This window comes from Kordiimonas lipolytica (assembly GCF_042651265.1).
GTDB lineage: Bacteria > Pseudomonadota > Alphaproteobacteria > Sphingomonadales > Kordiimonadaceae > Kordiimonas > Kordiimonas lipolytica.
Map to the genome: position 1 here is coordinate 1 of NZ_JBHSCR010000007.1, position 330,613 is coordinate 330,613.

General features: G+C 55.9%; 301 protein-coding genes and 2 tRNA genes. 110 read left to right on the plus strand and 193 right to left on the minus strand.

The features are described from left to right. Positions 1-15: 15 nt before the first annotated feature. The 13 genes from ACFO5Q_RS10010 to ACFO5Q_RS10070 form a co-directional block, all read right to left on the minus strand. Positions 16-450, minus strand: coding sequence for an ATP-dependent nuclease (locus ACFO5Q_RS10010; protein WP_068146094.1), 435 nt, complete (start codon positions 448-450; stop codon positions 16-18). 33 nt (positions 451-483) lie between these two features. Continuing rightward, positions 484-1,374, minus strand: coding sequence for a 3'-5' exonuclease (locus ACFO5Q_RS10015; RefSeq protein ID WP_068146091.1), 891 nt, complete (start codon positions 1,372-1,374; stop codon positions 484-486). A gap of 624 nt (positions 1,375-1,998) precedes the next feature. Next, on the minus strand, positions 1,999-3,861 hold the full coding sequence (locus ACFO5Q_RS10020; RefSeq protein ID WP_068146087.1) for an ABCB family ABC transporter ATP-binding protein/permease: 1,863 nt from the start codon (positions 3,859-3,861) through the stop codon (positions 1,999-2,001). Positions 3,862-3,997: 136 nt separating this feature from the next. Beyond that, positions 3,998-4,741, minus strand: a complete 744-nt coding sequence (locus ACFO5Q_RS10025) for a retropepsin-like aspartic protease family protein (RefSeq protein WP_082719789.1) — start codon at positions 4,739-4,741, stop codon at positions 3,998-4,000. Between the two features lie 60 nt (positions 4,742-4,801). Continuing rightward, entirely contained in the window at positions 4,802-5,557 is a 756-nt protein-coding gene (locus tag ACFO5Q_RS10030) for an MBL fold metallo-hydrolase (protein WP_068146080.1), read from the minus strand. Further along, positions 5,554-6,369, minus strand: a complete 816-nt coding sequence (locus ACFO5Q_RS10035) for a TatD family hydrolase (protein ID WP_068146077.1) — start codon at positions 6,367-6,369, stop codon at positions 5,554-5,556. The genes ACFO5Q_RS10030 and ACFO5Q_RS10035 overlap by 4 nt, the downstream gene beginning before the upstream one ends. Next, a complete protein-coding gene (metG, locus tag ACFO5Q_RS10040) occupies positions 6,369-7,922 on the minus strand; it encodes a methionine--tRNA ligase (protein ID WP_068146074.1) in 1,554 nt (517 codons plus the stop codon). Before metG ends, ACFO5Q_RS10035 begins: the two co-directional genes overlap by 1 nt. A gap of 33 nt (positions 7,923-7,955) precedes the next feature. Beyond that, the gene (locus ACFO5Q_RS10045; RefSeq protein WP_068146071.1) at positions 7,956-9,062 is read right to left on the minus strand and encodes a DNA polymerase III subunit delta'; all 1,107 of its coding nucleotides are present in this window, start codon (positions 9,060-9,062) and stop codon (positions 7,956-7,958) included. Further along, positions 9,059-9,712, minus strand: a complete 654-nt coding sequence (gene tmk / locus ACFO5Q_RS10050) for a dTMP kinase (RefSeq protein WP_068146068.1) — start codon at positions 9,710-9,712, stop codon at positions 9,059-9,061. Before tmk ends, ACFO5Q_RS10045 begins: the two co-directional genes overlap by 4 nt. Further along, on the minus strand, positions 9,712-10,887 hold the full coding sequence (locus tag ACFO5Q_RS10055) for a D-alanyl-D-alanine carboxypeptidase family protein (protein ID WP_068146064.1): 1,176 nt from the start codon (positions 10,885-10,887) through the stop codon (positions 9,712-9,714). The genes tmk and ACFO5Q_RS10055 overlap by 1 nt, the downstream gene beginning before the upstream one ends. 16 nt (positions 10,888-10,903) lie before the next feature. Further along, the gene (locus ACFO5Q_RS10060; RefSeq protein ID WP_156431912.1) at positions 10,904-11,680 is read right to left on the minus strand and encodes a septal ring lytic transglycosylase RlpA family protein; all 777 of its coding nucleotides are present in this window, start codon (positions 11,678-11,680) and stop codon (positions 10,904-10,906) included. A gap of 6 nt (positions 11,681-11,686) precedes the next feature. Next, positions 11,687-12,763 carry a lytic murein transglycosylase gene (locus tag ACFO5Q_RS10065; protein WP_082719788.1) on the minus strand — a complete coding sequence of 359 codons (1,077 nt, stop codon included), beginning with the start codon at positions 12,761-12,763 and terminating at the stop codon, positions 11,687-11,689. Between the two features lie 180 nt (positions 12,764-12,943). After that, a tRNA-Lys gene (locus tag ACFO5Q_RS10070) sits at positions 12,944-13,019 on the minus strand. A gap of 450 nt (positions 13,020-13,469) precedes the next feature. Here ACFO5Q_RS10070 and ACFO5Q_RS10075 point away from each other — a divergent pair. After that, the gene (locus ACFO5Q_RS10075; protein WP_068146056.1) at positions 13,470-14,666 is read left to right on the plus strand and encodes an alpha/beta hydrolase; all 1,197 of its coding nucleotides are present in this window, start codon (positions 13,470-13,472) and stop codon (positions 14,664-14,666) included. Here the strand turns inward: ACFO5Q_RS10075 and tgt are convergent, their stop codons facing one another. The 4 genes from tgt to coaD all read right to left on the minus strand — a co-directional run bounded on the left by tgt (position 14,667) and on the right by coaD (position 18,024). Beyond that, positions 14,667-15,809 (minus strand): tRNA guanosine(34) transglycosylase Tgt, encoded by a 1,143-nt coding sequence (tgt, locus tag ACFO5Q_RS10080; protein ID WP_068146053.1) that lies wholly within the window; start codon positions 15,807-15,809, stop codon positions 14,667-14,669. A gap of 3 nt (positions 15,810-15,812) precedes the next feature. Further along, positions 15,813-16,847, minus strand: a complete 1,035-nt coding sequence (gene queA / locus ACFO5Q_RS10085; RefSeq protein WP_068146050.1) for a tRNA preQ1(34) S-adenosylmethionine ribosyltransferase-isomerase QueA — start codon at positions 16,845-16,847, stop codon at positions 15,813-15,815. A gap of 97 nt (positions 16,848-16,944) precedes the next feature. Next, positions 16,945-17,433, minus strand: a complete 489-nt coding sequence (locus tag ACFO5Q_RS10090; protein WP_231727165.1) for a peptidylprolyl isomerase — start codon at positions 17,431-17,433, stop codon at positions 16,945-16,947. 75 nt (positions 17,434-17,508) lie between these two features. Further along, entirely contained in the window at positions 17,509-18,024 is a 516-nt protein-coding gene (gene coaD, locus ACFO5Q_RS10095) for a pantetheine-phosphate adenylyltransferase (protein ID WP_068146044.1), read from the minus strand. A gap of 126 nt (positions 18,025-18,150) precedes the next feature. Here coaD and ACFO5Q_RS10100 point away from each other — a divergent pair, with 126 nt between their 5' ends. After that, entirely contained in the window at positions 18,151-18,786 is a 636-nt protein-coding gene (locus tag ACFO5Q_RS10100; protein WP_068146040.1) for a LysE family translocator, read from the plus strand. A gap of 59 nt (positions 18,787-18,845) precedes the next feature. Here ACFO5Q_RS10100 and gyrA read toward each other — a convergent pair whose 3' ends face one another. Beyond that, positions 18,846-21,608: a DNA gyrase subunit A gene (gyrA, locus tag ACFO5Q_RS10105; protein WP_068146037.1), complete on the minus strand. Its 2,763-nt coding sequence runs from the start codon at positions 21,606-21,608 to the stop codon at positions 18,846-18,848. 275 nt (positions 21,609-21,883) lie between these two features. Here gyrA and ACFO5Q_RS10110 point away from each other — a divergent pair. Together ACFO5Q_RS10110 and ACFO5Q_RS10115 are read left to right on the plus strand one after the other, a co-directional pair. Next, a tRNA-Ser gene (locus tag ACFO5Q_RS10110) sits at positions 21,884-21,973 on the plus strand. 127 nt (positions 21,974-22,100) lie between these two features. Beyond that, positions 22,101-22,553 (plus strand): hypothetical protein, encoded by a 453-nt coding sequence (locus tag ACFO5Q_RS10115; RefSeq protein ID WP_068146034.1) that lies wholly within the window; start codon positions 22,101-22,103, stop codon positions 22,551-22,553. Between the two features lie 4 nt (positions 22,554-22,557). Here the strand turns inward: ACFO5Q_RS10115 and ACFO5Q_RS10120 are convergent, their stop codons facing one another. Next, on the minus strand, positions 22,558-23,136 hold the full coding sequence (locus tag ACFO5Q_RS10120) for a glutathione S-transferase family protein (RefSeq protein WP_068146031.1): 579 nt from the start codon (positions 23,134-23,136) through the stop codon (positions 22,558-22,560). A gap of 247 nt (positions 23,137-23,383) precedes the next feature. Here ACFO5Q_RS10120 and ACFO5Q_RS10125 point away from each other — a divergent pair, with 247 nt between their 5' ends. The 4 genes from ACFO5Q_RS10125 to ACFO5Q_RS10140 all read left to right on the plus strand — a co-directional run bounded on the left by ACFO5Q_RS10125 (position 23,384) and on the right by ACFO5Q_RS10140 (position 27,012). Next, entirely contained in the window at positions 23,384-23,722 is a 339-nt protein-coding gene (locus tag ACFO5Q_RS10125) for a P-II family nitrogen regulator (RefSeq protein ID WP_068146026.1), read from the plus strand. Between the two features lie 13 nt (positions 23,723-23,735). Continuing rightward, on the plus strand, positions 23,736-25,097 hold the full coding sequence (locus ACFO5Q_RS10130; RefSeq protein WP_068146023.1) for an ammonium transporter family protein: 1,362 nt from the start codon (positions 23,736-23,738) through the stop codon (positions 25,095-25,097). Between the two features lie 183 nt (positions 25,098-25,280). Continuing rightward, positions 25,281-26,363: a ferritin-like domain-containing protein gene (locus ACFO5Q_RS10135; RefSeq protein WP_068146019.1), complete on the plus strand. Its 1,083-nt coding sequence runs from the start codon at positions 25,281-25,283 to the stop codon at positions 26,361-26,363. A 307-nt stretch (positions 26,364-26,670) separates the two neighbouring features. Further along, a complete protein-coding gene (locus tag ACFO5Q_RS10140; protein ID WP_068146016.1) occupies positions 26,671-27,012 on the plus strand; it encodes a TraR/DksA family transcriptional regulator in 342 nt (113 codons plus the stop codon). A gap of 5 nt (positions 27,013-27,017) precedes the next feature. Here the strand turns inward: ACFO5Q_RS10140 and ACFO5Q_RS10145 are convergent, their stop codons facing one another. Both ACFO5Q_RS10145 and ACFO5Q_RS10150 read right to left on the minus strand, forming a co-directional pair. Further along, complete coding sequence (locus ACFO5Q_RS10145; protein WP_068146012.1) at positions 27,018-27,323, minus strand: chorismate mutase; 306 nt, start codon at positions 27,321-27,323, stop codon at positions 27,018-27,020. A 105-nt stretch (positions 27,324-27,428) separates the two neighbouring features. Beyond that, positions 27,429-28,286, minus strand: a complete 858-nt coding sequence (locus ACFO5Q_RS10150) for a tetratricopeptide repeat protein (protein ID WP_082719785.1) — start codon at positions 28,284-28,286, stop codon at positions 27,429-27,431. Between the two features lie 163 nt (positions 28,287-28,449). On the opposite strand from ACFO5Q_RS10150, the gene ACFO5Q_RS10155 reads away from it, so the two are divergent. Beyond that, complete coding sequence (locus tag ACFO5Q_RS10155) at positions 28,450-28,632, plus strand: hypothetical protein (RefSeq protein ID WP_068146006.1); 183 nt, start codon at positions 28,450-28,452, stop codon at positions 28,630-28,632. Between the two features lie 120 nt (positions 28,633-28,752). Here the strand turns inward: ACFO5Q_RS10155 and ACFO5Q_RS10160 are convergent, their stop codons facing one another. Beyond that, positions 28,753-29,601, minus strand: coding sequence for a squalene/phytoene synthase family protein (locus ACFO5Q_RS10160; protein ID WP_380084348.1), 849 nt, complete (start codon positions 29,599-29,601; stop codon positions 28,753-28,755). A 176-nt stretch (positions 29,602-29,777) separates the two neighbouring features. Between ACFO5Q_RS10160 and ACFO5Q_RS10165 the strand changes: the two genes are divergently transcribed. Next, positions 29,778-30,365: a urate hydroxylase PuuD gene (locus ACFO5Q_RS10165; protein WP_068145999.1), complete on the plus strand. Its 588-nt coding sequence runs from the start codon at positions 29,778-29,780 to the stop codon at positions 30,363-30,365. Positions 30,366-30,442: 77 nt separating this feature from the next. On the opposite strand, the gene ACFO5Q_RS10170 is transcribed toward ACFO5Q_RS10165, so the two are convergent. The 9 genes from ACFO5Q_RS10170 to ACFO5Q_RS10210 form a co-directional block, all read right to left on the minus strand. Further along, complete coding sequence (locus ACFO5Q_RS10170) at positions 30,443-31,066, minus strand: superoxide dismutase (RefSeq protein ID WP_068145996.1); 624 nt, start codon at positions 31,064-31,066, stop codon at positions 30,443-30,445. A 105-nt stretch (positions 31,067-31,171) separates the two neighbouring features. Then, entirely contained in the window at positions 31,172-31,765 is a 594-nt protein-coding gene (locus ACFO5Q_RS10175) for a gamma carbonic anhydrase family protein (protein ID WP_082719784.1), read from the minus strand. Between the two features lie 10 nt (positions 31,766-31,775). Then, positions 31,776-32,903, minus strand: coding sequence for an N-acetyl-gamma-glutamyl-phosphate reductase (gene argC / locus ACFO5Q_RS10180; RefSeq protein WP_068145994.1), 1,128 nt, complete (start codon positions 32,901-32,903; stop codon positions 31,776-31,778). Between the two features lie 133 nt (positions 32,904-33,036). Further along, on the minus strand, positions 33,037-33,906 hold the full coding sequence (gene motA / locus ACFO5Q_RS10185) for a flagellar motor stator protein MotA (protein ID WP_068145991.1): 870 nt from the start codon (positions 33,904-33,906) through the stop codon (positions 33,037-33,039). Between the two features lie 188 nt (positions 33,907-34,094). After that, positions 34,095-34,700 (minus strand): redoxin domain-containing protein, encoded by a 606-nt coding sequence (locus ACFO5Q_RS10190; protein ID WP_068145989.1) that lies wholly within the window; start codon positions 34,698-34,700, stop codon positions 34,095-34,097. 17 nt (positions 34,701-34,717) lie between these two features. Next, the gene (locus tag ACFO5Q_RS10195; protein WP_068145986.1) at positions 34,718-36,790 is read right to left on the minus strand and encodes a protein-disulfide reductase DsbD family protein; all 2,073 of its coding nucleotides are present in this window, start codon (positions 36,788-36,790) and stop codon (positions 34,718-34,720) included. A gap of 93 nt (positions 36,791-36,883) precedes the next feature. After that, positions 36,884-38,152 (minus strand): glycerate kinase type-2 family protein, encoded by a 1,269-nt coding sequence (locus tag ACFO5Q_RS10200; protein WP_156431911.1) that lies wholly within the window; start codon positions 38,150-38,152, stop codon positions 36,884-36,886. Then, the gene (locus tag ACFO5Q_RS10205; RefSeq protein ID WP_068145981.1) at positions 38,142-39,545 is read right to left on the minus strand and encodes a M28 family metallopeptidase; all 1,404 of its coding nucleotides are present in this window, start codon (positions 39,543-39,545) and stop codon (positions 38,142-38,144) included. Before ACFO5Q_RS10205 ends, ACFO5Q_RS10200 begins: the two co-directional genes overlap by 11 nt. 23 nt (positions 39,546-39,568) lie before the next feature. Then, positions 39,569-39,910, minus strand: coding sequence for a 5-carboxymethyl-2-hydroxymuconate Delta-isomerase (locus ACFO5Q_RS10210; protein ID WP_068145977.1), 342 nt, complete (start codon positions 39,908-39,910; stop codon positions 39,569-39,571). 177 nt (positions 39,911-40,087) lie between these two features. On the opposite strand from ACFO5Q_RS10210, the gene ACFO5Q_RS10215 reads away from it, so the two are divergent. After that, positions 40,088-40,660, plus strand: coding sequence for a hypothetical protein (locus ACFO5Q_RS10215; RefSeq protein WP_156431910.1), 573 nt, complete (start codon positions 40,088-40,090; stop codon positions 40,658-40,660). A 52-nt stretch (positions 40,661-40,712) separates the two neighbouring features. On the opposite strand, the gene ACFO5Q_RS10220 is transcribed toward ACFO5Q_RS10215, so the two are convergent. From ACFO5Q_RS10220 to ACFO5Q_RS10230, 3 genes are all read right to left on the minus strand, one after another. Beyond that, a complete protein-coding gene (locus tag ACFO5Q_RS10220) occupies positions 40,713-41,129 on the minus strand; it encodes a DUF4399 domain-containing protein (RefSeq protein ID WP_068145971.1) in 417 nt (138 codons plus the stop codon). Positions 41,130-41,288: 159 nt separating this feature from the next. Then, entirely contained in the window at positions 41,289-41,651 is a 363-nt protein-coding gene (locus ACFO5Q_RS10225; RefSeq protein WP_068145966.1) for a cupin domain-containing protein, read from the minus strand. 85 nt (positions 41,652-41,736) lie between these two features. Beyond that, positions 41,737-42,261, minus strand: coding sequence for a PAS domain-containing protein (locus ACFO5Q_RS10230; protein ID WP_068145963.1), 525 nt, complete (start codon positions 42,259-42,261; stop codon positions 41,737-41,739). Between the two features lie 187 nt (positions 42,262-42,448). Between ACFO5Q_RS10230 and def the strand changes: the two genes are divergently transcribed. Next, on the plus strand, positions 42,449-42,994 hold the full coding sequence (def, locus tag ACFO5Q_RS10235) for a peptide deformylase (protein WP_156431909.1): 546 nt from the start codon (positions 42,449-42,451) through the stop codon (positions 42,992-42,994). A gap of 172 nt (positions 42,995-43,166) precedes the next feature. After that, entirely contained in the window at positions 43,167-43,694 is a 528-nt protein-coding gene (locus ACFO5Q_RS10240; protein WP_082719782.1) for a GNAT family N-acetyltransferase, read from the plus strand. A 58-nt stretch (positions 43,695-43,752) separates the two neighbouring features. Here the strand turns inward: ACFO5Q_RS10240 and ACFO5Q_RS10245 are convergent, their stop codons facing one another. From ACFO5Q_RS10245 to rplM, 3 genes are all read right to left on the minus strand, one after another. Beyond that, entirely contained in the window at positions 43,753-44,247 is a 495-nt protein-coding gene (locus tag ACFO5Q_RS10245; protein ID WP_068145956.1) for a DUF2059 domain-containing protein, read from the minus strand. Between the two features lie 161 nt (positions 44,248-44,408). Then, complete coding sequence (gene rpsI / locus ACFO5Q_RS10250; RefSeq protein WP_068145954.1) at positions 44,409-44,888, minus strand: 30S ribosomal protein S9; 480 nt, start codon at positions 44,886-44,888, stop codon at positions 44,409-44,411. A gap of 5 nt (positions 44,889-44,893) precedes the next feature. After that, positions 44,894-45,352 carry a 50S ribosomal protein L13 gene (gene rplM / locus ACFO5Q_RS10255; RefSeq protein ID WP_068145951.1) on the minus strand — a complete coding sequence of 153 codons (459 nt, stop codon included), beginning with the start codon at positions 45,350-45,352 and terminating at the stop codon, positions 44,894-44,896. 279 nt (positions 45,353-45,631) lie between these two features. On the opposite strand from rplM, the gene ACFO5Q_RS10260 reads away from it, so the two are divergent. Next, positions 45,632-46,642, plus strand: coding sequence for an NADP-dependent oxidoreductase (locus tag ACFO5Q_RS10260; RefSeq protein WP_068145948.1), 1,011 nt, complete (start codon positions 45,632-45,634; stop codon positions 46,640-46,642). A gap of 12 nt (positions 46,643-46,654) precedes the next feature. Beyond that, positions 46,655-47,794: a nitrilase-related carbon-nitrogen hydrolase gene (locus tag ACFO5Q_RS10265; protein WP_068145946.1), complete on the plus strand. Its 1,140-nt coding sequence runs from the start codon at positions 46,655-46,657 to the stop codon at positions 47,792-47,794. 9 nt (positions 47,795-47,803) lie between these two features. Here the strand turns inward: ACFO5Q_RS10265 and cutA are convergent, their stop codons facing one another. Both cutA and ACFO5Q_RS10275 read right to left on the minus strand, forming a co-directional pair. Further along, positions 47,804-48,145, minus strand: a complete 342-nt coding sequence (cutA, locus tag ACFO5Q_RS10270; protein ID WP_068145943.1) for a divalent-cation tolerance protein CutA — start codon at positions 48,143-48,145, stop codon at positions 47,804-47,806. Further along, complete coding sequence (locus ACFO5Q_RS10275; RefSeq protein ID WP_068145940.1) at positions 48,142-49,173, minus strand: COX15/CtaA family protein; 1,032 nt, start codon at positions 49,171-49,173, stop codon at positions 48,142-48,144. The genes cutA and ACFO5Q_RS10275 overlap by 4 nt, the downstream gene beginning before the upstream one ends. Positions 49,174-49,274: 101 nt before the next feature. Here ACFO5Q_RS10275 and ACFO5Q_RS10280 point away from each other — a divergent pair, with 101 nt between their 5' ends. Continuing rightward, positions 49,275-49,640: a truncated hemoglobin gene (locus ACFO5Q_RS10280; protein WP_068145937.1), complete on the plus strand. Its 366-nt coding sequence runs from the start codon at positions 49,275-49,277 to the stop codon at positions 49,638-49,640. Here ACFO5Q_RS10280 and ACFO5Q_RS10285 read toward each other — a convergent pair. From ACFO5Q_RS10285 to panB, 7 genes are all read right to left on the minus strand, one after another. Then, the gene (locus ACFO5Q_RS10285; RefSeq protein WP_231727168.1) at positions 49,637-50,437 is read right to left on the minus strand and encodes an ABC transporter permease; all 801 of its coding nucleotides are present in this window, start codon (positions 50,435-50,437) and stop codon (positions 49,637-49,639) included. The two genes, ACFO5Q_RS10280 and ACFO5Q_RS10285, sit on opposite strands and share 4 nt — an antisense overlap. Next, entirely contained in the window at positions 50,382-51,116 is a 735-nt protein-coding gene (locus tag ACFO5Q_RS10290) for an ABC transporter ATP-binding protein (protein WP_068145931.1), read from the minus strand. Before ACFO5Q_RS10290 ends, ACFO5Q_RS10285 begins: the two co-directional genes overlap by 56 nt. Next, positions 51,116-52,018, minus strand: a complete 903-nt coding sequence (locus ACFO5Q_RS10295) for an ABC transporter substrate-binding protein (protein ID WP_231727162.1) — start codon at positions 52,016-52,018, stop codon at positions 51,116-51,118. Before ACFO5Q_RS10295 ends, ACFO5Q_RS10290 begins: the two co-directional genes overlap by 1 nt. A gap of 153 nt (positions 52,019-52,171) precedes the next feature. Continuing rightward, on the minus strand, positions 52,172-53,623 hold the full coding sequence (der, locus tag ACFO5Q_RS10300; RefSeq protein WP_068145924.1) for a ribosome biogenesis GTPase Der: 1,452 nt from the start codon (positions 53,621-53,623) through the stop codon (positions 52,172-52,174). A gap of 30 nt (positions 53,624-53,653) precedes the next feature. Beyond that, positions 53,654-55,000 (minus strand): outer membrane protein assembly factor BamB family protein, encoded by a 1,347-nt coding sequence (locus ACFO5Q_RS10305; RefSeq protein WP_068145921.1) that lies wholly within the window; start codon positions 54,998-55,000, stop codon positions 53,654-53,656. Continuing rightward, a complete protein-coding gene (locus ACFO5Q_RS10310) occupies positions 54,997-55,746 on the minus strand; it encodes a tetratricopeptide repeat protein (protein ID WP_068145918.1) in 750 nt (249 codons plus the stop codon). Before ACFO5Q_RS10310 ends, ACFO5Q_RS10305 begins: the two co-directional genes overlap by 4 nt. A gap of 211 nt (positions 55,747-55,957) precedes the next feature. Beyond that, positions 55,958-56,809 (minus strand): 3-methyl-2-oxobutanoate hydroxymethyltransferase, encoded by an 852-nt coding sequence (gene panB, locus ACFO5Q_RS10315; protein ID WP_068145915.1) that lies wholly within the window; start codon positions 56,807-56,809, stop codon positions 55,958-55,960. 235 nt (positions 56,810-57,044) lie between these two features. On the opposite strand from panB, the gene ACFO5Q_RS10320 reads away from it, so the two are divergent. Next, complete coding sequence (locus ACFO5Q_RS10320) at positions 57,045-58,079, plus strand: acyltransferase family protein (protein ID WP_068145910.1); 1,035 nt, start codon at positions 57,045-57,047, stop codon at positions 58,077-58,079. Between the two features lie 106 nt (positions 58,080-58,185). Here the strand turns inward: ACFO5Q_RS10320 and guaA are convergent, their stop codons facing one another. Together guaA and aspS are read right to left on the minus strand one after the other, a co-directional pair. Next, positions 58,186-59,733 carry a glutamine-hydrolyzing GMP synthase gene (gene guaA / locus ACFO5Q_RS10325; protein ID WP_068145908.1) on the minus strand — a complete coding sequence of 516 codons (1,548 nt, stop codon included), beginning with the start codon at positions 59,731-59,733 and terminating at the stop codon, positions 58,186-58,188. Between the two features lie 93 nt (positions 59,734-59,826). Then, positions 59,827-61,611 (minus strand): aspartate--tRNA ligase, encoded by a 1,785-nt coding sequence (aspS, locus tag ACFO5Q_RS10330; protein ID WP_068145903.1) that lies wholly within the window; start codon positions 61,609-61,611, stop codon positions 59,827-59,829. Positions 61,612-61,783: 172 nt separating this feature from the next. Between aspS and rnd the strand changes: the two genes are divergently transcribed. Further along, a complete protein-coding gene (gene rnd / locus ACFO5Q_RS10335) occupies positions 61,784-62,947 on the plus strand; it encodes a ribonuclease D (protein ID WP_068146135.1) in 1,164 nt (387 codons plus the stop codon). A 52-nt stretch (positions 62,948-62,999) separates the two neighbouring features. On the opposite strand, the gene ACFO5Q_RS10340 is transcribed toward rnd, so the two are convergent. The 6 genes from ACFO5Q_RS10340 to ACFO5Q_RS10365 all read right to left on the minus strand — a co-directional run bounded on the left by ACFO5Q_RS10340 (position 63,000) and on the right by ACFO5Q_RS10365 (position 71,163). Continuing rightward, complete coding sequence (locus ACFO5Q_RS10340) at positions 63,000-64,358, minus strand: glutamine synthetase family protein (protein WP_068145900.1); 1,359 nt, start codon at positions 64,356-64,358, stop codon at positions 63,000-63,002. Between the two features lie 87 nt (positions 64,359-64,445). Then, complete coding sequence (locus ACFO5Q_RS10345; protein WP_068145897.1) at positions 64,446-65,954, minus strand: Ppx/GppA family phosphatase; 1,509 nt, start codon at positions 65,952-65,954, stop codon at positions 64,446-64,448. A gap of 5 nt (positions 65,955-65,959) precedes the next feature. Then, positions 65,960-68,182 carry an RNA degradosome polyphosphate kinase gene (locus tag ACFO5Q_RS10350; protein WP_068145895.1) on the minus strand — a complete coding sequence of 741 codons (2,223 nt, stop codon included), beginning with the start codon at positions 68,180-68,182 and terminating at the stop codon, positions 65,960-65,962. A 64-nt stretch (positions 68,183-68,246) separates the two neighbouring features. Further along, on the minus strand, positions 68,247-68,912 hold the full coding sequence (locus tag ACFO5Q_RS10355; protein ID WP_068145892.1) for a P-loop NTPase family protein: 666 nt from the start codon (positions 68,910-68,912) through the stop codon (positions 68,247-68,249). Between the two features lie 33 nt (positions 68,913-68,945). Beyond that, positions 68,946-70,016, minus strand: a complete 1,071-nt coding sequence (locus ACFO5Q_RS10360; protein WP_068145889.1) for an AI-2E family transporter — start codon at positions 70,014-70,016, stop codon at positions 68,946-68,948. 25 nt (positions 70,017-70,041) lie between these two features. Then, positions 70,042-71,163, minus strand: a complete 1,122-nt coding sequence (locus ACFO5Q_RS10365; RefSeq protein WP_068145886.1) for a DUF2066 domain-containing protein — start codon at positions 71,161-71,163, stop codon at positions 70,042-70,044. Positions 71,164-71,328: 165 nt separating this feature from the next. Between ACFO5Q_RS10365 and purM the strand changes: the two genes are divergently transcribed. Next, positions 71,329-72,441, plus strand: coding sequence for a phosphoribosylformylglycinamidine cyclo-ligase (purM, locus tag ACFO5Q_RS10370; RefSeq protein ID WP_068145883.1), 1,113 nt, complete (start codon positions 71,329-71,331; stop codon positions 72,439-72,441). Positions 72,442-72,444: 3 nt separating this feature from the next. Then, the gene (gene purN, locus ACFO5Q_RS10375; protein WP_068145880.1) at positions 72,445-73,095 is read left to right on the plus strand and encodes a phosphoribosylglycinamide formyltransferase; all 651 of its coding nucleotides are present in this window, start codon (positions 72,445-72,447) and stop codon (positions 73,093-73,095) included. A gap of 18 nt (positions 73,096-73,113) precedes the next feature. Here the strand turns inward: purN and ACFO5Q_RS10380 are convergent, their stop codons facing one another. The 3 genes from ACFO5Q_RS10380 to ndk all read right to left on the minus strand — a co-directional run bounded on the left by ACFO5Q_RS10380 (position 73,114) and on the right by ndk (position 75,439). Beyond that, on the minus strand, positions 73,114-73,617 hold the full coding sequence (locus tag ACFO5Q_RS10380; protein WP_068145877.1) for a hypothetical protein: 504 nt from the start codon (positions 73,615-73,617) through the stop codon (positions 73,114-73,116). 83 nt (positions 73,618-73,700) lie between these two features. Beyond that, positions 73,701-74,765, minus strand: a complete 1,065-nt coding sequence (locus tag ACFO5Q_RS10385; protein WP_068145872.1) for an EF-hand domain-containing protein — start codon at positions 74,763-74,765, stop codon at positions 73,701-73,703. Positions 74,766-75,016: 251 nt separating this feature from the next. Further along, positions 75,017-75,439, minus strand: coding sequence for a nucleoside-diphosphate kinase (gene ndk / locus ACFO5Q_RS10390; protein WP_068145870.1), 423 nt, complete (start codon positions 75,437-75,439; stop codon positions 75,017-75,019). Between the two features lie 149 nt (positions 75,440-75,588). Between ndk and ACFO5Q_RS10395 the strand changes: the two genes are divergently transcribed. Together ACFO5Q_RS10395 and ACFO5Q_RS10400 are read left to right on the plus strand one after the other, a co-directional pair. After that, entirely contained in the window at positions 75,589-77,493 is a 1,905-nt protein-coding gene (locus tag ACFO5Q_RS10395) for an ABC-F family ATP-binding cassette domain-containing protein (RefSeq protein ID WP_068146132.1), read from the plus strand. Positions 77,494-77,546: 53 nt separating this feature from the next. Then, the gene (locus ACFO5Q_RS10400; RefSeq protein ID WP_068145866.1) at positions 77,547-78,401 is read left to right on the plus strand and encodes a DUF417 family protein; all 855 of its coding nucleotides are present in this window, start codon (positions 77,547-77,549) and stop codon (positions 78,399-78,401) included. Here ACFO5Q_RS10400 and ACFO5Q_RS10405 read toward each other — a convergent pair. The 4 genes from ACFO5Q_RS10405 to ACFO5Q_RS10420 all read right to left on the minus strand — a co-directional run bounded on the left by ACFO5Q_RS10405 (position 78,325) and on the right by ACFO5Q_RS10420 (position 81,696). Beyond that, positions 78,325-79,200, minus strand: coding sequence for an alpha/beta hydrolase (locus tag ACFO5Q_RS10405; protein WP_068145860.1), 876 nt, complete (start codon positions 79,198-79,200; stop codon positions 78,325-78,327). The genes ACFO5Q_RS10400 and ACFO5Q_RS10405 overlap by 77 nt on opposite strands. Positions 79,201-79,322: 122 nt before the next feature. Further along, positions 79,323-79,784 (minus strand): GNAT family N-acetyltransferase, encoded by a 462-nt coding sequence (locus ACFO5Q_RS10410; protein ID WP_082719778.1) that lies wholly within the window; start codon positions 79,782-79,784, stop codon positions 79,323-79,325. Continuing rightward, the gene (locus tag ACFO5Q_RS10415; RefSeq protein WP_068145858.1) at positions 79,781-80,230 is read right to left on the minus strand and encodes a DNA polymerase III subunit chi; all 450 of its coding nucleotides are present in this window, start codon (positions 80,228-80,230) and stop codon (positions 79,781-79,783) included. The genes ACFO5Q_RS10410 and ACFO5Q_RS10415 overlap by 4 nt, the downstream gene beginning before the upstream one ends. Positions 80,231-80,235: 5 nt before the next feature. Next, on the minus strand, positions 80,236-81,696 hold the full coding sequence (locus ACFO5Q_RS10420; RefSeq protein ID WP_068145857.1) for a leucyl aminopeptidase: 1,461 nt from the start codon (positions 81,694-81,696) through the stop codon (positions 80,236-80,238). A 257-nt stretch (positions 81,697-81,953) separates the two neighbouring features. On the opposite strand from ACFO5Q_RS10420, the gene ACFO5Q_RS10425 reads away from it, so the two are divergent. From ACFO5Q_RS10425 to rsmA, 4 genes are all read left to right on the plus strand, one after another. Next, positions 81,954-84,155 (plus strand): LPS-assembly protein LptD, encoded by a 2,202-nt coding sequence (locus ACFO5Q_RS10425; protein WP_197420985.1) that lies wholly within the window; start codon positions 81,954-81,956, stop codon positions 84,153-84,155. Between the two features lie 99 nt (positions 84,156-84,254). Beyond that, on the plus strand, positions 84,255-85,541 hold the full coding sequence (locus tag ACFO5Q_RS10430) for a peptidylprolyl isomerase (protein WP_082719776.1): 1,287 nt from the start codon (positions 84,255-84,257) through the stop codon (positions 85,539-85,541). Positions 85,542-85,554: 13 nt separating this feature from the next. Beyond that, a complete protein-coding gene (pdxA, locus tag ACFO5Q_RS10435; RefSeq protein WP_068145848.1) occupies positions 85,555-86,571 on the plus strand; it encodes a 4-hydroxythreonine-4-phosphate dehydrogenase PdxA in 1,017 nt (338 codons plus the stop codon). Beyond that, positions 86,568-87,428 carry a 16S rRNA (adenine(1518)-N(6)/adenine(1519)-N(6))-dimethyltransferase RsmA gene (gene rsmA / locus ACFO5Q_RS10440; protein ID WP_068145844.1) on the plus strand — a complete coding sequence of 287 codons (861 nt, stop codon included), beginning with the start codon at positions 86,568-86,570 and terminating at the stop codon, positions 87,426-87,428. The genes pdxA and rsmA overlap by 4 nt, the downstream gene beginning before the upstream one ends. A 16-nt stretch (positions 87,429-87,444) precedes the next feature. Here the strand turns inward: rsmA and gmk are convergent, their stop codons facing one another. The 7 genes from gmk to fabD all read right to left on the minus strand — a co-directional run bounded on the left by gmk (position 87,445) and on the right by fabD (position 93,661). After that, the gene (gene gmk / locus ACFO5Q_RS10445; protein WP_231727161.1) at positions 87,445-88,062 is read right to left on the minus strand and encodes a guanylate kinase; all 618 of its coding nucleotides are present in this window, start codon (positions 88,060-88,062) and stop codon (positions 87,445-87,447) included. A 67-nt stretch (positions 88,063-88,129) separates the two neighbouring features. Continuing rightward, the gene (locus ACFO5Q_RS10450; protein WP_068145839.1) at positions 88,130-89,017 is read right to left on the minus strand and encodes a YicC/YloC family endoribonuclease; all 888 of its coding nucleotides are present in this window, start codon (positions 89,015-89,017) and stop codon (positions 88,130-88,132) included. An 87-nt stretch (positions 89,018-89,104) separates the two neighbouring features. Beyond that, the gene (gene mltG, locus ACFO5Q_RS10455) at positions 89,105-90,010 is read right to left on the minus strand and encodes an endolytic transglycosylase MltG (protein ID WP_197420981.1); all 906 of its coding nucleotides are present in this window, start codon (positions 90,008-90,010) and stop codon (positions 89,105-89,107) included. A 143-nt stretch (positions 90,011-90,153) separates the two neighbouring features. Then, positions 90,154-91,425, minus strand: a complete 1,272-nt coding sequence (gene fabF / locus ACFO5Q_RS10460) for a beta-ketoacyl-ACP synthase II (RefSeq protein ID WP_068145832.1) — start codon at positions 91,423-91,425, stop codon at positions 90,154-90,156. Positions 91,426-91,534: 109 nt separating this feature from the next. Next, positions 91,535-91,768 carry an acyl carrier protein gene (locus ACFO5Q_RS10465; protein ID WP_068145829.1) on the minus strand — a complete coding sequence of 78 codons (234 nt, stop codon included), beginning with the start codon at positions 91,766-91,768 and terminating at the stop codon, positions 91,535-91,537. 196 nt (positions 91,769-91,964) lie between these two features. Beyond that, the gene (fabG, locus tag ACFO5Q_RS10470) at positions 91,965-92,702 is read right to left on the minus strand and encodes a 3-oxoacyl-[acyl-carrier-protein] reductase (protein WP_068145827.1); all 738 of its coding nucleotides are present in this window, start codon (positions 92,700-92,702) and stop codon (positions 91,965-91,967) included. Between the two features lie 20 nt (positions 92,703-92,722). Then, positions 92,723-93,661 (minus strand): ACP S-malonyltransferase, encoded by a 939-nt coding sequence (gene fabD, locus ACFO5Q_RS10475; RefSeq protein ID WP_068145825.1) that lies wholly within the window; start codon positions 93,659-93,661, stop codon positions 92,723-92,725. 242 nt (positions 93,662-93,903) lie between these two features. Here fabD and rpsF point away from each other — a divergent pair, with 242 nt between their 5' ends. The 4 genes from rpsF (at position 93,904) to ACFO5Q_RS10495 (ending at position 96,967) form a co-directional block, all read left to right on the plus strand. Further along, positions 93,904-94,311 carry a 30S ribosomal protein S6 gene (gene rpsF / locus ACFO5Q_RS10480; protein WP_068145822.1) on the plus strand — a complete coding sequence of 136 codons (408 nt, stop codon included), beginning with the start codon at positions 93,904-93,906 and terminating at the stop codon, positions 94,309-94,311. Then, positions 94,311-94,541, plus strand: a complete 231-nt coding sequence (gene rpsR, locus ACFO5Q_RS10485; RefSeq protein WP_068145818.1) for a 30S ribosomal protein S18 — start codon at positions 94,311-94,313, stop codon at positions 94,539-94,541. The genes rpsF and rpsR overlap by 1 nt, the downstream gene beginning before the upstream one ends. Positions 94,542-94,565: 24 nt before the next feature. After that, a complete protein-coding gene (rplI, locus tag ACFO5Q_RS10490; protein ID WP_068145815.1) occupies positions 94,566-95,183 on the plus strand; it encodes a 50S ribosomal protein L9 in 618 nt (205 codons plus the stop codon). 257 nt (positions 95,184-95,440) lie between these two features. Further along, complete coding sequence (locus tag ACFO5Q_RS10495; RefSeq protein ID WP_068145811.1) at positions 95,441-96,967, plus strand: replicative DNA helicase; 1,527 nt, start codon at positions 95,441-95,443, stop codon at positions 96,965-96,967. Between the two features lie 51 nt (positions 96,968-97,018). On the opposite strand, the gene ACFO5Q_RS10500 is transcribed toward ACFO5Q_RS10495, so the two are convergent. The 4 genes from ACFO5Q_RS10500 to ACFO5Q_RS10515 form a co-directional block, all read right to left on the minus strand. Next, entirely contained in the window at positions 97,019-97,303 is a 285-nt protein-coding gene (locus ACFO5Q_RS10500) for a hypothetical protein (protein ID WP_068145807.1), read from the minus strand. Positions 97,304-97,429: 126 nt separating this feature from the next. Continuing rightward, the gene (locus ACFO5Q_RS10505; RefSeq protein ID WP_068145804.1) at positions 97,430-97,768 is read right to left on the minus strand and encodes a ferredoxin family 2Fe-2S iron-sulfur cluster binding protein; all 339 of its coding nucleotides are present in this window, start codon (positions 97,766-97,768) and stop codon (positions 97,430-97,432) included. Next, on the minus strand, positions 97,765-98,922 hold the full coding sequence (locus tag ACFO5Q_RS10510) for a cysteine desulfurase family protein (protein WP_068145801.1): 1,158 nt from the start codon (positions 98,920-98,922) through the stop codon (positions 97,765-97,767). Before ACFO5Q_RS10510 ends, ACFO5Q_RS10505 begins: the two co-directional genes overlap by 4 nt. Positions 98,923-98,941: 19 nt before the next feature. Further along, a complete protein-coding gene (locus ACFO5Q_RS10515) occupies positions 98,942-100,060 on the minus strand; it encodes a cysteine desulfurase family protein (RefSeq protein WP_068145797.1) in 1,119 nt (372 codons plus the stop codon). Between the two features lie 169 nt (positions 100,061-100,229). On the opposite strand from ACFO5Q_RS10515, the gene ACFO5Q_RS10520 reads away from it, so the two are divergent. Then, positions 100,230-100,877, plus strand: a complete 648-nt coding sequence (locus tag ACFO5Q_RS10520; protein ID WP_068145794.1) for an alpha/beta hydrolase — start codon at positions 100,230-100,232, stop codon at positions 100,875-100,877. A 5-nt stretch (positions 100,878-100,882) separates the two neighbouring features. Here ACFO5Q_RS10520 and ACFO5Q_RS10525 read toward each other — a convergent pair whose 3' ends face one another. Together ACFO5Q_RS10525 and ACFO5Q_RS10530 are read right to left on the minus strand one after the other, a co-directional pair. Continuing rightward, positions 100,883-101,464 (minus strand): PAS domain-containing protein, encoded by a 582-nt coding sequence (locus ACFO5Q_RS10525; RefSeq protein WP_068145791.1) that lies wholly within the window; start codon positions 101,462-101,464, stop codon positions 100,883-100,885. A 77-nt stretch (positions 101,465-101,541) separates the two neighbouring features. Next, the gene (locus tag ACFO5Q_RS10530) at positions 101,542-102,702 is read right to left on the minus strand and encodes an anhydro-N-acetylmuramic acid kinase (RefSeq protein WP_068145788.1); all 1,161 of its coding nucleotides are present in this window, start codon (positions 102,700-102,702) and stop codon (positions 101,542-101,544) included. 122 nt (positions 102,703-102,824) lie between these two features. Between ACFO5Q_RS10530 and tyrS the strand changes: the two genes are divergently transcribed. Then, positions 102,825-104,075 (plus strand): tyrosine--tRNA ligase, encoded by a 1,251-nt coding sequence (gene tyrS / locus ACFO5Q_RS10535; RefSeq protein ID WP_068145785.1) that lies wholly within the window; start codon positions 102,825-102,827, stop codon positions 104,073-104,075. 84 nt (positions 104,076-104,159) lie between these two features. Here tyrS and ACFO5Q_RS10540 read toward each other — a convergent pair whose 3' ends face one another. After that, positions 104,160-107,459 (minus strand): YhdP family protein, encoded by a 3,300-nt coding sequence (locus tag ACFO5Q_RS10540; RefSeq protein WP_156431908.1) that lies wholly within the window; start codon positions 107,457-107,459, stop codon positions 104,160-104,162. Positions 107,460-107,629: 170 nt separating this feature from the next. On the opposite strand from ACFO5Q_RS10540, the gene ACFO5Q_RS10545 reads away from it, so the two are divergent. From ACFO5Q_RS10545 to ACFO5Q_RS10565, 5 genes are all read left to right on the plus strand, one after another. Further along, positions 107,630-110,485 carry a bifunctional [glutamine synthetase] adenylyltransferase/[glutamine synthetase]-adenylyl-L-tyrosine phosphorylase gene (locus tag ACFO5Q_RS10545; protein ID WP_197420979.1) on the plus strand — a complete coding sequence of 952 codons (2,856 nt, stop codon included), beginning with the start codon at positions 107,630-107,632 and terminating at the stop codon, positions 110,483-110,485. Positions 110,486-110,518: 33 nt separating this feature from the next. Further along, entirely contained in the window at positions 110,519-110,983 is a 465-nt protein-coding gene (bcp, locus tag ACFO5Q_RS10550; protein ID WP_068145775.1) for a thioredoxin-dependent thiol peroxidase, read from the plus strand. An 8-nt stretch (positions 110,984-110,991) separates the two neighbouring features. Then, positions 110,992-111,819: a ferritin-like domain-containing protein gene (locus ACFO5Q_RS10555; protein ID WP_068145772.1), complete on the plus strand. Its 828-nt coding sequence runs from the start codon at positions 110,992-110,994 to the stop codon at positions 111,817-111,819. Between the two features lie 137 nt (positions 111,820-111,956). Next, the gene (locus ACFO5Q_RS10560) at positions 111,957-113,216 is read left to right on the plus strand and encodes a M23 family metallopeptidase (protein ID WP_068145770.1); all 1,260 of its coding nucleotides are present in this window, start codon (positions 111,957-111,959) and stop codon (positions 113,214-113,216) included. Further along, a complete protein-coding gene (locus ACFO5Q_RS10565) occupies positions 113,194-113,649 on the plus strand; it encodes a bactofilin family protein (RefSeq protein ID WP_068145768.1) in 456 nt (151 codons plus the stop codon). The genes ACFO5Q_RS10560 and ACFO5Q_RS10565 overlap by 23 nt, the downstream gene beginning before the upstream one ends. A 75-nt stretch (positions 113,650-113,724) precedes the next feature. Here ACFO5Q_RS10565 and prfB read toward each other — a convergent pair. The 3 genes from prfB to ACFO5Q_RS10580 form a co-directional block, all read right to left on the minus strand. Then, positions 113,725-114,853 (minus strand): peptide chain release factor 2 gene (gene prfB / locus ACFO5Q_RS10570; protein WP_156431907.1). Its coding sequence is split into 2 segments (ribosomal slippage): positions 113,725-114,783 and positions 114,785-114,853, totalling 1,128 coding nucleotides; the frame shifts between segments, so codons are not numbered across the junction. Between the two features lie 42 nt (positions 114,854-114,895). Next, positions 114,896-117,421 (minus strand): penicillin-binding protein 1A, encoded by a 2,526-nt coding sequence (locus ACFO5Q_RS10575; protein ID WP_068145763.1) that lies wholly within the window; start codon positions 117,419-117,421, stop codon positions 114,896-114,898. An 88-nt stretch (positions 117,422-117,509) separates the two neighbouring features. Further along, positions 117,510-118,703, minus strand: coding sequence for an N-acetylmuramoyl-L-alanine amidase (locus ACFO5Q_RS10580; protein WP_380084352.1), 1,194 nt, complete (start codon positions 118,701-118,703; stop codon positions 117,510-117,512). A 509-nt stretch (positions 118,704-119,212) separates the two neighbouring features. On the opposite strand from ACFO5Q_RS10580, the gene ACFO5Q_RS10585 reads away from it, so the two are divergent. The 3 genes from ACFO5Q_RS10585 (at position 119,213) to ACFO5Q_RS10595 (ending at position 124,347) form a co-directional block, all read left to right on the plus strand. Next, on the plus strand, positions 119,213-122,020 hold the full coding sequence (locus ACFO5Q_RS10585) for an Rne/Rng family ribonuclease (protein ID WP_068145759.1): 2,808 nt from the start codon (positions 119,213-119,215) through the stop codon (positions 122,018-122,020). A gap of 150 nt (positions 122,021-122,170) precedes the next feature. Next, positions 122,171-123,559, plus strand: a complete 1,389-nt coding sequence (locus tag ACFO5Q_RS10590) for a M48 family metalloprotease (RefSeq protein WP_068145756.1) — start codon at positions 122,171-122,173, stop codon at positions 123,557-123,559. A gap of 14 nt (positions 123,560-123,573) precedes the next feature. Next, positions 123,574-124,347: a DsbA family protein gene (locus ACFO5Q_RS10595; RefSeq protein WP_068145753.1), complete on the plus strand. Its 774-nt coding sequence runs from the start codon at positions 123,574-123,576 to the stop codon at positions 124,345-124,347. Between the two features lie 68 nt (positions 124,348-124,415). Here ACFO5Q_RS10595 and thiS read toward each other — a convergent pair whose 3' ends face one another. Further along, positions 124,416-125,405 carry a sulfur carrier protein ThiS gene (thiS, locus tag ACFO5Q_RS10600; RefSeq protein WP_068145750.1) on the minus strand — a complete coding sequence of 330 codons (990 nt, stop codon included), beginning with the start codon at positions 125,403-125,405 and terminating at the stop codon, positions 124,416-124,418. 127 nt (positions 125,406-125,532) lie between these two features. Between thiS and aroQ the strand changes: the two genes are divergently transcribed. The 4 genes from aroQ to aat are packed head-to-tail and all read left to right on the plus strand — an operon-like array spanning position 125,533 to position 128,536. After that, on the plus strand, positions 125,533-125,991 hold the full coding sequence (aroQ, locus tag ACFO5Q_RS10605) for a type II 3-dehydroquinate dehydratase (RefSeq protein WP_068145745.1): 459 nt from the start codon (positions 125,533-125,535) through the stop codon (positions 125,989-125,991). A 22-nt stretch (positions 125,992-126,013) separates the two neighbouring features. Further along, entirely contained in the window at positions 126,014-126,499 is a 486-nt protein-coding gene (accB, locus tag ACFO5Q_RS10610; protein ID WP_068145741.1) for an acetyl-CoA carboxylase biotin carboxyl carrier protein, read from the plus strand. Positions 126,500-126,508: 9 nt separating this feature from the next. After that, positions 126,509-127,861 carry an acetyl-CoA carboxylase biotin carboxylase subunit gene (gene accC / locus ACFO5Q_RS10615; RefSeq protein WP_068145739.1) on the plus strand — a complete coding sequence of 451 codons (1,353 nt, stop codon included), beginning with the start codon at positions 126,509-126,511 and terminating at the stop codon, positions 127,859-127,861. Positions 127,862-127,876: 15 nt separating this feature from the next. Further along, entirely contained in the window at positions 127,877-128,536 is a 660-nt protein-coding gene (aat, locus tag ACFO5Q_RS10620) for a leucyl/phenylalanyl-tRNA--protein transferase (RefSeq protein WP_068145736.1), read from the plus strand. Here aat and ACFO5Q_RS10625 read toward each other — a convergent pair. Genes ACFO5Q_RS10625 through ACFO5Q_RS10635 form a run of 3 tightly spaced genes read right to left on the minus strand, consistent with a single transcriptional unit; the run spans position 128,473 to position 129,833 of the window. Beyond that, the gene (locus ACFO5Q_RS10625; protein WP_082719773.1) at positions 128,473-128,961 is read right to left on the minus strand and encodes a DUF2155 domain-containing protein; all 489 of its coding nucleotides are present in this window, start codon (positions 128,959-128,961) and stop codon (positions 128,473-128,475) included. The genes aat and ACFO5Q_RS10625 overlap by 64 nt on opposite strands. Then, positions 128,958-129,404, minus strand: coding sequence for an outer membrane lipid asymmetry maintenance protein MlaD (gene mlaD, locus ACFO5Q_RS10630; protein WP_068145732.1), 447 nt, complete (start codon positions 129,402-129,404; stop codon positions 128,958-128,960). Before mlaD ends, ACFO5Q_RS10625 begins: the two co-directional genes overlap by 4 nt. A gap of 33 nt (positions 129,405-129,437) precedes the next feature. After that, on the minus strand, positions 129,438-129,833 hold the full coding sequence (locus ACFO5Q_RS10635; RefSeq protein ID WP_068145729.1) for an NADH:ubiquinone oxidoreductase subunit NDUFA12: 396 nt from the start codon (positions 129,831-129,833) through the stop codon (positions 129,438-129,440). 490 nt (positions 129,834-130,323) lie between these two features. Here ACFO5Q_RS10635 and ACFO5Q_RS10640 point away from each other — a divergent pair, with 490 nt between their 5' ends. From ACFO5Q_RS10640 to ACFO5Q_RS10650, 3 genes are all read left to right on the plus strand, one after another. Beyond that, a complete protein-coding gene (locus ACFO5Q_RS10640; RefSeq protein WP_068145727.1) occupies positions 130,324-133,989 on the plus strand; it encodes a vitamin B12-dependent ribonucleotide reductase in 3,666 nt (1,221 codons plus the stop codon). A 310-nt stretch (positions 133,990-134,299) separates the two neighbouring features. Next, positions 134,300-136,063, plus strand: a complete 1,764-nt coding sequence (locus ACFO5Q_RS10645) for a putative bifunctional diguanylate cyclase/phosphodiesterase (RefSeq protein WP_197420977.1) — start codon at positions 134,300-134,302, stop codon at positions 136,061-136,063. Between the two features lie 75 nt (positions 136,064-136,138). Then, positions 136,139-136,813 carry a DUF4389 domain-containing protein gene (locus tag ACFO5Q_RS10650; RefSeq protein ID WP_068145722.1) on the plus strand — a complete coding sequence of 225 codons (675 nt, stop codon included), beginning with the start codon at positions 136,139-136,141 and terminating at the stop codon, positions 136,811-136,813. A gap of 227 nt (positions 136,814-137,040) precedes the next feature. On the opposite strand, the gene ACFO5Q_RS10655 is transcribed toward ACFO5Q_RS10650, so the two are convergent. Next, positions 137,041-138,033, minus strand: a complete 993-nt coding sequence (locus ACFO5Q_RS10655) for a glycerophosphodiester phosphodiesterase family protein (protein ID WP_197420976.1) — start codon at positions 138,031-138,033, stop codon at positions 137,041-137,043. 147 nt (positions 138,034-138,180) lie between these two features. Between ACFO5Q_RS10655 and ACFO5Q_RS10660 the strand changes: the two genes are divergently transcribed. Further along, the gene (locus ACFO5Q_RS10660; protein ID WP_068145717.1) at positions 138,181-138,609 is read left to right on the plus strand and encodes a hypothetical protein; all 429 of its coding nucleotides are present in this window, start codon (positions 138,181-138,183) and stop codon (positions 138,607-138,609) included. Next, positions 138,599-139,543 carry a sterol desaturase family protein gene (locus ACFO5Q_RS10665; protein WP_068145713.1) on the plus strand — a complete coding sequence of 315 codons (945 nt, stop codon included), beginning with the start codon at positions 138,599-138,601 and terminating at the stop codon, positions 139,541-139,543. The genes ACFO5Q_RS10660 and ACFO5Q_RS10665 overlap by 11 nt, the downstream gene beginning before the upstream one ends. Positions 139,544-139,546: 3 nt before the next feature. Here ACFO5Q_RS10665 and ACFO5Q_RS10670 read toward each other — a convergent pair whose 3' ends face one another. After that, positions 139,547-140,935 carry a methyl-accepting chemotaxis protein gene (locus tag ACFO5Q_RS10670; RefSeq protein ID WP_156431906.1) on the minus strand — a complete coding sequence of 463 codons (1,389 nt, stop codon included), beginning with the start codon at positions 140,933-140,935 and terminating at the stop codon, positions 139,547-139,549. Between the two features lie 288 nt (positions 140,936-141,223). On the opposite strand from ACFO5Q_RS10670, the gene ACFO5Q_RS10675 reads away from it, so the two are divergent. From ACFO5Q_RS10675 to ACFO5Q_RS10685, 3 genes are all read left to right on the plus strand, one after another. Next, positions 141,224-141,619, plus strand: a complete 396-nt coding sequence (locus ACFO5Q_RS10675; RefSeq protein WP_197420975.1) for a glycoside hydrolase family 18 protein — start codon at positions 141,224-141,226, stop codon at positions 141,617-141,619. 133 nt (positions 141,620-141,752) lie between these two features. Beyond that, positions 141,753-144,683, plus strand: coding sequence for a Tn3 family transposase (locus ACFO5Q_RS10680; protein WP_068145705.1), 2,931 nt, complete (start codon positions 141,753-141,755; stop codon positions 144,681-144,683). A gap of 536 nt (positions 144,684-145,219) precedes the next feature. After that, positions 145,220-146,548, plus strand: a complete 1,329-nt coding sequence (locus tag ACFO5Q_RS10685) for an APC family permease (protein ID WP_197420974.1) — start codon at positions 145,220-145,222, stop codon at positions 146,546-146,548. 247 nt (positions 146,549-146,795) lie between these two features. Here the strand turns inward: ACFO5Q_RS10685 and ACFO5Q_RS10690 are convergent, their stop codons facing one another. The 4 genes from ACFO5Q_RS10690 to ACFO5Q_RS10705 all read right to left on the minus strand — a co-directional run bounded on the left by ACFO5Q_RS10690 (position 146,796) and on the right by ACFO5Q_RS10705 (position 151,283). Next, positions 146,796-147,248, minus strand: a complete 453-nt coding sequence (locus ACFO5Q_RS10690) for a potassium channel family protein (RefSeq protein ID WP_197420973.1) — start codon at positions 147,246-147,248, stop codon at positions 146,796-146,798. A gap of 154 nt (positions 147,249-147,402) precedes the next feature. Next, positions 147,403-148,284 (minus strand): copper resistance protein B, encoded by an 882-nt coding sequence (locus ACFO5Q_RS10695; protein ID WP_068145695.1) that lies wholly within the window; start codon positions 148,282-148,284, stop codon positions 147,403-147,405. Between the two features lie 20 nt (positions 148,285-148,304). After that, positions 148,305-149,999, minus strand: coding sequence for a copper resistance system multicopper oxidase (locus tag ACFO5Q_RS10700; RefSeq protein ID WP_068145691.1), 1,695 nt, complete (start codon positions 149,997-149,999; stop codon positions 148,305-148,307). Positions 150,000-150,350: 351 nt separating this feature from the next. Next, entirely contained in the window at positions 150,351-151,283 is a 933-nt protein-coding gene (locus ACFO5Q_RS10705) for a site-specific integrase (RefSeq protein WP_068145688.1), read from the minus strand. 191 nt (positions 151,284-151,474) lie between these two features. Between ACFO5Q_RS10705 and ACFO5Q_RS10710 the strand changes: the two genes are divergently transcribed. From ACFO5Q_RS10710 to ACFO5Q_RS10720, 3 genes are all read left to right on the plus strand, one after another. After that, a complete protein-coding gene (locus ACFO5Q_RS10710) occupies positions 151,475-152,500 on the plus strand; it encodes a DNA-binding protein (protein WP_082719771.1) in 1,026 nt (341 codons plus the stop codon). Further along, the gene (locus ACFO5Q_RS10715; protein WP_068145683.1) at positions 152,497-152,724 is read left to right on the plus strand and encodes a hypothetical protein; all 228 of its coding nucleotides are present in this window, start codon (positions 152,497-152,499) and stop codon (positions 152,722-152,724) included. Before ACFO5Q_RS10710 ends, ACFO5Q_RS10715 begins: the two co-directional genes overlap by 4 nt. 194 nt (positions 152,725-152,918) lie before the next feature. Continuing rightward, complete coding sequence (locus tag ACFO5Q_RS10720) at positions 152,919-153,500, plus strand: glycoside hydrolase family 18 protein (protein WP_068145681.1); 582 nt, start codon at positions 152,919-152,921, stop codon at positions 153,498-153,500. A gap of 38 nt (positions 153,501-153,538) precedes the next feature. Here the strand turns inward: ACFO5Q_RS10720 and ACFO5Q_RS10725 are convergent, their stop codons facing one another. Then, positions 153,539-153,706: a hypothetical protein gene (locus tag ACFO5Q_RS10725; protein WP_156431905.1), complete on the minus strand. Its 168-nt coding sequence runs from the start codon at positions 153,704-153,706 to the stop codon at positions 153,539-153,541. Between the two features lie 203 nt (positions 153,707-153,909). Between ACFO5Q_RS10725 and ACFO5Q_RS10730 the strand changes: the two genes are divergently transcribed. Together ACFO5Q_RS10730 and ACFO5Q_RS10735 are read left to right on the plus strand one after the other, a co-directional pair. Further along, positions 153,910-155,091 (plus strand): thiolase family protein, encoded by a 1,182-nt coding sequence (locus ACFO5Q_RS10730; protein ID WP_068145679.1) that lies wholly within the window; start codon positions 153,910-153,912, stop codon positions 155,089-155,091. A 40-nt stretch (positions 155,092-155,131) separates the two neighbouring features. Continuing rightward, entirely contained in the window at positions 155,132-156,265 is a 1,134-nt protein-coding gene (locus ACFO5Q_RS10735; RefSeq protein WP_068145675.1) for an acyl-CoA dehydrogenase family protein, read from the plus strand. 98 nt (positions 156,266-156,363) lie between these two features. On the opposite strand, the gene ACFO5Q_RS10740 is transcribed toward ACFO5Q_RS10735, so the two are convergent. Continuing rightward, positions 156,364-157,194: a patatin-like phospholipase family protein gene (locus tag ACFO5Q_RS10740; protein ID WP_082719770.1), complete on the minus strand. Its 831-nt coding sequence runs from the start codon at positions 157,192-157,194 to the stop codon at positions 156,364-156,366. Positions 157,195-157,330: 136 nt separating this feature from the next. Between ACFO5Q_RS10740 and ACFO5Q_RS10745 the strand changes: the two genes are divergently transcribed. The 3 genes from ACFO5Q_RS10745 to ACFO5Q_RS10755 all read left to right on the plus strand — a co-directional run bounded on the left by ACFO5Q_RS10745 (position 157,331) and on the right by ACFO5Q_RS10755 (position 159,046). Further along, positions 157,331-157,894 (plus strand): DUF1579 family protein, encoded by a 564-nt coding sequence (locus ACFO5Q_RS10745; protein ID WP_068145670.1) that lies wholly within the window; start codon positions 157,331-157,333, stop codon positions 157,892-157,894. 17 nt (positions 157,895-157,911) lie between these two features. After that, a complete protein-coding gene (locus tag ACFO5Q_RS10750; RefSeq protein WP_068145667.1) occupies positions 157,912-158,487 on the plus strand; it encodes a uracil-DNA glycosylase family protein in 576 nt (191 codons plus the stop codon). Between the two features lie 100 nt (positions 158,488-158,587). Next, positions 158,588-159,046 (plus strand): host attachment protein, encoded by a 459-nt coding sequence (locus tag ACFO5Q_RS10755; protein ID WP_068145665.1) that lies wholly within the window; start codon positions 158,588-158,590, stop codon positions 159,044-159,046. Between the two features lie 71 nt (positions 159,047-159,117). Here ACFO5Q_RS10755 and ACFO5Q_RS10760 read toward each other — a convergent pair whose 3' ends face one another. Beyond that, positions 159,118-159,879, minus strand: coding sequence for an SIMPL domain-containing protein (locus ACFO5Q_RS10760; protein ID WP_068145662.1), 762 nt, complete (start codon positions 159,877-159,879; stop codon positions 159,118-159,120). 115 nt (positions 159,880-159,994) lie between these two features. Then, positions 159,995-160,510 (minus strand): single-stranded DNA-binding protein, encoded by a 516-nt coding sequence (gene ssb, locus ACFO5Q_RS10765; protein WP_068145659.1) that lies wholly within the window; start codon positions 160,508-160,510, stop codon positions 159,995-159,997. Between the two features lie 279 nt (positions 160,511-160,789). On the opposite strand from ssb, the gene ACFO5Q_RS10770 reads away from it, so the two are divergent. The 3 genes from ACFO5Q_RS10770 to ACFO5Q_RS10780 are packed head-to-tail and all read left to right on the plus strand — an operon-like array spanning position 160,790 to position 163,624. Further along, positions 160,790-161,332 carry a hypothetical protein gene (locus ACFO5Q_RS10770; protein WP_068145657.1) on the plus strand — a complete coding sequence of 181 codons (543 nt, stop codon included), beginning with the start codon at positions 160,790-160,792 and terminating at the stop codon, positions 161,330-161,332. 32 nt (positions 161,333-161,364) lie between these two features. Further along, positions 161,365-162,528, plus strand: a complete 1,164-nt coding sequence (locus tag ACFO5Q_RS10775; protein ID WP_068145653.1) for a DUF1624 domain-containing protein — start codon at positions 161,365-161,367, stop codon at positions 162,526-162,528. A gap of 37 nt (positions 162,529-162,565) precedes the next feature. Beyond that, complete coding sequence (locus ACFO5Q_RS10780) at positions 162,566-163,624, plus strand: hemolysin family protein (RefSeq protein WP_068145650.1); 1,059 nt, start codon at positions 162,566-162,568, stop codon at positions 163,622-163,624. Here the strand turns inward: ACFO5Q_RS10780 and ACFO5Q_RS10785 are convergent. Continuing rightward, complete coding sequence (locus tag ACFO5Q_RS10785; protein WP_068145648.1) at positions 163,621-164,028, minus strand: GFA family protein; 408 nt, start codon at positions 164,026-164,028, stop codon at positions 163,621-163,623. The two genes, ACFO5Q_RS10780 and ACFO5Q_RS10785, sit on opposite strands and share 4 nt — an antisense overlap. Positions 164,029-164,294: 266 nt before the next feature. Here ACFO5Q_RS10785 and uvrA point away from each other — a divergent pair, with 266 nt between their 5' ends. Both uvrA and ACFO5Q_RS10795 read left to right on the plus strand, forming a co-directional pair. Next, complete coding sequence (gene uvrA / locus ACFO5Q_RS10790) at positions 164,295-167,156, plus strand: excinuclease ABC subunit UvrA (RefSeq protein WP_068145645.1); 2,862 nt, start codon at positions 164,295-164,297, stop codon at positions 167,154-167,156. 141 nt (positions 167,157-167,297) lie between these two features. Next, entirely contained in the window at positions 167,298-168,101 is an 804-nt protein-coding gene (locus ACFO5Q_RS10795) for a substrate-binding periplasmic protein (RefSeq protein ID WP_068145643.1), read from the plus strand. Positions 168,102-168,120: 19 nt separating this feature from the next. Here the strand turns inward: ACFO5Q_RS10795 and ACFO5Q_RS10800 are convergent, their stop codons facing one another. Both ACFO5Q_RS10800 and ACFO5Q_RS10805 read right to left on the minus strand, forming a co-directional pair. Further along, the gene (locus ACFO5Q_RS10800) at positions 168,121-168,660 is read right to left on the minus strand and encodes a DUF924 family protein (RefSeq protein ID WP_068145641.1); all 540 of its coding nucleotides are present in this window, start codon (positions 168,658-168,660) and stop codon (positions 168,121-168,123) included. Between the two features lie 18 nt (positions 168,661-168,678). Continuing rightward, complete coding sequence (locus tag ACFO5Q_RS10805; RefSeq protein WP_068145637.1) at positions 168,679-169,824, minus strand: M28 family metallopeptidase; 1,146 nt, start codon at positions 169,822-169,824, stop codon at positions 168,679-168,681. 116 nt (positions 169,825-169,940) lie between these two features. Between ACFO5Q_RS10805 and trmFO the strand changes: the two genes are divergently transcribed. From trmFO to ACFO5Q_RS10820, 3 genes are all read left to right on the plus strand, one after another. Beyond that, complete coding sequence (gene trmFO / locus ACFO5Q_RS10810; RefSeq protein ID WP_380084355.1) at positions 169,941-171,293, plus strand: methylenetetrahydrofolate--tRNA-(uracil(54)-C(5))-methyltransferase (FADH(2)-oxidizing) TrmFO; 1,353 nt, start codon at positions 169,941-169,943, stop codon at positions 171,291-171,293. A 65-nt stretch (positions 171,294-171,358) separates the two neighbouring features. Continuing rightward, complete coding sequence (locus tag ACFO5Q_RS10815) at positions 171,359-172,762, plus strand: M28 family peptidase (protein ID WP_082719768.1); 1,404 nt, start codon at positions 171,359-171,361, stop codon at positions 172,760-172,762. A 114-nt stretch (positions 172,763-172,876) separates the two neighbouring features. Next, positions 172,877-173,461, plus strand: a complete 585-nt coding sequence (locus ACFO5Q_RS10820) for a PAS domain-containing protein (protein ID WP_068145634.1) — start codon at positions 172,877-172,879, stop codon at positions 173,459-173,461. 68 nt (positions 173,462-173,529) lie between these two features. Here the strand turns inward: ACFO5Q_RS10820 and ACFO5Q_RS10825 are convergent, their stop codons facing one another. The 5 genes from ACFO5Q_RS10825 to ACFO5Q_RS10845 form a co-directional block, all read right to left on the minus strand. Continuing rightward, positions 173,530-174,015 (minus strand): tetratricopeptide repeat protein, encoded by a 486-nt coding sequence (locus tag ACFO5Q_RS10825; protein ID WP_068145629.1) that lies wholly within the window; start codon positions 174,013-174,015, stop codon positions 173,530-173,532. A 157-nt stretch (positions 174,016-174,172) separates the two neighbouring features. Next, positions 174,173-175,501, minus strand: coding sequence for an RsmB/NOP family class I SAM-dependent RNA methyltransferase (locus ACFO5Q_RS10830; protein WP_068145626.1), 1,329 nt, complete (start codon positions 175,499-175,501; stop codon positions 174,173-174,175). 12 nt (positions 175,502-175,513) lie between these two features. Next, the gene (gene guaB, locus ACFO5Q_RS10835) at positions 175,514-176,983 is read right to left on the minus strand and encodes an IMP dehydrogenase (RefSeq protein WP_068145623.1); all 1,470 of its coding nucleotides are present in this window, start codon (positions 176,981-176,983) and stop codon (positions 175,514-175,516) included. Positions 176,984-177,132: 149 nt separating this feature from the next. Then, complete coding sequence (locus tag ACFO5Q_RS10840; protein ID WP_068145621.1) at positions 177,133-177,846, minus strand: RlmE family RNA methyltransferase; 714 nt, start codon at positions 177,844-177,846, stop codon at positions 177,133-177,135. Further along, positions 177,839-179,119, minus strand: coding sequence for a Ppx/GppA phosphatase family protein (locus ACFO5Q_RS10845; protein ID WP_082719767.1), 1,281 nt, complete (start codon positions 179,117-179,119; stop codon positions 177,839-177,841). The genes ACFO5Q_RS10840 and ACFO5Q_RS10845 overlap by 8 nt, the downstream gene beginning before the upstream one ends. 210 nt (positions 179,120-179,329) lie before the next feature. Between ACFO5Q_RS10845 and ACFO5Q_RS10850 the strand changes: the two genes are divergently transcribed. Next, positions 179,330-179,515, plus strand: coding sequence for a hypothetical protein (locus tag ACFO5Q_RS10850; protein WP_068145619.1), 186 nt, complete (start codon positions 179,330-179,332; stop codon positions 179,513-179,515). Between the two features lie 390 nt (positions 179,516-179,905). Here ACFO5Q_RS10850 and ACFO5Q_RS10855 read toward each other — a convergent pair whose 3' ends face one another. From ACFO5Q_RS10855 to ACFO5Q_RS10865, 3 genes are all read right to left on the minus strand, one after another. Continuing rightward, a complete protein-coding gene (locus ACFO5Q_RS10855) occupies positions 179,906-180,784 on the minus strand; it encodes an SPOR domain-containing protein (RefSeq protein ID WP_068145618.1) in 879 nt (292 codons plus the stop codon). 165 nt (positions 180,785-180,949) lie between these two features. Next, positions 180,950-181,717 carry a CDP-diacylglycerol--serine O-phosphatidyltransferase gene (pssA, locus tag ACFO5Q_RS10860; protein ID WP_068145615.1) on the minus strand — a complete coding sequence of 256 codons (768 nt, stop codon included), beginning with the start codon at positions 181,715-181,717 and terminating at the stop codon, positions 180,950-180,952. 22 nt (positions 181,718-181,739) lie between these two features. Next, complete coding sequence (locus ACFO5Q_RS10865) at positions 181,740-182,432, minus strand: phosphatidylserine decarboxylase (protein WP_068145613.1); 693 nt, start codon at positions 182,430-182,432, stop codon at positions 181,740-181,742. Positions 182,433-182,709: 277 nt separating this feature from the next. Here ACFO5Q_RS10865 and ACFO5Q_RS10870 point away from each other — a divergent pair, with 277 nt between their 5' ends. Then, positions 182,710-183,117, plus strand: a complete 408-nt coding sequence (locus ACFO5Q_RS10870) for a hypothetical protein (RefSeq protein ID WP_068145611.1) — start codon at positions 182,710-182,712, stop codon at positions 183,115-183,117. Positions 183,118-183,146: 29 nt separating this feature from the next. Here the strand turns inward: ACFO5Q_RS10870 and ACFO5Q_RS10875 are convergent, their stop codons facing one another. Beyond that, entirely contained in the window at positions 183,147-184,151 is a 1,005-nt protein-coding gene (locus ACFO5Q_RS10875) for a LysM peptidoglycan-binding domain-containing protein (RefSeq protein WP_380084357.1), read from the minus strand. Between the two features lie 198 nt (positions 184,152-184,349). On the opposite strand from ACFO5Q_RS10875, the gene ACFO5Q_RS10880 reads away from it, so the two are divergent. Both ACFO5Q_RS10880 and ACFO5Q_RS10885 read left to right on the plus strand, forming a co-directional pair. Further along, a complete protein-coding gene (locus ACFO5Q_RS10880; RefSeq protein WP_068145605.1) occupies positions 184,350-184,955 on the plus strand; it encodes an LOG family protein in 606 nt (201 codons plus the stop codon). Between the two features lie 188 nt (positions 184,956-185,143). Next, entirely contained in the window at positions 185,144-186,358 is a 1,215-nt protein-coding gene (locus ACFO5Q_RS10885) for an NADP-dependent isocitrate dehydrogenase (protein ID WP_068145600.1), read from the plus strand. Between the two features lie 34 nt (positions 186,359-186,392). Here the strand turns inward: ACFO5Q_RS10885 and ACFO5Q_RS10890 are convergent, their stop codons facing one another. The 12 genes from ACFO5Q_RS10890 to flgB form a co-directional block, all read right to left on the minus strand. Then, positions 186,393-187,154 (minus strand): transporter substrate-binding domain-containing protein, encoded by a 762-nt coding sequence (locus ACFO5Q_RS10890; protein ID WP_156431904.1) that lies wholly within the window; start codon positions 187,152-187,154, stop codon positions 186,393-186,395. 48 nt (positions 187,155-187,202) lie between these two features. Next, on the minus strand, positions 187,203-188,444 hold the full coding sequence (locus ACFO5Q_RS10895) for an ion transporter (protein WP_068145593.1): 1,242 nt from the start codon (positions 188,442-188,444) through the stop codon (positions 187,203-187,205). Positions 188,445-188,467: 23 nt separating this feature from the next. Beyond that, positions 188,468-191,113: an alanine--tRNA ligase gene (alaS, locus tag ACFO5Q_RS10900; RefSeq protein WP_068146116.1), complete on the minus strand. Its 2,646-nt coding sequence runs from the start codon at positions 191,111-191,113 to the stop codon at positions 188,468-188,470. Between the two features lie 212 nt (positions 191,114-191,325). Beyond that, positions 191,326-192,174, minus strand: coding sequence for a TIGR02285 family protein (locus tag ACFO5Q_RS10905; RefSeq protein ID WP_068145591.1), 849 nt, complete (start codon positions 192,172-192,174; stop codon positions 191,326-191,328). 183 nt (positions 192,175-192,357) lie between these two features. Next, the gene (gene recA / locus ACFO5Q_RS10910) at positions 192,358-193,440 is read right to left on the minus strand and encodes a recombinase RecA (RefSeq protein ID WP_068145588.1); all 1,083 of its coding nucleotides are present in this window, start codon (positions 193,438-193,440) and stop codon (positions 192,358-192,360) included. A gap of 208 nt (positions 193,441-193,648) precedes the next feature. Continuing rightward, positions 193,649-196,039, minus strand: coding sequence for a response regulator (locus ACFO5Q_RS10915; RefSeq protein WP_068145584.1), 2,391 nt, complete (start codon positions 196,037-196,039; stop codon positions 193,649-193,651). 80 nt (positions 196,040-196,119) lie between these two features. Beyond that, a complete protein-coding gene (gene flhB, locus ACFO5Q_RS10920) occupies positions 196,120-197,199 on the minus strand; it encodes a flagellar biosynthesis protein FlhB (protein WP_068145581.1) in 1,080 nt (359 codons plus the stop codon). 3 nt (positions 197,200-197,202) lie between these two features. Next, positions 197,203-197,961, minus strand: coding sequence for a flagellar biosynthetic protein FliR (gene fliR / locus ACFO5Q_RS10925; RefSeq protein ID WP_068145580.1), 759 nt, complete (start codon positions 197,959-197,961; stop codon positions 197,203-197,205). Positions 197,962-197,964: 3 nt separating this feature from the next. Continuing rightward, positions 197,965-198,231, minus strand: coding sequence for a flagellar biosynthesis protein FliQ (gene fliQ / locus ACFO5Q_RS10930; RefSeq protein ID WP_068145576.1), 267 nt, complete (start codon positions 198,229-198,231; stop codon positions 197,965-197,967). A gap of 26 nt (positions 198,232-198,257) precedes the next feature. Then, entirely contained in the window at positions 198,258-198,581 is a 324-nt protein-coding gene (locus tag ACFO5Q_RS10935; protein WP_068145573.1) for a flagellar hook-basal body complex protein FliE, read from the minus strand. A gap of 10 nt (positions 198,582-198,591) precedes the next feature. After that, entirely contained in the window at positions 198,592-198,999 is a 408-nt protein-coding gene (gene flgC, locus ACFO5Q_RS10940; protein WP_068145571.1) for a flagellar basal body rod protein FlgC, read from the minus strand. 43 nt (positions 199,000-199,042) lie between these two features. After that, on the minus strand, positions 199,043-199,465 hold the full coding sequence (flgB, locus tag ACFO5Q_RS10945) for a flagellar basal body rod protein FlgB (protein ID WP_082719766.1): 423 nt from the start codon (positions 199,463-199,465) through the stop codon (positions 199,043-199,045). 152 nt (positions 199,466-199,617) lie between these two features. On the opposite strand from flgB, the gene ACFO5Q_RS10950 reads away from it, so the two are divergent. The 3 genes from ACFO5Q_RS10950 to fliP all read left to right on the plus strand — a co-directional run bounded on the left by ACFO5Q_RS10950 (position 199,618) and on the right by fliP (position 201,099). Then, on the plus strand, positions 199,618-200,001 hold the full coding sequence (locus tag ACFO5Q_RS10950; RefSeq protein ID WP_082719793.1) for an EscU/YscU/HrcU family type III secretion system export apparatus switch protein: 384 nt from the start codon (positions 199,618-199,620) through the stop codon (positions 199,999-200,001). Next, the gene (gene fliO, locus ACFO5Q_RS10955; protein WP_068145565.1) at positions 199,998-200,318 is read left to right on the plus strand and encodes a flagellar biosynthetic protein FliO; all 321 of its coding nucleotides are present in this window, start codon (positions 199,998-200,000) and stop codon (positions 200,316-200,318) included. Before ACFO5Q_RS10950 ends, fliO begins: the two co-directional genes overlap by 4 nt. A 67-nt stretch (positions 200,319-200,385) precedes the next feature. Continuing rightward, positions 200,386-201,099 carry a flagellar type III secretion system pore protein FliP gene (gene fliP, locus ACFO5Q_RS10960; protein WP_082719792.1) on the plus strand — a complete coding sequence of 238 codons (714 nt, stop codon included), beginning with the start codon at positions 200,386-200,388 and terminating at the stop codon, positions 201,097-201,099. Between the two features lie 10 nt (positions 201,100-201,109). Here fliP and ACFO5Q_RS10965 read toward each other — a convergent pair whose 3' ends face one another. From ACFO5Q_RS10965 to ACFO5Q_RS10985, 5 genes are all read right to left on the minus strand, one after another. Further along, entirely contained in the window at positions 201,110-202,177 is a 1,068-nt protein-coding gene (locus tag ACFO5Q_RS10965) for an SMP-30/gluconolactonase/LRE family protein (protein WP_068145563.1), read from the minus strand. Between the two features lie 45 nt (positions 202,178-202,222). Beyond that, positions 202,223-202,633 carry a VOC family protein gene (locus ACFO5Q_RS10970; RefSeq protein WP_068145561.1) on the minus strand — a complete coding sequence of 137 codons (411 nt, stop codon included), beginning with the start codon at positions 202,631-202,633 and terminating at the stop codon, positions 202,223-202,225. 38 nt (positions 202,634-202,671) lie between these two features. Beyond that, positions 202,672-203,682 carry a M14 family metallopeptidase gene (locus ACFO5Q_RS10975; RefSeq protein ID WP_068145558.1) on the minus strand — a complete coding sequence of 337 codons (1,011 nt, stop codon included), beginning with the start codon at positions 203,680-203,682 and terminating at the stop codon, positions 202,672-202,674. Positions 203,683-203,684: 2 nt separating this feature from the next. Beyond that, positions 203,685-205,103 (minus strand): glutamate--cysteine ligase, encoded by a 1,419-nt coding sequence (locus ACFO5Q_RS10980; protein WP_068145555.1) that lies wholly within the window; start codon positions 205,101-205,103, stop codon positions 203,685-203,687. A gap of 117 nt (positions 205,104-205,220) precedes the next feature. Continuing rightward, entirely contained in the window at positions 205,221-206,804 is a 1,584-nt protein-coding gene (locus tag ACFO5Q_RS10985) for a peptide chain release factor 3 (protein WP_068145551.1), read from the minus strand. 366 nt (positions 206,805-207,170) lie between these two features. On the opposite strand from ACFO5Q_RS10985, the gene ACFO5Q_RS10990 reads away from it, so the two are divergent. Continuing rightward, on the plus strand, positions 207,171-208,058 hold the full coding sequence (locus ACFO5Q_RS10990; protein WP_197420970.1) for an alpha/beta fold hydrolase: 888 nt from the start codon (positions 207,171-207,173) through the stop codon (positions 208,056-208,058). Positions 208,059-208,387: 329 nt separating this feature from the next. Here ACFO5Q_RS10990 and ACFO5Q_RS10995 read toward each other — a convergent pair whose 3' ends face one another. The 3 genes from ACFO5Q_RS10995 to ACFO5Q_RS11005 form a co-directional block, all read right to left on the minus strand. Continuing rightward, on the minus strand, positions 208,388-210,613 hold the full coding sequence (locus tag ACFO5Q_RS10995; RefSeq protein WP_231727153.1) for a S9 family peptidase: 2,226 nt from the start codon (positions 210,611-210,613) through the stop codon (positions 208,388-208,390). Positions 210,614-210,679: 66 nt separating this feature from the next. Next, on the minus strand, positions 210,680-211,213 hold the full coding sequence (locus tag ACFO5Q_RS11000; RefSeq protein WP_197420969.1) for a DsrE family protein: 534 nt from the start codon (positions 211,211-211,213) through the stop codon (positions 210,680-210,682). Between the two features lie 74 nt (positions 211,214-211,287). Further along, positions 211,288-211,944, minus strand: coding sequence for a TetR/AcrR family transcriptional regulator (locus ACFO5Q_RS11005; RefSeq protein ID WP_068145546.1), 657 nt, complete (start codon positions 211,942-211,944; stop codon positions 211,288-211,290). Between the two features lie 200 nt (positions 211,945-212,144). On the opposite strand from ACFO5Q_RS11005, the gene ACFO5Q_RS11010 reads away from it, so the two are divergent. The 3 genes from ACFO5Q_RS11010 to ACFO5Q_RS11020 all read left to right on the plus strand — a co-directional run bounded on the left by ACFO5Q_RS11010 (position 212,145) and on the right by ACFO5Q_RS11020 (position 214,781). Beyond that, positions 212,145-213,002, plus strand: coding sequence for an alpha/beta fold hydrolase (locus ACFO5Q_RS11010; protein WP_068145542.1), 858 nt, complete (start codon positions 212,145-212,147; stop codon positions 213,000-213,002). Positions 213,003-213,089: 87 nt separating this feature from the next. Beyond that, positions 213,090-214,310, plus strand: a complete 1,221-nt coding sequence (locus tag ACFO5Q_RS11015; protein ID WP_068145539.1) for a threonine ammonia-lyase — start codon at positions 213,090-213,092, stop codon at positions 214,308-214,310. 78 nt (positions 214,311-214,388) lie between these two features. Beyond that, the gene (locus ACFO5Q_RS11020) at positions 214,389-214,781 is read left to right on the plus strand and encodes a bacteriohemerythrin (RefSeq protein ID WP_068145535.1); all 393 of its coding nucleotides are present in this window, start codon (positions 214,389-214,391) and stop codon (positions 214,779-214,781) included. On the opposite strand, the gene ACFO5Q_RS11025 is transcribed toward ACFO5Q_RS11020, so the two are convergent. The 4 genes from ACFO5Q_RS11025 to ACFO5Q_RS11040 all read right to left on the minus strand — a co-directional run bounded on the left by ACFO5Q_RS11025 (position 214,778) and on the right by ACFO5Q_RS11040 (position 220,822). Further along, the gene (locus ACFO5Q_RS11025; protein WP_068145531.1) at positions 214,778-215,563 is read right to left on the minus strand and encodes an alpha/beta hydrolase; all 786 of its coding nucleotides are present in this window, start codon (positions 215,561-215,563) and stop codon (positions 214,778-214,780) included. The genes ACFO5Q_RS11020 and ACFO5Q_RS11025 overlap by 4 nt on opposite strands. A 2-nt stretch (positions 215,564-215,565) precedes the next feature. After that, entirely contained in the window at positions 215,566-218,667 is a 3,102-nt protein-coding gene (locus ACFO5Q_RS11030; protein ID WP_068145527.1) for an efflux RND transporter permease subunit, read from the minus strand. Beyond that, complete coding sequence (locus ACFO5Q_RS11035; RefSeq protein ID WP_082719762.1) at positions 218,664-219,737, minus strand: efflux RND transporter periplasmic adaptor subunit; 1,074 nt, start codon at positions 219,735-219,737, stop codon at positions 218,664-218,666. The genes ACFO5Q_RS11030 and ACFO5Q_RS11035 overlap by 4 nt, the downstream gene beginning before the upstream one ends. 215 nt (positions 219,738-219,952) lie before the next feature. Next, positions 219,953-220,822, minus strand: coding sequence for a LysR family transcriptional regulator (locus ACFO5Q_RS11040; protein WP_068145522.1), 870 nt, complete (start codon positions 220,820-220,822; stop codon positions 219,953-219,955). 127 nt (positions 220,823-220,949) lie between these two features. Here ACFO5Q_RS11040 and ACFO5Q_RS11045 point away from each other — a divergent pair, with 127 nt between their 5' ends. Genes ACFO5Q_RS11045 through ACFO5Q_RS11060 form a run of 4 tightly spaced genes read left to right on the plus strand, consistent with a single transcriptional unit; the run spans position 220,950 to position 226,563 of the window. Further along, a complete protein-coding gene (locus tag ACFO5Q_RS11045; RefSeq protein WP_068145517.1) occupies positions 220,950-222,557 on the plus strand; it encodes a carboxyl transferase domain-containing protein in 1,608 nt (535 codons plus the stop codon). Between the two features lie 12 nt (positions 222,558-222,569). Beyond that, a complete protein-coding gene (locus ACFO5Q_RS11050) occupies positions 222,570-223,370 on the plus strand; it encodes an enoyl-CoA hydratase/isomerase family protein (RefSeq protein WP_068145515.1) in 801 nt (266 codons plus the stop codon). Beyond that, positions 223,367-225,373: an acetyl/propionyl/methylcrotonyl-CoA carboxylase subunit alpha gene (locus ACFO5Q_RS11055; protein WP_068145511.1), complete on the plus strand. Its 2,007-nt coding sequence runs from the start codon at positions 223,367-223,369 to the stop codon at positions 225,371-225,373. The genes ACFO5Q_RS11050 and ACFO5Q_RS11055 overlap by 4 nt, the downstream gene beginning before the upstream one ends. A 23-nt stretch (positions 225,374-225,396) precedes the next feature. Continuing rightward, positions 225,397-226,563 carry an isovaleryl-CoA dehydrogenase gene (locus tag ACFO5Q_RS11060; RefSeq protein WP_068145508.1) on the plus strand — a complete coding sequence of 389 codons (1,167 nt, stop codon included), beginning with the start codon at positions 225,397-225,399 and terminating at the stop codon, positions 226,561-226,563. Between the two features lie 100 nt (positions 226,564-226,663). Here the strand turns inward: ACFO5Q_RS11060 and ACFO5Q_RS11065 are convergent, their stop codons facing one another. Together ACFO5Q_RS11065 and ACFO5Q_RS11070 are read right to left on the minus strand one after the other, a co-directional pair. Next, a complete protein-coding gene (locus ACFO5Q_RS11065) occupies positions 226,664-228,796 on the minus strand; it encodes a TonB-dependent receptor (RefSeq protein ID WP_068145504.1) in 2,133 nt (710 codons plus the stop codon). Positions 228,797-229,229: 433 nt separating this feature from the next. Further along, positions 229,230-230,258: an FAD:protein FMN transferase gene (locus ACFO5Q_RS11070; RefSeq protein WP_068145501.1), complete on the minus strand. Its 1,029-nt coding sequence runs from the start codon at positions 230,256-230,258 to the stop codon at positions 229,230-229,232. A 230-nt stretch (positions 230,259-230,488) separates the two neighbouring features. Between ACFO5Q_RS11070 and ACFO5Q_RS11075 the strand changes: the two genes are divergently transcribed. The 4 genes from ACFO5Q_RS11075 to lpdA are packed head-to-tail and all read left to right on the plus strand — an operon-like array spanning position 230,489 to position 235,452. Then, positions 230,489-231,715 (plus strand): 3-methyl-2-oxobutanoate dehydrogenase (2-methylpropanoyl-transferring) subunit alpha, encoded by a 1,227-nt coding sequence (locus ACFO5Q_RS11075; RefSeq protein WP_068145498.1) that lies wholly within the window; start codon positions 230,489-230,491, stop codon positions 231,713-231,715. A 3-nt stretch (positions 231,716-231,718) separates the two neighbouring features. Further along, entirely contained in the window at positions 231,719-232,735 is a 1,017-nt protein-coding gene (locus ACFO5Q_RS11080; protein ID WP_068145496.1) for an alpha-ketoacid dehydrogenase subunit beta, read from the plus strand. Continuing rightward, positions 232,735-234,057: a dihydrolipoamide acetyltransferase family protein gene (locus ACFO5Q_RS11085; protein ID WP_068145494.1), complete on the plus strand. Its 1,323-nt coding sequence runs from the start codon at positions 232,735-232,737 to the stop codon at positions 234,055-234,057. The genes ACFO5Q_RS11080 and ACFO5Q_RS11085 overlap by 1 nt, the downstream gene beginning before the upstream one ends. Then, positions 234,058-235,452, plus strand: a complete 1,395-nt coding sequence (lpdA, locus tag ACFO5Q_RS11090; protein ID WP_068145491.1) for a dihydrolipoyl dehydrogenase — start codon at positions 234,058-234,060, stop codon at positions 235,450-235,452. A gap of 57 nt (positions 235,453-235,509) precedes the next feature. Here the strand turns inward: lpdA and ACFO5Q_RS11095 are convergent, their stop codons facing one another. Continuing rightward, positions 235,510-236,523 carry a hypothetical protein gene (locus ACFO5Q_RS11095; protein WP_156431903.1) on the minus strand — a complete coding sequence of 338 codons (1,014 nt, stop codon included), beginning with the start codon at positions 236,521-236,523 and terminating at the stop codon, positions 235,510-235,512. Positions 236,524-236,950: 427 nt separating this feature from the next. Here ACFO5Q_RS11095 and ACFO5Q_RS11100 point away from each other — a divergent pair, with 427 nt between their 5' ends. Then, a complete protein-coding gene (locus ACFO5Q_RS11100; RefSeq protein ID WP_068145485.1) occupies positions 236,951-238,075 on the plus strand; it encodes a Leu/Phe/Val dehydrogenase in 1,125 nt (374 codons plus the stop codon). Positions 238,076-238,254: 179 nt separating this feature from the next. On the opposite strand, the gene phhA is transcribed toward ACFO5Q_RS11100, so the two are convergent. From phhA to hppD, 5 genes are all read right to left on the minus strand, one after another. Beyond that, positions 238,255-239,136 (minus strand): phenylalanine 4-monooxygenase, encoded by an 882-nt coding sequence (gene phhA / locus ACFO5Q_RS11105; protein WP_068145483.1) that lies wholly within the window; start codon positions 239,134-239,136, stop codon positions 238,255-238,257. Between the two features lie 28 nt (positions 239,137-239,164). Then, positions 239,165-239,812, minus strand: a complete 648-nt coding sequence (gene maiA, locus ACFO5Q_RS11110) for a maleylacetoacetate isomerase (RefSeq protein WP_068145479.1) — start codon at positions 239,810-239,812, stop codon at positions 239,165-239,167. Positions 239,813-239,825: 13 nt separating this feature from the next. Further along, complete coding sequence (locus tag ACFO5Q_RS11115; protein WP_068145476.1) at positions 239,826-240,833, minus strand: fumarylacetoacetate hydrolase family protein; 1,008 nt, start codon at positions 240,831-240,833, stop codon at positions 239,826-239,828. Positions 240,834-240,897: 64 nt separating this feature from the next. After that, positions 240,898-241,446 (minus strand): VOC family protein, encoded by a 549-nt coding sequence (locus ACFO5Q_RS11120; RefSeq protein WP_068145473.1) that lies wholly within the window; start codon positions 241,444-241,446, stop codon positions 240,898-240,900. 74 nt (positions 241,447-241,520) lie between these two features. Further along, positions 241,521-242,609 (minus strand): 4-hydroxyphenylpyruvate dioxygenase, encoded by a 1,089-nt coding sequence (gene hppD, locus ACFO5Q_RS11125; protein ID WP_068145469.1) that lies wholly within the window; start codon positions 242,607-242,609, stop codon positions 241,521-241,523. 153 nt (positions 242,610-242,762) lie between these two features. On the opposite strand from hppD, the gene ACFO5Q_RS11130 reads away from it, so the two are divergent. After that, complete coding sequence (locus tag ACFO5Q_RS11130; protein ID WP_082719791.1) at positions 242,763-243,215, plus strand: MarR family winged helix-turn-helix transcriptional regulator; 453 nt, start codon at positions 242,763-242,765, stop codon at positions 243,213-243,215. On the opposite strand, the gene ACFO5Q_RS11135 is transcribed toward ACFO5Q_RS11130, so the two are convergent. From ACFO5Q_RS11135 to ald, 3 genes are all read right to left on the minus strand, one after another. Further along, entirely contained in the window at positions 243,212-244,183 is a 972-nt protein-coding gene (locus tag ACFO5Q_RS11135) for an EAL domain-containing protein (protein WP_068145466.1), read from the minus strand. The genes ACFO5Q_RS11130 and ACFO5Q_RS11135 overlap by 4 nt on opposite strands. A gap of 122 nt (positions 244,184-244,305) precedes the next feature. Continuing rightward, positions 244,306-245,277 carry an asparaginase gene (locus tag ACFO5Q_RS11140; protein WP_068145462.1) on the minus strand — a complete coding sequence of 324 codons (972 nt, stop codon included), beginning with the start codon at positions 245,275-245,277 and terminating at the stop codon, positions 244,306-244,308. 24 nt (positions 245,278-245,301) lie between these two features. Further along, positions 245,302-246,420 carry an alanine dehydrogenase gene (ald, locus tag ACFO5Q_RS11145; RefSeq protein WP_068145459.1) on the minus strand — a complete coding sequence of 373 codons (1,119 nt, stop codon included), beginning with the start codon at positions 246,418-246,420 and terminating at the stop codon, positions 245,302-245,304. 201 nt (positions 246,421-246,621) lie between these two features. Between ald and ACFO5Q_RS11150 the strand changes: the two genes are divergently transcribed. Continuing rightward, positions 246,622-247,095 (plus strand): Lrp/AsnC family transcriptional regulator, encoded by a 474-nt coding sequence (locus ACFO5Q_RS11150; RefSeq protein WP_068145456.1) that lies wholly within the window; start codon positions 246,622-246,624, stop codon positions 247,093-247,095. Here the strand turns inward: ACFO5Q_RS11150 and ACFO5Q_RS11155 are convergent. The 3 genes from ACFO5Q_RS11155 to ACFO5Q_RS11165 form a co-directional block, all read right to left on the minus strand. Further along, positions 247,092-248,090, minus strand: a complete 999-nt coding sequence (locus ACFO5Q_RS11155) for a cysteine synthase A (protein WP_068145452.1) — start codon at positions 248,088-248,090, stop codon at positions 247,092-247,094. The two genes, ACFO5Q_RS11150 and ACFO5Q_RS11155, sit on opposite strands and share 4 nt — an antisense overlap. Before the next feature lie 94 nt (positions 248,091-248,184). Beyond that, positions 248,185-248,706, minus strand: a complete 522-nt coding sequence (locus ACFO5Q_RS11160; protein WP_068145450.1) for a PAS domain-containing protein — start codon at positions 248,704-248,706, stop codon at positions 248,185-248,187. After that, on the minus strand, positions 248,703-250,505 hold the full coding sequence (locus tag ACFO5Q_RS11165) for a DUF885 domain-containing protein (RefSeq protein ID WP_231727147.1): 1,803 nt from the start codon (positions 250,503-250,505) through the stop codon (positions 248,703-248,705). Before ACFO5Q_RS11165 ends, ACFO5Q_RS11160 begins: the two co-directional genes overlap by 4 nt. 154 nt (positions 250,506-250,659) lie before the next feature. Here ACFO5Q_RS11165 and ACFO5Q_RS11170 point away from each other — a divergent pair, with 154 nt between their 5' ends. Further along, entirely contained in the window at positions 250,660-251,661 is a 1,002-nt protein-coding gene (locus tag ACFO5Q_RS11170) for an isoaspartyl peptidase/L-asparaginase family protein (protein ID WP_068145444.1), read from the plus strand. A gap of 3 nt (positions 251,662-251,664) precedes the next feature. Here the strand turns inward: ACFO5Q_RS11170 and ACFO5Q_RS11175 are convergent, their stop codons facing one another. From ACFO5Q_RS11175 to ACFO5Q_RS11235, 13 genes are all read right to left on the minus strand, one after another. Further along, positions 251,665-253,482, minus strand: coding sequence for an ATP-binding protein (locus ACFO5Q_RS11175; RefSeq protein ID WP_068145441.1), 1,818 nt, complete (start codon positions 253,480-253,482; stop codon positions 251,665-251,667). Between the two features lie 86 nt (positions 253,483-253,568). Continuing rightward, positions 253,569-254,327, minus strand: a complete 759-nt coding sequence (locus ACFO5Q_RS11180) for an SDR family NAD(P)-dependent oxidoreductase (RefSeq protein WP_068145437.1) — start codon at positions 254,325-254,327, stop codon at positions 253,569-253,571. 25 nt (positions 254,328-254,352) lie between these two features. After that, entirely contained in the window at positions 254,353-256,047 is a 1,695-nt protein-coding gene (locus tag ACFO5Q_RS11185; protein ID WP_082719760.1) for an AMP-binding protein, read from the minus strand. 29 nt (positions 256,048-256,076) lie between these two features. Further along, entirely contained in the window at positions 256,077-257,144 is a 1,068-nt protein-coding gene (locus ACFO5Q_RS11190; protein ID WP_068145432.1) for a hypothetical protein, read from the minus strand. 430 nt (positions 257,145-257,574) lie between these two features. Beyond that, positions 257,575-258,549, minus strand: a complete 975-nt coding sequence (locus ACFO5Q_RS11195) for an NADPH:quinone oxidoreductase family protein (protein WP_068145428.1) — start codon at positions 258,547-258,549, stop codon at positions 257,575-257,577. A gap of 63 nt (positions 258,550-258,612) precedes the next feature. Continuing rightward, on the minus strand, positions 258,613-259,794 hold the full coding sequence (locus tag ACFO5Q_RS11200) for an acetyl-CoA C-acyltransferase (protein ID WP_068145424.1): 1,182 nt from the start codon (positions 259,792-259,794) through the stop codon (positions 258,613-258,615). A 16-nt stretch (positions 259,795-259,810) separates the two neighbouring features. Continuing rightward, complete coding sequence (locus ACFO5Q_RS11205; RefSeq protein WP_068145421.1) at positions 259,811-260,728, minus strand: SDR family NAD(P)-dependent oxidoreductase; 918 nt, start codon at positions 260,726-260,728, stop codon at positions 259,811-259,813. Between the two features lie 21 nt (positions 260,729-260,749). Continuing rightward, positions 260,750-261,214, minus strand: a complete 465-nt coding sequence (locus tag ACFO5Q_RS11210; protein WP_068145417.1) for a MaoC family dehydratase — start codon at positions 261,212-261,214, stop codon at positions 260,750-260,752. A 139-nt stretch (positions 261,215-261,353) separates the two neighbouring features. Continuing rightward, complete coding sequence (locus ACFO5Q_RS11215; protein ID WP_068145413.1) at positions 261,354-262,142, minus strand: SDR family oxidoreductase; 789 nt, start codon at positions 262,140-262,142, stop codon at positions 261,354-261,356. Between the two features lie 22 nt (positions 262,143-262,164). Further along, complete coding sequence (locus tag ACFO5Q_RS11220) at positions 262,165-263,403, minus strand: acyl-CoA dehydrogenase family protein (RefSeq protein ID WP_068145410.1); 1,239 nt, start codon at positions 263,401-263,403, stop codon at positions 262,165-262,167. A gap of 30 nt (positions 263,404-263,433) precedes the next feature. Next, on the minus strand, positions 263,434-265,167 hold the full coding sequence (locus ACFO5Q_RS11225; RefSeq protein WP_068145407.1) for a class I adenylate-forming enzyme family protein: 1,734 nt from the start codon (positions 265,165-265,167) through the stop codon (positions 263,434-263,436). Positions 265,168-265,182: 15 nt separating this feature from the next. After that, entirely contained in the window at positions 265,183-266,301 is a 1,119-nt protein-coding gene (locus ACFO5Q_RS11230) for an acyl-CoA dehydrogenase family protein (RefSeq protein WP_068145404.1), read from the minus strand. A gap of 14 nt (positions 266,302-266,315) precedes the next feature. Further along, positions 266,316-267,485: an acyl-CoA dehydrogenase family protein gene (locus ACFO5Q_RS11235; RefSeq protein WP_068145401.1), complete on the minus strand. Its 1,170-nt coding sequence runs from the start codon at positions 267,483-267,485 to the stop codon at positions 266,316-266,318. A 228-nt stretch (positions 267,486-267,713) separates the two neighbouring features. Between ACFO5Q_RS11235 and ACFO5Q_RS11240 the strand changes: the two genes are divergently transcribed. The 3 genes from ACFO5Q_RS11240 (at position 267,714) to ACFO5Q_RS11250 (ending at position 270,928) form a co-directional block, all read left to right on the plus strand. Continuing rightward, positions 267,714-269,147, plus strand: a complete 1,434-nt coding sequence (locus ACFO5Q_RS11240; protein ID WP_068145399.1) for an MATE family efflux transporter — start codon at positions 267,714-267,716, stop codon at positions 269,145-269,147. A 99-nt stretch (positions 269,148-269,246) separates the two neighbouring features. Next, on the plus strand, positions 269,247-270,026 hold the full coding sequence (locus tag ACFO5Q_RS11245) for a class II aldolase/adducin family protein (RefSeq protein ID WP_068145397.1): 780 nt from the start codon (positions 269,247-269,249) through the stop codon (positions 270,024-270,026). A gap of 23 nt (positions 270,027-270,049) precedes the next feature. After that, positions 270,050-270,928, plus strand: a complete 879-nt coding sequence (locus ACFO5Q_RS11250; protein WP_068145394.1) for an acyl-CoA thioesterase — start codon at positions 270,050-270,052, stop codon at positions 270,926-270,928. 40 nt (positions 270,929-270,968) lie between these two features. Here the strand turns inward: ACFO5Q_RS11250 and ACFO5Q_RS11255 are convergent, their stop codons facing one another. The 9 genes from ACFO5Q_RS11255 to pdxH all read right to left on the minus strand — a co-directional run bounded on the left by ACFO5Q_RS11255 (position 270,969) and on the right by pdxH (position 280,664). Then, entirely contained in the window at positions 270,969-271,670 is a 702-nt protein-coding gene (locus tag ACFO5Q_RS11255) for a methyltransferase domain-containing protein (protein ID WP_068145393.1), read from the minus strand. Between the two features lie 179 nt (positions 271,671-271,849). Next, positions 271,850-272,923 carry a phosphotransferase family protein gene (locus ACFO5Q_RS11260; protein ID WP_068145390.1) on the minus strand — a complete coding sequence of 358 codons (1,074 nt, stop codon included), beginning with the start codon at positions 272,921-272,923 and terminating at the stop codon, positions 271,850-271,852. Positions 272,924-272,932: 9 nt separating this feature from the next. Then, the gene (locus tag ACFO5Q_RS11265; protein WP_068145387.1) at positions 272,933-273,700 is read right to left on the minus strand and encodes a glucose 1-dehydrogenase; all 768 of its coding nucleotides are present in this window, start codon (positions 273,698-273,700) and stop codon (positions 272,933-272,935) included. Between the two features lie 18 nt (positions 273,701-273,718). Beyond that, entirely contained in the window at positions 273,719-274,522 is an 804-nt protein-coding gene (locus ACFO5Q_RS11270; RefSeq protein WP_068145384.1) for an SDR family oxidoreductase, read from the minus strand. A 24-nt stretch (positions 274,523-274,546) separates the two neighbouring features. Next, positions 274,547-274,990 (minus strand): acyl-CoA thioesterase, encoded by a 444-nt coding sequence (locus ACFO5Q_RS11275; protein ID WP_068145381.1) that lies wholly within the window; start codon positions 274,988-274,990, stop codon positions 274,547-274,549. Beyond that, a complete protein-coding gene (locus ACFO5Q_RS11280; protein ID WP_068145379.1) occupies positions 274,987-276,123 on the minus strand; it encodes an iron-containing alcohol dehydrogenase in 1,137 nt (378 codons plus the stop codon). The genes ACFO5Q_RS11275 and ACFO5Q_RS11280 overlap by 4 nt, the downstream gene beginning before the upstream one ends. 18 nt (positions 276,124-276,141) lie before the next feature. Next, complete coding sequence (locus tag ACFO5Q_RS11285; RefSeq protein WP_231727146.1) at positions 276,142-277,593, minus strand: coniferyl aldehyde dehydrogenase; 1,452 nt, start codon at positions 277,591-277,593, stop codon at positions 276,142-276,144. 138 nt (positions 277,594-277,731) lie between these two features. After that, positions 277,732-279,903: a methyl-accepting chemotaxis protein gene (locus ACFO5Q_RS11290; RefSeq protein ID WP_068145376.1), complete on the minus strand. Its 2,172-nt coding sequence runs from the start codon at positions 279,901-279,903 to the stop codon at positions 277,732-277,734. Between the two features lie 152 nt (positions 279,904-280,055). After that, positions 280,056-280,664, minus strand: a complete 609-nt coding sequence (gene pdxH / locus ACFO5Q_RS11295) for a pyridoxamine 5'-phosphate oxidase (protein ID WP_068145374.1) — start codon at positions 280,662-280,664, stop codon at positions 280,056-280,058. Positions 280,665-280,825: 161 nt separating this feature from the next. On the opposite strand from pdxH, the gene ACFO5Q_RS11300 reads away from it, so the two are divergent. The 4 genes from ACFO5Q_RS11300 (at position 280,826) to aroC (ending at position 284,730) form a co-directional block, all read left to right on the plus strand. After that, positions 280,826-281,764 carry a DnaJ C-terminal domain-containing protein gene (locus tag ACFO5Q_RS11300; RefSeq protein ID WP_068145370.1) on the plus strand — a complete coding sequence of 313 codons (939 nt, stop codon included), beginning with the start codon at positions 280,826-280,828 and terminating at the stop codon, positions 281,762-281,764. A 4-nt stretch (positions 281,765-281,768) separates the two neighbouring features. Continuing rightward, a complete protein-coding gene (locus ACFO5Q_RS11305) occupies positions 281,769-282,722 on the plus strand; it encodes a YihY/virulence factor BrkB family protein (RefSeq protein WP_068145367.1) in 954 nt (317 codons plus the stop codon). An 89-nt stretch (positions 282,723-282,811) separates the two neighbouring features. Continuing rightward, on the plus strand, positions 282,812-283,627 hold the full coding sequence (locus ACFO5Q_RS11310) for an enoyl-ACP reductase FabI (protein WP_068145364.1): 816 nt from the start codon (positions 282,812-282,814) through the stop codon (positions 283,625-283,627). A 29-nt stretch (positions 283,628-283,656) separates the two neighbouring features. Continuing rightward, positions 283,657-284,730, plus strand: coding sequence for a chorismate synthase (aroC, locus tag ACFO5Q_RS11315; protein WP_068145360.1), 1,074 nt, complete (start codon positions 283,657-283,659; stop codon positions 284,728-284,730). Positions 284,731-284,754: 24 nt separating this feature from the next. Here aroC and ACFO5Q_RS11320 read toward each other — a convergent pair whose 3' ends face one another. After that, positions 284,755-286,407, minus strand: a complete 1,653-nt coding sequence (locus ACFO5Q_RS11320) for a Na/Pi cotransporter family protein (protein WP_068145357.1) — start codon at positions 286,405-286,407, stop codon at positions 284,755-284,757. A gap of 164 nt (positions 286,408-286,571) precedes the next feature. Between ACFO5Q_RS11320 and ACFO5Q_RS11325 the strand changes: the two genes are divergently transcribed. Beyond that, the gene (locus ACFO5Q_RS11325; RefSeq protein ID WP_197420968.1) at positions 286,572-287,540 is read left to right on the plus strand and encodes an alpha/beta fold hydrolase; all 969 of its coding nucleotides are present in this window, start codon (positions 286,572-286,574) and stop codon (positions 287,538-287,540) included. On the opposite strand, the gene ACFO5Q_RS11330 is transcribed toward ACFO5Q_RS11325, so the two are convergent. From ACFO5Q_RS11330 to ACFO5Q_RS11370, 9 genes are all read right to left on the minus strand, one after another. Then, positions 287,537-287,872, minus strand: a complete 336-nt coding sequence (locus tag ACFO5Q_RS11330; RefSeq protein WP_156431902.1) for a hypothetical protein — start codon at positions 287,870-287,872, stop codon at positions 287,537-287,539. The genes ACFO5Q_RS11325 and ACFO5Q_RS11330 overlap by 4 nt on opposite strands. A 201-nt stretch (positions 287,873-288,073) precedes the next feature. Next, positions 288,074-288,646: a hypothetical protein gene (locus ACFO5Q_RS11335; protein WP_156431901.1), complete on the minus strand. Its 573-nt coding sequence runs from the start codon at positions 288,644-288,646 to the stop codon at positions 288,074-288,076. Positions 288,647-288,690: 44 nt separating this feature from the next. Further along, positions 288,691-289,962 carry a 23S rRNA (uracil(1939)-C(5))-methyltransferase RlmD gene (gene rlmD / locus ACFO5Q_RS11340; RefSeq protein ID WP_068145345.1) on the minus strand — a complete coding sequence of 424 codons (1,272 nt, stop codon included), beginning with the start codon at positions 289,960-289,962 and terminating at the stop codon, positions 288,691-288,693. Further along, positions 289,962-290,705, minus strand: a complete 744-nt coding sequence (locus tag ACFO5Q_RS11345; protein ID WP_068145341.1) for a TlyA family RNA methyltransferase — start codon at positions 290,703-290,705, stop codon at positions 289,962-289,964. The genes rlmD and ACFO5Q_RS11345 overlap by 1 nt, the downstream gene beginning before the upstream one ends. Positions 290,706-290,723: 18 nt before the next feature. Further along, positions 290,724-292,670 carry a 1-deoxy-D-xylulose-5-phosphate synthase gene (gene dxs, locus ACFO5Q_RS11350; protein WP_068146106.1) on the minus strand — a complete coding sequence of 649 codons (1,947 nt, stop codon included), beginning with the start codon at positions 292,668-292,670 and terminating at the stop codon, positions 290,724-290,726. Positions 292,671-292,757: 87 nt separating this feature from the next. Continuing rightward, positions 292,758-293,654, minus strand: coding sequence for a polyprenyl synthetase family protein (locus tag ACFO5Q_RS11355; RefSeq protein WP_068145340.1), 897 nt, complete (start codon positions 293,652-293,654; stop codon positions 292,758-292,760). 10 nt (positions 293,655-293,664) lie between these two features. Continuing rightward, complete coding sequence (locus ACFO5Q_RS11360) at positions 293,665-293,922, minus strand: exodeoxyribonuclease VII small subunit (RefSeq protein WP_068145337.1); 258 nt, start codon at positions 293,920-293,922, stop codon at positions 293,665-293,667. Positions 293,923-294,056: 134 nt separating this feature from the next. After that, entirely contained in the window at positions 294,057-295,253 is a 1,197-nt protein-coding gene (locus tag ACFO5Q_RS11365) for an MBL fold metallo-hydrolase (protein WP_068145334.1), read from the minus strand. Positions 295,254-295,301: 48 nt separating this feature from the next. Continuing rightward, positions 295,302-297,086: an acyl-CoA dehydrogenase C-terminal domain-containing protein gene (locus ACFO5Q_RS11370; RefSeq protein ID WP_068145325.1), complete on the minus strand. Its 1,785-nt coding sequence runs from the start codon at positions 297,084-297,086 to the stop codon at positions 295,302-295,304. A gap of 115 nt (positions 297,087-297,201) precedes the next feature. On the opposite strand from ACFO5Q_RS11370, the gene ACFO5Q_RS11375 reads away from it, so the two are divergent. Further along, positions 297,202-298,158, plus strand: coding sequence for an L-threonylcarbamoyladenylate synthase (locus ACFO5Q_RS11375; RefSeq protein ID WP_068145323.1), 957 nt, complete (start codon positions 297,202-297,204; stop codon positions 298,156-298,158). Beyond that, positions 298,155-299,573, plus strand: coding sequence for an FAD-binding oxidoreductase (locus tag ACFO5Q_RS11380; protein ID WP_068145320.1), 1,419 nt, complete (start codon positions 298,155-298,157; stop codon positions 299,571-299,573). The genes ACFO5Q_RS11375 and ACFO5Q_RS11380 overlap by 4 nt, the downstream gene beginning before the upstream one ends. 3 nt (positions 299,574-299,576) lie before the next feature. On the opposite strand, the gene ACFO5Q_RS11385 is transcribed toward ACFO5Q_RS11380, so the two are convergent. The 4 genes from ACFO5Q_RS11385 to ACFO5Q_RS11400 all read right to left on the minus strand — a co-directional run bounded on the left by ACFO5Q_RS11385 (position 299,577) and on the right by ACFO5Q_RS11400 (position 303,324). Then, entirely contained in the window at positions 299,577-300,239 is a 663-nt protein-coding gene (locus ACFO5Q_RS11385; RefSeq protein ID WP_197420967.1) for a lysophospholipid acyltransferase family protein, read from the minus strand. A 276-nt stretch (positions 300,240-300,515) separates the two neighbouring features. After that, positions 300,516-301,655: an aminotransferase class V-fold PLP-dependent enzyme gene (locus ACFO5Q_RS11390; protein ID WP_082719758.1), complete on the minus strand. Its 1,140-nt coding sequence runs from the start codon at positions 301,653-301,655 to the stop codon at positions 300,516-300,518. Positions 301,656-301,738: 83 nt separating this feature from the next. Then, the gene (locus ACFO5Q_RS11395) at positions 301,739-302,698 is read right to left on the minus strand and encodes a DUF2336 domain-containing protein (RefSeq protein WP_068145313.1); all 960 of its coding nucleotides are present in this window, start codon (positions 302,696-302,698) and stop codon (positions 301,739-301,741) included. Between the two features lie 95 nt (positions 302,699-302,793). Then, a complete protein-coding gene (locus ACFO5Q_RS11400) occupies positions 302,794-303,324 on the minus strand; it encodes a gamma carbonic anhydrase family protein (RefSeq protein ID WP_068145310.1) in 531 nt (176 codons plus the stop codon). A 118-nt stretch (positions 303,325-303,442) separates the two neighbouring features. Between ACFO5Q_RS11400 and mnmC the strand changes: the two genes are divergently transcribed. Further along, positions 303,443-305,353, plus strand: coding sequence for a bifunctional tRNA (5-methylaminomethyl-2-thiouridine)(34)-methyltransferase MnmD/FAD-dependent 5-carboxymethylaminomethyl-2-thiouridine(34) oxidoreductase MnmC (gene mnmC, locus ACFO5Q_RS11405; RefSeq protein ID WP_197420966.1), 1,911 nt, complete (start codon positions 303,443-303,445; stop codon positions 305,351-305,353). On the opposite strand, the gene ACFO5Q_RS11410 is transcribed toward mnmC, so the two are convergent. The 6 genes from ACFO5Q_RS11410 to ACFO5Q_RS11435 all read right to left on the minus strand — a co-directional run bounded on the left by ACFO5Q_RS11410 (position 305,350) and on the right by ACFO5Q_RS11435 (position 311,985). Next, positions 305,350-305,979, minus strand: coding sequence for a hypothetical protein (locus ACFO5Q_RS11410; protein ID WP_068145302.1), 630 nt, complete (start codon positions 305,977-305,979; stop codon positions 305,350-305,352). The two genes, mnmC and ACFO5Q_RS11410, sit on opposite strands and share 4 nt — an antisense overlap. Next, positions 305,976-306,476 (minus strand): RNA polymerase sigma factor, encoded by a 501-nt coding sequence (locus ACFO5Q_RS11415; RefSeq protein WP_156431900.1) that lies wholly within the window; start codon positions 306,474-306,476, stop codon positions 305,976-305,978. The genes ACFO5Q_RS11410 and ACFO5Q_RS11415 overlap by 4 nt, the downstream gene beginning before the upstream one ends. A 26-nt stretch (positions 306,477-306,502) precedes the next feature. Then, complete coding sequence (locus ACFO5Q_RS11420) at positions 306,503-307,672, minus strand: ABC transporter permease (RefSeq protein WP_068145295.1); 1,170 nt, start codon at positions 307,670-307,672, stop codon at positions 306,503-306,505. Then, positions 307,669-308,403 (minus strand): ABC transporter ATP-binding protein, encoded by a 735-nt coding sequence (locus ACFO5Q_RS11425; RefSeq protein WP_068145293.1) that lies wholly within the window; start codon positions 308,401-308,403, stop codon positions 307,669-307,671. Before ACFO5Q_RS11425 ends, ACFO5Q_RS11420 begins: the two co-directional genes overlap by 4 nt. 10 nt (positions 308,404-308,413) lie before the next feature. Next, on the minus strand, positions 308,414-309,865 hold the full coding sequence (locus ACFO5Q_RS11430; RefSeq protein WP_068145289.1) for an alpha/beta fold hydrolase: 1,452 nt from the start codon (positions 309,863-309,865) through the stop codon (positions 308,414-308,416). A 104-nt stretch (positions 309,866-309,969) separates the two neighbouring features. Continuing rightward, complete coding sequence (locus ACFO5Q_RS11435) at positions 309,970-311,985, minus strand: elongation factor G (protein WP_068145287.1); 2,016 nt, start codon at positions 311,983-311,985, stop codon at positions 309,970-309,972. 338 nt (positions 311,986-312,323) lie between these two features. Between ACFO5Q_RS11435 and ACFO5Q_RS11440 the strand changes: the two genes are divergently transcribed. Beyond that, complete coding sequence (locus ACFO5Q_RS11440) at positions 312,324-313,250, plus strand: hydroxymethylglutaryl-CoA lyase (protein WP_068145284.1); 927 nt, start codon at positions 312,324-312,326, stop codon at positions 313,248-313,250. A gap of 19 nt (positions 313,251-313,269) precedes the next feature. On the opposite strand, the gene ACFO5Q_RS11445 is transcribed toward ACFO5Q_RS11440, so the two are convergent. Continuing rightward, positions 313,270-313,680, minus strand: a complete 411-nt coding sequence (locus ACFO5Q_RS11445; RefSeq protein ID WP_068145281.1) for an MAPEG family protein — start codon at positions 313,678-313,680, stop codon at positions 313,270-313,272. A gap of 30 nt (positions 313,681-313,710) precedes the next feature. Then, positions 313,711-314,187, minus strand: a complete 477-nt coding sequence (locus tag ACFO5Q_RS11450; RefSeq protein ID WP_068145277.1) for a tetratricopeptide repeat protein — start codon at positions 314,185-314,187, stop codon at positions 313,711-313,713. 166 nt (positions 314,188-314,353) lie between these two features. Here ACFO5Q_RS11450 and ACFO5Q_RS11455 point away from each other — a divergent pair, with 166 nt between their 5' ends. Further along, positions 314,354-315,250 (plus strand): LysR family transcriptional regulator, encoded by an 897-nt coding sequence (locus ACFO5Q_RS11455; RefSeq protein WP_068145274.1) that lies wholly within the window; start codon positions 314,354-314,356, stop codon positions 315,248-315,250. A gap of 118 nt (positions 315,251-315,368) precedes the next feature. Next, the gene (locus tag ACFO5Q_RS11460; protein ID WP_068145271.1) at positions 315,369-316,139 is read left to right on the plus strand and encodes a hypothetical protein; all 771 of its coding nucleotides are present in this window, start codon (positions 315,369-315,371) and stop codon (positions 316,137-316,139) included. Positions 316,140-316,147: 8 nt separating this feature from the next. Here ACFO5Q_RS11460 and ACFO5Q_RS11465 read toward each other — a convergent pair whose 3' ends face one another. The 3 genes from ACFO5Q_RS11465 to ACFO5Q_RS11475 form a co-directional block, all read right to left on the minus strand. Further along, positions 316,148-318,277, minus strand: coding sequence for an ATP-binding SpoIIE family protein phosphatase (locus ACFO5Q_RS11465; protein WP_068145267.1), 2,130 nt, complete (start codon positions 318,275-318,277; stop codon positions 316,148-316,150). A gap of 34 nt (positions 318,278-318,311) precedes the next feature. Continuing rightward, on the minus strand, positions 318,312-318,614 hold the full coding sequence (locus ACFO5Q_RS11470; protein WP_068145263.1) for an STAS domain-containing protein: 303 nt from the start codon (positions 318,612-318,614) through the stop codon (positions 318,312-318,314). A gap of 196 nt (positions 318,615-318,810) precedes the next feature. Beyond that, positions 318,811-320,403, minus strand: coding sequence for a phytoene desaturase family protein (locus ACFO5Q_RS11475; protein WP_068145260.1), 1,593 nt, complete (start codon positions 320,401-320,403; stop codon positions 318,811-318,813). Between the two features lie 170 nt (positions 320,404-320,573). On the opposite strand from ACFO5Q_RS11475, the gene ACFO5Q_RS11480 reads away from it, so the two are divergent. Then, entirely contained in the window at positions 320,574-320,849 is a 276-nt protein-coding gene (locus ACFO5Q_RS11480; RefSeq protein ID WP_068145257.1) for an Lrp/AsnC ligand binding domain-containing protein, read from the plus strand. A gap of 68 nt (positions 320,850-320,917) precedes the next feature. On the opposite strand, the gene ACFO5Q_RS11485 is transcribed toward ACFO5Q_RS11480, so the two are convergent. From ACFO5Q_RS11485 to ACFO5Q_RS11500, 4 genes are all read right to left on the minus strand, one after another. Next, positions 320,918-322,651: an amidohydrolase gene (locus tag ACFO5Q_RS11485; RefSeq protein ID WP_197420965.1), complete on the minus strand. Its 1,734-nt coding sequence runs from the start codon at positions 322,649-322,651 to the stop codon at positions 320,918-320,920. A gap of 168 nt (positions 322,652-322,819) precedes the next feature. Continuing rightward, on the minus strand, positions 322,820-323,998 hold the full coding sequence (locus ACFO5Q_RS11490; protein ID WP_068145254.1) for an MFS transporter: 1,179 nt from the start codon (positions 323,996-323,998) through the stop codon (positions 322,820-322,822). 351 nt (positions 323,999-324,349) lie between these two features. Then, positions 324,350-325,780, minus strand: a complete 1,431-nt coding sequence (locus ACFO5Q_RS11495) for a homospermidine synthase (protein ID WP_068145251.1) — start codon at positions 325,778-325,780, stop codon at positions 324,350-324,352. A gap of 190 nt (positions 325,781-325,970) precedes the next feature. Beyond that, entirely contained in the window at positions 325,971-326,297 is a 327-nt protein-coding gene (locus tag ACFO5Q_RS11500; protein WP_068145246.1) for a DUF1476 domain-containing protein, read from the minus strand. A 213-nt stretch (positions 326,298-326,510) separates the two neighbouring features. Between ACFO5Q_RS11500 and purC the strand changes: the two genes are divergently transcribed. The 4 genes from purC to purL all read left to right on the plus strand — a co-directional run bounded on the left by purC (position 326,511) and on the right by purL (position 330,487). Further along, positions 326,511-327,284 carry a phosphoribosylaminoimidazolesuccinocarboxamide synthase gene (gene purC / locus ACFO5Q_RS11505; RefSeq protein WP_068146097.1) on the plus strand — a complete coding sequence of 258 codons (774 nt, stop codon included), beginning with the start codon at positions 326,511-326,513 and terminating at the stop codon, positions 327,282-327,284. Between the two features lie 70 nt (positions 327,285-327,354). Continuing rightward, positions 327,355-327,594 (plus strand): phosphoribosylformylglycinamidine synthase subunit PurS, encoded by a 240-nt coding sequence (purS, locus tag ACFO5Q_RS11510; RefSeq protein WP_068145243.1) that lies wholly within the window; start codon positions 327,355-327,357, stop codon positions 327,592-327,594. A 5-nt stretch (positions 327,595-327,599) separates the two neighbouring features. Continuing rightward, on the plus strand, positions 327,600-328,262 hold the full coding sequence (gene purQ, locus ACFO5Q_RS11515) for a phosphoribosylformylglycinamidine synthase subunit PurQ (RefSeq protein ID WP_068145240.1): 663 nt from the start codon (positions 327,600-327,602) through the stop codon (positions 328,260-328,262). An 11-nt stretch (positions 328,263-328,273) separates the two neighbouring features. Then, positions 328,274-330,487 (plus strand): phosphoribosylformylglycinamidine synthase subunit PurL, encoded by a 2,214-nt coding sequence (gene purL / locus ACFO5Q_RS11520; RefSeq protein ID WP_068145237.1) that lies wholly within the window; start codon positions 328,274-328,276, stop codon positions 330,485-330,487. The last annotated feature ends 126 nt before the right edge of the window (positions 330,488-330,613 follow it).

Consider the following 330,613-nt stretch of genomic DNA (forward strand, 5'->3'; position numbering starts at 1 on the left):
GTTCCTTACGTCACTTCAAATGAAATCAAAATCCTCTCTTATGCAATTGCCTTCTTTGGCCCCATAAGCCCTGACGGGGAACACTGCCTTCTTATAGTGGCATTCGCAGACAACTCTTACCTTGAGGGCACCTGTGCCTGCGTCAAAAAACATGTCATTAAACACATGAGGTAATTTGTCCGGATCGTCGAAGGCAAAAACTACATCAATGGTTAGTTCTCGCTCCTCTACGTTTTGGCTATCTTCCCAAGGACCAAAGTGGACGTCTGTCCTGCGAAAAATACGCTCTGATGCCACCGGTGAAAAGAGGCGCTTAATCGCATCCAGCACAGCTGATTTACCCGCACCGTTATCACCTACAAAACCTGTCACACCGTTGTTAAAGGGGATATAAACCGGGGCGTTCCCAAAACAGCGGAAATTCTTTATTGCCAGCGATTCAATGTGCATGGCGATCAATCCTCTATTATTAGTGTTGCTTTCTCAGACACGATTTGAATATCGCGAAAATGCATTAAAGCGGGTTAGAATAGGCGCAGCATCTGCATCCTGATAAATGTCATTGCGAAGCCATTCGAGTTCTGCCTCAACGTCAGACTCCCGCACATCCACATACCATGCCCGTGGACGAGCATCGCTGCCGTCATTCCAACGGTATCCGCGTTTTCTAAGCTCATCTTTAAACTCAAAGGGTGCATTTTCGGCCCAAATTCGACAGGTCGATTGACGAGCAAACTCAAGCAAATAGCTCAAACCGGTCGAGCCTGTATCCCCAAGCTTGTCTGAGAGCAGCCTAAGCCCAGCAAAACAGTCCATTGTGGCCCGATGTCCGTCGTAGAAAAAGCCACTCTTTAGTCCCAAATACTCCAGTTTGGCACTCTCAAATCCATGACTACGCCAATCAATATCCGCGTACGAGCACCCCCAAGCCTTTAGTTCGAACATTGGTTCGACTTTTTCGAGAAACGGTCGATCAAAGCCCGAGTTATGAGCAATAATTATGACAGCGTCAGCGATAAGGTCCCGTACCTGTTGCCAGTCGATTACTTGGCCTCGGACATCGTCGAATCTTATTCCAGTTAATGAGGTGATTTCTTCGGAGATGGTTCCTACTGCGGGTTCTTGCAGCATATTCAACGGAGGATGTATTCCAATAATATTGGCGTTCTCATCAAACACAAAGGGAACAAGTGCCAGTTCAATTATCTCATCCTTTTCAAGGGATAAGCCGGTGGTCTCGATATCTAGATAAATGCCACGTTTGAGCAATTGGTCGGGTAGGGGTCCATCTAGCGGGACTGGCACCTGAAGTCTCTCAATGACAAGATGGTCTTCACTTGACTCAAGAAGTTCTATAGCCTCTTCAATATCCATTGATAACTCGGCCCCTAAATAAACGTACTTCGATTCGACGATCCTAATTCTACCGCCCAACTATCTGCAAGTAGAAGTACATTTGTTTCGAAGAAAAACTATCAACCGGAAACCCGTAATTATTTACGTCTTTGAACAGCTAATCTTTCAACAGCATCGTTTTAAATCCCTAGTTTTTGCAGCTGAATGTTAGAGCCTTACAGGCTGCTGGCCATTTTGTTTTCGGTTGGGGCTACAGATAAGGACAAAATATCCTGCAAACAAAACTAGGGAAACCAAATGGAAAAATTAAGAGTATTGTTTTCCTTGGTAGACCCAATAGTTCTCAAAATAAGAGATACACTCAAAGCGTATTAATAACAGTGGGTTAGTGATTGAGACTGAGACCTTAGTTGCAGAGTATTAGGATACGGGTCCATCGAATGCGGAAAAAAATCAGGAGATTTGCAATATTCTCGTCGTATTCGAATTCTCACAGATCACGCTTAGCCGAAATATTCAGCTTGACGCGCATAATTTATATTATGGGAAATATTTAGATTAGATAGATCAGATGGTTATGCCGAAACAAACCGTTTAGCACGTGTCAGCACGTCTCTATCGCGCTTGGCACGATGCGAGCGGCTATTCCGCCGGAACCGCGACGTCTTCGCCGGCAGCTTCGAGTTTTTCGAAGGCTTCGCTGACTTCCTGCTGTTTCGCCCACATCTGTGCATAAAGTCCGTCCTTGGCCAGCAAGTCGTCGTGTCGGCCGCGTTCAACGATCTGTCCGGCATCCATCACCAGTATTTCATCCGCATTAACCACGGTCGACAGCCTGTGCGCGATAATCAGTGACGTGCGGCCTTCGGCGATTTCCTCTAGCGCGGCCTGGATATCGCGCTCTGTGTGGCTATCCAGTGCTGATGTCGCTTCATCCAACAGCAAGATCGACGGGTTTTTAAGGATCGTGCGCGCTATGGCCACGCGCTGCTTTTCGCCGCCTGACAGCTTCAGCCCGCGTTCGCCGACCTCTGTTTCGTAGGCTTCAGGCAAATTGCTAACGAAATCATGGATTTGCGCGAGTTTTGCGGCCTCATAAACCTCGTCCTCGGTAGCGTCAGGCCTGCCGTAGCGGATATTATAACCGATGGTGTCGTTGAACAGCACCGTGTCCTGCGGTACTACGCCAATCTGGGCCCTGAGGCTCTTTTGCGTAACACCCCTGATATCCTGGCCGCCCACAAGTATCTGGCCGTCTGTGACATCGTAAAAACGGAACAAAAGCCGTGAAATCGTTGATTTTCCTGCGCCGCTGGCGCCCACAATCGCGGTTGTCGTGCCGCTTGGCACCGTGAACGAGAGCCCTTTGAGTATTTCCCGCGTATCGGTATAGCCGAAGCGCACATCTTTGAATTCAACGTCAGAGTTTTCTGCTTTTAAATCAAATGCATCAGGAGAATCTTTAATGTCAGAACTCATGCGAATGATATCGAACATCTTTTCCATATCCACCAGCGACTGCTTGATCTCGCGATAGACAAATCCAAGGAAATTGAGCGGCATATAGATCTGGATCAGGAGGGAGTTGACGAGCACAAATTCACCAATGGTGAACTGACCGTTCACAACGCCCTGCGCGGCCATATAAAGCACGATCACCAGCCCAAGGGAGATGATGATGCCCTGCCCGACGTTCAGTAGCGTCAGCGACAGCTGGCTGCGTACCGATGCGGCTTCGAACCCAGCCAGAGCCTGGTCATAGCGGCTGCTTTCATGTTCCTCGTTGGTGAAATATTTCACCGTCTCAAAGTTCAGCAAGCTGTCGACGGCTTTGGTGTTGGCTTTTGTATCCTGCGCGTTCATTTCGCGCCGAAACTTCAGCCGCCAGTCGGTGACATAGATAGTAAACAGGATGTAGCTGACGAGCGCAACGAATGTGATGGCAGCATACCAGAAGCCGAACTTGGTCCAGAAAACGGCTGAAATCAGAAGGATTTCAAGGAGTGTTGGCAGGATATTGAACAGCATGAACCTAAGGAGGAAATCAATCCCGCGTGTGCCGCGTTCGATTACGCGGCTAAGGCCGCCTGTGCGTCGTTCCAGGTGGAACTTGAGGCTGAGGGCATGCAGATGTCGGAAGGTGTTGAGGGCGACACGTCTCAGCGCATGCTGGCCAACGCGGACGAACACTGCGTCCCGAAGCTCGCCAAACATAAGCGCCAGCACCCGCGCAAGCCCATAGCCAAGGATAAGCCCCGTCGGTACGGCAACAGCTAGAGTCTCAGCTGTTACCTTGCCGCCGCCTGCGATGGCGTCAACTGCATCCTTGAACAGGAACGGCACGTAAACGCCGATGAGTTTTGCAAACACAAGGAAGGATAAGGCCAGAATCACGCGAAATCTGAGGTCCCAGCGGCCGTCAGCCCACAGGTACGGCAGGATGCTTTTCACTGTCGACCAATGATTTTCAGACTTCTGTTTCTCAGGCACGGGACGGTTGGTCATATAGGTGTGTTCCAATATCTTGCAGCTTGGGCAAAGGCGTGAGGCGTTAAGCGAGAGGAGAGCATATGGGCCATGGGCCTCATGTTTCAACCGCCGTATGGCAGGCTTGCAGAAATGTTACCCCGTTCTGCGGATATCAGGGCCTGAGAATCATCATGTCGCCGCGGAATTCGATGCTTGAAAACTCCTTCAGCACGGTCATGCCGAGAAGCGAACCGTCCATGTCTGCCCCGTTGATGGTAACAGGCACATCATAGAAGGTCTCCTCCCCAAGCCCCAGCGTGCTGATGGTGGCGCGGGCATAAGAAACAACGCCGTTTGCCGTGGTGGCGCGGCCGCTATAATCCAGGATGCCGGTGTTAATACCGATGCGGCGGGCATCATCCGGGCTTAGGACCACATTACTGGCACCGGTGTCCACCATGAAGCGGACATCCACGCCGTTGAGCCGGGCCTTCATCCAGAAATGCCCGTCGCGGGAGCGGTGTACCATAAGCCCCTCTTCCGTGCTGACGACCCCTGACGGGTCAATAGCGCTCATGAAGCGGTTTCCAAGATCGGACCGGTACAGGTAGAAGGTGGCGATGCCTGCGATGATCAGCGCCCATAGACCAGCCATTTTGGCGAGGCGCAGGATGCTTGAACGGCTCCAGAAGGCCGCAGCACCGCCAAAAATAAGAATGATGATAAGCCCTCGCACGAGGTAAGGGTCGACCATGCTGGTGGTCGGGAACGCGAGCGACAGACCAAACAGCAACAGCCCCATGCCTGCCAGAAATACGATAAGGCGCAAAACAGGCGACGGATGTCCTTTCGGCCGCCCCGGGACTTGCTTTCTGTCGTTATTGTGGTCTGGCACCTGCCAGGGATTATGGGTCATGCTGTCTGGCTCCGCTACGCTTCAAGGATACGGAAAGCCGTCACGCTCGCCAAGTGTTCTTTAAGAGTGTTCGATCACCATTCCGTCAAAGGCGGGAGCAACGCCCTCCGGCAGCTCCGCCGTCAGGGTCTCATAGTCCATGTCCCATGTCATGTGGGTGAGGATAGCGAGCTCCGGCTTCACCCGGTCGATCCATTCCAATGTTTGCGCCAGGTGGCTGTGCGTGGGGTGCGGATCGTACCTGAGTGCGTCCACCACCCATATTTTCACGCCCTCAAGCGCCTCAAAGGCGGATTCGGGCATCCGGTCCAGGTCTGTGGAATAGGCCATGTCGCCAAACCGGTAGCCAAGGCTTATACCGCTGCCGTGCCCCTGTTCGAACGGCGTCATCGTGATCCCGCCCACCCGAGTGGGGCCTGAGATGATTTTTGCCGTGCAGATCGCCGGATAGCCGTTCTGGCTTTTGAAGATATAGTCAAACCTTTGCTTGAGCGTGTCGATGGTTTGCTGGTCGCCGTAAACCGGCACTTTCTCGCGCGTCGCCTGAAAAAAGCCGCGCAGGTCGTCTATACCGTGGGTATGATCGGCATGGTCGTGGGTATAGAACACCCCGCTGACATGCTTCATGCCTGCTGACAGCGCCTGTTCCCGAAGGTCCGGCGTTGTGTCGATCAGGATGCTTGTATCGCCCTCTTCCACCAGCACGCTGGCACGGCGACGGCGGTTCTTCGGGTTCTTCGGGTCGCACGCGCCCCAATATTCCGGCATCTTCGGGACGCCGCCCGACGTGCCGCAGCCAAGAATGGTCAGCTTCATGCCGCGTCTTTGGCCGCTTCTGGCGGCGTGGCTTTGTCGAACAGGGCAAAGAAATTCGCGGTTGTCGCTTCCTGGAGCTCTTCAAAGGAAATGCCCTTGAGGTCGGCAACAAATCGCGCCGTGTCCATCACATAGGCCGGCTCGCACGGCTTGCCGCGGTGCGGCACGGGCGCCAGGAACGGCGCGTCCGTTTCAACCAGCAAGCGGTCCAGCGGGATGGTTTTGACGGTAGCCTGCAGGTCCTTGGCGCTATTGAAGGTGGCGATGCCGGAAATGGAAATATAGAGGCCCATCTCAAGAACCGCATCCGCGAGCATCTGGCTGGCGGTAAAGCAATGGATAACGCCCTTGAACGGCCCTTTAGCCATTTCTTCCCGAAGGATTGCTACACAGTCTTCGTCAGCGTCCCGCGTGTGGATAATCACTGGCAGCCCGGTTTCGCGGGCGGCAGCGATATGGGCGCGGAAATTTACCTGCTGCATGTCGCGCGGGGCATTATCGTAGTAGTAATCAAGTCCGGTTTCGCCAATACCCACGATTTTCGGATGTTGAGCCCGTTCAACAAGTGCCGCAACCGCGACATCTGGTTCATTTTCGGCCTCGTGTGGATGGATGCCAACCGTGCCGTATACATCGTGATAGGTCTCGGCGATGGCGCGAATTTCATTGAATTCACGTAGTTTCGTGTTGATTGCCAGCATGCAGCCAACGCCCGCGGCGCGAGCGCGCGCAACTGCACCGGCCTCGTCCTCACGAAGCTGTTTGTAGTTCAGGTGGCAGTGGCTATCGACGATATACCCGAATTCAGCCATCAGGCAGCGTCCTCCTCTGGTAGCTCAAAGCGTGGGAATACGCCCTCTGGCTTGGGAATAGCGGTACCCGGCGCGATCCGGTGCTCACTACCAATCTGGTCGAAACCACGTTCAGACACATTCATCTGGCTAAGGAGCTTATCCATGCTTTCAGGCATGATGCATTGGGCCATAATGGCGATCTGGCGAATGGCATCTGCGAGTACATAGAGAACCGTGTTCATGCGCTCAGGGTCGGTTTTCTTGAGCTTCCAGGGCTCTTGCACGGAGATATAGCTGTCAGCTGCGCTAGCCTGCGCAAAGATGGCTTCAAGCGCATAATTGAATGCTTGCTTGTCCATATGGCCGCGAACCACATCAAGTGTTGCTGCAATATCATCCAGCAACTTGCTGTCATCATTCGTAAAGTTTCCAGGTTCAGGGATAACCGCATCGCAATTTTTATGGATCATGGACAGCGTGCGCTGGCTCAGGTTGCCAATACCGTTCGCAAGTTCTGAGTTGCAGCGCAAAACGAAGGACTTGCGCGAGAAATCGCCGTCGTTGCCGAATGGCACTTCGCGCATCAGGAAGAAGCGCACAGGGTCGAGTCCGTAGGTGTCGATCAGCTCGAACGGATCGATCACGTTACCAAGCGACTTGGAAATCTTCTGACCTTCGTTGGTCCACCAGCCGTGGGCGAACACGCGTTTTGGCAGCGGCAGGTCTGCCGCCATCAGGAAGGCCGGCCAGTAAACGGCATGAAACCGCAGGATATCCTTGCCCACCATATGAACATTGGCGGGCCAGTATGTCTTGTAAGCCTCAGCGCCCTCGTCCGGGTAGCCAACGGCTGTCAGATAGTTGGCCAGCGCGTCGATCCAGACATACATTACATGCCCATCGTGGCCTGGCACAGGCACGCCCCATTTGAAGCTGGAGCGCGAGATCGACAGGTCTTCAAGCCCGCCTTTGACGAAGCTGCGCACCTCATTGAGGCGCGACTTGGGCATGACGAAGTCTTCTTGGGTGTCGTAAAGCTCCAGGAGCTTGTCCTCAAAAGCAGATAGCTTGAAGAAATAGCTGGGCTCCTCGACCCACTCAACCGGCGCACCGGTCGGGGCCAGTTTCTCACCGCCCTCCCCGATGGTCAGCTCTTTTTCAGCGTAAAACGCCTCATCGCGAACCGAGTACCAGCCAGAATAGCTGTCTTCATAGATGAAGCCCTTTTCCTCAAGTACGGTCCAGAGATGCTGAACCGCCTTTTTGTGGCGGTCTTCGGTGGTACGGATAAATTGGTCATTCGAGAAATTCATCGCCTTGGCCAGTTCCTTGAACCGGTCAGAGACATTGTCGCAGAAAGTCTGCGGGTCAATGCCTGCCTTTTCTGCAGACCGTTCAATCTTCTGGCCGTGTTCATCTGTGCCCGTGAGGAACATGACATCATAGCCGTCCAAGCGCTTGAACCGCGCCAGCAGGTCGCAAGCGAGGGTCGTATAGGCATGGCCAATATGTGGAACATCGTTCACATAATAGATTGGCGTCGTAACGTAATAGGACGGCCTGTCGGTCATATCATTCTCGTATCTGAATAAAGCAAAAACGGTTTAGCCGCGCGCCAAAGCACCGATCGACGTGAACAGGTTCACAATCACCTGTTTGCGGTCAAGGTTGACAGCGTCAGCCCGGCTTACCAAACGGCCCATCTTTTCCCACAGGTCAAGCCAGTTATCAAGCCCGGCCGTTGCAGAAATTCTGGCCATTTCGGCGCCTTCGCCCTGCATAATGTCATTTGTGCTGACGCCGCTTGCGCTTTGGCGCACCAGACGTTCAACCCAGCCCAGAAGCATCTCGATGAACAAATGGTATTCCGCATCTGCTTTGGGCGCTGCAAGCCGTGTCGCAAGGGCATGGACATCCGGCGTATTGAGACGCGGCAGGCGGACCAGTTGTGAAGCCATATCCCGGTATAGACCAACGCCACCTAGTTCTGCCAACTCAATCGCTTTGCCTGGTGCCCCGCCCGAAAGGCGGGCCAACGCGTTCAGATCGTCGCTGGCAAGCGTAGGATAGCGAGCCACAAGAACGGCTTTCACGCTTTCTTCGCCCAGTGCCTTCAGCTTGAGGGTTCGGCAACGGCTGCGGATTGTCGGCAGCAGTTTGCCCGGCGAGTGGGCAACCAGGAACAGGATGGATTTTGCTGGCGGTTCCTCCAGCAGCTTCAGAAGCGCGTTCGCCGCGTTGGCGTTCATTTCATCTGCGGCGTCCACGATGGCTACTCGCCATCCGCCTTCGCTTGCTGTTTGTGAATAAAAGCTTGTCAGCTTGCGAACGTCATCAATCACAATATCTGCGCGAAGCTTTCCCGTTTTCTCATTTTCTGTGCGCTCAGCAACAGCAACGCCGCCATGACCGCCTGAAAGAATGCGCTGAATAACGGGATTGTCAGCTTCCACATCAAGGGATGTGGCCTCTTGCGGCAGGTCATCGCCGAAAAGCCCGGGACCAGCGTCCGCACCATCCTGCGACAGCAGGAACTTGGCGAACTTCCAAGCAAGCGTGGCCTTGCCGATGCCCTTAGGGCCAGTGATCAGCCATGCGTGATGCAAGCGGTCGGCGTTAAAGGCGCTCAGGAACTCCCGTTCGGCTGCCTCATGCCCGAAAACGGCCGTTGTCTCCCGTGGGTGACGTGATATAGCGGCCTCTTCGGTCATTGCATGCCCACAAACCGGTGGTTCACTTGCGCCCGCAGGTCATTCTGCAGTGTTGTGATATCGCGGTTGGCATCAATCACTACGCATCGATCAGGCTCAGCTTCTGCGATTTTCAGGTATGCGTCCCGGATATTCTCGTGGAATGCAAAATTCATCCGTTCGAACCGGTCCTCCCGGTCTTCCCGCAGGGCCTCGCGCCCGCAAGCGCGCGCCAAACCAACGTCCACAGGCAAATCAAGAATGAACGTGAGGTCCGGCGTCAGGCCATGAAGCGCCATATCCTGCAGATCACGCATCTTTTCGATGCCAAGCCCCCGCGCACCGCCCTGGTAGGCAATGGTGCTGTCGAAGAAGCGGTCGCACAAAACCCAAGCGCCGCGTTTTAGCGCTGGTTTGATTGTCCGTTCAACATGTTCTGCGCGGGCGGCAGTCATAAGGAGTGCCTCGCTCATCGGCGTCCAGCGGTCGGTTTCACCCTTTACCAAAAGCTCTCGGATTTCCTCTGCGCCCGTTGACCCGCCTGGTTCGCGGGTCATGACAACTTCAACGCCGCGGCCAGTCAGCCACTTGGCCAGCAGGCGAATTTGCGTCGACTTGCCAGCGCCTTCGCCGCCCTCGAAACTGATAAACTTCGGCGAAAATTCGTTCATTAGTTTCCTGGCTCCGCACCCGCTGATCCGAAGATCAGATATTCAAATGCCGCGCCGATTTTGCCGAAACCACCGACTTCTTCGACGGCTTGACCTGCCAAAAGCGGCAAGCGCAGGACCGGACGATCCGGCATTTCGATCACAAGTTCGCCGAGCTGGTCGCCTGTGGCAATCGGTGCTGGTGCGGGGTTTGTATATTCAACGCTGACCTTCATCTGGGCGCGCTGCAGGCGTGACATTGTCAGGGCGACATCTTCACCCACAACCATTGGCACAGTTTTGTCTTCACCCAGCCATACCTCTGCATAATCAACGGTCTCACCTGCCTTGAAAAGCGGGTAATGGCTGAAGTTGCGGAAGCCATACTGCATCAGGCGTGAGCTTTCCCGCATCCGTTCGTTCATCGAATTCAGCCCTGCAACAACCAGAACCAGACGGCGGCCATCGCGTTCGGCGGAGGCAGCAAGGCCGTATCCAGCTTCTTCCGTGTGACCGGTTTTGAGACCATCCGCGCCAGCAAACCGCCCGAGAAGCGGGTTGCGGTTATATTTGTTGCGATCGAAATTCTTATAAAGATATTCCCGCTCAGCAAACATCGGGTAAAGATCCGGGAAGTCATTGACCAGATGCATTGAAAGCGTCGCCAGGTCACGAGCCGTCATGACATGGCCATCGGCAGGCCAGCCGTTGGCATTCACGAAATGGCTGCCTGTCAGCCCAAGTTCGGTCGCTTTGGCGTTAAGCCACTCAGCGAAGACGCTCTGGGACCCAGCCATATGCTCTGCCAACACGACGCAGGCATCGTTGCCCGAAAGAACAATAATACCGCGAAGAAGGTCTGCCACCGTTACAACATCGCGTGCGCGCAAGAACATGGTGGAACCACGGTTGTTCCAGTTGCGCCAGGCTTCGTCTGAAACGACAACCTCATCATCAAGCCGCATTGTCCCCTGTTTGATGGCATCAAATGCCAGATAAACCGTCATGAGCTTGCTCATGGACGCTGGTGGGAAAGGCTCATCAGCATCTTTTTCAAAAAGGATACTGCCGGTCGATGCATCAAGAAGGATGGCATGTTTCGCCGGGGTCGCCATTTGCTGGGCAGTGGCTGGTGCCGTCAGCGCGAATAGTGCCGAAATGGTCCATCCGATTATTGCCAGTTTTGTTTTTAACATTGCCTTCCCTTGTTTCTCATCGCGTCGATTCAGTAAAAATTCGGGCCTCATAAAACCCATCCGCTACAATTCGGTCAAGCTTCTCTTCAGCCAGAAGCATTTCAATGAAGGGGCCAACGCGGACCCGCCAAAGCATCCGGCCGTTGGATGCAGACTGTTCGATCTTTGCCTCGTGCCCCCGTCCGCGAAGCCGGCGTGCCTGGATTTCAGCGTTTTCGCGCTGGCTGTATGCGCCAACCTGAATGAAATGCGCGTCGCTTGTTACTGCGGTGCTTGCTGTCTGCGTCCTTGGCAGTTTCGGCGGACGGCCATGCTCGTCAACGGCTTGTACGCGCACCTTTGTAACGCCCTGCTTGTCGAAACCCAGAAGCTGGGCCCCTCGGCGTGAGATATCAATGATCCTGCCCTTGACGAATGGCCCGCGGTCATTCACCCGCAGGATGATGGTACGCCCGTTCTCCAGGTTGGTGACCTTGACATAGGTTGGCAGCGGCAATGTCTTATGTGCCGCCGTCAGGGCGTTCATATTATAGATTTCACCGTTGGCGGTTTTCTTGCCGTGGAAATCACGTCCATACCAGGATGCATACCCTACTTCATCGTAGTTTGGCTGCTCTGCCGGCGTATACCACACTCCAGCTATCTTGTAAGGCTTGCCTACCTTCCGCTCCACACCTTGGCTGCCACGCGGTAATTCATCATTCTGAGGCATGCCGCGACCAATAGGGCGCATCGATGACGAACAACCCGCCAGTAAGGCGCTCATGGTGAGAAGAAGAAGGAGATTACGCATGATGGATCAATCCTTCGCGATCACGTCAGAAAGAAGGCCAACCGCCAGCGCATATTTGAAGGATGGGTTATAGCGCATGACGGAGCAGAAATTCCGGTAAACCAGATATCCTTCATCGTCTCCTTCATCCCCTACGATAAGCGCTGCCGGAATTGAGCGTGGCGGCAGGTCCTTGCCATTCAGGCGACGGACCCCCAGGGCTTGCCAGTCCTGCAGGTCACGCCAGACACCCATGCTTTTATAAGCCGCACACCAGCTGTCTGGCTTCAGGCCGTCCGTCTGTGCGCCTTGAAGCGATACCTCGCCGCCTTTGGGCAGCTTTACCTTGCGGCCCCAGGTCTGGTCGTCTTGCCAGCCGTAGGAATTCAGGTAATGGGCAATGGAGGCAAAGACATCAGGCTTGCTGGTCCAGATATTTGGTGAACCGTCACCGTCATGGTCGACAGCAAACTTGAGATAGCTTTCCGGCATGAACTGAGGTTGGCCCATGGCGCCAGCCCAGGAACCCTTCATCAGGTCAAACTCTGCGTAGCCTTTGTCTAGGATTTCAAGTGCTGCAAACAATTCGCGGCGGAAGCGCGTGGCCCGGCGCTTGTCGTATGCGAGCGTCGCAACAGCATCAAAAACGGAGTAACTTAGTGGCACTGTGCCATAGTTGGTCTCAATGCCCCAGATTGCTGCAATGAAGCGAGGCTGAACACCAAAGCGCTGTCCTGCGGAGCGCAGCGCTTCGCCGTGCTCTTTCATCATCAGGGCGCCCTTTTCCTTGCGCCACTCGCTAACACGGCTTTTCAGGTAAAGCGCATATGTCTGTTTGACTTCGGGTTGGTTGCGATCCCGCTTGATGACGCGCTCTACGGGCACGATTGTTGGCAAAACCTGATCAAGCGTATCAGCCTTGATCCCTCGCTCCAGCGCCTCTGTCCGGACTCCTTCAAGCCAGCTTTTAAAAGCGGCATCCTGTGCGGGCTGTGGAACGGCTGCAGCGGCAGACGCGGCATCGTCAGATGCAAAACTGGCATGTGAGACGGTTAGTGACAGGAAAATTCCCAGGACAGACTTCAAAACACGCCGCTTATGCATCGTTTATACCGCTCCCTTTTCAACTATAATGCGTGGGTAGACTTTAGGCTGTCCTACCCCTGAAAGACAAGTCGAGAAAGGCGGCTTTTTCGAGGCAATTTCAAATATTTCACTGGAAAAGGGCTTGTGGCGGGCAAAACGAAAAAAGGCTAGCGATGTTTCACGCTAGCCTTTCCGAATTGGTGAGCCCGACAGGGTTCGAACCTGTGGCCTACTGATTAAAAGTCAGTTGCTCTACCAGCTGAGCTACGGGCCCTCACACAAATGTTCGTCGGAGCGTTTCCCCCGGGAACGCGGCGGAACATAGGGGCATCATTCCTGACCGTCAAGCAAAAGTGTCACCTAAAATGAAATTTTTCTGACACCCCTTCTCCGCACCCCGGAATTGCGCCGATCTCAAAGGCAGGATAAGCTGATTTTCATGAATAAATTTATAATGGCCGCAGCTTCACTCTTATATTTTTTTTCAGTTGCGCTTCATGGCGTCGCAGCATCCCCCGGGACTGATCTTGGTCAGCTACAACCGTGTGATGAGACGTTTTTGCTCAAAGCCCGGTCTGGCGAGCTGTGCAGGCCTGCGGGTAGTTTCTTCGATGTTTACGTTTTCATGTCAGAGGAGGCTGAAAAAACTGCGCGACCGCCTGTGCTCTACCTATTGGGCGGTCCAGGCAGTTTAGCAGTGCCCCAGACGAAGAGATTTGCAGCCTTGGCTGAGAAAACACAGCGTGTGATTCTGGTCCCAGCCGTGGCGGACGGCTTGCTGCACCTGGATTGCAAAAGCGACGGCGCGTCTGACGCTGTTTGGGGGATCGCTGCAAAAGCTGAAGAAGCCATTGTCTATGGCAGAAAGCAGCAGGCGGCCAAGCTGGATGCTTGTCTTTCAAGGGTGCGTGAGGCCTTGGATAATGGCTCCTTTGACCCGCCCGGCACCCTCATCACTGCTGGCCAGTTATATGGTTTGCGCGAAAAACTGGGCATACAGGGCTGGCACCTGTTTGCCGAATCATATGGCGCCAGAGTGTCGCTTGCGCTGGCAACACTAGACCGGACAGGGACCTTGTCCCAAACACTTGATTCACCCGAAACCCCATGGGTGGATGGCTTCTGGCATGCGGGACGTAATTTCTTCAATGCCTTGAAAGAACTAAGCAGTTACTGCCGCAGCCATTTCTACTGCCCAGCCAAGCGAGGCCGGCTTGAGCGGGATTTGCTTCGCGGAATTGCCCAGCAGAATGCAGCGACTGCCGCGCCAGTTGCACTGAAGAACATCATAACAGGCCAAATTGCTGCCTATGCGAAGCCAACGCGGGAGCAACTTTTAATAAGTAGCTTCCATGCGCTCAGAACCCCTGCCCGTGCTGCCATACTACCCTACATCGGATCATCACCAGAAAATATGCGGGAACGCTTTGGTTTGCTGCTGGACCAGTTGCTCTTTCCGGGTGATGGATTGAATACGGGTATGCACCATCTGATACGGTGCAGCGAACTACCGATGGCAATCTGGTATCGCGCGCTTGAAGACGACAGGCTTGAGTACCCCGAGATGGCACCTTTTCTGAGTTACCTTGCATGGCGCCAGCAATACGCATGTAACGCCATTGCGGTAACGCCGCCAGAGGCGTTCCAGATGCCGGACCTCCCAAGAGTTCCGTCGCTGGTCCTGAGCGGCGAGCTTGACCCGGTCACGCCGCCGTCAGTGGTGGAAACGGCATTCCGTGGCTCGAGCTCGTATTTCATAAGGCGCTACCGCGCGTTGGGGCATGTCACGCACGCGCAAAAGGAGTGTGTGATGGAAGATGTCTTATTCTTCTGGGAATCGCCATCAAGCCCGCCCAAACGCTCTGCATGCAGCAGCGATGATCTCGCGCTCAGGTTCTATTCTCCGGTGGTTGTCCGCTGATCAGAGCGGGTCAATATCGCCCAGTGCATAGGTGGCCCGAAAATTGTTGGCATGGTCGGTCAGGCGACCGTCTGTGATAGCTTGCCTCAGGCCTGCCATGAGATCCTGATAGAATTGGAGGTTATGCCATGTCAGCAGCATGGCTCCCAGAATTTCACCTGCACGGATCAGGTGGTGTACGTAAGCACGACTATACTGGGTGCAAGCCGGGCAAGCACATCCTTCCTGAATGGGGCGCATATCGTCCTTGTGGCGGGCGTTTTTCATATTGATGGCGCCGCGCCAGGTGAAGCCCTGCCCCGTGCGCCCGGAGCGGGTGGGCATGACACAGTCGAACATATCAATACCACGCTCAACGGCGCCGACGATATCGTCAGGCTTGCCAACGCCCATCAGGTAGCGCGGTGTTTCTTTCGGCATGCGAGGCATAGTGAAATCCAGGACCTTGAACATCATGTCCTGGCCTTCGCCGACAGCAAGACCGCCTACGGCATAGCCGTCGAAGCCTATCTCCTGAAGTGCATCGATCGAACGGAAGCGAAGGTCTTCATAGACGCTGCCTTGCACAATACCAAACAACGCCGAGCGCGCCGCATGGTCCGAACCGCTGTCGAAGCCGTCACGGGACCGCCGCGCCCAGCGCATGGACAGCTCCATGGACTGCCTGGCCTGGTCTTCTGTGGCCGGATACGGCGTGCATTCATCGAAGCACATCACAATGTCAGATCCTAGCAGGCGCTGGATTTCCATGGATCGCTCCGGCGTCAGCAAGATCTTGCTACCATCCAAATGCGACTGGAAGGTCACGCCTTCTTCACTCATTTTCCGGAGCTGAGTCAGTGACATAACCTGAAAGCCGCCGCTATCCGTCAGGATCGGACGGTCCCAGTTCATGAATTTATGGAGCCCACCCAGTTTGTGCACGCGCTCAGCTGTTGGGCGCAGCATCAAATGGTAGGTGTTGCCCAGCAGGATATCGGCGCCGGTGGACCTCACACTTTCTGGCATCATCGCCTTTACGGTACCGGCCGTACCGACCGGCATAAAGGCAGGCGTGCGAATTTCGCCTCGCATCATCTGTATGGTGCCGGCCCGTGCTGCGCCATCGGTTGCGTGGATGTCATATTTGAAGCGTTCAGCCATAGATCACCTGATTTCCGGGTACAACAAGCTGCTGTCCCCATATGAATAGAACCTATATTCTGCCGCGATAGCGTGCGCGTAGGCCGCTTTCATTGTCTCCAGCCCAGCGAAGGCCGAAACCAGCATAAAGAGCGTTGATTTCGGCAGGTGGAAGTTGGTCATCAGCAGATCCACGCCCTTGAAGTGGTAGCCAGGCGTGATGAAGATGTCGGTGTCTGCCGAAAATGGATGAATGATTCCATCTTCCGCGGCGGCACTTTCAAGAAGCCGAAGCGACGTGGTGCCCACGGCGACTATGCGACCACCTTTGGCACGGGCCTCATTCAGAGCTGTAGCGACTTCGGGCGTGATTTCACCCCACTCGCTGTGCATCTTATGATCTTCCGTGCGGTCGGCCTTAACTGGCAGGAAGGTTCCGGCCCCTACATGGAGGGTTACCGTTTGGCGTTGCACGCCTTTGGCATCTAGGGCCGTGAGCAATTCTGGGGTGAAATGGAGGCCAGCTGTCGGCGCCGCTACTGCGCCGTCCTCGCGGGCAAAGACAGTCTGGTAGTCTGACTTGTCACGTTCATCCACCCCTCGCTGCGAAGCAATATAGGGAGGCAGAGGCATGACACCATGAGTTTCAAGGGCTGCGGTCATTGCCGCAGGGTCTACATCGAACTTGAGGGTTCGTTCGCCGTCTTCGCCAACATGGATCACTTCCGCTTGGAGGCCTGCGAAATCCAGCATATCGCCGAGCCGACATTTTTTGGCGTTCTTGGCAAACACCCGCCAGGTGGTGGCGTCTTCGCGTTTATGCAGGGTCACTTCAATCTTGGCTTCGCCGCGCTTGCCAGTCAGGCGCCCGGGAATTACGCGGGTATCGTTCGTAACCAATACATCTTTGTCTGTCAGCCGGTCCACTAGGTTTTTGACACCCTCGTCTATGAGTTTGCCATTGTCGACAATAAGCATACGGGCCGCATCGCGCGGCTCTACGGGCCTAAGTGCGATCCGGTCTTTCGGCAGGTCAAAATCGAAAACGTCTACATCCATGGAGCGGGCTTTTATCGGAACTTGGCGGAAAGGACAAGCGGCAACAAAAAAGGCACCCCAAAGAGGTGCCTTCTAAAGAGTGCGGATCTAACGCGCCCTATTCTTCAACGTCCGCTGCAACCTGCATTCGAACGATCTTGCTTGGATTGGCCGGTGGCTCGCCGCGATTGAGCATATCCACATGTTCCATGCCTGCGACAACCCGGCCCCAGGCGGTGTATTCGCCATCAAGGAATGCCGAGCGATTGAAACAGATGAAGAACTGGCTATCTGCACTATCTGGGGATGCGGCCCGCGCCATGGATACTGTCCCGCGCAGGTGCGGCAGGTCATTAAACTCTGCGGGGATGTTCTGGCCGGAACCGCCAACGCCGGTCCCCAACGGGTCGCCGCCCTGAGCCATGAAGCCTTCAATGACACGGTGGAACACAAGGCCGTCATAGAAGCCGTCGCGCACCAATTGCTTGATGCGCTCCACGTGTTTTGGGGCCTTGTCCGGGCGCATGGCGATCACCACGCGGCCAGTTTCCAAATCAAGATAAAGGGTATTTTCCTTATCCAGTTCCATTGCATTAGAGTCGTTCATGAAGCCCACCATCATTGCTAGTAAAATCAGAATTCGTTTCATTTTAGATACTTCTGTTCGCTGAAACCTTGACCATTAGGCCCGCTTTGACTCAGCGACACGTTTAACCACGGCCGCTGCAACGTCTGCAGGTACAAAGCTCTTGATATTGCCGCCATAGCGCGCCACTTCTTTCACGAGACGTGACGCAATGGTCTGGTACCGGGGGTCGGCCATCAGGAAGACGGTCTCGATATCAGGATTTATCTGATAGTTCATGCCAGTCATCTGGAATTCATACTCAAAATCCGCTACGGCGCGCAGGCCACGAATGATGATGGAGGCATTCACCCGCTCTGCAAAGTGCATCAGCAGCTCATCGAACTGCACCACTTCAAACTCCACGGCTGCAGCTTCTGCCATTGGCCTCGCACCGGCATCAACCATTGCCACTCGTTCTTCCAGTGTAAATAACGGATCTTTACTAGGATTGGTGGCCACACCAATAACCATTTTGTCGACAAGGCGCAGGCCGCGCTTGATAATGTCGAGGTGCCCGTTAGTGATTGGATCGAACGTGCCAGGATATACGCCTATACGCTGTTTTGTCACAGCTACTCCCCAAGAAAAAGTCTTGCAATATGGTTGCTTGCCAGCAACATTCCCGAAACTGCCCCAAAAAACAAGGGCCAAGTGCCATTTAGAGCACAATCGTACGCTGTCGAGGAAGATTTTGCCATGGCTCTGCCCGTTGACCCGCTTCTTTTCTGGCTATTTCTTGGCGCTGTGACGCTGCTGGTGCTGACACCTGGGCCGATTGTAAGCCTGATAATCGCCGAAACCTTGAATGAAAGCCCGAAACATGGCCTTGCGGTTGTGGCAGGCGCCGAAGTGGTTGGCATCATTATGCTGTCGGTCTATCTGCTTGGGTTTTCAGCGATTATCGAGTTCCTGTCGGACGATGTTCTCAGTGCGGTGCGCTATGGCGGCGCAGCATATCTGGCCTATTTGGCATTCAAATCGTTCCGCAAAAGCGATGTAGGCGCTGACCCGAAGAAAATTGTGGTCGAACGCACGCCCGGAAAGGCCTTCACGGCGGCGATTGCGGTTGCGGCGACCAATCCAAAAGCCATTTTGTTTTTTGCGGCTTTTTTCCCACAGTTTATATCGCCTGACTTGCCGGTGATGCCGCAATTGATCACTCTGTCTGTCGCGTTTGCTATCCTTGCCCCGTTTCTGGACTGTATCTGGGTTTTGGCAGCCACTGGGGCGCGAGAGGTACTGAAGCGCAAGGGTTCAGTTTCCCTGATAAGCAAGATTTCAGGCACGATCCTGGCGGTAGGAGCTTGTGCGCTTCTCCTGATCAATAGTTAAACGCCCGATCCTCCATGTGAAGACCGGGCGTTAATAAATTGATCTAGATGAATAATGTCTTATTCAGCCTCAGGTTCTTCAGGCGCTTCTGTGGCACCTGACTCAGCCTCAGTACCCTCGACTTCAGCCGTGCCATCAGCGCCTTCTTCAACGTCTTCATCCTCTTCAGATTCCTGAAGTTTGGCTACCGACACAATCGTTTCACCATCAGCCACCTTGAAGAGTGTCACCCCCTTGGTGTTCCGCGAGGCAATTCGAACATCATGAACCGGCGTACGGATCAGCTTGCCATGGTCGGTAACCATCATAATCTGCTCGTCGTCGGTAATCGGCGATGCCATCACAACGTCACCGATCTGTTTCCGCAGGCGCTCATCAGAAGGCACATTCCAAATGCCCTGACCACCACGACCGGTCAGACGGTATTCATGGCTTGAGGTGCGTTTACCAAAGCCCTGGTTAGTCACGGTAAGAATAAACTGCTCTGTGGCCTGCAGTTCCGCCATCCTTTCGTCTGAAAGCGTTTGCTCGCCGGGCTCGGTCTTCCACGGCGCTGCCTTAAGATACGCATCGCGTTCTTCAGTCGTGGCATCTGTGCCGTTGATCACCTTCATCGATACGACTTCGTCACCCTTACCGAACTTCATGCCGCGAACACCGGTGGATGTCCGGCCCGCGAACAGGCGAACGTCTGTTGCCTTGAAGCGGATCGCGCGGCCTTTTTTGGCCGCCAGAAGCACGTGGTCGTCTTCAGTGCAGACATCCACACCGATCAGCTTGTCATCGTCATCTGAGAACCGGATAGCAATCTTACCGTTCGACATAACATTGGAGAAGTCGGAAAGTTTGTTGCGCCGAACATTGCCAAAGGCTGTCGCGAACATGACCTGCAGCTCGCCCCAGGTATCTTCATCCTCTGGAAGCGGAAGAATTGTCGCGATGGTTTCGCCCTGCTTCAGTGGGAGCAGGTTGATCACCGGCTTACCTTTCGACTGCGGGTTACCAAGCGGCAGCTTCCACACCTTCATTTTGTATACCTGGCCGAGGTTCGAGAAGAACAGCACCGGCGTGTGGGTATCGGCAACGAAGACGGTGGAAAGGAAATCCTCATCCTTCGTCTGCATGCCGGAGCGCCCTTTCCCGCCGCGGCGCTGAGCCCGGTATGTGGCCAGCGGTACGCGTTTGATGTAACCGCTCTGTGTAACTGTTACGACCATATCTTCGCGTGCGATCAGGTCTTCATCATCGAAGCCTGTGATGGCGTTCATATCGATCTCAGTGCGTCGGTCGTCGCCAAATTCCGCACGAACCGCTTCAAGCTCACCGCGCAGCACTTCGTAAAGCTTCACGCGGGACTGAAGGATTTCGAGATATTCGCGGATCTTCAGTGCCAGTTCTTCCAGCTCTCCGCCGATTTCGTCGCGACCGAGGGCGGTCAGGCGGTGCAGGCGGAGGTCAAGAATCGCCTTGATCTGAGCTTCAGACAGCTGGTAGGTGCCATCATCGTTCAGGTGGCTCATCTCGTTGATCAGCTCAAGATACGGCAGGATTTCTGTTGCGTCCCATTTGCGGGCTGCTAGGGCCTCGCGTGCAGCAGCAGGCGACGGTGCTGTTCGGATTGTCGCCACTACTTCATCAATGTTGGCAACCGCTGTCACAAGGCCGAGCATGATGTGCGCGCGGTCGCGTGCCTTGCCCAGTTCGAATTTGGTGCGGCGGGTGATTACTTCCTCGCGGAAGTCGATAAAGGCCTGCAGCACACGCTTGAGCGAAAGTTGCTCTGGCCTGCCCCCATCCAGCGCCAGCATATTGATGCCGAAGCTGGTTTGAACCGGGGTGAAACGGTACAGCTGGTTCAGGATTACATCTGCCACGCCGTCGCGCTTCAGCTCAACCACCACTCGTACACCGTCGCGGTCGGATTCGTCCCGGATATCCGAAATGCCCTCAATGCGTTTCTGCTGAACGCATTCGGCGATCTTTTCGATCATCGAGGATTTGTTCACCTGGAACGGGATCTCGGTGATCACGATGGCCCAGCGGTCCTTGCGGATCTCCTCAACATGGGTGCGGCTGCGGATTGTGATAGAGCCCTTGCCGGTTTCATAAGCCTGGCGAATGCCGCCAACGCCCATGATAATGCCGCCCGTAGGGAAATCGGGGCCCTTGATGTGTTCCATCAAGCCCATTGCGTCGATGTCCGGATTGTCGATCACGGCAAAAACACCGTCGATCACTTCCCGCAGGCTGTGCGGCGGAATGTTTGTCGCCATACCTACCGCAATACCGGTGCCACCATTTACCAGCAGGTTCGGGAAGCGGGCGGGCAGAACAATCGGTTCGTGCTCGCTTTCGTCATAGTTAGGCTGGAAGTTCACGGTATCCTTGTCGATATCCGCAAGGATCATCGAGGAAACCTTGTCCATCCGGGCTTCGGTGTACCGCATGGCCGCCGCGCTATCGCCGTCCATGGAGCCAAAGTTACCCTGGCCGTCCACAAGAGGCGCGCGCATGGAGAAGTCCTGCGCCATCCGCACCAAGGCGTCATAAATCGCGCTATCGCCGTGCGGGTGGTATTTACCCATCACGTCACCAACGATACGTGCCGACTTGCGGAATGGCTTGTTCCATTCATAGCCTTGTTCGTGCATGGAGAAGAGAATCCGGCGGTGTACCGGCTTCAGGCCGTCCCGCACGTCCGGCAGTGCCCTCGATACAATTACGCTCATAGCGTAATCGAGGTATGATGCCTTCATCTCATCTTCGATGGTGATTGGCTGGATATCCCGCTCTTCCGGCGTAATGGGTGTGTTGTCGCTCACCAGCTTCAGCCCCTTGATTATGCAGCGCTAATAAAAGCAGCCGCGGTCCCCGAAACAAATATAAACTCAAATATATAGTCAGCCCACCGACAGGTACCCCCGATATATGGTGTGGCCGGACAGACTTGTCTAACAAGTAAGAGCCCCATGTGCAAGGCGCGAAGCCGCCTTTTCCACAGGCTTTTTATCCCAGAAACAATTTTCGTAATAATTGGGCTGGACGGACAGGAAAACAGTCGCTAAAAAGCGTCCCTGTTTTCGACTTATCACCATCTGGGCAGGTGGCAGAGCGGTTGAATGCACCGGTCTTGAAAACCGGCAAGGGTGCAAGCCCTTCGTGGGTTCGAATCCCACCCTGCCCGCCAATAAAAAGGTCACCCCATGGGTGGCCTTTTTTTGTTCTGATCCTCATTATTCTGACGCATTTATTCAGCCGATGTTCAGGCGCGCCTGACATAATGGCGTCATACAGCAACCGATGAAGGTAAGGTCATGAAGAAGACAACGATGACAACAAGCCTGATTATGGGCGTGGCAGCCAGCCTTTCTGGCCCAGCAGCCGATGCGGCCAGCCAAGAGGAAATCTGCAGCTATTATGGGAATGTGGGTGCTGCAGCGATAGACTTTCTGATGCCACTTAAGTTTTCAGAAGTTGTTGAAATGGTTTCCGGCAAGAACAAGGAGTTGCTGGAAGGCATGGCCAAGGCCGTGGAACGAAAAGGCAACCCTGAGGTCAAGGCCTCTATCAACAATATGGGTGATGGGTCGCTTGAACTGATGGGTGAAGCGGCGGGGCTACACGGCTTCCAGTTGGTTATGACGGGCCAGGCTACCAGCGGGCAGGAAGTCTTCGGCATTCTCACCAGCCGCTGTATGCAGTCGGGCCCCAATAATATCATCGAGGCCCAGCGCCGAGCTAGGGCACTGCAGCAGCCCTCCAATTGATTGATCAGCTGGTTAACCTGCTTTTGACCCGTTGGAGCCATGCCTGAACGGCGGGCCGGGTTTCAAGGCTAAATCCGCCCTCTTCCGCGAACTGGGTATAGGCTACGAGTGCGACATCCGCGAGCGACAAGGTGTCACCGAGCAGATAATCTTGCTGACTAAGCTGGAGTTCCATCCGGTCAAGCGCGGCATCGCCCTTGCTGACCAGAGTCTGATCGATCTCGGATCGCGGAACACCTTTAAGGGCCACCAGGAAGCGGACCACAGCAATCGCTGGCTCATGGCTGTATTGTTCCCAGAAAAGCCATTCATCCATCTTGGCCTGCTGCCAGTCGTCGGAGGGAATCAGGCCGCTATCACGCGCTAGATATCTTATGATAGCGTTCGATTGTGACAGTATCCGACCATCATCAAACACGACCGTCGGAATCTGGCCGGCTGGATTAATAGCCAGAAAGTCTGGCGTGCGGGTGAAACCTGACAGGACATCAACCTCCTCCCATTCATATGGCATTTTCAGATAGTCACAGACGTACTTTACCTTCAGGCAGTTGCCGGATCGGCTATCACCGTAAACTTTCATTGATTCCTCCTGTCGTTAGGTGGCTATAGATTACCAGCCGAAAGGCAACGGCTAACGCGATATTTCCCCTTGCCTTTATTAAGCTCAGCTATATGCACAAATTTTGTGCAATCGATATTTTTTGTGCATAAATTGTCGCCAGCAATTTTCATAAAGAAGCTGAAACCGTTGCTATACTTATATTTCAAGAACTGGCACGGAACCTGCTGATAGAGCTCCCGAACGAGACCAACCATAGGGAGTTGTCATGAAATACATCATCGCGATCATTAAGCCGCACCGGCTTGATCCAGTTCGGGATGCCCTGGCTGAAATCGGCATCAACGGTATGACCGTTACCGAAGTCCAGGGCTATGGGCGCCAGCGCGGCCAGAAAGAAATTTATCGTGGTGCCGAATATGAAGTTCATTTTCTGCCCAAAGTAAAACTCGAGGTCGCCACCGACGACGCTGTAGCGGCGCAAGCCATCGAGGCCATCCAGCAAAGCGGTCACACTGGCCAAATCGGCGACGGCAAGATTTTCGTGCTCGACCTCAATCAGGTGATCCGTATCCGGACCGGCGAAACAGACTCGGCTGCGCTTTAAGGGAGTATTATCAATGTTTGAAAAATCGACACTCAAAAAGCTGGCCCTAGTTGGCCTCGGTGCGACGCTGATGACCGTTCCCGCAAGGGCCGAAGTCACTGGCGAGACCGCCTTTATCTTTAATACACTTCTGTTCCTGATCGGCGGCTTCCTGGTTATGTGGATGGCAGCCGGCTTCGCTATGCTTGAAGCGGGCCTAGTTCGCTCCAAGAATGTTGCGGAAATCTGCCTCAAGAATGTTACGCTATATGCGCTGGCGAGCCTGATGTGGATGCTGATGGGTTATAACCTGATGTATTCAGGCGTCGACGGTGGCTATTTCGGCACCTTCTTCTCGCTCTGGTCGCCTGACGACGCAGCCGCATTGGCAGAAGGTGCACAACATGACCCATCAGGTTATGCTGCCGGTTCAGACTTCTTCTTCCAGATGGTGTTCGTTGCCACCACAGCTTCGATCGTCTCTGGTACGGTTGCTGAGCGCATCAAGCTCTTTCCGTTCCTGATCTTCACGGCTGTTCTGGCGGGTATCATCTATCCGATCCAGGGTTCCTGGGAATGGGGCGGCGGCTGGCTGAACTCCGAAGGGTTTGCAAGTGCATTCGGTGCGGAGTTCTCTGATTTCGCGGGTTCAACCCTCGTTCACTCTGCTGGCGGTTGGGCGGCTCTTGTTGGCGCCATCATCCTCGGCCCACGTCTTGGTCGCTATTCGGCTGAAGGTAAGGTTCGCCCGATGCCTGGCTCCAGCCTGCCGCTCGCTACTCTGGGCACCTTCATTCTTTGGCTCGGCTGGTTCGGCTTTAACGGTGCGTCTCAGCTCGCTCTCGGCACAGCTGGCGACAGCATCGCGGTATCCAACATCTTTGTTAATACCAACATGGCAGCTGCCGGCGGTGCTATTGCCGCAATGCTGACCACCAAGCTGGTCTACAAGAAGGTTGACCTTTCCATGGTGCTGAACGGTGCGCTTGCTGGTCTGGTTTCCATCACGGCAGAGCCACTGACGCCAGAGCCATGGTCTGCATCGCTGATTGGTGCCTTCGGTGGCGTATTGGTGGTGTTTGCCGTGCCATTCTTCGACAAGCTCAAGATCGATGATGTTGTCGGTGCGGTGTCCGTTCACCTCGTTTGCGGCATTTGGGGGACGCTTGCGGTCGCCCTGACCAACTCAGACACTACGTTCCTGGCTCAGTTGATGGGTGTTCTTGCAATCGGTGCTTTCGTTGTGATCGCAAGCGGCATCGTCTGGTACGCACTCAAGCTCACCATCGGCATTCGTCTTGACGAATCTGACGAGGAACTGGGCACAGACCTCGCTGAACTGGGCCTCGAGGCCTACCCAGAGTTCGGCAAAGGCTCGCAGAAGCTTAGCTTCTAAGGCCTTAAACTCTTTAACCTCGGAGCCCTTCTCTCCCTGGTAACCTTGGCAGTCGCGGGATTTCGCGGCTGCCTTTTTTATACCGACTTTATTGACAATATTGTCATTACTATTGCTAGGCGTGGGATTCTTTACTAGACTTCCTCGTCTATAAATGTGCGGGATGATGGAGGGATGTATCCGATGGCACTGGACCCAATTTACGCGGCAGCACTTGAAGATTGTTCCTGGGATGTGCCCCAGGACTATGACGCCTTGTTCAACTGGAATTATAGCGACGAGCGGAAAGATCTGCTTGGGCTCTATAACAAAGGCAAGAGCATGCAGTGGGATACGGAATCCCGCATCGACTGGTCGCACGAACTGGACCCGGACGACCCTCTAGGCATTCCTATTGAGCTGTTTCCGCTCTATGGCGCTGACTTCTTTATGAAGATGTCCCGTAAGGAACAAGGCGAGGCACGCCGGCACCAGGCAGCCTGGAGCAACAGCCAGTTCCTGCATGGCGAACAAGGCGCGCTGATTTGCAGCGCCAAAATCGTGACAAACGTCCCGGATATGGAAGCCAAATTCTATGCATCCACCCAGGTGATGGATGAAGCGCGCCATGTGGAGACATACAAGAAACTGGTTGAAAAAATCGGCCTTGCCTACCCAATCACCGGCCCGCTGAAGACACTTCTGGATCAAGTATTGCGCGACAGCCGTTGGGATATGACCTACCTGGGAATGCAAGTGGTGATCGAAGGGTTGGCACTTGCTGCATTTTCCAACATCCGTGATCACAGCACAGATCCTTTGGCCTCGGCCGTGAACGCCTATGTCATGCAAGATGAAGCGCGGCATGTAGCTTTTGGGCGCCTGGCCCTTCGCGATTACTACCCAGAGCTGACACAGGCTGAGCGGGACGAACGAGAAGAATTTCTGATCGAGGCTTGCTACCTGATGCGCGACCGGTTCCAGAACAAAGAAGTTTGGGAAAACCTCGGTTTTCCGATGAAGGAATGCCTTGAATTCCTGGAGAACAGCCAGGGTATGCAAATGTTCCGCACCAATCTGTTCAGCCGTATTGTGCCCGTGGTAAAAGATATAGGCTTGTGGGGTGACAAGATTCAGCACGCTTACGGCCAGATGGGTATCCTGGGCTTTGCCAACATCGATATCGACGCCATGCAGGCGAATGACATGGCTGTGGCGGATGAACATGATGCGCGCCGGAAGCATGTTGAAGAAACGATCGCTGCTGGAAAATCGGCCGCCGAGTAAAATATCAGCTGAAATTTGGCAATAAGAAACCCAGAGGGCGATGGGGGTAAGCCCTCTGGGTTAGGTAACGTCCGGCCAAGGCCGAATTAGTCGTTACAGATATATAATACAGTAGGCTTTCGGCCTTTTCCAAGACAAATATTTCATCGATCATTCAATAGCTTGGCGGGGATTTATTCCTGACCAAATGGGCAGGTTGACTGAACTCGAAAAAAATGAAGCAAAATACAACCTTACGGCTGCCAGAAAATAACAATCCTCAATTTGAACTAGAAACAATATTCATCTTCTGCCTATTGTATTTTTCATGATCAGAAGCGAAAAAAAATCCTCTTATTGGCGCAACAAGCTCAACCATTTGCGTCAGGACCTCGAATCTCTCAATCAGGATGCTCTTGAAGGTCGTCAGGCCGTTGAGCTTGACCAGTCGCGCGTAGGCCGCCTGTCGCGCATGGATGCCTTGCAAAGCCAGGCCATGAATAATGCCATTGCGGAACGTCGTCAGGCCACCCTGCTACGCATAGAAGCGGCTCTGGCCCGCCTGAACGAAGACGAATATGGATATTGCCTGGTTTGTGGCGATGAAATTCCGGAAAAACGGTTGGAGCTCGACCCTACCGTCAGTACGTGCACTAGCTGCACTAAATAGCGGCCTCAACCTTCACTTACATCCTGGTGGGCCATATCCCAGACGCCAAATTCGTGATTGATGCTCCATTCGATCAAATGGCGATAGATATCCTCGATGTAGGATTGGTTACCGGACTGCTGCTCTGCCACTGATTTGGCTTTAGAGACCACGTCCTCAACACGCCAGTTATCGCGAACAGCGCTCCGATTGGGTTTGATATGACCAGCTTGTGCAATATACTGCAGGCGTTCCAGGAGGAGCGGCACGATCAAACGGTCGACCCGGTCGATCTCTTCTCGCACTTCAGCCATTGTCTTGCACTGTTTCACTGCGTTTCCTTCACTATTGAATGCTTCCGCCGGGCCTTCGGCAAAGCTTCCATAGACGCCTCGACCGGTTCATTCAAGGGTACATTTTGTCTCGAGGGATGGATGTTATCGCTGCATGATATCGCGAGGCAGATGGTCAAACATCAAAAGGGCTGCCTGCTCTTGCTTTGTAAGACGTGGCAATAGATCGAAAGCGATACGCATGGTCTCGAAGCCGGATTGATCCGTCGCGCCGCCGGCAATGACCGTTGCTGCTTTTTTTTGGCCCGATAGAGCGTAAACAAAGGCAAGCGAGCGTTTGCCAGAAGACACACCGCCGGGCGTATCCATGGTTTTCTGCAAAAGTGCGACAGCCGTTTCAAACTCGCCTTCCAGTGCGAATGAAAGCGCCATGTTGCGGATTGCTGCCGGATGGCTGGGCGCCAAGGCCAGCGCACGATCCAACAGCAGTCTGGCGCGTCGCGCGTTCCCAGTAACTTGTGCTAGCTGGCCGGCAAGGATCAATTGCGTCAGGTCATTGGTTTCTGTCGTCACCACCTCGGATAGCGTTTTATCGGCGAGGCTGTAGTCAGCCCGCATGATGGCCACATCAACTTGGGTTAGCTTCAGTTCAGTGGTGCTAGGATAGCGACGTGCAAGGTCATCCAGAATAGCCTGTGCCTGATTTAAGCGGCCGGTTTTTGCCAAGACCCTAGAGATACCAAGGTTAGCCGACATCAAATTCGGGTCAGCCGCTGCCGCTTGAGTGAAGAGATTGTAAGCACCTTCAAGATTGCCTGCGCGCTCAAACCCTTCTGCAACAGTAACAAGCCCTGCCGGGTTTTCGCTTGCTAAGGTGTTGCGCGCCCGTGCGGACACAGGCCCTTCGCCGTGGTTCACTCTTTTTTCTGGGCCTGATGCGGCACAAGCCGCCAGAAGCAATAAAGGTATAAATTTGATTCGGTTGGATAAAATTTTAGACATTTTGCCCCCGGTTTTGGCCTTGCGTGACCGAAAATAGCAGACCCTATGCCTTTAAAAAGCACTGAATCGTCGAATATTTGCTGTCCGGCATCATTTCATGTATAGTCTTAATCGCTGAGAAAGCGCGTGTCATGGGTATTCACGCGTAGTTGGAGCAGAAAAAATGGACATTCAAGGAACAGCCAATACCAACGCTGCCGCGATTGCGGGGCAAGGTCGGTCTGGGGCGCTTGAGTCTGCTGCCACCGAACGCAAAAGTGCGGAAGATTCCGAAATTGAACGGAAAGAAATTGAACCTTCCGATACTGGCGCTGGCGTTGGCGAAAAGGTAGACATACAAGCGTAGTTTAGGCAGAACGCCGGACTTCTATTGAAAATGGTAATGAGCCTGCAATTGATTTTGCGGGCTTTTAGTGCATCCGATAAATCAGGGTCAATTTAGCGCAGGTATCCGTCTAATCGGTACTTAACCCCAGAACTGGTATTTCATAAGCGCCAAAAGCTTCCTGGCGTTTCCGGGAAGGCGTTCATCCAATGACATCAAATCGTCCCCTACCCGCTTGGCCGCCCTTAGCTCCAATTCAGTCAGCGGAACCAGCCCAAGAACAGTCCGGAGCGCTGCGTCCCGACGGGCATCGGGCAGCGCGTCACGCAGGTTCGCGATATCACTCTCCAATGACGCCAACAGTTTTCGAACCGTGGGCAGGACTGCACTGACCATATTCTCTGCCTGTTGGGCTGGCCTGCCAGCAGCATCGCTCAGCAAGCTCTGCCAATCACTTGAAGGGGTTGCGAGTTCATGTGGCAATGCCCGAACTGTCCCCATCAGGCTCCAGGCCCTGCCCGCGGCTTGTGCCAGATCAAGTTGGCTAGCGCCTGCATCCGCATTCAGGATGAGCAGCATAGCTGCATTAAGCACTCCACCCGTGCCGTCTGCGTGCTTCCGGATACTGGCAAGGGTCACCTGTTCGCCGCCAAAATCATCAGACCAGGTATCGATGATGGCATCCAGATGACGCCTGATCGCCAAAAAGTCATGGATTTCATGCGCCAGGGCCTCAACGACTGGATGCGCGCGCGGCGTGCCTGCAGCAATACCTTCCAGTGCTTCCCGCCACCACTGCAGCCGGATTTCGCCAAGCATGGCTTCGCTTACGACGGCTCGGGTCTTGCTGACCTCCTGATTGAAGGCAATCAGGGCCCAGATACCGGGACGTTTGTTCGCGGACGCCAGCAAGCTGATATAATATCGTTCGGGATCATGTTCCCGCGCCTGTTGCCGGCAATAGTCGATGTTTTGCAGCTGGTTTTTCATGGCGCGCACCATGGCCCCAGTGTCCGGCATTTGCAACAGAATTTGCCCGTATTGTTGACGGCGGCGCCTACGCCCTTGGCCGGGCACACTATTGTTTTCTTGTTAAACCTATACTCAAACGGTAGGATTTAGCCGGGACGACTTTTAAATTGCTCGAGAAAAAGGGGAGCTAGGAAATGGGAAAGATTCTCGAATCTCTGCAAAATACAGTGATCGCGGGCTTTGTGCTTCTGATCATCGTTATTGCTGTAATGACTAAAGGATTTGCCGGCGTTGACTTTGACCCGGCCTTCTTCGCACGCTATATCCACGTGCTCGCAGGTGTTATGTGGATCGGCCTGCTTTGGTATTTCAACTTCGTTCAAATACCGACGATGCCGTCAATTCCGGACGAGCAGAAACCAGCCATTGGCAAGCATATTGCGCCGAAAGCTCTTTGGTGGTTCCGTTGGGGGGCCATGTTCACACTGCTTAGTGGCCTTTGGCTGGCGTCTGAGAACGGCTATATCGTTGATGCCCTGACATTGGCCGAAGGCGCACGGTCTATCGGTATTGGCATGTGGATGGCGATCATCATGTGGTTCAACGTCTGGTTCGTGATCTGGCCAAACCAGAAGATTGCGCTAGGCATTGTCGAAGCCGATGCTGACGCCAAACCAGCCGCAGCCCGTAAGGCGATGCTTTTCAGCCGCACGAACACTCTGCTGTCTATCCCGATGCTTTATTGCATGGTTAGTGGCCAAAATGGTGGCGCAGGTTGGTAAGTCATCCGCACCAATCAGTTACAGAAAAGGGCCGGAATACCGGCCCTTTTTTTTGTTTATCGCTGTAGGTTATTCGCCTATTCAGCCGCCTTCTTCGCTTGCGCAGCCACGAGGTTCTCAGCTGCAAAGGACCAGTTCACAAGGCTTGAAAGGAAGGTTGCGATATAATCTGGGCGACGGTTCTGGAAGTCCAGATAGTAAGCATGTTCCCAGACATCCATGGTCAGCAATGGCGTTTGGCCGTCTGTCAGCGGGCATTCAGCGTTCAGCGTTTTAACAACCTTCAGGCTGCCGTCTTTATCAAGAACAAGCCACGCCCAGCCTGACCCGAACTGGGTAGCGCCAGCGGTCTTGAAAGCGTCAACAAAGGCATCGAAGCTACCGAAGTCAGCATCGATCTTGTCAGCAAGTGCACCTTCAGGTTTGCCGCCACCGTTTGGCGCCATGGAATGCCAATAGAAAGTATGGTTCCAGATTTGGGCTGCATTGTTGAAAATGCCAGCTTTAGACGCATCGCCTGCCGTTGCCACCATGATGTCTTCGAGGCTCTTACCTTCAAATTCGGTGCCCGCCACCAGGTTGTTCAAGTTTGTGACATAGGCATTGTGGTGTTTGCCATGGTGGAAACCAAGGGTCTCAGCCGAAATATGCGGCTCAAGGGCGTCCTGTGCATATGGCAGTGCGGGAAGTTCAAAGCTCATGGGGAGATACCTCTTTGGTAAGAATTACGTTAAAACATAAAGAGTTGCATGGCTTAGCTAATGCAAACCAAGCCCCATTTCAATGGCTGTGGAGTGAATTTTTCTTTACGGATAGGGGTGATCGGCTTGTTCGCCGCCGGCATCCTTTTCATGCTGCACGGCCAGAAGACGATAATGCTCGGCCATGCTGCGGTTTTTGGCAATTTCAGCCGCCGTAAGCTTGCGCATGAACTTGGCAGGTGATCCCGCCCAAAGTTCCCCGCACCGCACGACCTTTCCGGGTGTCAGCATGGCGCCAGCTGCCAGCATGCCGTCACTTTCGATGACGGCATTATCCATGACAATGGCGCCCATGCCGACAAACGCATTATCCATAAGGGTACATCCATGCAGCATGGCCTTATGGGCCACCAGAACATCCCGGCCTATGGTTGTTGGGTATGTACGTGTGGAGACATGCACTACAGTACCGTCCTGGATGTTGCTGCGCGCACCAACGCGGATCTGGTTTACGTCGCCTCGCAGGACACAGTTGTGCCAAATGCTTGCGCCCTCGCCGATCTCCACGTCGCCGACGATTTGAGCGCCATGAAAAACAAAGCTGCCAGCCCCAAGAACGGGCCACTTGCCTTTAAAAGGCGTCAGGCGCCCACTCAAATGAGTGTCGCGGTATAGCGGCGTCTCTAGTGCGTCTCCCATCGCTATTGCCCTATGGAAACATTGGCGCTTGCATCAGGCCTGTGGTTTCATCCAGGCCCAGCATCAGGTTCATATTCTGGATGGCCTGCCCCGATGAGCCTTTTACCAGGTTGTCTATGGCTGACACCACGATTGCCCGGCCTGGGATGCGGTCGTGAAAAACATTAAGGACACACCTGTTCGAGCCGCGCACCATGCGTGTTGCAGGCACCGTATCGTCTGCAAGCACGGATACGAACGGCTCATCAGCGTATGTTGACGCCAACTGGTCCTTGAGGTCTTTTGCTGTCGCGCCATCCTTAAGGCGAACATAGATGGTTTCCAATTCGCCCCTGTTCATGGGGACAAGATGTGGCGTGAAGCTGATGCGCACGTCTTCGCCAGCTGCCAGCGTCAGTTCCTGCTCGATCTCCGGCATATGACGGTGGTGCCCGACGCCGTATGGGTGCATGGCTTCGGCGACTTCGACAAACAGATTACCTTCCTTGAGGGAACGCCCTGCCCCGGAAACGCCAGACTTGGCATCAATAATGATATCCGTGCCAGAGATTTGGCCGCTTTTCAAAAGCGGAATAAGCGCGAGCAACGCTGCCGTCGGGTAGCAGCCGGGACAAGCCACCAGGTGGGCCTTACGCACAGCCTCGCGGTTAATCTCAGGCAGGCCATAGATGGCTTTGGGCTGCAGGTCCGGTGCTGTATGCTCGCGTCCATACCACTGTGCATAGACTGAAGTGTCGCGCAAACGGAAGTCAGCGGACAGGTCAACAACCTTCACTTCACCGGGAATAGTATCCGCCAAGTCACCTGTTGTCTCAATCACCATTTCGTCCAGCAGACTATGGCCCGTCGCATGCAGGAGACCTTTGATCACCTCCTGACTGGTCGCGTGTGGTAGGGCGCAGAAAACCACATCAAGCTCAACTGCTGGCCATTCCACTTCATCAAGACCGATCAGGTCAGGCAGGTCATATCCGGCAAGGTGCGGAAAGACATCGCCGATGGGCATTCCAGCTTTTCGCTCAGCTGTCATCAATGCGATTTCAACATTTGGATGCGTCAACAACAGACGCACAAGATCAGCACCTGTGTACCCGCTGGCGCCTAGAATACCGACCCGGAATTTACGTGTGTCAGACATAGCGAAGCCTTTGTTCGATATTTTGATAGAAAAATGCCATGTCCTATTTTGCGACATGGCATTCCATAAGTCATTGAATTTCTATGGCCAACACAGGAAGATTTTTATCCTGCCTGCGTAAGTGGCCCTAAACTTATATGTCAGGCGGCAACTCTGCGATCGCTTCTTCAAGCTCGATAAAGCCTGGCATATGCTGGCTCGGAACATTGCGACGCCCAATTTCCACTGAAATTTGCGGCGGGTTACCCTGCAGATGAGACACCAGCACAATCTTGATCAGATTCATGAACTGGCCTTCTTCGTTGAGAATTTGACCCAGTCGGCCTGCAATTGGCGCCACCATCAGGTAAGATAGGAAAATCCCCAGGAATGTACCAACAAGGGCGCCGCCAACCATGCCGCCAAGAACCTCAACCGGCTCAGCAATGGCGCCCATGGTTTTCACAATACCAAGTACAGCGGCAACAATACCGATCGCAGGCAGACCATCTGCCATTGTTTGCAGTGCGTGCTGTGGCTCGTGCAGTTCGGCGTGATGCTTTTCAAGGTCCGCCGTCATAGCGTCTTCCATTTGCATTGGATCATCAAAGTTCATCGTCAGCATGCGGATATAGTCGCAGATGAACTCAACCACATGGTGGTCTTCAACGATTCGCGGGAAGTTCTGAAAGATTTTGGATTCTTCAGGGTTTTCGATATGGGCTTCAATTGCCACAACGCCCTTTGTTCGCATGGTTTTGCACAAAAGGAACAAGAGGCATAAAAGATCACGATAGTCTTCGGCTTTCCAATGAGGCCCCTTCATCACCTTGCCGATGCCCTTCAGGGAGCCACTGATGACACCGGTTGAGTTGGCGCTGATATAGGCACCGATTGCACCACCGAAAATGATCATCAACTCGAAGGGCAACGCCTTGAGGATAATGCCGAAGCTCCCGCCCGATAGAGCGAAGCCCCCAAACACCATCACAAGGACCACGATTAGACCGATGATAAGAAACATAGGGCGTGCCTGCCTTCTGTGGTTAACTAGCCTGTCGGGCGCGAAAACATTTCGCCCCCGTTTTTTCCATCTTTGCAGTTCCGCCAGTGTTGATCAATAGGCTTAACACACCTTTAATTTCCGCTATCGCCCTGAAAATTAATAAAAAAGCCGGACAATTCTGAACGGAGCCAGCCTATCAGGGCGTATCAATCGCCATATTTAACCGAACAACCATATGGCTGTGTTGAGTTTGGGGACACGTCATCTCCCGCTTTCAGCTGCTCCCAAGCCTGCAATGCATAGTTGGTCGCGCCATCAAGCGAGGACGTTCTTGCAGATGGCCTGTCGTCAATAGCGCCCATATATTGCAGGATGCCCTCTGCATCGATTAGAAACATCTGCGGTGTAGTTTTAGCCTTGTAAAGCTGCCCAATTTCACCAGATGGATCGAGAATCAGCATGTCATTGTATGTACCGCGTGCCTGGCTCAGTTGATCGGCCTCAGCCGCACTGACATAACCCTGCTTGCCGGGGGCAGAAGAAATGATAGATATCCAAATCACGCCGTCTTCTGTCAGGGCACGCTGGCTCCGCTGCATATTGCCGCTGCCATAGTGCTTGCGCACATAGGGGCAATCATGGTTGGTCCATTCAAGCATAACCGGTTTACCGCGCAGATCAGAAAGAGTCACTGTTTCCCCGTTTGTGAGCCGCCCAGTGAAATCCGGCGCGGGCTTACCTGGAGCTGGGCCGTCTGCACATGCCGCAGAGGCTAATCCGAGCGCAATCAGAATTGTGACGAAGAGTTTCATAATCAGTCTCCCTACTGTCAGTCAGTCTTACCGTTGAGGAGCTTCGCTATGCTATTAGGAGCCAGGATTTCTGGCAAAACTAACGGCTGATTAGCTCCAGCCTCATAATAGAGGTACAGCGGCACGCCCGCCCTGCCATGGCTGGCCAATACGGTGGCGATTTCCTCGTTCCTGTTGGTCCAGTCGCCTTTCATCACTGCGGTCCCTGTCTCGCGGAAAGCTGCCTGGGCGTCATCAGTTAGGATGGCTATCCGTTCATTAACCTTGCAGGTGATACACCAATCCGCCGTGAAATAGACGAATACTGGCTTCCCTTCCTTCAGCAGCGTGTCAAGCGCAGCACCGCTATAGGGTATCTCTTCAACATAACCTTCCTCAGGGGAATGGCTCGGCTCCTGCCAGGGTTCAGATACGATTCCGTATAGTGCCAGGGCTGCAAAGCCCCAGGCCAAGAGGCGAATTGAGAGTCTTCCTGCTGCCTGCTTGCCTATCCAGATAGCGAAAACAACGCCTATGAGCGCCGCAACAAGCACCAACATGGCCACGGCTCCGGCTTCCCGGGTGAATACATAGAGTAGCCATGCGGCAGTCAGATACATGGGAAATGCCAATCCCTCCTTGACCTTCTCCATCCAAGGGCCGGGCCTTGGCATGATGCGCGCCAAAGCAGGACTGTATGACAGCACAAGGAACGGCAGCGCCAAACCAAGGGCCAGGAAGCTGAAGACCATCAAGACGATCAGGACTGGCTGTGTCAGTGCAAAACCAATCGCGGGGGCCATGAACGGAGCTGTACAAGGCGTAGCCACCAGGGCCGCAAGAACGCCTTTAAAGAAAGCGCCGCGAACCCCTTCTCGCGCGGCAAGCGTTTGTCCCGCGCCTTCGATGCCGAATTGAATGTTGAACATGCCAGAAAGCGATAGCGCCACGACAAGCATCAAAAGCGTCAATAGGCCAACGAAAACAGGTTCCTGTAGTTGGAAGCCCCAACCAACAGCTGTTCCTCCTGCCCTCAATACCAGCAGCGCGGCTACTATGATCATGAAGCTCAGCCAGATACCGAGGGTATAGGCCCAGCCTTCCTTCTGCCTGTTGGCTGCTGTTTTATAGTTGGCCGAAACGAAAGCAAATGCTTTCAGTGACAGGATGGGAAATACGCACGGCATCAGGTTCAGTATCAATCCACCCACAAGGGCGAATAATGCGGCTTCCCAAAGGGGAAGTGCAGGCACGGTCGCACTCTGTTGGGCTTCTGTTTCCTGAGCCATTTGGAGCAACGGCTGCAGGCTATACGCTGCCTTGCTCCCATCTGCTGTTGTCAGCATCAAAACCCCTGCCGCAGTCGTAATTTCAGGGGCGCCTGAAGGCCGTTGCGCCTGTATGATGAGACCATCTTCGGCCAGATCGACTGTTTGCGGGGCCGCATAATCAAGAATGCCGACACTTTCGGGGAAGAAATACGCGTCTGTCACTTCTGCGGCCTCTTCAGGCCCCATATAGACCGTCAGAGTTGACGATGAGCTTGAAACCGTCAGGTCTGAGCTCCAGAAGCTTGGATCCGGGAGCGCGGCCCTTGCTGCCTTAAAAATGGCGGATGCATCATTGTCTGCAACGGTCGGCCCCACGGGAAGGTCAAGTTTGATATCCGCGATCTGTGGTACACACTCAACTTCGCAGATAAGCCATTCAGCTTCGAGCGCCACGTGGAAACTGTCACCGGATGTCGGCGCTGTTGCCGGAATGAGCAGGCTGACGGGCGTGTCATATCCATAATTTACCAAATGGCCAAGTGGCAGGCGTTTCGGGGTTGGGAACATGGCTGCACCTACCGTGGCATTGTCGGCAGGCTGCCAGTCAAATACAGGTCTTGCCCCACTGTCCCCAGCGTTTTTCCAATAGCTGTGCCATCCGCTGCGAGGCGTGATTGTAACAGCCAACCAGAAGGGTTGCCCTGGTGCCACTGATGCCATGTCGCTCTCGATTGACAGGTCACTGTGGCTTGCTTCCACTCGCGCAAGCTCTTTTGCGTGGGCCGCTGCGCTCAGCAACGCCAAACTACAGATAATCAGTCCATGGAAAAAACGCTTCACAGTGCTGCCCTTCTTGAGCCGTTGGCCCGAAAGTTTGGTCTCTAGACTATCGCCATATAACACGCTGCGTCGGGTTCGCACCTCACATGTTTGTCAATGCGCTGTCAGCCCTTGTGGCATAATTGCGATCATACGGAAGTCATTCACGTTAGTCATCGTTGGTTCTACGGTAAAACTGCTGTCCAGGATTTTGAAATATTGCAGGCTGTCATTTTCCGCCAACATGGCCTCTGGTACCACAGCCTTTTCAATCGCTAATTTGCGGCTCTGCGGCGTGCTGATGCCCCCCGCAGCCCCACCGACACCGTCCATACCGTCCGTGTCAGCAGCAAACGCATACAGCCCATCATCCGAGCCGAATGCAGCTGCCAACGCCAATACATACTCCTGGTTTGGGCCGCCCTGCCCGGCGCCGCGCACTGTAGCTGTTAGCTCCCCGCCGGACAAAAGTAAGATCGGCTTGTCCATATTTTTTTCGAGATGGGAGCGCGCAATTGCGGCATGTTTTTCAGCAACATCCTTTGCCTCTCCAACTACATCATTCCCAATATTTCGCACATCAAAGCCCAACGCCTCGGCATAGTTCTCTGCCGCCTTAAGCATGTCGCCAGCCTTGGCGACAATTTGAAAGCTGCTTCTATTGCTCTCCACAAAGGCACAGTCATCCGCCCAGCTGCGTGGCCGCTCCAGGCCGTATCGATCCAGGATTTCTTGCGCATCCTGCCATAAGGATGTGTCCGCCTGGGTTGGTCCGGACGCAATCAGGCCAGGATCATCGCCGACGACATCTGATATCGCGAGCGTCACAATATGACCAGCGTTGACAGCGGCAGCGGCCAAGCGGCCACCCTTTATAGCCGACAGGTGCTTGCGCACAGTGTTTAATTCCGAAATATCGGCACCTGCCCGCAAAAGGCTTGAAATCAGCTGTTTCTTTGTTTCAAGTGTTATCCCGTCCGATGGCAAGCATGCAAGAGATGAGCCGCCACCTGACAGAAGCACCAGCAAAAGTTCATCGGGCTTGGTGTCGGCTGCAACCTTCAGTGCACGCTCAGCCGCGGCAACACTGCGCTCATCGGGAATGGGATGGGCGCTTTCGATTACGTCTACACGGTCACACTGCACGCCATAGCCTTCGCGACAAACGGCAATGCCGGTTATTGCGACATCTGGCCAGCATTGTTCAACCGTACGGGCCATGGCCGCGGCGCCTTTGCCCAAGGCAATAAGTTTCACGGCGCGATAGGCCGTTGGGTCCGGAAGGAACGGAGGCAGGCAGTTTTTTGGCAAGACAGGCCTGATGGCAGCCGAAAAAGTGCTGGCGCAAAAGGCCTGCCAATCGTCTGCTATGTCAGTCTTCACCTGCGGCTGTCCGCTCAAACGCCCCCATAGAGCCTGGGAACACCACTGGGCTTTCAAGGCCGTCGTTGGCGACGGATGCAACACCGAAGAAATAGTTATCGATAACGATGTTTTCCAGTGTATGCGAGCGCACGTCTGGACCCACGAAATGGCTCCAGCGCCACTGTGCGTCAGTGGTCAGCCGCCAGTAAATCTTGAAGCCCCGCAGATTGGCCCTTTCGCGCTCATCCCCCGGCACATCCCATTTGATCGTCGTGGATGGCGACACTGCGCCTTCAAGCGTCACATCGCTTGGAAATGGCGGTGCACCAGCCATGGATGCCAGGGTCACAACATTCAGGGCCGTCAACTTCGCGGCATAATCAAAGTCTACACCGTCCAGCGTATCACCATACCGGATGCCATTCTCAGTGCGGAGATCCTGGTGCTGGCGATTGTAGTTTTCATTGGTTTCCATGATACGGACACCCGGCCAACCAGCCTCATTGAATGGCCTGTGATGGCCGCCGCGACGGAAACGGTCCAGGCGGTAGACCATCATTACATCCAGGTTCGGGATATAGGTGTCTGCAAGGCGGTCAACCAGTCGCGCAATGTTACGGCTTGGACTATCCACCTCTCCGCCCCAGAAGCGACGCTGGCGGGCTTCTTCTGACGTTTCGGTCACACGTGTCCCTTCAGAGAAAACCCGTGCCGTTGTGTTGTTGATAACGCCATTCACACCCTCGATGTTGCCGATCATGTCATTGTTCAGAACACCCATCAGGCGCCAGCCCTTTTCCTTGATGTGGCTTGCAAGGATTGCACCGCCAAACAGGCCCTGCTCCTCGCCCGAAAGGCCTGCATAGACGATCGTGCCGGGGAATTTGGTCTGGCACAGGACCCGAGCGGCTTCCATTGTGCCGGCCATGCCGGAGGCATTGTCGTTAGCGCCGGGGGAATCGCTTGTGCCGTCAAGCGGGTCAGATACACGGTTGTCGATATCGCCGGACATCATCACAACGCGGTTTGGATCAAGGATGCCTTTTTGCACGGCGATCACATTCACAACTTCCGTCGGGTTGGGGATCCGGGCGCCCGTGACCACATCGGAAATGGTATAGACCTCCAGGTCAGCGACGCATCCTTCGGCAATACGCTTGAATTCGGCTTCGATCCAGCGACGGGCCGCGCCGATGCCGCGCGTTTCAGATGTTGTGTCCGAAAGGGTATGACGCGTCCCAAAGCTGACCAGCTTCGTAATATCTGCTTCGATCCGATCGGCAGACACATCGGCCACCATCTTGTGAAGCCGCTGAACCTCACCCTGTGGGCCTTCGTGATGCTCTGCTCCGGCTGTAGCCGTAAGTAACAAGGCGGCGCCAGCGGCAATCCCGTATTTTGCGCGTTTCATATATCCCTCCGGTTTCTTTATCTTTAGCGCGATATCTTGGCGTATGATTCTCGGTCCATATCAATCGCGTTTGCACTGATGGATTTTGCAGATGGCACGAGTGCCGCAAACCCATTTATCAGTGCTTCATTCAGGGCTTTCTTGGTCGGCTGATCCCGCCCGGAAAGCAAGTAGCAGGTAATATGCAGCGTCGGTGCTGGTTTTCCAGCCACAAGGGCGTGATCGACCGGAAAAAGTCTGACCTTGATGTCCGACTCGTCGAACAGGCCCGATGCCATTGAGATGTCATGAGCTGCCGCGAGCAGGCTGTCCGGACCGGCTTCATCTTCAAGGTCCCGGCTATATTCGACGATTAAGTGCGGCATTGAGAAACTCCAAAAAAAGAAACTTGGCTGGATGCTAATGCGAGCAGCTCTCTTTTAAAAGATTACTGCTGTTCAATGGATTTCTTTTTTTGAAAAAACTCGTAATAGTTTTACACTTGCACGTGAAGTGACCGGAGCGCCCATTGACGCGGCCCTGCAAGGTAAGAAGGGGACTTTTTGATGAAGATACTTGTGGCACTAACATTGACCTTCGCAGTCCCACCTGACTATAGCACGCCAGAGCTTGAAAAAGCATTAGATCAAGTGCCTAGTATTGCGGACCTGTGCGGCGCTGTGCCAACTGCGCCAGCGAAAGTGCGCGGCGGTTCAATCCACCAACCTGTGCGCCGTGAAGTCAGAAGTTTCATCATTGAGACCAACGCTTGGCTCGATTGTGCGGCTGAAAAATATGTGCAAATCCAGCGCCTTGTGGACGGCATGACGGACAGCAGGCAACGCTCTGTTCTTGTGGATCACTTAAACGCGGATTTCCAACAATACTACGGTAAGCTGAACATGCAGACCAAGCTGTTGGCCGAGCGGGTAAACTACCGGCTGAGCTGGCAGTACCGCCCTATCAGGCCAGAAGTGCCCCGTTCCCAAGCTGGAAAAAGCAATAGCAAGGCCAATGTGCTCCTGCGCAAAGCAAGAAGACTGACGGAGCATTCCGACATCAACCGGATCATCCATAATCCAAGGCCAGGTTTGCTTCAATGGGAAGAGATACCAGCGCTGCAGTTTGAAAGTTGAACGCCGGTAACAGAAAAAGCGAAGGCCAGCATTTGCTGGCCTTCTTTATTCCTTATTCTTTCACCGTGATGGTTATCCGCCTGGAGAAAACCGGAGGATTATGAGGAATATGGTTCATATCTCCCAGCAACAGTTGCAGAGTATGATTGCCGGGTGCCAGGTTGATCGTTACCTCTGTCTGGCCGCCACCAAAATGAATATGATTTTCGTCTGCCGGGATATTTTCGTCCAGTGGCGGCAACCCCGTATCAATAAGTAGGTGGTGGTGGCCGGTGTTTGCTTTGTCAGTACCTGCCGGGGCAACCCCCATGCCTTTTAAGCCAAACACTACGGTAACAGGGCTTGTCACCACAGCGCCGTCTGTTGGGCTGATAATATATGCCTGTGCTTTATCGTCTGCGCCTGCCAGGTCGGCCGACCAAACGGAAACGAATAGCCCAAGCAATACGGTTAGATGGCGACAACTCATCTCGAAATCTCCCTTGATGTAACTCTGAGGCACTATCTCACAGCCGACTTGCTCCGGCCACAATGTTTATACGCAAAAACATAGCAAGTTGATCATGCCGCTAGCGCCAGCGCGGGCATCGATCGCTGGCGGAGCTATTTCAATCTGATGGCGAAAGCCTTACCCAACAAGCGCAATGACATAAAGCTTCTTGCAGGGCTCAATCGTTTCCCAGGTCCCTTTGAAACCAGCGGGTACGACAAATTTATCCCCAGCCTTGAAACGCTGGGTATCCCCATCTTCGCTAGTCAGCTCGATCTCACCCTCCAGGATGTGACAGAACTCCTCTTCACCGTCGTAGTTCACGTGCCACTTTCCGGCAGCTGATGACCAATATCCTGTGAAGAACTTTCCCGATGCGCCTTCAAAGACATTTTCCGTAACCTGAAGCGGCGTGCCTGAAATCAATTTACTGCTGTCCGGGAGCCCCTCTTCCCGTTCAGGCGTGACAGAATCAAATGAGACAATCGATACTCCGGCCATTGGCTATCCTCCCTATATGGCATTAGAGCGCCAATGTGCTGGAAGGCGTGAGTATAAGCAACAAAAATGTGATCACATTTTTTCGTTATTCTGGCACTGCCGAGAAATGCACCAAAATCTGATCTATAGAGCCGCTTTCGCCAAGCAGCGGGATGAACAACAGCGTGACTTGGAAATACGGTAGGTCCGCCGACATTTTGACCGAATGCCCCAGCACCGGCTGTCCGGACGCAAGGACAGCTGCAACACACTTGAAGCCCCGATCCACAGCCGTTGCGCTGTTGAGTGTTCTCAGGCTGCCGTCAACAACGGGGCCATAGAAGGCCGACATACGCGACCCGGTCAGGCGGACCTTGATGTCTGTCAGCGTGTCGCCGTCCATCTGAGGTTCGAGAATCATCACGTCAGGGAGCAGATGCTTCATATCACTGGGCGAGAGGTCGGCCCGCACCGGCACGCCGCCAATTGAGACGTTCCTGTAGGCATAGGCAAAAAGCCAACTAGCATCCCGGCCCAGGAGATCTTTATTGCCGCTATTGACCTCGGCAATAGAAAATTCCGCCAGCGAATGCTGGATTTTAGATGAAATATCTCTCGGAAAAGAAGACATAATATACTCTCAACAGCGTCCAAATGTCTGGATATCTTAAGGTTGTAAGACACCATATGTCAGCGGTTTTTATAAATTTTATGTTAAGAGGCTATCCACAAATTGCTGCCAGTTAGATTTCTCTTCCACCAAGCCAGCTTTAGGCGTATCTGGAAGCCTTATCAAAACCAGTGAGCGAATGAGACCAATGGCCCATCTTCAGATTGTCACCGCACCCCACCCGATTTTTCGCAAAAAGGCAGAACCCGTTGCCGACGTGACCGATGAAATCAAGTCCCTCGCCGCTGACATGCTTGATGCTATGTATGAAAATCGCGGTATCGGCATCGCGGCCAATATGGTTGGACTCTTGCACCGCATAATTGTCGTGGACATCCAGCCAGAAGGAAACCGTGATCCACTTGTGTGCATCAACCCGGAAATCACCTGGGCGTCTGAAGAGATGTCAACCAATGAGGAGGCTTCCTTAAGTTTCCCCGGTATTTCGGCCGAAATCACACGGCCCAACGCCATCAAGCTCACATACCTGGATCAAGCCGGTGCCAGGAAGGAACTGGCGGCAGAGGGATTTCTTGCCATCGTGATCCAGCATGAGATGGACTATCTGGATGGCCGTACCTATCTGGACCATCTTTCCAAGATGAAACGGGACCGGCTTTTGAAAAAAATGCAGAAATACCTTAAGCAGGGTCACGCATGTGGCGACCCGCATTGCGGCCACGATCATCACTAGCGGCGCTATTGGCCTAGCGGCAGAGCTTCGCTATACTGAGTCATCAATATCAGCGAATTGGATCGCCTGTGACTGCCTGAAAGGCACTGAAATAGCAATGCAAGCATAAGCCGCCTTGGCCGGGTTTTTTTTTGTGTTTGCCTACTCAGTCGCACATTTTCAGGATACTTCAATGACCAAACATCCATCTACTCCGACCGACGGAACCATAACCTTGGTTCCCGCGAGCAGAAACCTACTGCAGGCAGAGCTGAATGACCCGCCAGCGGTGTTCAACATTCTCGATGTCGATGCAGCCCCACCCTACTGGCCGCCGGACCTTAACGACGACGACAGTTTCCGCCATGCGCTGAACCTAATCCCCGCGGGCGCTCAGACAGCAGACTGGGGCTTCTACTATGTGCTGTTACACGAAGGCGGCCAGCGTCACGCGATTGGTCTGGGCGGCTTCAAAGAACAGCCGGATGAGAACGGTGAGGTCGAGATCGGCTATAGCATTCTGGAGCCCTATCGCAGACGAGGCTTTGCAACACGCATGACCGGCCTTCTTGTGGATCACGCATTTGCGGATCCGTCTGTCACGGCTGTTACAGCAACTACCCTGCCAGATCTTATTCCGTCTATCGGAGTGCTTGAGAAAGTAGGATTCCGACAGACCAACCTGTTGGACGGCATCCTCTATTTCTCTTTGCTGCGCTAGAGACAGACAACAAAAAAGGCCGCCCCGTAGGGCGGCTTTTTCTGCCAACGTATCATGGCTATCGGAGATCTGGATATTTCTCCAGAAGATCCAACATTATTTTTTGCCCAAGTTCCTGCCCTAGACGTTCACCAGCATCGCCGGCAGACTTCATAATCTCTGGCGTTCTGCTTGAAAAGGTCTGATAAGCTGGCGTCTCCATTATCTGGATCATTTGATCCATCTCTTCGACACTGAAATGCTTTCGATATTCTTTGACCAACAATGGCGTCATTTTTTCACTGAACTCGACAATCACTAACTCACGCCACTCGTTGACCAATTTGACAACGGTCTCGCGTTTCACTGCTTTACCCTGATCAGTAAAATCCTGATACATTTGGTTAATCATCATGGGCTGCAGAGAGCGTATCATCTCATCCATCATGTCGATAGACGGTTGCGTGGTGTTGTCAAGTTCAATGATACGCAGTGCTTTTTCTTCAAATTCATCAGCAGCAACAGCTGCTGACAACCCAATCAGCAACGCTGCAATGACCGCTATGTTTCTCATGGTACCCCCAATATGAATTATCTCTTAATGTAGAACTATCACTATCTGAAAAGAAATGAAGGAAGCAACAAAAAAGGCCGCCCCGTGGGGCAGCCTTTTGAACTCTGAACAATATTGTTTGGTACTCGGTACAAATACTCGAAACAGAAACTCTGTAACGCTTAACGCTTGGAGAACTGGAAGGAACGGCGAGCTTTTGCTTTACCGTATTTCTTACGTTCAACCACACGGCTGTCGCGAGTGAGGAAGCCTGCAGCCTTAAGGGCAGCACGCAGCTCAGGCTCGGCCAGCTGAAGCGCTTTGGAGATGCCGTGCTTAACCGCGCCAGCTTGGCCGGAAAGACCGCCGCCTTTAACGGTAGCGATAACATCATATTGATTTTCGCGGCCAGCAACCTGGAAAGGCTGGTTAACGATCAGGCGCAGCGTTGGACGTGCGAAGTAAGTTTCCTGATCGCGACCGTTTACAGTCACTTTACCGGAGCCAGGCTTAACCCAAACGCGGGCAATAGCGTCTTTACGCTTGCCAGTGGCATAGGAGCGACCAAGGTCGTCAACAACCGGCGTGCGCTCTTCGGTAACGTCGGCGGCAACAGCAGCTGCTTCGCCGGTCAGTTCTTTAAGGTCCTGAAGATCGGCCATGTCGCTTACCTCTTGTTCTTCGGGTTCATTGCAGCAACGTCGAGAACCTGAGGCTCTTGTGCGGCATGTGGATGCTCAGTACCGGCGTATACACGCAGGTTGCGCATTTGTTGACGGCCAAGCGGACCTTTAGGGATCATACGCTCGATCGCTTTTTCAATAACGCGCTCTGGGAAACGGCCAGTCAGGATCTCGCCTGCAGTAGCAGACTTGATACCACCTGGGTGGCCAGTGTGACGGTAGTAAACTTTGTCAGCAAGCTTCTTGCCGGTCAGCTTCACTTTTTCAGCGTTGATGACGATTACATTGTCACCGCAATCCATGTGCGGCGTGTAAGTTGGCTTGTGCTTGCCACGGAGAACAACTGCAACGGCTTGTGCCAGACGACCCAGAACTACGTCTTCTGCGTCTACAACGAGCCATTTCTTCTCGATCTCCGAAGGTTTTGCGGAATATGTTTTCATCGCAATTTTGCCTCGGTTACCGGTAAACCGGTGTTAAACTCTCAATACCTTAAAAGCGGGACAAAACCCGCACTTCGGTTCGTGGCGGGCAATATATGCGGATTTCACCGCTAGTCAACAGCTATTTTCAGCCATTTTTGCAATTTTATTAAGTAAAAACAATGAATTAATAAAACGGTAATTAAATACCCCATCATTTTATGACCTTCCCTTGCCCCTTTTCATGGCTGACCCATATCAGGAACGAGTCAAACATCCAAACTTGGGGACAGCACAGTCATGGAAAACCAACAAATCCTTCTCGCCAGCCGGCCAGACGGCGTGGTGATACCGGAAAACTTTGAGCTGGCGACAGCCGCGGTGCCGGAGCCCGGCCAAGGCGAGATGCTTCTACAAACCATCTACATGTCGGTTGACCCCTATATGCGTGGCCGCATGAATGATATGAAAAGCTATGTACCGCCGTTCCAGATAGGCGAACCGCTGCAGGCGGGCATCGTGGCGAAGGTCGTCAAATCCAATGGTGGCAAGTTCCCAGAGGGTACCTACCTCACAGGCATGGGCCTTTGGGCGAACTATATGGTTACGGGCGGCGAAGGCTTCCAGCCGGTTGATCCTGATCTCGCCCCCCTCTCCTACTATCTTGGTATCCTTGGCATGCCGGGCATGACAGCCTATGTGGGCCTAAAGGGCGTGGCGGAACTCAAAGAAGGTGAGCAATTGTTCGTCTCTGCCGCATCAGGCGCTGTCGGTCAGGTCGTCGGCCAGATCGGCAAGAACATGGGCTGTCATGTTGCCGGTAGTGCAGGCTCTGATGACAAGGTCGCCTACCTGAAGGACGAACTGGGCTTTGATGAAGCCTTCAATTATAAGACCTCGGATATCCATAAAGCCACGCGTGCCGCCAACCCGAACGGCATTGACGTCTATTTTGAAAATGTCGGCGGCCCCCAGCTTGAAGCTGTGATCAACAACCTGAACTTCAACGCTCGAGTAGCACTGTGCGGTATGATCGCCGTCTATGACAACAAACTGGAAGACATGCCGCCCGGCCCACGCAACCTCGCTATCCTGGTTGGCCGTAGCGTGAAGATGCAGGGTTTTATCGTCTTCAATTATCCTGACCTGTGTAAGGAATGGATCCAGGTTGGCGCAGGCTGGCTCAAGGAAGGCAAGCTCAAGTACCGCGAAAGCGTGGCCGATGGCATTGAAAACGCACCTCAAGCCTTTATGGGCGTGCTGAAGGGGCGGAATTTTGGCAAACAGGTGGTACGCCTCGCGGACGACTGATAGGCTTCATCCATGCTGAAGCGTCACAAAAAGAAACTGATAGCGCTGGCGGTCCTTGTGGCCGCCGGCTTTTATTTGTTCTGGCCTGGCTTAAAGCCCAATCTGTCGGAAGCACCCGCCTTGCACCTTAAGGTGACCGCCAGCTACGGGACCGACACAGGCAGCGGCAATGTTGTGGGCATCGAGCCCTATATGGAGCCACTGGATTATGCGACTCCCGACCGATTCCAGGCCAAGATCGACGGCTATTTGGCTGCGGCGAAGCAGAAAGGCTGGCTCAAGCCCGGCACTATTGTGCTGTTGCCAGAGCATATAGGCACCTGGCTTCTGGCAGCGGGTCAAGGCAACCGTGTCTATGACGCCTCCAGCAGTTCCGAGGCCATGCTGCCGATCATCACCCATAACCTGCCACAGTTCCTCAAGAACCTGTTTATCTTCGATGATCCAGATAACACGTCCGCGGCGCTGATCCGCACCCGGACGCGCGCATCGGCTGATGCCCAGCTCAAAGTCTATGGTGCGCTTTCAAGGAAATACGACATTACCCTTGTTGCGGGGTCAAGCGCGCTCATGACGCCCGGCGTTTACCCCGACAGCCTGTCATACGGCCATGGGCCCATCTTTAACGCAGGTTTTGTGTTCGGTCCAGACGGCGTGCCGCAAGAAGACGCCGTCCGCAAAGTTCATCCCATCCCGTCTGAAACCGGCTTTACGACGGGATCAAAGCCCGAATTCCTGCCAACCTTCTCGCTGGCTGACTACAAGTTCGGTGTCATGATCTGCGCTGACAGCTGGTTTGATGACACCACTAGCTATATGGCAGGCGAAGGGGTCGAACTATTGCTGGTGCCCAGTTTCCTGACAGACACAATGTGGGACGCACCCTGGCAGGGATACCTGAATGACGCCCCACCGGGCGACGCCTGGAAGGCGGATATAGGCAAGATCACTGAAGGCGAAGCCTGGGTGAAATACGCCCTGCCCGCCAAGGCTGAGCGCCACGGCATCCAATGGGGTATGAACGTGTTTCTGAAAGGAAGCCTGTGGGACCTCAAGGGATCCGGTCGTGCCTTGATCCTGGAAGGCGGCACGCTGCATATAGGCGAAGGCGGCGATGACGGCGCCGCCCTCTATAACTTGTGGTTGAAATAGCCTATCAGGCTAGTCGATCTGGCGCTCGATCCAGGTCATATAATCGGCGTTTCCGCCAACGATTGGCATCACAGTAATGCACGGCACTTCGTAGCTGTGCAGTTCCTTGATGCGAGCTACAGCCTTTTCCGCATTCCTGCGGGCCGTTTTCATGAAGATGGTCACTTCATTTTCCAACTGAATAATGCCGTCCCACTCATAAATAGAGCGCGTGCCCGAGTTTACGTTGGCGCAGGCCACAATGCGCTCTTTCACAAGTGCCGTGGAAATATGAACCGCAACGTCCTCGCTTTCGGCCATCACATAGATGGTGACATACTCTGATTGCTGGTTTTCTTGATGGTCGCTCACTTGGCGATCCTCCCTCGCTGTTTATGCATCAGATTTATTATTGCAGCCAGCACGAGCACGCCTCCACCTTGGTGGGCCGTACCCCAACTGACCGGTACTTCTTTCAGAAGCATTATGATGCCTAATAACATCTGCACGCCTACCGCTCCGATCAAGAGGTAAACTGCGTTTTTTGTCTCTCGCGGGGCGTTTTGCGCCATAAAACCGATGACTACAACGAGAATGGTAAGCACATAAGCGCCGATCCTGTGGTCAAACTGCACCGTGATGGCGTTATCCAGCATGTTAAGCCACCAAGGCTCCATGAACCAAAGGCCTTCTGGCACAAAGGTCTCGCCCATCAGTGGCCATGTATTGAAGATGTGTCCCGCCTTCAGCCCCGCGACCAGCGCGCCCATCACCAGTTGCAGCACCAGAACAAGCATGGCTGTGTGGGTCAGGCGCTTGAGCAGCGGCGTGCCGCCCGCGGGTTTGGGGTTCAAAAGAGACAACGCGGTCCAGAAAAGCGCGGCGAAGATCAGAAGCGCCAGCGAAAGATGCGCTGTCAGGCGGTAATGACTGACCGCCGGCTCGTCCACAAGGCCGGACATGACCATGTACCAGCCCATCAGCCCCTGAAGGCCGCCCAGCACGAACAAAGCGGCCAGGCGTGGCTTATAGCCGTCTGGCACCCTACCCTTGGCCCAGAACCACACCATGGGCACAAAGAAGAACAGGCCGATCAGGCGACCAAGCAGGCGGTGCCCCCATTCCCAATAGAAGATGCCTTTAAAGTCCTCGACGCTCATGTGATAGTTCTTGAGCTTATATTCCGGGCTTTGCTGGTATTTCGCGAACTCTGCTTGCCAGGCATCGTCACCGATTGGCGGCAAAACCCCGGTTACAGGGCGCCAATCAACCATCGACAGGCCCGATTCTGTCAGCCTTGTCGCGCCGCCAACAACCACCATGGCAAACACCATGAAGGCCATGAACAGCAGCCAGCGACCTACCGCGCGGCGGTCTTTATCTTCTGTTTGAAACATCATGCCGGTTTGCTAGCGCCATTAGGTCCAAAGGGCAAGAGACATTGTGCCGCATTCCTCTATCTGCTTATAATACAATGGGGTCTAGTATTGTGGAGACATTTATGACTGCCGGAATGTCCGTCAAGGTCACAGACAAATTGGACAAAGTTGTTTCGCGTTTTTATGACCTGTTGGTCGCAAACCCTTTAATCTCCGAATTTTTCAAAGACCCAGATGTCAACGCCCTGAAAAGAAAGCAAGTCTGGTTCTTTTCTTCTTTGCTGATGGAAACCAACCAAGGCACACATGACTATATGCGGCAAGCCCACAAGGGATTGGTAATGAAGCGGAAACTGACCGACGAGCATTTTGATGCGCTATTAGAATGCCTGGTACAGGCTTTGGATGAAAGCGAACTCACGCCAGATGAGGCAAAGACGATAGTGCAGTCGGCCGAGCACCTCAGGGACGCAGTCCTGTATCGCTAGCGACGTTTTCGCATCACAGCCCATTCGAGAACGGAAAAGCTATAAAAAATAGCCACGCCCGCAAGGCTCAGAAGTAACAAGCCAGCAAACATCTTTTCAACCTGCAGCCGGTTGCCTGCTTCAAGAATGCGCCACGCAAGCCCCGTCGCGCCGCCGGATCCAGCAACGAATTCTGCCACTACGGCGCCAATCAACGCTAATCCGCCGCTTACTTTCAGGCTTGCAAGCAGATAAGGCAGCGCAGTGGGCCACGATAGGCGCCAGAAGCGTTGCCAGCGGCTGGCACCATAGAGGGTGAAAAGATCATCAAGGTGTCGGTCCACGCTCCTGAGCCCTGCCGACATATTCGCCAAAATTGGGAAAAACGCTGCCAGCCAGGCAATGATGACAAGCGCGCGATCAACATGATCTATCCCGACCCAGATAAGCACCAAGGGCGCCACAGACACGATCGGCGTTACCTGAAGCACAACCGCAAAGGGATAAACAGTCATCTCGAAGGAGCGCGACAAGGAAAACAGCAGTGCCAACAAAACACCGCTCGCAATAGCGCCAGCCAGCGCCGTAAAAGTAACCCGAAGGGTTTCAAGCAGGGCTGCCATCAAGCTGCCGAAATTCTCCCAGAATGACGCTGCCACTGCCTCAGGCATGGGAAGAATAAACTTAGGTATTTCATATAGTTCTACCAAAAACCTCCACAAAAAGATCATCAAGGTAAAAGCCAGCAAGGGTAGGATCACTTTACGCATTTTCCATGCTCCCGGCCTCCAGGAGGGCGCCAACCTGGCGCGCGGCATCAAGGAAGGCTTGGGAGGACCTCTGATCCTGTGCTTCGAGCGATCGATCAAGTCCAGGAGTGACCTCACCTGCGATCCGACCTGTATCCATCACCAATATCCTGTCAGACAGATAGACCGCTTCATAAATGCTGTGGGTCACAAACAGGCCAGACCAGCCCTGTTCTGCCTTGAGCTTCAGCATCAGGTCATTCATGCGAAAGCGCAGTATCTCATCAAGGGCGCCGAAAGGCTCGTCCATCAATAGCAGCGTTGCGTCGGCAGCCAGCGCCCGTGCAATCGAAACCCGCATCTGCTGCCCACCCGATAGTGCCTGCGGGAAGCGCGTTTCCAGGCCTGAAAGCCCGACATACGCAAGGAGCCGGTTCAAATGGCCTTCAGCCAGTTCCTGGCCTCTCAGCTTCAGGGGAAGGTGGATGTTTTCCGTCACCGTCGCCCAAGGCATCAAGGCAGCGTCCTGAAAAACAAAACCGGTCTCTGGCGTCGTGCCATCCTTCCATTTCATCGAACCGCTTTGTGGCACAATCAAGCCAGCTATCAGCCTGAGAATCGTGGATTTTCCGCATCCGCTCGGCCCAAGGAGCGATACAATTTCACCTTCTTTGAGGTCAAAACTGACATCGTCCAATACTTGAGCGCCACCCTCATAGGCGAATGAAAGCTTGGATACGCTGAGCATCAGTTGACGTTCTCTGGATCTACAAATTCAAGGGTATAGGCACGCTTAACATCCAAGCCTTTCTCAAGAATACCCAGGCCAGACATTTCGTCGTAGAATTGCTGCCATCTGGCATGGCTCATCTGCCCGATACTATCGGGATCGCCAACCATCTGGTTTCGGCGCATCACCGCAATGCCGTTAGCGATCAACGCCGGCGTCATTTCAGGATTATCCCTTAGAATCAGGTTATTAGCAGGTGTTGGGTCACCCCACAGATAGTCACGCCAGCCTTCGATGGATGCCGCAATAAAGGCAGCTACGACAGGTTTGTTGCTGGCGATATAGTCACCCCGCACCATCACCATGGCTGAATACCCTGGATACCCCGCATCGGACAGCAGGAATACTTTTGGTGCCACGCCCGCCTGCTCCGCAGTAAACGGTTCGGATGAGACATACCCCTCCTGTACTGTTTCCGGGTTAGCAAGCCATGGCGCCAGGGAATAGGTATATTTGCGAATGTCCTTGTCTGCATAGCCAAACCGGGCCTTCAGCCACGGCCAGACCGTCGCGATGGCGCTATCAGCGAGGAAAACCGGGCGTTCTTTGAGGTCAGCAAGCCCGCTGGCCACCACGTGCGGATGCACCATCATCACCTGCGGGTCTTTCTGGAAGGCTGCCATCACCACTTTCACGTCAGCACCAGCGGCAATCAAGTTGATTGGCTGAAAGCTGTTGGATGCCATGGCTATATCAAGGGCTCCGGCGGCCATCAGGCGTGGATTGTCGGTTTGCGGGCCGCCTGGACGGATGGTCACATCAAGGCCGCGCGATTTGTAAAAACCCTTTGCCAGCGCCTGATAAAAGCCACCATGCTCCGCCTGAGCCTTCCAGTCGGTTGCAAAGGTAATTTTTGTCAATGGTTCTTTGGCCTGCGCAGCCACAGCCCACGCGCAAGTCAGAATGGCCAAAAGGCCTATGATTGAATGCCTTATCATGGGCATAACTATAAGGGGAACTGGGGCCGCGTCAAAAGGAAAGCGGCCCTGCCTGATTGGCTATGGCAAAGCGCCCTACTGGCGCTTCCGCCGACGCCCCTCGTATGGGTTGGCACCCTTTTTCATGATGATCCTGATCGGCGTCCCAGGCAAATTGAAGTCGCGACGCAATTCATTTTCCAGATACCGCTTATAACTATCCGGCAAATCGTCAGGACGATTGCAGAACATCAGGAAGGTTGGTGGGCGTGTCTTGATCTGCGCGCCGTAGCGGATTTTGATGCGGCGGCCTGCGACAGATGGTGCGGGATGTTTTTCAAGCGTGTCAGCCAGCCACTGGTTGAAAGCGGACGTTGGTACACGTGCATTCCAAACCTCGTAGGCTTCCTCAACAGCAGGCATCAAGTGCTGAATCCCCTTGCCGGTAAGAGCCGAGAATTTCACCACTTTCACGCCCTTGAGCTGCGGCAGGCTGCGGGTCAATGCATCCATCAGCTGGCGTTGGGAACCCAGCCGGTCGTCAACCGCGTCCCATTTATTGAGGGCAATAACAAGAGCCCTACCCTCATTCACTACGCGCTCTGCAATTTTCAGGTCTTGTTTTTCAATGCCTTGTTCGGCATCCAAGAGCAGCACGACAACTTCAGCGAACTGTACGGCCCTTAGAGTGTCGCCAACCGAGAGCTTTTCGAGCTTCTCGGTGATGCGTGCGCGCCTCCTGAGGCCAGCCGTATCGAAAAGCTTAACAGGCATGCCTTCCCATTCCCAGTCAACGGCAATGGAATCGCGCGTCAGGCCGGCTTCGGGGCCGGTAATCAGACGGTCTTCACCGACAAGCTCATTGATCAGCGTGGACTTGCCTGCGTTCGGTCGCCCAACAATCGCAAGCCTCAGCGGACGCTCTTCCTCGCTTTCCGCCTCGCGGTCGACGAATTCATACTCCAGGTCGCCTTCGGAAGGGCCAAGGTCGACATCATGAGCTTCCTGCGCGTGGTCTGCGTCTGCCTCATCCTCATAAGGATCAATGCCAACCTCCTTGAGGCTGTCAACAATGGCGCGATACAATTCCGCAAGCCCTTCGCCGTGTTCCGCAGACAGGCCAATCGGTTCGCCAAGGCCCAAGGTGTAGGCCTCATAGATACCGTCAACAACAGCGTTGCCTTCGCACTTGTTTGCAACAAGAATTACAGGCTTGTCACCGCGTCGAAGCCACTGGGCAAAATGCTCATCCATTGGAGTAACGCCCGCGCGGGCATCATATAGCATCAGCGCGATGTCGGCTTCCTTGAGCGCGCGTTCGGTCTGGCGGCGCATCCGGTCAGACAACGATCCTGGTTCACCTTCTTCAAGCCCGGCCGTGTCAAACACTGTGAACTCAAGATCAGCAATGGAGCCTTGCGCTTCGCGGCGGTCGCGCGTAACGCCCGGCGTATCGTCAACGATAGCAATCTTCTTGCCAACCAATCGGTTGAACAGCGTCGATTTGCCCACGTTGGGGCGTCCAACAACGGCAATTGTGAAGGTCATGGTCTTTTAACTTCTGTTAGAAGTGGCCTATCAACGATAGGCCACCAGTTCGCCAGCGTCTGTCAGCACAATAAAGGTACCGTCCACAACGATTGGCGGTGTTGAGGACCCGGCGGGCAGCTTGATGCCGCTCAGGACTTCGCCAGTATATGGCGACACGCTCATGGCATAGCCGTGCGAACTTGTCACCAACAATCGGTCGCCAGCGAGCACAGGGCCATTCCATTTGATCAAATCGCGACGTTTTTCCTGGTCCTGGAAGCGCTGCATCTGGGTAACCCAACGGATACGACCATCCCCGAGGGCAACACAGATTACCTGCCCGTCAATCGTGACAAGGAAGCCGAAGTTACCTGCAATAATGGGCATGTTGACGCCCGCCACATCCGCTTCCCAGGAACGTTCACCGGTCCGCATGTCAATGGCTACCATACTACCGGCATGACTGAGCGCATATACCTTGCCGCGGTCGATCACCGGGTTGCCGTCGATATCGGCAAGCGTTGCCAGCGGCGTAAGACGACGAGAGGAAGACAGGGCATCCTGCCACAAAATCCTTCCGTTCCCGCCCCTGAGTGCGATCAGCTCTCCCGAAGACAGCGCCATTACAACCGTCGCGCCATCAAAGGCGGGAGAGGCAGAGCCAAGCATACCGGCGCTTTCCGCAATACCAACCTGGTCCCAAACAAGACTGCCGTCATCAGCGTCCAGTGCCAGCATCTGGTTATCATGTGTCACAGCATATACGCGGCCACCCCCTGCGGTCGGTGCGCCGCGAAACGGTACCAAGCCGCTATAGCGCCAAAGTTCACGGCCATTGGATGCGTCAAGCGCCACAACAATGCCGTGACCCGATGTCACATACAGCGCGCCACCTGCGTAGGCAACGCCGCCACCAAAACCGACTTTGCTGCGCTCTTCGTCGGTACCAATCTCTGTTTTCCAAAGTGTCCGTCCGTCCGATAGTGAAACAGCGGTAACATCGCCTTTAACGTCGACGGCGAAAACTTTACCGTCGGCAGCAACCGGGCCGGTCACCATACGGCGGTACTTCTCGTTACCGGGGCCGATATCACGGCGCCATGCCAATGAAAGGCTGTCACCCAATGAAACATGTTGCGGCGTGTGGCTTGGGTTACCGCCTTCAACAGCCCAGTTGCTGTTGGCATAGGGTCGAGGCAGTACGACGGGCAGTCCACTAATCGCAGAATCAGCATCCAGGGTTTGGGTCGACGTAAGAATGGCAATACGCTCCCTACCCTCGTCATCATACTTTTGTTTGGGTTTCTCGCTCTTGAACCAGCTGCAAGCAGACAAAGCGAAAGCTGTGGTCAGGATCAGGCCTGACTTGATAATTACACGCGCCGGTGTGCTCACTGGCTATCTCCCTCGCTGGCTGTGTTTTCTGCCTCTTCTGCCTCTGGTGCAGTCTCTGTATCGGCTGAGGTTGCAGCAGCTGCAAACTGCTGGGCCTCGATGAATGTACGGAACTGGCTAGCTCTGGCCTGAATGGTGCGTGGCGTCTCTGCGTCATCTGCGAGGAGAGTGAATTTAACCAGCGCGCTGTCATTGTCACCCTGCTGCAGGTCAATGAGTGCCAACTGTTCCTGGGCAGAGAAATACCATGCCCTGCCTTTTACAGCGATGGTCGCCAGCTTGCCGCGTGCGGCGTCCAGATCATTCTGGCCAATCATCAACATAGCAGACTTCAACGTCGCAAGTTCACGAAGTGCAGCAGAGCCTGTATCGCTGGCTGCCAGTGCATCATATGTGGCAATAGCGCCTGAAGCGTCGCCACCATCAACGAGCGCTGCGGCCTGGCGCAGTTGCGCAAGAGCTACATAGCCGCCGCCAAGTTTCGGCATTGCTTCGCGCCAGATTGCAACCGCATCGGCACCTTCAACCTCGGAAGCTTCCATCGCAGCCTGGAAAGCTTCAGAATGCTGACTCTCAATGGAGGAAACCCGCCAATTATAGATTTCGCGGCCGGCAACAACCAATACAATGCCAACGGCTGCGCCGATAACATATTTACCGTAGTTCTTCCAAAGAAGGTTCATTCGCTCACGACGGACTTCGTCGTCAACTTCCTGTGCGATCAGATCGGAATTAATGTCCGACACGCCAAACTCCCCAGACAAGGCCATCCAACAACTCGGGACAGCTCGGTTTAATCCATTTTTTGGGCAAGGCCCGATAATTGGCCGCTACCATAGCCAAAGCGCCCCATGGACGCAAACCAAGAAACGCCCTTGATGGCCTCAAAGACGCTTCTTCGCTAATGAACAGCGGATTGTGGTTATTTTTCGGCAGATAGCTGCTGGTTTCACCCGGTCAGCTGTTCGCGCCGCGCATCTTGTAGGTATGTTCTTCGCCCGGGAAGGTGCGGTTGCGCACTTCATCGGCGTATTCAGCGATTGCCCCTTCGATATCCCGTCCAATTTCCGCGAATCGCTTCACAAACTTTGGATTGATGGCAAAGAGCCCCAACATGTCTTCCGTCACCAAAATCTGGCCATCGCAGGCATTGGATGCCCCGATGCCGATCACTGGAACAGAAACCTCTTCCGTTACCTTACGTGCAAGCGGCTCTGCCACGCCTTCAAGAACCACAGCGAAAGCGCCTGCCTCCGCGATGGCCTTGGCATCCTCGATAATAGGGCCCCATTCATCAACGCTACGTCCGCGGGCACCATAGCCGCCATGTGCATGCACAGACTGCGGCATCAAGCCAACGTGGCCAAGCACCGGGATGCCACGACGAGACAGGAATCGAACGGTTTCTGACATTTCAACGCCGCCCTCCAGCTTGACTGCCCCTGCCCCGGTTTCTGACAGAACGCGGGCCGCATTCCGAAAAGCCAGTTCTTTCGATTCCTCATAGGATCCGAATGGCATGTCGATCACCACCAGCGCCTGTTTGGCGCCGCGGCACACGGCGCGACCATGACGGATCATCATCTCAAGGTCCACGCCAAGCGTACTATCTAGGCCGTAAAGCACCATGCCCACGCTGTCGCCAACCAGCAGCAAATCGCAGTGCTGATCAAGCCGAGCCGCCATTGGCGTAATATAGGCTGTCAGGCATACAATTGGCGTGTCGCCTTTGCGCGCGGCGATATTCTTCGCGGTCTGCTGGCGCTTTGGGCGCGCGTCGACAGTGACTTCTTTACTGGTGGTCGACATGGATGCCTCCTGTTCGGTGCCAATGTTTGGAGCTATATCTAGTGCTCACACGCCCAGAAACCAACCCATAAATTGAGAAACACGCTTTCTTCCCGCCGGTCTGGCAGGTACCTAAATTCAGAATCAGAGAATTTTGAGGGTATGCCCGCGCCCCGGTTCCTGTCATAAAGTTCATTCTGGCCGCCTAAACGATTAGCAAGTTCAGCCTGTTCATTAATTCCGGATCAAACAGGAAATGCAGTATCTGCTCCGCTTCATATTGGCTTCCTATGTGGTCCTTTTCCACACTGGGAGCTACTATTTTCCGAACGCTGGTCCTTTTGCTGTATTCGGTTTTTATACCCTTTCGGGCTATCTGATCACCAAGGTCCTGAACGAACGCTATTACGCGAAATCCAGTCCGATGCGAGATTTTTTCGTGAACCGCTTCTGGCGTCTTTATCCCACCTATTTCGTGGCAGCTGGCCTTGGAGCTGTTCTCGCGTGGCTGGCAGCTGATCAAGCGGCCTACTGGAATAATGTGATCCGATTGCCCGACCCTGAAACCGAAATGGGGTGGGTCCTTACGAATATTTCTATTATGGGGCTGCACTTGGGCATCCCTGTATCCAGTCCCATCCGATTTGCACCACCAGCCTGGAGCACAGCCATCGAGATATATTTTTATATCTTCTTGTTCTTTGTTGGGGCCCGGTCCGAACAAATAACCATCAAGTGGCTCAAACTATCGATTCTGACGTGTCTGGTGTGTGGTGCATATCTTCTGGGTATAGCAAACCCGTCGTTGTCACCTGGTGATCTAATATACAACAGCGTATTCGGTGTTTCCCTGTGTTTCGCCCTCGGCGCAGCCACATATTTTCTAGGGAAACGACGGAAAACGACGCCGTCAAAAATCTGGGGAGATTTTGCATTTCTATGCTGCGTGACCCTCCCGATTGTTCCCTGGCGCTCAGTCTTAACGTCCGAAACCCTCTTGATGTTCCTTCATTACAGCGAAAGCATCAGTGTTGCTGTATTTCTCTATTCTGTCGCAGACACCCAGCTTGGCCGCTGGAGCACATGGCTAGGCGACATATCCTACCCCCTCTTTCTAGTTCACTGGCAAGTTGCGATCCTGCTGACGGCAACCGGCTTGTCTCTCATAAAAAGCGATGTCGGGAGCATGCTAATTATATATATCGCAGCGGTACTTGTTTCCGCCAGCATGGTATACCTGATCGAACAGCCCCTAAAGGCCGTCAGAAAGCGGATACGGGAAAGAAATTAGTCTTGTGCTGAAACGCAATCATTTTCATGGCCAGCGGCGCTCATTGCCTTAAAAGAAATGACCTACCGGGGGCACCCGATAGGTCATAAAATTATTGGCCTAAGCCCTATTCCCACTCAATGGTTCCCGGAGGCTTCGATGTCACATCATAGACCACTCGGTTGATGCCGCGCACTTCGTTAATGATCCGCGTCGCCACACGGCCAAGGAATTCATGCGGGAACGGGTAATAGTCCGCCGTCATGCCGTCCGTCGAGTTCACTGCGCGGATTGCACAGACATGGTCGTAAGTGCGCGCGTCGCCCATAACGCCAACGGTCTTGACCGGCAGAAGCACGGCAAATGCCTGCCAGATGCTGTCATAGAGGCCAGCATTGCGAATTTCCTCAAGATAGATCGCATCGGCTTTCCGCAGGATATCCGCCTTTTCACGGGTAATCTCACCCGGAATACGGATCGCGAGGCCTGGCCCTGGGAATGGATGGCGCCCAACAAAGTCTTCGTGCAGGCCGAGCTCGCGGCCTAGCGCCCGAACTTCGTCCTTAAAGAGCTCACGGAGGGGCTCAACCAGCCCCATGTTCATGCGCTCTGGCAGGCCACCAACATTATGGTGCGATTTGATGGTCACAGATGGGCCACCGATGAAGGAAACGGACTCGATCACGTCAGGATACAGTGTGCCCTGCGCCAGGAAGTCTGCCCCGCCAACTGCCTTGGCCTCTTCCTCGAACACGTCAATAAAGAGCTTGCCGATGGTTTTGCGCTTCACTTCCGGATCGGTCACGCCAGCCAGCGCACCCAGGAACAAGTCACTTGCATCGCGGTGCACCAGGTTGATGTTATAGTGCTCGCGGAACAGGCTCACCACCTGCTCGCTCTCGCCCTGACGCATCAGGCCATGGTCCACATAAACACATGTCAGCTGGTCGCCAATGGCTTCATGGATCAGGACAGCAACAACAGAGCTGTCTACGCCGCCGGACAGGCCACAGATGACCCGCTTGTCGCCCACCTGCTCGCGGATTTCCTTGATCTTGGTCTCGCGGAAGCTGGCCATTGTCCAGTCGCCCTTGCAGCCACAAATCTTGGTGACAAAGTTGCCAAGGAGCTGGGCGCCGTGCGGTGTGTGCACCACTTCAGGGTGGAACTGAACCGCATAGAAACGCTTGTCTTCGTTTGCGATGGCGGCAAATGGTGCGCCCTCGGACGTTGCGACAACCTTAAAGCCTTCCGGCAAGCGGTCTACATGATCGCCGTGGCTCATCCAAACCTGCTCGCGGTCGCCCACGTTCCAGACACCTTCGAACAACGCGCAGCTCTCCTTAACGTCCACGAACGCACGGCCGAACTCCTGATGGTCTGAAGTGGTCACGTTGCCGCCCATCTGAGAAACCATCGTTTGCTGGCCATAACAGATGCCCAGAACCGGAATACCCATGGTGAACACGCGCTCAGGCGCCCGCGGCGTATCGGCGTGGGTCACGCTGGCCGGTCCGCCCGACAGGATAACGCCCGCGGCACCAAAAGTGTCCAGCACTTCGTCGGCTTTGTTGAAGGGAACGATTTCACAGTAAACACCCGCCTCACGCACGCGCCGTGCGATCAGTTGGGTGACCTGTGAACCGAAATCAATGATCAGAATGTTTTCATTCATCAACCGGTCTCGCTTTTATCGGTCATATCTAACCAATGGCATCAACATTGGCACTAGTCAAAATGGGGCCTCGAGGGCCCCATCTTTCAAATCTTATTCGCCGTCTTTCTTAGGCGGCTCGACGCACCGAATGTGCAGTTCTCGAAGCTGTTTCGCATGAACCGTGCTTGGCGCGCCCATCATCAGGTCTTCAGCTTTCTGGTTCATCGGGAACAGAATAACCTCGCGAATGTTGGGCTCATCAGCCAGCAGCATCACCATGCGGTCAACGCCTGGCGCCAGACCACCGTGTGGAGGCGCGCCGTATTTAAACGCATTCAGCATGCCGCCGAACTCTTCCTCAACCGTTGCTTCATCATAACCCGCGATGCCAAACGCCTTGATCATGATGTCAGGACGGTGGTTCCGGATAGCGCCCGAAGAAAGCTCGATGCCGTTACAGACGATGTCATACTGGTACGCAAGAATCTCAAGCGGATCTTTTGCCTCAAGCGCTTCCATTCCGCCTTGAGGCATGGAGAATGGGTTGTGCGAGAAATCGATCTTCTTGTTCTCTTCGTCATACTCGAACATCGGATAGTCGACGATCCAGCAGAATTTGAACTCGTCACTTGGGATCAGTTCAAGGTCTTCACCAACCTTCGTCCGTGCAACACCCGCAAGCTTGGCAGCACCGGCTTCCTTGTCACATGCGAAAAAGACGCCGTCGTTGTCGCCCAGTCCAAGCTGATCGATAAGCTGCTGTGTGCGTTCCTCACCAAGGTTCTTGGCGATCGGACCGCCTGGCACACCTTCCTTGATGTTGATGTAACCAAGGCCTGCGAAACCTTCACGCTTCGCCCAGTCATTGGTGCTGTCGAAGAACTTGCGTGATTTCAGGCCCGCCCCTGGTGCTGGGATGGCGCGCACAACACAGCCACTGTCGACCATCTTGGCGAAAATACCAAAGCCGCTGTCGCGGAAAATTTCTGTGACATCCTGGATTTCGATCGGGTTCCGAAGGTCCGGCTTGTCGTTACCATATTTCAGCATCGATTCCGCGTACGGGATGCGCGGGAATGGCGCTTCAGTGATCTTCTTGTCCGAGAACTTCTTGAACACATTCACAAGCACTGGCTCAATGGCATTGAACACGTCGTCTTGCGTGACGAAGCTCATCTCGATATCGAGCTGGTAGAACTCGCCCGGGCTACGGTCAGCGCGCGCATCTTCGTCACGGAAGCAAGGCGCGATCTGGAAATAGCGGTCAAAGCCCGACACCATGATCAACTGCTTGAACTGTTGTGGCGCCTGAGGCAGCGCATAAAACTTGCCCGGATGCTGGCGTGCCGGCACCAGGAAGTCACGAGCACCTTCTGGGCTTGATGCCGTCAGGATCGGTGTCTGGAACTCTTTGAAGCCCTGACCCGTCATCTGGTTCCTTAGTTCGGAAATCACGTCGGAACGCAGGATGATGTTGTTGTGGATGCGCTCACGGCGCAGGTCCAGGAAGCGGTACTTCAGTCGAATGTCTTCTGGATACTCTGTATCCCCAAATACTGGCATCGGCAGGTCGCCGGCAGCAGAAAGCACTTCCATCTCATCAACATAAATCTCGACCTCACCTGTTGGCAGGTCCTTGTTTACAGTATCTTCGGTCCGGGCTTTCACGCGGCCATCGATGCGGATTACGCTTTCCGCACGCACGGCTTCGGCATCAGCAAAACATTTGCTGTCCACATCGAACACACATTGCGTCAGGCCGTAATTGTCGCGCAGGTCAATAAACAGAAGACCGCCGTGGTCCCGTTTACGGTGTACCCAGCCAGACAGGCGGACGGTTTCGCCGACGTTTGCGTGGCGAAGCTCGTTACAAGTATGTGAGCGATATGCGTGCATGGTTTCCTACGTTCTTTTTAGCCTCGAAGTACGATTTATACGTACAAATTTGGCCCGGAAAAGCGCATGAATGAAAGCGAATGTCAAGACCGTGTTCGAAGGATTGCAGAGAAAGGGTGACGATTGGCCTCTGGTTGTGTATTAGATGCGCCAAACAGAAACGGAATTTTACATGCAACCAATTACCACTACCGACGAACTTGCCAGTCTTTGCGAACGCCTCGCAGCCGCTGAGTTTGTCACCGTAGATACCGAGTTCCTTCGCGATAATACATATTATCCCAAGCTTTGCCTTGTCCAGCTTGCAGATGACGATGGCGCCTTCGCTGTTGACCCACTGGCGGAAGGAATTGACCTGCAGCCGCTCATGGACCTGCTGGCCAATGAGAGTGTCCTAAAGGTCATGCACGCCTGTCGTCAGGATATGGAAATCTTCCATCAGATGATGGATGGAGCACTCCCTGCCCCAATCTTCGACACGCAGGTCGCCGCCATGGTGTGCGGCTTCGGCGATTCGGTCGGCTATGAGACGCTTGTGACCAAAATCACCAAGGCGCAGCTTGATAAATCGGCGCGTTATACGGACTGGTCCAAACGGCCCCTGACAGACACGCAGCTGCACTACGCCCTTGGCGATGTGACCTACCTCCGGGATATCTACCGCACGCTTAAAGCAGAGCTCGAGCGCGAGAACCGGGTTTCCTGGGTGGATGAAGAAACTGCCATGCTGCGCGAGCCTGAGCTTTACTTCGTTGACCCGCAAGAAGCCTGGAAGCGCCTTAAGGTGCGTACCAACAAGCCGCGTTTCCTTGGTATTCTCAAGGCGCTGGCCGAATGGCGGGAACTGCAGGCACAGGAACGCGACCTGCCGCGCAACCGTGTCGCGAAGGATGAGACCCTTTTTGAGATCGCGGCCCACCCGCCGAAGGATGTAGCGGGCCTTGACCGCATTCGCAGTATACCGAAGGGCTTCAGCCGGTCACGGGCTGGAAAATCATTGATGGAAGCGCTTGAAAAAGGGCTCAACATACCGGAAAGCGAACTGCCACAGATCGAACGTGCCAAGCCACGCCCGGCTACGCCACCAATGGCGGACCTCCTGAAAGTGCTTTTGAAGATCAAATGTCAGGAAGCCAAGGTTGCCGCTCGCATGGTTGCCAACAGTGCGGACCTTGAAAACTGGGCGGCTGTGCCGACCACGGACATCAAGGCAATGCATGGCTGGCGCTATGAAATTTTCGGTAGGGATGCCGAAAAACTGATGCGCGGCGACCTGGCTTTGACCGCCCACAAAGGCGATATCGAGGTTGTTGAGCTCGAATCCGAGAAAGACTGATCCAGGAACACCTAAGCGGGAGGGCCGGTGCCCTCCCCTTTGATTTCTCGTTCTAAGTGGCCCGCCAGTACCAGTCGAGATCCCGTTCGCTGACTTCTGAATGGAAGCTTTCCTCTTCGAAGCGTCGACATTTCAGGAAATAGTCATGGTAGCGCGCCCCGAGATAGCGCGGCAATATTTGGCCAGCTTCAAAACGGTCCAGCGCCTGTGGCCAACGTGACGGCAGCGTCGCCTTCTCTTCGCCAAGAACGGTTTCTTCCTCCACCATCGGCCCGGGCTTCACCTTCGCGTCGATTCCGTGGTGGATGCCTGCAACAATGGCGGCGGCAACAAGGTACGGGTTAGCGTCCGCGCCTGATACCCGATGCTCCACCCGCATGTTGGCAGCGTCAGCGAGCGGAATACGAAGCGAGACACCCCGGTGGTTCGGCCCCCAGGTAGGCGTCAGCGGCACATAGCTACCCTTCTGAAAGCGGCGGTAACTGTTCGCATTGGGGGCAAAGATGGCCATGCTCTCTGCCATTGTAGCCTGAAGGCCACCCACAGCATGCTCAAACACATCTGACCAGTTGTTGCCGCCCTTACGGCCGAACACGTTATTCCCGTCCCTATCCAGCAAACTGATATGGGCATGCATGCCCGAGCCCGCACAATCGGCATAGGGCTTGGCCATAAAGGTTGCCACCATGCCGTGCTTGCGCGCCACTCCCTTGATAGCACGTTTGAGCAGCATCGCCTGGTCGCAGGCCTTAACGATGTTGGCCACATGGGTCAGGTTTACTTCAAACTGGCCCGGGCCGTATTCTGACAGCACGCCTTCCGCCGGCAGGTTTTGTTCAGCGCATACGGCATACAGCTCTCTCAGGAAGTCATCGAAATCATATAGATCCTCGAACCCTGTCGCCTGTGCGCCGGTCAGTGGGGTCCAACCATTAGGCGTTTTGGCTGGCCTGAGTGGCAGGTTTGGTTCTGTCAGGTAAAACTCAAGTTCCAAGGCCACAACGGGCGTCAGTCCCATGTTCGCCAGCGGCTCCAGCGCATTCACCAGGGCTGCACGCGGGTCGGCGGCGAACAGGCTGCCGTCTTTTTCGTGCTGGCTCAAAAGTACCTGTGCGGTCGGGCGTGGCGCCCACGGCACAAAGGAAAAGGTGCCCGGCACTGGCTTGCAGATGCGGTCTGGATCACCATCCTGCGGGCCCTCGACAACCGTATCGACCAGCTGGCCCTTACTGTCCATAAGGGCAGAAGATGTCGGCAATGGGATACCTGTTGTATACAGTTTCTTGAGCGCGTCGATGGGCAGCTGTTTACCCCGCACCATCCCCACCATATCGGGCATCATGCAGTCGATCACTTCAATGTCCGGGTGGGCTGACAGGCAGGCCAGGACGTCTTCAGGTAAATTTTCCATTGTCGCTTACTCGATTTTTACGTTCCCGAAAACGTGATCACATTCTTGATGGGAGCGCAACTGAATTCGGATACGAACAGCTCGAAGTTAGCTCAAGTCTTTAGGGAATTCGATGACGGCCCGGCGGCCCATAAGCTGCCCAAGCTGGGTCAGGCGTTTCAGAACAACTTCGTTGGCAATATCCTTGTAGGTTTTCGGTACGCCCAGATAGACCTTGGTTTTCGACACCCTAAGCCTGCTGTGTAGAAGCGGGTCTGCTGTGCCGCCCGACAGCCGCTGAGCGAGCCGCAGTGCAGCCCCCATCATTCGGGCCTCAAGGATTTCGTTGATCTTCAGCAGCGGCAGAATATGCGCTACATGACCGAGGTCGACTGACGCACCATAAGCCTGGTTCATGGCCACTGCCAGATAGGCCCGGTCCCTGTGCGACACCCCAATAAAATGACCGTGCAGCACCGATTCTACTGCCTTCTCGGCTCGGAAGTCCGGGTGCCCGCGCCAGGCGATGTCGCTCAGAAGGCAGATCGCACGATGCAATTTCTCCCTGAGCGCAGGGTCCGGCACCTTGTGCCAGAACAGCGGGCGGGTCCAATCATAAAGGAGGCCGCTATGTTCTGCGAACCGGGAGCGTTCAGCCGCCAAAACATGGCAGGTAAACAGGAACGGATCCATACCCCGCTCGTCTTCACGTATCAGGTCATAGATGAGGCCTTCCCTGATCCCATAAGTCGAAACAACGGCAAGCTTGGCCCGCATGATGGCCATCACTTCCATCATGATGATGGCCGCCGTTGGCATAACCGCGCGTCGGCGGCTGGTCAGCATCGTTGCAAAGGGTATGTCATCCGGCAACAGGCGGCTGATCCGCTTGCAATAATTGGTGAACTCAGACCGCGTGTTCCGGTATCCCTGCAAAATCGGCAATGGGTTGGATTTTTCGCGCATCATAAGTTTCGCGATGTTCCGCCATGCACCGCCAACAAGATAGAGGTTCTGGCCTCGGCATTCAGATAGCCAGGGAATGTCTTCGAACAGTCCCTGCAAGTATTTCCGGATTTTGCGCCGATTATCCCCGAACATGCTTTGCAGCCGCAATGGGCCGATCGGCAGGCTGATGGTCTCGAACACTTGCCCGTCTTCAATGCGCGCCAGCTCCAGCGAACCGCCGCCAAGGTCACCCATGATACCGGTTGCGTGCGGTTCGGCGGAAATAACACCGTGTGCGGCCAGCCTGGCTTCTTCAAGGCCGTCAATGGTCTCTATCTCGATGCCGCATTCCTTGCGCACCCGGTTGATAAACGCCTTGCGGTTTCTTGCGTCCCGCACAGCAGCCGTTGCCAGCACTTCGATGCGTTTAACCTGCATCTGTTCGCACAGGGCCCTAAACCGTTTCAGGGTCGACACCGCGCTATCCATGGCATCCTTGCCCATTTTGCCTGTGGTGCCGATCTCAGCACCCAGGCCGCACATGACCTTCTCGTTGAAGATGACATCCGGGACCCGCTTAAGGCCCGAAAACACCACCAACCGGACAGAGTTGGAGCCAATGTCAATTACTGCGATATAGTCATCGGCCCGGGCCGCCGCTTCAAACATATGGGTCAGTCCTCGATACTGTAATCAATCACAGGCGTGATCTTCTTGTCACCGCCCAGTGCCTTGCCTCTCCCGGACAGGGACGAGTTGGTCATGAAATAGTGGTGGGCGATAAATTCCTTTTCTCCTTCACGGGGCTGGTTGCGCGTGAAAGAGCCATCCGGTGCCATGGACCAGGACTGTGTATTATCCTTGAAGTTGGACGCCATCACCTGCCCCATGATCTGGTCGTGAACCGTGGGGTTCTCGATTGGCACAAGGCTCTCGACGCGGCGGTCGAAGTTCCGGGGCATCCAGTCTGCACTGGAAATGTAAACCTTTGCTTGGCGAGATGGCAGGCCATGGCCATTCCCGAAACAGCTGATCCGTGCGTGTTCAAGGAACCGCCCAACGATCGAGCGAACCCGAATATTTTCGCTTAGCCCCGGAATACCAGGACGCAGCGTACAGATGCCGCGCACGACAAGATCAACCTGCACGCCGTTCATCGACGCCTCATAAAGTTTGTCGATGATCTTAGGGTCCAGAAGTGAATTCAGCTTAACCCACACGGCGCCCGGTCCACCGTTGCGGGCAATCTCAATCTCATTGTCGATCAACTTGATCAGATGATCACGCATCATGAAGGGCGACATGACCAGCTTTTCCATACCCTCCGGCTCAACATAACCGGTGAGATAGTTGAACATCTTGTTCGTGTCGCGGGCTAGAGCGGGATCAGCCGTGAAGAACGACAGGTCCGTATAGAAGCGCGCGGTAACAGGATGGTAGTTTCCTGTACCAAAGTGCATATAGCTCTTGAGTTTGCCACCTTCTCGGCGCACGGCCATAGAAACCTTGGCGTGGGTCTTCAGATCGATAAAGCCGAACACAACATGCACGCCTGCCCGTTCAAGGTCACGCGCCCATTTGATGTTCTGCTCTTCGTCAAACCGGGCCTTCAATTCCACAACCGCAGTCACAGACTTGCCAGCCTCAGCCGCTTCAACCAGCGCCTTGATGATCTGGGACTGCGACCCTGCGCGGTAGAGAGTCTGCTTGATCGCGACAACATCTGGGTCCCGCGCCGCCTGCAAGAGGAAATGGTGCACAACTTCAAAAGATTCATATGGGTGATGAACCACAAAGTCTTTCGTTGCAATAGCCTTGAAAATATCGCCGCCAAAATCGCGCACCCGTTCCGGATAGCGTGGATTGTAAGGCACAAACTTTAGGTCGGGAAAATCATCAACAATCAGTTCACCCGTTTCATCAATCCCCAGGATACCGTCAACGATAACGACCGTTTCCTCATCTGCATCCAGCCGACTGATCACCAGGTTCCTGAGTGATTCCGGCATCGCGCTGTCCATCTTCAGCCGGATCACCTTACCCCTGCGCCTGCGCTTGAGGGCGCTTTCGAATACGCGAACGAGGTCTTCGGCCTCTTCTTCAATCTCGATATCGCTGTCGCGGATGATCCGGAACACGCCGCAACCATCCACCCGGTATCCCGGAAACAGCTGATCCAGGAACAGTTCAAGCATGCGCTCAAGCGCGATGAAGCGTACTTCCCCACTTGCATCATTTGGCAGACGGACAAAGCGCTCCACATGATGTGGCACCGGCAGAAGCGCCACCATTTCCTTGTTGTCGCGTTTGCGGACAAGTGACAGCGCCATGGTAAAGCCCAGGTTCTGGATGAAAGGAAACGGATGCGCCGGGTCCACGGCGATTGGTGTGAGAACCGGCATCACGTTTTCAAGGAAATAGCCCTCGATCCAGGTCCGCTCCTCTTCAGAAACCTCGTCCTTTTCCAGCACGATGATTCTATTCTTGCGCAACTCGCTGTTAAGGCTGGCCCAAACCTCCTGTTGTTTTGCCATAAGGGTCTCGGCCAGGTCATTCACCTGCTGCAGTTGCTGTAACGGTGACTTCTGGTCATCCGACATCACATCCAGCTTCATGTCGCACTGGCCCCTGAGCCCAGCAACACGCACCATATAGAATTCGTCGAGGTTGTTCCCGGATATCGAAAGAAACCGCAGGCGTTCAAGAAGCGGATGGCGCAGGTTTTCGGCTTCCTCAAGCACACGCATGTTGAACTGAAGCCAGCTAAGCTCTCTGTTCAGGTACTTTTCACTGCCCGGCAAGCTTTTGATATGGCTCAAAATATCGTCGCGCGAAGGCAGAGCCTTAGCTGCGGCATTGCCTGTTTGCCCTGTTGCTTTCTGGTCTCCGTCAGCCATGCTGTCGTACGCTCCTACCCGGATACTGTTAAAAGGCCCCGGTAGCCCATGAATGTTACAATTATCAGTCCGATAGTGCCTCGAGGCAAGTTTTAGCCAATGCCTTGCTGATTTTCCGCTTATCGGCGAGTGCATTCCGGTCGATTGCGTCCACCAGATCCTTTGCTGCGGTAAAGGACCGCTCAATCCGCCTGATAATATAATCAACCACTGCAAGATCAACCTGTAACTGCCTGTCAGAAAACAGCTTTACCAAAAGGACCATCAGCAGATGGTCGTCTGGCTCCCTGATTTCCGCAACCGGCATTGTCGCCAGGCGGGACCGTAGGTCCGGCAAGGATACATCCCATAAATTCGGCGCCGCCCGGCCCGTCAGCAACAGATATCCGCCCGTTTCCTTGGCCCAGTTGAATAGGTGAAACAGGGTTTCATCCTTGCGGTCCGGCGCGTCTGCGCCGTCCACTAAAACATTGCTGCCGGGTGGGATAGTGCCCACTTCATCCGCGGCATTGACCTCTAACGCCTCAGCGCGCTTCGCCCAAGCTTTGGCAAGATGGGTCTTGCCACTAGCCGCAGGCCCCACAAGCGCAATGGCATGATGCGGCCAATCTGGCCAGCCGTCGATCATGGCAAAAGCAGCTTCATTTGACGCAGACACGATAAAATCCGCCATTTCAAAGCTGGGCTTGTGCGGTAGCTCAAGCGGTATTTGTTTTGCCTGTTTTACCATTCCAAATCCTCAAAACTCATCACTCTTCCGGGCTTATTCTTTTGCGCTGACAGGCGCGATGGCCTCTGCTATCCCGTGGTGCTCCAAATATACGTCGATCCAGTACCGTACCAGCACCGCTATTGCGGCGGCTGCCGGGACGGCGATCAGAACGCCCACAAAACCCATCACTTCACCGCCCGCGAACACCGCAAACAGAACCCACACAGGGTGCAGGCCAACACGGTCCCCGATCAGCTTCGGTGTGAGGAACGAGCCTTCAATGACCTGAACCACCAGGAACACACTGGCCACCAGGGCCAGCTGCACAGGGTCCATGCCCCACTGCCCGACACCCATTGCAACTGCAACCGCCGCTGCGAACAAAGCGCCCACGAACGGCACAATGGACATAACGCCCGCTAGAACGCCAAGGAGAATTGCAAAATCCAGCCCGACGGCAGACCAGCCAATGGCATACAGAATACCCATGATTGTGCTGACCATCAGTTGTCCACGCACGAAACCGGCCAGAACAGTATCAACATTCGTGGCCAAAGCACGCACCACTTCACTGCCGGAAGGCGGCAGCCAGCTATCCACCTTAGCAACCAGCAAGTCCCAGTCCCTAAGCAGATAGAATGCGACGACGGGAGAAATCAGCATCAGGGACAGGATGTTGAACACCGCCAGTCCGCTTTTCAGAATACTGCCCGCGCCGTCCTTGACACGCGCGAGCAACTCATCGCTGAAGGAGGCCAACATACTATCTACATCGCCAGCAACATCCTGTCCGAACCTGTCGCTGAGCGTCTGCAATACATCGTTTAGCCATGGCCTGAGGCCCGCCAGCGTTTGTGGCAGGCTTTTGGAAATGGCAGCAATCTGCGACTGCAGGATCGGCCAGAAAGCCAGCACAACGCCGACAATCACAAGGAAGAACACGGCAATCACAAGGCCCGCAGCCGCACCGCGCGGTACCTTTAAGGCTTCCAGTCGGTCAGCGATCGGGTCAAGGAAATAGGCCACGGCCAGACCGGCCAGGAACGGTAACATGACGCCTTTTGTCAGATAGATAAACAGCACGACAACGGCTGTTGAGCCGATCCAGAACCATTTGTTCATTGTGTCCCCCTCGTCTTATTCAGGCCTATTGGTCTGCCTCTTCGCCTCTCAGGGCCAGCAGCTGAGAGTCTCCATAGGTGCTGAGCGCCAGGCCCGCGTACCTGAGAGCCAGCACGAGCTGATCTTCCCGGCCGGTATAGCGGAACTGTACTCGGCTGAACGGCAGTCCGATTTCAAGCTGTTCCACATCCCCCACCAGGCTGACGTCGGACAGTCTGGACATCACTTGATTGTATGCCCCAAGCTCAGTTGATGAAACCATCACATCGAGTACACCGCCCTGCCCGGTGTCGACCAACAACTGCGCGCGCCACGCGCTGTCGATCTCATCCAGTGCCGCCTCATACATGGCGGCAATTGCACTTTCTTCGCCTGCCGCGCTGACAATGCTTCCCTCGCCAACGATATTGCCGTCGGTGTTGAGGAAGCGGTAGTCGAGCACACCGCCCCTACCGGGCTCCATATGCCAGCGGGAGGAAAGGATGAGCGCAGAGCGCACATCATAAAGGCGGGCAAGTGCAAGCACATCCCGCGGCTCCAAATGGGCGACCTCTTCATAGGTCAGTCGGGCCCGTTCCTTCATTTCTCCGCGCGGGAAAACATATTGCCGGATGCGGTTCAGCCAGTCGACCCGCGACCGCGCAGCGGCAAGCGTGGCGTCCTCTTCCCACAAAAGGTCTTCTAATCCACGGCTATGGGCATGCACCACAAGAATACCGCGCCCTGTGCCAAGCACATGCGGTACCTTGTACTGGGCCAGAAACTGGCTGACCAGGCCGGGCTCAAACCGCACATCCAGCGTGGCAAGATAGCGCCGGGAAGATGATTGCTCCTCCACTACCTCAATGCCGCTGATCATGGCCTGAATTTCCCGGGCGCTGAGTGTCGGCAGCTTGTCGCGGCCTTCAGGCTGGGTCAATTTCCCAAGCAGTTTCTCATACGCAAGCTGTTCCGCCTTGGCGAGAGCCACGCGCCGGGCTTCGCTTGCGCGACTGGCCGTTTCATCGACTTTAACCGCCTGAATGGTGAAAAGGCGATCGAGCGGATCTTCCTTTTCCTGCGCCCATGCAGCAACACTTGCCGCGAAAACGCCAGCCAATGCTGCAAAAATACAGAAAAGACGGTTATTTCCCAAAAGCTTGCGCATAAATACTTTCATAACTGATCCGGCGCCACTATAACGCGCTTGAAATCAAATGCCATAGGGTCTTAGGCTTGCAATCAAATTAGCCCAATTTGTGGCCACCCGCTGGATGAAATCATAGAATGGCGCCCATGCAACAAGGCGTCAGAAACGCTTGGAAGACGAAACGTGAGCGCCCAAAAAGACCAGAACGATTCATACACCTATAAGCAGGCTGGCGTGGACATCGACGCCGGTGAGGCTCTTGTTGAGAACATCAAGCCACTGGCGGCTTCCACCCGCCGTTCTGGCGCCGACGCGTCTCTGGGCGGCTTTGGCGGCCTTTTTGACCTCAAGGCCGCAGGCTTCAATGACCCGATCCTCGTAGCCGCAAATGACGGCGTGGGCACCAAGCTGAAGGTTGCCATCGACGCTGGCATTCATGACACAGTGGGCATTGACCTTGTCGCCATGTGCGTGAACGATCTGGTGGTCCAGGGCGCTGAACCCTTGCTGTTCCTTGATTATATGGCAACAGGACACCTTGATGTCGCGCAGATGACTGACGTGGTGGCTGGCATTGCTGAAGGCTGCCGCCAGGCCGGTTGCGCTCTCATCGGCGGTGAAACGGCTGAAATGCCGGGTATGTACCAGGGCGGCGACTATGACCTCGCAGGCTTCAGCGTGGGCGCCGCGGAACGGGGCACCCTTCTGGATGGCTCCACAGTTGCCGAAGGTGACGTGCTTTTGGGGCTGGCATCTAACGGCACACATTCGAACGGCTATTCCCTGATCCGCCGGATCGTTGAAGACAAAGGCCACAAGTATTCTGACGCATCCGGCTTCGGCGCTGGTACGCTGGGCGAAGAACTGCTGGCGCCAACCAAGATTTATGTCAAAAGCTGCCTCGCGGCTGTGAAGGCCGGCTACGCCAAGGCCTTCTCCCACATTACTGGCGGCGGTTTCCTTGAGAACATCCCACGCGTCATGCCAAGGGACACGCTGGCTGAAGTCTACACCGGCACATGGGAACTGCCTGGCGTGTTTAACTGGCTGCGCGAGCAAGGCAACATCAAGGCATCTGAAATGTCCCGCACCTTCAACTGCGGCATCGGCATGGTTGTTGTTGTGGCGGCAGAGCACGCAGACGCGGCGAAGGCCCTGCTGGAAGAGCATGGTGAAACGGTCTACACCGTCGGCCACATCACCAAAGGCGACGGCAAGCCGAAATGCCGCGTGAGCGGGAAAGCCGGCACCTGGGGCGCAGACGCTGACTGGTCCGCCATCACAGGCGAAGGATAAGGCATGGCTAAACTACGTCTTGGTGTAATGATTTCTGGCAGCGGCACGAACCTGCAGGCGTTGATTGACGCCTGCTCAGGCCCGGATTACCCAGCGGAAATCATGGTCGTTATCTCAAACCGCCCAGGTGTACGCGGGCTGGAGCGTGCCGAACAGGCTGGTCTCAAGGCGGTAACGATTGATCACAAGGCTTATGAGGACAAAGAGACGTTCGAAGACGCCCTGCATGATTGCCTGAGCGAGCATAATGTAGAACTTGTCTGCCTTGCAGGCTTTATGCGGCTTCTTACATCCGGCTTCGTCAACCGCTGGCGCGACCGCATGATCAATATCCACCCGTCCCTGCTGCCGTCCTACAAGGGGCTGCACACCCATGCCCGCGCGCTCGAAGACGGTGTTCGCTTTGCTGGTTGCACCATCCATTATGTGCGCCCGGAAATGGATAATGGCCCGATCATCATGCAGGCGGCTATCCCGATTGATGCGGATGAGACCGAAGAAAGCCTGATCGCCAAGACGCTGACCTATGAGCACAAGATGTACCCGGCTGCCGTTAAGCTGATTGCACAGGGCAAGGTAAGGGTCGCTGGTAATAAGGTGGCCTTCAAGGACACTGACATGGGCGATACAGGCATCATCAGCCCGCTGCCCTAAAGCACTGTTATAATAGGATTATTCGAAGACCGTCTCGACCCTGACAGGCGGTCTTTTTCGTTTGCCATGCACGATCAAATGGGCAATCCAGCCATTCAGAAGTGTGATCATCGCAAAATAGCCAAGAAAGTACACGTCCCGAACATACAGGGCCTTTGCAGCAACATCGCCATCTGTAATCACGATTAGCATGACAAGGAATGCCAGAAAGCTAGCCAGAATATAGGCTGGCTTGGAAAAGCGAGGGAATTTAGAAATCCCGTATCCTAGAGGCACCCCCAATACCATCATTAAAACAAGTCCAGTAACACCGACGCCTAGCGATATACTGAATAGCGTTTCAGCCTCCAGAAAGAAGCCAGCGATGAGGTTTATACTGCTAGGCTCAAGTTCGGTCTGGCCTAGCAAAACAATCAGATTGCTGATCAGCCAGTAGAACAAGCCTACAACAGTTGCAGACCCAAGAGGAGCGACAAACCCCGCCAAAATCGCTCGTTTCCAATGCCAATCGTGCTCGTACATCTGTCGCTGTTCCTCCCACAATGCCAACCTTGCCCCAAAATGAGGCAATTATTGGGGCAAGAGGCGATCGAGAAGCGTTTTTGTTAGTCGCCAATAAAATCCCCCAATCCGCGATTGTACCATGCGACAAATTCGGCGAAATCAAGTGAGCCGCTGCCATCCAGATCAAGTCGGTCGAAATGCTTCGGCTGGGGTGCAATAGCGCCACCCGGAAATTCCCCAATCATGAAGCGTTTTAATTTTTCAGCCTTGATGAAGAGCCGCCCTTGCGGGTTGGTGGAGTTCGGATTCTTACAAGCCTCTGGCAACTCGCCCCATACAGTATTTGTGGTGTCATTCTGCAGCGTTGCGTTCTTCCCTCGCCACACGCTAACATCTTCCTTTGTCTCGTCATAGGTCAGCAGTCCATCGCCATCTGCATCTTTCAGCATGAAGTCACGCTGGATTTCATAAAGTACCGGAATGCGTTTGCTTTGCCCAAGTTCGGTCAGGGTCAATTGGTTGTCTGCATTGGTATCGAGCTCAAGGAACTCCCGGGCGCGTTGTGTGTCGCCGATCTCACCAAGCGCCTGGAAACAAGTTTGCGCCAAGCCTTCCCGATGTAATGCTCGGGCATCTTCGGTTGGGATAATGACACCGACCCCAACCTTCATCATCACAGTCTCGCCTTCCGTGCCCAAACCATCGGAAACTGTTCCTCGGCTTACTATGCTTTTGACAAACTCATCTTGGGTCAAACGCTCGTCACCGTTGGTATCGCTTTTGTCGAAATAGAGATGTAACAGCGGGTTTTCCTGCTCCCACCCCGCAGCCATCATGCGGCTAAAGGCTTGGTTTGCCTTGAGTAATTCACTATGTGACGCCGTCAGGCGATCATTTTGCTCTAGGGACGAAATTGCAACATAGGTTGCGCCTACGGCTGCGATACAGGACGCGAACAGCGCGCCATACAGCCAATGCCTGCGCCCCCGTGAGAAGCCGCCACGATCCAGATAAACGTCAATGGCACACCTTAGCACCTCGCTTGCCGTTCGCTCGTCTGCCTTACAGGCATCCATGAACTGCTGCTTGGTTTCATGAGGCACCCTGATCTCGATGGCTTCAGATTTCTTTTCAGGCCGCGTCATCTCTTCATTCTGCTTCGACATTCAAATTCCCCCAAATTTCCAGAAGGTTAGTTCAGTGAGCCAATGAAAGGAACGCTAATGTTGCCCTGGACTACAATCACGTATTTTCCTGCCGAGAACATTCCATAATCGTGTCCTGGCAGCCTGAAGCTCCTGTCCGGACATGGCCAAAAGCTGTCCAAAACGAAAAAGGGCCGCCCAAATGGACGACCCTTCTATTGCAGGAAACCCTGCGTGCCCAGTTAGCTCCCAGGCAGAATTCTTGTGGCTGATTAGCCTACGATCTCGTTGCCAGAGAAGAACTGAGCAATCTCGATCGCTGCGTTTTCTTCGCTGTCGGAACCGTGTACGGAGTTTTCACCGATGGACAGAGCGAATTCTTTACGAACGGTGCCTTCCGCAGCTTCAGCTGGGTTGGTGGCGCCCATTACTTCACGGTGCTTCAGAACGGCGTTCTCGCCTTCCAGCACCTGAACAACAACAGGAGCGGACGTCATGAACTCAACCAGTTCGCCGAAGAAAGGACGCTCAGCGTGAACAGCGTAGAAAGTTTTCGCTTGGTCTTCAGTCATGCGGATACGCTTCTGAGCAACAATGCGCAGGCCGTTTTTCTCGAAAATGGCGTTGATCGCACCGGTCAGGTTACGGTTGGTTGCGTCTGGTTTAATGATGGAAAAAGTACGTTGCACAGCCATGTGACTATCCCTTTAAAAAGTGGGGTTGAACTTGATTCGCGCGCCTTATAGCACAAACGAGGGCAAAGCCAAGCTTTGTCTGTGCCTGAGTGCCATCATGGCGCTGTATGGCGTTGCCTTTGCCCCTGCCCTGTGATACCTCGCCTGCCATGTTACACATCAACGACATAACCTACCGGATCGGCAACCGTGTCCTCTTTGAGGAAGCGACCGTTGGCGTGCCCGCCGGGCACAAGGTTGGTTTTGTCGGCCGGAATGGTGTCGGTAAGTCCACACTTCTCAAGATGATCCTTGGTGAGCTCAGCCCCGAAGCGGGCGAGATCAAGGTTCGGCCGACGGCGCGGGTCGGTCATGTGGGCCAGGAAGCGCCAGACGGGCCTGAAAGCCTGCTTCAGACGGTGCTGATGTCCAACAAGGAACTCACGGCCCTGCAAGCCGAGGCCGAAACTGCAACAGACCCGCACCGCATTGCAGAGATACACACACGGCTCGCTGACATTGGCGCGCATACCGCAGAAGCGCGCGCAGCCACAATCCTCTCGGGCCTAGGCTTTGATGAAGAAGCACAGGCGCGGCCGTGCCAGAGCTATTCAGGCGGTTGGCGTATGCGTGTGGCGCTGGCGTGCGTGCTCTTTAACGAGCCAGACCTGCTTCTCTTGGACGAGCCGACCAACTATCTCGACCTTGAAGGGGTGATGTGGCTTGAGAATTTCCTCAAGAACTATCCCTATACCGTGCTGATTGTCAGCCACGACCGCGACCTGTTGAACAAGGCCGTGACACACATCGTGCACCTGGAGAACCAGAAGCTGAATATCTATACCGGCGGCTATGACCGGTTCGAGGAGTTGAGGCGCGAGCAGATGGAACGCCAGATGGCGCTGAAGTCCAAGCAGGAAGCCGAACGCCGCCATATCCAGAGCTTCGTGGACCGTTTCAAGGCAAAGGCATCAAAGGCCAAACAGGCCCAAAGCCGGATCAAGGCGCTTGAGCGCATGAAGCCCATCGCCACCATGGTCGAGGAACACACGGTTCCATTCCAGTTTCCAAAGCCTGATCCGCTCTCGTCGCCGCTGATCGCGCTGGAGGGTGTTAGTGTTGGTTATGAGGCCGATAAGCCGATCCTGAAAAATCTTGAGCTCCGGATCGATATGGATGACCGTATCGCCCTTCTGGGCGCGAACGGTAACGGCAAATCCACCTTCGCAAAGTTGCTCGCTGAAAAGCTGACACCGATGGACGGCAGCATGCGCCGCCCCCGGAAGCTTACCGTTGGTTATTTCGCCCAGCATCAATTGGACGAGCTGATGCCGAAGGCCAGCCCCTTTGACCATCTGGCGAAGCTGATGCCCGATGCGATCGAGGCCAAGGTACGCGCGCGGCTTGGCTCATTCGGATTCGGCATTGAGAAAGCGGACAGGCCGGTGGAATCACTGTCTGGTGGCGAAAAGGCGCGCCTGATGTTCGCGCTGGCCACCTTCCACGCGCCGCAGCTTCTGATTCTCGACGAGCCCACCAACCACCTGGATGTGGACAGCCGCGAGGCCCTTATCCATGCGGTAAATGATTATGACGGCGCCGTTCTTCTGATCAGCCACGACCGCCATCTGGTGGAAGCCTGCGTCGACCGGCTCTGGATCGTTGAAAAAGGCGATGTAAAGCGTTTTGAGGGCGATCTCGAAGACTATAAGCAGCATCTATTGAAGGAACGCTCAGGCGAGCGATCTGAAAAGCGCGGGCAAAAGCCTGACAATCAGAAGAAGACCGCACGGCAGAATGCGGCTGAGCTCCGCCGCCAGCTGGCACCCTATCGCCGCAAGGTCGAAAAGGCTGAAGCGGCGCTCGAAAAGCTGCTGGCCGACAAGGAGAAGGTAGACAACCGCCTCGCTGACCCGCGGCTTTATGAGCCCGGCCAGGAGGACAAGGTGACCAAACTGTCAAAAATGGCCGCGGACCTTACAGCCCAGATTTCCGACGCCGAAGACGCCTGGATGGCAGCAGAGGAAGCTTTCACGGAAGCTCAAGAAGCCGTTATGGGCGAAAGCGCCGCTTGACGCCCTTCCCCATCTTCTGCTTACTGCAGGCAATCTGAGGGGAGCCTTTAACCATGACCAGTATCTTCAACCGCCTGCGCCCGGGCGCACAATTCACAGACCTTTTCGTTACGCTGTCGCTGGCGACTGTGCTGATCTGGTTTGGCCTGATGAATATCTCGGGCGCATCTGAAAGCGTGGTTGCCGGTTGGCTGGATGCCCATCCACTCCTGTCCAGGTTCGGTTTCTATAACCACGAGATCACAATTGGCCTCGGCTGCCTTCAGGCTCTGTCGGGCTTGCTGATCGTGCTGCATTCCGTACCAGAACGCGTGAAGCGCTACGCATACTGGTTCGTTGTTGCGATGTCGGCTTTTTCCCTGACACTGCTTTTTACCAACCCAGTCTGGATGAAAAGCCTTGGCGGTTTCCCAGCCATCGGTTCGGGTCAGGGCCTGATCAAATATATCGCCATCGGCGGCCTGGCCCTTTGGCGGTTACGTGTGCCGCACGCAAGCACTGTCATGCTGGTTGGGCTGATCGTCGTCCTTGGCTGGATCGGCGGCATGAAGTTCACCATTCCCGAAGCTGACGGTATCGCGCCGCTATTGAAAACCAGTCCGGTGTTCAACTGGTGGCTGCCGGTTTACTTCAGCAAGATGGGCGCGTCCTATGTGATCGGCGTTACTGAACTTGTTACCGTCTTGCTGCTGACCGGCTATTGGTGGAACAGGCATGCCTTTATGGGCGGCCTTGCATTTGCCGCCATGACCTTCATCGTCACGCTCAGCTTCATGGTGACCTTCAGCTACACATGGCACGGCGGCATGGGCGGTTTCCCATACTTGACGTCTAGCGGGCAGTTTCTGCTGAAAGACCTGCTGCTGCTGGCTGCCTGCTGCGTTCTGGGGAGCCGCTCGCAAACGTAATGCCCCAGCGGGCCCTGATATCCGACCGCACATCCTCCCGCCACGGAAGATCATAATGGGTGCCCCCCGGCACAGTCACAAAGCTGTCGTCCGCGCCAAGAACCGCCTTTAGCGCCTTCCCGGACTGATAGTCGATGATCTGGTCGTTCGTGCCGTGATAGATCACAATGTGCCCACTGGCCCTGGCCAGCTTCTGGTCATTCCGAAGTGGGTATTCAGAAAGAAGCTCAATTGGCAGGAAGGGATAGCGGCGCTCAGCTACATCAATCACGGATTTCATCGGAGCGAACAAAATGGTGTCACGCACGTCCCGGACAGCCGATACATGGCTGGCGAACGTGGTACCCATGGAATAGCCAAACACACGCACATCCCTGCCTTGGTATTGCTCAGCCGCCCAGTCGTACCAGGCTTCTGCGTCCGAAAGAAGCGCGGCCTCTGAAAGCACGCCGCGGCTCTTGCCGAAACCCCGATAATCCATTGAAAGCACGTCAAACCCCAGCTCAAGGAATGGTTCGGCGATCTCTTCCGACCAGGCAATATTACCCATATTGCCCTTGTAATAAATCACCACGCCACGCGCTGGCGTGGACGTCTTGAACAGGACACCATGCAGCGTTGCGCCCCCTTGTCCCTCAAGCCGAACTTCTTCATGCGGCGTGTTGAACGCATAAATATGCCCGTCAGGGACGGGCGCGAAGTGGAACATCAGCTTTTCTTGATAGTGGTAGATGGCAGCAGCCAGCCCCACATACAGGAAGACGGCGACGGACGATACTCTGGCAACTGCTTTCAACATAGGACACACTACTCTCTGCTTGAGGGTTCAAACGTGTCCTCCCCTTCAGTGTCAGGATAGTGCCTATCGGTAAAGAAACTGTAACCTGATGGCTGCAATGTGCGCCCAATGGCCCTACGCTATTAGCCGTATAATGCCTTGTATATCTCGGGAGAGAGCTTTTCCATCAACCGGTCGGGTTTAGCGGGTTCAGAGAAGCCAAACTTACGGTACAGAGCGTGCATATCGGCCGTAGCCAGCATGATGCGCCGAAGGCCCTGGAGTTCAGGATGCCCCATGATCACTTCCATCAACCAGACACCCAAGCCATTACCGCGCTCGCTTTCGTCAATATAAACGTCGGCAAGGTAGGCGAAGGTTGCCTTGTCCGTGATCATGCGGGCGCATCCCACCTGCCCTTTGTCGGTATGAAATAAGCCGAATGCCAGTGAATTGGTAAAGCCCTTTACGACCGTCTCCATAGGAATCCCTTGAGACCAATAGGCATTAGACAGCCAGCTGTGAACCTTTGGAAAGTCGAAATCGATGATATTGGTGCAAATATGGTAAGGCAACTTGTCGTGCTTGACACAGAAATCGCTCACGCCTTTTGCTCCCAACCGCCCTGCTCCCGCTGCTGCCAATAAGACATTTCTATACCCTTGTCCTTGAATGCCTTCCAGTCGGCCCGGGCTTCGGCAACAATGCCTTCATCCCGGCCATCGAACATATAGAGGCACCGCTCATAGGCATCCATGTCAGGGCATTTGACAGCGTCGATCAACACCAGGATTTTGGCGTCGTTCGGGTTTTCGTCAGCAGTTGTCAGATAGATCGGCTGCTCCGACGGATCGTGGCAACCTTCCTTGTCATGGGGAATAAAGCTTGCGGGATCGTAATCCCACAAGACCTTGTCGATGGTGTCCATCAGGCCCTTGCCGGGCAGCTTGACCACGGCGTTCTGACCCGTCTCATACACCTTGGCCATCAGCTGGGGCAAAGCTTGCTCCAGCGTCTGGCGTTGCAGGTGATAGAAACGGATCTCCGCCATGCGTTCTAACCTTCGTGGTTATCTGCGACGAACTTGTCCAGAAGGCGCACTCCGTAACCGGTACCGCCTTTCTCAGACAGCGGCAGGTCCTTATCGGACCAGACAGTCCCGGCGATATCGATATGACACCATGGAACATCGTTAGTGAAACGCTTCAGGAACTGTGCTGCGGTAATGGAACCAGCGCCTCGGCCGCCGATATTCTTCATGTCAGCGGTTGGGCAATCGATCAGCTTGTCATAGTTCTTGTGAAGCGGCAGGCGCCAAACCTTGTCACCAGTATCAGCGCCAGCTTTCGACAGGCCTTCAGCGAGATCGTCACTATCGGTAAAGATACCGGCGTGCTCGTGACCAAGGGAGATGATCATCGCGCCAGTCAGTGTGGCAAGGTCGATCATGAACTTCGGCTTGTAGCGGTCCTGACAGTACCAGATGGCATCTGCAAGCACCAAGCGGCCTTCGGCGTCCGTGTTCAGGACTTCGATGGTCTGGCCGGACATGGACGTAACCACGTCACCGGGCCGCTGCGCATTGCCGGAAGGCATGTTTTCAACAAGGCCCACGATGCCAACAGCATTCACTTTCGCCTTGCGGCCAGCCAGTGCTTTCATCAGACCAACGACCGTTCCGGCGCCGCCCATGTCCCATTTCATCATGTCCATGCCTTCGCCGGGCTTCAGCGAGATACCACCGGTATCGAACGTCACGCCCTTGCCAACGAAAGCGATGGGCTGCTCATCCTTATCAGCACCGTTCCAGCGCATGATGGCAAGTTTGGATTCCTTTTCGGACCCTTGGCCAACGGCCAGCAGCGCGCCCATGCCAAGCTTGGCCATTTCAGCCTCACCAAGGACTTCCACATCAATCCCGTCTGCGGACAGTTCCTGGATGCGCTCTGCAAAGCTTTCTGGGTGAAGCGTGTTGCCAGGCTCTGACACCAAATCACGCGTCAGGAAAACACCGTCCACCACAGCCTTTCGGCCAGCGAACGCGTCTGCAGCTTTTGCGTCAGCTGTTGCCACAACCACTTTCTTCAAAGTCGGTTTCTTGGCTTCAGGTTCCTTTGTGCGGTATTTGTCAAACCGGTAGGAGCGCAGAAGTGCGCCCTCTGCAATAGCGGCTGCATCAAAGCCTTCCGCAATAATTGTCGCTGTGTCGCTGCCCGAGCCCAGAAGCCCTGCCGCTGCCGCGCCGCCGAGCTCGACCATATCCAGCGCTTTCATCCCATCTTTTTTTCCCAGTCCCAGAAGCAGTACCCGCTCAGCGTCCAGGCCAGCAGGAGCAATCACCTGCAGTTTCTGGCCATTACCGCCAGTAAAGCGGGAAGACTTCATGGCTTTTGTCAGGGCGCCACCGGCGGCTTTGTCAGCCTCGGCTGCAAGCCCGGAAAGCTCTTTGTCCTTCTCAACCAGAAACACCACGGCGCCTGATGCTGGCAGATCCAATGCAGAAAACTCGATTTGCATGGGGAAATCCTCTTTTTGCTTTTCTTTCTTTGCGGCCGCACACGGTGAATATCTGTGGTGCCGCCCTCCCCCAACCTAATGCCTTGTCTTGGTTTCAGTTGCAAGCATCGCTCGCGAAATCGCCACATTTTTGAGAAAGATACAGGTCGTAGCATGTTTTTCCGTCAGCGGGTGATCAGAAAAGCCGCAAGGTCGTTGCGATAATGGGCCACACCAGCTATCAAGGCTCAAACAGTTTAGGGTGGGAAACTCCAGCAGTGTCAATTCAGTCGGCTTTCATGAACGGTCTCGCGGCAGCATGCCTTTTAGGTTCGACCGCCCTCACTACGCCCGCTCTTGCGCAGGACATCGTAAAACCTGGCGAAACAGTGGAATTCGAGGCTGATCAAATCAGCTATGATGCCGACACCGGTGAGATTGTTGCGCTAGGCCAAGTTCTTCTGAAGCGCGACGGCTATACCTTGAAAGCCGGCGAAATCCGCTACAATGAAAAGACCGGTGAAGCAGAGGCGTCTGGCGCAGTAGAGCTTGTTGCACCGAACGGTGACCGTATCCTGGCCCCGCATATTAGCCTGAGCGACTCGCTCAAACGTGCTTTCGTCGAAGATATTCGGCTAATCATGTCAGACGGCGCGCAGGTCGCTGCAGCGAGCGGCGAGCGTAACGACAACGAGACAACGCTTGAGAAAGCCGTCTACAGCCCCTGTAAGGTATGCGCCGACGGCAGCGGAAAACAGCCCTTGTGGCAACTCAAGGCCGTCAGGGTAACCCACGACCGGGAAAAACGCCGACTGTACTATAAGGATGCCACGCTCGAGATTTTAGGTATACCGGTTTTCTGGACGCCCTACTTCTCGCACCCCGATCCCACGGTTGATCGTGCCAGCGGCCTGCTTCCGATGGATATCCAAACAACCCGAAACCTTGGGTTCGTTATCGGCATTCCCTACTATCACGTCTTCAGCGACAGCAGCGATGCCACCATCACTCCAACATACACGTCGAAAGAAGGACTGCTTCTTGAAGGCGAGTATCGCCAGCACCTTGGTTTCGGCCAGTTCGAAGTTGATGGCAGCATTACCCACACGGACAAGCGGGACGACATCACCAACCTGCCAACTGGCAGCAAGGAATTCCGCGGACATATAGGTTCAGAAGGCCAGTTCAATCATTCAAAACGCTGGCGGTCCACCTATCGCCTCAACTGGGCATCAGATGATACTTACCTGCGCCGCTACGATATATCTGATGCCGATACGCTGATCAGCGAATATTTGCTGGAAGGCTTTTATGGACGATCATATGTGTCTGCCCGCACAATCGGGTTTCAGGGTCTGCGCATCGAGGATATTGCCGGTAAAACTGCCTTTGCGCTGCCACTTATTGACGCCGAATATATTCCAAACTTCAAGCCACTAGGCGGCACCGTGAAGCTACGCGGTAATGCGCTTGCCCTGCACCGTACAGACGGCCTGGACACCCAGCGGGTATCGCTGTCTGCCAACTGGCAGCGGCGTTGGATCACGCCCAAGGGCTTTGTGATCGATGCTGACGCATTGGTGCGCACTGACGCCTATAATCTGGACGATGCCAATGAACCGGATGATGTTGCATTCGCAGGCACCTTCGGTAGCGCGTCGGGAAGCGAATGGCGCAATCTTGCCCGCATCACCGGCACGGTGACCTGGCCGCTGGTGAAATTCACCGAGAACGGTTCACATACTTTGGAACCTATCGCGGAAATCACCGTTTCGCCCCGCCGCGGCACACCCGATAATATCGTAAACGAAGACAGCCGCGCGTTTGAGTTGAATGACCTGAACCTGTTTTCGGCCGAACGCGCCTCGGGCTATGACCTATGGGAGGAAGGCAGCCGCCTGACCTATGGACTCCGATGGCGGTATGATGGCACCGACTGGTCCACCGATGTGATGGTCGGTCAAAGCTGGCGCCTCAGCGGCACCGACCTTGTCTTTGCAGACGGGGCCGGCCTTGAAGGTGATGTATCGGACTTTGTCGGTCGGACGCTGATTACCTACAAGAACTGGCTTGATTTCGAACATCGCTACCGCCTGGACGAACAGTCCTTCGCGGTGCGGCGCAACGAGATCAACGTCTCAATGGCAGATGAAAAGCGCGGGCTCACCGTCGGCTACCTAAAACTGGATAGGGACCTGAACTTCATCAACCGCGAAGACCGCGAAGAAATCCGCGCCAGCGCCTTCTACCAAATTAAGGAAAACTGGCGGCTCAGTGGTGGTTTCACCCACCGTTTGACTGGCGCAACTATTGACGGCGTCACCGAGGATTCTGGTGGGGTTGAATATGACGTTGGGGTGTCCTACACCAATGAATGTATCGATCTAGGCCTAACGGTGCGCAAGACCTTCACGCGTGACCGTGACGTCGAGCCGGGAACGTCCATTCTGTTCCGGCTTAAATTAAAGAATTTGGGCTAGTGCATTAGGGTAAAACCGTCTAAAAGGCTAGCTTGTTGGGGAGCCCAATCGGGGCGGAACGAACTTTTTTATACATTGAAGAGACAGCAAAGTTTGGGCATGGCGAGAGTATTGAATACAGCAAAAAATTGGGTGCAGCGTACAATCATGGGGGCAAGCGTGGCACTTTTGGCCGCAACAGCCACCTATGGCCAGCAGCCCATTAACAGCATCGAAGTTCTCGTCAATGACGAACCGATTTCCAGCTTCGACATCAACCAGCGCCTTCGCCTTGTGATCGCTGTATCCGGCGGTGTCCAGTCCGAGCAGGAGTTCCTGAAAGTACGGGAACAAGTTATTCAGTCCATGGTGGACGAGCGCCTGCAGCTTCAGGAAGCCGCCACAGTGGAACTTGAAATCCCTGATGCCCAACTGGAAGAGTTCTTCGCTCGCCGGGCTCAAGGACTTGGTCAGTCCCCAGAACAGTTTGGACAGGCTCTTGCCGGGATCGGTTCCAGCAAACAAACCATGCTGGACCAGATGGAAGCAGAACTTGCGTGGTCCCAGTTGGTTCAAGGACGTCTTGGGTCCTTCGTCAGTGTCTCGGATGAAGAAGTTGAAGCCTATATCCAGCGTATCTACGACAACCGAGGCAAGTTTGAATACCGCCTTGCAGAGATTGTTCTGCTGGTGGATTCAACCGAGCAGGAAGCAGCGGTCAAAGCCAATGCCGAAGAGCTTGTCTCCCGTATTCGCGGCGGCGCCTCCTTCCCGGCCATTGCTCAGCAGCTTTCCGCGTCGTCTACCGCAGCGGTGGGCGGCGATATTGGCTGGATCGTGGCAGATGATCTTGATGGCCCCTACCAGACAGCCGTTGAAGAAGTAAGTGTGGGCGACGTTGCATCGCCTATCCGGACGCCAGGTGGTTACCTGATTCTCGCGGTTCGTGATCGTCGTCGTATTCTGACAGCCGACCCTCTGGATACACAGTTTTCCCTGCGCCAGCTTCACCTGACCGCTGAAAAACTGCAGGATGATGAGGCTGTTGCCAAGTTCAAGGGCGTTGCCGAAAACCTGCACACCCGCGAAACCACTTGTGGCCAGGTTCAGCAGTTGGCGACGGAGGCCGGCGCTGACGGGCCGGTCGAGATTGGCGTTCTGCGTCTTCGCGATCTACAGGGCCAGCTGCGTAGCGCTGTTGAAAGCGCTGAAATCGGCAGTGCCAGCGAATTGATGGAAATGGAAGATGGCCTCCGCGTTCTGTTCGTTTGTGACCGACAGGAACCACAAGTGCAGGAACCGGATTTCGATGCTGTCTATAACCAGTTGGAACAGCAGCGCCTGTCCATGATGGGCCGCCGCTACCTGCGTGACCTGCGTCGCGACGCCATTATCGACTACCGTTAATCGGACAAAACCAATGTCAGACAATCAGGCTTCCCAATCGGATACACGGCCGCTGGCCGTCACCATGGGGGAGCCTGCAGGCGTAGGGCCAGAGCTGATCGCGCGCCTTTGGCGCGACCGAGAATCATTGAGCTTGCCACCATTCCTTTATGTCGGCGCTGTTGAAGCTTTGCGCGTAGCGGACCCGGACTTGCCCCTTCAGCCTGTCTCCCTTGCCAAAGAAGCGCGTGATGCTTTCTCCTGCGCCCTTCCTGTGATCGACGTCAGCCTGTCTGAGCCGGTTAAGCTGGGCGAATTGAATCCAGCAAACGGGCCAGCCGTTGTTGGTGCGATTGACGCAGCATGTGATCTTGCCCTTAAAGGCGAGGTCAGCGCTATTGTTACTGCGCCAATCCATAAGGCCGCGCTGTATAAGGCGGGATTCACAGCGCCAGGGCATACAGAATATCTCGCGCGGCGCTGCGGCATGGTTGACACCGCCTCTGTAATGATGCTTGCAGCCCAGGACCTGCGCGTGGTGCCCGTGACTATTCATATTGCGCTCAAGGACGTGCCTAAAACCTTGACAGCCGATGCTATCATTCATGCCGGCATGGTAACCGACCATGACCTGAAAACCCGGTTTGGCATTGAAAAGCCACGTATCGCCGTGGCTGGGCTCAACCCGCACGCTGGCGAAGACGGCGCCATGGGCATGGAGGAGGCCACCCACATCACGCCCGCTATCTGGGCGCTTCGGGATGAAGGCGTGGATGTGACCGGTCCCCTGCCCGCCGACACGCTGTTTCACGCGGAAGCGCGCGCACGCTTTGACGCCGTTCTCTGCATGTATCACGATCAGGCCCTGATCCCGCTTAAGACGCTGGATTTCTGGGGGGGCGTGAATATCACGCTTGGCCTACCGATCATCCGCACGTCACCTGACCACGGCACGGCGCTTCAGCTTGCCGGTACGGGCGAAGCACGGACCGAAAGCATGCTCGCGGCGATCCGCAAAGCTGCTGAAATGGCCGAGAAAGCTGCGTCATGACCGATACGCTTCCACCCCTGCGCGACGTGATCCGCGAATACGACTTGCGCGCCAAAAAGTCTTTCGGCCAGAATTTCCTGCTGGACCTGAACCTGACCCGCAAGATTGCCCGAATTCCCGGCGATATTAGCGACAGCGTGATCTATGAAGTGGGCCCCGGCCCCGGCGGACTGACCCGTGGCTTGCTCGCCGAGGGCGCCAAACGCGTCGTCGCGGTCGAGATGGACCCCCGCTGCCTCGACGCGCTGGCAGACATATCAGCCGCCTATGACGGTCGCCTGACCGTGCATCAGGGGGATGCCCTAAAGATGGACGAACAGGAACTTCTGGCCCCAAAAGAAGGTGAGAAAATGCGCATCGCGTCCAACCTTCCCTATAACGTGGGAACACTGCTGCTGATCAAGTGGCTAACGCTTGATGAATGGAAGCCCTGGTTTACCTCACTCACGCTGATGTTCCAGCGAGAAGTCGCTGACCGTATCGTCGCCCAGCCGCGCACCAAGGCCTATGGGCGACTCTCCGTCCTGGCGCAATGGCGCGGCAAGGTACGGATCGCGCTTAATGTGCCCGCAGCGGCCTTTACGCCGCCACCCAAGGTCGCAAGTGCTGTCATCCATTATGAGCCAACCGAGCCAATCGATCCGGAGGTAAAGCTGAAAGATCTTGAACTGGTAGTCGAAAAAGCCTTCGGCCAGCGCCGCAAGATGCTGCGGGCCAGCCTGAAATCTCTGCCAGTAAATGCGCAGGAACTGTTGGCGATGGCAGAGATTGAAGAAACAAAGCGGGCCGAGGACTTGCCGGTGGAAGATTTTGTCCGCCTGGCAAAGTGCTATGGCGCGATGAAATCAAATCCTTAATAGGTAAAGCTGATACCTATTCCACGTCCCTGTTGGCTCGTTCGTCCATCAAACCACGGACAAATTCAGACATGCCAGGACGACGTTCACGGCGGTAGCGTTCAGCCCGGACAATAGCCTTGAGGTCTGCGTATGTTTCCTCAAGGTCGTCATTCACCAGAACATAGTCATATTCCGCCCAGTGGCTGATTTCGCTCTCGGCTTTTGCCATCCGCGCTGCGATCGTTTCAGCACTGTCTTGCCCGCGGCTTTTAAGGCGACTTTCCAGCGACGAAATAGACGGCGGAAGGATAAAAATTCGAACAAGGTCGATTGCTTTGGAACTGGACATCAGCTGCTGTGTGCCCTGCCAATCAATATCGAAAATCACGTCCTTGCCCCACAACAGTGCTTGTTCTACGGGCTCTCGCGGCGTGCCATATTTGTTACCAAACACCGTCGCATACTCAAGAAGCTTGTCGTCTTCGACCATCTCATCAAACCGCTCGTGGCTCATGAAATAATAGTCTTTGCCGTCCACTTCCCCGGGGCGTGGTTCACGGGTGGTCGCAGAAACAGACATCACCACGTCCTTGTCGTCTTGTAACAAGCGACGTGTAAGCGTGGTTTTCCCGGCACCTGATGGCGACGACATGACAAGCATAAGCCCCCGACGGCTATGGACAGACTTGTGTGGCATTCATCCCTCTAATATTCTGTTTTTATTCAATATTTTGTATCTGCTCACGGAACTGATCAATCAGTGCCTTAAGCTCAAGGCCTATTTGCGTCAGGGCGGTGTCGCTGGATTTGGAACACAAGGTGTTGGCTTCCCGGTTGAATTCCTGACACAGGAAATCCAGCTTGCGCCCCACTGGCTTATCGCTTGCGAGCAGTGCGCTCGCTTCAACCACATGGCTGTCCAGTCGGTCAAGTTCTTCCTGCACGTCAGCCTTGACTGCCATCGTGGCCAGTTCCTGCGCAATGCGGTCTTCCGGTACCGGCTTATCAATACTCTCAAGCTTTGCCAGTTGCTGACGGAAACGTGTGTGCATGGCCTCCAGCCGGTCACCGGACACGGCACGGGCCTCGGTGGCCAGTCGTGCTATATCCGCCAACTGCGTTTCCAGAATGGTGCCCATGCGCGCGCCCTCGTCTGCGCGGGCAGCCTTCAAATCTGCCACGACAGCTTTGAGGTCTGTCAGCAGCACACCTTCAAGCGCTGTGCGCTCTTCTTCTGTCATGTCGCGGGATGTGAGGTCCACCACGCCTTTGATGGACAAAAGCCCATCAATGCTGGCCTTCTCCACCCCCGGCACGTCTGCGAAGCGCGATGCGACGTCAATCAGCGCCTGAAGGCGTTCTTCATTCACCACGAAGCTGGCATCGTCGCCGTCGCGTTCAACATTCAAGCTGATATAGACGGACCCACGGGCGAGCATGCCGGATACGGCTTTCTTGATGGCCAGGTCAAAACCGTCAAGGAAGGATGGCAGCTTGGCGCGTACCTCAAGCCCCTTGTTGTTGACGCTTTTGACTTCCCAGTTCCAGCGAAACCCAACGTCTGCGCCGGCCCCACGGGCAAATCCTGTCATGCTGTTAAGCGGCATATACTGCTCCTAATGGCTCCTCAGGGGCTGCACTATAATGCCCCGAGCGCCAATGGGCAGCCCTAATTTGTCGTTTAGTGGAATTTCCTACCGTGAGTCGCGTTCAATCTGGCGCCAACGCGCCACGTTGCGGTTGTGTTCGTCCAGAGTGCTTGCAAAAGCGTGGCCGCCAGTACCATCCGCTACAAAGTAAAGGTATGGCACATCAGCCGGATTCATAACAGCTTTGATGGACTCCCTGCCCGGGTTGGCTATGGCCGTCGGCGGCAGGCCGGACACGCGGTAGGTATTATAGGGCGTCATGGCCCTTAGGTCGGCCCGGCTGATGGGACGGTCGAGCGCCGTACCGCCTGTGATGCCATATATAACTGTGGGGTCCGATTGCAGGCGCATGCCTTTTCTAAGCCTGTTGATGAACACAGCTGCCACAAGGGGGCGCTCGCTCGGTACAGCGGTCTCTTTTTCGACAATCGAAGCCATAACAAGCGCCTCCTCGACGGATGCAAACGGAAGGTCTGCGTCGCGCACTTCCCATGCCGCTAGCAACGCTTCTGTCATGGCATTTTTCATGCGTTCAACGACGGCCACGGCACGATCGCCCCGTTCATAGAAATAGGTATCAGGCAAAAGGCTGCCTTCGACCGGTGCCGTGAGCCCGTCAAGATCAAGGCCGTAGGCGCCCTTCAAAATATCCATCACTTCGGATACCGACTGCCCTTCAGGGATTACCAGCCGATGCAGGTACACGTCTCGCTTTCGAATCTGCGTAAGCGTTTGTTCAAGAGTTTGCCCGGGAAGCACTTCATACTCGCCAGAAAGCAGACTTCGGTCCATGCCTTTCAGGCGGACAATCAAATTGAAGTGCCAGGCTGCCCCTACAAGACCGACATCGTGAGCCAACCGGGAAACACGCTTCACCCCCATACCTGGCTCAATATACAGATACTGTGGTTCCGCGCGCAGGGAGGGTGTGTGCGCCAAATGGCGAACCATCCCTGCCCCCGTTGCTATTAAAACAACAAGAACACCAAGGCCCAGAATACAGGCATGAAAAAACCGGCTTTCGATCATGCCAAGCAGCCTATCAGGCAGCGCGCAATCTCAAAAGCCGGTCTTTAATTCTTCAAAGCGCTTAATCAGTCGCCGTTGTATTCCCGCATCACCAGCGACGCGTTAGTACCGCCGAAGCCAAAGCTGTTTGACAGTGCAGCCTTTACATTCCGCTCTTGCGCCTCAAGCGCCACAAGATCAATACCGTCGCAGCCCTCTGCCCGCTCATGCAGGTTCAGGGTTGGCGGCACCACATTGTCAGTGATGGACTTGATGCAGAAAATGGCCTCAACTGCGCCCGCAGCCCCAAGAAGGTGACCGATAGAGGACTTGGTAGAAGACATGGCAATCTTGTCGGCCGCGTCACCGAGCAGGCGCTTCACCGCACCGAATTCGATCGGGTCGCCGACCGGCGTGGAAGTGCCGTGAGCGTTAATATAATCCAGATCACCTGGCGCCATGCCGGCCCGCTTGAGTGCAGCTTCCATGGCGCGGTAACCACCGTTGCCATCTGGCGCTGGGGCTGTCACATGGTAGCCGTCACCGGACATGCCGTAACCAACGATCTCAGCATAGATTTTCGCGCCGCGCTTTTTCGCGTGTTCAAGTTCCTCAAGTACAACGACACCAGCGCCTTCACCCATAACGAAGCCGTCATGGCCCTTGTCCCAAGGGCGGGACGCGGCACTCGGATCGTCGTTGTAATGCGTAGACAATGCTTTCGCCTGACAGAAACCAGCATAGCCGATGCCGCAGATAGACGCCTCTGTGCCACCGGCAACCATTACGTCCGCGTCATCAAGCGCGATAATACGTGCAGCATCACCGATTGAGTGTGCGCCCGTTGAACACGCTGTTACAGCGGCGTGATTCGGGCCTTTGAAACCATACTTGATGGACACATTGCCCGACGCCAGGTTGATGATGGACCCTGCAATGAAGTGTGGGCTCACACGGCGAACGCCGCGCTCATGCAGCACGAGAGACGTGTCAGAAATCCAGCGCAGGCCACCAATGCCCGCACCGATCATGACACCCGTGCGCAGGCATTCTTCTTCCCCAGGCTCTTCCCAGCCGGCGTCGCGGACGGCCTGGATGGCTGCTGCCATGCCGAAGATGATAAAATTATCAACCCGGCGCTGATCTTTTGGCTCCATCCATTCGTCTGCGTTGAAAGTGTCGCCCGAGCCATCGCCCAGCTTCACTTCACAACCGATTTTGCAAGGGTAGCCTTCGGTATCGAACAAGGTCACCGGCCCAGCGCCAGAATGTCCCTCAATCAGTCGTTTCCAGGTGCCGTCTACGCTATCGGAAAGCGGAGACACCATACCCAAACCAGTAACAACGACACGTCTCATCGGTAATCCTTTATTTCTATCATTCAGCCCAAAGTCTGACAGAAAATGAAAAAGGGCAACAGCCTAACCAAGTGGCCCGGCCGTTGCCCTTTCTAATAGCAGATTCAGCTTAGGAATTCGCGCTAATAAAGTCGATAGCGTCTTTCACAGTCTGAATTTTTTCAGCTGCATCGTCCGGAATTTCAATACCGAACTCTTCTTCGAACGCCATAACCAGCTCAACGGTATCAAGGCTGTCAGCGCCCAGGTCGTCGATGAAGCTAGCTGTGTCGGTTACTTTATCTTCGTCAACACCCAGGTGCTCGACTACGATTTTTTTCACCTTATCGGCGATTTCGCTCATTGCTCTTTTCCTCGTTTTTAACCCGATAAAAAAAGGGGATTATCCCTTAATCAAAACCCCTTGTTGCGGAAATCCTAGCAATCTGAGCCAGATCGCCCGCATCGAGGGCGCTAGTAACACAGTTTCTTCCCTTTGAGAAGCCTCTGTTATGCTTTTGTCGCCGTAGCCACAAAATCGTGATTTGGGAAAATCCCAATTAAGTCATTGCCAGCCCGCCGTTCACGTGGAGCGTTTGGCCGGTAACATATTTTGCTTCTGGGCTCGCCAAATACAAGACCGCAGATGCAATATCTTCGGGCTCCCCTAGATCGCCAGATGGAATTCCACTGGTGATGGCAGCTTTTTGCTCGTCTGTGAGCACATCAGTCATTGGCGTGCCGATAAAGCCTGGCGCGACACAGTTCACTGTAATACCGCGGCTTGCGAGCTCTGCCGCCAATGCCTTGGACATGCCAATCATGCCCGCCTTTGACGCGCAATAGTTGGCCTGCCCCGGATTGCCGGTCACGCCAACGACGCTGGTGATATTCACCACACGGCCCCAACGAGACTTCATCATGCCCCGCATCAGCGCCTTGATAAGACGGAAGGATGATTCCAGGTTAACCTGCATCACGCTGTCCCAGTCGTCATCTTTCATGCGCATGGCCAGATTGTCTTTTGTGATACCAGCGTTATTGACCAGGATATCCACGCCGCCCATGGCTTCTGCAGCGTCCTTGGCAAGCTGATCGACGCTCGCACGATCAGAAAGGTTCGCTGCAATCACATGTACGCGATCGCCAAGCTCTGCTTTCAGTTCTTCAAGCTTTTCGGCACGTGTGCCGGAAATGGCCACTTCCGCGCCTGCAGCGTGCAGGCTTTTGGCAATCGCGGCACCAATGCCGCCGGTGGCGCCAGTTACAAGCGCCTTCTTGCCTTCAAGATTAAACATAATAACTCCCCTGACTGGCCTTAAAGCGATGCCGTGAAGGCTTCGATGTCGGCCGGATCCTGAATATTAGCTGTATTGAGGTCCCGGTCAATACGGCGCGCAAGGCCCGAAAGCACTTTGCCTGCACCGATCTCAACCATCTCTGTAATGCCAAGCGATCCCATGGACGCCACGCTTTCCCGCCAGCGCACAGCACCAGTAACCTGCTCAACGAGCAGATTGCGGATGCCGTCAGGCTCGCTCACCGGCGCTGCCAGTACGTTTGCGATCACAGGCACCACTGGGCGCTCAATGGTCACATCGGCAAGCGCAGCTTTCATTTCGTCAGCAGCAGGCGCCATCAAAGGGCAATGGAAGGGCGCGGATACCGGCAGCAGCAAGCCGCGTTTGGCGCCCTTAGCCTTGGCAATCTCAATCGCGCGCTCGACCGCAGCCTTGTGGCCTGAAACCACAATCTGACCGTCTGCGTTATCATTGGCTGCAACGACCACCTGGCCCTTGGCCGCTTCTTCTACAACTGCGTTTACGTCCTCAAGGCTGAGGCCCAGGATCGCAGCCATAGCCCCCTCGCCCACCGGCACAGCGCGCTGCATTGCCTGTCCGCGCAACTTCAACAGGCGGGCAGCATCAGCAACCGAGAAAGCTCCGGCTGCAGCCAGCGCTGAATATTCACCAAGCGAATGTCCAGCTACATGGCTTGCAAGCTCGCCCACTTTCAGGCCGCCGTCCTCAAGAACGCGGATTACCGCTAGCGAATGCGCCATCAGCGCCGGCTGGGTATTTTCCGTCAGGCGAAGATCGTCTTCCGGGCCTTCCCACATGATTTTGGAGAGATTTTGAGAAAGTGCATCGTTAACTTCCTCGAAAACTAGACGGGCTGGCTCAAACGCTTCAGCCAAAGATTTTCCCATGCCGACATACTGGCTGCCCTGGCCTGGGAATACGAGTGCGCGGGTCATTCATGAACCTCCGATTTGCCTCAAATCACAGGAGGGAATGGCACAGGCCGTAGCGGAATGGCAAGCCTTTAAGGCAAATAATTGCACCGGCCCAAGCTTTCCCTTGCTTTTGACCAGTTGCAGCGGTATAGAGGCCCGTCTCGAGTCTCGGGCTCAAGCCCTCAGGCACGGGATTTTGTTAAGGAAAGCTGGAGGCGCCCGTCAAAGCGGCTGGCGAACAATCAGCACTAAAGGAGCAAAACATGGCTTATTACGAGCATGTTTTCATTGCGCGTCAGGACATCACTGCGTCGCAAGTTGAAGGCATTACTGCCGACTTCTCCAAAATCATTGAGGAGAACGAAGGCAAGGTCGCAAAGACCGAATACTGGGGCCTTAAAAACCTCGCATACAAAATCAAAAAGAACCGCAAGGGTCACTATATTCTTATGAATCTGGACGCCCCTCACGCAGCGGTTGCTGAGATGGAGCGCCAGGCGCGCCTGCATGACGACGTTCTGCGTTTCATGACCATCCGCGTAGACGAGCTTGAGGAAGGTCAATCGATCGTTCTTCGCTCTAAAGCAGACAAAGAGCGCCGTGGCCCACGTGGTGAAGGCCGTGGTGACAATCGTGGTGAAGGCCGCGGTGACAAGAGGGAGGCACGCTAATGGCTGCTCGTCGTCCATTTTTCCGCCGTCGCAAAACCTGTCCGTTTTCCGGCGAAAACGCACAAACCATCGACTATAAAGGCGTAAAGCTGCTGCAGAAGTATGTTTCTGAGCGCGGCAAGATCGTCCCTTCCCGTATCACTGCCGTTTCTGCGAAGAAACAGCGTGAACTGGCGAAGGCGATCAAGCGCGCCCGTAACATCGCGCTGCTGCCGTTCATCGTTCAATAATCGCTCAATCCTAGGAGACATAAAATGGAAGTCATCCTGCTGGAACGTGTCGAGAAACTCGGCCAGATGGGCGAAATTGTTACCGTAAAGGACGGTTTTGCCCGTAACTTCCTGCTGCCGCAGAAGAAAGCCCTGCGCGCAACTGAAACCAACAAAGCAGCTTTTGAAGCTGACCGTGCCCGCCTGGAAGCAGAAAACCTTGAGCGCCGTAAAGACGCTGAAGCTGTTGCTTCGAAGATGGCTGGTCTGAAGGTTATCATGATCCGCGCTGCTGGCGAATCCGGCCAGCTGTACGGTTCTGTATCAAGCCGCGACATTGCTGATGCTGTTACTGAGGCTGGTGTAGCTATTAGCCGCGCACAGGTTGTTCTTGACCGCGCCATCAAAACTCTCGGCCTGCATGACGTTGTTATCCGTCTGCACCCAGAAGTTTCTGAAACTGTTGTTGTGAACATCGCGCGCTCTGCTGACGAAGCTGAGACTCAGTTCAACACCGGTTCTGCTGTTACCGCAAGCGACGCTGACGTTGAAGTTGTTGAAGAAGAAGTTGTTGAAGAACTCTTCGAAGACGAAGCGCCAGAAGAAGCAGTTGAAGAAGTTGCAGCTGCAGCCGACGAAACTGAAGAGGAAGTTGAAGCCTAATCGCTTCTCCCTCTCTGCAAAGTATGAAAAGGCGGGTCCCTGTGGCCCGCCTTTTTCATTAGACAGCCACCTTTTTCCTGACTTATCCCCAGACTTAACAGGGTGTGGAAAAGTCTGTTGGGGAAAAGCCGAATTGGCAGTTGGATCATGCGTCAAAACCTGTATGGTCGCCCCTACCAAGCTCATGGGGGCACAAGACCCCTGGGGAGGAGGCCTGGGCTTAGGGTTGGAAACCGCACCACGGAGGGTTGCTTTTTATGGAAGCTGTCAAGAATGACGCTGCCAACGATGAAGGCGGCGAGCTGAACTATCGCCAGCCGCCTCATAACCTGGAAGCCGAACAGGCACTTCTGGGGGCTATTCTCGTGAATAACGAGGCTGCGCAGAAGGTTCAGGGCTTTTTGCTTGCTGAGCACTTCTACGAGCCCGTGCATGGCCGCATCTATGAAAGTGTCCTGAAACTCATGGACAAGAACCAGATCGCGGACCCGGTCAAGCTCAAACCCTACTTCGAGAATGATGAAGCGCTCACGGACGTGGGCGGGGCGCGCTATCTTGTGCGCCTGGCGGCTTCGGCCACCACCATCATCAATGCCGAAGACTACGGTCGTACCATCTATGATCATGCCATGCGCCGCGCGCTCATACAGATCGGGGAGACGATGGTGAACGACGCGTATGACGCACCCGTTGACGTTGAGGCCTCGGAACAGATCGCGGACGCTGAAAAGCAGCTGTTCGATCTGGCTGAAATGGGCCAGGCGGAAACGGGTGCGCAGGCATTCTCAAAGGCGCTCCGTACGGCTGTCGAGAATATCGAAAACGCCTACAAGGATCCTGACAGCCTTTCCGGTGTCACCACCGGTCTGGCTGCACTGAATGACAAGATCGGCGGGCTGCATAACTCGGACCTTATGATTCTGGCAGGACGGCCAGCCATGGGGAAAACCGCGCTCGCCACCAATATCGCATTCAACGCCGCCAAACGCTATGCGGACGATCGCCTGGCGGGCATCCCGCCGGAGAAATCCAAAGGCGCTGTTGTATGCTTTTTCAGCCTCGAGATGTCGGCCGACCAGCTGGCTGCTCGTATCCTGTCGGACCGCGCCAACCTTGTGTATGACGGGCCGGAGCCGATCCAGTCGCACAAAATGCGTCAGGGTAGCCTGGACCAGCGCCAGTTCGAGGCCATCGCCCGCGCCGCGATCGAGCTTGAGGACGTGCCGCTTTTTATCGACGATACCCCTGCCCTGACCATCGCGGCCCTCAGGAACCGCGCTCGCCGGCTGAAGCGCCAGCACAACCTGGGCCTTGTGGTGGTCGATTACCTCCAGCTCCTGCGCGGATCGGGCAAAGGCACGGCCGCCGACAGCCGGGTTCAGGAAATTTCAGAGATCACGCGGGGCCTCAAGGGGCTGGCAAAGGAACTTCACGTGCCTGTCCTGGCGCTATCGCAGCTTAGCCGGGGTGTGGAACAGCGGGAAAACAAACGCCCCATGCTGTCTGACCTTCGGGAATCCGGCTCGATTGAGCAGGACGCGGATATGGTGATGTTCGTTTTCCGTGAGGAATACTACAAGGAAAAAGAAGAGCCGTCCCAATCCGACCAGGAAAAGCACGTCCAGTGGCAGGCCGAGATGGAAAACCTTTACGGCAAGGCGGAATGTATCATCGGCAAGCAGCGTCACGGCCCCGTGGGAACCGTGCATTTGGCGTTCGAGAAAGACTGCACACGCTTTACCGACCTTATCGAAGAAGATCACCTGCCCGAACGGTTCGATTAGCGTTTCAAACAAAAAACAAGAAGGCGGACCGTATGGCCCGCCTTTTTCATTTTAGTCGCATGTGATTTCGGTGGTGCTGCCGTCTTCGCGTTCTATCACCACCGTGCCACCATTTTTCGTGCAGTTGATGGTGCCGTCCTTTGTGTGGACCACGATACTGTCACCCCGGCTTTCAATCTCAATATCATCGCCGGACACGCTGACCTTGTCACCGCCGGCAATCACCAGAAAGCCATCATGATCATCGTCATGATCACTTGAGGTCAGGCTAGCGCTCACTACTGCAAGCACGGCAGCGCCGCCTGCCAGTGCCATGAAAAGCTGATTTCTTGTCATAATTTTCCCCTCGCTGTTCGGTCATTCTTCTGATTTTCGACCTACGAAGAAAATATGGGGAAAAGCGAAACAGATTTCAACTGTCCTCTTGTAGCCGGGCAGCAAAGCCCCACCAGCGCACCGTTCCTAGAACCCCATCATATTGCGGTGTTCTTTGGGCACCCTGAAGACTATTCCGTCGAGGTCTGCAGTGATCACCACCTGACACCCCAGGCGGGATGTTGCTGATAGCCCAAGCGCGAGATCGAGCATCTCTTCCTCGTCATCACAGGCTTGTGGAAGGCGGTCGAAGTGTTCTTCATCAACGATCACATGGCAGGTAGAGCATGCCATATTGCCTTCACAAGCGCCTTCCATCTCAATGCCGAGTTCATGGGCAAGCTGAAGCGCCGTAACCCCCGGTTCCGTCTCGACAGATTTTTCCTCGCCATTCGGCAGTTGGAATGTCACTGTCACCTTGCTCATGGCTTCAGGCCCCCCATAGCATTCACCGCACCAACAAGGGTGTCTGCGGCAAAATCAATTTCATCATCAGTCGTGAAGCGGCCAACCCCGATCCGAAGCGCGGACTTTGCCTGCGCATCTGTCCGCCCGATTGCCTGCAACACATAGGAAGGGCCGCTGACCGCGGACGCGCAGGCAGCCCCGCTTGAAACGGCGAGCGAGCGGATATTGGCCAACAATAGATCGCCATCAAGCCCCGGGAAGCTGACATTCAGGTTGCCGACCCAGCGCGCCTCTTCATCGCCGTTTATAAGAAGATTCGGCAAGGCCTTGAAAAGCTTTGATTTCAGCCGGTCCAATATCTTGGCCAGTCGGTCTTTTTCCTGCGCCATTTCTGCCTTGCACAAGGCTGCGGCCGCACCCAAGCCAGCCACCAAGGCTGGAGCCTGCGTACCTGAGCGGATACCGCCTTCCTGGCCGCCGCCCGACATTTGCGGCGTTAGCGTGGTTTGCCGCCCGTTACGCTTGTAAAGCGCGCCCACGCCTTTGGGCCCATATATCTTGTGGCCGGAGATGCTCATCAAGTCGATGTTCATCGCGTCCACGTCCAGCTGTATCTTGCCGAAAGCCTGTGCGGCATCGGTATGAAATAGCGCACCCTTTTCCCGGCAGATAGCACCAATCTCAGCCATGGGCTGGATGACGCCTATCTCGTTATTGACAGCCATCACGGAGACCAGCGCTGTCTCTGTTGTTACCGCTTCAGCAAGTTGGTCCAGGTCAATCAGGCCGTTGGGCTTCACCGGCAAGTAGGTAACCCGGCATCCTGCCTTTTCCACAGACTTGGCTGCTTCCAGCACACATTTATGCTCTGTCACCACGGTCACAAGGTGAGGTTTCTTCTTGCCCCAGACATCCATGATGCCCTTAAGCGCCAGATTGTTGGCTTCCGTGGCACCAGAAGTGAAATAGATTTCGCCCGTTTCCGAACCAATCACATCCGCAACCTGCTCGCGCGCAACATCAAGCGCCGCCTCGGCTTCCCATCCGAAACGGTGCGTGGACGAATGCGGATTGCCGAACTTGCTTGTCAGGTACGGCATCATCGCATCGAGCACCCGCTCATCCATGGGCGTAGTGGCCTGATAGTCCAGATAGATGGGTGTTTTCACCATAAAGCGGTGTCTCCCGCGCTTATCTTGCCCGCGTGCGACTATAGATGGATTTCCAGGCCGCAACAAATGCGTCGACATCGGCCTCTGTGGTTTGGTAGCCGAGCGACACCCGGATCGAGCATTCGGCCTGCTCGGGCGCAAACCCCATCGCCGTCAACACATGCGAGACCTTCACCTTGCCTGATGAACAGGCAGAACCAGATGACACACAAATGCCATTGAGGTCAAAATGCATGACCTGTGTTTCGCCCTTTACGCCCGGCATGATCAGGCAGCTGGTGTTGGCAATTCTCTCTGCCCCGCTGCCGACGACAATCACATCGTTCGCAATTGCCCGTATCTCGCTTTCGAGCCTGTCACGAAGTCCTTTGATGCGGTCCATATCCCCAAGGCCGACCATGGCTTCCATGGCTCCTGTACCAAAACCTGCGATACCGGCGACATTCTCTGTACCGGACCGGCGCGACAGTTCCTGCCCGCCCCCCGCGATCAGGGATTTGAGCGGTGCCGTTGGCCCCAGCACGATCGCGCCCACGCCTTGCGGGCCACCCAGCTTGTGAGCAGACAGCGTCAGGTAATCGACACCCAGTGCCTTGAAATCGAGCGATATTTTGCCTGCAGCCTGCACTGCGTCAGTATGCATTCGGGCGCCATGCTCCTTGGCAACAGTTGCTATTGCAGCCACATCCTGCAGCGCGCCCATTTCATTATTCGCAAGCATGACCGAGACCAGCGCCGGCTTTTCCGCTTTCGCCAAAAGGCTTTGCAGGGAGCCCATATCAACCACACCCTGATCTGATGTCGGAATGACATAGACAGGGAGGCCACTTTCCTTGGCGGCAGCAAAGCCACAATCATGTTCAATCGCAGAAATCAGGATGGATGCGGCCCCCGCGCCCCGAATCACCGTGTTCGAGGCTTCCGTGCCGCCGGACGTGAAAACCACATCCCGTGGCCGCGCGTTCACCATTGCCGCTACCTGTGTCCGCGCTTCCTCAACACGCGCGCGGGCATCCCGACCCGCCGCATGGACAGACGAAGGGTTGCCAACAGTGCGCATCGCGGCGGTCACTGTGTCGATCACCTCATCCCGGATCGGGCTGGTGGCGTTATAATCAAGGTAAACTAAGCGCTTCATAGAGCCATCACATAGGGCCTATAAAGGGCTCGATCAATTCTATTTTTCACCAAAGGCATGAGATTGCTTGCGAATCGGTACTAAAACTCTATATACGGGGATCAGGATACATGATGGGTGCCCGTGCCCAACAAACCATCATTAACCACAAGATTTATAAAGATCGTCAATGCCCGAAATCATATTCAGTGGACCAGCTGGCCGCCTTGAAGGCCGATACCAGCCCGGTAAAACCGAAACGGCGCCAGTAGCGCTGATCCTGCATCCGCACCCGCAATATGGCGGCACCATGGACAATAAGGTCACTTATTATCTGTATCACGCCTTTGCCCACCGCGGCTTTGCGACACTCCGCTTCAATTTCCGCGGTGTTGGGCGCAGTCAGGGCGAATTCGACAATGGTACCGGCGAGCTTTCCGACGCGGCAGCCGCGCTGGATTGGCTGCAGTCGATGAATGAAAATTCGACCGGCACCTGGATTGCCGGTTTCTCCTTTGGCGCCTGGATCGGCATGCAGCTTTTGATGCGCCGTCCAGAAATCAAGGGCTTCATTTCCGTCGCGCCGCCAGCAAACCTGTATGACTTCTCATTCCTGGCGCCCTGCCCGTCGTCCGGCCTGATCATCCAGGCTGACCAGGATGACCTTGTAACGCCAATTTCAGTGCAGAAGCTTGTTGAGAAGCTGAAAGCGCAGAAGTCCATTACCATTCATCATGACAATATCAAGGGGGCCAATCACTTCTTTGAAAGTGAGCTTAACCAGCTGATGACATCGGTGAACAACTATCTGAACATGCGTCTGACATCCGGCGACTAAGCCGCTCAGACCATCCCAGTCGAGGAACCGGCCATTTCGTTATCATACGGAATGGCCGGTTTTTCATTGGGGACACCATAGCCAATATCAAAATAATCGAACTCAACGATCCTGGAATGATTTCGCTGGAGATCAATTGAATAACCAAGCGGCGTATCACGGTCCGGCGTATCGGTCAGGCCTAGCTGGAAGGTTACTGCGCCATTTTCGTCGCGCGCGGGCAGCCCAACCCCACGTATATCCACCTTGTGACCATTCGACAGCGTGGTCTGACGTGTGATGCTCATGCCGCAGGGATGCGAGCAAATCGGGGCCATTGCCTTGGTATAGAAATCCTTTTGCTCACCGTGATAAACGCCAAGGAAATCACTGCCTACGCCTAGATCAGGAATGAAGGCATCAAGTGCCGTTCCAAGAAGCCTGACCGTCATCACCTCTGGGCCTTGCCACTGCAACAGGTAGAAGCATGGTGCGACTTTCGGGATATCCTTGAGCTGGATCGCCGAACGCAACGGAATATCGCCGGCACTATCCGCCAGCGACTGCCAATATGCGACAAAGTTCTGGAAATCTTTTTCACCCAGCAAGCAACGCTCCCATCCCCCGATTAGAAACTGACGTTCTTATAGCAGACCAATAACAAAAAAAGGTTAACTAATGTTAACTAGCGCCTCAACCGCCGCCCTCTGGGTTCGTGCATAACGCCCCCAAGGGTTGGCTCATTGCATCCTGTGGTGCTTGGCAGGCTCAGCGCCAATCCGCGCACCGTGCGCGCGGCAAGAAATGCGAAGGCCTCGGCTTCAAGCGCATCACCCCGCCAGCCCAGCACTTCCACCGGGTCCACCAGCACCGGCATGCGCCTGCGAAGGCGTCGCATCAGGGTCGGGTTGTGCCTCCCGCCTCCGGCCACATACCAGGCCTCTGGGGGACTGGGGAAATGACTCTGCGCAGAGATCACCGATTCCACCACGAAATTTGTCAGCGTTGCGGCACCGTCTTCTGCGGACAAGCCGCGGACTGCCTGAATGTTGAAATCATCCCGGTCGAGTGTTTTGGGTGGTTTCTCATCGAAATAAGGCGATGCCATAAGACCCATCACCACTTCATCATGGCTCAGACCACGTGCCGCCAGGTTGCCGTCTGTATCCACCGGTTTACCAGTATGGATTTCCGCCCAGTCATCCAGCATGGCGTTGCCCGGGCCCGTGTCGAACGCCATGATCTCGGGGTCTCCGCCTTCTGCGCCAAATCGCACCCATGTCACATTCGCGACACCGCCAATATTCAGCACGGCCACAACATTGTGGCGCCGCGCGCGTGCCAGAAGCGCCGCATGATAAAGCGGCACCAGCGGCGCGCCTTCGCCGCCGGCCGCGACATCAGCAGTTCGGAAGTCATTCACAACCTTGATACCTGTCAGGCCCGCCAAACGGCCACCGTCCCCCAGTTGCCAGGTCCAGCCCCTGTCGGGCCGGTGGGTCAGCGTCTGGCCGTGAAATCCGATAAGATCAATCTCATCTGGCGTTTGCCCTGTGACAGCCAGAAGTTCAAAGACAGCCTCTGCGTGCCAGTCCGCAAGGTCGTCATCCAATTGTTTGATGGCTTCGGGCGGGTTTTCCGCACTGGCACAGCCTGCAGCCAGAGACAGGCACTCTTTCACCTTGGAGCGCATTTCCGGCGTATAGGGCATTGTCAGGGATGGCCCCAGGCGCTCAATTCGCACGCCATCTGTATAGATCATGGCTGCATCGATGCCGTCCATCGAAGTCCCGCTCATCAGGCCAATCACACATTTGATTTCGCCCGGTTCACCCAAAACTGACATAAAACACCTGTCTCCTGAACTTTTGCACCCGCTTGGGGCTTTGCCTTACCGCCACCGTATGCTACATCAGCCCGCTCTTAAATAATTTTATTAGTGCCACACCATCTATTTGGACCAGATAAATGACCAACTTGAAATCGGAATTTCTTCAAGTCCTGACCGAACGGGACTTTATCCACCAGGCAACCGACCTGGAAGGATTGGACGCAAAACTGTCTGAAGGCCCGGTTTCAGCTTATATCGGCTTCGACTGCACGGCTCGCAGCCTGCATGTCGGTAGTCTCGTTCAGATCATGATGCTGCGCTGGCTGCAAAAAACCGGCCACAAGCCGATCGTTCTGATGGGCGGCGGGACATCCAAGATCGGCGACCCATCAGGCCGCGACGAAAGCCGCCAGTTGATGACCGAAGAGATCATCCAGGACAATATGGCCGGCATTCGCACCATCTTTGACCAGCTGCTGACATTCGGTGACGGCGCAAGCGATGCCGTGATGGTCAATAACGGTGAATGGCTGGATGAACTGCACTACATCCCGTTCCTGCGCGAGATCGGCCCACACTTCACCATCAACCGGATGATGACATTCGACAGCGTGAAGCTTCGCCTTGAGCGCGAACAGCCACTGACGTTCCTTGAGTTCAACTACATGATCCTGCAGGCTTATGACTTCATGGAACTGGCAGGCCGCTATGACTGTGTGCTGCAGATGGGCGGGTCCGACCAATGGGGCAATATCGTCAACGGAATGGAACTCGCCCGCCGCAAGGCTGGCAAGCACCTGTTCGGCCTGACGACACCGCTGATTACAACGGCAGACGGCAAGAAGATGGGCAAAACCGCCTCTGGCGCCATCTGGCTTAACGAAGAGCAGCTGCCCGCTTATGACTTCTGGCAGTTTTGGCGCAACACGCAGGACGCAGACGTTGGCAAGTTCCTGCGTCTGTTCACCGAACTGCCGATGGACGAAGTCCGTCGTCTTGAAGCTTTGGGCGGCTCTGAGATCAACGATGCCAAGGTGATCCTTGCCAACGAAGCAACAAAGCTGTGCCGCGGAGAGGACGCCGCCAGGGCCGCAGAAGCAACTGCCCGTGAAACCTTTATCAAAGGCGGCGCAGGTGCTGATCTGCCGACTGTTTCAGTGCCCGCCGCTGCCCTTCAGGCAGGCTACAATGTTGTGGATCTGTTTATTGAAGCAGGCCTGGGCAGTTCGAAAAGCGAAGTCCGTCGCCTGATCAAACAGGGCGGCGCCAAGCTGAATGATGTCAAAATCGAAAGCGAAGATGACACTGTCACGGCTGTGGCGCTCAATGATGGTCAGATCAAACTGTCCGCCGGCAAGAAGCGCCACGCGCTTGTGAAGGCAGAATAGAAGCAATACAAGCGCTCAAATCAAAGAAGCCTCCGCCCATATAGATGCGCGGGGGCTTTTTTTGTTTCTTCTTTCTTATTGATGCTAAAGCTGTGGCTCGTCTGACGGTGGCGTTTCCGGCACTGGGCTCGGCTCCTCAGCCTCAGGCTCTGCCGCTTCCTCACCTGGCCCGCCACCGGCCGGTTGCGCCTCGCCTTCTGGCGGCGCTGGTGTCTCTACGTCCGAAATCTTACCCTTCCTGCCCTCAAATAGCAGGCGCAGGAAACCTGGCGCGATGCCAGATACTGGGTTGATCGTGAACTCAGGGTTTTCAAGCTGGCCCTTCACCCGGTAGGACACACCGAAAACACCCTTGCCCTCACCGCCTGTCAGCAGCGTGCCAAGGATGGGGATTTTGCCAAGAAGCGAGTTCAGCCCATAAGCAGGCACAAAAACGCCGTTCACGTTGATCTTGTCTTCCCGCGCGGAAATCTGGCCTTCCATGGTCATGCCCATCGTCGGGCCGTTGGCCTTCAGGCCAGACAGATCTAATATGCTGTTGGTATAGTCAAACGGCACGTCAATCTTATCCAGCGTCACAGGCCCATCAGAAAGATAGTCGTTGAGCCCGCTGACAACCCCTTCCTTGACGCCAGGCCCAAGATTCTCCTTTGAGACCATCAAAGCATCGCGAACTTTTGCTTCGCCTTTCATATGCAACCGATCACCCCAACCCGATGTCATGCCGGACATGCTAAGTTCGCCGTCCCGTATGTGGGCAAACAGCCCAAGCCCGCGAAGGATATGCCCAGCATCGGGGCTGGCCAGCGTGATAGACTGTCCTGCAGGATCATCAGTCTCGCTCACCGTCATCGTCACTTGCTTTTCCGTGCCCGGCACAAATCCGGAAAATGACAACTCTTTCGGTTCGCCGGTGCGGAACCGCGTTTGCAGTGTAGCCTTCTCCAGTGTCTCGCCGTTCAACAGCAAAAGCCGGTCCGCCAGCAACTTGATGTCTGTGTCGCTACCTTCTCTCTCCGCGTCGGGTTCAGCGGTGCCTTTTGGCTTTTCCGGACCATCGTCGAGGCCTTCGAGAAAAACCCCAGCATCAAAAGCAGTAGCCACAATATTGACCTGAGTTGGTACATTGGGGCGCTGCACAACTGTACCGGCTAGTTCGTGCCTACCCATTTTCCGGATGGTGAAATCACCATCCATCATGCCGCTTTCGCGACTGCCCCAATCAAACGAGGCGACAAGGTCGACATCCTCTCCCTGAACTACCAGGGGCGCCAGCGAAGTGCCGTCATCTTTGAACACTAGTGTGCCGGTTACCATCGCCGGACTGGACGCCGGCTTTTGCCAAGCCAGTTGCGAAGCCTTCAACACAGCACCCGTGGCATCAGCGGTGAAATAGCCCCGGCTGAACTTGAAATTCCGCCCGATGAATGTGGCCTCACCAACCGCCTTGCCAGCCAGGAAGTCCGAAATATCAATACCGAACGCCTGAATATCATTTTCATCAAACTCGCCAACGAGTACCACTTCAGTTGTTTCGGCATCATCGCTCACCCTGCCCGCTGCGAAATCTTCCCGCCAGTAAAGGCTCATCGGTACGCCATTCAACCGGCCATCCCCGGCCAGCGACAGTCGGTCACCGTCAAGCTGGAGCATCATGGCCCCCTCTCTTAGCCCTTCGCCGCCCAGAAGGTCCGCGACAGATGTTTCCCTGAGCTGCGCCTCAACGGTATAGATCACGTCTTCCTTCGGCACGCCCTTGACGAGAGGCAGCGTCACTATCACGTCCACGTCGGCCGTGCCATCGACCCGCGCGGGATCAAAGTCAATCTTCTGGGGCACATTAAGCGGATCGTAGGAGATCAGGTCCATGATCGTAGGCACTGCACCAGATAGCTTGATATCAAACCGACCGATACCTTCCCCTGGATGATGGATATCGACCATGTGCGCGGTCGATCCAGCCACAGACATCCCAAGCACCGATCCACCTTGCAGTGCGATGTCAAACTCTTCATGTGTCAAGCGGCCGCTGCCCACAGCACCCTCAATCGGGGGCATATCCCGCAGGTACCTGGTCTCGATACCTGTAAAATCGAAATCCAGCTGGAAAGCACTGCCTTTGGCAAAGGCACCGCCTTCTTTTGGTGACCAGTCCACATGGAAGCTCACGTCATGTGCAAGCCCCTTGATCATATTGTCGTCAACCCACACGCGGGCGCCCCTCGGGCTGCCGTCCGGATAGGTCGCGATCGGCCAATAGCGCTTGACTTCGGCGATTGTCGCGGCCTGCGTTTCAAATAGAAACTTGACGCTCGGTTCATCAGCATCCTCGAACCACTGCAGAACGCCGCTACCCGTTATCTCCCGTTCACCCGCCTGCAAGGAAAGCTCTTCAACAACAATCATGTCTTCAGAGGCGACGTAGTAACCATCAATCGCGCCAAAGCTGATCGGCGCCGGGTCAGGAAAACGCACCGGATGACTGATTAGGCCTTCATCAATTCCGACATGGAACCGCGCTGATCTCAGGCCCACATTCGAAGCCAGTTCGAAGTCCAGCCCCAGCGTTACCGGGAAATCCAGATACGTAACCACTTCCGGCATGGTCGCCTGGAAGCTAAGGTCACTTGGTTTCATCTGACTGAATGCCACAGAGACAGATAGTTCCCCAACGTCCGGCTCTGCCTCTCCCTGAAGCTGAAGCTGCACCGGCCTGTTGCCCAGAACCACATCCGCAAGCGCAGCAAGTGTCAGCTTGTCATCTGCTGATGCCAGTTCAAGGCGCGGCACTGAAAACCGGGCATTCTGGAATTCCTCGCCTCGTACAATCTCAACGACGGAACTGGTAAGAATAATACTGTCCAAATCGGGGGCCTGGTCCATCAGCCGCCGGGCAAACCGACTGAAAGCTTCTGTCACCGGGCGGAAAACCGCGGGTTTTGGGAAGCCGCTTTCGCCGAACAAGTCGGCAAATGACCCGTTCCCAGTGGCGTCAGAAAAGCCTGCAAGGTCTGTTATCAGCACATTCGGTGCTTCAAGTTCAACAGAGGACAGGCCGACATCGCCAAGAATGCTTGAAAAGGTCACGCCTACCCGGGCGCGCGGCACGCGGGTAGTCATGCGGTTGGCCCTATCCGTCAGCCGCAGGTTGGTGATTGATATCCAGGGACGTACACTACGCCAGTCCCACCCAACTTCCGTCTGGTCGAACTCTATCTGCCAGCCGGGCAGGAAGCCTTCGGCTTGTTCGATCAGTTCCTCGCGGGCGATGCCAAGATCGATGGGAGCAAACAAAAGGCGCGCAAACAAAAGGCATGCCAGCAGCACAGATGCTGTAGCAAGCCACACGCCGGTTCTACCCATGAAACCCAAAGTCTTTTTCAAAGATGACGTCCGATCGCCTTAATTGCCCTTGATTTGAGTAGGCAAGGTATGAACACTCGTGTCTGTCCGCAAACAAAAATTCAGAAAGTTGGCCCTTCTGTATGTCACATCCGACACATACACTACCGAAAGCTTATTATCAGGATAAAGCTGACGAAATTTGGGCAGCTTTGATTGATACTGATTCTGCGCTCAAAACAAACGAAGACGCCCGTGCACTGGCGAACGCGCTTTTTGGACACAGTAGCTTTCTCTCAAGCATTGCTCGCCGCAGACCCAGACTCGCGGCAGATTTTCTTAAAGGGGAACCGGACGCGCATTTTGAAGCCATTCTGGCGGACCTCAAAGCGGAGCGACCGGAAGGCGAGAAAACACCAGACCTTATGGCCTTCCTGCGTGAAAGCAAAAGTGCCGCAGCGTTCCTTACCGCGGCAGCAGACGTCGCCGGATGGTGGAGCCTTGAACAAGTCACCGCTGCCCTCAGCCGCTTCGCCGATGCTGCACTTGAAATCTCGCTCGCCCACCTTTTGCATGCCCGCATGAAAGTAGGCGAACTGGCTTGGCCAAATGGCAACGTGCAGCCCGTCAGCCCAAAGTTGGCGCAAAATTGCGGCTACTTCATTCTTGGGATGGGAAAGCTGGGCGCCTTTGAGCTCAACTATTCTTCTGACATCGACCTGATCGCACTCTATGACGCCGAAAGGGTCCACTACACCGGCAACAAAACGCTGAAGCAATGCTTCATCCGGCTGACGCAGGAACTGATGCAAATCATGGAAACCCGCACGATGCACGGTTATGTGTTCCGTACAGACCTACGCCTCAGGCCTGACCCGGGCGCAACACCGGTCGCACTGTCCGTTGAAGCCGCCGAAACCTATTACCATTCCATGGCCGTAAACTGGGAACGGTCTGCCATGATCAAGGCACGCGTGGTTGCAGGCGACCAGACTTCCGGCAATGCCTATCTGGAGACCATGGCACGCTGGATCTGGCGCCGGAACATGGATTTCGCGGCCCTCAATGACATTGCAGCGATCAAGAACCAGATCAATCGCCACTACGGCCAGACCCAATCGGCCTTCCGGGGCTATAATGTTAAGCTCGGCTATGGCGGCATTCGGGAAATTGAATTCTTCACCCAGATCAACCAGTTACTGCACGCTGGCCGGCACCCCGCGCTCCGGCTCAGGGGCACGCTTGATGCCCTGGATATGCTGGCGATGGACCAGATCGTTGACGGCAAGATCCACAAGACCTTGTCAAACGGGTACCGGTTCCTGCGCACCCTTGAACACCGCATTCAGATGATGAATGACGAACAGACCCACGATATCCCAGACGACGATAATCGGTTCGACTGCCTGGTATCCTTCATGGGGTACCCTGATGAAGCCAGCTTCAAGGCCGCCGTCATGGAACACACCAAGGCGATCAGCACCATTTATGACGCCCTGCTGCCGGAGGACGACACAGTAAGGAGCGACGGCTATTCGGAAGGCGACCTGCCTGCAACACTTGAAAGGCTGGGTTTCGATGACCCAGAAAATTCAGCCGCCGTCATTGAAGGCTGGCGCCGCGGCCGACACCGGGCACTGAGGACGGAACGCGCCAAACGCTTGCTGGAACAGATACTGCCTGGGCTTCTTGATGCCTTTTCCGGTACGGAAAACGCTGGAAGTGCCTTAACGCGATTTGATAGGTTCATCTCCCAACTGCCTGCTGGTGTTCAACTTTTCTCACTTCTACAGTCCAACCCTACTCTATTTCAGCTTTTGGCACGGGTGATGGGCCTAGCGCCCGCCCTTGCCGAAGCCCTTGGCAAGAAACCGGACCTGTGGGACGCCGTGCTGGAGCCCGGCTTTTACGCACCGTTGGAAAGCGAGGAGGAACTGAGGGAAAAGCTTGAGGAACTACTTGATAGCGCGCACGACTATCAGGATATCCTTGATATCGTGCGCCGCTTTGTGGCTGAACACCGCTTCCGCATTGGTGTGCAGCTTCTGGAATCGCTTGCCAGCGTTCGGGAAAGCGGCGAGGCTCAGACCCGCCTTGCTGATATCACGCTGAAAGCCCTGACCAAACGGGTGGAGGAAGAATTCGCCGCCAAGCACGGTCGGTTCGAGGACGGCGGCATATCGATTGTTGCCATGGGCAAATATGGTGGCGGCGAGCTGACCCATACATCAGACCTTGATGTGGTGTTCCTTTATCATGTGCCAGACATGGACAGCATGTCTGACGGCGACAAACCCCTGATGCCAAGCCAGTATTTTTCCCGCCTGGGGCAACATATCATCACAGCGATCACGGCCTTGACGCCCGAAGGTCGGCTTTATGAAGTGGATACGCGCCTCAGGCCATCCGGTAGCCAAGGGCCTCTGGTGGTCACTCTCAAGACCTTCGCAGACTATTACACCGGCGCCGCCTGGGCCTGGGAACATATGGCCCTCACCCGCGCACGTGTCATTCTGGCGCCAGACAGCATGCGCCAACCGCTTATTGACACCATCATATCCGTGCTGACCGCACCGCGGGACGCAGATGAGCTCTTGCGCGCCGTCAATGACATGCGCGGCAAACTGTTCGATCAGTTCGGCACAGCCAACCCGTGGGCCATCAAACACACCCGTGGCGGGCTCGTGGACATGGAATTCATCTGCCAATATCTGATGCTACGCGAAGGCAACCGGGCAAAAGAGATATTCCACCCGCAACTTGACGAAAGTATCAGCCGTCTTGCCGCATCAGGCGCCCTGACCAAGGAACAGGCTGACAGGCTCCACGGTGGGCACGAATATATGCAACAGGTCCAGAGCCTGCTTCGCCTTTGCCTGGGGGGCAGTCCCTCAGCAGATGAAGCGATACCAAGGGCGCTTCGAACCACGCTTTGCCGCGCGACAGGCGCGTCAAGTTTCAACGATCTAAAGGCTGAGCTGATACGTAGGCAATCAGACATATACAGCCTGTTCCAAACTATGATAGAGGAACCTGCAAACGCCCTACCGGCCACCGATCAGGGATGATCAAGGCCAAAGACCATAAACGGAGGACAAGACGTGAGTGTTGACGTTGGCGATAAAGCCCCTGCCTTTTCCCTGCCCGCTGATGGCGGCGAGACCCTTTCGCTGAGCGACTTCAAGGGCAAAAAGGTGGTTCTGTATTTTTATCCGAAAGACAGCACGCCCGGCTGCACCACAGAAGCCAAGGATTTTTCTGCATTGATCAGCGACTTTGAGGCTGCTGGCGCCGTGGTTCTCGGCATGTCGAAAGACAGCGTACGCCGCCATGACAACTTCATCGCCAAATCAGAGCTGAAGGTTCGCCTTGTATCAGACGAAGAAGGCAAAACCATCGAAGATTATGGTGTCTGGGTTCAGAAAAAATTGTATGGCCGCGAATATATGGGTATCGAACGCGCCACCTTCCTGATCGATGGTGAAGGCACGATCCGCGAAGTATGGCACAAGGTGAAGGTTAAAGGCCATGCTGAAGCCGTTCTTGAAGCCGTGAAAGCAATCTAATATAGCCGATGTCCAACGACTGGAAAAATATTAGTGAAGCCGCTGTCGCCGTGCTTAACACCGCTAGGCCGAGGGAAAAAGCCGAGACGGCCCGCCTTGCTGCAGCCAAGTGGCGGAGCGGCACACTTCCACTCAAGTTCACCACCCAGCCTCCCCTGCGCCCCGCGCGCCCGGACAAGCCTGTGCTGATGATGCCAGCGGACATGCCAAAAAGGCGCAAAGGCGGTACAGAGGGCAACCGCCGCGCACTTCTTCATGCCATTGCCCACATTGAACTGAACGCGATTGATCTGGCGTTTGACCTTGTGGCACGCTTCGGCGACCTGATGCCCAAGGCATTCACGGACGACTGGGTCCAAGTGGGTGACGATGAAGCACGCCATTTTGCGCTGGTCAGCGCCCGCCTGAAGGCACTTGATTGCTACTATGGCGACCTGCCGGCCCATGACGGCTTATGGCAGTCCGCCATGGACACCAAGGACAGCCTGCCCGCGCGCCTTGCCATTGTTCCTATGGTGCTTGAGGCCCGCGGCCTTGATGTCACCCCGAAAATGATCGAGCAGTTCAAGCGCAGCGGCGACGACGTGTCTGCCGATGTACTGCAGACCATTTACGAAGAAGAAATCGGGCACGTCAGCGCAGGAACCCGCTGGTTCAAGCATCTTGCCAAACAAGGTGGACTTGACGACAAGGCATGGTTTCAGGAACTGGTAACCGAGTATTTCAACGGCAGCCTGAAGCCACCGTTCAACAAGCCCGCCCGCAACCGGGCCGGGATGCCCTGCTCCTTCTACGAGCCACTCGCGGATCTTCTATCGGATGGACAAGAGGCTTGACCAATTGCCCGAAATTCGGTGGAATGGCAAAAAACTACTATAAATTATACCTTTATTAGCTTGACGCATGCCTATATAGAGGAATGGCTTTCGAGCAGGGACCAACAGGGTGAGGACACGCACTGCGTGGATGGTTTTTGAGTAACGATCTGACTTTATTAGAGAAATTCCAGATCTTCCGGCAAAAATATTTTCCGGAGCGCCAGCTGTTTTTGCGCAGCGAAGGCCGCGTTCGCTTTGTAACCTTTTCCAGCAATTTCCAGATGGCGACCTCATCGGCCGTACTAGTTGCGCTTGGTTGGGGGCTTGTGACCTCCTATCATTATCTGACACGCGACCAGGTGCTTGAAGCCAAAAACCGCACCATTACCACCATGTCTGCGCAGTATGAATCGCTTTCAAACGACTTTTCCGCGCTTGAGATGGAAGTGGAGCGTAAGGCAGAGCAGCTTGAGACCCGTCAGCGTTTGCTGGAAGAAATGGTTGGTGTTGACGGAAATAGCGCGCCTAGGCCTGTGAATGCTGAACCAGAAGCGGCGACCAGCGATAAAGCGCCAGCTCCCAACACGTCAATGACAATTGGCGAAAAACCAAGCTTTCTCGCCGAAATTCTTGGCGCAGGTACCGCACAGGCTGCGATCCTTTCAAACACAGATCGCCGCAAGAATCTTCTTGCGCGGCTTGAGCAGATGCAACACCGGCAGCAGTATCTGGCGCACGCTCTCCTGAGCGATGCCGAAGCGCAGATTGCCAAGATTGACCAGGTGCTTGAACCCACCAAGCTCGACAATGAACAGCTTCTTCAAAAGGCTGAGACCATGGTTACTGCCATGGGCGGCCCTTTTGTACCTGAGCAGGATTTTCAGCCTGTTTTCGATGAAAACGACCACGACACCTTCCTGCAACTGATCAATACACGCCAACGCCTTGAGATGGTCACAATGGTGCTCAATAGTGTGCCCGTCGGCCAGCCAGCGGAGAAATATTACCTCTCCAGCAAGTTTGGTCGACGTAAAGACCCGCTTAAAAAGACCTGGGCCAGCCACTATGGACTTGATCTGGCTGGATGGCCAGGCACTGCGATTAACGCGACGGGTCCAGGAACCGTTGTTCATGCCGGCTGGTTTGGCCCGTACGGCAACATGGTTGAAATAGACCACGGCAACGGCTTCAGGACACGTTACGGCCACATGCGCAAGGTACGGGTCAAAAAGGGAGATGAGGTAACTTTAGGACAACGCGTCGGCGACATGGGAAAAACCGGAAGGGTTACAGGCACCCACCTTCATTATGAAATCTGGTTCGATGGCGAAGTACGCGATCCAATGCCTTTTATGAAAGCAGCAAATGATGTTCTCGAAATCCAAGGAAGAAATGAAGAAACCAGTCAGCAATAGCACGCCGACGCCCCGCTCGGGCGCAGCGACCCCCCCTTCCCTCATTGCTTCAGACGTCCAGATCGATGGTAATGTTCGCACAGGTGGCGAACTGCAGCTCGACGGCCATATTACAGGCGATGTTTCGTGTGGCGGCCTTGTTATGGGCGAAACCGGTGCGGTTAAAGGCACCATCTCTGCCGACAGCGTCACCATTCGCGGCACAGTGAAGGGTGAAATTCGCGCCCGGTCCGTACGTCTTGAGAAGACCGCCATTGTCGAAGGCGACGTGATCCACGAAAGCCTGTCCGTTGAAGCAGGCGCCAAGCTGACAGGCCGGTTCGCGCATTCGTCCAACCCGTCTGAGGGCAAGTCAGCAGTAGCAGGAACTACAGCCAAGGATGAGACGGCAGAGACACCGTCTTTCGTAAAGGCAAAGCCAGCCGCTGAATAAGCTGGCTATCTGATCGTTTAAAAAAGGCGCCTCACTGGGCGCCTTTTCTTTTTTGGTTTAGGTGTAACCGAATAATCAATCGATGTCGGAGACTTCCGCGTCTGTCCCGTGCACCCGTGCCGCAAGCGCTGCCGCCATGAAGCGATCAAGGTCTCCGTCCAGCACCTTATCAGGCTGGCCAGATTCCTCGCCTGTACGCAGGTCTTTCACCATCTGATAAGGCTGCATCACATAGGACCGGATCTGGTGACCCCACCCGATCTCTGTTTTGGTCGCATTAACCGCATTGGCTTCTTCTTCACGGCGCCTCAGCTCTGCCTCATAAAGGCGGGCTTTCAGCATGCTCATGGCAGCTGCCCGGTTTTTGTGCTGCGACCGCTCTGCTTGGCACTGCACCACAATGCCGGATGGTTGGTGCGTGATCCGCACTGCACTATCTGTGGTGTTCACATGCTGCCCGCCCGCGCCAGACGCCCGGTAAGTATCAACCTTCAGATCGCTCTCGTTAATATCGATTTCGATACTGTCGTCGATCACAGGATAGACCCAGACCGATGCAAAACTGGTGTGGCGCCGCGCGTTGCTGTCATAAGGCGAAATCCGCACCAGGCGGTGAACGCCGGATTCGGTCTTCAGCCAGCCATAAGCATCCTCGCCCTTCACCTGGATGGTCGCCGACTTGATGCCGGCTTCTTCGCCCGGCATATATTGAACGGTTTCAACCTTGAACCCGCGCTTTTCAGCCCAGCGCATATACATGCGGTGCAGCATAGATGCCCAGTCCTGGCTTTCCGTGCCGCCGGCGCCCGAATGGATTTCAACGTAGGTGTCGTTGCCGTCTGCCTCGCCGGACAGCAGCGCCTTCAGTTCGGCGTCCTTGGCCTTTTCGGCCAAGCCCTTGATCTGCTCTTCGGCTTCGGCTGCCATATCCTCGTCGCCCTCCATCTCAGAGAGTTCCAGGATTTCAAGCGTGTCCGCGAGATCAGTCTCAATGCCCTGCACAGCCTTGATGGCGTCATCAAGCTTGGTCCGCTCGCGCATCAATTTCTGTGCATTTTGAGGGTCGTTCCAAAGATCAGGGTCTTCAGCGAGAGCGTTCAGCTCCTCAAGCCTGAGTAAAGCCTGATCCCAGTCAAAGATGCCTCCTCAGCAGTGCCATTGACTGCTGGAGTTGGTCGACGGTTGCCTGAGCTTCCGCACGCATAAATACTTCCTTCGTTACTTAATTTGCTCAGGGTGAACCGGATCAGTAGATACCGCCGGTACCCTTACGAATTGTGCTTTTGGTTTTACCGGTTTCAAGCGAGCCGTCAAGTACTGCATATTGGCCAACACGGGGTTCGGTCCCCGGCTTGAAGGCTTCCAGGATCACATCTTCGTCTTCGAGGGTAGCAGGCTGGCCGGTTTTGGCATTGACGCGCACCAGACGGATACCGGAAGGCATCCGGAACGGCACACCGGGCTCACCTTTGAGCGCGTCTCGCATGAAATCACGGAAGATAGGCACAGCCACGCTGGAGCCCTCTTCATACTGTCCAAGGGACCGTGGGCGGTCAAACCCGGTGAACACACCAACGGCGAGATCGGCTGAAAAACCAACGAACCAGGCATCGGTAGCATCATTCGTTGTACCGGTTTTGCCCGCAAGCGGTTTACCAAGAACGCGAATCTTCCGCCCCGTACCATTTTGCACAACGCCTTCCAACATGGACACCATTTGATAGGCAGTCTGCGGGTCCAACACCTGCTCGCGGTCGTCAGGAATCTCGGGCTCAAGCGTCGTCTGGTCCCAGCGGATGGTGCATTCAACGCAGTCACGTTCATCATGCTTGTAGATGGTACGGCCGCGCCGATCCTGGATTCGGTCTATCAGGGATGGCTTGATCTGCTTACCGCCGTTCACCAGCATGCTATACGCGCCCGTGAGCTCAAGAAGCGTCACCTCAGACGCCCCAAGCGAGGACGCAAGCGTCGGCTCCATTTTCTCTCCGATACCGAACTTCTCGGCATATTTCAGCACCGTGGGCATGCCCAGGTGCTGGGCCAGCCGGATTGTCATCAGGTTCTTGGATTTCTCAATGCCGAACCGAAGCGTGCTGGGTCCATAGAACTTGTTGGAACTGTTCCGCGGCTTCCACTTGCCCTGCCCTTCACCCTGGTCGATCACAAAAGGTGCGTCGAGCACCAGGCTCGCGGGCGTGAAGCCGTTATCGAGTGCGGCAGCATAAACAAAGGGTTTGAAGGCAGAGCCTGGTTGGCGCTCGGCCTGAACCGCGCGGTTATACTGACTTGCGTCATAGTCAAAGCCGCCTACCATGGCCAGAACACGCCCGGTATGCGGGTCCATCGCCACCAGCGCGCCTTCAATTTCGGGTATCTGCCTGAGGCCATACCGCGTCACAGGCCCCAGCGGTTGTCCCTTTTCATCAAGGAAGCCCGTGATTTCATATTCGTCGGTATAAATGCGCTCCACAGCAACCACGCTGCCAACCGCCAGCACCTGTGCCGGGTCGGTGATCTTCGGGCCTAGCCGCTCACCTTCACGCCAGGGTCGAGCCCATTTGATTTCATCCAGATGGATAAAGCCGTAGCTACCGTCCTTTAGGCCGATGATTGCACCGTCTGCCCGCACTTCATGGACTGCTGCAAGCTGCCATTCCTGATAGCCGAGGGGCCGTTTGATTTCCTTGAGCGAGTCCCGCCAATTATTGTCGACCACGATCTTGCCAATAGCCCCGCGCCAGCCATGCCGGCGGTCATAGGCCACAAGGCCATCCCTCAGCGTCCGCTCGGCAATCGCCTGCAGGCGAGGCTCGAGCGACGTACGCACAGACAAACCGCCTTCATAAAGCTGCTTGGTGCCATACATGCGCCCGACCCGGCGGCGCACTTCTTCTTCGAAGTGTGCGGCTTCAAACCGGGCTTGGTCGGTTTCAGTCGCCATCACAAGGTCTTCGGCGATCGCTTGCTTGTATTCATCATCCGTTATGTAGCCAAGGTCCAGCATGCGCGACAGAACCCAGTTCCGCCGCCCCACAGCACGTCCCTTGTGGCGCACAGGGTGGTAATTGTGTGGTGCCTTCGGCAATGCCGCGAGATAGGCCATCTCGGCAATCGTCAGCTCATTAAGCGCCTTGTTGAAATAGTTTTGCGCCGCTGCGGCAACACCGTAGGACCGGTTGCCGAAGTTGATCTCGTTCAAATAAAGCTCAAGGATATGGTCCTTTGAGAAGGCCCGTTCGATCCTCAGCGTCAGGATCATTTCCTTGATTTTACGGTCCAGCTTCTGGTCAAGCGTCAGAAGGAATGTCCGTGCAACCTGCTGGGTGATGGTCGATCCGCCCTGCAGCGGCCTACCCTTGATCACATTCAGCACGTTTCTAATGTTGCCCCGCACCATGCCCATGTAATCAAGGCCATTGTGTTCGTAGAAGTTTTTGTCTTCGGCGGACATGAAAGCGTGGATCAGTTGGTCGGGTACCGCATTGATCGGCACGAACACGCGCGGCTTGCGCGCATATTCGGTCAGCAGGCTACCGTCGCCCGCATGCACCCGGGTGACCACAGCAGGCTCATATTGCGCAAGCTGACGATAATCCGGCAGGTCACGACCGTAATAGATGATCGCCCAAACGATCAGGATACCAACAGAAACCGTACCAACAGCGCCCAAAATCAGGCCGTACTTCAGTAACCGCCGCCACAAAGGCTTCTTGGCCTTTTGTGCGACTTTCTCTGTCGTGTCTTTCTGATTGTTGTCTGTGTCAGCCATAGTATCTCAAACGCCCACATAGCGCGGGTAAAATGCAAAAAATGTCCCATGCCATAGATGGCAACAGAATGTGTCGCAGATAAGGCAATTAGCGGCCTAGCGCTACCATTTGCTCGAAATACCGGTCAATTGCCCGCCGCACAGCCTTGGCGATGCGGCGCTGGCCGTCACGGCTATTGAGAAAACGCGCATTCTGCTTGTTGGTAAGGTAGCCGGCTTCCAGCAGAACAGACGGAACGTCTGGCGCCTTCAACACGCCAAGGTTTGCGAACCTATGACCGCGCCTGAGCATCGGCACATCCCGCTCAAGCTCAGAGACCAGAATAGCTGCAAACTGCGCAGAAAAGTTCATGGTTTCACGCTGCGCCAGATCGATCAGGATCGATGACACCTCGTCATCTGCCTGCTCAAGGTTCACGCCTGCAATCACATCTGATTTGTTCTCGCGCGCTGCCAACCGAGCCGCTTCCTTATCCGATGCCGTCTCTGACAGGTTATAGACACTGGCACCCGACACATTCGGCTTACTGATAGAATCCGCATGGATACTGATGAAAAGGTCTGCACCATGCCGTCTCGCGATCCGGAACCGCTCACGCACCGGCCAGAATATGTCACGGTCGCGGGTCATCCGAACGTCATAGCGGCCCGTTGCGTTAAGTTCGTCTCGCACTGCGCGCGCTATCGCAAGGACAATCACCTTTTCATGGACACCAATAACACCCAGGTTGCCTGGATCAGGCCCGCCATGGCCTGCATCAATAACAATAATCCGCTTGCCGGTTACGCTGCGGCGCGGACTAACCACATCAGGCGTCGCCTTGGAAACCATAACCGGTCGCGCCTTCTTGCTGTCTTTTACAGCAGTGAGGAACTGGGTTCGCGATGTGGTTTCCAGGTCAATGACCAACCGGTGGCCATAACCGCCACGCGGCGCCAAGTGAAAAGACTTTTTGACAATGGCCGGGGCCTTAAGATCCAGTACGATACGGTAAATGCCCGGTGCAAATAGCCCGTGACGGAAGCCGTCGACGGCCCCTTCCCCTTTGACCTTGTCGCTTGCGCGCCAATCGGCCTCTGGCAGGTCAATCACCACACGGTAAGGATCAGCAAGCAGGAAGATGCTGGGTTCGGCCTTTTCCGACACATCTAGCACAAAACGGGTCACTTCCCCGTTCTGGCCAAAGCGGATGCCGGAAATATCGATATCTTTTGCAAGAAGCGCACTCGTTCCAGCAAGCATAAGGCTGAGGCACAGAAACAGTCGCATTATTCTACGCAAAACCACACTCTTCCCCGAAAAAACAGGTCAATTCATAGTGACTATTGTCATCATAGTATGAATAACGGCTTAATCGCTCAAGAGAAACAAATCCCATCCGTCTTTCCTGTCCTTATACAGTTTTATTGCCGAGATGGAACAATTTCGATTGTAAAGCATCTTGGGTTTCACTATTTTAGCTTTGCGAGTTTATCGATCGGCCGCTTTAGGCGGCAGGTCGCGGTCTTGACGGGACGCTCTCGCGGTCTCAAAATTTAAAATGAGATCGCCATCGACCCCAAGGCCAAATAAGGACAAGAACCGGCAATGGCCAAAAGGCTTTGCGCATCGAAAACAGATTTTTCACGTCGTACACTACTCAGTGAACGGCGGCGTTTTGCTTTGGCCGGTACCTTTCCGGGGACTGCCTACTCCACACCTACAGTAAAATCATACCCATTGGACCCTGCCTGCGCCCCCCTTCGAAAAGAGGGCGTGCCCGCGCGGCAGCCAGTCCGGAGAACAAATATATGTCGACAAGAATGCTTATCGACGCGCGTCACCCAGAGGAGACACGCGTTACTGTTATCAAAGGTAGCCGCGTAGAGGAATTTGACTACGAATCAGCAACAAGACGCCAACTAAAAGGGAATATCTACCTCGCACGCGTAACCCGTGTGGAGCCTTCCCTGCAAGCGGCCTTTGTTGAATATGGTGGCAATCGCCACGGCTTCCTTGCTTTCAGCGAAATCCACCCAGACTATTATCAAATCCCGGTTGAAGACCGTGAACAGATCCTGGCGGAAGAAGTCCAGGCTGTTGCGGAAGAATCCGAGGCAGATGACGTTATCGTCGCGGCTCCTGAGGACGAAGCCAATGAAGACGGTAGCGAAACCGAAATCCAGGCTGGCGACGAAGACGAAAAAGACGCGGAAATCGAAGAAGCCGCTGCCCGTCGTCGTGGTCTGAAGGCGCTCAAGCGCAAATATAACATTCAGGAAGTAATCAAACGCCGCCAGGTGCTTCTCGTTCAGGTTGTGAAAGAAGAACGCGGCAACAAAGGCGCTGCGCTGACCACTTACCTGTCGCTCGCTGGCCGCTACTGCGTGCTAATGCCAAACTCTACCCACTCGGGCGGTATCAGCCGTAAGATTTCAAGCGCCACAGACCGCAAGCGCCTGAAGAAGATGATTTCTGACCTGGAAGTGCCTGAGGAAATGGGCCTGATCGTCCGCACCGCGGGCATGAAGCGCACCAAGACCGAAATCAAGCGCGACTATGAATATATGATGCGCCTGTGGAACGGCATCCGTGAAAAAACGCTCGAATCCGTTGCCCCTACCCTCGTGTATGAGGAAGGCAACCTGATCAAGCGCACGATCCGCGACCTTTACACGCGTGAGGTTGACGAGATTCTGGTGGAAGGCGAAGAAGGCTACCGTGCAGCCAAGGACTTCATGAAGCTCCTGATGCCTAGCCATGCCAAAAAGGTTCAGCACTATAAGGACCGCATTCCGCTGTTCCATCGCTATCAGGTGGAAAACCACCTTGAGGCCATGTTCCAGCCTGTGGTGCAGCTGAAATCCGGCGGCTATATCGTTATCAACCCGACCGAGGCGCTGATTTCGATCGACGTCAACTCCGGCCGGTCCACCCGCGAACATAATATCGAGGAAACAGCCCTCAAGACAAACCTTGAAGCAGCAGAGGAAGTTGCACGCCAGCTTCGCCTGCGCGACATGGCTGGCCTTGTGGTGATCGACTTCATCGATATGGAAGAGCGCAACAATAACCGTGCTGTAGAGCGCCGCATGAAAGACGTGCTGAAGTCTGACCGTGCGCGCATCCAGGTGGGGCGCATCTCTTCGTTTGGCCTGATGGAAATGTCTCGCCAGCGCCTGCGCCCTAACCTCCTTGAAGTTAGCATGGAAACCTGTGAGCATTGCTCCGGTACAGGTATTGTTCGCTCAGTCGAATCCGCCTCACTCATGGTTCTGCGTCAGCTTGAGGAAGAAGGCATTCGGGGCCGTAGCTCAATCGTTCGCGTCATGGCCAGCCCAGAGGTTGCGATCTATCTACTGAACAAAAAGCGCAGCATGCTCTCTGAGCTCGAATCACGCTATGACTTCACCATCGAGGTTACTGGAACGCCATCCTATGGCCCTTCCGAGATCGAAATCACACGTGAAGCCATCACACCGGGCGCCAAGTCTGACGCCCCTACAGAAAGCGCCGTAACGCCAGACAGCCTGCCCGCAGAACCCGAGGTCAAGCAGGAAACCAGCGCACCACAGCGTGATCGTGACGAAGAAAGCTCTGACGACGATAAGCCGCGCCGCAAGCGCCGTCGTCGCCGTCGTCGCCGTCGTGGCGATCGCCCGCAGGATGGCCAGGACCAGCAGACACAGTCGCAGCAGGATGAAGGCGAAGGCGACGATTCCGACGCCGAAGGCCAACGCAATGACGAAGGCGATCAGGATGAAACCCGCGAAGGTAAACCGCGCCGTCGCCGTGGCAGTCGCGGTGGCCGCCGCCGTCGTAGCCGTGATGACCGTCCAGCAGTAGAGGGCGAAGAACCCCCAATTGCAGCAGAGGAAGGCGCATCTGAATCTCAACCGGCTGCCGCTGAAACTGCCCCAGACGCGACTGAGGCCAAAACGGAAGAAAAGCCGAAGCGCCGCACGCGTACCCGCAAGAAGGCTGAGCCGGAAGCGGAAGCCGCGGCAGAAGCCAAGCCAGAAGCAGCGGACGCCACGGCTGAAGAAAAGCCGAAGCGCCGCACGCGCACCCGCAAGGCTGCTGAACCAAAAGCGGAAGCCGCGGCAGAGGCCAAGCCGGAAGCGGACGACGCCAAAGCAGAAGAAAAGCCAAAGCGCCGCACGCGCACCCGCAAGGCCGCTGAGCCAAAAGCGGAAGCCGCGGCAGAGGCCAAGCCGGAAGCAGCTGACGCCAAAGCAGAGGAAAAGCCGAAGCGCCGCACGCGGACCCGCAAGGCCGCTGAGCCAAAAGCTGAAACAGCGGCAGAAGCCAAGCCGGAAGCCGATGACGCCAAAGCAGAGGAAAAGCCGAAGCGCCGCACGCGTAAAGCCGCGCCAAAGGCAGAGCCTAAAACTGACGCCAAGGTCGACGGCAAAGCGGACAGCAAGGCGGAAGCCCCTGCCAAGGCAGAGAAAGCCAAGCCTGCGGCGAAAGCCAAGCCAGCCCCAAAGCCTGAGGACAAGCCTGTACAGAAAATCTCTGTGACGTCCGACGGTACTGATCAGGCAAGCGCTCCGGTTGCTCCGGAGGCTGAAGGCGGCCCGAAACGTAAAGGTTGGTGGCAGCGCACATTCGGCTAAGGCTCGAATAGTTTGATGGAAGGCGGCGAGGCCACAGCTTCGCCGCCTTTTCTGTTTAATAAGGCCTTTATCCTCACGGCGTTGTCAGTGGATGTTCATTGACGATTAAGCCGCCACCCCATAGCGTGGGCGGAAACTTGGAGACGAGACTTGCTACGCTTCAAACGACACATCATCGCCCTGGCTATGTTCCTGCTGGCTTTCCCGCTATCGCCTGCGCGGGCGCAATCCATTTTGCGCGATGCTGAAACCGAAGCGTTCCTGCATGAAGCATCTGATCCGATCTTCCGGGCTGCGGAGCTGACACCCGCCTCCGTCCATATGTATTTGCTGCATGAAAACTCCATCAACGCGTTTGTGACGGGCGGCCAAAATATCTTCATCCATTCCGGGCTGATTCTGGAAGCCGATGATGTCACCGAATTCCTGGGCGTGATTGCCCACGAAACCTGTCACATTGCGTGTGGTCACCGTTTGCGGACAGGTGACGCCGCGATGAACGCAGGCACAACCTCCATTCTTTCGATGGTTCTTGGTGCCGCAGCAATCCTCGCAGGGGGCGCAGATGCAGGCATGGGCATCATGATGGCCGGTCAATCCATGGCGCAGGGCCAGTTCCTTGCCTACAGCCGCGGCCAGGAAAGCGAGGCCGACTTGGCCGGCGCCCGGTACCTTGAAGAGGCTGGCATCTCCGGCGAAGGCATGATCCGCTTCTTTGACAAACTGCGTGACCAGGAAATTCTGGCACAGGTGCGGCAGGACCCATATGTCCGGTCACACCCCCTGAACCGCACGCGTATTCTGCAGTTGCAGGAAGCGGTCGAGAAAAACCCACATTTCAAAGAGCCCGCCAACCCTGTTCTGGAAGAAAAATTCCAGCGCTTGAAGGCCAAGCTCATGGGCTATCTGTATAACCCGCGCCAGACATTACGTATTTACCCACCCAGCGACACCAGCATCCCTGCGCGTTATGCCCGGGTTTATGCCTATCACAAGGCCCTTGAGTGGGATCTGGCGCTGGCGGAAGCCCGCGCCCTTGTGGAAGCCGAACCCAACAACCCATACTTTTATGAAATCATGGGACAGATTCTGTTTGAAAACGGACGCGTGCGCGACAGCCTGCCGGTCTTCCAGCAGGCCGTTGAGCTTGCCCCCCATGAACCACTGATCGCGACAGCCATGGGACAGGCCATGGTGTCACTCGAAGACAAGGCCCTGATGGAGCGCGCCATCCCCATCCTTGAAGCTGCAACGCGTGAAGACCGCGGCAACAGTTTCGCCTGGTTCAATCTTGCCAAAGCCTATAGCTGGATGGGCCGCGACGCCGAAGCAAGCCTCGCGACCGCAGAGCGTTTCTATTCCGGCGGAAATCCAATCTTGGCGGTGATGCATGCACAGCGCGCCCTCGAAGGCTTTAAGACCGGCAGCCCGGAATGGCTCCGGGCACAGGATATTCTCTATGTGTCGCAGGAAGCGGCCGAAAAATTCAGAAAACAACAACAGCAACAGCGCCGCCGGCGTGTTGCCTTTGACCAATAACAGGACATAATTCAGTGAAGATTACGCCCATCGCATTTGCCCTTGCGGCCACCCTGCCCCTTGCCGGCCTTACGGATGCTAACGCCCAGGATACAGCTATCGATCCAGCCGAGCGCGCCAAGATCGAACGCGTGCTTGAAGACTATCTTATGGAAAACCCGGAGATTGTTGTTAAGGCCATCCGCGAACTCCAACGCCGCCAGACGGTTGCGCAGATGCTGCCTGCTGTGCAGATGTACCGCGATTTCCTTGAGAACGAAGAAGGCGCGCCTGTTATGGGCAACCCTAATGGCGATGTAACGATTGTTGAATTTTTCGATTATCGCTGCGGTTTCTGCCGCCGGCATTTTCCGGCGGTGATGAAGCTGGTGCGTGAAGATGGCAATATCCGCCTTGTGCCGCGTCAGTATCCAATCCTGGACCGTCCCGGCCAGACGCCGGTTTCCTTTCTTGCCGCCAAAGCAGCATTGGCTGCCCACAAACAGGGCAAGTTCGAAGAATTCCACATCACGATGATGGGCGACAGCGTTCAGCTGACCGAAGACCGAATCTACCAACTGGCTGCGACCGTTGGCCTCAATGTTGACCAGCTCAAGGCTGACATGCAGGACAAGCTGATCGAAAAGAACGTCAAAAACAGCCTGGCTATCGGCCAGGATATCGGCTTTGACGGCACACCCGGCTATATCATTGGGGATGACATCATCGTTGGCGCGGAAGGCTATAACCGGTTGGTTGAAGCCGTATCCAGAGCCCGCGAGGAAAAGGCCGGTACAGCCGGAAACTAATAGCCAGCAAACACCGCTACAAAAAAGGCCGCTAACTGCGGCCTTTTTCTTACCATCATGTCCCTGCCCTAAATCAGGCCAGAGAGCGGTGAGCTTGGGTCTGCATAGCGTTTCTTCGGCATACGGCCAGCCTGATAGGCCAACCGCCCGCTTTCAACGGCCAGCTTCATGGCGCGCGCCATTTTGATAGGGTCTTTCGCTTCAGCGATCGCGGTGTTCATCAGCACGCCGTCACAGCCCAGTTCCATGGCAACAGCGGCGTCTGACGCCGTGCCGACGCCCGCATCCACCAGCACGGGCACACTCGCCTGTTCGATCATCAGCCGGATTTGAACTGGATTCTGGATGCCCAGGCCGGATCCAATGGGTGCGCCAAGCGGCATGATCGCCACGCAGCCCATGTCCTCAAGCTTCCTGGCCGCGATCGGGTCGTCAGAGCAGTAAACCATGACCTTGAAGCCGTCGCGGATCAGCTCCTCTGCGGCGATGAAGGTCTCCTGCATATTGGGATAAAGCGTTTTCTGGTCACCCAGAACCTCAAGCTTCACCAGGTCCCAGCCGCCCGCTTCCCGTGCGAGCCTGAGCGTCCGAAGCGCGGATTGGGCATCGAAACAGCCCGCTGTATTGGGCAGATAGGTGATTTTTTTGGGGTCCAGATAATCCACCAGCATCGGCTGGTTCGGGTCTGACACATTCACCCGGCGCACAGCAACGGTAACGATTTCAGCACCAGAGGCCTCAACAGCCTTTGCTGTTTCTTCGAAATCCTTGTATTTGCCGGTGCCCACGATCAGGCGCGAGCTGTACTGTTTGCCCGCCAGGGTCCAGGTGTCTCTAGGCTCTTGCGTCACTGTTTCCAGTCCTCCGCCAATAAAATGTACAATCTCTAACTTGTCGCCGTCTTCGAGCGTTACATCGGCAAATGTCGATTTGGGGACGATCTCCAGATTGCGTTCAACCGCAACTTTGGTGGGGTCAAGCCCCAGACTTTCGAGAAAGCTATCAAGCCGCTCTGGCGACCCAATTGTCTTCAATTCCCCATTCACTGTAATTTGCATCTGAACTGCCAAACCTTTACGCGCAAATTGAAATTCCGCAAAAAAATACCGAAGCGGCTTTGCATGCCATGCTTATGGCATTATATAGGTGGCATCAAGCGATCTGTCGAAACATTTGGATTCGATTATGAGTGAAGCGCAGCAAAAAAACATCATGGTCATCAATGGCCCTAACCTTAATCTGTTGGGGACCCGTGAGCCGGAGACCTATGGCAGCCTCACGCTGCCTGAAATCGGCACCATGATCAAAGACCATGCGAAGAACCACGGTCTGAATGTGGATTTCCGACAGAGCAACCATGAAGGCACACTTGTTGACTGGATTCAGGAAGCCGGTGATAGCGCCGACGGCATAATTCTTAATGCCGCGGCCTATACCCACACTTCTGTCGCCATCCGGGATGCAATTGCTGCCATCAACACACCAGTTATTGAAGTGCACTTGTCCAATGTTTTCGCGCGGGAGGAATTCCGTCACCACTCTTTCGTGTCCGACCAGGCCGCGGGAGTGATTTGCGGGTTTGGCGCAACCGGATATGTGCTTGCGATTGACGCGTTTGCCAGTATGCTGCGCGGCAATCAGTGACCAGGGGTTAAAGGCTACTTACATGTCTAAAATTAAAGAATATAAAGAGCTTGTGCGCGAGCTCGCCGAACTTCTCGACAAATCCACACTGTCCGAAATCGAGGTGGAAGAAGAAGATCTCCGCATCCGCGTTGCACGCGAAGTGCCTTCCAGCATCAATTATGCAGCACCAGCGATGGCTGCTCCGGCTCATGCTCCGGCACCCGCTGCGGCTCCAGCGGCAGCGCCTGCCGCGGAAGCAGCCGCACCTGCAGCAGCGGACCCCGCTGACCATCCCGGCGCAGTACCTTCCCCGATGGTTGGTACAGCCTACACTTCCCCAAGCCCAGGGGCCGACCCGTTTGTGACGGTTGGTTCCCAGGTGAAGGAAGGCGATACGATCCTGATTATCGAAGCCATGAAGGTAATGAACCAGATCAAGGCACCGAAATCCGGTACCGTGAAGCAGGTCTTGGTTGCCGACGCCCAGCCGGTTGAGTTCGGTGAACCTCTTTGCATCATCGAGTAGGGACACCTTTTGATGATTAAAAAAGTTCTTATTGCAAACCGGGGCGAGATTGCGCTCAGGATTCATCGTGCCTGTCACGAAATGGGCATCAAGACGGTGGCTGTGCATTCCACAGCTGACGCAGATGCCATGCACGTGCTGCTGGCTGACGAATCCGTCTGTATCGGCCCGCCATCATCCACCGACAGCTACCTGAACATCCCAGCCATCATTTCGGCGGCTGAGATTACAGGCGCCGACGCCATTCACCCAGGCTATGGCTTCCTGTCTGAAAACGCGCACTTCTCCGAGATCGTCAAAGAGCACGGTATCGCATTCATCGGCCCATCAGCCGAGCATATCCGCATGATGGGTGACAAGATCACCGCCAAGGAAACCGTGAAAAAGCTGGGTATCCCGGTTGTTCCGGGGTCCGAGGGCGGTATCACGGACGATGACGAAGCCAAGCGCGTGTGTGACGAAATCGGCTATCCCGTGATCATCAAGGCCTCCGCCGGTGGTGGCGGCCGCGGCATGCAGATTGTTCGCTCAGCCGAAGAGCTGTCGACCAAGCTGAAAACCTGCCGTACCGAGGCAAAGGCGGCCTTCGGTGACGATGCGGTCTATATCGAGAAGTTCCTCCTGAAGCCACGGCACATTGAGTTCCAGCTCATCGGCGACAGCTTTGGCAACTGTATCCACCTTGGCGAACGCGACTGTTCGCTCCAGCGCCGCCACCAGAAGGTGCTTGAAGAAGCGCCCTCACCTGTCATTGACAGTGAAACCCGTGAGCGCATGGGCGGTATTGTTGCCAAGGCAATGGCCGAGTTTGGCTATTGCGGTGCAGGCACCATCGAGTTCCTCTATGAAGACGGTGAGTTCTATTTCATTGAAATGAACACCCGTGTTCAGGTGGAACATCCGGTGACGGAGATGATCACCGGCATCGATATCGTGCGTGAACAGATTCGCGTCGCTTCGGGCGAAAAGCTCAGCTACACGCAGGACATGGTGCGTTTCTTTGGCCATGCCATCGAATGCCGCATCAATGCCGAACATCCGTTCACCTTCATGCCAAGTCCAGGCGTTGTGACCCAATATCACCCACCAGGTGGTCTGAACGTACGCTGTGACAGTGCCGTCTATGCCGGATACAAGATTCCGCCATACTATGACAGCATGGTCGCTAAGCTGATCGTTGCGGGCTACACGCGCGAAGGCTGCCTGCTCAGGCTTCGCCGGTCGCTTGAGGAATATGTGATTGACGGTGTGACCACCACTATCCCGCTCCATCAGGCCCTGATGGACGATCCGGACTTCCAGAAAGGGGATTACGATATCCACTGGCTGGAAAAATTCCTTGAAAAGCACAACGCAAAATAAAGTATATTAGGGGTTATGCCGCACGACAGTATAACCCCTAATCTTTTATTGCAGGCCTATGCAGCCGGGGTCTTCCCCATGGCTGAAAGCCGCGAAGACGAAGAACTGTTCTGGGTTGACCCCGAAGAACGCGGCATCATCCCGCTTGATAGCTTTCATATCCCGAAATCCCTTGCCAAAATTGTGCGCCAGGACCGCTTCACCGTCACTGTGGACCAGGCCTTTCAAAAGGTGGTGCAGGCATGCGCGCGCCCTGCCCGTGGCCGCAACACCACCTGGATCAGCGAACGTATTGAATATCTCTATACAGACCTTCACGAACGCGGCTTTGCCCATTCTGTGGAATGCTGGCTGAAGGATGAGCTGGTCGGTGGCCTTTACGGCGTGTCTCTTGGCGGTGCCTTTTTCGGGGAAAGCATGTTCCACACAGAAACAGATGCCAGCAAGGTGGCGCTGGTGCACTTGGTGGCGCGGCTTAAGGCCGGCCGTTTCATCCTTCTGGACACCCAGTTTGTAACGGATCACTTGAAGCAGTTCGGCGCGTGCGAGATGCCGCGGGACGAATATCAGGCGATGCTCAAGGCCGCGCTGATGATTCACTCAGCAAATTTTTATGGATTGGGGGCGTCGACGGACGGCTCTACCGTCCTGCAGTTGATCACCCAGACATCATAAACCGAATGCTCAAGCGGATTAAGGGCTGGGCTTGACGCAACCATCCAGCCCTCGAACACGCGTTCACGCTCTTCATCGCGCTTGATGTCGTCGATCTCCAGATACGCAAAGGTCTCTGGCGGTTCGATGGGCGGCCGGGTGCGGCAATAGCGTGCTTTAAGGGCCAGCGTTCCGAACCGTGCCTCTTCGCCAATCGGCAATTCAATTTCCGTGATGCGTGCGGTAATTTTGTCGAGCGCCCGAAGCACCACCACATTGTGGGCAACATTGTCAGGGTGGTCTGCAGCGCTGTCCCGCGGGGCTTCCTGTGCGGTCCCCGCGCCGGATTTCTGGATGGGAACCTGGGAGGCGTCTTGGGCAGCCACGCTATGGCCGCCAAGGCCGATAAGAAACGCCAGCGCGATATGCCGCAGGCCGGTTGTCATTCTTTGCTGTCGCCGGTTGCGAACTTGCCGAACAAGCTGATCAGGTCAACCGCGTCCTGGGTTTCCTCGATCTCATCACCGTCAGCGAGCGTCTCCAGCATGCCGCCTGGCAGCAGGCGCAGGTATTTGCCGCCCAAGAGGCCTTCCTGGCTTACGGCAGCAGCCGTATCGCTTGGCAGTTCAACGCCCTGCTCCACAGAGAAGCGGACAACGGCCTGGAACGTCTGGGTATCTAGTGTGTTTGAAAGCACAGACCCAACCTTGACGCCAGCAAGCCGGACGTCGGACCCAACGCCGATACCGTCAATCTGGTTAAACTTTGCCACCAGCGTGTAGCCGCCCGCCATGGCGCCGTCCGTGCGCTCATAGGCGAACATAAGGAACCAGCCTGCGATCAGCAGAACCAGCGCGCCAATAAGAGATTCAACAAGATTGCTCGACATAAACTACTTTCGCTGGCCGGGAGTGATCTACCCTTATGGGCGCCACGCCTCATAATCTGCTGTTGTTGCTGCGCGCTGAGCCGCATTTACGGCGCCAGCAGGCATATAAGCCTTTTCCGTACCTGTCAGGTTCGGCTGGTGCTCTTTTTCCCAAGGTTTGGTTTCAACGGTCTGCTCGGTCGGTAATACATCAACGGTGTAATGCAGCCAGCCGTGCCAGTCTGCTGGAACACGGGACGCTTCAACAGGCCCATTCTTGTAGATGACCCAGCGACGATGGCCGTTCTTTTCCTGATAATAGACATTACCCTGACTGTCTTCGCCGACTTTCACACCCTTGCGGCTCGTGAAAAGGCGCGTGCCGAAAGTGGCAGAGTTCCACCAGGTGAAGATCGGTGACGAAAACAGTTTAGAAATCAGACCAGTCATTACTTTTTTCCATCAATTACGGGAACATTCGCGCCCGTTTAGCACGTTTGGCCCCCAAGGAAAAGCCGCAACAACACCCATATTTCGCAATTGTGACATTTCCGGGGCCATTCCCAATCAGGGCCTTCTGATTCGGCTTCCCGCCCGGGCGAAGCGAAGCATGAAGGAATTGTTACAGGACCATTTGAATTTTTTTTATCGAAGTGAAAATCACACCCCCGTTTGGAAAGACTCATGGCGCTACAATGAGTCGTCCCCCGCACTTGATAAAAAGGGCCAATGTCAACCGCATTAAAGTGAAAAATAGGGCTTGTCCCCTCTGCCTTTTCCTACATAGGATTGGGCCAACTCAAGGGAGCGGCTACTAGATATAGTAGCTGGCAGAGAAATAGGGGCTGGACGGCGCGCGCCTGGGCAGGGGCTGTATTGCAGGCGCAAAAAGCTGCGAGAATCCAGTAAAACATGAGCGATAACCGAACGGGGGAACCGCATGCGTATTGAACGCCGTTTTACCAAAGACATGTCATGTCCATATGCTGGACAGGAGTGGCGTACTGCAGTCAGTGAAATCAGGAATCCGGACGGTTCGATCGTCTTCCATATGGATAATGTGGAGGTTCCCACAAACTGGAGCCAGGTAGCCACGGATATCATCGCGCAGAAGTATTTCCGCAAAGCCGGCGTTCCGCAGGCCCTCAAGCCCGTAGAAGAAGAAAATGTGCCAAGCTGGCTGTGGCGCAAGGAAGCGGACACGGACGCGCTTGAGAGCATGCCTGAAGACAAGCGCTACGGCAGTGAAGCAAGCGCCAAGCAGGTTTTCGACCGCCTCGCAGGCACCTGGACCTACTGGGGCTGGAAAGGCGGCTATTTCGATAGCGAAGCCGACGCCAAGACTTTCTTTGACGAAATGCGCTTCATGCTGTCGAACCAGATGGCGGCGCCAAACAGCCCGCAATGGTTCAACACCGGCCTGCACTGGGCTTACGGTATCGATGGTCCAGCCCAAGGCCACCACTATGTAGACTTCGAAACCGGCAAGCTTGTGAAGTCCAAAAGTTCTTATGAGCATCCACAGCCGCATGCCTGCTTTATTCAGGGCGTGTCCGACGACCTGGTGAACGATGGCGGCATTATGGACCTCTGGACCCGCGAAGCCCGTCTTTTCAAATACGGCTCGGGCACCGGCTCCAACTTCTCAAATATTCGTGGAGAAGGCGAAAGCCTCTCCGGTGGCGGAAAGTCCTCCGGCCTGATGAGCTTCCTCAAAATCGGCGACCGCGCCGCGGGCGCCATCAAGTCAGGAGGCACCACCCGCCGCGCCGCCAAAATGGTTGTGGTTGATATCGACCACCCTGATATTGACGATTTTATCAACTGGAAAGTTGTTGAAGAACAAAAGGTTGCGGCCCTTGTCTCAGGTTCAAAGCTGAATGAAATTCACCTGAACCGCATCATGAAGGCGTGCCATGACGCCAAGCCTGACATGGGCGACAAGGCGTTTGAACCGAAGGAAAACAAGCTGCTGAAGAAGGAAATCATCGCTGCACGCAAGGTGATGATCCCTGAAAACTATGTTCAGCGTGTTATCCAGTTCGCCAAGCAAGGCTACACGTCGATTGACTTCAAAACCTACAACACGGACTGGGACTCGGACGCCTACCTGACTGTGTCGGGTCAGAACTCCAACAACTCCATCCGCGTAACCGACGATTTCATGAAAGCTGTCAATGACGGCGCTGAATGGAACCTGGTCAGCCGCACAGATGGCAGCGTTGCCCGCAAGGTGAACGCCAAGGACCTGTGGCGCGATGTGGGCCATGCCGCGTGGGCGTGCGCAGACCCAGGCATCCAGTTCCACACCACCATCAATGACTGGCATACCTGCCCTGCCTCAGGCGACATCCGCGCATCCAACCCTTGCTCGGAATATATGTTCCTGGACGACACAGCCTGTAACCTGGCGTCCCTGAACCTGATGACTTTCCGCGCGAAGGACGGCAGCTTCAAGGTTGAGAATTTCAAGCACGCCTGCCGCCTGTGGACCATGGTGCTTGAGATTTCCGTCCTGATGGCACAGTTCCCATCCAAGGAAATCGCCAAGCTTTCCTATGAATTCCGCACACTGGGCCTTGGTTTCGCCAACATTGGCGGGCTTTTGATGAGCCTTGGTATGTCCTATGACAGTGACGAAGGCCGCGCACTTTGTGGCGCCATCACGGCCCTGATGACCGGTGAAGCTTACGCGACAAGCGCCGAAATGGCGTCTGAGTTGGGCGCATTCCCAAGCTACAAGAAAAACGCCGACCATATGCTGCGGGTGATCCGAAACCACCGTCGCGCGGCTTACGGCCAGGATGACGGCTACGAGAAACTGCACACCAAGCCTGTGCCGCTCGATATCGAAAGCCTGACCGACCCAGCCATCGGTGTGGCCGCTGGTGAAGCGTGGGATCGCGCGCTTGAAATCGGTGAAGAACACGGCTTCCGCAATGCGCAAGCCACCGTGATTGCACCAACAGGTACTATCGGCCTGGTGATGGACTGTGACACCACGGGCATCGAGCCTGACTTCGCGCTGGTGAAGTTCAAGAAGCTCGCCGGTGGTGGCTATTTCAAGATCATCAACCGCATCGTGCCTCAGGCCCTTGAGGTCCTTGGCTACGACGGTGAAGAGATCAACGACATCACGCTTTATGCCGTCGGTAACAGCACGCTCAAAGGGGCACCCGGTGTCAACCACGAGACGCTGAAGGAGCGCGGGTTCACAACGCGCGAGATCGACGCTGTTGAAGCCCAGCTGAAAAACGCGTTCGACATCAAGTTTGTGTTCAACCAGTGGACGCTGGGTACCGATTTCTGCAAGGAAACGCTTGGCCTGACGGATGAGCAGCTGAACGACTATAATTTCGACCTCTTGGCCGCCATCGGCTTCGACCGGGAAGAAATCGCAGCGGCCAACCTCTTCTGCTGCGGTGCCATGACGCTTGAAGGTGCGCCGCACCTGAAGGAAGTTCACTATAGCGTGTTCGATTGCGCCAACCCTTGCGGCAAGATCGGCAAGCGCTCGCTTTCCTGGCAGAGCCATATCCATATGATGGCGGCGGCGCAGCCGTTCATCTCCGGCGCGATCAGTAAAACCATCAACATGCCGAACTCGGCAGATGTGGATGACTGTATGGCCGCCTATGAGCTCAGCTGGTCGCTCGCTCTTAAAGCCAACGCGCTTTACCGCGACGGCTCCAAGCTCAGCCAGCCGCTGAACGCTGCGCTTCTTGACGACGAGGATCTTGAGGAAGAGCTCGAAGACCTGAATGTTGCCGAGCGCGCCGAAGTGATCACCGAGCGGATCGTCGAGCGCATTGTCGAGGTGGAACGCGAAGCTGGCACCAAGCGCAAGCGTCTGCCCGAGCGCCGCAAAGGCTACACCCAGAAGGCCATCGTTGGCGGGCACAAGGTTTACCTGCGGACTGGCGAATATGATGACGGCAGCGTGGGCGAGATCTTCATCGACATGCACAAGGAAGGCGCAGCGTTCCGGAGCCTGATGAACAACTTCGCCATCGCGATTTCCATCGGCCTCCAGTATGGCGTGCCGCTGGAGGAATTCGTGGACGCCTTCACCTTCACACGCTTTGAACCATTCGGCCGTGTGGAAGGCAACGACACCATCAAGATGTCCACCTCGCTTCTGGACTATATCTTCCGCGAGCTGGCGATCTCCTACCTGGGCCGCGATGACCTCGCACACGTTCAGCCTGCTGACCTGGCACCCGACACAACGGGCCGCGGCGACAGCGGCGATGGCTTGCCGGCGATGGATGAGGAAGTCACCGAAGCGCTTGAGCGCGTTCAGAAATTCGCGTCCTCCGGTTACGTTCGCGGCAGCAACCTTGTGGTTCTGAAGTCGAAAGAAACCAAGGATAGCAAAGAGTTAGAGACCGTTTCTGTTGCCACAGGTACGGCCGGCGTAGCCACAGTGGCTGTAGGTTCCGCCATGGCGAACGGTGCTACGGAAGCAACGGTTGACGCTCGGGTTGCGGCCCGTATGAAGGGATATGAAGGCGATGCCTGCGGCGAATGCGGCAACTTTACGCTGGTTCGTAACGGTACATGCCTGAAGTGCGACACCTGCGGCGGGACATCCGGCTGCAGCTAGGCACATAGAGAATTACCCCACCCACTAACCCGTCCCAGTGGGTGGATATCTCGGGGAAGGTTCTGCCTTCCCCAATTTTTTTGCCTGCGTCAGAACAGCCGGGCCAGAAGCAAAGAAACGTCCAGGCAGAGCCGTAAATTTACTATAATTTTCAACTTGTTGTTTCCTCGGCTCCATCACGAGCCTATAGTACTGCCTGCAACACTTGAGCCTTTACCAAATCTTTACTCACAAGATGTTCAAGTGTCGGGAATGCGCTGGCGCATCGCTCCGCATTCCGAATGTTGTATCTTTTCTCGTGGAGCTGACTGTGGCAGACACGCTTGGAAGCAAGGTTTCTCCGATTGCCAACCCATCGGGCGGTGGCGCTCAATCATCGCGCATCGTCAACACAAGCGCCGTTGCAGAGCGCCTGCCGGTTGGCATCCTTGTGTGCGGCGTAACCTCCGGCAATGTCATTGAGGCCCTGTTTATCAACGGTTTTGCCCGTGAGGTGTTTGACCTCAAGGATGGCGCGCAGATGCCCTGCACGCTGGACAGTGTCTGGAGCGCGAATGAGAATCACGTTCTTTCGGGCCAGATTCTGGAGGTCCACCGGTCCGGGCGCAGCGCCAGCTTTGAATGGTCGATCCGTGTCGGTGCCATTGAACGCTTCCTGTCGTCGCACCTGCTGCCGCTTGAAGATCACGAAGGCCGCATCTATCAGGTTATTTGCACCATTGAAGATCAGACGGCGGAAAAACTGGCAGAACGCAACCTTCTGCATCACGCCTTCCACGACGCCCTCACCGGCCAGCCCAATCGGGTCTTGTTCCGGAACAAGCTTGAAGAAGCCGTTACTGAATGCCAGCGCTCTGGCTCAGGCGCGGGCTGCGCGGTGCTGATCATCAACATCGACCGCTTCCAGCAGATCAACGAAAGCTTCGGGCATTCCTCAGGCGACCGGTTCCTGATTTCCATGGCCTCGACGCTTCGGCGCTGTATCCGCAGCTCAGACACCCTCGCCCGCCTCTCAGGCGACGAGTTTGCCATTCTTGTGTCTCACTTCAACGACATCGAAGAAGTGGAAATGATCTCCCGCCGTATCCATGACGCCATGGCGCTTCCCTATGATCTGGACGGCAATGAGGTTTTCACCAGCGTCTCGGTTGGCGTTGCCACAACCATTTCCAGCTCCACTCACCCGGAAGACCTGATCCGCGATGCCGATTTCGCCATGCACCGCGCGAAGTCTGCTGGCAAGGCGCGCACAGAGATTTACCAAAGCGATTCGCACCAGCGTGCACGCTCCCAGTTCCATCTGGAAACAGAGCTTCGGCGCGCAGTGGAACGGGGCGAGCTGGAGCTTAACTACCAGCCTATTATCGACCTGAAGACAGACGAGCTCCATGGGTTCGAGGCCCTCACGCGCTGGGTTCATAAAGACCGCGGCGCCGTCTCCCCTATTGAATTTATCCCGCTGGCGGAAGAAACCGGCGTGATCGTTCCCCTTGGGCGCTGGGCAGTCGATTCTGCCTGTGCTGCCGTTAAGTCCTGGCTTGATGAAATGGGCCCAGAAAAAACGGTTCCGGTGAATGTGAATGTCTCAGGCGTTCAGTTCGCGCGGGACGATGTTGCCGGCATGGTGGAAAAGGCGCTCAAGGAACATGACCTTCCAGGCCACCTTATCCGCATCGAGCTGACGGAAAGTGCCATTATGGCCAACCCGACCCGTATTTCCGAAACGCTGTCCCGCATCCGTAAGTTGGGTGTGAAAGTAGCGCTTGATGACTTCGGCACGGGCTACAGCTCGCTTAACTATCTTCACCAGTTCCCGATCGACATTATCAAGATCGACCGCAGCTTCATCAACCAGCTGGAAAAGGACAATGCGCCTTTCAAAATTCTGGAGATGATCGGCATGCTGGCGACCAACCTTGGCCACGAAGTGGTGGCCGAAGGGCTTGAGGACGTGGAGCACATCGAAATGCTGCGCAGTTTGGACTTCAGCTTCGGTCAGGGCTACTTCTGGTCAAAGCCGGTTGATACATCATCGGCCACAGAAATAGTCCGCGGCAAGCTGCCTTGGGCCTGAAGCCCTTGAAGGCACCATAACGGTGCACCACATATGGTTTAAAGACATTCACTCCGCCGACAGACAGGGAATGATATGAGCGAGGAAACCAGCAAAACATCCGATAAGGAGCCTGCCAAGAAGGCCGCTCCCAAAACCACGGCAAAAAAGCCTGCGGCTAAGGCCGCTACTGCGAAGAAGGCGCCTGCGAAAAAAGCGGCTACAACGCGGAAAACATCAAAGGCCGCGCCGAAGAAGCCCGCTGCGTCGAAGACCACAACCAAATCAACGGCGAAAAAGACCACAAGCCGGAAAGCACCTGCCAAGAAACCTGCGGCAAAGGCTGCTGCAGCCAAGACGCCAAAGCCCGAGCCCAAGGTTTCCAGCATTGCGGATGAGCAAGAGCGTATCTCTGAAGCTGCTGATAAGCCCGAAAGCACGGATACGGCCGCACGCGCAGGCGATGACAACGGCTTTGATGCTGAAGAATTCAAAGAGGCCATTAAACGAAAGGACTGGGGGTCACATTTTTCCAGGCTTCTGTTTGTGGTGCTCTATAGCGCGATTGGCTTTATCGCCGTTCAAGCCATCATCGTCCTGGCGCTTGCCCAGTTGGTGCTTATTGTGCTGAACGACAGCCAAAATGACACTGTCCGCAGTGCCATGACCATTCTTGGCCGCTATATCAGCGAAATCATGGATTACCTGAGCTTCGCAACCGATGAACGGCCCTTCCCGCTTGGAAAAGAGCTGCCAACAGACAGCGACTAGACGCAATATCTCTGTTTCACGCATACAAAAGGCGCCAAACGGCGCCTTTTTCTTTGAAGCCTGATGCAAGTCATCCTGGCTACATATAAAGGCCAGCCTGTTCGAACAAAACCTCGGCGCCCAGCCGAATAACGGCTGCGGCAACAATGGCGGTAAACAGTCCTTTGATAAGGTCAAACATGGTGCGATCTTACCTCAATGCCCAGGCTACAGCAAGCCTGCCAACCTCACTGAGCTTCTTGACCCTTCTGCCTTTGTAAAAACGCATCGCGGCTCCTTAATGCCACATCGGCATGATCAGAAAAGGCGCCGTCAATGCCAAGCGACCAGTAGGCATCCAATTCTGCTTCCATATCGGCGAAACCGTCCCCCACTTGATCGGCTCGGAACGTCCAGGGATGCACCTTGTATCCAAGCCGGTGCGCCTCCTCCAACACGCCAGTAGACTTGCCGTCACCGTCCATCAAGAGCTGCTTGTAGGGGCCAATTCCGGCGATAATGTTCCCGTACTTGTCAAGCGGTACATCCAGCCTGTAGCGGCCGGTGGATGGGTCTTCCGCGCCTTCAATCAGCCAGATGAGTGGCGCGCTGGTGTGGGGTGCAACCTCCACAAGGTAATCACCGCTAAAACACTGGAAATAAACGGGAATACCCGAACCCTGTGCATGCCTGAACACCTCAAGCAAGGCGGGCGTTGGGTCCAGCCCCATTGCTTTATAATCCAGCGGGTGTTTCATCTCGATATAGAGCCCCACCTGGCTGTCACCCCGCTCGGACTCCACGAGCGCGAAGATTTCCTCAATGGTCGGGACCACCTCTACCCCATCATAATCGGTGCCACGGGTCGGGCGCGCCTGCCGCGCCTTCAGCGTCCTCAGTTCGCTCAAGGTGAAATCAAAAACCCACCAGTCGGTCTTGCCGCGAATCTCCCGGCGCCTGTCCGCAAACTCGGGATGGTCTGCCACATTTGTGCTGTCGGACAAGTAAACGTCATGCCGGGCCACCAGCTTGCCGTCTTTGGTCATCACCAGGTCCGGCTCGATATAGTCGGCACCCATTTCGATTCCCATTCGGTAAGCCATCAGCGTATGCTCAGGCCGGTAACCACTTGCACCACGGTGGGCGATAACAATTGGATCAGCATCACCCGCATGAACCATCGTCATGCCTCCTGTCGCCATAAGGATCAGGCCGAAAAAAGCCTTTATTCTCAATTTCATAATCATACGCCCTTCGTGCATTTTGCAAACAGCGAAAGCACCCTGCCCTGAAAATGTGACAATCAGGTTTCCTTCGTGACCCAACCAACCAATTCAAGACTTGACGGTCTATTAATTCAAGGGCCTTTTATAGGTGGAGGATCGATTATGGATTTGGGACTAACGCTCGGCTCGCTTGTAGCCATTGTGATACTTGCCTTTCTGGCGTCAAAAATGTTCCCCAATAAGGGCCGCTTGGATGAAGAGCGCGTCTCGAGGAACCTGAAGCGCTATGAACCAGACGTGGATATCGACGATATTTTCATCGATGCCACAGGGAAATATGCGCTCGTCGGCCTTAAGGCCCCCGCTGAAAGCCTCGGTCTCTTGCGGCTTCTTGGTGACAGGGTGGTGTGCCGCTTGTTGACCGCCGCAGATATCCGTTCGGTTTTCAAGGATCACGCCCGGATCACGCTGGTTCTCAACGATTTCACTCAACCCGAGATCACCTTGACCATGTCGAATGACACGCTGAAATCTGTGGCCGATCTTCTTGACGCCTTCACCAACAAGCTGGAGTCCGCACATGCCGCTTGATCTACCGAAACCAACCGAGTTTGCGGTTCCAGCCTTCGTCTTTTTCGTGCTGGTGGAAATGATCTATGGCTGGAAGACGGGCCGAGCGAAATTCGAAGGCAAGGATTCCCTCACGTCTCTGTTCATGGGGCTTGGCAGCACGGTATCCGGCGCCATTACCGCGTCGCTTACCTTTGTCGTGGCCTATTGGGTTTGGGAAAACTTCCGCATTTTCGATATGGGGGCCAGTTGGCCGGTCTTTGCACTGGCCCTCGTGCTGGATGACCTGGCCTATTACTGGATTCACCGCTTCGGGCACCGCTCGCGCTGGATGTGGGCAGCCCATGTGATCCATCATTCAAGCCAGCACTATAACCTGACGACGGCACTCAGGCAGACCTGGACCAGCCAGCTCACGCCAAGCTTCCTGTTCAAATGGCCCATTTTCATCCTGGGCATTGAGCCGGCGATTGTATTCTTCTGCGCCGGGCTGAACCTGATTTACCAATTCTGGTTCCACACCGAGGCAATCGACAAGATGCCACGCTGGTTCGAGGCGGTTTTCAACACGCCAAGCCACCACCGGGTGCACCATGCCAACAACCCGAAATATCTTGATTCCAATTATGCTGGCATCTTCATCATCTGGGACCGGCTGTTCGGCACGTTTGTGCCGGAAGATAAAAACGAGCCCTGCCGCTATGGGCTTGTGCGCGACCTGGGCACGTTCAACCCGCTTCGTGTTGCATTCCATGAATGGTGGGGCATTGTGACAGACGTTTGGCACGCCAAGGGCTTCAGGAACAAGCTGATGTTCCTCATCGCCCCGCCTGGCTGGACGCCGGACGGCAGCCGGAAAACCAGCGACATGATCAAGGCAGAATGGCGCGAACGCCAGGAAAAAGCAGGCCATGAAGGCGCAGCGTCAGTCGCGTCTCCCGAAAAGGCGGCCTGACGGTTACGACATCACGCCAACCCGGAAACCGCCCCAGTGCCTGCCATTTACGGTGATTGGGGCGGAAATGTCTTTCATCAATACAAACTTGCCCTCGCCCATATCGCGGCGATAAGGCTGAATCTTGAAAGGGTCCCGGCTTCTACCAGCCCTTAAAGCAACCTTGTCGTCGTACATCCGGCGATTGCGGGCATTGGCCGCGTTCCAGGCCGGATCATCCTTGCGCTGAGGGTGCGAGAATTTTTTGTTGTGCGTGGGAAGATAGCCGTTCCGATCGAACGCGGCACAGATAACGATCTTGTCGTTTGATGCGACGATCTTTTCCTGCATGTCAAAAAGCAGCCTGTCTGTCAGTTCCGTAAATCGGGTTGTCACCTGCTCAGGGTTCGTGCCGGGAACTGGAACATAGTTTTCATCAAACAGGTCGTCTTCGGTCACGTCACCCTTCTTGACCGCTTCCTCAAACAACCCGCTGATCAGGGCTGCTGTATCTCTCGCGATCTGGACATATTGCGTATCCGCCGTCTCCACCTCAGTCCCTGCCGCGATCTGAACCAGTTTTTCACCGAAATCAACCAGATCGTTCAGCCGTTGGTCAGCGCTACGAAGCTTCTTGTCGGCAAGCACCGTGCCTTCCGCAACTTTTTCAAGCTGCTCGTCAACCACAACGCATGCCTCGGACATAGAGACAGTTGCCGCATCAATCCGCTGGTTGCAGTCAGCCGCAACGGAGGTCACACCCCGCATTTCCTCAAGGCTTTCCACCAATCCGTCAATATGAGACTGCGCTGTCTCGGCACATTCTGCGCCCTCATGAATGTCGCCTATCAGAGCCTTTACCTGGCTGGACAGTTCGCTCACAACATCGTTGATACGTTCTGTCGCGGCCCGGGTCTCGCCTGACAGTTTCTTTACTTCACCGGCCACAACGGCAAAGCCACGGCCTGCATCTCCTGCGCGGGCAGCTTCGATGGTGGCATTCAGGGCCAGAAGGTTGGTCTGGCTGGCAATCGCATCGATCGCAGCAGAAACCTGCCCTACGGTCTCGAGCGCGGCCGACAGGCCCTTAATGCGTTCCTCCAGCCCGTTAACCGTGCCGATAAGCTTGTTTGTCTGTGCAGCTGTGTCGCCAACAGCCTCACTTGAACGGTTGCTTACCTGTTCGATCTGGCTCAAGGCATCGCCGATATCGCCAGCAGCCCTTGATACTTCCTCGCGCCTCTGGTTCATCTCCTCGACAGACGATTTGAGGGTACTTGCCGTTTCGGCCTGTGCCGTAAAAAATGCGCTAACCTCTGTCACCGCGGCGGCCACGTCGGCGCAATTCAGGCTGAATTCGCTGGCATTTTCGGCGATCTCGACAATCGCGTCTTCAGTTTTCTGCAAGGACACTTCCACTTCCCCGATAATTAGTCGACTCACTATTCAAATAATTAGACCAACTTTCCGAAGATTTGGTTACTAGATTTGAAATCCTCCAATGCGCCGCAGATTGAAGTCTCCGCCCTCCTTTTCTCTGCTTTTTTGGGAATGCAACCAACTCTGCATTGGATATTGGCCAATGGCCGCACCCTCGCTTCGTGCCTGTCCTGAAACGTGTTATTTAAAATCTTACGGTTGTATTTATTCCCCTTAAGGGGGACTTCAGGGCCAACACGCCCCTACATGAAAGGAACGGACATGCTAGAAACCGACAAACCCAAGTGGCCGGAAAACGCAATGGTCGGCTATATCGACATTCAGGCAACAGGATCGATGAAGGCCATTACAGCCAGTCAGATCCAAGCCTACAATGTTATCATTGTCGCGTTCACAGACCCTGACGGCACATTGGATGCAGCCCTCTGGGCTACCGTGGAGCCAATTCTGAAGAATGCGGCTCCTGGTACCTTGAAGCTGCTGTCCTATGGCGGTGCTGGCGCCTCCGCGGCCCCATCCCCGTTAACTGCCGTAAACCTCGTAAATACAGCGAAAACCCTTAGGCTGCACGGCATCGACCTGGATATCGAGGATAACAAGATTACAACCGCAAATTATAACTTGTTTGCGACGACACTTAAGAAGCTGGGGCAATGACCGGGTAGCTGCGAAATTGGCCATATTCATGTTTGAAAGTTCAGGAGGTTGCGGACAGACCGAATCTATTGCCTGACAGCGAAACAGGTTATGCTCTCCCTCTTGTGAACTTGCTCGTGCGGGGAGGAATAATGTGAAACAAGTCTGGGATGATGGTGAACTTGCCGAAAATTGGAACCTGAAGGCCGATGAAGAAATTCTATTCAAAGGAAAATCGGCACACGCACAACTTGGTATAGCGTTGCAGCTTAAGCATTATCAGGCCTACGGTCGTTTTCCCAAGAAGACCTCTGATTTTGCGTTGCAGATAATTCGCCATGTCTCAGATCAACTGGGAATTGTGTCGGAAGGCATATCGTCTTACGATTGGGAAGCCAGAAGCGCCCGGCGGCACCGGCAGGAGATACTCAAATTTCTAGACATTAGGCGAATAACGGCAAGAGATCGGCAGCAACTAATCACATGGCTTTGTAACGACGTGTTTTCCGAAGGAACTGAACCCAACGAAGCTTTTGATCAGGCATGCTCATATCTGTTAGATAGAAAACTGCAGTGCCCGTCCACCAAAGAACTCGATCGCTTGATACGGTCTGCCCACAATCGTTTTCTTCAGAGTGTTCACCGAGACATATCCGCGAGGCTATCTGGCGCTACACGTGAGGCGATCGAGGTGAGTTTGGCCGATCCTGATGTGCCAATAGGCTTCAATGGGTTGAAAGCTGACCCAGGACGGGTCAGCCTGGATAATATATTACGCACATGCAGCCAACTTCGGTTCATTCGGTCCCTGCGACTTTCAACGGCCACCTTCGGCGGTGTCAGTGCAAAATTCCTCAAGCGCTTGAAACAGATGGCCAGCAATGACACCGCATGGGACATGAAGCAGCGTCCGATTGAGCGCCGGCATTCACTTTGTTCAATCCACTATTGTTTCCGCGGACGGGAAATTACCGATGGCCTGATCGATCTCCTATTGGAAACAATTCACAAAATCGACGCAAGCGCGCAACGGAAAGTCATGAAGGAATTAATGGCTGATTTCCAGAAGGTCTACGGCAAGGAACGTTTGCTGTTTGAAATCGCCGACGCTGCCCTGACCGACCCCGATGGAGCCGTCTGCGACGTGGTTTTCCCAGTCGCCAACCCAGAAGTTCTGAGCAATCTGGTGAAAGAATACAAGTCGTCGGGTCCTGGCTATAAAAAGAAGGTGCATACAGTCCTCCGGGCGTCCTACGGCAATCACTATCGCAAGATGCTTCCGGCCATCCTTGATGTCCTCGAGTTTCGTTCAAACAACGCCGCACACCGCCCCCTTCTTGACGCTCTGGACTGGATCAAACGGATGCGCGCCGACAATCGTCGTTTTATCCAGTTGGATGAAGGCTTGCCGGTTGATGGCGTGGTGCCCAAAAAATGGCACGAGGTCATCATCGATCACGATGCCACAAACGGCCCCCGGATTAACCGCATCAATTATGAAATCTGCGCCCTGCAAACGTTGCGCGAACGCATAAGGTGCAAGGAGATCTGGGTTGTCGGTGCAGATCGTTACCGTAATCCGGATGAAGACCTGCCTGGTGATTTTGAAGACCGGCGTCCAGACTATTATGGGCTATTGGACCAGCCCATGGATGCCGGTGAATTTATCGCGCGCGTAAAGAAGGATATGGACCGAACACTCTTTGAGCTGAATGCCGGCATGCCGAGAAACAAGAAAGTTTCGCTGCGCACTAATCACAAGAACAGAATTTGTCTGTCCCCTCTTGAGCCCCAGCCAGAAGCGCAAGGCATCGCGCCGATCAAGGCCGAACTCGCAAAAAGATGGCCGATGACGGGCTTGCTGGATGTGTTGAAAGAAGCGGATCTGCGGATAGGCTTCAGCGATCTGTTCCAAACCTCAGGCAATCGGGAAATACTCGATCGGGAAACCATTCAGAGGCGCTTGCTGCTCTGCCTCTATGCCATGGGTACGAATGCCGGCCTAAAGCGGATCAGTGCAGGCCCGCACGGCGTCAGTTACAAGGAACTCCTCCATATTCGCCGCCGCTTCATCGGCAAAGACGCCTTGCGGAATGCAATAGGTCAAATAGCGAACGCGGTATTTGCCGTACGAAACCCGGAGATCTGGGGCGAAGGCACGACGTCATGCGCGTCGGATTCCAAGAAGTTCGGTGCCTGGGATCAGAATCTCATGACAGAATGGCATATCCGCTATGGTGGTCGCGGGGTCATGATCTATTGGCATGTCGAAAAGAAATCGACTTGCATCTACTCTCAACTCAAGCGGTGTTCCTCTTCCGAAGTTGCCTCGATGATTGAAGGCGTTCTCAAGCACTGCACCGATATGGATGTTGATCGTCAATATGTGGATAGCCACGGGCAAAGCGAAGTGGCGTTCGCCTTCTGTCATATGCTCGGGTTTGACCTGCTGCCGCGGCTTAAAGCCATCAGTCGTCAGAAGCTCTATCTGCCAGATCCAGGTAAGCGCCAAAATTATGGCAACTTGGAACCGATCCTCACACGCCCTATTGATTGGCGCCTTATCGAACAGCAATATGATGAAATCGTAAAGTTTGCGGCGGCCATGAAGCTGGGTACCGCGGATCCAGAGGCCATTCTCCGGCGATTTACACGCTCGAACGTCCAGCATCCCACATACAAGGCGCTCACCGAGCTTGGCAAAGCCATCAAAACCATCTTTTTGGCCAGATATCTGGGGTCTGAGGAACTCAGGAGGGAAATTCACGAAGGCCTAAACGTGGTAGAAAACTGGAACAGCGCAAACTCCTTCATTTTCTTCGGGAAAGGCGGTGAGGTGGCAACAAACCGGCTGGAAGAACAGGAATTGTCCGTGCTCTCGCTGCACCTGCTGCAAATTTGTCTGGTCTATGTAAACACGCTGATGATGCAACGGGTGCTCGCAGACCCCTCATGGAGCCGAACGTTAACGACAGAGGATCGGCGTGCCATTACTCCGCTGATCTATGGGCACATAAATCCTTATGGCATATTTGATCTCGATATGTCCAAGCGGCTCGATTTGGACTTCAAAGTACTAACGTGACGACTGATATACTGTTTGCCATCGACACACTACTTTGCCTTACAGGCATCAATTCGCTTGTACTGGGGCTTACTCCATATGCGAGGATATTTCGAATTTTATTCGCAACCGGAGTTTTAGATGCTCAGCAGAAAAATTGGCGCTGCCACGTTCACAGGATCATTGGCTGCTTTGTTTCTGTCAGACACAACCTTTGCCCTTGATCCTGTTTTAGCCCTGACCCTACATGCTGTTCAAGGATGTCATTGAAATCGATGCAGAGTACGCTAGCCATAAGGTCAAGAGGCTTTCAGGAATATATGCGTCATTCGCCATCAGGGAAGATGGTTCGGTCCCCCGGCACCATGAAACGCAAACAAGCTGCGCAAACAAAAGAGAAACTTATGCACCCATAACTTTCGCTGGTGACCGAAAGACATATTGCAACAAGCGCGTTGATCAAACCTTGCCTTGACGGCTGCGATAACTATCTTGACAATCGAAGCAATATATATCGGCGATACCCGAGTCGAGCAATGAGAATGACGAGGAACCCAATGAACCACGACCACGGCAGCAACAGCTACAAAAAGAACTCAATTACGCTCGGCGGGGCGGTTGCGATGGGGACCGGGGTCATGATCGGTGCGGGGATATTTGCTTTGACCGGGCAGATTGCTGAGCTTGCCGGGCCGCTCTTTCCAATCGCCTTCTTTATCGGTGCAATCGTCACCGGGTTCAGTTCCTATAGCTACATCAAGATGTCAAATTCCTGGCCATCGGCAGGGGGCATCGGAATGATTTTGCAAAAGTGTTACGGTCCAGGCGCCGTTGCGGCGGGAGCGGCTCTTCTGATGGCGCTCAGCATGGTCATCGCCGAAAGCCTCGTCGCCCGGACCTTTGCCACATACCTCCTGCGCCCTTTCAATATTGGAGGAGGGCCGCTTGTACCCATCCTCTCCGTTGGTGTGATCCTCTTTGCATATCTTGTAAACATTGCGGGCAACAGGTCAATCGGTCTCTTTTCGATCGTTATGGCCGCGATCAAGATCGGCGGCATAGCGCTTTTCGGGATCGCGGCCTTGTGGTCTAGCGGGTTCAGTTTCGCCGCCTCCTCCCAGAGTGCCGGCAATTTTGGTGCAACGGGTTTCGTCGCCTCGGTCGCGCTTGCCGTTCTCGCGTTCAAGGGATTCACAACAATTACCAACAGCGGTGCCGAGATTACCGACCCCAACCGCAATGTCGGTCGCGCGATCATGATTTCCATTGTATTGTGTGTTGTCGTCTATCTGCTCGTCGCATTCGGAGTGGGATCAAGCCTCACCATCGACCAGATCATCGCCGCCAAGGACTATTCGTTGGCCGAAGCAGCAAAACCAGCCTTGGGGCAGGTCGGATTCCTGCTGACGGTTCTGCTGGCGGTCGTCGCAACCGCGTCTGCGGTTCTGGCCAGTGTCTTTGCCGTCTCGCGAATGCTGGCCATGTTGACGGATATGAAGATGATCCCGCACAGCCATTTCGGCATGTCCGGACCGATCCAGCGGCATACGCTGGTCTATACGGTGGTGATCGCATCTTTTCTGGCCGTGTTCTTAGATCTGAGTCGTATAGCGTCGTTGGGTGCGTTCTTCTACTTGACCATGGACATGGCAGTGCAATGGGGTGTCTGGCGTTTCCGCCGGACTGAAATCGGTGCGTCAGGTGTCGTGCTTCTTGCGGCGCTCGGGTTCGATGCGATCGTTCTGGTCGCCTTCACTGCTCTGAAACTGCAAAGCGATCCTTCTATCGTTGTTTATGCAGTTATTGCGATCATCAGCGTCTTTCTGTTCGAACGAGCCTACCTATCGCGTTGGCTTGCGCCGCAAAATGACTCTGCCCGCAGTTGACGGATCATGTCACACTAAATAGTCACGATGAGCGACGCGCGGGAATTACAATGATCATCGGTTTTACGCTGGGCTTCGCCGTTGGCGGGTTCCTACGCGCATATCCACCATCTGCCCCTGCGGACGATACAGGACGCTTGGGCAATCGAAGCCCCTCTGATCCAGCGTGAAGTAAATCCCAGTCGCCCTCTTATTCGGCATTCTTGCGTTCAAGGCCCCTGATTGGCGGAACCAAAACATGGATGTCTCACTCCTTGTCTTCGGGCTCGACGCAGGGTTGCCAGTCCCATAGACGATTCATCGTTGCAAACAGGAAGGATGCTGACCAGGCAATCAGCAAGAGCCCGTTGAGGGCCTCGACACCAGCGAGAAACCGCAGATGCCCGGTTGGGACGATGTCTCCGATTCCAAGCGATGTGTACATGACGGTCGAGAAATAGAAGTAGTCAAGCAGGTTTGCCGTTGCCGACCCCTCGAAGCCACCTATACCAAGCTGTGCCTCGGCAATCCAGAAACCGCCTGCGAATAGCGCGATCTGAAACAGATGGGTGAGAAACAACAAACTCACGATGGAAAGCACGCGGGTATGTGGTCGCAACGGAACGGACGCCATGCGTCCCGAGCAGAATCCCAGAGACATCACATGCAGATAGGCTGTGGCGACGAAGAGTGCGACAGAAATGGCTATCGAAACTAACAATTCACGATCCTATTATTTACATAAGTTCAGACTTGATCGTAAGGAAGTGTGTCGCCGAGACTTCCCCCAGGTTGAGGCATGTAATAACAGATGATAGTATCACGTCGCCCAATTAACATGTCGGAGGTAAAAAAGCGTGTTGCTTTAATTGTCTCTAAAACCAAAGCCGAAGGCCGGTAACAAAAGACAATGAACTTGGATCGACACCGTCGTCACGAAGAATTTTCGCTGTACTACCTAGTTTCCGATTCCACTCAAGTCCTACATAAGGTGCAAACTCTCGGCGAATTTCGTAACGCATCCGCAGCCCCAACTGAATGTCATTGATACCTTTCCCAACATCATATTTTCTCGCTTCGCTTAAGGAAAAATTTGTCTCAAAGCGCGACTGCAAAATTAGTCGCTGCGAAAACAATAGATCGTATGTGGCCACGACGCGCCCTGAAATATCACCCCCATCACTCAAAAAAATCGCAGGCTCCAACTCAAACCAATAGGGTGCCAACCCTTGCAAGCCAATTACCGCAAATGCTCTGTCACCAGATGACCCCGTACCATATGCTACGTCATAACGAGCACCTACCTGAAAATCCCAGAATGGCGATACGGCTCGACTGTAAAGTGTTTGAAGCTCCATCTCCCCATTATTAGAGGATAACTCGTCGACCCCTTCAAACTTGAACCAAAATTTACTGTAATCAGTACCCCGCCAACCCTGCACATCCCAGCGAAGAACGTCGCTGTCACCATTGTTCCGATATTCAAACTGATCAAAAATAACTTTACTAACAGAAATCATGTCGGTGTCTTCCCAGCCATCCATGTGGCGGTATTCATACCCTCCGGAATTGGCATTTGGGTCGCGAGCGTCAGGGGGTATTTTCCCTCCTTGCATGGAAGGCTTGTCTTTGGCTTCTTTGTTCATTGTTGCTTCTACTTGTGGCATCGGCATTTCCTGCGCCAACAAAGAAGGTTCAGAAAATAGAAATATAGCAGCTGGGAGGATAGCTATTTTTTTAAATTTTGTATGAGACATAATCCGTTTCCTTTGCCTTTTCACGCTACCACGACTTCACGAAACATACCGGCTGCCATATGGTACAATAGATGACAATGAAAGGCCCAGCGGCCCTCTGCATCTACCGTTACAAGCATGCTGACGCTTTGCGCGGGCTGAACGGAAATGGTGTGTTTCCGAACTTGAAATGTGCCGTCCGGCGCTTCCAGATCAGACCACATTCCGTGCAAATGCATTGGATGGGCCATCGTGCTGTCATTATGGAGGATTACGCGAATGCGCTCTCCCAACGGAAAATGTAACGGTTTGGCTTCGTTTAGTTTTAGACCGTCAATCGACCAGATAAAGCGCTCCATGTTACCAGTTAAATGCAGCTCAATTTCGCGACTTGGCTGTCTCGTATCTTCCGGCTGATCAACACTTTTCATGTCAGCATATGTTAGAACTCTGCGGCCATTGTTGCGCAGCCCTGGTCCGGGGTCATCCAAATTCACACGAGGATAATTGATCCGCATGTCCACAGCAGCGCCGTACTCGGTCCGTGCATGATTGACCTTGCGCTTTGGCGCTTTCATGGCCATGCTTGCCATGGAACCCTTTTGGGCCATACTACCCATCATGTCTATCGGTTCTAAAAGCACAGGATCATCCAGTGATGGCACATCTGCTTCTAGGCCTGGCTTCGGCGATAGGGTACCGCGCGCATAGCCGGAACGATCCATTGACTGAGCAAAAATTGTATAGGCGTTATCATCAGGAATTGTGACAATCACATCATAGGTTTCGCCAGCGCCAATTCTAAATTCGTCAACAACAACGGGAAAAATGCGCTGACCATCGGTTGAAACGACAGTGAGCTTTAATCCCGGTATGCGGACATCGAAATAAGTTGCCGTACCAGCACCTATAAAGCGTAAGCGAATACGTTCTCCTTTTTTTGCGGTACCAGTCCAGTTACCGTTGGGCGAGTGACCATTCATCAAATATGTATAGGTAGCGGCCGATATATCGCTGAAATCCGTTGGACTCATACGTGTTTTGTTCCAAATACTACGTTTAGAAAGGGCTTTACTTAAGCCCACCTGAGCAATGTCATCAACGAAATCGCCTACAGTTTGCCGCTGGTAGTTGTAGTATCCCCCCATTTTTTTCAATTTCAAATAGACATCAATCGGCTCTTCGTCGGTCCAGTCACTGAGAATGACTGGATAGTCACGATCAACGTGCTCATTCTCGGATGGTATCCGTGGCTCGACTATCAACGCACCATATAGGCCTGTTTGCTCGTGCAGTGTGTGCGCGTGATACCAATATGTGCCATTTTGTACCACTTTGAATTTGTGTACAAACGTCTCACCCGGTTCAATGCCGGGAAAGCTAATACCGGGTACGCCGTCCATTTCAGCGTCAAGAATGATCCCGTGCCAATGGATTGTTGTCATTTCACTTAGCTTGTTGGTGACATGAATTGTAACCATGTCCCCTTCTTTAACTCTCAAAATCGGTCCGGGGAGGGTGCCGTTTGCTACTGTAGCAATACTAGGCTTCCCGGTAAAATTCACTGGTTGAGGTGTAATTTCAATATGAAACTCTTTTCCTGTCAGTTCCTGCGTGCTGTTTTTTGCCCATGAAACGTTGCTGAAAAAGCCAGTGGCGGCGACAGCTGTCACAGTTGCAGCAACCCCCTTAACAAATTGCCGTTTCGAGAGAGTCGTATCCCGGTCTTTACTCATTAACGCCTCCTAATAGTCAGAAGTTTGAGCCTCCTGCAAACTCAGGGGGCAGTTTTAATGTTCAATTGTCACTGGTCAGGGGGGGGGAAGTCAACAAGGCTGTTGGCAGTACGAAAATCCGCCAAGCATATGCCAATGAAGGGGCGCTTACAGTCATACCCTCAAAAAGGGATGCTCGAAACCCCGTGTCCCTTGACACCAATCTCTATGCCATGCGCAATATCGTCGAGCGCTTCTTCTGCAAAATGAAAGACATGCGCCGGCTCGCCATGCGTTTCGAGAATCAGGAAGAACTTCCTGAACCTGATCTATATCTTCGCCATCAGATGCTGCTACAATTGAGTCCACATCCTAGTATTTTAGGAGGCCGGCCTCAATCTTCTGTTTTTTGTAAGGGTCTGCAGTGTCCATGTAGCGCAACGCCGATTTCACGTCCCGCCAGCCCACATATTCCATTAGAGACTTGATATCCCAACCGTTTGAGTTGGCCCATGAGGCAAACCCACGACGGAGTGATTGGCTGCTATATTGGGCGCCCTCTATGCCAGCCCCGGCCAGTTCCTTCCGCAACAGCGGCACGATGCTATTGGCGTGCATCCCAGTGTTTCGCATATGGCCCCAGCGATCGACACCTCGGAACAGGGGCCCCGTCTTAATGCCGGATGCACTAAGCCACTCCTGGCACGCTTTCACCGGGCACAGGCGGCTTAGAGCCGGACATCGGTATGTCGTGCCACCATGGCTGTGATCAGTTTTAGAGCGCCCCAAATGGAGTGTCATTCCCGCACCAGCACCAAACTCAATATGCTGAACGTCGATCCGGCATAATTCGTCGCTCCTGAAGGCGCGCCAAAAACCGAGCAATATAAGAGCGCGATTACGCAGTATTCTCAACGTCTCACCAGACGTAGTGGCGCCGACCTCAAGCTCAGCATGCCAGTAGCCTTCCAGGGCTTCAAGCTGCGTGAGTTGTAGTGGCGCGGCTTGCTTCTCCCGGTAGGGATGTAATTCAGCAATACCTTTCAGCGTGCGCTTGACCAGATTTGTCTTGGTCGGGTCGGCAAATCCATGGTCAACGTGCCAGCGACCAATCGCGGCGAGGCGTTGCCTGAGTGTGTTGAGGGACAGGCTGTCCGCATAGTCGGCCAAATAGTGGGCGACCCTGTCGGCTGTCGCGGGCAGCATGCCGCCCCACTGGATTTCGAAATGCTCGACCGCCGACGCATAGCTCCGGCGCGTGTTGTCACGGGTCGCGGCCTGTACATACTCTTCGATACGGCTCATGAAGGGTCGCTTCGTCTGTTCTGTCTATGCCTGATGTATCATACCGATTTTTTCACCTTATCAGTATTTTATCGGTTAACATGTGATAATCTTCCATTATCAAATTTCAGGAAAATAGATTTATTACCAGCTCGTGCTTATAATATAGTATGTAAATACATAGTACATAATATCGTATGATATAGGAAAACATGATGGCACGCAGTGGAATCGACAAGCAATGCGTCAAACAGGCACGGCAGGCGCTCATCGCCCGAGGCGAAAACCCGTCGATCGACGCTGTCCGTGTCGAGTTGGGTAATACGGGCTCCAAAACCACCATTCATCGTTATCTCCGGGAGTTGGAAGCCGAGGATGCAGCAAAGATCGATGCAAACGCCTTTCTGAGCGATACCTTGCGCAACATGGTGGCCAACCTTGCTGACCAACTGCAAAAGGAGGCGCAGGCTGTCGTTGACAAGGCCAGAACGGATCATGCCGAACAGATCGCAGCATTGTTTCGTGAGATTGCCGACCGGGAAACCCAGCTTTCGGAACGCGACAAACAGCTACAGGAAGTTTCTGCGGGCCTTGCGGAAGAAAAAGAGGAGCATGCCAATACCAAGGCAGCTTTGGAGAGTGCTGTTGATGACAAAAGGGAGCAGGAACTTCGCATAAGAGACCTGGAAGCGCGCTTGTCCGAAAAAACATCGCAAATTGCCTCGCTAGAGGAGAAACACCAACATGCCCGCGAAAGCTTGGAGCATTACCGTCAATCCGTAAAGGAGCAGCGGGACGCTGAGACCCGCCGGTTTGAGCATCAGATGCAGCAACTGCATGTGGAAAAGCGCGAGCTGACCCAGAAACTTGGTGAAAAACAGGAAGATCTGTCCAAACTGGCAAGGGAAAACAGTGTGCTAACAACGAGGCTGGCCGATGCTCATACTGCCTTGGAAACCCTAAAGAGTGAAAATCAGGCCCTGGCATCAGAGTTGGCGAACAAATCGGAGGAGCTGCGGCGGTTTGCGGACATAGGAACGAAATATGCTACGCTTCAAGGCTCATATGATGATCTCTTGACCAGCCACCAACACATTCAGGAAGATGTGCGTACCAAGGAAGTGGCATTGGCCGGCCTCAAGGCGGAAGTGACAACCGTTACAAAACTTCTTGCCAGGTTCGAAAACACGCCGAAAGGACAAACGCAAAAGAATAAAAGGGGGGAGCCCATGGAATGAGCACGAAGTCAACGATATCTACCGGCGACGGCTATCATTTGTTCGAGGAAGTTACCTTGGATGATGAACCGTTGACACATGTCCTGCTCGAAGTAGAGCGCCCCAGCAAGTTTGCTGTAGAAAAGCAGTTTCCGAACTATGATGCCAACGTGACGGTGGCTATTCCCAGCACGACCATGGATGAAATAGCATTGGCGTGGATCAGAAAGAGGCGCTTGGTGTGATTCTGTGCCAAATTAGAAAGGGCGACGTACAGGAACTGCCGTCGAAACATGTTAATGTTCTATTTTTGTTCGATCGCAGGTCGTTTTTCGCAAGAACCCGGTCAACTAGCCGACCGAGGGCGCGCCTGCATGTGTACCCTTTTTGTTCCCAAATATGGCCACTTTCGCAGTTACCCGGTCACTAGGCCAAGCTGGTGAAAGATGATCTTCTGCTGACAATGGCCCCGATTTTGGCAGGCACCCCAGACGCGCCCACGCTCAATATTCCAAACGGTGGCATCTCGCTGGAGCTCATCTACAGCCAGCCATTGTTCGACGCCGTGTTGGTGCAGGCCTACAATTCGGGAACGAGCTTCACATACCCGCTTCCCGGCGATCCAAAACAGCAAGTGGCTGAAGACGATGCCAATATCGTGTCAGCCGCCTACAACGCGCTCCAGCAGAATGGGAAAGTGAATAGTGCCACCAAAATCGTCATCGGCATTCCCGCCAATGCGGGCGCTGCACCAACGGCATCAAATCTCTGGGATGTGAAAGATTATACGAACGTGCCACCGGTAATCGCCAACAACCTGCTGGATATTGCAAAAGGAAACAACGGCATCGACCCCAGCCAGTTTGGCGGCATGATGACCTGGAGCCTCAATGCTGACGCTGACCCATCGGCCTACCCCGGCTATGACGGCATTGAAAACGGCCCGGCGGGCTATTTCGCTGAAAATGTCGCACCGCTCGTCACCGCCTTGCCTGCACAAAAAGCAAAGGCGGCTGAATAAATCGTTGAAGGGGTAGCTTGCGGGCTGCCCCTTTGTGTTCAGCCTTGCCGCTTGCGCTTGCCCAGAAGGTCAATCAGTACTGCTGAAACAGCGCCAATCGCACCACCCACAACCGTCTCTAGAATGGCGGGATACGGCAGCCACGCACCAACAATCGCACCAAGAACAAAGCCGACAAACAGAAAAAAGCCTACGCGTGTACCCATAACGGTGTCCCTTCAAAATGGTTCGTCGCCTTCATATATGGCTGGGTGTGGCCCGTCAAATGTCACTTTTTTGTGCAGGTGCGAAAAGAATTCTATTTTGCACTTGCGAAAAGCAGGATTTTTGGCACATTGTCCGCAACCAAATTTAGGGAAAACGCCCCGGTTGCAGAGGGCGGCCCAACCAGATTGAAGGAGAGCCCCGTATGTCTCAGGATGCAATTGTTATCGTTGGTATGGCCCGGACCCCAATGGGTGGCCTCTTGGGTGACCTGTCCACAGTTCCTGCGTCTGACCTTGGCGCTGTTGCCATCAAGGGCGCGCTTGAAAGCGCCGGCATGGACGGTGAAGCCGTTAATGAGACGATCATGGGCTGCGTTCTGCCCGCTGGCCAGGGCCAGGCCCCTGCCCGCCAGGCCAGCCGCAAAGCCGGCATTCCTGACGCCACTGGCGCTGTAACCATCAACAAAATGTGCGGGTCCGGCATGCAGGCGATGATGCAGGCGCACGACAGCATCAAGGCTGGCAGCAACAGCATTGTGGTTGCAGGCGGCATGGAGAGCATGTCCCTGGCGCCGCATATGCTGCCAACAGGCCGCACAGGCGTGAAATACGGCAACGCCCAGATGATTGACCATATGGCGCTTGATGGCCTGACCGACGCCTACGCGGGCGAGCCAATGGGTGTCTTCGCCGAACTCTGCGCCGCTGAATACCAGTTTACCCGCGAGGCCCAAGACGCTTATGCAATCCGTTCGCTTGAGCGTGCGCAGCGGGCGATTGAAGACGGCAGCTTCGAAGGCGAAGTTGTGCCAGTAACTGTCAAATCCCGCCGCGGCGACGTGGAAGTGAACACAGACGAGCAACCGCCGAAAGCCCGGCTCGACAAAATCCCTGGCCTGCGCCCTGCCTTCAAGAAAGACGGCACCGTAACGGCTGCGAACGCCAGCTCCATCTCTGACGGCGCGGCAGCACTTGTAATGATGACTGCCGGGGAAGCTGAAAAGCGTGGCCTGACGCCGCTTGCCAAGCTGGTCGCGCACGCAAGTCATGCCCAAGCGCCTGAGTGGTTCACCACAGCGCCCGTGAAGGCAATGGAAAAGGTGATGGACAAAGCAGGCTGGTCTGTAGCTGACGTTGACCTCTTTGAGGTGAACGAAGCCTTCGCTGTTGTTGCCATGGCGGCGATCCAGGAACTGGGGCTTGATCCAGAGAAGGTCAATGTGAACGGCGGTGCTTGTGCCCTTGGCCACCCGATCGGTGCGTCTGGAGCACGTATCTGCGTAACGCTCATTAACGCGCTCAAGAAGCGTGGTCTTAAGAAAGGCGTTGCCAGCCTTTGCATCGGTGGCGGTGAAGCCACTGCCGTTGCGATTGAGCTGGCATAAGCGCTAGATTGGCCAAAACGATAACCAGAGGGACAAGGCCATGATCCTGACTGAAGAACAACGCATGGTGCGGGATATGGCCCGCGCCTTTGCCACTGATCGCATTGCGCCCAACGCTGCCGCATGGGAAAAAGCTGGCGAAATTCCGGCGGATATCCTGCGCGAAATGGGTGAGCTGGGCCTCATGGGCATGACCATGCCCGAACAGTGGGGCGGCGCGGAAACAGACTATGTTTCTTACGCGCTTGCGCTGATTGAAATCGCGGCCGGTGACGGCGGGCTTTCAACGCTGATGAGCGTGAATAACGCGCCAGTGTGCGCCGCTGTACTGGCGAACGGCACCGACGAGCAAAAGGAAAAATTCCTCAAGCCGCTCGCCCGCGGCGAAATGATCGGTGCTTTCTGCCTCACGGAACCACAGGCAGGCTCTGACGCTTCCATGCTCAAGACCCGCGCCGAACGCACCAATTCAGGCTGGAAGCTAAATGGCTCCAAGCAGTTCATCACGTCCGGCAAGATCGGCGGCGCTGCCATTATCTTTGCGGTGACGGACCCGGCGGCTGGCAAGCGCGGCATCTCCGCCTTCTTGGTAAGCACCGACACGCCAGGCTATACAGTGGCGAGCGTGGAGCACAAGCTGGGCCAGAAGTGTTCCGACACCTGCTACATCACGTTCGACGATATGGAAGTCGGCACTGACTGCCTCCTTGGCGAAGAAGGCGCGGGCTACAAGGTCGCGCTTTCGAACCTGGAGACAGGCCGCATCGGCATCGCCGCCCAAAGCGTAGGCATGGCGCGTGCAGCCTATGATTACGCCCTCGCATACGCCAAGGAACGGACAAGCTTCGGCAAGCCGATCATTGAACATCAGGCCGTTGGTTTCCGCCTTGCGGATATGGCAACCAAACTGCAGGCAGCGGAACTGATGGTGCTGAACGCCGCCGCGATGAAAGACGCGGGCGAACCATGCCTGAAGGAAGCCTGCATGGCCAAGCTGTTCGCATCCGAAGCGGCAGAGAAAATCTGCTCAGACGCGATCCAGACGCTGGGCGGCTACGGCTACCTCAGCGAATATCCGGTTGAGAAGATTTACCGTGATGTCCGGGTAACCCAGATTTATGAGGGAACCTCAGACATCCAGCGGATTGTGATCTCCCGCGAGATCAATCGTTAACGTCCGGCACCCTGAACTCGTTTCAGGGTCCATGGCTAACCTGTTAAGCCCTCTGCTTTCACATGGATGCTGAAACAAGTTCAGCATGACGTTGGAAGCTAGGCTGATTTCTCAGCCAAATTGGCCCGCTCCATCGCGGCCCAGATCGAAGGCAGCTCATCCAGGGCTACCTTTTTGCCAAGGGCGATCAACTCGTGGGCCTTGGTAAAGTCCACCATGTCGATATGGCCAATCTCCGGTGTGATGATAACATCTGGCTGGTCCAGCTCCAGTCGCGCTCGGCTCAGGGCCTGCAAGGCCATGGACCACCCTGCCCGCGCTGTCCTCAGCGCCCGACCGTTTTTCTTGCCATCGGGCGACAGGCCATAGCGGCGGGCACGACCCTCATAATCACCCTGCAGGTCAACCGCGATGATGAAATCAGCCCCCAGGTCGCGCGCAGCACTGACCGGGATCGGGTCAACCATACCGCCATCCCCAAGCAGCATTCGGCCAGTCTCGACCGGCGGCAATACCCCCGGCACCGCCGAAGATGCCCTTAGGGCCGTTACCACATCGCCTTTATCGAAAACCACCCGCTCACCGGTATAAAGGTCCGCTGCCACGGCGGCGAAAGGCTTGGGCATCTGCTCAATCGCCAGCGTCCCGAAATGGTCACGCAGGCGGCGTTCAATCTTGCCGGCGCCAATCAGGCTACCGCTTTTGAAGCCAAACTGGCCAAGGGAAAGCATTTCCTTGAAGGTAAGTTCTCGCGCGATCTCTTCCAGATCGTCCAGCATGTCGGCGGCCACACAGGCCCCAACGATGGAACCGATGCTGGTGCCTGAAACGATATCCGCATGAATACCTTCTGCTTCCAGCACGCGTACCACGCCAATATGGGCCCAACCAAGTCCAGCACCGCCCCCAAGGGCCAATCCAATCCTCACAAATCAATCCTTCTTTGTTTTACTTTAACCAGACATGGGGCCACAGGCCTTGGCGTACAAGACCAGCCTAAACCATTTTCTATATTGCTGGCTGGCCCCCGCGGCTTAGAGTGATGCTAACGGGGAGGACCAACTAATGAAGACAATTCTGACGGCGTTTTGTGCCATTCTCATGACCGCAACCGCGATGGCCGAACCGCCAGAGCGCCCGGCAGTATCCGAAAAGCCTTATGCCATGATGCAGAAGCTCGCAGTCCTTGAAGGCCGCTGGAGCATGGTAACGGAAATGACCGAAGACGGCGGCCAGACCTGGCAGGCGTTTCCTGCCGCAGAAGTAGACCTTCACCTCCGGCACAAGGGCATGATTTTGGCTGAAATCCCAGCAGATACCACAAGCCCCGGCTTCCATATGGAAACCTACATCAGCTTTGACCAATACCGGAATGTCTACCGGAAAGCCGCGATCGATGATGTCTGGGGCATCATGGACATGTATGAAGGCGCGCCAGCGGGTGATAGCATTGTCTTCACCAACATCAAGTCCGGCACCACATTTCCGGTCGGCGACGGCGTCTGGCGCAATTTCCGCCTGACGCTGGAGCTCAGGTCCCCTGTGCGCATGCTGTATATCGACAAATCGGATGACGGCGGCCAAAGCTGGCAGAAGGCCTTTCGCATTACCTATACGAAGCAGGACTGACACGCTATCGTCGCACCATGGAGACGCTTCTTTCGGAAATCCGCAGCTGCAATCACTGTGCGGCCCACCTACCCCACGGCACGCGCCCGGTTTTGCAGGCGGGTAAAGGCGCGCGGATACTGATTGCCGGACAAGCTCCTGGACGCAAGGTTCACGAAAGCGGTGTGCCATTCGACGATGCCTCGGGCGACCGGCTCAGGGACTGGATGGGCGTGGGCTTTGACACCTTCTATGACGCCGAACGCATTGCCATCCTGCCCATGGGCTTCTGCTACCCCGGCACCGGCAAGTCTGGCGACCTGCCACCTCGGCGCGAGTGTGCGCCTTTATGGCGCCAGCGCCTTCTGGAACAGCTACCTGATATTGAACTCACGCTGGTTATTGGCGGTTACGCATTGGACTGGCACTTGCCGGACAGAGCCGAGACGACACTGACCGCAACCGTCAGAAACTGGCGGAAATACCCGGAAAATATCCTGCTGCTGCCGCACCCCAGCCCGCGGAACAACATCTGGCTCAAGAAAAACCCTTGGTTTGAGACGGATCTTCTACCGGAGCTGAAAGCCCGCTGTCGGCGCGCCCTCTTCGGCTAAGGCGAACCAAAACGCCAGCGCCCACATGACCCAAGTCAATACATTCACACCGAATAGGTGTATAATGCTCCCCATAGACCCCTGGATCAGGAGCAAAGCCATGCATACAAAGAAAACCCGGGACTGGATTTTGCTGGCGGATCGCGCGCACGCGAAAATCTACACACGGCATTATGTAAACGGTGCCATGCAGCAATATATCGCCCTTGAGCACCCAGCCGCCCGCAAGTTCCAGCACGACCAAGGATCAGACAAGCCCGGTCGCGGGCACCAGTCGTCTTCAGGTGCCAAGCATTCCTATGAAGACCATGCAGATTTTCCCGAGCAGGAAAGCCAGGCGTTCCTGCAAGGTATTGCTGATGAAATCAATGAAGCTGCCGCACAGGATGAGATGGACCGGTTGATTTTGGTGGCGCTACCAAAAACCATGGCTGTCATCAAGAACGCCCTAAGCCCGCAGGCCCAAAAGAAGCTTGGCGGTGAATATGCCAAAAACCTGATTCACCTGTCAGAAAGCGATTTTCAGGAACAGTTGGCAGATTATGAAAGCCTGAAATAACCAAGGACACCCTGAATGAGGCCGAGCTGACGCCCGGCCTCTACTCCGCACACGAGTTTTGCATGAAAAGCTTAATGCTTGAGATCAGGCATGGCCATGACGGCAAGGCCACCCAGCGTAAAATAGACTTCCTGGTCCTCAGGTTCCGCGACAGCGACAATCCATTGTTCGCCTGAATAACCACGCTCGGGCGCCATTGCCATCGCCGCAGACGCGTGCCGACCCTGCCTGCCGCCTAGGTTCACTTCCTTGAGGCCCAAGAGGTCTGAACTGAAGGCGTTCGCCAGCATTCTGGCTTTAAGGATAAGCTTTTCTGCTGCGGGCTGCATGAGGGCCTCCCGCGTTTTATCATAAAGCGCCGGAGATACTTCATAGTCGAAATAGTTGAGCGCCAAGCCTGCCGCCTGTAGCCGGTCCACCAATGCCCTGAGCGCTGTATCGTTCCCAGATTGAAGCCGAATTGATTGGCGGGCGATCCACTTTGGCGCAACGTCTTTGGGCGCTGTGCCATTCTGCCTTTCCCACCGAGTGCCGCGCGTACCGTCATCATACCATGTCCGGTAGCCTTCAATTTTGGCCTCCACGGTCGACATGCTGGACGCGATTGCCCACGCGTCTGTCATTTTCTCGTTGAGTTGTTGTTGAACGGTATCCGACTCCGCACCCTCAACCCGGAAATAGAGCCAGGCGACAAGGATGTCTTCCTTGACGGTTTTTTTAACCATGACCGTCAACTCCAGGTCGGTCTCGCGTTGACCATCTACTGCATCTGCATTTGCAGATATACTGGCGGTCATCAGCCCAAGGATCATGATGTAGATGAAGTGCTTCATAGCTGCCTCTCCTTTAATGTTATATTATTACATATCATTTTACCAAAGAGGCGACAACCATAAAAAAAGCGCGGAGCAAAAGCCCCACGCTTTCATACTCAAATTACCAGATGCCTTAGAACGGGATTTCGTCGTCCAGGTCGGCACCGCCGCCGAAATTGCCACCTTGCTGACCGCCTTGTTGGCCGCCGCCTTGGCCGCCACCGGATGGGCCCGCGAAGTCACCAGCGCCGTAACCTGATTGGTTGTTGTCGGCAAAGCCGCCGCCCTGGCTGTCACCACGGCCGCCAAGCATGGTCAGTTCGCCGCGATAGCGCTGCAGCACGACCTCGGTCGAGTATTTCTCAACGCCCTGCTGATCGGTCCATTTGCGGGTCTGCAACTGGCCTTCGATATAAACGGTCGAGCCCTTCTTGAGATACTGCTGCGCCACTTTGGCCAGGTTTTCGTTGAAGATGACAACCCGGTGCCATTCGGTGCGTTCCTTGCGCTCGCCCGAATTACGGTCGCGCCAGCTCTCGGACGTGGCGATGGAGAGATTCACAACAGGTGAACCGTCATTCATCGTGCGCACTTCCGGGTCGCGCCCAAGGTTACCAACCAAAATTACTTTATTTACACTACCGGCCATCAGAGCCCCCTTATTCGTCATTCTTGAGTGCCTCTAGCACCCGTGTGGCAGCGACAATAGAACAAGCCAGCCAACGCTTCAAAGAGAAACATGGCCCTTCGCCAAAAAAGAAATTTGTTCTATATTTGTTCTCACCGTAATACAGCAGCCAGCGCGGGTCAAGCCACCGCTTTCACACACCCTGCCCCACGCCAAGCTCGGTTCGTCGCAAGCCTCTATTTTTGCATGAGGAAACGGCATCAGGCTACTGTCGGGGATAAAAGGACATAGGGGATTATTATGACAATCAAGAAGGTCTTCACTATCGCCGCCATTCTGGGCGCATCCTTAACAGCATCTGCCCAGAACCAGACACCGCCAGCAAACACCTGTGAGACCGATCCGGCTTTCCAGCAGTGGAGTTTCTGGGAAGGTGAGTGGTCGGTGACGGCCCGCGCCAACGGCGCGTTCCAGGGCACCAACAGGATCACGCCGGTGGAAAACGGCTGTGCCTTCCGCGAGGAATGGACCAGCGCGAACGGCGGCACGGGGCAAAGCCTGAATTACTATAATCCAAACACCAAGAAATGGCGCCAGGTCTGGGTGTCCGCCGGTGGTGGCGGCTATCTGATTGATTATGAAGGCGGCCTTGAGGACGGCTCCATCAAGCTTGAGGGCGAGATCTTCTATTATACAAACGGCAAGACCTTTCCGTTCCGCGGCAGCTGGACCAAACTGGACGACGGAACCGTACGCCAGTTCTTCGAACAATATAACCCGGAGAAAAAAGAATGGGCCGTTTGGTTTGATGGGGTTTACGCGCGCCTAGAAAAAGGCGAATAATACTCGCATTGCGATAATGTGGGGAGAGATATATGGCTGCTGCCAAGCGTGTGTACCGCCTGGATTCGATCGATTTTCTGCGCGGGTTGGTGATGGTGATCATGGCGCTCGACCATGTCAGGGACTTTTTCACGGACGTCCGCTTTGACCCGGCAGACCTCAGCCAGACAGATAGCGCCCTCTTCCTGACGCGGTGGATTACCCATTTCTGTGCCCCCACCTTTGTGCTCCTGTCCGGCATCAGTGCCGGACTGATGCATGAACGCAAATCCACGACTGAACTCAGCCGCTTTCTTGCCATCCGCGGGCTCTGGCTGATCGCCATCGAGATCACGCTTGTCAGCTTTGGCTGGCAGTTCAATCTTTCAAGCTTCACCTTCGGCCTTCAGGTGATCTGGGTCATCGGGGCTTCGATGCTGGTGATGGCCGCCCTCGTCTGGTTGCCCTTCTGGGCGATCATTGGCTTCGGCGCTGTCGTTGTTCTTGGCCATAACGCCCTTGATTACGGCCTGTTCCCGGCAAGCGACTGGACCAAGCCAACGCCCTTCTGGCATATCCTGCATAATCAGGGCTTCAGCCTGGTGGCTGGCTTGCCCGTGGCGCGCATGTATCCGCTTCTCCCCTGGATTGGCCTGATGCCCCTCGGCTATGCCCTTGCCAGGGCCTATAAGCTGGACCCGGAGGTGCGCCAGCGCTTCCTGCTGCAGCTCGGCCTAGCCCTCACCCTCGCTTTCATAGCTCTCCGGCTTCTGAACGGCTACGGCAACCCGTCACCCTGGTCGGCGCAGGATAGCGGCATTTTCACGCTGTGGTCCTTCCTCAACACCACCAAATATCCGCCCTCGCTGGCGTTCCTTTTGATGACGATCGGCCCGGGGCTTATCATCCTGGCATATGCCGAACGCTGGCAGGGCAAGGTCGTGGGCTGGATGGTCACATTCGGCCGGGTGCCCTTCTTCTATTATCTCGCTCACATTTACCTGGCGCACCTGCTCGCGCTTTTCGCCGCAGAAATGCAGGGCCTTGGCTGGCGCGCCATGGCCACAGCCATGTGGAACATGCCGCAAGGATACGGCTTTTCCATCGGCGTTGTCTGGCTTGTGTGGGTGGGTGTCGTGGCGGCGCTCTACCCAGCCTGTAAATGGTTCGCGGCCCTCAAGGCGCGGCGCAAAGACTGGTGGCTCAGCTATCTCTAGGCAATCACGGGATTTTTTCGTATAAGCTGAACCGGATATGGCTCTACTTATTTTTTATCTCGTGTTGGCGATCTGCGTCTCGTTTCTCTGCTCCGTTGCGGAAGCGGTGCTGCTGTCTGTGCGGCCTGCGTATGTGGCGGCGCTCAGGAAAGGCGGCAAACGCGGCGCGGAGGACCTGACGACCCTACAGGCCAACCTGGACAAGCCGCTGGCGGCGATCCTGATCCTGAACACAATTGCCCACACAGTGGGCGCGGCCGGCGTGGGCGCACAGGCCGCTGTGGTGTTCGGCAACAGCTATATCGCAGTCACAAGTGCCGTGCTGACGCTGCTGATTCTTGTGCTGTCTGAAATCATCCCGAAAACGCTGGGCGCGACCTATTGGCAAAGCCTGGCGCCCACAACGGCCTTCTGCCTTGTATGGCTGACGCGGCTTTTACTGCCGCTTGTCTGGCTGTCTGAGAAGCTGACCCGCGCCATCGCCCGCAAGGACGAGCTGGCCACCACCTTCAGCCGCGATGAGATCGCCGCCATGGCGCAGATCGGCCATGAAGAAGGCCTCTTGGACAAGAAAGAGCAAAAGATCGTCGCCAACCTGATGCGGCTCCATAAACTGTCGGTGAAAGATATCATGTCGCCGCGCGCCGTGATGTTCAGCCAGCCGGCGGGCCAGACGGTGAAACAGTTTCTGGCGAACCACGCCGAAAACCCCTTCTCGCGCATCCCTGTCTACCGCGACCATACAGACGATATCTGCGGCTATGTGCTCAAGCAGGATCTGTTCATGGCAAGCGCCAAGGGCGAAAGCGATAAAACGCTTGAGGATTTCCGCCGCGACCTGCCGATGATGCCCGACACCCTGAAAGCCTCGCACGCCTTCAACCAACTGATGCACCAGCGCGGCCACATCATGCTGATTGTGGATGAATATGGCACCGCTGAAGGCCTTGTAACGCTTGAGGACGTGATAGAGACCATGATGGGCCTTGAAATCACGGACGAGCTGGACACGGTCGAAGACATGCAGGCCTTCGCCCGTCGCCAGTGGCACCAGCGCATGACCGCCCTGGGGATCGACCCCAAAGACTGGTCCTAGTCCTCAGCCTCATATTGCCGCGCACCCGGCACTGGCGGAATGGCCTGCCAGCGGCTGCGGGTGAAAATCTCAACGCTGATCTCGATCCCGCTTGTGTCATCCAGCGTGCCGGTGCTGATGGAAATCCTGTCCGGGTAGTCCCGCCCTTCCCACGTCATGGGCGTGCCGCAGTCCGCACAGAAGCGGCGAACCGCAATCTCACTGGCTTTGCCCTCGCCAGTTGGCGCGGAAATCCAGCGGAACTGGCCCCGGTCAACACTTGTGAAAGGCATAAAGGCCCCACCGGAGTTCTTCTGGCAGTCTCTGCAGTGGCAGTTGTTGGTCTCGCTGCCATCCAGGTTGATTTCATAGCGCACAGCGCCGCACAGGCAACCGCCGGTTCGCAAATCAGTTTTCGGGCTCATGATCGTCTCCTCGCTTATTTGTTCTTTTTTTGTTCTAATTCCACAACAGATGTCAAGACTGATAATGCCCTGCTATGCTTGACCTTTTCCGATTGCCACGGAATTGGCGCGGATATCCTGACAGTTTCTGACAGCAGGCTGGATTATGTTCTTTCTTTGTTCACACCATCATATTATTGTCAGGCGGCTTGACAGCACAGGCATCCAAGGGCCATTTGATGGCGTAAACAAGCGCACAAACACTAGTTCAGATTCAAGAGACCAGCATGCTCACAGAGATTTCCGTCCGCGGGGCCAGAGAACATAACCTGAAATCCGTGGATGTAGATATACCACGCGACAAACTGGTGGTGATCACCGGGCTGTCGGGCTCGGGCAAGTCGTCGCTTGCGTTCGATACCATCTATGCAGAGGGACAGCGCCGCTATGTGGAAAGCCTGTCGGCCTATGCGCGCCAGTTCCTGGAGCTGATGCAAAAGCCGGATGTGGACCATATCGAAGGCCTGTCGCCTGCGATCTCGATCGAGCAGAAGACAACATCCAAGAACCCGCGTTCCACCGTGGGCACGGTGACCGAGATTTACGACTATATGCGCCTTCTGTGGGCGCGCGTGGGCGTGCCCTACTCTCCAGCGACCGGCCTGCCGATTGAAAGCCAGACCGTTTCCCAGATGGTGGACCGCATCATGGCCATGGGAGAAGGCACCCGGCTGTACCTGCTGGCGCCCATCGTGCGCGGCCGCAAGGGTGAATACAAAAAGGAATTCGGCGAACTTCAAAAGCGCGGCTTCCAGCGCGTGAAGGTGGATGGTGAGTTCTATCTGATCGAAGAGGCCCCTACGCTCGACAAGAAATACAAGCACGACATTGATGTGGTGGTGGACCGCCTTGTGCTGAAGGAAGGGCTGGAGCAGCGCCTGGCTGACAGTGTCGAGACCGCGCTTGAGCTTTCGGACGGCCTGCTGGCCGTTGAGATCGCCGCGCGTGACGGTGAAGACGCCAGCCGCCAGCTGATGTCGGCCAAGTTTGCCTGCCCTGAAAGCGGCTTCACCATTGAAGAGATCGAACCACGGCTGTTTTCCTTCAACAACCCGTTCGGCGCCTGCCCAAGCTGTGACGGACTGGGCCAGAAGCTTTATTTCGACCCCGAACTGGTGGTGCCGGATCACAGCAAAACCATCCGGGACGGCGCACTGGCCCCTTGGGCCAACAAGGCCAACAACCCCTCGCCTTTCTATTTCCAGGCGCTGGATGCGGTGGCCCGGCACTATGGCATCTCCATCGACACGCCATGGTCCAAAGTGCCGGAAGACGCCCGTCAGGCCTTTCTTTACGGCACCGGCAAACAATCGGTGACCATCGTCTATGCTGACGGCAAGCGCCGGTTTGAGGTCAACAAGCCATTTGAGGGCGTGATCAACAACATTGAGCGCCGCTGGCGCGAGACAGACAGCAACTGGATGCGCGAGGAACTGTCGAAATATCAGGCCTCCACCACCTGTACGTCTTGTGAAGGCAAGCGTCTTAAGCCTGAAGCGCTGGCGGTAAAAATCGCGGACTGCACCATCGGTGACGTGACAGAGCTCTCTGTCCGCGGCGCGCATGACTGGTTCATGGACCTGCCTGAAAAGCTCACCGACAAACAAAATGCCATCGCCGAAAAGGTATTGAAGGAAATTCAGGAACGCCTTGGCTTCCTAAATAACGTGGGCCTGCAGTATCTGACGCTCAGCCGCTCGTCCGGCACGCTGTCGGGCGGTGAAAGCCAGCGTATCCGCCTGGCATCCCAGATCGGTTCCGGCCTTACCGGCGTCCTCTATGTGCTGGACGAGCCGTCGATCGGGCTGCATCAGCGCGACAATGACCGCCTCTTGGAAACGCTGAAGAACCTGCGCGATATCGGAAATACGGTGCTGGTGGTGGAGCATGACGAAGACGCCATCCGCACGGCAGACTATGTCATCGATATGGGCCCAGGCGCAGGCGAACACGGCGGCGCCATCGTGGCTGAAGGCACGCCTGACGAGGTCATGGCGTCAGAGAAGAGCCTCACCGGCCAATATCTGACCGGCAAACGGGCTGTTCCCATTCCGGCCATGCGCCGCCCCGGCCACAAGGGCAAGTTTCTGACGGTCAAGGGTGCCAGCGCCAACAACCTCAAGGATGTGGAGGGCTCCATCCCCTTAGGCACGCTCACCTGCATCACAGGTGTGTCGGGGTCTGGTAAGTCCACCTTCACCATTGAGACGCTTTATAAGGCCGTTGCGAAGCATCTGAACGGCTCGCGCACCATACCTGGCGCGCACGCTGCCATCGAAGGGCTGGAGCATCTGGACAAGATCGTTGATATCGACCAGTCGCCAATTGGCCGGACGCCGCGGTCGAACCCGGCCACCTATACCGGTGCCTTCGGCCCCATCCGCGACTGGTTCGCTGGCCTACCGGAAGCTGGCGCGCGCGGCTACAAGCCCGGTCGCTTCAGCTTCAACGTCAAAGGCGGTCGATGCGAGGCCTGCAAGGGCGACGGCATGATCAAGATTGAGATGCATTTCCTGCCGGATGTTTATGTGCAATGTGACCAGTGCAAGGGCCATCGCTACAACCGTGAAACTTTGGAAATCAAGTTTAAAGACAAGTCGATATCCGATGTTCTTGATATGACGGTTGAAGATGGCGTTGAGTTTTTCAAGGCGGTTCCCGCGATCCGCAACAAGCTTGAAATGCTGGACCGCGTTGGCCTTGGCTATATCAAGGTTGGTCAGCAGGCTACGACCCTCTCGGGCGGGGAAGCCCAACGGGTCAAGCTCGCGAAAGAGCTGTCGAAGCGCTCAACCGGCAAAACGCTCTATATCCTGGATGAGCCCACAACGGGCCTGCATTTTGAGGACGTCAGGAAGCTGATGGAAGTCCTGCAGGCACTGGTGGACCAAGGCAACACGGTGGTGGTGATTGAGCATAACCTGGAGGTTATCAAAACCGCCGACTGGATCATTGACCTGGGCCCTGAAGGCGGCGATGGCGGTGGTGAGATTATCGCCACCGGCACACCGGAAGACGTGGCAGGCGTGGCCCGCAGCTACACAGGGCAGTATCTTGCCCCCGTTTTGAAGCGTCAGGCAGCCGAATAGCGGTGCACCAGAGAAAATAAAATCTTTTGGATACGGGCGCATAGCAATTATACGCCCATGTTTACATCCTGAAGGTGGTATTTTACATCCAAATGCACTAGATAATCAAAATGTCATGATTATGTGCTACAAGGTTTTGTGATGCGTGCCTCCCCGACCATCCATGCCCTTTGGGTTCTGTTTGCCGCTATTTGCCTGTCACCCTCAGTGACAGCGCAATCCCCTTCCCTCCATCCAAAGCTGATTGAGATCGCCACACGCGAAAATCTCCCGCCCTATGTGGTGGGTGGTGCAGCACATGGCATCGAAATTGATCTGGTAAGGGCCATATTCGACTATAGCGACTATGAACCCGTCTTTATCCAGCAACCGCGGGTCAGGATGATCACTGCCTTTGAAAGCGGCCAGATAAACGGCATCCTCACACAGCATGTGCTGGCCTCCAACATTGGATGCTCCACCGATTGGTACATCGCCCACCAGAATGTGGCGCTGACGCTGGCCTCCAGGAACCTGACGATCGAAGGCCTGGATGACCTTAAAGGCCTGTCTGTCCTTTCCTTTTCTGGGGCAACCCGATATCTGGGGCCTGAATTTCAGGAAGCCGTCACCCAAACCAAGCGCTATACCGAGTCAGGCGACCAGAGCAAACATATCCAGCTTCTGTACAAGGGCCGTTTTGACACCGTCGTTGGTGACAGGTGGATTCTCGCGCTGGCCCAAAAGAGCCAATTCACGGAAACCGGCGAGTATCTTGAGCTGAAACGCCACCCAATCATGAAGCCATCGCTTTATGTCGCCCGGTTCCATGACCAGAAAATCTGCGACGCGTTCAACCTGGGGCTAAGGCGCCTGCGCGCGGATGGCACCTATGCTGAAATCTGGAACGGTTACCGGCAAAGCCTGGCGGTCATGAACGACCGCGACGGCGACCTTCCACAATAACGCGCAGACACCGCAAGCCTCAGAAGCTGCTGCCCGGCTCTTTCAGGAACTCTTCCTCTTCCTCTGTGCTGACGCGGCCAAGGATGGCGTTCCTGTGCGGATAGCGGCCAAAACGCTTGATGATTGCCTTGTGTCGGCGTTCAAAATCCAGTTGTTCCTCAAGGCCAGGCTCTGAAAACAGGCGCACGGCTTCATGGTGCACATGCAGGCTTTCGCTGTGCATATGCGGCATATAGAGGAAAGCGCGCTCGTCCCCGCTCAATCCCTGGCCCGCGCCCGCCCGCACCGCTTCCTGGCTTAACGCCAGCGCCATGCCGTCCGTTGCGAAGGCGCGCGGCGTATCACGGAACATGTTGCGCGGGAACTGGTCCAGCAGGATGATTTCAGCAAGGCGTCCGCGCGGGCGGTCCCGCCAATGGGCGAATTCCCCCAGCGCCGCCTTTTCAAAAGTGTGCAGGAACCGGCGACGGATCAGTTCATCAAAGTCTTTCGATTTTTTCCACCAGGCAACTTCGCCAGCCTCCGTGAACCAGAAATACAGGATATCTTCTGCGCGCATAGCCCCTCTCCCTTACTGTCAGCGTTTAGGAAGCGTGCGGATCACGGCTTCGCCAAAGCGCACGGCATCCTCGACAATCGCCATATCCACATGATAGGCCTTGTCTTCCTGCGTATGGATGTGGGGCATCAGGCCTTCGTCGTCATAGGCCGCCACCGTCAGGCTTGAAATGCCGTCGCGCGCGAACCAGACGCTGTCAAAATCGCCCACATGATGCTTGGCCGCCGTCACATGGCCGTACCGCTTGTCAATCTTGGTTACGGCTGCAGCCGCGCGGGCAAGCGGGCCGTCATAATAAACCGGCGTGAAGCCGCCGCTTTGAGTGACATAGGAAAGGTTCCCATAGCCCACAGTATCGAAATTCAGCACATGGGTTTCGCGCTGTTTCAGCTCATCCCTGTGCTGCCGCCAATAATGTTGCGCCCCCAGCATGCCGGCCTCCTCACCGCTTGTTACCACCAGCCGAACCTCTGTGTCCGGCGGCATGGTCTTCCAGAGGCGCGAAGCCACTTCGGTCGCGGCAGCAACGCCGGTCAGGTTGTCGTTGGCGCCGGGCGTATAGCCAAAGCGCCAAAAATCGATACTGGCCACAACCGCCTGCCCAAGGAGCAGCACTGCGACAATCCATCCGGCCCAATTGGGCAGCGTGACATCCTGCGTGCCCATCGCCGGGATCAGCGCCCCAAGCCCAACGATAAAGGTCCCCATATAGACCGACAGCTTGAAATGCCTCACCTGCTCCGGCCTGTAGGCATAAGACGACGGTGCGCTATCGAGATGCGCCATCAGGATAACAAGCCTGTTCCCCGCGCCTTTGGAGGCTGAGACGTTGGCCGTGACGGTCCGCGCGCCCCACCATATGAGCGGGCTGACGCGCCAGTCGAAATACAGAAGGTGGCTGAGGAAAAACAGGATGCCCGCCGCCAGCATGAAAGCAGGCGCCCAGGGCGACAAAAGCACCACAGCGGCCTGCCCTATGGCAATCATCCAGAAAAAGGGCAGATAGCTGCGCGGGCACTTGAAGCCTTCATCCGTGATATCCACGCCATATTCGCCGGTCAGCTCGGCTATCAGCGCCTCGCGTGCTTCCATCTCGTCTTCGCTGCCACAGCCCCTGTGCGGCCATTCGCTCAGCTTTTCAAAAATCTCGCGTGCTTTCAGCACCCTTGTCCCCCTGAAATGATATCTCGTGCCACCTTTTTCCCTTACAAAATGGGGCCAAGTCCAGTAAATAAGCCCGCAAGTGAAGACACAGGCGCGGCAGCAAAATAGGGCCGCCCATGAAAAGGTATGGTGTGATGGCAAACGAGTTTAAGGAAATCCACATTGTAGGCGGCGGGCTTGCGGGCTCTGAAGCCGCATGGCAGGCAGCCCAGCAAGGCGTGCCGGTGGTGCTGCATGAAATGCGCCCGGTCCGAAAAACAGACGCCCACCACACCGATCATCTTGCGGAACTTGTATGCTCAAACAGCTTCCGGTCTGACGACTATGAAAATAACGCCGTTGGGCTGCTGCATGAGGAAATGCGGCGCATGGACAGCCTGATCATGCAGGCCGCGGCGAAACACAAGGTACCGGCGGGTTCCGCCCTTGCGGTTGACCGCGACGGCTTTTCCGAGGAAGTCACCAAAACGCTTGAGGCGCACCCGCTGATCACCATCGAACGCGGTGAGATCGAAGGACTGCCGCCCCAGGAGTGGGACAATGTGATCGTGGCCACCGGCCCGCTGACAAGCCCAGCGCTTTCAAAGGCGGTGCTTGAGCTGTGCGGTGAAGATGCCCTCGCCTTCTTCGACGCCATCGCGCCGATCATCTACAAGGAAAGCATTGATTTCGGCACCGCCTGGTTCCAAAGCCGCTACGACAAGGGCGACGGCGCGGACTATATCAACCTGCCGATGACCAAAGCCCAATATGAAGAGTTCGTCCATGACCTGAATACCGGTGAAAAGACCGATTTCAAGGAATGGGAGAAAGACACGCCCTACTTTGAAGGCTGCATGCCGATTGAGGTGATGGCCGAACGCGGCCCGGAAACATTGCGCTTCGGCCCGATGAAGCCTGTGGGGCTGACCTGCCCACACTGGGACGAGAAGCCCTATGCTGTTGTGCAGCTCAGGCAGGACAACAAGCTGGGGACCCTCTACAACATGGTGGGCTTCCAGACGAAGCTGAAATATGCCGAGCAAACGCGCATCTTCAAGAAGATCCCGGGGCTTGAGAACGCCCAGTTCGCGCGCCTTGGCGGCCTGCACCGGAACACGTTCCTCAACAGCCCCAAGGTGCTGGACGGCCTGATGCGCATGAAGGCGGATACACGCCTCAGATTCGCGGGGCAAATTACCGGCGTGGAAGGCTATGTGGAATCAGCAGCGATGGGCCTGATGGCAGGCCGGATGGCCGCAACAGAGCGCAAGGGCGGCACGCCGACGCCACCACCAGCCACCACAGCTTTCGGCGCGTTGATCAGCCACATCACAGGCGGCGCGGACGCCAAGACCTTCCAGCCGATGAATGTAAACTTCGGCCTGTTCCCGCCACTTGAAGGACGGGTTCACAGGAAAGAACGCAAATCGGCCATGAGCCGCCGCGCACTGGATGAGCTCACCTCATGGATAAGTGAACTCAGCTAACTTGACCGTGGGGCGTTTTCGCCCCACTCTGCGCCCCGCAACAAAACCAGTTTTAAGGGGCAGCGATGAACAAGCATATGTTTCTGAAGGCCGCCACAGGGGTGGCCTTTCTTTTATCCGCATCAACCGCGCTGAAGGCCGAAACCATCCCGGTGTCGGAAGATACGCGCGCGACAGCAGCCATGCTGCGCGACAAGGCACTTGAGAGCGAGACGGCCTACACCATCCTCGAAAGCCTGACCACCGAAGTTGGCCCCCGTCTGGGCGGCAGCGAAAAGGAGGCCGAGGCCGCACGCTGGGCCGTTGCCAAGCTGAAGGCGCTAGGGTTCGACAAGGTCTATATGGAGCCGGTAACCGTCGCCAAATGGGAGCGCCTGTCTGAAAGCGCCTCTGTCGTGGCACCCTACACCCAGCCGCTGCATATCACGGCGCTTGGCAAATCCGCCGCAACGCCAGAGGGCGGCGTCACGGCTGAAATCGTCCATATCCCGACCTATGAAGCCCTTCTGGAAGCTGACGCAGCGGACATCGAAGGCAAGATCGTCTTTATCTCGAACCGCATGGAACGCTTCAAGACCGGCGCGGGCTATGGCCCTGCTGTGCAGGCGCGGGGCAAAGGCGCCTCTGAAGCAGCGCGCAAGGGCGCCAAGGCCATCATTATCCGCTCCATCGGCACAGACAGCCACCGTCTGCCGCACACCGGCGGCGTGAACTATGACGCGGACGCGCCAAGGATTGCAGCAGCGGCGCTGTCGAACCCGGACGCAGACCTGCTGGAGCGTATGCTTGAGCGCGGCAAGCCCATCAGCATCCACCTGGATGTGCAAACCAAAGAGCATGGCGACGTAACCATGCACAATGTGATCGGCGAGATTACAGGCCGGGAAAAACCGGATGAGGTTGTCCTGATGGGCAGCCATCTGGACAGTTGGGACCTTGGCACCGGCGCGATTGACGACGGGGCCGGCGTGGCCATCACCGTGGCTGCCGCTGATATGATCCAGAACCTGACGAAAGAGCGCCCGCGCCGCACGCTGCGTGTTGTGCTGTTCGCTTCCGAAGAACTCGGCCTCATCGGCGCCAAACAATATGCCGACGCCCACAAGGATGACGTGGCAAACCATGCGATTGGGGCAGAATCAGACTTTGGCGCAGGCCCTGTGTGGGCGCTGGCGTCCAACGTCAGCACCGATTCCCTGCATGTTGTGGACACCATGGCGCAACTGATGCAGCCGCTAGGGGTTGTGCGCCACGGCCGCAAAGCCGGTGGCGGGCCTGACGTGGGCCAGATGGTGAAGCTGGGCATGCCGGGCATGGACCTGATGCAGGACGGCACGGATTATTTTGACCTGCACCACACGGCGGACGATACGCTTGATAAGGTTGACCCGGCAGCCTTGAAGCAAAATCTGGCTGCGTGGGTGGTCTTCGCCTATATCGCAGCAGAATGGCCTGGCGACTTCCGCTAAGCAGCGACCATTGCAGTATCAAAGGAGCGGCCCACCGGTCGCTCCTTTTTCTATACGCACCTCCTATTTCTTGCTAGCCTGTGCCTATATCCAACCTTTGATACGGGGAGATATATGCACACGCCACCGTCTGACTGGCCACAGTTGAGCGAAAAGCTTCAGGCTTTCTATAGCGTCTGGCAGGACCTGCGCGGCACAGGCGGCACAGACATCCCCCTCCGGCGCGACCTCAGCATGTCAAGGCTGGGGCGGCTGGCTTCCTCTCTGACCATATTTGAATTTACCGGACCGGGTGACATGCGCGTGAAAGTGAGCGGCACAGAGATGGACGCACATTTTGGCCGGAACCTGAGTGGCAAAAGGGTCGTTGACATCGTCGGCGAAAAAGCAGCCCAGCCCATGATACGCTTCAACGAATCCCTGACACGCCACCCCTGTGGCGGGTATGTGCGCGACAAGATGCATGTGGAAGGGGGTGGCCGGATCGACGCCACATATCTCACGCTACCGCTCAGGAATGCGGCAGGAGACCTTGTCCAATGTGCATCCCTTTGTGACGCCGGGCGCCAGGGCTTTGCCCTCGCCCCCAGCAAAAGGGCTGTCAGCTTCGATTACCAGCAGTTCGGCGGCGCGCAGCACCTTGACATAGGGTTAGGCGTGCCGGACTTTGCCTTCACACTTAAAAAGCGAAGCCGCTGAGCACGAAAAAGGGCGCCGCACGGCGCCCGTTTCGCATTCATTCGCCGGAACGGGCTTAACCTTCCGGCTCAGCCCTCCTTTTGGGCCATAGACGCATCTGCGTGGTTAGCGTGATAGTCCTCAAGGGCTGCGGTCACGCTTGTAAGCGCGTCACAGCCCTTCAGGCAGAGCCGCGCAAGCTTTTCACGGTTGTTTTCTGCCCGGTCGGCCATATCGCGCTTCAGGAACGCCAGGGCCTGGGCTTCAAGCGCCATCTTGTGGTTTGGTTCAACCTCAAGCGCCCGGCGATAGTATTTCAGGCCCCGGCCCGTCAGGCCCTGGGCCTCTGCCACCTGGCCAAGGCCAACAAGGGCAGCCACATTGGCCGGGTCTGCCACCAGGGCGCGCTCGAACAACAGTCGCGCATCAGTTGCCTTATCCGCGCGCAGTGCCACAGTGGCCTGGGCCACAAGTTCACGCGACAGGGATTGGTGTTTATCACTTGTCTGGGCTGCAGCCGGCAGTGCCATCATGGCGCCGAGGCCTATTGCCAGGAGAAGATTGGATTTACGCATACCATGCCTCTTTTTGTTCTTCTTGCCACCATAACCGCATTTTTAAGCAGTTTTTGCAACAAGAGATGAACGGTGTTTGCCTCGCGCCAAACCGTGCAAAGGTCGCGAGCAGGCCCACGCCAGTTTACCCCCGCAAACCCAAATATTTGGTAAAGGCCTAAACCTGCCGCTCAAGAATGGCCAGGAAGAAGCCGTCTGTGTCGTGCGCATGCGGCGCAAGCTGCAGGAATTCAGGGTTCAGGGCCAATGTTTCAGGCGCATCCCCTGGCAGGCTTTCAGCCCATTGGGTGTGGTAATCAACCACTTTCCACGCCCCCTTCGGCTGGCCGTCAAGGAAAGCTGCCACCACATCCTCATTTTCTTCCGGCAGGACAGAGCATGTCATGTAAACAAGCCTGCCCCCTGCTCGCACCAATTTGGCGCCTTCTGCCAGCAATTTGCCCTGCAGCGCCGTCTGCGCCTTTAGGCTGTCGGCGTCAAAGCGCCAGCGTTGGTCCGGGCTGCGGCGCCAGGTGCCGGTGCCGGTGCACGGCGCGTCGACCACCACCCGGTCCATTTTGCCTTCCATTGGCCCGAATGCAATTTCACGCCCCGCGCCCTCAGCCGCAATCAGATGCACCTGGATATTGCGTGCGCCCGCGCGCTGCATACGCTTCTTCAGGCTCGAGAGCCGTTTGGGCGAAATATCAAAAGCGTGGATCTGGCCGCGGTTTTCCATCTCTGCTGCCATGGCGAGCGTTTTACCGCCAGCCCCCGCGCACAGATCCGTCAGCTGCATGCCAGGCGCCGCCGCCACAAGGCTTGAAGCAATCTGTGCCGCCTCGTCCTGTATCTCGATCAAGCCATCGGAAAAGGCTTTGTGCGCGCCCAGATTAATCGGCCCAGTTGCGCGATAACCAAGACAGGAAAGTTTATTTTTTTCAAATAGTTCTGATTCATTCTTAAGAATTTGATCAAAACTCTTGCCGCTGGCTTTCAGGCTGTTGACGCGAATGTCCAGCGGCGCGGTTTCATTGAGGCTGGCGCCCGCGATAGCCAACTGCTTGCCGAACCTGCGCTCCAGCCCGGGCAAGGCCCAATCCGGCAGGTTATAGCTGGCCTCAACTGGCGCATCGTGCCAATCCAGTCGCTTCAGCTTGCGCAGGAAATCCTCTTCCTCTTCATGCAGCCGTGTGGGGGCGAAGGGATTCTCCTCCCCGAAATAGCGGAAGCTGTCAGGCTCATGGCGCGCTAGATTCACCAGCATCATGTTGCGGGCTGTCGGCGCAGCGCCCAATAGCTTGAGCGCCCACAGGTAAAGCCCCCTCGCCCGCAGGATGCCATAGACATAGTCAGAGATCGCGCGCTTGTCCTTCGAGCCCGCATAACGCCGGGCACGGAAAAATTTCGTGACAAGCACATCGGCCGGCGCGCCTTTTGACGCCATTTTCTCCTCAATATCAGAGAGAAGCTCAATGGCGGCGGAAAGGCGCGCTGCGGGCTGCATCAGATATGCTGCTTATTTAGCTGGATAGTTCGGGGATTCACGCGTGATCGTCACATCATGCACGTGGCTCTCCTTCAGCCCCGAGTTGGTGATGCGAACGAACTGCGCTTTTTCGTGCATTTCCGGAATGGTCTTCGACCCGGTATAGCCCATGGAAGCCCGAAGGCCACCCACCAGCTGGTGCAGAACGGCTGCGGACGGGCCTTTATAAGGCACCTGGCCTTCAACGCCTTCCGGCACAAGCTTCAGCGTGTCTTTCACGTCATCCTGGAAGTAACGGTCGGCAGAACCGCGCGCCATAGCGCCCACGCTGCCCATACCGCGGTAAGCCTTGTAGGACCGGCCCTGGTAAAGGAACACTTCGCCCGGCGCTTCTTCGGTACCAGCCAGCAACGAGCCAACCATACAGGCGTTCGCACCAGCGGCGATCGCCTTGGCAACGTCGCCGGATGTGCGCAGGCCGCCGTCGGCGATAATCGGAATGCCTTGGGCGGAAGCCACTTTGGCAACATCGGATACGGCTGTCAGCTGAGGCACACCCACACCCGCCACGATCCGCGTGGTACAGATGGAGCCTGGGCCGATACCAACCTTGATACAGTCAGCGCCCGCATCGATCAGCGCTTTGGCCGCCTCAGCAGTCGCCACGTTACCGGCCACAAGCTGCACGTTACCGAAAGCTTTCTTGATCTTGGCAACCTGCTCGATCACGCGCATAGAGTGGCCGTGGGCCGTATCAAGCACGATCAGGTCGCATTCCGCGTCTGCCAGCATGCCGGCACGCTCAAAGCCCTTGTCGCCAACTGTGGTCGCAGCAGCCACGCGCAGGCGGCCCTTGCTGTCCTTGGCGGCGTTCGGATTGGCGACCGCCTTTTCAAGGTCTTTCACAGTAATAAGGCCGACACAGCGGTAAGCATCATCAACCACGATCAGTTTTTCAATGCGGTGCTGGTGGAACAGGCGCTTGGCTTCCTCGAAGGATACGCCTTCGTTTACCGTCACCACGTCGCGGGTCATCAGCTCGGAGACCGGCTGATCCATGTTGGTTGCAAAGCGCACATCCCGGTTTGTCAGGATACCAACCAGCTTCTTCGGGCCAACAGAGCCATTGCGCTCAACCACAGGAATGCCGCTGATTTTATGCTGGGTCATCAGGCCCATGGCTGCGGCCAGGGTCTCATCCGGGTGCATTGTCACCGGGTTCACCACCATGCCGCTCTCGAATTTCTTCACCTGGCGGACCATTTCGGCCTGCTCTTCCTCGGTCATATTCCGGTGCAGCACACCAACACCGCCCGCCTGCGCCATGGCAATCGCCATCGGGGCTTCGGTTACGGTATCCATTGCCGCGGACAGAAGCGGCAGGTTGAGTTCAATCGATTTGGTGATCTTGGTGCGAACGTCCACCTGGGCTGGCATTACATCACTGGCTGCCGGTACAAGGAGAACATCATCAAAAGTAAGGCCGAGGCGAATATCCATTAGGGCGATCCTGCTTTCACTGTGGGCGCTTTTCGCGCGCTTTGGGGGCAGATTTCTGCCCCGGCGGATTAAGATATTCGCCGTTCAATACCCCGAAGGCCGCCCAAAAATCAACGCTAAACTTCGTCGCAGGTAAAACTAAGCCGAAACTATTCGGATTCCGCCTCTTTTCGGCCCTTGAAGCCCGTCGCCACCACGAACCATTCCTTGGAATCCTGACGGCTTGACGGTGGCTTGGCGTGCTTGACGCTGGTGAAATGCTTATTCAGGGCCTGCATCAGGTCATTATCCGCCCCGCCCTGCAGCACCTTGGCGACAAAAGTGCCGCCTGGCGCCAGGACCTTGACCGCAAAATCAAGCGCGGCTTCACAAAGCGCCATGGTGCGGATCTGATCCGTCTGCCGGTGCCCGGTGGCCGAGTTGGCCATGTCCGACAGCACAAGATCAGCCGGACCTTCAAGCGCATCCATCAGGCGCTTTTCTGCGTCTTCGGCAAGGAAATCCATCACCCAAATGTCCGCACCTTGGATGGGCTCCACTTCCTGAAGGTCGATGCCGATAATCTGCGCGTCGTCCGGCAGCTCTTCGGTCAGTACTTGTGTCCAGCCGCCAGGCGCACAGCCAAGGTCGATCACACGCTTGACACCCTTGAACAGATTATAGCGCTCCGCCAGTTCCTTGATTTTGAAGGCCGCGCGGGAGCGATAGCCAAGACGCTGTGCTTCAGCCACATAGGGGTCATTCAGCTGCCGCTGCAGCCACCGGGTGGAGGAATTCTTGCGGCCACGCGCTGTTTTCACGCGTACCTTGGCGCCGCGCGCCCGGCTCCGGGTGTTTGATTGCTTGTTCCAGCCGCTAGCCATTCTTCTCTACCTTCTTCTGTGTCCTGTCGCCGCCATGATAAAGCGGGCGTGCCCGCCTTGGCGGCTGCTCCATCTGCATCAGGCCGCGCAGAATGCCTTCACGGATGCCGCGGTCGGCAACACGCAGGCTTGGCACTTTCCACATCCCGAGGATGGCCTCAAGGATAGCACAGCCCGCTACAACAAGGTCAGCCCTTTCCGGGCCGATGCACACCTGTGCCGCCCGTTCATCGTGCGTCATGGTCGCCACACGGCGCGACAGCCCGTGAATATCCTGCGATTTCATCCAGGCGCCGTCCACCTTTTCGCGGATATAGCGCGGCAGGTTGAGGTGCAGGCTGGCAAGCGTCGTTACGGTGCCTGAGGTTCCCAGGAACTGGGTCTTGCGTTTCCGGACCACGCTTGAGACCTGATGCGCGTCTTCAAACGCCTGCAGGTGATCCACCACCAGCTTAACCATCTTGTCGTAATGTTCGATCGGCAGGGTTTCGCCTGGACGGCCAAAGCTTTCCGACAGGTTCACCACCCCCCAGGGAATGGACATCCAGCCGGAAATCTCGGTGCGCTGGCCGGGGTGCACCCGCACCCAGATAAGCTCGGTCGATCCGCCGCCGATATCGAACACCAGGGCGTTCCTATTGCCGGGCGCGATCAGCGACTGACAGCCCATAACCGCAAGGCGCGCCTCTTCGCCCGCGGAGATTACATCCAGGTTGATGCCGGTCTCGCGCTTGACGCGGGCAATGAATTCATCGGAATTTTCAGCCACGCGGCAGGCTTCCGTTGCCACATGCCGCATGCAGGTGACGCCCCGGCGCGCGATCTTTTCGGCGCACACCTTCAGGGCCTCAATCGTGCGGTCCATCGCTTCGTCTGAAAGTTTGTTGTTGGAGGACACCCCCTCGCCAAGCCGGACGATACGGGAAAAGGCGTCTATCACGCGGAAACCGCCCCGCGTTGGGCGCGCAATCAACAGCCGACAATTGTTGGTGCCAAGATCAATGGCACTATAAACACCGCGCAACGGTCGGTCAGACTGCTGGCGGACAGGCCTTTTAGCCGATGTTGAGTTATGCTGCTTTGCGGGAGCAGACGGCTGCACGGCGGAACGCTGCGTTCTCTCCTGCGCCTTGTCTTGCCCTTTTGCACAGCGCTTGCGGCGGCGGGGGCGGCGTTTTCTGCCGGAATTCTTCTGTTGGTGCTCAGCCTGGCCTCCCGAATCTGGAGTGCCTGGCCCTGCCCCGGCCCCTTGGGCCTGTGGGTCTAACGACATACTTTTTCTCTTGTTATCTTTTTTGTCGCAGCCGACCGTTTTATGGTCTTTCAGTCGTGCTGCTCACTTGCCTTATGTTTAGCACCAGGCCGCGCGACAGCGCAATAAATTTCAGATGTAACCAATCCTGTAATTTATTTTTGTTCTATTTTTGTTCTTGACGTGCGCGTCGCGTCATCATAAAAGAACAAAATAAGAACGGAGGACACAATGCCTGGTTTTGAACATCTGATTATTCTTCTGCTGTTTATTCTGATTGGTGGGCTCGGCATGGCCGCGATGCAGGACGGTGCATCGGTGATGTGGCGTTTTCTTTCCAAGAAACTGCCAAAGGCCCCTCGCCCGCGCGTACAGCCGCAATCCCGTATTCCTGACCCGCTGTTTTTCCAGCGCTGAGGCAGACTGCCATAGAAAAACCGCCTGCGTATTCCACGAGGCGGCTTCCCAGAAAATTGATTTTCAGTGTGACTTAATAAGAGGCGCGGCGAACAAACCACAATGTGGCTGAAACACCGCGCCTAATCCGAGCGAACCCCCAGGTGTGCCCGGGCCTTCTCCGTCAGTGGCTGCCTAATCCGTGGGCGCCAAAAAGATTGATCGTACCTCCCCAGATGGATCAATCCCGATCTGAAATCGGTGAAGGAAGCAGCATCCGACAGGATTTGACGGTTGCTGTCAAGGTTGCTTATGCAAATATTGCAATTTTTTTCTACCAAAGACATAAAAAAGCCGCCGTTTGGCGTGAAAACGGCGGCTAATTTCAACGATGGTTGATTTTTCAGGACGCTATTTCAGCGGCTCACCCTGATATTCGGATACCCGGCAATATTGCTCGCCCCCTACTGCCCGGATGTTATCGCACAGCAGTTCTGCGTCCTCTTCCCGCTCAAGCGGCCCTACAATCAGGCGCAGGAACGTGCCAATGCCTTCCTGGTTCTGGGTATAAATGCGTGGAGACAGCCCTTCAAGCTGGCCAGAGAACGCCCTGTAGAGCGCTGACCAGCCGCTATCCACCTGGTCTTTAGACCGGTAGGACGCCAGATGTGCGCCGTAATAGGTGCGGCTGTCATCCTGCGCGTCGTTCGTGGCGGGTGTGCCGCTGTCGATCGCACCTGTTTGAACATCAGCCCCGGTCTGCGATGTGCCCGTTGGCGCGGTCTGCGTATTATCCACAGCTGGCTGGGACGTGGCTTGCGGCTGCGAGGATTGTTGTTGTTGCTGTTTTGCAGGCGCCTTGGTCTGATAGGCTGCATTGCGGTCGATCATCTCAACAGAGAACAAGCGGTTCTCAAGCGACTTGATCTCGGTGCGTACACCGGAAAGGTCATTCCGCACGCGACGAAGCGCTGCTTCTGTCTCTGGGTCTTTCTGGAACGCAGCCAGCTTCTGTTCCATACTTGCAAGGGCCTGGTCCTGATTGCGAACATGCTTCACAAGGTCCACATACAGCCGCTCAAGGGCATTGAAGCGGTCCTTGAGGTCTCGGTTGTCCTCGGATACGCCCTCTACGCTGCGCTCCAGCGTTACCTGGCGCGCTTCAACAAGAACGTCTTCGCCTTGCCAAAGGTTAGTGGAGCCGCCACACGCGCTGGTAAACAGCGCCAGGCAGGCAACAATTGCCCCTTTTCTGGGAAATACTACGGGTGCGCTAAGTCCCTGTGTCATGATCACGCCTTTCTACACATTGCTTTTCGCCTTTATTTTCAAAGGTTAAGCTGCATCCATGCCTTAAGTGGCAATCTTTCTCAGCTATCGAATATGCAAAGGTAGTGCCAATAAAGCCTATCGGGGCAATGATACCACAGATAAGGCGGCTATGCAGGACCAGCGTCAGCCGATGCGCTTCTGTTTGCGGCGACGCTCATAGGCCAGATAGGAAAAAGGCATGCTGGACAGATAGGCAGCTGCGATCACGATAAGCACCAGCCAAGTGCGAACAAACAGCCCCGCGATCACAATGCCAATGATCAGCATCACGGGAACGAACCAGGCCTTCGGCACACGGAAGGCCTTCAGCGAAATGGTTGGGATGGTAGAGACCATCAATACTGCGACAACAACCGCATAGGCCGCCACCACAAGCCCATAGTTGTGGACCACAACAGCTTCAAGGGCGAAATCGACAATCAGTGGCATCAGCAGGAGCGTGGCGCCCGCAGGCGCCGGAACACCGGTCAGGAAACCAAGGCGTTTGCGGGGTTCATCTTCGTCATCCAGCTTGGCATTGAAGCGCGCCAGACGAAGCGCCATGGCGATGGCGTAAATCAGTGCGACAGCCCATCCAAGGCGGTCAAGGCCTTCCAGCACCCACAGATACAGGATTACAGCCGGGGCCACGCCAAAGGACACTACGTCCGAAAGCGAATCCAGCTCTGCCCCAAAACGGCTGGTGCTTTTGAGTAGCCTGGCTACTGTCCCGTCAAGCCCGTCGAAGATGCCCGCAAGCAGAATGGCAAATACGGCCAGTTCCCACTTTCCTGCCAACGCAAACTTGATGGACGTCAGCCCCGACATGAAGGCCATAAGCGTCACGACATTCGGCAGAATCGTCCGGATGGAAATCTTCTTGAACAATAGTGCCTGTTTTTCGTCGCCCATGGTCCCTGCTCCGCCCTTCGGTCTATTCGCTGGCGCTGGCAGCTTTGCGGCGACCGGCTGCCTTGCGGGCGATGATGGTTTCGCCACCGATCATGGTCTGGCCCACGGCTACGGTCGGCTTCTGGCCCTTGTCCAGATAGATATCCGTGCGGCTGCCGAAGCGGATCAGGCCGAAACGCTCACCGCGCTCCACCGTTTGCCCTACTTCAAGGTCACACAGGATACGCCGTGCCACAAGGCCCGCCACCTGGGCATAAGCGATATCGTGTCCATCTTCTGTGGTCATACGAATCAGCTGGCGTTCGTTTTCCTCGCTGGCCTCTTCGGCTGCAGCGTTCAGGAACTTGCCTGGCACATAAGCAACGCTGGTTACTTCACCCGCCGCAGGTGTGCGGTTCACGTGCACGTTAAACACTGACAGGAAAATGGAGATGCGCGTGCGCGGCTCATCGCCCATGCCAAGCTCAGCCGGCGGCGTGGCTTCCATTACCAGACACACAGTGCCGTCTGCAGGGCTAACCAGAACGCCTTTTTCGTCTGGGATCACGCGGTCAGGGTCGCGGAAGAAATAAAGGCACCATGCCGTCAGCACCAAACCGGCCCAGCCAAGGGGTTCCGAAAGGAAAAACAACCCCACGGAGACGGCAAAGAAAATCGCCACAAACAAATGCCCTTCCTTGTGGATTGGCGTCATCACTACATCCATAGCCTTCATCGGCGGCAACCTTTTTCTTTTGTAGGTAAATTTCGCACACACTGGCGATTTGAAGCCCTCCCGTCAAGTCTGACGGGGTGCGTGTGACGCAATATGGCACGATCGCAAAAAAAATCTTGTCCCTGGTGGGAGGATACAGCAAAAGAAATATCAGGCCTTTTAACGGTTGTTTAAGGCGGCGCAGCGATGCTGTAGCCACAGCTTTGAACATCCAAGCCCTTTTGGGCAGCAAGGCTTATATCAGGCGAGTAATCTGGCGTATTGGAAACGGGGCACCATGAAACTTCACGAATCGCTGCAGAAGGTCAAAGGGCATCTTGAAAGCCTGGAGGAAGCGGCCTTTGATCAGCTTGAGTTCGACTGGGAAGGCATAAAATTTCATGCTGCAGCAGATACTGACGCCAACGGCGGCGGACTGATCAAGCTGAATGCCAAGCTGGGCCGCCTCTATTTCACTGTTGAGAATGCCGCCGAACGCACCATGGCCATCGAACGCGTTTATTCCACCAACCGCGGCATCGACGGTGCCTACAGCATCAGCAAAAAGGGCGATGTGACATACCACAGCGTCACCGCCACCAGCCAGAAGCTCAAGGGCAATGACCTTGTGGGCGCGCTGACGCTGATCCTTCTGGAATCCGAAAGCCACCTGCGCGCGCTCCGGTCTCACCTGAAGCCCATCTAGGTTTAAACAATCCACACAAGGGGAAGCGCCTAGCCTTCGGACTTTTCGTCCTTGAGCGGCAGGCGGAACATCTGGCCCGGATAAATCATATCCGGGTCGCGGATCTGTTCGCTGTTTTCGCGGAAAATCACCGTATAGCGCACGCCTGAGCCATAAAGCTGGCGGGCAATCTGCCACAGCGTATTGCCGGGCCGCACGATCACGCCGCCTTCGGCAACGGCTGGGTCAATGGCCTCGCCCGCCTCGAACGGCTGTTCGATCCGAAGCTGCACCTGCCCATCACCGATGGTCTGGTCTACCCGGATCACATGGCTGCCCGGCGTCAGCGCCTGGCCCGCAAGCGCAATCTGCCAGCGGCCTTCGTCACCCGCCCGCATGTTGCCAATGAAATTTCCGTCCAGATACACACGAACATCCACGCGCGGCAAAGACCGGCCGGTGATAACAGCGTCGCCGCCGTCACCATAATCGATTGTATCGACACTCAGGCTTTCACCCACTTCACCAAAGGCGGCTACGCCCGGCTTCTGAAGGACCGTGGAGGCCCCTTCCCCGCTTTTGGGGGTCAGCACGGCCACAACGCCGTTCTGTTCGCGCTCAAGGAAGCGCTGGTTATCGCGTTCAGGCACCGATACCACGACCACATTATCGGCTTCGGCAACTTCTGTGCCGTCGCGTTCGCGGCCCTTTAGGTTCAGTTCAACGGAACCGGCGTCTAGCGGTTCCTCAAGAATCATGACCCACTCGCCGTTCTCGTCGGCTGTCACCTCAGAGACTTTGCGGCCATTTGCAAACAGCTCGATCTTTGCGCCCGGGGCCATCCGGCCCGCGATCACACCCGTGCCGCCGCGCGAAATACGCACAAGGTCAAACTCGGGAACCGGCTTTGCGGCCTGTTCTGCTGCTGGCTGCTGTTCTGATACTTCAGTGGGGGTGGCAGGCGCTTGCGGTGCGGGCTCGTCTGAGAAAAGCACATAAAGAATAGCGCCGACACCAATAGCCGCGCTCACGGCACCGATGGCAATCCGGCGCATATCATCGCTCTTGCTTTCCAGTGGGCCCATAACTCACCATACGTCCTGTTCAACAAAGCCTTAACAATCGGGCCTATATAATGAAAGATGAATTTATTAAAAACATGTCAAAACTTTGACAACTAAACTTTATGACACTGATTTAGCGCATTTTTCCAGTATTTGGCCAGCTTATGGCCCTCCTGCAAGAGGTAATGTATGAAGTCGACACCCCATAGCACCACACCAATCAGGAATGTTTGTGTCTATTGCGGCTCCAGGCTAGGCAACAAACCATCCTATGAAGCACTGGCGTCTGACCTTGGGGGCCGCATTGCGAGCGCTGGCATGGGCCTTGTTTACGGCGCTGGCAGCATCGGCCTGATGGGGGTCGTGGCCCGCGCTGCGCGCGACAGCGGCGCCCCCGTGATCGGCATCATCCCCGAGCACCTGGATGCGGTTGAGATTACGCAAGACGGCCTGACCGAGCTTCACGTCACGCAGAATATGCATGACCGCAAGCGCATGATGTTTGACCGGTCTGATGCCTTTATCATATTGCCCGGCGGGCTTGGCACGCTTGACGAGACATTCGAGATCATGACCTGGGCGCAGCTTAGCCTGCACAAGAAGCCGATTATCCTGATCAATCATGAGGACTATTGGACGCCATTGGTCGAACTTGTGAAGAATGTCGTGGATGGCGGCTTCGCCAGTGCCGAGAATGCGTCACTCCTTACCATTGTCGACACAGCCGAACAGGCGATTGAGAAGTTGAAAGCGATGGAAACCGCCCCATCTGAAGCCAGGAGCGAGCTTTTCTAAGCCAAAGTCAGGGACGCTGACGGCAGAAAAACCGGTCATTAGGGGTAAAATCCGCAAAAAGTCACACTTTTCCTGCGGATGGGCCTTCAACTCTGCAGATTCTGGTGATAGGGTGCGCGCAAAATCCGCACCGGCCCTCTCCCCGGCGCGATACTACCCCTTGGGAAAAATATAAATTTGAGGGAACTATGAGCAAGATTACCGTAAAAAACCCAATCGTGGAAATTGACGGCGACGAGATGACACGCATCATCTGGCAATGGATTCGCGAACGCCTGATCCAGCCGTATCTCGATGTTGAGCTTCTTTACTATGACCTTTCCGTCACCAAGCGTGACGAAACGGACGACCAGATCACCATTGACGCGGCAAACGCCATCAAGGAACACGGTGTGGGCGTGAAATGCGCGACCATCACCCCTGATGAGCAGCGCGTTGAGGAATTTGACCTCAAAAAAATGTGGCGCAGCCCGAACGGCACCATCCGGAACATTCTGGGCGGTACCGTATTCCGCGAGCCAATCATCATGAAGAACGTACCGCGTCTGGTTCCAGGCTGGACCAAGCCGATCGTTATCGGCCGTCACGCCTTTGGCGACCAATACCGTGCGACTGACTTCCTGGTGCCAGGTGCTGGCAAGCTGACCATGAAGTTCGAGCCTTCCGACGGCGGCGAAGCCATCGAACGCGAAGTGTACCAGTTTGAAGAAGCTGGCGTTGCCATGGGCATGTATAACGTGGACGACAGCATCCGCGATTTCGCCCGCGCCTGCATGAACTACGGCCTGAACCGCCAGTGGCCGGTTTACCTGTCCACCAAGAACACCATCCTCAAGGCCTATGACGGCCGCTTCAAGGACCTGTTCATGGAAGTGTTCGAAAACGAATTCCAGGACAAGTTCAAAGACGCTGGCATCACCTATGAACACCGTCTGATCGATGACATGGTGGCATGCGCCATGAAATGGGCTGGTGGCTTCGTATGGGCTTGTAAGAACTATGACGGCGACGTGCAGTCAGACACCGTGGCACAGGGCTTCGGCTCCCTCGGCCTGATGACGTCCGTTCTGATGACGCCAGACGGGAAGACCGTTGAGTCAGAAGCCGCACACGGCACCGTGACCCGCCACTACCGCCAGCATCAGGAAGGCAAGGAAACGTCGACGAACCCGATCGCTTCCATCTTCGCCTGGACGCGCGGCCTGAAGTATCGCGGCAAAATGGACGGCACGCCGGAAGTGGTCAACTTCGCTGAAGCGGTTGAAAAGGTATGTGTCAACACGGTTGAAACCGGCCACATGACCAAAGACCTGGCGCTCCTCATCGGTCCGAACCAATCCTGGATGACCACAGGCCAGTTCTTCGACAAGATCGACGAGAACCTGAAGGCAGAACTGGGCTAATCCCAAATAACTGCTAAAGAATTTGAAAAGCCGCCTACTCTTGGGCGGCTTTTTTTACGACTTCCAGGCCCGCATCAAGCCTGCTGAGAATAGCAGTCGGGACCGCCTTGGTACAGACCACATGCGCCTCCCTGCCTGCAGGCATCCCTTCAAGGCTCAGGAAAGCGAGCGCATCACCCCCTGCCACCTGTGCTTTGTGGATCGGCGCCATCAATTCGTTTTCGATGACAAAATCGATCCGCTTGCGCGCCAGAAGCTCAGCGAGCTTGTCATGACTGCTAGCAATGAAAAGATGCTTATTGTGGCTCTTCTTAAGAAGCTCCAGATGCGGGATGGCATAGACAGCATCGGTCACGAAGCCACCAATGAAATCCGTATCGGTGAACAGCGCTTCTATGGAAGGCAGTGCTTCAAAGGCTGCTTTGTCGGCTTCCCGCACCAGCAGGCCCGAGCGCCCGAATGTGCCGATAGGTGGCGAAAAATGCCACTGCTCATCCTGCTCCGTGCTTTTCTTCCAATAGCCGGCCACACAAAAGGGCTGCGTGCCATCGTCCAGGTTCCGCTTGATGCGATTGAAGGCCCGTTCCTGCCACTCGATAGTCAGGCCGGCTATGGCCGCAGCCTGATTGACAGTGTCGCCAAAAATGCCGGAAACGCGGCCTGCCTCTATTTCCAGAAAGGGGGGATGGTGTTCAACCTGAAACACAAGGCTGTCTTCAGCCTTTGCGGATGAAAAAGCGATCGGCCCCGCCATAACGGCAGCAAGCAACGGAAGAACTGAAAAACACCGAACCAAACCAGGCTCCCTTAAACTAGCTCGAAGCCCCCCAGAGACAGGACACTATCACATTTGAGGGGATCTGGCGACAGCAACCCAATGGTCATAATCCGCTATCATTTCCGTGCGCTCTTCGCCACTTAAAAGTCCGCATTCCACCAGGCCGATCAGGCGCTGGGACGCATATTCCTTAAGTTCGCTCAGAAGCGCTGGATAGATGGACATCAGAATCTGCAATTCTGTGCTGTCCAGCCACATGACACGGCACCGGGTGCGTGCGACAGAAGCGGGCTGACGGCCATGGTCACTGATCAGCGAGCATTCGCCCAGGAAATCGCCCGCACTGAGTGAGATTGCCCGGTGATGGTAGAAGGCCGTGATTTCGCCCGAAAGGATGAAATATATGCCGTTGTCCACATCACTGCGGCGCGTCAGCACTGTGCCGGGAACGAGCGTCACTGACCGCACGCGCGAAGCCAGCTCCTTGGCCACGTCTTTCGGCAACTTTTTCAGTGCCGGCAAATCATCGACAACACCTACGGGCACGACAAATTCGCGCCTGTGCACTTCATCTGAAAAGCCGGAGGCGATGATGCCAATCGGCACGGCGTAAAAGATAAAGCCCATCATCATCACGACACCGCCAATGACTTTACCAAGATCCGTGATCGGCACCGCATCGCCGTACCCTACGGTCGTGAAGGTGGCAAGCGCCCACCAGAGTGCCGCCGGGATGCTGCCGAATGCTTCAGGCTGTGCCTCATGTTCCGCCAGATACATGAGCGTGGAGGCAAACACCTCAAGCCCCACCATAATCACCATGGCGGCCAGAAGCGCCTGCCGTTCGGCATAGATCACGCGCGCGAGCGATGACAGCGCAGGCGAATAGCGCACCAGCTTGAGAAGCCTGAGCAGCCGGAATATCCTGAGCACGCGCAGGTCAAGCCCTGTCAGGTGGCCGAAATAGAATGGGATGATGGCAATCAGGTCAATCAGCGCGAGAGGCGAGAAAATATAGCGGACACGCCGCTCCCAGCCCCTGTCTCCCGGCACTGCCTCGCGTTCCGCGCTGGCCCACACACGCGCCAGATACTCGACCGTGAATATGCCGATAGAAAGGGCGTCAAATGCCTGGAAAATAGGGCCATAGGCCTGCCATAGGCTGTCAACTGTCTCAAGCGCGACCGCCGCCACGTTCAGGAGGATCAGCACAATCATGAAGCCTTCGAACACAGCAGCTTTCCGCCCCGCAAAGCTTCCCAGCTCCAGGAAGCTATATGTGCGTTGGCGGACTGTCTGCTTGTTCATGATTGTGCCTTTCTGGGCTGCTTCTAGCCAGCGATAACCGCCTCAATAGCTTCAAGCGCCTTGGCAGCGTTCGCACCGTCCGGGCCACCGGCCTGCGCCATATCAGGACGCCCGCCGCCGCCTTTGCCGCCAAGCGCCTCAGCGCCCGCGCGCACCAGGTCAACAGCGCTCAGCTTGGCTGTCAGGTCGTCGGTAACGCCAACAAGAAGTGCGGCCTTGCCGTCATTGACGGCCACAAAGGCCACTGCCCCACTGCCGAGGGACTTCTTGGCGTCATCCGCCAGGCCTCGCAGGTCCTTGGGGCTCACGCCGTCCAGCACCTGGCCCAGGAATTTCACGCCGCCGATGTCCTTCGCCGCCGGGCCGGAAGAACCGCCGCCAAGCGCCGCCTTCTTCTTGGCTTCCGAAAGCTCGCGCTCCAGCGTTTTCCGTTCAGCCTGCAGCGCCGAGATGCGGTCTGAAAGCTCAGCCGGGCTGGATTTAACCTGGGCAGAGGCCTCCTTCAAAAGCCGTTGCTGGCCCAGGAGGTGTTCAAGCGCCGCTTCACCCGTCAGGGCCTCGATCCGGCGCACACCAGCGGACACGCCGCCCTCTGAAAGGATAGTAAAGAGTGCAATGTCGCCCAGGCGCTTGACGTGCGTACCGCCGCACAGCTCAACCGAATAATGTGGTTTGGAAGCGCTTGCCTCGTCGCCCATGGACACAACGCGGACTTCATCGCCATATTTTTCACCAAACAGCGCCATGGCACCGGCCTCGATCGCGTCGTCATAGCTGAGGAGCCGGGTTTCAACGGCCGCGTTCTCGCGGATCACCCGGTTCACCTCGCGCTCAACGGCGGCCAGTTCATCTTCGGTCATGGCCTTGGGATGCGAAATATCAAAACGCAGGCGGTCTGGCGCCACAAGGGACCCCTTTTGGGTCACATGATCGCCCAGTTCACGGCGCAACACTTCATGCAGCACGTGGGTTGCGGAGTGGTTGGCCCGAAGCTTCGACCGGCGCTCACCGTCCACCAACATCTCAACCGTATCACCAACTTTCAGGCTGCCTTTCGAAACGGTGGCTTTATGCACATGCAAGGCGCCTACCATCTTGAGCGTGTCAGTTACAGTGATATCTGCGTCGTCGGTCTTCAGCGTGCCTGTGTCGCCCATCTGGCCGCCGCTTTCGCCGTAGAATGGCGTCTGGTTGGTGACAATCAGCACCTCGTCGCCCTCGCCCGCGCTCTCGGTGCGCGCGCCGTCTTTCACAAGGGCAACAACCTTGCCTTCCGCCTGTTCGGTGGAATAGCCGACAAATTCGGTCGCGCCGAACTCGTCATTGATATCGAACCAAACTTTCTCAGTCGCTGCATCGCCGGAGCCAGACCAGGCGGCGCGGGCCTTGGCGCGCTGTTCTTCCATGGCGGCATTGAAGCCGTCCACGTCAACCGTGCGGTCCTGAGCGCGCAGGGCATCCTGTGTCAGGTCAAGCGGGAAGCCGTATGTGTCATAAAGCTTGAACGCCACATCGCCTGGCAGCTCGGTGCCGTCGCCGATTTTGGCAAGCTCGTCATCCAAGAGCTTGAGGCCCTTGTCCAGCATCTGGCGGAAGCGGCCTTCTTCAAGCTTCAGGGTTTCCTCGATCAGACGCTCGGCACGGCCAAGTTCAGGGAAGGCCTGGCCCATTTCGTGGATCAGCGTTGGCGCCAGCTGGTACATCACCAGATCCTTCGCGCCCAGCATGTGCGCGTGGCGCATGGCGCGGCGCATGATGCGGCGAAGCACATAGCCGCGGCCTTCGTTGGACGGCAGCACGCCGTCCGCGATCAGGAAGCTGCAGGCACGCAGGTGGTCTGCGATCACCCGGTGCGATGCGCGCGTCTTGTCATTCTCTGCAGCCCCCGTAGCGTTCACCGACGCTGCGATGATGGCTTTGAACGTATCGATCTCATAGTTGTCGTGGGTGCCCTGCATCACGGCGGAGATACGCTCCAGCCCCATGCCGGTATCAATCGACGGCTTCGGCAGGTTGATGCGCTCGCCTGACGCCAACTGCTCATACTGCATGAAGACGAGGTTCCAGATTTCCACGAAACGGTCGCCGTCTTCTTCCGGCGTGCCTGGAGGGCCGCCCCAGATATGATCGCCGTGGTCATAGAAGATTTCAGAGCACGGCCCACAAGGCCCCGTATCGCCCATGGACCAGAAGTTGTCTGATGTGGCGATGCGGATGATGCGCTCTTCCGGCAGCATCGCGATCTTCTTCCACAGGTCAAAGGCTTCATCATCTTCATGAAACACTGTGACCGTCAGCTTGTCCTTGTTCAGGCCATATTCGCGTGTAATCAGGTTCCAGGCGTGACTGATCGCGTCTTCCTTGAAATAATCACCGAAGGAGAAGTTCCCCAGCATCTCGAAGAAGGTATGGTGGCGCGCGGTGTAGCCCACGTTATCGAGGTCATTGTGTTTGCCGCCGGCACGCACACATTTCTGGCTGGACACAGCCCGGTTATAGTCCCGCGTTTCCGCACCCGTGAAGACATTCTTGAACGGCACCATGCCCGCGTTGACAAACATCAGCGTCGGGTCGTTGTGCGGCACCAGCGGCGCGGACGGCACCACCTCGTGCCCCTGCCCTTTGAAATAATCCAGAAACGCCTTGCGGATATCGTTAGCGCCAGTGATCGGTGCGGTCATGAAATTGGCCTCAGTCCTCGAAAACAAAATTCAGGTGCCGCAAAGGGGTTAGCCCCATTGTTACGACACCGGTTCTTATGGCCGTTTTAGCGTGGCAATACTGGTGTGTCTAGCATCTGCACCGCCTATAGACGCGCTTCATCCATATTTCTTGAAAAGGGTACGACCGGAAGCACCCAAAAGCGCCAGAAAGGATAGGCTTAGCGCTTCATGGCGGCACGGCGCTTGCGGTAGTCCTTGAGCGACCGCGCATCCAGCCACTGTTCATAGAAGCTGTCATAGACGCCGCTAAGGTCTTCCTTGGCGATCATGGCGTTGATCTTGCCGATCAGCGCTCGCCCAATGGGCATGTCGCTACAGCTGAAGCCACCGGACTGGACGCTTTCTTCGCCTGCAATCGGGAAAGCCGTAAAGCTGTCCGGTTTGCCAAGCTGGCGGAACTGGTGATTGACTTCGGCGGGGAACCCGAAGGTATAATCGATGCGGCCATGCAATAGCAGCGCGCCATAGCGGTCAAACGGTATGGTAACCATATGATCCGCTGCGCCGAGCTTGCCCAGGGTCTCGTTGATCAGCTGACTATAGAAGCGTTCCGGCACCACACCAAGCGACAGATGATCCGCTGCCACCAGCTTTGCGATGTCGATTTCGCCGTCGGTGTTGAGGAAGGGGGCAAAAAGCCCGACGTTGCGCTGCATCACGACTACGCGGTTGGTCATGAGATGATAGACATCGTCGCTGAAAGTCGCAAAAGCGGTGCGTTCCGGGGTTCTAAAAAGGGCAGCGCTGCAGAAGCCGTCCAGCTTCTTCATCTGCGCGTAGATGCGGTTGAGGTTAACTGTGACTGTCACATGATTGTATTCGGGCAGCTTTTCGGCCACATAGCGCACGATCTGGTCGCCGTACCCCTTCCCCTCATACTCGCCACTAGCGATGAAAACAGGTGGGAAATCAGGGCTGAGCCAGTGGATGGTCGGCTTGTCAGCGGCAAGCAGCCCCTGCCATGCAGAAGCCATCAAGACAAGAAAAATGGTAGCCCGACGTATCATATGACCCCACAACCACAATGCCCCACCACAATCCAAGGCAGACAATAGCTGTCAAAGGATAATGTTTCCTTAAACCTGCCCTTGCAGCAATTGCGCCGCTGGAACCAAAAAAGCGGCCCCACAAGGCCGCTTTCCCGGAATTCTTATAACTTCTAAGGCGACGACCTGCAGATGGCCAATGCCCTACTTCGCGTCTGCGTCGTCCGCGTCTTCGGCTTTTGGATCAACCAGCATGGCTTCGTTGACGAGGCCCGCATTCTTACGGATCATATTCTCGATCTCGTTGGAGATGTCAGTATTCTCCAGAAGGAAGCGCTTGGCGTTCTCGCGGCCCTGGCCAATGCGCTGGCTGGAATAGCTGTACCAGCTGCCGGACTTTTCAACGACACCAGCCTTGACGCCCAGGTCGATGATCTCGCCCATCTTGGAAACGCCTTCGCCGTACATGATGTCAAACTCGACCTGCTTGAACGGAGGCGCCAGCTTGTTTTTCACCACTTTCACCCGCGTAGCGTTGCCGACGATCTCGTCTTTTTCCTTGATCGCACCAACCCGGCGGATGTCCAGACGGACGGAGGCATAGAATTTGAGCGCATTACCGCCCGTTGTTGTTTCCGGGCTGCCGTACATTACGCCGATCTTCATCCGGATCTGGTTGATGAAGATAACGATCGTGTTGGACTTGGAAATGGAGGCCGTAAGCTTCCGGAGTGCCTGGCTCATGAGCCGGGCCTGCAGGCCCACATGGCTGTCGCCCATCTCGCCTTCAAGTTCAGCGCGCGGCGTCAGTGCCGCAACAGAGTCAACCACCAGGATGTCTACAGCACCGGAACGCACCAGCGTATCGGCAATCTCAAGCGCCTGCTCGCCCGTATCAGGCTGGCTCACCAGCAGTTCGTTCACGTCCACGCCCAGCTTGCGGGCGTAAACCGGGTCGAGCGCGTGCTCAGCATCCACAAATGCCGCGATGCCGCCCGCCTTCTGGGCTTCCGCCACTGCGTGCAGTGCCAGCGTGGTTTTACCGGAACTTTCCGGCCCATAGATTTCAATGATCCGGCCTTTGGGGAAACCGCCGATCCCAAGCGCAATGTCGAGATTGAGCGAGCCTGTGGAGATGGTATCGATCTCGATGCCCGATTCCCGCTGCCCCAGCTTCATAACGGAGCCTTTACCAAAGGCCCGGTCGATTTGGCCAAGCGCTGCTTCAAGCGCTTTTGTCTTATCCATGGAGTTTCCCTTTACCAACTGTAGTTCTGCTGTTGCCATGATCGGGCTCCCTTATTCCACAGGCTGATATCCCTTGCAATGGATGATTTGTCATCCTTGCCCTTGCCACCTTGTACCCTTTTTGTTCTCTCTTCGCAAGAACAAATATTCGCGTTTTGTTCTCACGCCTAGTTCATGCAGGAACACCAAGAAAAAAAGGGCACTACCCCTGTGCCATTTGTGTGCCCATTTGCGCTCAGTGTGCCCGTTAGCCGAGGATGGATTTAACCTTCTCCGCCAGGTCTTTCAGCGAGAAGGGTTTCGGCAGGAAAAGGAACTCTTCCGCCTCCAGGTTTTGCCGGAACACGTCTTCCGCATAACCGGAGACAAAGATCACCGGCAGGTTCGGCATGTTTTTGCGCGCTTCCTTGACGAGCGTGGGGCCGTCCATCGTCGGCATGATCACGTCAGAGATCAGAAGATCGATGGTTTCCGGGTGGGTATTGAGTATCTCAAGCCCAGCCTCACCCGATGCGGCTTCCAGTACCTTGTATCCCTTGTTGGCCAGCGCGCGGGACGCGAACATGCGCACGGGGTCTTCGTCTTCCACGATCAGGATCGTGCCCTTGCCCGTCAGGTCGCGGGCTGGGGCCTCCGGCTTTTGCGCCGCGCTTTCGGCTTCTGCTTCTGCGGCGTGGGCCTTGAAGAACAGCAGGAAACGGGTGCCGTGCCCGAGTTCTGATTCGACAAAAACGAAGCCGCCGGTTTGCTTGACGATGCCGTAAACGGTTGCGAGCCCAAGGCCCGTGCCCTGCCCCACCTCTTTCGTGGTGAAGAAAGGTTCAAAGATTTTGGACATGTTCTCAGGCGCGATACCACACCCGCTGTCAATCACCTCCACCAGCACATAATCGTCGGGCACCACCACGTCGTAGCGTTCAATGAGCGGGTCATCCGGGCCAATCATGCTTGTTTTTATCTCTAGCCTGCCGCCCCCCGGCATGGCATCGCGCGCGTTCACCGCGAGGTTGATAATCACCTGCTCAAGCTGCCCCTGGTCCACCTTCACCGGCTGCAGATCACGGCCATGCACCACCTTGAGTTCAATATTTTCACCGATCAGACGACGAATGAGGTTTGAAAGCTCCGCCAGCACATCGGTCATCATCAGGACCTTGGGCCTCAGCGTTTGTTGGCGCGAGAAGGCCAGAAGCTGGCGTACAAGATTGGCCGCGCGATTAGCATTCTGTTTGATCTGAATGATGTCAGAGAAGGACTGGTCGCCCGCGTCATGCCGCACCAGCAAGAGATCGCAGAAACCGATAATGGCTGTCAGCAGATTGTTGAAATCGTGCGCTACACCACCGGCCAATTGGCCAACCGCCTGCATTTTCTGAGCCTGTACGAACTGACGCTCAAGGCTCTTTTCCTGTGTTGTATCAATGAGATACAGAATAGCGTATGTCTCATCACCGCGCGAGATAGCAGACGAATAAATCTGACCAACCCGTTCCGGCTGGCCGTCATAGACCACGTCGAGCGGCGTTGAAGCCGGCTTGCCGTCATGGGCGAAACCGATGAGCTCCATCAGGTCAGCCCGGTCATCTTCCTTGACCAGGTCAAGAACGCTGGAGCCAACACTGATCGTCTTTCCTGCCGGATGGCGCTTGAGCGGCTGGTTATATTCCTTGATAGCCCCATCCCGGGCAACAACCGCCACAGCGATGGGCGCGGCATCAAAGATGGGGTCTATCAGGAATTCCCGGTCTTCCGGCACCAGGCGCCCGCGAATCTGGTCCAGCTTACGCAGGAACCGGTAGCGTCCGAGGTTTCTATCGTCCTCGCGCGATGGCAGCGGCATATCCACCACATCTACGTCCATCCGCTGTTTCTTGCCAATCAGGAGCTGGGTTTCCCCGGCCTTGAGCTGTATCTTGAGCGGCATTTCGCCCTCTGCCAGGCCCATCCATTCCCTAAGAGTATCATTGATATAGTGGATTTTGCCTGACGCATCTTCCAGGAGTACACCACAGCCGAGACGCTCGAAAAGCGGTGCGCCCCAATCGCCGATCATCTTGCGTTCGTGGTCGAGCCGTTCCCGGTCTCCAACGCGCGAAACGCGCCATAATATGTGATAGCCGGTGCGGCGCCCTGTTAGCTTCAGCTTTTCGCTATCCGCGCGGTCGCTCGCAAACACGCCACGGCCTTGCCCTGTCTGCGCTGCGAGCACCAGTGTTTTCTCAAACGCTTCCTTCACCCCATCAGAGCGGAACAGGTCCATCATTGTTCGCACACGCCCCATGGCAAGCCGGTCAAAAGCGGCGTTGGACGCTGCAATCTCTCCCCGGAAGTCGCTAAGCGCTACAGCCCGCCGATCAAGAGATACCAAGGTCTGGACCAACTCTCGATCTGCAAACTCAGTCTGCTCAAGGGGCTGATGCAGGCCGCCAAGGGCCCGGAGAAGCGTAAGCGCAGTCGCAATCAACAAAATACCGCCCAGAATGGAAGCAACGGCCATACCCCAGCTTACTGCAACCAATGCAGCAATGCCGATGGTGCCAATAAGGCCTGCCAAGGCAACTGTCAGCAGTTTAACACCGGACTTGGCCTCGCTTTGATGCAGCGCTTCCTGAAACGGTCTCGGCAACCGGCTTTCCATAAATGCCTACCCCTTTGGTCCCTGTTCTGCCCACCTATAGTTCAGAGAGTAGTCACCCTGATGGCGAGAAGGCAAGCCCGTTAACGCGATGGCTTGAACCCTGCCCTTTTCAGCTTCAAGATATAACTGATTACCTCTGCCACGGCTTTATAATGGTCTGGCGGCACTTCCTCGTCGATCTCAACAGTTGCATACAATGCCCTGGCCAACGGCGGGTTCTCGACAATCGGCACATTGTGTTCGGTTGCAACTTCCCGGATTTTGAGCGCCACGCCTTCAACCCCTTTGGCAACCACGCGGGGGACATCCATTTGCCCATGCTTGTATTCAAGTGCTACGGCATAGTGTGTCGGGTTGGTGATCACGACATCTGCGTCCGGCACAGCGGCCATCATACGCTGCCTCGAACGCTCCATTCGGATCGCCCTCAACCTGCCCTTGACCTTGGGGTCACCATCGGTTTGCTTGTGCTCGTCTTTGACCTCCTGCTTGGTCATGCGCAGCTTCTTGATGTGCTGGTAAGACTGGTAAGAGAAATCAATGGCCGCAACGATCGCCATCACAATCAGCACACCGATCAGAAGCTTGATCACCATTGTATGGATCAGCGCGACGACATCGATAACCGGCAGCAGCATCAACGTATCCATCCGGCCACGTTCCGGATAGACGATGATGAAAATAACAACCGCCACAGCGATCAGCTTGGCAGAAATCTTGAACGCTTCCACGCCCAATTTATCAGGTGCCCACTTCTTGGCATTTGATGCTGGGCTTAGCTTCTTGAAGCTGGGCTTGATCTTTTCAAAGGTGATGCTTGTCTTATGCTGCAACATGTTGCTGGCTATCGCCGCGAACACAAGCGCCCCAAACGGTACAAGAAGCACCAGGAAAATGCGCCAAACGACTGGCATCAGGCTTTCAAGAGCGCCCACCTGATCGGTGTCCATCAGGTGCAGCGTCGACATATGCACATATAGGACGTTGGTGACAGATGTGCCCATGAAGCCGCCGCCGGCCCCAATAACAATGGCGGCAATGAACAGCATGAAGAAGGTTTTCACCTCCTGACTTTGGGCCACATCACCTTTTTCCTCCGCCTCACGCAGGCGCTTGGGGGTTGGCTCCTCAGTCTTCTGGCTGTCGTCCTGCTCTGCCATTCTCTATCCCAGAAAGCTCACAAGGAGCTCTTCAAACCGCTCAATAAATAGCGCCATCATCGACCCCATAAGGATCATCAACAGGGCGAACCCCATAAAGAGGTTAATGGGCATGCCAATGAAAAACACTTGGAAGGCCGGGATCATGCGGGAAATCAGCCCCAGGCCTGCATTGTAGATGATACCATAGGCCACAAAGGGGGCCGCGATATGAAACCCCAGCAAAAAAGCGCTCGACGTATATTCGACAATGACCATCGCGAAATCCGTATAGGGCAAGCCAAGGGCTACCGGAAATTTCAGATAGCTGTGCGCCATGCCCAGGATCATAAGATGGTGCAGGTCTGTAACCACGATCAGTGTGATGGCGACAAGTGTCAGGAAGGCCCCAACAAGGACGCCTTGGCTACCCTGGCTTGGGTCAAAGGACTGAGCGGCGGCCAGTCCTGTCAGGAAGGCGATCACTGTACCTGCTACATGGGTTGCTGCCAACATGATCCGCGTCGTCAACCCCAGAACCACCCCGATCATGGCTTCACGGATAAGCAGAGCACCCAGAATGATGGCATTATCGGGCATAGGCGGTAGCTCAGCCCGAACCGAAAGATAGACGACAAGAGAAATCACAAAGCCCATTGTTGCCCGTATGCGCCCTGGCACCGACTGGTCGCCAAGCACAGGCATCGTCAAAACAAGGGCAATAAGGCGCGTGGCGACAAGCAAGAACCCGAATGCTTCCGCTGGAAGGACTTCTCCCAGCATGGGTTATCCGCCGGAGATGATGCGTTCCGAAATCCGCAGCATCAGGGCAGACATACTTTGCCCCATGAAGGGCATCGCGATCAGCAAGGCCGCGAAAACAGCGATGATTTTCGGAACAAAGGTCAGGGTCATTTCCTGCAACTGGGTCAGCGCCTGGAAGAAAGCGATTATCAGGCCTACACCAAGACCGACAGCCAGTATGGGGCCTGCAATAAGCAGAAGGGTCAATAGCGCATCCCGCGCGACCTCAATGACGTCACCACTTTCCATATTCTGGTTGCCCCCGCCCGGCTTGGTTAGATTGGCATCTTCAGGATGTCGTTATAGGCGGCGATCACCTTGTCGCGCACTGTCACGACCGTGTTTACCACCATCTCGGCATTGGAAACCGCAGTCACCACATCCACCATATCAGCTTCATTTACCAAAGCCTTGGCAGACGTGATTTCCATGTGTGATGTCGCCTGCTGAACATCACCAACGGCATCATTTACAAGAGCTGAAAAAGCGCTGTTAGACTTGGCGCCATCCAGACCGTCACGAGAACCGAGGCCGGTCTCCTGCATCTTCTTGGTGGCCTGCGAATAGGCGTTGACGGCATCAAGCTGTTTCACATTCATTGCCTATCTCCTAACGCAGCAGATCAAGCGTCATGGTGGCCATCCGACGGCTGGCCTCAAGCGCATTGATGTTCGATTGATAGGTCCGCTGGGCCTGGCGCATGTCCATCATTTCGATCATGCCGTTCACATTGGCCGTCTTGATATAGCCTGCGTCGTCAGCCGCCGGGTTGCCCGGATCGTATTTCTTGCCGAATTCCTTCTGGTCGAACTCCACCTTGCCCGGTTTTACCAGTTCCACGCCCGAAGCGCGGTCCAGTTCGGTTTGAAAGGTGATGATCTTACGCCGGTATGGGTCTGCACCCGGTTCCGATGCGACCGAATTCTGGTTGGCGATGTTTTCGGAGATGACACGCATACGCACTGACTGCGCGCGCAGCCCGGCTGCCGAAGCCATCATAGCCTTTTCGAGATCCATCGCTTGTTCCTTTACACTGGTTCAAGCCGGTCACGACGCTGTTCTAGCGTCCGCCACCTTTGCCTAGGGCGATATTCAACAGCCCGATATTCTTTTTGTAGAGGTTGACCACCATGCCGTACTTCATCTGGTTGTCAGCCAATTTGAGCATTTCTTCTTCGAGAACGACTGAGTTACCCGTTGGGGTTTCCTCCGCGTCCTTGATATCCTGCTTGCGCGCGCTAGAGGCAGAAGCACCACTTGTATCAAGGTGGCGGGCATCCTTCGTACGCATCTGTGTGCTGTGCGTCCGACCGGAAACCAACCCGTCAACGAGACCGGAAAAATTCTGCTCGGTCAGCTCTTTAGCCTTATAGCCAGGCGTATCGGCGTGGCCAATATTTTCACTGATAACAACCTGGTTGTTATTCAGCCATTTCATCCGGCTTCTAAGAGCGGCCATCAGGGGAATATTGGTTAAATCCATGTTTCCAACAGTCTCTTTTTGCGCGCATTACTTATTTCAACATACCATAGCATGCACCGGAACCGGTTAACAAGTTGCAAACACGCGATATTTTTCTTGTACCCCTTAGCCAAGCGCTTGCATTTCCGGCCGATTTATCGCTCAATATCGACATGTCAAACCAGAACCCGACAGATGCACCCAAGCCGGTGCCTGACACAAAAGCCATTGCTGTAAAGAGGGATAGCGAGAACGCTGCTCCCCGAATTACCGCGAAAGGACATGGCTTTAACGCGGAAAAAATTCTGGACATCGCCTTTGCAGAGGGTGTGAAGGTCCGGCAGGACAAGGACCTCACGGAGCTTCTGGATGCCTTTGAGGTTGAAAGCCCAATTCCACTGGAGGCCCTGCATGCCGTCTCACTGATACTGGAGCGGGTATATGCAGAAAACAAGGCAATGGAAGCCGCGCGTGAGCCAGCTTCAGATACAATAGAGACCACCGAGCTGCTGCAACCAATGCCGGCAGAGGACGACGGGGAAATAACCGATCAATGACAAGTGAAGCCATAAGCGCCTTTTCCATCCTCATTATCATGCTGGGCCTGCTAGGGCTGGCCGCATGGGCCGTCAAACGCTTCGGCCTGATCCCGGGACAGCCGCGCATGACAGGCAAGAAACGGGAGATTACCGTCGTCGACAGCCAGATGCTGGATGCTCGCAACCGTTTGGTGGTTGTGAACTGGCGCGGACGCGACTATTTTCTCGGAACCGGCCAGCATGGCATCACTTTGCTTGACGGGCCGGAAGGCACTAACACACCGTCGGGCTTCAAACAGGCGCTAGCAGAGGAAACCAATCGTGAAAGCCATTAAGTTTCACCGCAAGCTGATCATCCGCAGTTTCCTGTTCCTTTTGCCGTTGGGTCTGGCCGCGCTGGCGATGGTGACAACACCTGCAGCAGCACAGTCTCTGAGCCTTGATTTAGGCGAATCCGGCTCACTGAGCGGTCGCGTGGTACAGATGATTCTCTTGCTGTCAGTGCTGAGCCTGGCGCCAAGCATCCTGATCATGATGACCAGCTTCACCCGCATGATCATTGTCTTCTCGCTTCTAAGAAGTGCTATGGGTACGCAGCAAACACCCCCCAATATTGTCTTGATTTCGCTGGCCCTATTCCTGACAGGCTATGTCATGGCCCCTACCCTGACAGCCGCCTGGAACCAGGGAATCCAACCGCTGGTGAACGAAGAAATCGATGAACAGGAAGCCTTCAACCGCGCCTCCGTTCCTCTCAGGAATTTCATGCTGTCCCAGGTGCGGGAAAAAGATTTGGAACTTTTCATGAACCTGTCACCATCCGAGCCGGTTGACACACCAGAGGAAGTCTCACTGACCATTCTTGTACCGGCCTTCATGATTTCGGAGCTTCGCCGCGCGTTTGAGATTGGTTTCCTGCTTTATGTGCCCTTTGTCGTGATCGACATGGTCGTAGCCTCGATCCTTATGTCCATGGGCATGATGATGCTGCCACCGGTGATGATCGCCATGCCTTTCAAGCTGATCTTCTTCGTGCTTGTGGACGGCTGGAATCTTGTGGCCGGATCACTGGTGCAAAGTTTCGGTACTGCCCCGCCGCCCGGGGTCGGGACATAGATGTGGGGGATTAATCCCCCACCCTGATGCGCACAACCTGGGGCGCTTCCAAGCTGCCCAGATACAGCATGTCGCCCACCTGTTCGGCAGACGTAATCATGTAAACATTGCTCCCCATAGGGTCCTGCAGCGTGCGGATTACATTGCCCTGTTCATCAAGCGCAATCACCATCCCCATATGAATGGCCGAAGGCTGCATGAAGGTTGGCAGCTTTGATACCAGGGCCTTGGCCCACGGCTTGGGGTGCAGATTATCCATCATCGGGTTGCGCGGCGACGGGATCGCGAGCCAGAAGGTACCCTTGCGGCTCGCGGAAATGCCATCTGGAAAGCCTGGCAGGTTGTCGATGAAGATATCCGAAGTGCCGGCTTTGTCACCCTTGAGCCAATAGCGGGTCACCCGGTATCGCCCGGTCTCATTGACCAGAACGAAATCCTCATTCTGCGAGAGGGCTATCCCGTTAGCGAAATAGAGGTCACCAAGCAGCTTGGTGGTCTCTCCTGTTGCGGGATCAAACACCAGAAGCCGCCCGTTACCGCGCGCTTCCAGAAGGTCCAGTCGGTAATCGGGCTGGCTATAGGTGTCGCTGGCATCAGAAAAATAGATCTTGCCGTCGCTCGCGATATCCAGGTCATCGGCAAAGGCAAAAGGCACGCCGCCCTCTTCCGTGCTGAGGACAGTCATCTTGCCGTCCTTGTCGAAAGACAGAAGGCCTTTCCAGGCGTCTGCAACAATCAAATTGCCCGCAGCATCGAAATGCAGCCCAAGCGGCCTGCCGCCTTCGATCGTGGCAAACACCTCCTGCGTGCCGTCGTGCAGGATGCGGATAATCTGGCCATCATGCAGCCCACCGTAGATACGCCCTTCACCGTCGACGGCAACGTCTTCGGGCCCGCGACTGATCTGAAGCAGAATGGTCTCCGCGCCAAGTAGCTCGTCATTTGTGGCATAAACGCCTTCAAAACCAGGGCCTTCAGGCGGCGTATAAGCTATGGGATCAATCTTGGCTGGCCACAGAATGAACAATAGCAAAAGGGCCACGACAACAGCCGCGCCACGAATAATAAATTTCCTCACAGAATCCCCCTGTATAAGCCCACCCCCAGGCGGCGCTTCCCAATATTATTCATCCATCATCGGTGGATCGCCCAACTGCTCCCACAGCTCGATCTTGGTGCCCTCCGGGTCCATGATCCAGGCGAACTTGCCGTATTCAAATTCTTCAATTTCACCGATTTGCTCGACGCCCATTTTCTTGAGGCGTTCCAAAAGTTTCTCAATCCCCCGAACCCGAAGGTTGATCATGAATTCCTTGCCTGAGGGGCGAAAATACTCGCTCTCCCGCTTGAAGGGCCCCCATACGAAATAGCCCAGCTTTTCCGGGTCATCATCTTCGCGGAACACAAAAGACGCTCCGGCTCCGTCAAACGGAAAGCCCAGCTTGTCCTGATACCAGGAAACAAGATTCTCTCGGTCACGGCATTTGAAGAAAATTCCGCCCACCCCGGTTATAACACCTTCGGTATCAGACATATTCGCTCCCCTGTTCCGTTCAGGCCAATCGCTCAGGACTATGCGTCCATTGCGATTTCTTCCATAACATAGAACAGGCAATCTTGCCGAACCACATCAACATTTGTGGTCGCCATTGAAGGAATCATCGTATTGCGTGCCTTCAAGAGGCCGCTTGAAACAACAAACAGATCACTTGTGATATCTGCGCCACTTTCATCGACCGCGAAAACTGGCATTTCAAGCCCTTCGCGGAGCTGCGCGACCGCCTCGCCGCTTTTCAGAAGGCCGAAATTGAAGTGGTCGAGATCTGTCCGAAAGCAAATATCACTCCCGCTGGCAGAAAAATCAAAACTGAGCCCAGCCTTAACCTTCACAGTCGCCATGGTTTTCAACAGATGAATGTCATGCGGCGCCACCGGATGGTCCGGGATATGATGTAGGTGAAGGCAGGCATCCAGATACTCAATCGCGTGGGTGAGTGCCGCGTACTGTCCGGCCTGGCCACACTCCAGCGTGACAGAAGGCACATGCTGGGCCATCGCGGCCGATTGCACGCCAAGCGGCCGGGTGAAATACACGACAGTGCGCGAAAACAGCGACGCCAGCTGCAAGTACGCTGTATCCAGCACATTCACACAGCCATAATGGGGATTGCAGCCTGTGTTGTTATGCAGGTCAATGCTGGCAAAAAGCGGTTCTGCCGTGACGCGGGAAACCACATCTTCCATCAAGGATGTTTCAGCACACTTCGGCATGTCAGTACCCGGCCAGGCACGGTTATAGTCCAACTGGCCCGGCAGGACCCGCTCCCCGGTTTTAGCTGCAGCAACATTGCCGATGAAAAGCCACATGGCGCGCGGTAGCAGCCCGCCGCCGTACTTTTTCAAGATAGCCTGCACGGCTTCAAACCCCGTGGGCTCATTGCCGTGCTGCAGTACCGTGACAAAAAGCGGGGGCTTTCGCTGCCCTTCAAGATAAAACAGCGCAGGCCCACCCAGAATAGCTGCAAGGTCACTGACGCTACAGGTCAGCAACTCATCGGGAATTTGGTCATATGTCTGAAGCATACCTAAAGCGGCCACTCATGCACTGGTGTATCCGTTTGCTGCCGCGCCATAAAGGCTTCCAGCATCTCGGCCATGCTGGCACCATGCGCTTTCACATAAGCCCTTTGCCAGGCTGCACCATTCTGGGCTGTTTCCGTACGACTGCGGATGATACCCAGGTACCGTTTGATATCCGCCTCATCTATATTCATTGCTTTCAGGCCCTCTTCCGCCATTGGCAGGAACACTTCCTGAATTAGCTGCCGCATCGGCTTGCCGTCCTCATGATCCCAACGAATGATGGACCCTAGACCATCTTTGGCGGCGGTATAGAAATTATCCCGCGTTGTGAAGAACTGGGCCCGCTTGTGCGGACGGGTTTCAGCGTTCGCCAGATAGGTCACCAGCCCATAATAGAACGCGGAATTCGCGATGGAATCCGAAATTGTGGGTCCCGCGGGGACAACCCTTTGCTCAAGCCGCAGATGCGGGGTGCCGTCCGCGTCCCAACCAACAAGTGGCCTGTTCCAGCGCCAGATGGTTCCGTTCTGAAGCCGGAAGTGATCCAGTTTTTCCGGCTCCCGTCCGGTGACATGCGGCAGCAGGATCGGATAGCGCTGCCGGTTGGCAACAAAGACTTCCGACAGGCTTTCCTCGATAAAGCGAACACCGAAGGTCACACGTTCGGCATAGTCCCAGTCCCCCACGGAGACCGCCTGCTCAAACAGCGGGATACGGCTTTCCGACCACAAATCCCTGCCAAAAAGATAGGGGCTGTTGGCCGACACGGCGACCAGTGGCGCTGAGGCAAGCTTTGAGGCGTTATAATAATCCACGCCCCTGCCCTTCGGCACCTTAAGGTGAATCTGGAAGGATGTTGTTGCAGCCTCAAGCATCACATCCATATGCTCGCTCACCAGATGTTCCCGCCCTTCCACATCAAGCTTGATGGGCTTGCCCTTTCGCATACGAAAGACCTGTTCATTCAATGCCTTATAGCGTTCGGATGCAGACATATTCTCTGTGCATAGGTCGCTGTCCTGCACGGTTGGCAGGATACCGATCATCGCAAGCTTGAGATCCATCCCGTTTGCAGTGTCGCTGGCCTGTGCCCAAAGCCTGGCCAAGTCGGCATGAAGGTTGGACAGGGCCGCTCCTTCGAGCTCTGCCGGGTCGCAGTTGAATTCCACATTGAAACAAGACAGTTCGGGAACCACAAGCGGGCTGCCCACGGCTTTGATAAAGGCCTCATTTTGAGGCACAGGGCGCATGTCGCTGCCAACCAGCCAGGCCTCCAGTTCAAATCCCGCGGTGGTCGGACCGTCAGACAGGGCATCTTCCCGCTCCCAGCTTTCCACCAGATCGGTCTCGATTTTCAGCCTTTTGCCAAACGCCTCATAATCTTCATCTCGAAACTCACTGTGTTCCAGTTCCTGCCCCATACAGCCTCCCTGACAGCATATGTCCATGTGGCAGTATAATGCAGATCAAACAAAAGGCCCACCTTGACCGATGTCAAAGCGGGCCCTGCAATTTTAATCACCTGTCAGCGTGCAGGCTTAGTAAACTTCTTCTTTTGTTTTCAGGAACTTGAGGCTTGGGAAATCGTCCTTCGCCTTATCCAGGTGCCAGTTATTGCGCGCCAGGTACACGGGCGCTCCTGCATGGTCTATTGCCATCGAGGCCCGGTTCTGGTCGGAAAACTTCTTGACCTCCCGCGGGTCGCCCTCAACCCATTCCGCCGTCATCAGGCTGGTGGCTTCAAAGCGGCAAGGCACTTCATATTCTGTTCGAATGCGGTCCGCGAGTACGTCAAATTGCAGCGGCCCCACAACACCGACAACCCAGTCACTGCCAAGAGCAGGCTTGAAGACGCGGGCAGCGCCCTCCTCCGCCAGCTGTTCTAGCGCGCGGCCAAGGTGCTTGGCTTTCATCGGGTCTTCCGGTCGCACCTTCTGCAAAATCTCCGGCGCGAAGGAAGGCACACCAGTGAAACGGATGGTTTCGCCTTCTGTCAGCGTGTCGCCGATCCGCAGGTTGCCGTGGTTCGGCAGGCCGATGATATCGCCCGGATAGGCTTCCTCAGCAACCGCCCGATCCTGGGCCAGGAAAAGCTGCGCGTTATGGATCGCCAGCGTCTTCCCCGAGCGGACATGCTTCATCTTGATGCCCTTTTTAAACCGACCTGACACAATACGCACGAAGGCAATACGGTCGCGGTGCTTGGGGTCCATGTTCGCCTGAATCTTGAAGACAAAGGCCGTCACCTTGTTTTCATCCGGGGCGACCTGGCGTTCTAGCGCTTTACCTGGGCGCGGTCGCGGCGCGAAATCAGCAAGACCCGACAACAGTTCCTGCACACCGAAGTTATTGATTGCTGACCCGAAAAACACTGGCGTCAGTGTGCCTTCAAGATAGTCCTTGAGGTTGAACTGCGGGCACAGCTCGCGAACCATTTCCACGTCTGTGCGCAGCTTTTCAACTGCATAATCCGGCAAAAGCTCGTCAAGCTTTGGGTCATCAAGGCCCTGACACTTGATCCCTTCCGAAAGGCTGTCACCTTTGCCGCGATCAAACAGGATCAGCTGGTCGTGGATAAGGTCATAGCAGCCCTTGAAATCCCGCCCCATACCGATCGGCCAACTGGCTGGCGCCACATCAAGCGCCAGCGTCTGCTCCACTTCATCCAGAAGCTCGAACGGGTCTTTCGTCTCCCGGTCCATCTTGTTGATAAAGGTGGCAATGGGCATGTCACGCAAGCGGCAGACCTCAAAAAGCTTCCGCGTCTGCGTCTCGATACCCTTGGCGGCATCCAGAACCATCACGGCGCTGTCAACGGCAGAAAGCGTCCGATATGTATCTTCCGAAAAGTCTTCGTGGCCTGGTGTATCCAGAAGGTTGAACGTACGGTCCAGATAGTCAAAGGTCATGACAGACGACGCAACGGATATGCCGCGCTCCTGCTCCACCTTCATCCAGTCAGACCGTGCCCGGCGGCGTTCGCCCCTCGCCTTCACTTCACCCGCAGCCTGAATGGCTCCGCCGAACAACAGCAGTTTTTCGGTCAAAGTGGTCTTACCGGCGTCAGGGTGCGAGATGATCGCAAACGTCCGCCGCTTGTCAATTTGCTCTGCCAGGGACATGAAGTCTATCCAACCTTCTTGCGGCGAAATGCCACACTTCCATGCGAGTCGCCGCTAATTTATAAAATTTTAACTAACTGGCGCACATAGAAGCACGCGTCCCGCTCAAATTCGACGGCACACTAGCGACTTCTACAGGGAATGAAAGAGTAAATCCCACCGACATCGCCAAAAATGCTGCAAAAATGCAACAATTTTGCAAAGTGGCTGACATGCACGCGTAACAGGCCTTGCAACCTTAGATCATTCCCTGTATGTCGCGCCCACATGGTTAAGCAGGCACTTATCCATGTATCAGGCAAACAAAAAGTAAATAAATATTCATCAGGCACAAAATTCGTTCAAACTCTATTAGAGGAACAGAAAGTGTCTAAATTACATAGTTTGTCTTTTGACCATCAATATCACCGCCTTTCATTTGAAGGGTTCCCCATTCATTTGAAAGAATATTCCAAAGGACTTACTGAAGTCCCCCTTGTTTTCATCGGCGGTGCCTTTCAAAATATCACTCAGGTTGAAAAACTGAGCAATGCAATTGCCCAAAAATCATGGGTGATTACTGTCGATACACCTGGCAATGGCGATACCGGCATCCTGCCCCACACATACGGCTTCGAATTCATCTGCCGTGCAATCCACAGCGCCCTCAAATCCATTGGTGTAGACCGCATCAACCTGATGGGGTGCAGTTATGGCAGCATCATCGCCATGCGCTACGCCCAGAAATATCTGGGCATCGATAAACTGATCCTGGCGTCCGCCATGGCCGAACTACCGCGTGAGCTTGAATATGATTTCAATCTGTTGCTGTTCCAACTTGAATGGGACCGCATTGAAGATTTCGCTGAAGGGTTCACCAACCTGATGACCAACCCGGATCTGCGCCAGACCAACCGGATTGCCCGCCTTACGGCCGACAAACTCAAATACGCTCTTCTCAATGCTACAACAGGCATCAAGGAGCAGTTCAAGCACAATACGCTGCGTATTCTTCGTGACGGCAGAACCGACCTGAGCCTCATGCCAGACGTCGAAGCCACTATCTTCACCGGTGTGCATGATCATTTCGTGCCGGTTGAAGCCAACATGGCTGTCGCAAATTCATTCAAGAACGGGCGTTTTATCGCCGTTCCGGATGCCGACCACATGATCCATGTAGAGAAGTTCAAGCGCATGATCCAGATCATCCATGAAGCACTTGATTGTGGCGAAGAGCACCGCGAAGAAGGGCTTGAAATGGATAAGGCTGCTTAAGGCGCCCAAGAAACTGCCAGCCTCCACGAACAAAAGAAGGCCGGACGCAGCATCTGCTGTTCCGGCCTTTTAATTTTTACGCCGCCGAGTGGATCACGGATGGGGAGGGGGAAGGAAGAAGTCCAGTCTCCAACAACCGGCAGGCGTTCTTGTGGGCCATAGCTTTTCCGGCGCTGTCTCACGGTTCCGGCATCAGCTTCAGGCCTTTAATGGACTATATAGTCCAGAAAAATAGAATTACAAGACTTATCAGTCCACTTTTGTTGTGCGGCGCCCGTTCACTAATGTTCAAGAACAAAAAAGGCCGGGAAACCCGGCCTTTCCATTGATCAATTGCCCTGAAGCGTTCGCCTGAAAAATTCAAGCGCCTGATTATAGAGGTGCGCCTGCGTGGCTTCGCCCCGAATGCCGTGCTTCTTACCTGGATAAGTCATCAGCTCAAACGGCTTGCCCTTATTCTGAAGCGCCGCCATCAGCTTTACCGAATTATCGAAGAACACATTGTCATCCGCCATGCCATGGATCAGCAAAAGCTTGCCCTTGAAGCCGTCGATATATTTGAAAACACTTGAGTTTTCATAAACATCGCCTGGCGCATCAGGATGGCCCAGGTAGCGCTCTGTATAGGCAGTGTCATACAGGCGCCAGTCGGTCACCGGCGCCACGGACACTCCTGCCTTGAACGTCTCCGGTGCCTGGAACAGCGCCATAAGCGTCATATAGCCGCCATAAGACCAGCCCCAGAAGCCGATATTGTCGCCATCGATATGTTCGAACCCTTTCAGGAAATTAGCCCCTGCCACCTGGTCGGCCACCTCCACCGACCCCATGGCATTCTTGATGTGGCTTTCAAACTTCAGGCCACGATTGGCCATGCCCCGGTTATCCAGCACCAGAACGACGAATCCGTTCCGTGCAAGCATATGGTTGAAGTCCAGCCGCCAGTCGTGACGCACCCTTTGTCCATGTGGCCCACCATATGGCGCCAGTACGGCCGGATATTTGCGCCCCTGCTCCATGTTGGCGGGCTGATACATGCGGTAGTAAAGGTCTGTGCCATCATCAGCCTTGATGGTGCCAAATGATGTTTTTACGCGACTGGCCAGATACGGCTCAAAGGGGTGGCTGGCATCCAGCTTGTTCTCCAGGATTGCGAACCGTGTACTGCCATCCTTCAGGTTGCGAACCATGACCTGCGGCGGCTGATCGGGGCTTGAGAATTTATCGACGAATACATCCTGGCCAACCGTCACCTGGTGCCACCCTGGCTCTTGGCTGATGCGTTTGATCTCGCCGCCATTCAACGGCACGCTATAGAGATGTTGCTCAAGCGGGCTGTCTTTATAGCCGGTGAAATAGACGGTACCCGTTTTATCATCAACATGCTCAATCTCGTTAATAGCCCACTCGCCTGAAGTCAGCGCTGTTACGCCGCGATCCTCCAGATCGTAGGCATAAAGGTGCTTGAAACCGCTACGCTCACTAGCCCAAATCATCAAGGACCCATCAGCCGTAAATTCAAGGCTGTCATGCATATTGATCCAGACGTCAGATTTCTCAGACAGGAAAACATCTACATCCGAACCATCTGCCTCAGCCCAGAGCATATCCAGTTGGGTCTGTGCACGGTTCAGGCGCTGAACAACAACAGAGCTGCTGTCTGGCTCCCAATCAACACGCGCCAGATAGATGTCCTTGTCTTCACCCAGGTCAATCCAGCGCACAGATTGATCTGCCACCGATGCAACACCAAGGCGCACATCCACATTGGTGCTGCCGGCCTCCGGGTAGCGCTGCAGTGTGGTGATCACGCTGCCGTCAGGCTGTACTTCATAGCGGTCCTTGACCGGAACAGCACTTTCATCGAACTGTTCGAACGCAACATAGGCCTCGTTTGGCGACCACCAATAGCCGGTAAAGCGGCCCAGCTCCTCCTGCGCGACGAACTCCGACATGCCATTGGCAACAGTGGCTGTCGCACCTGATGTCAGCTTGATTTCATCCCCGGTCGCCACATTCACCACATAAAGCTCACGGTCGCGTATGAAGGAAACATAGCTGCCTTCCGGGCTGAATTTGATGTCAGTTTCATATTCCGGTGTGGCTGTCAGCTGCTTCACCTCACCGCCAAGGGGCAAAACGAAAACGTCGCCCCCGAGCGGGAACAAAAGCGCCTTACCGTCCGCGCTCCAGTCGTAACTGACAATACCGCTTTTACCGGTTAGCGAGCGGTTGCGCTCCCGCCGCGCCTTTTCTTCCTCGCTCAGCTCTTCTTCCTTGCCGCCAAGAAGAACACTTGAGTCCACCAGAAGCGATGCTTCGCCGGTTTCGACATCATATTCCCACAAGTCCAACTGGGCCTGGTTTTCAGCCTTCCCCCGCAGGAAAGTAATGCGCCGGCCGTCCGGCGACATTTCCAGCCCCTGCACACTTGGGCCGCTGATACTTGGGCTACCCACCAGCCGCTCAATAGTAAGTTCTTCGGCACATACAGTGCCAGTAGCAAAAGCACCAAACGCCAACATTGCGGCGCTTTTGGTTAGGATATTTTTCATTATGTGTCCCCGTTAGTTCCCAGCGTCCAGCAGCCACGTTGAGCCACCTGCCGGAATTTTGTTCTATTAAGGATTGAGCGTATAGCCCTGTTGCTGCAGCTGCGCATGCGCTGTCATCGCCGATAAGGCCATCTTAACGCCCGGCAGCAGGTCTTCTGATGTTATGCCCTGATAGGCGGCAGACTGCCCGCACACATGGAAGGTAACCCCGTGCTCCATCAGCACTTTGATGAGGCCAGCATTCGCGTTTTCGCCGCCATATTTGGCATCATTGGTGACATCGAAAACGGCTTTCCCGTGAATGACCACAGCCAGCTTGATATTCTTCGGGTCCACACCCGCTGCTGCGTGCATGTTCAAAAACCGCGCTGCGCTTTCAAGGCGGCGGCTCACTTTGCCCTCTTCTCCCTTGTCCACAACGTCGAACGCTACCATGAATTTGCTGTCCGCAGGCAGCGTCTCTGCGCCGGGGATAGAAACCACCGGGCCATACTGGGTGATCAGCGGACCTTTGGTGAATTGCGCAGCATCTGCGACTGCCGCCCCAGCCCATAAAACCCCGGCCATCACAGTAGCAGAGCACAAAAAGGCTTTTTTCATCAGAAACTCCCTTAATAAAGCCGCCCCTATCGCGACTAGCAAAGATAGCGCGGCGGCCCAAATCAATTATCTGTTTATTCTTTGGTGCAGATCTTCAAGAAACCGGCCGTAATGAAGGGCACCATCCGTTCATAGGCCGCTACCATATCCCTTGACTGCGCAACGCCGTCCGACAATTTGTCGATCCGGCCAGTATTGGCGAAGGTCAGCGTCAATGCGCCAGAGAGGAAATGATAGGCCCAGTAAAGGTTCTGGGGCTCGGAGTCCGGCAAAGCCTTCTTGAGCGCATCCATGAACCTGCGCGCCATCGGGTCGAAATATTTGGTCATAAGCTGTCCGCCCCATTCCGGCGAGTTGTTCACCTGCGCAATCAGCTCGAAATAATGCCGCCACCCTTCATCCTCTTCATAGCCAAACGCCAGAAGCGGTTTCAGATAGGCATCGATAATCGCCTCAACTGTTGGGCTGTTTTCGCCTGCCTCCTTCTGGCATTTCTCCAGGGCCTCAAGGCGGGTCTGGTTCAACACACCTGCGCGCCTTAGCAGGATCGCATCAAACAGGCCTCGTTTGTTACCAAAATGATAGCTGGCAAGCGCCAAATCCACTTCAGCCTTTTCGGCGACCATCCGCATGGACACCCCGTCGAAGCCGTGCTTGGCAAAGAGTGCCTCGGCGGCATCAAGAATTCTGTCCTTGCGCTTAACCTGCCGGTTTTCTTTGGTTTTAACCAAGGCCTTACCTTCCTCTGGAGCCTTCTTTTGTAGCCCACGCCTTGAGCATTCGTAAATCTCTAATTTTTATGGATTTCATTGCCGGCAGGCTGGACGCTGCAAGTTATCTCTGTATTGTTATCCGGCAATAAGATTTGATTCTATCTGGCTGGTAAAACATGCCCTTGCGGGGCCTGCCAACCTCTATGGCGACAAGAACTATGGCTGAATATACAGACGAATATTTTACCAACCCCGATGGGCTGAAACAGCATTACCGTGACTATAACCGCGCAGGCGAAGACGCTCCGGTGGTTTTGTGCATGCCCGGCTTGACCAGGAATGCCCGCGATTTTGAAGCCATCGCCGAACATCTGAGTGACCGCTGCCGTGTGATCTGCGTCGAACAGCGTGGACGTGGATTCTCCGACTGGGACCCGATGCCCAGCCGCTACCGGCCTGTTACCTATGTAGCCGACATGATGGCGCTCCTGAAACACCTGGGCGTGGGCAAGGTGATCGCAATCGGCACATCGCTGGGCGGCCTGATGACAATCATGATCCAGGCCATGCACCCCGGTACGCTGATGGCCGCCGTTATCAACGATATCGGACCGGATATCGACCCCAAGGGCATTGACCGCATCAAAAGCTATGTCGGCAAGGGCACACCGCCCCAGACTTGGCAAGAAGCGATTGATGCAGTCAAAACCGCCAACGCAGGCGTTTACCCAAACTTCACAGAAGAGGACTGGCGCTGGTATACAGGCAACCTCTATGACGACTTGGACGGCAAACCGGCACTGATGTATGACCCTGCCATCAGCCAGAATTTCGATAGCGACGAAACCCAGGCCGCACCCGACCTGTGGCCCTTTTTCCAGGCCATGTACAGCATTCCGGTAGTTGCGCTCCGGGGTGGCCTTTCGGATATCCTTTCCGCCGAGACGCTTGAGCGCATGGCGGAGAAGCACCCTGACCTCGTGCCCGTGACTGTAGACGGCATCGGCCATGTGCCCCTGATGAACGAGCCGAAATGCATGAAAGCCATCGACGATCTAGTCGCGCGCTTCCTGTAATTTTTTCACCTTTTTATGGACAGTGGATACGGTCTGTGGCAAAGCTGCGGCCATGTCTTTTTGTATTTTTATTTCAGGGAGTGACGCGTGAGTGAACAATTATTGCCGATAAGCGCGCAAGATGTTTACGATGCTGAAGAAGCGATCCGGGGTGCCGTCAAGCGCACACCGATGGAAAAATCCGTTACGCTGTCTGAAATTACCGGCGCAGAATGCTGGCTGAAGTTCGAAATTTTCCAGTTTACCGCAGCCTATAAAGAGCGCGGGGCCCTGAACCGTCTTCTGGCGCTGCCGGAAGACACCAAAGGCGTTATAGCGGCCTCTGCCGGGAACCATGCGCAGGGCATCAGCTATCATGCGGGCCGGTTGGGCATTCCCGCTACCATCGTGATGCCGGAAGGCACCCCCTTCAACAAGGTGAAGCGCACCGAAGAACTGGGTGCGCGCGTCGTGCTGACCGGCAAGGATTTTGAGGAAGCCACCAAGGCGGCCTATGAGTTGGCCGACAAGGAAAACCTGACCTTCATCCACCCTTTCGACGACCCTCTCGTGATGGCGGGCCAAGGCACCGTGGGGCTTGAAATGCTGCAGGACGTGCCCGACCTGGACACACTTGTCGTGCCAATCGGCGGCGGCGGGCTGATTTCCGGCGTGGCAACCATTGCAAAGCACCTCCGGCCAAAAATCCGTATTGTTGGCGTTCAGACAGAAGCCTTCCCCGCCATGAAGGAAAAGATGGACGGCACACAGCTGGCCGGCGACAATATCTCAATCGCCGAAGGCATTGCCGTGAACCAGCCCGGTGAGCGCACCCAGAATGTCGTGCGCCAACTGGTGGATGAGATCGTTACGGTTCCGGAACGCGCTATTGAAGCCGCCATCATCACCATTATGGAGATTGAAAAAGTGGTTGTCGAAGGCGCAGGCGGTATTGGCCTGGCGGCCGTCATGACCCACCCTGAACTATTCCAGGGCCACAAGGTCGGCATCGTGCTTTCCGGCGGTAATATCGACAGCCGGATGCTGGCGAACGCCATCATGCGCGGCATGGCCCGCGATGGCCGCCTCGCACGTTTGCGCATCACCATGATGGATCAGCCCGGCGCGCTGGCACTTGTGACCGATATTGTCGCCAATGTAGGCACTAACATCATTGAAATGCGCCACCAGCGCGAGTTCGGGGCGCTGTCGCTGAAGCAAACGGAAATGGAGCTGGTGGTGGAAGCCAAAGACCAGGAACATGCGCTGAGGCTTGTTCGCGCGCTTGAAGAAGCAGACTTCAAGGTGGACTACGCCAAGACGGTCTAGTCGCCCGCCCAATAAATACACTTAATACTAATTAAAATTCAGTGTATGGTTGCTCTTTGGGGGACTTGGAGCAGCCCGATGAATTATGCTGGCGACTTTCCACAGAGTTGGTTGACGAACATCAAGGAGATTGATGACGACCACCGACACCTCTATGAGATGCTCAACAGTTTCGTAAGCAACAAAGAGCCCACAGCCTATGTCGAGCGGGAATTCCTCGACATGTTTCTGGCGGAGCTAATGAACCACTGCGAAAAAGAAGAGCATATGATGGTCCTCAACAATTATCCCGATGCAGAGAACCATAAAAGCCACCACAGGAAAGTAATCAAACACCTGCTGTCCCTTAGGCATTCAGACATGAGCGCGGTGGACGTAGCCAAGGAATGTCAGAAAGCCTTCATCCGGGACCTTCTGGTGCGCGACATCCCCTTCAAGGAATTCATGCAAAATAAGAAGGCTGAGGCTTAGCCGTCCCCTAACGATTTCAAAGACTGCAACCCACCGATTTGGCCTGGCAGCATGATCAACGGATGCGGCAATGGATAGTGAGCCACCAGCCACTCTACATTCTGCTGTGGTCTAGCCTGCAATTGATTAACTACACCGTTAAATCCGTCCCAGAATTTCTGCTGGCTTTCCATACCGCTGACCAGAAACAAGCTGGTCGGCGCCCCTTGCAGACTCAAGCGGTGCTTAACGCCATCTACGATCGGCTCATAATGAAAAACTGACGGCACAAAGGCAAGATGAGCATCGAACAGCCCGGGATGTTCAGCAAAGGCATACAAAGCATATAAGCCGCCGTATGAATGCCCGGAAATGATGTTCCGCCCAGATGTACGAAAATACGCATCGATATGGGCGCGAAGCTCAACCCCGAGATACTCAGTAAAGGCCGCAGCGCCCTTGTTTGGGGCATAGTCTCGGGTTCGGTTCCCATGGGTATGTACCGCGACAAGGATTACTTCTGGGGTTTCTGTCAGGGCCGCAAGCATACGCGCATTTGCGGCCATCAAGGCACCATGCCTCACCTTTTCACCATCAAGTGAATAAACGACAGGATAGCGGCGAACAGCATTGTCCTCATACCCCGCAGGTAGAAAAACACTGAAGCCCCTCAGCTCATCCAAAACATCTGACCGTAATTGGCCGTCGGTACCGCCTCGATAGAAAAGGGCCAGAAACGCAACAAGGACAGCCGCTGTAACCGCGACCATCCTTGCTAGCCATTTCACAATTTTCTTGTTCAAGCCTACTCCGCCGGGATGCCTTTGGCTTCCTTCTCTTCATGCTCTTTCAACTGGCTGGCCACATGACCGGGCGACTTGGTAAAGCGCGCAAAATAGTCATAGAAGACCGGAATGATGAAGAGCGTGAAGAAAGTGGCCACGATTACGCCGCCGAATACCGTCACACCAATGGTGATGCGGCTGTTGGCCCCTGCGCCCGCCGCCATCATCAGCGGCACGGCACCCATGGCCGTCGAAAGGCCCGTCATCATGATCGGACGCAGGCGGGTTTTGGAGGCGTCCAGGATAGCATCACGGATGTCTTCGCCTTCATCCCGCAACTGGTTGGCAAACTCAACAATCAGGATGCCGTTCTTGGCCGCCAGACCAATGAGCATGATGAGCCCCAGTTGGCTATAGATATTGAGCGTACTGCCAGCCACATAAAGGCCTAAAAGCCCGCCCAGCACCGCAAGCGGCACCGTAAGCATGATAATGAACGGGTGAACGAAGCTTTCGAACTGAGCCGCAAGGATCAGGAACACCACAACAAGCGCCAGCACAAAGATGAAGTAAATATCGCTGCCCGCTTCCTTATATTCGCGGGTTGCGCCCTTATAGTCGATCTTGGTCACGTCCGGGATCTGGTCGCGCACAATGCCTTCGACATGTTCAAGCACTTCGCCCAGCGTAAAGCCTTCACCCAGACTGCCAGACAACGTCAGCGCCCGCACGCGGTTGTAACGCCGCAGGCTGCCTGCACCCGAAACTTCATCCACATTAACAAGGTTCGACAGCGGGATCAGCTCGCCCGTACGGCCGGACGCAACATGGATGTTTTCCATATCCAGCGGCTGGCGACGGTCGGCTTCTTCTGCCTGCAGGATCACATCATATTCTTCGCCGTCCTGCACGAAGGTGGTCACACGCCTACCGCCCATCATGGTCTCAAGCGTCCGGCCAATGGCCTGAATGGATACACCCATGTCAGCCGCCCTCGCCCGGTCAATCCGCACCTTGAACTGCGGCTGGGTTTCTCGGTAGTCCGCGTCCAGCCCCACAATGCCCGGATAATCCTGTAGTTCCTCAAGCATGATCTGCTTGAAACGGCCAAGGTCGTCATAGGTGTCACCACCGATAACAAACTCGAAGGCTTCCCCGCCGCCGCGCCGCGTCAGGCCGGATGTTTCAATCGGGATCGCCATGGCGCCTGGCACATTCATGATCAGCTTTGGCCGCAGTTCATTTAGAATTTCGGTCGAACTGCGTTCACGCTGGTCCCATGGGCTCAGGATCAGGAAGCCCCAACCGCCGCCGCCGTCAACGCGCAGGAGGATGCGAACCATCTCACCGCTGTCCAGAAGCGGCTGCACCTGTTCTTCTATCTTATAGACCTGTTCTTCCATGAACTCATGGCTGGCGCCCTCAGGCCCGCGGATCACCATGAAAAGACCGCCCCGGTCCTCAATGGGCGCCAGTTCGGCAGGAATCCGCTGCTGCAGCCCGGCAATCAGGCCAAAGCAGGTCAGGAAACACAGGGTAATGATAGCCTTGTTCGCCAAACACACCTTCAGGATATTGCCGTAGCCTTCCTGCAGGCGCTTGAAAGCGCGGTCCAGCATCTTGGCGAAGGCCGGTTTCTTGTTGCGGCGGCGCACCAGCTTGGAACACAGCATGGGCGAAAGCGTCAGCGCCACAAGGCTTGAGAAGGCCACAGCCGCCGTCATGGTGATGGCAAGCTCGCCAAATAGACGGCCCACGTTCCCGGTCAGGAACATGATGGGCACGAACACGCCAATCAGCACCATCGTGGTTGCGATAACAGCGAAAGACACCTGGCGCGCGCCGCGGTAAGCCGCCAGAAGCCCGGGTTCACCCTCTTCCACCCGGCGATAGATATTCTCCAGCACCACAATGGCATCATCGACCACAAGGCCAATGGCCATCACAAGGCCCAGCAGCGTGATCAGGTTGATCGATACGCCGGTGATATTCAGCACCCAGAAGCTGGCGATAATACACACAGGCACTGTCACGGCCGGTACCAGCACCGTTTTTATGTTCCCCAGGAACAGATACAGCACCAGCACCACCAGCCCCATGGCAACCGCCAGCGTGAAATAAACCTCGTCGATGGCTTTTTCAATGAAGACAGAGCTATCGTAGGACGCCAGCAAATCCATGCTTTCCGGGAGGGTTTCGCGAATGCGGTCCATTTCCGCTTTCGCGGCTTGGGCAACTGCAAGCGTATTGCCTTTGGACTGCTTCACGACGCCAAGGCCAATGATCGGGATGCCATTGCCGCGGAAAGTCCGCTCATCGCGTTCTGCGCCCAATTCAACACGGGCAATATCGCCGAGCCGCACAAAGCCGCCGTCAGCCCCTTCCCTGATCACCATGGTCTGAAAGTCTTCAGGGCGGGCATATTCGCGGTTCAGGCGCACAATGGTATCGCGGTTGATCGACTGGATCTTGCCGGCAGGTAATTCCACGTTCTCAGAGCGCATCACGCTTTCGATGTCTTGCACCGTAATGCCGCGCGCGGCCATGGCCTGACGATCAAGGTGGATACGGATGGCATATCGCTTCTGCCCGCCAATGCGCACACCTGCCACGCCGTCCACCACAGACAGTCGGTCAACGATGTTGCGCTCCGCATAATCTGTCAGCTGCAGGATATCCATCACCGGACTTGTAAGGCTGAACCAAATGATCGGGCGGGTATCACTGTCTGCCTTGGAGACCTCAGGTGGCTCGACTTCTTCCGGCAGGTTATTGAGGACCCGGCTGACGCGGTCGCGCACGTCATTGGCAGCGGCGTCAATCTCGCGGTTCAGCATAAACTCAATGGTAATGTTGGAGCGGCCATCGCTCGATGTGCTCTCGATCGTCTTGATCCCCGGCACACCGGCAATCGCGCTTTCGATAATCTGGGTAACGCGGGTTTCCACAACAGCCGCATTCGCGCCCGGATAATTGGTGCGGATACCCACCACTGGCGGGTCAACATCCGGCAGTTCACGGACAGAAAGCTGCTGGAAGCTGAGAACGCCGAAGGCGATCAGCAGCAGGCTGATAACCGTCGCAAAAACTGGTCGTTTAACGGAAACATCGGTCAGGATCATGATGCGCCTCCAGCCGCTTTATCCGCTGCCATATCGATAACTTTCATGCCGGCCCGGCCAAGGCGCATGGTGCCCTCGGTTACAACGCGCTCACCCGCCTCAAGACCGCTTGTCACCTCAACATACCCCGGGCGGCGCAATCCAAGTGTTACTTCACGGCGTTCAGCATCATCGCCCTTCACCACAAAGACATAGGTCTTGCCACCAGTTGGGACAACGGACTCCTCAGGCACGCCAATCGCTTGCCAGGACCGGTTAATAACTTCAACCCGCATCAGAAGTCCCGGACGCAATGCATTGTCATCGTTGGGAATTTCCGCCCTAACGATAACCGACCGGGTTACAGGGTCTACCCGGCTATCAATGGTCGTAACCACGCCTTTGAATAGGCGGTCCGGATAGGCGGAAACCTTGGCCTCGACTTCCTGGCCGGGCTTCAGCGTTGCGATAAACCGCTCTGGTACGGAAAAGTCCAGCTTGATGGTGTCGATGGCATCGATGGTTGTGATTGGCGTGTTTGGCGTGATCAGCGAGCCTTCGCTAACCTGCCTGAGGCCCAGAAGCCCGTCAAAGGGCGCCTTGATGCGCTGGTCGGCCAACCGCGCAGCAGAGGCCTCCACACGGAAGCGCGCCTCATCCAGCCGACGCCGCTCAGTATCAAGTGCCGCGGGCGAGGCATTGCCCTGTTTAACCAGATTTTCGATCCGCCGGAAAGACCGTTCGGCTTCGCGCAGATTGGCTTCGGCTTCCTGCAACTGGGCTTTCTCTTCAATGTCTTCAAGTTCCACCAGAACCTGACCGGCCTTAACGATATCACCGTCATCAAAATGCACAGCGCGAACAGTATCGGATACACGCGGTGTCAGGGTCACGGATTCCCTGGCATTTGCTGTGCCAAGAGCTTCAACGATATCGGTAAAGGTGCGCAGGTCCGCAGATGTTGTCACGACACTGACAGCCCGTGGGCCACGGCCTCGTTCACCAACATCGCCATCCCCTATCAACAGCCAAGCTGCAGCGCCAGCCAGTGTCAAGAAGATAGCCCCCAATATCAAACGACCCGAATTCATAAATGCCTCATTTTCTGAAACCGCTCGGACATCATTACGAACGGCACCCAAAACCAGATTAACTCATCAACGCTTTTGTAAAGTTCTTCAAACAGATAGCAATACTATAGCACCATAATTGAGAGACCTTCTGCCCCTAAATTAAATGCAATCATTCAAAATTGCGTCAGCCTGTTCAGGCTTTGCGATAAACGGAAGTTACGAAGGCCTGTGCGTCAGGCACCCAGATAATTCGCAACATGCTGCTCAAATCGTTCGCCAAGCTCGGCAACGCCAACCGGAAGCTGGTATCCCGGCCGAAAAAGCGCAATCTTCCGCTTGTAGTCAAAGCCTTGCAGGTGAACGGCAGCGACCCTGTCGTCAACCAGGCTTTCCGGCACAACCGTTCCGCCCAGGCCCGCCGCAACCATCGCAATCGCACGGCTGTCATTCGGAGTGCGGTACACAAGGCGGGGCCGGATATTCTGGTCAGTAAAATAACGGCTGGTTTCTGAGAGGACCTCACACCGGCTGCGAACAATCATATATTCCTCCGCCAGATCAGCCGCAGACACACGTGTGCGGGCGGAAAGCGGGTGGTCCTTCGCCAGAATGAAGCTGTAGCTTTCCTCATAAAGCGGTAGCGCGACGTCCTCGCCCTGCCCCCGGTGGATCGACAGCGCATAATCCAGGCTTCGGTCATCCAACCGGTTTGTCAGTTCCTGTTCGGTGCCGTCGAAAATTTCAATCGTCGCGCGCGGCTCAGCCTGCTTGAAAGCGGCCAGCATTTCGCCCATGCCCCGGTTCGACAAGGTTGTCAGGATACCAAGCCTGACCACAGGGGCTGCCACGTCGGCCTCCAGCACCTGAACCGCCATGTTGCATTCGTGCAGAATGGCCTTGGCGCGCGGCAGAAAACGCGTACCGGCATCCGTCAGGAACACCCGCCTGTTTGACCGCTCAAACAGCGTGTGCCCAAGCTGGCCTTCAAGCTTCTTGATGCCGGCAGAAAGCGTTGGCTGCGTAACGAAAACACGGTCCGCCGCGCGGGTAAAGCTACCCGTCTCCACAACCGCCAGAAAATACTTCAGCAGATACAAATCCATTATAGACACCGTCTATGGTTTCCATTTTTCCATTCGATTGTACCAATATCACGATCTGCCGTAAACTGCCATGCGTAACCAAAGCAGACCCTGATCTCTGAAAGGGTGCGGACGGGAGACCTCATACATGTCAATCATCCATTCCGGCGTTGTGGCCGGGAGCGCTGATTTTGAAGCCAACGCGGCCCATATGCAGGCCCAGGTAGATGACCTTAAATCGAAGATCGCCCAGATATCCCTGGGTGGGCCAGAACGTGCGCGCGAAAAACATCTGTCTCGCGGGAAGCTTTTGCCACGTGACCGGGTAAACACCTTGATCGACCCAGGCACCGCGTTCCTGGAGCTATCGCAACTGGCGGCTTACGGCATGTATGACGCTGATATCTCTGCGGGCGGCGTCATCACAGGCATTGGTCGCGTTGAGGGCACGGAATGCATGATCGTTTGCAATGACGCCACAGTCAAAGGCGGCACCTACTACCCGATGACGGTGAAAAAGCACCTGCGGGCGCAAGAGATCGCGCGCGAAAACAAGCTTCCCTGCATTTATCTGGTGGATAGCGGCGGCGCCAACCTGCCAAACCAGGACGACGTCTTCCCCGACCGCGACCATTTCGGTCGCATCTTCTATAACCAGGCGCAGATGTCGGCTGAGGGCATCCCACAGATCGCTGTTGTAATGGGCAGCTGTACAGCAGGCGGCGCTTATGTTCCCGCGATGGCAGACGAAAGCATCATTGTCCAAAACCAGGGCACCATCTTCCTGGGCGGACCGCCTTTGGTGAAGGCCGCAACAGGCGAAGTGGTATCAGCCGAAGACCTTGGTGGCGGGGACGTTCATGCCCGCACATCTGGCGTGGTGGACCATCTAGCAAAGGATGACTATCACGCGCTTGGCATCGCGCGGCGGATTGTCTCCAACCTGAACCGGGAAAAGCGCATTCCATTGAAAGTGCGTGAAACACGCGCCCCGCTCTATGACCCACGCGAGATTTACGGCGTAATCCCGAAGGACAGCCGCCATCCCTATGATATCCGCGAGATTATCGCGCGTATCGTGGACGGCAGCGAATTTGACGAATTCAAGAAGCTTTACGGCGAAACGCTGGTGTGCGGCTTTGCCCATATCCACGGCTTCCCGGTGGGGATTGTGGCCAACAACGGCGTGCTCTTCTCAGAAAGCGCGCTCAAGGGTGCTCACTTTGTGGAACTTTGCGCCCAGCGGGGTATTCCGCTGGTATTCCTCCAGAACATCACCGGCTTCATGGTCGGCCAGAAGTATGAAAATGGCGGCATCGCCCGCGACGGTGCCAAAATGGTAACCGCTGTTGCCTGCGCCAATGTGCCCAAATTCACCATCCTGATTGGCGGCAGCTTCGGCGCTGGCAACTACGGCATGTGTGGCCGGGCCTATCAGCCGCGCTTCCTTTGGATGTGGCCGAACGCCCGCATTTCCGTGATGGGCGGGGAACAGGCCGCAGGCGTGCTCGCAACCGTCAAGCGCGACGGCATGGAAGCCCGCGGTGAGGACTGGTCGGCAGAGGACGAAGAGGCGTTCAAGGCACCCATCCGCGACATGTATGAGGAACAGGGCCACCCCTATTACGCCAGCGCGCGCCTTTGGGACGACGGCGTGATTGACCCCGCAGACACACGCCGCGTGCTTGGGCTTGCCCTCTCCGCCTCCATGAACGCCCCGGCTGAAGAAACGCGCTTCGGCGTGTTCCGTATGTAAGGAGTAACTGTCATGTGTGATGTAAAACCACTTCTTTGCAGCATTGACGACCGCGGCGTCGCAACCGTAACGCTGAACCGCGCAGACGTTCACAACGCGTTTAATGACGACTTGATCTGGGAGCTCCAGAACGCCTTCAAGACGCTGGGCGAAAACCCTGAAGTCCGCGCCATCGTGCTGACGGGCGCAGGCAAAAGCTTTTCCGCGGGCGCAGACCTTAACTGGATGAAAGCGGCGGCAGAGTATACCGACGAGCAGAACAAGCGCGACGCCATCGCGCTTTCAGACATGCTGTCGACGCTCAACGGCTGCCCCAAGCCCACAATCGCTATCGTCAACGGTGCCACCTTTGGCGGCGGCATAGGGCTTGTCTCCTGCTGCGATATCGCCATCGCGGTGGATGACGCCAAATTCTCATTGTCTGAAGTGCGGCTTGGGCTGACGCCCGCGACCATCTCGCCCTATGTTGTCGCCGCCATCGGCGAACGCCAGGCGCGCCGATATTTCCTGACTGCTGAGCGGTTTGACGCGACGGAAGCCCTCACGATCGGACTGGTGCATGAAACTGCCCCGTCGCTTCAGGAAGCCTTTTCAAAGGCGCATATCTTCCTGAAGAACATACTGGCAGGCGCGCCTGGCGCTCAGCGGGATGCCAAGGCGTTGATCTCCGCAGTCAAGAACAAGCCGATCACCGAAGAACTACGCACCGACACAGCAGAGCGTATTGCGAAGCGACGCGCCAGTGTTGAGGGCAAGGAAGGCCTGTCAGCGTTCTTTGACAAACGCAAACCGGAATGGAGCATTGACGCATGACGAACCGCATCAAAAAGCTTCTGATTGCCAACCGGGGCGAGATTGCCTGCCGCGTCATGGCCACTTGCCGCCAGTTGGGCATCAAAACGGTTGCTGTCTATTCGGCCGCTGACGCCCATGCCCTGCACGTCAAAATGGCCGACGAAGCCGTATTCATCGGCCCTGCTGCTGCATCCGAAAGCTATCTTGTCGGCGACAAGATTATCGACGCCTGCCGGCGCACAGGCGCCGATGCGGTGCACCCAGGCTATGGCTTCCTATCTGAAAACCCGGGCTTTGCCGAAGCCCTTGAGGAAGCCGGTATCATCTTTGTGGGCCCGTCTGCCGCATCCATGCGGGCGATGGCGCTCAAAGGTGCCGCCAAGAAGCTGATGGAAGACGCGGGCGTGCCCGTTGTCCCCGGCTATCACGGCGAAGACCAGTCTTTGGAAACCCTGACACAGGAAGCTGAGAAAATCGGTTATCCTGTGCTGATCAAGGCCGTCGCTGGCGGCGGCGGCAAGGGCATGCGCAAGGTGTTTGACGCCAAGGACCTTGCAGCAGCAATCGAAGCAGCGGCCCGGGAAGGCCAAAACAGTTTCGGCAACCCCGAACTCTTGATCGAAAAATACATCCAGAAACCACGCCACATTGAAGTGCAAGTGTTTGGCGACAGCGACGGGCATGCCGTTCATCTTCTGGAACGCGACTGCTCCCTTCAGCGCCGCCACCAGAAAGTGGTCGAAGAAGCCCCTGCTCCCGGCATGAGCCTTGAGATGCGCCGCGCGATGGGTCAGGCTGCCGTCACGGCCGCTGAAGCCATTGGCTACCAAGGCGCAGGCACGGTGGAATTCATTGTGGATGTCGCGAACGGGCTTGAGAACGCGCCCTTCTATTTCATGGAAATGAATACGCGCCTGCAGGTGGAACACCCTGTAACCGAAATGATCACGGGCCAGGACCTTGTGGAATGGCAAATCCGCATCGCCGAAGGTAAACCGCTGCCGCTGAGCCAGGACGAAATTGAAGTGCTGGCAGACGGCCACGCGGTTGAAGTGCGGCTTTATGCGGAAGACCCCTTCAACAATTTCGCGCCCTCCATCGGACGTATCGGCATGTTTGACCCGTTTGCTGACACTGTCCCCACAGGCCGCATTGACGCGGGTGTTCAGGCAGGCGATGAGGTCTCCATCCACTATGACCCGATGATCGGCAAGCTGATCGCCTGGGGCGAGGACCGCGAGCAAGCCATCGACGCGCTCATTAATCTTGTTTCCGACACGCCAGTTTCGGGCCTGACGACCAACCGGGATTTCCTGCTGCGCGCGCTCAAGCATCAAGACTTCCGCGCGGGTGATGTCCACACAGGCTTTATCGAGGCTTATGAAGATACGCTGTTGGCGAAACACGTGGTCAGCGCTGAGGATTATGCCATGGCTGCCATCGCGATCGTTGCCGCAAGGAGTGCCCGCGCACATGACGATGACCCTTGGTCAATCAGCGACAATTTCCGGCTGAACCTGCCTGCAACAGAACTGCTGTGGTTTGACGCCGGGGACGGCGAGCTTGTTACCGCCCATGTGGTTGAAGACCGCCAGAATGTATCTGTGACCATTGGCGACAAGACCTTTGCTGCTAAATGCGCTCATCTGGTGGACGGCATTCTAACCTTCAGCCAGGACGGCTTGCGCACGCGACTATTCGCGGAAGTGGACGCTGCTCATGTAACGCTGGTGACGGAAGACCGCACGCTGACGATCAAGCGCCACGCCCGCGATGGCGGTGCGGACGATGAAACCGATGGCCCAGGCACTATCACAGCGCCCATGCCCGGCAAGATCCTGGATGTAAAGGTGGCGGACGGCGAAACCGTTGAACGTGGCCAGCCGCTTCTGGTGATGGAAGCCATGAAGATGGAACAAACGATCAGCGCCCCACGGGACGGCGTTGTTACGGGGCTGAGCCTCAAGGCAGGCGATCAGGTCGCAGACGGCGCCACGCTATTGACGATCAACGACGAATAAATAAGCGAGTAAGGGACAAAAAAATGTTTGAGTTTCCCCATTTGAAATTCGGCCACGGCGAAGACCTGGAGATGTTGCGCGAAACAGTAGCCCGCTTCGCCCGAGATGAGATTGCGCCGCGGGCCGAAGAAATTGATGCAACCAACACCTTCCCATCTGACCTTTGGCAGAAAATGGGGGAGCTAGGCATCCTGGGCATGACAGCGCCAGAGGAATTCGGCGGCGCCGACATGGGATACCTGGCGCATGTGATCGCGATGGAAGAAATCAGCCGCGCGTCCGCAAGCGTGGGCCTGAGCTACGGTGCGCATTCGAACCTGTGTGTCAACCAGATCACGAAGAACTGCAACGAAGAACAGAAAGCCAAATATCTGCCAAAGCTGATCTCCGGCGAACATGTTGGCGCGCTTGCCATGTCAGAGCCTGGTGCGGGGTCTGACGTTGTGTCGATGCGCCTGAAGGCGGAAAAGCGCAACGACGGCTATATGCTGAACGGCAACAAGATGTGGATCACCAACGGGCCAGACGCCGATGTACTGATGGTTTACGCGAAAACAGACCCAGACGCCGGCCCGCGCGGCATCACCGCGTTCCTGGTTGAGAAAGGCATGAAGGGCTTCTCAACCGCGCAGAAATTGGACAAGCTGGGCATGCGCGGCTCCAACACCTGCGAACTGGTGTTTGAAGACTGCCTCGTGCCGTTCGAGAATGTCGTGCGCGAAGAAGGTGATGGCGTGAAGGTGCTGATGTCCGGCCTGGATTATGAGCGTGTTGTGCTCTCTGGCGGGTCGCTTGGCATCATGCGCGCCTGCCTTGATACGGTCATCCCATACGTTCACGAGCGCAGCCAGTTTGGCAAAGCCATCGGCGAATTCCAGCTGATGCAGGGTAAACTTGCTGACATGTACAGCACCTGGGGTGCCTGCCGTGCCTATGTTTACGCTGTGGCCGAAGCCTGTGACCGCGGCGAGACCACGCGCAAGGACGCCGCTGGCTGCATTCTCTATGCATCCGAGAAAGCAACCTGGATGGCGGGCGAAGCGATCCAGACTTTGGGCGGTAATGGCTATATCAACGAATATCCGACTGGTCGCCTGTGGCGCGACGCCAAACTTTACGAGATTGGCGCGGGCACATCGGAGATCCGCCGCATGCTGATCGGCCGCGAACTGTTCAAGGAAACGGCCTAATCAACTGACTTTGGCGGGCGGAAGGCCAAAGCTGAATTTCTAAATGCTAGAGCGAAAAAAGGGAGCCAATGGCTCCCTTTTCTATTCTCTCCCGCGCCCTCTAAAAGCTTACAGTCACAGCAAGCCGGGCATTCAGCGGTGGTGCCACCGTCACCTGATGGGTTGAATGCGACGTTGGGAAGTATGTCTTGTCTGTAAGGTTCTCAACATTCAACTGCACCCGCATGTTGTCTGACACATCATAGTATGCAGCCGCATCAAAGCGCGTGAAGGACGGAAGCACTGCAGTGTTACTGTTATTGATGAAGCTTTCATCCTGATACGTCATGCCCAGGCCGACACCAAAATTATCGGTAAGGCGAATATTGTTCCAGATCGACAGCATATGCTCTGGCAATTCCTGCGGGCGAAGCCCCGTATCGCCAGATCGGTTAACCTGTTCACCGTCCAGATAGCTGTATCCGGCAGAGATGAACCAGTGATCAGTTACCTTGCCGATCACCTGGAACTCAAAGCCACTGATCTTGCTATCGATCACGTCCAGCGTTTCAGGGTCGGAGTCAGCAACCTGCGGTGAGCTTTTCTCGATCTCGAAAACGGCAGCCGTCAGGCTCAGCTTGTCGGAAAAGTCCCACTTGATGCCTGCCTCAAGGTTTTTGTAAGTATCTGGGTCCAGCTCGTTGTTGGCCCCGTTGATGTTGGCAAACTGTTCTCCGCTTCGCGGCAAAAAGCTCTCGCTGTAGCTGGCGTAGATGGAGGTGTTTTCCTGCGGCTTCAGAATCACGCCGAAGCGCGGGGACACGCGGTCGTCCTTGCGGGTCCGGACTTCATCGGCTGGCACATTATAGACTTCAATATCGAAGCTGTCGTAACGGGCACCAATCACAAGATCAGCCCACTCTGCCAGCTCAATCTGATCTTGAATATAAACAGAGAAGGCATCGATATCCACGCGGGTATCGTCATTCAGATCAACAGAGAAATCGTTTGTTGTTGCGACACCCGATGCGTTCACACCGATCCCATTCACCAGGTTCAGCGGCCGGGCAATATCGAAGATTTCATTATCGTCTGACGTCGTGTCCCAGAATGCATTGAAACGGTACTGGTCGGATGATGTTGCGATATATTCAACACCGCCGATCAGCGTGTGGCCAATGCGGCCCGTCTTGCCTTCCGCAACCAAATTGCCTGACAGGATCAGGTTTTCACGGTTGGTCTGATCTTCATAGCCGTCGAGCGTGACCTGATTTGGCGTATTGGCCTCGTCATAGCTGGAGGCATAGAAATTGCCATAGAACTTGTCATAATCGCCATAGAAAGCGCTGACATTACCTTTGACGTTATCAGAGAACTGGTGCTGAACAGCAGCGCGGAACAGGTTCGCCTTAAGCGTCGTCACGTTCACCTCAGGGTCGCCAAAGACGATATCCTTGAAGGCCTCCACTGGCCGGCCATCTTCACCTGTCGGGATACCCCGGTCGATAAAACGCTCATGGTCGATATATTCGTAGGACACATCTACGATGGTATCCTCGCCCAGCAGGAATTTCGCCGTCGGGTTGAAGCCAACACGCTCGCCATCAAAGAAATCTCGGTGATTGTTCAGGCCCTCATACATGGCGTTGATGCGGAAGGCCGCGTTCTCGCCAGCATCAAAATTGCTGTCAACCTGAACGCCATAGGCGCCAAAGGTGTCAATTGAAGCCTGAGCAGTTGTGAAGCTCTCGCCAATCATACCCTTTTTGGTCACCCTGTTCAGGACGCCGCCAGTGCCACCACGACCAAAAAGCAAAGCATTGGGGCCACGAAGAATTTCAACCTGTTCGAGGTTATAAAGGGGACGGTAGTATTGAACGTCATCCCGTGCGCCATCGATATAGAAGTCAGCGGTCGAGCGAACACCACGGAACACGATGGCGTCACGGTGCCCCTCACCCTGCGTATTGCTGACACCCGGTGTGTAATCAACAATCGCGGCAACACTTGTGAAGCCACGCTCTAGAATCTCGCCAGCGGTATACAGGGATAGGCTCTGCGGTACATCGATGATCGGGGTCGGTGCCTTCAGCGAGTTAACCTGATCCGAGAAAAGCACACGACCAGTAACGACAATTTCTTCAGCCACGTCGTATGCATCAAGCGCCTCAACGGTTTCTTCCGCCAAAACAGAGGCGGATAGACCGGTAGACGTCAGCAAAGCGATCAACAAGCTGGATTTGATTTCAGGCATAAAGGACTCCGTGATGATAGTATTCTCTCGCCCTCAGAGCGGTTTTCCATGCTCCATGACCGGTAAGAACAAAAAGCCGATTATAACTTTTGCCTCGTGTTCCGATGCGGAGCCTGCACCGAGTGACGGAGGTGCTTTTAACTTAAGAAAATTGTTATTGCAATTAATAATGCTTCGCAAGAACAAAAAAGATTCAAACACACATGGGACCTGTTGCGGCACCGTATGCCGGATTGACATCAGCAACAGAAAATCCCGTTATTTCAAGGACCTACTCGCCTAATGATATGGTGGAATATGAAAGTGTCCGCCGCTAATCGGCGCATGTCAGGGCACAGCGGGTAGAATCCACGACACCCTGACATGGCTTTTCTTGTTCCAAGGAATAGCTTTGGAAAGTAGCAGGCGTGATTACACCCGGTTTCTCGATCAGCTATAACCCGATCCGGATCGGATCTCCTTCGAGAGGCCTGAGCAAGGCAGCGGTTCCTTCGAAGTTCGACAGGATTTCCTGTGCCTGTTCTGGCGACACAACAGTCAGGACTGTCGACAGCCCGTCAGCAATGGTGGCCGTAGGCGCAGTGACGGTAACGCTGTGATACCGGTTTTCGCTCAGCCCTGTCTTGGGATTGAACAGATGGTGTACTGTTCCGCCTGTATTGAAGGCGGACCCGCTTGGCGCCGATGTCGATACTGCCCCGTCCGTCACCTCCAGCGTGTCAAAAACCCGCCATGGCGCAGTCGCGTCCGGAATATCCACCTTCCAGGGCTGGACGCTTCCGTCTGGTTGAGGCCGCCCGCCAAAGGCGCGGTATTCGCCTATATTGATAAGTGCGTGTTCAAAGCCACGCTTGCGCAAAATCTCATAGGTCCTGTCCGTCAGGTAACCCTGTACAATACCGTTGAAACTGAGCGCCATGCCCTTAGCGGCAAAACGGATATTGGCTCCGTCGACCTGCACCTTGTCCAGACCGATTTTTGCGCGGGCTGCTGCAATAGCCTCCTGCGTCGGGCCCGGATCTCCAGCGGGCCGCGGCGTTGCATAATAGCCTGAATAGAGCTCCCAAAGCGGCTGGATAGTCGGGTCAAAAAGGCCATCGCTGGCGCGCCAGATGCGACGGCTGACCTCCAGTATCTCATGCATCTCAGGGGCGGCGGGCTCAAGCCTACCTGTCTCATTCAGGCGCGACAACTCAGAGCCGAAAACATAGACCGTGAAGATACCAGCCAGGCGCTTCACTTCGGCTGTGACTTCCTTGATCGCTGCAATGGAAGCCGCATCGTGCTCGTGATACAGCGTCATGCTGGTTTCAGCACCAAGCAGGCTGCCATCCCATTGATACGGCGTTAGATTTTTCAGGCTACTGGCGCTGTCGCCACACCCGCCCAACACCAAGGCGGCTGAACTGCCAGCCACGATCTGCAGGAAGCGTCGTCTCGGCAAGTGGAATTCTTCGGTCATACATTTCCCCTGAAATTCCCGCCTAGTCTAGCGGCTGGAACAGTTCGGTCAAATAAAGCATGCCTGCCCACATGTGATTCTTTCGCTGGAATCCGTTATAGTGCCCGCGCGGGCAATCGGTACCAGTCGTCCGCACCGGACAGTATCAGAGAAATATATTGATTTTTGGCAAAAATACGTCAGTATTGCTGACGTTATTTTGACACCCCATAGATTGAGGTCCTAGAGCCATGTCTGAGTACAAGCCGCTGAAATTCCACGTTCCGGAGCCTCCGGGACGCCCTGGCGACGAGCCCGACTTTTCTGGTGTAGTGATTCCCGAAGCAGGCAGTGTACGCCGCCCGGAAATCGATTGTGATGCCGCCGACATGAAGGAACTGGCATCCACCATGGTCCGTGTTCTCAACAAGGATGGTGAAGCAGTCGGTCCTTGGGCCGAAGGCCTGGACGACGATGTCCTTGTACAGGGCCTGAAGAACATGATCCGCGTTCGCGCCTATGACGAACGGATGATGACGCTGCAGCGCCAGGGTAAGACCAGCTTCTACATGAAATGTACGGGTGAAGAGGCAATCGCCGTTGGCTTTCGGGCCGCTATGCAGCAAGGCGATATGAACTTCCCGACCTACCGCCAGCAAGGCCTCTTGCTGTCCACCGATTATCCGGTTGTAGACATGATCTGCCAGATCCTGTCCAACTCCCGCGATCCGCTGAAGGGCCGCCAGCTGCCGATTATGTATTCTTCGAAGGAACACGGTTTCTTCTCGATCTCCGGCAACCTGGGTACACAGTTCATCCAGGCCGTTGGCTGGGCCATGGCAAGCGCCATCAAGGGCGATACCAAAATCGCAGCTGGTTGGATTGGTGATGGTTCCACAGCCGAGACCGATTTCCACGCAGCACTTGTCAACGCGTCCGTCTACAAACCGCCTGTTGTTCTGAACATTGTGAACAACCAGTGGGCTATCTCCAGCTTCCGCGGCATCGCGGGCGGTGATCACGCCACTTTTGCCGAGCGGGCACTTGGATATGACTTCCCTGCCCTGCGGGTTGACGGCAACGACTTCCTCGCGGTTTACGCGGCCTCCAAGTGGGCGGTAGAGCGCGCGCGCCGCGGCTTTGGCCCGACACTCATTGAGTGGGTAACCTACCGCGTAGCGCCTCACTCCACCTCGGATGATCCGTCGCAGTATCGCCCGAAGGAAGAATCGTCCGCATGGCCACTTGGTGACCCGATCTTGCGCCTTAAGAATCACCTGATCAGCCGTGATCTGTGGTCCGAGGAGCGCCAGACGCAAACCGAAGCGGAATATAACGACGAAATCCGCGCCGCAACCAAGGAAGCCGAAAGCTATGGTGTGATGGGGTCCGGTGCGAGCCCGAAAGATATGTTCGACGATGTTTATGAAGTGATGCCGCCGCACCTTCGCGAACAACGCCAGAAGTTGGGAGTATAATCCATGCCGCAGATGTCTATGATTGAAGCCATCCGGGATGCGATGGACGTAAAGATGGGCCAGGACGATGATGTTGTCGTTTACGGCGAAGATGTTGGCTATTTCGGCGGCGTGTTCCGCTGTACCCATGGCCTGCAAAAGAAATATGGCAAACACCGTGTGTTCGATAGCCCGATCAACGAGAGCGGCATCGTGGGTACGGCCATCGGCATGGGGGCTTACGGCCTTCGCCCGTGTATCGAAATCCAGTTCGCTGACTATATCTATCCGGCATACGACCAGATTGTATCCGAGGCCGCGCGCCTCAGATACCGATCGAACAAGGATTTCACCGCGCCGATCACCATTCGCACACCCTGTGGCGGCGGTATCTTCGGTGGCCAGACACACAGCCAGAGCCCGGAAAGCCTGTTCACTCACGTCTCCGGCGTGAAAACGGTTATCCCTTCAAACCCTTATGACGCCAAAGGCCTGCTGATCGCTTCCATTGAAGACAATGACCCGGTGATCTTCTTCGAGCCCAAGCGCCTCTATAACGGCCCGTTTGACGGCCACCACGACCGCCCGGCCTCCAACTGGTCCAAGCACCCGCTGGGTGATGTGCCGGAAGGCCACTATACGGTGCCGATCGGCAAGGCCTCTGTTTTCTCCGAAGGCAAGGACGTAACGATCCTGACATACGGCACCATGGTGTTCGTGGCCGAGGCCGCCAAGAAGGAAACCGGCATCGACGCCGAGATCATTGACCTCCGCACCCTGATGCCGCTGGACGTGGACACAATTGTAGAATCGGTGAAGAAGACAGGCCGCTGCATGGTGCTGCATGAAGCAACCCTGACATCCGGGTTTGGCGCTGAGCTGTCCGCCCAGGTGCAGGAACGCTGCTTCTACCACCTTGAAGCTCCTGTTGTGCGCGTTTGCGGGTTCGATACGCCCTACCCGCACGCCCAGGAATGGGACTATTTCCCTGGCCCGGCCCGCGTTGGCCGTGAGCTTAAAGCAATGATGGAGGCCGTATAATGGGTATTCACAAGATCCAGATGCCCGACGTAGGCGAAGGGATTACCGAAGCCGAAATCGTTGAATGGAACGTAAAGGTTGGCGATGTCGTGAAAGAAGACGATGTTATCGCCGCCGTGATGACCGACAAGGCGACGGTTGAGATCCCGTCCCCTGTTGATGGCACTGTGACCGAGATTTTCGGTGAAATCGGCGTAATGACAGCCGTAGGCAGCGTTATCATCGCACTTGAGGTTGAAGGCGAAGGCAACAACATCCCCGATGCACCTGTAGCAGAACCAGAGCCCGCACCGGAAGCTGAAGCGCCAAAGGAAGACGCCAAGCCGGAAACGCCAAAAGCAGCTGCCCCGGCACCGACCGGAGCGTCTGCGCCCAAATCTGCGCCTGCTTCGGCACCGAAAGCCAAAGCGCCTTGGAAGCCCGGCCCAAGTGGCGCCCCGCGCCCGGAAGGCGAAAAGCCGATCGCGTCACCCGCCGTTCGGAAGCGTGCCATGGATGCAGGCGTGAAGCTTGAGTATGTTTACGGGACCGGCCCTGCTGGCCGCATCACGCACGAAGACCTGGATGATTATATCTCCGGCAACAGCGCGCCAGCCGGTGGCTCCAGCCGCCGCGCGGACACCAGCGTAGAGGAGATCAAGGTTATCGGACTTCGCCGCAAGATCGGCGAACGCATGCAGGACGCCAAAAGCCGCATCCCCCACATTACGTATGTGGAAGAAGTGGATGTGACCGAGCTTGAAAGCCTTCGCGAGCATATGAACGCTACCAAGAAGGCGGACCAGCCGAAGCTGACGATCCTGCCTTTCATCATGCTGGCCATGGTCAAGGCGCTGAAGGTCTACCCAAAGTGCAGCGCGCATTACTATGACGCTGACGGTGTCGTACATCAGTTCGGTGCCGCGCACATCGGCATGGCAGCGCAAACCCCGGGCGGTCTGATGGTGCCGGTTTTGAAGCACGCCGAAGCCATGGATATCTGGGGTATCGCCGCTGAGACCCGCCGCCTGGCGGAGGCCGCGCGCGACGGTTCTATCACTCGCGAAGAGCTCACAGGCTCCACAATCACGCTCTCCAGCCTTGGCCGGATGGGCGGAATTGTCTCCACGCCGGTGATCAACAGCCCTGAGGTTGCCATCGTTGGCGTGAACAAGGTTGCCATCCGCCCTGTTTGGAAAGACGGTGGCTTTGTCCCGCGCAAGATCATGAACCTGTCGTCCTCCTTCGATCACCGTATTATCGACGGTTGGGACGCAGCTGAATTCATCCAGAAAATCAGGGAGCTGATGGAAAACCCAGCCACCCTGTTCATGGAGGACTAAATGACGACCATGAACTGTAACACGCTTGTGCTGGGCGCAGGCCCTGGCGGCTATGTGGCCGCCATCCGCGCCGGCCAGCTTGGTATCGACACCATCATCGTGGAAGGCTATCGCCCCGGCGGTACGTGCCTGAATGTGGGCTGTATCCCGTCCAAAGCACTGATCCACGCGGCGGAAGAGTATGAGAAGGCTGTTCACTATACCTATGAGAACAACCTGGGCATCACTGTCCAGAAGCCAGAGATCGACCTGAAGAAGACAATTGCCTGGAAAGACGGCATCGTGAAGCGCCTGAATTCCGGCGTTGCGGGTCTTCTGAAGAAAGCCAAGGTCAAGTCCGTAGAAGGCTGGGGCACCATGATTGACGGCAAGACCTGTGAGGTTGAAACGGCTGAGGGCAAGGTAACCATCAAGGCCAAGAATGTCATTCTGGCCACCGGTTCCGTGCCTGTGGAAATCCCAAGCCTGCCCTATGGCGGCAATGTAATCCACTCTACTGAAGCGCTGTCGCTTGATGCTGTGCCTGAAAAGCTTGTCGTTATCGGCGGCGGCTATATCGGGCTCGAGCTCGGCACCGCCTACGCCAAGATGGGCTCGAAGGTGACTGTGGTTGAAGCCATGGGCGCGATCCTGCCGCAGTATGACGCAGAACTGACGAAGCCAGTTGCCGCAAGCCTGAAGGACCTCGGCATTGAAGTGATGCTGAACACCAAAGCCAAGGCAGCGACCAAGAAGCAGGACGGCCTGATCGTCGAAACAGCGGACGGCAAGGAAGAGACCCTGCCCGCAGATAAGATCCTTGTCACTGTGGGTCGCCGCGCGAAAACCGAAGGCTGGGGCCTTGAAGGCCTTGACCTGAAGATGAACGGCCGCGTGGTTGCCATCGACGACAAATGCCAGACGTCCATGACCGGCGTGTATGCTATTGGGGACCTGACGGGCGAGCCTATGCTGGCGCACCGCGCCATGGCGCAGGGCGAAATGGTCGCAGAAATCATCGCGGGCGAAAACCGCAGCTTCGACAAGGTCGCGATCCCGGCTGTGTGCTTCACGGACCCTGAGATCGTCACGGCTGGGCTGTCGCCTGATGAAGCAAAGGATGCGGGCTATGAGACGCAGATCGGCCTGTTCCCGTTCCAGGCCAACGGCCGCGCTATGACCATGGAAGCCGAAACCGGCTTCGTGCGTGTAGTTGCCCGCAAGGACAATCATCTGGTACTGGGCATCCAGGCCGTAGGCAAAGGCGTGTCTGAGCTTTCTGCCGCTTTCTCGCTCGCGCTTGAGATGGGCGCGCGCCTTGAAGATATCGCCGGCACGATCCATGCGCACCCGACGCAATCGGAAGGCTTCCAGGAAGCCGCGCTCAAGGCCCTCGGGCACGCGCTGCATATCTAAGCTGCGATACCACACAGAATTGAGAAAGCCGGGGCAACCACCCCGGCTTTTCTTTTGTCAGTTATGCGCTAGCCTGTAGTGCTGGTCCAAATAAAGCCGCATCCAGCCCCTGAGTGCGGATTGCCCTGCAATCAATAATGCAAGCAGTCCGACCCCAAGCAGCAAAGAGAAGATCATCCCGCCCCAAGTCGGCCCGGGTATCAGCGACAAAGCCTTTGGCCTATTGACAGTAACCCGAAGTAGTCCGCCCTTTTCATTCATGGTTGGGGGCAACTGCAGAATCCGGCTGTATTCTATCTCTTGGTCCAGGGCAACCAGAGCCTGCAAGCGCTCAGAAAACGTCTCAGGCTGGATTGTCCTTTGTCCAGCGGCCAATTGGCTCCCGTGGTCATCCAATATCTCCGCGCTGGAGATATAGGGATATTCCATTAGGCCAGAAACAACCTCCTGGCTAAGATCCGCATCCAGGATCAACACTGATCGCGTACCAGCTGTTTCTGCCACATCAAGGCTTCTTGCCACAGCCTGTTCTAGATACTCGTCCGCCGTTTGAACTGTCAGAAGCAGATAACAGACAACAGCAAACAGGCCAAAAGCCAGAGTGCTCCATCTGCTGCTGATGGCCGCCTGTGCCGAAGGACGAACTGTCTTGATTATCAGGGAATCGGCAGGTGTCTCATCCTCTGTCAGGGTTCCCACCCCAATCGCCGTTTCAACAACGACCGACAGCCGGCAACCAGTCACGCCTTCGAAGCCCTTATCTGTCAAGTATCCTATGAAAGCATCATCATTCACTTCGCACTCAGCATCACCGCACATTAGCGCCGCGCGCAAGGCTGCGTTTGATTTCCAGCCAAGGCCCCGCGCCATGGCTTCCGCCCTATGCGCAGATTTCACATGCGGCAGATTAAGCCCCAGCTCCTTCTTAATCAGCTGGGCGTGCTTAAGTGTTATGAGAATTGTCATCCCATGTTCCTTCAAATCGATGTCAGTTCGCCGATTACACTGCCATCCTGAAAAACATGGATGAAGAATAGGATAAGGGTAACGTTTGACTCGGCGACAGGTCATGTGGGCTACCAGACACGAACTTATGCTACCCCCGGCTTCACCAGCCGTCAATGCCATGCATCTGAGTCGTAGGTTCCCCCTACGGAATGCATAGGAAATTTAGGCACTTGGCAAAAATTACTTGTCCTTGATCACAAATTACAAAAATGCCCTGAAAAGCTATCTTAAGATTGCGAAATTCAAAAAACTTCGAAAGCTCATTTCCCAAAATAAGTGCGATAATTCGTCCAGATAAATGATCTGGCTTTTTGGGGAAAACTCCGCCGGAAAGCAGAAGATGTGGTTACCAGAACGGACCGGCCCAGCCCAAACGAAAAGAGCACGCCGGCCAAAAGGGAACGCCCCTAAAGCCCCACAATGGTAGCGACAGGGTATGACGAGTAACCGGGGAAACCCGGCACGGGATTAATTGGGAAGGATTTCGACTATGCCCGTTTTCGATTCACGCAGCTTCAAGAACCACGAACAGGTCGTATTCTGTTCTGACGAAGCAACTGGCCTGAAAGCCATCATCGCAGTGCATTCAACTGCCCTCGGCCCTGCCACAGGCGGCACGCGCTTCTGGGACTATGCTGCAAACCACCGTCGTTCCGCGCCAATCGATGTGGCCGAAACCCGCGGCGAGCAGGATGCCGTTTATGACGTTCTGCGCCTGTCGCGCGGCATGTCCTTCAAGAACGCGATGGCTGGCCTGCGCCTTGGTGGCGGCAAGTCCGTTATCATCGGCAACCCGAAAGAGCTTGGCACGCCTGAGCTGATGCGCGCCTTTGGCCGCATGATCAACCGCCTGGGCGGTAGCTACTATGCCGCGGAAGACGTTGGCACCAGCCCCGATATGCTGGCCGCTGCCGCAGAGACCACTAATTTCGTATGTGGCCTTGAGGGCGGTGACTTCGGCACGGGTGACCCATCCCCGCACACTGCGCTGGGCGTATACACTGGCATCAAGGCTGCTGTGATGCACCGCCTTGGCAAAGCCAGCCTCGACGGTGTTACTGTTGCGGTTCAAGGCCTTGGACACGTGGGTCAGTATCTGGTTGACCATCTGCGTGCAGACGGCGCCAAAATCATCGTGACTGACATCGTTGACGCCAACATCCAGGCTGTTCTGGCGAAAGGCGAAGCGGAAGTTGTTGCCCCTGACGCCATCCACGCAGTTGAGTGTGACGTATTCGCACCTTGTGCCCTTGGCGGCGTGCTGAACCCGAAATCCCTTGGCGATATCAAAGCCACCGTGATCGCGGGCGCGTCCAACAACCAGCTTGAGACCGAAGGCAAGGAAGACGAAGAACTGCGTAAACGCGGCATTCTTTACGCGCCTGACTATGTGATCAACGCAGGCGGCATCATTTCGGTTGAATCCGAAGTGTACAAGGAAAAGCCAAATGCTGCAGAACGCGAAGCCAAGGTGCTTCGTATTGGCGAGACGCTGACGAAAATCTTCAACGCCAGCGACAAGGAAGGCCGCCCAACGGGTGTGATTGCCAACGAAATGGCTGAAGACATCATTCGCCGTGCGAATGAAGCCAAGCTGGCAGCCGCCGCTGAATAAACCATAAGAAACTGAGACTTTCCTCCAGAAAGTTCCTGAAGGCTCCCGCTATCCGCGGGGGCCTTTTTCTTATCCCCTACACTCTGCCCCGGCGACGCACAAAAAAAAGGCCGCCGCAGCAGCGACAGCCTCAATCAGGCCCCCAGGCCAGCCCAATTTATTATTATAGTGACATCTCTTTAGCTCGCGGCCTTCGCCAGGCGACCGCCCGCATTTGCATAGGCCTGCGTGCCGTGATTGTGTACTTTGTCGGTCTCCAGCACCGTGTCGGGCGTATAGACCGTTGTATTGGCCTCAAGCTCGTCGTAAAGCGGGCCAAAGTCCTGATAGGTGGCCTCCAAGAGCTCTTGGAAGCTGTCGATCACCCAATAGGTCTGTTGGAAATCATCAATGCGGTAGTCTGTCTTCATCAGACGCATCAGGTCAAAGTGGATACGGTTCGGGCTCTGGTCCTCGAGGCAGAAGATGCTCTCCGCCTTTGAACTGACAATCCCCGCACCATAGATGCGCATACCCTTAGGGGTGTTGATCAGGCCGAACTCAACCGTATACCAATAGAGCCGCGCCAGGTTCGTTAGCACGCCCCGCCCAGCCGCGCGCTGGCCGCCCTTGCCATATGCTTCCATATAGTCAGCAAACGTGGGGTTCGCCAGCAAAGGCACATGGCCGAACACATCGTGGAACACGTCCGGCTCCTGCAGATAATCAAGCTGCGCTTCCGGGCGAATGAAGTTACCAGCCGGGAAGCGGCGGTTTGCCAGATGGTCGAAGAACACATCGTCCGGCACCAGGTCCGGCACCGCAACCACTGTCCAGCCTGTGATTTCCTTTAGCCGTGCGGACAATTCGTCAAAGCGCGGGATACCGCCATCAGACAGCTTCAGCGAATGCAGACCTTCCATGAATTCATCACACGCGCGACCTTCCAGCATCCCTTCCTGGCGGGCATAAAGCCGGTCCCAGCGGTCATGCTCTTCGTCGGTGAAATGCTCCCAATTCTGGTCCACCGTATAGTCTTCGTTCACGTCAACTTCGCGACCAAGGCGTGTTTTAATTTTCATGGGTCCCTCCTAACAAAAGCCGTTACGCCTAGGGCGCATCCGGCTGGTTTTCTGGTGCCGCGTCAACAAAGGCCTGCACGCCCCTGCACGCTTCATCAATCCGCAGAATGGTGGGGAATGCTTCAAGCGGCGTACCGAAACGCCGCGCGTTCCAAACCTGCGGCACAAGATAGACATCCGCCATGCCAGGCGTATCGCCAAAGCAGAAACGGCCTGTGTGGTCACTTGAGGAAAGCATGGCCTCAAGCGCCGTAAAACCTTCGGTTATCCAGTGATGATACCACGAATTGGTGGCGTCTTCATCGGCGCCCAGTTGGCTCTTGATCCGCATCAGCACCGACAGGTTATTGAGCGGGTGGATATCGCAACCAATCAGGCTCGCCAGCTGCCGGACATAGGCACGGTCTGCCATACCGGACGGCAGCAAAGGCGTATCCGGATAGGCTTCATCCAGATATTCAAGGATAGCAGGAGACTGGCTTAGCGCCACACCGCCATCAATGAAATAAGGCACGCGCCCCTGCGGGTTCAGCTTAAGATAGTCGTCTGACTTCTGTTCGCTTACACCCGGTTTCAGGTTGATCGTGCGGTGATCGAAATCAAGCCCCTTCAACCCAAGGGCAATGCGCACCCGAAAGGCTGCCGAGGAGCGGAAATAACCGTAAAGGATGCGCATAATATTCTCCGCCCTAGCCTTTGGTGACAACCTGATCGATCGCACCGAAGATGGACGCGCCGTCACGGTCGAACATCTCGATTCGAATCGAGTCGCCGAACTTCATAAAGCTCGTGGACGGCTCACCGTTCTCAATCGTTTCGATCATGCGGATTTCGGCGATACAGCTGTAGCCCACACCGCCTTCGGAAACAGGCTTGCCCGGGCCGCCGTCCATCTTGTTCGACACAGTGCCAGAACCGATAATGGCGCCAGCGCCCAGCGGACGGGTTTTCGCGGCATGCGAAACCAGCTTGGCGAAATTGAACGTCATGTCGATGCCAGCTTCAGGCTTACCGAACATCTCACCATTATACTGGGACACCAGCGGCAGGTTGACCTTGGTGTCTTCCCATACGCCGTCAAGCTCATCGGGCGTCACGCACACAGGGCTGAAGGCGCTGGATGGCTTGCTTTGAAAGAAACCAAAGCCCTTCGCCAACTCGCCCGGGATCAAGCCACGCAGCGATACGTCGTTTACCAGCATCAGCAGTTTGATGTGGTCAGCCGCGTCCGCTTCGGACACGCCCATCGGCACATCATCGGTGATCACGGCGATTTCGGCCTCAAAATCGATACCGAAGCCTTCGTCCTGCGGCATTACGATATTGTCGCGTGGGCCCAGGAAGGTGTCGGAGCCGCCCTGATACATCAGTGGATCGGTCCAGAAAGTGGCAGGCATTTCGGCATTGCGCGCTTTACGCACCAGCTCAACGTGGTTCACATATGCGGAACCATCAGCCCACTGGTAGGCACGCGGCAGTGGTGATGCGCAATCGGCCTCGTTGAAGGCTTCGCCTTCAACCGCACCGGAATTCAGCGATTCATAAAGCGCGCGCAATTTCGGCAGCGCCGTTGCCCAATCGTCAATTGCGGCCTGAAGTGTCGGCGCGATATCCGCGGCCGATGTCATACGTTTCAGGTCTTTGGAAACAACCACGAGTTTGCCGTCGCGGCCGTTTTTGAGAGACGCAAGTTTCATAGACTTAATTCCTTAACTCAATTGTTCCATCTGGCAGGCCCCGCCCCGCCAATAAATTCAGTGACTAACCGTCGAGCGCCTTGAATTCGCCATTGCCATGCAACCAGGCTGCGTGTTTCGGCGCTTTCTTGGTCTTTGACCATTCCTCAAGCATGTCCGGGCCAACCCGCTTCAACTCTTCAAGCATGCCCGGCTCGTCCGTATTGGCCGCCAGCTCGATGCGGTGACCATTCGGATCAAAGAAATAGAGCGACTTGAAGATTGTGTGATTGGTTGGGCCAAGCACGTCAATACCCGCTGCCTCAAGACTTTCCTTTGCAGCCAGAAGCTCGTCCATGCTGCCCAGCTTGAATGCAATATGCTGCACCCACTCTGGTGTATTGGTGTCGCGGCCCATCTCCGGCTGGTTAGGAAGTTCGAAGAAGGCAAGCACATTGCCATTCCCTGCATCCAGGAAGATATGCATGTAGGGGTCTGGCTCACCTGTTGATGGCACTTCGTTTTCTGCGATCGCCAGCATGAAATCCATATTCATGTGCTTTTGATAAAATTCGACAGTTTCCTTGGCATCGCGGCAACGGTAAGCCACGTGATGAACACCTTGAAGCTTCATGGTTCAACCCTTCTCAATACTTGAACAGATCAATGCAGGGGCACTGGGGGCCCCTGCCCGGTCCTTGCCGCGATTTAGGCCGCGTCTTCGTCAACCTTCAATGCACCACGGCGGATCTGGTCACGCTCCATGGATTCAAACAGCGCCTTGAAGTTGCCTTCGCCGAAGCCGTCATCTTCCTTACGCTGGATGAATTCAAAGAATACAGGGCCAAGGCGCGTTTCAGAGAATATCTGAAGCAGCAGACGTGGCTTTTCACCCTCGGTCGTACCGTCTAGCAGAATACCGCGGGTCTTGAGCTCATTCACTGGCTCGCCGTGGCCAGGCAGACGCTCTTCCAGCATTTCATAGTAAGTTTCAGGAGGCGCAGTCATGAACGGCACGCCAGCTTTCTTCAGGTTATCCCAGCATTTGATCAGGTCGTCACAAGCGAATGCGATGTGCTGAATGCCTTCGCCGTTGTAGGCCATCAGGAATTCTTCGATCTGACCGCTGCCGCCGGCAGCCTCTTCATTGAGCGGAATACGGATCTTGCCGTCAGGCGCCGTCATGGCTTTGGACAGCAGACCGGTGTATTCGCCCTTGATGTCGAAGTAGCGGATTTCCTTGAAGTTGAAGAATTTCTCATAGAAATTCGCCCAGTAATCCATGCGACCGCGATAAACATTGTGCGTCAGGTGGTCCAGCGTGTGGAAACCGCAGCCAACAGGATGGCGGTCAACACCTTCGATCCACTCGAAGTCGATGTCATAGATGCTTTTGCCGTCTTCGAAGCGGTCAACCAGGTAAAGCGCTGCACCGCCAATGCCTTTGATGGCAGGCAGGCGCAGTTCCATTGGGCCGGTAGGCACTTCGATCGGCTGAGCGCCTTTCTTGAGGCACTCTTCATAGGCAAAGTGAGCGTCTTTGACGCGGAAAGCCATGCCGCACGCGGATGGGCCATGCTCTTCAGCATAGTAGGCCGCTGGGCTCTTCGGCTCATAGTTTGCGATAAAGTTGATGTCGCCCTGACGCCACAGTGTCACGTCCTTGGAGCGGTGATTGGCCACGTGGGTGAAACCCATGGACTCGAATACCGGCTCCAGAATACCTTTTTCAGGCGCCGTAAACTCAACAAATTCAAAGCCGCAAAGGCCCATTGGGTTCTCAAAGAGATCGGCCATCTTCCAACTCTCCTATATGTCCTATATACAAAATGGAAAGGCGCACAAAAAACCGCTTCGGAAATTTCCGGATTTCTGGACGCCGTGTTAATTTCTCTTGAACTCATATTAGTTTCAAACGAAACTAATTGCAAGAGTATGTATGAGGTGACGATGAAAAAAGTTTCAGAGGACGCGATCTGTCTTGCAGATTTCCTGCCCTACCGGCTTTCGGTGCTTTCAAACCGGATCAGCCGCGCAATTGCGGACGGCTATGAGGAAAAATTCCAGCTTAGCCTACCGGAATGGCGGGTGATGGCTGTACTTGGGGAGGAAAGCGATCTCTCTGCGGCGCAAGTTGCCGAACGAACCGCTATGGACAAGGTGGCCGTCTCGCGCGCGGTTAACAAGCTACTAGACAGCGGCAGGCTCGAGCGTCACTTCTCACCAGAGGACAAACGCCGCTCGGTCCTGACCCTCTCCGCCGAGGGGCGCACAATCTATAATGAAGTGATTCCCATTGCCGTGGGCTATGAGAGCAGGATTCTAGACCAACTGAGCGCGGTTGAGAAAGAGGCCCTGACGAGCCTCCTGGACAAGCTGGAGACAATACAGCTGCAGGCCTAACCGGCCCTTAGCGGTTCTTCATCTGGCATCCCGAACAGATAGCCCTGCAGATAATCCACGCCGGCGCTTTCCAGCATGCGGGCGGTCTTCTTGTCTTCCACGCCTTCGGCAATCACCTTGATATCCGACTGTTTCGCGGAATCGACGATATTTGCCACCAGCGTCCACTTGCGGCCATCGTCGTTCAGGTCATGGGTCAGCGACTTATCTAGCTTGATAAAGTCAGGCTGTATTTCCGTAATGCCGGACAGGTTGTTAAAGCCGGTACCAAAGTCATCCAACGCGATGCGAATACCGCGGTCCTTCAGGCGGCGCACGAGGCTACGAACGGTTTCCAGATCAGATAGTTGCTGGCTTTCCACAATCTCGAACACCAAATGGTCTTCAGCCAGTCCGCTTTCGCCAAGAACATTGGCAAGCCATGCTTCCATGCCCTCTTCAGTATCAATGGTGAAGGGCAGGACGTTTACAAACACGCTTTCTTTCATCTTGAAACGCTTGGCCGTTCGGGTGGCGCATTCACCAGCCGCCATATCAAGGGCATAAAGCATGCCCGCGGCTTCGGCCGTTTCAAACAGCACTGGGGCCGGGATTTCCGTGCCATCCGTGTGCAAGCCGCGTATCAAGAATTCATATCCCATGACATTCTTGTGGTCTTCCACACACACGATAGGCTGCAGAAGGGATTTGTATCGCCTCTCAGCCAGCAGGTCGCCTAGCCACTGCGCCGACAGGCGAAGCCCAAGCTCCTCGACCGTGTGCATATTGCCGAATTCCTGAAGGGTTGGCTTGGCGTTGCCAGACAGGAGCGCGCGAATAGCCCTGCGCTCCTTCGAACCGAAAGCCTGCTCCAGCACCGGCAGAACCGATTCCATATCGTCTGCCAGGAAACAGACAACGAGCGGCTCGCCCGTTGGCACTTCAATAAATCCGGCCTTTATGAGAACAGTGCGAAGACGGTCACCCAAATGCTCGTCATGGCACCAGAAAAAGGCATGTCCCAAACCTGAGACTATTGGAAACAAAGACTGATCAGGCAACACTCGACCCCTCAAGCTGTCTGCCGTTAACTATAACAATTAGCTCACACTCAACCACTTTTCACCACCCGGGTAAAGGTCTGTTTCCAATTAGTGACACCCTGCCCGAGCAAGGCCGAAAGCAACAAGCGAGCCTTGCGCGCCCGCAACCACCCAGCAGGCACCAGCCCGCGGGACAGCAAGTCGATTTCGGCACCACGATAACCATAAGACCTTTCGAATATCTTACCGCCTCGCGCACGCGTCGACAAAATAACCGGCATGCCCTTCGCCAGCGCCTCTGCCTTATCTGCCCAGACCTCAGACAGATGCCCAGCACCATATGCTTCGATGACCACGCCTTTGTATCCTGCGTCCGCCACCAGATCGAGCATACGCCCGTCGTCATCCAGAACAGCACTGATAAGGGCAACCGGGGCGAACTGGCCGGTCGCGGAAAGGCCAACATTGCGGACAGGACAGTCCCTGCGCCAGTGCAGTTCCCCTTCAGCAATGGTGGCGATTGGTCCCGGTTCTGACTGGAAAGCCTGCAAGCTGGATGTATGCTCTTTCGCAACAAACCAAGGGTCATGAAGCTCACCATTCATGACAAGCGATACGCCACGAAGACGGCTGTCGGTTGCGGCAAGAACGGCATCATAAAGGTTGGCCGGCCCATCCGCACCCGGCTGGTTAGGCGTGCGCATGGCGCCGGTGAAGACGACAGGTTTGTCACTTTGGTTGAGGAGACTGGCGAGAAACGATGTCTCCTCCATCGAATCAGTGCCTTGGGTCACAATCACTGCATCGGCATCGCTTTGGGCTACCCGCTCCATCAAATCAGCCATCATGGCCATGGTCAGGTTCGCACTGCCTTTTTGGACGACTGTTTCAGCGCGCAGGGCAGCCATATCTTCAAGGCCCGGAACGGCCGAGATCAGGTCGCGTGCACTCAGTGTTGGCGTGACCCCCGCGCTTGCGCCGGGGGTCATCGCAATGGTTCCGCCTAGGGCGAAAACCTGGATGACGGGTTTGTTGTTCATACCCGCCGTATATACCAGTTGACGTTACGCGCCAATAGCTTCCAGCGCTGGCGTGTAATCCAGGTTCTGGTCGCGTGCTACAGCTTCATAAGTGATCTTGCCTTCACACACATTCAGGCCCGCCAGCAGGTGCTTGTCATCCGCAAGTGCTTGTTTCCAGCCCTTGTTGGCGATGGCAACGGCATGACGCAGGGTCGCGTTGTTGAGCGCCAATGTGGACGTACGCGCCACACCACCCGGCATGTTGGCAACGCAGTAATGTACTACTTCGTCAACGATGTAGGTTGGGTCCTGGTGAGTCGTCGCTTTGGAGGTCTCGAAACAACCGCCCTGGTCGATGGCCACGTCAACAAGCACGCTGCCGCGCATCATCTTGCCGATCATCTCGCGGGTCACCAGCTTCGGTGCAGCCGCACCCGGGATCAGAACCGCGCCAACCACAAGGTCAGACGCCAGGCAATGCTCTTCAACAGCATCCTGGGTGGAGAAGACAGTCTTCACAGTACCTTTGAAGATGTCGTCGAGCTGCTGCAGGCGACGGATCGAACGGTCAAGGATCGTTACGTCCGCGCCCATGCCAACAGCCATGCGGGCTGCGTTGGTGCCCACCACGCCGCCACCGATCACGGTAACCTTGGCAGGCGCAACGCCTGGCACGCCGCCCAGCAGCATGCCGCGGCCACCCTGGCTCATTTCCAGTGCGTGGGCACCGGCCTGGATCGACATACGGCCCGCAACCTCAGACATTGGCGCAAGAAGGGGGAGGCCGCCAAAGTCGTCGGTTACGGTTTCGTATGCGATCGCGATCGCACCGGATTTGATCAGACCTTGGGTCTGCTGGGGGTCCGGAGCCAGGTGGAGGTAAGTGTAAAGAATTTGGCCTTCGCGCAGCATTTCGCACTCAACTGCCTGCGGCTCTTTCACTTTCACGATCATGTCAGCTTTCGCGAAAACCTCGGCTGCCGTATCAATGACAGTGGCGCCAACAGCTTCGTACATGTCGTTGGTGAAGCCGATCTCGAAACCGGCGTTATTTTGAACGATTACATCGTGGCCGTTTGCGATCAGTTCGCGAACGGATGCTGGGGTAAGACCTACGCGATATTCGCGGTTCTTGATTTCCTTAGGAACACCTACAAGCATTCTGCCCTCCTAAAAACTGGTATTGCTTGCTTTTGGAATGGGGTCGACTGACGGCCCTATGCTGGTCGTTCCAGTCCCCTCACTTCTCTGGAGCGGAATTTACTCCAAAGGTGTTAGAATGTCCTTGCAAAGACATGCAATTTCACTCAGTATTTTGCATGCTAATTGTGAATTATTTATTTTTAACGCAGGAATCTGCGAATGATTAAACTTGATAAGATTGATCGTGCCATCTTGGATGCCCTACAGATGGACGGCAGGCTGTCAAATGTGGAGCTGGCGGACAAGGTCGGACTATCTGAATCCGCCTGCCTCAGGCGTGTCAAAAGCCTGGACGATAAGGGCGTGATAATGCATTACGCCGCCCATCTGAACGCCAGTGCTGTAGGCCTGCCGGGCACGGTGTTTGTGCGTATCTCGCTTGAAGACCAACAGGAAGAAAAACTTCGCCGGTTCGAGGAATCCGTCCGCAGCGTTGTCGAAGTGATGGAATGCTATCTGATGAGCGGTGACGTGGACTATATGATCCGCGTGGCAGTAAAGGACGCGCCAGACTATGAACGTATCCACAATATGCTGACACGCCTGCCTGGCGTGGCGCGCGTGCACTCAAGCTTCGCCCTCAGGAACGTGCTCCGGCGGACACGGCTACCCCTGCCCGCCCAAGAAAACTAGAGCCACTCAGGAACCGGCAGGTTCTTTGATTTCAGGAATTCCGGGTTGAACAGCTTCGACTGGTAGCGAAGACCGCTATCACACAGAAGCGTCACAATGGTGTGCCCTGGCCCCATCTGTTTCGCCAGACGAATAGCGCCCGCCACGTTGATTCCGGTAGATGAGCCCACACACAGGCCTTCCTTCTTGAGCAGATCAAACGCGATCGGCAGCGCCTCGACGTCCGGAATTTGGAATGCCTCGTCGATCGGCGCGCCTTCGAGGTTCGCGGTAATCCGGCCCTGGCCGATGCCTTCAGTGATGGAACTGCCTTCGGCCTTGAGTTCCCCATGCTTGACATAATTATAGATGGCCGCGCCCATCGGGTCCGCAAGTGCGACCACGATATCCTTGTTAAATTCCTTCAGCCCCATGCCGGTACCCACGAGCGACCCGCCTGACCCGACAGCCGTGATGAAGGCATCCACCTTGCCGTCGGTCTGTGCCCAAATCTCCCGTGCTGTGGTTTTGATATGGGCCTCGCGGTTCGCCACATTGTCGAACTGGTTGGCCCAGATCACGCCGTGCTGTTCCGTCGCGGCGAGTTCCTCCGCACGGCGCTTTGCCACATGGTTGAAATTGCCCGGGTTCGAATAGGGCGCCGCGGGCACAAGCTCAAGCCCCGCCCCCATGATCTTGAGCGTGTCGATCTTTTCCTGGCTTTGGGTATTGGGCATCACGATCAGCGTACGGTAGCCCTTTGCATTGGCCACCACCGTGAGGCCAATACCAGTATTACCTGCCGTACCCTCTACAATCAGCCCACCGGGCTCCAGAAGGCCTTTCTTTTCGGCGTCCTCAATGATGTTGAGCGCCGGACGGTCCTTCAGCGACCCACCAGGATTGGCATATTCCGCCTTTCCAAGAATGGTGCAGCCCGTCAGTTCTGACGCGTATTTGAGTTTGATAAGCGGGGTATTGCCGATTGCGGCAATTGCGCCAGTGAGGGCTGTCATGATGCACTCTCCAAAAAGAAACTCTTTCTTAATTGGCTAGCGTTTTGACAAATTCAAGAAAAAAATCAACCCACTTATTTGTGATTTATGGAAATTATTTCTCAGGCGCATGGAATTGGTTCAGATAAAGAATAGCCTCGACCTTGTCTCCGTCGCCCATAAAAGGCAGGGACAGCGTATCGTAAGTCTTATAGTCCTTTTCGGGCGACCAGGCGAGCGGCAGGCCGGTTATCAGCATTGGCTGTACCTTACCAATAACCCACTTTGCACGCCTTGTAAGCGCCTCGGTATGCGGATAGCTGTCCACATAATTTCCCGTTGCGTCATAGCCGATGGCATTCGCGAAGGCAGATCCCATCAACCGGCATTTCAGGCGAAACGGGTCGTATTCCACATCAAAAATAGTCAGGAAAGGCAGCGCCTCACTGATCTTCATAGGGGTCAGGTCAGCCCGCTCAGGGGCGACTTTCCCGCTCCTGAGCTCGTGCCATGTATGAAGAAATCTGGCCGCCAGAGGCCAACAATGGCTGGCAATATCCGGCCCGATGAAAATCCGAGCCGGCGCGGACAGTCCAATCAGGGTTTCAAGGCTGTCTACCGGTGTGTCTGCGTTCATTGGCCCTCATTCAGCTCTGACTGGACCCAACCGTCAATTCGCGCTTCAAGAATATACAGCGGAATACCCCCAGCAGACAGGACTTTATCGTGAAACGCCCTTACATCGAACTTGTCCCCGAGGGCCTTGGTCGCCTTCTGGCGAAGTTCAACAATCTTCAACTCGCCCATCTTGTAGGCCAGCGCCTGCCCTGGCCAGGCGATATAGCGGTCCACCTCCGTGCGGATATTATGCTCTGAAAGCGCCGAGTTTTCGGTCAGCAACTTGATGGCCTCTTCCCGTGTCCAGCCTTTCGAATGGATGCCCGTGTCGATCACCAGACGACAAGCGCGCCACATCTCATAAGTCAGGCGTCCAAAGCGTTCATAAGGCGTTTCATATAGACCGATTTCCTCACCAAGACGTTCCGAGTATAGCCCCCAGCCTTCGCCGAAAGCGTGCGGGTACTGGTTCAGGCGAAACTCAGGCACATTTTCAAGTTCCTTTGAAAGCGCAATCTGAAGGTGGTGGCCCGGCACTGCCTCATGAAGGGTCAGCGCAGGCAGCGTATAAAGCGGCCGTTTATCGAGCGCATAGGTATTCACCCAATATTCGCCGCCCCGCGGGGCATCCAGCGGCGCGCCCGAATAACGCCCCGTTGTATAGTTAGGCGCCAGCACAGCTGGCACGGGCTCAACCCCGTATGGTTGCCGAGGCAGCTTGCCAAACAAGGACGGCAACTTGCCATCCACCTTTTTGGCCAGATAGCTGGCAAACATTAGCAGTTCTTTTTCTGTCTTGGCATAAAACTGTGGGTCCGTGCGCAGGAAGGTCAGGAAATCCTGGAAGCTGCCTTCAAAGCCCACCTCTGCGATAATGGATTCCATGGCAGCCCGGATGCGCGCAACTTCCTTGAGGCCAATCTGATGTACTTCATCCGCAGAGATATCGATGGTGGTATAGTAACGCACCATATCCTCATAATAGGCTGCCCCACCCGGCACTTCACTGATCCCCAGGCTTTCCCGCGCCGCCGGATAGTAGGCTTCGCGCATGAACTGCGCGAGCGCTGCATAGGCGGGTATCACCTCATCTGCGATCACGTTTTTAGCTTCAGCGCGCAGCGCAGCTTTGTCTGAATCCGACAATGTGGCGGCCATATTGACAAAAGCACCATAGAAGGGGATGGCGTCTGCGCCTCCCTTCGCAAGAACGTCAAAGCTTGGCATCAGGCCGTCCAGCACCACCTTGGGCATGGTGAAGCCTTCTTTCATGCCGGTGCGCATATGCTCAGTGTTTTCCGCGAGATACCGCGGGATATCCTTCAGCCAGCGTATGTAGGCGCGGTAGTCCTCAGCAGTCCGGAAATTGATGGATTGCCAGGCCCGGGTTGGATAGGTGTGGAAACCGCTATCGCTGAAAAGCGGCTGACGCCATGTACGGTGCTTAGCCTCCAAGAGTCGGCTTTCCACCATATAGCGGAACATGTCATAGTTCAGCTGGCCTTCTTCATCCAGCCGGTTGCGATTGATCGCCTCCAGGCGGTTCAGGAACTCCTCGTTCCTGGCGGCTCGCCGCTGATGATCCTTGAGCGCCTGGGCACTCAGATGATCCGCAACCGGGCGCGGCTTGCCGCGTGGCCCTGTGCCCGGGTTTTCCTGGTAATAGTAAGCCCGCTCATCCTGAAAAAGCAGCTGCAGCTTTTCCTCCGCACTTTCCCCGCGCTCAACAGCCGCACCAGATACGCTGGTCAGCACCAAAGCTGACGCCAGCAGTCCCGTCTTGAACCACGCTCCCATGAACCATCCCTTTCCCGACACCTTCGGCCTCCTGAGAGGCCTGGGTTTCATTTGTGATCAAACACTTGATGTTCCTTCCTTCATGCGGAACAATCCGCCTTCTGTCAAATGGGAGCGAAACATGTGGTATAAAAAAATCGTCGCCGTCGCGGCGTTTCTTGCGTTGGGAGCATGTATGGGCGAAACACCAGAAAAACCTGATTATGCGCTTGTCATCCATGGCGGCGCAGGCACCATAACGCCTGATAAACTGACGCCCGAGCTTGAAGCCGCAATCCGATCCGAGCTGTTGGCAGCCCTTGCGGCAGGAGAAGCTGTGCTCAAGAATGGCGGTGAAGCGCTGGATGCAGTCACGGCAACGATCCAGGTGCTGGAAAATTCGCCCCATTTCAACGCCGGTCGCGGCGCTGTATTCACCGCAGAAGGCACGAACGAACTGGATAGCTCCATCATGGACGGGCGCACGCTGGATGCCGGCGCTGTCTCCGGCGTCAAAAACATCAGGAACCCTATCCTGCTGGCCCGCGCTGTGATGGAAAAATCGCCACATGTGATGATGATGGGGCACGGTGCAGAAACCTTCGCCGCCACGCAGGACATTGAGGCGGCGGACGACGCCTATTTCTTCACCGAACACCGCTGGAGACAATATCAAGACGCCAAGGCCAGAAAGGTAGGCCCCATGTTGGACCATGACGGCAAGGCACCCGCTGATGCTGGCAAGACCGGTGCTGCGGAGGATGTATTGAACGGTGACTATAAGTTTGGCACGGTTGGCGCTGTCGCCCTGGACAATGCTGGAAACTTGGCGGCAGGCACATCAACCGGCGGCATGACATTCAAGATGCATGGCCGCGTGGGCGACAGCCCGATCATTGGGGCCGGCACCTACGCCAATAATGAAAGCTGCGCAGTGTCTGCCACGGGCCACGGTGAATTTTTCATCCGCGCAACGGTTGCCCGCAATATCTGCGCACTAATGGAATATGCAGGCCTTGGCCTTCAGGAAGCTGCTGACCGCGTGGTTATGGATCAGCTGGCGCAGATGGGTGGTGACGGCGGCATCATTGCGGTCGACAAGGACGGCAATATGTCCATGACATTTAACACACCGGGCATGTTCCGTGGCAGTGTCAGCAGTCGCGACCCAGCAGAAACTGGCATCTACAAGGAATAGAGGCTACCCGCCCAATTCATCCAGAAGCCCATCCAGCGCATCGGCACCGCTCGTGTCGGTCGGGCTGGGTGGCTCCTGCAGACTGCCTTTCCTGACGGAAGCCTTGGCAGTTTTTGGCGCCTTTTTGCCGGATTTCCCCGCTGGCTTTTCCGCGGCAGTCGGGGGAATGTCAGGCAACATCCCTTCCTTCACAATGGCGTGGATTTCTTCGCCCAACACCTGATTGATCACCATCAGCAGCCGCTTGCGGTTGATCGGCTTGGTCACCACGTCTTCCATACCGGCCTGACGGAATCGTTCGATCTGCTCTGGGAAGGCATCCGCCGTACAGCCCACAATTGGCACCTTGGACTTTTCGCCGTCCATGGCGCGGATCCATTTTGTGGCATCAATACCGCCCAGAACAGGCATCTGGATATCCATCAGGATCAGGTCGAAATCCTGCTCTTCAGCGAGAGCACATGCCTGAGCGCCATTTTCAACCGCAACCAGTTCATGGCCAAGCTTGCCAAGCATATTGTCGATGATCCGCTGGTTGATCAGATTGTCATCTGCCACCAGTATCCGTAGCTTCCGACTGGCCGCTGCTTCCATGATGGACAGGTCTGAATCATAGCCGAAGTCGTCGACGAGGTCGTCTTCGTTGCCTTCGCGGCACTGGAAGGTGAACCAGAAGCTGCTGCCCTCGCCTTCCTCACTCTCCACTCCGATGTCACCGCCAAGCAGAACCGTCAATTGCCGACAGATCGCCAGCCCGAGGCCCGTTCCGCCGAAACGCCGAGTAGTAGATGCATCAGCCTGGGTAAATTTCTGGAACAGGCGCCGCTGGGCATCTTTGCTGATGCCGATACCGGTATCAGTTACCACGATCTTGATGCCAAGCTCCCCGGCAGAGGCATAATCACGCGATGCCTGTATAGTCACACCGCCTACCTCGGTGAATTTCAGGGCATTGCCAACCAGGTTAAACAGGATTTGCCGCAACCGCGTCGGATCAGTGATAATCACGTCCGGTACATCATCTGCGCATTCCCAGGTAACATCCAAGCCCTTTTCTTTCGCCTTGGGCTCCAGGAAATGGATGGTATCCGAAATTACCCTTTCGATCCTTGCCGCCTGGAAATCCAGCTCCACCTTGCCCGCTTCAAGCTTGGAGATATCGAGAATATCATTGATCACGGTCAGGAGCGTCTGGGCAGACTGCTGCAGTGTCTGGGCGAAATAGATCTGGTTTTCGTCAAGCTGCGTGTCCATCAGCAGGTCGATCATGCCAATCACGCCGTTAAGCGGCGTCCGTATCTCGTGGCTCATGGTCGCCAGAAATTCGGATTTGGCGACGTTGGCGGCTTCTGCTGCATCCCGCGCCTTGGATAGCTCATTGGCAAGTTTTGCAAAGGCTTCACGCTGTTCTTTGAGAACCGCCTCGTTCCGGCGTTTGTCCTGGACCACCTGCTGTAGATTATACTCCACCTCAGAAAATTCTATCAGCCGGGCCCGTGCCTTTTCCGCTGTGGCGTGAACCGTCTCCAGCGCAGCCTGAAGGTCAGGCCGGTTGCTCAGCTCTTCAAGAGCTTCGAGATATCGGATTTTATCCCCGTTCACCCAGCTTTTCAGGTGCTTGAGGAACTCGCCTTCAGGCTCGACCATATGGGTCTGGATATATTGGCGCAGCGTAAAACCAGCGATGCCGCCGATAACTGCGGTCGCCAGCAGTGGCCAAACGGGTGGTGGAGCCTCAGCCGCAAACAGGTAAACAGGACCCGCGGCCATGACCGCGAAGATTGCTGCTATCCAGGGAATGAATTTGACCATTCGGGTCATATACACCGGCCATCAGAACATGGGTTGTTTAGGCAAGATTAGTCTCTTGCCGACAATTGCGCAATATATGTAACCAGACCGAGTATTCAGAACTGAATCCTGCGAGTGAAGCCACCATCTACCACCAGGTTGGTCCGCGTAACCCATGAAGCTGCCGGACTGGCAAGAAATGCCACACAGTTTGCTACTTCCTGCGTTGTCCCTAGCCGCCCGAAAGGATGCCGCGCCGCAACGCCGTCATAGGCCTCTTTCTGCGCGTCCTTTACCTGTCCCCAGAATCCGTCATCCACGTGAATGGGCCCAGGTGACACGGCATTTACCCGCACCCCATGCTGGGCAGCAAGATCACCCAACTGGCTGGAATAGGAAATAAGCGCTGCTTTGGCTGTGTTATAGGGTGCTGGTGCCCCCATGGCTTCCACACCCGCAATACTGGCAATGATGACGATTGCACCATCGTTTCCCTGCACCAGTTGCGGCAGCAGGCTTTCGCAGCCCCTGACCGTTGCCAGTATGTCCACCTCAAAAGCGGTACGCCAGCCTTCTTCCCCCTGCCCTGCGCCACCTGACACATTGGGAATAAATATGTCCGCGCCGCCAAGTGCCCCAACAGCTTCCTCAAGCCAGGCAAGATAGGCATCTGCCTGCCGCACGTCGACGGCACGCCCGCAAACCTCATGCCCCGCGTCAGACCATTCCTGGACCCTTGCGGCTACTTCATCTTCCTTGCGGGCGCAAAATGCGACCTTGGCGCCCTCATTCAGAAAGGTTTGGGCAATTGCCAAACCAATCCCGCGCGTCGCCCCCGTAATGATGACGCGTTTGTCTTTAAGTCCCAGATCCATAAGCAGCCCCTATTTGAGGCTTCCCCTAAATCGATGCCGCCATATCCCGCAGTTCGCGGCGCAGTACCTTGCCAACAGGTGACTTGGGAAGCTCGTCTACAAAGCATACAGTCTTAGGAACCTTGTAGCCGGTCAAGTGTTCTCTGCAATGCCGGATCACTTCATCGTCCGTAAGGTCTTGGTCTGCCTTGACAATATAGGCCACCACTTTTTCACCAGTCTCATCATCTGGCGCGCCAACAACGGCGGCTTCAGCCACCCGGTCAAAGCGCGTCAGCACGTCTTCAATATCAGTCGGGAACACATTGAAGCCAGATACAATTACCATGTCTTTCATACGATCAACGATCGACAGGTACCCTTCCTCGTCAAAGATGGCCACATCGCCTGTGCGGAGCCAACCGTCGTTGATGGCTTCATCGGTGGCCTCAGGGTTGTTCAGATAGCCTTTCATAATCTGGGGACCTCTCAGCCACAGCTCGCCTGGCTCGCCGCGCGGGCGGTCTTTGCCATCTTCGCCCACGATACGCACTTCCGTGCCCGGGATTGGACGACCGCACGTGCCGCGCCGAGGTGGCTGGTCAAGCGGCATGGATGCCACAACGCAGGTACCTTCCGTAAGGCCATAACCTTCATAGATTGGTGCGCCAGTCAGCTTTTCCCAAGCATCGGCCGTGGCGGGCTGCAAGGGGGCGGCCCCGGACATGCACAGACGCAGGGAACTTGGCGGCATAGACGTGAACCATTTTTCCTGCATCAGGCCAAGGTATAGCGTGTTCACACCCGGCATGATGGTGATATCAAAATTCTCGAACACAGGTTTCAGGTTTGAAAGCGGCCTGGGCACCGGCACCAGAACCACATGGATGCCCAGGTGCATGCTGTTGATGGCACCAACTGCCAGTGCGTAAACGTGATAAAGCGGCAGGATCAGCATCAGGGCATCATCCGGCTGCGCCTTGAAAGCCCCTTCCCTGTGGTTTGCCTGCGAAATATTACCCACAACATTGCGGTGCGTGAGCTCCGCCCCCTTGCTGCGGCCCGTTGTGCCGCCGGTATATTGGAAGATGGCAACGTCATCGAGCCCGGCACCTTCGCGGTATGCGGCGATATTTGCGCCCGCTGCAAGGTGCTTCCGCCCTTTCCGGATAACGCCGTGGATCGACCCGGCCTTTTCAGCGCCAAAATCAGGCACGGCCTTCTTGATGTATTTGAGCGCGAACCCCAACAAGTGGCGTTTCATCCCCGGAAAGAAATCAACCAGCGAAATAGGGTAGATGCGACTGACCGAAGTATCTTTGATGGATTCCTGAACCCGGTCGCCGAATACATCGATGACAAACCAGACCTTGGCACCGCTATCCTTCAACTGATGATTGGTTTCATCCGGCGTATAGAGCGGGTTCACGTTGGTGATCACCAGCCCTGCCTTCATGATACCGAAGGCAAGAACCGGGTATGCCAGTGTGTTGGGAGACTGGATCGCGACCACATCGCCCGGCTTCAGCCCCAGTTCTTCGCGCAGGTAAGCCGCCACGGCGTCGGAATATTCACCAAGCTCCGTATAGCTCATGGTGTGGGAGTGGCCGGTGGGCAGCACGCAACTGAAGGCGGACTTCGCCCCATGGGTGCGCACGCAATTGTCCACCATTTCGCCAAGGTGCCCCGCGAGCATGTCCTTTTCGGTAAACGGCACCTCGTCCATCAATGATCCCTCCATTTGTCTCCCACTTCCCTAATAATAGCCCACTATTCAGGTGCGGCTTCAAGTCTATTCATCAGCGCGTCCTGATTTTGGCAGAGTTCCCCAAACTCTTCTGCCAGCCGGTAGCTCATGTCCACCACCTGGCGCCAGTAAGGCAGGCGCTCGCTGTCTTCCATATCGGTGAAATTCTTGCGGTCCGGTATCCGGCCGTTTGGCAGGCTGGCCACGAACTCGTCTGTTGGCGCCAGGATCAACTGCTGATCCAGCACGTCACCCGTCACCCGCCGGGTCTGGCGCGCCTTGTCGAACCAGCCTGGCACCAAATGGCCATAGAAGTGCGGATAGAGCACAATGCCGTCGTTATACTGCCACGGTATCTCGAAATGATAGTCGATCACGCCGCCGTCCCGGTAAACGCCCTTGGGCGCCCCCATGATGTCACGCACTGCTTCCACCACAAAAGGGATTGAGCCAGAGGCCATCAAGGCGTCGTGGATTGCGTCCGCCTGCAGCTTCACGTCTATCCGCTCAAAGCCTGCCCAGGCACCCGAACAGGCAACATGGTCACCAGAATGAAACACCGCGCGCTGGAAGAAATTCCCCAAAAGTGGCCTGCTGATGCTGTTAGCCGCAAAAGCGCCAAGAAGCCCGGCCCCTTCAAGAAGCCTTGACTGGCTGGCCGTCGCGCCCAAGCAGCGCACGGCCACGATATTGAGATTGCGGGCTTTGTTGCCGATTATGGCATCACGCGCTTCGGGCCCCATCACCTGGTCCAGAATGCGGTATGAGGCTTTTGATACAGCCTCGGGCGTTGCGCCATCTTCCTTGCGGTAGCTGAAATAGGCGTCTTCAAAAGTCCTGAACATCGCCCCAGCGTCGGGATGTGACGCGAGTGTCATGCGCCAGGCACCGATGGATGAGCCGACCATGTCAATAGGGCCCTTGGCATCCTTCAGCCATTCGCCGAAAACATACTGATCCAACCCTCGCAGGATCAGCCACTTCGGGCCGCCGGAGGCGCCAACCACAAGACGCACAAGGTCAGGCGTCAAGCCATTTTCCTCAATGCGACGGCGCGCTTCTTTTCCTGCAATAAGTCGTAAGGCTTTCATACACTCCCCGATCATGCTCACCTGATTGGTTTACGTTCACGGAAAGGAAGATACAGCCATACGATCCTTTTTCAAGACTAACCAGTCCAGAAATTTGAAAATCTATGCATAACGCGGTCAATTAAGCCAGACCGAGCAAAACGGAAATCACAGAGCGCGCTTCGTTGGTCAACAGCTTGGGCGTCCGGCACAGTATTTCCAGCTCCGACAAGCTCACCCAATCCTGAAAGGTCTGGTTTTGAATGGATTTGATCGTACAGCGCAAAAGGCTGGGCCGATTGTATGTCGCGACGACAATTGTCACCAGTGGCACAAGCTGCCTCCCAAAAAGACAGCCAGCTTTTGCCACGCTTTTTAGTAAAAATCAATTAAATGGAAAAAGGCCGCGACACATGCCGCGGCCCGCCTTATTTGAAATGACTGCGTCCTTTTATGGCTTTAAGATCACCTTCCCTTTGGCGCGTCGCTCGCTAAGGCACGCGAAGGCATCGACCACATCATCCAGCGCATATACATCGTTCACCAGCGGCTTGATGGTGCCTTTTTCGAACATGCCGAACATATCAACCATATTCTGCACCTGAACTTTCGGGTTGGCCCGGGCGAAATTACCCCAGAAAACGCCAACGATCGAACATTGCTTGAGCAGACAAAGATTGAGCGGCGGACGCGGGATATCGCCTGCTGCGAACCCGATCACCAGATGCCGCCCACCGGGCGCCATGGTCCTGAGTGCGGCTTCAGTATAATCGCCGCCCACAGGGTCGTAGATCACGTCCACACCCTTGCCGCCGGTGATTTCCTTGACGCGGTCCTTGAGCTCTTCCTTGGAATAATTGATCAGGTGATCTGCCCCCGCATTCTTGCAGAACTCAAGCTTTTCGTCCGTGCTGGCAGCAGCAATCACCGTGGCGCCCATGGCCTTGCCAAGTTCAACTGTCGCGAGGCCAACACCACCTGCCGCGCCCAGGACCAGAAGCGTTTCGCCCGGTTGGATATCCGCACGCTGCTTAAGCGCGTGATAGCTTGTGGCATAGGTGATGGTGAAACCGGCAGCCACTTCAAACGGCATGCTTTCAGGCATCGGCACCAGCGTCATCGCGGGCGCCACAGCCTTTTCAGCGAAAGCACCCTGCTGATTGAAGAAAATCACCCTGTCCCCGACCTTGACGTTGGTGACGCCTTCACCCAGTTCCGCAACAACACCTGCGCCCTCGCCGCCTGGCGTGAAAGGCAATTCAGGCTGGAATTGATATTTGCCTGCAACCATCAGAACGTCGGGGAAATTCAGCCCCCCTGCCTTCACATCGATCAGCACCTCACCCTTGCCCGGGGTTGGGTCTTCGATTTCTTCAACTTTCAGATTGCTGGCTGGGCCAAGCTCGTGGCAACGAACGGCTTTCATTTCAAATCTCCTGAAAAAACGGCAGGCCCCTCAGGGCCCGCCTCTTTTGGGTCGGTTTTCGCCTTAAGCGACTTCGAACAGTCCAGCCGCGCCCATGCCGCCGCCCACACACATGGTGCAGACAACATATTTGGCACCGCGGCGCTTGCCCTCAATGAGCGCATGACCAACCATGCGCGCACCGGACATGCCGTATGGGTGACCAATGGAGATCGCACCGCCGTTCACGTTCAGAAGTTCATCCGGAATACCCAGCTTGTCACGGCAGTAGAGAACCTGCACGGCGAAGGCTTCATTCAGTTCCCACAGGCCGATGTCGTCCATCTTCAGGCCGTTCTTTTCCAGAAGCTTTGGAATGGCGTAAACTGGGCCGATGCCCATCTCATCCGGCTCAAGACCTGCAACCGCAATGCCGCGGTAGATACCAAGCGGGTTCAGGCCGCGCTTTGACGCTTCCTTGGCTTCCATCAACACAGATGCGGAAGAACCATCAGACAGCTGGCTGGCGTTACCGGCCGTAATGGTGCCGCCTTCGATCACGGTCTTGAGACCGTTCAGGCCATCAAGTGTGGTTTCAGGCCGGTTGCCTTCATCTTTGTCCAGGGTCACGTCGTGGAAAGTCATTTCCTTCGTTTCCTTGTTCACCTGAACCATTTTGGTGGAAATCGGCACAATCTCGTCGTCGAACTTGCCGGCTTGTTGGGCGGCTGCTGTCCGCTGCTGGGACTGCAAGCCATATTCGTCCATGGCCTCTCGGGAAATGCCGTAGCGCTCTGCCACTGTTTCTGCCGTCTGCAGCATCGGCATATAGGTATGCGGGTGCATTTCCACGAGGGATTTGTCCACAGCTTGCCAACGGTTCATATGCTCGTTCTGCACCACAGAGATGCTGTCCTGACCGCCACCGATGGCAATATCCATGCCGTCAGAGATGATCTGCTTGGCCGCAGTGGCGATTGCCATCATGCCCGAGGAGCACTGGCGGTCGATGGTCATGCCGGACACGGTGACCGGAAGACCAGCACGCAAGGCTGCCAAACGGCCGATGTTCGATCCTTGCGACCCCTGGGTCAGCGCACTGCCCCAGACCACATCTTCGATTTCGCCGCCTTCAAGGCCTGCGCGCTTCACAGCGTGCGCGATTGAGTGTGCGCCAAGGGTCGGGCCCAAGGTGGCATTGAGAGACCCGCGATAAGCTTTGCCGATCGGCGTCCGGGCTGTTGATACGATTACTGCTTCCCGCATGGGAGTTCTCCTTAAATTACATTTTCACGCCGAGCGCTGCGGCGGCTTTTCCGATAAATTTCATTGATTGTTGCCCGCCCTGCACCAGCTCCTGCTGGCCGTCAGGGTTAGAGATGTCGTCCATGCCCGCACGGACGTTCTCTGGTGTCTGGTCTTCCGGCTTCAGGTAGATGCCGTCAGTCTCGTAAACCACTGCCTTGGCATAGCCACCAGCGCCTGCAGCCAGAATGGTGCGGTTTGGCGCGTCCTTGTCACATAGGGTGATCAGGCCTGCCGTCACGGATTCAGGCGTTGACAGATCAAGCGCAGCCTGCGGCAGCAAGCCTTCAGTCATGCGCGTCGCCGCCATTGGCGCCAGACAATTGACCCGGATGTCATATTTTCCGCCTTCAAGACACAGGGTGTTCATGAAGCCCACCAGCGCCATCTTGGCCGCGCCATAGTTGGCCTGGCCAAAGTTGCCGTAAAGCCCGGATGATGACGTGGTCATGACGATCCGGCCATAGGCCTGTTCGCGCATGATCTCCCACACCGCTTTGGTGCAGGTCACAGAGCCCATCACATGGACTTTCATGACGAACTCGAAGTCCTCAAGGTCCATCTTGGCGAATGTCTTGTCCCTGAGGACGCCCGCATTATTGATCAGCACATCAATGCGGCCCCATTTGTCCATGGTTTTCTGAACCATGTCGGCCACCTGCGCCGCGTCACATACGTTGGCGCCGTGGGCCATGGCCTCGCCGCCCGCATCGGTGATCTCTTTCACAACGGCCTCTGCTGCTGCGGACGAACCACCTACACCATGCACATCGCCGCCCAAATCGTTCACCACCACCTTGGCACCGCGCCGCGCCAGCTCAAGCGCGTGGGTCCGGCCAAGACCTCCGCCCGCACCGGTTACAATCGCCACCTGGCCTTCGAAACTGATACTCATAAAATGTCTCCCAACCTCAGATTATTCGCTAACGACGATCATGGACAGCCACTCTGCGACCAGCGCCGGGCGATCCTCGCCTTTGATCTCGATGGTAATCTCATTCTTCAAAAGCAGCCGGTTACCCGGCTTCTCATCCACACTAATGAGCTTCACGCGCGCCCGGATGTCGCTGTTCACCTTCACGGGGCTCATGAAGCGCACCTTGTCGCAGCCATAGTTAATGCCCATCACCGTGTTCTTGACGCGGATTGAAGCACCAGTAGAAAGCGGCGTCAAAAGCGACAGGGTCAAAAAACCGTGTGCGATGGTCGTACCGAAAGGCGTTTTGGCCGCAGCCTCCGGGTCGATATGAATGAATTGGTGATCATTTGTCACATCTGCAAATGCATTGATCCGGTCCTGGTCAATATGCATCCAGTCTGAAACGCCCGTCTCCCTGCCAATGAAATTTTTAAGGTCTTCTTTAGCCACAACCTCTGTCATATCCGCCCCTTTCACCTTTCAAAATCCCCCTATTGGGGTATCGATTCAACAATGCGAAACAAGTGTTTGTTCCGACTCAGTTTTTACGATTCGAATCAGAATGCTTCGACCGATTCGTTTTTGCGTCGTTTGTGCGCTATCACGGCAATGCCGACAATCCCCCGTCCAGCGGAATGATCCCGCCGGTAATATAGCTGCCTGCCCGTGACGCCAGCATCAAAAGCACGCCTGCGATGTCCTCCGGTGTACCACAACGCCTCAGTGGAACGCCTTCCTCCATCGCCTTGCGCCGAGCCTCGTCGCCGGTGATGTGTGCCATCATACGGCTAGGGAATGGCCCCGGCGCAATAGCGTTCACTGTAATGTTATCGCCGCCCAGTTCGTTCGAAAGCATCCGCGTCAGGTGATGCACTGCCGCCTTGGACGCGCCATAACTGTAGGCGCTATTGGATACAGGCCGCGTCCCCACCACTGACCCCAGGTTGATGATCCGGGCCGGGTCTGACGCTGTAGCCGATTTTCTGAGCATGGGAAGAAGCCGGCGCGTCAGGTCAGCAACCGCCGTCACGTTCAGGGTAAAGACTTCTTCCCATTTGGACCGCGGGAATTCCTCGAACGGCGCTCCCCAGGTCATCCCGGAATTGTTCACCAGAATATCCAGCTTGTCTTCGTGCGCAGCCATGGCCTTCGCCAGATGGACTGTGCCCTCTTCCGTCTTCAGGTCTGCCTGAAGCGCAACAACCTGACCGGGGCCCACAGCATTGAGTTCCTCAGCGACCGCTTCGCAGCTCTCGAGCCGCCGGGAGGCGATATAAACCTTGCACCCGGCACGCACGAGCGCCTCGGTGGCCATGGTACCGATGCCCGAGCCACCGCCCGTCACCAGCGCCACTTTGCCTTCAATGCTGAAAAGGTTGGAAATCTCCATGCCTTTTTCCTTCAAACTGCCTTTAGACGCTGTTGGAGCGGTATTTCTTGAGCTCGGTGCGTGCAATCACCATGCGGTGCACAGCATCCGGCCCGTCAGCGAAACGAAGCGTGCGCTGGCCGTGCCACATGGCCGCAAGCGGGAAGTCCTGGCTGATGCCCTGCCCGCCATGCATCTGCATGCTTTCGTCGATCACCTTCAGCGCCATCCTGGGCGCCACCACCTTGATCTGGCTGATGTAAGGCTGGGCGGCCTGGGTACCGATCGTGTCCATCATATGGGCAGCCTTCAGGCACAGAAGCCGGGCCATCTCAATCTCGATCCGGCATTCAGCGATGATGTCATAGTTGGCACCCAGCTTCACAAGCGTCTTGCCAAAAGCTTCCTTCGACAGCGAGCGTTTGATCAGCAGTTCAAGCGCGCGTTCAGCTGCACCAATGGAGCGCATGCAGTGGTGGATACGGCCAGGGCCCAAGCGGCCTTGGGATACCTCAAAACCACGGCCTTCGCCCAGCACCAGGTTTTCCTTAGGCACGCGTACATTGGTGAAGCGGATATGCATGTGGCCGTGTGGCGCATCGTCATGGCCGAACACCATCATGGGACGCAGAATTTCAATACCTGGCGTGCCCGCTTCCACCAGAATCATGCTGTGCTGGTTCTTGCGCGGCGCTTCGTCGCCCGCTGTTTTCACCATGGTCACATAAACCGCACAGCGTGGGTCGCCCGCCCCGGATGCCCAGTATTTCTCGCCATTCAGGACATATTCATCGCCATCAAGCTCAGCCGTCATTGCGATGTTGGTGGCGTCAGAGGATGCCACGTCAGGTTCCGTCATCAGGTACGCAGAGCGGATCTTGCCCTCAAGCAGCGGCTTGAGCCACTTTTCCTTGTGCTCGGCTGTGCCGTAGCGTTCGATCACTTCCATGTTGCCAGTGTCGGGCGCGGAGCAGTTGAAGCTTTCTGCCGCCAGGTGCGACCGGCCCATTTCTTCCGCCAGATAGGCATATTCAACAGTCGTAAGGCCATAACCTTCCTTGCTGTCTGTCAGCCAGAAGTTCCAGAGCCCGGCTTCTTTTGCCTTGGCCTTCAGGTCCTCAAGAATTTCGGTCATGCGCGGCGTGAATGCAAACCTGTCGCCCATGCCGCCCACTTCATGATGGTATTCGTCTTCAACCGGCACTACGTGCTCGTCGATGAAGGCGCGAACCTTTTCCCTGAGTTCCTGGCCGCGTTCGCTAAGCCCCAAATCCATAGACATGCCTAATTCCTTCTTCCTCTAACTCGATTATTATGCTGCTGCAGCCGCCCAAAGGCCGCGATATGTTTCCCTGATGCCCTTGCGGTCGATCTTGCCTGAAGCAATGAGCGGCAGCGGGTCATGGGAGATCCAGATTTTCTCCGGCACCTTGAAGCCAGCCAGGTGTTTCGCCACCTCGGCCTTAAGCTCCTCTTCGCTGATATCCCGGTTCACGGAAACCACTGCGCCCACAAGCTCACCAAGGCGCTCGTCCGGCAGGCTGAAGACCATCACGTCATCGACAGCCTCGTGGGCATGCAAGACGCCTTCAATCTCCAGCGAGCTGATGTTTTCGCCGCCGCGGATGATGATGTCCTTCAACCGGTCAACGATATAAAGATAGCCCTCTTCGTCCAGATACCCCACGTCGCCCGAATGGAACCAGCCGTTCTTGAACGCGCGGGCCGTGGCCTCGGGGTTGTTCCAATATTCACGAATATTGGTCACGCTCTTGATGCACACTTCGCCCGGTTCGCCCGTCGGCATTTCCTTGCCGGTTGCCGGGTCAACGATCCGCACATGAATAAGCGGCGGTGTTGGCTTACCCGTACTGGTTGGGCGCTCGACATACTCATCGGCCGATAGAACAGCAGTCAGGCTGTTGGTTTCCGTCAGGCCATAGCCAATACCCGGGTTTGCGTTCGGGAAGGATTTCTTGATCAGTTTGACGTGCTCAGGTGGACGCGCGGCCCCGCCGCCGCCAATGTCCACAAGCGTGGAGAGATCGTATTTCTCCCTCAGCGGTGACGCTGCCATCTCATAGGACATGGTCGGCACCCCGGTGAAGGTGGTGACACCCTCTTTTTCAATTAGCTTGAAGGCGTCTTCTACATCCCACTTGTACATCATCACAATCTTGCGCCCGACGGTGGCAGACACAAACAGAACCGGCAGAAGCCCCGTAATATGGAAGAACGGCACCGCTACCAGCATCACCGGCTGGAAATCCGGGTCCGGGTTCGTGCGGCCCAGCATCTTCAGCGAAAGCGCAATACAAATCCAGTTCATGATCAAGCTGACAACGGCCCGGTGGGTCGAAAGTGCGCCCTTCGGGAAGCCGGAAGACCCGCTTGTGTACATGATCATGGCTAGGTCGTCTGGCCCGAGGTCCACGCTTGGCCATGCCAGCGGCTGTTTGCCTTTCATCGCATCTGCCATTTGGGACACGTTCGCTGCTTCTGGCGCTGGATCGCGGGCGACAATGATTTTCATGTCGGCGGCGCCCTCAAGCGCAAGGAAGCGCCGTGCCCGCTCGCCGTCCACAACGGCGACTTTAGCACCACAGTCCTTGATGCCCCAGTCGACCTCTTCTTCGGTCCACCAGGCATTCATCACCACGGCCACACCGCCCGCGGCAATAATGCCCATATAGGCAATTGGCCATTCCGGGTAGTTACGCATGGAAAGCGCAATCCGGTCACCCTTTTTGACGCCGAAATCGTCAACCAGTGCCTGGGCAAACTGCGACGCCCGGGACACCGCATCCTTGAAAGTATAGCGCTCACCGTCATAGACGATGAATTCCTTATCGCCATGCCCCAGGAAAAGCATGAAGACTTCCCTCAGGCTTGGCGGCTGGTGGGCGAACACCGTATGGCTGACACCGTCGATTTCAATCTCTGTCGTCTCGAACGGCATGCCAGGCTTTGTCAACATGCCAATCACCTGATCGGACGGCGTGCTGGGGTCTACGCTTGGTAGCTGAAGGTCGTCAAATGCACCCATGGTTCAGTCTTCCGATCAATAGCCGGAACAGGCTGCAAACCTGTCCGCGTGATAATTGAAGTCGCCGTAGAAGTGTTGCAGCACCCGCGCACGCTTGATGTAGAAACCAAGGTCGAACTCGTCCGTCACGCCCATGCCGCCATGCATCTGAATGGCTTCGTTGGTGGCTAGCTCCGCTGTTTTGCTGGCTTTGGCTTTTGCAAGGCTTGCAAACCAGCGGATATCACCGCCCGCATCAGCCACCTGAAGCGCCTTCAGAACGGCAGAGCGGGTCACTTCCACTTCGCCGAACCATTCTGCCGCCCGGTGCTGAAGCCCCTGGAAGGAACCGATTGGCACGCCAAACTGCTTACGCTCCTTGATGTAATCCATTGTGATCTCAAGCGTCTGCTGCGCAATTCCCAGCAACTCCGCCGCCACAACAATGCGGCAGCGGTCAAGCACGGGCTCAAGCACATCCATGGCTTTGCCCTCTTCGCCCAATAGTTCCGCGGCATCTACACCTTCAAAGGTCATTTTAGACCAGTTGCAGCTATCCATGGAGATCACACGGTCCACGATCAGGCCCGGCGTGCCCCTGTCCACCATATAAAGGCTAAGGCCGTCACGATCGCCTGGTTCGCCTGAACTGCGCGCCAATACGATAATCTTGTCTGCCACATGGCCATCCGGCACAAATGTCTTCAGGCCGTTCAGCTTGCCGCCCTCAACCTTCATCGCCGTGCCTTCGGGGTTGTGTCTGCTGGTCTCATCAAGCGCCAGCGTCACAATTGTCTCGCCAAACGCGATCGCAGGCAGGTGTTCTTTTTTCTGCTCAGCGCTTCCTGCCGCCTGAATGAGCGACGCGCCCATGATGCAGCTTGAATGGAACGGCGCGGCAACCAGTGTCTTGCCCATGGCTTCCGCCACGATGCCGGCACCCACACAGCCAAAGCCTGTACCATCATATTCTTCGTCAATCATCAGCCCGGCAAAGCCCATGTCGCACATCGCAAGCCAAAGGTGCCCGCCATAGCCGACCTCGTCTTTGCTATCGCGGAGCGACCGGATCAGGCTAATCGGCGCTTTTTCTGCAAAGAAGCCCTCTGCGGACTCTTTCAAAAGCTGCTGTTCTTCATTCAATACCATTGCCATGGTGCAACTCCCCCTTAACTCGGCAGGCCAAGCACACGCTTGGCAATGATGTTGTGTTGAATTTCCGTGGTGCCGCCCTCAATGGAGTTGGCTTTGGTCCTAAGCCAGGTACGTGGGATTTCGCCGTTGTTGGAGAACTGGCCTTCCCACTCAAACGCATCAGAGCCGTTGATCTTGACGATCAGCTCATGCCGGTCCTTGTTGAGTTCCGTGCCGTACGCCTTCAGGAAGGACGAATAAGCGCCCATTTCATTGCCAGCCTTGGCCTCATCCTGTGCACGCTCCATGGTGAACATGAAGGACATGGCGTCAATTTCATGTTCTGCAATCTGGTGCCGCAGCATTGTTTCCGGCAACTCACCTGCATCGTTGGTGCCCAGCTTGTCCACCGCTAGGCGATTGAGCGGCACCGGAAGGCCCATTTCGGAAATGCCTGTGCGCTCGTGCGTCAGCAGGTATTTCGCGACTGTCCAGCCCTTGTTCACTTCGCCCACAAGGTTCTTCTTGTATGCCTTCACGTCATCGAAGAATGTCTCGCAGAAAGGCGAATAGCCGGAAATCAGCTGGATTGGCTTCGTGGACACGCCTTCAGACGCCATATCAAACAGGATGAAGCTGATGCCTTCATGCTTGTTTGTCGGGTCGGTACGGATCAGGCAGAAAATCCAGTCTGCTTTGTCGGCGTAGGACGTCCAGATCTTCTGACCGTTGATAATATAGTGATCGCCCTTGTCCTCGGCCTTGGTGGCCAATGAGGCAAGGTCAGAGCCCGCATTGGGCTCGGAATAGCCCTGACACCAGCGAATTTCACCGCGTGCGATGGGCGGCAGGTGCTCAAGCTTCTGCTCGTGGGTACCGAACTTCAGAAGCGCAGGGCCAAGCATCCAGATACCGAAGGATGTCAGCGGTGAGCGCGCCTTGATGCGTTTCATTTCCTGCGCCAGGATTTTGGCTTCGTCTTTTGACAAACCGCCGCCGCCATATTCCTTTGGCCATGTTGGCACAGTCCAGCCGCGCGCGCCCATGCGCTCTAGCCACAGCTTCTGGTCATCGCTTTGGAATACAAAATTACGGCCACCCCAGCAGATGTCCTTTTCGCCTTGCGCAGGCGTACGCATCGATGCAGGGCAATTTTCTTCCAGCCAGGCCCGCGTTTCTTCGCGGAATGCCTCTAGATCGCTCATTTTTACAGTCTCCCCAGATGTCGCCCCAACAGGAGCGGCAATGCAAGTCTCAGGGGTAAGGAGTAAGGCGGTTTTGCCCTACGGCAAGGTATGGAGCGAAAGTTTCTGGCCTAATTCACTGTCATGTCAAAAAAACTTTTATTCGGCTGGCCTCCGCGGGAAACAATCCTATTTCACGGTCGGTCTATGTTGTCTATCGTGTGGGCGACACATTCAAGATTGAGGCTTATGGCTGGATTTTCCTATCAAACCGTCTGGCGGCTCGCGGGGCCGAATATTGTCAGCAATATCCTGATGGTTTCCATTTCTTTCGCACACCTATGGATCGTTGCGCCCCTTGGCCAGGAAATGAGTGCCGCCGTGGTGGCAGGCGGGCGGGTGCATTTCCTCCTGATGGCGGCTGCCATGGCGCTGTCTGTTGCGACGACCGCCGTTGTGGCCCGCGCCTGGGGCGCGGACGACACAAATGAAGCTTCGGCGTCTACTGCAAGTTCGCTTGCGCTTGCAGTCATGATCTCCATCGTCCTTGGCACCGCGACCTATTTCGCAGCCCCCTATCTGGTCAGGATGTTCAGCCTGGACGGCCTGACAGCTTCGCTTGCTGTGGATTATATCCAACCAGCTGCACTGCTGAATATGGTTTTTGCCCTGATGCTGACCATCGCCACGGCTTTTCGTGCCATCGGGGACGTCATAAGGCCGCTCCGTTATATCGCCGTGGGCGCCGGGGCCGCGATCCTGTTTTCCTATGCGCTGGTGCGGGGCGCGTTCGGCGCGCCCGAAATTGGTATTGCGGGCATTCCCTGGGGCACAGCTGCCGGACAGGCCCTGATCGTTTTGTGGTTCATGATGAACTGGCTGCGCGGCAAATATGTTTTCCGCCCCCATATTTCAGGTGCGCTGGAGCGGCAGCGCATCGGCCAGCTGGTCAAGATAGGTGCCCCAGCCGCCATTGAGCAGGTCTTGATCCAGATGAGCTTCCTTTTGTTCATGATGCTGATCAGCGGTTACGGCACTGCGGCCTTCGCGGCTTACGGCATCGGCATCACCATCCTCAGCATCACAATCGTTGTGGGGCTTGGGTTCGGCACCGCAAGTGCCACGCTCTCCGGCCAACTGATCGGCGCAGAAAAACATGATGAAGCCGTTGCAAGCGGCTGGGCGGCCATGCGGCTAGCCATGGTTGGCATGTGTGGGCTTGCCTTCATCACCTATGCCTTCAAAACGCCGCTTGCCAACATCCTGTCCGCAGACCCGGTCGTAAGGGCAGACACGGAATATTTCATTCTTATCCTCGCGCTGATCCAACCCCTGATGGCGATCGAGTTTGCAATCGGCGGCGCGCTAAGGGGTGCTGGCGACACACGCTATCCCCTGTTTGTCACCTTTTGCGGTATGATTGTGGGGCGCTTGTCTGTCGGCTTCATGGTGCAGGCGCTTGGTGGGCCGGTTGAAGCCATGTATGCCGTCATCATTGGCGACTATGCCATCAAGGCGGCGCTACTGGTGCTTCGGTTCCGCAAGATCGACTGGCGGGAGATGGAACTGCACCCCCACGCCCCCATCGCGCTTCAATCCGTCGCCGGTATCAGCCGGGGCCCTGTGCGTAGCTTCTTTGGCCGCCGCTTAAACCAAAGCGGAAGCGAGGAAAACCAACCATAACAGCAATTTTCCATTCAAGCTTTGGACATAGCCTTCAAATGACCTAGTTTCAGGTCAGGAAGACATCAGGGGCATCGCCCAAAGATACCGGAGGGGAAAATGGCTAAACCAGGCATGTTGGATATCAAGAGCGTTAAAGACCAGGTCTCGGCAGAAGAATGGCAGGCCCGGGTGGACCTCGCAGCGGCCTATCGCATGATGGCCTATATGGGCTGGGACGACCTGATCTATACCCACCTCTCCATGCGCGTACCAGGCACGGACCACCATTTCCTGATCAACCCGCTTGGGCTGATGTTTGAGGAAATAACGGCTTCGAGCCTTGTGAAGGTGGACCTGAACGGCAAACAGTTGATGGACACACCTTTCATTCCAAACGCTGCGGGTTTTGTGATCCACAGCGCCATCCACGCCGCACGCGACGACGCCAACTGTGTAATGCATCTGCATACAGACTATGGCATCGCCGTATCGAACCAGAAAGACGGGCTTTTGCCCATGTGCCAGACAAGCATCGTGCCGTGGGCCATGGTTGCCTACCATGACTATGAGGGCTTTGCCGTGAATGACGGCGAGAAAGAGCGGCTGGTCGAAGACTTCGGCACCAAAAACGCCCTGATCCTGAGGAACCACGGCACGCTCACGGTGGGCGACACGGTAGCAAAAGCTTTCGAAGCCATGTGGTTCCTGGAGCGCGCCTGCAAAATTCAGGTGCTGACACAGTCCACCGGTGCCGCCGTTCATAAGCCAAGCCAGGAATCGATCGACAATGCCCTGCGCGACCTGCGTGTCGTGGCTGGCGCAAACGGGGCTGACAATTTCGTCTGGCCCGCTATTCTTCGGAAGATGGAACGGCTTGACCCAAGCTTCCGTGACTGACCAATAAAAAGCCAAGAGATTTTATGACCAATGTTCAGCCTATAATTGATGAGCTGGCTGTCGAGCAGCTTGATAAATTGCTGTTTCGCGGCACGCCGAACCAGTGGCCAAACAAACATGTGTTTGGCGGCCATGTGATCGCACAGGGTATGGAAGCCGCGACGCTGACTGTAGACAAAGCTTACAAGCTGCATTCCATCCACTGCTATTTCCTGCGGCCCGGCATCTATAGCCAGCCGATCCTTTATGACGTGGACCCAATCCGCGACGGGCGCAGCTTTGTCACCCGGCGGGTTGTTGCGATCCAGAATGGAGAAGCCATCTTCTCCATCGCCGCATCTTTCCACGTTGGCGAACAAGGCCTTGAGCACCAGATTGATATGCCTGATGTGCCGCAGCCGGAAGACCTGGACGACGATGAGGCATACTATGCCCGCGTGCTGCGCGCCTTCGGCAAACAGCCCAAGGACAAGCCTTTCATGCCGTTTGAGATGCGCTCAATCGACCGTATGGACCTTGAAAATCCGCAACCGAAAAGCCCTGAAACTGGCTACTGGTTCCGCCTGAAGGAAAAGATCGACGGCGACCAGAACCTGCATGCCCGCCTGATGGCCTATATCTCGGATTTCGCCTTCCTGTCTTCAAACCTGCGGCCCCACGCTATGATCCCGCGCGACCCGCGCCTCAAGACGGTGGCGAGCCTTGATCACGGCATGTGGTTCCACCGCGAGAATTTCCGTGTTGATGACTGGGTTTACTATAAAACTGACGGCTACTGGAGCGGCAAGGGACGCGGGCTTGCCCGTGGTGCGCTCTATGACCGTTCTGGCCGCCTTCTGGCGTCCACGGCACAGGAATCGCTCCTCAGGCTCAATCAGGAAGAAAAAGAGGCCCTCTCCTGACAGGGAGGGCCTTTTGCTTTTTTTGGGCTTACTAAAGGGTCTATTTCAGGCCGTATTTCTTGCGCCAAACCACGTAGCGCACTTCAACGCCGCTCATGATACTGCGCCGAAGCCCAGAGGCTGACTTGACCATATCGAGTGTCTCGATGGCCATTTTCTTGTCTTTCTCTTTTGGCTCCCACGTGTCCAGCGCCATATAGCTCTCGCGGATTTGGCCCGCCGTTTCTTCGCTGACATTATAGTTGCCGACCAAATCGAAATACTGATCCAGCGTGTTCTTCTTGGCGGGCAGATTGTTAGACACCTGCGAATAAACAAAATAGCCGTCAGCGCGAACCATGCGCTGGACGTGCGCGGTCCACTCATGATCCTCGCGGAAGGCGCGCAGGTCATCCATGCAGAAAAGCGCGTCGAACTTCATCTTCTCGCGCCTCATTGGATCATCCAGATGGTGGGCAGGATGAATTTTTGCTGCAGTCGTTCCTACGAACATGCGCTCCAGGTGTTCACGGCATTCCGCCCTGCCTTCATAGGCATCAACCGTATAGCCACGCTCGACCATGGTTTTGACCAGACGGCCGCCACCCGGGCCTATAACGCCAACACGTGCCCTGCCAGGCAGGTCACTGAACATGGCCATGTCTTCGATGATGTCCAGGCTGATCGGGCGCTCGCAATAGTCCATATTCTGCCCGTTGAAGAGCAAGTCCAGTGCGAGTGAGAAAGCGAGTTTTTCAGCCACAAATGTCCCCTATGCCGTGCTTGGTCCGTGGTGCGAGAATAGCCGCATAAAGTGAACCAATGATAAACAAATCTCCGCAATTGTAGCGGAGTGTATATAGCCTGAGAATATCTGCCTGAACGAACAAAAGCCTCCGGCTGATTACGCCGAAGGCTTTTCGCTATAGCATAGAATTTTTGTTAAATGCCAGATTTTTCAATCAGTAAGCGGGCATAGTTGCCGATCTGATTGGTGCGGACACCAAAGCCGGCAAAGGCCTTATTCTTGGTCTGGCCATGGTAATAGCGATAGTAAATCTGCTGCAAAATCACCGCCAGGCGAAACACACCATACACCAGATAGTAGTCGAATTTCGACAGGTCATGGCCTGTCTTTTCGGCATAAAGCTCGCAGATTTCCTCCCGGGTCAGCATGCCGGGCGCCATGCAGGGCTGCATGCACATGGCGATCATCTCGTCCGGATCACCCTTTTGCGACCAATAGGCCAGCGTGTTGCCAAGGTCCATCAGCGGATCACCAAGCGCGCTGATCTCCCAGTCCAGAATCGCCTTGATCTCGAACGGGTTGTCTTCACACAGGATCACATTATCCAGCCGGTAATCGCCATGCAGCACCGCGTGGCCCACCTCACCGGGTGGCATGTGATCTTCAAGCCATTTGCGAACGTCCGCGAAATCTTCGACATCGTCGGTGATCACGCGCTCGAACCGGCGGTTCCAGCCGGTGACCTGGCGCTCCACATAGCCCTCAGGCTTACCAAAATCGCCAAGGCCCGCGGCCTTATAGTCCACCTGATGCAGCTCGATCAGCTTATTAAAGAAAGACAGGCACAGCTTGCGGCCCTCTTCCTCGCCAAAGCCCCAGCTTGCAGGGATGGTGCGGTCCAGCTTGCGGCCTTCCACCTGCTCCATCACATAAAACTCGGCACCCAGCGGGCTGCCTTCATCCGGCACATGGAAATAGGTCTCAGGCACCGCCGGGAAAACCGGCTTCAAGGCGTTCATCACGCTATATTCGCGGATCATGCTGTGACCGGACTTCGGGCGCGTACCGAACGGCGGACGCCTGAGCACCAGGCTCTTGTTCTGGTACTGGATCGAATAAGTCAGGTTCGAATGGCCACTGGCGAACTGGCGGATCGTGGGCGTGCCTTCAAGGCCGCCGATACGCTCCTTGATGATGCTGTCGATCAGCTTGCTATCCAGCTCCTCACCCTCACGCACATCAACGGTTTTATTCAGTGATTCTGTCATATGCGCCTCCTATGCCGTCCAGCCGCCGTCCATCACCAGCGTGGTGCCGGTGGTGAAGGCTGCAGCGTCAGATGCCAGGTAAAGCACGCCACCAACCATGTCCTCCGGCTTGCCCGCACGCGGGATCGGGAACTGGCTGGTATACTGTGACAGCATATCCTCGTTAGAGGTAAACACCGCTGTCATCTTGGTGTCCACAAGGCCGGGGCAAATGGCGTTCACCCGAATGCCATCATGGCCATACTCGCGGGCGTAGGCCTTGGTCATATTGATCATGGCCGATTTGGTCATCGAATAAATGCCCTGCAGGTGCCCCGGCGACAGGCCGTTAATAGACGCCACATTCACAATCGCGCCGCCGCCCTGCCCTTTCATCATCTTCACCGCTTCGGCGGACAGATAAAACGGCCCCTTCAGATTTACATCGATCGTCTTGTCAAAAGCGGCCTCGGGCGTTTCGCCTATCAGGCCGTAAAACGGGTTGGTACCTCCGCAGTTCACCAGCACGTCCAGGCGGCCATACTCTGCCTTTATCCATTCGAACACGGCTGATACGTCTTCCATCTTGCCGGCGTGGGCTGCTTTGGCTTTGGCATCGCCACCGTCTGCCCGAATGCTTTCAGCCACCTTCTCACAGGCTGCCTGATCGCGGGAAGAAACAATCACTTTCGCGCCATTGGCAGCAAAGGCCCGGACGATGGCTTCGCCAATCCCGCGCGATGAACCGGACACAAAAACCACCTTGTCGGTGAAATCCATTAACTTGGTATAATCCATTGAAAAAACTCCCAAAAATCAGATCGGGCGGCCAGTGGTCGCAAGCTGGTTGCGGCGGAATTTTCGCATCCCCCCAACCCAGCGGTCATAATCGTTGGCCTTGTGTTTGAAATAGCCTTCCACCTGCTCATGCGGGCGGATCATGAAGCGCCCTTCCCGCATCATTGCAAGCGTACGCGTGGCCAGTTCCTCAGCGGGCATGATGCCGTCCGCGGCTGCCGAGCTTTTCTCTGCGCCTGCCGTCATCTTACTGGTCACGGCTTGCGGGCACAGACAGCCCACATAGATGCCGTCGTCACCGTGGGCGATGGCAAGGCTTTCCGCAAAACCAACGGCTGCATGCTTGGTGGTTGAATAGCTGCTGTCGCCGATCTGGCTCAGAAGCCCTGCGGCAGAAGCCGTGATCAGGAACGCGCCCGAACCGCGTTCGATCATGCCCGGCAATACAGCGCGGCACGCCAGAACATGCGCGAACACGTTCACTTCCCAGATTTTTTGCCACTGGGCGTCCGTACAGTTGATGACAGACCATGTCGGCGCGTCTGAGAAAATGATCCCCGCATTTGAACAATATAGGTCCACAGGGCCCGCAGATGCCTCCACGTCTTCGACCATCGCCTTTACGGCTGCCCCGTCGGTTACATCTAGCCTGTAGGCCTTGGCGACCGGGCCGATCTCACCCGCGACACGTTCTGCGCCCTCGGCGTCCATGTCTGCAATGGCCACGGCTTTGGCGCCTTCGGCAGCGAACAGCTTCGCCAGCGCCTCGCCGATACCGCTTGCACCGCCGGTGACCACAACAACCTTGTCTTTCACATCCATTACTCACTCCCCTCCTGGCGTTCGTCAGGGCTTTAGAAGGATGGTCTCCAACAAGGCCCTGAAGTCCTTTGGTAATGAAGTGGGGCGGCGCGTCTCTCTGTCCACATAAACATGGACAAAATGTCCCTGTGCCGCGGGTTCTAAGGCGTCCCCGGCGAAAAGGCCGATCTCGTAGCGCACGCTTGAGGTGCCGATGTGCGAGACCGCGATGCCCGCTCGCACGGGCTCTGGGAATTCGAGCGGTTTGAGGTAGCGGCAGTTGGTCTCCACCACCAGGCCAATCACTTGGCCTTTATGAATATCCAGAACGCCACCTTCGATCAGGAAGCGGTTCACTGCTGTGTCGAAAAAGCTGTAGTAGACCACGTTATTGACATGGCCATAGACGTCATTGTCCATCCAGCGGGTCTGGATGTCAGACACATGTGGATAGGCGCTGACAGCGCGCAGGGCTTCTTTATCGCTCACCAGGCTGCCTCATAGATTTTGAGAGCATCGTCCTGTGTGATCTCCCTCGGGTTGTTCACCAGAAGACGCTGCTGTTTCATGGCGTCCTCCGCCAGCATCGGCAGGTCATTATGGCTGATGCCAACATCCCTCAGGCGCTTTTCAATCCCCACATCATCGGCGATGCGCTCGAGCCAGTTGATCAGCGCTGCCGCACTGTCCCCAGCCCCCACAAGCTCGGCCAATTCAGCATAGAGGCCGCCTGCGACAGGCTCGTTGAACCTGAGCACATGCGGCAACACAAGCGCGTTGGACAGCCCGTGCGGGATATGGAAATGCCCTCCAAGCGGATAAGCCAGCGCATGCACGCCCGCAACAGGCGAATTGGCAAACGCCTGCCCCGCGAGCGTGGCGCCAACCAGCATGCCGCGGCGTGCTTCCATATTGTCGCCTTCCTTGCAGGCGACCTCGATATTGGCACCCAGCATCAGAAGCGCTTGCCGTGCAAGGCCGTCAGAAATTGGGTTCTTCTTGATCTTGGAAGTATAGGCCTCAATGGCGTGAACCATGGCGTCAATACCTGTCGCCGCAGTGATATGCGGCGGCAGGCCTTTCGTCAGCGTCGCATCCAGAATGGCCAGGTCCGCTAGCAGTGCCTTGTCGGATACCCCCATCTTGGTGCTTTCGCCCGTGGTGACGATGGCAATCTGCGTCACTTCAGACCCTGTCCCTGCCGTTGTCGGCACCTGTACCAGCGGCAGGCGTCCGCCCGACACCTGATCAAGACCATAGATATCGCCCAGTGCCTGAGCGCCTTTGCATAGGATCGCCACCAGTTTCGCCACGTCCATCGAGCTGCCACCGCCGAAGCCAACGATCAGGTCGGAGCCATGCGCCTTGGCCGCTTTGACGGCCTCGAGCACCACTTTCTCAGAAGGGTCGGCTTCCACACCGTCATAAAGCGACGGATGCAGTTCCGCCTCCTCAAGCGCATGCATGATCGGCCCCACCATGCCAAGACGCACCAAGCCCATGTCGGTGATGACCATTGGTTTCTGGCACCCGAACCGGGCCTTAAGGGTGGCGCCCAAATTGCGGGCGGCGCCGTCCTCGACCAAAATCGATGAAACGCTGTTGAAATTATAGGCGATCATATCCGCCACTCCTGACTACTATTTGATCTGTCTTTCCACGTTTTTGCGGAGCTTATCCGTATAAGGCGGCACAATACCAAGGAGATTACCGATCGACAGCTTCGGGTGCCTCAGCACAGATTTCTGGTGGCTGAACTCCAGGAAGCCGTCATACCCATGGTAATGGCCCATGCCGCTGTTGCCCACACCGCCAAACGGCAAGTTTTCATGCGCCCCATGCCACAGCACGTCATTTACTGTGACCCCGCCTGATGTCGTCCGTGTCAGCACCTCGGTTTCCTCGGCCTTGTCCTGGCCGAAATAATAAAGCGCCAGCGGACGTTCGTGCTCATTGACATAATCAATCACTTCAGATGTCTTCTGATATGTCCGCACCGGCAGGATTGGGCCGAAGATTTCTTCCTGCATCACTTTCATGTCCTCGGTCGGGTCCAGGATCAGGGCTGACGGCAGCTTGTTTGCCTGGTTTTGGCCCTTGAAGTCCTCATCCGCCGGATTGATGATACGCACGTCCGCGCCCTTGGCCTTGGCGTCCTCGATATAACCTTCCAGCCGCTCGCGGTGCCGCGCACTGATGATGGAGGTATATTGATCGTTCGCCAGCATGGTTGGATACATGCTGGAGACTTTCTTCGTATAAGTCTCCACAAACGCGTCACGGCGGTCAGCGTCAATATTCAGATAATCTGGCGCGAGGCAAATCTGCCCCGCATTCATATGCTTGAAGGTTGCGACGCGTTCAGCCACCATGTCGAGGTCCGCACTTTTGCCCACCACTACCGGGCTTTTGCCGCCGAGCTCCAGTGTCACGGGCGTCAGGTTCTCTGATGCGGCCCGCATGATCAGCTTGCCCACAACCGGTGCGCCCGTGAACATCAGATGGTCCCATGGCTGGCTGGCGAAGGCCTGGCTGGTTTGCACAGCCCCCGTCACAACAGCGACTTCCGTTTCATCGAAATTCTGGGCGAACACTTCCTTGAAAAATGCGGACGTGCGCGGTGTGTGCTCGCTTGGCTTGATGACCACCCGGTTGCCCGCCGCCAGCATTTGCGCAAGCGGCACAAACACCATGGTCAGCGGAAAGTTCCACGGGGTAATCAGCCCCACAACGCCTTTCGGCTGGGGTACGACCTGGGCTTTCGCGCCCAAAAGTCCCAGCGGGAACTGCAGCTTGCGCTTGGAAGGCTTCATCCACTTGTCTACATGCTTGATCGCGTCCCTGAGAGCGCCGGAGCTGGCGGCCACATCGGCAAACAGCGTGGTTTCTGCGGACCGGTTGCCGAAATCTTCCGAAATCAGCCGGATATAGTCGTCCTTATACTCCATCAGGCACTTAAGTGCGCGGCGGAGCCTGTCCTTCCTGACCTCAGCAGTTACAAAGCCTTCAGCCAGATAGCTGTGGCGCTGGGCCCTAAGTGTGACCGCGATATCTTCCGCCGGCGTTTCCTGAAGTGTCATGCCGTCCATCATCTTTCCCCCTTTGAAAAGCCGCCTTTCCCCAAAGGCAATCTGTTGCATTAGAGACTAGTTCGGCTTCAGAAGACTTCAAAGGCGAAAACGAAAAAAGCCCGCAAACGCGGGCTTTCAAATTCTAGGATTAAAAATCTGCTAAGCAGATCGCAGCAGATGGATTTGAGCACCCATATTTTTCGCTGTAGTCGCCTTCGCGACAGTTGTGGTCGCCTCTTCCTCTTTTGTGTCACGTACTTCCGTCAGGAAACGCTCCACTTCACGTTTGAGGCTGTCGGCTTCCTCCATCAGGCTTTCTGCATTCGTTTTCAGGTCACTGGACATGGTGCGTGTCTCATAGGCTGCCGTATCTACAATAGAGACACTGGCCCGCACTTGTTCGGTTCCTGCCGAAACTTGCTGGACATTATGAGCAATCTCACCTGTCGCCGCCGCCTGCTGCTGAACGGCCGCAACAACAGATTGGGTCACATCATTCATCTGGCCGATAATGTCGCCAATGCGCTCAATTGCGCCGGACGCATCATTTGATACCAGTTGGATCTTTTCGACATATGCCGCAATGTCTTCGGTGGCTTTGCTTGACTGCGCCGCAAGGCTTTTCACTTCAGACGCCACCACGGCAAACCCGCGACCGGCATCACCTGCGCGCGCGGCCTCGATGGTCGCATTGAGGGCAAGCAGGTTGGTCTGTTCCGCGATATCGCGGATCATCTTCACCACATTCCCGATCTGGTGTGCGGCATCCGAAAGCCCCGCCACCGTCTCTGTCGTGCGGCTCGCTTCCTCAACAGCACTCTGCGCTACCTTGGCGTTTTCATCGAGCTCATTGCTGACAGACCGGAAAGACACAGAAAGCTCTTCCGTGGCCCCCGCCACAGCCTGCACATTCTGGGACGCCTCATCAGTGGCACGCTGGGTTGCGTTCACTTCTGACGCTGTGCGCTCAGTATTGCTCACCAGCTTGCTGGCAGCACCCGCCATATTGCGCGACGCACCGGCAACTGATTCCACGATGCGCATCACACCGGCCTCAAAAGCGTCTGCCATTTGCAGACGTTGCTGCTGGCGCGCTTCACGGCGTTCTTCCCGCGCGCGTTCTTCGGCCTTCTGATGCTCCTCAAGGCGGCGAGCATCTTCAACCTCCTGCAGGCGGCGGGCCTCGGCCTCGCGCCGCTCAACCTCATGCTTTTCCTCAGCAAGGCGCTCAAGCTCAAATGTCTTGTCTTTGAACACACCGGCAGCTTCCGCCATGCGGCCCAGCTCGTCACCCCGGTCCCGACCCGGGATTTCAACCGTCTTGTCGCCAGCCGCAAGTTTGGCAATCGCGTCCGTGATGCGGCCAAGCGGGCGCGCAACCGAAAAGCCAATATACCAGGCCATGATGGCTGCGATGACCGCACCAACGACCAACCCGATAAAGCTTTGCTCAGTTGCTTTATCGACAGCCGCGATCATATCAGTCAGGGCATGCCCTTGCTCTTCCCGGGCCGTCAACTTGGCTTTTGCGGTAATGTTGGCAATGGCGGTCGCTGCAGCTTCCAACTGGGTCATTGTGTCTTGCAGCGATGTCGCTGCCGCATGCTTTGCCCGCAGGCTCTGGCGGATCACGTCGCTGTCCCGCCGGGCATAGATCAGCACCCGCATCTCGCGGCGCGGCGTGCCCTTAAGGGCCATCTGCGCTGTCCTGATAAGGCCGTCGAGTTCCTCGCCCGCTGAAATTGCCTCTTCAAAGTCTGCCAGCCGGCCAGACGCCACATAGGCGATGCTCGCCTGATTGTAGCGCGCCACCAGTGGGCCAAACTGAGGCGCAAGCGCCGCCGCCTCACCATCCTTTGATTTCAGGAATTCCACCAGCGCTGCGGCTGAGCTTTCCAGCTTGCCAATACCGATGGCCACCACCTGAAGGGCATCTTCTTCATTGCCCAAGCGGTTTTCAACAGCTGTGAAAACAGTGTCAAAATCGTGGGAAGCTGTTTCAAGGGCCTGGGCAGTCTCCGCCGCCCCCGTTTGCGCCAGTATCTCCGCCACCTTCACACGCGTAGCATCTGCCCGCGCCTGTGCTTCGGTCAAGCGCTGCTTGTCTTCATCGCGCCCGGAAAAGGCGAATGTCCGCAAGGCACTCGTTTGCGCGGCAATGTCGGAAGCATAGTCATTCACATGACGCACAATGTCCGTCTTATCGGCAATTGCCTGAGAAGCGCCATCAAGGCCACGAAGCCCCGACGACGATATGCGGTTTGCTGCTGCAAGTGTGACAATGACAGCCGCAAAGCCCAGAAGAATCCTAAAGCGGACAGAAATGCGCATGATATAACCCCTCACTAAGCGGTGCCACCATGCGTGCAGCCCCGCAGTAAATTTCGTGCGAGGAGCAACCTAATTTTTGACTGTGACAGAGATATTTCAGGTGCGTGACAGTTCAGTCAAAAGTCTGCTCAAGCCGTCACAAAAGTGAAATATCAGGGGTAAAGCTCTGCTAGGCGCCAATCGCCTGCAGCCTCATCACGGGTGTAGGTAACACGCTCGTGCAGGCGGAATTTCCGGTCGCGCCAGAATTCGAAATAGCGCGGCTTCAGGCGAAAGCCGGACCAATGATCTGGCCGCGGCACCTCGCCAGCGCCAAACTTGGCAGTATATTTCGCGATCGCACCTTCAAATTCGAAGCGGCCTTCCATTTCGCGAGACTGCTGGGATGCCCAGGCACCAATGCGGCTGGCACGCGGGCGTGACGCGAAATAGGCGTCCGCTTCCTCAAGGGTAACAGGCTCTACAGCCCCCTCAACGCGTATCTGGCGGCGCAGTGTTTTCCAGTGAAACAAAAGTGCCGCGTTCGGATTGGCTGCCAGTTCACCGCCTTTGCGGCTTTCAAGGTTGGTATAGAAAACAAGGCCATCAGCATCACACCCCTTCAGAAGCACCATGCGCACGCTTGGTATTCCGTCTGGTGTGGCTGTCGCAAGCGCCATGGCCGTTGGATCGTTTGGCTCACTCTCTGTTGCCTCGGCAATCCAGGCGTTGACCTGGTCAAAAGGTGTTTCAAAGGCCGCGCGCTTGTCAGACACTGTCATAAATCCTTGTCATAAAATCTTTTTCGTCACTTAGGTGGCGCATTCTGCTATATCAAAACTAAGCATCTATAAACGCAAGAATATTGCACGCCGTGCCCTGCCCCTTATATGATAGCAAGACACGTGATTCAGTATCTGTTTTTTGGGTTTGATACAATCCTATGAGCGACCTTTATGATATTTTGGGCCTAAACCGCGACGCCAGCCAGGATGACGTCAAGAAGGCCTATCGTTCCTTGGCAAAAAAATACCATCCGGACGCCAACAAGGATAATCCCAAGATCGTGGACCGCTTCAAGGAAGTTTCCGCGGCCTATTCGATCCTGGGGAACGAGCAGCAGCGCGCCCGCTATGACCGTGGCGAGATTGACGAAACCGGCGCCGAGAAACGCACCTACTCCAACCCGTTTGGTTTTGGAGGCGGCGGAAAGCGCCGTGCCTCCGCAAGCTTCGACGATTTCGATCTTGATGAAGCCCAGGACATCTTCACGGAATTTTTCCGTTCTTCAAGCAGGCGCAAAGGGCCTTCACGCGGGGATAGCCCGTTTGAGCAGTCTGGCCGGAAGCGCGGGCTGGACCTCAGCTACAAGATCACCATCGGATTTGACGAGTCGATCAACGGCAGCACACGCAGGCTGACGCTCAACGACGGTCGGAACGTGGACATCAAAATCCCACCCGGCATCAAGGACGGCCAGGTGATCCGGCTCTCAGGCCAGGGCGGCCCCGGCTTCGGCAAGGGCCCAAAGGGCGACGCCATGGTGGAAATCCGCGTGGCGCCACACCCCTATTTCACCCGCAAGGACCTGGATATCCATCTGGAACTGCCAATCTCACTTGATGAGGCGGTGTTGGGCGGCGACATTGAGGTGCCCACACCAAAAGGGCGCCTGACAGTCCGCATCCCCAAAAACAGCTCCACCGGCAAGCGCCTGAGGCTGAAGGGCAAGGGTGTCAAACGCGGTGATGAGGTGGGCAACATGTATGTCAACCTGAAGCTGATGCTGCCAACAGACCGCGACGCCGAGCTTGAAAAGCTGATGAAGCAATGGTCCGGCGGCAATGGCGCGGAACTGCGCAAAAAAGCGGGGCTAAGCTGACCGGATGAACCCGATCGAACGCCATAAACGGGCCTGGAAGCGCACCTTCATCTATTTCTTCGACAATGACGGCATGGCGGCTGCGGGCAATATGGCCTTCCTGACCATGCTTTCGCTGTTTCCGTTCATCATCTTCCTTGTGGCCGTTTCCGGCTTTATGGGCCAAACGGCAAGCGGCGTCGAGGCGGTAAACTATCTCCTCAACGATGTTTTGCCGCCAGAAGTATCAAAGGTGGTCAAAGGGCCAATCGATGGCATCGTCAAAAACACCGGTGCCGAAATCCTGACCGGATCGATCCTTCTGGCCATCTGGACAGCCGGCAACGGCGTTGAAGCAGCGCGCGAGATATTGATCAAGGCTTTCGGCAAGGAATATGCCCGTGCTGTCTGGATCAGGCGGCTTGAAAGCCTTGGTGTTGTTGTGTTCGGTGCCATCGCAATCGTCACCGCCATGTCGATCATGGTGCTGGGGCCCGCGGTCCTGAAGGCGGTCACCAGCCTGTTTCCCGACATCGTATCGGAAGGCATCAACACCGCCTGGGGGTACCTGAGCCTGCTGGTGAGCCCCTCCATTCTGACCCTGGGCATCTATATGATGTACCTTGCCCTGACCCCAAGGAAGATCAAGCACACTGCCCGCCTGCCCGGTACGCTCCTGAGCGTCGTGGTGTTGATCGCCACAGCCAAGGGGCTTTCGGTCTATCTCAAGTACGCCGGAAACTATGATGTCACCTACGGCAGCCTAGCGGGCGTGGTGGTGATGCAGCTATTCTGTTTCCTTGTCAGCCTTGGGTTTGTGCTGGGGGCGGAACTCAACGCAGCATATACGTTTGGGGATGCCAGCCGGGCAAAAGCCAAGGCGCGGGTAGAACGGCGTGCAAAGGAAGAAGCTGCAGAGGCTGCATCAAAACCAGATGAAAAGAAAGAAGGCGCGGAAGCGCCGGAATCCGAAGCCTAATCAGTTTCGGCCAAAACAATTGACCATCCGGGCGCTTCGTGTAGGATGCGCCGAATTCTCGGCCTAACAGATATAAAAAGGGGGCGAATATGACCAAATTGATGGAAGGAAAACGCGGGCTGATCATGGGCGTCGCAAACGACCGCTCGATGGCCTGGGGCATTGCCAAAGCTTGCGCAGAGCAAGGCGCAGAGGTTGCCTTTTCATACCAGGGCGAAGCGCTTGAAAAGCGCGTGCGTCCGCTCGCGGAATCCATCGGTTCCGATTTCCTGGTTCAGTGTGACGTCTCCGACGCCGCCTCGATCGACGCCATGGCCGAGAAATTGGCCGAAAAGTGGGACAGCATCGACTTTTTCGTGCACGCCATTGGCTATTCGGACAAGTCTGAGCTGCGCGGTCGCTATATTGACACCACGCTCGATAACTTCCTGATGACCATGAACATCTCTGCCTACAGCTTCGTGGCCGTGGGCCAGCGTCTGGAAAAGATGATGACGAACGGCGGCAGCATGCTGACGCTCAGCTACTATGGCTCTGAAAAGGTAGTGCCCCACTATAACGTGATGGGTGTCGCGAAAGCCGCGCTTGAGTGCTCCACCCGCTATATGGCGCGCGACCTGGGCGAAAAAGGCATCCGCGTGAACACCATCTCTGCGGGCCCGATGAAAACGCTTGCGGCGTCTGGCGTTGGTGACTTCCGCATGCTGCTGAAATACAATGAGCAAAACGCACCACTGCGCCGCAACATCACGCTTGATGACGTGGCGGGCGCGGGCCTTTATCTGCTGTCTGATCTGTCATCGGGCGTCACTGGCGAAACCCACCATGTGGACAGCGGTTTCTCCACCACCTGTATGCCGACAGATGATGAGGCGATGAAAATCCTCATCAACTCGATGGATTAGAATAAACCTTAAGAAAGCCTTGTAAGCTTATGTCTTATAATACATTTGGCAGACTTTTCCGTTTCACCACCTGGGGCGAAAGCCACGGTCCGGCGCTGGGCGCCACCGTTGATGGCGTGCCGCCCCTCTTGGAGATCACGGAAGAGGAAATCCAGGTGTTTCTGGACAAACGCAAGCCGGGCCAGAGCAAATACACCACACAGCGCCGTGAACCCGACGCTGTGAAAATCCTGTCTGGCGTGTTTGAGGGCAAGACCACGGGCACCCCCGTGCAGTTGATGATCGAGAACACCGATCAGCGCAGCAAGGATTATGGCGATATTGCCGAGCGCTTCCGCCCCGGCCACGCCGATTTCACCTATATGGAAAAATACGGCATCCGCGACTATCGCGGGGGCGGACGGTCCAGTGCACGCGAAACCGCAGCACGCGTGGCCGCAGGCGCCATCGCCCGCAAAGTATTGGGTGACGGCATCACCATCCGCGCCTCGATGGTGCAGATGGGATCGCACAAGATTGACCGCAGCCGGTTCGATTGGGCTGAGGTGGACCGCAACCCCTTCTTCTGCGCAGACGCTGAAACGGCTCAGGCCTGGGCGACAGAGCTTGACGCCATAAGGAAGGCCGGCAGCAGCATTGGTGCCGTGATCGAAGTGGTTGCCGAAGGCGTTCCCGCCGGTTGGGGTGCGCCCATCTACGCCAAGCTGGACGCTGACCTGGCGACCGCCCTGATGAGCATCAATGCCGCCAAGGGCGTGGAAATTGGCGCGGGCATGGAAGCAGCAACCCTTACGGGCGAAGAGAATGCCGATGAAATGGTGCCCGGCGCAAACGGTGGGCCCCAGTTCATGTCAAACAACGCGGGCGGTATTTTGGGCGGCATCTCGACCGGCCAGCCCATCGTGGCCCGCTTTGCCGTTAAGCCAACCAGCTCTATCCTCACGCCGCGCAAAAGCGTAAACACGCGTGGTGAAGCCGTTGACGTGGTTACCAAGGGCCGTCATGACCCTTGCGTGGGCATCCGCGCCGTGCCAATCGCTGAGGCCATGATGGCCATCGTGCTGGCCGACCATATGATGATGCACCGCGCGCAGTGTGGCTAACGGGTGGTTGGTGGGCTTAGCCTCTTAATCATCCTCATCATCACTTTCCCCACCATTCCTTATTTCTGGCCCCTCTTCCACCGGTGGCGTGGCTGGCATACCGTTTTCCATTTGGGCGGCATGGAAATGATGGCTGATGCGCCAAGCGTGGTAAGAAACCCGCTGCAGCCAGCGAACCGCATCCAGCCGCATCAGAAGCCCCACCTCGCCCATCTGCTTGCGCGTGGCGGCCATAACCGTGCTTTCGCGGTATTTATGCCGCTGCAGCCGCATGAAGCTGCGAACACGGTCAAAATAGATATCGGGGCGGCCGCCTTCTTCGTGTGCCAGATAGGTATCAAGGCTGTGGGCGAGAACGGCCCTCAGGCGCTCAAGCCGCCTGTCGGACGACAGGGCGTCGACCCGCTCAATCTGCATGCAGCGGTGATGCAGGCGCCTGAGGTGGTCAAGAATATGCAGCGTGTTGCTTTCGCGCGCGCTCACCAACCCGTCCCCCTGGCTGGGCGGGATATTTTCAACGAATTCTTCAGCCGCCGTGATGCCACGTTCGATCTCCACCAGCGGCCAAGTGCGGTCCACATGGCGCCGCGCCGGGTCTAGCTGGTCCCGCAAGAGCGCGAAAAGCGCGTCTGTCAGCTGCTGTGCCACGGCAAGCCCGGCAATGCTGGCGGCCCCCGGTTCGCTGTAGAGCGCTGTGTCCAGGCCGCGCTCGAACGGGGCCTTGCGCTCCGGCATCAGGCGAACGATAGCCCGGGCGAAATAGCGAATGAAAGGCAACACAATGATCACGCCGATCACATTCATCGCCGTGTGGAAGCCAACAACGGCGACTTGGGCGTTACCTGCCGCGCCGCCACCAAGCCAGGCGTCTACAATGGCCGTATAATAGCCCAGGGTGCAGAAAGCCATGGTGCCGGCAAACAGGTTATAAGCCACATGGGCAAATGCCGTCTGCCGCATGGAGACCGAGCCCCCGATGGTGGCCAGCATCGCCGTGAAGGTGGTGCCCACGTCCATCCCTATGACCATGGCCGCCGCCTGCGGGAAATTCACCGAGCCGACCGACAGCGCCACCAATGTGGCCGCGATACCGGCGCTCGAGGACTGGGTGATGATGGTGATGCCAATGCCGATCAGGACCAGCTGGAACCGGCCCCAGAGCGTGTCGGTGGGAAAATTCTCGGGCGTTACCAAACCTTCAAACGCGCCCATGCCGTTCTGCATCGTCTCGATCCCGATGAACAGCAGGCTGAAGCCCGCCAGTGCCCAGCCAATGTCCCGAACCTTGCCTTTGCCGAAAAGGCGCATCAAGACGCCGAGAAGCACAAGCGGCATCACCATCAGCCCCAATTGGAGCTTGAAACCGATAAGGGCGACAAGCCAGCCGGTGATGGTTGTGCCGATATTGGCGCCCAGAATGATCCCCAGCGCCTGGGTAAAGGTGATGATGCCCGCGCCAACAAAGCCTACCGCGGTGACTGTTGTGGCGCTGGATGACTGGATGATGGCCGTTGTGATCGCCCCTGTGGCCACGCCCGACAAAGGCGTGGTGGTATAGCGTGCCAGCGCCTGCCTAAGCGCCTTGCCCGCCAGTGCACGCAAACCGTCCGTCAGCACGATCATGCCGAACAGAAACAGGCCAACGCCTCCAAGGGCGACAAGAATATGCAGTATCATAAGCTCTCATGCCGTCAGGTTCGCCCAAGTGTCTCTGATAATGGTCAATTTTGGCAATAGTCAATTTCCTGAACCGGCCTGTATGCGGCGAATTCGGACTCCAATCACTACTGGCGCCCGCATCCCTGTTCAGGTAAGCTCCCGGCCAAATGGGGGAGACACTGATGATGAAATCGATAAAATATCTGCTGGCCTTAGTAGTGCTTGGACTGGCGCTTGTGATCTATATCTCCTGGACACCGGATATTCCGCACGAGGAGCTGGCGGAGAAATACGCCACTGGCGCCTCTGATTTCATCGACCTCCCCTCTGGCGCCCGCGCCCACTTCCGCATGCAGGGCAACGCGGAAGGCCGCGCTATCCTTTTGCTGCATGGCTCAAATTCGTCGCTTCACACCTGGGAAGGCTGGGTGGATGCGCTTGAGACAGACTATTTTGTCGTCACTGTTGACCTGCCCGGCCACGGCCTGACGGGTGCCACTCCGGCGGATGATTACACCTATGGCGGGATGGTAGCTTTTGTGGATGAGTTCGCCACAGCCTTGAACCTCAAGAGTTTTGTCCTTGGCGGCAATTCAATGGGCGGCGGCGTAACGCTCGCGTACGCGATCGAACATGGCGATAAACTCAGCGGCATCGTTTTGGTGGATACCGCCGGCGTCAACCCGCCGGAAAACACCAGAATCCCAGTGAAACGCCCCAAGGCCTTCGAATTGGCTGGCCATTGGTACAGCGACTGGATTTTGGAGAATATCACCCCACGCAGCATCGTTGAGGAAGGCCTGAAGACCTCGATTGTTGATCACTCCCTGATCAACGACACGATGGTGGACCGCTATTGGGAGCTGGCGCGGCACCCGGGCAACCGCCGCGCGACGGGCCTTCGCTTCGCCTGGTACCGCGACGCGGGCCGGCAAGACCTTGACGTGGCGCAGATCAAGGTGCCGACACTCATCTTGTGGGGCGAAGAGGACAGCCTTATCCCGCTGGAGGTTGGGCAGATACTGGCTGAACGGATCGGCGGCGCCCGGCTTGTCACCTTCCCAAACATCGGCCATATCCCGATGGAGGAAATCCCGGCAATCTCCGCCACGGCAGTCAGAAACTTTGTCGCGTCGCTCGACCGCCGCTAACTGTCCAGAAGCTCTTTGCCTTCGCCGCCAAAGCGGGTGGCGAAATAGCCGCAAACAAGGCCGACACCAACCCCTTCCAGCACCATCCACCATGGCGATGGCGCGGATGGACCGAAATAGTCTGTCATCATGGCCGCGAAACGGTCGTAAGTGAACAGTAGCAGCACAAAATTCATCCAGCCCACCATGACGCCCGAGCGAAACCACCATGGCATAGGCATTTTCAGCACGGGGTGATAGGTCATCACGCCAAACATGCCGACAATGGCCCCCAGCGTCCCGTACCATAACAGGATTCCGAGACGGACCATCATGCCCTCATTTGGGCTCATTTGGGCTCATGATCGGAATGATGAAAAAGCCGATAAGGCCGAACACAAACCCAACGGTTTTGGCGATGGCAACACGGCGTATCAGAGATGGTTTTTCAAACATGGCATCCCCCTTTCGTTAGGAAGATACTATCAGTTTCCGTTGCGGACGTACATTGACCGAGGTCAACCCACGCCCAGAGGCGGCCACTCGCTCTCTGGCTAACCTTCGTTGCGGAAGAAAGTTTCTTCGGCCTTACAGCTATTCACAGGCGCGGGGCGCGTATTGATATTGTCCACGGTCCAGCACTCCCGGTACAGAGAGCAATAGCAAAGCGAGATGGTAACCCGCGATGTCAATTGATCCCTCAGAAGCGTGGCGATGTCCGGCTTGGTCTCCAGCTTCAACGCTTCCACCCTTGCATCCGCAGGCATAAGGACGCCAGGATCCAGGTTGGTGACCGAAACCGTGTCCACATTGCGCTCAGAACCGTCAATATGTACCAAATCGTCTGTGCCCAGCGCCACGACTTGCGCCCAGGTCAACTGTGGCTTCCCATCCACCTTCACAGTCAACCCCTCGATGGAGGCTGGCCCAATCCCCTGGTTCACCGCCCCGATGCGGAAGCTGCCCTCCGTGTCACCCACATGACTACCGGTGTAAACCAGCACACTGGGCAATACCGACAGGCGCGCGTGCTCGCGCTCCATCATTGCTTCGTCATGCATCACCTGGGTCTGCACTATGGCCACAACAACAGCCGCCACAGCCGTGATCATGGCTGTGATGGACATCAAAAGCTCAAACTTTATTTTCATATATAAAACAATACTTTATATTATTTTCTTGAGAACACGCCCACAAGCTCCATATGGGGTGACCATAGGAACTGGTCCACAGGCTGGACGCTCTCGAGCTCATAGCCGCCATCGGCCAGCATACGGGCATCGCGGCTAAAGGTGTTGGGGTTGCAGGACACCGCCACAATGCGCGACACAGCCGACTGCGCCAATTGTTCCACCTGATCCTTGGCGCCTGCCCGCGGTGGATCGAAAACAACCGCTTCAAACATCTCAAGTTCCTTGGTTGAGAGCGGCCTTCTGAACAGGTCCCGGTGTTTGACCACAATCTGCTTGAAGCCGGTCGCCACGTTGGCGGCTGCCTGCATGGCATCCAGTGCGTTCTTTGCGCCTTCGGCGGCCAGCACCTGATGGTCTTTCGCCAGAGGGAAGGTGAAGGTGCCGATGCCTGAGAACAGGTCCGCCACCCGGCCATAGCCTGCACAGGCATCTACCACAGCCTTCACCAGTGCAGCTTCGCCCTCGTCCGACGCCTGGATAAAGGCAGCCGGCGGCAGCGGCACACGCGCGCCCGCAAAGTCCATCACTGCTTCACGGCGGATCGCAACTGGGTCCAGAAAGCCCTGGTCCTGCCAGTGAACGGCGGCGATATCATGGGTGTTGGCGAAATCGACCAGGGCCTCACGGTCGGCCAGATCAAGGGGCTTTGCCGCATCGATAAGCATATCAACGCCAGAGGCCGCGACCGTCATATGCACCGTTGCTGCCATGCGTTGCGGCAGAATTGAGACAAGGAGGTCTCGCAGCGGACCAAACAGACGCGTCAGCTCAGGCCTGGCGATGGGGCATTTCTTCACGTCCACAATCTGGTGGCTCTGGCGTTCGTTAAAGCCCAGCACCACGCCGGACGCCACCCTGAGCGCCTTCAGGGCCACTCGGCGGCGGCTTTCAGCCGGTGTGATGATCGGGTCTTTCACAAGGCCTGCGTCAAAACCGTGATGCGCCAGCGCCATTGCCGTGCGGTCCTTGACCCAGGCGGCATAAGCATCCTGCTTCAGGAATTGCAGCTGGCAGCCCCCGCAGGTGCCAAAATGCTGGCATAAGGGCGCTGTGCGATCAGCACTCTCTTTTGTGATCTCGACAAGGTCAGCGTAGATGCCGTTCCGGCGCACGTCCTTTGCCGCCACCCGCGCCACATCGCCCGGCACCGTGCCCGGCACAAACACAGGCATGCCGTCACGCTCGCCTACCCCGTCGCCTTGCGCACCCAGCGCGGTAATCTCTACGTCAAACATTTCAGCTTTTGCCATCAGGCCTTCTCGCCATACAGGAGGAACTCAATATTGCCTTCGGGGCCTTTGATCGGGCTTTCCGTCAGGCCACAGGCTGTCCAGCCGTCCATATCGTCATTCAGCCACGCCCGCATTTCTTCGCATACGGCCTTATGGAGCTCAGGATCGCGCACCACACCGCCCTTGCCGACATTCTCGCGCCCCACTTCGAACTGCGGCTTTATGAGCGCAATAAGCCGTCCGCCGGGCTTCACCAGCGCCATGGCGGCCGGCAGTACGGTCTTGAGCGAGATAAAGCTGGCGTCGCACACCACGATATCGATGGGATCGGGGATAGCCTCATTGTCCAGATAACGGGCATTGGTCTTTTCCATAACCACAACCCTGTCGTCGTTCCTGAGCTTCCAGGCAAGTTGGCCATGGCCAACATCAACGGCGTAAACCTTTTTGGCGCCACCCTGCAACAAAACATCGGTGAAGCCACCGGTGGATGCGCCAACATCAATGGCAATCATCCCTGTCGGGTTCACGCTGAACTCCTTGAGGCCCTTCTCAAGCTTCAGGCCGCCACGGCTGACCCAGTCGTGTTCCTTGCCGCGCACTTCAATAGGCTGATCTTCCTTGATCTGCTGGCCAGCTTTGAGGATCTTGGTTTCACCTGAGAAAACGACGCCCGCCATAATCAGCGCCTGGGCCTTGGCCCGGCTTTCCACAAGACCACGGTCCACCAGTGCCACGTCTGCCCTGATTTTTCCCGCCACTGGTAGCCTCCTCCAGCCCTAAGGCTTCTGCGCGACTGCGCTGTCCCCGAGGGCCTGGCCGTAATCATTGTGGCCCAGTGCTTTCAGGATGGTCGCCACGATACCGGACGCGTTGAGGCCTGCGTCCTCATACATTTTTTCCGGCTTGTCGTGATCCTGGAAGGTGTCCGGCAGCTTCATCGCACGTACTTTAAGGTTCCCACCGTCAAGGATGCCCTCTTCCGCCAGAAAATCCATCACATGGGCGCCAAAACCGCCAATGGCGTTTTCTTCCAAAGTGATCAGCACGTCATGGGTTGCCGCCAGATCACGGATCAGATGATCATCCACAGGCTTCGCAAAGCGGGCATCGGCCACCGTTGTGGAAAGCCCACGGCTTTCAAGGTCCTCCGCTGCCTTCAGGGCTTCGCCAAGGCGGGCCCCCAGCGACAGGATCGCAACCTTGCTGCCCTTCTTCACAATCCGGCCCTTGCCAACCTCCAGCACCTTGCCCTCGCTCGGCAGCTCAACGCCCAGGCCTTCACCGCGCGGATAGCGCACGGCAGATGGCCGGTCATCAATCGAGGCGGCTGTCGCCACCATATGCATCAGTTCAGCCTCATCGGCCGCGGCCATCACCACCATGTTCGGCAGGCTGGCAAGGTATGTCACATCAAAGCTGCCCGCGTGGGTCGGCCCGTCAGCCCCCACAAGGCCCGCCCGGTCAATGGCGAAACGAACCGGCAGCTTTTGCACCGCCACGTCATGAACAATCTGGTCATAGGCGCGCTGCAGGAAGGTGGAATATATGGCCACGAATGGCTTGTAGCCCTCAGTCGCAAGACCTGCTGCGAAGGTCACAGCATGCTGTTCGGCAATCCCCACATCGAACGTGCGGTCCGGGAAACGGTCACCATATTTATTCAGGCCGGTGCCGGAAGGCATTGCCGCCGTGATGGCGCAGATCTTGTCGTCTTTTTCAGATTCCTTGATCAGCGCATCGGCAAAAACATTGGTGTATGTCGGTGCCTTGGACGTGGACTTCATGCGTTCGCCGGTCACCACGTCAAACTGTGGCACCGCGTGATATTTTTCCTGGTTCGGCTCTTCGAATGGGTGGCCACGGCCTTTTTCGGTCACAACATGCACCAGGATCGGGCCGTCGATCGCGTCACGCACATTCTCAAGAACCGGCAGCAAATGTTCCATATTATGGCCGTCGATCGGGCCAACATAATAGAAGCCAAGCTCGTCAAACAGCGTGCCACCACCCGCGGCCATGCCGCGCGCATATTCTTCCGCCTGACGCGCCCTGTCGGCGAGCGGTTTTGGCAGCATCTCGATAATCTTCTTGCCAAAGCCCCTTAGGCTCAGGAACGTGTGCGAGCTGACGATTTTGGCGAGATAGGCGGAAAGGCCGCCCACAGCAGGCGCGATCGACATATCATTGTCGTTCAGGATCACCACCAACCGGTTGCCCGCTTGCTCGGCGTTATTCATGGCTTCATAGGCCATGCCAGCGCTCATGGCGCCGTCACCGATAACGGCAATAGCCTTGCCCGGCTTGTCCGCCATCTTGTTGGCGACAGCCATGCCAAGCGCCGCACTGATAGAGGTGGACGAGTGCCCCGCGCCAAACGGATCATAATCGCTTTCGCCACGCTTTGTGAAAGGCGAAAGCCCCCCGCCCTGGCGGATCGTGCGGATACGGTCACGCCGACCGGTCAGAATTTTATGCGGGTAGGCCTGGTGCCCAACGTCCCAGATCAGACGGTCGTCAGGCGTGTTGAACACATAGTGTAGCGCCACTGTAAGCTCAACAACACCGAGCCCCGCGCCGAAGTGGCCACCAGTGACCGAAACTGCGCTGATCATCTCGTCGCGTAGTTCGTCTGCGAGTTGTTGCAGCTTGTCTTTGGGCAGCTTGCGCAAATCCACCGGGGTCTGCACTTGATCCAGCAAAGGCGTGTCAGGGCGTACGCTCAACTTCTTATCCTTCTCAGCCTCCTGGGCAATATGCCCATGTGGCACAGGCCTGTCTGCGCAGGCTTGGTTCGCATCAGCCAAAAGGCCTCAAACGTTGCGATTTATAACAAAATGCGCGGCGGCGCGCAAAAGCGATGCTTTATCGTCGAATTGCGCCAAATGTTCAATAGCCTGGTCGGCCAAAATCTGGGCCTGCTTACGGGCGCGGTCAACCCCCATCAGGCCAACGAGTGTGGCTTTACCTGCGTCTTCATCCTTGCCTGTGGCTTTTCCGACCTCTTCAGCTGTACCTTCTACATCGAGAAGATCATCAGCAATCTGGAAGGCCAGCCCCAGATCGCGGGCATAGCCATGCAGCGAGGCGCGGGCCTGCTTGCCTGCGTGCCCCATGATGGCGCCAGCTTCCGCAGAAAAGCATATCAAAGCGCCGGTTTTCATTTGCTGAAGACGCTGAACATCCATTTCATCAAGGTCTAGGTCCGGTGCTTGCAGGTCGATCATCTGGCCACCAACCATCCCGCGATGCCCCGAGGCATGGGCCAGATGCTTGACCAGCTCCAGCCTGACATATGGATCCGAATGAGTTTCTTCGCTCGACAGAATCTCAAACGCCACACTCATGAGGGCATCGCCCGCCAGAATGGCCGTTGCTTCATCGAATTGCTTGTGAACCGTTGGCTTGCCACGTCGCAGGTCGTCATCATCCATGGCAGGCAGATCGTCATGAATCAGGGAATAGCAGTGCACACATTCAATGGCTGCAGCAACCCGGAGCGCCTGTGGCTTATCGACACCGAAAAGCTCTGCTCCTGCAAGAACGAGAAACGGCCGAAGTCGCTTACCCCCTGAAAATACGGAATAGCGCATGGCTTCCACCACCCGGTCTTCAGGCCCGCCATTGAGGACCAAGATAGGGTCCAAAACTCGCTCAATCGCCGTGGACGTGGCGGCAAGCGCTTCATTAAGAGGTCCGTTATCTTCCACGTGCGCTCGCCTATTCGACTTCGAAAGTCTGGGTGCCGGCTGCAGCGCCGCTATCATCCAGCGTGATCTTTTCGATCTTTGCCTGAGCATCTTTCAGCTTGGCCTCGCAGTGCGCCTTCAGCTGCGTCCCACGTGTATAGAGGTCGATGGACTGTTCGAGAGATGCGTTTCCGGATTCAAGCTTGGCTACAATCTGCTCCAGGGACGCCATGGCCTCCTCGAAGGAGAGAGCGCTTAAATCTTTGGTATCTTTGCCTGTTTCGTTCATTTTACGGAACCTTCAGCCCTTAGGTTTGCCTGTGTGTCTGAAATCTGAGGCAGTTATAGGATGCTGTATCCGGAGACGCAAAGGTTATTGATGCGAACCACTCTTATTTTTGGGTCAGAAATGGCGGAACTCTGTCAGTAGATGTCGCCAAGATCCCTAAGCGCCACACCCGGCAAAGTCTTTGTCTGCGCCACGACCTCAACCGCATCGAAAGCCCCACAGGCCATGAAGCGGTTTACATCACCGTCGAAGGAGCGGGTTACAAGCGACATGGCCTCCAACAAATGCAGATGGGCCAGCGCTTCCCCAAGCGCCATATAGAAATCCATGCCCGAAAGCTTCCGACGGAACAGTGAGGGAAAGGTCTCCACTGGCGTCCGCTCTTCACTACACCAATCATGCAGGGATTTCAGCTTGTTCACATGGCTGTTCACCAGCGCCGAAAGGCGGGTATCCAGCCCCTTGAAAACACGGCCGTGACTTGGTAACACCAAGGGATCACCCGGAATTTCCTTCATGCGTTCAAGCGAAGCAATCCAGTGCGCGAGCGGATTGGAATGCGGCTCACGCGCATGAACGGACACATTGGAGGTGATGTTGGGCAGCACCTGATCGCCTGAGATGAAAAGCGGCTCGTCAAGGCAGGAAAGACAGGCATGCTCGGGCGAATGGCCGCGACCGATCACCACTCGCCAACGCCTGCCACCCAGTAATATTTCACTACCGTCCTCAATGCGGACAAATTGGGAAGGCAACTGGTGCACGCCCCTGCGGTAGTTATCAAAGCGCGCGCCCCGCATCATCGGTTCAAACTGTTTGTCCACACCGGATTTGAGCATGAACTCTATTTCATGTTCCGGCACTTCCTTCGTGCCGCCCATCCAGAGGTGAGCGGCAGTCATATATTCAAGGGCGGTCATGGTAAGCGTGGCGCCATACCGTTCCGCGAGCCAGCCCGCCAGGCCGATATGGTCCGGGTGCAAATGCGTGCCGATCACGCGCGCAACAGGCTTGCCGCCAAGGAAATCCTCTTCAAGCGCCTCCCAGGCCGCGATGCCGCGCTTACCCATAGAGCCCGTGTCGACGACAGACCAACTGTCGCCTTCGTCAAACAGATAGACGTTGATATGATCCAGCGACCAAGGAAGCGGCATACGCGCCCAGTAGATACCTTCGGCCACAGGAATCACGTTGCCGCCTTCAGGCACCAGGTCAGCATGGGGGTACAGCAGGCCGTCGTCCTCGACAACTCCGCCCCGATGATCTGCCACCGAAGCTTGCGACAGCGCCTTCGCCTCGCTTTTACCTGCGTCTGCTTTTGTCTTGCTCATGTGTCCTTTGCCCCGCCTTGATACTCAATACATTCGGCCAAAGGCCGGTTAGTGACGCAGGAAGTCATCTTCCGCCAAATCGGTGATATGACGCGCGCCTGCCTTGATTGAAGGTAGTAGCGCCACGGCAGAAGGCAAGATTTGTTCTCGGTAAAAGGCTGCTGTCGAGACCTTCGCCTTCAGGAACGCTGGGTTCCCCTCACCTGCTGCCAGGCGCCTTTCTGCCTCTGTGGCCTGACGGCTGAGCATATAGGCACCGAGCACCGTGCCAAACAACCGAAGGTACGGCGTGGCGGCGGCGGCGGTATCGACAATACGCTCGAAACCGTTTTCGAACAGCGTGTTTGCGGCGTCGTCAAGGGCGTCAACCGCAGGCGTCAGGTCTGCTGCATAATCACCACCCTCGCCCGCTGCAAAGCCGCGCATTTCTGCGATCAATGCACGCCAGTGCGCACCACCATCCGCATTCAGCTTGCGGCCAACAAGGTCAAGCGCCTGAATGCCGTTCGTGCCTTCGTAAATCGGGGCGATGCGAGCATCGCGGTAATATTGCGCTACGCCGGTTTCTTCAACGAAGCCCATGCCGCCATAGACCTGGATGCCCAGCGAAGCCGCCTCAACACCGATATCGGTCGAATAGGCCTTGGAGATCGGCGTCAGAAGGTCTGCCTCCCCTTGCGCCGCAGCGCGGGCTTCCGTGTCATCCAGCGCATGCGCCCGATCAAGTGCCCAGACGTTCCGGTAAATGATCGCACGGGCCGCTTCGGCCGTGGCCCGCATGGTCAACAGCATCCGACGCACGTCCGGATGGTTGATGATGGTCACGCTTTCACGCGTTTTGGCGCCGATGGCTGCCGATTGCACACGCTCAAGCGCATATGATGCCGCATGTTGGTAGGCGCGTTCGGCAATCGCCACGCCTTCAAGGCCCACGCTGATGCGGGCATGGTTCATCATGGTGAACATATTGGCCATGCCGCGGTTCTCTTCGCCAACGATATAGCCAACGCATTTGCCACTGTCGCCGAAGCTCATCACACAGGTTGGGCTGGCATGGATACCGAGTTTGTGCTCGATGCTGACGCACTTGACATCGTTCTGTTCGCCCAGGCTACCGTCTGCATTGACATGCACCTTCGGCACCAGGAACATGGAGATGCCTTTTGTTCCGGCTGGAGCATCCGGCAGGCGCGCCAGCACCAGATGGATCACATTTTCCGCAAGGTCATGATCACCCCAGGTAATGAAAATCTTCTGGCCTGAAATCAGATAGGTGCCGTCGGCCTGCTTTTCAGCCTTTGCCCGCAGGGCACCAACATCAGAGCCCGCAGAAGGTTCCGTGAGGTTCATGGCCCCCGACCACTCGCCAGTGATCATCTTCGGCAGATACATATGGCGTTGCTCATCTGTGCCATGGGCATCAATGGCTTCAATTGCGCCAGATGTCAGCATCGGCAGCAGGCTGTAGGCCATGTTGGCTGAGGTCACCATTTCATCCACTGCCGTGGAAAGTGTGCTTGGCAGCCCCTGCCCGCCCAGTTCCTCCTTGGCAGACAGCGTCGACCACCCGCCTTCAACATAGGCCTGATGCATCGGCTTGAAGGCATCCGGGCTGACGACACCCTTATCTGTCAGCTTTGCGCCGACCTGATCACCTACAACATTGGTTGGGGCGATCACTTCGCCTGCAAGCTTTCCGGCTTCCTCAAGGATCGCAGAAACAAGGTCTTCCCCAGCCTCTTCAAATGCTGGGATGGATGTCCATTCAGACAAGCCACCAGCGGTTTCCAGAGCAAAGCGTATTTCTTCAAGCGGCGCGCGATAGTCAGTCATTATCCGAAAATCCTGTTAAATTCCGTTGTCAGATGATGCCACCTGGCCTATCAGCATAGGTGGCTGGGCCGCCGGGCGGCCCCATTTGCTTTGTCCCGTGATTGCGAAATTGTGCATGGCAACATTTAAAACACAAGTGGTTTCTGAAACAGAAAATGGGGCAGTTTCCCTTGCTGTCCAACATCTGGCTGCGGGAAACTTGGTCGCGATTCCGACAGAGACTGTCTATGGCCTAGCGGCTGACGCTACGGAATATTCCGCAGTGCAGCAAATTTATGAAGCCAAGGGACGCCCCTCCTTCAATCCGCTGATCTGCCATGTGGCCGATATTGAGATGGCAAAAAAAATTGTCACTGTCTCGCCGCTTGCAGCCAAACTGATGGAAATCTACTGGCCCGGGCCGCTTACGCTGGTGCTGCCGGCCAGACCAGATTCGCCTATTGCCGCCCCAGTGTCCGCAGGGCTAGACACACTGGCCGTGCGCTGCCCCAAAAAGGCGGTTACCCGCGAGATTATCAAAGAACTTGGAAGGCCAATCGCGGCGCCAAGTGCCAATCCGTCCGGCAAGCTGTCGCCCACATGTGCGGCTGACGTGTTGGCCGGGCTGGACGGTAAATTACCGCTCATTATCGATGCGGGCGACGCCCCTGAAGGCATTGAAAGCACTATCATCGGAGTGAAGGATGAGAAGCTCTATCTCCTGCGCCCCGGCACCATCACCGCTGACGAGATCGCCGAACAGACGGGACAGCCCGTACTGGACCGCAATGAGGATGAAATCTCTGCCCCTGGCCAGCTTCTGAGCCACTATGCCCCGGAAGCCAGCGTGCGCCTGAACGCCACAGAAAAACAGGACGCTGAGCTCTTGATCGGCTTCGGTGACATTGCGGGCGACATCAGCCTAAGCGCTTCAGGTAATTTATCAGAAGCCGCCCATAATCTATTTAAAACATTACGAAATGCTGATAAATCATCAACACACATCGCGGTCGCGCCCATCCCCAATCATGGGATCGGTATCGCGATCAATGACCGCTTGAAGCGTGCTGCAGCGCCCAGGAAAGAAGCATGATCGACCAAGCCCATATCGACGCGCTGATCGTACTGGCCGGCCCCAAGGGCGCCACAACAGACGCGAACGAGGTTGCCCCCCACCTCAGGGAATGGCGCGACAAGTTCAATGGCAAAACCCCGCTGATGCTGATGCCCTCTGATGCGGAGACTGTCTCAAAGCTGGTGCGCTACTGCAACGACCATCAGATCGCCATAGTGCCACAGGGCGGCAATACAGGCTTGGTGGGCGGCGGGATCCCCGGGCTCGAAGGCCGAAATGAGGTACTATTCAGTACCAAGCGCCTACGCGGCAGCATCGCCGTTGATCCTGATGACATGACCATCACAGCGGACGCAGGCTATACGGTTGCGGAACTGCAGGCAGCCGCGGCGGAGCATGACCTTCTGTTTCCGCTTTCCCTGGCGTCGGAAGGCAGCTGCACAGCAGGCGGCGTGGTATCCACCAACGCTGGCGGCGTGCATGTGGTGCGCTACGGCACGACCCGGGCGCTGACGCTGGGAATTGAGGCCGTGTTGCCTGACGGCAGCATCATGAATGACCTGTCTGCGCTTAGGAAAGACAACACAGGCTATGACCTGACACAGCTTCTGGTGGGGGCTGAGGGCACACTTGGCATCATCACCCGCGTCAGCTTCAAGCTCGCACCAGCGGAAAAGCAACTGCACAGCTGCTGGTTGGCTGTGGATAGCCCTACAGATGCCCTAAAGCTATTGCGAAGCGCCCGCCAAGCCACCGGTGACCGCGTATCGGCATTTGAGCTGATGCCGAGGTACGGGGTGGAGCTGGTGCTGAACCATATCCCTGGCACTTCTGACCCGCTGGCCGCACCCTATGACTGGTATGTGCTGACGGACATTGCCTCCAGCAGCATAGACCCCGCTCTCGAGACCCAAGTGTCCGACTGGCTTGAGCATGAGATAGCCGCTGGCACCATCAAGGACGGCGTAGTGGCCAGCACCCTGGCGCAGCGCGAAGCGCTCTGGCGCCTGCGTGAAACCATGTCAGAGGCACAAAAGCATGAGGGTGGCAGTATCAAGCATGATATTTCCGTGCCTGTATCAAAAGTCCCGGACTTCCTGACAGTAGCAGGCAAAGCCGTAATGAATGGGTGGCCCGGTGCACGACTGACACCCTTCGGCCATCTGGGTGACGGCAACATCCACTTCAATGTGATGCAGCCCGCGGATGCCGACAAAGAAGCGTTCCTGGGCAGCTGGGAAGCCATGAACGCCCTTGTGCATGATATTGTCACCAAATTTGGCGGGTCGATTTCTGCCGAACACGGCATCGGCACGCTCAAGCGCGCGGAGATGAAACGTCTTAAGGACCCGGCGCAGCTTCAGGCCATGCGTGCCATCAAGAAGGCGCTCGACCCCCACAACATCATGAACCCCGGCGCACTGCTTGACTGATGCTTACTGGTTCTTGGGGTTAATACCCTGCTTGCCGGCGTAAAAAGCCTGCAACGCCTTCAGGTCAGCTTCCATGTCCCCTGTTGGATAGAACAGGTCACCGAACCCGATTTCCTTGATGGATGCATCCAGATAGGCCCGCAGGATCGGCACACCCGCCTGAACGGCAATGCGGTAAAAGCCGGTCTTCCACTTGGTAACCTTCGACCGTGTTCCCTCTGGCGCCAGCCCTAGTATGAGACGATCCCGCTTTTCAAACTCTTCCACCGCCCGGTCAACCACATCGGCAGCCGATTTGCCCTCGCGAACCACGGGAATACCACCCAGCCAGTAAAAGAACCAACCAAGCGGCCCTTTGAACAGCGTGTGCTTGCCCAGGAAACTGATATGCAGCCTCAGATAGCCAACAGCAGCCATGAACACTGGGAAATCCCAGTTGCTGGTATGCGGTGCTGCAATAGCAACGAACTTGGCGTCTTTCGGGAAGTCCCCAATGACCTTCCAGCCAAAAGCCTTCAGGAAAAGGCGGCCAGTTTGATAAAGCAGGGCTGAAAAGAAACGGTTTTCGTAGATTACGCTGGTGGACACACGGGGCCTCTCGAACACAAATGGTGGCGCAGCATAGTCGGGCCATGCCCACACGCCAAGCTTTTCTATTAACCCCATTGAATGCCCAAACAAAAAACGGGCGGATAGGAGTGATCCCATCCGCCTCGTAGTTCGTGCGTCATCCACCCTCAGGCAAAAGGCGAACGCGCCATACTCATTCGAGTAACCTTAGCAGATCTCAGGCAAAAATCTTTAAGGTGCTCTACTAATCGCAAGGGGTGTGCCAGAAAATAAACCCTATATATTTCAATTGGATAAGAAATATTGTCTCAAAATGGGACGACACACTGCATCAAAATACTGTACCAAATCGAAACATGTCTCATTTTGACACTATAGCCCGGCAATGACCTGCGTGAACCGCCCCTCGTCCTGTTCATCGACCCACAAGTGCGGCGACAAGCGCAGCAGATCGCCTCGAAGACTGACCGACACACCAGCATTTTTAAGCTCTTCCAAAAGTGCAGCACCCTGCTTTCCGACCCTTACCCCAAGAATATGCCCTGCCCTGCGGTCGGCCGCGATAGGCTCCATCCCTTTGCTCTCAAGCGCAACGGCCATACGCCCAGTGATCGCACTCAGGCTTTCATAAATATTGGGAACACCCCAGGAAAGTAGCTGCTGTAGCCCGGCCAGGAATATTGGTGCCAGGACATGGTTGGCACGCTCGCCCATATCAAAGCGGCGGGCGCCTGGTTCGAATTCATCCCTATATTGAACCAGCCTTGAAAAATCCCGGCTACCTTCCCGGGTTATCCAGCCTGCCTCAATTGGAAAGCCGCCCTGGTGGCGCGGCGCTACATACATCAGGCTGATGCTATAGGGCGCCATTAGCCACTTGTAGCCGGCAGCAACCATAAAATCCGGATCGATGGCCTTAACGTCGAACGGCATTGCACCCAGCGACTGGCTGAGATCCAGCACCAGCGCCGCCCCAACGCGCTTGCAGGCACCCGACACCGCCGCAAGGTCGATCAACGCGCCAGATGACCAATGCACATTGGCAACAGATACAATATCGATGCTTTCGCCTTCGCGCGAAATCATTTCAAGAATTGCGGCCGTCCAGTCGTCATCTGACGGCTGCGGCACAGCTATCACCTCGCCGCCTGCCGCTTCTGCCCGTTCCTGCCAGGGATAGACGTTCGACGGAAACTCCTCCGACATCACAAGCACCTTGCCACCGGGCGACAGAGGCAGGTTCTTTGCCGCGGTGGAAATGCCATAGCTCGCCGAAGGCACGATGGCTACGTCCGCAGCCTCAGCATTCATCAGGGCCGCCCCTGCTGCACAGACATCAGCCGCCGTATCAAAGAAATCGCCTTCGCCGATACGCCAAGGCTGGGCAGACCGAGCTAGCGCCTCCTGACCGGACGCCACTTGCGCTTTGCTGAGCGGTGTCATGTAGGAAGCATTCACGTAACAAAGGTCACGCGGAATATCGAACAACTCTCGCTGCGGGGGAATTATCATTTTTTGGCTCCTGTTTCTGGGCAGCCTAAGGGCTAGGCGAACAGAGGCCAAAATAAAATTTCGATTGGGACTGGTCAGCCTGTCTAATGACCGCGGATCAGCCGATCATAGGCAATCAACAGCACACCAATAACAGACTTGGAAAAGCCTGCGGCCTCCAGTAGCCGGGCCATCACTTTCTTGTCGCCCTTATTCAGCCTTGCTTCCACAGCTTCATAGGGGCGATCCAGGAGGACTGCTATCGCCATGGTGAACAGTTTTACGTTCGAATTTTGCAGATAGCTGAGAAGAACGTCCGATGTCAGGCTGTTCACCTGATTGAGCTGCTGCAGATAATTTTCGATCTCGCTCAGCGGCGCCATCTCAAGCGTCCGCGAAAACACCTGCCTGTTGGCCATAGACGCCAGGTAAGACGCATAATCGGTGGCGAGGCCAAACTTTTCGGAAAGGTATTCGCCGTACCGCTTGGAAATCTTGAAAATGATCCGTTCCACAACGGAGGCGGGCAGGTCTGCGCGCTGGGCCAGCTTTTCCATCAGGGACCGCTCCTCGGGGAAACGGTCAACCACCCGGTTGCAGCTCCGCTCTGACAGTTCGATCGTATCGTTGCCCACCAGCGACTCAACGGCGCTTTTGCAGCCTACGTCGCTGATGGCATAACTAACGGCCTCAGGAAGGCCGATGCGCTGGGCAATGGCCTCCTGCGCGCCTTCACTGCAACTGCGAACGATATCTTCCAGGAGCGCGTCATCCATTGCCTGGGACGCCATCAGGAACGGCATGGACACCTGGTCGATGTCCTGCGCGAGCTTGGAAACCAGGTCCTTGGGCAGGAAACTGCATACCTGCAGCTCACGCGACAAGGCCTCGCGAACCGACACTGCAACGTCTTCCATCAGAATTTGGGCGAGCTCAAGCGCATCCGCTTTGTCAGCAGAACCATTTTGTTTGGCCAGAATCTTGCCAACCTTGCGCGCGATTTCGACGCGGGCGGCCAGATCAATGTGCCTTAATTCTTCGACATGTTTGATGTTAACGCTCATTCGTCCTTACCCAATACAACTAACGGCCCCATGCTCGCAGAAGCCCGCCTCAATGGAATGGCTGGCGCCCCAATAGCCTTTTTGGTGCAAAATTCCTAGTCAATTTTGACTTCCTTCAGGCCATTGGCAAATCTGGCTGCGTTGTCCGTGTATATTCGTTCAGACATCTTAATCATTTCTTGCTCTTCGGGCTTAAGCTGCCGAACAACCCGGGCGGGTGCGCCTACAATCAGGACGCCTTCCGGGAACTCCTTACCTTCGGTGACCAAGCTGTTCGCACCCACAATACTCCCGGCACCAATCTTGGCACCGTTCAGGATGGTGCTGCCCATGCCAATCAATGTATGGTCGCCGATCGTGCAGCCATGCAGCATGACCTTGTGGCCAACAGTTACGCCTTTGCCAATGGTGCAGGGAACCCCGAGATCAGAGTGGATGACAGAATTATCCTGAATATTGCTGCCCTCCCCGACTGTTATCGGGTCATTGTCGCCGCGAATGGTCACGCCAAACCAAACGCTGGCCTGCTTCTCAAGAATTACCTTACCGATCACGGCTGCATTCGGGGCAACCCAGACGCTGTCGTCGGCGCATTCAGGCTTCACACCATCAAGTTCATAAAACATGCACAAAATCTCTATTGGGGTTTCAAATCACTAGCATTCCAAGTATCACGCTACTTTAAAGGAAACTGACCGAAAGCCCAACCTTGGATTAATGCTACCGGTCGCAAGCGAGCCGAAAATGTCAGATAACGAGAATACGGGAAACAAGGACACCGAATTGGGCTGGCGGGGCAACGCGCCGGTCTCGAAGGCGTTCGACGATGTCTATTATTCGGCTGAAAACGGCCTTGAAGAGACAGACTTCGTTTTCCTTTCCGGCATAGGAGCCCCCGATATATGGAAAGGCCGCGACCATTTTGTCATTGCGGAGACGGGCTTCGGCACCGGCCTGAATTTTCTCGCAACCTGGAAAAAGTGGCAAGAAAGTGGGGCGGACGGGCGCCTGACATTTATCTCGGTTGAAGGCTATCCGCTCTCAGAAAAAGCGCTTAAAGAAGCGCACAGCACCTTCCCGGAAATTGAGCCATACGCCGAACAATTGCGCGCCGCATGGCCACCGGCGGCAACGGGCTTTCACCCGCGCGAATTTGCGAATGGGCAGGTAAGGCTGATATTGATCTTTGGCCAGGCCGCAGAGGCTTTTGCCAGCCTAAGCGGCAGTGTAGACGCGTGGTATCTGGATGGTTTTGCCCCTGCAAAGAACCCGGACATGTGGTCTGACACCCTGATGGACCAGATCGCCCGCCTGTCGCACGTTGGTACGCGCTTCGCCACCTTCACCGCGGCGGGTTTTGTCAAACGGGCGCTCAGGGACCGCGGCTTTATTGTTGAGAAAACGCCTGGCTATGGGCGCAAGCGCGAACGCCTGGTAGGAGAAGCGCAAAACCCTGCCCCAATTGAGGCCCCAGCGCCACTAAGGCCAGAATGGGCAGCAACCCCCGCAAGTCCAGAAGGCACAATCGCCGTTATCGGGGGCGGGATCGCGGGCGCCAGCGTCGCCGCCGCCCTTCAGGCCCGCGGCCGCCGCGTGACGCTTGTCAATTCACCAGAATACAAAAGCGCCAGTCAGGTGCCTGCCGCCATCCTTTCGCCCCGCTTCATGCGCGAGCACACCCCTGCGGCAGAGTTTTTCACCAGTGCCTATGCCTATAGTTGCGCTTTTCCTGCCTTTGGCGAGGCCTGGGCTGAAGCGCACGGCGTGCACCAATTACCCAAAAATGCCGCTGATGCAGACCGGCTTGAAGAGATCAGGAGCGACCTGCACTGGACGGCTGATTGGCTTAAACCCCAAGATAATGGCTTCCTGCTGCCGCGCGGCGGATCTGTAGACACAGCCAAGGCGCTCGAAGCCATTACCAGCAGCATCCCTAAGGCCGAGATGGTCATCACCCGGCTTGAACAGGCTGGCCCCGTCTGGCGCCTGCACAGCAAAGACGGCCAGGTACTGACCGCCGATATTGTTGTCCTGGCGGCGGGCATCGACACAGCAAAGCTCATCAGCAAGGCTGACTGTCCGGAGCTCAGGCCTAACCGCGGACAGGTGGAGGTCATTGGAGCAGATACGGCCACTGGCCTGCCCCCGGAAAGCATCGCATTTGGTGGTTATGTGACAGCAGAGGCCGACGGCATGCGCACCATCGGCTCCACGTTCGACCGCAAGACAAGTGTCACCCCTGCCGATTATGAGCCACGCGATGAAGACCGTATACGTATTCTTTCGGTGCTAAAGGGAGCTACGGGCACCGAAATCCCAGACGAAGCAATCGAATACTCCTGGGCCGGAGTTCGCGCCACCACCGCCGACCATCTGCCGTTCGCAGGGCCGGTTCCTGTTGGGAATACCACAGCAGTGCAATATGCCCCGCTTGCAAAAGACGCCAAGACCAAAGGCCTGGGCGAACCGACCCTCCACGACGGGCTCTATATGCTCGCGGGGTTAGGCTCCAAAGGATACCAGTATGGGCCACTTCTGGGGGATTATCTGGCCGCCATGATCTGTGGCGATCCCCAACCCCTGCCGGACAAGCTGGTCGCGCCCCTTCACCCGCTCCGTGACCTTATCCGGTCCATCAAGCGGAAACAGGGCTAGGCACGCTCCTCTTCATCACCGTCACCCTCCGTAAGCTGACAGGCAAGCTTCTCAAGGCGCGCCAATTGGTCCCGCTTGCGTTTGAGGAACGGAATGGTGGCGAAAGGAAACAGCAGGAAAAAGAGCATGGTTCCGGTGACCCAGTAGTTCACTGTGTCCAGTTCCGGCGCATCGATTGAGCCATATCGCTCAATAAGCGACCAGTAGATAAAGCCGAAAGCCAGGATGCCAACCCCGCAACCCCAGTTGTTGACAATGATATAGCGGATCGACGACCGCGCACGCTTGATCTGCAGGTCAATGAGCGACTGTGCGGTGCCATCAGCCTGCCCCCAGGCCCCGGACCGGACATAAAAAGCGGCCCAAAGCCCCAAGGCGCAGACCAGGAAAAGGACTATGGCCAATGGGATGCCACCAACCTGCTTTGCCGCAGAGCCTGACAAAAGGTCCCAGCCAAACAGCCCCATGCCGGACAGGCATACAATCACCTCGAACGCGAAGTTGACCCGCATACGCCACCAGACAAAACGGGCATGGCGGGCCATTTTGTCCATATCGATTTCCGGGCTTTGCTGCCAGATGTCCGTCAGGTCGTCCCAATCGGGCATGTTCTTTTCCGTACTCATCGCCCTGCTTTCCCATGTGCTGCCTGCATGCTGTCCTTCAGCGCGGCTTTTGCCCTGCTGAAGCGCACCATGGCGTTGTTTTCACTGATCCCAAGTGCTTCCGCGATCTCCCGGTGGGAAAAGCCCTCGAGCGCAAGCGTCGTTACTTGCTTGAGCGGCAGCGGCAGTCCCCGCACGGCAGACAGCAGCGCTTGACGCTGCTGCGCCTTCGCCACGTCTTCCTCGGGCCCTGCCCGTTCGCTCGGCACCGTGTCATCCAGAACGGTCTGGCGCGGTGCCTTGACCGCCCTTGCCACGTGACTGATACATCGGTTCTGGGCGATCCTTGCGGCATAGGCTTTCAAGCTGCCATCACCGCGGTATTTCTTCAGGGCCTGCCAGAGCGCCAGCGAGACTTCCTGCATCAACTCTTCCTGCTGCGACGGATCAGCCTCATATGACGCCACGATCCGCCCCAACATGTTGCCGTGCTCCTGCAAGATAGCCTTAATATTCACGCGGTGACCGCCCCCGATTGATCGCCCTATGCCTCAGACAGTATCTGTTCGCTGGAAAGCCGGCGGCTTGTCAACCACAAGCAGATGGCCGTGCCCACAATCGCGGACAGGAAGGCCGCACCTGTAACGGCCAGATCGGGGCTACCGTCAAAGAATATCCGCCCCAAACTTTCAACATCCGCAAAAATCGGCAGATATTTGGTTACGGCAGGTAGCTTGTTTTCGCCATACATCTTTGCGTAACCCACAATCACCGGCGCCATCATCATCATCGACATATAGGTCTGCCCTTCCTTGAAGCTTTTAGCATGAATGCTGACAGCAAGAAGGACGGACGCCACAAACATGCTAAGTGCCGCAAGCTCAAGCACTGCCAATATGAAGCCACCAACCGTAAGCTGCAGCTTGAAGGGCAGAACATCCGCGGGCACGAACTGCAACAGGATCAGGTCAATGGTCACGGCAAGCATCGTGCCGCCGAACGCAAAGGTGGCTACCATTGCCCACTTGCCTGCAACCAGGTTCCCGGTAGAAACCGGCTGCGCCATCAGCGACTGCAGGCTCTGGCGTTCGCGCTCACCCGCCAGCGCATCAAGCGCCACGCTCATGCCCATCACAAAAGGCGCGAGCATGAACACAAGCATCAGGCTGTTGCCCAGCATCTTGTTGATAAAGCTTGAAGGCGCCAGGTCTGACCTGTTGACCACAATTGGGGCCATTAGGCCAAGCGGTACACCGCGGGTGACAAGCCGCACACCCGCGACATGCTGGCCGTAAGCATCAAGTGCTTCCCGCACGTCATCGCCCCTGTCCGCCTGTTGGCGGGACGTTTCATCCACATAAAGCTGAACCGGCACGCTTTCACCGCGGCCAAGTTTCACACCAAAGTCATCCGGCAGCACGACCATGGCATCTGCCCCGTCAGGCAAGCTTTCAGGCGTATCCAGGGACACCACTGGCACCACCTCAAGTCCCTGCTTTTCAAGAAAAGCTACCATGCCTGGCGCCTGGTCACTGCCAGACAGTGCAACTGTCGAGCGCGCGGTTTCAGCCCGGTCATCGGCCATCAGGAAGAAAATGAAGGCCATCAAAAGTGGCACACCAAACGCATAGGATGCGATGGCCAGCACCGCGCGCTTGTCGCGCAGCATGTCTTTCATTTCCTTGCGGTATACGGTTCTGATCAGGCGGTTCATGCTGCTGTCCTCCCGTGTGCCGCGGTCAGCGCCACAAATGCTTCTTCAAGGTTTGGTTGGCCGGCTTCCCGGACAAGATCAGCCGGCGTACCGTCGGCGCACACAACGCCGTCCGCAATCATCACAACATGGTCAGAAAGAATTTCCACCTCTGCCATCACATGCGACGACAGGAGCACACAGTGCCCTGCGGCCTTCAGCTCCAGAAGGATTTGCCTGAGCATACGGATGCTCATGACATCAAGCCCGCGCGTGGGCTCATCCAGCACGATATTCTTCGGTTTGTGAAGGATCGCCCGGGCCAGAGCCACCTTCATGCGCTGCCCCTGGCTAAAGCCTTCCGTTCGACGTTCCAGGATATCTTCCATGTGAAGTAGGCTGACAACCTCCCCCACCGCATTTTCCAGCGCTGCGCCGCTCATGCCGTGGAGTTCAGCATAATATTCCAGATGCTCGCGCGCAGTCAGGCGCGTGTAAAGACCGAACTGGTCCGGAAAAATGCCGAGAAGCTTCTGGGCGCCGAGTGGGTCTTGCTGCACACAGATACCGTCCACTGTTACCTGCCCATGATCGGGCCTCAAAAGCGCAGCCACTGTCCGAAGTGTGGTTGATTTGCCCGACCCATTCGCCCCCAAAAGCGTTGTGATAGAGCCGTCCTTTGCAGTGAAGCTGACATCCTTTACAGCCTGCACTTCGCCAAAGTTTTTTCCTATTTTATCAACGATAATCATGACTTACCCCCTAATTCACCGTGCCGTTCAGGCCGGTGACCACCGGCAGTCGCTTCAAATATCCCAGGCACTCGGTATCGAGCGCGTCGGCATCAAGCGTTGTGACAAACTTCTTCAAAAGATGCGGCATGCAGGCAGTTGCGCTGGTGATATGGCCATTGCCGGCAACAACGATATGGCGCCCGTTCGGGAAACCCTGCAGCCAATGCTCGCCCATGCCGGGCGGGGTCACGGGGTCCAGGTCGCCGCTCAAAATCAGGGCCGGCACGTCGCTTGAGATAGGCTCATGGGCATCCGGCGCACCAGGCAGGGCGTCCCAAGCCTTACAGCCTGCCTGCCAGTAGCGGAAATAGCTGTCTTTCGCGAAACTGTCGGCTGCTGCTTCTTGAAGCACACTCTGCCGCGTGCGCGGTACTTCCTCACCACACAGGATAGAAAGCGTGGCGCCCAGATACATGCTCTCAGACGCCGAAGCGCCGCCAGTGTAAAGGGCGATGAGCGGCTCAAGGTTGCCACCATCGGCCGCATCAATCACATAAGGCAGCATCACGGTGGCATCAGCGGAATACATGACGGAGCGAATGCTTTCCACCGCCATCACGAAGCTTATATCAAGCTCAAGCGGCTCACCCGAAAGCGGGTCATTGCCTGAATATCGCAGTTCTCCCGCGGCCGCCTTGGCCAGGAATGCTTCCACCTGCGCTTCAAAGTCGGGATAGCGTGCGGTGCAAGCCTCATTCTGGCGGCAGTCTTCTGCCAGCATACGCTTGGCGCGCTCGGCGCTTTCTGGTGCACTTTCAAACAGGGAAACGTCAGGCGGCGCGACACCGTCTACGATAATGCTTCGCACATGGTCTGGATGGCGTTTGAGATAAAGCCCTACCGTGCGTGTTCCCCAGGAACCGCCCCAAAGGTTCAATTGTTCATACCCCAGGGCCTGTCGCACCGCTTCCATGTCGCGCACGACATTTTCCATGGTGAAATGGCGTACATCAATGTCATGCGCAGCGCGGCATTCCCTGATAAAGCCGGTCCAGTCATCCAGGCTGGATAACATCTCGCCTGGCTCGACCTCACAGTTCAGCGGGTGGGACTTGCCCGTTCCGCGCTGATCCACGAGTACAATGTCTCGCGTTTGGCGAATTTGGCGAAAGGCGGTTGAAGCCAGAATGCCGTACTCGCCCGCGGCCTGCCCTGGCCCACCAGCAAAAACCCAGATGGGATCTGGCTCCGACCGGCTGCTTTTCGCCGGGATAACCGCCGCGTGAATTGGTATCCGGGTGTCTTCAGGGTTGTCGTAATCAAGCGGCACCTCAATGGTAAGGCACTGCACACGCCCCTTAAGGCCCTTGATAAAGCACGGCTCTGTCACCGCCTCGCTACTGTTCTGCTGGGCGCCTGCGGGCAATATCGCCGCAAGCGCCAGCAGTCCTGCTGTCGTGATCTTGGATAAAGGATTCACCTTTTTCTTCCCCCATTGGTAGGTTGACCTTGCACGTTTCTAACGCGCTTGATCTTTCAGTCCAACGGGGTTGAGAAAACTTACAGTTTTTTTGGGCTCCCCCTTTATCCTGTCCTGCGGGCAACCTTGTGGTTTTTCAGCACCTGGTCTTTCTGCCGCCCCGCCAATTCTGCCAAATGATCGAACCTGTGCTCGAACGTACCAACGCCCTGTGTCAGGGACCTGAGTTCAATAATCAGGTCCTGCATTTCTGACGCTGGCATTTGCGCCTCAATCTGGTCCCAACCGGGCCAGCCATCGCGGCCATCAAAGCCCATGATCTGCCCACGCCGAGAGCTGATCATGCCATTGATCCTGGCCATATAATTGGTAGGCGCCATAACGCGCACATGCTCAATGGGTTCCAACAGCACAGGATCGCAGTCTGGCAACGCATCAGCCATCGCCATCCGGCCGGCAGTCTTGAATGCCATGTCAGAGCTGTCCACACTGTGATGCTGGCCATCCTGAAGGGTGACCTCCACATCCACGACAGGGAAGCCAAGCGGTCCTTGCCGCAAATATTCCTTCACGCCGGCCTCGACGCTCGGGATATATTGCTTTGGCACCGCCCCTCCGGTGACTTTCTCCTGAAACTCAAAACCTGCGCCAAGACCACGAGGTTTGACCTCTATCACCACATCGCCAAACTGGCCGTGGCCGCCCGACTGTTTCTTGTACCGGGTATGCTGAACCTTGTTTCGCCGAATAGTTTCCTTATAGGCCACATGTGGATCAGCAAACCGTACGTCCACGCCATATTTGTCATTCAGGCGCGTCATCGCCGCGCGCATGTGTATTTCACCCTGCCCCCACAACAGAAGCTCGCCTGTATCTTCACAGTGCTCCACGTCGAAGGATGGATCTTCTTCCATAAGTTTCGTGAGCGCCTCAGAAAGCTTCGCCTCATTCTTGCGGTCGCTGATCGCAATTGCGCGCGCATAAACGGGCTGCAACAGGCCGGGCTTTGGGGCACCCGTGCCTCCCAGCGTCTCGCCGGTTTTGACATCCTCCAAGCGGGGAATGGCCACAAGGTCGCCCACATCGGCCATTGTCGCTTTCTTCAGATCGGTTCCTGCTATTCTAAAAAGCCCACCAACCTTGTTGCCGCCCACATGCAGCCCCTCTGTTACCGCGCCCTTGAGGACCCGCACAAAAGATAGCTTGCCCATATGGGGCAAGTGACGTGTCTTGAGCACATAGGCTGCTATTTCCTTGGTTTTTTTGGGCATCATGCGCTTGGAGGCCATTTCAAACCCCGGCATTTCATGCCTTAAGGCCTTCATCAGCCGCTTCAGGCCATAACCCTGGCTGGCACAGCCCATAAGCACAGGCATTATGCGGCCTGCACGAAGATCGTCAGCCAGATCCGTGAACACTTCATCACTTGGTGGGTCCACTTCTTCCAATAGCTCTTCCATCAGGTCGTCGTGGAAGTCTGCGAGCGTTTCCAGCATATGGAAGCGGTCTTCCGCTATCTGCTCCAGAATGCTCTCGGCGCCGTCCTTGATCTCTCGGCTGCCGTCCATGCCATAGCTGTATGCGCGCTTTGACGCCAAATCAACAAAGCCCGTAATCGCGTTTCCGTCGCGGATTGGCACATGCCTCAGAACGGCAGGCAGTGCGCTTACCTCATCCAGAGCTGCCGCTATTTCGCGGATATGCACATCCGAATGGTCAATCTTGTTGATGAAAAGAAGATGTGGGATGCCTTCTGCCTCCAGCTCATGCAACAAGGGGCTCAAGGCAAAGATTTTTGCGGGCTCGGGTTCCGCCACCACAACGGCCACATCTGCTGCATGAAGGGTATTGCGCGTTTCCTGCAGGAATTCGATCGAGCCGGGACAATCCAGGAAAATATAGCGATCATCAAGGTAATGGACCGAGGCAATGTTGGTATCGACCCCCATGGCAAGCGCTTTCGCCTCCACACTGTCGTCACCAAAAACCCGCTCGCCATTTGCCCGGCGGCGGGTCGTTTCAGTCAAAAAAAGAATATTTTCAAGAAGTGTGGTTTTACCGCTTGAATAGGGGCCCACGAGCGCAACCACCCGCGGGCCGTGTAGAGTGCCATTGGCCATCTGTTCCTCCGTCCCAAATATTGAAGGCGCCGGGCGAAACCCAATGTTTCACCAGCGACCGAGGCACAGGCATGTTTGTTCTTTGTAAGCGGATGACCAGCCTATCAGAGCACAGGCGCCACATCAAAAAAACCGAAGCAGTCCATCTTCGGCGTCGCAACCCCTTGTCCAGCCTTCATAATTTATTAGGTCAGACGCTCTGCCCTTTGGAGCGATCGGTATGAAACGGAAGCCCGAGTCGGCCTGCCTCGCCTGAAACAGCTTGACCCAAAGGCCCTGACTATTCATGTAGAGGAAGTCTTTTTTGCACGATGAATGTTCAGGAGTGAGGCCGGATCATGACAGACCAAATGGTTGAAATTGTTGAAGTTGGCGCGCGCGACGGGCTGCAAAACGAAAAAGTCATGTTCTCCACTGAACAAAAAGTAGAACTGATCACCCGCGCCATGGATGCCGGGCTGAAAAGGCTTGAAGTTGCAAGCTTCGTGCACCCCAAACTGGTGCCCCAAATGGCCGATGCTGAAGCCGTTATCGCCGACCTGCCGGACATCAAGAATGTCGAATATGTAGGCCTTGTGCTGAATAAACGCGGGCTCCTGCGGGCACTACAAACCCGCGAGGGCAACAAGCACGGCGTTGATGAAGTCGGCTGTGTGGCGACGGCTTCGAACACATTCGGCGAAAAGAACCAGGGCCAGACGCGAGACGAGTCTGTTGCGGTTAGCAAAGAGATCATCCGGCTCGCAACCCAGGAGGGGCTGAAAGCACAGGTGACGATTTCGACAGCCTGGGGCTGCCCGTTTGAAGGTGAGGTTTCCCCGCAGGTTGTCGTTGATATGGCAAAGGAGCTGGCGGATGCCGGCCCACGGGAGATTGCCATTGCGGACACCATCGGCGTAGCCGCGCCCGTTCGCGTGCGTGAAATTTTCGAAGCCGTCAGAGACGCCCTGCCGGGCATGCCGCTCCGGGCCCATTTCCACAACACGCGCAACACCGGAATTGCCAACGCCTGGGCGGCTTATGAAGCAGGTGTGCGCATATTGGACAGCTCGGTCGCCGGCCTTGGCGGCTGCCCGTTCGCGCCGCGCGCCACCGGCAATATCGGCACAGATGACCTTCTCTATATGCTGGACCGCTCCGGCATCACGTCAGGCGTCGAGCTCGACAAGATCATTGCGCTCGCTGCCTGGGTAGAAGACGTGCTGGGCCGCCCGGTGCCTTCCATGGTTGCGCACGCGGGCGGATTTCCAACACCCCAGGCTTAAGCTCTATGAGGCCTAAGTCCTAAAAGGCGATATAAGCCCACAAAGCCATAAGCGGCAGGTTGCTAAGGAAAAAGATCTTGAAGCGCGTGCGCACGTCATTGCCTGTGACATGCACCAGCGTATGCACAAACCGTATCACCACATAGGCCCACGCAAGGCTCAGGGTGACTGTGTCTACTTTTCCCAGCATCCCGGCAGCTATACAGGCCGGGTAAAAGAGCATTGGCATTTCAAACAGATTGGTCAGGTTGCGCTGAGCCGTCTGCACGCCTTCCGGTTCCGGGCTTTCCCCTCGGAAGGTTTTGAAAAAAGCCAGGTTTGTTGTCTCGCCTTTGCCAATAGCGGCAAAACGACGTTTTGCAAGAAGCACGACGACGCCGAAAGTCAGCGTCGCCATGCCCAGCATTGGATAGAAAATTGCTTTATCCACCTATGGTCTCCCCCGTTCTGGTGTGCCGCTTTACTTTGCAGCGGCAAACAGTTTCGATTGCTCTTCCTGAAGCCGTGCGAGCGCCCGTTGGGCCAGCGCGCTATCGGGCTTGAGGCGAACCGCCTTCAAATAGTCCTGCTGCGCGTCTGTATAGTCGCCTTTTGCCTTCAGGACATTGCCCCGGTTCACATAAGCGCGCCAGAAATGGCGATCTTCAGCGATGGCACGCGTACAGGCCTCTTCAGCACTATCCAGCTTGCCAAGGGCATAGTCAACGGCACACAGGTTGTTGAGAAGCGGCACAAGGCGTTCCTTGCTCAGGTTGGCCTTCGCGGCCCGATGGAAATATTTGGAAGCGGTCTCAAGATCGCCTTCCATCATGGCGTCGGTCCCGCGTGTGATGTTGCGGTCAGGGCCAGCATAATAGGTTTGTGCGTTCGCTGCTGCGGAAAAACTTGCCACTGCCAGCACTGCACCGGCTACCAGAGTTTTACGTGTCGTCCACATTTCATGTCTCCTCGTCTAAAGTCGTGACGCAGGCCAATGGGGTTCAGGGAGGTTGGGCCCGGGTCATAAGGCCTATATGTGAAATTCATTTATGGATGTAATTGACAAATTATGCAGATTAGCTATTCATAATTGAATTGCAAAACTCGAACGCGGAGCCTTCCCCATGCTTGATTGGGATGATCTGAAATATTTCCTGGCCATGGCCGAGCAGGGTAGCCTGTCTGCGGCAGCACGTAAGCTGAACGTCAGCCAACCCACACTTTCCCGCCGCTTGACCGCCCTTGAAGAAAATGTCGGGGCCGAGATTTTCTCGCGCACCCGCACCGGGCTTGAAATGACAGCCCTTGGTGAGCAGATGATGAACCATGCCCGCCATATGCAGGACGATGTGCACGCCATTGAACGGTTGATTACGGGGCACGACAGCAGCCTGCAGGGTTCCGTTATTATATCCTGCACTGAGGCCATCGGCTCCTTGTGGTTGGTGGAAAAGCTCCTTGGGTTCCGCAAACAGTATCCTGGCATCACTGTCGATGTGAAAGTGGACAATGCGGTCTCTGACCTGTTGCGGCGTGAAGCTGATATCGCCCTCAGGATGTTCCGCCCCGTACAGAACGACCTGATCTGCAAACGTACGGTTTCCATGGCCTACGGCTATTATGCCCACAAGGATTATCTGGCAGAGCACGGCACACCCAAATCCATGGCGGACATGAAGAAGTTCGATTTCATTCTGCCGCATGACGAGATTTTGGCCTACACATCAACCGAGCACCGCAAGAGCATCGGCGCCCCCAAGGGTGCCGCGTTCCGGTCAAACAATCTGATTGCCCTCGCCGCTGCTGTAAAGGCCGGCTACGGCATTGGGGCATATTCCTGCCTTGCCGCGGCAAACGACCCAGACCTTGTGCGCCTGTTCGACGACTATGTCGTCTTCAGTTCCGATATCTGGCTCGTAAGCCACACGGAACTTCGGCGAAGCGCGCGCATCCGCGCCATGTACGATTATCTGGGCGACATTCTGCAGGACAATGCCGCTGCCTTTGCCGGGGCCACCTGACAGCCAAAACCGGGTCCTGAAAGCCCAAGCCTGTTGAACGCAATGACAACATGACCTAAAGATCATTCCAGACAAGTATTATGTTCGCCACTTCAGCTTACCTCAGGGGGGAACCAACATGATGTTGAACAAGCTTTATGCCCGCCGCGACCGTGTGGCCAAAATGCGCCGCACAGTGGACGTGGGATGGATCATGAAAGCCCCCAAGGCCGGTGTGGTGTGGTATGAGCCGGAGCCCTTCCGTCAAAACTTGCCAGAAGCACCTGATGCAAAGTCTGTTCAGAAATGCCCCGGGGCTATCGACTTCGACAGCCGTCATTTCGTTGTCAAATGCCCTTATGACCTGCATCTGCGCCTCACGCGGTCACCGGACGGCAAGCCACAGCTCCTGAATGTACAGGGTGCTAATTCGGCCGTGCGTTCGAGCGTCATGAGCCAAATCATGCTGATGCACCCGCAAAGTGAATGGCGCCATCCCGAAAGACCGCTTCTGCAGTTTGTGACACCCTATGTCTTCATCTCGGACGAACCGGTGTGGATCAACCAGCTGCCGCCCTATCTTGACTATCTCAAGACGCGCCGTCCCGGCCTGATGATCGCCGGGCGTTTCCCCATTCATATCTGGCCCCGCCCGTTTATGTGGGCATTTGAGTGGCACGATGCCTCACAGGACCTGATTCTGAGGCGTGGCGAGCCATGGTTCTATGTGCGTTTCGAAACACAGGACCCAACCCAGAATGTTCGCATTTTCGAGGCAGAGCGCACGCAGGAGCTTGACGACTATATGCAGTCGGTTCTGGATGTCTCCAATTACACCAACCGTACATACAGCTTGTTCAGGCAGGCGGAAAACCGTCGCCCTGAACACCTTCTGGTGAAAAAGAAGTAATAGCCGTTCTACTTGATGCGGTAACGGGCAAGCACTTCATTGCCCTTGCCAATATAGCTGACTTCGCTAAAGCAACCACCGGCCATTGTGATGCCGCGACCATGCTTTTTCGTGTGGCCGTCTTCTGCCGAAGTGAAAGCCTGATGGTCAAATCCCTCACCCGGGTCGACAATACGGAACAGTATCTCTGTTTCTGATCGGCGGAACTCCACCGTCACATAATTTTCGGCATAGCCCGGAAGGGAACGCCGGTATTTGATTTCGTCTGTAAGGCGGCCCTTTTCAATCAATAGCCCCTTTTCCTCATGCCCGATGGCGAGACAGCCATGCTCCACAGCATTGACGAACAATTCCGTCAACCCCAGTGCGACCGGCACAGGCTCAGCGCATGCTCCCGCCAGGAGGGCTGCCAGGTTTTTGGCTTCTTCGCGGGTACGGAAGCGATATGTAGCAACATCAACATCACCAACATCAGAAACCTTTTTGCTAACAGCATCGGCAACCGACAGACGCAACATATAGTCATCGATTTCTGCACGGACGGCGCCCCACAAGGCATCCGGCCCCTTCTCCAGGCTGATAATGCGACTGACATTGAGATCGAACCTTAACTGCTTGAGGTCCGGCTCCGCGTCAATGTCTGCAAGAAGAACGATCGGCCCGCCTGCTGCTAGAAAATCGGCACCAAGTGCCCGGCCAACCGCTTCGGCCCCCTCCCTGCGGGCTGTCTGGGCATCAGTAATGAAACCCAATGTCGGTGCTGCGCCCGCCATTGTGGCGGCCAATTCCTGGCTATCTGAAACGCACACACAGTCAAATTCAGGAGGACGTGCCGAAGCAACCATTTGCCCCAACGCGCTGCTTTCGGCCGCCATCACCAACACACGCCCCTTAACAACACCGTGCGCTGACGTCTTTGCGCGCTTCTTTTCCGGCGCCCGGTGCATCGCCACAGCCGTCAGATCGTCCGGCAACTCCCCCGGCAACTTGGCATAAAAGGAACCAATCAGGCGCTCTACAAGCTTATATCGGTCCCCGGCCTTCGCTTCCTGTTCCACTTCTTTGACAAAACCATCTTCGCCAAGGAAAGAACCGTCCGGTCCCGCAGCCTCAAGCAGCACGTCCGAGTAACAAAACAGGGTCTCGCCAGGTTCCAGCCGGTCAGTTTTGTTCTCATACCCTGGCCTGCTGATGATACCGACAGGTGTCCCTGCGCTATCAAGAAGTCTGACTTTGCCCTTCACATTCACGATCATGGGGCGTGGCGCGCCGGCACCTGCATAGACGATCTCACCAGTACGGTGGTTAATTACCGCATAGAACATCGTTACAAAATGCCCAAGCGGGAACGTAGGTTTCAACGCACCATTTAGACTGGTCAGAAAAATAGCTGGATCATCGCGGTACATCTCGAAACGAGACATCGTGGCATGAAGGCGGAATGTATTAAGCGCTGCCCCTACCCCATGACCTGACACATCAAGCACAAATACGCCGAACTCGTCATCAGAAAGCCTCCAGCCGCCCCACAGGTCGCCCCCCAGTTCAAACGATGCCCGATAGTGGGCCTCAAATGACACATCGGAGGATTCCTCAAGCTCCTGCAGCGTATCCTCGTCGGGCAACAGCGAATGCTGCATGTCCCTTGCCATGGACAATTCAGTGTGCATTCGGCTGTGGAAATCACTTAGGTTCTTGATCAGGAACTTGTTTTCAAGGTGCATGCACACTCGAGCAAGCAGTTCCGGCTGATTGATGGGCTTGGAGACAAAATCGGTAGCGCCGCTACTGAAGACCTTTACCCGCTCCTCCGGCGTTTCAGACGCTGACTGGACAAGAATTGGCAGCCCACTGGTTTTCGGGTCAGCCCGCAGTATCCGACATACTTCATAGCCGGTCACTCTGGGCATATTGAGGTCCAGGATCAGCAGATCGGGCGGTGTATTCTCGATAAATTCAAGTGCTTCCTGACCATCTTCCGCATAGAAAAGGTGTGTGAAACCAGCTTGCTCCAGGCAGCGTCCGATAATCTGGCGCATGATTGACATGTCGTCCACGATCAGGATGGTCGCGCCTCGAATTTCGGCTGCAACTTCCTCAACCCTGCCGGGGATACCTGTATTATTGGCGCTGTTCAAACTGACTGCCCAGAAATTGCGGCACGGGGCCGCATCAGGACTGCAATAGATCAGAAAGCTTGGTCAGTTTCAGCATGCTAGCGACATGACCTTGAGCACCGGTAACAGACAGTTTCCAGCCGGAAGTGTCAGCTTGCTCTTTCGCGATGAGAAACATCCCAAGGCCCGCCGAATCGACCATATCCACTGCCGAAAGGTCAAATACACAAGACTTGATGTCGCGATCCGCCAGATCCTTCAATAACTGTCGGAACGCAACATTTTCAGAAAAGGTGATGTCGCCCGTGAAGGTCGCCGTGATAGCGCCATTATCAGAGTCTTTGATGCGGTATTCCATAAAATCCCCCTTCGGTCCACAAACCGAGAATTAAAGTAGCAGACAACAAAGGCAAGACCCGAGCCGTCAACTCATTGGAAAACACCCAACCCAATGTCAGTATTATGGCGCTAAACTTTAATAATTCAATAAGATAGACGACTAAATGCACCGAACATGCAAAACGCCTCCCCGGCATATCCGGGCCGGCAACAGGCTAGACGCGGCGGCGTTTGAAGTCACTGATGATCTCGGCGGCAGCGTTGTGCCCAGGCACGCCCGTTACACCGCCGCCAGGATGCGCACCCGAACCGCAAAGATAAAGCCCCTTCACCGGCATACGGTGATCTGCATGCCCAAGAACCGGACGCGATGCGAACAGTTGGTTCGGCGTCAGTTGACCGTGGAAAATATCCCCGTCAATCAGCCCAAACTTCCGCTCCAGGTCGAGCGGGGAATGGATTTGTCGCCCTATCACTGCCTTCTTGAAGTTCGGCGCATATTTGCTAACTGTATCGATGATCAAATCGGCCACGTCTTCCCGATGATCGTCCCAGCTTTTGCCGTCAGGCAAATGCGGAGCAAACTGTTGGCAGAACAGGCTGGCCACATGCTGCCCCTCTGGGGCCAGCGTGTCATCCAGCGTGCTAGGGATCAGCATTTCCACAATCGGTTCCTTGGACCAGCCCTGAAGCTGGGCATCCAGGAAGGCCTTGTCCAGATAGTCCATGCCCGGCCCGATCACGATACCTGCAGAATGATGCGGTGCCTGCCCTTCCGAAGGCAAACAGGTGAATTGCGGCAGTTCTGAAAGGGCAACATTCATCCGGAATGTGCCCGACCCGCTCTTAAGATGTTTGATACGCGTCCCAAAATCGGTTGGCACCAAGGCAGGGTCTACCAGTTTCCCGAACAGTAGCTTGGGCGCCACGTTGGCTGCAACCGCACGGGCCTTGATGACAGTACCATCTTCAAGGGCAACACCACGGGCCTTGCCTTTATCCGTGATCACTTCCGCAACCGGGCTGTCCACACGGATTTCTGCACCGGCTTCCCGGGCGGCATTCGCGATGGATTCACTGATGGCGCCCATGCCGCCAATCGCATGCCCCCAAACGCCTTTCTTACCATTCACTTCACCGAAACAGTGGTGCAGCAGTACATAAGCTGTCCCAAGCGCATTCGGGCTGGTGTAGGCGCCGACAATGCCATCAAAAGCAAAGGCAGATTTGATCATGTCGTTTTCGAAATAGCGATCCAGCATGTCGGCGCAGCTTTGCGTCGCCATATCCAACAGCAGGCGCTGGGCCTCGATCGGCTGGCGGATAGCGCTCAACCCAAGCGCCGCAGCCTTGATCATATCTCGAAGACCACCACCGGCGTTTGGCGGCGCCTGCAAAAGCAGCCGACGCAGCTCATCCGCCACCATGGAAATATCGGCGCTGTAGCGATCCAGGGCTTCGGCATCATGCTGGGAAAAGCGTGCGAATTCCTTCTTCAGTTCGTCGTGATCGTAAGAGAACGCCAGGTGGTCTCCGTTCTTCATCGGGAATATGTTCGCCAGTTTGCGCTCAACAATCTTCAGGCCATGCCTGTGCAGCTCAAGATCTGCGATTACCTTGGGGTTCAAAAGGCTGACAGTGTATGACGCGGAACTGTTGCGGAACCCCGGATGGAACTCCTCCGTCACGGCAGCGCCGCCCAGCATTTCCCTGCGCTCAAGCACAACCACCTTGAGGCCTTTTTTCGCCAGATAGGCTGCACAGGTCAGGCCGTTGTGACCGCCGCCAACAATCGCTACATCATACATACTTACTCTCCCTCAAAAATATCCCCCGCAAGCTGGGTACGACACTCCATGCACTCGGGCAATGGCAATTTTTCCGCAGCTGGTTTCCGGTTGCCAAATCTATCCTTCACAGCCGCACGGCTTTTCGCTACAAGCTGTTTAAGTTTCTTTGTCAATTAAGGTTTCAGCCAATGAAGACCGTCTTTGTTATGATCAAATGTGAACTGGGCCGCACCTATGATGTCGCCGCCCATCTGGCGGACGAAATCCCGGAAGTTCGCAGCGTCTACTCCACATCCGGCAACTATGACCTCCTGGCCCAGTTCCAGCTGGGTGCAGATCAGGAAATCGGCCGTTTCATTACGCAGGAAGTGCAGACAACTCCCGGCGTCAAGGACACCTACACGATCATCGGCCTGAATGCCTTCACTGAAGATTCCGTCGGCACAGGGCCTGACCCGATCTGATTGCAGGCTGACCTTCAGACAGGTTTAAAGGGGCGCCCTACGGTGCCCCTTTTGTTTGCTTCCCAGGCCTAGTCGCAACCGTGCACGCAGGCACCGCCGATATAGGTGGTCGTTACCTTGATATCGCTGATCGCCTCTGGCTGCACTTTGTAAGGGTCAGCATCCAGAATGATGAAATCAGCTTCCTTGCCCACTTCGAGCGACCCACGAATGTCGTCCTGCCCCATCAGGTAGGCACCATTCACGGTCAACGCCCGGATCATGTCGTCCACAGATACGGCTTCCTCAGGAATCCATCGCTGATCATCTGCGTTTTCCGGGTCTTTCCGAAGCACGGCCACTTCAATGGAATGGAATGGGTTGCTGGTGGAAACGGGCCAGTCACTGCCCCAGACGATACGGGCATCTGCCTCGATGAAGCTTTTGGCCGGATATAACCAGCGGTGCAACTCTTCCTGGAGGAAAGGTTCAGTCAGGTCAGAGATATAGGCGTCGCGGAAGTGCCAAAGCGTTTGCATGTCTGCGGTTACGCCAAGCGGGCCGAAGCGCGCAATATCTTCAGGCTGCACGATCTCCAGATGGGCCAGTTGATGGCGGCTGTCGCGCTCACCGTTGGCCTTTTTCGCCGCCTCTAGCGCATTCAGGCCAACGCGCACGGCGCGGTCGCCGATCGCATGCATATGCACCTGGAAATCTTTTGCTTCAAGCTTTGTCGCATAGTCGCTCAGGGCCTGTTCACTCAGGTTGATCTCACCCGCATGATCAGGGCCAAGGGGCGCATTCACGTAAGGCTCCAACAGCGCTGCGGTATGGTTTTCCGGCACACCGTCAACGAAAATCTTGACGGCTTCAGCGTCCAGGCGGCCAGCAGACCGCGCCCGGAACTGGGCCCGGCGCGAAACCAGCTTATCCACTGTGGCCGCCGCATTCTCCTCTGTCACCACAGACGTCACCATCTCTTCCGCCGCCAGAAGCGACAGACGAACGCGCTGTGGCAGGTCGGCCCTTTCCGCAACTGCCAGATATGCCTGCTCGTTCACGTCCGCCATGATGGCTGCGTCGATCGTGGCTGTGATGCCGTGCCCGGCCTGATAGGCCATGCCTGCCTCAAGGTTCTTGATCACATCATCAACGTCGGGCGTTGGGAAAATATGCATCACAAGCCCCTGGGCACTTTCCCTGAGCGTCCCTGTGGCGTTACCGTCGGCGTCGCGCTCAATGCGGCCGTTCAGCGGGTCTTCCGTATCTTTTGTAATGCCGGCAAGTTCCAGCGCCTTGCTGTTGACCCAGCCATTGTGGCCGTCAGCGGCCCCAAGAAAGACCGGCCTGTCCGGCACGACTGCATCCAGAAGTTCCTTCGACGGATTTGCATCCGGGAACAGATTGAGCTCCCACCCTGAGCCCATGATGGCAGGCATATCGGGATGCGCGTCGGCATAGGCCTTGACCGCAGCGACAATCTCTTCGGCTGAGGTCATACCCTGAAAGCCAAGCCCCAAAAGGGTTCCGCCACCGTCCGGCAGGTGGGCGTGACTATCGGTAAAACCCGGGAAAACGGGTTGGCCGTCGAGGTCAATCCGCCGGGTATTCTCTCCCGCATATGGGGCTGCACCAGCACTGCTACCGACATAAACGATCTTGCCATCCCGCACAGCCAGGGCCTCAGCCACACTGCTTTCGCCGTCCACGGTATAGATCGTACCGCCGGCGATAATCAGGTCAGCCGGCTGCATGCCTTCTTCAGCCTGCTCCCCGCAAGCCGCAACCATCAACAGCGCACCAATCGGCAGTAGCTTTTTCATCCTCATTCCCCTTGATAATGTGATCACATTTAAAGGAAACGATATCGAAAAACTTGCATTAATGCAAAAGATTATCTGAGTAATTCAGGAGATATATTGAAAAATCCGGCGCCCACAGCCTGACCAACTCGTCAAGATTGTGATCACTTACAAGCCGCCAATGAACAGCTATGTTTTCACGATGCCAACCCGGTCGATCTGCCGGTGCAGGGACACCACCCACAGAAGCACCAACACCATAATCAACCCACCAGCCAGAAGCGGCAAGCCATTCAGTTCCTGATTGAGAAGCCCCGCAGCCAGCGGTCCGGTGGAACGCCCGAGCGACTGCATGGACTGGAACACCCCCATCACTGCACCGCGCTCAGTCGGCTTCGCCCGGTGCGATGCCAGCGCCGACATGGACGTATTGAAAAGCGCGGTACCCACGCTTGTGGCGGCAATGCCGATGAACACAAGGCCGGCAGTGGGCACGATCAAGATCAGGAACAGGCCCAGCCCCATGAAAAACACCCCTGCCCGCGCCAGCGAAATTTCACCGAACCGGTTGTTCAGCCGCCCAATCAGCCCGCCCTGTACCACCATCAGCACCAGGCCAATCACCAGAAAGAGCTTGCCCATATCCGGCGGCCCCCAGGCGTAACGCGTTTCCATGAAGTAGCTGAGCACCGATTCCATCATCGAAAGCGGCACAGTGAACATCAGCATCATCAGGCAGATCTGCATCAGGATCGGGCGTGTACGGATGCGGCCGAAGGCCTCAAGGCGGCTGATCTGCCCCCGGTCTTCTTCATGCTCCGCGTGGCTTTCCCGGAACAGCACCGCAACCACCAGCGCCCCTGTGAGCAACAGCCCCGCTGCAATCGCGGCGGATACGGATATGGTGGCCGTGGCTGCATCGCTTCCACCAACCACACCACCCAGCGGCGGACCAAGAGTGAAGGCCAGGCCAATACCGGCCCCCATCAGCCCCATGCCCTTTGCGCGGTTCTCCGCGCTCGTCAGGTCGCTCACCGCCGCCATCACTACGGACGTGTTTCCCGAAAATATCCCCACCAGTGTCAGTCCCAGCAGCACAAGTGCGGGCGTGTCTGCCATGGTCGCCAGGAACAGGTAACAGGCAGATGCGCCAAGAAGCGTGATAATCAGGATCGGCCGACGCCCGAACCAGTCAGACAGTCGCCCCCACACCGGGCCGATGATAAACTGGGAAAGGCTGTAGCTCGCAAGGATCGGCGTTGCCTCCGCCTGACTGGCACCAAGGTTTTCCAGAACATACATGATGGACGGCAGCAGCATGGCAAAGCCTGCCATCACAAGAAACACGACCAGAAACAAAATAGGCATAGTCTATCCGATTGTTGCGCCGCGCCGGGCCTGAAAAGGATTTCGACCGGTTTTAAGCCGTGAGCACCAATAACTCAACAGCGGTATCTGTTCTATGCGGCAAATAAGAAAGGCCGGAAAACTCCGGCCCGATTCCCTAACGACGGCCACTTTCGACCCTCAAATTCAAGAATTCTTATTCAGCAGTGCCTGCAGAATACATATATAAGCACCAGACGAAGCGATCTACAATGTCCGCTTCTGGCCGAATGTTGCCCCTGAACTCCCCACCCAGGCTTGCCCCTTGCCCCAACAAAAAAAGGCCGGAACGATCCGGCCTTTTTCTTATCCAATATTGGCGAACTTTGCGCGTCAGCGCAGCAACACGTTGGTGAAGCGCCAGGGGTCGCTTTCATCGATCTCTTCCGGGAAAATCCAGTTGGTGCGACCGTCCAGCGGCGTCCAGTCTGTGTATTCCCCCACAACCGGCCCCAGGTATGGGCCTGCGATATCAAGGATTCGCTTGAAATCGATCTCGTCAGCTTCCACAAGGCCGCGCTTGGGGTTTTCGATCGCCCACACCATGCCGGCAAGCACGGTCGCTGTTACCTGAAGCCCTGTCGCATTCTGGTGCGGGATCAACTCCCGCGTTTCATGGATCGACAGCTGCGAGCCGTACCAGTAGGCGTTCTTCTCATGGCCGTATACCAGCACGCCCAGCTCATCAACGCCGTCGGTGATCTCGTCGCAGATCAGGCGGTGCTTGGTCTGGGCTTCAAAGGCGTTGCCCTCAAGTTCATGCAAGGACAGCACGGCATCATCACAGGGGTGATAGACATAGTGGCAGGTGGGCCGGTAGGTCACGCGCTCGTCAGCATCGAACAGGCTGAAATAGTCGGCGATCGAGATGGCCTCATTGTGGGTGATCAGGAACCCGGTCATGGAGCCTGCCATCGGCGTCCAGCTGCGCACGCGCGTGGAAGCGCCCGGCTTCTTCAGGTAAATGGCCGCGCGGCAGCCGAAGACATGTTCGGCCGCGTTCGCCGGCAGATAGCCTTCGTGCGTGCCCCAGCCAAGCTCGGCTGGCTGCAGACCTTCGGCCAGGAAGCCGTCGATGGACCATGTGTTGACGAACTCGCCCTTCTGCTTCTTCTCATCCGCCACCTGCGTGTCACGCTCGGCGATATGGATGCCCTTGACGCCCAGCTTACGCGCAAGCTCGCCCCAGCCCTGCCGGGTTTCAGGAACACTCACCTCAAGGCCGCAGTCCGCCGCGATATTGAGGAGCGCCTGTTTGACAAAATGGCTCACCAGCCCTGGGTTCGCACCGTGCGCAAGAATGGCCGTGGGGCCGCCCTTGAGGCTGTCACGCATCGCCAGCGCGTCTTCGCGGATCGAATAGTTGGTCCGAAGGCCCATCGGGCTGTCCGGGTCCTCATAGCGGCCCGGCCAGGGTTCAATACAGGTATCGATATAAAGGGCGTCCACCTTGTGGCAGAAGCGCACCAGCGACATGCTCTCAACCTCAACCGACAGGTTCACCAGGAAACCGCCCGCGCGGTCAAACAGCGGCGCAAGCACTGCCTCAAGGTTCGAAGGCGTCAGCGGTTCCCTGATGAAACGGATGCCGTGCTCGCTCGCCACATCCTGGCCGCGTTCGTCGGCGGACACGATGACGATATTGTCGCGTTGCACCTCGAAGTGCCTGAGAATGAGGGGCAAAAGCCCCTGCCCGATCGAACCAAACCCAACGATCACCAGCGGGCCGTCAATCCGCGCATAACAAGGCCACCCATCAACCATTCAGACACTCCTACATCAAGAATCGGCTTAGTTTTCGGGCGCACCATAGTCAGCTTGCCCCCGACCATCAAGCGCGAAGGGTAACAATAGGCCCTGTGCGCGCTGGCGAAGGCCTCTAGGTCAATGCCCCAGAGAACAAAAAAGGCCGGAGCGATCCGGCCTTTTTCTTATTCGATTTTAAGGGCGTGCCTTACTTCACTTCCGCCATGATCTGGCGGCGGGCTTCGTCCATCATTTCTTCAAGGTGTTTTTCGATACGGTGACGGGAAATATCCAGGCCTTTGCCTTCAATATCCGCCATTACCTTGCGAATCACGTCCTCGTCGCCATCTTCTTCCAGGTCGGATTTCACGACCTCTTTGGCATAAGTCGCAACATCGTCACCCGAAAGGCCCATCTCAGACGCCAGCCACTCGCCAAGCAGGCGGTTACGGCGGGCACGAGCCTTGAACATCATGCTCTCGTCATGGGCAAATTTATCTTCAAAAGCCTTCTCGCGGCCGTCGAACGTGGTCATTGGTACTTTCCTCTTATCCGAGTCTCTAACTGAGACCCCAGTAAAATAGCATAGCGCATCCGTCAATAAAGGAAATTTCTGCGCCCTTTTCCAATGCTTACACGAAACTTATTGTTATTTGTTACAGAAAGATTGTCGCAGGGAACCTTTTCCCTTATGTTCGCGCCCGCGCAACCCACTGACATCCCTCAAACTGAGGAAAAGAGGCAATATATGTCCCGCCGCAACAAGATTTACGAAGGCAAGGCCAAAGTTCTGTTCGAAGGCCCTGAGCCCGGCACCATTATCCAATATTTCAAAGATGACGCCACTGCGTTCAATGCCGAGAAAAAAGGCACGCTCGCAGGCAAAGGCGTGGTGAACAACCATATCTCTGAATATATCTTCACCGCCCTCGCCGACATCGGCGTCCCAACGCACTTTATCGAGCGCACGTCCATGCGTGAGCAGCTTGTGAAGGCTGTTGAGATCATTCCGGTTGAAGTGATTGTTCGCAATATCGCAGCAGGCGGCATCTCCAAGCGCCTCGGCATCGACGAAGGCACGCCGCTGCCACGCCCGATTGTTGAGTTCTGCTACAAGTCGGACGAGCTGGGCGACCCGCTGATCTCCGAAGAGCATGTTCTGGCATTCGGCTGGGCCGATGAGATCGAGCTTGAGGAAATGACCCACTATGCGCTCCGCATCAACGATTTCCTCTCCGGCCTTTTCGCGGGCATCGGCATCAAGCTTGTGGATTTCAAGCTGGAATTCGGCCGCCTGTATGAAGGCGAAGACTGCATCACCATTCTCGCGGATGAGATCAGCCCGGACGGCTGTCGCCTGTGGGACATGAAAACCGGTGAGAAGCTGGATAAAGACCGCTTCCGCCGCGACCTTGGGGGCGAAATGGAAGCCTATCAGGAAGTCGCGCGCCGTCTTGGCATTCTGCCGAACGCGGACATCACCGAAATTGCAGACCATCAGAACAAGGGCCAGAAGCAGTAGCTTCTGGTCCAACCTTTTGTAAGCCCAAAGCCTAACGGCACAATTACCTGACTGAAAGAAAGTGAGCCCAATGAAAGCCCGCATTCACGTAACCCTTAAAAACGGCGTTCTGGACCCTCAAGGCAAAGCCATCGAGCATGCGCTCGGCAACATGGGATTTGACGGTGTCGAAGCCGCCCGCCAAGGCAAATATATCGAGCTGGACCTCAAGTCCACGGATCGCGCGTCGGCGGAAAAGGAAGTGGACGAAATGTGCCGCAAGCTTCTGGCCAATACCGTGATTGAAAACTATTCCATCGATCTGGAGTAGAACACATGAAATCCGCGGTTATCGTTTTCCCGGGATCGAACTGCGACCGGGATATGGCTGTCGCCCTAGAGAAGATCACAGGGCAAAAGCCACTCATGGTCTGGCACCAGGAGTATGACTTCGACAAGGTCGATTTCATTGCCCTGCCAGGCGGTTTCTCCTATGGCGACTATCTTCGCTGCGGCGCCATGAGCGCGCGCTCGCACATCATGAAAGAGGTCATCAAGCGCGCGGAAGCGGGCGTGCCCACTTTCGGCGTGTGTAACGGCTTCCAGATCCTGACGGAAACCGGCCTGCTGCCGGGCGCCCTGATGCGTAATGCGGGCCTGCATTTCGTGTGCAAGGACGTGAAGATGACGGTGGAAAACGCCGACACCATGTTCACCAACGCATACGCGGCGGGCGAAGAAATCACCATTCCTGTGGCGCACCATGACGGCAACTATTTCGCCGACAAGGAGACGCTCGACCGCATGGAAGGCGAAGGCCAGGTGGCATTCAAGTACGCCGAGGACATCAACGGCGCGCAGCGCCGCATCGCCGGCATCACCAACGCCAAAGGCAACGTCCTTGGCATGATGCCTCACCCTGAGCGCATGATCGAACCAGCATTGGGCGGCTCTGACGGCCGCAAGCTGTTCGAATCCGTCATGAACCGACTGGGCTAAGGGGAAGAGACATGAAAACCGGTAACGAAATTCAAATCACCCCTGAGCTCGTGAAAGAGCACGGCCTGACGGAAGAAGAGTATCAGCGCATCGTCGGCGCCATGGGGCGTGAGCCAAACTATACAGAGCTTGGCATCTATAGTGTGATGTGGTCTGAGCACTGCTCCTACAAATCATCCCGCTTCCACCTGAAGAAGCTGCCGACCAAGGCGCCTTGGGTTATCCAGGGGCCGGGCGAGAACGCTGGCGTGATCGACATTGGCGACGGCCAGGCCGCGATCTTCAAGATGGAAAGCCATAACCACCCATCCTACATCGAGCCTTACCAGGGCGCGGCAACGGGCGTGGGCGGCATTCTGCGCGACGTATTCACTATGGGCGCACGCCCGGTGGCCAACATGAACGCGCTCCGCTTCGGCGAGCCTGACCACCCGAAAACCCGCCACCTGCTGGCGGGCGTGGTTGAAGGCATCGGCGGTTACGGCAACTGCGTGGGTGTACCCACCGTGGGCGGCGAAACCAACTTCGACGAAAGCTACAATGGCAACATCCTGGTGAACGCCATGACTGTTGGCCTCGCAGATGCGGACAAGATCTTCTACTGCGCGGCTGCGGGCGTTGGTAACCCTGTCGTTTACGTGGGTTCCAAAACCGGCCGCGACGGCATCCACGGCGCCACCATGGCATCCGCCGAATTCACCGAAGACAGTGAAGAAAAGCGCCCTACTGTACAAGTGGGTGACCCCTTCACCGAAAAGCTGCTGATTGAAGCCTGCCTTGAGCTGATGGCCACAGACGCCATCATCGCAATCCAGGACATGGGCGCGGCTGGCCTGACGTCGTCATCGGTTGAGATGGCGTCCAAAGGCGGCGTGGGCTTCGAGCTGGACCTTGATCAAGTGCCGCAGCGCGAAGCAAACATGCTCCCATACGAGATGATGCTGTCCGAGAGCCAGGAGCGCATGCTCATGGTCCTCAAGCCAGGTCGCGAAGACATGGCCAAAGCCATCTTTGAGAAGTGGGAACTGGACTTCGCCGTGATCGGCCATATCACCGACACCGGCAACCTGACGCTGAAGTTCGGCGGCGAAGTGGTGGGCGACATGCCGATCAACAGCCTCGTTGAGGACGCGCCAGAGTATGAGCGCCCCTATATCCCGACGCCGAAGCGCGACGTGGTAGACGTGGAAGCGCCAGCTGACCTGAATAAGGCCGTCATGGACCTGATCGGCGGCCCGAACCTGTGTTCCCGCCGCTGGATCTGGGAACAGTATGACCATATGGTGATGGGCGACACGATCCAGCGCCCGGGTGGCGACGCGGCTGTTGTGCGTGTGCACGGCACGGAAAAAGCGCTGGCAATCAGCACAGACGTAACCCCGCGCTACTGCTATGCCGACCCTGTTGAAGGCGGCCGTCAGGCTGTGGCTGAGACATGGCGGAACATCACGGCTGTGGGCGCGACCCCGCTTGCGATCACCAACTGCCTCAATTTCGGCAACCCGGAGCGCAAGGACATCATGGGCCAGTTCGTTGGCTGCCTTGAAGGCATGGGCGAAGCCTGCCGCGCGCTGGATTACCCGATCGTATCCGGTAACGTGTCGCTTTATAACGAAACCAACGGCTCCGGCATCCTGCCAACGCCCGCTATCGGCGGCGTGGGTGTGATGGCTGACAGCAACATGATGGCCACCATCGCGTTCGAGGGCCCGGGCCAAACTGTGGTGCTGATCGGCGAAACCAAGAACGAGCTGGGAGCAAGCCTCTACCAGAAGCAGATTCTGGGCAAGAACGAAGGCTGCCCGCCGCACGTTGACCTGGATATCGAACGCCGGAACGGCGATTTCGTCCGGGCGCTCATTGAAAATGGCCAGGTTTCCACTTGTCATGACCTGTCTGACGGCGGCCTGATTGCGGCCCTTGCCGACATGGCAATCGCAGGCAAGGTTGGCGTGAACGTGACCGTTGAGGGCGACCTGCCGCTGCATGTGGCGCTTCTGTCTGAAACCCAGGCGCGCTATCTGGTGGCAACCGATGCCGCCACGGCAGAGACGATCCGCCAGGAAGCCAAGGACGCCGGCATTCCGGTCGCGGTTCTGGGCGAAACCGGCGGTGACCGTGTATCTGTGAACGGCGGCGCGCTTGACCTGGCGCTCAGCGACCTAACGGCAGCCCACGAAGGCTGGATGCCGAATTTCATGGCGAAAGAGCCGCTGTCGGCTTAAGCAGGCCTGACAATCAAATCATCAGAAAGGCGCCCTACCCGGCGCCTTATACATTGAGAGGCACGAAGATTTGTTATGATCTTCGTGCCTCTTTGATTTTGAACAGGGGGTGGCCACCCCCTGTTC

What these genes read in the sequence shown, in the direction of transcription:
- ACFO5Q_RS10010 (WP_068146094.1), bottom strand. Translation starts at nt 450, where the DNA reads ATGCACATTGAATCGCTGGCAATAAAGAATTTCCGCTGTTTTGGGAAC.
- ACFO5Q_RS10015 (WP_068146091.1), bottom strand. Translation starts at nt 1,374, where the DNA reads ATGGATATTGAAGAGGCTATAGAACTTCTTGAGTCAAGTGAAGACCAT.
- ACFO5Q_RS10020 (WP_068146087.1), bottom strand. Translation starts at nt 3,861, where the DNA reads ATGACCAACCGTCCCGTGCCTGAGAAACAGAAGTCTGAAAATCATTGG.
- ACFO5Q_RS10025 (WP_082719789.1), bottom strand. Translation starts at nt 4,741, where the DNA reads ATGACCCATAATCCCTGGCAGGTGCCAGACCACAATAACGACAGAAAG.
- ACFO5Q_RS10030 (WP_068146080.1), bottom strand. Translation starts at nt 5,557, where the DNA reads ATGAAGCTGACCATTCTTGGCTGCGGCACGTCGGGCGGCGTCCCGAAG.
- ACFO5Q_RS10035 (WP_068146077.1), bottom strand. Translation starts at nt 6,369, where the DNA reads ATGGCTGAATTCGGGTATATCGTCGATAGCCACTGCCACCTGAACTAC.
- metG (WP_068146074.1), bottom strand. Translation starts at nt 7,922, where the DNA reads ATGACCGACAGGCCGTCCTATTACGTTACGACGCCAATCTATTATGTG.
- ACFO5Q_RS10045 (WP_068146071.1), bottom strand. Translation starts at nt 9,062, where the DNA reads ATGACCGAAGAGGCCGCTATATCACGTCACCCACGGGAGACAACGGCC.
- tmk (WP_068146068.1), bottom strand. Translation starts at nt 9,712, where the DNA reads ATGAACGAATTTTCGCCGAAGTTTATCAGTTTCGAGGGCGGCGAAGGC.
- ACFO5Q_RS10055 (WP_068146064.1), bottom strand. Translation starts at nt 10,887, where the DNA reads ATGTTAAAAACAAAACTGGCAATAATCGGATGGACCATTTCGGCACTA.
- ACFO5Q_RS10060 (WP_156431912.1), bottom strand. Translation starts at nt 11,680, where the DNA reads ATGCGTAATCTCCTTCTTCTTCTCACCATGAGCGCCTTACTGGCGGGT.
- ACFO5Q_RS10065 (WP_082719788.1), bottom strand. Translation starts at nt 12,763, where the DNA reads ATGCATAAGCGGCGTGTTTTGAAGTCTGTCCTGGGAATTTTCCTGTCA.
- tgt (WP_068146053.1), bottom strand. Translation starts at nt 15,809, where the DNA reads ATGGCTGAACGCTTCAAATATGACATCCACGCAACCGATGGCGCAGCA.
- queA (WP_068146050.1), bottom strand. Translation starts at nt 16,847, where the DNA reads ATGGATGTAGACGTTTTCGATTTTGACCTGCCGAAAGACCGGATCGCA.
- ACFO5Q_RS10090 (WP_231727165.1), bottom strand. Translation starts at nt 17,433, where the DNA reads ATGAACGACTCTAATGCAATGGAACTGGATAAGGAAAATACCCTTTAT.
- ACFO5Q_RS10100 (WP_068146040.1), top strand. Translation starts at nt 18,151, where the DNA reads ATGGCTCTGCCCGTTGACCCGCTTCTTTTCTGGCTATTTCTTGGCGCT.
- ACFO5Q_RS10115 (WP_068146034.1), top strand. Translation starts at nt 22,101, where the DNA reads ATGAAGAAGACAACGATGACAACAAGCCTGATTATGGGCGTGGCAGCC.
- ACFO5Q_RS10120 (WP_068146031.1), bottom strand. Translation starts at nt 23,136, where the DNA reads ATGAAAGTTTACGGTGATAGCCGATCCGGCAACTGCCTGAAGGTAAAG.
- ACFO5Q_RS10125 (WP_068146026.1), top strand. Translation starts at nt 23,384, where the DNA reads ATGAAATACATCATCGCGATCATTAAGCCGCACCGGCTTGATCCAGTT.
- ACFO5Q_RS10130 (WP_068146023.1), top strand. Translation starts at nt 23,736, where the DNA reads ATGTTTGAAAAATCGACACTCAAAAAGCTGGCCCTAGTTGGCCTCGGT.
- ACFO5Q_RS10135 (WP_068146019.1), top strand. Translation starts at nt 25,281, where the DNA reads ATGGCACTGGACCCAATTTACGCGGCAGCACTTGAAGATTGTTCCTGG.
- ACFO5Q_RS10140 (WP_068146016.1), top strand. Translation starts at nt 26,671, where the DNA reads ATGATCAGAAGCGAAAAAAAATCCTCTTATTGGCGCAACAAGCTCAAC.
- ACFO5Q_RS10150 (WP_082719785.1), bottom strand. Translation starts at nt 28,286, where the DNA reads ATGTCTAAAATTTTATCCAACCGAATCAAATTTATACCTTTATTGCTT.
- ACFO5Q_RS10155 (WP_068146006.1), top strand. Translation starts at nt 28,450, where the DNA reads ATGGACATTCAAGGAACAGCCAATACCAACGCTGCCGCGATTGCGGGG.
- ACFO5Q_RS10160 (WP_380084348.1), bottom strand. Translation starts at nt 29,601, where the DNA reads ATGAAAAACCAGCTGCAAAACATCGACTATTGCCGGCAACAGGCGCGG.
- ACFO5Q_RS10165 (WP_068145999.1), top strand. Translation starts at nt 29,778, where the DNA reads ATGGGAAAGATTCTCGAATCTCTGCAAAATACAGTGATCGCGGGCTTT.
- ACFO5Q_RS10170 (WP_068145996.1), bottom strand. Translation starts at nt 31,066, where the DNA reads ATGAGCTTTGAACTTCCCGCACTGCCATATGCACAGGACGCCCTTGAG.
- ACFO5Q_RS10175 (WP_082719784.1), bottom strand. Translation starts at nt 31,765, where the DNA reads ATGGGAGACGCACTAGAGACGCCGCTATACCGCGACACTCATTTGAGT.
- argC (WP_068145994.1), bottom strand. Translation starts at nt 32,903, where the DNA reads ATGTCTGACACACGTAAATTCCGGGTCGGTATTCTAGGCGCCAGCGGG.
- motA (WP_068145991.1), bottom strand. Translation starts at nt 33,906, where the DNA reads ATGTTTCTTATCATCGGTCTAATCGTGGTCCTTGTGATGGTGTTTGGG.
- ACFO5Q_RS10190 (WP_068145989.1), bottom strand. Translation starts at nt 34,700, where the DNA reads ATGAAACTCTTCGTCACAATTCTGATTGCGCTCGGATTAGCCTCTGCG.
- ACFO5Q_RS10205 (WP_068145981.1), bottom strand. Translation starts at nt 39,545, where the DNA reads ATGAAACGCGCAAAATACGGGATTGCCGCTGGCGCCGCCTTGTTACTT.
- ACFO5Q_RS10210 (WP_068145977.1), bottom strand. Translation starts at nt 39,910, where the DNA reads ATGCCGCACTTAATCGTCGAATATAGCCGGGACCTTGAAGATGAAGCC.
- ACFO5Q_RS10220 (WP_068145971.1), bottom strand. Translation starts at nt 41,129, where the DNA reads ATGAGTTGTCGCCATCTAACCGTATTGCTTGGGCTATTCGTTTCCGTT.
- ACFO5Q_RS10225 (WP_068145966.1), bottom strand. Translation starts at nt 41,651, where the DNA reads ATGGCCGGAGTATCGATTGTCTCATTTGATTCTGTCACGCCTGAACGG.
- ACFO5Q_RS10230 (WP_068145963.1), bottom strand. Translation starts at nt 42,261, where the DNA reads ATGTCTTCTTTTCCGAGAGATATTTCATCTAAAATCCAGCATTCGCTG.
- def (WP_156431909.1), top strand. Translation starts at nt 42,449, where the DNA reads ATGGCCCATCTTCAGATTGTCACCGCACCCCACCCGATTTTTCGCAAA.
- ACFO5Q_RS10240 (WP_082719782.1), top strand. Translation starts at nt 43,167, where the DNA reads ATGACCAAACATCCATCTACTCCGACCGACGGAACCATAACCTTGGTT.
- ACFO5Q_RS10245 (WP_068145956.1), bottom strand. Translation starts at nt 44,247, where the DNA reads ATGAGAAACATAGCGGTCATTGCAGCGTTGCTGATTGGGTTGTCAGCA.
- rpsI (WP_068145954.1), bottom strand. Translation starts at nt 44,888, where the DNA reads ATGGCCGATCTTCAGGACCTTAAAGAACTGACCGGCGAAGCAGCTGCT.
- rplM (WP_068145951.1), bottom strand. Translation starts at nt 45,352, where the DNA reads ATGAAAACATATTCCGCAAAACCTTCGGAGATCGAGAAGAAATGGCTC.
- ACFO5Q_RS10260 (WP_068145948.1), top strand. Translation starts at nt 45,632, where the DNA reads ATGGAAAACCAACAAATCCTTCTCGCCAGCCGGCCAGACGGCGTGGTG.
- ACFO5Q_RS10265 (WP_068145946.1), top strand. Translation starts at nt 46,655, where the DNA reads ATGCTGAAGCGTCACAAAAAGAAACTGATAGCGCTGGCGGTCCTTGTG.
- ACFO5Q_RS10275 (WP_068145940.1), bottom strand. Translation starts at nt 49,173, where the DNA reads ATGATGTTTCAAACAGAAGATAAAGACCGCCGCGCGGTAGGTCGCTGG.
- ACFO5Q_RS10280 (WP_068145937.1), top strand. Translation starts at nt 49,275, where the DNA reads ATGACTGCCGGAATGTCCGTCAAGGTCACAGACAAATTGGACAAAGTT.
- ACFO5Q_RS10285 (WP_231727168.1), bottom strand. Translation starts at nt 50,437, where the DNA reads ATGCCGCGCGCCAGGTTGGCGCCCTCCTGGAGGCCGGGAGCATGGAAA.
- ACFO5Q_RS10290 (WP_068145931.1), bottom strand. Translation starts at nt 51,116, where the DNA reads ATGCTCAGCGTATCCAAGCTTTCATTCGCCTATGAGGGTGGCGCTCAA.
- der (WP_068145924.1), bottom strand. Translation starts at nt 53,623, where the DNA reads ATGACCTTCACAATTGCCGTTGTTGGACGCCCCAACGTGGGCAAATCG.
- panB (WP_068145915.1), bottom strand. Translation starts at nt 56,809, where the DNA reads ATGTCGACCACCAGTAAAGAAGTCACTGTCGACGCGCGCCCAAAGCGC.
- ACFO5Q_RS10320 (WP_068145910.1), top strand. Translation starts at nt 57,045, where the DNA reads ATGCAGTATCTGCTCCGCTTCATATTGGCTTCCTATGTGGTCCTTTTC.
- guaA (WP_068145908.1), bottom strand. Translation starts at nt 59,733, where the DNA reads ATGAATGAAAACATTCTGATCATTGATTTCGGTTCACAGGTCACCCAA.
- aspS (WP_068145903.1), bottom strand. Translation starts at nt 61,611, where the DNA reads ATGCACGCATATCGCTCACATACTTGTAACGAGCTTCGCCACGCAAAC.
- rnd (WP_068146135.1), top strand. Translation starts at nt 61,784, where the DNA reads ATGCAACCAATTACCACTACCGACGAACTTGCCAGTCTTTGCGAACGC.
- ACFO5Q_RS10340 (WP_068145900.1), bottom strand. Translation starts at nt 64,358, where the DNA reads ATGGAAAATTTACCTGAAGACGTCCTGGCCTGCCTGTCAGCCCACCCG.
- ACFO5Q_RS10345 (WP_068145897.1), bottom strand. Translation starts at nt 65,954, where the DNA reads ATGTTTGAAGCGGCGGCCCGGGCCGATGACTATATCGCAGTAATTGAC.
- ACFO5Q_RS10350 (WP_068145895.1), bottom strand. Translation starts at nt 68,182, where the DNA reads ATGGCTGACGGAGACCAGAAAGCAACAGGGCAAACAGGCAATGCCGCA.
- ACFO5Q_RS10355 (WP_068145892.1), bottom strand. Translation starts at nt 68,912, where the DNA reads ATGGTAAAACAGGCAAAACAAATACCGCTTGAGCTACCGCACAAGCCC.
- ACFO5Q_RS10360 (WP_068145889.1), bottom strand. Translation starts at nt 70,016, where the DNA reads ATGAACAAATGGTTCTGGATCGGCTCAACAGCCGTTGTCGTGCTGTTT.
- ACFO5Q_RS10365 (WP_068145886.1), bottom strand. Translation starts at nt 71,163, where the DNA reads ATGCGCAAGCTTTTGGGAAATAACCGTCTTTTCTGTATTTTTGCAGCA.
- purN (WP_068145880.1), top strand. Translation starts at nt 72,445, where the DNA reads ATGGCTAAACTACGTCTTGGTGTAATGATTTCTGGCAGCGGCACGAAC.
- ACFO5Q_RS10380 (WP_068145877.1), bottom strand. Translation starts at nt 73,617, where the DNA reads ATGTACGAGCACGATTGGCATTGGAAACGAGCGATTTTGGCGGGGTTT.
- ACFO5Q_RS10385 (WP_068145872.1), bottom strand. Translation starts at nt 74,765, where the DNA reads ATGTCGAAGCAGAATGAAGAGATGACGCGGCCTGAAAAGAAATCTGAA.
- ndk (WP_068145870.1), bottom strand. Translation starts at nt 75,439, where the DNA reads ATGGCTGTGCAACGTACTTTTTCCATCATTAAACCAGACGCAACCAAC.
- ACFO5Q_RS10395 (WP_068146132.1), top strand. Translation starts at nt 75,589, where the DNA reads ATGTTACACATCAACGACATAACCTACCGGATCGGCAACCGTGTCCTC.
- ACFO5Q_RS10400 (WP_068145866.1), top strand. Translation starts at nt 77,547, where the DNA reads ATGACCAGTATCTTCAACCGCCTGCGCCCGGGCGCACAATTCACAGAC.
- ACFO5Q_RS10405 (WP_068145860.1), bottom strand. Translation starts at nt 79,200, where the DNA reads ATGTTGAAAGCAGTTGCCAGAGTATCGTCCGTCGCCGTCTTCCTGTAT.
- ACFO5Q_RS10415 (WP_068145858.1), bottom strand. Translation starts at nt 80,230, where the DNA reads ATGGCGGAGATCCGTTTCTATCACCTGCAACGCCAGACGCTGGAGCAA.
- ACFO5Q_RS10420 (WP_068145857.1), bottom strand. Translation starts at nt 81,696, where the DNA reads ATGCAAATCGAGTTTTCTGCATTGGATCTGCCAGCATCAGGCGCCGTG.
- ACFO5Q_RS10430 (WP_082719776.1), top strand. Translation starts at nt 84,255, where the DNA reads ATGGCGAGAGTATTGAATACAGCAAAAAATTGGGTGCAGCGTACAATC.
- pdxA (WP_068145848.1), top strand. Translation starts at nt 85,555, where the DNA reads ATGTCAGACAATCAGGCTTCCCAATCGGATACACGGCCGCTGGCCGTC.
- rsmA (WP_068145844.1), top strand. Translation starts at nt 86,568, where the DNA reads ATGACCGATACGCTTCCACCCCTGCGCGACGTGATCCGCGAATACGAC.
- gmk (WP_231727161.1), bottom strand. Translation starts at nt 88,062, where the DNA reads ATGTCGTCGCCATCAGGTGCCGGGAAAACCACGCTTACACGTCGCTTG.
- ACFO5Q_RS10450 (WP_068145839.1), bottom strand. Translation starts at nt 89,017, where the DNA reads ATGCCGCTTAACAGCATGACAGGATTTGCCCGTGGGGCCGGCGCAGAC.
- mltG (WP_197420981.1), bottom strand. Translation starts at nt 90,010, where the DNA reads ATGGTTCGCCATTTGGCGCACACACCCTCCCTGCGCGCGGAACCACAG.
- fabF (WP_068145832.1), bottom strand. Translation starts at nt 91,425, where the DNA reads ATGAGACGTGTCGTTGTTACTGGTTTGGGTATGGTGTCTCCGCTTTCC.
- ACFO5Q_RS10465 (WP_068145829.1), bottom strand. Translation starts at nt 91,768, where the DNA reads ATGAGCGAAATCGCCGATAAGGTGAAAAAAATCGTAGTCGAGCACCTG.
- fabG (WP_068145827.1), bottom strand. Translation starts at nt 92,702, where the DNA reads ATGTTTAATCTTGAAGGCAAGAAGGCGCTTGTAACTGGCGCCACCGGC.
- fabD (WP_068145825.1), bottom strand. Translation starts at nt 93,661, where the DNA reads ATGACCCGCGCACTCGTATTCCCAGGCCAGGGCAGCCAGTATGTCGGC.
- rpsF (WP_068145822.1), top strand. Translation starts at nt 93,904, where the DNA reads ATGGCTTATTACGAGCATGTTTTCATTGCGCGTCAGGACATCACTGCG.
- rpsR (WP_068145818.1), top strand. Translation starts at nt 94,311, where the DNA reads ATGGCTGCTCGTCGTCCATTTTTCCGCCGTCGCAAAACCTGTCCGTTT.
- rplI (WP_068145815.1), top strand. Translation starts at nt 94,566, where the DNA reads ATGGAAGTCATCCTGCTGGAACGTGTCGAGAAACTCGGCCAGATGGGC.
- ACFO5Q_RS10495 (WP_068145811.1), top strand. Translation starts at nt 95,441, where the DNA reads ATGGAAGCTGTCAAGAATGACGCTGCCAACGATGAAGGCGGCGAGCTG.
- ACFO5Q_RS10500 (WP_068145807.1), bottom strand. Translation starts at nt 97,303, where the DNA reads ATGACAAGAAATCAGCTTTTCATGGCACTGGCAGGCGGCGCTGCCGTG.
- ACFO5Q_RS10505 (WP_068145804.1), bottom strand. Translation starts at nt 97,768, where the DNA reads ATGAGCAAGGTGACAGTGACATTCCAACTGCCGAATGGCGAGGAAAAA.
- ACFO5Q_RS10510 (WP_068145801.1), bottom strand. Translation starts at nt 98,922, where the DNA reads ATGGTGAAAACACCCATCTATCTGGACTATCAGGCCACTACGCCCATG.
- ACFO5Q_RS10515 (WP_068145797.1), bottom strand. Translation starts at nt 100,060, where the DNA reads ATGAAGCGCTTAGTTTACCTTGATTATAACGCCACCAGCCCGATCCGG.
- ACFO5Q_RS10520 (WP_068145794.1), top strand. Translation starts at nt 100,230, where the DNA reads ATGCCCGAAATCATATTCAGTGGACCAGCTGGCCGCCTTGAAGGCCGA.
- ACFO5Q_RS10530 (WP_068145788.1), bottom strand. Translation starts at nt 102,702, where the DNA reads ATGTCAGTTTTGGGTGAACCGGGCGAAATCAAATGTGTGATTGGCCTG.
- tyrS (WP_068145785.1), top strand. Translation starts at nt 102,825, where the DNA reads ATGACCAACTTGAAATCGGAATTTCTTCAAGTCCTGACCGAACGGGAC.
- ACFO5Q_RS10555 (WP_068145772.1), top strand. Translation starts at nt 110,992, where the DNA reads ATGTCCAACGACTGGAAAAATATTAGTGAAGCCGCTGTCGCCGTGCTT.
- ACFO5Q_RS10565 (WP_068145768.1), top strand. Translation starts at nt 113,194, where the DNA reads ATGAAGAAACCAGTCAGCAATAGCACGCCGACGCCCCGCTCGGGCGCA.
- ACFO5Q_RS10575 (WP_068145763.1), bottom strand. Translation starts at nt 117,421, where the DNA reads ATGGCTGACACAGACAACAATCAGAAAGACACGACAGAGAAAGTCGCA.
- ACFO5Q_RS10585 (WP_068145759.1), top strand. Translation starts at nt 119,213, where the DNA reads ATGTCGACAAGAATGCTTATCGACGCGCGTCACCCAGAGGAGACACGC.
- thiS (WP_068145750.1), bottom strand. Translation starts at nt 125,405, where the DNA reads ATGCAAATTACAGTGAATGGGGAATTGAAGACAATTGGGTCGCCAGAG.
- aroQ (WP_068145745.1), top strand. Translation starts at nt 125,533, where the DNA reads ATGAGTGAAGCGCAGCAAAAAAACATCATGGTCATCAATGGCCCTAAC.
- accB (WP_068145741.1), top strand. Translation starts at nt 126,014, where the DNA reads ATGTCTAAAATTAAAGAATATAAAGAGCTTGTGCGCGAGCTCGCCGAA.
- aat (WP_068145736.1), top strand. Translation starts at nt 127,877, where the DNA reads ATGCCGCACGACAGTATAACCCCTAATCTTTTATTGCAGGCCTATGCA.
- ACFO5Q_RS10625 (WP_082719773.1), bottom strand. Translation starts at nt 128,961, where the DNA reads ATGACAACCGGCCTGCGGCATATCGCGCTGGCGTTTCTTATCGGCCTT.
- mlaD (WP_068145732.1), bottom strand. Translation starts at nt 129,404, where the DNA reads ATGTCGAGCAATCTTGTTGAATCTCTTATTGGCGCGCTGGTTCTGCTG.
- ACFO5Q_RS10635 (WP_068145729.1), bottom strand. Translation starts at nt 129,833, where the DNA reads ATGACTGGTCTGATTTCTAAACTGTTTTCGTCACCGATCTTCACCTGG.
- ACFO5Q_RS10640 (WP_068145727.1), top strand. Translation starts at nt 130,324, where the DNA reads ATGCGTATTGAACGCCGTTTTACCAAAGACATGTCATGTCCATATGCT.
- ACFO5Q_RS10650 (WP_068145722.1), top strand. Translation starts at nt 136,139, where the DNA reads ATGAGCGAGGAAACCAGCAAAACATCCGATAAGGAGCCTGCCAAGAAG.
- ACFO5Q_RS10655 (WP_197420976.1), bottom strand. Translation starts at nt 138,033, where the DNA reads ATGAAATTGAGAATAAAGGCTTTTTTCGGCCTGATCCTTATGGCGACA.
- ACFO5Q_RS10660 (WP_068145717.1), top strand. Translation starts at nt 138,181, where the DNA reads ATGGATTTGGGACTAACGCTCGGCTCGCTTGTAGCCATTGTGATACTT.
- ACFO5Q_RS10665 (WP_068145713.1), top strand. Translation starts at nt 138,599, where the DNA reads ATGCCGCTTGATCTACCGAAACCAACCGAGTTTGCGGTTCCAGCCTTC.
- ACFO5Q_RS10675 (WP_197420975.1), top strand. Translation starts at nt 141,224, where the DNA reads ATGCTAGAAACCGACAAACCCAAGTGGCCGGAAAACGCAATGGTCGGC.
- ACFO5Q_RS10685 (WP_197420974.1), top strand. Translation starts at nt 145,220, where the DNA reads ATGAACCACGACCACGGCAGCAACAGCTACAAAAAGAACTCAATTACG.
- ACFO5Q_RS10695 (WP_068145695.1), bottom strand. Translation starts at nt 148,284, where the DNA reads ATGTCTCATACAAAATTTAAAAAAATAGCTATCCTCCCAGCTGCTATA.
- ACFO5Q_RS10700 (WP_068145691.1), bottom strand. Translation starts at nt 149,999, where the DNA reads ATGAGTAAAGACCGGGATACGACTCTCTCGAAACGGCAATTTGTTAAG.
- ACFO5Q_RS10705 (WP_068145688.1), bottom strand. Translation starts at nt 151,283, where the DNA reads ATGAGCCGTATCGAAGAGTATGTACAGGCCGCGACCCGTGACAACACG.
- ACFO5Q_RS10710 (WP_082719771.1), top strand. Translation starts at nt 151,475, where the DNA reads ATGATGGCACGCAGTGGAATCGACAAGCAATGCGTCAAACAGGCACGG.
- ACFO5Q_RS10715 (WP_068145683.1), top strand. Translation starts at nt 152,497, where the DNA reads ATGAGCACGAAGTCAACGATATCTACCGGCGACGGCTATCATTTGTTC.
- ACFO5Q_RS10725 (WP_156431905.1), bottom strand. Translation starts at nt 153,706, where the DNA reads ATGGGTACACGCGTAGGCTTTTTTCTGTTTGTCGGCTTTGTTCTTGGT.
- ACFO5Q_RS10730 (WP_068145679.1), top strand. Translation starts at nt 153,910, where the DNA reads ATGTCTCAGGATGCAATTGTTATCGTTGGTATGGCCCGGACCCCAATG.
- ACFO5Q_RS10735 (WP_068145675.1), top strand. Translation starts at nt 155,132, where the DNA reads ATGATCCTGACTGAAGAACAACGCATGGTGCGGGATATGGCCCGCGCC.
- ACFO5Q_RS10745 (WP_068145670.1), top strand. Translation starts at nt 157,331, where the DNA reads ATGAAGACAATTCTGACGGCGTTTTGTGCCATTCTCATGACCGCAACC.
- ACFO5Q_RS10750 (WP_068145667.1), top strand. Translation starts at nt 157,912, where the DNA reads ATGGAGACGCTTCTTTCGGAAATCCGCAGCTGCAATCACTGTGCGGCC.
- ACFO5Q_RS10755 (WP_068145665.1), top strand. Translation starts at nt 158,588, where the DNA reads ATGCATACAAAGAAAACCCGGGACTGGATTTTGCTGGCGGATCGCGCG.
- ACFO5Q_RS10760 (WP_068145662.1), bottom strand. Translation starts at nt 159,879, where the DNA reads ATGAAGCACTTCATCTACATCATGATCCTTGGGCTGATGACCGCCAGT.
- ssb (WP_068145659.1), bottom strand. Translation starts at nt 160,510, where the DNA reads ATGGCCGGTAGTGTAAATAAAGTAATTTTGGTTGGTAACCTTGGGCGC.
- ACFO5Q_RS10770 (WP_068145657.1), top strand. Translation starts at nt 160,790, where the DNA reads ATGACAATCAAGAAGGTCTTCACTATCGCCGCCATTCTGGGCGCATCC.
- ACFO5Q_RS10775 (WP_068145653.1), top strand. Translation starts at nt 161,365, where the DNA reads ATGGCTGCTGCCAAGCGTGTGTACCGCCTGGATTCGATCGATTTTCTG.
- ACFO5Q_RS10780 (WP_068145650.1), top strand. Translation starts at nt 162,566, where the DNA reads ATGGCTCTACTTATTTTTTATCTCGTGTTGGCGATCTGCGTCTCGTTT.
- ACFO5Q_RS10785 (WP_068145648.1), bottom strand. Translation starts at nt 164,028, where the DNA reads ATGAGCCCGAAAACTGATTTGCGAACCGGCGGTTGCCTGTGCGGCGCT.
- uvrA (WP_068145645.1), top strand. Translation starts at nt 164,295, where the DNA reads ATGCTCACAGAGATTTCCGTCCGCGGGGCCAGAGAACATAACCTGAAA.
- ACFO5Q_RS10795 (WP_068145643.1), top strand. Translation starts at nt 167,298, where the DNA reads ATGCGTGCCTCCCCGACCATCCATGCCCTTTGGGTTCTGTTTGCCGCT.
- ACFO5Q_RS10800 (WP_068145641.1), bottom strand. Translation starts at nt 168,660, where the DNA reads ATGCGCGCAGAAGATATCCTGTATTTCTGGTTCACGGAGGCTGGCGAA.
- trmFO (WP_380084355.1), top strand. Translation starts at nt 169,941, where the DNA reads ATGAAAAGGTATGGTGTGATGGCAAACGAGTTTAAGGAAATCCACATT.
- ACFO5Q_RS10815 (WP_082719768.1), top strand. Translation starts at nt 171,359, where the DNA reads ATGAACAAGCATATGTTTCTGAAGGCCGCCACAGGGGTGGCCTTTCTT.
- ACFO5Q_RS10820 (WP_068145634.1), top strand. Translation starts at nt 172,877, where the DNA reads ATGCACACGCCACCGTCTGACTGGCCACAGTTGAGCGAAAAGCTTCAG.
- ACFO5Q_RS10825 (WP_068145629.1), bottom strand. Translation starts at nt 174,015, where the DNA reads ATGCGTAAATCCAATCTTCTCCTGGCAATAGGCCTCGGCGCCATGATG.
- ACFO5Q_RS10830 (WP_068145626.1), bottom strand. Translation starts at nt 175,501, where the DNA reads ATGCAGCCCGCAGCGCGCCTTTCCGCCGCCATTGAGCTTCTCTCTGAT.
- guaB (WP_068145623.1), bottom strand. Translation starts at nt 176,983, where the DNA reads ATGGATATTCGCCTCGGCCTTACTTTTGATGATGTTCTCCTTGTACCG.
- ACFO5Q_RS10840 (WP_068145621.1), bottom strand. Translation starts at nt 177,846, where the DNA reads ATGGCTAGCGGCTGGAACAAGCAATCAAACACCCGGAGCCGGGCGCGC.
- ACFO5Q_RS10845 (WP_082719767.1), bottom strand. Translation starts at nt 179,119, where the DNA reads ATGTCGTTAGACCCACAGGCCCAAGGGGCCGGGGCAGGGCCAGGCACT.
- ACFO5Q_RS10850 (WP_068145619.1), top strand. Translation starts at nt 179,330, where the DNA reads ATGCCTGGTTTTGAACATCTGATTATTCTTCTGCTGTTTATTCTGATT.
- ACFO5Q_RS10855 (WP_068145618.1), bottom strand. Translation starts at nt 180,784, where the DNA reads ATGACACAGGGACTTAGCGCACCCGTAGTATTTCCCAGAAAAGGGGCA.
- pssA (WP_068145615.1), bottom strand. Translation starts at nt 181,717, where the DNA reads ATGGGCGACGAAAAACAGGCACTATTGTTCAAGAAGATTTCCATCCGG.
- ACFO5Q_RS10865 (WP_068145613.1), bottom strand. Translation starts at nt 182,432, where the DNA reads ATGAAGGCTATGGATGTAGTGATGACGCCAATCCACAAGGAAGGGCAT.
- ACFO5Q_RS10870 (WP_068145611.1), top strand. Translation starts at nt 182,710, where the DNA reads ATGAAACTTCACGAATCGCTGCAGAAGGTCAAAGGGCATCTTGAAAGC.
- ACFO5Q_RS10875 (WP_380084357.1), bottom strand. Translation starts at nt 184,151, where the DNA reads ATGCGCCGGATTGCCATCGGTGCCGTGAGCGCGGCTATTGGTGTCGGC.
- ACFO5Q_RS10880 (WP_068145605.1), top strand. Translation starts at nt 184,350, where the DNA reads ATGAAGTCGACACCCCATAGCACCACACCAATCAGGAATGTTTGTGTC.
- ACFO5Q_RS10885 (WP_068145600.1), top strand. Translation starts at nt 185,144, where the DNA reads ATGAGCAAGATTACCGTAAAAAACCCAATCGTGGAAATTGACGGCGAC.
- ACFO5Q_RS10895 (WP_068145593.1), bottom strand. Translation starts at nt 188,444, where the DNA reads ATGAACAAGCAGACAGTCCGCCAACGCACATATAGCTTCCTGGAGCTG.
- ACFO5Q_RS10905 (WP_068145591.1), bottom strand. Translation starts at nt 192,174, where the DNA reads ATGATACGTCGGGCTACCATTTTTCTTGTCTTGATGGCTTCTGCATGG.
- recA (WP_068145588.1), bottom strand. Translation starts at nt 193,440, where the DNA reads ATGGCAACAGCAGAACTACAGTTGGTAAAGGGAAACTCCATGGATAAG.
- ACFO5Q_RS10915 (WP_068145584.1), bottom strand. Translation starts at nt 196,039, where the DNA reads ATGGAAAGCCGGTTGCCGAGACCGTTTCAGGAAGCGCTGCATCAAAGC.
- flhB (WP_068145581.1), bottom strand. Translation starts at nt 197,199, where the DNA reads ATGGCAGAGCAGGACGACAGCCAGAAGACTGAGGAGCCAACCCCCAAG.
- fliR (WP_068145580.1), bottom strand. Translation starts at nt 197,961, where the DNA reads ATGCTGGGAGAAGTCCTTCCAGCGGAAGCATTCGGGTTCTTGCTTGTC.
- fliQ (WP_068145576.1), bottom strand. Translation starts at nt 198,231, where the DNA reads ATGGAAAGTGGTGACGTCATTGAGGTCGCGCGGGATGCGCTATTGACC.
- ACFO5Q_RS10935 (WP_068145573.1), bottom strand. Translation starts at nt 198,581, where the DNA reads ATGAATGTGAAACAGCTTGATGCCGTCAACGCCTATTCGCAGGCCACC.
- flgC (WP_068145571.1), bottom strand. Translation starts at nt 198,999, where the DNA reads ATGGATCTCGAAAAGGCTATGATGGCTTCGGCAGCCGGGCTGCGCGCG.
- flgB (WP_082719766.1), bottom strand. Translation starts at nt 199,465, where the DNA reads ATGGATTTAACCAATATTCCCCTGATGGCCGCTCTTAGAAGCCGGATG.
- ACFO5Q_RS10950 (WP_082719793.1), top strand. Translation starts at nt 199,618, where the DNA reads ATGTCAAACCAGAACCCGACAGATGCACCCAAGCCGGTGCCTGACACA.
- fliO (WP_068145565.1), top strand. Translation starts at nt 199,998, where the DNA reads ATGACAAGTGAAGCCATAAGCGCCTTTTCCATCCTCATTATCATGCTG.
- fliP (WP_082719792.1), top strand. Translation starts at nt 200,386, where the DNA reads ATGGTGACAACACCTGCAGCAGCACAGTCTCTGAGCCTTGATTTAGGC.
- ACFO5Q_RS10970 (WP_068145561.1), bottom strand. Translation starts at nt 202,633, where the DNA reads ATGTCTGATACCGAAGGTGTTATAACCGGGGTGGGCGGAATTTTCTTC.
- ACFO5Q_RS10975 (WP_068145558.1), bottom strand. Translation starts at nt 203,682, where the DNA reads ATGCTTCAGACATATGACCAAATTCCCGATGAGTTGCTGACCTGTAGC.
- ACFO5Q_RS10980 (WP_068145555.1), bottom strand. Translation starts at nt 205,103, where the DNA reads ATGGGGCAGGAACTGGAACACAGTGAGTTTCGAGATGAAGATTATGAG.
- ACFO5Q_RS10985 (WP_068145551.1), bottom strand. Translation starts at nt 206,804, where the DNA reads ATGTCCCTGGCAGAGCAAATTGACAAGCGGCGGACGTTTGCGATCATC.
- ACFO5Q_RS10995 (WP_231727153.1), bottom strand. Translation starts at nt 210,613, where the DNA reads ATGAAAAATATCCTAACCAAAAGCGCCGCAATGTTGGCGTTTGGTGCT.
- ACFO5Q_RS11000 (WP_197420969.1), bottom strand. Translation starts at nt 211,213, where the DNA reads ATGAAAAAAGCCTTTTTGTGCTCTGCTACTGTGATGGCCGGGGTTTTA.
- ACFO5Q_RS11010 (WP_068145542.1), top strand. Translation starts at nt 212,145, where the DNA reads ATGGCTGAATATACAGACGAATATTTTACCAACCCCGATGGGCTGAAA.
- ACFO5Q_RS11020 (WP_068145535.1), top strand. Translation starts at nt 214,389, where the DNA reads ATGAATTATGCTGGCGACTTTCCACAGAGTTGGTTGACGAACATCAAG.
- ACFO5Q_RS11030 (WP_068145527.1), bottom strand. Translation starts at nt 218,667, where the DNA reads ATGATCCTGACCGATGTTTCCGTTAAACGACCAGTTTTTGCGACGGTT.
- ACFO5Q_RS11035 (WP_082719762.1), bottom strand. Translation starts at nt 219,737, where the DNA reads ATGAATTCGGGTCGTTTGATATTGGGGGCTATCTTCTTGACACTGGCT.
- ACFO5Q_RS11040 (WP_068145522.1), bottom strand. Translation starts at nt 220,822, where the DNA reads ATGGATTTGTATCTGCTGAAGTATTTTCTGGCGGTTGTGGAGACGGGT.
- ACFO5Q_RS11045 (WP_068145517.1), top strand. Translation starts at nt 220,950, where the DNA reads ATGTCAATCATCCATTCCGGCGTTGTGGCCGGGAGCGCTGATTTTGAA.
- ACFO5Q_RS11050 (WP_068145515.1), top strand. Translation starts at nt 222,570, where the DNA reads ATGTGTGATGTAAAACCACTTCTTTGCAGCATTGACGACCGCGGCGTC.
- ACFO5Q_RS11055 (WP_068145511.1), top strand. Translation starts at nt 223,367, where the DNA reads ATGACGAACCGCATCAAAAAGCTTCTGATTGCCAACCGGGGCGAGATT.
- ACFO5Q_RS11060 (WP_068145508.1), top strand. Translation starts at nt 225,397, where the DNA reads ATGTTTGAGTTTCCCCATTTGAAATTCGGCCACGGCGAAGACCTGGAG.
- ACFO5Q_RS11065 (WP_068145504.1), bottom strand. Translation starts at nt 228,796, where the DNA reads ATGCCTGAAATCAAATCCAGCTTGTTGATCGCTTTGCTGACGTCTACC.
- ACFO5Q_RS11070 (WP_068145501.1), bottom strand. Translation starts at nt 230,258, where the DNA reads ATGACCGAAGAATTCCACTTGCCGAGACGACGCTTCCTGCAGATCGTG.
- ACFO5Q_RS11075 (WP_068145498.1), top strand. Translation starts at nt 230,489, where the DNA reads ATGTCTGAGTACAAGCCGCTGAAATTCCACGTTCCGGAGCCTCCGGGA.
- ACFO5Q_RS11080 (WP_068145496.1), top strand. Translation starts at nt 231,719, where the DNA reads ATGCCGCAGATGTCTATGATTGAAGCCATCCGGGATGCGATGGACGTA.
- ACFO5Q_RS11085 (WP_068145494.1), top strand. Translation starts at nt 232,735, where the DNA reads ATGGGTATTCACAAGATCCAGATGCCCGACGTAGGCGAAGGGATTACC.
- lpdA (WP_068145491.1), top strand. Translation starts at nt 234,058, where the DNA reads ATGACGACCATGAACTGTAACACGCTTGTGCTGGGCGCAGGCCCTGGC.
- ACFO5Q_RS11095 (WP_156431903.1), bottom strand. Translation starts at nt 236,523, where the DNA reads ATGACCTGTCGCCGAGTCAAACGTTACCCTTATCCTATTCTTCATCCA.
- ACFO5Q_RS11100 (WP_068145485.1), top strand. Translation starts at nt 236,951, where the DNA reads ATGCCCGTTTTCGATTCACGCAGCTTCAAGAACCACGAACAGGTCGTA.
- phhA (WP_068145483.1), bottom strand. Translation starts at nt 239,136, where the DNA reads ATGAAAATTAAAACACGCCTTGGTCGCGAAGTTGACGTGAACGAAGAC.
- maiA (WP_068145479.1), bottom strand. Translation starts at nt 239,812, where the DNA reads ATGCGCATCCTTTACGGTTATTTCCGCTCCTCGGCAGCCTTTCGGGTG.
- ACFO5Q_RS11115 (WP_068145476.1), bottom strand. Translation starts at nt 240,833, where the DNA reads ATGAAACTTGCGTCTCTCAAAAACGGCCGCGACGGCAAACTCGTGGTT.
- ACFO5Q_RS11120 (WP_068145473.1), bottom strand. Translation starts at nt 241,446, where the DNA reads ATGAAGCTTCAAGGTGTTCATCACGTGGCTTACCGTTGCCGCGATGCC.
- hppD (WP_068145469.1), bottom strand. Translation starts at nt 242,609, where the DNA reads ATGGCCGATCTCTTTGAGAACCCAATGGGCCTTTGCGGCTTTGAATTT.
- ACFO5Q_RS11130 (WP_082719791.1), top strand. Translation starts at nt 242,763, where the DNA reads ATGAAAAAAGTTTCAGAGGACGCGATCTGTCTTGCAGATTTCCTGCCC.
- ACFO5Q_RS11140 (WP_068145462.1), bottom strand. Translation starts at nt 245,277, where the DNA reads ATGAACAACAAACCCGTCATCCAGGTTTTCGCCCTAGGCGGAACCATT.
- ald (WP_068145459.1), bottom strand. Translation starts at nt 246,420, where the DNA reads ATGCTTGTAGGTGTTCCTAAGGAAATCAAGAACCGCGAATATCGCGTA.
- ACFO5Q_RS11150 (WP_068145456.1), top strand. Translation starts at nt 246,622, where the DNA reads ATGATTAAACTTGATAAGATTGATCGTGCCATCTTGGATGCCCTACAG.
- ACFO5Q_RS11155 (WP_068145452.1), bottom strand. Translation starts at nt 248,090, where the DNA reads ATGACAGCCCTCACTGGCGCAATTGCCGCAATCGGCAATACCCCGCTT.
- ACFO5Q_RS11160 (WP_068145450.1), bottom strand. Translation starts at nt 248,706, where the DNA reads ATGAACGCAGACACACCGGTAGACAGCCTTGAAACCCTGATTGGACTG.
- ACFO5Q_RS11170 (WP_068145444.1), top strand. Translation starts at nt 250,660, where the DNA reads ATGGGCGAAACACCAGAAAAACCTGATTATGCGCTTGTCATCCATGGC.
- ACFO5Q_RS11175 (WP_068145441.1), bottom strand. Translation starts at nt 253,482, where the DNA reads ATGACCCGAATGGTCAAATTCATTCCCTGGATAGCAGCAATCTTCGCG.
- ACFO5Q_RS11180 (WP_068145437.1), bottom strand. Translation starts at nt 254,327, where the DNA reads ATGGATCTGGGACTTAAAGACAAACGCGTCATCATTACGGGGGCGACG.
- ACFO5Q_RS11185 (WP_082719760.1), bottom strand. Translation starts at nt 256,047, where the DNA reads ATGGAGGGATCATTGATGGACGAGGTGCCGTTTACCGAAAAGGACATG.
- ACFO5Q_RS11190 (WP_068145432.1), bottom strand. Translation starts at nt 257,144, where the DNA reads ATGAAAGCCTTACGACTTATTGCAGGAAAAGAAGCGCGCCGTCGCATT.
- ACFO5Q_RS11195 (WP_068145428.1), bottom strand. Translation starts at nt 258,549, where the DNA reads ATGAAAGCCGTTCGTTGCCACGAGCTTGGCCCAGCCAGCAATCTGAAA.
- ACFO5Q_RS11200 (WP_068145424.1), bottom strand. Translation starts at nt 259,794, where the DNA reads ATGCGGGAAGCAGTAATCGTATCAACAGCCCGGACGCCGATCGGCAAA.
- ACFO5Q_RS11205 (WP_068145421.1), bottom strand. Translation starts at nt 260,728, where the DNA reads ATGAGTATCAGTTTCGAAGGCCAGGTGGCGATTGTAACCGGTGCGGGC.
- ACFO5Q_RS11210 (WP_068145417.1), bottom strand. Translation starts at nt 261,214, where the DNA reads ATGACAGAGGTTGTGGCTAAAGAAGACCTTAAAAATTTCATTGGCAGG.
- ACFO5Q_RS11215 (WP_068145413.1), bottom strand. Translation starts at nt 262,142, where the DNA reads ATGGAGATTTCCAACCTTTTCAGCATTGAAGGCAAAGTGGCGCTGGTG.
- ACFO5Q_RS11220 (WP_068145410.1), bottom strand. Translation starts at nt 263,403, where the DNA reads ATGTCTATGGATTTGGGGCTTAGCGAACGCGGCCAGGAACTCAGGGAA.
- ACFO5Q_RS11225 (WP_068145407.1), bottom strand. Translation starts at nt 265,167, where the DNA reads ATGGGTGCATTTGACGACCTTCAGCTACCAAGCGTAGACCCCAGCACG.
- ACFO5Q_RS11230 (WP_068145404.1), bottom strand. Translation starts at nt 266,301, where the DNA reads ATGGCAATGGTATTGAATGAAGAACAGCAGCTTTTGAAAGAGTCCGCA.
- ACFO5Q_RS11235 (WP_068145401.1), bottom strand. Translation starts at nt 267,485, where the DNA reads ATGAGCGATCTAGAGGCATTCCGCGAAGAAACGCGGGCCTGGCTGGAA.
- ACFO5Q_RS11240 (WP_068145399.1), top strand. Translation starts at nt 267,714, where the DNA reads ATGGCTGGATTTTCCTATCAAACCGTCTGGCGGCTCGCGGGGCCGAAT.
- ACFO5Q_RS11245 (WP_068145397.1), top strand. Translation starts at nt 269,247, where the DNA reads ATGGCTAAACCAGGCATGTTGGATATCAAGAGCGTTAAAGACCAGGTC.
- ACFO5Q_RS11250 (WP_068145394.1), top strand. Translation starts at nt 270,050, where the DNA reads ATGACCAATGTTCAGCCTATAATTGATGAGCTGGCTGTCGAGCAGCTT.
- ACFO5Q_RS11260 (WP_068145390.1), bottom strand. Translation starts at nt 272,923, where the DNA reads ATGACAGAATCACTGAATAAAACCGTTGATGTGCGTGAGGGTGAGGAG.
- ACFO5Q_RS11265 (WP_068145387.1), bottom strand. Translation starts at nt 273,700, where the DNA reads ATGGATTATACCAAGTTAATGGATTTCACCGACAAGGTGGTTTTTGTG.
- ACFO5Q_RS11270 (WP_068145384.1), bottom strand. Translation starts at nt 274,522, where the DNA reads ATGGATGTGAAAGACAAGGTTGTTGTGGTCACCGGCGGTGCAAGCGGT.
- ACFO5Q_RS11280 (WP_068145379.1), bottom strand. Translation starts at nt 276,123, where the DNA reads ATGATCGCCTATAATTTCAACAGCGTTTCATCGATTTTGGTCGAGGAC.
- ACFO5Q_RS11285 (WP_231727146.1), bottom strand. Translation starts at nt 277,593, where the DNA reads ATGATGGACGGCATGACACTTCAGGAAACGCCGGCGGAAGATATCGCG.
- ACFO5Q_RS11290 (WP_068145376.1), bottom strand. Translation starts at nt 279,903, where the DNA reads ATGCGCATTTCTGTCCGCTTTAGGATTCTTCTGGGCTTTGCGGCTGTC.
- pdxH (WP_068145374.1), bottom strand. Translation starts at nt 280,664, where the DNA reads ATGACAGTGTCTGACAAGCGCGCGGCCTTTGAAACACCTTTTGACCAG.
- ACFO5Q_RS11300 (WP_068145370.1), top strand. Translation starts at nt 280,826, where the DNA reads ATGAGCGACCTTTATGATATTTTGGGCCTAAACCGCGACGCCAGCCAG.
- ACFO5Q_RS11305 (WP_068145367.1), top strand. Translation starts at nt 281,769, where the DNA reads ATGAACCCGATCGAACGCCATAAACGGGCCTGGAAGCGCACCTTCATC.
- ACFO5Q_RS11310 (WP_068145364.1), top strand. Translation starts at nt 282,812, where the DNA reads ATGACCAAATTGATGGAAGGAAAACGCGGGCTGATCATGGGCGTCGCA.
- aroC (WP_068145360.1), top strand. Translation starts at nt 283,657, where the DNA reads ATGTCTTATAATACATTTGGCAGACTTTTCCGTTTCACCACCTGGGGC.
- ACFO5Q_RS11320 (WP_068145357.1), bottom strand. Translation starts at nt 286,407, where the DNA reads ATGATACTGCATATTCTTGTCGCCCTTGGAGGCGTTGGCCTGTTTCTG.
- ACFO5Q_RS11325 (WP_197420968.1), top strand. Translation starts at nt 286,572, where the DNA reads ATGATGAAATCGATAAAATATCTGCTGGCCTTAGTAGTGCTTGGACTG.
- ACFO5Q_RS11330 (WP_156431902.1), bottom strand. Translation starts at nt 287,872, where the DNA reads ATGAGCCCAAATGAGGGCATGATGGTCCGTCTCGGAATCCTGTTATGG.
- ACFO5Q_RS11335 (WP_156431901.1), bottom strand. Translation starts at nt 288,646, where the DNA reads ATGTCCATCACAGCCATGATCACGGCTGTGGCGGCTGTTGTTGTGGCC.
- rlmD (WP_068145345.1), bottom strand. Translation starts at nt 289,962, where the DNA reads ATGGCAAAAGCTGAAATGTTTGACGTAGAGATTACCGCGCTGGGTGCG.
- ACFO5Q_RS11360 (WP_068145337.1), bottom strand. Translation starts at nt 293,922, where the DNA reads ATGAACGAAACAGGCAAAGATACCAAAGATTTAAGCGCTCTCTCCTTC.
- ACFO5Q_RS11365 (WP_068145334.1), bottom strand. Translation starts at nt 295,253, where the DNA reads ATGAGCAAGACAAAAGCAGACGCAGGTAAAAGCGAGGCGAAGGCGCTG.
- ACFO5Q_RS11370 (WP_068145325.1), bottom strand. Translation starts at nt 297,086, where the DNA reads ATGACTGACTATCGCGCGCCGCTTGAAGAAATACGCTTTGCTCTGGAA.
- ACFO5Q_RS11375 (WP_068145323.1), top strand. Translation starts at nt 297,202, where the DNA reads ATGGCAACATTTAAAACACAAGTGGTTTCTGAAACAGAAAATGGGGCA.
- ACFO5Q_RS11380 (WP_068145320.1), top strand. Translation starts at nt 298,155, where the DNA reads ATGATCGACCAAGCCCATATCGACGCGCTGATCGTACTGGCCGGCCCC.
- ACFO5Q_RS11385 (WP_197420967.1), bottom strand. Translation starts at nt 300,239, where the DNA reads ATGGGGTTAATAGAAAAGCTTGGCGTGTGGGCATGGCCCGACTATGCT.
- ACFO5Q_RS11390 (WP_082719758.1), bottom strand. Translation starts at nt 301,655, where the DNA reads ATGATAATTCCCCCGCAGCGAGAGTTGTTCGATATTCCGCGTGACCTT.
- ACFO5Q_RS11395 (WP_068145313.1), bottom strand. Translation starts at nt 302,698, where the DNA reads ATGAGCGTTAACATCAAACATGTCGAAGAATTAAGGCACATTGATCTG.
- ACFO5Q_RS11400 (WP_068145310.1), bottom strand. Translation starts at nt 303,324, where the DNA reads ATGTTTTATGAACTTGATGGTGTGAAGCCTGAATGCGCCGACGACAGC.
- mnmC (WP_197420966.1), top strand. Translation starts at nt 303,443, where the DNA reads ATGTCAGATAACGAGAATACGGGAAACAAGGACACCGAATTGGGCTGG.
- ACFO5Q_RS11410 (WP_068145302.1), bottom strand. Translation starts at nt 305,979, where the DNA reads ATGAGTACGGAAAAGAACATGCCCGATTGGGACGACCTGACGGACATC.
- ACFO5Q_RS11420 (WP_068145295.1), bottom strand. Translation starts at nt 307,672, where the DNA reads ATGAACCGCCTGATCAGAACCGTATACCGCAAGGAAATGAAAGACATG.
- ACFO5Q_RS11425 (WP_068145293.1), bottom strand. Translation starts at nt 308,403, where the DNA reads ATGATTATCGTTGATAAAATAGGAAAAAACTTTGGCGAAGTGCAGGCT.
- ACFO5Q_RS11435 (WP_068145287.1), bottom strand. Translation starts at nt 311,985, where the DNA reads ATGGCCAATGGCACTCTACACGGCCCGCGGGTGGTTGCGCTCGTGGGC.
- ACFO5Q_RS11440 (WP_068145284.1), top strand. Translation starts at nt 312,324, where the DNA reads ATGACAGACCAAATGGTTGAAATTGTTGAAGTTGGCGCGCGCGACGGG.
- ACFO5Q_RS11450 (WP_068145277.1), bottom strand. Translation starts at nt 314,187, where the DNA reads ATGTGGACGACACGTAAAACTCTGGTAGCCGGTGCAGTGCTGGCAGTG.
- ACFO5Q_RS11455 (WP_068145274.1), top strand. Translation starts at nt 314,354, where the DNA reads ATGCTTGATTGGGATGATCTGAAATATTTCCTGGCCATGGCCGAGCAG.
- ACFO5Q_RS11460 (WP_068145271.1), top strand. Translation starts at nt 315,369, where the DNA reads ATGATGTTGAACAAGCTTTATGCCCGCCGCGACCGTGTGGCCAAAATG.
- ACFO5Q_RS11470 (WP_068145263.1), bottom strand. Translation starts at nt 318,614, where the DNA reads ATGGAATACCGCATCAAAGACTCTGATAATGGCGCTATCACGGCGACC.
- ACFO5Q_RS11475 (WP_068145260.1), bottom strand. Translation starts at nt 320,403, where the DNA reads ATGTATGATGTAGCGATTGTTGGCGGCGGTCACAACGGCCTGACCTGT.
- ACFO5Q_RS11480 (WP_068145257.1), top strand. Translation starts at nt 320,574, where the DNA reads ATGAAGACCGTCTTTGTTATGATCAAATGTGAACTGGGCCGCACCTAT.
- ACFO5Q_RS11485 (WP_197420965.1), bottom strand. Translation starts at nt 322,651, where the DNA reads ATGAAAAAGCTACTGCCGATTGGTGCGCTGTTGATGGTTGCGGCTTGC.
- ACFO5Q_RS11490 (WP_068145254.1), bottom strand. Translation starts at nt 323,998, where the DNA reads ATGCCTATTTTGTTTCTGGTCGTGTTTCTTGTGATGGCAGGCTTTGCC.
- ACFO5Q_RS11495 (WP_068145251.1), bottom strand. Translation starts at nt 325,780, where the DNA reads ATGGTTGATGGGTGGCCTTGTTATGCGCGGATTGACGGCCCGCTGGTG.
- ACFO5Q_RS11500 (WP_068145246.1), bottom strand. Translation starts at nt 326,297, where the DNA reads ATGACCACGTTCGACGGCCGCGAGAAGGCTTTTGAAGATAAATTTGCC.
- purC (WP_068146097.1), top strand. Translation starts at nt 326,511, where the DNA reads ATGTCCCGCCGCAACAAGATTTACGAAGGCAAGGCCAAAGTTCTGTTC.
- purS (WP_068145243.1), top strand. Translation starts at nt 327,355, where the DNA reads ATGAAAGCCCGCATTCACGTAACCCTTAAAAACGGCGTTCTGGACCCT.
- purQ (WP_068145240.1), top strand. Translation starts at nt 327,600, where the DNA reads ATGAAATCCGCGGTTATCGTTTTCCCGGGATCGAACTGCGACCGGGAT.
- purL (WP_068145237.1), top strand. Translation starts at nt 328,274, where the DNA reads ATGAAAACCGGTAACGAAATTCAAATCACCCCTGAGCTCGTGAAAGAG.